Source organism: Cyanobium sp. NS01 (genome assembly GCF_014280235.1).
Lineage (GTDB): Bacteria > Cyanobacteriota > Cyanobacteriia > PCC-6307 > Cyanobiaceae > NIES-981.
This window is the reverse complement of record NZ_CP047940.1, coordinates 1,318,898-1,756,884: the sequence shown is the minus strand read 5'-3', so window position 1 is coordinate 1,756,884 and position 437,987 is coordinate 1,318,898. Positions and strand designations below refer to the sequence as shown.

Sequence of the window (437,987 nt, the reverse complement as noted above, 5' to 3'; positions counted from 1 at the left end):
GAGACCCCGCCGGGCCGGCAGCTCCAGGCTGACTTTGGCCAGTGCCTGGTGAGCATTGGCGGCGAGCGGGTGCGGGTGCACCTGGCGGTGCTCACCTTGGGGTACTCGCGCCGGCTGCTGGTGCGGGCCTTCCGCAGCGAGAAGCAGGACCACTGGCTCGAGGCCCTGGAGGAGGGTTTCCGCCACTGGGGCGGGGTACCGCAGGAGGTGCTGGTGGACAACGCCCGGGCGCTGGTAAGTCAGCACGATCCCGAGCGCCACATCGTGGTGTTCGCCCAGCGGCTGGGGGAGTTCGCCAGCTACTGGGGGTTCAAGCCGCGGGCCTGTCGCCCGTACCGGGCCAGAACCAAAGGCAAGGACGAGCGCGGGGTGGCGTACGTCAAGAGGAACGCCATCGCTGGGCGGGAGTTCAGCAGCTGGGCGGAGTTGGAGGCCCATCTGGTGCGCTGGAGCCGCGAGGTGGCCGACCTGCGGGTGCATGGCACCACCGGCGAGGCGCCGCTGGAGCGGTTTGTGCGCGCAGAATCCCAGGCGTTGCAGCCACTGGAGGCCAAGCCGTCGTTCCTGGCGGAGAGGGAGCTGGTGCGGATCGTGCACAGCGACTGCTGCGTGGAGGTGGAGGCGAACTGGTACTCGGCGCCGCAGGCGCTGATCCGTCAGCGGGTGAGCGTGCTGGTGCGGGACCAGCAGGTGCTGATCCGCTATGGCGGCCGGATCGTCGCTGAGCACAGGCGCCAGCGGCCCGGTAGCCGCAGCCGCCAGGTGATCGACGGTCATTGGGATGGCCTGGTGCCGCAGCGGCAGCAGCGCGAGGCGGAGCGATCGCTGCGGGATGGCAACGCAAGTCGTGATCAGGAGCAGCGCATGGTCCGCAGCTCTGAACTGGCACGGCCTCTGGCCGTCTATGCCGAGCTGATCGGGGAGGTGGCGGCATGAGCACCAACCCACGCCAGCGATCTACGCCGGTCACCCCACCGGTGCCGACCGAGGAGCTGGAAGCGATGCTCACCCGCCTGCGGCTGCCAGCGATCCGCGATCGCCTGGATGCGCTGCTGGAGGAGGCGGCCAGGCGGGAGATGAACCTGCGCGAGGCCTTGGCCTGGCTGTGTGCAGCCGAGGTGGCCCGCAAGGACCAGCTGCGGATGGAGATGGCACTGCGGCTGGCGCGCTTTCCGTATGTGCGCACGCTGGAAGCGTTCGATTTCGAGGCCCAGCCGTCGCTTGATCCGGCTCAGATCCGAGAGCTGGCGACCTGTCGCTGGGTGGCCAACGGCGACACCCTGCTGCTGCTCGGCCCGCCGGGAGTGGGCAAGACCCACCTGGCGGTGGCGCTGGGCCGGGAGGCGGTGCGGCTCGGTCACAGCGTCCAGTACGTCGGCGCCATGGAGCTGATCAGCGCGTTGGCCAAGGCCCAGGCGCAGCATGTCCTGGAGGCCCGGCTGACGCAGTACGCCAAAACTCGGCTGCTGATCATTGATGAGCTGGGCTACCTGCCGCTGGAGCCGAACGCGGCCTACCTGTTCTTCCAGCTGATCTCCCGCTGCTATCAGCGCGGCAGCGTGCTGATCACCTCCAACCGCCCCGTCATGGAGTGGGGCGAGGTGTTTGGCGATCAGGTGGTCGCCACGGCGATCCTCGATCGCCTGCTGCACCACAGCCACGTGCTGACGATCCGGGGCGACAGCTACCGGCTGAGGGAGAAGCGTCGCAGCGGCCTGATCCGCCCGCAGGCGGGCGGTTCCTCCTCACCGGACAGCGCTGGCCTACGGCCACCGCCGCCCGGTGAGGAGGCCTGAGGGGAACCCGGATCAAGTGGCACCGATGCCGCAAACCAACAACAACGACACGACACCCACCGATGAAACACCGATCCAAGGGCCGCCGTAAGGCCCCCATCAGCAGGCCATCAGGTGGACCAGTTTTCGTGTCGCCAGAGGACCAAAAGCGGATGTCGCTTGACAATCCGCCTGGATCAGCACGCCATCGAGCTCGAGGGTGCTCAGCAGCTCTTTCAGCGCCGCACGCTCACTGGATTCATGCGTGTCGTAGGTCTTCTGGGCGAGGGCGACACCAAGGGCGCGGGCGTACACCGTGACCTGGGCCACAAAACGGTGGCTGCCGTCGTCAGTCTCGATGGCCGAGCCGCGCAGGGTCTTGCCGTCACACACCAACTGGTCGAGACCGTGCGCCCCGCCTGGGATCTGGCTGATCATCCAGGCTTGGAGCACCTGGCCGAATTCCTGGAGGTGGGCCTTATTGAACAGGTAGAGAAACGTGGCATCGGAGGGCCAGCGCTTGAAGCCCAGGCCGAGCGCCCGGTTCAGCGCCTCTCGGTGCCGCCTGGCAAACGTCTCGAGATCCCGGGAACTCCGACAGCCACTCAGGATCCCAAGCACCGCCACCAGCAGCAGGAACCACTGCGGGTAGCGGACCCCACGGCGGTAGCGGCCGTCCGGGATGGCCTTGAGGAAGCTGATCAGATCATTCGGTGCGGGCTGTTCGACTGCAGCAGAGAGGTTTTCGGGCATTGGGGGCACTGAGACCCGCCGAGCGAACCCAATGCTGACGGCCACGCCAAGGAGTACCAGGACACACTTTTAGGCGGCCCTGGTGCCAAGCCGGCTCAGGCTTGCGGATCTTCTTGCGGGGGTCACGCCATAGAACATCCACGCGTCAGTTGATACAGGGAATGCAGAAGGCGCCGAAGCATTCTGATGTCGACCTATGTACGATCGTGGTGATTTAGCTTGGCTGGAGTTCACACCACAAGCCAGAAGTGAGCAGCGTGGAAGAAGGCCAGCACTTGTCCTGTCTCCAAAGTCCCACAACGGAAAAGTCGGTCTGGCCTTGTTCTGTCCTGTAACCTCCAAGATCAAGGGATATCCCTGCGAGGTGGAGCTCCCTGATGGATATGCAGTCAGTGGAGTTGTTCCGGTCGCATCAGTTGAAGAGCCTTGACTGGCGATTGAGAAAAGTGAGGTTCATCCAGCCGGAGCACACTTGGGTTTTCTTAGGAACGAGCTAAACAGACGAATCGAAGCAAGTATGGTCGATATCACTTCTTGTTAATAATCATGTCAGCCATTGATCGCTTCAGAATTTTCCTATGTATGTTGACTAAAGAATGAATGCACCACTTCATGAGAAATTCATTTTCCACTGGCGTGTGCCTACTGCTAGCGGCAGGACTACCACCATTGATTGTTTCTCGTGGTTCGTTGGCTTTTGCAGATGAAGTTGTTCCAACACCAAGACTAGAGATTACCAGTGAGTTTGCACCAGCTTCCTTATCGCAACTTTTCTCAGCCATGCAAAGCGGTAATAGGAAACAGATTTCACTACCAGGTGCCACTTGGATTCAGTTGCAGTTTTCAAAGCCACAGCTTGGCGTTGATGATTATTTGCAGATCGAAGATTCGACTGGAGAAATCATTAGGTTATCGGATTCTCAGATCGAGTCATGGGATGGGCACACACCGCGTTTCAAAGGTTCAGTGCTAAATATCACATTATCATCACCTGAAGAGGATTTATCGACAGGGTCAATTGCAATCCGTAAGATTATCATTGGCATTGGTTCTTCAAGCCTATCCGACGGCGTGCTGCCGAAAGGACTCCAGAAGATGCTTGGTCCAGATAGCAGTAAGTTGCTGCCTCAAGGTCAGAAACTCAATCCACGGATTAATCCAGAATCTATATGTGATGCATCTGATAATCGTGTTACCTCTTCCAACCGAGGGGTAGGTCGATTAATGGATATTGGGTGCACTGCATATATTGTGTGGGGGGATCGGATGATAACTGCTGGTCACTGTGATCGTCCTGGGGCAACTCTTGTTGAATTTAATGTTCCCCCATCAGATACCACTGGAACAACCCAGCCAGCAGCTGTGGATGACCAATACTTCGTCGTTCCAGACTCTTTTGTTTCGCAGGAAACAACCGACAATGACTGGGCAGTCTTTCGAGTCAGGCCTAATCAGATTACGGGCTTATTTCCAGCAGAGGCACAGGGAACATTGATTCCTTTATCCAGAAGATCACAGCCTAATAATGTAACAATCACAGGCTATGGCGTAGATGGCCCATCGCCGAATTTTGGCTCTTCTGGGCCCCGGAATGCTGATAGTCAAACGCAACAAACCGGCACGGGGCCTGCTAATTATCCAAACAATATACGAATTGAATACAGGACTGATACGCAGCCTGCCAACTCAGGGAGTCCGATTCTTCAACAAGCAACTAATACATCAATTGGCGTTCATTTTAGTGGCGGTTGCGGTACGAGAGGAGGCCGTAACGCAGGAACAAGTTTTCGTAGTGCAGCATTCTGGAACGCAATAGGAGACTCCACGCATGGAACCCAGACAGTTGCCAAGATAATATCTTATCAGAGAGGTGTTGTAACAGCATTTAGCGGGAAAGGGATCTATTTAAGCCCTGACGGCAGAAGCATAGGTGGGGGTGGTCTAACGACGAGAGCCTAATAACGGGAACCAGGGTCTAACAGCGCTTATCCAATATCGTGACAGAGTTATAACAGCGTTCTCAGGCGGAAATATCTACAGCAGTCCTGATGGAGAGCTACAGCTATGATTCCATTTCAGGAAGGTATTATTACGGCATTTTCAGGACGTGGTGCTTTTTTTAGTCAGAATGGTCTCGACTTAGGAGGTGGTGGAAACAACACTTCTACCTTCAGGATCTATTGAACGCAGGGCATTGAGTCCTTCCTTCTATGTCAGTTCATAAGGGACTATATCAAGGAAGGGTCAGTTTTAGATGGTCTGCTCCAGCGAGCCGGTGGAGTCAGCATCTGAATAGTGGAGATGATTATCCATATCCACCTGTGCATACGTACACCGATCTTATGTGTGTAGACCCACCTGGTTGTTCAGCTGACAAAGGGGTGTGAGGTCGCCAGGCTTGGGGTGTTACCGCCCGTCCCGAGACCTCTCCTCTAATGCATAGGCTCCCCATGGCACGATTGATCCCGTTCAGTTGGGAGCGGCTGATCCGCCGCCACCTCGACGAGGGCGTCCCCCTTGATGTCCTTGCTGCCGCTGTCGGGAATTGCTTCGCAGAAGATGCTCGTATAGATCGTCAACCCCTTAACAGGCTGTTTTGCGCGATCCCCTGAGGGGCGACTACCCGTGTGTACATCCACCATCCAACCCACCCGTTCCTCCATTGCGGGTGGGTTGGATGGCAGGGCTGATTCAAAGTCTCAACAGGGGTTCGGTTCTGGTTGGCGCCGCGCCATCGCCAGCAGCGCCGTGATGTCGTGCATCACCGCCTGCATGCCGGCTCGGATCGACTGAAAACCCGCCAGCCTCAGCAGGTTCAGGGCTGCCGTGTGCAGTGTCGCCATGGCCCCAGCGCCATTGCCCCGGTAGCGGTGGGCGTCTTCATGGAGCTGGGTGTCACGGATCCAGTGCCAGCCCTCAATGCTCCAGCGGTCTCGCACCAGTTGCAGCAGGGCTTCTGGGGTGGTGCGCAGGCTGCTCAGAAACAGGTGCGTGGCCTGGAACGGCTTGGAGTCTCGGGTGCCGTTGGCGGCCACCTCCACGATCCAGCTGGTCCCGACCCAGCTCTCGCGGATGTGCTCCGGTGCCTGTTTCGCGCGCAGGGTCCAGGTGATGTCGCGCCCGTGGCTGATCTCGTGATCCGTTGCCACAAAAGGGATCCTGCGCTTGCCCTGGAACTGGCTGCGGATCTGGCGGTGCAGCGTCTTCTGGTTCGCTTTGACGGTCAGCAGGAAGTCGGCCCCCTGCTCCTGGAGCTGTCGAAAAACGGGCGCTGGGTGTGGAGGGCATCCGCCCGAATGAGCACGCCCTCAAGATCCAGTTCACCGAGGAGCTGGCGCAGCACCGCCCGCTCGTGATTCTCGCCCGTGGCATAGCAGGCCTGGCTGATCGCTACGCCCAAGGCAGCCGAGTAGAGCGTCACCTGGGCGATGAACGCGGATCCCCCGCCGGCAGTGGGCTCGATGGAACCTCTCAACGTCTTGCCGTCGCAGACCAGCTGATCAAGATCGCCTGCACCAGCTGGGATCTGGGCGATCGTCCAGTCGCGGATCGCGGCGCAGAGGGCGGCCACGTCCACCTGCAGGAAGAAGTAGCGGAACGAGGAATCCGAGGGCGGACGGCGCAGTTCGAGCCCCAGCGCCTCGGTCAGAACGCTGTGGTGACGGATGGCAAAACGCTCCAGGTCCCGCAGGCTCTGGCAACCACTGAGGATGCCCAGCACCGCCACCAGCAGCAGATACCAGGCCGGAAACCGCACCCCGCGCCGCATGCGCGCGTCCGGAATTGCCTTGAGGTAGCTGATCAGGTCGAGATCGGTTGCGGCAGAAGCGCTTTTGGACACAAGAGGGAGGCGATTCCACCGACCTCAACCCATGCTGACAGGAGCGGCAAGAGCGCCTGTGACACACTTTGAATCAGCCCTGGGTTGGATGGTGAGAGCCTGGTTGACCTATCACTCAGAGCTTAAGCCTTTTGCAACCGGACACCTGGGCCGCCCATGAGGATTCGGAACACCTCGCGGGCAATGAACCGTTTGAGACATCGCAGGATCTTCGGTTTCGAGAGCCCCTCCTCCGTTCTGCGGGTGGGGCAGGTAGGAGACGCAAGCTGGTCACCGAATGAATCCGTTCTGCTAGGGCCTCACCGTAACCAGGTAGTCCACTTCGTGATGCGAAGATCGAGGTTGATCTCCCAAATCCGTGGGAAGAACTCTGCTTCAACAAACTCTGACGAGGCGAATACTGAAGCGACTTCCCAGAAAGTCTCCCACAGAGCCCGCACGGGCTTCCTCAGATATAACGGCGATGGTGTCTGCGATGGTTTTACCGCTTGTTGAACCTGACACGTCTGCCACTCTCTAACTCCCCCATTCACCTGAGCCGCCTCCGCAAGGCTAACTTCTCCGCAGAGCACACCTTGCGGCCAGGTGATGGCCAGCGTTGCCATGCAGCCGAACTCTTGTAACTCGATTCAACTTATGTACGGCCAATGATAGTCAGAAGGGGAGACCAAGCGATGCACAAACACCTCCATCAAGCGGCCTGAACGCCATCAGGTAGCTTCCCAATTCTGTTTTCCGCAGCCCCGAACAAGTGCAGCCCTGAACCGCCATCCTTCCTGGCCACAGGACGTTCAACTGTCTTGGAATGGTTGAAACCATTTCAACGGAGAGGGCGGGATTCGAACCCGCGGAAGGTTTCCCTTCGCCGGTTTTCAAGACCGGAGCCATCAACCACTCGACCACCTCTCCCATCCCCGGCCCGTGGACCGGGAGCCACCATCTTCCCACGGCAGGCTCAGGGCTTGGCGAGAGGCAGCAGGCACTTGTCGGAGTCGCAGCCGGCGGGGCCGGCCTCCTGCAGCTCGCCGCCGTCGTAGCGCTGCAGGGCCTCGAAGAAGTCGACGGTGCGGCGACGGGCGGCCACTTCGCTGTTCAGGCGTTCGTAGGTGGCCAGGTCGATCGGCTCGAACGGCAGCCTCGGGAAGGTGGCGTTGGCATCGAAGCGGGCCAGCAGGGCGGCTGAGATGTAGCCCTGGCCGCCCTCGATCGCCCGGTGGATGGCCTCGGCCAGCGGCTCGATCTCGTTCTCGCGGAACTCCACCGTGGCGGAGGTGTTGTGGGCCGTGTAGTGCTGCTGCACCTGCATGTAGAAGTCGAACTGGGCCAGGGCCGAGAAGTTGTTGATCTCCACCGCATCGGCACCCGGGATGTTGGCCCAGCTCACTTCGGTGGGGATCTCCACCAGCCACTCCGTGCAGCGGGGGTCGAAGGGATCATCCAGCAGGCGGCCCTGCTCGTCCTTATCGCTCTGGGAGGGCACGATGGCGTAGCCGTAGTCGAGGCAGGCCAGGGCCACCGGATCGTTCTTGCGGAAGGTGATGCGGCGGATGAAGCGCTGCGCTTTGGGCGGATGCCAGCCGGGGGAGGCGCCGGTGAGCAGGCTCTTGGTGCCGGCCGGTTGCACAGTGGTGCAGCGGTTGGGGCGGCGCAGGCCGTGGCGGTCGCAGTAGTCCCACACCGCCTCATTCACGATCCGCTTCCAGCGGGCCAGGTAATCGGCCTCCTGGGCGCGGAAGGTGCGGCCCTCCTCGCTGTCGGGGCGGCCCGCTTCCCACCAGCGCAGCCAGGGGGTGCCGAAGGCATGCACGAAGAAGTCGAACAGGCCCGTGAAGCTCACCCCCACAATCGGATCCCAGGCGCGGCTCTGGCGGTAGCGCTCCACCTCGAAGCGATGGTTGAGCAGGCAGGCCACCGAGATGGCGCCGGCGCGGAAGGCGTCTTCCTGGGCCTGGAAATCGGTGGGGTGGATCTGGTTGAGATGGATCTCGGCCAGGTTGCAGTGGAAGTCGGCGCCGAGGATCTCGCCGCAGGGGTTGAGGCCGTAGCGGCCGAGGCGGTGCTCCAGTTCATCGGCCTCGATGCCGGGGTGGTGCTGTTGCAGCCATGCTCCGGCCTGCTCGCGGCCCTGTTCGCAATAGAGGGCGATGAACTCCTGGCGCAGCTCAGGCGTGGGCAGCAGATCGGCATTGGAGCGGGCGATCGCCTCGGGGGCGAACTGGATCGCGCCCTCGCCGCTCTGGAACTGTTTGGTCACGGCCTCCAGTACCACAGCCCGGCTGGGCTTGGTGTGGAACACGCGGGTGTGGTTGGCCATGCGCAGCGAATCGCGCTCCGGATCGATGCTCCAGTTGCCCTCGCTGTCCTGCTGCCAGAGGTTGTCCTTGGCGGTGGAGGCGGCGGTGTCGTCTGCGGCGAACTGGCGCATGCCGGCGCTGCGGCGGATGTTGCCGGCCACGATCGTCACGGCCGCCTCATCGATCAGCAGGCAGCACTCCACCGAGGTGAGCTGGCGGCCGTTGGCGCGGTTGAGGATCTGGGCCACACGGCCGTAGAGGTCCTTCAGCTTCACCGGGTTGGCCATCCCCCCGAAGCCCTTGAGGGTTTCGCCCACGGGGCGCACATCGGAGAGGTCCACGCTCACCTGGATCTCGCCCGCGGCGCCGTGCTGGCAGAAGCGCTCATCACTGCTGAGCTCCAGCAGCAGCTGGTAGCTGTCCACCCAGCCGCGGCGGGTGTCGCCCACCTTGATGTGAACCCTGTTCGCCTCAATCGTGTGGCTGGTGTGCTCCTGGCGCTGGCCCGCCGGGGTGGAGCCGATGTCGGTGACGCTGCCCAGCACCAGCTGGTTGCGCAGCACCGGCAGGCGGCTGATCAGGTGCGGCTCGATGATGGCGCCGGTGCCGCAGCCCATCATCGCCAGGTCCATCATCAGAGCGAAGGCCTGCCAGTCCACCAGGTTGGTGGAGGTGCAGTTGTAGGAGCCGGAGAAGTTTTCGCTCTGCTCGATCCAGGGCGTGCCGCCGATCCACAGCCAGCGGCCGGAGGGCAGGGCCTTCTGGTGTTGCTGCATGCGCCGCAGCAACTGCACTTCCGCCTCGGTGAGGTGGCCCAGGCGCCGCAGACCCTCCAGGTTGCGCTCGCCCACCTGCTGCCAGCTCTCGCGGCCCTGGGGCGTGCGGCGCGAATAGGTGCGGTAAAACACCGGGTTCGCCGCTGGCGCCGTGGCCGGGAAATCGCCGCCAGCCAGCGGGCCGGCCGGCGTCGCATCGGCGGCCGCATAACCCAGTTCGGCGGCCTGGCGGGCCGCATCCGACAGGGGTTGGGCGGAGAGGGTCACGGCAGGGCGATCCGGTGGTTGGGGTGCACCATAACGCCACCAGTGGTGGCTGCAAGACGCCGTTGCCACCACAGCCAGCGTGGCCCCCAGGAGGGCGACCCCAGGCGCCGCTGCGGGGCAGGACCCAGGCCCCGCCTTGGCTCTGGCAGGCTGGGTCCATGACCAGCAGCCCCGTCGGCATCGATCTCGAATCCCTGGCGGAGGCCGTGGAGCGGCGCCGCAACTTCGCGATCATTTCCCACCCCGACGCGGGCAAGACCACCCTCACCGAGAAATTGCTGCTCTATGGCGGTGCCATCCAGCAGGCCGGCGCCGTGAAGGCCAAGGGGGAGCAGCGCAAGGTGACCTCCGACTGGATGGACCTCGAAAAGCAGCGCGGCATCTCGATCACCTCCACCGTGCTGCAGTTCGACTACGCCGGCACCACGGTGAACCTGCTGGACACCCCCGGCCACCAGGACTTCTCGGAAGACACCTACCGCACCCTGGCCGCCGCCGACAACGCGGTGATGCTGGAAGACGCCGCCAAGGGGCTCGAGCCCCAGACGCGCAAGCTCTTTGAAGTGTGCCGGCTGCGGCGGGTGCCGATCTTCACCTTCATCAACAAGATGGACCGGCCGGGGCGTGAGCCCCTGGAGCTGATCGATGAGATCGAGAGCGAGCTGGGCCTCACCTGCTGGCCGGTGAACTGGCCGATCGGCAGTGGCGACCGCTTCCGCGGCGTGATCGACCGCCGCAGCCGCGACGTGATCCTGTTCGAGCGGGCCGAGCGGGGCCGTCAGGCCACCGAGAAGCGGCTGCTGGCAGGCAGTGCTGAGCTGGCGGATCTGGTGGAGCCCGACCTGCTGGCCACCGCCCTGGAGGAACTGGAGCTGCTCGATGGCGCCGGCGCCGAGCTGGATCTGGCCCTGGTGCAGGCCGGCGAGCTGAGCCCGGTGTTCTTCGGCTCGGCGATGACCAACTTCGGCGTGCGTCCCTTCCTCGATGCCTTCCTGGAGCTGGCCCAGAAGCCGGTGCCGCGCCAGAGCCGCGGCGGGGCGGTGGATCCGGTGGCGCCCGGGTTCAGCGGCTTCGTGTTCAAGCTGCAGGCCAACATGGACCCCCGCCACCGCGATCGGGTGGCCTTCGTGCGCGTTTGCAGCGGCCGCTTCGAGAAGGACATGACCGTGCAGCACGCCCGCACCGGCAAGGCGATCCGCCTGTCGCGGCCCCAGAAGCTGTTCGGCCAGGACCGCGAAGTGGTGGACGATGCCTTCCCCGGCGACGTGATCGGCCTCAACAACCCCGGCATGTTCGCCATCGGCGACACCCTCTACATGGGCGCCAAGGTGGAATACGAGGGCATTCCCTGTTTCTCCCCGGAGATCTTTTCCTGGCTGCGCAACCCCAACCCCTCCGCCTTCAAGAGCTTCCGCAAGGGGGTGAATGAACTGCGCGAGGAGGGGGCCGTGCAGATCCTCTACGACACCGACCAGAGCAAACGTGACCCGATCCTGGCGGCGGTGGGTCAGCTGCAGCTGGAGGTGGTGCAGTATCGGCTCGAGCACGAATACGGCGTGCAGACCCGTCTGGAGCCCATGGGCTTCAGCGTGGCCCGCTGGGTGTGCGGCGGCTGGGACGCCCTCGAGGCCGTGGGCCGCATCTTCAACTGCAAGACCGTGCGCGATGCCTGGGATCGGCCGGTGCTGCTGTTCAAGAACGCCTGGAATCTGCGCCAGCTCCAGGACGACCACCCCGACCTCGAACTGGCGGTGGTGGCGCCGGTGGTGAGCGGCGTCGAGCCGATCAGCCTGTGAGGCTGGCCTGCTCGGCTGGTGCAGCCGGTTCCCACTCGATCTTGATCACATCCACCGGTCCGCGCCCGGAGCTGTTGAGCTGCAGGGCTGCCCGCAGGGCCGCCTCGTGGGTGTGAAACAGGTAGGCCTCGTAGGGGTCCGCCACCGGCGTCACCCGCTGGTCCGTGCCCTGCACGGCCAGAAACAGGCCGTCTTCCAGCCGGCGGATGGCGTAGCGCTCGGGCTGGGTGCACTCCATCGGGTGGGCGGGATCAATCTCAGGGGCCCAGAAATGCAGCACAGTGAACCTCCTGGATCGGTGGGTGCCGATCAATCTTTGGTGTTGTTTTTACCTTAGCGACCCGCTCTGGCTGCCACAAATCAGGGCCCCCAGGCCAGGGCTTCTTTACAGCTCTTCACACGATCCCAACGTTCAATGAATCTTGATCACAGGCCCGGGGGATCGGCTTAGCGTCGTGCCAGCGCGTGCCTCGGCATGCTGCCTACTCCCTTCCCGATCCTCGCCCTACGCCTCCCCGCCCATGGCACTGGTCAAAGCCCCCGCACTGGGGATTGAACGCTTCGCTGGCGCTCGCAACAAGGAAAACTGGGCCCACGCCACAGAAGACGACCGCAAGACAATCGTGCGTGCGGTGTATCAGCAGGTGCTGGGTAATCAGTACATCATGAAGAGCGAGCGGCTCAATGGGCTCGAATCCCTGTTCCGCAACGGTGATCTCAGCGTGCGCGAATTCGTGCGCCTGGTGGCCAAGAGTGGCCTCTACAAGGAGAAGTTCTTCGAGAACTGCAACCCCTATCGCTTCATTGAGCTGAACCACAAGCATCTGCTGGGCCGTGCCCCCAACACCGCCCAGGAGATGCTCGATCACTTCACCATCCTCCAGGAGCACGGCTACGACGCTGAAATCGATTCCTACATCGACAGCGACGAGTATCAGGGCCGCTTCGGACAGGATGTGGTGCCCTACATCCACGGCTGGGATTACTCTGTTGGCCAGCAGGGGCGCCAGTTCTCCTGGGTGTTCCAGCTGGCCCGCGGTGCTGCCGCCTCGGTGAAGGGCGACAGCAGCGGCGTGCAGTCGCGCCTCAACCGCGTGGTGCACCGCAACCGCCCCGTGCCGGTGAATCCGCCCAGCTCCGGCCCCTCCTACTTCCGCTCCTCGGTGGGCTCAGGCGCCTACGGCGGCGACGGCGAAGCACCGATGGCCGTCTACAACAGCGAGCGCACCGATCGCATCAGCGGCCTGCCGGTGATGGCCGGAGCCCGGGGCACCGATGGCAGCAGCGGCCGTCTGGTCACCCTGGTGGTGACCGGCGTGGCCAACAACGCCTACTCCCGCACCGCCGAAACGGTGATCCGGGTGCCCTACACACGCATGAACCAGGCGCTGCAGCGGGTCAACCGGCTCGGTGGCCGGGTGGTGGAGGTCAGCGTGCGCTGAGCCCTGCGGGCTCCTGGGGCAGGATCAGTTCCAGCATGGCGCCGCCATCGCCGTGGTTGCGCGCCTGCACCCTGCCCCCGTGGGTGGCTGCGATCTGCTGCACGATCGCCAGCCCCAGGCCGCTGCCGGTGCGCTCCTGGCGCACCCGGGAGCTGTCACCCCGGTAGAAGCGCTCGAACATGTGGTTGAGGTCGTCCTCGCTCAGCCCCGGCCCCTGGTCGCGGATGCTCAGCTGACACCAGCCGCCGCGGCTGCCGATCCTTGCCTCCACCACGCCGCCACTGGGGCTGTAGCGCAGCGCATTGTCGAGCAGGTTGAGCAGGGCCCGGTGCAGACGTGCCTGATCAGCCTGGATCCGCAGCTGCTCGGGCGGCCCGCTCGCCTGCAGCGCCAGGCTCACGCCCCGCTGCTCGGCCACGGGGCGCAGGTTCTGCCACACCTGCTCCATCAGCCCCTCCAGCTCCACCGCCTCAAAGCTGAGGCCCTGGCCGGGCATGGCGTTCTCCAGGCGGGAGAGCTCCAGCAGATTCACCACCATGTCCTGCAGGCGCCTCAGTTCCCGCTGCAGCCGCTCCACCAGCCGGGCGTTGCCATCGGTCACCTGGGCGGCGAGGCTGTCCCCCACCAGCAGCAGGGCGGTGAGCGGCGTTTTCAGCTCATGGGCCACATCGCTCACCCAGCGCTCCTGTTGATCGAGCTGGGCCTCCAGCGACCGCCGGCTCTGCAGCTGCAGCGCCAGCCAGCCGTCGCGGCCCGGCACCACGGCCAGGTCGTAGTCCAGGAGGCCATAGCGCCACTCCAGGCGCTGGGCGCGCTCCTGGCGACGCGCCAGGCCAATGGCGCTCAGCAGGGTGGGATCGTTGCAGATCCGGGCCAGGGGTGTGCCCAGCAACCGCACCCCTGCTGCTCTGGCGGCTGCACTTCCCACCGCCGTGCCGCCCTCCAGCTCCGCCAGCAGCACGCGCTCGGCCCGGGGGCTGATGTGGCAGATCCGATCGTCGCCATCAAGCAGCACCCAGCCCATCGCTGACTGGTCGATCCAGCTCAGCAGCTGGCGGCTGCTCGGCTCCGGCAGGGCCACCGCCCCCCGGCGCCACCAGGGGCGGCCTGGGCCTGGCCAGCCGCCGCGACCGCTGTCAGCCAAAGCGATAACCGAAGCCCCGCACCGTGATCAGGTGGGCGGGGGACGAGGGCTCCGCCTCCAGCTTTTCGCGCAGCCAACGGATGTGCACGTCCACGGTCTTGCTGTCGCCGAAGTAGTCCACACCCCAAACCTGCTCCAGCAGCTTGTCGCGGCTCCAGACCCGGCGCGGATGCTGCATGAACAGCTCCAGCAGCCGGTATTCCTTGGGCGAGAGGTTCACGGGCAGGCCGTCGCGGGTGACGCGGCACTCCTCCTGGTAGAGCTTGAGGTTGGCATGCTCGAGCACCTTGGCCTGGTTGGCCTGGCTGGTGGTGCGGCGCAGCAGGGCCCGGCAGCGCGCCACCAGCTCGCGCATGCCGAAGGGTTTCACCAGGTAGTCGTCGGCCCCCACCTCCAGGCCCAGCACCCGGTCGGTCTCCGTGTCGCGGGCGCTCACCACCAGGATCGGGGTGAGGATGTCGGCCGCCCGCAGGGCGCGGCAGACATCGAGGCCGCCGAGGCCCGGCAGCATCAGGTCGAGCACCACCAGGCCGTAGGCGTTCTCCTCCGTGCTGCGCTGCAGCAGGTTGAGGGCATCGCGGCCATTGCCGCAGGCCGTCACGGCAAAGCCCTCCAGCTGCAGGGCCTCCTGCAGGGTGTCGCGGATGGTTTCATCGTCTTCGACGACCAGCAGGCGGGCGCTCATGCCGCCATTCTGACCGCCGCCCTCCAGATCCCAGAAGCTGTTGACCGGCCGCAGGACCGATCCCGGGCGGCTCATCGGCGCAGGGGTTGGTGGCTGATCACCAGGTGGCGTTCGAGATCGAGATCGAGCCAGCCCTCGGCGCGCAGCTGGCCCAGCAGCCGGGTGATCGTCACCCGGGTGGTGCTCAGGGCGCTGGCCAGGTCCTGGTGGGTGAGCCGCAGCGGCAGCCGCAGGCCGCGGTCGCAGGGCTGGCCGTACTCCTCAGCCAGCAGCTCCAGAAAGCCCTTCACCCGGTCTTCGATGCGGCGCAGGCCGAGCAGGGCCAGCATCGCCTCGCTCTGGCGGTAGCGCGACGCCATGCCCTGCAGGATGCCGATGGCCAGATGGGGAGAGGCGTGGATCTCATCGCAGCTGAGGCAGAGCAGGTCGCTCGCCACCAGCGTGGTGGCCTCGTAGGCGGGCTGGTTGCTGAGGGGATCGCCGAAGGGCTCATTGGGCCCGGCCAGCCCCAGCAGCAGGGCATCGCCCTGGTAGGAGATGGCGCCGAGCTTCACCATGCCGCGCACCACCACCCAGAGGTTGCGCCGCAGCAGGGGAATCGGGCTGCCGGCCGGCAGATGCACCAGGCTGCGTTTCTCAAAGCTGGCCTCCAGCAGCTCCCTGAAGCTGTCGCGATGCTCAGCAGCTTGGGAAGGCGTGAACACCATGGGGGCTGCGGCCGAAGGGTGCCAAAACCCTATGGGGACCAGGCCGCCCCTCGGTCAAGGCCCGATGGTCAGCCGTTTAAGAGTTGGTTAGCACTGCACGCCTGTGGCCACCGGCAACGGGCCGCTGGTGGGGGCTCAGTCGCAACAGGGGCTGGCGGGCCGCTGGCACTGGGCATTGAGGCGGCCCAGCCACTGCTGCAGGGCGGTGATCGCCTCCGGCTGCAGGCGGTAGTAGATCCAGCGGCCCTGCTCGCGCCCCTCCAGCAGGCCAGCCTCCTTGAGCACCCGCAGGTGAAAGGAGAGCTTCGACTGGGCCAGGCCCAGGTCCACGGTGAGATCGCAGACGCAGCGCTCGCCGCCCGCGAGGGCCTCGATCACCTGCAGCCGCAGGGGATCCCCGAGCGCCTTGAGCAGCTGACGGGCCTGGGCGTTGTCAAGGCTGTCCGCAGAGCGGCCCGCAGCGCTGTCAGCCAGGCTCGAAGCGGTGTCGACGGGCCGCGCAACAGGGGGGCTGGTCAGGGTCATCGGGCCATTCTCAGGGGTCGAGCTGGGGCCCGTGACAGACGATCAGAATTCCCTGGCCTGTGGCCTGTTCGGGGGGCCGGCAAGCTTGCTCAGCGGTACTCCGGTTTGCGGGTGTCATCGAAGCTGCGCCTCAGGGCTTCGGCAATCGGCAGGCCCACCGGCAGGTCACCGCCGAAGGAGGTGCCGAGAATGTGGCGGTAGAGCTTCGATTCCACCAGTCGGTAGGTGTCCGGCGGCAGGGGGATGGAGCCCGCTTCCTCCACAAAGCGGAGCCCATTGCCCACCGTGAAGCCCACGAAGCTGCGGATCGCGTCGTTGGCGCGCATCTCCTGGTCGTTCACGTAAATGAACAGCGGTCGCGACAGCGGCTGGTAGCTGCCGTCCTGGACCGCCTGCAGCGAGGGGGCGACAGCCCTGCCAGCGGCCGCGTCAACCGCCAGGGCCTTGAGCTGCTCGGCATTGGCCTTGTAGTAGCCAAAGCCCAGGTAGCCCATGGCGTTGGGGTCATCCGCCACACAGGCCACGATCACGTTGTCGTCCTCGCTGGTCTCCACGTCGGTGCGGCTGTTGGCCTTGTTGCCGTTGATCGCCTCGTTGAAGTAGTCGAAGGTGCCCGAATCCTTGCCAGGGCTGCAGAGGCGCAGAGGACGCTCGGGCCAGTCACTGTTCACCTGATTCCAGGCCTTCACCGTGCCCTGGGCCGGCGCCGACCAGGTGCGGGACAGTTCCTGGGTGCTGATCGAGGAGGCCCAGTCGTTGCCGCCGCTCACCACCACGCTGATGGCATCGAAGGCCAGGGGCAGCTCGATGAAGGTGATCCCCTTGGCGGCGCAGGCCTGGAGCTCCTCGGTGCTGATCGGGCGGGAGGCGTTGGCGATCGGGGCCTCCCCCGCGCAGAAGGCTCGCAGGCCCGCACTGGTGCCCACTTCGCTGAGCTCCACCGTCACGTCGCGGCCCCGTGCCGTGGCCCCGTAGCCGGCCACGGCCAGCTTCAGGATCGGAAACACCGTGCTGGAGCCGGTGATGCGAATGGGGCCGGCCTGCGGCGTTGGCGCCTGGCCGCAGCCAGCCAGCAGGGCGGCCAGGGCCAGGGGTGTGGCCAGGTAGAGCGCACCACGTTGGTGGGTGGTCATGGGAGCAGGGGAGAACCCGGACCGTTCCAGCTTGGTGAATCAACCAGACTTGCTGGTTAAGGAATGGTGCTGCTCAACAGAGCTCCACCAGCACTGAGGCGGCCGCCTCCTCGCCGCTGCGCACCGCCCCTTCGAAGAAGCCCGGCCAGCGCTCAGCCACCTCGGTGCCGGCCCAGAACACCCGCCCATGGGGCCGGCGCAGGGCGTCGCCGCAGGACGTCCACAGGCCGGGTGGCATCCAGCCGGCGTAGGCGCCGCCCACGTGGGGCTCGGCCGGCCAGTCCTTTTCGCGGTAGGCCAGGGGCGCGCGGGCCTGCGGGCCCAGGTAGGCCGCCAGATCCGCCAGCACCGCCTGGCGCCGTTCTGCCTCCGCCAAGGCGGCCCAGCGGTGGTAGCGGTGGCCCGCCACGAAGGCGGCCAGCACCCCGCAGCCGCTCTCGGGGTCGGAACTGTCGGCGCAGAGTTCCACGCTGGGGCGATCACCGATGGCGATCCCCGCCAGCCCCTGCTCCTGCCACCAGGGGCTGGCATAGGCCACCAGCACCTTGGCGCAGGCTCCCATCGCCATTTCGGCCTGGAGTTGCTTCCGGTCGCCGGGCAGCTCCGGAGTGAACTGCAGCCGGGCCGCCATGGCCGGCGGCATGGCCACGATCACGGCGCGGCAGGGGTAGCGGGCCCGGTCCGTGCGCACCACCACGGGGTGAGGCCCCTTCTGCTCCACGCCGCGCACCGGCTCGCCCAGCTGCAGCACGCTCTCCCCCAGTTCGGCCGCCAGCAGGGCCGGCAGCTGGCCCGCTCCCCCATGTAGCAGCCACTCCTCGGGGTGCTCGCCCTGGGGGGCGGTGCGCTGACCCCAGAGCACGTGCAGCAGCGACACCTGCTCCGGCTCGGCTGGGCCCAGAAAGCCCACGGCCCGGCAGAAATAGGCGAAGTACCAGGCGGCAAACGGGGTGTGAGTGTGGGCGTCAATCCAGTCCTGGAAGCTGAGGCGATCCAGCGCCGCTGCGGCGGGATGGTGGTGGGGGTGACCCTCGGGCAGCTGGGCCACCAGGGCCTGGAACTGCTCCAGGGCCGCCATCGCATCGGCCCAGTCGGCCTCGGGCACGGCGGGGGGCTGGCCCTCGGGGAAGCCCTGGAAGAAACCGCTGAACCGGCAGCGTTGCTCTCCGAACACCAGCACGGTGTCGCCGCTGTGGGGCGACGCGAAGCGGCGGATGCGGTGGCGCTCCAGCAGGGCCAGCATGCGGGTCTGGCTGGGGCCCACCCACTGGCCGCCGAGGTCGATCCAGGGCATGAGGCCGGGGCCCTCAGCTCCGCCAGCGAGCGGCAGCCACGCTCCCCGCATACGGCCACCGGGCTGCTCAGCAGCCTCGATCAAGCGCACCGAGCAGGCGGCCTGCTGCAGGCAGCGGGCCGCCACCAGGCCCGACAGGCCGGCCCCCACCACCACCACATCCACGGGGTCCGCGAGGGTTCCGTTGCGAAGCTCAGCCTGGGAAGAAGCCATCCGCCCAGCTTCCCAGCTCAGGACAAACTTTTACCGGGCCCCGGTGGCCGGGGGGATCAGGGTCAGGGGATCGGTGGACCCTCGAAGGCGATGCGACTGAGTGACCGGCTGGTGCTGTGCATATCATCACCTCCAGCATCAACAGGCTCACCAGAGCGGTTTTTACAATGCCACCACACAACAAGGGTCTACTGAAACTTAATTGTCTTAGCCGTCGTCGTTCTGGAGCTCTTTGAGCACCTGAATAGCCCCAGAGATGCGCAACAATTGTTGGCGCAACTCGTTGGCCTCACGCTCGTGGCCGGCTAGCAGCTCTTCACCCTTGGCGTACTCCTCTCGAAGCGCCGACAATCGTTGTTGGATGCGCTCGGAGTTGGTCATAAAATCGACTTTGGCCTCAAGAAAGTTTATTCAGTTTCCCGGAAATATTGGCTATACCACCATTTGTGGAGATTAAAAACAAAGTTTTGTCATTGCGTTTGAACTTGAGTTGGGTCTTTGAAATAGCTATCTCCCATCCCTTCGGAAGTTTTAGCCTACCGCCAACCTCAAGACTACCGCCAATCTCAAGCTGGCCGGTGAAGTGTCCTGACCCTGAGACGTCGAGGGCATGTTTCGGGTCAGTCGTGTTGATGCCGACGTTGTTCATGATCGGATTGAGTGCGAGTACGGAACGACCGTGCGACTGAATCCATGCGTAGGTCCTTGTGGCTCCGAGCCGCAGGTTCGTTTTCTCGGTCTCCCCGATGACCAGGGCCCTCCCATGGGCATCCGTCGAGTATTCCGTGAGCCGGAGCTTCTTGGCTGTGACGGTTTCGTTGACCATCAATGAACTCTGAACTGTGAGCGCACCAGTGATGCTCGCAGACCCATGCACATCGAGCTGGTGTTTCGGGTCAGTCGTGTTGATGCCGATTTTGTCGTTGACCATCAATGAACTCTGAACTGTGAGCGCACCGGTGATGCTTGCAGACCCATGTACGTCGAGCGAGGACGCTTCAATTTGCAGTGGGCGCCGATCGTGGCCAGCAAAATCTCTGCCGTGGTCGAGTTTGATGCGCGCCGAAGGAATACCTGGCACGGCCAGGTATTCGCCTGCGTGGAAATCGAGCGATGCCTCATTCCCCCACAACTGGAGCGGCTCGACGAACGCGTTGTGAGCGCTCGGCGCGATGTCGGCCAGCAGGATGAGTTCACCATCGTCATCGTCGGGAAGGTTTTCGTAGCGCGCGATGATCTGAGTGGTGCCCTCGGGTGCCGAGGTGTGGATCTCGAGATCGATGTCCAGGAACGCCTGACGAGTCCAGGCGCCGTCGGCAATGCGACGCACCGTGACACCGTCGGTGGTCCAATCGGGATCCTTTGTGGTGACTGTGATGTGGTCGTGGCGCGACCGCAACAGGCCCCACTTGCCAGGGTCGTTACCAATCCGATACTCAATGACGAACCGAGTGGCGATGTCACTGTCGCCGGACATGCGAATGGGGTGATTCGACGTGTTGACGATCCGCAAGGTCAGCTGGTTCAGCGCTTTGCCATCGTTCAGCAGCGAAGGCGCCTCGGTGAACCCGGCGGTGAAGGGTCCGAAGCTCGATGTCGATCCACTCCGAATCGCACGCGCTGTGCGCAAGGCAACATCATCAGCACGTCGCAGCCAGAGGTGCTGAACGACCTGTCCATTGATTCGTTCCACCACGAGCGCCGCCGCGGCAGCGTCGTCAACGTCGCCTAGGACGCCGATTGCCGCATAGTCGAGGCAAGCCCTCGTTTGGCGCGAGCCGCCCAGCGGATCACCGGTGACACCTTCCAGTCGAAAATGCCACGAGTCGCCTGGAGCGAGTTCCAGCCGGGTGCGTGGTGAGACCGTCAGGGTCTGGACTGTCGGTGACGATCGAACGATGCCGAGGACATCAATTGAAATCGAACTTGTCGTCGCTTCGACCTGGGGATGCAGTCGCCAACTGACAGCGCTATCCTCGCCCAAGGTAATGGCACTCAGCCCGACGACGGTGTGCGGTCGGAAGTTGATCGAGAAGCGACTGGCGCTGTCGGCAATCAGGGGGCGAGCGCTGCGGTTCGTGACCGTGGCGACCATGGTTGTCGGTGCGTGCAGCAGGCTCAGGCTGGGGCCACCGTCAAGGTTCAGAAATGTGATGGCGAGCGGCATCGAGACGCGCTGCGACACACGAAGACGCCTTTCGTCCGGCGTGATCAGGCTCATGAATCGGCCTCCGACCGCCCGACGGTGCTGGTGGTGCCGAGCAAGGGGCCTGTCTGGGGCCGCAGCTTCAACCAGCCCTCACGGATCACTGTGGTGTCGAACGTGGCGTCTGTGCGTGCTGGCCGAATGGCTGTGGCGATCTGATGGAGGGCACGTATCTCAGCTTCGCCCAACGCTGCGGGGCCCGAGCCGGCGCTGCCGTGGGCTGCAGGAACCGACACCAATCGTGCTCGTCCAGGAGCGCGCGGGTTCGGGACGAGAAGGCCTGCGGCCACAGCAGTGTCCCAGACCTCGCGACCTCGCCCGGGGAAGGCGTCGAGCACGTCGGCTAGGTCGACGGATTCGTGCTCGGCAACCTCAACCCATGCTGTTTCGAGACGCTGCAACCACGACCAAGAGAAGCCTGGCTCGCCAGGCAGCGGCACCGTGATGTTGTCGACTGGAGTGAGAATGGGTGCTGTGAGGAACGTAGCCGCGATCGCATCGAGCGCATCGCCCGAGTGCGTTGGTGGGATCCGGATTTCTTTCGTGGGCAGGATGCCTGAAGTGGCGTGCACCGACCCGCGTGGATCGACGATCATCACCAGTTGTGTGGGAGGCTCGCCGATGGTGACGGTCGTCGATGCCGAAGCACCCAAGTAGGGGGTCTTCCACTGCTCGCCGAAGTCGCCGTTGTGGCCAATCTCCCAGTAGGCAATGAGTCCGTCGTTGAGCAAGCCAGGATCACCCAGCTTGACCTCAAATGCCACGTCTCCCACACCATGGTCGGACGGTGCCGCGCCAAGCGTTTGCTCGCGCAGATGGGTCCACGACTGGTCAACTGCCGGCTGCCCTGCCAGACGTAAGTCGAGCGCCGCATTCGCAATGGCCATCGGGCGGCCGATCAGCAACGCACGGGACTCATGAGCTCGATGATCTTGCGGGTCGATGGCGTCAAGGGCTCGGGCCGTGGTGGTGACGAACTCGGCGATGAAGGATGGCGCGTCGGGGCGTGTGAGAATCCAACCGACCAGCGATGCCACGGTTGCGTCGGAGATGTCAGACGGCGTCGCCGGGGCGGTCACCACACCTGGCGCAGGTTGCCATCGGGCATCGGACTCGATGGAACCGAGTTGGTGGCCTTCGGCGTCGTACACGTCGACGGCCCGGTCGGCGAAGTTGGTCAGGAGCCACCCGCAGATCGGACCGGTCGCGGGGTGGTCGTTCATTTCACGATCGGTTTGACCCGCCATCAACCACCTGAAAGACATCATGGCGGGCTGTGTGATCCGCACTGGCAAGTGCACCCGATTCTTATCGTTGGACCGAAGTGCTTGAGACGTGTGCACTTCGGATGGACGCCACTCGCGCGTTTGTCCGAAACTGTCGATGATGCGAAGGCGTTCGATGATGAGACAGCCGCTGCGAATCGGATGGAACGGCGCTCCCGGCACGATGCTGCTGGGATGAAAGCCGCCCATCACGTCGGCGACGCGCTGAGCCAACTCCTGTTGCTGCGGGAAGCCGATGGGGTCGGCAACAGGTGGCTGTGGTTCGGCCCGTCGCATCAGCAGTGCTTCGTTGAAGCCTCCAAGGCTTTGCACTGTCGCGGAGTCGTAGCGCGCGTCCTTGAGGTGTTGCAGCGCGATGTTCAGGCCGTTCATCGCATCAGAGTTAGTACCGCTCGCTTCCGCAACAGCGGCACTGAGCTGTTCTCGATACACACGCATCGTCGATGGCTGGAGCACGGTCCGTCCGGACAGGTACTCGAAGCCGTGGGCAAGCGAAGGATCGCCCAACCGGGGCTGGAAGTCGGCGCTGGACTCGGCGAGATCTTGGCTCGATGTGACGAAGTCGGTGGCGTAGCGCCCGCCGGTCGCTGCTCCCTTGCTGGGCTGGTTGCCTCCTTCGTATAACGGTCGTAATTCAACCTCCCATTCGAGCATCACCGGATTCCAGGGTGTGCCACCGGACCGACCAACGAGATGATGATTCTCCTCCCAGAATGATGCTGTCAGGAAACGGTCGATCGACCAGGACGTGTCACCCTGCAGGATTGGGACGAAGTCCAAACGCTTGACGGCAGCGCAGGTCAGTACGCCGTCCGCACCGTGGCGCGGCTGCGGCGCTTCGCCAGCATCGAAGTGGGTGCTCGGCAGCATCACGACCGGCTCGTTGGGTTCCCAGAAGCGGGGACCGGGAGACAGGATCAATTCAAGCCGGTCAAGTCCGCTGCGATTGGTGTTGTAGGCGGCCAGGTCGGCAGTGATGACCGCCAGTTGCCCGTCAAGGGCACCGCCAAGAGTGTCGGGAGGTGATTCCGTGTTGAGGCCGATCATGCCAGTCTCGGCGATCAATGATTCAAGCGGTTCGAGATGGTCGCGGGCGATCAACATTTCCAGCCGTGGGATGTCGAGGTCGTCAGGCGCTGTCGGCGACTCGTCGTACAGGCCGATCATCAGCTGCTGCCAACGCCCGTGGAGCTCCTGTCTCCGCCAGTTGATCTGTGCCTGGGCTTCGTCGAAGTTGCGCTGGAGCTGGTTCAGAATGTGGAGGTCGCCGACGAGGTTGCGAGGCAGCGGGCTCAGGTCGGTACTCGGCGCAGCGCTGCCTTGATGGACACCGCTGGGGTTGGCGGCATCGGCTGCTGGGCGCAGCGCCCAGCAGCGGTGGCCCGCCACAGCGGTGAACTGCGCGCTGTGGCGGGCCTCGTCGAACTTCAGACCAAAGTCGATGTCGTGGTGGGCGACCGATGGGGCCAGGTGCAAGGCTTCAAGCTGGCGTTCGATGGTCTGGCGTTCGGTGGTTACGTCGGAGGCATCTGCGGCGACCGCTGCCGCGATTGCTTCGGTGGGCGTGTTACCAATGGCGACAGCGTCGGTGATGATCTTTTCCTGATCGTTCCGTGCATCGCGCTCGAGTTCTTGAGGGTCCCACGCGGCCTCGTCGCCGCCCAGGGTTACCCGTCCAACGCAAAGCATTCTGGTCGGCATCGGCATCGGCATCGGCGTCGCTTGATCAGGAAGCTTCCAGCCAAATCGCTCAAGCACAACGGACGCGACATCGACGCCATGCTCGATTGCGTCCGCGACCACAGCGCTCAAGGGATCATCGTCCATCGACGAATACCAACCCAGCACGTCATAACGCCGACCGGCCACCGCATGGTCGGTGTCGTGACAGCCGAAGACGCTGCGGCAGTTTGCGTAGAGGGCTGAGAAGTTAGGGTCAGCAGGACCCAGTGCCGTCAACGGAATGCCCAGCGAGGCCAGCGTCCGTTGCTGGAAGTCCTTGAAGCTCTCGTTCTCTGCCATGCGCCGTTGGCAGCCGAGTCGAATCCAGCGCCTGCCGTCTAATGCGTCGACCGGGTACGACACCGGCAACGACACCGGCATTGGGTCGCTTGGTGCGTCGATCGCGTCACTTCGGACACTCCACCGCGCCATCGGCTTGTCAAGGTTCGGGCCGTCTGTAGACGGGTACCGGATGACCAGCCATTGGTTAGGGACGGGCGGGAAGTTCAACTCATCGACAGGAACCGTGCCTGGCGCACCTCGGCGCGTGGTGCCGCGCGTTAGCCCGTCGGGCAAGGCCCAGTGAAGGTGCACGCCACTCTCGAGCCAGAGCGAGTGGTCGGCAAAGGGTTCGGAGTGGAGCGACGAAGCGATGTTCGGTGTGCTGGGGAATCGATCGCGCTCGCCATCGAACCAAGGCATCGATTCGTAGTTGCTCGTCGCGCCGAGGACAGCCCTTCGCTTGCCGCGCGGCACGATCAGTGCATCCACCTTCATCGGGACAACCATGAAGTTCATGATGACCTCCGATACGTGCGACGCGGGGTGTGTCCGAGCAGTTGGCGAGCAAGCTCGCCGGAATGTGATGGAGTTAGTAAACGGATGGCATCCTCTAGACGATTGAAACCTTCAGGTGAACGTCCAGGACGACTGCGATCGGCCAGCTCGAAATGCATCACCTGGGGATGGAGGTGCAACGCAACGGCATGAATTGGACCCTCGTACAGCGCGAGTACAACCCGCGGCGAAAGATGGGTGATACGTATGGGTGGGATAGGTACAAGTTTGTCGAGGTTGGCCCACTCGTCGGCCGACTGTGCATCAGCGAACGCATCGATCATCAAGCCCGGATAGTGCGAGACGATGTCAGATCGGAGCAGCACACCGCTCATCTTTGGAATCGGTGGCAGCACTGTCGCCAACAATTCGGTCTCGTCGACTTTCCAGCCCTCGCCATCGTCGGTTCGACCAAGGCTGAACGCACCGTCGCGAAGGCACTGGATCCATTGACGATCAACCTCAAAGAACCGCAAAGATTCAATCGGCAGCATCGCCTCGTCGGGCACCAGATAGCGGAACGGCACCGCAGCCAGCCGATCCAGCGAGCGGACAACCCAATCGGTCACATCCAAGCGAGGTTCGTCTTTCGCCGTGATGCCGTGGCTGAGATCCCGATGCTGTTGCATTTGGCGGTTACGGTGGGAACGGTGGCGCCGAGCGGTGCGCCATCGGTTGATCGGCAGTCCGACCGACGGGTCGGCAATCGCCAGCAATCTGCCCAGTTCCCATGCTGCGGCGTAGGAGGCATCGAAGATCTGCGCGTCGGCGTCGAATCGCAACAAGTCGTCCGAGGTTTTGGCCGGAATGCGGGGCAGGGTCCGTTGGCTGATGGCCATGTCGCCAGGGCCAGGCCTCAGAGGGCCGTGATACCAGGAGATGCTGCATTCGCCGTGTCGGAACTCATGTCGGAGGGCTGCATAGCCATTGGCGATGTACGGGCCGGCGAGACCGGAGGGGCGCGGTGCCGCCAGCATGCCGACGCCAGTGCCGAGTGAATCGGCCAGGTCGGTGAAGCCTCGGGGCTCATCGTCCTCGCAGAAGAAGTCCCACGAGTACAAACTCACGAGACGCACCACGTCATTGTCGTCGACCTGAACGGCGGGTTCAAGGCGGTTGCCTTGGAACTGAAACCAGCCCTCCAGCGAGACAAGGTGTGCCTCGTTACGTTTGCCGACGATCGGGCGCGTCGTGCCGATGACCGTTGCGGTCTCGGTGATCACAACAGGTTCGTGATCAGGCCCGCTCGGCGTGAGGTGGCTGAGATCAGGGCCGACCACATCGCGAACATGCGCCACCCACGGGATTTCAGCGGCGGTCGGCAGCGCTGGTCGCAGCTTGCTCCAACGTACCTCGATGACCTGGACGCCCTCGCTGGGATCGTCAGCACTCTCGGGCGGAAAGGGTGGAGATTTTGGCGTGGCGCCAGTCCGGGCTGCGTGGAGGTCAGCCAAGGTGAGGTTCTGCTTTGTGCCGATGAGGTCGGCACTGTCGAAAATGATCACAGCCAGCCACGGCGGTGACTCGCCAACTTCCGGCGGCTTTTCAAACGCTGCCGACCGCTCCCAGGGCAGCGTGGTGCGGTTGAGCACGACATGGGGGAGCACGTGGCCGAATTGGCCCCGGCTGCGCGCTGGCGGGAATGACGAGTGGACAAGCGTGGGATTGATCGAAACACGTGGACCGGTGACGGTGAAGGCGCCGTGAGCTCCCGATTCATAGATGTGCTCCTCGGTGATGGTCCCAACCTTGCGGCTGACAAGGAGCTTGCTGGTGACGGTGATGTCGTAGTCACCGTCTTCAAGGCTGGGTCTGTGGCTGGCAATGAAACGAACACGATCCGTTGGCCCGAGTTCGGGGCCCAGCGACGAAGTGGCTGCAGTGGCCGTGATGCCGGCTCTCGATTTGGCGTTAGTCATGTCTACACCACTTCCTTAACGATCGTCACGCCGTCGATGGGATAATGATCAGAAAAGTCGACACGGACCTCCACGTCGGCGGACGTGAACCCAAGGTCGATGAGGATGGTGCTCAACGCTGGGGTGACGATGACATCTTGTGCATCGTCGCGGAACAACTGCTCGGGCTCGTTTTCGACCCTGTACGCCGTGTGCGGCGTGTACTCAATCTGGTTGCGGTGCATCACCATTTTCGATCCTGTAACGGGACTAACTGCCGGCACGATCGAATAGCCAGCGATCGCCGAGATCATGTTGTCATGCATCCCGCGCTCCATGCTCCTGTCCCACAACGCACCGGGAAACTGGCCGACGCGCTCGGTAGCGATGAAGTCGATATCTGCATTTATCCCATCGCGCAGCACGGTGATGCTGTGGGTGCAGGATGAGACGCTGGCGTCCATTGGCGCGACTCCGATGCCGACGCCAACTGCTGGACGGCCAGTGGGGGCAGGCGTTGAAGGCAGGCCACCGCTCAACGCGGGAACAGGCGACGAGGTGGTCAACACAAGATCTTTTGCATTGACGATCCACCGCTCGGTGGCTGGGCGGTGGTTCGAGGCGGTGCCGGCGTCGTGCTCCTCACTGATTTCGATCTCGATCGTCTTGATCAAACCGCTCGCGCATCGGACGCTGCTTCCGTCCACGGGTTCAGGAAGGAACGCTTCGTTGAATCGGTCCCAGCTGATGGGCAATGGACCGCTGGGATGACGCTTGCCAAAATCGACGTCAAAGCTGAAGATTGCCCAGTCAACCTCGGCATGACCAGCGAAGTCCGGCCCGCGTATCGCCAGCTTCGCGGTCGCATGGGTGTGGAAAGACTTCCACTTCGCAGCGATGTAAAGCGAGAGATCAGCCTCGTAGTGGTAGGGTTCCCATCCGAGTAGCATGTCGATCGACATGCGGAAAGTGGCGTGTACAGATCCGATGTCGGCGACGGCCTCAACCGTTGCGCCGGCCATGAAGACCGATGGCGTCAACGCGAAGTACCCGCTGCCTTTGATGTAGATGTCGTCAGTGATCTGGTATCTGAGCTCAAGTCGGGGGGCCGAAGGGTAGTGCGGCTTGTGGATCTCGGGATGGAATCGCGGGTGGTAGCCGCCGACGGTCAAGACGAAGTCGCCAGCGTGCTTGCCGCTGAACCAACTCGCGAACGCAAAGCCGCCCGAGATGTGGCAGGCCGAGGCGTAGACGTATGACTTATTGGTCAGGCGGGCCTCAACGATCAGATGCTCACCGCTGAGGGGAAATCGAGCGAGTAAGTTCAGCTCGACGTGGGCAATCGCAGGAACGCCGCCCAGGTTGCCAGGCGGCGTCTGATACGTGGACGTTCCGATGACGTCGATCTCAGGATCGTTGCCGAAGCGGACGACCAACAGTGCAAAGCTGTCGAGCAGCTTGAACGAGGTGAACTTCACTCCGGCCGCCAGGAAGTAGTCGCCGAGGCAGGGGGCGACGAACTCGTGCAGCCGTTCCAGTTGCGCAGTTGGGTCCGACACCTTGTTACCCCCGATCGCATCGACGACGAGCGGGAAGTTGCGGATACCAGCCACTGTTGGAGGGTGGAACGAACGGTTGTAGCCGAATCCAGCCGCGAGCCCCTCGACGTAGAAGAATGCTGGACCACCTAGCGGCATATCGAGGATCCCGTAGATAAACATCGACGGCTGTCCTCGCATCATCGAAAACGCACCCAGCGCGGACAGTGTGAAGTCCTCGGTCTTGATGAGCACTTTGCCCAGGAAGTCGCCGTCACGATTCAGGAATGCGCCGCCGATCTCGATCGGGCCCTCCTTCATGTCGAGACCTAAGCCGGTCAACCCCACGTTGACATGATGATCGTCAATGCCGTAATGAACGGCCAGGCCATCGAGCGCCACCGTGAGTCCGCCGACCGCCAGCCGGCCATCGATTGCGACAGCCAATTCGTTCTCGTTGTCGTGCTGCCACAGCAGTCCGACCCGATCTAGGTGAATCGGCCCAAACGATCGACCGAGTTCATGCCAGGCAAAATCAGATGCCGTCGGTGAAGGAGTCGATGTTGTTCCAGCTACGACCTGGGCCGATATCGAGGCGCTCGGCGTACTCGAGTCAGCTTGCTTGGCACCGTCATCGGCGCTCGCGTCGAGCTGGACAATGTTGCCGATGATCTTGCCGTCTGCGGTCAGCTTGGCGCTGAGATGCGGCCCCGCGGTGAGTAGCTCGGGAAGGTGCATGTCTCGGGGCGCAAGGGTGCGGACACCCTGAAGCTGGGATTTCGACCATGCGGTGGACATGATCGGCTGCAAGATCAGACGGATCGATGCGTCGGAGGGAAGCAGATCGCCGACAAGCGGCACGCCGTGCAACGCTGCCAGATCCACACCGAGGCCGATGTCGGCGGTGACGAGTTGACGAGCCTCACCGCTCGTGTCCGGGGCGAAGGCGATAACGGCTGCGTGGACGTCGAACGAGAGGCTGTCAGCTCCGGGGATTGGGGGGCCGAACGCCCTCAAGATGTCTGCCAACGACACCGAAGATCCTGCCGCAGCCCGGTACGTGCCGACGAGGGTGCTACCGCTAGCGGACGAGGCGAACGCGATCTCGAAGTTGAGGTCGCCCACACGGAGCTCTGCCGCGGCGGTAAGTGGGCCAGACGAATGATCGATCGAAACATGCAATGTTGTACCCTCATTGCCCCACCTCAGCAGGCAACCAAAGTGCTGCGTGCCGGCCTCGGTGTCGATTGCCACGCCGAGCTGCTGCAGAGCAAGACCACCGATCTCGTCTGGTATGTCGGGTGCCGAGGTGCTGTGCGCCGTGATCAAGGTGTTGATGAGGTCGCCGAGAGTCGGAGCGCCATCGATCCATGCTTCGGCTTCGAGCGTCCAACCAGCGCGTGAAACACCTCCAGTGAGGTCGAGTTCGATCCGTGTGTCGCCCAGCGTGATGGCTGCGATCGCTTCGACCTCGGCCGTTGGGTTGGCTCCGAGTTCGACAAGCGCGCGAACGCGTCCGACCTCGAAGCCGGGCACGTGCACCAGGTCATCGACTTCGACAAGGGCTCGATACGTCGCAAAGGGTATCGAGCCAGAGATCAGGAGGTCGCGCAGTTTGGGTGGTCCGCTGCCCGTATTCGGTAGTCCTAAACGTTCGAAGATGCCGATGTCGTGAGGGTGTCCAGTCGCTTTATCGACCGGTTGATCACCGTCAGACTTCAGTTTGATCATGAAAGTCTCCGACGGCAACTCAAGAGCCACGTCGAGTTTCATGTCGATGTCGTTCAGCAATGCGGCACCGGCGATGTTTGCGAAGAATTGTCCGTCGCGGTATTCGATGTCGATCTGGGCGCTGTCGATCTCAAGCCCGTCGATCACTTGGAATTGGCCGTAGGCGATGAGGCGTCCAGCGACGCCGAAACCATCCCCGAGACGGGCGACGATCAACTCATCGAGATGGAGGCCGTTGGGTACCCAATGCGGAATGGCTCCGTTGCCACCGGTGATGGCCTTCACCAGGTCCGCGAGGTCGGTCGCCGGGACCCCCGGCGAGCCGATCGTGAACGTGCCTGAGCTTCGATCCAGGCTGGCCACGTCGGACAGATGTCCGTATGCCGCTTCCATGGCATCCAACACGTTGTCGAGCCGGCGTTCGATGGTCTCAACCGTCATCGGCCATGTCCGAAAAGGGCGGTAGGCGGCACGATGAACTCGTGGACGAGGTCGAAGGCGCCGGGTAGCGTCCATTGTTGGGGCAATTCTTTTGCGTAGACGTCTTCGAGCAGCCTGGGGAACGTCTGGACGTGTAGGTCAATCAACCCCTCGCTGCCCACGCGCTTGATGCGATCAATGCTGATGGCTGCTGTAGCGGTCACTGGAGCATGTCCTGCCTTGAGGTCCGCCAACTGGCCCTCCTTATTCTGATGCGTGAGCGCATCTGCCGACGGCGGATCCTTGGCTACGTCTGTCCAACCAAAGCTGAAGACCGAGTGGCTGTTGTCGTCGTCTGTTGCGATCGGATAGCGAACCCTCATGACTCGCAGTGTGCTAGCAGTCAGCGGCCCGGGGTCCTTGTGGTCAAGTCGTTCCTTGGCCTCGGCCTGATCAAACAACCAGCTGGGTTCGTTGATGTCGGTTGCATTCAGCTTCATCAGCTTGGGCATCTTCACTGTCGTGGTGAACCCAAATCCGGCTTCGATGATGAATGCTCTTTCGAAATCATAGCCAGATTTATCGAGGTGCTTCTTGTTGCTGGTTGTCTTGGTGGGAAACGGAAAGTCTGCAAAGAATGCGCGTAACGTGTCCGTGTCGACCCGTAACTGATCGCGGAGCCGGGCTTCGAGTTCCTGTTCGTGCGGCGTCTCACCCGGCTTGCGGTCGCGACAGTTCTGGGCGTACCGACCGATACGGCCCGGCTCGACGGACAGTCCAAAGGTGACCCCACTGCCGTTCGGGTAGGCCAAGGGCTGGTCGCCGATGCGGGCGTCGGAGGGGTGAAACCAGTAGGCCGACACCGTCCGGTAGGAGAGGGTCCCATACCGCCAGTTGCGGTCCGCCAGCACCACATCGTCGTCGACGTTCGGATCGTCCGTGGCACCCTGTCGACGCACCCTTCCGCTGATACCGGCGCGCAGATTCAGAAGGTTCTGAACAACGTTCGTGTCCTGTGTCAGCACGACGTGTCCGGCCTGTTGGCGGCCCTTGCGCGGCGTCTTCTCACCACCGACCTGCAAGCGGAACCTCACATGCTTCCACGTGTAGTCGCTGATGAAAGATGCTTCTTCGCCCGCGATCTTCTTGGGCAGCTGCGCCTTGAAAGCAATACCTGCCGATGCCTTCACTGAGACGGCAGAGTTGACACGCATGAGACTCGGGCCAGCGTTTGGTTGCAGTGGCTCCGGCTCAATGGCGCCGTTGTTCTTTGCGGCTTTGCGTTGCGAGAGCCGCCGCTTGAACTCGGTGACAAACTCGTCATTGCGGCTGCTGACCGCCTTACGTGTCTGGTCCATTCGCTCACGCCGCTCCTCGGCATCTGCCATCAATTTCAGTACGCCGTTCAACGCCGCAATGCGCTTCATGCCTGCTGGTGGTGCTGCAAAGATTGCCGCGATCTCCTTGCGCAGAACCTCATGCGGATCGTACGTCCAGCGGAACTCGCTGCTCAGATCGTTTAGCTCGTCCCGCTTGGTTTCCAACCATGTCTCTAGCTTTGGCTGCTGGTTGCCTTCCTGCTTGAGAGCGTCCACCAGCATCGCGATCTGTTCGAACCATCGGCGGATCTTGGCGAGTTCCGCCTTGGCTTTTTCATTGGCTAACCCCAACTCATTGCTGAATTTGTCTAGATGCTTGATCAGCTCGTCGGTCGAGGGGCGCCGCTTGGGCACCAGTGATGAGAAAAGTCTTTGGAAGGGTCCCACGACATCAGTATCAATTGGCCAGTCATGTTGTAGTCCTGCCCATGTGGTATTTGCCATTCTGATCAGGTCCGCCAGGCCGCCCGAGAGTGTGCGTTCATCAATCGACTTCCTCCAGTCTGGATATGCAACGATCATCCATAGAACGAGCTGTTCCTTCAGCCCATCCGCCAGGATTTCGTCAACGGCGTCACGTAGCTCGTTGGAGTCGACGGCCGGCTTGAAGGCCCGTGAACCCGACTTCTCCACGAGATCCGATATTTCAAATTCAACGGTCCCTTCGACCTTTGCTCCTAGCGCAAGGCCAGCCTCGTCTGCTGCGAACGGGTCGCCGATCCCGATCTCGATGCCGACTCCGGCACTAAAAGACAGCTGATATGTCGAGCCGTTCATTTTCGCAAGCGACAGTGGTTTCAGTCCTGCCCAGATCGGCTTGATCTCGCGGTATTGACGATTTGTCTCTGTGGCTGCGAAGGGAAGGAGCTTCTTGCCGATGTCAACTTGGGGGCTGCCAGGTGGTGACCTGGATGGGTTGCGCTCGGCACTTGCAAGCCGCAGCTTGGTCGCGGGCCTGTCGTAGAGCGCCTTCGGCATGCGGCTCACCACCAACAGGTGATGGTCGGTCCGTTCGCTTGCCACCTTGCCCGTGATGGGGATCCGGATCAGACCTGGGGCAATCAGCGTGCCGACGTCGAAGGCCGCTGAGAAAGATCCGCCGAACCCGGCCTGCGCGTAGCCGCTCGATAATTGCCCCTTGTAGGCAAGCCCGACGATGTCGAGCCTCCGGAACATATGAAGCGGGTCGTCACAGATGTACGACCGGCGTAGGTGCTTCGCAAGAGCACTGAACTCAGGCTGAGCTTTCGTCCCCCTTCCGAACATTCTGTTACCTCAGCTACCAAAATGGTATGGACGCCTATTGTGATGACTTCCTATTCTTTAGAGTAGTTATCTGGAGTTGGATGTCAAGGCCTGGTGGCTTAACGATTTGTTCCCACTGCTGGCCGGCCGCCAGGACGGTTTATGCATGGATCTTGAGAGATTGGCCGCTCGCCGTCGCCCACTATCCGCGCTTCAAGTCCAATTCGCTTCCCAAGGCGCTGATCACGGAGGTCTTTGAACGGATACACAACGAGGAGCCTTTCGCGCGTCGATCGAGCCCCGAGTTCTCCACAGACGCCCCTGAATCCGCCCAGACCCCAGTGTCTTCCAAGGATCTGGGCGAGAGAACAAGGCATGCAGAAGTCCAAGTCCTTCCGCCTCTGCCAGTCGCAGCAGGCCACCCTGCTACCACCATCACCCAGTGACTGTCTCTCGGTGGACCAACTGGTGGATTTCCTGCTTGATCTGGTGGATGAGTTCGATCTCTCCGCGATCCTGATCCCTGCTCAGGCCAAGGATCCCCGCGGGGAGACAGGGTTGGATCGGCGAATGCAGACGAAGTCTTCCGCGTAGCGGTTGACGCAGTTGCTGCTCCACTCCTATTGCGTGGGCATCGTCTCCTCACGTCAGATCGGGCGCGCGTGCTATTAGAACCTTGCGTCTCTTGCCGATCGGTCACCAGCAGCCGAATCCCAGTCGCATCAGTGAATTCCGCCGCCGGATCCTTGATGCCCAGAGCGATTTGTTTGTCCAGATCCTGCTGTTGTGCCAGAAGGCGGGCATGGTGAGCCTGGGTCATGTCGCCCTGGATGACACCAAGGTGCAGGCCAACGACTCCAAGCGCAAAGCCATGAGCCACGAGCGGTTGCTCTAACGATGGCAGCGGATCAGAAACCGTGCCAGCGAACCGTCCATCAGCGCCGACAACACCAGGCCGAAGGTGGCGCAGGCCGCACCGATCTCGAGGGCAATGCTGATGGCGTGCTGCTCGGCGAAGCACGGCGCCAAGTCGATGGCCCTGCCATGGCCCCTCACCGGCGACGTGGTGCTGGCCAGCAGCCCGCGCACCTGAGGCCGGTGAGTCGCTGCTGCCGGGCCACCAACAGGCGCACCAGCAGGCCGCTGCTCACCGGCTCGGGGATGCTGAAATCGCTCAGCAGGCGCACCCGGCGGGTGAGCAGCTTGCCCGCGGCCAGCACCATGATGGCCACATTGAACGTGGCGAAACCGGCGAGCTGCATGGGCGGGCGCTGGATCAGGGCGGCGGCAGCCTAGGGACCGGGCTCACTCCAGCCGTGCTGGCTCAGCCCTCTGGGCTGCGGTAAGGGAAGAGCCAGGCGCTGCGGTTGGCGATGGCCACAAGGGCCAGCATCACCGGCACCTCCACCAGCACCCCCACCACGGTGGCCAGGGCTGCGCCGGAGCGCACGCCGAAGAGGCTGATGGCCACCGCCACCGCCAGCTCGAAGAAGTTGGATGCGCCGATCAGGGCCCCGGGGGCGGCCACGTCGTGCCGCTGCCGGCAGGCCCGCATCCCCAGAGCAGCGAGCAGGAAGATCAGCAGGGTCTGGAGGATCAAAGGGATCGCCACCAGCGCGATCAGGCCCGGCTTCGCTGCGATGGTGCCGGCCTGGAAGCCGAACAACAGCGCCACCGTGCCCAGAAGGCCAACGATCGCCCAGGGCTTGAGCCGTTGCTCCAGGTGCTCGATCGCCCGCTCGCTGTCCATGAAGTGCCGGGTGAGCCAGCCGGCCGCCAGCGGGATCACCACGAACAGCCCCACCGAGAGCTGCAGGGTGTCCCACGGCACCACCACCTGGCTCACGCCCAGAAGCAGGGCGGTGATCGGGGCGAAGGCCACCACCATGATCAGATCGTTCACCGCCACCTGCACCAGGGTGTACGTGGCGTTGCCGCGGCAGAGCTGGCTCCAGACGAACACCATCGCCGTGCAGGGAGCGACCCCCAGCAGGATCATGCCGGCGATCAGTTCATCACCCAGTTCGGGCGGGATCCAGGCGGCATAGAGGCCGCGGATGAACACCCAGGCCAGCAGCGCCATGGTGAAGGGCTTCACGAGCCAGTTGATCCCCACCGTCACCAGCAGCGGCTGCGGGTTGCGGCCCACGCGGCGCACGGCACCGAAGTCCACCGCCAGCATCATCGGGTAGATCATCAGCCAGATCAGGGCCGCGATCACCAGGTTGATCTGGGCCACCGCCAAGCCCCCCAGCAGCGTGAACAGTCCGGGGAACCACTGCCCCAGCACCATGCCGGCGGCGATGGCCAGGGCCACCCAGAGACTCAGCCAACGTTCGAAGCTGCCCATCGCCGTTGCAGCAGGGATGAGCGGCGCCGCCGCCCCAGGAGCGCAGCGCACCCCCCTTAACCGGCCCATAAGATCCATCAACTCCTGTTGATGTGAGAATACGGCAACCCGCTCGTTCACTGTGCGCATCGGCATCAACGGTTTCGGCCGCATCGGCCGGCTGGCGTTTCGCGCCCTGTGGGGCCGGCCTGGCATCGAGCTGGTGCACATCAACGAGCGGGCCGGCGATGCCCACGCCGCCGCCCACCTGCTGGAATTCGATTCGGTGCACGGCCGCTGGACCCAAGCCGTCGGCGCCAGCCACGACGGCCTTCAGGTGGAATCCCAGGCGATCGGCTACTCGCAGGCGAGTGATCCGGCCGCCGTGCCCTGGCGGCAGGCCGGGGTGGAGCTGGTGCTGGAGTGCAGCGGCAAGATCAAAACGCCGGAAACGCTGGCGCCCTACATCGCCGCGCTGGGCGTGGAGCGGGTGATCGTGGCCTGCCCGGTGAAGGGGGCCGTGGCCGGGGAGGAGGTGCTGAACATCGTGTACGGCATCAACCACAGCCTCTACGACCCTGCCCGCCAACGGGTGATCACCGCCGCCTCCTGCACCACCAACTGCCTGGCGCCAGTGGTGAAGGTGGTGCACGAGAGCTTCGGCATCCGCCACGGCTCGATCACCACCCTGCACAACGTGACCAACACCCAGGTGGTGATCGACGGCTTCAAGAGCGACCTGCGCCGCTCCCGCTCCTGCCTGCAGAGCCTGATCCCCACCACCACCGGCTCGGCCCGGGCGATCGGCCTGATCTTCCCCGAGCTGCAGGGCAAGCTCAACGGTCACGCCGTGCGCGTGCCCCTGCTCAACGCCTCGCTCACCGATGCGGTGTTCGAGCTGGAGCGCAGCGTCACGGTGGAGGAGGTGAACGGCGCCTTCGAGGCGGCGGCCCGGGGCCCGCTCAAGGGAATCCTCGGCTACGAAACCCGGCCGCTGGTGTCGGTGGATTACCTCAACGACAGCCGCAGTTCGATCGTGGATGCCCTCTCCACCCTGGTGGTGAACGGCAGCCAGCTCAAGGTGTTCGCCTGGTACGACAACGAGTGGGGCTACAGCTGCCGCATGGCCGACCTGGCCTGCCACGTGGCCAGCCTGGAGGACAAGTGATGCGCGCCCTCTCCCCTCTGCAGCAATACGGGATCATCACCGCCAACAACTGGGCATTCACGGTGACCGATGGGGCGCTGCGCATGCTCGTGGTGTTCCACTTTCTGCAGCTGGGTTACACCACCCTGGAGATCGCCTTCCTGTTCATCTTCTATGAATTCTTCGGGATTCTCACCAACCTCTACGGCGGCTGGCTGGGGGCCCGCTTCGGCCTGAAGCTCACCCTCTGGATCGGCACGCTGCTTCAGATCGGCGCCCTGCTGCTGCTGGTGCCGGTGGCTGACACCTGGCCCAAGGGGCTCTCGGTGGTCTGGGTGATGGTGGCCCAGGCGATCAGCGGCATCGCCAAGGATCTGGAGAAGATGAGCGCCAAGAGCGCCATCCGGGTGGTGGTGCCGGAAACCCCGGACGATCACGCCAGGGGCGAGCAGCAGCTGTTCCGCTGGGTGGCCATCCTCACCGGCGCCAAGAATGGCCTCAAGGGCCTGGGCTTCTTCGTGGGAGGCCTGCTGCTCTACGCGGTGGGGTTCAACAAGGCTGTGATCGTGATGGCGGCCTGGCTGGCCCTGGCCTTTCTGGTCACCCTGCTGCTGCCGCGGGACATCGGCAGGATGAAGACCAAGCCCGCCTTCAAGGCCCTGTTCTCCAAGAGCGAGGGCATCAACGTGCTCTCGCTGGCGCGCTTCTTTCTGTTCGGCGCCCGCGACGTGTGGTTCGTGGTGGCCCTGCCGGTGTTTCTGCAGACCACCCTGGGTTGGCGCTTCTGGGAAGTGGGCGGCTTCATGGGCCTGTGGGTGATCGGCTACGGCATCGTGCAGGGGTCGGTGCCGAGCCTGCGCCGCGCCTGGGGGCAGACCAGCCCGCCTGGCCCGAGTGCCGTGCAGTTCTGGGCCGCCCTGCTCACCGTCATCCCCGCCCTGATGGCGATCACCCTCTGGCGCGAGGTCGGCAACCCCGCACTCACGGTGGTGGTGGGTCTGGCCGTGTTCGGGGTGGTGTTCGCCATGAATTCCTCCATCCACAGCTACATGGTGCTGGCCTACACCGATGCCGAGTCGGTGAGCCTCAACGTGGGCTTCTATTACATGGCCAATGCGGCGGGGCGCCTGCTGGGCACCCTGCTCTCAGGCTGGCTGTTTCTGCAGGGGGGCCTGCAGGCCTGCCTCTGGTGCTCCACGCTGCTGGTGGGCCTTGCCGCTTTGGTGAGCCTGCGCCTGCCCTCTCCGCGGTCGCTGCAGACGGCGGCGTCCTGACGCCCCCGATGCTCAATACATGCTATTGAGAATCTCTTGCAAAGAAGCGCCTCGGTTCGCTAGCGTCGTCGCCACAGGCCTTTGAGGCCTGGTCGCCATCACTGCGTTGAACGCCCCCCTCTTCTCCACCTCCGAATCCCTGCTCGGCAGCCTCTGCCATGAGGCCCAGGCACTGCGGGGTCGCGGCATCCAGCTGGCCCAGGCCCTGGAGCGCTGCTGTGATCGCTCCCTGCGGGATCGCCTCGGCGCCGAATCCCGCCAGGTGCTGAGCCGGCGCCGGGAGCTGCTGGAGGTGGCCAAAGCCTGGCAGCGTCAGGGTCGGGGCCACTCCCTCGCCCTGGAGCTGCTGGTGGAGCTCAGCAGCCGGCCGATCCCGGTGGCCTGAGCAGCGGCTCACTCACCACAGGCTCATGCGGCAGTGGCCTTGGCGGCGTCCTCAGCCAGCTGAGCATCGAGGATCAGCAGGGGCGCCGGTTCGTTGCGGGCGAAACGCACCCGGCCCAGCAGGTGGGCCGCCTCATCCTCGGCATTGATCTGCTGTTGCACCATCGGATCGAGAACCACCGTGGTGCGCACATCGCCGGCCCGCTCGGCCATGGAGTAGAGCTGCTGCAGCGAGGTGGTCACGTCGCTCTCCATCTCGAAGATCGCCGTGAAGGCCTCTTCAGGGCTGGTCCAGATCTGCCGTGGGGCGGGGATCTCCTGCAGCAGCACGGTCTGGCCCCGGGCAATCAGGTACTCGGCCAGCTGGCCGGCATGGGCCTGCTCGGTGGCGGCCTCGGCGTGCAGGTAGGCGGCAAAGCCGCGCAACTCACGCTCGGCGAACCACAGCGCCAGGGCGAAGTAGGCCGTGCTGGCCCGCCGCTCCATGCTGAGGTGCTCCAGCAGCCCCTCCAGCAGGGCGCTGTCCATGGGCTGGGCCATTGCCCTGCCGGCGGGACCGGTGGCGACAGAACGGGCCGAGAGGTCGGTGGACAGGGTCATGGAGGAGTGGGACCGCCGTTGGCGTGCTTTCGATTTTCTTAATCTACAGACTCTTTTTGCTGTCCGGGTGTTCAGGGGTGCGCCGAGGCCGGCGCCCGAAGCACTGCCATGAATCCGCCAGCAAAAAGCCCCCTGACGGGGGCTTGGACGTGAGGTGTGGGATGGGCCGCCTTGGACTGCTCTGACGGGAGGTCAGAACTTGAACGTGGTCTGAATCACGCCGCCCCAGGCGTCGTCGCCGTCGTTGGAGCGCACGTTGGTGCCATAGAAGAGCGACGGGGTGATGGAGATGTTGTCGGTCACCTGGAACTTGTAGAAGATCTCATAGAGCCAGGCTTCGTCGCTGTCATCACCATCCTCAAAGGGGGGCATGCCCACCGCAAAGCCCGCCTTGTTGCCCTTGATGAAGGCGTCATCCCATTGCAGGCCAGCCATCCATGACTGGGAGTCGGGGAAGCCACTGCTGCCATCGTTGTAGCCATAGCCGAGGCTGATCGAGGGGATCCAGCCCGAGTCAATCGGCTGCCAGTAGGCATTGACGGCCACACTGTTGGTGCTTTCGCCCGATTCAACGGTGCCGCTGAAGTTGGGAACGCGGATCCTGGAGTTTTCTGATCCATAGCGATAGGCCACAGCAGCTCCCCAGTTGCTGCCCTTCACGCCCAGTTGTGCCAGGGCATTGATGCCGCCCTCTTCATTGAAGGCGCCAACGGTGGAATCAGCGAAGCCATCACTGGACACGTAGTTGGCGGAGAAGGTGGCGTAGGGGCGGCCCTTTTCAACCTTCTGCTTCCAGGTGAAGCCGGCGCCGGCGCCAGTGGCCTTGTTGTAGGTGCCGGAGGCACCTGCCAGCTGGAAGTAGTCGAGGATGCTCGACTTGTAGGCACTCGGGATGAAGGCCACCATCTCGGTGTTGCGCACTAGGGCGCCCACCGTGAAGTTGAAGGAGTCGCCGACGGGGAAGCGGTAGAAGAGACGGTCGATGATCACCGAGTCATCCGTGCCCTCAGCCTTGTCGAGCTTGAAGATCTGGGAGCTGCTGCCGAAGGGAAGCGAGCTGAAGTTCCCGGCCCGCAGGCGGGTGCGCAGCAGGTCCTTGCCGGTGAAGCTGGTGTCGAAGCTCAGCCGCAGGTCGTAGTTGAAGGTGGTCTGGTTGGGATCGGTCTCGCCCTCAAGCTCGAAATCAGGGGCGCCGCCCAGAATGAAGCTGGCTTCACCCTTGAGCTTGGTGGTGGTGGAGAACTGGGTGGCCTCCAGCTCACCCACCTTGGCCTCGAGGCCGTCCACGCGGCCCTTGAGCACGGCGAGTTCCTTCTCGAACTCGGCCATCAGGCGCTTGAGCTCGTCGGTCACCTCGGTGACGCGGTCAAGACAGGCGTTGAGCAGCGCGGCGGCTTCAAAACGGGTCATGGCCCGCTGGCCGCGGTAGGTGCCGTCGGGATAGCCGGCGACGCAGCCGTAGCGCTCGATCAGGTTGGAGAGAGCCTGGTAGGCCCAGTCCGTGGGTTGCACATCCGAGAACTGGGAGATGCTGGTGACCTGCTCCTGGGAGGCGTAGCGGTTCACGCCGTCCATGTTGAGCTCGGAAGCCGTGGCGGCCACGGGGGCCAGCAGGCCCAGGGCCGCAGGGGCCACCAGCAGGTGCTGGAAGAATTTCATCGGGTCCTCACACCGATAGGGAAGTGACGCCAGACAGGCGTCCACGGGACCTTATCGATCGACGCAGGACTGTCCGGTGACCAATTCGGCGATCGAAGGTGATCTCTGCTACATGCGGAGGTGGCTTGATGGCCGCGGCCACGCCCTGCAGGTTGCGCAGGGTCCTGCCAGCCGGAGACGACGGCCTGCCGATCCCCGGGTGCCCATCGCCAAGACAAAAAGCCCCCCGGATCCCGGGGGGCGGACGCACGAGGGCGGTTGCGCAGGTGTGAGATGGGCCGAGCAGTCTGGGCTTAGAACTTGAAGGTGGTCTGAATTACGCCGCCCCAGGCGTCGTCGCCGTCGTTGGAGCGCACGTTGGTGCCATAGAACAGCGACGGGGTGATGGAGATGTTGTCGGTCACCTGGAACTTGTAGAAGATCTCATAGAGCCAGGCTTCGTCGCTGTCATCACCATCCTCAAAGGGGGGCATGCCCACCGCAAAACCCGCCTTGTTGCCCTTGATGAAGGCGTCATCCCATTGCAGGCCAGCCATCCACGACTGGGAGTCGGGGAAGCCACCGCTGCCATCGTTGAAGCCGTAGCCGAGGCTGATCGAGGGAATCCAGCCCGAGTCAATCGGCTGCCAGTAGGCATTGACGGCCACACTGTTGGTGCTTTCGCCTGCTTCCACGGTGCCGCTGAAGTTGGGTACGCGGATCCTGGAGTTTTCTGAGCCATAGCGATAGGCCACGGCGGCTCCCCAGTTCTTGCCCTTCACGCCCAGTTGAGTCAGGGCGTTGATGCCGCCTTCCTCGTTGAAGGCACCCACGGTGGAATCAGCGAAGCCATCGCTGGACACGTAGTTGGCGGAGAAGGTGGCGTACGGGCGGCCCTTTTCAACCTTCTGCTTCCAGGTGAAGCCGGCGCCGGCGCCGGTGGCCTTGTTGTAGGTACCTGAGGCACCAGCCAGCTGGAAGTAGTCGAGGATGCTCGACTTGTAGGCACTTGGGATGAAGGCCACCATCTCGGTGTTGCGCACCAGGGCGCCCACCGTGAAGTTGAAGGAATCGCCGACGGGGAAGCGGTAGAAGAGACGGTCGATGATCACCGAGTCGTCGGTGCCCTCAGCCTTGTCGAGCTTGAAGATCTGCGAGCTGCTGCCGAAGGGAAGCGACTCGAAGTTGCCAGCCCGCAGGCGGGTGCGCAGCAGATCCTTGCCAGTGAAGCTGGTGTCGAAGCTCAGCCGCAGGTCGTAGTTGAAGGTGGTGTTGTTGGGGTCTGTTTCGCCGGCAAGCTCGAAATCAGGGGCGCCGCCCAGAATGAAGCTGGCTTCACCCTTGAGCTTGGTGGTGGTGGAGAACTGGGTGGCCTCCAGCTCGCCCACCTTGGCCTCGAGGCCGTCCACGCGGCCCTTGAGCACGGCGAGTTCCTTCTCGAACTCGGCCATCAGGCGCTTGAGCTCGTCGGTCACTTCGGTGACGCGGTCAAGACAGGCGTTGAGCAGCGCGGCGGCTTCAAAACGGGTCATGGCCCGCTGGCCGCGGTAGGTGCCGTCGGGATAGCCGGCGACGCAGCCGTAGCGCTCGATCAGGTTGGAGAGAGCCTGGTAGGCCCAGTCCGTGGGTTGCACATCCGAGAACTGGGAGATGCTGGTGACCTGCTCCTGGGAGGCGTACTGGTTCACGCCGTCCATGTTGAGCTCGGAAGCATCCGCGGCCACCGGGGCCAGAAGGCCCAGGGCCGCAGGGGCCACTAGCAGGTGCTGGAAAAATTTCATCGGGTCCTCACACCGATCGGTTAGTGACGCCAGACAGGCGACCACAGGACCTTATCGATCGACTTCGCCCAGCCCCGGTGTTCCAGACGGCCCGCGCATGTGGTCTGCGCTACAGAGAACTGTTGGCCTGATCCTGAAGCAGGCCCAGCAACAACTGGCGCCGCTCCCCTGGCTCGAGCAAGCTTGGCCCGAGCACACGCCAGCTGCTCCAGCTGCTGGCATGCTGCTCCGCCAGCAGCCCATGCAGCCCTGGCATCTGGCTGGGCAAGTTCTGAGGGAGCTGCTGCTCGATCGCGTCGCGGAGCACGGCCAGGTCGTGGAGGTCGCCGAGCAGCTCCTGGGCCTGCTTGAGTCGCTCCACCCAGCGGCGGGCCGTGTCGCCGGATGCCGGCAGCAGATTTTCGAGCCTGTAGCGGGCACCCTTGATGCCCTTGCGCAGGTCGTGCAGCAGCTCCTGCTCCGCCGCACCGGTGCCATCGGTGAGCCACCAGGCTGGGTGCAGCAGCAGGGTCCCGAGCCAGGGCCACTGCCACTCGGGCAGCCAGTCGCTGAGTGGCTGCTCACCCAGGGGAGTGAAGCGGGGGTCCCGCAGCCAGCCCTGCAAGGCCTGCAGCAGCTTGAGGTAGCGACCGCTGTGGAGCTCCCTGCGGAGCTCGTGCTGAGCATCGCGGCGCTCCCGCTTCAGCTGTTTGAACAGCGGTTTGAGCTGCCGCGTCTCCGCCTCGCTCAGATGGGGCAGCAGCCTGGTGTCCAGGCGCTCCCGAAGCACGTCGAGGTCCCGTGCCAGGCCGAGGCGCCGGCCGGAGCGGGTCAGCCGCTGGGCCGACACCCCCGCCGGCAGGACCAGCGCCGGCGCGAACTGGGTCAGGCAGGTGCGCAGACGCCGCATGGCCACACGCATCTGGTGCAGGGGCTCCGGATCCCTGTCGTCCAGCACCTGGGGATGGAGCTTCACCAGGCGCTTGCTGTGGGTGGCCAGCAGCGCATGCACGTGCTGGCCGGTGCTGGATGCGCCGTTGGCCATGGCTGCTGCCTCCCTGTTCAGGCCTCCCTGCCCACTCTGCTGGCAGCGGGGGCGTCAGGGGATGAAGAAGTCGTGCCGGGTTCCATCACCTCCACCAGGTGCCTGCAGATGCGCTGCAGATGCTGGCTCACCCGGCGCAGCCAGCGCATCGCCTCCAGCAGGGCCGTGCCCTCCTCCACGGGCAGCGAACCTGCAGCCACCTGCTCCATCACGGCCTGCCGGAACGGATCCAGCCGGTGGTGCAGGTCCCGGGCGCAGGCTTCCGCCAGCGGCAGGGCCTCCGACCACGCGCCCCGCTGCAGCAGGGGAATGAGCCCCTCCAGGCACTGGAGCAGCCGGTCGCGCTCCGGCCGCAGTGCTGAGGCGGTGGCCACGGCCTGCCGCCGCTGCCGCTCCTCGGTGCAGCGCTCGTGCAGGCGCTGCAGATGGTCGAGGCCATGCAGCAGATGCAGCAGCCGGCTGCGGGCCGGGTCGCGGGTGCTCGGCAGGTCGATCTGATCGACGAACAGCTCGATGCGGTCCAGATCGGCCGGCCTCAGGCCCGTGCCCTGGGCCAGATCCGCCGGGGCGGTGGCGGGATGGTCCAGGGCTTCATGCAGCCGGCTGAGCAGGGCCACCAGGGTCTGGCGCAGGGCCGTGGAGGCCTGATCGACCGCCACCATCGCTTCGTTCGGCGGGGTGTCGGCCAGCTCCTCCACGGGGCGGTCGGGGCTGGGGGGCACCAGCCGGCGGATCAGGGCGGCGAACGGCGTGGCGAAGGGCAGGATCAGCAGCACGCCGCCCACGTTGAAGCCGGTGTGGAAGGCCGTGAGAGCGAATTCGGCACCTGGGGCCAGCCCCGCCTCCGCTCCGAGCCTAAGAGCCCAGAGATACACAGGCAGGAGCGTGAAGGCCAGCACGGCCGTGAACAGGTTGAAGGTCACGTGGGCCAGGGCGGTGCGCCGCGCCCCCAGGCCCGCCCCGATCGCGGCGATCAGGGCGGTGACGGTGGTGCCCAGGTCCATGCCGATCACCAGGGCGCAGGCCTGGGGCAGGACGATCGCCCCCGCTCCGATGGCGGCCAGGGCGGTGGCCACGCCCGCCCCCGACGACTGCGTGATGACGGTGGTGAGCAGCCCGAGCAGCAGCAGTTTCAGGCGGCCGGATGGCAGGGCGGCGTCGAAACGGGCCGGATCCAGCAGCAACCCATGGCCGGCCATGGCCTCTTGGAGCCCGCCGATGCCGATGAACAGCAGCGCGAACCCCGCCAGCGCCAGGCCCGCCTGGGCCTGGCGGCCCCGACCGAGCAGCCGCAGACAGGCGCCCACCAGCACCAGCGGCAGCATGATCCGCTCCAGATCGAGCCTGATGCCCAGCAGGGCCACCAGCCAACCCAGACCGGTGCTGCCCACGTTGGCCCCGAGGATGATCCCCAGGGCGGCCTGGAAGCTCAGCAGCCCCGCACTCACGAATCCCACGGTCATCACCGTGGTGGCGCTGGACGACTGCACGATCGCGGTGGTGAGGGCGCCGCTGATGGCGCCGCTCCAGGCCGAGCGGGTGAAGCGCAGCAGCCCCTGGCGCAGCCGCTGCCCCGCCAGGCTGCGCAGCCCCTCGGTCATCAGGGCCATTCCCAGCAGGAACAGCCCGAGGCCGCCCGCGGCGTGAAGAAGCGTGGTGCCTGGGGGCATGGCGAAGGGAGTGGAGGCCGCTCAGCAGGCGGAAACGGCCGTGGGGAACCAGGGGATGGCGGTCCTGGACGCTAGGGCTTGCGGGCGGTTCAACAATGGACGGACCCTCGGCGGGAACCGACCGTGATGCCCGCCCCGATGCCCTCAGCGCTGGTCCTGGTGGTGAACGCCGGCAGCTCCAGCCTCAAGGCCTCGCTCGTGGATGCCGACGGCCAGCGGCCCTGGCAGCAGCAGCGTTCCCTCAACCCCGGCGAAACCGGTGGAGTGGAGGCGTTGCTGGAGGGGTGGCTGCTGCCGGCGATCACCCCCTGGCTGCCGGGGCTGGAGCGGATCGCCCACCGGGTGGTGCATGGCGGCGAACGGTTCACGGCCCCCACGGCGATCACGCCGGCCGTGATCGAGGCCCTGGAGGCACTGGTGCCCCTGGCCCCCCTGCACAACGCCGTGGCGCTGCGGGCCATCCGCTGGTTCAGCGCCTGGGGCCAGACCGAGGCCCCCGCGCTCGCCCAGTGGGCCTGCTTCGACACTGGCTTTCATGCCTCCCTGCCCGAGCAGGCCCGCACCTACGCCATCCCGGCCGACTGGCGAGCGGCGGGGCTGCGCCGCTTCGGTTTCCATGGCCTCAGCCACCAGCACGTGGCCGAGCAGGTGGCGGCGTGCCATCCCCAGGCACGCCGGCTGATCAGCTGCCACCTGGGCGCCGGCTGTTCCCTCTGCGCCGTGAGCCTCGATCCGGTGACGGGCCCCCGCAGCATGGCCACCACCATGGGGTTCACCCCGCTGGAGGGGCTCGTGATGGCCAGCCGCAGCGGCAGCGTGGATCCGGGTCTGCTGCTGCATCAGCTGCGCCAGGGGCTCAGTGCCGAGGCGATCGATGAGGCCCTGCAGCGCCAAAGCGGCCTGCTGGGACTCTCCGGGCTCAGCGGCGACATGCGTACCCTGCGGCAGGAAGCGGGCCGGGGGCACCCCGGCGCCAAGCTGGCGGTGGCCGTGTTCCGGCAGCGCCTGCTGGAGGGGATCGGCGCCATGGCCGCCTGCCTCCGGGGGGTGGACGTGATCGCCCTTACCGGGGGCATCGGCGAGCACGACCAGGCCCTGATGGCTGAGCTGCGCGACGCCCTGGCCTGGCTGGAGCCCACCACCCTGCTCACGGTGCCTGCAGACGAGGAGGGCCTGATGGCCCGCCTCTGCCGCGAGGCTGGCTAGGGCTTCGGCCTAGCGCTTCACCCCGGGGATGAAGCGGCGTTCGTGCTGCGCTCCGGTGAGCATCCGGTTCCAGTAGAGGGCGGGCAGGATCTTGCGCTTCACGAACCACATGCTCCAGCGCTCCTGGGTGGGATCCAGGGGGAAGGAGGGCACCGGCTGCTGCTCATAGTTGAACTCGGCCATGATCGCCTTGCCGTAGCCGGTGATCAGCGGGCAGCAGCTGTAGCCGTCGTAGGCGGCCTCCAGGGGCTGGCCGTCGAGGAAGGCCAGCAGGTTGGCCACCAGCACCGGGGCCTGGCCGCGCACGGCGGCGGCGGTCTTGGAGTTGGGGATGCCGCTCACATCCCCCAGGGAGAACACGTTGGCGAAGCGCAGGTGCTGCAGGCTGAACTTGTCCACCTCCACGAAGCCGCTGGCGGCAGCCAGGGGGCTGCTGGCCACCACCTCCGGTGCCGCCATCGGCGGCGTCACATGCAGCAGGCCGTAGGGAATCACGGCCTCATGGCTCTTGTCGCCGTCCTTCACCTGGAACACCGCCTCGCGGCTCTGCGGGCGCACGGCGGTGAGCACATGGTTGTAGCGGGCGTCGATGCCGTGGCGCTTCACCACCTCCCGCAGCGGCGCGGCGTAGGTGGGCACGCCGAAGATGCCCGGCGTGGCGGTGGCATAGATCACCTGGGCCTGCAGACGCTTCTTCTTGAACACGTCATCGGCCAGATAGGCGATTTTCTGGGGAGCACCGGGGCACTTGATCGGCATCGGCGCGCAGGTGAACACCGCATTGCCGCTGGCGCCGTCGCTGCCACCCTTGAAGGCCTGAATCGCCTCCCAGGTGTAGGCGGTGTAGTGCTTGGAGTAGTTGCTGCAGACGCCGCCCTTGCCAAGGGCCTCGCTGAGCCCCTCGATCTTCTCCCAGCAGAGCCGCAGGCCGGCGGCCACGATCAGCACGTCGTAGTGGATCGCCTCGCCGTCGGTGCTGGTCACCACCTCCCGCTCGGGATCAAAAGCGGCGGCCCCGGCGCGGATCCAGTGCACGCCCGAGGGGATCACATCGCCTTCGGCGCGACGGGTTTCCTCCAGAGTGAACACACCACCCCCCACCAGGGTCCAGCCCGGCTGGTAGTAGTGCTCGCTGGAGGGCTCAAGGATGGCCACATCGAGCCCGGGGCGGGCCCGCTTCAGCTGGGCCGCGGCGGTGATCCCGGCGGCGCCGCCGCCGACGATCAGAATCTGGTGGTGGGCCATGGGGCAGCGCGCAGCGCGCTGGGCCGCGCCGTGAGGGTCTCGTTCTATTGAGTCATGCCGAGGGTGCCCTTACGGAAGCTCCCTCCTGACTGATGGGAATCTTCGACGGCCCTGCCAGCATCCCCTGACTTGGCTCAGCGCCCTTCAGGCGGCCAGCTCCTCCACATCGCGCTTGAGCAGGGCATAGAGGTAGTCCGGAGACTTGTAGCGGTTGGGCAGGCTTTTCTGCAGCAGCGTCAAGCGTTCCCAGCAGACCGTGCGTTGAATCGAGTCGCGGGATTTGCCGTTTTTGATCAAGAGTCTGAGGGCCTTGCAGTAGGTGGGATAGCCCGCCTCCAGTTCGCCGATCGTGAGCCTGGCCTCAACGCTCATGCCAACCCAACCACGTGTAGAAGGAAGCCTTCTTTTACAAAGCAAACCTTAAGAAGGTTTGGTGCCCGAATCCACTCCCAGGCGCCAGACCCACAGAATTCTTTGGAATCGAGCCGCCGCCACGCTCCTCGTCCCGCTGGCAGGGTGGGAAGGGCCCCTGGAGGCCCTGCCGCCGCGATCGTGATGCCCACCGAGCTCAGCCTGCGCCAACCCGACGACTGGCACGTGCATCTGCGCGATGGGGCCATGCTCGAGGCGGTGCTGCCGTCCACCGCCCGCCAGTTCGCCCGGGCGATCGTGATGCCCAACCTCACGCCGCCCGTCACCAGCGTGGCCGCGGCCAGGGCCTACGCGGGCCGCATCCGTGAGGCCCTGCCGCCGGGCTCCACGTTTGAACCCCTGCTCACGGCCTACCTCACAGACCACACCGATCCGGCTGAGCTGGAGCGTGGCTTCCGCGCCGGCGTGTGGGTGGCCTGCAAGCTCTATCCGGCCCGGGCCACCACCAATGCCGATGCCGGGGTCAGTGACATCGAGGCGCTCACCCCCGTGCTCGACACCCTGGAGCGGATCGGCATGCCCCTGCTGCTGCACGGCGAGGTGACCGACCCCAGCATCGACATCTTCGACCGGGAGGCCGTGTTCATCGAGCGCCACCTGGCGCCGATGCTGCAGCGCCACCCGGGCCTCAAGGCTGTGCTGGAGCACATCACCACGAGCGATGCGGTGGCGTTCGTGCGCGCTGGCTCGGGCCAGCTGGCGGCCACGATCACCCCCCACCATCTGCATATCAACCGCAACGCCATGTTCCAGGGGGGCCTGCGGCCCGACTTCTACTGCCTGCCGGTGGCCAAGCGGGAGCTGCATCGCCTGGCCCTGCGGGCGGCGGCCACCTCCGGCGATCCGCGCTTCTTCCTGGGCACTGATTCGGCGCCCCACAGCCGCGGCGCCAAGGAATCGGCCTGTGGCTGCGCCGGCATCTTCAACGCCCCGTTTGCGATCGAGAGCTACGCGGCGGTGTTCGAGCAGGAGCAGGCCCTGGATCGGCTGGAGGCCTTCGCCAGTGAGTTCGGCCCCCGCTTCTACGGGCTGCCCCTCAACAGCGGCCGCATCACTCTGGTGCGGGAGCCCAGGCAGGTGCCCAGGCGTCTGGAGCTCCACGACAGCGCCGGCCAGCCGGTGGAGCTGGTGCCCTTCCACAGCGGCGAGACCCTGCCCTGGCAGCTCAGCTGAGAGCCCCTGCAGGTCCCTGCCCCCTGCAGGTCACTGCAGTTGGGGGCTGGGAGGCTGGCTCGGGGCCGGGGGCTGGGCCCCGGGGGGCTTCGGGGCGATGGCGCTGCACACCCGCGGCAGGGTGAATCCCTGCAGCAGCAGGTTCAGCACCACCACCACAAACACGATGCCCTGGGCATTGCGGGCCAGCGGCAGGGCCAGGGCCGCATCGACGCCCGCCAGCTGGGGAATGGCCGCCACCAGTTGATAGGAGAGGGCCAGGGGCACGGCGCCGCGCAGCCCGCACCAGGCCACCAGCACCCCCTCCCGGCGGCTGAAGGGTGAGAGCGGCTGAAAGGCCAGCACTCCCAGCGGCCTGGCCACCAGCATCAGGGCCGCGGCGGTGACCAGCCCCATCGGAATGGCCCCCACCAGATCAGGCGGCGACACCAGCAGCCCGAACAGCAGAAACACCGTGATCTCGGTCATGGTGTTGAACGGCAGCAACACCTCCTGGATCGACTCGTGGTTCACCTCCGGCCGCCGGTAGGTCATGTTGGTCATGAACACGCCGGTGACGTAGACGGCGATGAAGCCCGAGCCGCCCAGCAGATCGGTGAGGCCGTAATCGGCGAAGGCGATCGACATCGCCACCACCAGCAGCTGGGCCCGCTCGGTGACGAGCACATCGATCACGAACTTGGCCACGTAGCCGAACAGCACGCCCAGAATCAGCCCGGAGCCGATCTGCTGCACGAAGACCCGCAGGCTGTCGAGCACGGCCGTGGTCAGCATCGATTCGGCCGCCGCCAGATCTGGGGGCTGTCCGGCGGCGCCGCCGGCGGCCTGGCTGAACAGCTCGATCAGCAGCCCGTACACCAACAGCGCCGCCGGATCGTTCACGGCCGATTCGAACTCCAGCAGGTGCTGCAGCCGCAGGGGCACCGGCGGCTTCACCTGGGCCAGCACGCTCAGGGTCGCGCCGGCGTCGGTGGAGCCCAGGCAGGCGGCCAGCAGGAAGGCGGCGCCCAGGGGGATGCCGTTGCCGAAGCCCAGGGCCAGGCCGCTGGCGGTGGCGGAGGAGAGCCACCAGATCATTCCCCCCAGCACGCAGGAGGTGATGAGCACCCCCCCCAGGGCCAGCAACAGCCCGTATTCGATGAAGCCCCGGATCGCCTTCAGATCGGTTTTCAGACCGGCGTAGAAGAGCAGCAGGGCCAGGGCGAACACCTGCAGGTTCTCCGCTTCCACATGGGTCACATCGAGCAGGTTCACATTCACCACCAGCCCGAGCAGCAGCACCCCGAGCACGCCGGGAATGCCGAGGCGGATCGAGAAGCGGCTCACCGCCAGCGTGCCCAGAAACAACACCCCCACGAACAGCAGACGCCCCTGGATCGGCACGTCGTTGAGGCCGCCGAGCGTTCCGATGAGGCAGTCAAACGTCACCAGCTCTGGCTCGTTCAATCGAACAGGGCGACCGTAGGCGGCCTGGTTGGCCGTCGCCGTTGCCGGGGCTCATCAATAAGAGCTATGTCAGCGGCAGCTCCAGCCCTGATGGCCTGTCTTAGCAACAGGCCTAGCCAGCCTCAGCGCGATGGGGTTCTTCATTCGCCTCACTGACGCCATCGCCGCTCGCCAGTCCCTCCTGGTCACCGGTCTGGACCCCAACCCCGAGATGCTGCAGAGCTGGGTGGGTCGCCGCGGCATGTCGGCCCGCTCCTTCCTCAGCCAGGCCCGCCACTGGATCAAGGCGGTGGTGGAGGCCACGGCCCCCCATGTGTGTGCCTACAAGCCGAGCCTCGGCTTCTACCAGGCCCTCGGGCCCGTGGGGCTGGAGCTGCTGCTGGAGGTGCGCGATCTGGTGCCGCGGGAGCTGCCGCTGATCATCGACAGCAAGCACGGCGATCTCAATTCCTCCTCGGTTCTGGCCCAGTACCTGTTCAAGGAGCTGGCCGCCGATGCCGTGACCCTCTCGCCCCTGGCCGGCCAGGACATCGCCGCCCCCTTCCTGCTCTACCCGGACAAGGCGGTGGTGATCACCTGCCACAGCTCCAACCAGGCGGCGCGGCTGATCCAGCACTACCCCAGCGAGGAGCAGCCCCTCTACCTGCGCATCGTGCGCGAGTGCATGCTCTGGGCCACGCCGGAGCAGCTGCTGCTGGAGATCGGCACCAGCGACGCGGCCGTGCTGGCGCGGGTGCGGCAGGAGGCACCGGGGCGGTTCCTGATCCTGCGCAGCCTCTGGGGCGTGGAGGAAAACCTGGAAGCCATGCTGGCGGCGGGCCTCTCCGCCGCCGGCGATGGGCTGCTGCTGCCCCTGCCCCAGAACCTGCTGGTGGAAGACGACATCTCTGAGCGCGCCGAGGCCCTCAAGCTGCAGATCAACGCCACCCGCAACCAGTGGCTGGAGCAGCGCGCCCAGGCGGTGCAGGATCGCTGCGAGCTGTGGTTGCCGGCGGCCCCACCCCTGCGCACCGCCGCCCCCCGCAACGGCACGCTGCAGGCCTCCCCCCCGGGCCCCAATCCCGCCGACGCCGCTGATCTCGATGCCCTGATCGTGGAATTGTTCGACATCGGCTGCCTGCTGTTCGGCGACTACGTGCAGGCCTCAGGGGCGGTGTTCAACTACTACATCGATCTGCGCCAGATCATCTCCGACCCCAACCTCTTTCATCGGGTGCTGCATGCCTATGCGGGCCGCATGGAGGAGCTGGCCTTCGATCGCATCGCCGGCATTCCCTACGGCTCCCTGCCCACGGCCACGGGTCTGTCGCTGCTGCTGCACAAGCCCCTCATCTATCCGCGCAAGGAGGTGAAGGCCCACGGCGCCAGGCGGCTGATCGAGGGCGACTTCGAGGAGGGGGATCTGGTGGTGGTGGTGGACGACATCCTGATCACCGGCAACAGCGTGCTGGCGGGCATCGCCAAGCTGGAGAGTTCCGGGCTGCAGGTGCAGGATGTGGTGGTGTTCATCGACCACGGCGGCGACCACGACCGCCGGGCCAAGCAGCGCCTGGCGGCAGCCGGCTACAACTGCCATGCCGTGCTGGGCATCGACACGATCACGGCGGTGCTGCACCGCTCCGGACGCCTCACCGACACCCAGGCCAGCCTGCTGCTGCCCGGGGCCGGGGCGGGAGCGGTCGGCCCGTAGGCTGAAAGTGCGTCCCTGCTACACCCGGACGCCCCCTCCGCCATGAGCAGCAGCACAGGCCTCACGATCGGGGAGCTCGAGGCCAATTACTCGCTGTACTGCAAAGCCCTGCGCCGGCTGCTGCAGGAAGGCCGCAGCCGCACCGCCATTGAGCGCACCGTGTGCTGGAGCCGCCTGGCCCAGCTGCACCTCTGCCTGCCCAGCCGCTACAAGGCTCCGGACTACCTCTGCGTCGTGCTCAAGCGCGATCTCGCCTAGAACAGCGCCAGCCTGGGCGGCCCTGATCGGGCTCCCCCCTTCCCTAGAGCCAGCCAGAAGCCTGCGTGAAGTCGATCTCGGATCCGTTTCTCCGCCGGCCGGTGCTGACCCTGGTGATCAGCCTGCTGGTGCTCTTGAGCGGCCTGGTGAGCCTGCCGGGGCTCCAGATTGAAAACCTGCCGGCGATCGCCCCCGGGCGGGTGTCGGTGAGCACGAGCTATCCCGGCGCCAGCCCCGAGGTGGTGGAGCAGGGGGTGACCACCCTGCTGGAGAAGCAGCTCAACGGCCTGGAGCGCCTCGATCAGATCCGCTCCACCAGCTCGGCCGGCAGCAGCAGCATCACCCTCAGCTTCGAGGGCGGCGACCCCGAGATCAACCAGATCAACGCCCAGAACGAGGCGGCGGTGGTGAACCCCCGGCTGCCGCCCCAGGTGGCCCGCTTCGGGGTGCAGGTGCGGCGCAGCTCTGACGACCTGCTGATGGTGCTGAGCTTCAGCGCTGAGCCGGGCACCTACGACCAGATCTTCCTCAGCGGCTGGGTGGAGCAGGTGGTGATCGACCGCCTGCAGCGGGTGTCCGGTGTCGGCGAGGCGCGGCTGTTCGGGGGCAGTCCCCTGGCCTTCCGGCTCTGGCTCGATCCGGCCCGGCTGAACCAGCTGGGGCTCACGATCACCGATGTGCGCGATGCCCTCGAGGAGCAGAACGTGCTGGCCGCCCTGGGCCAGGCCGGTGAGGCGCCCTCCCCCGACGACCAGATGCTCACCCTGCCCCTGCGCATGGAGGGCCGCCTGCGCAGCGTGCAGGAGTTCGAAAACCTGGTGGTGGCCCCCACCGATGAGGGCGGCGTGACCCTGCTGCGTGACGTGGGCCGCGTCACCCTGGGCAGTGAGGACTACGGCGCCATCGCCACCAACCTGCAGGGCCGCCCCACCGTGGCGATGGGCATCTTTCAGCGGGATGGCAGCAATGCCCTGGAGGTGAGCGCCGGCATCACCGCGGCCCTCGACGAGATCAGCGAAAGTCTGCCTCCAGGCCTCGATTTCCAGGTGATCATCGATGAGGCTGAAACCGTTCAGCAGAACATCGACCGCACCATCACGAGCCTGCGGGATGCGGTGCTGCTGGTGTTCCTCGCCTTGCTGCTGGGCCTGGGCAACAGCCGTCTGGCCCTGATCTCCGCCCTGGCGGTGCCCGTGGCCCTGGTGGGGGCCCTCACCGTGCTGCGGCTCACGGACAGCTCGATCAACACCCTCACCCTGTTCGGCATGGTGCTGGCCACCGGCCTGGTGGTGGACGACGCCATCGTGGTGAGCGAGGACATCGGCCGCCGCATGGAGCGCGGCCAGCCGCCCCAGCAGGCGGCCCGCGAGGCGATGGCGGAGCTGGGTGGTGCTGTGGTGGCCACCTCCCTGGTGCTGATCGCGGTGTTCCTGCCGGTGCTCACCCTGGGGGGCAGCACCGGTCGGCTGTTTGCGCCGATCGGCCTCACGATCGGCGCCACGATCGTGTTCTCCACCTTCAACGCCCTCACCTTCACACCGGTGGCGGCCAGCCGGCTGCTCAAGGCCCAGGGCCAGGAGGCCCGCTGGCTGCTGCGCCTGATCGACCCGCCGCGGCGGGCGCTCGAATCCCTGGAGGGGCCCTATGACCGCTGGCTCACCCGGGCCCTGGGCTGGCGCCGGCGCATCGTGGCCCTGCTGCTGGTGGGTCTGGTGGTGACGGCCTTCGCCTATCAGCAGCGCCCCAAGGCCTTCATTCCCCAGGAGGACGGCAGCCAGCTGCGCGGCATCGTGGTGCTGCCCGATGGCATGGCCCTGCAGCGCACCCAAGACGTGATGGAGCAGGTGCGCCAGGTGGTGGCCGGTGTGCCCCAGATCGTGACGGGCAACTTCTATGCCGGCCGCTCCTTCGGCGACAGCAGCCCCAACAAGGGCATCTTCTTCCTGCGCCTCAAGCCGGTGGAGGAGCGCCCCGGGCGGGAGCAAACCCCGGCGGCCCTGGCGGGCCAGCTCAACCGCGAGCTTGCCGGCCGCATCGACAACGCCCAGGTGGTGGTGATCGAGGCCCCCACGGTGCGGGGCTTCGGCAGCGAGGGCGGCATCGAACTCGACCTGCTGGACACCAGCGGCGGGCGGCTGAGCCTGAGTGCCTTCCAGGAGGCGGCCCAGGCCTTCATCGATGCCGCCCAGGCCAGTGGCGATTTCGAGCGGGTGGACACCCGCTTCCGGGCCGATGCCCCCCTGGTGCGGCTGGAGCCCGATCGCCTGCAGCTGGCCTCCCTGGGTGTGGACCTCGAGGAGGTGGTGGAGGTGCTCGGCGCCAGCTTCGGCAGTGAGTATGTGAACGACAGCTTCGAGGGCGATCGCATCCGCCGCGTGATCGTGCAGCTGGAGGGCTCCGAGCGCCGCAATGTGCAGGACGTGCTCGCCCTGCAGGTGCGCGGCCGCGATGACAGCCTCGTGCCCCTGGCCCAGGTGGTGCGGGTCGAGCGGAGCACCGGCCCCACGGTGATCAACCACACCCGGCTGGTGCGCTCGATCGCCATCCGCGCCCAGGCCCGGGCCGGGGTGAGCACCGGCCAGGCGATGGACCGGCTGCTGCAGGTGCGCCGCGAGCTGGGCAGCACCGCCACCGACCTGGAATGGGCTGGCCTGGCCCGGGAGGAGGCCCGTGCCGGCGGCGCCAACGAGGGGGTGTTCCTGCTGGCGGTGCTGGTGATGCTGCTGGTGCTGGCGGGGCTCTACGAGAACTTCATCGACCCGATGATCATCCTGGTGACGGTGCCCCTGGGGCTGCTCGGCGGCCTGGCCGGCCTGGCGATCCGCGACCTGCCCCTGGATGTCTATGGCCGCGTGGGGCTGCTGGTGCTGGTGAGCCTGGCGGCCAAGAACGGCATCCTGATCGTGGAGTTCGCCAACCAGCGCCTGGCCGCAGGCCTGCCCCTGGAGGAGGCGATCCACGGCGCCGCGGTGGCCCGTCTGCGGCCGATCCTGCTCACGGCGATTTCCTCGCTGGCGGGCTTCCTGCCGCTGCTGTTCGCCAGCGGCGCCGGAGCGGCCAGCCGCACCAGCATCGGCACCGTGGTGTTCGCCGGCTTGCTGGTGGCCACCGTGCTGAGCCTGTTCGTGGTTCCGGTGGTGTACCGGATCGTCAAGGGCTGGGAGCTGGGCCGCGCCGGGCGGCTCAATCCCGCCACCGATGGCGCCAGCTCAGGCTGAGTCCCCCTCCGGGGGGCCGTTGTCTGGCGGGGGGTCCACCGCTGGCGGCTGCCGTGGAGAGGACAGCCTCAGCCTGGGCTGGGGGAACTGGGGGGCCTGCACCGCTGGCAGCACCGGCTCCTGGGGTATGGGTTGCTCGGGCTCCTGCACCCAGGTACTGGTTGAGAACCGACTCACCAGCAGCCCCATCACCGCCGCGATGTAGAAGGTGCCCACGATCGCCAGCCCCACGCTGATCATCTGGGCAACGGGGGTGAGTGGCGTGATGTCGCCATAGCCCGCGGTGGTGAGGCTCACGAAGGCGAAATAGTTGAGCCGCACGAAGTTGAGACTCCACACGGGGTAGATCTGGTCTTCGCCGGTGAGCACCGCTGCGGGAAAGCTGGCGTTGCTGAAGCTGTTCGGCTGGATCGTTTCCAGGGCGGCACAGATCAGGCCACCGGCGAGGCCCAGCATCAGATACCCGGCGATGCAGCCCCGCAGCACATCGGGGGTCACCCGGCGCTCAAGCGCCAGCCCCCGGATCAGCCGCACTGCACTCCAGAGGCTGAACAGGGCCCAGAGGATCAGCACCGGCAGCCCCGATTGCCGCAGCTGCACCGGCGTGAGGTACCAGAGCAAGGCGGTGCCGAGGGCCCCCCAGCCCAGCAGCTTGAACAGCTTCCGCGGTGTTTCCCCGAAGCGCAGTTGCTCCACCGGCTCTCCCAGGCCCAGGATCATCACCACGCCAAGGCCCAGGTAGCCCGCAGACGACAGCCTGTACCACGGTGGCGGCAGGGCCAGGCAGACCATCACCTGCAGGCAGGTCCCCAGCAGCAGCTTGTAGGTGAGGTGCAGCCGCAGCAGTCGGGTGCGCCGGCGCTTCATGGCGACCTGGGGAGCAGTCCCCATGCAACACCCGGGCGGGGGCTGCCGCCACAGTCCGGGCGGCGCGGCCTGACTCAGGAGCCGCTTTCCAGCAGGCAGTTCACCGCCAGCTCAAACGGCACCGCCGAGGCCGGCAGAGAGAGCAGGTGGGCCACCGTGGCGGCCAGATCCTCCGGCTGGGTCATGGCCTGCTTGTCGATGCTGCTCACGGCAGCGGCCATGGCGGTGTTCACCCAGCCGGGGCAGAGGGCGGTGACGCGGATGCCCGACTCCCAGCCCTCGTTGCGCATCGCCTGGCAGAGACCCAGCAGGGCGAACTTGCTCACCCCGTAGGCGGCCAGGCGGCCTTTCACCCGCTTGCCGCTCATCGACACCAGCATCACCAGCCGCCCGTCGCCGCAGGCCTGCAGCTGGGGCCAGGCGGCGCGGCCCAGACGCCAGGGGCCCATCAGGTTCACATCCAGCAGGCGGGCGATCTCGGCCTCCTCGCCCGGGCTGTAGCAGACCCTGGCCCGCGACAGGATGCCCGCGCTCGGCACCAGGGCCTCCACCCCGCCCCAGCGCTCGGCCGTGGCGGCCACCCAGGTCTCAGCGCTGTTGGGCTGATCCGGGGCGGCCAGGGCGTCATAGGGGTGGATCGACAGGCTGGCTGCGTCTTCGCTCCAGCCCAGCTGCTGCAACCTGTGCCGCAGGGCCGCCGGATCGCGGACCCCCAGGCTGAGCCGGTGTCCCTCAGCCAGCAGGTTCAGGGCCACCGCCAGGCCGATGCCGCGGCTGGCCCCGCTCACCATCACCGTGCGCTGGGAGGAGGCTGAGGCCATGGAGGAGAACATCCCGGAGGACCAATCCTCCCCGAGCCGCAGAAGCTGAAGGATGATGGGCTGCTGGCCCTGCCTGCCCATGGCTTCTGTTGTTCCTGCCGCCGTTCTGCCGGCGGCCCTGCTCACCCGGCAGTTCCGCGCCGAGGCCAGCCTGGATCAGGAGTTCGTGGTGCTCACCATGGCCTCCAGCCTGATCGCCAGTCTTGGCCTGCTGGCCAACAGCGCCGCCGTGGTGATCGGAGCGATGTTGATCGCCCCCTGGATCCTGCCCCTGCGGGCCACGGCCTTCGCGATCCTGCAGGGCCGGCTGCCGCTGGTGGGGCGGGGATTGCTCACCCTCTCCATCGGCGTCGCCACCACCGTGGTGCTGTCGGCCGGCCTGGGGCTGATCGTGGGGCTGCCGGTGTTCGGCTCCGAGGTGATCGGCCGCACCAGTCCGAATCTGCTGGACCTGGCCATCGCCATCGTGGCCGGGGCCATCGCCACCTACGCCAAGGTGCGCGTCAAGGCGGTGGGCTCGCTGGCCGGCACCGCCATCGCCGTGGCCCTGGTGCCGCCGGTGTGTGTGTTCGGGTTGCTGGTGGCGGCCGGCGAATGGCAGCGGGCCCAGGGGGCAGGGCTGCTGTTCGCCGCCAACCTGCTGGGAATCCTCAGCGGTGCCTTGGTGACCCTGGGGATCACCCGGCCGGAACTGCGTCAGCGGCTGCTGCAGAGTCGGCTGGGTTTCGTGAGCCTGCTGCTCACCGGCCTGTTGCTGGTGCCCCTCAGCACCAGCTTCGTGGGCCTGATCGGCCAGGCCAGGCGCCAGGCCTCCCTCAACCGGGTGGAAGTGGCGATCGCCGAGAGCCTGCGCACTGAAACCATCACCCTGGGCCAGGATTCCGAGCTGGTGGGCATCAGCATCGACTGGGAGCAGAACCCGCCCCTGATTCGCGCTTCGGTGCGGGTGAGCAAGCCCAACCTGCCCACGCCCGAGCAGGTGGCAGCCGTGCAGGACTTCATCAACGCGCGCCAGACGATCCGCTACCGGCTGCTGGTGCAGCGCACCTCCATCGATGTGATCGGCCCGGAGACCGCCCCCAACCCCAGGGCCGTGGAGGTGCCCCCCGAGGAACCATCCACCCCCTTCGTGCCCTCGGTGCCACCGTTGCCGGAGGCCATCACGCCCGGCACCGAGGCCCCCGAGCCTCAGCTGCCCTGACCCAGGCGGCTCTCGAGGCGGGCAGCCAGATCCGCGATGGCCTCGCTGCCGTCGCCTGTCTCTGCTGCCAGGGTCAGCAACCGCTCTTCGGCATCGAGGGGTTCCGCCTGCCGCCACTGGGATCGCAGCACATCCAGATCGGCATCGGAGGGGTCGCGGCCCAGGCGTTGCCGCTGGCGCAGCCGCTGCTCCGCCAGCTCCGCCGCAACCGGGAAGCTCAGGATCACCAGCGGCACCCCGGCGGCCCTGGCAACGTCGGCCATGGCCTGGCGGTGGCTGCGGCGCAGGAAGGTGGCATCCACGATCACCCGGAAGCCGGCGGCCAGCAGCAGCGCGGCCAGCTGGGGCAGCCGCTGCTCGAACAGCTCTGCGCTCACCTCGGCGCTGTAGAGCTCGCCGCTGCGGCTGGCGGAGCCATCGGGCTGGGGATGGCCCTGCCGCTGAACCCCCCACTGGCCGAACAGGCGCTTGCGTTCCACGTCTGAGCGCAGCCGGATGGCGCCGAGCCGCCCGAGCAGCAGGCCGCTGCTGTGGGACTTCCCCGATCCCGACACCCCATGGCAGAGCAGCAGCGCTGCCGCTGGCGGCTGACAGAGGCGCTCGGCCAGCTGCAGATAGCGCTCCACCGGCTCGCTCTGCCCAGCCAGGGCCGCCACCTTGGCCCGCACCAGGGCCCGGTAGCTCGCATACCAGGACCAGAGCTGCAGCCCCCCGTAGTCGCCGCTCTGATCCAGCCAGCCGTTCAGCAGCCGGTAGGCCAGGGCCTGCTCGCCGTGTTCCTGCAGGTCCATCACCAGGAAGGCCAGGTCGCTGATCGGATCGATCCAGCGCAGGGCAGGGCTGAACTCGAGGCAGTCGAACACCTCGATGCGCCCCTGCCGCAGCAGCATGTTGCCGAGGTGCAGATCGCCGTGGCCTTCACGGATCCGGCCGGTGGCCAGGCGTTGCGCAAAGGGCTGCTGCAGCGTGCCGAAGCTGCTCTCGATCCAGCTGCGCAGCCGCAGCAGCCTGGCTGCCAGAGCCGGATCGCCATGCTCCAGCAGGCTGGTGATGTTGGCCTGCACCGGCTCCAGCACCGCCTCTGGGGTGCCATAGGGCCCGCCCGGATCGGCCTGGGCCGCCTCGGCGTGGAAGCGGGCCAGGCGCTCGGCCAGGGAATCGATCTGCTCGGGCCCCACGGCGCCCCGGCCCAGGGCCGCCGGCAGCAGGGCCTCCTGGGGGAATTCGGCCATGCGCACGGCGTACTCCAGGCTGGCGGGCCCCGCCGATTCAGCGGCCAGGCGCGGCCGCTCCGGACTCCCCCCGATGGCCACCACGCCCTGGTAGATCCCGGGGCTGAGGCGCCGGTTGAGGCGCACTTCCTCGTGGCAGAGCTGCCGGCGGAGCTCCAGGGTGCTGAAGTTGACGAAGCCGAAATCCACCGGCTTCTTCACCTTGTAGGCGATGTCTCCGGTGAGCAGCACCCAGGAGATGTGGGTCTGCAGCAGGCGGATCGGGCCCACCCGGTGGGGGTAGGCCTCAGGGCGCAACAGCCCCTGGATCAGGGGCGGCAGGGAGCCGTGCTGGTCGATCAGTCGAAGCCCAGCAGGTCGAAGATCTCGCGGTCCTTGAGGGATTCGGCCTCCAGGGGCTCCACGTTCTCGAGCATGGCCTGGGCCAGGCGCAGGTATTCCTTCTGCACTTCCTCCACCTCAGGCGTGGGCTCCATCTCGAAGATCGTGCACTTCTTCAGGCGCGACTTGCGGATCGCATCCACGGTCTTGAAGTGGGCCATGGTGCGCAGGCCGGTGCGCTCGTTGAACTTGTCGATCTCGTCGGTCTGCTCGGAGCGGTTGGCGATCACGCCGCCGAGCCGCACCTTGTAGTTCTTGGCCTTGGCATTGATGGCCTGCATGATCCGATTCATGGCGAAGATCGAATCGAAATCATTGGCCGTCACGATCAGGCAGTAATCGGCATGCTGCAGGGGCGCGGCAAAACCGCCACACACCACGTCGCCCAGCACATCGAAGATCACCACATCGGTGTCTTCCAGGAGATGGTGCTCCTTGAGCAGCTTCACCGTCTGCCCGGTCACGTAGCCGCCACAGCCGGTGCCGGCCGGAGGACCGCCCGATTCCACGCACTGCACGCCGTTGAAGCCCTCGAACACGAAGTCTTCGGGGCGCAGCTCCTCGCTGTGGAAGTCCACGGTTTCGAGGATGTCGATCACCGTGGGCACCATTTTCTTGGTGAGGGTGAAGGTGCTGTCGTGCTTGGGATCACAGCCGATCTGCAGCACCCGCTTGCCCAGCTTCGAGAAGGCGGCCGAGAGGTTCGAGGAGGTGGTGCTCTTGCCGATCCCCCCCTTGCCGTAGACGGCGATCACCAGGGCGCCTGTGGCGATGTCGTCCTTGGGGTCCAGATGGACCTGGAGGCTGCCTTCCCCATCGGGACGGCGCAGGGTGGTGGTCATGGGGGTGGACTCAGGAAAAGGAGAAAAAGGAACGCTCGACTCAGAACCCAGGACGCTGGACTCAGGCGGAGAAGTGGGCCTTGGCGGCGTAGAGGGCCTCGCCGTCGATCAGGGCCAGCCCCTGCTCGCGGGCATAGGCCTCGGTGTTGCGCCGCACCTTGCCGCGCACGAAGAAGGGAATCTTGGCCAGTTCGGCCTCGCCGGTCGGGTCCCAGCTGGGGTCGCTGGTGCCGACCGGAGTTCGTTCTTCGCTGGCGGGGCCTGGGGAGCCGGAGGCCAGAGCCACGGTGGAGGCTGGAGCCGTGGCTGGTTCAGCCGGGGCCTGGCCGCCCAGGTGGCTGCGGTGGCCCTCCACGAATTCGAAGTCGTGGCGGAACATGCCGATCAGGTGCTCCTCCAGGCCCATCATCAGCGGATGCACCCAGCTGTCGAACAGCTCGTTGGCGCCCTCCCAGCCCATCTGGGGAGCATGGCGGGCCGGCACATCCTGCACATGCAGGGGGGAGCTGATCACGGCGCAGGGAATGCCGAGGCGCTTGGCGCTGTGGCGCTCCATCTGGGTGCCGAGCACCAGCTCCGGCATGGCCTCGGCCATGGCCCGCTCCACCTCCAGGTAGTCGTCGCTGATCAGGGCTTCGAGGCCCAGCTCCCGGGCCGCGGCCCGCACATCCCTGGCCAGCTCGCGGCTGTAGCTGCCCAGGCCCACCACCTCAAAGCCCAGCTCCCGGCTGGCCACCCGGGCGGCGGCGATCGCATGGGTGGCATCGCCGAAGATGAACACCCGCTTGCCGGTGAGGTAGGTGGAGTCGACCGAGCGGGAGTACCAGGGCAGCTGGGAGGAGCTCTCCGGTGCCATCGGCTGCTCTTCCATGCCGAGCACCTGGCGCAGCTCGCCCAGGAAGTCGCGGGTGGCGCCGATGCCGATCGGCACCGTGCGCACCACCGGCTGGCCGAAGCGCCGCTCCAGCCAGCTGCACACCGATCCGGCCACCTCCGGATAGAGGCAGACATTGGCATCGGCCGCCGGGATGCGCGCCAGGTCGGCCGGGCGGGCGCCCAGCGGCGCGACCACGCCCACATCGATGCCCTCGGCGCCCAGCAGGCGGGTGAGCTCGCGCACATCGTCGCGGCAGCGGAACCCCAGCAGGCTGGGGCCGAGCAGGTTGACCCGGGGCCGGCGGCCCTCGGCCCGCCAGCGCTGGGGCGACGGCGGCGGCGTGCCCGGGGCCGGCATCTGGGCCTTGAGCAGGTGCCGCACCAGTTGGTAGAAGGTCTCGGCCGCTCCCCAGTTCTCCTTCTTGGAGTAGGCGGGCAGCTCCAGGCTCACCACGGGAGCGCCGCCCAGGTCCATGCCGGCCGCCAGGGAGCCCGGTTGGTCCTGGATCAACTCGGCGGTGCAGCTCTCGCCCACCAGGAGGGCCTCGGGCTGGAAGCGGTCCACCGCTTCCTGGATCGAGCGCTTCACCAGCTCGGCGGTGTCACCGCCGAGGTCGCGGGCCTGGAAGGTGGTGTAGGTGACGGGTGGGCGCCGCTGCCGCCGCTCGATCATCGTGAACAGCAGGTCGGCATAGGTGTCGCCCTGGGGCGCGTGCAGCACCAGGTGCACTCCCTCCATCGAGGCGGCGATGCGCAGGGCCCCCACGTGGGGAGGGCCTTCGTAGGTCCAGAGGGTGAGTTCCATCAGGAGAAACGCAGCAGGTTGCGGCGACGCAGGGGTCGCGAGAACAGCTCGGCCAGATCGCCGGCCTGGTCGCAGCCGTGGATGGGGCTGAACACCAGCTCGATCGACCACTTGGTGGCGATGCCCTCCGCCTCCAGGGGATTGGCCAGCCCCAGGCCGCACACCACCAGATCCGGCCGGGCGGCCCGCACCCGATCGAGCTGGTTCTCCACGTGCTGGCCCTCGGTGAGGGGGGTGCCGGCGGGCAGCAGGGCCAGCTCGGATTCGAGCAGGGCGCGATCCAGATAGGGCGTGCCCACCTCCACCAGCTCCATGCCGCACTCGCGCTGCAGGAAGCGGGCCAGGGAGAGCTCCAGCTGGGAGTCGGGCAGCAGGAACAGCCGCTTGCCCTCCAGGATCTCGCGGTGCGGCGCCACGGCCCGCCGGCCCCGCTCCACCAGGGGATCGAGCACGGCGGCCACCCGGGCGTCGTCCAGGCCGAAGGTGGCGGCGGCGGCGGCCATCCAGGCGGCGCTGCCCTCGACGCCGAGGGGATAGGGAGCTGAGATCAGCTGGGCGCCGAGGGCGGTGAGGGCCCGGGCGGTGGCGGAGAGGAAGGGTTGGGCCAGCAGCACCCGGGTGCCGGGACCGATGGCGGGCAGGTCGCGGGAGTGGCGCGGCGGCAGGCTGCGCACCCGCTCGATGCCCATGCGGCCGAACAGGCTGATCAGCCGGTCTTCCACCGCGTCGGCCAGGGTGCCCACGATCAGCAGCTCCTGTGCTGCTGCCGGGGCCGCCCCCTCAGCGGCAGGGGCGGCCGGAGCCCTGGGCATCAACGGCACCATCGCCAGCAGGGCCTGGTCCTCGCCCTGGGTGAAGGTGGTTTCGATGCCGCTGCCGGTGTAGTTCAGCACCCGCACCTGGCCGGCGAGACGGGTGTTGAGGCGCTCGGCGGCCTTGGCCAGGTCGAGCTTGATCACCTCACTGGGGCAGGAGCCCACCAGGAACAGGGTGCGGATCTCGGGGCGGCGCTGCAGCAGGTCGGCCACGAGCCGGTCCAGCTCCTCGTTGGCATCGGCGAGGCCGGCCAGGTCGCGCTCCCCCAGGATCGCTGTGCCGAAGCGCGGTTCGGCGAAGATCATCACGCCGGCGGCGCTCTGGATCAGGTGGGCGCAGGTGCGCGACCCCACCACCAGAAAGAAGGCATCGGGCATGCGGCGGTGCAGCCACACGATCGAGGTGAGGCCGCAGAACACCTCGCGCTGGCCGCTTTCCCTGCGAACCTCCAGCGCCGGCGCCGTGGCCGCGGCCACTGTTGTCGATCCACCCATGCGGTGATCCACTGCTGCGTTGCCACCCACTGCTAGGGGGGATCGGCCCCCGTGGCAGTGCCCGGTCCCCGGATTGGGCTGGGATCAGTGGGATTTGTGATGTGGGCGCTGCCGTGTCAGGAGATGAGGTCAGGGGGCCAGCCGCAGGTCCACCGTGCAGGGCCGCTCAGCCCCGGTCTGCCAGGGCGCCGCTAGGGGCCACGCCAGGGGCGTCGGCTCCACTGGAGCGAAGCGGAGGGCCTCGGGCTCCAGTTCCCACTGGGCCTGGGGCCTGGGGCCAAGGCCTTCGCCAGCACGGCTGCCGGGGAGCGGCACCAGTTGCAGCACTAGGGGCATCGCAGGCTCGATGCCGGGGTGGAAGCAGGGGTAGAGGGCGCTGGCGCGGTAGCGCACCGCCAGGGGGCCGGGCTGCTGCAGGGGCAGGGGGCGGCCGTTCAGCACCATGGCGTAGCGCTCGGCCAGGGCGCCGGCGCCCAGCAGCTCGAAGCGGCGCAGGGAGCCGTCCACGAAGCGGCTGGTGAAGCCCCCTTCCCGCGGGGTGTCGCAGATCAGGGGCCAGGGCTCCAAAGCCGGCCGCAGGGTCAGTTCGGGGGCGCCCGGCGCGGCGGCGTCGCGCCAGCGCAGCAGCGGCGGGAAGCGCCACTCCCAGATGGTGCGGTAGGGCGCGGCATCGAGGGGCAGGCCGGCGGCCTCCAGATCGGCCAGCACGGCTTCAAGGTCGGCCCAGAGCTGGCTGGGCAGCAGCATCCGATCGTGCAGGGCTCCGCCCCAGGGGTGCAGCCGCCGCGGTCGCCGGGCCGGATCCAGCTGCAGGGCGGCCAGATGGGTCCAGAGCAGGGCGATGGCGGCCATCCAGTCGGCCTGGGGCAGGCTCTCCAGGGCCCGGAATTCGATCAGCCCGAGGCAGCCGGCCGGGGCGCCCGGATTCCAGAACTTGTCGAGGCTGATCTCGCTGCGGTGGTTGTTGCCGGAGCGGTCGGCATGCAGATGGCGCAGGGTTTCACCGATCAGCTGGCGCTGCTCGCCGCGGGCCCGCTCCAGCACGGTGTAGGCGAGCTCCAGGTCGAACAGTTCGCCGAGGGCCTCATCGGGCCGCGGCGCCTGGGAGGACGGGCCCACGCTCGCGCCACTGAACAGATAGGCGAGGCTGGGGTGGTGCTGGAAATAGCGCAGGATTCCCACCAGCCAGTCGGGGCGCGGGAAGAAGGGATGCTGCTCCAGGTCGCGGCTGCCCCAGAGCAGGTGGTTGCCGCCGCCGGTGCCCTGCTGGCCGCCCGCCTCGCTCTGCTTCCAGCTGCGCAGGCCCACCGCAGCGCCGGCCGCCTCGATCAGCCGCAGCCAGTCGCGGTAGGCGCTCCAGCTGTCGCACACCGGCAGGTTCACCTCCAGCACGCCCGGATCGGCGGTGAGGCCCAGCACCTCCCAGCCCTCGCTGGCATCCACCGGCAGCAGGCCGCTGAGATCGGGCTCAGCCAGGGCTGCGGCCGTGAGCGGACAGCTGGCCTCGGCGCTGATGGCCTGCAGCAGTTGCTCCGTGGGCTGCCGCTCCACGGGCGGCAGGAACAGGCCCCAGCCGGCGGCTCCAAAGCCGCCGGGGCCGATCTCCAGGGTGAGCAGCTGGCAGGGCAGGTCGTCGGGGAAGTGCTCCAGCGGCAACCGCAGCCCGGCCGGCCCCGGGGCAGCGGTGAGGCGACGCTGCTCCAGGGGCAGCTCCCAGCAGCCGCTGCTCCAGCCCTCCTCCTCATCCCAGGTGAGTGGCACCGCCCAGACGGCCCGCTCTGGATCGCGCTCATCCAGCAGGCGCAGGGGCGCCAGGGCAACGCCGAGGCGCTCGCCCAGCCGCTGCAGCCAGGGCACCCCGGCCGGGGCCGTGAGCGCTGCGCCCGTGGCGGCTGGCGTGGGCCACGGGGCGATGGGAGCGCCGTGGCGGCCGGTGATCAGCCGCAGGGCCCAGCGGGGGTTCACCTCGCCTTCGTAGCGCTTGCCGCTGCAGTAGAGCAGCGTGCTGCCGGGCCAGGTGCGCTGCTGGATCGCCGCCGCCAGGGCGCGGGCCACGGGCAGCTTGGTGGGGCCATCCGCCGCCACCGACCACTCCAGGCCCTCGGGCTCCAGGGGCACCAGGGTGGGCTCACCGCCGAGGGTGAGCGTGATTCCGGCAGCCTCCAGCCGCCCCTCAGCCCGCCGGGCGGCTTCCTCCATCCAGGACATCGTGGCGATCGGCGGTGCAGTGGGTGGGGACAGGGCACGACTGCGGGCCGCACCACCGCTCCATCCTGCGCTGTGGCCTGACCGGGACCTGCTGCGACCGTGACCTGCAGCGTCAGCGCAGCATTGGTTTAATGGCGCAGCGATCCGGCCGTCGGATCCGGATCTCCATGGCCAGCCTCCGCTGGCGCCTCTGGCGCCGACGCCGTCCCCCATCCACCCGGATTCGCCGACCCTGGCGGGCCCCGCTTGCCCTGGTGGTGCTGGTGAATCTGGCTGCCCTGGGCTATCGCCTCACGGAGGGCTGGGGCTGGGCGGACTGCTACTGGATGGTGGCGATCACGATCAGCACGATCGGCTTCGGCGAGGTGCAGCCCCTCTCGCCGGCTGGACGCCTGGTGACGGTGCTGCTGATCCTGGGCGGCCTGGTGGTGGTGCAGATCAGCATCCAGGGAGTGCTCGGCCTCTCCGAATCGGGCTATTTCAGGCGCCTGCGTGAGCGCCGTTTCCGCCGCTGGATCAAGACCATGCAAGACCATGTGATTCTCTGCGGCTACGGCCGCATCGGCCGTGAGATCGCCGAGCAGCTGAGCCGCGAGCGGGTGCCGCTGCTGGTGGTGGAGCTGGACCAGGAGCGCAGCACGGCCGCCCAGGACCGCGGTCTGCCGGTGCTGGTAGCCGACGCCACCCTCGATGAAACCCTGGTGGAGGCGGGCATTCACCAGTGCCGCTCCCTGGTGGCGGCCCTGCCCAGCAACGCCGCCAATCTCTACGTGGTGCTGAGCGCCCGCGGGCTGGCCCCCTCCTGCCGCCTGATCGCCCGCTCCGACAGCGATGAGGCGGAGCGCAAATTGCGCCTGGCCGGGGCCGACCAGGTGGTGAGCCCCTACGTGAGTGGCGGCCGCACGATGGCCGCCACCGCCCTGCGGCCCCTGGCCGTCACCTTCATGGATCTGCTGGCCGGCAGCGATTGCGAGGTGGAGGAGTTCCGGCTCAGCGCCAACCCGGGCGATCTGGGTCGGCTGCTGGGGATGAGTCTGGGGGAGCTGCAGCTGGGGCGGCGCACCGGCGCCCTGGTGCTGGCCGTGCAGCCGGCGCCCCCTGCCCAGGAGGTGGTGCGCCAGTACCGGGGCACTTCCTACAAGCTCGAGGAGCAGAGCCTGATCGCCAATCCGGGCAGCGATCACCGCCTGGCCCCGGGGCAGATGTTGGTGGTGATGGGCAGCAAGAACCAGCTGCACGAAGTCACCAGCCTGCTGGGCACCGCCCTGATCAGCATCGAGCACATGGCGAGCTGAGGGCAGGCTGGCTCAGGGGCGGGCTGCTCTCAGCTCTCGGCCTCTTCGAGGATCTGGCGCTGAAGCTCGATCTGATAGCCCTCCACCATCGCCTCCAGGGAGGCTTCCTCCTCGTCGTCCACCTGCAGGGCTTCCGCCAGGGTGAGATCGGGCACCTGGGCGGTGCCGATCGCGGTGAGGGCCACCCCCAGCGAAGCGCTGTCGCGGTGCCAGATCGAAGCGGCCTCAGCCAGCTTGGTGAGCACCTCGTCGTCCATGGGGTCGCCGCGGCGCTGGGCCAGGGCCACCGCCAGGCGCCGGTCGTCGAACACGGCCGCGGCGGCGAGATGGGCTGCGTGCAGGGCCCCCAGGCTGTAGACGGCCTCGGAGCGGAGGGTGAGCAGGCTCTTGCTGAGGGCCCGCTCCCGCACGCCCTGCCAGGGCGCTGAGGGCAGGCTGTCTTCGCTGGCGCCGGGGGCCTCATCCAGCCCCACCATCGAGGGCAGCTTGGGGTTGGCCGCTCCGGCCAGCAGAGCCGGCTGGCGCTCCAGCGCCAGGATGGGATCGCGCTCTGGATCGAGCCGATCGCCGACGCGGCGGAGCCACTGACCCAGTCGTGCGCGCATGCCCATGCCCTGTTTTGCCTGCCCCTGCCCCCCACTGTGCCCCTCCTGGGCGGGAAGCGCTCGCCGGGCGGTCCTTCGGGGACCCGCACCCCATAACCGACGGCAGCTTTGTAACGTGTTGTGAACGAACGCGAAAACGACGCCATGGAGACCCTTTCCCTCAGCCGCCAATTCGCCATGGAGGCCCATGCCCGGGCGATCGATTCCTGCGACAACGTCGAGGAGCTGCGCACCGTGGCCAAGAGCCTGCTCCAGGCCTGGCAGCTGCAGGCCTCGATGAGTGAAGACCTCGTGGCCCAGCTGATGGGTGTGCAGCCCCGCCCCGCCGGCCTCTGAGCCTGGCCGGTTGAGCACCAGCCCCGCCCCAGCCTGGCCTCAGGGCAGCGCGCTCCACAGCACGGTGGCGGCGCCGATCACCATCACGGCGGCGGCGAGCAGGCGGCGTCGCCCTTCGGCCTCGCCCAGGGCCACCACGCCGATGCCGCTGCCGAACAGGGTGCTGAGCCGCTTGATGGCGATCACATGCACCACGGCGGTGCTCCGGATCGCCTCCATCTGCCACACCGTGCCCACGGCCCCGGCCAGGGCGGCCACCAGCAGGAACGGCAGCACCCGTCCCCAGCAGGTCGCGGCTTGGCCGCCGGCCTTGGCAGCGGCGGGCCCGCTCGCCTGGCCTCCCGGCAGCGACAGCCCCAGCAGGCTGCCGCCGATCACCAGCTGCAGGGAGAGCACCCACAGCACGCTGCCGCCCGCCTGCACCCCCAGCTTGTCCATGGTGGCGGCCACCCCCCAGATCACCGCCACCAGCAGCATCCAGCGGCAACCGGGGCTGGCCCAGAGCTGGCCCAGCCCCGCCATGCCCCCCGGCGACGGCCCGCCTCGGCGGCTGCGGCCCAGCAGCAGGGCCCCCAGCACCAGCAGTCCCACGCCGGCCACCGCGCTCGGGGAGGGTCGCTCCCCAAGCACCCACCAGCCCGCCAGCAGCAGCACCAGGGGGGAGAGGTTGATCAGCGGCAGCACCAGGCTGAGGTCCTCCAGGGCGATGGCGCGGCCATAGCCCCAGAAGGCCAGGGCATTGAGGCTGCCGCCCACGGCCAGGGCCGCCAGAAAGGCCCAGCCATCGAGGGGCTGGCTCTCGGCCAGCAGCAGGGGCACTGCCAGCAGCAGGGCGGCCAGGGCACTGCTCAGGCCGATCACCCGCAGGGTGCTCCAGCCGGACTGGCGCAGCACCCGGCGCAGGGCCAGATCACGCAGGGTCTCCAGCACCGCCGTGCCGAGGGCCAGCAGCGCCCAGGGCGCGTAGGGGGTGATGGGGAAGTCAGCGCCGCGGCGCCATTCTGAGGGGCGGAGTGGGGGGCCGATGCGAGGCTTCCATCGTCTTTTATGCGCTTACAGCGATAGCAAGCTATCGTTGATGGCAGGAGCTCCCCGGCGCGGCCCTTCGCGGCGCTGCCGGTGCCGGGCTCCTCGTCCACGCATCGCCTGGATCCCATGACCACAACCTCCCTGCCTCCCTCCCGGATCCCGCTCTGGGAAGCGTTCAAGAACTGGGTCACCAGCACCGACAACCGCCTCTACGTGGGGTGGTTCGGCGTGCTGATGATCCCCACCCTGCTGGTGGCCACCTGCTGCTTTGTGATCGCCTTCATCGGCTCTCCCCCCGTCGACATCGACGGCGTGCGTGAGCCCGTCTCAGGCGGCCTGCTCTACGGCAACAACATCATCACGGCGGCGGTGGTGCCGAGTTCCAACGCCATCGGTCTGCACCTCTATCCGATCTGGGCCGCCAAAAGCCTCGATGAATGGCTCTACAACGGTGGGCCCTATCAGCTGATCATCTTCCACTTCCTGATCGGCATCTTCTGCTGGATGGGCCGTGAGTGGGAACTCAGCTATCGCCTCGGCATGCGCCCCTGGATCGCCGTGGCCTATTCCGCTCCCGTGGCCGCCGCCACCGCCGTGCTGCTGGTGTACTCGATCGGGCAGGGCTCTTTCTCCGACGGCATGCCTCTGGGCATCTCCGGCACCTTCAACTTCATGCTGGTGCTCCAGGCTGAGCACAACGTGCTCATGCACCCCTTCCACATGCTCGGCGTGGCCGGCGTCTTCGGCGGCGCCCTGTTCGCGGCCATGCACGGCTCGCTTGTCACCAGCTCCCTGGTGCGCGAAACCACGGAAACCGAGTCCCAGAACAGGGGTTACAAGTTTGGCCAGGAGGAGGAGACCTACAACATCGTGGCCGCCCACGGTTACTTCGGGCGTCTGATCTTCCAGTACGCCTCCTTCAACAACAGCCGCAGCCTGCACTTCTTCCTGGCCGCCTGGCCGGTGGTGGGCATCTGGTTCGCGGCCCTGGCGGTGGCCAGCTTCTCGTTCAACCTCAACGGCCTCAACTTCAACCACTCCGTGCTCGATGCCCAGGGCCGGGTGATCAACACCTGGGCCGATGTGCTCAACCGCGCCGGCCTCGGCATCGAGGCGATGCACGAGCGCAACGTGCACAACTTCCCCCTCGATCTGGCCCGGGTGGACAGCCTTCCCGTGGCGCTCACCGCGCCAGCCCTCGGCTGATGCAGGGGCGCCCGAGTGGCGCCCTTTTGCCCCCCCGTGGCGCCTGCGTCTTCTCCGTTCCTCTGCCTGGCTCTGCCATGGACCTCCTGTTTCCCACCCTGCGGCGCCTGCTGCCCCTGATGGCGGTGGCCGCCGCCCTCGCCCTGCTGAGCAGCGCGCTGCTCAGCCTCTGCCCCGCGCCCGCCCTCGCCCTGGAGGCGTCCGCCAGTCCGGCTGATCTCCCCCGGGCTGTCGCAGCGATGGAGCAACTGGATCAGCTGCGCACGCAGCTGGCCTCCAGCCTCGAGGGCAGCGACGAGGAGCCCACCATGGACACCATGCGGGAGGTGTGCAAGCCGGTGGGGCAGCGGGCCATGGCCATCGCTCAGGAGAACGGCTGGACCGTGCGCCAGGTGGCCAGCAAGTACCGCAACCCCGACCATGCCCCCGCCAACAGCCACGAGAGCCAGGTGATCGATCTGCTGGCCAGGTACCCCGAGATCACCGGCCTGTGGGAGCCGGCCACCGCCGGCCAGACCGCTGGTGTGAACTATTACCGACGCATCGATGTGCAACCCAGCTGTCTGGCCTGTCATGGAACCAAGGACAGCCGCCCCGGATTCGTGAGCGAGAGGTACCCCGCCGACAAGGCGTTCAACTTCAAGCCCGGCGATCTGCGCGGCATGTATGCCGTGTTCATTCCCGAGGTCCAGGAGGTGCTCAGGGCCTCTGAGGGAGGCTGACCATGCATTGCCAGGTGCTGATCGCGGGAGGCGGAACGGGGGGGATCACGCTGGCCAGCTGGTTGCGCCGCCTGGCCCCCGAGCTCGATGTCACCGTGGTGGAGCCCTCCTCCTCTCACGACTACCAGTCGGGTTGGGTGCTGGTGGCCGGCGGTTTCGTGCCGATGGCTGAAACCGAGCGCAGCGAGGCCTCGGTGATGCCCGAGGGGGTGCGCTGGATCTGCAGCAAGGTGGTGGCCTTCGATCCCGAGCAGCACGCCGTCGAGCTGATCGATGGCCAGCGGATCACCTATGGGGTGCTCGTGGTGGCCCTGGGCCTCGATCTGCTCTGGAGCGCCGTGGACGGCTTGCCGGCGGCCCTGGGTCGCCACGGGGTCTGCAGCATCTACAGCCGCCGCTTTGCGATGTACACCCGCGACTGTCTGCGGCGCTTCCAGGGCGGCACGGCCCTGTTCACCCAGCCCGCCACGGCGATCAAATGCGGGGGGGCACCCCAGAAGATCATGCACATCGCCGATCAGCAGTTCAAGCGCCGCAGTGGCGTGGGGGTGAAGTCCCGGCTGATCTTCTGCACCGCCAAGAGCAACCTCTTCCCCGTGCCTGCCTTCAGCGAGGCGATGGGGGCGATCGCCGCCGCCCATGGCAGCGAGGTGCGCTTCCGCCACGACCTGGTGGCCGTGAACGGCCCCGAGCGCCGGGCCGTGTTCCGGGTCCGGGAGCAGGAAGGCGGCCAGAGCCACGAGCTCGAGCTCGGCTTCGATCTGCTGCACGTGGTGCCGCCGATGGCCGCTCCACGGGTGGTGGCCGAGAGTCCGCTGGCCGTCAATCCCACGGAGGGCTGGGTTGAGGTGGACCCGCACAGCGGCCAGCATCTCCGCTATCCGGATGTGTTCGCCATCGGTGACGTGGGTTCCTTTCCCACCTCCAAGACGGCGGCCGCGGTGCGTCTGCAGGCGCCGGTGGTGGCGGCCAATGTGCAGGCGGTGCTGCAGGGGCGAAGCGTGCAGGGGGGCTACGACGGCTACAGCGCCTGCCCGCTGATCACCACGGATCACAGCGTGATGATGGTGGAGTTCGACTACACCAAGAAGCCCGTGAGCAGCTTTCTGGTGGATCCGGTGAAGGAGCGCTGGTTCGCCTGGCTGCTGGAGCGCTGGGGCTTTCCCTGGATCTACTGGAATCGGATGCTCAAGGCCCAGCCCCACGAGGGCGCCTACCTGAAGCCGTTCACGGGGTTGGCCCGGCGGCTGGGCCTGATGCGCTGGCAGCGCTGACTCTGGCGAATCAGAGGATCTGCTCGAGGAAGCGGCGGCTGCGTTCGTGGCTCGGGTTCGAGAAGAACCGCTCCGGCGGTGCTTCCTCCACCACCTCGCCCCCATCCATCAGCACCACGCGGTGGGCCACCTGCTGGGCAAAGCGCACCTCGTGGGTCACCACCACCATGGTCATGCCCTCGGCGGCCAGGTCCTGCATCACCTCCAGCACCTCGCGCACCATTTCGGGGTCGAGGGCGCTGGTGGGCTCGTCGAAGAGCATCAGCTGGGGGTCCATGCACAGCGAGCGGGCGATGGCCACCCGCTGCTGCTGGCCGCCGGAGAGCTGGCCGGGATATTTGTCCGCCTGCTCGGCGATTCCCACCCGCTCCAGCAGCTGAACAGCCCGCCGCTGCGCCTCGGAGCGGCTGCGGCGGCGCACCAGCACCGGCGCCAGGGTGAGGTTCTGCAGCACCGTGAGGTGGGGGAAGAGGTTGAACTGCTGAAACACCATGCCCACCTCGCGGCGGATGGCATCGATGTCGCGCAGGTCGGCGGAGAGGGGCCGGCCATCGATGTGGATGCTGCCCTGCTGAAAGTCCTCCAGGGCGTTGAAGGTGCGGATGAAGGTGCTCTTGCCGGAGCCGGAAGGGCCCATGATCACCACCACCTCGCCGCGCTCCACTGTGAGGCTGGCCCCCCTGAGCGCCTGAAAGCCGTTGGGGTACCACTTGTGCACGGCCTCGGCCCGCAGGATCGGGGCCCGGGCGCGGCTCGGGGGACTGGTGGGGGCGCTGGAGTCCATGGGGATCAGAAGGGGCGGGGTTGGAGCGGTGTCTCAGCCACTGGAGCTGTGGCGGGGATCGAGGCGGTGTTCGAGCGCCCGGCTGCCCAGGCCCAGGGCGGTGCAGCAGCCCCAGAACAGCACTGCCAGGGTGAGGTACACCTCGCCGTAGTGGCCCAGGAAGGCGGGGTTGGCCATCACGGCGCGGGCGGTGCCGAGCAGCTCCAGCAGGCCGATCAGCGACAGCAGGGTGGTGTCCTGCAGCAGCGAGATGAACTGGCTCACCATCACCGGCAGGGCCACCCGCAGGGCCTGGGGCAGCACCACGTGCTGCAGGGCCTGCAGCGGCCCGAGGCCGAGGGAACGCGCCGCCTCCAGCTGGCCGGCGGGCACGGCGCTGAGGCCGGCCCGCACCGCCTCGGCCAGGTAGGCCGCCGCGAAGAAGGTGAGCACCCAGGCGGCCCGCCACACCCGCTCTGGGGCCAGGCCGCCCGGCAGCAGAAAGCCGAGGATGTTCTGGCCGAGGAACAGCAGGGTGATCAGCGGCGCCCCGCGGATGAACTCGATGTAGAGCACCGAACCCCAGCGCAGCAGCGGCAGGGCGCTGCGGCGACCGAGGGCCAGCAGCACCCCCAGGGGAAAGCAGAGCAGGATGGCGAAGCTGGCCTCCAGCAGGGTGAGCAGCAGGCCTCCCCACTCGGCGCTGGACACCCGCGTCAGCCCGAAGCCGCCACTGATCAGCACCATGCCCAGCAGGTAGAGCCCCGGCCAGAGCAGGGCCAGCCCCCGCAGCGCCCGCGACCCCAGCTCCGGCCCCAGCCGCTGGGCCCAGCGTCCCGTGAGCCAGCGCAGCGCCAGCAGCAGGGCGGCCAGGGCTGCCCAGCGGCCGGCGATGGCGGGGCTGAGCTGCAGGGCCCAGGGCGTCCACAGGGCCAGCCCGGCGATCAGGCCACAGGCCCAGCGATCGGAGTTGGGCCAGGGGTTGCCGCGGCGGTCGGGCCGCGGCTGGCTGCGCAGCAGGCCCCAGCTCAGGCCACTGGCGGCGCAGAGCAGGGCGAGCAGCAGCCACAGGCGCCACTGCTGTGGCTGCGGATAGCGCCCCACGGCGAACAGGGTGCTGTTGAGCTGAATCACCGCCCAGTTGGCGGAGCCCAGGGCCCAGCGCAGCAGGGCGAACAGGGCGCTGCCGATCAGGCCGATCAGGGCAAGGCTGAGCAGGGTGTCGCCGCGGCTGGCAAACAGCTCCCGCTTCAGGGCAGCCAGCAGGCCCGGCCGGCCGGAGCCGTTGGGGGTGGCGGAGGGCACCATCTCAGCGCTCCCTGATCTGCACGAGCTGGTTGAGGCCGTTCATCAGGGCGGAGATCAGCAGATCGAGCACCAGGTAGGAGGCCAGCAGCAGGATCACCACCTCCACGGCGCGGCCCGTCTGGTTGAGGGTGGTCTCGGCCACGGCGTAGAGGTCGGGAAAGCCCACGGCCACCGCCAGGGAGGAGTTCTTGGCCAGGGAGATGTACTGGGTGTTGAGGCCGGGCACGATCACCCGCAGGGCCTGGGGCAGCACCACATGGCGCAGGGTGGAGAACCAGCCCAGGCCGAGGGAGGCCGCCGCTTCCCACTGCCCCTGGGTCACCGCGGCGATGCCGCCCCGCACCACCTCGGCGATGTAGGCGCCGGAATACACCACCAGGCCGCAGAGCAGGGCGCCGAACTCCACGCTCAGCCGCAGCGGCGCCTGCCAGACGCCGTTCACCAGGCTGGGCCCGACCCAGCTCCAGCCGTTGCCGAAGCCCGCCAGGTAGAGCCCGGACTTGGCCAGGGTGAGCCCCGGCAGCTGGATGGCGGCGGCGCCGTTGGGCAGGGAGAGGAACACCACGAAATACCAGAACACCAGCTGCACCAGCAGCGGGATGTTGCGCACCACCTCCACATAGGCCCGCACCAGGCGGCGCAGCAGGCCGTTGCTGCTGAAGTTGGCCATGCCCGCCGCCGTGCCCAGCAGGGTGGCCCCCACCAGGGCCGAGAGCACGGCCCGCAGGGTGTTGGCGAGCCCCGCCAGCAGCGCCCGCCAGTAGGGCATGGTGGCGTCGAAGGGGATGGTGGTTTCGCCGATCGGGAAGCCGGCGGGCTGGCCCAGCCAGCGCCAGGTGAGCAGCAGACCGGCGGCGGTGAGGTTGCGGATCAGGTTGCCGAGAAGGAACGCCGCCACCAGCAGCACCGCCAGGGCCACGGCCGCCTGCACCACCCAGGGCAACACACGCCGGTTGCGCCACCAGGGCACGGCGGGATCGGCTGAACCGATCGCTGAGCTGGTGTTGGGAGCAACCGGTGCCCCAGCTCTGGAGCGGCCGGGGCGGGGGGGCCGCGCCATCAGCGGAAGGGCTGGGCGTACAGCATGCCGCCCTCATTCCAGAGCTTGTTGAGGCCCCGTTCCAGCTTCAGGCGCGAGCTGGTGCCCACGTTGCGCTCGAAGATCTCGCCGTAGTTGCCCACGGCGGCGATCGCCTGCACGGTGAAGTCGGCGGGCAGGCCGAGCTGGCGGCCGAAGTCGCCCTCCACCCCGAAGAAGCGGCGCAGATCGGCGAGGTTGGTGTTGGCCTCGGCCTCGGCCACTTTGGCCTCGAGATTGGCCTGGGTGATGCCCCACTCCTCCGCCTGGATCAGGGCGAAGACCACCCAGCGCAGGGCATCGGCCCAGGCCGGATCGGCATTGGTGCTGGCCGGCGAGAGGGGCTCCTTGCTGAGCACGTCGGGCAGCAGCTGGTGCTCATCGGGAGCCGGGAAGCTGCTGCGCTTGCCGGCCAGCTGCGAGCGGTCGCTGGTCACGGCCACGCAGCGGCCACCGAGATAGGCGGCGTAGGTCTGATCGCTGGTCTGGAACTTCAGCGGGGTGTAGGGCACGTTGATCTCGCGCATCCGGTCGGCCAGGTTGAGCTCCGTGGTGGTGCCGCTCTCCACGCAGATCGGTTGGCCGGCCAGATCCCGCAGGCCGCTGATGCCCCGGCTCACCGGTGCCATCACGCCCTGGCCGTCATAGAAGGTGGTGGGCGCGAAGCTGAGGCCGTTGCCGCCGGCGGCGTCGCGGCTGAGGGTGGCCGTGGTGTTGCGGGCGAGCATGTCCACCTCGCCGCTGGCCAGGGCGGCGAAGCGCTCGCTGGAGTTGAGGTTGCGGTATTCCACCTTGCTGGGATCGCCGAGCACGGCGGCGGCCACGGCCTTGCAGGTGTCCACATCGAGGCCGGAATAGGTGCCGTCGGCCTCCACAAAGCTGAAGCCCGGCAGGGTGCCCTCCACCCCGCAGACGAGCTTGTCGCGGCCGGTGATGGCGGAGAGCTTCGGGCTCTGGCTGCCGGCCCCCCCCTCGGGCGCGCAGGCCGCCAGGGGGAGCGCCGCGAGCAGCGCCATCAGGGCCAGCCCCGCCGGCTTGCGGGCCGGGGTGGGGCCGGCGGCGGGGCCAGTGCGCTCAGGGGGGCAAGCCATGGCAGCCGCAGGACAACGGGAGGGCAGGGCTCGGGGCATGGGGATCAGGGCCCCGGGGGCCAGAGGTGGCGGGATCCTGTCATGCCCAGCTCGCCGGTGGTGTGGCGATGCAGGCAGGCTGGCCAGGGTCTGGCGTCAGACGGCCTTGAGCTGCTGCAGCTGGGCCTCGAGCCGCTGCCTGAGGCGTTTCTGCACCAGGTTGCAGAGGTCGTCGACCAGATCGCTGTCGGCGTGCCAGATCGTGCGCACGCCATCGCGCTCGCAACGCACCAGGGTGGCTCGCTGCAGCTGGCCCAGCTGGCGGCTGATGTGCGACTGGGAGAAGCCCGTGGCCTCGATCAGGGAGGCCACATCCATGGGCCCCTGCTTGAGCTGGCAGAGCAGCTGCAGCCGCGCCGGTTCGCTCAGGATCCGGAAGAACTGGCTGAACTCCTCAAGCAACTGGGGGGAGGGCGGTGGCCCCGGGCAAGCCATGGCTGTAGCAGGGTGGTTGCTGACAAGTATGCCGCCGCCCCACTGCAAGCGACTTGCCTTAAGTCCCTTTATGCGGTTATCGTCATAACAGTTTGCAGGAGTCCTGCCGTGACTGCCGCTTTCGCCGCTCCCCCTGGGATTCAGGCCCCTCCCGCCGGGCCGCCCGCTCAGGCCGCCGCCTCGACAGGCCTCCTGGCCGCCGCCGCCGGGGGCGCTCCGCTGTTGCTGCGCCAGCTGTTTGATGCCGCCACCGGCACCTACACCTATCTGCTGGCCGAGGTGAGCAGCCGCCAGGCCCTGATCATCGATCCGGTGTTCGAGCGGCACGACCGCGATCTCGCCCTGATCCAGGAGCTCGGCCTGGTGCTGGTGGCCAGCCTCGACACCCACGCCCATGCCGACCATGTGACCGGCAGCTGGCTGCTGCACCAGGCCACGGGCTGCGCCATCGGCCTGGCGGCCAGCGCCGGGGCCGAGAACGTGACCCTGCCCCTGGGCCAGGGCGACACGGTGGCCTTCGGCGGACGCCATCTGCAGGTGCGCGCCACCCCCGGCCACACCGCCGGCTGCCTCACCTATGTGCTCGACGACCACAGCGCCGCCTTCAGCGGCGACGCCCTGCTGGTGCGGGGCTGCGGCCGCTGTGATTTCCAGCAGGGCAACGCCCACACCCTGTGGGCCTCGATCACCGAGCAGATCTTCACCCTGCCGGAGGCCTGCCTGCTCTACCCCGGCCACGACTACACCGGTCGTTCGGTCACCTCGGTGGCGGAGGAGCGCGCCTTCAATGCCCGCCTCGGCGGCAGTGCCAGTGAGCGCGATTTCGTGGGTCACATGCAGAACCTGCGCCTGCCCCATCCGCACCGCATCGCCGAGGCCCTGCCCGGCAACCTGCGCTCCGGCCGTCCCCTGCACCCCGAACCTGCGGTCAGCTGGGCCCCGCTCAGCCGCAGCTATGCCGGTCTGCCCGAACTCACCCCCGCCTGGGTGGCGGCCCATGCCGCCGCTCTGACCCTGCTGGATGTGCGCTCCGCGGAGGAGTTCGAGGGGCCCGATGGCCGCATCGCCGGCAGCCTGTTGCTGCCCCTGCCCGAGCTGGAGGCCCGCAGCGTCGAGCTGCCTTCCGACCGGCCGCTGGTGGTGGTGTGCCATTCCGGCAGCCGCTCGGCCCTGGCCACCCAGCACCTGCTGCGCAGCGGCCACCAGCAGGTGGCCAACCTGCGCGGCGGCCTGCAGCGCTGGGGGGATGAGGGCTATCCGCTGGAGCGCAGCAACCCCTGAGGCCCCGTCTCACGCCCAACAGGGCCTCTCAACACCCTTTGCACCGACGACAGCCATGACCCTCACCCCTGCCGCAGCTCCATCCACACGTCTCTCCCCAGGACGGGTCTCCGCCCCTGAACTGGCCGATCAGCTCGCCCGGGGGGCCGTCACCGTGGTGGATGTGCGCGAGCCGGTGGAGCTGCTGGGCGGCCACATCGCCGGCAGCCGCAATGTGCCCCTGGCCCGCCTCGCTCGCGAGCCGCTGCCCGAGGGCCCCCTGGTGCTGGTGTGCCACAGCGGCCACCGCAGCACCACCGCCCGGGAGCAGCTGCTCAGCCGCAACCCCTCCCGGGCCGTGAGCGATCTGGAGGGCGGCATCGAGGCCTGGCAGCAGGCGGGCCTGCCGCTTCTGGCCAGGGCCAGGGCCCCCCTGCCCCTGATGCGGCAGGTTCAGATCGCCGCCGGATCCCTGGTGCTGCTCGGGGTGATCCTGAGCCAGGCCGTTGCCCCGGCCTGGATGGCTCTGAGCGCCTTCGTGGGAGCCGGGCTGGTGTTCGCCGGCCTCAGCGGCTTCTGCGGCATGGCGCGGCTGCTGGCGCTGATGCCCTGGAACCGGGTGAGCCCGTGACGGCCGCGGCCGTTGAGCTGCTCACGGCCCCCACCCTGCTGCTGCTGGCCGGCGGAGCCCTGATCGGCCTGCTGCTGGCCGTGCTGGGGGCGGGGGGCTCGATCCTGCTGCTGCCCCTGCTGGTGAGCGGCGCGGCCCTGGCCACGCGCGAGGCGGTGCCGCTGTCGCTGCTGGTGGTGGCGCTGCTGGCCCTGGCCAACCTGGGGCCCTACCTGCGCCGCGGCCAGCTGGCGCCGCGGCCTGCCCTGATCCTGGGCCTGCCCGCCCTGGCGGGCAGCTGGGTCGGCGGCAGCCTGGTGAAGGCGGGCCTGATTCCAGAAGTGCTGCAGCTGGGGCTGTTCAGCGTTGCCGCCGTGACGGCCTCCTGGCTGCTGCTGCGCCGGGATGGCCGGCCCGCCGGCCGCTCCGGAGGCCTCAGCCGTGCTGCCACGGTGGCTCTGGCCGTCCAGGGTCTGGGGGTGGGCCTGCTCACCGGCATGGCCGGGGTGGGCGGTGGCTTTGCGATCGTGCCGGCCCTGGTGCTGCTCGCCGGACTGCCGATGGCCGTAGCCAGTGGCACCAGCCTGGTGCTGATCGCCGCCAATGCGGCCGTGGCCCTGTTGGCCCTGGGTCACTGGCCCCAGACGACGCTGCCGCTGTTGGTGCCGTTGCTGCTGGGCGGAGCCGCCGGCGGGCTGCTGGGCCAGTGGCTGGCGCCCCACCTGCCGGAGCTGCGGCTGCGCCAGGGCTTTGCGCTGCTGTTGATCGGCTCGGCCCTGCTCACGGGTGCGGAGGCCTGGCAGCGGCAGCAGGCCTCGCCGCTGGTGACTGAGCGGGCTCAGTAGCCCGAGGAGCCCGGCGGCGGCGCGCTGGCCGGCGACTGCTGCAGGAAGGCCTGCAGCGGGATCGAGCTGGCCTGATTGTAGCCCACGGGCAGCCAGAGGTCGCCGGCGGCGGTGGCGAAGTGGATCTCCCAGTGGTAGAGGCCCAGGTAGGCGCGCGGGTCCTCCTCGATCAGGGAGGCGTAGAGCAGGACGGCGCGGCCGTAGTTGTCGCTGTTGTTGTAGCCCCAGAGGCCCTTGCGGATGTCCTGGAGGCCGCCGCGGCGCACCAGGTAGCGGCCGGCGGCCTGGATGGCGTCGTGGGGATCGCGGATGTTCCCCTTGCCCACCCCCGCCTGGGCCCAGGTGGTGGGCAGGAACTGCATCGGCCCCTGGGCATTGGCCACCGACACGCCGTCGATGCGGCCCATGCCGGTTTCCACCAGGTTCACCGCCGCCAGCACCTCCCAGGCGATGCCGGTGGCGGCCTCTGCCTTTTTGTAGTGGCCGATCAGGGTGTCGGCGGCAGGTGGCTGGATGATGCGCCAGGCCGGCAGGCTGGTGGCCTTGGGCCCGCTGCGGTGCATGGCCAGGAAGGCCCGCCGGGCCTCCAGGTGGCGGTCGTAGACGCTCTGCCAGCGGGGATCGAGGCCAGCACGCACCTGGGCCGCCAGGGCTTCCTGGTGGGAGAGCACCCGGTAGATCACCTGCTGCTGGTGGCCCAGCGCGGGCAGCTCCTGGGCCGGGGTCTCCGGGTCGCGCAGGGCGGTCTCCACCGCGCTCAGCAGGGCGGCGATGGCGGCGGGCTCGGCCGGCAGCAGGGGGTAATGACGGCCGTCGGCGCTGCGGCTCAGATCGGCCGCGCTGGGCAGAGCCACGCTGGTGGGCGCCTCGTTGGACTGCGCCTCAGTCGGGGGTGGCAAGGAGGCGGCTGTGCGCCCTGCTCCAGGGCCCTGCGGGGCCAGGCCGCTGAGGGATTCGGCCAGATAGGGGCGCCACCAGACCCCGGTGCCCACAGCGATCAAGCCCACACTCAGCAGGGTCAGCTGCAGACGGCGACGGCGGGTCATCGGCATCGGCGCGTTCTCCAAGGGCCAAGACCGCTGAGGCTATGGCGTGGAAGCCCGGTCTAGGGGTCCTGGAATGCCTCGAGCTGCGGGGGCTGGCCCAGGTACGTCTGACGCGGGCTGCCCAGCCGGATCCCCGCCTGGTGGAGGTCCCGCAGCAGGCGCAGGCGGAACTCCCGGCTCACGGCCCAGTGCTGGCCGGGGGCGGTGTCGATCCAGATGGTCACCCTCATGCCGCCGTGGCCGATGGCATCAATGCCCAGCACCGCCGGCGGCGCCACAATCAAGCCGCCCCAGTCGGGATCCTGCTGCAGCTGCTCGCCGGTGCGGCGGGTGACGGCCAGAGCCAGATCGGGGTCACTGTCCACGTCCACGTCGACACTGACGTTCACGCGCGACCAGTTGCGGGTGAGGTTCTTGACCTGGCTGATGGTGCTGTTCGGCAGGGTGATGAACTCCCCATCGGCACTGCGCAACTGGGTGACGCGGAGATTCAGGCGTTCCACGGCGCCGCTGTAGCCGCCCACGTTGATCACATCGCCGATGGCGAACTGGTCTTCGGCCAGGATCAGAAAGCCATTGACGAGGTCGCGCACCAGGTTCTGCGCCCCGAAGCTGATCGCCAGGCCGAGCAGGCCACTGATGGCCAGGATCGAACTGCTGGGCACCCCCAGCACCCCCAGCACCGAGAGCAACCCCGCCACCGAGATCACCACCACCAGCAAGCCCCGGCCGGCATCGAGGATCGTCGAGAAGCGCAGCCGCAGCCGCTTGCTCTGGCTGCCGTCGCCGCCCCGGCTGGCCTGGCGATCCAGCCAGCGGGCCTCGAAGCGATCCAGCAGACGGATGGAGAAGCGAATCGCCAGGGTGGCGCAGAACCACACCGTGAGCAGCTTCAGGGGCACGTCAACGAGGCTTCTCGTGAGCGTGGCCTGGCCGGGAAGCTGGCCGATCAGCAGGTAGGTGCCCCCATAGAGCAGCACCAGCAGCATCCAGAAGAACAGCCACTGCCACAGTCCCCAGAGACCGAGCCGACGCCGCAGTCGAACCGTCTTGAGCGTGGTCTCGTTCAGGTTGTCGTTCCGCCCCTCGCTCCCCTCCTCAGCGGGAGTGGCGTCGTTCTGACGCAGCGACTCCAGGCAGGTGTCCAGGCGCGTCTGAAGCACCTGCTGCCGGCGACGGATGCGGTTTTTGATCAGCAGGATCAGGGCCGTGCCAACGGCCATCACCAGCAGGATGCTGAGGAAGCGCCACAGACTGCGGGCCAGGTTTTCGGGCCTGAGCCTGTAGCTGAAGTCGCGAATCTCCTTTTCCAGTCCTAGGCGCCAGGTTTCGGCCACCTCCTCCACGGGAAGGCCGTAATAGTTCGCGTCGGCGTTGGTCACCGAGGCCAGCACGAGCGGGCGGGAGTGCTTGTCATCCCGCGCCGTGATCACCATCACGTTGTTCAGCGTGGCCTTCTCCACCCGCAGGCTGTCGCCATCCATCTGGCGTTCGACGGCCGCCAGCTCCACCCGGGCCTGGATTTCCCTGGCGCGCTGCTCCACAGGGTGCTGCCCCTCCACCACCTGGCTGCGGTCGAGAACAGTTGGGGAGGCGATCTTGAACAGCACCTCGCCGTCGATCGGCGAGGTGACCTCCGTGACTTCGATCTCGCCGAAGCGGTTCACGCCATCGGGAATGGTGCGGCCATTGCCGCCTGTGAGGTTCTCGCCCAGATTGATCTGCGCCAGGGCCACCAGGGCCACCAGGGCGAGAAGCAGCCCCAGGGCGAGGGGCAGCAGCATCCGCTGCAGCGGGCGGCCGAGCGCCTGGCGGGCCGACAGGAGCCACCTGAGCTGCCTTGGTGCGCTGGCTCTCAGCATTGCCCTCGGCGTTCTGGGCGGATCGTGACACATTCCGCCGGATTCCTGCCTGGTGCATGGTGGAGCCTGCGACTCTCAGCGCCATGGCCGATGCCCCCTACCTGGTCGCCCTGGCCCTCTGCACCGTGGCGGGGGAGCGAGCCCTGCCGCTGACGGGCCTCTCTCTGCCGGCGCAGCCAGCCTCAGAGGCGCCGGGCCCCATGGCTGAGCAGCTGGCCCTGGAGCTGTTGCTGCGGCTGTGGCAACACAGCGGCGATGGGCCCCTGCAGCGGGCGGAAGATCCCGGCCTCTTGCTGCTGGAGATGCCGCTGGAGCTGATGAGCGAGCGGCTGCCGCTGCTGAAGTGCGACTGGCTGGCCGGCGGCTCCACGGCGGCGCTGCTGGCGGGCCTGGCCAGCCTGAGCCTGCGGGGCTGGACGGCCTCGATCGCCAGGCGCGAGCCGGTTCGCTTGACGCCCTGGCCTGCCACGCCCTGAGCCGTCAGGCTGGAGCGGTGCTTGCCCGAGGGCCATGGCCATCCGCCCCGTTCTGCGCCTCGGTGACCCACGCCTGCGTCAACAGGCGGCTCCGGTGCCCCCCGAAGCCTTCGGCAGCGTCGAGCTGGAGGCCCTGGTCACTGACCTCGCGACACGATGGTCGCCCGCAACGGGGCGGGCTTGGCCGCGCCGCAGGCCCGTTAGGTCGTGAGGTCAGGCTGCCTGGGGGGCAGTGCCGGCGCCCTCAACAAAGCGCCGCAGGTTCACGCCTGCTTCGAAGGCGCTGCTGGTGAGCTCGGCCTGCTGCTCGGGGCTGAGGCCATCCCAGAAGGCATGAAAGAGGTCGAGCGAGGCCTTGCCGATGCCCACCGCGCCAAGCAGCGTCAGCGGCAGGCTCAGCCAGGGGAACACGAGCAGCACCACCCCAAGGGCTGCGCTCACCACGGCGCCCTGTTTGCTCGATTCCCACACGGTGGCGGCAATGCTCTGGAGCTGGCTGGCGCGATCGATCTCCCCGCGGCGGCGCATCGCCTCGGTGCGCAGCGCGGCCAGCAGGGCCTGGTAGATGGCGTACACCGCCACCCCACCCACGGCGGATTCACTGACGAACTCGGCGCCGCTGAGGGGGCTGCCGCTGCCGTTGAGATCGATCGAGGCAAGCCCCGCCAGTGGCGCCACTTCCCAGCCGGCACGCGGGATGCGGAAGGGATCGCGGTCGCGGCCCATGGCAGAGATGGATCTGGGGCCATCATTCTGGCCCAGATCGACGCATCCCCGCCAGGGCTACAGACGAACGGCCATCACTGCAGTGGTCATGGTGAAGTCTGAGACCCACCAGCGAGGCACATCGTGATCCCACGTCATGCGTCTGTTGCGATCCTCTGATGTGATGGTTGTTGCTGTCCTATTGGCCCCGCTCGGGCCAGTATTGAAATTCTCCTTCATGGCAATCGATGTCTATCTCTGAGAGTTGCGCCTGAAGGCGTTGCAGAACGTCAGCCACCGCCTTGTTGTAGATGCTCGGCCCTACTTCCTGCACGAAGAAGTCAAGTAGTCCGTTTGCCGCGATGACACCGATTTCTTCTTCCTTGACTTCTTCAAAGTATCGCGCAAGTGAGGCAGTTGCTTTTCTACGCACGTCTTTGGTCAGGTTGACTGACATGGAAACTCTTCTTCTTATTTCGAGGCTAGCATCTAAAACAGTGGCTCATCTCTGTTCCCGATGGCCGGGGCTTCGTGTCCTGGTGGAGCGGCGGCCGCCCCCTGCCAGCGTCTGATCCCCCGGCCATAGGGCCGTTGTGGCGAGGCCAACCACGATCCCCAGTGACACTTCCAGCAGCCGGTGCAGGCCCACCAGCCAGGTGGGCTGCCCACTCGTCACAAGGACCACGACAGCCAAGGTGACGCCACCAAACCGGTAAGCCGCCAGATTGAGTTTCAGCACGCCACACAGCAGCCCCACCACAAACACACCAATCGCAAACGCCAGGCTTGCTGGCGCGATGGAGCTGGCCAGCAGTGCGCCGAAGCATGAACCCAGCACTGTGCCGATCAGCCGATCCTTCGAAACAGCCCAGGCGGCTCCGAGGCTGGACTGCATCACAATCAGGGTGGTGATTGGAGCCCAGTAGGCATCAGGAAGACGAGCCAGGCTGGCCAGCCCCAGTGCGAGCGTCGCAGCCACTGTGGTGCGGGCCGCGTGCAGGGCCCAGGCGCGCATCGTGGCTGCCGCAATCCAGGAACCCATGCGCTCACTCATGCCTTCTGGCCTGGAAAGGAGGATCGCCTCAGCGGCGCCGCAGCAGTGAAGCCGTGCGGGTCTGGTTGACCAGGGAGCGGCCCAGGTAGGCGGCGGCCTTGTCGAAACCCGCGACCGGCCCGTAGATGAACAGTCGGCCCGAAAGCGATGCCTTGTTTCTCAGACCATCAATGTAGATCCATTCCATCGCGGCGGCCGGTGAGAGCAGCTGACAATAGTGAAAGCCCCTGGCTGCCGCAATCAGGCTGTCGAGCGGGGTCTTCATCACCGTGGCGCTCACCCCAAGCACCAGCCCCTCGGGCTGCTGCTCATAGCGGTAGCTGGGGTAACTCCAGATCCACAGCGGACCGATGGCCGGGCGCACTGTGTCGCTCCGCATCAGCATCGGCTGGCCGAGGCTCTCGAACCGGCGGCGGCTGTGCTCATCACTCTGCTCGAGGGTCCAGCGGAAAACGGCCTCGTTGATCGGCTGGGCGCGGGAAGGCCCGTCCGTGCTGGTGAAGTCTGGATCCGGCACGCCCCCATGGCTCCAGAAGGATTGGCGCGAGTTCAGTTTGCTGCGCAGCGAAAAGGCGGCGATCGGGAAGAAGCCGGTGTCCAGCACCGTGAACAGGCTATACAGGGCCTGGGTGACACTGGTGACCGACACCTGGCAGGGGGTTGGGGGCGCACAGTGTGCCTGGATCTGGGGAACGTGGACCGGAGGCGTGGCGAAGGGGTTGTAGGTGTAGCTGCGGTGGAAGCTGTCGAGGGCTGTGAGGCCAAAGCGCACGGGTGCTTCGGGCTCTCCGGCCATCAGCGGATTGGCGTGCTCCTGAATCCAGGGGGAGTAGGGCGTGCAGCGGGGATCGGTGCGGCTGTTGGTTTCTGCGGTGTCGTAGCAGGCCGGCTTGAAGCCGTTGTACCCCTCCATCTGCAGGGCCGCGATCAGAGGGGCCAGCCAGGCGGCGCTCTCCGTTGCCGCATCCTCCAGCACGGGGCTTGGGGTTGCGGACGCCTCGTTCAGGCAGTTGTTCAGGAAGGCGGCCACCAGCAGGCCGATGCGCTCATGCACCGCCACGGTCTCGGCGGTGGGCACCAGATCGAAGGCCTTCACGTAGGGCACAGCTTCGCCGGAGGCGAACTGCATGTGGCTCGCCCCCTCAAGCGTCACCACGGGAAACCGTTCCGGCCGGGTCTCAGGGGCGGCGTTGATACGTTGCAGCCAGGTCGCCACGGCGAAGCGGCTGATCCGGGCCAGCCCATCGAGCGTGCCGGCCAGGGTGAGGGTGGGCCGTGGGTAGTCGATCAGGGTGCGGCCCTGGGCATCGAGCCCGCTGAGATTCCAGCGGCCCAGGAATGACCCCATCAACACCTGGCCGATCCCCTGCTCGGGGAAGGCCTTGAGGAATTTCTGAATGGCGATGCCCCCCACCGAGTGGGCGACGAACAGACAGGGGCTGCCGGCCGCCATGCCGCGCTGCTCCAGCGCGCGGCGGGCCTGGGCCACCACCAGTGGGGTTTCACGCGGAATGGGCGAGTCGCCGAGGAAGCGCGGCAACGCCACCCAGAGTCGCCGCGAGGCGCAGTGGCGCTGGATCGCTTCGGCTACGGGGCGGTAGCGCTCGGGCGGGATCCCTTCCCCCTGGATGAACACCACCGCGAGCTCCGGCCCGGTGGCCTCGGTGGGTTCCAGCACCAGCGGCTCCCCGTTCCACCCGAGGCGATAGGCGAGCAGAATGAGGCCCATCAGCAGCAACAGCCCACCGCTCCACCAGGCGGCCGGGGGAAACAGCCAGGCCAGCAGCAGGGTGAGGGCCAGCAGGGCCGCGACCAGTGGTGATCCGAGCCAGAACAAGCGGTTGATCACTCAATGCACCCCCACGTTGACCATGTGCCAATAGAAGAGGCCATACAATCCCAACCCCAGCGTGAGCAGCACAAAGGCAATGAAGTGTTGCCATTGGTTGAAGGAAGATTCGGCCACCCAGCCTTCGTAGGCGCCTCCGGCGGCCACCGTGAGGGGGGCCAGCAGAGCCAGCCAGGGCACCAGCCAGGCCGGCACCACGGCGGCGAGCCAGGGCAGCAGGGTGGGGGGCCAGGCCTCGGCGATGGTGGGGCCAAAGAAGTGGTGGCAGGCGATCAGATTGGCGAGCGCATTGAGTGCAAACACGATCAGCAATGACCAGGAGAGCGGCAGCACCGGCCGCGCTTCCCCGTCGACGACGCGGAAAAACCTTGTGCGCGGTTCCGAAGGACCCAGAAGGGCAATGGCGATGCCCCCGAACACCAGCAGCAAGGGCACGGGCTGGGCACCAAACACGCCGAGGCTGAAGAAGCCGAGCCCGGCGGTCTGGAAGCTGAACAACATCTGGTAGGCCACTGCCCGCAGCCAGGCATTGTTGAAATTCGGCACCAGCACCTGGGCCACATCCTGGGATGGCGCGTTCTGCTGAAGGCCGAGAATGTTGCGGAAGGGAGTGATCTGCCAGCCTTCATACTCGTGCATCAGGATGCCGCTGATGCCGCCGCCGAACACCTGGCAGGCCATGCCCAGTTGCAGCCAGAACACTCGCATCAGATCGCCATCCACGTGGGTGGCGATCACGTCGGCATGCACGAAAATGTAGGCGAGGATCCAGAAACCCAGGGGGAAGGAGGCCCAGTGGATCAACTCCACCAGGTTGAGCACCAGGGGGCGTGCCGTACGGGCGAGGGCGGGACTGAGGGAGGTTTTCGGAGCGGCCTTCTGAAAGCCCCAGGGAAGGGGCGGATACACCAGGTCTGGCAACTCCAGCGGTGAGCCGGCAGCTGGAGCCTGGGCAGGGCTGGTGGAAGGGGGCATGCCGAAATCTGAATGCAGAACGATTTCTGAGGAGAGTAATCGGATACTGTCGCAAAGCGATCAGCAAACATACTCACTACCCATGGTCTTCAGGATTGGGCCTTGAAGTACAGCGCTGTCGAAGTGCTCGAATGGAACGCATCACACTTCCGGATGTCAGGGTGAGTGGTGGTGATAGATCGATTCCAGCACTCTTCAGCCCTCCTGAAATCCATGTGTTACATGTGTTCAGCAAGGAGTAGTTTCCCTGCCCGGCATAGAACTGGCTATTGCCGTAGAGGCCCTGGCTCAGCTGCATCACGTTGCCGCGGTGGTCGCGGGCAAAACTGTTCGACACATAGGTGACGAGTGACTCAACCTGCTCTTTGGTGAGACATGTGTTGACAACCTCCATCGGTTGAAAATATCGCGTTGGAGAGCCTGGAACTGCTGCAATATGCAGCACAGATCCTGTTGAGCGAACGATGGCCTGAGCGGCTAGTTCGGCCGAGGGGGCCGGTGCTTGGTAAAACTCTCTATCTCCCCAGCCGATCTCATAGTAGAAGGTGGAACCGAAGCGCTTCCCGAGTTCAGGAATGGCCTCATTCAGATGACTTGCTGGAATGATCAGGCCAGCATGCCAGCCATGATTCACCACATACACGGGATACGACCGCACGGTATCAGCGGGCTCCTGTGCGAGTTGCACCAAGGAAGGGCCTTCCGTGCAGGCCGTGACCGCTACCGCTGCCAACAGAATACCCGTCAGTTTCATGGTGCTAGGTGATCACCATGCACCGCTTAATTGACGTGAAATCCACTGCTGGCGGCGATTGGGTGTGGGCTTTCCTCCAAGCGTACTTTAGACCTGGCTTCATTCTATTCACAACGCATAATGTGCTGTCCAGGTGCATGATTTAAGCGTAAACTGCCTAAACTCCGCCCTGAATGCTGAGTTGCCTGGGCTACAGGCATAAAGGCCAAATCTGATGTTGTTCTCGGCTTGTAAGGGTGGGTTGACTCCGTCCATTGCTTCTGTTGTTTGGCCTAGTGAATGCAAGTGAAAAATCCGCATTTGAGTAAAGCTGCTTCCATTTAGTGAGTATTCGATCAAGAAATCCGGGCCTCGGCGACTAAGGCGATACCAGATCTCGGAAAGACTGCTGATGTCTGCTGTTGACCAGTCCGAATAGCCATGGTTGGTGACAACACAGCCAACCCTGGAAAAGTTGGCGTTCTCGTATTCAATGGAAGATTTGAACCAATGATCTTGATTGATATAGACAATCAAGCCGCATTGATCAAATTGTTGTCGGTATTGAAAGTTTGCTTTGGATGTGAATGTGAAATTCTGATTGGACTTGAAGAGCAGCGCTGGGGCATTATTATTTCTGAAACCATAGTAAGTCCTCTGCCACAAGTCTGTGTTGGGCTCCGTCGTGATCCCGACGCTGGCGTGTGTCACTGTGTATTGTTTTGGCATGTTCATCCATTCTCCTGAAGCCAAATCCAGGTCCAGCATGAGGCCGCTACTGAGGGACTGCAACAGGTGATTCAGGCCCCGATCGCTGAATTCGGAAAGCAGACAGGGGCGTGGAAGCAGACAGGGGCGTGGAAGCAGACAATGGTATGGAAGTGGGCCATGGCAGTGAGTGTTCGGATCCGCAAAGGGACAACTTCTTGGGGAGGCTGGTTAGCTGCCAGTCTAGGTCACCGAGCTGATCAGAAGCACGACCTCTTTGGTTTCAAACTTATCCTGCAGGTGGATCTCAACAGGATCATCACTGTTGCTTGCTGGCACCGCTCGGAATAGCTTCTAGCCGGCCTTTGTACTGCACGAAGTCTTCTTGATCGAGTTGATCAGCGGTTGGCATCAGTCGACTTGGATGTCAACCACGGCGCCAGCATCGAATCGTTCTTGATCCTTCCAGTGGTGCTGTCTGCCAGGCGATCTTTGGGTTTCAGCAGATGCACTCACCGAATGTCGCAATGCCCCACCCGATTCGCACACCATGGCCATTGACACAGGCTGGGGCCTGATGCCTCGAAGCCACCAAGTGCTCCCTTGGCGTTGGTCGCATGACCTGGCTCCCAGCGCCCGGCACGAAAAGCCCCCGGGACCAACCGGGGGCTCAGTGTTCTCAGACCTGTTGCAGATCCCGGCTCTTGCTGCCTGGGGCTATGGGGAAGTCTCGGGCAGTCAACCCTCCACTTTCACCGACACGCTGGTGTGTTGCGGGGCCTTGGGCGCCGTCACGGTGAGCACGCCGTCGCGGTACACGGCACTGATCCGCTGGGGATCAATCGGGTTTGCGAAGCGGAAGCTGCGGCTCCAGGTGCCGTAGCGGAACTCGCTGATCAGGGGTTGCCGCTGCGTCTGGGCCGCCGAGTCCAGCGTGGAGCGGCGTTCGGCACTGATCTGCAGGGTGCGCTCGGTGGCCTTCACATCGATGGCGTTGCGGTCAACCCCAGGGAGTTCCAGGCTGATCGTATAGGCCTCGGCGGTGTCATGCACTTCAGCGGCGGGCACACGCCCGGCCTCCTGACGTTGCTGGGAGAGCTGTTCATCGAGCCGATCGAACAGTTCAAAGGGAGAAGTGGTGCGCAGATTGAGCATGGTTCTGGTGGCGAAGTTGCTGGTGTGCGGGGTCTCATCGCCCCCGTGCAACAACCATCGCCCAGCTGGGCCGATGCTGGGATGGGGTGAACCGAACGATCTGATTCGGCCCCCACGACAACAGTCGGTTCACCCCCAGGCTGCGGGTGGAGAACCGAATCATGGCGTCTTGCCGGGCCCTTCCACGGCTTGATCAGGCCATCATTCTGAGCAACAACAAAGCCCGGAGGGGAGCTCCGGGCCTGGGCTGCTGCCACCGCAGACCTTCCGATCGCAGTGGCAGCGTGTTGGTTTGGCGGAGCTGCTGGCGCTGGCACCTGGGGCCAGGTGTCCAAGGGGACATTCCGTTGGGATCCGGGGCACCTGGGGACATGGTCGAGGACAGGTCCGGTGAGCGATGCGGTGGATGGCGAAGGCTGGGGGTGGAGGGAGTGAGACTGCGAAGACAGCTTCACGGCCCTTCAGCCTGCGACAGGCCTGGAACGTCGGTGATCCGTTGAGAGTGTTGGAGCAGGGGCCGGATCGTCAGCGCGCTCCTGCTGTCTGCTGCGGGGGGGTGTCTTCCATCGGTGGAGCCTCCGAATCCCGATGGGTTGAGCTTGGTTCAGGTGTGCAGGTGCTGTCCATTGAGCCCCCGCAGCCGTCATGGGTCTTCACCGGCGGCCATAGTCCTTCATCAAGAAGGTTTTCAACCCGGCCCTGACCTCAGCCCAGGATCCTGGCGTCCTGGCTGCCAGCCCTCCACGCTCCCGGCCGCAGCCGCTCGCTGGCCCTGCAGCCCATCTGTCTAGGGTCTGGGCTCACCCGGCACTCCGTCTTCATGCAAGGTTCCATGCGTCCAGCCGGTGGAGGGGGGCTCGGCTCGGCCTTTCAGCTGATCATCGCGGGGGCTCTGGCCCTGCTGATCCTGGTGAGCCAGACCATCTTCATCGTTCCGGCGGGCACCGTGGCGGTGGTCACCACCCTGGGCAAGGTGACCGGTGGACAGCGCAATCCCGGAGCCAATTTCAAGGTTCCCCTGGTGCAGGCCATCTCCTTTTTCGACGTGCGCACCCAGGTGCGCCCTGAGCAGTTCTCCACCCTCACCAAAGACCTGCAGGTGATCGAGGCCACGGCCACCGTGAAGTACGCCGTGAAGCCCGTCGAGGCGGGACGGATCTTTGAGACGATCGCCACCGACAACTCCCAGATCTATGCCCGGGTGATCCAGCCTTCGCTGCTCAAGGCGCTGAAATCAGTGTTTTCCCAGTACGAACTGGTGACGATCGCCACCGAGTGGAACAGCATCTCCGAGCTGGTTCAGGACAAGGTGGCCGGGGAACTCAGCAAGTTCAACTACGTGATCGTGCAGGGCCTTGACCTCACCGGTCTGCAGATCGCCGAGGAATACCGGGCTGCGATCGAGCAGAAGCAGATCGCTGAACAGCAACTGCTGCGCGCCCAGACGGAAGTGAAGATCGCCGACCAGGAGGCCAAGCGCTACGAGATCCTCAACCAGAGCCTCGATGACCAGGTGCTCTACAAACTCTTCCTCGACAAGTGGGACGGCCAGACCTCCGTGGTGCCCGCCCTGCCGGGACTGGCGGGCGGCAGCCCCTCAGTGATCGTCAACGGCCGTCGCTGAGGGCGGAGCAGCGCTCATGACCGGCCTGCTGGCCCTTTTGGCCTACGTGGTGCTCAAGGGCCTGGAGAGCACGGTGGTGCGTGGTCTGCAGCTGCAGGGCGCCGCCCATCCGATCGACGGCGCCAACCCGATCAGTGCCTGCAACCTCTTTTTCTTCGCCCTGGTGGTGGTGGGGGTGAGCAGCGTGGCCATCGACCGGCGGGCGATCCGCCGCCAGTTGCCCCGGCTGAGCCCGGGGCAACTGCGCTGGCTGGGGCTGGACATGCTGGCCGGGAGCCTGGTGGGGCCGTTCGGCAGTTACGTGGCGATCGAGGCCCTGGCGGTGATCGAGAAGACGCTGCTGTTCAGCCTGGTGCTGCCGGCTTCGGCGCTGCTGTCCCTGCTGTGGCTGGGTGAACCGCTGCCGCGCCGCTTCTGGCTCACCAGTGGTCTGATTGCCGCTGGCCTGGCCCTGGCCTCCCTGGGCTCGGGCATGCCGATGGCCAGCGGCCGTCTGGCTGGGCTGGGCTGGGGCCTGGCGGGGGTGGTCGGCTTCTCCTGCAGCGCCGTGACGGCCCGCCGGCTCGGCTGCGAGGGCCTGGGGATCGGCCTCACCACCGGCCTGCCCTCCCTGGTGGCGGCCCTGCTGTTTCTGGTGCTGGGCCTGGTGCTGTATGGGCCGGAGCACTTCATGCACCTGCAGCTCTGGTGGGTGGCGGGGGTGATCGGCCTCTACGCCATCACCCTGGTGCTGGGCAGTGAGTGGAGCCTGCGCCTCTGTTACCAGCACTTCAGCGTGGCCCGCGTGGCGATCGTGGGATCCCTGACGATCGCTGTGGCGGTGCTCAGTGCGGCAGCCCTGCTGGGGGAGGCCGCGGGGCCGACGGTGCTGCTCGGCACGGGCGTCGTGGTGGGAGGCGTGATGCTGGCCAGTGGCGGCTGGCCGTCCCGCCAGGCCCAGCCGCCCAGGCCAAGGCCGCTGGCCTGATCCCGGCCTTTCGGGGCACGGCTGGTGCCGGGCATGGCCATCACTGCGATCATCAGAACTGATCAGAAATTCATTGACCCATAAGAAAACTGCCGGTTAACGTTCCGTCACCAACTCCAGGGCGTTCGCCTCTCCGCCTCAGCGCGGGCCGCGGATGTTCCGTTCTCTGAGCTGATTCAGTGATGACCAGCAGTACCGCCCAGCTCCCCGCCGAACGACCACCCACCGCCGCCGTCAAGCCCAGCTCCCCTGTTGCCCCGGAACCCCAGGTCCGATTGGCCTGGCATCAGCAGTTGCGCCGCGTTCAGATCGTGCAATCGCTGGAGGCGGTTCAGGACCTGATCGCCATCACCCTGTGCGTGGGCATCTTCTGTGTGATGGTGCTGCAGATGAAGGTGCTGTTCTCCTCTCTGTTGCAGGAACCCCAGTTCCACGCCATCACGGCAGACATCCTGTTCATCCTGATCCTGGTGGAGTTATTCCGCCTGCTGATCATCTATCTGCAGGAACAGCGGGTGTCGATCGGGGTGTCGGTGGAGATTGCGATCGTGTCGGTGCTGCGGGAAGTGATCGTGAATGGCGTGCTCGAAACCGACTGGCACCAGATTCTTGCGGTGTGCCTCTTCCTGATCACCATGGCGGTGCTGATGGTGGTGCGCGTCTGGCTGCCCGCCACCTTTGAGGGGGTGGATCCAGAGTCCAAGGTGTCGGCCCGCTTCAAGGCCGAGCTCAAGGCCCACTGACCCCAGCCCGCACCAGCACGGGCACCCGCTTGAAGGCCGGGGTGCCCGAGCGGGGATCCACCCGGGGGGTCATCAGCACGTTCACCTCCGGGTAGAACATCAGCGCCGCCCCCTCGCGGATCTCGCCGGGAATGATCTCCACGGCTTCCAGGCTGCCGGCCTCCCCCTGCACCGTCACCCGCTGGTGGGCCTCCAGGCCTGCGCGGGCCAGGTCGACCCGGTTCATCAGGATGGTGTTGCGGTGGGGCATGCCCCGGTAGGCATCGCCGGGTTTGTACACCACGGTGTTGTGCTGGGAGTAGCTGCGGGCGGTGATCAAGGCCAGCACCAGGCCCTTCTCGCGAGGGGCCAGGCCCCCGAAGTGATCGGGCCCCGGCAACGACAGCGCCGGCAGGGGCGTGGGCCGCATCCGCGCCCGCCCTGAGGGGGTGGGGAAGTGGGGCCTGTCGAACACCCGCCCCTCCACGCTGAATTCCCTGTTGGTGGAGTCGATGGCGGCGATCGGGCCGTAGCCCGGCACGGTGCGGGCGATCAGCTCGCGGATGTAGGCGGGATCCTGCAGACGGCCCCAGTCCACGGGCTCACTGCCCATCAGCCGCCGGGCCAGCTCTGCCAGGAAACCCACCTCGCTGATCAGATCGGCCTGCTTGAGGTGGGTGCTGCCGGGTTCGTTCAGCCGCACGAAGTTGTTGCCCGACTCGGTGGTGGTGCGGTGCGGCGTTTCGAAGCGGTTGAACACCGGCAGCAGCAGGGTGGTCTGGGCGGCGAGACCATGGAAATGGCCCTGGTTGGGCTTGGTGGCCAGATACATCACCGTGTCGATGCGGCCCAGGGCGCGGCGGGCCTGCTGCGAATCGGGATTGGCGCCCCAGAGGTTGCCCCCCAGGCAGAGCAGCGTGTCCACGGCCCCGCTGTCGGCGGCTTCGATCAGGGCGCGGGTGTCGTAGCCGGGCACCCGGCTGAGGGGGCGCCCCAGCAGGGCTTCGAGGGCCTCCTGCATCGCCGCCCGCAGCTTCACCGACACCCCCATCGAGCCGAAGCCCTGCACGTTGGAGTGGCCCCGGATCGGCATCGTGCCCGCCCCGGGCCGGCCGGCATTGCCGCTCAGCAGGGCGGTGTTGGCGATCGCCTGCACATTGGCGGTGCCGTTCACGTGGTGGGTGATGCCCATCGCCCAGGCGAACACCACGCCTCGGGCGCGGCTGATCATGGCGGCGGCCTGCTCGATCTCCTCGCGGCTGAGGCCGCAGCAGGCGCAGATCGCCTCCCAGGAGGTGGCCTGCAGCGGCTCCAGCACCGCCTGCCAGTTCTCGGTGTGGGCCTTGAGGAAGTCCCACTGGATCGAGCCGGCCTCCAGCAACGCCTTCTGGATGCCCAGGAACACCGCCGTGTCGCTGCCCGGCACCGGTTGCAGGAACAGCGAGGCGATCTCCGACCCCCGCAGCATCGACTTGATCGGAAAGGCGGGCGAGCCGAACTTGAGCAGTCCCACCTCCAGCACCGGGTTGATCACCAGCACCGAGCCGCCCCGCTCCCGCAGCCGGATCAGCTCATTCATCAGCCGCGGGTGGTTGGCCGGCGCGTTGGAGCCCACCAGCACCACACAGTCGGCCTGCTGCAGGCTCTCCAGGCTCACCATCGAGGTGCCCGAGCCGAACACCTCGGCCAGCCCCACGGTGGAGGGGGCGTGGCAGAGGTCGGAGCAGTCGGCCAGGTTGTTGGAGCCCCAGGCCCGCAGCAGCAGCTGCAGCAGGTAGGCGGCCTCGTTGGAGGAGCGGCCCGAGCTGTAGGAGGCCACCCGTTCCGGCGGGCGGCGGAAGGCGGCCTCCGCCAGCTCGAACACGTCGTCCCAGCCGAGCCGTTCGTAGTGGCTGCGGCCCTCGCGCAGGATCAAGGGGTGGCTGAGGCGGCCGAGGCGGTCGGCCTCCAGGGAGCTGAGCTGTTGCAGCTCCCGAAGGCTGCGCTGGCCGAACACGGCCTCGGGCACCGCCGGCTGCAGTTCGGCGCTGATCGCCTCCACGCTCTTGAGGCAGCGCTGCAGGGGTTCGCCCAGCTCGTCGCGGAAGCCGCCGTTCTGGCCGCCGGTGCCCCAGGCGCAGGAGAGGCAGGCGCTCTTGTGCAGCAGGGTCTGCCAGAGCAGGGGGCCCTTCGGCGAGAGGGTGGCCCTGGCCCAGCCGTCGATCACCGGCCAACCGCCGCCGACGCTGGGGGACCCGGGCTCGTCTGTCTTCACGACATTGCCTCTGGTGCCAATGGATTCAGCATGGCGCGCGCCGCTGCGGGCAGGCTGGCCCTGTGGCTGCCGGAACCTCCAGCGCGTTGGATCGACACATCCCCTAGGCGTTCAGCCGCCCCAACGGCATGATCGCCGTGCCCTCCAGCAGCCGATGACCGGCCCTCGCCGCTCCCCTGCCCAGAGCCTGCGCGCTGCGCTGGCCTGGTCGCTGACTCTGCTGCTGGCGGGTGGTGTGATCGGCCTGGTGGAGCTTCCCTACCAGTGGCTCTCGGAGCTGGGCTTTCGTTTGCAGCAGCTCTGGAGTGGCGGAGGGCTGGCGCAGCGGCCCTGGCTGCTGTTGCTGCCGCTGTTGGGCACAGGTCTGTTCCTGCCCCTGGCCTGGGGGCCGCTGGCGGCCGGCCGCGGCGGCGGCATCACCGGCGTGCTGGTGCTGCAGGACGCCGTCGGGGAGGAGGAGCGCCAAAGGGCCAGCGCCAGCCTTGATCTGAAGCATCAGCTGGCACGCCTGCCGCTGGTGGCCCTCACCCATCTGGCCGGCCTCAGCGTGGGAACGGAATCGCCCTCTGCGGCCCTGGGGGCCTCGACGCTGCTGGCCCTGCGCCAGCGCTTGCCCTTGCTGCGCCAGGTGCCCCTGGCCCTGCTGGCCGCCATCGGCGGCGGCGCCGGCCTCGGGGCGGCGTTTCGCTCGCCACTGCTGGGGGCCGCCTATGCCCTGGAAGAACTCAGCGCCGTGCATGGCCTGCCGCTGGTGGTGCCCACCCTGATCCTCGCCGGCATCGGCGGCGCGCTCAATTCACGGCTGGGCCAGCCGGCCCGGCTGGCGGAGGGGATGGGGGCGGCTCTGGAGTTCCGTCTGCTGCCGCTGGCGCTGCTGATCACCGTGATCACAGCGTTGCTGGGGGTGCTGCTGGTGCGGCTGCTGCTTCCCCTGGCGGGAGAGCTGGCCCGGCAGCTGCGGGGCCGCTCCGCCTGGCTCAGCGGCCTTGGCGTTGTGCTGGCCCTGGCACTGCTGGCCGTGCTCAGCGGTGGCCTCAGCCTCAACGACGGCTCGCTGGTGCTGGGACCTGCCCTGGCCGGTGCCCCCACAACGGCATGGTGGGGGGGCCTGCCGAGGTTGCTTGGGCCACTGCTGAGCATCGCCATCGGAGCCCCCGGCGGCCTCATGCACGATTCGATGAGCCTCGGGGCCGTGCTGGTGACGCCCTGGCTGGGCGGTCTGCCGCCGCAGCAACAGGCGGCCCTGGCGGGGGTGGCGGCCGCCGCCCTGTTCAGCGGCGCCTGCCGCACACCGCTGTTCTGCGCCCTGTTCGTGTTCACCCTTCAGGGCAATGGGGCCCTGCTGCCCTGGCTGCTCACGGCCTCGGCGATTGCCGCCGCCCTGGGCCGCTGGCTGGGCGGCCCCAGCTGGAACGAGGCGCAGAGGGCAGCCTTCCGCGCCCCCTGAGCCGGCAACCGTTCAGGCGATGGGCACCAGCACCCGGGCAAAGCCCAGGGCCAGCCCGATCTGGCGCAGGGGCAGCCCCAGCACGGTGGAGGCCAGCTCGATGGCGAGGGTGAGGATCACGGTGGAGCAGGTGGGCGGGGCTCAGAAGCAGAAGGGCAGCAGGTTGGTCCTGCAGGCCGCATAGCCATCCACCAGGGCGCCGAGGCCGATCTGGTGGGCGATGCCGAAGCCGGTGAGCCCTTCCACCACCACGCCGATCACCAGCCCCACCATGGCGGCCCGGCCGTTGAAGCGCTCGGCGTTCTGCAGCTGCTCGAGGTGCCGTTGCTGCAGCTCCTGGCTGTCAAGGGATGCGGGGCGCTGGCCGGCGGAACTGGAGGTCATGGCGTTTCGTAAAGCAATGCAACGAAACGTAACACGCTGTTCTCATGGGCCGTCCCCTTGGCCGGCTGGAGGGGTCCATTACGGTCGACCCAGCGACGGCACTCCGATGGGCCTGTTGGTGGAGGGTGTGTGGCGCGACCAGTGGTACGACACGAGCCAGAGCGGCGGGCGCTTCGAGCGTTCCCGCGCGGCGTTCCGCCACTGGATCACCCCCGATGGCCAGGCCGGCCCCTCCGGCCAGGCCGGTTTTGAGGCCGAGCCAGGCCGCTACCACCTCTATGTGTCGCTGGCCTGCCCCTGGGCCCACCGCACCCTGATCGTCCGTGCCCTCAAGGGTCTCGAGACGCTCATTCCTGTGTCGGTGGTGCACTGGTTCATGGGGGATCAGGGCTGGACCTTCAACCCAGGCGAGGGCGTGGTGGGCGACCCGAATGAGGGGGCCCAGGTGCTGCACCAGCTCTACACCCTGGCTGATTCCAGCTATAGCGGCAGGGTCACCGTTCCCGTGCTGTGGGACAAGCAGCAGCGCACGATCGTGAGCAATGAATCATCTGAAATCATTCGGATGTTCAACTCCAGCTTTGATCAGCTCGGTGCCCTGCCGGGTGATTTCTATCCCCACTCACTGCGGCAGGAGATTGATGCCATCAATGATCAGGTGTACCGGCAGGTGAATAACGGCGTGTATCGCTGTGGTTTCGCCACCACCCAGCAGGCCTATGAAGAAGCCCTGCAGCTCCTGTTCGCCCTGTTGGATCAGCTGGAGCAGCGTCTTTCAGGCCAGCGCTATCTCGTGGGGGAGGTGATCACCGAGGCGGACTGGCGCCTGTTCACCACCCTGCTTCGCTTTGATCCGGTGTATGTGGGTCACTTCAAGTGCAACCTGCGGCGGCTGGTGGACTATCCCCAGCTCTGGGCCTACAGCCGTGAGCTCTATCAAGTGCCGGGGGTGGCCGAAACGGTGAATTTCAATCACATCAAGCGCCACTATTACCAGAGCCACGCCACCATCAATCCCACCGGGGTGGTGCCCCTGGGGCCTGATCTGGATTGGCTGGAGCCCCACGGGCGCGGCTAGGGGAGGATCGCCCCGCCCCTGGCCTGAAGCCGCTGGGCGTAGGTGGCGTCTTCGGTGCCGAAGACCCTGTCCCACAGGGTGAAGTAGAGCCCGTAGTGCAAGCCCTGGCGACGGTGGTGGATCGAGTGGTGGGCCGGGCCGATCAGCCAGCGCCCCAGCCAGTGGTGCGGAAAGCGCAACGGCAGGTGATCGAGGCCGAGGTGGTTCACGATCGCCCAGATGGTCATGGTGGTGAGCACCGCCAGCAGCGTCACCGGGTGCAGGGGCAGCAGCATCACCACCGCCACCAGAAACAGCGCCTGAACGGCCGCTTCCAGGGGGTCAAAGGCAAAGGACGTCCAGGGGGTGGGCTGGCGGCTGCGGTGATGGCCCTGGTGGAACCAGGGGTAGAGGGCGGGGTGATGGAAGAGCCGGTGGCTGGCGTAGAAGAAGGCGTCCTGCAGGATCAGCACGGCGCCATAGCTGAGCCCGAGATACCACCAGCCGTACTGCTGCGGTTGGCTATAGAGCCGGGTGAGCCCCATGGTCTGCAGTGTGATCAACCCCGCCGTCGCCAGGGCAAACACGCCGGCCGAGAGCACAGAGAGGTAAATGTCACGGCGGATTCCATCGCCGACCTGCTCGGAGCGCGCGTACAGCAGCCACCAGGAGACACCGGCCATCACGAAATAACGAATCAGAATGATGGCAAAGATGCTGAATCCGTAAAAGACCAGAGAGTGATCAGCGAGGCGTGCTGTGAGGGCTTCTGCTTGGCTCAGTGGCGTGGTCATGGTGTCCTATTTCCCCTTCCTCGAGCCCTGACCATCCTAGGTGGGTTTTTGGTTTTTGAGCTGTCCTGCGACCACTGAGGCACAGGTGTCTTTGGACTCAACGTCGGGCTGGTGTAGCGCTGGTCCTGACATCCATGAAGCCGTTGCACGGTGCCACCCTTGGCCTTGGACGGTCCCCGCTCTGCTCCTGATGTTTTCCTCAGGATGCTGTCGGTTGGTCGCGATACGGCGATTGCGATTGCACTTCAGGGCCTCACGATGGCAGCGCGGAGGTGGGCCTATCACAGCCTTGGTTAAGCCGGGCCGGGTCTGAGCAGACTGGGCTCTGAATCCGCTCTCCGCCGTGGACTGTCCTCTGCTCCTGCGCGCCGAAGGGCTACAGCGCCAGCTGGGCGATCGACGGCTCTGGAGCCGGCTGGATCTGGAGCTGGCCGCCGGCGAGCGCCTGGGGCTGCTGGGGCCTTCTGGGGCGGGCAAGACGCTGTTGCTGCGAGCGATGGCCCTGCTGGATCCGCTTCAGGCAGGCTCGATCCGCCTGCAGGGGCGATCGCCGCAGGGCTGGGGACTGCCCCGCTGGCGTTCGCTGGTGCTCTACCTCGCCCAGCGGCCTGTCGCCCACGCGGGCACGGTGGAGGCCAACCTGCGCAGCCCCTGGCGTTTTCATGAGCGGCGGCGCCAGGCTGGCTGGAGGCCCGGGCGCATCACCTCCTGGTTGGCGGCCCTGGGCCGCGATCCTTCCTTTCTGAATTACGACGCCGAGAGGCTCTCTGGCGGCGAGCTGCAGCTGTTGGCGCTGCTGCGGGCCCTGCAGTTCGACCCCAGCGTGTTGCTGCTGGATGAACCCACGGCCTCCCTCGATGGCACCACCACCAACGCCGTCGAGACCCTGCTGATCAGCTGGCTGGCCGCAGGCCCCCGGGCGCTGCTGTTCACCAGCCATGACGGCGACCAGGTTCAGCGCCTGGCGACCCGCACCCTGGAGCTGCAGCCATGACCCCATCGGAGGCCGGAGCCCTGGCGATCAGCGATGGCCGTCTGGCGCTGTCGGCCCTGCTGATCCTGGTGAATGTGGGCCTGTCGCTGGCGCTGCGCCTGGGCCTGGCTCGCAGCCTGCTGGTGGCCTCCGTGCGGATGGTGGTGCAGTTGCTGCTGGTGGGCTCGGTGCTCGAGTGGCTGTTTCGCCAGGACAATGCCCCGCTGATCGTGCTGCTGGGGGCGGCGATGGCGATGATCGCCGGGATCTCGGCGGTGCAGCGCACCCGGCGCCGCTTCGTGGGGATCTATCTCAACAGCCTGCTGTCGGTGCTGGCGGCCTCGGCCCTGGTCACGGGGCTGGCGGTGGCGGGGCTGATCCAACCCCAGCCCTGGTACAACCCCCAGTACCTGATTCCCCTGCTGGGCATGGTGCTGGGCAATGCGCTCAACGGCATCTCCCTCGGCCTCGATCGCTTCATGGAGGGCCTGGGCAGCGGGCGCGATCGGGTGGAGACGGCCCTGGCCCTTGGTGCCACGCGCTGGGAGGCCTGTCAGGAGGTGGTGCGTGATGCCATCCGCGTGGCGATGATTCCCACGATCAATTCCATGATGGTGATGGGGCTGGTGAGTCTGCCGGGGATGATGACCGGCCAGATTCTCCAGGGAGCGGCGCCCGCAGCGGCCGTGCGCTACCAGATTGTGATCCTGTTCATGGTGGCTTCTGCCACGGCCCTGGGCGTGTTTGGCGTCGTCGCCCTGGCCTATGGGCGGCTCACCAGCCCGGAGCACCAGTTGCGCCTCGACCGGCTGGTGACGGTGGGCGATTAGAGGGCGATGGCGGCGCCTGAGTTCTGGCGATGGAGTCTCGGCAGAGTCAGCCCGGCCACAAATCAGCCCGGCCACAAAAACGTATTGAAGTAGCGCGTGCCGATGCTGTTCTGATAGCCCAGGGTGTTTTGCTCTGACAAGCTCACAACGGCGCCCAGTCGGTCGGCCGTTTTGACGCATTGCTGGAACGTCTGGGCTGTGTAGCATTGAACATCGAGCTGATTGCATCCCCTGGGAGGCACCAGGCCAACCTGGAAGGGCTGGATGCTGCAGAAGATCGGTTTGGTGTAGAGCTGGCGAAGCCGATAGAAATCGTAGAGCGTGTAATTCGCAAAAAAGTGATCATCCACCTGAATGCCATCGCCGTGGCGTGCTTCATGCAACAGGTCGGGCACGCTCAGGGAGCGGTATTGGGGCGATTGAACCCACACCACCGGCATCAATCCCTGCTGGCGGGCCTCCCGGGCTACCTGCTGTTGCGTGGCATCAGAGACCTTGCGGTAGTCGAGAAAGACCACGCGATAGCGCACGGCTCGAATCCGAGCCATCAGCTCGCCCATCCTGTTGGTGGAGCTGTAATACCAGATCTGGGGCTGCGACAGCCATGTGCCGTTGGGTGCTGCCGTCGCCAGCAGCGGCGCCAGGGCCAGGGCGAAGATCGAAGCCTGGCAGGCGAGGCATCGGAACTGGCGGAACAGCTGCAGCGACATGGACAAGATCTCGTTGCTCCGCTTTCGGTGAAGACGCGTGGTGGGTGTTGTGCTGCGTGTCGTGCTGAGTCTGCAAATCATCGCCTTTGACCTCTCCATCACTCCAGCCTTTCCCAGAACTGCCAGGTTCCTCCGAACCTGTCATGAAGGCTCTCGACGTAGGTGGCGTGGTCTGGGTGCCCCTGCCAGTAGTCGATGTGGGCCGCCAGCTGGTCGCAGCTGCGCAGCTGCTCGGCGGCGTAGCGGTAGCGCTTGTTGCGGCCCATCTCCAGCGCGAACACCACCAGCGGCCGTAGCAGCAGCGTGGCCGCGAGGGGATGCTGTGCACCTAGGCGCTCGGCGGCGGCGCAGTGAATCGTGTAAGCCTCCCCATCCCACTCGCGTGCATGAGCCAATACATGGCGGGCTGCGCGGGAGATGGCCGGCCATGCCACCAGGAACTGCAGCCCCCGCAGGCTCTCCGGATGCTGCCCGGCCAGCTGCAGGGCCCGCTCCTCCGCCTCCACATCCTCAAAGTCGTTCAGGCGCTGCAGGTACTCGCGCAGGTGGGGGATCGAGAGGCTGTGGCTGAACCACTGCCAGCGCATCTCCTGGGCTTCCGCCCGGCGATTGAGGGCCTCAAGCACGGCGATGCGGCTGTCGTGCCACGCCGACTCCTCGAGATCTGCGACCTCTTCCGTGGCTGCATCGAGAATCTGCAGGGCTTGCTCCGCCCGCTCGCACCTCAGCAGCTGCTGGGCCACGCCGGCGGCGATGTCGCGCCAGCGCAGATCCTCAGCATCGAACTGGGCCAGGTAGCCCTCCACATCCCCCCGGGCCAGAGCGATCTGGAGCAGGTGTGTGTCGCCGTCGCGGCTGCCACGCTGGCGGCAACTGCTCTCCAGCAGCTTCAGGCCCCTTTTGCCAAGGGCCTCGGTGAGTGCCGGCACCAGCGCATCGAACTGCTCATGGCCGTTCTCGGCCAGCAGCTCGGCAACCTGCTCCACCAGGGCTTCCGGCTGCAGCTGGGCGGCCTGGGCCAGCGGCCCGAGCTGCTTGGCGGCCCGCTCGAACACGGCGACCACCGTGCTGGTGTTGCCTGTGCAGCGCTGCAGCACCCCTTCGGCGAGTTCCAGCAAACGGAGCAGGAGATCGCAGGCCAGCTTCGGGTCAGCGGTTGCGATCGGGCCGCTGATCGCCTGGAGCTGAGCTTCCAGCTCACTCACCAGGGCCTTGCGCCTGCGCGAGTCCACCAAGCTGCTGGCCCGATCCATGGCGCTCAGACGTTTGCGCACGTCCTGAGCGGCGGCGGCGCTCCCCTCGGCGGCGGCCAGGGCCAGCCGCAGCCGCCTCTGGATCACGGCGTTGCCACCGCTCACCTCGATCAGCAGCTCCGCCAGGACGGCAGCCCCCAGGGCTTCCAGGTTGCTGGCCTTGAGGGTGCGCTTGCTGGCCACTGGACTACGGCAGGGCGGGGGTTCAGAAACAGGCGCGATCCAGCTGCTGCCCAGGCTCCACGCTCAGCCTGCTGTTGGGCCCAACGACGATCTCGATCCGGTCATCATCCTGCAGGCCGGCCTGGCGCAGGCGATCGGTGGAGTGGTGAGTGGGTTGGACTGCGCCCGAGGCGCCTGCTTGGCCGCGCTCTGTCCAAATTTAGAGGCTGAAAGCTACGCCAGGCTGGAATGGTGCAGTACTGGAGATGCCGCTGGCTTCAGCAGGCTCTGGGTGCGTTGATGTTGTCTTCTGCTGGTTTGCAGAACGCACCTTCTGGTTCGATAGGCCGGCAGAACGGCAAACGGATACCAGCTGAGGAGGTGGCAGCCAGCATGCCAATTTCCGCTTCAGCTCAAGGCAGCTGATCCGTGAGTTGCTGCAAACCCCCGGTGGCCTGCCCCGCTTCTTGCAAGAGCTCCTCCCAGTCATCTGGCGGATGGCCGCTGGTCAGCATGGACTGGAACACCTGATAGGCATCGGTCTTGCTGCCGTAGGCGCGTTTGGTGCCGGTGTCGTTCACCCAGCCCAGCACGATCAGCCGTGAGCGGGTGTGAAAATGGAAGAACAAGTGGTATTGCTGAAAGAACCTGGCCCGTCGCCAGTGGCGATGCTCAGCCCCGAGCGTGGATCCCTGCTGGTACTCCTTGCGGCTGGGATCCCGGGGAATGTTCTGGAGCATCAGGCGGGCGATGGCCGCAAGGCGGTTGCTGGCGTTCTTGCTGCCGTATCCCGGCGGGTCTTTGCGGCGTAGCTTCTCCACATCTGCGAGCAACGACTCCAGCTGATCGAGAAACAACGGGTGCGCATAGACCCTCCACCCGTTGATCACCGCGGGCGATCCTGCAGCGGTGCCCACCGTCAGGCGGGCTCGTCGCTGGCGATGTCGTCGTCGTCGGGAAGCACTTGATCGATGTCTACATCGATGGCACCCACCAGATCCTGCAAGCGGCTGACCAGATCAGCGGTGATGGGCCGCAAGCGCTCTGGATGCTGGCTGATGTCCTGCTTCAGCAGGGCCAGAAAGGGGGCCAACGCCGGATCGTCGACTTCTACCGCCGGGCTGACGCGCTGCAGCACTGATGTGGACCCCGGAAACCGGTCCAGGGTGAATGAGAGTCTTCAGCCGGCCAAACTGGGCCGGGGACTCGACCATGAAACGCACCAGGCACACAGCCGAGCAGATCATCCGCAAGCTCAAGACGGCCGAGCAGTTGATCGCCCAGGGAAAAACCGTCGCCGACGTCTGCCGCGTCATCGAGGTGACGCAACCGACCTACCACCGCTGGAGGCAGCAGTACGGGGGCATGCAGGCCGAGGAGGCCAGACGGCTGACCCAGCTGGAGAAGGAGAACGCCCGGCTCAAGAAGCTTTTGGCGGAAGCAGAGTTGGAGAAGGCCATGCTCAAGGACCTCGCCGAGGGAAACTTCTGAGCCCGGAGCGTCGCCGCAGGGCCGTCACGGTCCTGCAGGAGCGTTACCGGGCCTCTGAACGCCTGGCCTGCCGGGTGGTGGGCCAGCACCGCAGCACCCAGCGCCATGGCGGCAAGGTCGTCTCGATCGAGGAGGCCAAGCTCCGGCAGCGTCTCCGCGAGATCGCCGCGGACCACATCCGTTGGGGCCGCCGGATGGCCTACCGCCTGCTGCGGCGGGAGGGCTGGACCGTGAACCACAAACGGGTGCAACGGCTCTGGCGCGAGGAGGGGCTGCAGCGGCCCACTCCCAGGAAGCGAAAGCGGGCACGGCCCGCGGACGGCTCGGTGCGGCGTCATCGGGCTGAGCATCCCCACCAGGTGTGGGCCATGGACTTCCAGTTCGACGCCACCGCTGATGGGCGCAGGCTCAAGTTCCTGAACGTGATCGATGAGCACAGCCGCCTCTGCCTGGCGATCCGGGTGGGCAGGCGCTGCAAGGCCAAGGACGTGGTGGCCGTGCTGGAGGAACTCACCAGCCTCTACCCAGCACCGGCGTACATCCGATCGGACAACGGGCCGGAGTTCATTGCCCAGGCCCTACGGGACTGGTGCGAGGCCAGCAGCACTACCAGCACGGCCTACATCGAGCCAGGATCCCCGTGGGAGAACGGATTCGCCGAGTCGTTCAACGGCCGGTTCCGGGATGAGTTCCTCAACACCGAGCTGTTCACAACAGCCCCCGAGGCGCAGATCCTGGCCGATCGTTGGCGCTGGGAGTACAACTCACTCAGGCCGCACTCGGCCCTCCAGGGGCGTACGCCCCTGGAGGCAGCTCAACAGGGAGCTGCAGCATGACCACAACCACCCACTCTCATAAGCCCTGGACCGATAAAGGGGGTCACGTCAGCACCACCTCACCATTGGAGCGAAAGGCGTAGCGGATCCGGTCGCGCTTGCGAAGCCCAAGGGCCTTGCGCACCGGCTTCGGCACGGTGGTCTGATAGCGATCCGTCAGGGCCGATTCCACCTCCTCCGGTGGTGAGCCCACGCTCGAGGCTTCAACAGTGGGAGAAGAGAGAGCGGCCATTGGAGACCCAACGGTTGCTCCTTAACGGGAATGCATGTGCATTGCCTTGGGGATGGGAGGGCGGCGGGCCAGCGCGAACGAATCGGCGGGCAGGCCCCTGGTGCCCGACTTGGACAAATGTCGCCAGGAAGGGTGCCGGAGCGGCTGCTGCTGATTGGCCGCCCGGATCAGGGCCTTATCCGCTGAAGCGTCGTGGGGCTGGGCACTTCTGACCCCTCGGGGCAGATCAGATCGGCGGCCTTCCTGGCATCGCTGAGCACCTGCAGCAGCACCCGGGGCGATTCGCGCAGCAGCTCGACCCAGTGGCCCAGATAGGCGGCGTGATTGGCCATGGCACTGCCGATCTCGAGCCGATCGCCCAGCAGCACCGCCCCCAGCTCGGCCACCAGCTCCTCACGGGCATAGGCCCTGCCGCCATCGCCGCCCTCGCCCATGCCGCCGGAGAGATCCCGGGCCAGCCGGGAGCTGTGGCCGGAGGAGTGGATCGCCTCATGGGCCCAGGTGGCATAGAGGGCCGCCGCTGAATGGAAGGCCGAGCGATCCGGCAGCTGGATGCGATCCGGCCCCGGCAGATAGCAGGCCCGATCGCCGCCATGGCGCACCGGCACCGGCCAGCGGCTGAGGACGGTCTCAGCCGCCGCCAGCCGCTCGGGCTCGGGCCGCTGGATCACCCCCTCGGCCTGGCGGCGCTTCTGGAGGAGCCCCTCCAGCGCCTCGCCCTCCAGATCGGCGGCATTGAAGACCGCCACCGGCCGGTAGCTCACCCAGCGGCGGCCAGCCGCATCGGCCGGATCAGCCTCGGCCAGCTGGCCTTCTCCCCGCTGATGCACCTGGGGCCGCAGCACGTGCACGGCTTTGCTCCCCTTGCGGGGGAAGATCCCCAGCGCCTTGGCTTCGGCAAAGCCGCACCAATAGGGCAGCGCTGAAGCCCGCAGATGCATGCCCAGGGTGAGCAGCACCGGATTGGCACCGCGGTAGCGACGGCCGGAGAGCAGATTCACGTGGTGCCCGCCAGCGGCGGCATCCCACTCGCGCCGCCAGGGGGTGGTGCCCGCCTCCAGCAGGGCGACCAGGGAGGCCACCAGCTTCTCTTCTGGCGAGAGCTTGGGGCCGGGAGTGCCTTTCGGTGTGGTGGTGGATCGTGATGTGGAAACAACAGCCACGGGTGGCAAGCGCAGGACCGCAAGCGCCAGCGCGGCCAGCGTCAAGGGCCGGCCGCAGCGCTCACAGAAACCAATGCCCCAGGTGTCCCATCTCCTGCCGCGGACCGGCTTGCGCCAGCCCTTGAGCGGCACGCTTCTAAATGGCCCGATCCACCCGCACGTAGCCGGCGTTCGTGCAGCGTCCCTGCTCACCGGCTGGGGTGGCGATTCTGCCGCTGAGGCGATCGATGCTGAACAGCACCACTTGGCTGCCGGGCTGCAGGATTTGAATCTGTCCACTGCCAACCCTGGCCTGCACTGTTCGGCGCTGGCCGCTGAGCGGCCAGAACGACGAACCACTGGCAGAGCCTTCGCGGAGGTTGAAATCAACGAGGGTCCCCAGGCCCCCCACCGAGGACGGCGCTAACGAGCAGATCATGTTGATGGGGGAGGCCAGGGCTGAACGGCCCAGCTGCAGTGCCGTCCAGGCCAGCAGCAGCGCCGGCAACGCCAGCAGCGGCCGCCGCGGGCGCGGACCGCGCAAGGAAGGGCGGTGGCTGTGGTCTTCTCCGGATGTCATGCCATAGGTGCCGTCTCCGGGTCGTAACACTCCCATGAAAGTTCGATCAGCGCGTCCTCGCTCAGCTTGATCTCACCCCGCCCGAGGTGGACAGCTCTCGCCATGGCCGGTTTCGGATCTCCATTCCTTTGCCGGTAAGCCCCCAGTCAGGTGGCGGGACTTCTGTCCAGCCCCTGTGCCACCGGGGTGGGCCCAACCGCTGAACAATCAATCGGGGCGACAGGATTCGAACCTGCGACCTAGTGCTCCCAAAACTCTCTTTTACGGGTTTGAGGGATCGATTGCCAGGACTGGAGTCTGGGCCGAAAAGCACTGCTGTCACTGCTGTTTGCCGTGCAAGGGGATGGCAGCCCACGGCAGCCCGTGCCAAGCTGAGGGGGTCGATTTGCTCACATATTTGCTCACATATTTGCTCACATGGGAGCTTCTAGAGCCTCAGATGCCTGGGCTTCTGTGCTCCGCTCCGGCCTGCGCCTCTCCCTCACCCAGCGAGGCACGAGCAGCGGCTGGCGCGTTTCCGATCTGCGAGGGCGTACGCGCCTCACGGTCGATGGCGCCGGCGGTCGTCATCAGGTTCTGTTGCCCATCGAATGGGCCCATGACCAGGCCGATGCGATCCGAGAGACGGTTCTGGCGATCCACGCTGCCCATAGCGAGGGACTTTCACTCGATCGGGCCATTGCAGCCGCACTGGCCATCGGTGAGCCAACAGCTGATCCGGATGCTGGCCCTATCGATTGGCCTGAGCTGGTTGAGCGATTCAAAGCCCGAAAGCTGAGCAGCGGAGCCATCAAGCCCCGGACCTGGGCCGCCGTTTATCAGCGCCGAATGGCAGAACTGCTGGCCATCCTCGCCAGCAAGAAAGCACCAACCAATCCCCGGGAACTGCTGGAAGCAGTGACGGCTCGCTGGTCTGATCAGCCTGGCTCCCGTGGCCGGCAGATGCAGGTGCAGCAGACCGCGGCGCTGCTGCGATGGGGGGTCGATAACGGCGCTCTGGCTGTGGAATGGGCCCCACCTCTGGATCTCGACCCCTTTGTGGGCCGCAAGCGGGAGGGTCGGTCGATCACCACCCCGATCGAGGTGAAGCACATCCTGGAGTTGGTGGAGGCCATTCCGGATGCCCGTTGGCGCCTCGCATTCCAGTTGCTGGCGGCTTATGGCCTCAGACCAGAGGAGCTGCAACACCTTCAGCTGCGCGGCGGCCGCCTGTGGTGCAACTACCGCAAGAACACCAGCCGAGGAGCGACAAAGCCGAGACCGCTGCGGCTGCTGCCCTGCGATGACTGGGCTGAGGCCTGGGAGCTGTTGGAACAGTTCAAAGCCCAGCCACTACCGCCGATGCGGCCGGGCTACGGCGCCGAGGATCTGGGTCTGTACATGCGCCGGCGCCGGCACTGGCAGGATCTGCGGCAGCAGTACGAGGCAGAAGGGGAGAAGCTGGTCCTCTATTCCGCCCGGCATGGCTACGCCCACCGCGCCCACCTGATCTGCGAACTGCCGCCGAAGGTGGCCGCTGCCGCCATGGGCCATAGCGTCGAAACGCACCTGGCGGCCTACAGCAAGTGGTGTGGTGACGACGTTGTAGATGACGCCTTCGAGCGGGCCGCGGCACGCCTTGGTCGATGAACGTCCCGACTGCGATCCACGACGCCCAGAGGGACACACTGCCCGTGGCGCGAGCGATGGCTCCCTTCCCCGTGCCAGGAAGCAACGGATCACTCCCCCTGGTGTGCTCATGACAGGAGTGATAGGTTGTCTTTGTGGTTCCCCTGCGGGACTGATTGCTCGCATTCACCATGAATCCCAAGGAGCTGCGGCTTGCTCAGATGGATGCGGTGCTTCAGGACGCCGCCAGCCATTCACTGGCGCAACGGCCGCCGGCGGGCTGGCTGCGGTCCATCCGTGAGGCCCTGGGCATGACCTCCGCTGCACTTGCGGCTCGCTTAGAAATCACCGCTTCCGGGTTGCGAAAGCTGGAACAGGCCGAGGCGACCGATGCCATCACGCTCGGCACCCTGCGGCGGGTGGCCGAGGCGCTCGACTGCGAGCTGCAGTACACGTTGGTGCCAAGACAGCCGCTGCGGGAGATGAGAAGGCAGCAGGCCCTGAGGCTGGCGCAGCAGTGGCAGCAACGCGCCGGCCGCACCATGGCGCTGGAAGCGCAGCCCATCGATTCGCCATCCGAGGGAGCACAGCAGCGGCTCGAAGCCATGGCTCAGGAGATCCTCCGCACCAGCGGCACCCGGCTATGGGGTTGAACGAGGACCTACCGGCCGGGGCGACGCCTCTCGATGGGGAGGAGCTGGAGGGGCTGCTGCCCTCCCATCTGGTGAATCGCAGCCAGCTGAACGAATGGGAGCAGCAGAACATCGAAGCTGCTCTGCTCTGGCTGTCCCGCCAGCGACGGCCCCGGCCGCTGGAAGAAAGCTGGCTGCGACGCCTGCACCGCGAGATGTTTGGCCAAAGCTGGCGTTGGGCCGGTCAGTACCGGAGCAGCGACAAGAGCATCGGCGCCGACTGGCGGCAGATCCGGATGCAAGTCCCGGCCCTGCTGGCCGACATCGCCTTCCAGGTGGAGCACCGGGTGGATGTGGTGGATCTGATCGCCATCCGTTTCCATCACCGGCTGGTCTCCATCCACCCCTTCCCCAACGGCAACGGTCGCCACGCCCGCCTGATCGCTGACGCGTTGATCGAGCAGCTGGGTGCACCTCGCTTCTCCTGGGGCAGCAGCAGTTCCCTGGTGAATGCCTCAGCTCTGAGGCAGCAGTACATCAGCGCTCTTCAGCGAGCTGACCGCGGTGATCTCACTGCACTGCTGGCCTTTGCCCGAGAGAGCTGAGCAGGCACCGCAGGGCTCCGGTCGGCGACGGCCGTCCTTCAGCGTGCCACGGCTGCGCCGCGGCGTGCATCGGCCAGCCGCCGCCGCCCTCCGCTCCGGGGCCGGTTTGGGGGTGGGCAGGCGTGGCAGCTCTCCCGCGGCTGCGGTGGCCGGGCCCTCACCCGCATCGATAGGGCTGGGGTGAAGCCCCAGGTTTCCTCACGCGGCTGCGCGGCCAGCTGGGCATTCAGTGCTGAATCTGGCGGGTCTGCTTTTCAGCTTTCCGATCCATCAGCGCATGCCTTTGCTTTGCGTAGATCCATTGCCCTGCAGCCGCTCTGCCCGCTTCTCAGTGCATTTGTACTGGTAGAATAAGAGCTGCGCCAAAGGCCACGAGCCCATCGCCTGCGGCAACGAAATCCTCGGACAACTTGCCCCGTTCGTTTGCTCTGTAGCCCATGAGCTTGTCCTCTGCTGCAGTGGCCCAGGCCGCTGCATTGTCTTCCCTTGGCCTCCTGCCGCCGCCGGCGTTGGCCCATCGCTCGATCGTCATCGTCGCCGCTGGTGGCCGTGATCTCTTCTGGCCTCAGGAGCGCATCGCCTCCGCCCTGCTCCAGCGCAGCGGTGGCCGGCCTGTCCATCTGCTGCTTCATGGCGGGGCCCGTGGCGCTGATCGTGCCATCGGTCGTGCGGCCCATCAGCTCGGCTGGCGGGTTCAGTCCCTCGTCGCTGATTGGCGCCGCTATGGCCGCAGTGCCGGCCCCATCCGCAATCGCCTTCTGCTTGAGCAGGCCCTGGTGGAAGCCCAGGCCCACACCTCCCCAGCCTTCAGCGTCTCGGTGCTGGTGATCGCCTTCCCCGGTGGGCCTGGCACGGCCTCGCTGGTTCAGCAGGCCCGCCGCTGCTCCGCCCGTTCGCCGGTGCCGGTGGTGGTGATGGAGGTGCCGCCGCCGTTCTCGCCGGAGCCCCTCGCCGCTTGAGCGGCAATCGCCGCCCCGTTCTTCTCGTGTTCCATCTTCATTCATCACCCCATGGCCGCGCTCACTGCCCCAGCCGCTCCGCTCTCCCCATCTCTCCCCCAGGCCGCCGGGCCGTCCTGCACCCTGCAGCGTTCCGGTTCCCTCTGGCAGCTAGGCATCGAGTCCCAGGAGCTCACCACCGCCATTGCCCAGCTGGCCGAGCGGCTGGAAACCGATGAACCAGACGAACGCCAGCAGATCCTCGGCGAACTCGAGACCGCCCTGCTGGCCGATGAAGGCAACAAGGCCGCCATCGCTGCCAAGGCCGATGCCACTTGCTGGGTGATCGAGCACCTGCGCGGCCAGGCCGCCTACCGCCAGCAGCAGGCCAAGCGGCTCACCGCCCTGGCCGCCGGCGACAACAGCCGCGCCGATGCCCTGGAGCACTCCCTCGTGCTGGTGCTGACCCGCCTGCAGCCCAAGGCCACCCGGTTCAGCTTTCCCAACCACGAGCTCACCTCCCGCAAGTCTCAGGCGGTCGAGATCGACGACGAGGAAGCCCTCGATCCCCAGTGGCTCGCCGTCACCACCACCAGCAAGCCGGACAAGGCCGCCATCAAAGAGGCCCTCAAAGCAGGCCGCCACATCGAAGGCGCCCACCTCCTCTCCCGCCGCAGCTGGCGCATCCACTGACGGCCAGAGGCCGTCTCAAGCAGAGCGACACACCACCGATCACCCATCACCGGAGCCATGGATCTCTCCAGCTACGCCAGCGCCACCGGCACCAACCGCCCCACCAGCTCCCGGCCCAGGGGCCACATCTGGTCGACCCGGCTGTGCAGCTGGGTGGTGCCGATCACCCGCAAGGGCAGCCGCCGGCCCTCCCCCCAACACATCTTCTGCAGCGAGCCGCCCTGCTGGTTGTTGATCGAGCCGCTCAACACGGAAGCCAACGCCAGCTGAGCTGATCTCTCCCCGTCCCCGCCATCACGCCTCATCTCCGCCACCCCATCCCATCGCCGCCATGACCTGCACCTTCTCTGCCGAGCAGATCACTGCCCTCTCCGCTCCACTGGATCGCGCCAAGGTGCGCCAGCGCGAGCAGGGCCGCAGCTCCGTCAGCTATCTGGAGGGCTGGCAGGTGATCGCGGAAGCCAACCGGATCTTTGGCTTTGACGGCTGGCAGCGCCAAACCGTCGCCCTCCGCTGCGTCAACCAGAGCGAGCGCACCATCGGTGCCAGAGGCACGAGCCGGGAGCAGCGCCCCGGCTGGGGGGTCACTTACACCGCCCGCGTGCGCATCACCGTCGGCGAGGGCACCGGTGCCCCGTTGATCCGCGAGGGCTGCGGGGCCGGCCACGGCATCGACACCGACCTGGGCCAGGCTCATGAATCCGCCCTCAAAGAGGCCGAAACCGACGCCATGAAGCGGGCGCTGATGACCTTCGGCAATCCCTTCGGTCTGGCGCTTTACGACAAGCAGCAGCGGGAGGTGACCGGGGCTGCTGGTGGGGGAGGTGCTCGTCCCGCCAACCAGCCAGCGGGCAGGCCCTCAGCGTTGCGAGTGGTGCCCGATGCATCGGCTCCAGCTCAGCACCGAGCCCCATTCACTCAGGAGGCCCAGAGCGAGGCGACATCGAAACCTGCGCCACCCGCAGCTGCAACAGTTCAAGCTGCTCCAGCTGATGCAACAGCCCGACCACAACAACCGGATCCCGGCCTGATGCCTCTCGATCCTGCCACCATTCGTCAGCTGCACGCCACCATCCGGGCCCTGCCAGCGCCGGTGCTGGAGGGGTTCAGCAAGGCCTTCCGCAAGCGGTTCCAGGTGCCGGCTGATGCCCCCTCGATTGCGGATCGGATCTGCCACCGCAGGCATCACGACTGGATTGAGACGTTTCTGGTTCAGCACCAGTCACAGCTAGAGACAGCCGCTCTCCACCACGGCTGAGCTGATCGGACAGGACAGGACACGACAGGGGCAACCGTGCTAGTACATGCGTACGCATTAGCCATGAGTCATGGGTGCCCCTCTCCCCCGACCAGCAGCACTGAATGCCCGGCTCGAAACCCCGATCGAGGAGTGGCCCTACCTCGATGAGGGCACCCTGCAGAAGACCCGCAGCCGCAAGGTCTGCATGACCTGCCACTGGTTCTGCCACCACGCCGGGGTGAACTGCATCCCGGTGCTCACCTGCCAGCTGCACCAAGGGCTGATCGCGCATGGTGAGCACCTCACCAGCCGCTGCCAGGGCTGGACCGACGACTTGGTGCGGCAGAAGGGCTGGGCGCCGGAGGTGGCCTGAGCGGCATATGAACTTCACGGACAGGCCCGGCCGGCCGCCGCTCTCACCCCGGGAAGGCTGGCTGAGCGACGGCCGCCAGGTGCTGCACTTCATGCCACGGCGTTACGACCGCTGGAGCCAGAGCCTGGAGGTGACCCTCGGGGAGCTCATACCCAGCGGAGAGCCAGCACTATTCCAAGCTGCGCAGGGAGCTCACAGGCGAGCAGGCGATCCGGCTCTGGGCCCAGAAGCGGCAGCAGGGCTGGCAGGTCTGTGCGCAGCATTGGGAACTTTCGCCGCTGCCGCAGGGCTGATTCGACCTCCTGCTGTCGCATGCCCCAGCAGGCGAGAGCCGATGCCTGCTCAGTGGCGATGGCGGTGATGGGTGTCGCTGACGTGTGGGTGTGCGTGCTCCAGCTCCCCGTGGCAATGCTCATGGGCGTGCCAGAAGGGCTGATCGGCAGCGACACCCTCGAGCTCCTCGGGTTGATGGCGGTGCTCGTGATGGGGATCGCCGCCGAGTGGATCGTGCCGGTGGCGATGGGCATGACGGAGCACGTCATGGCGATGCCAGTGGCTGTGCTGCTCCAGCAGCAGCAGCAGAACACCCGCGGCCATCAGGCCAGCGGCCACCAGCAACTGGGGCGTGAAGGCCTCGCGCAGGATGACCAGGGAGAACAGGGCACCCACGAACGGCGCGGTGGAGAACAGCACCGCCTCGCGGGCAGCACCGAGATCGCGCAGGGCCAGCAGATCCAGCCAGATCGAAATGCCGTAGCCCAGGGCCCCGATCGCCAGCAATGCCAACATGACTGGCAGCGCCGGGAAGGGGTGCCCGAGCAGCAACGCCAGCGCCAGCATCGGCAGCGACGCGCCCGCGGCCTTGCAGGTGGCGATCTGGATCGGATTGCGCAGGCTGAGGCTCTGGCTGAGGTTGTTATCGATACCCCAGGCCAACGTGGCCAAAGCGATCAGGGCACTGCCCCCTGCATTGGCTCCGCTGAGGGAGCCCTCGGAGAGCAGCACCGCCGCGGCGATCGTGAGCCCAGCGGAAAGCAGTCCCCGCCGGCCTAAGTGCTCTCGCCCCAGCAGCACGGCGATCGCCAGGGTGAACACCGCCTCCAGGTTGAGCAGCAGCGAGCTGGAGGCCGCGGGCAGGCGCGCCAGGCCCATCACCAGGGCTACCGGTCCCACCACGCCGCCGAGCAGGGTGAGGGCCGCGAGCGCTGGCCAGTCCTGCCTGCCTACGGAGGTTTCGGCCTCGGTGTCTCGGAACAGCCGCACCGTCAGTAGGGCCAGGGTGGCGCCCCCATAGAGCAGCCCGGCGATACTCAGAGCCGAGCCAGAACCAGTCACGGTGCTGATCAGCGGGGCGCTGATGCCGAATAAGACGGCGGCCGCCAGGCCAGCCAGCTGTCCACGTCGGAGAGAAGACCAGGCCATCGACTGCTTTCGGACGCTCGATCAGTTCTCGCTTAGTCGCCGTTCCCCGGCCAGGGCATCACGCAGTTTTGCCGTGTTCCCACTAAGCAGGATCTCGCTGCCGCGCACGCCTTGCAGGATTTCAACGCGCTCAGCGGACTGCTGGCCCACCACCACCGGAACTGGCTCCACTACGCCCCGTTGATAGCGGAACACCACCGCCATGCCATTGACCAACTGAACAGCATCCGCCGGCACCGTGAACCGTTGCGCGGAGGCCGGCACCTGGACAAAGGCCGTCACAGCCGTGCCGGCAGGGGGCATGGGCGCATCCACCGTCTCGGCGCGCACCACGGTGACACGATTTCCACTGCCGCTGTCGGGGACCACCGCCAAGACGCGAGCCCGCAGATCCCGCGATCCTGCTCTCACCCGCAGTCGCTGGCCGATCTCCAGGTTGGCGGCCAGCACCGGCGACACCAGGAAGCGCAATTCGCTGCCGCGAGCATCGCTGATCTGGGCCACCTCATCGCCGGTCTGGAGCACTGACCCGGGGGAGGTCTTCACGGCGGCGATCTGGCCACGGATCGGGCTGCGGATCAGCAGGCGTCCCATGGCATCGGGCTGTCCCATCGCCATGGCCTTGGCTGCCGCCGCCCTGGCGGCATTGGCTGCGGTGACGCTGGCGATGCGGCGGCTCTCCAATTCCTGGGCCGAGAGCGCCCCCTGCTGGGCCATCGGTAGGGCCAGGCGATACTGATAACCAAGGGACTGCGCCGTGGCCTGGGCTGTATCCGCATCGGCTCGCACCACCGCCGCGTCGGGGCTCTGAACTTCAGCGATCGGCTCACCGGCCTGGACGGCAGCGCCTGGTGCCACCAGCAGGCGAACGATGCGGCCGGCCACCTGCATGCTTGCACTGGAGCGCGCTCCGACGGCTGCGTCCACAAACCCGGAAATCGGACGTGCGGTGCCCGTGCTCAGATCTGGGCGAATGGTGCTGAGCCCCGAGCGCCGCAATTGCTCTTCACTGAAGGCAAGGGAGCCGCTGCGCGTGGTGCTTGCTGATTCTTTAGCCACGGGCACGGTGGCTGGGCCCGGCTGGAGGCGCCCCAGCGCGATGCCCAGCAACAGGGATCCTCCGAGGGCCAAAGGAAGCAGCACCTGGGGCTGACGCAGACGATCCTTGATGCGATGCAGGCTCGGGTTCATGGATGGGACGCAACGAGGGAGGGCGACGGAGCTGCGACAGGAGGCAACAGCCAACGGCCAAAGCGCACGTACAGCGCGGGCAGCACCAGCAGCGTCAGCGCCGTGGAGGTGATCAGGCCGCCCAGCACCACAACGGCCAGGGGCTGCAGGATTTCGTTGCCGGCCCCGAACGCCAGCGCCAACGGCAAGGCGCCAAGGGCCGAGGAGAGGGCTGTCATCAGGATGGCGTTGAGGCGCTCCAGGCTTCCCTCACGGATCACCTCGCCCAGGGGTTGCCCTGCGCCATGGCGGCGGTTGTAGTTGTCCACCAGCAACAGCCCATTGCGCACGGCGATGCCAAACAGCGTGATGAAGCCGATCAAGGAGGCGATCGATAGCACTCCTCCCGTGAGCAACACCGCCACCACACCTCCGATCAGGGCCAGGGGCAGGTTGAGCATGATCGCCACTGTGGCGGGCACTGATTTCACCGAAATCACCATCAGCACACTGATCACCACTGCGGCAACAGCGCTGTAGACGACCAGAGACGCGGTTGCCCGTTCTTCTGATTCGAACTGACCGCCGTAGCGGATCGTGTAGCCCTGAGGCAGTGGCACCTCACGGGCGATGGTGCGCTGGATGTCTTTGACGACAGTGCCGAGGGGCCGGCCGCTGACGTTGGTGGAGACCACGATCATGCGGGAGACGTCCTCCCGGTTGACGACGTTGGAGCCGAGGCCTTCGTCGATCCAGGCGACGCTGCCCAGCGGCACCGTCATGCCATTGGAGAAGGCCACCGGCACCGAGCGAATGGCCTCCAGGTTTGCGCGCGCGTCCGGCTGCAGCTGCACCAGCACATCGCTGCGCACGCCGGCTTCCACCACGTGGCCCACCACCTTGCCGTTGAAGGCAATCTCCACGGCCTGCGACAGCTTTTCAATGCTGAGGCCAAGGGCCGAGGCCAGGGGGCGGTCGTAGTGGATCTGCAACTGGGGGATGGGCAGCTGGGGCTCCAGCTGCAGATCCACCACTCCGGTGATCGGCTTGATCGCTGTCTCCACGGCCTCGCCGATGCGGCGCAGCTCGCCCAGATCGGTGCCGTAGATCTTGATCGCGATGGCACTGCGGACCCCGGAGAGCACCTCATCCATGCGGTGGGAGATGAAGCCGCCGATGTTGGAAGCCACGCCCGGCAGCTTCTGAAACGCCTGCCGCAGTTCAGCAATGGCGGCTGGGCGGTTGGCCATCGCCTGATCGCTGAGTTCCACATCCACATGGGCAAGGTTCACACCCGCACCATCGGCATCACCAGGCGCGCGGCCGGTGCGCACCTGCACCCACTCGAACAGAGGGTTGTTCTGCAGCGAACGGGTCAGGGCCAGGCCGGCCCGATTGGTCATCTCCAGCGACACCCCGGGGTAAAGCACCATCGAATTCACCAGCGACTTTTCACGGAACTCGGGCAGAAACACCCGTCCCAGTGCCGGCAGGATGAGGGTGGTGGCGATCACCAGAGCAAGGGCCATGGCCAGCACCCGCTGCGGGGAGGCCAGGGCCAGATCCAGCACAGGGCGATAGAGGCGCTGGGCCTGGTTGGCGATCCAGGTGTTCTCCTCCGGCAGCTGAACCGGCGCCAGCAGGATGGCGCAGAGGGCAGGTGACAGGGTCACTGCTACCAGGGTGGAGCTGCCGATGCAGAGCAGGTAAGCCAGGCCCATGGGCGCAAAGATCCGTCCTTCCACGCCGGTGAGCGAGAAGATCGGCGCGAACACCACCGCAATGATCACGGTGGAGAACAGCACGGGCTGGCGCACCTCCAGCGAGGTGTCAAACACCACTTGCAGCGGTGATTTGGGCGTGCTGCTCGCCTGGTTGCGGCACAGGCCCCGGTAGCAGTTCTCCATGTCGACGATCGAGTCGTCGACCACCGAGCCGATCGCCACCACCAGCCCGCCCAGGGTCATGGTGTTGATCCCCAGCCCAAGCGCTTTCATCAGCATCAGGCCGATCAGCAGCGAAAGCGGAATGGCGCTGAGGCTGATTATGGCGGCGCGCCAGTTCATCAGGAACAGCACGATCACCACCGAGACGATCACCACCCCCTGCAGCAGCGACTCGCTCACATTGCGGATGGCGCTGTCAATGAAGTTGCTCTGCCGAAAGGTGACGTGGGTCTGCACATCCGCCGGCAGGGTTCGGTTCAGTTCGGCCAGGCGTCGCTCCACCGCGCGGGTCACGGTGGGTGTGTCCACGTCGGGCTGCTTGGTCACCATCAGCACGGCGGCGGGCTTGCCGTTGAAGCTGGCGTCACCCCGTTTGAGAGCCGCGTCGCGTTTGACCTCCGCCAGGGTGGAAAGCAGCACCGGTTGCCCCTGCTCGTTGCGCACCGCTGCATCAGCCAGGTCGCTGACTTGCTCGATTTGTCCCATCGGGCGGATCAGCCGCTCCTGGCCGCCGGCAATCAGGAAGCCTCCGGGGCTGGTGGCCATGGCATTGGAGACCCCCTCCATTACTGCTTGGAGCGAGACGTTCTGCACCTGCAGTTCCTGGGGGTCGATCAGCACCTGGAACTGCTGCTCATCACCCCCGTAGATCGTCACCTGGGCCACACCAGGGACCGCCAGGATGGCCTGGCGATAGGAGCGCAGCAACAGCTGCTGCAGATCCATCAAGGATGTGGCGCCATCGCCTTTCACCGTGAAGGCCACCTGCAGGATCGTGCCGAGCGGTGACACAAGCGGCGACAACTCCGGTGCGGCGGCATTGGCGGGAAGCTGGGTGCTCACCTGCTGCAACCGCTCCGCCACCGACTGGCGAGCGCGGTAGATGTCGGCGTTCTGGTGGAACACCACCTGCACCATCGACAGGCCCGCCTTGGAGGAGGAGCGCACCGTCTCCACGCCGGGGATGCCGTTCACGGCCGATTCAATCGGCAGGGTGATCCGGGCTTCCACCTCCTCAGGCGAGAGGCCGTCAGCGCTGGTCTGTACATCCACCTGCGGCGGTGCAAAGGGCGGAAAAACATCCAGCGGCATCTGGCTCACGGCCAGCAGGCCCCAGAGACTGATGACCACCGCAGCGGCCACGATCAGCCAACGACGGGCGATCGAGAACCGCAGCGTGGTGTTGAGCAGCTTTTCGATCATTCGCCCTGCTTGCCGCGGCGGTTGATCAGCACCGCCCCTGCGGCCACCACCGCGGCAACACCGGCTGTGCCAGCGATCAACGGCAGGTTGCCGCTGGAGTTGGAACCGTCCTCGGCCTTGGCAACAGCACCGGCATCAGCCGCAGGAGCCTCCACCTGCTGGGTCTTCTTCGATTCGGCGTAGAGCGAGAGCACACCCGACAGCACCACGTCATCGGTGTTATCGATTCCCTCCGTCACGACCACGCGGTCTCCCTGGTTGGCTCCGGTCTGCACGAAGACTGGGTCGTAGGTCTTCTCGGTCTGCACGAACAGCAGGGACTTGCCATCGGCATCCACCAGTGCAGTGGCGGGCACGGTGAGGCCATCAGGTCCTTGTTCGGGCTTGGCCGTGGCCACACCCAGCAGCCCATCGCTGTCGGCATTGCGCTTCACCTGGCGCACATCCCCCTGCTGCTGGAACTCATCACCGTGGCCCACGTGGGCCCTGGCTAGCGGTGATGCCGTGGCGATGGCGAGCAGGGCAGCGGTGGAGAGGCTGGCTCGAGCGGCCAGCTGCAGGAATCGGTTGACCAAGGCCCATGGGAACGGTGGATGGGCGGAGGATGGAGCAACCGGGATGAAAAACAGGTGAAATCGCCGGCACTCACTAGCATCTGCCATCCGGAGCCCACCCCTGATGTTGCTGCGGATCCTGCTGGTGGAAGACGAAGAGGATCTGGCTGCAGCTGTCCAGACGGTGCTGCAACGCCAGGGCCATGTGGTGGATTACTGCTCCGGCGGTCTGGAGGGTTGGAGCCTGCTGAGCGGTAAACTTGCCCGTTACGACCTCGCCATCCTCGATTGGATGCTGCCGGATCTGAGCGGTGTTGACCTTTGCCGGCGCGCCCGGGCCGCTGGCATGGGGCTACCGGTGTTGTTGCTCACGGCCCGCGCCGAGACTGCCGATCGGGTGGAGGGCCTCGATGCGGGTGCTGATGACTACCTCAGCAAACCTTTTGCGATGGAGGAGCTGCTGGCGAGGATCAGGGCCCTTCAGCGGCGCCACCCCGGCTACCGGGAGCCCTTGTTGGCAGCCGGTAGTTATCGATTGGATCCCAATGTAGGCACGCTGCTGGTCACGACCACCACCGGTGAGGTGCGCGTGGAACTGTCGGCCAAGGAGCAGCAGTTGATGGCCTATTTCCTGAAGCATCCAGGCCAGATCATTCCCGGCTCACGGCTGCGCCATCAACTGTGGGATCTGCATCAGGACCCGGTGAGCAACGTGGTGGCTGCCCAAGTGCGGCTGCTGCGGCGCAAGCTGGCGGCCCACGGCCTTCCCTCGCCGATCGAAACGGTGCCCAGCAAGGGGTATCGGCTCGCACCGCCTGCGACCGCGGAGACGTGAGCCATCACCGTTCCTCAACGCCAAGATTGCTGTGGCGCGCCCGCTTGCGCCTGGCAGGCCTGTCGTTGCTGGTGATGGGCACACTGCTCTATGCAGCCGGCTTTGCCATGGGCCGGTTGCTGCTGCAGACCCAGGAAACGGCGATCAGGCGTGAATTGCAGAGCCTCGCCGGCACGCTGCACGACAGTCTCAAGCCCGCCTTGCCGCCGGAGGCCCGGCCCTCCGGCGCCCTGGCTGCGGTGCTGCCGGGCCTCTGCCTGGCAGGCAAGCCCTGCATTCCGCCGACGGATCTGATCCATCGGCATGCGATCAGTGCAAGCGATCCCGACCGCTACAAGCTGCGAGTGTTCAATCACCACGGGGTTCTGATCGCCAACTCCCCTGGCGCCTTGCCGGTGAGGCAGAAACCTGGGCTGCTGGGCTGGGCATTGACCGGTGAGCGAGCCGGAGAACGCTGGGGCACCTATGCGATTCACCTGCATCACTCCCATGGCCCCGGCGAACTGATCTGGGGCTACCTGCAGATCTCAAGCAGCCTGGAGCACCTCGATGCCGAAGCGAACCGCTTGTGGTGGCTGGGCCATGGGGTCTTCCTTCTAGCGATGGTGGGGGTAGCCGTAGCCAGCTGGTGGTTGGCGGGGCTGGCCATGGCTCCTCTGCTGGAGGCCTACCGGCGCCAGGAACAATTCAGCGCTGATGTGGCCCATGAACTGCGAACACCACTGGCCAACCTGTTGGCCGTCGTGGAGGCGGAGCGCAGCACAGCCGATCCTTCCACCAGCAACATGCAGGTGACCAGTCTGGATCGGGTTCTGGCCCAGGGGCGGAGGCTGCAGCAGCTGATTGCTGATCTGCTGCTGCTCGCGAGCCTGGAGCGATCCTCGCCTCAAGGCCTCAAGGAGGTTTGTGATCTCACCGAGATCGTGATGGATGTGGTGGAGGAGTTCAGTGAAGTGGCCGCTGCTGCTCAGGTCAGCCTCAAGGCGGAGCACCTCAGCCCTTGCGCCAGGGTTCTGGGCGTTGAATCGGAGCTCAGCAGGCTCGTGATCAACCTGCTCAGCAATGCCATTCACTACACCCCGGCAGACGGTGTTGTCGACGTGAGGCTGGACAAGCAGGGCCGGGAGGTTGTGCTGGCCATCAGCGACAGTGGCCCTGGAATCCCCGTCGATCAGCAGGCGAGGATCTTCGATCGCTTTACCCGGCTTGATGCGGCCCGATCCCGGCAGCAGGGGGGCACGGGCCTGGGGTTAGCCATCGCTCAGGCGATCGCACGTCACCATGGCGGTGCGATCACTGTTCGGTCTGCAGCAGGACAGGGAGCCGTGTTCATGGTCCGGTTGTCAGCTGGCCACTGACTTGCCTCTCACCCGGCTGATCAGGCCCACCAGACACACACCACGGGGCAGGGGGGCCAGGTATCTCAGCATCGGCGGAGCAGGGCGGCCAGCTCCCGCCCGCATTCCTCATGGGCCCCAAGCCGGCCGGGGAGATGCAGGGTGTGATCGGCCACCGCCGCCAGGGCCTGCATCGCTGCAAGGGATTTCGGCGGCGCCTGGTCGGCGATCGCCACCGTCAGCGGACTCTTCAGGTCTTGTGCTGCTTCAAGCCAGCCCTGGGGGGCGTCGTAGGGATCGAGGCCTCCGGTCACGAAGGAAGAGCTGGCGAAACGTGCCCCCAGCTGGCGGGCGATCCGCTGCCGCGCAGCAAGGCCCTCGGGGCTCAGGCCGTGACCGGCCACATCCACGTGGCGGCGGCTCATCCAGCCGAGCATGGCTGTGGTGGTGTTGAGCCGGTAGAGCAGGGGCCCGAGCAGCGGCGCCTCCACCAGGGAACGGATCGCCGGGAAAGCGCGGCTACGGCGGCCGGCCATCGTCGGCAGCGGCCCGCGCCAGGTGGGGGCCACCAACACCCACTCGCGAAACTCCAGGCCATGGTGCTCAGCGGCGAGCAGGGCGATGCCGGCGGCATGGCCAGCGGCGATCAGACCACAGTCGGTCGGGCAGACCTCGCGTCGGACATCAGCCAGGAACAGGGCCAGGAGCTCGGCGTCGTACGGCAGCCGAGGCCGATCACTCTCCCCGAACCCTGGCCAGTCAAGGCTGATCAGCCGGGGTCGCTCGGATGGCTCACCCGGGCCGTCAGGAATGGCATCGCAGAAGGGCTGCCATTCCTGACGGCTGGAGATCGTGCTCAGCGCCGGCAGCAGCAACCAGGCCGGGCCGCTGCCCCCCTGGTCCGTCATGGCGATTTCAAGGGTTCGCCCGCCATGACGCCAGAGGTAGGAACGGCGGTGAGCGGATCTGGAGGATTGGACGGCAGTGGTCAAGGGAGGGCAGACCAAGTCATCTACATGTATACAGTTTGGTAATGACCACGGGGGTGTCGATGGCCGCCAAGCGCTGTTCCTCCAGCCGAGAAGGCAAGGTGCTGCTCTCCTGCTGGATTCCAGAAGAGCTGCGCATGGAGCTCGATCGGGTCTGGGCCGCCAAGGGCCTCAGGCCCCATGGCCGCACCCAGCAGGGGATGGAGGAGATGATCGCCCTCTACCTGACGGCCCAGCAGGAGACCTGAGCCATGGGCGGCCAGCACGGGCACGGAGCAGAACCTCACGATCACCCCCATGGGCCTGGCGATGATCACCATCACGACCACAGCCATGGCCAGCAACCAGACGGTCAGGCCGGAAGGGCCTTCCGCTGGAGCATCGCCCTCAACAGCGGCCTCACTGCCCTGCAGCTGGTGGTGGGCTTTGGCTTCGGCTCGCTGGCGCTGATCGGCGATGCCCTCCACAACCTCGGCGATGTGGTCAGCCTGGCCCTGGGCTGGGGGGCGGATCGTCTCAGCTGCCGGCCGGCCCGCGGGCGCTTCACCTACGGATTCGGCCGCAGCACCCAGATCGTGTCGCTGGTGAACGGCCTGCTGATCTTCGCGGCCGGTGCGGTGGTGGTGGTGGAAGCGATCCAGCGTCTGTTCAACCCGGTGCCGCTGATCGTGGGCCCGGTGGCCTGGGCGGCGGCCGCCGGCATCGCCATCAACCTGCTCTCGGCCCGCCTGTTCGGCCACGACCACCACCACGACCTCAACCAGCGGGCGGCGGTGCTGCATCTGCTCACCGATGCCGCCGTCTCGGTGGCGGTGCTGCTGAGCGCCCTGGTGGTGGGGGCCACCAGCTGGCTGTGGCTCGATGCCGTCACGGCCATTGGCGTGGGGGCCGCGGTGATCTGGAGCGCCCTGGGCCTGTTGCGCGAGGCGCTCGCCCTCACCCTCGACGCCGCCCCGCGCCATGTCGATCTCATGGAGGTGGAGCAGGCTCTGGCGTCGCTGCCTGCAGTGCTTGAGGTGGAGAAACTGCATGTCTGGGGGCTGAGCACCTCCCGCACAGCCCTCACCGCGCATGTGGTGATTGATCCCGATCGCCTGCTGCGTGAGGGTCTCAGCCGGGATCAGCTCCTGGCCTCGGCCCAGCGACGGCTGGAAGCGTTTGGAATCCGCAAGAGCACGCTGCAACTGGAGAGCGCGGCTCAGACGGATGGAGCCCTCTGATCAGGGAGTGGGACGGCCATGAAGCTCCTGCTCGTCGAGGACGACCCGACCCTCCAGGAGGCCATGCAACGGCTGCTGCTCCAGTGGGGCTATGGCCTTGAGGTCGCGGGCACGGGGGGCGAGGCGATGGGCTGGCTGAAGCAGGAGCGCTTCGATCTGGTGCTGCTCGATCTCGGCTTGCCCGACACCGACGGCCTGACGCTCTGCCGGCAGCTGCGCCGGCTGCCGTGCCATCAGCCGCTGGTGCTGATGCTCACCGCCCGTGATGGACGCACCGACAAGCTGCTCGGCTTCGAGGGAGGCGCCGATGACTACGTCGTCAAGCCTTTCGATCCCGAGCTGTTGCGGGTGCGGCTGGCGGCCCTGCTGCGCCGCGCCAATCGCCCCCTGCAGAGCCAGTTGTGCTGGGTCCGCTGGCGCTCCAGCCCGGTCAGACCGTGGCGTTGGTGCGTGGGCATCCCCTGGAGCTCACCCCCAAGGAGGCCCTGCTGCTGGAGCAGCTGCTGCGCGCCCGCGGCGCCAGCTGCCGCAAGAGTGAGCTGCTGCACGCCTGCGCCGATGGCCGCCGCGTCGTCGGCGAGGACGCCCTACGCGCCCAGATGCGCAACCTGCGTCAGAAGCTCACTGCCGCTGGCTGTGATCCGAACCTGATCGAAACGGTGTATGGCCATGGCTGCCGGCTCCACGCAAGCGCTACCGACTGATCCGCTGCAGCTCAAACGCCGGCTCCTCCTGCAGGGTGGCGGCTTCGCGTTGCTGCTGCTGCTGTCCTTCTCCGGCACCCTCTATTGGGGCATCGCTGTGCAGCGGGGCGAGGACCAGCGCACCGAGCTGGCCAGCTGGCCGCCACGGCCGCGGCCCAGCTGCCCCTGATCGCCCATGAGATGGGCGAGGCGGAAGGGCGTGCCAAGTTCCGGGCCGGTCCGCAGCGGATCGCCGTTCCGGCGTTGGTTCAGCAGCGGGTGCAATGGTTCGATACGACATGGCCAGTTGCTCAGCGAACAGGGCTTCCTGGCCGTGCCGGCCATGCAAGAGGCACTGCCGCAGTCCACCTCCATCCCGAGCTGGCAGCGCTGGCCGGGTGGCGTCAGCCTCGTTCAGGTGGTCCAAACGGAGCCGCTGCACGCTGGGGCCGATCCCAGTGGGAACAACCTCCCCCAGGCGGCGGGCGCAACTTCGACGGAACAACGGCTTGGTTACGTGCGGGTGGCCCTCTCGGACCGTGCCGCTCTGGCCGATCTGGAACGGCTGCGCCGCGGTCTGCTGCTAGGTGGCATCGTCACCGCTCTGGCGGCTCTGTTGGCGGGCCGCCGCATGCTGCGGGCTGCCTTCCTCCCCATGCAGGAGTACCTGCGTGCCTTGCAGCGCTTCACCGCCGATGCCTCCCACGAGTTGCGCCATCCACTCACGGCCCTGCGCACCCTGCTGGCGGGGGTGCCGCTGGAACTGCGCCCACACCCCGGCCTGGCCTGGCCTGAGCTCGACCGCCTCAGCCGTCGGATGGGCGAGCTGCTGGAGGATCTGCTGACCCTGGCCCGGCTGCAGCAGAGCTGCGACGGCAGTGACGGGCGACCTCGGGACTGGCAGCGGTTCGATCTGCTGGAACTGCTGGAGGATCTCATCCGCTGCTACGCACCCCAGGCGGCCGCGCGCGCGATCCAGCTGCGGCTCAGTCCCGCGCCGGAAGAGCACAGCGTTCTGGTGGAGGGCGACAGCGAGGAACTGCTGCGCCTGTTCACCAACCTGGTGCTCAATGCCATTCGCCACAGCCCCGAGGGAGGCCGGGTGAGCCTCGACGTGACAACGACGAAACGGCAGGTGCAGGTGGCAGTACGCGATCAGGGGCCCGGCATCCCGGCGGCCCAGCGGGAGCAGGTGTTCGATCGCTTCTGGAGTGGCGCCGATCGCGGCGGCCACAGCGGGCTGGGACTGGCAATCGGCCGCGCCATCGCCCGCCGCCACGGCGGTGAGCTACGCCTCGGCGAGAGCCGGCCCGGCCTGTGTGTACTGCTGGTGGAGCTCACAACTGCCGTGGATCCGCCGCAAACCTCATGACTTCTTCATGAGCTGCGGCGCAACCTGCGGCGATGAGCACTCCTCTTCCTTCCGATCCAGCGGTGGCAGCTTTTGGGGCAAGCTTCACCGCCATCACCCTGGCCGAACTGGGTGACAAGACCTTCTTAATGGCGCTGATCCTGGCGGCGCGTCACCGCGGCCGGGATGTCTTCATCGGCGCCTTTGCAGCCCTCACGGCCGTCACCCTGATCTCGCTGGGTCTGGGCTACGGCCTGCGGGAGCTGCTGCCCGCCACGGTGGTGCCGTGGCTGGCGGCGGCGCTGTTCGTCGGTTTTGGTCTCAAGCTGCTCGTCGACGCCCAGGGCATGGAGGCGAATGAGGCGGACGAGGAGGAGCAGGAAGCCCAGCAGAGCATTGATGAGGCGGAGAGCCGGCGCCGCATCAGCACCACCTGGGCGGTGATCTGGGAGGCCTTCGTGCTGGTGTTCATCGCCGAGCTGGGCGATCGCACCCAGTTCACCACCATCTTTCTGGCCACCGCACCGGCCTTCACCTTCGCGGGCCTGCTGGAGGGCACCCTGGTCGGCCACGCCCTGGTCACTTGGCTGGCGGTGGGGGCCGGCAAGTGGATCGGAGGTCGCATCAGCGAAGAGTTGCTCTATCAGCTGAGCGGTGGCCTGTTCATCGCCTTTGGGCTCTTCGCGTTCAAACAGGCCCTGGGCTGAACGGATCAGCAGGGCCCAGGCTGAGCTGGCGGGATGCCGCCTTGGGGCGTCTCGGTGAGAAGGCGCCTGACCACCTCCCGTCAACCTCTCTCCCCCAATGGTCTTCGCCTCCCCCCGCGCCACTACATGCTGCTGTCGACGGCTGGCGCGGCCGGCTCTGAACGAACCAGAAGTCCAGCACCTCGCTGACCTGGTGGCGCTGACCAGCCATCAGAGCAGGCCCAAATGGGGAAAACACTGGCCAGCTCGATGCCCTTGCACTCTTCCTGATCTTCATGTCGCTGACCCTGCTGCTGCGCTTCCCCTGGGGCGTGTTGCCCCTGATCGGTGTCTCCGCACTCGTGGGATTGGAGCGCGGTTTGCTGCAGCTTGTGGTGGTATGAGGCTCCAGGCATCCAGCCGCTTGGTCACCGTGGTGCCTCTGGTATCAGCTCAACGACTCAGTGGCCTTGGATGCTCAGATCGTGTCCCAGTGTTTTTTGCTCGTCATGGGTCTGAGGAGAGGCTGCTTTTGTCAACGGTTCAGACGCCCCGCAACACCGCGCTCAGCATCGAGAGGTTGATCAGCACAATCACGCTGGCGCAGATCCAGCCCGCGGCCTGGAGCCAGAGCGGTGCTTTCAGATCGCCCATCAGGCCCCGGCGGCCGCAGAACCACACCAGCGGGATCACCGCGAAGGGCAACTGCAGAGACAGCACCACCTGGCTCAGCACCAGCAGATTTGTTGTGGCCCGTTCACCGAACAGGATCACTGTGGCCATCGCCGGGATCAGCGCGAGACCGCGGGTGAGCAGCCGCCGCTTCCAGTCCGGCAGACGGATCTGCAGGAACCCCTCCATCACGATCTGGCCGGCCATGGTGGCGGTGAGCGTCGAGCTCTGGCCCGCCGCCAGCAGGGCCACGCCGAACAGCACGCTGGCGAGCGACGTGCCCAGCATCGGCGTCAGCAGCCGGTAGGCCTCGCTCAGATCCGTGACCGGCTGCGGTAGCCGTCCGTAGAAGCTGCCGGCGGCCAGCACCAGGATCGAGACATTGATCAGAAAGGCCAGACTGAGGGCGATCAGGGTGTCCCAGGTGCTGAAGGCGAGTGCCCTGCGCGTTGCTCCCTTCGCCGCGCTCCAGTGGCGGGTCTGCACCAGCGAGGAATGGAGATAGAGGTTGTGGGGCATCACCGTGGCACCGAGAATGCCGGCCGCCAGAAACAGCTGCTGCCCGTCCCTGAGGCTGGCGGCCTGGGGAAGGAAGCCCTGGCCCACCTGGCTCCAGTTGGGCTGCAGCAAGAACATTTCCACCGCGAAGCAACCCCCGACCAGGGCGACCAGGGCGATCACCAGGGCCTCCAGCCGCCGGATCCCGAAGCGCTGCAGCGCCAGCAGCAACAGGGTGTCGGCGGCCGTGAGGCCCACCCCCCAGGGCAATGGAAGACCGAAAAGCAGCTGCAGGGCAATGGCGCTGCCCACCAGCTCGGCCAGGTCGCAGGCAATGATCGCCACTTCGGCCAGCAACCAGAGGGGGATTCGCCAGAACCGCGGCAGCAGACGGCTGCAGGCCTGGGCCAGGTCCAGCCTTGTGGCGATGCCCAGCCGGCAGCAGAGCGACTGGAGCACCATCGCCATCAGGCTGGAGAGCCCGATCACCCAGAGCAGGCGGTAGCCGAACTGGGAGCCCGCCGCAAGATCGGTGGCCCAGTTGCCCGGATCCATGTAGCCCACGGCCACCAGGTAGCCGGGGCCCAGCACCCGCATGAAGGTGCGCAGCATGCCCAGGCCTGCAGGCACCTCCACCGTCTGGGCATTGGTGCGCGCGGCCGTGCCGAGCGGTGCATCAGGCATGAAGCGACGCCAGCGGAGTTGGAGGGTAAGGCGAGGGTGGCGGCGATCCTGCTGGGGCATGGCTGGGCTGACCCCGCCCTGGGGAAGGGATCACGGCCTGCTCAGAAGTCACGCGGACCGGTGTAGCCACTGAGATCAGCGAGGGTGTTCAGTGGCTTGACGCCCGAATCCACGACGCCCTTGATCTGCCAGCTGGGATAGCCCTGAACCCCCTGCTGCTTGCACAGCTGCGCCTGGCTGTTGGCGCCGTCTTCGGCGCATTCGATCACCTGGAGCTTGGCGGCGGCCTCCTTGCCGAAGGCCTCCTTCTGGTCATGGCAGTGGGGGCACCAGTACGCCGTGAACACCCGGGCGCCGACGCTGCTCAGATGCTCCGCCAGGGCAATCTTGGCCGGCGAACTGGCGCTGATGACAGCTGGAGCCGCCCGTCCGCTTTGAGCGACAGGCTGGTCCGCCGATGCTGCCCAGCCCAGCCCCAGCAGACCAACAAGGAGGACTGTCATCACTCCGCGAAAGATCAGTTGGCTGCGGTCGATCCAGCCACCTCCAACAAGGCTCAACAGGAACAGCGCGAGGCTGAGGGCGGCCGACACCACACAGAAGGTGCAGAAGGCCTTGATCTCGAAGACCAGGAGCCCCATCAGCACCAGGCTGAAGACGGCCATGCCGCAGCTGACGAGGAACAGAGCCCAGCGATTGCCCTCCGAGGCTGGGGCCCGCAGACCTCCTCGCAGCAACGGCATCAGGGCCAGCAGGAGCACCGTGGTGTAGGCCAGGCATCCAAACAGAGAAAGCGGCTGGCCCAGCAGCGTGCCCCAGGCGCTGCCGAGCACCTTGTCGCAGCCATCGCTGCCGCCCGGACAGGAGAGGCTGCCGATCCAACCCCAGCGCTTGGCGGTGATCGAGCCGGTGTCGATTATGCCGATCGTGGCGAGCACGGCCATGGTGAGCCGCACCCAGGGCCGGCCTGGCTCCTGGCTAGATCGACGGCTGGAGAGAGGTTTGGTTCGCGTAGCGCTGCTCACAGGGGGAGAGAACGGCTGAGATACGGCCATTGAAAAGCCTGAAGTGGCTTCAGGGTCAAGGGCCTAGCGTTGCGCCAGGGAGGCTTGTCCGCCCGACTTGCCACCTACCCAAGGGGATGAATCCATGCAGATCGGCGAGTTGGCACGGTCCACCGGGGTCAAGATCGAAACCATCCGCTATTACGAACGCGAGCACTTGCTGCCGCTGCCACAGCGCACGGATGGCAACTATCGCCTCTATTCGCCGCGGCATGTGGAGCAGTTGCGCTTCATCCGCTACTGCCGCAGCCTTGACATGAGCCTGGAGGAGGTCCGCATCCTGATCAAGGTGCTCGACACACCGTCCGGAAGCTGTCTGACGGTGAATGCCCTGCTGGACGAGAAGATCGCCGAGGTCGATGCCCGCGTGAATGAGTTGCACAAACTCCAGGATCAGCTACGGCAGCTCAGAGAGCTTTGTCAGCAACCGGATGAGGTGAAGACCTGTGGCATCCTCATGGAATTGAACCGTTCGGCTGGAATCGACAAGGCTCAGATCTGACCATTTCCGACCAGGCTCAGCCCTTGATCTTGCCAAGCGTGGGAGTGCGTAGCAGCCGCAGGCCATTGGCGATCACGATCAAGCTGGTGCCCATGTCCGCGAAGACCGCCATCCACATGGTGGCATTTCCGGCCACGGTGAGCACCAGAAACAGGGCCTTGATTCCCAACGCCAGCGCGATGTTCTGGCGCAGGATGCGAAAGGTGCGGCGAGAGAGGGCGATCGTTTCCGGTACGCGCATCAGATCGTCGTTCATGATCACCACATCGGCGGCTTCGATGGCGATGTGGGTGCCGGCTGCCCCCATCGCAAAGCCGATGTCCGCCTGGGCCAGGGCCGGGGCGTCGTTGATGCCATCGCCGGCCATGGCCGCGAATCCGTAGCGGGCCTGCAGATCGGCCACCGCCTCGAGCTTCTCCTGGGGCAGCAGGTTGCTCTTCACCTGCTCGATGCCGGCCACGGCCGCAATCGCAGAGGCGGTGGCTGCGTTGTCACCCGTGAGCATCACTGGAGTGACGCCTAGGGACCGCAGGGCCTCCATGGCCGTCGCCGAGCTGGGCCGAACGGTGTCGGCGACGGCGATCAGGGCGAGCACGCCGCTGTCATCGGCCAGCAGGCTGAGCGAATGGCCCTGGCGCTCGTGAACCTGCATCGATGCTTCCAGGTCGCTGGAGCAAAGCCCCAGCTCCTCGATCCAGCGGTGATTGGCCAGCATCAGTGGCCGCCCCGCAATCACGCCCCGCACCCCGCGCCCCGGCAGGGCCTCGAAGGCCTCCACAGCCAGCCGCTCGCCATCAAGGCCGGCGGCCACCGCCCGCGACACCGGATGGTCGGAGCGCTCCGCCAGGCTGCTGGCCAGCTGTTTCAGAGCGCCAGCGTCCGCCCCTTCTCGCCGTGAGGAGAAGGCCACCAGCTTGGGCTGGCCCAGGGTGATCGTTCCGGTCTTGTCGAGGGCCAGCACCTTGATCTTGCGGGCCTCCTCGATATAGAGGCCGCCTTTGATGATGATGCCGCGGCGGGCGGCGGTGGCCAGGCCGCTCACCACCGTGACCGGTGTAGCGATCACCAGCGCACAGGGGCAGGCGATCACCAGCAGCACCAGCGCCTTGTAGATCGCCTGAAGCGGCGTGAATCCGAGCAAGGGCGGCGCCAGCAGGGCAACGGCCAGGGCCACCACGAACACCGCCGGGGTGTAGCGGGCCGCGAAGCGATCGACGAAGCGCTGGATCGGAGCACGGGAGGCCTGGGCTTCCTCCACGGCCTGGATGATGCGCGCCAGGGTGCTGAGCGAAGCCGGCTCCGTGACCTGGATGTCCAGGGCGCCGCCCTGGTTGATGGTGCCCGCAAACACCGCATCGCCTGGGCCTTTGTCGACCGGCAGGCTTTCGCCGGTGATCGGGGCCTGGTTGATCGCACTCTCGCCGCGGAGCACCGTGCCATCGAGCGGCAGGCGCTCGCCCGGGCGAACGCGCACCACATCTCCGATGGCCACAGCACTGGCGGAAACTCTTTGCCAGCGGCCATCGCTCTGGCGAATCTCCGCCTCATCGGGGGCCAGGGCCATCAGGCTGGTGATCGCCTGGCGGGCCCGCTCCACGGCCCGCGCTTCGATCGCCTCAGCCACGGCATAGAGCGCCATCACCATGGCGGCCTCGGGGAAGCGGCCGATCAGAAAGGCGCCCGTGACCGCCACGCTCATCAGCGCATTGATGTTCAGCCGGCCCTGGCGCAGGGCCGCGAGGCCCTTGCGAAACACGGAGAAGCCTGCCAGGGCGATCGCGGCGAGGGCGATCCCGATCTCCACCAGTTCATGGCCCGGGTAGGCGGGAACGACCAGATGCAGCAGCTCCGCCGTGAGCGCCAATGCCAGGGAACCCCCCAGGCGGATTCGTTCAAGGCGCCGTTCGGCGCGGGTCTGGGCGGCGGACGGCCGGTGATCGGCGCTGATCGGCTCCGGATTGAATCCCAAACGGCGGATCGCCGCAAGGGCGGAGTTGAGCGCGGCTGCATCCGCATCGATCGCCAGCATGCGCTCGGCCAGTAGGAACCTCAGGCTGCGGATGCCGTCGAGACCTGAAAGGGCATGGCGGATCTCGGTTTCCTCGGTGGCGCAATCCATGGCGCTGATCCGAAACAGCGTTTCTCTGCCGCTTGCCGGCTCCGGTTCCGTGGTGGCTCCGGTCTTCTGTCCGCTGGTTCCGCTGTTGCAGCAATGTTCCGCCATGGTCCTGTCATCCAGACCCCAGCAAACAGCCTGTAGTCACTTCAGGGTCAAGGGTCTGGGTGGGTCCGTGTTTCCGCAGGTTGTTGATCAACGCAGCTGGGAGCACTCTCGATCCTGCAACAGCTGATCCAGCCCATCGGCTTGCCGGGCCAGCTCGGCTCCAGCCGCCGTGTAGAACCTGAACTGCCTGCGGTTGACGTAGAGAACCCGCTGGCTGCGTAGCAGCTGTTCTTCCGCCTTGTGGCGGCAGTCGAGCAGGGCCTGGTAGTCGATGGTCCGCTCGTTGCGGTCGTTGGCATTGGCCCCATCGGCCTGCTGGCTGAGGACCGGGCAGATCCGTTCACGGATGGTTCGAACCAGGGCGATTTCGGCCTTGATGGCCTGCTCGGCCAGGGCATTGCGTTGCTCCAGCAGGTTCCGACAGGCCTCTAATTCAGCCGCCAACGAAGGAGCTGCAAGCCAACAGGTCAGCAACAGGGTTAGGACGTGGCGCATCAATGTGATCGAGGTTGTGGCAGTTGGAAACAGTGCGACCTGCGAAATCGAGAACGCTCAGCCGAAGGCGCACCTCCCCTCTCCCGAGCGCACCAGCACCTTGTCATTTCAGTGGCGCTGGGATTCGGCGCGGCCAACACGGGTGGTCACCTGGAAGGGATTGAGGTGCAGATGGATGGGGTAATCCATGACATCGTCATTGATGATCAACCAGTCTTCCGTGCTTTCGAGGACAACACGGATTTCAATGCGATCGGGATCGAAGGACTGGCCCACCCACGCCCAGCACTTGTTGGCGCTTGAGGGGAGAGTCAAGTCTTGGAGGACCGGCATCGGCCGGCGCGGATTTGCTGCGCCCTTGCCCTTGACTCTCCAGACCACAGGAGACTATACGGTGAGGTGGCCTCAACCTGCCGCCATGCGCCCTTCCCGCTTCACGCCAACCTTGATCGGTCTCGCCTCTGCCCTCACCGTGGCAGTTCCTGCCCTGGCCCAGATGCCCGGTGGCATGAATCACGAAGGACACCAAGGCATGCCAGGGATGATGGACATGCCTGGGATGTCTGCCCCTGCTGGATCCGCCCCTGCCCATGGCGCCCATGCTCATGACGTGGGCCCGGCTGGCTCCACCTACGACCTGCGCTTCATCGACGGCATGGTGCAGCACCACACGGGGGCCCTGCGCATGAGCGAGTTCGTCTTCGGGATCGGCCAACCCGGTGTTGGGGCGCTCGGAAATTCAATCTGGAGGGATCAGGCCAAAGAGATCCGGGCGATGGGGCTGTGGCGCAAGGCCTGGTATCCCCAGGCCCCCGTTTATCCAGTGACGCTGGCGAGCGGCGGCGATCCAAACAGCCTCGCGGGCCTGACCCGCATGAGCCAGTCCCAGATCGACGGCATGCGGATGATGGGCGACGGACCCACAAAGGAGAACCGGGTGGTCTGGTTCCTTGAGGGCATGATCGAGCACCACGCGGGGGCGTTGATGATGGCCCACGATGCCCGGGCCAAGAGCACCAACCCCACCATCCGGCGCTTCGCGCGGGAGGTGATCGTGGCCCAGAGGGCCGAGATCATCGAGCTGCGGCGGATGCTGGCGTTGGAGGGCTTGCGCAAACCGGAGTACTACAAATACGACAGGCTCTTTGCCCTCTGAGCCCTCCAGGCAGCCGGGCGCCCGCAAAGGAGTGGCTCTGCTTGCAGGCCACAGATCAGTCATCCCTTGACTCTCCAGCCAGATGGAGCCTTTAGGATGAGTTCAATCCTTCACTCATCGGCTAGGAATGAACGTGCCGCAACCCGATCCAGATCATTCCACCTCTGGCGGTGCGTCGCGGTCGCACCGCCGGGGGTGGCTTCTGGCCACGGTCCTGGCCGGGCTCTCCGCGGTTGGCGTCGGCTACTGGCTCTCGCCGTCCACCGTCCGGACGTCAGTGGCTCGGAGTGCAGCGTCGACTGACGCCTTGGCAACCAGCCGCCAGGTGACGGCCTACCGCACGGCCAGCTGCGGTTGCTGCAAGGGGTGGCTCGACCACCTGCGTGCCAACGGCTTCAGCGTGAAGGATCACGTTGTGGCCGACCTGGAAGCGGTCAAGAGCTCATTGAACGTCCCAGGAGACTTGGCGTCCTGTCACACCGCCAAGGTGGCTGGTTTTGTGATCGAGGGGCACGTCCCTGCCGAGGCGATCGATCAGCTGCTGCGGCAGCGACCGGCGGTGGTGGGAATCGCCGTGCCGGGAATGCCCCTCGGTTCGCCGGGCATGGAATCATCCCTGCGTAGCGAGTCCTACACGGTTTACTCCTTCGGTCGCGATGGCTCCCGCCGCACCTTCCTGCAGATCGAGGCCTGAGGGAGAGATGGTCTTGCATCTTGGTCGCCGTTCCTTTCTTGCCATGGTCGGTGGTGCTTCAGCCATCGCCACCGGCTCAGCCCTGCTGGGACGCACTGCCCAGCTTCGATCCCAAGCCAGCACGGGTGTACCAGCTCAGGCCCGCCTGCGCTCCAGCGGCGGACGCCTGGACCTGGAACTGGTGGCCCAGGAAACCAATGTGGCGATCCCGGGCGGCCCGTCCAGGGCCCTCACCTACAACGGCCTGCTGCCTGGGCCCCTGCTGGAGGCCGAACCCGGCGATGCCGTGCGGATCGAGCTGGTCAACCGCCTGTCTCGCCCCACCAACCTGCACTACCACGGCCTCCACATCTCTCCCGGCGGCAGTGCTGACAACGTGTTCGTGAGCGTGGCCCCCGGCGCAAGCCACAGCTACGCCTTCACCCTGCCGGCCGACCATCCTGCCGGCACTTTCTATTACCACCCCCACCGACATGGCACGGTGGCCGATCAGGTGTTCGGCGGCCTCGGAGGGGTGTTCATCGTGCGCGGTGCCCTGGATCAGATCCCCGAAGTCCGCGCCGCCGAGGAGCAGGTGCTTTTCCTCAAAGACCTTCCCGGTGAGGCGGGTTCCAGCCCGATGGGCATGGGGATGATGCTGGGGCGTGAGGGAGCGGTGCTCACCGTCAACGGTCAGGTGAACCCGGCGCTGACGATCCCCTCAGGGGGTCTGCTGCGGTTGCGGATCGTGAACGCCTCCAATGCCCGCTTCTGGCGGCTGGCCCTCGAGGATCACCCCTTCCACCTGATCGCCACCGATGGCGGTGCCATCGAGGCACCAGTGGAGCTGTCGGAACTGCTGCTGGCCCCCGGCGAGCGGGCTGAGGTGCTGGTGCGGGGCGAGCGCCAGGGCGGTCGTTACCGGCTGCTCAACCTTCCCTACGCCAGGGGGGCCGGCGGAATGATGGGCGGTAGGGGCAGCCGCATGGGCATGGGCATGGGTAGAGGAATGGGAATGGGAATGGGAATGGGCAGAGGAAGGATGGGATCAGGCTTTGAGCAGCAGGCTCCGGTGCCGATCGCCACCTTGAACTACGCGGGCTCGGTGACGCCCCTGCCGCTGCCCGAGCGCCTGCTGCCGGTGGAGCCCCTGCCGGCGCCGGTGCGCCGCCGCCGCTTCGTGCTCAACCACGGCATGGCCCCCGGCATGGGCATGGTGTTCTTGATCAATGGCCGGGCCTACGAGCACGGCCGCACCGACACCTCCGTGCGCCTCGGTGACACCGAGGAGTGGGAGCTGGTGAACGACGGGGTGATGGATCACCCCTTTCACGTGCACATCAACCCCTTCCAGGTGATCAGCCGCAACGGCACGCCGGAGCCGTGGCGCGCCTGGAGAGATGTGGTGCTGTTGCGCCCAGGCGAAACCGTACGGGTTCGCACCCGGTTCGATGATTTCGCCGGACGCACGGTGTATCACTGCCACATCCTCGATCACGAGGAGCTGGGCATGATGGGCACCTTGGAGATCAGCGCCTGATCAGCCTCGACCGATCAGGATCGCGCCGCCCCGGGTCACTCCACCTCAAGGCTGCCTCGCACCATGTTCATGCCGCAGTGGAAGGGATAGGTGCCGGCAGCCCTGGCCGGCAAGTCCACGGAGGTGGTGGCATCCAGGGGCAGATCGAGAGATTTGTGGAAATCAGGGAAGATCACCTTGGCCACGCAGCCGCTCGGATCGACCCGGTGGAACGTAAGCCGCACCGGCTGGCCGGCCTTCACCCGGATCCGTGAGGGCGCATAGCCCCCATCCACGGTGATGGTGATCTCCTGCAGGCCGTGCTCGCCCTCGCGGGCCGCCACGCCACCACCATGGCGGCCGAGGAACCACCACAGCTCCCAGATGATCAGCGCCACCCCTGCGCCGGCCACCAGCAGCTTCAGCAGCACGGGCTGCTCGATGCTGCGCCAGAGCGGCTCGGCGGTGGAGGCGCTGGTGGCAGCGGTGGCGGCGACGGCAGACAGGAGCGGCATCAGGGCTGGGAGTGTCATCAGGCAGCCCTCGGCAGGGGCGCAGGCCGGAAGCGGCGCAGCCGCAGGGCATTGCTCACCACCGACACGGAGCTGAAGGCCATGGCGGCGCCGGCCAGCATCGGGCTCAGCAGCCAGCCGGTGAGGGGGAACAGCACACCGGCGGCGATCGGGATGCCGGCCACGTTGTAGGCGAAGGCGAAGAACAGGTTCTGGCGGATGTTGGCCATGGTGTGGCGGCTGAGCTCGATCGCCGCCGGCACGCCGGCCAGGTTGCCGGAGATCAGGGTGACGTCGCTGGCGGCGATCGCCACATCGGTGCCAGTGCCCATGGCGAGGCCCACGTCGGCCTGGGCCAGGGCGGGGGCGTCGTTGATGCCGTCACCCACCATCGCCACCGGGCCCTCCCCCTGCTCCTGCAGCCGTTGCACCACCGAGGCCTTGTCGGCGGGACGCACCTCGGCCACCACCCGCTCGATCCCCACCTGGGCGGCCACCACCTCGGCGGTGCGGCGGGCGTCACCGCTGAGCATCACCACCTGCAGTCCCAGCCGCCGCAGCGCCGCCACCGCTGCCGCGGCACTGGGTTTGAGCGGATCGGCCACCCCGAAGCAGGCCTCGATCCGCCCGTCCACCACCACGGCCGCCACACTGCAGGCCAGGGCCTCCAGGCGCTCCACCAGGGGCTCGAGGGCCGCGGTGTCGATGCCGAGTTCGGGGAGCCAGCGGGGGGTGCCGACCCGCACCTGCTGGCCGGCGATCACCCCCTGCACGCCGCGACCCGCCACGGCCTCGAAGTCCGTCACCGCCGGCAGATCGCCCGGCTGCAGCTGATGTGTGGCATAGGCCACGATCGCCTCGGCCAGGGGATGCTCCGAGCGGGATTCCAGTGCGGCCGTCAGGGCCAGCAGGGTGTCAGCCGGCAGCGCGCCACCGTCGAGTCGCTCGAACTGGGTCACCTCCGGCTGGCCGCGGGTGAGGGTGCCGGTCTTGTCGAGCACGATGGTGCGCAGCGTGCCGGCGGTTTCGAGCGCCTCGGCGCTCCGGAAGATCAGGCCGTTCTCCGCCCCTTTGCCGGAGGCCACCATGATCGAGGTGGGGGTGGCCAGGCCCAGGGCGCAGGGACAGGCGATCACCAGCACGCTCACCAGAAAGAGCATCGCCAGCACCGCATTGCCGCTCACCAGGAACCAGATCACATAGGCGGCAATGGCCAGGGCGATCACCGCCGGCGCGAACCAGCTCACCACCTGATCGGCCACCCGCTGCACCCGGGTGCGGGAGCTCTGGGCCTGGCGCACCAGCTCCACGATCTGGGCCAGCACCGTGCCTGTCCCCACCCGGCTGACCCGGAAGGTGAAGCTGCCGCTGCGGTTCATCGAGGCGCCGATCACCGCATCGCCCACCGCCTTGGCCACAGGCGTGGGCTCACCGGTGAGCATCGATTCCTCCACCCAGGAGCTGCCTTCGCTCACCACCCCATCGGTGGGCAGCTTCTCGCCCGGGCGCACCTGCACCAGATCGCCCACCACCAGATGGGACACGGGGATCTGCACCGGCTTGCCGTGACGCAGCACCCGGGCCGTGGGGGGCTGGAGCTGCAGCAGGCGCCGGATCGCCTCGGAGGTCTGCCCCCGGGCGCGGGCCTCCATCAGGTTGCCCAGCAGCACCATGGTGAGGATCACGGCGGCGGTTTCGTAGTAGACGTCTGCCGGCAGGCCCTCGGCGATCAGCAGCTGGGGGAACACGGTGCTGAACAGCGAGGTGAGCCAGGCGATGCCGGTGCCGGCCGCCACCAGGGTGTTCATGTCGGCGCTGTGCTGGCGAAAGGCCGAGGCGGCGCCGCTGAAGAAACCCCGGCCGCACCAGAACAGCACCGGCGTGGTGAGGAGCAGTTGGGTCCAGGGGCTGGTGAACCAGCCCGGCAGGAAGGGCAGGCTGTGGACCCCGAGCATGTGGGGCAGGCTGGAGAGCATCACCAGCGCGGTGAGCACCACCGCCACATTCACCTTGCGGCGCAGTTCTGTGAGTTCCCGGGCCAGCTCCCGCTCCATGCCATCGGCCGCGCCGGCTGGATCCTCGGCATGGCAGCAGGGAGGGTTGGCGGACGGGGTGCTCAGCGGGGGACCTGGAGGCAGGGCCGGGGCGCTGCAGGGGGGGGCTTCAACCTATGGCGTCCAGTGGACTGGAGAGTCAAGGCCCTGGTGGATTCAAACGGCCTGCCGGGAGAACGACGGCGGACAGAGATGGTTAGAGTCTCCCCAGTAATGGAGAGTGTGTTTGCCCATGGCCGCCGTCACTCCCGCTCCCGCACCTGCACCCGCCGCCTCCCGCTCCGCCGCCACACCACGGGCCGGCCGCCCTCCAGGGGCGGCGCCAGTGCCTGTCGGCATGAAGATCGGCGCCCTGGCCAGCCGCAGTGGCCTGCCCGTGAAAACGCTCCGCTACTACGAAGAGCTCGGCCTGCTGCCGGCGGTGGGCCGCAGCGAAGGCGGTTACCGCCTGTTCGGTGAGGAGAGCCTGCGGCGCCTGGACTTCATCCGGCGGCTCAAGAGCCTCGGACTGACTCTTGATGACATTCAGGAGTGCCTGGCGGTGCACGATGCCGGTGAGCTCCCCTGCGGCGACATCCAGCGGCAGCTCCAACGGCAGATCGATCTGGTGGACGAACGGCTGCGGGAGCTGCGTCTGTTCAGGAGGGAACTGCAAAGCCTGCTGCAGAACTGGCAGAGCGATCCAGCGCCGAACATGGCCGTGATCTGCCCGAATCTCAACGTCTGATCAGCCCCCGGCCAGCGGAGGTCGCATGAACATTTGGCTGGATTGTCAATCCACTCGCAAGCCCGTGGCCACCTTGGAGATGGACAGTTCGCGAGCGGCGTCGAAAGGATGGCCAACATCGAACCACGCCGAAGAGTCTTCGGACGGCCAGCCCTGCTGCTGGCCACGGGAGGCATCATCGCGGTCTCCCTTTGGGCTGGCACCCGGTGCCTGTCCCAGGGTATGGGCGGTGCCGGCATGCCCGGCTACGAGGGCGGTGCCGGTATGCCCGGGTATCGAGGAGGCGTGGGTGGCCCGGGCCAGATGGGGATGGGTTATTCGGATCAGCAGTTCGTCGTGATGATGATCCCCCACCACGACGGGGCGATCGCCATGGCCGATCTCGCCCTCACCCGCGCCCAGCGGCCCGAGATCAAGGCCCTGGCGAAGAGCATCAAGGCCAGTCAGACCCGCGAGAACGCCCAGATGCGTGCCTGGTACGAGCAGTGGTACGGCAAAGATGTGCCCAGTTGGGGACCGGGCACAGGCTGGGGTTGGCAGAACGGCATGGGCATGGGTGGAGGAATGGGCATGGGCGGGGGCATGGGCGGGGGCATGGGCATGGGCATGGGCATGGGACAGATGGGTGGTGGCACGAACCTCTCTGCCCTGAGCGCAGCCCCTGACTTCGACCGTGCCTTCATTGAGCAGATGATTCCCCACCACCAGATGGGCGTGATGATGGCCTCGATGGCCCAGACCAATTCGCAGCACCCGGAGCTTCGTCAGTTGCAGCAGGCCATGGTGCGGGTGCAGAGCGATGAAATCCAGCAGATGTCCCAGTGGTATCGCAGTTGGTACGGCACACGCTGAGGCCACCGATGGATCAGTTCTTCATCATCGACACGCCGAAATCCTTCGAGGAGGCCAGCGCCGCCCTACAGAAGGCGGTGGCGCAGCATGGCTTCGGCGTGCTGGCCGTGCATGATCTGGGCCACACCCTGCGCAGTAAAGGTCAGCCGTTCCTGGAGCAGTGCCGCATCTTCGAGGTGTGCAACCCCCAGCAGGCCGCCGCATTGCTCAGCACCACAATGGCGCTCAACATGGCGCTGCCCTGCCGGATCTCCGTCTACACCGAAACTGGCCAGACCCGCATCGGCATGATCCGGCCCGAGGCGATGCTCGCCAGCCTCTCGGCCGATCCCGCCCTGAAGGAGGTGGCCCGCGCGGTGGAGGCCTCCACCACGGCGATCATCGAGGACGCTGCGGCTTAGCGCTAGCGGCAGTATCTGAGCGGCTGCGATGCTAAGGAGGTTCTGTGCGCCGAGTTTCGCGCCAGCCGGCTGCGCTACGGGGTCTGGCAGGTGCCGGGTGGGATCACCCAGACCTGAGATTTCCGGCGATGCCGCAGCACAACGGTGATCCCCGATGGCACAACCCCTGGCGGCCGCCGCTACAGCTGCAAGGAGATCGGCTCCTATGCCCGTGCTCAGGAGCTGCTGCGCCAGGGGCACACCTATCTCGATGGCAACGACGATGGACAAGCCTGTGAAGCGTTGCGCTGACAGGGTTTCTGGCGGTACGGGAACAGGCACTCCAAAGGGCCACTACCACCTGAAAAACGACGTACCTTGAACTTGAGGGGAGGCCCGGGAGCCAACCCGACCCTCGCCCTCCAACAGAGTCCGGCCAGGGAACACCCGAGCCGGTGCGCTCAGCGGAGGTGCGCCAACGATGCGACACACACAAGGTGAACTCGGTGACGCGGCGCGAGCGTCATCCCGTAACCGCAGAGAGCGATACGCCAGTTCTGTTTCCCGCGTTCTTAAATCTCGGGCTGCATAACCCGAGCCGGGATCACAACCGAGAAGGTCAAGCCCCGAGCATCTCTTCTCCCAGACGTGATCTCCAGTCCTTTCCTGTCAGGCCCCAGACAGACAACGCGTGAACCACAGACACCCGACCCGATCGAGTCCCAGATGCCAAGGCTCAGATCCGCGACCGGTGCTAAGGCGCCCCCCACGGGGCGCCTTCCTGTTGGCGAGACAATCACATGGTCACACCTGCGCTGCTCTGACCTCCTCCCGATCGCCCCTGCAGATCCGCCCCTATGAGGCGGCCGACTGGCCGGGGGTGTGGGCGCTGCTGGAGCCGGTGTTCGGCGCCGGTGAAACCTTCCCCAACGACCCAGACATCAGCGAGACCGAGGCTCAGGTGGCGTGGGTGGAGCAGAGCCAGGCGGTGATGGTGGCCGTGGATGCGACCGGTGCCCTTGTGGGCACGTACTACCTCAGGCCCAACTCCCTGGCTCTCGGTGCCCATGTGGCCAACGCGGGCTATGTGGTGGCCGAGCACTGCCGGCGCCAGGGTGTGGGCAGCCGCCTCTGTAAGCACTCCCTGCAGACGGCGCGGCGGCTGGGGTTCCGGGCGATGCAGTACAACCTGGTGGTGAGCACCAACAGCGCCGGCATCGGTTGCTGGCAGCGCAACGGCTTTCAGCTGGTGGGAACCCTGCCGGGGGCGTTCCGCCACAAGCAGTTGGGTTACGTCGATGCCTTGGTGATGGTCCAGGAGCTTGTGGAGGGGCCAACCCCATGAAGGTGGTGCCGTTGCGCCTGCAGCCGGGCGCTGACCTGCGCCGGGCGCTGCAGACCTGGATGGCCGAACAAGACGCACAGGCCTGCTGCGTGATCAGCGCCGTGGGCAGCCTGTCAGTCGCCCGGGTGCGCTTCGCGGGAGCCTCTGAAGCCACCGTGATCCAGGGCGAGCTGGAGATCCTCAGCCTCTCCGGCACCCTCTCGCCCGATGGCGCCCATCTGCACATCGCTGTTGCCGACAGCAACGGCGCCGTGATCGGTGGGCACCTCTGCGCCGGCTCGCTGGTGCGCACCACCGCCGAGCTGCTGCTGGGCCTGCTGCCGGACTGGCAGTTCAGCCGGGAGCTCGACCCGGCCACCGGCTACTCCGAGCTGCGGATCAGTCCTCGGGCTCCGAGCTGAGGGGCGGCAGCCGTCGCTCCACCTGCAGAAACACCAACCAGGCCACACCGGCGCTGATGCCGCCGGTCCAGTCGTTGCGCAGCAGCTCCACAATCGACACCGTGCTGGCGCCGATGCGCAGGCCGCGCAGCAGGAAGCGACCCAGCTTCTCCAGCGTCTCCCGGTTCACCGCCATGGGCTGGCGCCAGCACAGAAGTAATTCAGGTTGGCGGAAGGGCTGCAGGTGTCGTCACTTGGGCGATCGCTGCAGGGGGGACCCCCACCTGCTGGGCGATCAGCACCACCAGCTGCTCCACCCGATCGAGACGTTGCTCCAGGACCTGCAGCTCGGCGGCGCCAGCCTTGGCCATGGCCTTGCCGCCAGATGCCCCACCCTTGCTGCCCTTGGTGGCCTTGACGGGTAGGGCGCTCCGCAGGGGCGGCCCATCCGGGTGGCTGAGCAGGGCATCCACCTGTTTCGGCACCGGGCCCTTGCTGAGGCCCTTGATGCCGCGCGCCTTGCAGAGTGTCCAGAGTGCAGCGATCGACAGGCCCTCCAGTTCTTCTCGACTGGCAGGGGCGTCCCCGTCCAGCAGCGCTGCGGGCGAGTTGCTGGCTGGTTTGGTGTCGCCCAGCTCCTCGTGCAACCCGCGGTAGAGCCTGGCGTCGGATTGGGCCAGGTCCCGCAACGTGGCCCGCAGGGTGTCAGTGAGTTGTCCCATCGGCCTTGACCTCCTGGGCCTGCTGGGCTGCTGGGCTGTCCACGAGCTCCACCTTGGCGGGAGAAGACGGTTCCGTCTGGTTCACGGGGCCGCCGTGGCCGTTCCCACCCAGGGGGAGCGGCGGCAGATTCTTGGTCTTCTCGATGAACTCCTGACGCTTCTGATCCAGCTGTACCACCCGCTCCTTGGTGTGGGTCCAGCGGTTGATGAAGCGGATCACGGCCTGCACGAGGCCACCAAGGAAAGAACCGCCTTGATAGGTCTTGCGGCCGAGCTTGTAGCGGCCGAATTCATTCACCAGATCGTCGCCAGCGTCTTCAATGTCACCGGCCAGGGAGGTGACGATCTCCAGCATTTCGTACACGTCCTTCCGGACCGATGCTTCCCGCGCGGCAAGATCCAGCAGGCGCTGCTTGAGCTGTGCCGTTTCATCTCGTGCCTTGTTGGCCAGGCTGCGGTGCTGGCCGCGGCTGCGAATCGAGCTCTTGTAGCAGTTGCGTAGCTCGAGATAGGTGCTGTTCAGATCCTCCCGACTCAAGGGCTCGGGGTCAGGCGGAAAATCCGAGGTGGGGGGTAGAAAAACCATGCGGCTGGCCATTCAGAGTCAATTCTGCCTCGTGCCGCACCCTGCCCCAGGCCACATCGAGTCAGAAAACAATCCAGAAGTTGCATACGCCTGCGGCGATGCCCTGCAGCACTGGGGTTTTGGCGCTGCCGCCGGGAGCTGCGACGGCCAGCGGAGGTTCACAGACCCTCACAGCAACAACGCCAGCCCATACCGAATCCGCCTTGGTCCAGCCCGGTCGTGGCCCAGTGCACCTGGCGGCCGCTGCCGATAGGCGCATCCTCCACCAGCCAGTTCCTCCTGTAGAGCTGAACCTCCGGGCAGCGAAACGGGAAGGCGTCCCTGAGGTCTGGCGATCACGCCACCCGGCCTGCCCCGGCTTGCGCGCCGCACAAGGGCTGACGCGAGTCGCTGCGCTGCGCTTCGCGCCCCTTGCGCGGCGCTGGCGGCGCCGGGGCTGAACGGCGGTGTCGTTCACCAGCCAGCCATGGCCGCCACTCCCCTGGTCCGCGCCTGCCCGATCCGCATCATCTCGGTGCACCTCCTTGATGCCGCCGGCCAGCTGCTGCAGGTGCTGTTCCTCGATCGAGAGGGGCACATCAGCGCCCAGCCGCACTACGTGCCCCGGGCCGAGGCCCTGATCCTGGCCTCCAATCAGCAGAAGGTGCTCGGGTCTCAGGCCCGGGTGCAGGTGCTCTGAGGTGCTGGCCCGGCGGCCACCCCGCCGGGCTTTCTCCATCTGGGGTGTGGATCGCGTCCGAGTCGATCTGCTCAGCTGAGCCCCACGTACACCGGCTGGAACCACTGCATCCGGCGGCTCTGGCGCTTCTCGCCATGCAGCACGTTGTGCCAATGGCCGCGGCGCCAGTGAGGCCGCCGGGCGGTACCGCTGCCACCCCCTGACGTGCTGTTGCTGGCGCCAGCACTGGAGGTGCGATCCAGCCGGAAGTCCTTGCCGATCCACACCGGGCCCTGGGGGCTCACCGTGCCGGCCGGATCGCCAGCCGCCGCAAAACCCTTGCCGCTGCGCACCTTGGCGGCGGGGCCGGTGGAGAGCAGTTCCGGCTGGTAGAGCTGCACCAGCAGGGCATTGATCGCCAAGCCTTCCATCCGCTGGTTGGTGTTCTGCACCGCCTGCTCGTCCCACTGCCAGGCCGGATGGCTGAGGTCCCCCACCGTGGGGTTCCGCTCGCCGATCTGCTCGAAGGAATGGCGGGTGAGGTAGCTGGTGCCGTCGAGGGCCAAAACAACGCAGCTGATGCCACCGATCCGCTGCGCCTGGGGCGGGAGCCAGTCGGCCATCACCCGCAGGTCGGCCACGATCACCACCGGGATCGGCACCCTGTCCTCGGTGAACAGGGCGCCATCCGGGAGCATCAGCCGGAAGCAAGGCAGCACCTGCGGGAAGTCCTCATCCAGACGGGGAGAGGGCGTGCGGCGGAAGGCCTCGGCCAGCTCCGGCGCCAGGAAGCGAGGCGGGGCCTCCACGATCCGGGCCCAGCGGCAGGTGGTGGCGGCCCAGAAACCGATCGGATCATCCAGCTCGTCCATCACCTGCAGGCCCGCCTCGATCAGGGCGGCATAGGCCAGGTGGTTGGGCCAGCTCTGGAAGCCCCGCGGAGAGCGGTAGCAGTGCTGCTCCTGCTGGATGTAGGGGTCCTGACGGCGCAGCTCGGTGATCACCGTGCCGATCGGCGGCAGTTCGGCCTGGGAGGCGCGGATCGATTCAGGCGTCAGCCGGCTCATCGGCGCAGATCAGCAGTGCCGGTGGGAGGCCCCCACCATCCTGGCTGGAGCACGGATGCTGAGAGCACTGCCAGGGGAGGAGGGCCGCCGTGCCCGGATTCCACATCACCACTCAAGATGATCTGCCCGGGCCCGATGGGGACGAGCCCTAGCGGCCGAGGAGGCTTGATGCCCCACATTCTTGTGATGGTGGTCATACTGCCCCGAGTGGCGCTGTTCTGATCCAGTCGATGGCCGATCAGGAGCAGCTTGACGACTTCATCGAGGCCTTAGAGGGGCTTGGCGGCTACACGAAGAACCCAGAGCTCCAGACGGCCCTGGGTTGGCCAGATGAGGACTACGAAGCAGTGAAGGCACAACTCGTGGCCCGGCGGATTGTGGTACGCGGCAAGGGCCGCAGCGATTCCGTGGCGATGGTTGGCGCTGAAGCCCCGCCTAAGGCCGCCACCGCCTCCAAACCCCGAGCCAAGACCATGTCCTCTACAAAGGGCTCCGGCCCCGCAAGCGCGGCCTCCATCCCACTCCGCCGCATGACGCAGGCTGAGCTGGATGCGTTCCTGGAAAATGCCGCAGACATCTTGCGCGGCAATGTCGATCACTCGGAGTTTCGTGGCTACGTCTTCGCGCTGCTGTTCTTCAAACGCATCAGCGACATCTTCGAGGAATCCGTCCGCAATCTCGCAAAGACGCTGGGTGATGAGCTGGCGAATGATCCGGCGATGCAGAAGAAATCACTCCCTTTCGTGGTGCCTGCGGATTCTTTGTGGGAAGAGGTCACGCTCGGTTCAGGGGAAAACAAAGTTACCTCCCTCAAGCTCGGCCAGTCGCTCAATGACGCCATGCTCGCCATCGAACGGGCCAACGCGCCGAAGTTCGACGGCATCCTCACAAGCAAGATTGATTTCAACAAGACAGACGAGCTACCGCGCGACAAGCTCGTCAAGTTGGTCGGTCACTTCGCCAGCCGCACTTTTGACCGCGCCCATGTGCCGGACGACCTGTTTGGCGATGCCTACGAGTATCTCATCCGCACCTTCGCCAGCAAGGCGGGTAAAAGCTCTGGCGAGTTCTACACGCCGAAGGAGGTTTCCTACCTCATGTCGGAAATCATCGAGCCACAGGAACAGCACGAGGTCTGTGACTGGTCTAGTGGCTCCGCATCCCTCCTGCTCCAATGCCGGGAATACCTGCGCCGTCACAAGAAAGATCCAAACCGCCTTTTTCTATTTGCCCAGGAGAGCAACCTCGCCACCTACAACATCTCCCGAATCAACATGATTCTCCACGGGATCAATTCGTGGCAGCCAAAACATGGCGACAGCCTGCGCGATCCGCAGCACAAGACCAGCGACGGCAAACTCCAGCAGTTCGACCGCGTGGTCATGAATCCCCCATTCTCCCTCAAAGACTGGGGCTCGGACACCTTCACCGATGGAGACCCCTTCGACCGCTTCGGCTACGGCTGGCCGCCGCAGGACAATGGCGACTACGCCTGGATGCAACACATCGCAAAGTCGCTCAAGCCCGCTGGGAAGGCCGTCGTTGTCATGTCGCAGGGCATCCTGTTTCGCGGCCAGCCGAAGCTGACAGAATCGGAAGACGGGCGAAATAAAAAGGCCGACGACGAATACCTTATCCGTTCTGGGTTTCTGCGGGACGGCCTTATTGAGGCCGTCATCGTGCTGCCCTCCGGCATCTTCTACGGCAACAACGTCCCAGCATGCCTCGCCATCCTCAACAAGCGCAAGCCTGCCGCCCGCAAGGACCAAGTGCTCATGATCTGGGCAAGCCGCCACTATCAGCACGCCAATCCGCAATGCCTACTTCGCCGCGCTGACTGCCTGCGCATTCTCCTGCCGTGGCGGGCGTTTGGCGATACAGCCAAGGCGCTGGAAATCCTTCCTGCCGAAGGTCAGACCATCCTCGATGAAATCGCCGACGACCGCGCACAGGCGCTGCAGGAGATCGGCGATGCCTACGACGAGGTCGTCGCCTCGCTGCCCATATTGCGGGAGGAAGCGGATAGCCTCTCGCCGGGTGGCTTCAAAGCATGGAAGGCGAATACGGATGCCGCACATCCTGTCTGGGGCGAGCTGGCCAACCCGGAGCTCGACAAGGCCGCGCTCAAGCTTCTGACCAAGGCTGCCAAGGACGACGCCAAGGCCCGACTGAAGATAGCCAAGGCCCAGATCAAGACGCTGGAGAAGCTGGAGAAAGAGCGCGATGAACGCATCGCCGAGATCAACAGCCGTGCCGACCGCGAGACGGCAGAGGTGCAAGAGGCCATCGCTGATCTCCAACGCATCTGTGCCCACCCCGACAAAGCCCGCCGCTACTTCGTAATCGCCGAGAAAGGTGAGATCGAAGAGAACGAGTTTAACCTCAATCTTCCTCGCTACGTAGATACCTTTGAGCCGGAAGAGGAGATCCCGCTGGATACGGCGCTTCATGACTTTGACGCGGCGAAGACTGCCGCCGAACAAGCACGCAGAACTTTGGCGCAACTCCTTGGGAGGGAATTCTGAGAGCGATGCATACCATTTACGACAACCCATTACCTTCGGGGTGGCTCGAAGAGCCTCTCGGGACGCTGGTCGAGACCAAGCGAGGCTGCACTTGGACCAAGGAACAAGAACGCGACCGGCCAGCTGAAGGAACGATCCCCGTCATTCGCATACCAAACATCAAGTCGTCGCTTGATCTCAAAGACCTGCTCCACATCTACGGCCTTTCTGCTGATCAACGAACCTCATCAGCCGTTACGAAGGGATGGACCCTCATGGTTGGCTCAAACGGGAATCCCAAGAGGATTGGCGATTCGGTTTTGATGGAGGAAGACCGTGAGATGATCTTCGCTTCCTTCCTTTTTGCGCTTCGCCCAAAGCTGGGCGAGACCAAGATTTCTGATGAGTTCGTCGCCTGCTGGCTCCATGGCCACCGCATTCACGAGTTCGTGAGTGAAACGTCGCAGATGACCACTGGGCTTGCCAATATCTCATGGAGCGCGTGTCGCAAGCTGCCAGTCCGATTCCCAAAGCACAATGAAGAACAAACCCGCATCGCCGAAACGCTGAAGGCGGCAGACGACCACATCCGCGCCCTGGAATTGCAGATTCGCACAGCGGAACGTGTAAAGAAGTCGCTGCTACAAGCCTTCCCGCCGTCGCCCAAGCATGGAATGGGCATTCAGCTAAGCAGGGTTGCTGACATTTCGTCGGGATTCACAATGGGCAGGGATCTTGCAGGCCATGACACAATCGAAGTCGGGTATCTCACGGTTGTAAATGTCCTGGAGGGGCGAGTTGACTTTTCCAATCTTTCAACCGCAGAAGTGAAGCTAAACGAGATTGAGCGTTATGGTCTGCGCGAGGGCGACATCCTGATGACTGAGGGCGGCGATCGCGACAAGGTAGGCCGTGGAAGTATCTGGCTTGGGCAAGTACCCCGCGTCGTGTGCCAGAATCATATCTTCCGAGTACGTCTGAGTATTGATAAAGTTCTCCCTTGGTTTATGCACTACCTTTTGCAGACTTATTCGGCAAAGCGCTACTTTTTCGGCCGCGCAAAGCAGTCGAACAATCTATGCACGATTAACTCTCGAGAGATGCGGCAGTTTGAGTTGCCAACGCTTACGACGAAGGAACAGGAGCCGTGGGTTGATCGTCTGCGTGCTGCTGATGAGGTGATTGCTGCAATTGAGTCCCAGCTGACCGCCGCCCTCCGCGTGAAGCAGTCGCTCCTGCAAAACCTCCTCACCGGCAGGATTCGCCTAAAAGGCTAACGCAATGACTGTAACTGCCAAACGCTGGAACGAAGAGAACACCGTTGAGCATCCAATCATTGAATGGTTGGTGACTCCCGAGCTGGGATGGCGTTTCGAGAATCAGGCGGAAGTGAATGAGCACTACCGCACCGATGAGGTGGAGGTGCTGCTACTGCCCATCCTGAGGCAGACGCTCAAAGACCTAAATCCAGGCGTCATCACCGACGACGCGCGGGCAGAGGTCATCGTGACCAAGCTGCGCGGCATCCGCGACAACGCGGAATGGATCAAGTGGATGCGTAACGAGGAAACCTACAAGTTCAGCTCCGACGAGAACGCACAGCCGATTCGGTTGATGGATTATGACGATCTCGGAAACAACGATTTCCTCACCACCAATCAGTTCTGGGTCGATGGCGGCGACCACCGCATCCGCACGGATGTGCTCCTTTTCGTCAACGGCATCCCGTTGATGAACATCGAGGCCAAGACGACCGCCCGCGATTGGCACAATGACTGGACGGAAGGTGCAAAACAATGCGGTCGCTACCTACGCCAGGCGGGGCAGCTTTATCACTCGAATGTCTTCTGCGTCGCCGTGAACGAGATCACTCTGCGCTACGGCGTACCCGGCGTGAAGTTCCACCACTGGCAGACGTGGCGGAGCCCGAATCCGCACAGCCACATCGAGTTCGACAATGAGTTGATGGCAGGCATCTACGGTCTGTGCGATAGAGGCAATCTGCTCGACCTCCTAGGGCATTTCGTGGTGTTCGATCAGGAGCAAGGCCAACGCATCAAGAAGGTGGCCCGTTGGCAGCAGTTCTGGGGAGCAAATGAACTGGTGAAGCGGGCAGTGGACCTTGACAAGCCGCGTGGCTGGCGGCGGGGTCTCGTCTGGCATACGCAGGGATCGGGAAAGAGCCTGACAATGCTCTTCGCCGCGCTGAAGATGTGGTTTCACTCAGCCCTGGGCCAGCCAACGATCATCATCGTTGTGGACCGCGACCAGCTTGAGGACCAAATCAGCGGCCAATTCTTCCGCACGAACACCGAGAACTGCTGCGTCACGACCAGCCGCGAGGATTTGCTGGCGAAGCTGCGCGAAGGCTATCGAGGCATCATCGTGACCATCATGCAGAAGTTCCAACCTGGTGACTTCCAGGTGGACCGGCGCAACGTGATCGTGCTCGTAGACGAAGCCCACCGAACACAGGAAGGCGACCTCGGCAACGCCATGCGTTACGTGCTCAAGGAAGCCTCGCTCTTCGGTTTCACTGGCACGCCCATCGAGCTAGACGACCGCAACACACCGCGTGCCTTTGGCCGCGAACTCTCCACCGACGACACCGGCGTCACGACGTTCGAGCGGTATCTGGAACCGCGCTACTCCATTACCGACTCGATCCGCGACGGTGCAACGCTGCGCCTGATGTGGGAACCCAGTCCGCGCGATTGGAAGCTCTGGGGTGATGAACTGGATGCCAAGTTCGAAGCAGCCTTTGCCCACTTGCCCGAGGGCGAGCGGGAGCAACTCAAGAAGGAGAGCGCAGTCATTGATGTGATGGTGAAGCTCCCGCAGCGCATCACTGACATTGCCACGGAAGTGGCCGACCATTTCGTGAAGCACGTCCGTCCGAACCGCTTCAAGGCGATGCTGGTCTGCTACAACAAGGAAACCGTGGCGCTCTACAAAACCGCGCTTGATGAGTTGCTCGGTTCGGAGGCCAGCATTGCGATTTTCTCCGACGTGAACATGCGGGACGAAAACGTGCCGCAGATGGTCAAGGACTTAAACATCGGAAAGGAAACCCGAGCGAAGATGATTCGGGAGTTTAAAAAACTACCCTCCAACAAGACCGAGGATCAAGACCGCGAGGAAGAGCGTTGGCGCCGAGCCGAGATCATCATCGTCTGCGATATGTTGCTCACCGGCTTCGATGCGCCCATTGTACAGACGATGTATCTAGATAAGGGCCTGAAAAACCACACGCTGCTCCAAGCCATTGCCCGGGTAAACCGCCCCTACAACGAACTAAAGAAGGAAGGCGTCATCCGTGACTTTTGGGGCGTCTTCAGCCACTTGAACGAAGCTCTGCGCTACGACAAATCCGAGTTGGGCGAAGTGGCTTTCCCCCTGCGCGTCGTACGTGAGGAGTTCAAGCTTCACATGGAAACCGTGCTCGACATGCTCGAAGACTACGAACGCGGTGGCTCGCACTCCCAACTCATGAGAATACTTGCGTTCTTCAACAAGAACGAGCCTGTCCGTGACAAGTTCGAGAACGGCTACGCAAAGATTCGTCAGCTCTATGAACTGCTGGAGCCAGATGACTTTCTAATACCACACCGCGCCGATTACGTATGGCTGAGTAAGCTCTACATGGTGTATCGGAAGAAGTTCTATCCACTTGATAAGTTCGAGACCTCGCCTGAGGATGGGGCAAAGACCCGCGAGTTGATCCGTGAGCACATCGACGTTGACCAAATTAAGCAGGAGTTCCCGACTTATGTGCTTGATGAGAATTACCTAACGAAACTCGACGACATTGATCCCGACTCCAAAGCGCTCGACATCGAGGCGATGCTCGCAGCGGAACTGAAGATTCGCGTGGACGAGGACCCGCAGGCCGAGGCGCTGAGTGAGAAGCTGAAGAGGATCATCGACGCCAAGCGCAACGCCGCCTTGGCAGGCGTTGCGCTCATTTCAGCGCTCGAAGAGTTGGCCGGCGAAGTTGTGGACCTCATCAACGAAGGCAAGAAGCCCGTTGGCGAATCCATCGCCCATGTTGCCCGCGAGATCAACCCCAGCATCACTGGGGAGCTGGCAACCGACATCGCCACAGCCATCATTGCAGAGGCCGAAATGCACTGCTTCCCAAACTGGCATCTCAAGAGCGACGTGAAACAGGCTCTCTTCCTCGGCATCACAACTGTGCTCGTGCAGCAGTCCAAAGACGCCAATCTCCACATGCCCGCAACCGGATTCGCCGAACGCGCTATGCGCTTGTTAGAGAAAACTCGCTACGTCGGAATGGCAGATGATGGCAGCTCTTCCTGATTACAACGTCCGGCACAGCCCAAAGGCCAGGAACATTCGTCTCAAGGTGACGCGGGAGAACGGCCTGATCGTCGTGGTGCCTCCGGGCTATGACGAAGAGAAGATTCCAGCACTGCTAAAGCAGAAGAAGGTTTGGATTGCCGATTCCATGAGGCGAATCGGTGAGACTAGGCGCTTCCTTGAGCCCACGCCGGTGACGCATCTCCCCGAAGTTGTGCGGCTGGTGGCACTGGGGGAAGCATGGGCGGTCACATATCGAGATGATACCCGCCATTCCGGCTTTCGACTACGGACTGAGGGCGAGAGGCTCATCATCAGTGGCCCCGATCTGAAGCGTGAAGCAGTAATTCGAAAGCTGAAGGACTGGCTGCGCATGAAGGTCCGCGAAGGCTTATTTCCACTTGCCGAAAAGCTCGCCAAAAAGCACCGCCTGAATCTCGGCGGCTTACTCGTGAAAAGCCAGCGCACCCGCTGGGCCAGTTGTTCCGCTCAACGCAATCTTTCGCTCAACACCAAGCTCCTATTCCTCTCACCCGAACTTGTTCGATACGTCGTGATTCACGAGCTTTGCCACACCGTCCATATGAACCATGGCAGCGACTTCTGGCGCTTGGTGGCTTCGCATGAACCAAATTATAAGACATTGGATAAAGAATTAAGGACAGCCTGGAAGACTGTCCCACAGTGGTTATTTTAGCCTCGGCGGAGGGTTGTCAGAAGTGCATGCCCGCTTGACCTCATCACTGCCCCTCGCCGCTTCCTGCTCCATGTCAATCAGAATGAAAGGAACTCAACCTGACTGCGGTGAAACAGCTTCCGCACCACTGTGCACTTTTGGGGGCTGGAATGTCTGCTAGCTGGTTTCGAAATTGCCAGGCGCGTCGGCCATCAGTTTCCTCGCCAGCTCCATGAACTCTTTCGGGACCTTCTCACACTCCAAGGTCAACCGCTGCGCGGTCCAACAGCGCTCCGCCGCGCTGGGCGGTGTCCCGAGGTAGGCCACCGCCGCGCACAGATCCCGCACCAGCGCTGTGTTGCTCACCGCAATCAGGGATCAGCCCTTGATGGGGCCGCCATCCTGCTGCAGCGGCAAGGCCGGCGCGGGAACCGGCATGCCAGGGCACTGCATGGCAACGGGAAGGGGGAGGGGCTCATCACCGGACCGCCGCACACCCACCGGATCCCTCGGCCAGTCCTCGCGCCTCGTCAAGGATCAGGCCAGGCGCCCTCCTGGGTCGGGCGTCCTTGTCACGGCGCTGCGGCCGGCCGGTGGGGGTGGGGTTCTCCGCCGTCCTGCCGATGGCTTCCCCCGCTTCCTCCCTAAGCCGCTCTGCCCTCAAGGCCCGTGATGCCCTGGTGCTGGAGCACCTATCGCTGGCTGATGCCATAGCTGCCGTCATGGCCCGGCGCCTGTTCCCGCTGGTGGAGCGGGAGGATCTGATCCAGGTGGCCCGCGAGGCCCTGGTGCGCTCCGCTCCCTGCTGCAGAGCCGGCGAACCGGCGGCGCCCTATCTGCGGCGTTGCATCACAGGGGCGCTGCAGCATCACCTGCGTGATCGGGTGCGGCTGGTGCGCGTGCCGCGCCGGCTGCATGAGCAGGGCCAGTGCCCGCTTGGGCACCTCAGCCTCGATGCCACAGCCGATGGCGAGCCCTGCATGCTCGATCAGCTGGCTGCTCCAGAAGCCGAGCCGACCATGAGCGAGGCCGTGAATGGCCTGGCGCTGGAGCAGCTGGTGGATCAGCTGCCTGCCTCTCAGGCCACCGCCCTGCGGCTCACAGCCCTGGAAGGCCTGTCGCTCCGGCAGGCCGCCGAGCGGCTCGTGATCAGCGCCATGTCGGTGCAGCGGGCCCAGAAGAAGGCCATCGCTGCCCTGCGCCAGCGGCTCGCCGGAGGGGGCTGAGGCCCCTTCACTCAGTTCTCAGCTCTGCTCGAAAACCAACGTGGAGAGCGGCCACCAGCCGCTGCCGCCCTCGTCGTAGGCCAGCTCCACCATCGGATCGTCCTCGGGAGTCCCGGCCGCAACGCTGAGCACCGTGGCACCGGTCTCGGGGCTGATCAGATCCCGCCACCAGCGCGAGCCAATCGCCGGCAGGGGTGTCGTGGTGTCAGGCATGGGTCACGGGCTCACCATCACCCGGTTGCCAGAGCCGCTGTTGCTCACCGCCGCGAACTGCCTGTGCTGAGGCGACCAGCAGAGCGAGCGCCAGCCCAGATCAGCCGGGGAGCTGCGCACCGTCCAGTTGAGGCCATCGGTGCTGGTCATGATCCGGTTGCCGGTACCGCTGCTGCTCACCGCCACTAGGAGCTCACGGTGCGGCGCCCAGCTGAGGGAGGTCCAGGCGTTGTCGGCGGCCGAGCTACGGCTGGTCCAGCTGATGCCATCCGGGGAGGTCATCACCCGGTTGCCCCGGCCGCTGGTGCTCACCGCCACCAGCAGACCCAGCTCCGCCGCCCAGCAGATCGCCGTCCAATTGGTGTTGGCGGCAGCCGTCCGCAGCGTCCAGTTGCGGCCATCGGGAGAGGTCATCACCCGTTGGGTCCCGCCAGTGCTGCTCACCGCCACGAACAGCCCTAGCTGCGGCGCCCAGCACAGCGAGCGCCAGTCCTGATCCGCGGCAGCAGGGCCGGCCGTCCAGGTGAGGCCATCGCTGCTGGTCATCACGCGGTTGCCCGTGCCCGAGCTGGCCACGGCCACCAACAAGCCCAGCTCGGGTGCCCAGCAGATCGCGGTCCAGTTGTTGTCGGCCGGCGCCTGCCGCAGGCTCCAGCTGCGGCCATCCGGTGAGGTCATCACCCGCTGGCCCGTGCCGCTGTCGCTGACGGCGACAAACAGCCCCAGCTCACTGGCCCAGCAGAGCGCCACCCAGTTCTGTTCCGCCGCTGATGGTTGGGCGCTCCAACGGATGCCATCGCTGGAGGTCATCACCCGGTTGCCACTGCCGCTGTTGGCCACGCAGGCGAACAGGCGCAGTTCCGGCGACCAGCAGATCGCCTGCCAGCTGTTGTCCGCCGCCGAGCGCACGGTCGTCCAAAGCACCCCGCTGATCCCCAGCATCGGCGGCGGGCCAGCCAGCTCTGCCAGCGCTGCTGCCGGCAGCTGATAAGTGCCGGCCTCGGGGCCAGCGGGGCGGGTGATCGCCAGCAGGTCGCCTGGTTGGAGGGTCATCTGCTGCGGCGCTCAGGGCAGAGCCGGCAGGGTGCTCAGGTCCAGCGGCATGTAGTCGCCGGCCGGCTGGGCAGTGGCCATCGCCGCCTGTAGCTGGGCCGCGTCCACCACCCGACCGGGGGTGCCGTCCGCCAGGGCCAGCGGATCAGCCAGCTGCACCACGCCGGCAGCCGTGGTGGTGCCGGGCTCAACGCTGAGCAGCGGTTGGGCGGGATCGCTCTCCTCGACGCTCAGCGGTGCGGCCACCTGGATGCGGATCACGCCGGCGCCATCGGGGCCCAGGGCGGCGTTGGCGCTCCAGTCGCTGCCGTCAAACAGCAGCAGGTCACCCTGGGCGATCTGCTCACCAGCAAGGCCCTGCCAGCTGGCCAGAGCAGGACCGCCGGCACTGGCCAGGTAGACATCCCCCACCGCAGCCCCAGCCGGTGCCTCGGTGGAGGTGGGGTCGATCGCACCCCGGTAGGTGAGGGCACCGGGGATTGCGGCGTGGAGCGTGCCATCGGCATCCACCGAGAGGTTGGTGCCAGGCTTGATCGCCCCGATCGCCACCGCGGTGGCCGGGCTGAGCATGAACGCCTTGACCTCATCAGCAGTGGCCCGGTAGGGCGTGCTGCCGCGCTGCACCGGCAGTAGGTCGGTGGGCTGGGGCAGGGAGCGGCCGGTGGTGCGGCTCTCGGTGGTGGTGGCCATGGCGATCAGGAGAGTAGGGGGGAAGTAGGACGAGAGATCAGGGCGGCAGGGGGCTGAGCAGGCGCAGGTCCAGCGCGATCACCACCACCCCATCGCCGGCGGCAGCACTGAGCAGCGGCGCCAGGGCCTGCAGTGCCGTGATGCCGCCGGTGGGCGGCGGTTCAGGGGTGCCGCCGTCCTGCAGCTGGGCCTGGCCCAGGAAGATCACCCCCTGCGGCCGGCTGCTGCTGCGGCACTGGGCGGTCAGCTCGGCCAGCACAGCCGGATCGGGAGTGGCCATCGGCGCCAGGGCAGTGCTGCTGAGCTGTTGCCAGCCCCCAGCCAGGAATGCGCTGGCCGGGGCAGCGCAGGCTGCAGGGATCAGAGCAGGGCATCCCCCAGCTCCAGGGCCGCGAGATCGGCGGCATCGTTGATGCCCTTGTTCGTGGCATCGCTGCTGCCGCTGGCAGTGCCCGATGCACTGGCCTGGGCCTCCAGCGCCATCGCCTGCTCCACGAGTTCGGCCTTGGTCTGGCTGCCATCGAGCTCCACGCCGTAGACGGAGGAGCAGAACTCGACGATCTGGGCCTTGGTCATGGCCTGGAAGTCGGTGGGCTGTGAGGCCAGCAGGGCCTCGCCGCCATCGGTGGTGGTCTCCAGCGGGTCGTCGGTAGGAGTGGGCTCATCGGGTGTCGGGGCGGTCTCCGTCGCTGCCGGTTGCTCCGGCTCAAGGTCGAGCGCATCCACCAGCTTTGGCTCCGGCGCGTTGCCCCCGGTGTCCACCGGGGCCGGCTCATCGCCGCCACTGGTGCTGCTGAGCAACTGCCAGCCCAGGGCCTGCCAGCCGGCCAGGTGCACCGGCCAGATCGAGCGGGTCGCCCCGTCCTTGCCGATCAGCACCTGGCTGGGCGGCAGCAGCGATGCATCGCCCACACCGGGATCCGGGCTGACGGTGAGCCGCTGCTCCGGGTCGGAGAGACGCACGGGCGTTGAGGCGGGGTTGCTGCTGTCAAAGGGTTGCAGCAGCTCCAGCGGCAGAGCCTCAGCCCCGGCCGCCACGTAGAGGGTGTCGATTGGGTTGCCCATGGCGCTCACCTCACAGCCCTTGGTTGGCGGTGAGCGCCACGGTCATCCCCACTGGCGTGGCGGGAGAGACCGTCGCCCGCGCCAGCCGCAGGCAGGGCGGGGTGATCAGCGCGCTGTCGGCGGGGTTGATCAGCAGGGCGGAGCCGCTGATGATCGCCTCCACCTTGCCGCCGGCGGCGGGGATGGCGACGGCCGCGGCGGTGATCCAGCTGCCAGCGCTGCCATCGGCCAGCAGCGGCGCCAGCTCCAGGGTCACCGTCACCGCCTCGCTGTGGCCGGGGTGGGAGGCGACGAGCACAAAGGAACTGGTGGCATCGAGATCGGTGCCGAGGTTCACCACATCACCGCTGCTGCGGGTGTGTTCGTAGCAGTCGGTGGCGGAGTGGTTGATCCAGCCGACGAGCACCGTCTGGGCATCGAGCAGCCGGGTGGCTTGAGAGGTCATGGATGGAGCTCCTGGGGGAAATAGATGAGTGGCTCTGGACAGTTCTCCTGGGTTGGGGCTGGCGTTCAGGGCAGCACCAACGGCATGGGCGCCACGTTGAACAGGCGCGCTGCCGCCTTGCGGTTGCAGACGGCAAAGCCCACGTACCAATCCACCCGCGTGCGGAACACCGGCGCGTCGTGCACCTCCCCGAAGTCCCGAACCGAGATCCCGTAGCGCCCCTCGAACGGGCCCTGCAGGCCGCAGACCGCCGCATCGCCGAGCACGCAGCAGTAGATGGAGGTGGTGTCTCCCGGTTCGTCGTAGCCGAGCACGGCGTTGCCCTCGGCGTCCTCTTCCACCATCAGGATCTCCACCCCCTCGAAGTAGTGGCGCCCATCGATCACCTCGTAGAGGTCGCCGCCGGCCTGGCGGGAGGCGGTGCTGATCTGGCGGCGGGCCGCCTTGCTGGCGATCAGCACCTTGTCGCCGCCGTAACCGATCACGCTGTCGGTCAATGCCTCCAGCGCCAGCAGGTTGAGCGTGCTGCCGCCGTTGTCGATGGTCTGGTCGTCTCCAGGCCCCAGGCGCTTGCTCAGCCCGTTGAAGGCGCGGGGATCAAAGGTGTCGTCACCATTGATGATTGCTGCCTCCAGGGTGAGGCGCATCGAGCGCACCTTCATTTCGGTCTGGGCGGCGCGCGCCTCGGGGCCCTGCAGATCCACGATCGAGCGGTCCACATCCAGATCGCCGCCGAACAGGTGCACGAACTCCGAATCGGAGTTGATCACCCCATAGCTCTGGCGGTAGCCCTCGTTGACGGCACGGAAGCCGACACGGGGCAGTTTGGTCTCAGCCGGAAAGCTCAGCGAGCCACCGACGAGGTTGCGGAACGGCAAGCGGCGCAGCAGCTCCCCCTCCGCAAAGGTCTTGAGCACCGCCAGCTGCTCAGCACGGCGGGCGTATTTCTGCGCCTCGATCAAGGTCAGGCCCAAGGGCACGCTCCAGGGGCCTGGCCCCAGTGACAACAGCTCCTGTTGCCAGGTCCCTTGTGGGCATGGTGATTGTTGAGGTTGAGGCTGCTGAGCCTGGGCCGATGACCAATCCCCAGCTCACCGATCCCCGCTTACGCGCCATCCCCGGGTAGCGGCCCGCCTGGCCAATGGAGGCGATAGGCGCGGCTGCGGCCCTCGCCGATCGGCTCGAGCGCCTGCTGCTCCACCAGCTCGGCCAGATCGCGCCAGGCCGTGGCGCGGCTCACCTTGGTGAGGCTGATGGCCTTGCGCAGGGTCATGCCGCCTGTGAAACCCTCCGGTTCGGCATCCAGCAACCGATTGAGCAGTTTCTGCTGGCGGCTGTTGAAGCCGCTGTGACGGTGGCTCCACCAGAAGGCCGCCTTGCGCCGCACCGCATCGATCACGGCGCCATTGGTGGCCGCCGCTGCCGTGAGCTGCTCCAGGAACCAGCTCAGCCATCCGGTGACATCCAGATTTCCCCGCTGGCAGCGCTCCAGTGCCGTGTAGTAGCCCTCCCGCTCCCGCAGGATCTGGGCGGAGATGCCCAGGGCGCGGCCAGACAACTCCCGTTGGACCTGGGCCCTGCAGTCCTGGGCGAGCAGCCGATCGGTGATGGCACGGGCCAAGCGGCCGTTGCCGTCTTCATAGGGGTGGAGGGTGAGAAACCAGAGGTGGGCCAGGCCCGCGCGCAACAGTCCGTCCAGCTGCGCAGGCGGGGAGGCGACCCAATCCAGGAAGACCTTCAGCTGCTCTTCGAGCTGGTCTCGGGGCGGCGCTTCAAAGTGCAGGCGCTCACGGCCGATGGCACCGGAGAGCACCTGCATCGGGGCTTCATCGCGCAGTTCACCGATCCGAATGGCGCGCAGGTCATCGGGGCCAGCGGCAAACAGGCGCCGATGCCAGTGGTTCAGCGTGGCCAGGGTGAGGGGAGCCTCCAGGCTGCTGGTGGCCTCCAGCAACACATCCAGCAGGCCCTCCACCTGGGCGCTGGTGGCCGGCTGCCCCTCGGCCAGGGGAAGGCGCAGTCGGCGCGCGATTGAGGAGCGCACCTGGCCGGGATCCAGCAGCTCGCCTTCGATGGCGGCCGTGCCCAGGCTCTCCCGGCCCAGCAAGGCGGAGATCGCCTCGCGATCGAGCGGGGGCTCCAGCGTCTCCAACCGGCTCAGCAACTCCTGGCGTGCAGCGCGGGCCTGCTCCAGCAGCGGTTCCAGAGCGGAGCCCTTCCAGCGGAACTGGGGCCAGTCCGGCTGCTGCCAGATCCAGGATGAAACCATCACCACAGCCTAATCGCTTCACCCGATGAAGCGGTTGGTGACAGGTAATCGCTTCATGGCCGCCGCCGCGGTAGCTGGGGGTATGCGCTCAAATTGCCAGGTAGGTTGCGGCTCTTCCCCACCGGCGCTCAGTGGATCGGCTACGCGCAGCCCTCCTCATGGTCCGGGCGGCCTCAAGGGCTGACGCGAGTCAGCCGGACTGGTGCGTTGGCTGCGCTGCGCTCCGCATTGCAGAGGGGGCTGCCCCTTGACCCCGCCCGGCCTGCTTCGGGGTCTTCGCTACGCCTGCCATGGCTTCCGCATCCCGGATCCGCGCCTTCCAGCTCCTGAGCTCCCGCACCCTGGAGTGCATATGCGAGGAGGCCTCGGCCCACCGCCCTGCTCCTCTGGAGCGGCTGGAGCAGCTCTGCGCTGATCTGCTCTTTGAGCGCCAGGTGGCCACGCCAGCTTCGGTGCCCGTGTGGTGCCCCGAGAGCGAGCTGCCCTTCTGAGGGGGCGGCCCCAAGCCAGCACTGGCAACAGGGCTCAGCAGCACCACGCCCATGGCCAGCCCCATGACCCCCGAGCGGTTTCAGGATCGCTTTGAAGCCTTCCGCGGTGAACCTCAGCAGGTCTCCGGCGTCTGGACCCTCCATGCCGCGATCGCTGCCCTGCCCGGCAGCGAGGCCGTCCTCGATGAGCAGGCCCCCTGGGCGCTCACCTTTAGCCAGAAACCCGCTGCGCCCCCGGCACCAGCTGCTCCTGGCGGCGGCCTCGATCCCCGCGGTTCAGAGGAAGCCGGCATGGCTGGCCCGGGGATGGCAGCACCCGTCCAGCCCGGGGATTCATACCTGCTGGTTAATGACCGGGACGAGGACATGGAGGCCTACGACCACGCCGGCCGGCTCCTCTGGAAGGTTCCCTGCCTGGCCCGCGGCCAAGGCGCCGACACCGACTGGACCCAGAACAGCACCGACACCCCGCCGGGGCTCTACCGACTGGGCCAGCTCTACGCGGACTACGAGCAGAACCCCAATCCCCCCTGCAGCGACACGGCCATGGCCTACGGCTGGTACTCCTTCGACATGGAGGAGCTGGAGGGCCAGGAGGTGGCCGTTAGCCGGGCCGGGATCATGCTCCACGGCGGTGGATCTGCCTGCGGCTGGCCCAGGGCCTGGGCACCGATGCAGCCCCTGCACCCCACCCTCGGTTGCGTTCGCCTGCACAACGCCGATCTGCGCGACAAGGTGCTGCCCCTCTACCGGCAGGGCACCGTCTATGTGGGGGTCTTCCAGGAAAAAAAGTGACGACGGGGCTGGTGCTGCCACCGGCTGGGGCCTGATCGCCAGGGAGGAGCGCCGATGCAAGCGAACCCAGAACCCCGACCGCCCAAGCCGCCGTTCGACCGTGAGCGGTTTGTGTTCAAGATCCTGGCGGTGGTGATCGGCACCCAGCTGCTGATCTATTCCCTTGCCGCTGGGGTCTGCGGCCAGCGAGCGCTCGAGAATCGGCCTGTCGGCCAGATCTGCCCCGGCACGCTGGAGCAGCTGCAGGGCGGCTTTGATTCCACCCTCAAATTGCTGCTGGCGCTGCTGGGCGGAGCAGCTCTCACGCGCATGGACCGGTAACGCCTGGGAGCGGGAGGAGGGCTTGCTCCGGGCCTCTCCAGTCTGAGGCCCGTCCTGCGGCCGCGCCTCCGCTGGGATCGGTCCCGTCGCTGCGCCACACCTGGCGCCGATCGTCATGGCCACGCTCTCTATTCCTGCCTCCCCGTTCTGCAGGCCAGAAGAGGATCCGTTCCTGCTGCTCGAATCCACGCTGCGCTCGGTGGAGGAGATCCTGCTACGTCGTCGTGGGCTGCCGCTGCGCCGCACCTGGATCGAGCAGCCCTATGGAGAAGAGGAGATCACCCTGCTGGAGGAGGAGGTGATTCCGGCGATCCAGCAGTGTCTGGCGCGGGTGGATGAGCTGGATGAGCGGCTGTTGGCCCAGCAGGAGCTGCTGCAGCGCTGTGAGCTCGAGCTCCAGCGCCAGCCACTGTCAGAGCAGAAGCTGCAGATGGCCTGAGCGCCATGGGTTGGGGGCTGCAGCTTCGGCCCCCTTGCCTGTGCCTCGATCCCAGGGTTGGCGGAGCAGCTCCACTGCTCGGGCGCGGTGGATGCTCAGCACGGATATGCAGCAGGGCCAGTTGGGCGTGGCTGGCGGGGCGGAGCGAAACCCCTCCGCAGCATGCCCCTGCGGCTTGCGCTGGCCAGGGCTGACGCGAGGCTCGCTGGGCTCGCCCCTGGCCAGCACTGCGCCTGCGGGGCGTCTGGTCGGTGTTCTCCGCTCCACCCCAGCCATGGCCACTCCCCAAGGCCCCGTCTGCGAAGTCCGCCTGCTTGTGGTTCACCGCTATCAGCCGGGAGTCCAGAAGCTCGGCACCACTCCCTGTGAGGTCGAGTTCTTTGGCCGCCGCGGCAAGCCCGTCAAGAAGATGCGGCTGATCCCTGCCGAGAAGGCATTCGCCTTTGCCCGCAAGCTGCAGGGCACCCCCGGCTGCACCGTCTCGGTCTGCTGAGCCAGGGGGCTCAGGCCCGGCTGCCGGTTGGTGGCCGGGTCTTACAGCCACCGGCGATATCGGCTCCGCTGCTGCCGGGCCCTGGCTTTGGAGCGAGCACTGCCGGACTGAGGACTGCTGCCGTCACGGCGACGGCGCACCCAGACGCCACGGCGAATGAGCCGGCTGTCCTGGGGATTGGCGCGGCGGGCGGCCACGATCACCCCATAGCCCTTCTTGTGTCGGCGTTGAGCACGGGAGCGGGCCTGGCTGGAGCTGGCGGCCGGCACCACCGTGGCGGTGGATCGGTTGCGCCAGAACACCAGATACCAGGCCATCGCTCTACCAGCGGGATCATCAGCGCCGCGGCGCAGCCGCCCTGGGCGTGGTGCCCTTGACGGCCTCCAGGTAGAGCTCGGCCGTACTCAGGGTCTGCAGATTCACCGCTCCCCCGTGCTCATGGCCCGTTTCAGGCACAGCAGCGGAATAGAGGCCGCTGCGCTGCTGGAACAGGAAGCTGTACACCGGGTGGCAGCGCAGCTCCTCCATGTAGTCGCCGTCGCTGAGGGCCACGCCATCGGCCGTGAGGGGCTGGCCCTTGCCGTCCACCGGCAGCAGCCGCTCGCGGCCGTCCACCTCCCCCAGCTGGAAGTGGCCGCCGCAGAGCGTCACGAAGGTGTCAAAGAAGGTGCCCCGCTCGTCGCCACCCACGCGGCCCTCCGCTTCTGAGAAGAGGCGCTCCATCAAGCGCTCCTTGCGCAGGTTCTGCACCTGGGAGCGAGCCTCGTCCCGTTCCTTTTCGACGCTGCGCACGCGGCGCAGGTTGGCCTCGTTGAGCTGGCGTTCGCGCTCGCCCACCTGGCGTTCGAACTCCTCGCGCTTTCGCTCGGCGTCCTGCAGGCGGGCGTACTCGTCGGGGTTGATCTCCGAGAACCGCGACAGCTGGGCACGGGCCTTGCGCAGTTCTTTCTCCAGCTGGTTGCTGCGGCGGCGCTCGGCACGCAGGGGATCAGCACTGCTGGGAGCAGCGGCAGGGGGGTCGTCGTTGTCGCTGGGGCTGGAGTCCTGTGGCAGGGAGAGGTCGAGGGTGTCGTCGCCATCGGCAGCATCCAGACCGGCGTCAGCAGCGCCGTCGCTGTCGAGCAGGTCGGAGTCGGCGACAGGTTGGACAGAGCCCGCAGAGCCCTGGTTGGGCTGTTGCTGCGGCTGGCTGTAGTGCTGCCAGGGGGCAGCAGGGGCCAGGGGGGTTGGAACTGCACCGCTGCTGGGGCGGCTGGATTGAGAGAAGAGAGAGGAGGGCATCACCCATCGCGGCTGTGGTGCTGCGGGCGCCCCATCCGGGCTGCGCTCGCAGTTCCTGTTGCCAGCCGGCCCGATCCCGGATGTGTATAGCCGCCCTACGCTTTACACATCGCCCATGGGGCCCATGCGTACCAACATCGTCATCGACGACGCCCTGATGAAGCAGGCGATGCAGGCCAGCGGGGCCCGCAGCAAACGGGAGGCGGTCGAGCTGGGGCTGCGCACCCTGGTCAAGCTGCAGCAGCAGGGCAAGATCCGCTCCTTCCGCGGCCAGCTCCGCTGGGACGGTGATCTGGACGCCCAGCGCCTGGACGCGCAGACCGAGGCGACTGAGCAGCAGCCGTGATCGTTGTCGATTCCTCGGTCTGGATCGACTTCTTCAATGGGGTGAGCACCCCCGAGGTGGAGCGGCTGGATGGATGGCTCGGGGTGACACCGCTGGCGATCGGCGATCTGATCCTGGTGGAGGTGATGCAGGGCTTCCGCACCGAGCGCGACGTGGCCACCGCCCGGCAACTGTTCCGCTCCTTGGCTCTGCTGCCGATGCTTGGTGGCAGCAATGCCTGGAAGGCAGCAGAGAATTACAGAACGCTGCGCCGCCAGGGAATCACGGTGCGCAAGACGATCGACGGGATCATCGCCACCGCCTGCATCGAGGCCAACCTGCCGCTGCTGTTCAGCGACCGCGACTTTCAGCCCTATGTCGAGCACCTGGGGCTCGAGGCGGCATGAGCCGCTGGGCTCTCCATCAGCCCGCCAGCTCGGGCAGCTCATCCAGCACAGGAGCAGACCGCCTCGCCGGCAGATAGATCCACTCCCCGGCCGGCAGGGGCGTGGAGGGCAGATAACCGGGCACCAGCAGCTCCAACCCCGCAGGAATCGGGGTGGTGGACCGGTACACGGGCAGCAGCAGGGTGGTGCCAGCCGGCAGCGGTTCCTCGCTGGGCCAGCTGCTGAGCTCCGGGTTGAACTGGCGCAGCAGGGTCAGGCTGAGCTGCTGGGCCGCGGCCACGCTGCTCAGGGTTTCGCCCTCGGCGGTGACGTAGGACTCGCTCTGCTGCAGCACCGGGTTGAGGCTGCGCAGCTTGGCTTCGGTTGTGCCGTGCCGACCCGCCAGCACCGCCAACGAATCGCCTTCAGCCGTCGTGATTGTCTGGGTGCTCTCGAGTTGCGGGTTGATCCGCCGCAAGGTGGCCACGGTGGTGCCGTAGCGCTCGGCGATCAGGTTCAAGGTGTCGCCGCCTCTGAGCACCAGCACGCTGTGGGGCCTGAGCACCAGCTGGATCGCTTCCCCCAGCAGCGGCTGCACCAGCAGGCCGATGCCACCGGGGCCGTAGTCCGCCCCGAAGTGCATCACCTGGCAGCCAGCGAACTGGGCCCGGCCGCCAATGGGCAGTCCGCCCTGGGGCGAGAGCTGGGCCAGATCTCCCAGCCACATCACCCCCTGGCAGGGGGCCTGCACCGTGCCCAGCAGCGTTGGGTCCCAGGGCAGCGGAGCCTCGTCGCGGAAGCCTGGGGTGGCCCAATCGAGCTCGGCCGCCAGCCAATCGAAGGTGTTGTTGGTGCTCACTGGCAGGATCGCCGCCCGGCAGAGGTAGCCGCGCAGCAGCACGTCCCCGGGGTCGGTGAGGGCGGTGTCGTTGTAGCCGCTGACGATGCCGCTCTGCTCCAGGAAGCAGTCGATCACGTGGCGGCGGATGGGAAGCGGATTGCGGCTCTCGGGCCGGTCCACCTCAAACAGGCAGAGACGGGCATTGGCATAGGGCTGCAGCGCCAGCCACAGGGGCAGAGCCCCGGGGGGAGCAGCCGCGGGCTGGGCCAGCCCGCTGTCGATCGTTGGGGCAGCAGCAGGCAGAGAGACCAGCTGACCCCACAGCGGCGCACCCCGCAGGGGGTTGAGGCCCTGGTTCAGCGGTGAGAGGGGCTGCTCCATCACTCAGCTCCGCACCAGGGTTCCCTGGAAGGGATCCGCATCGATCACTCGCCAGTTGGACAGCCGCGGCAGCAGCAGCGCCAGCTGGCCGATGTGCTGGCTGCGATGTTTCCCCAGCACCACCGCCGGCGAGGGGCCCGCAGGGTTCCACTCGCTCTCGGTGTCCTCCAGCAGCAGCTCGGTGGCGTACTCCACCACCGCCAGCTTGCTCAGCGGCAGCGGGTTGGGCACCACGCCACCGGCCACGCCCTTGCGCTTGGTGCGTACCGGTCCATTCACCTCCGCCGGGGTCAGCGCCGCCAGCTGCTGGTCCAGAGCGGCGATGGCATCGAGGTGGCCCTGGGCCGTGCACACCCCCGTGGGGTAGTGGGTCTGCAGCTGCGCCATCTCCCGGTTCAACGCCGCCAGGGCAGAACTGGTGACCGGAATCGAGAGAGCGATGCGCAGGGCCTCGGCATCACCGTGGCGCCAGGTGCAGGTGAGAGTGGAGGACTGGGTCATGCCCTCCCTTGCCAGCTCAGCCGCCACTGCCCCCGTTGGGCTCGCCCAGCCCCAGCTGCTGGCGCAGCTCGGCGCCGTCGATCACCCCCCGCTCATGCAGCACCAGCCACTCCTGCACCGAGGGCTGGGGTTTGCGTGGTGGCTGGGGTGGCACCAGCGGGCTGATCTCCACGCTGCAGGCCGGCGTCTCTGAAAGCTTTTCGCCGGTGAGGCGGGTCCACTGGCGCAGCAGGGTGCTGAGCATCGAGCTCTTCTGGCCTGCCAGCGACTGCAGCACCGCAAAGCTCTGGCCGGCGGTGAGAGAAATCTCCAGCTCCGTGCGGGCGGGGCCGTGGCCACCGGCAGGGATCAGGGCATCGCGACGCATGGCTTCTTCCAGCTGCTGCAGGTAGGCCCGGTGCTCGGCCAGCGAGCGCGCTTTTATTTCGACCCACTGGAACTTGGCGCCCTCCGGCAGGTCCATGAAGGAGGAGGTGGAGAGCACCAGGCGCTGGGGGCGTTGGGCATCTGTGCCACCGGTAGATGAATTCGAGCCCAAAGCGCCATCACTGCGGCGGAAGCCGTAGACATCCACCAGGCCCGTACGTACGCCCACTGGCAGGGCGGTGCGTGACAACAGATCCTCGTAATCGCTGCGGCAGCGGTAGTGGTTGAGGTACTGGTGGGCCAGGCCCAGGTGGGGCAGGTCGCCCTCACCGAAGGCGGTCCCATCCACCGAGTACCAGAGGGCCGGCAGGTCAAAGCGCTGGGGCAGCAGCGAAGGCTCGCCCACCGGCATCACGTCGTAGCCATCCACGGCGCCGGGGTTGGGGTTGGCCTGCCAGCTGTACAGCATCAGGCCGTCATCGGTGACCGAGAGGGTCCGGTACAGCCAGGCCTGTGGATCGGGCACCAGACCGCCGTGGGCGTCGATCAGCACCGTGGGCACGGCGGCATGGTCGCTGGAGTAGCGGGGCGGCAGGGCCTGGCGGCGCGGCTCACGCCAAACGATCTCTACCGGTCCCGACGCTGGGGCGCCTGTGGCGCCATCGGTAGGCAGGCGCCAGTTGAGCAGGTCTCCCCGGGGCACTAGCTGCAGCCGCGGCAACGAAAGCCGATCGCCCTTGGCGAGGGCCTCCAGCCAGTCGCCTTCCGAGGGCCAGCGGTGCTGAGGCGGCAGCTGCAGGATCAGGCAGCCGCCATCTCGCAGGGTGAGCAGGTCAGCCAGAAACAGGAACACCCCCAGGTCGGTGCCCTGGCCATCCACATCGGTGGCCACGCGGCTGAGGGAATCGGGAAGCTCCTGCCAGTTCAGCCGCGACAGCATCCCGGCGTAGGTGCGCAGAGCATCGCGGTAGAAACCGGTGGGCCGAGCCGCCTCCAGACGCTTGAGGTAGCAGGTCTCGGGCTCCTCGATGCCGCGGGGGAGGTACACCGGCCGGCGGCTGGTGCCGTCTGGGAGTTCGAGCAGAGTCCAGCAGTCGTAGACCAGCTGGAGGCGGTCGCGAAGTCCAGAGAGGGTGGGGTGTTCAAGCCAGGGAGGCTGCTCACTGGCAGGGGGCTCAGGAGCGACCGTGGCTGAGGTCCGGGTGCGACTGCGGCGACGCGTTTGCACGGTGCAAGGAGACGGTGCAGGCTCTTGCCAGGGGCAGAAGGAACAGCACCAGGGGGGGGAATACCCGTAGCCGGCGAAGACCCTTCAACAGAGCCGCTGTACCAGACCCATTGACGGACACGGTGCCTACCCTGGGCTGAGATACGAAGCATGGTTCTTATGCGGCCACATCAAGGCACTCAGGACTCACTGCGAGGCCAAAGAAATAAGAGCTCGGCCGGCCAAGGCGCATGGATGTGCAGTCTTCACACAATCAACTGGGGTCGCTGAGTTAAACCGATGCCGATCGAGATGAAGCTCACCAGATTCCGCGTTACAGCCTTTCGCTCCGTGGAGGACAGCGGGTGGATCGACGTGGACGACGTGACCGCACTAATCGGAACTAACGAATCAGGAAAAAGCAACCTCTTACTCCCTCTCTGGAAGCTGAATCCTGCCAAGGAGGGAGAGATCCACCCGACGTCCGACTTTCCTCGAAAGCACTTTACGGCCTTCCGCAACGCTAATCCTAAACCTGTCTTCATCGAGGCCGAGTTCGCAGTCCACGGGGCTTTACGTACACATCTCGCCCGCAAAGCCGGACTCAGCGAGGACTTAGTCGAGAAGGTGACTATTCGGCGCCGCCTCGATGGCAGGCACGAGATCGACTTCCCCCTCGCCCCACAGGAGCAGACCGTTCTCGTCGAGGATCTTGCCGCTCTCTTAGAGTCGGCAGCCAAAGATATCGCTTCGGCAAAGCAGATGAAAACAGAACAAGGTGTTTGCTCGAGCATTCTCGATTCCATCACTACTGCTCAAGATGCTCTACCAGAAGAGAGCGAGTGCGGCCTTGATAATGTTTCAGAACTGCGCGAGATTTTATCGAGCGTGAGCCTTCAGGGTGCCCCAAAGACCAGTGCCGTAATCCCGCGCTTTAAGCGACTCCAACAGCAGATCGAAGAGCACTATTCATCAGTATCGAGGGATCACCCCAGCGACTCTGAGGAGGTCAAGAAGTTAATCCTTGGCAGCCTTCCAAAGTTCGTCTATTACTCGAACTATGGGAATCTCGATTCCGAGATATATCTTCCACACGTCATCCAGAACCTGAATCGATTGGAGGGTCTAGGCCAGAAAGAGCGTGCGAAGGCAAGGACCCTCAAGGTCCTTTTTGAATTCGTCGAACTCCAGCCCACTGAAATTCTTAGTTTAGGTAAGGATATTCACCCACCGGGCCAGCAGCCTTCCGAGGAACAGGTAGAGCAGTCCGCTCAGAAGAAAAAGGAGCGGAGTATCTTGCTTCAGTCTGCCTCTACGCGGCTCACCGAGGAATTCCGGCGCTGGTGGAAGCAAGGCGACTATCGCTTCCGATTTGAGGCAGACGGTGACCATTTCCGAATCTGGGTTGCAGATGACCGTCGTCCCGAGGAGGTTGAACTGGAAGGCCGCAGTACCGGCCTTCAGTGGTTTCTCAGTTTTTACCTTGTCTTCTTGGTGGAGAGTCAGGACACACATTCGGGCTGCATCCTGCTTCTTGACGAGCCAGGTCTTTCGCTGCACCCTCTGGCTCAGCGCGATCTTTCCGACTTTTTCGATGGGCTGGCTGAGCGAAATCAGTTGATGTATACTACACACTCACCCTTCCTGGTGGACGCCGATCGCCTAGATCGTGTCAGAAAAGTCTTTGTTGCGCCTGACGGGACGAGTAAAGCTACATCTGATCTTGGCGCTGATGGTGGCGACCCGACCAAACGGGGCGCTGGCTACGCTGTCCATGCAGCGTTGGGGTTGAGTGTCGCCGAGGGTCTCTTGATTGGATGTGATCCAGTGATCGTAGAGGGCCCCTCCGATCAGCACTACCTCGCCGCAATCAAGACGATTCTCATTCGGAATGGGTTACTCAGTCCTGTACGCGAGATCGTATTTCCCCCCGCTGGAGGCGCGAAGGGGATCAAAGCTATAGCGAGCATCTTGGGGGGACGCGACGAGAGACTCCCCATGGCGCTCCTCGACGGCGACGAACAAGGCACCCGCTCCGTGCAGGCACTCCGGACGGGCCTGTATGCGGCGGATGCCGATCGGGTGCTGCAGGTCAGCTCGTTTGTCGACATCAACGGAGCCGAGGTCGAAGATTTAATCCCAGCTGGCATTATCGCCAAGATTGTCGATAGGATGATCCGTGAGCCTGAGACTCCCTTCGAAAGACGTCATGATGCAAATAAACCCATCGTTCCACAGATCGAGGCATGGGCGAATGAAGGTGGTGTGGCGCTGGTGAAGGGCTGGAAAGTAGAGCTTGCGAAGCGAGTGAAGCGTGCCCTGCTTGACTGCGAGCCAGTTCCCGAAGCGACGTTACAAGTTTGGCAGAACTTATTTGAGCGCTTCAAACCAAACCCAGAGACACACTCGTTGACTGCCTAACAACAGCAATCATGTGCCGTCGCTTCTCGACACACCTGTTGAAGGAGATTCATTCAACAGGAAAAGCAACCACCCGTACTGAGCAAGCATCAACGATCTGAATCCACTGCAGGCGGCTGATCCCTATTCGCTCAAGCATCTCCTCCACATCTACTCCTGAGGTCAGCAACCGCTGCCCCCGCGCATGCAGCTCCCGCCAGGTCGGCGGAACCTTCAGCAGGAAGCCGTTGTCCCGCAGGAAGTGGGTGATCTCCCCATTGGCGTAGGTGCGGCCATAGGGCCGGAACGGACCCCGTGATGGGTCATAGCGCCGCGCCGCTTTGATCAGCCCGATCATCGCCAGCTGCAGCAGATCCTCCTTGGGGTGGATCGTGCGCCGAGCGAAGTTGCCGGCGATCTTCTCCGCCAAGTCCCTGTGCTGCAGCGCCAGGGCATCGGCAGCGGCATGAGGCCGCACAGGGCGCTGACGGCGTGGCCGGCAGTGGGAAGCCTGAGCAACCTGGCCAGCCTGGGGCCGGGACCGGTGTCGAACGGGCTGCTGCCAGTTGATCTCCAGCTGCTGCGCACGGGCATGGCACGCCGGCCGGCGGTAGCGCCTTTGCTGCAGCATTCGCTCCGCCCCAGCGGCATTGCCCACCAGCACCACCGTGAGCGGCAGCGCCAGCTGCACTGCAGCAGGAGTCAGCACAGCAGGGCGTGGGCTCTCCACTGCGGAAGGCTTGGGATTTTCCCGCACTGCGGACACCATCGGCACGCTCACCGGCTCACCAGCAGCGGTGTCACCAACGGCTGGATGCCCTGGGCCTTCCAGTAGCGGCCTTCAAGCCACAGGGCGCCGTGGCAGAAAGCATCCACCAAGTCCTTGCTGCCCTTGGGGAAGCGGATCGCTTCCTCCACCAGCGGCTGGGCGCGGTGGTGAAAGCGAATCTGCCCGGCCTCCACCAGGGGGGCAACGGCATGGGCGCGGGTTTCCTTGCTGCCGCGGGCGGTGATTGGCAGCATCCCCGGCACGCGGCGCCTGAGCGTCTGCAGCACTGCCGGGCCGTTGGCGGCGTCCTCGATGAGCACGGCATTCGGCCGTAGGCCCTGTTGCTCCAGGGCCTCCAGGCAGCCCAGCAGGAAGCGGATCACCTCGGGTAGACCAAAACGGTGCCGGGCCGCCCAGAGCACCTCGATCTCCAGCTCCTTTGGCGCCGTTGGGCCCTGAGGTTCACCTGATCGGGGGATGGCAAAGCGGGCTGGTGGTGCCAGCAGGCCGGCCAGGCAGAAGCCGCAGTAGTTGCTCTCCGCTTCCCCCTTGAAGCTCAGGTCACACGAGAGGACCAGCAGGGCGTACTGACGCTGGCGGCCGTCCGGCCGAGGGAACGGGGGCCTGATCCACTGCCTCAGGAAGATCGATCCCGTCGCCGGGCTGGGCCGCTGCTGATAGAGCGCTGCCCACCAGTAGGCGCCGAGGCGGGCGCGAATTTTGATCAGTTCCGGCAAGGGGAACCGCTCAGGGCAAAGGGCTTCTCCCTGCTGGCGCCAATCGGGGATCAGGGTGCAAGTGGGCGGCAGCTTGGGGCGATCGGCCGGGTCCTCGGCGATGGCCGGCAGATCGAGCACGGTCCAGTGCTGGGGGGCCTCGCCCAGCTCCTGCTCCAGCAACCAGCCGATCACGTCCTGGTGGTCCCAGCGGGTGAGCACCACCACCTGGGCCGAGAGGTTCGGCTGTTCCCTGCCATCCGGACCCAGCACCGAGGCCGGTTCGGCGCGGGTGAGCCACACCGAGCGCAGCCAGTCGATCAGCTTCTGCCGCAGCGCCGGAGAGGCGGCATCGCCAGGGCCCTTGTAGGGGTCGTCGATGATTCCCAGGCTGTAGCCCTTGCCGGTGAATGGGCCATCCACGCCAGCAGCGATGCAGCCGCCCCGCTGGCGGGTGAGCCAGTTGCCCACCGCCGCCGAATCACGGGCCAGCAGATGCCCGGTCACCCGGTAGAAGTGGCGCGCCTCTCTGGAGTGGGCATAGGCCAGCTCCGCCGAGTAGGAGGCGATCGCCGCGAACAGGTGCGGGTAACGCTGCAGGAAGTAGGCCGGGAACAGCTTGGATACCAGCAGAGATTTCCCAAGCCGCGGCGGACAGGTCACGATCAACCGGCTCAGCTGGCCATCGGCCACCTGCTGGAGCAGCTCGATCAGCACCTCGGCCCAGCGGTGGAAGCCGTAGCGGGGGTAGGCCTCGGCGATGAAGCTGCGCAGGCTCTGAGGTTCCGTTGGCTCGGCAGCAGTGGCCGTGGGGAGGTGCAGCAGGCCGCCGTCGCCCCAGGGGTCGAGCTCGCTCAGCAGCAATCCGCCTTCTGCAGGGACCTGTGGCGTGAGCACCGGTGCTGGCATCGCGGTGGCGGTGGTACTCGCCGTCATACCCGTGGCTCCGGCGGCTTGATCGGTGCCCGCAGCAGGCCACCGATCTCGGCAATCACCCGGAAGGCGCCGACCGCTGCGTTGAACTGCTCGGCGTCCATCGCCCGCCTGGCGCATTCATTGAGGGCAAAGATCTGCTCGGCCTGGTGGCGGCGGCGGTCGGAGATCAGCTCCTCCACCATCCGCTGCCGCGCCAGTGCCAGATAACGGCTCACCGTTTTGATGTTGGTGATTCCCCAGTTCTGGGCGGCTTTTTCCCTGATTACAGCCAGCGGTAGCCGCTGCGCGACCCACAGCTGCGCCTCCGCGATGCGGGTCTCCACCTCCATATGGGTGGCGCGGGGCTTGTGGGTTTTGCTGCGGCGGCCCCGCGGCGGGTTGCCCTTGCCCACCGGCCTGCTGGGGTCGGCGGCAGGCCAGATCGGGTTGCCTTCGTCGTCCTGCTGGGGCGGAGCAGCACGCAGCTCCTCCAGCGACTCAGCGCCCGCGTCTGAGCAAGCGCCCGCTGTCGGTGGCTGCTCGAGGCTCAAGCTCCACCTCCACTACTGGGCGGCAGATCAGGGAGCGCCGTCCCCTGGGGCGACTGCCGCAGGATCCAGCTCACGTAGGCAGCCCATTGCTGGGGAGTGAGCACCACCCGCCAGGTGCCTCCACGGAAGCGCACCAAGGTCGCAGCGAACGGAGCACCGGCATGGACGGACTGCAGCGCGGCCTCCTCGGGCTTGGTGCGGGCCGCGGCGGCGGTGTTGGCCCAGCTGGCTACCTGGATCACATGTCCCGGCACGCCATCGAGATCACCGGTGTCGCCGCCAGCACTGGTGGTCCGTCCTGCTCCCAGGCGGCGGCGCACCGTCATCCCCAGCAGCTCGCTCAGCAGGAGCGCCGCCTCCCGCTCCGCCGCATCCCCCTTGCGCTTCTGGGGATTGGCCATAGCTCAGCTCCGGCCCGGCTTGATCGTCCAGAACGCCTTGCCCTGCTTCTGCGTAGCTGTCCCACTGGCGACCGCCAACCGCTGCGCCTGCTTCAGGGCCTGCTCCTGCTGTTGCAGTGCCTCGGGGTAGACGTAGCTGATCCGCCCAGCCGACCAGCAGAAGTTGCAGTCGTTGTGGGAGAAGTTCGCATCCAGCTCACCGGCCTCCAGGGCGCCGCTGAGCTGCTCCAGCAGCGGTGTCAGTGCGGCCTCGATCGCCTTCTGCTCAGCTTTGAGGACGGTGATGCGATCCAGCAGCGCGTCGAGATCACCGTCGCCAGCGGCTGCAGGAGTGGTGGAGCTGGCAGCCATGGGCGAGAACAAGGGAAGCGTCGTGCGGCGCAGGCAGCAGGACCTGCCATGCAGGATAGCGGCTCGATAGTCCGAATAAGACGATTCGGATAGCGGGTCACCACGGCCGACAGCGACTCACGTAGCCCGCCCATGCCGCTGCCCACGCCGCCAGGCACTCCTCGCGGGAATACAGCGGCGAGAAGCGGGTCTCACCCGGCCGCGCCCAGATCGTCTGCCCGGCGTCGTACTCCACGCCCCAGCTCGCCTCCAGCACCATGTAGCCCCCCAGCTGCGCGCGGGTGCAGTAGCTGCCCGAGCCTGGGCGCGAGAGGGTCTTGAGGTCGGCGAGCACCCGCAGGCCACTGGCGTGCTGGATGTAGCCGGTGTCGTAGGTGCCGGCCAGGTTGCGGACCAAGCAGCAGGTAGGCCGCTCGGAGGCGATCACCGTCACCTGTCGCCAGTGGGGGTGGGCCAGCAAGGGCTCGATCCAGTCCCGGTAGTCGCCAGAGCGGAGATGCAGCAGCTGCTCGCTGGCCTGCTGGCGTTGCTGGTGCAGGGGATGAAAGCGGCTATGCAACAGGGCCTCCAGCGCCAGGTGCACGGTGTGGCCTCGCGGCTCCCAGACGTGGCGGGTGGCCTCGATACGGGCCATCGCCCAGTCGCTCTTGCTGGAGCCGACCACACCGGTGACGGACACGGCGAACAGGTGATCTCCCAGCCAGTAGCGGTGCTCCGGATCGGTGCGCCGCAGGCCTGGGATCGGTGTCAGCCAGTCGCTGGGAATAGCGGCAGCAGATCTGCTGGTTGGGGTGGGAGAACGCCTGATCACCAGACCCTCACGTGATACACCAAATTCGTTCGATTCTTTGTATTCCCTTCTGGCGCAAGGGGTCTGAGCCAGTTGGGGCGCGGTGCATTCTTTCGATTCTTTGACATTCTTTGGCCCCCAGCAGGCCGCAGACCCCGCCACTGAAAGAAGGCAAAGAGTGGCCAAAGAAATGAACCCTTGAAATCCCTGAGAACGCTTGCGGCGCAGTGCAGGGGAAAGAAAGCGATGAATTCAGCCCCCATGGGATGAGCGTTGGCAGCAGCGGTGTTGCGTTGCTGAGGCTCCGGGATGGCAGCAAAGAATCGAAAGCGTGTGGGGCAGATCGCACGCCGTGCAACCGGCCAGATCGGTTGCGCTGCAGTGGAGTGCAAAGAATGCAAAGAAGCACCCCCCTACAGATCGAACTCACGCGCCAGCCACTCCGCGCCGGCATCGCTGAGGCCGTAGCGGAGGTAGTAGCTCTGGCCGCTCGTGCCAACCCGGGTGGTCGTCACCAGGCCGTCGAGCTTGCTGAGGAAACGGCCGAGCGCGTTGTAGGTGCTCAGCGCCTCTCCCTCCAGATCCCGTTTCAAGCGCGCCTCCGCCGGCGCCATGCCGATCGCCTGCAGCAGCTCCAGCAGACCGATGCCAGCCAGACCGCTGGCATGCAGGGCCTGGAGGTAACGCAGGGCCTCCTGCTGCTTCTCATTGGCCTTGCGCAGCCTCTGGCCGGCGCGATCGAGATCGCTCTCCTGCTCCTGCTGCTCCTGCAGGTCGTCGTAGGTGCCGAGCCGCGCGAAGGTTCCGGTGTTGCCGTCAATCGCCACCACCAGATCCGCCGGCGGCCCGGAGCGGGCCTCGCGCACCAGGCGTCGCTGGGGCGAATCCTTGATCAGCCGATTGCCCTTGGCCAGGTAGTGCAGGGTGAGAATCGTGTTGGCCGCGCCGGCGATGGCGTTGTGGCCGGAGAGGGCCTCGGTACCGGTGGTGTCGTTGGCCTTGTTGCAGTGGTGGATCAGCAGCAACGTGCCGCCGGCATCGGTGATCTGGTGCTTGAGGTCGTAGATCAGCGAGCCCATCTCGGGGTCGTTTTCGCCAAAGCAGCAGCTACGGGTGATCGAGCGCAGCGAGTCGAGGATCACCACCGCGCCGGGATGTGCGGCCAGGCAGGCCAGCAGGGCATCGAGGTTGGCCTCGGTGGCGCGAAAGCGGCGCGACCAGAGCAGCAACGGGTGATCCCAGATCCCCAGCTGCTGCAGCATCTGGGCGGTGTCGCCGTCCCCCTGGTCATCGGTCACCAGGATCACCGGCCGCGGTTCCTCTGGCCCCCCGAAGCCCAGAAAGTCCTCGGCGCAGAGCAGGCAGCGGGCCAGGGCATGCACCAGCCGCGTCTTGCCCACCTTGGCCCGGCCGCCCACGATCGAGAGGTCGCGGCGCGGGATGCAGCCGGGGATCTCCCACTCCACAACCGGTTGCGGCATCGCCAAGCGCTCGGCCTGATCAAGACCGCGGAAGCGGTTGCCGTTGCGCAGGTCGTGGGCCTCGAGGATCAGCTGGCCGATCTCCTGCAGCCGCAGGGCGGTCTTGAGTTGGAGGGCTGAATGGGCCTCGCGCACGCGGGCGGAGCGACGCAGGCTGTTGCGCTCACGCCCCACCAGGGAGCGGATGCAGTGTTCCAAGGCGTTGAGTCGGCGGTTGATCGGTAGGTGCACCTTTCCCCAGCGCACCCGGGTGTCGGGTCGAGGCGAGAAGCGTTGCGGACCAACTCCAGACCCAGCTCCCTTGGCGCCCCTGGCATTGCTGCTGTGCTCGCTGCCCTTGCCACCGGGATGGCGCCCGCCGGTGTCGCCCTGGTTTCGGCGGCTGCCTGTGGTCTGCGCCCCAGGAGGCCTTGGGGTGTGGGCCGGCTGCGGCGGCAACCAGCCGTGCTGACGGGCATGGAACCAGAAGGTGGCGGCGCTGATCTCCTCGCCGCCCGAGCTGGCCACCTGGCGGATGTCCCAGCCGCAGCTGGCCGATGGGCTGTGGGCCTCCATCAGGGCGATCGCCAGCTCACGGTCGTGGCCGACCTGCTCGCAGGCCTGGATCAGTCCCCAGAGAAGGTTGCGGTAGTCGGCGTAGGTGTTGCTGCCCGCCACGCGGCGAGGGATGGCCGCCAGGGCAGCGCGGATCTGCTCTAGCGGCCGGGTTGACCCGAAGTCCTCGTCGCCCAGCTCAGGCAGCGGAATGCCAGTGCCTGGGCTCTCGCTGGGCTGCTCCAGCGGAATCTCGTGTTGCGGTGCGGTGCCTGCAGCGGGTTCGGCGAACTCATCGGGCAGCAGCGCCAGGGCGATGTCCTCCGGCGCGTAGCGCTGGCCGCTCACGTGCACCAGCTCCACCAGAGCGGTGGACTCACCCGCGGCATCCACGTACCAGCAGCCCGGCAGCCGCATCACCCGCGAGGCGTCCTTGCAGTGGGGATCGCCGCCGGCATAGGCGATCAGCTCCGCCTGCAGCGGTGCCCACTCCTGCGGCGGGATGGGGCGGTGCAGCAGCCAGTAGCAGTGGGCTGACTTGCCGCCGCTGAGCACGATCAGCGAGGGCTCGGGCAGTCCCAGCTCTCGCCAGGCGCTCAGCTGCCAGGCGATCGGCCGGTCGTCCCACTCCACGAACAGGGCACGGCAAGCGGTGATCTCGTTCTTGCGGTCACCGCCGTCGTTGATCACCAGGTAGACGCCGCGGCCTTCCCGCTGCCACTGGTCCGCCAGCTCGAGGTCAAAGGGGCCTTTGCGGGCGCCGATCACACCCTTGGCGGGGTTGGCGCGGTGGGGGAAGGCGCGCAGCCGGGCGCTGGCAGGGTTCTTGCCCAGCAGGGAGAGGAACTGCTGGGCGGCGGCGTGGTCGATGCAGGCCTGTGCGGGGGCGGAGGCTGGATCAGCGCTGGCCATGAAGCCCCTGGCGCTGCAGTGCCTGGGCGCTGATCAGCTGTTCGCGCTCCATCGCCTCGGCCACGATCAGGCGGATCACCGAGGAACGCGACAGCAGACCGCCGCGGGTGCGCCGGTCCAGCCAGGCCTGCTGCTCGGGGGTGAACTGCACCGAGAGCGGGGTCATCAGCGGAGCCATGGGGGACTTCGATGGACCGAACCAGTCTATCGACACTGACTCAGGCTCGCTAGGCTGAGCAAGTGAGCTGAATGGCGATGGACGCTGGAGCAGCGGCGCAGAAAGCGCTGGCCAAGGTCGAGAAGCTGGTGGCGATGAGCGCCTCGCCCCACCTGGAGGAGGCGCGCACCAGCGCCTTCCTGGCCTGTCGCCTGATTCGCGAGCACGGGCTGCAGATCGCCACCCATCGCCCTTCACCCGCCAAGCCAGCTGTGGCGACGGGCGTGGAGCAGGGGCAAGGCCCGGCGGGCTTTCGCCGCATCCGCGTGCGCCATCCCGGCCGCTGCCTGTGCTGCGGCAACCCGATTGCCCCGGGGGAGTGGGCGCTCTGGTGCCGTGGCAATGGCTTGCGTCACCCGCTCTGCGCCACCTGAGCCGCTGTTGCGCCGCCGAGCTCCAGCAGGCCTTGCTGGCGCTGCTGGCAGGGGAGGCCTTCCTGGCGGATCGACCCTGGAGTGAGATCTGGTGGGGGCGGATGCGCCTGGATCTGGCCAGCGGCTGGCAGCTGGAGATCGCGATCGAGCGCGACCAGCTGGGTGCCCTGCATTGGGCGCAGGCGCCCGACGGCCGTGATTGGGTCTACGGCTGTCAGCGCGACGACTGGACCCTGGGACCCGATAGCCGCATCGTGGAGCCGGTGGCGCTGCTGGAGCCAGAGCAACGCCAACACCTGGAGCGGCGGCTGCGGGAGGCCATCTGCTGGCCAGCGCCGCTGCTCCCGCCTGATCAAGCCGTTTTCTGTGGCCTGGTGGAGCCTGAGGTTCGGCGCGGCAAGGGCCGGCACTGGCGGCAGCGGGCCAGGGCCCATGGCCGCTGACATCACGGTGCTGTCAATTCCAATCGGCAGCAGAAGCCTTAGCCTTTCGCTAATGGCCAGAACCCAGTCCTGATGTCCACTGAGTACCGGTACATCGAGGCCAAGCAGCTCGAAGCCGGTCAGCAGTTCGGTCGGATGCTGAGGCGCTGGCGGGAGCTGAACAACTGGACCCAGTACACGGCCTACAAGTGGGCCAAGGAGGCCGGCTTTGAAGTGATGGCTCCCAGCACCCTGAGCGTGTTCGAGAACGGCAAGGCGCCCAAGCCCCGCCCGGAGAGCTTCTTTGCCCTCGCCGAGGTGAATCGCCGCCTGGCCGCCAGGGATTTCAGTGGCGTGCGCACCCGCGCCCTCAAGGACCTGATCAGCCAGGCCAAGCCCCTGGTGGATGACGAGGAGCGGGTGTGGGGCCCAGCGGAGTTCTGGAGTTGCCACCTGGGCCTGTTGCCTGTGCCGAGCGCCTACCAGGCGCCCGTGCTGCCGGCCCAGCCAGAGGTCGATGCCGCAGAAGCGGCGAAGCTGAGCGAGCAGTGGCGTGGCCAGCTGGCGCAGACCGCCAAGCAGCACGGTATCGGCGTGATGGAGGCACTGAGTTCCGCCGCCAAGGCGGCGCCAGCCAAGCAGCGGCAGGCCTTTCAGGCGATGCTGGCCGGCTTTGAGCCGTACTCCGCCGAGCAGCTGCAGGGCATGTGGGACGGAGAGGCGTGGCTGCCGCAGCGCTGGCTGCAGGAATGGTCCACCAAGTCGGGCGCCAGCTGAGGCATGCACGAACAGGCTCGGAGTACGCCATGTCTTGCGTTGTGCAAGATACAGATTCGGATTAGCGAGCCGCTAATATCTAGGCCAAGCGGGCGCCGGTCCCGCAGTGCCTTCGATGACCACCACCCCCTGCGGGCGGATGGAGCCGACGCCAGGTCCCACCTCCGCCTTTGATCTCAACCAGGCCCTGTTGCAGAGCCGCGAGCAGGCCCGCGCCCAGTGGGCCGAGGGCCTGGCCCAGTTCCAGTCCCAGATGGCCGCCATCGCCGAAACCTCCATGCAGGAGGTCGTTCAGGCGGCGGCGCCGGCCTTTGTCCTGGGCTTCTCGTTCAGCGCCCAGAAGCTGATCAACGAGGAGCACGAGGTGCTGCGGGTAACCCTGTGGCACCGCGGCGGCGCCGAGGAGTTCAGCGAAGCCCAGGCACCCCAGGAGGGCAGTGCGGCCTGGCATGCGCTCACCGCCTCCCTGCTGGCGGGCCTGCTGGGCATTCCCGTGGGCATCTCTCCTCGGACTATCGAGCCGGGTCAGCCACGACCGCAGACGCAGCCATCGGTGGCGGACACCGCAGGCGCCGGCAGTGCAGCCGCCTCCCCCGCTGCGGACGACCCTGAAGCCGCAGACGACGAGTGGGACACCGGCACCCCGGATGGCCCCGAAGCCAGCGACTCCGGCCTGGAGCCGTTGTCGGCAGAGGAGATCGCCACCCTGCACCAGTTCCTGGGGGCGATGCCTCAGGCGGCGCGCAAGCGCTTCACGATCGAGTTCCGCCACCACTTCCAGGTGCCCAGGGAGGTGCGCACGATCAAGGACCGCATCACCCAGCGGCGCCACAAGGACTTCATCGACGTGTTCGAGCGCGAGCTGGTGGGGGGGACGCCATGAGCGTTTGCCGCCGCGCCTACGCCAGGCCCCAGCCGCGGTCGCAGCACGGCCGTCACTACCTCTGCGTCTGCGTGCACAGCGATGTCTACCGGCAGGTGCGGCAGCTGTCCGCCGAGCACCAGCTGAGCCTCTCCGGCGCCGCCCATCACCTGCTGCGGCTGGGCGCCGGCCTGGAGCCCCTGCTGCCCCTGACCTCTTCCCCGTCCACCCCGAAAAGCAAGTCCCATGGCGATTGAACTCAACGACGGCAGCCGCATCGCGGCGCCGGTGATCCGTCAGCAGCGCCTCGGTGAGGTGGCCTATCTGGCGATCGTGAGGCCCGAGCAGCGCGACCGATTGCGCAAGAACCTCACCACTGGCGCGATGGAGCCGATCCCCAACGGCACCGACCGCCAGGGCCGTCCCAAGGTGAAGCAGGAGATGGTCGTCCACGCGATCGCCATGCCCGGCACGACGATGGAGGCCCGCATCGGTGACGAAGGCGGTGTGCCGGCACCGGGGGATCGGGTGCGGCTGATCCTCAAGGCCAAGGGCTTTGGCGAGTGGATCGAGGCGCGCCGTCAGCACCGCCGCGGCCGGCTGACGGTGGGTGATGTGCTGGTTCTGGAGACCCGCTGGGCGCAGCAGTACGACCAGGACGGCAACCCCAAGGGCCCCAAGATCGAAGACCAGGCCGCGGCCGATGCGGTGCCGCGCAACGTCACGATCGGCTTCTACGGGCCGCTGAGCATCCGCGAGGGGAGCGATCCGGCCTGGATCGAGGCGGCGGAGCAGGCCTACCGCTCCGATGAAGCCGCTGCCCGCCAGCAGCAGGCGATCCCGCTGGCGGATGGGGAGGACTACGGCGATGAGTTCGCCGATGTCGCACCACAAGGTGCGCTTTCCAGAGAGGAGGTGCCGTTCTGATGGCCCACCCCCAACACCCCGGCCGCACGCCGCGGCCCATGGGCCAGCCACAGCTGCCGGCCTTCTGCCGCACGCGCCGGCCGATCACCACCACCGTGCGGCTGAGCAGCCTGCGGCAACTGCAGTGGCTGCTGTGGCTGGTGCTGGCCCTGCAGCTGAGCACGGTGCTACTGGTCCTGGCGGGCCCGGTGCCGGCTCCCCTGGCCGCGGCCCCGCGGCAATTCAGCTCTGCAGTGTTCGCGTCGCGGCATGACGCCCCTGTCCTCTCATCTTCCCAGCCATGAGCAACACGTCAGCTCTGGTGCCCTACCTGTTCGAGGGGCACCGCATCCGGGTGAGCACCGATCAACACGGCGAGGCCTGGATCGTCGTCGCCGATGCCTGCGCCGCGCTGGACGAGAGCCCGATGGTCTGGGCCAGGGCGAACCGACGCGATGAGGAGCACTGCCTCCATTCAGAGGAGGGTCCCGGCGCCGGTGGTTTCACCCTGGCGCTGATCAACGAAGCCACGCTGCTACGCAGGCTGCTGAACAGCGACAACCCCAGCGCACCGCGGATGCGGCGCTGGCTCACCCACGAGCTGCTGCCCGCCCTGCAGCGCCGGCAAGAGGGCAACAGGGAGCTGCGGCGACGCAGCATCGAGGCGATCCGCAGGCAGACCGCAGCCGAGGTACTGCGCGGAGCCGACGAGATCATCCACCTCACCGGCGTATCCCATGCCGAGGCCCTACTCAGCGTCCTGGAGGAGATCCAGACCAACAGCAGTCCCGCCGCCGCTGACGTGAAGCAACGCGTCTCGCAGCGCGCAGGGGTGGCCTGGCTGACGGCTGATCAGTTAGCTGACCGACTGGATGGCACGCTCCGCCACACCTACCTGCGGCTCGCTGCCGCCGGATTGCAGCAGCGCAACGAGGACGACGACTGGCAGCTCACAGAAGCCGGTCGCGACTGGGGCGTCGCCCTGCCGCTCTGCAGTCAGGGAGAGCGCCGCCAGCAGATCCTCTGGGATCCGGCCGTGGTGGCGTTACTGGAGAGTGAAAGATGAGCAGCTCCCAAGGCGCCAGCCGCCAACGGGCCTGGATCACCACCGCAGAGGTGTGTGAATGGCTGGGTATCAGCCGCGAGACACTCCGTCAGCTGCGGCTGCGGGGTGTTCTGCAACCCGGCAAACAGTTCCGCCGCTGGGGCTGCACCCAAGGCAAAGGCCCCCTGCAGTGGCATTTGGAGAACGTGGAAGCCACGATCACCGGCTGGAGCCGGCGCCACCTGAGGCAATAACCGTGCCCTGGACCATGAGATCAGAGTCGGTGCCTCAACCCGATCACGTCCTCTGTTCCGCATCAGCAGGGTCGGAGTCCGTGATCGGGTTTGGTGTTTGGCCCCGGGTCCTACGGACGCGCTGACACCCAGCTCCAGCGCCGGCCCCTGCTCACAATTTGCTCACCTCTGGGCTCCAAGCCTCCCCTGATGGCTCCCCCAGGCCGATGTCGAAGTGAGCATCAATCCCATGGCCAAGCTCCCGTGGAGCGGTTTCGCCTGAGGCAAATACCCAGTCAGGGCCTGATGGGGGAGAGCACAGGAGACGTGAGCACCAGGCGATTTGCTCACCTGCTTGCTCACATGGCCCTTGGCCTATCAGTGAAAAGTCAGTCGGGGCGACAGGATTCGAACCTGCGACCTAGTGCTCCCAAAGCACCCGCGCTACCAAGCTGCGCCACGCCCCGCCGGGGCAGACTTTACCGCTCGGTGCCGCTCAGTCCGGGCTGCCTGCCCCATCGACGGCCGGCAGCACCTGGCGGTAGCCATGGGCCTCGATCACCTGCAGGGGGGTGTCGAAAAGGGCGCTCAGGGGGCCGGCCTGGAGCAGCTCGGCCGCCGGGCCATCGGCCACCAGCTGCCCCTGGCGCAGCAGCAGGCAACGGCTGATCTCCGGAATGATCGCCTCGATCTGGTGGGTCACCAGCAGCAGGGTGGTGCCGCGCCGGGCCAGCTGCCTGAGGATGGCGAGCAGCTGGTGGCGGGCCTTGAGATCGAGGCCGTTGGTGGGTTCATCCAGCACGAGCACCTCGGGGTCGTGCACCAGGGCCCGGGCCAGCAGCAGGCGGCGGCGCTGGCCGTCGGAGAGCTCCCGGAAGGGCCGCTCGGCCAGATCCGCCAGGTGCAGCTCGGCCATCAGCTCCGCCACCCGCTGCTGCTGGGCGGCGCTGGGCTCCTGGCTGCGGCCCAGGCCAACGGAGCCGAAGAAGCCTGAGAGCACCACATCCCGCCCCCGCACCCCGCCGCTGTAGTGGGCCTGCAGGTGCTCTGACACCACACCGATGCGGCTGCGCAGGGCCCAGAGGTTCACGGTGTCGCTGCCGAAGATCCGCAGCCAGGAGCCCGGCTGCACCACCGGGTAGAGGCTGCGGCAGAGCAGCTTGATCAGCGAGCTCTTGCCTGAGCCGTTCGGGCCCAGGATCACCGTGTGCTCGTCGGGGAACAGCTGCAGGCTGAGGTTCTCGAACACCGGCCGTGGGCCCAGGTAGGCGGTCACGGCACGCAGCTCGAGGTAGGGCTCTGCCATTGGAGTTGGAGCCCTGCAGGCGCTGATGTTGCGATTCTGGCGCTCTGCGATCGGCGCCACCCCCGAGCTGTTGCGCCACACCCCGGCCGAGGGCTTCCCGGCCTTGCTGTTGTCCCACCCGGCCGGCGAGGTCTTTTACTGCGGCTGGACGTCGCGCCGCAGCTTCGGGGCCAGCAGCTACCTGGTGGTGCGCCCCGAGGGCAACGTGCTGATCGACAGCCCGCGCTTCAACGGCCACCTGGCCCGCCGCCTGGAGGCCCTCGGCGGCGTGGCGGCCATGCTGCTCACCCACCGCGATGACGTGGCCGACCACGCCCGCTGGGCCGAGCGCTTCGGCTGTCCCCGCTGGATTCACCGCGCCGATGCCGATGCTGCCCCCGGCGCCGAGCAGCTGGTGGAGGGCCAGGCGCCGGTGCTGTTCGATCCCGGCCTGCGCCTGATCCCCACCCCCGGTCACACCGCCGGCTCGATGGTCGCCCTGCTGGGCGAGCAGATCCTGTTCAGCGGCGACCACCTCTGGTGGAGTCCGGGGCAGCGGGCGGTGGTGGCCTCCCGCACCTACTGCTGGTGGGATTGGCCGAGCCAGGTGGCCTCGGTGGAGTTGCTGCGGGATCTCGATGTGCGCTGGCTGCTGCCGGGCCATGGCGACCGCCACCCCTTTGACGCCGGAGCCTGGGGAGCGGCGATCGACTGCACCCTGGCCTACTGCCGCGGGCTGGCGGCTGGCTGAACGCCCATACTTTCAGCTGCAACACCCTCCCCCCACGACCGTGCCGCGGCGCATCCTGCTCACCGGCGGCAGCTCCGGCATCGGCTTTGCGGCAGCCCGGCTGCTGCTGGAGCAGGGCCATGGGCTGATCCTTCCCTGCCGCGATGCCGTCACCGCCGAGGCCACCGTCGCCCGGCTGAGGGCTGCCCTCGGCGGCGACGGGCCCGGCCGGCCTGCACCTGCGCTCAGCGCCCCGGTGGCGGATCTGGCCGACCTCAGCAGCGTCGAGCGCTGCGCTGATGCCTTGCTGGAGCACGGCGAGCCGATCGACACCCTGGTGCTCAACGCCGGCCTGCAGGACAGCGGTGCCAAGGAGCCCCGCCGCTCCGCCCAGGGCTATGAGCTCACCATCGCCGTCAACCACCTGGCCCACCAGGCCCTCGCCCTGCGGCTGCTGCCCCTGGTCGAGGCCGGCCAGGCCCCGCGGCTGGTGGTCACCGCTTCGGAGGTGCACGACCCCACCACCCCTGGCGGGCGGGTCGGCCCCCCGGCCGGCCTCGGCGATCTGGAGGGTCTGCGCTCCGGCCCCAGCTTCGAGATGGTGGCTGGCGGCGTGGCCTTTCAGGCCGACAAGGCCTACAAGGACAGCAAGCTCTGCAACATGCTCTTTGCCCGGGAGCTGGAGCGGCGTCTGCGCCAGCGGGGCAGGCCGCTGCCGGTGATGGCCTGGAGCCCCGGGCTGGTGATCCCGCGCACGAGCGGCGGCTTCTTCCGCTCCAGCCGCCGCCACAATGAGCTGGGTCAGCGGCTGTTCGCCCTGGTGGCCCGCGACCTGCTGCGCGTCACCGCCAGCCCGGCCCAGGCCGGCGCCCTGCTGGCACGCCTGGCCATCGATGCCGAGGCAGGCGCCCCCGGCTTCCGCTACTGCTGCAACCAGGTGCTGGGTCCGGGGCGTCTGCGTGAGGCCCTGGTGGAGCCCAGCGCTGAAGCCTGCGATGACGCCCTGGCGGAGCGTCTGTGGACGATCAGTGCCGATCTGGTGGGCTTGCCGCCGCTACCACTGTGAAGCACCTTGTCCATCGATGAAGAGCGATGTCGAGTGCGGCGATTCACCTGGACGTGATCGCTGTTTGCTCCGAAGCTGTGCACAACAGATCTCGGAGGCTCCTTTGGACGACACTCCGCCCAACCAGATGACAGGAGCGAACTGACGTTCGGACCCTGCTCCAACAATCTCGAACCATTTCTGACTGTTCCAGTGCACAACCGGTGCCCATGGCACCGTTGAGGCACACTCTTTCTGCACCGCCTATCGGCAAGGTTCATCCCTGGCCATCAGGTGCCCCAGAGTCACCGGAACGTCCTTGTTGAGCCATGGCCCCAGGTGCCCTTGTCAGGCAGCTCCGCCCTACAACTGAATACAATTCAACAGAATCAAACGTTTCTGACGATCTCATTGATCGCGCCTTAGGGGCTTGAAGTGATTCATCTTCAGCCCAAGCCAAACAGACAAAGCCCGGCGTTGCACACGTCGGGCTTTGTTGTGGGCGCAGCGATGGTCTGGCGCCATGGCCTCAGCGGTTCAGGCGCTGCATCTGCCAGGTGACCAGGCTGCCCACCGGGCTCCACAGCAGATAGGGCACGAGCAGCAACCAGGCAGCCGTGCCGAGAGGTGCCACAGCGATGCAGAGTGCCACGCCCCAGACCCAGCCCGCCAGGCCCACCAGGGTGCCGTTGCGCAGGCTGCGGGTGCGGCCGATCACCAGCGTGTAGCTCTGCACCAGCACCAGCAGCCCCAGATAACCGCCCATCAGCGCAAAGCTGCCGCTCGCCCTCCAGCTCAGCAGCGCCGAGCCATAGAAACAGACATAGATCGTGATCCAGATCAGGGGAATCAGCCGCTCAAAGCTGAGCCAGGCCGGGCGCCGCTGCTTCAGAAACCAGGCGAAGTCCTGGCGGGATGGATTCAGCAATGCGGCCACGGCCAGCATCGTTGCCAGGATCAAAGCAGCAGCCAGCACAGGTGTCGTTGCGGGGGTCAGCTCGACAGGCCAGCTTCGCAGCACCAGCGCGATGGCGGGCCGATCCGGTGCAGGCGAGCATGGCTGCCAGCCGCCCCGCCTCGGCCCTTCCCCCGTGACCAATCCTCAGCACCCGATCACCCTGAGCCTGCGCGGCCGGCTGGCCTTTGCGCTCAACCGGCTCGGTGAGAAGCTCTGGGCCAAGCCCCTGCTCCTGTGCCTGGTGTCGCTGCTGGGCGTGTGGCTGGCCTACCTCGCCGATCGCCTGGCGCCGGGGCTGCTGTTGCCCGACATCAGCGCCGACACCCTGGAAACGTTGCTGCGGATCATCTCCTCGAGCATGCTCGTGATTGCGGTGTTTGCCGCGGGTTCGATGCTGTCGGCCTACGCCTCCGCCGGCAGTACTGCCACGCCGCGGGCCCTGGCCGTGGTGGTGGCCGATGACGTGTCGCAGTACGCCCTCTCCACGTTCATCGGTGCCTTCATCTTCGGCATCGTGGCCCTGATCGCCCAGATGAACGGCCTCTACGGCCGCACGGGCCGTTTCGCGCTGTTCCTGCTCACCCTGGTGGTGTTGGCGGTGGTGCTGCTCAGCTTCGTCACCTGGGTCGACCGGATCGCCCGGTTGGGCCGGGTCACCAACACCATCGGTCGGGTGGAGGCGGTCGCCGACCTGGCCCTGCAGGAGCGCGCCCGCCAGCCCACCCTGGGGGGCCGGCTGCTGGGCCCCTCGCCGGCCGTGGCCCCAGGAGCCGAAGCGGCCCAGCCGGTGCTGGCCTCCGGCGTGGGCTACCTGCAACGCATTGATCTCGGTGCCCTGCAGCTGCTGGCCCAGGCCGCCGAGGCGGAGATTCAGGTGCTGTGCCTGCCTGGAGCCTTCATCACCCCCGCCCGGGCCCTGGCCCAGGTGGAAGCCCAGGACTCCCTGCCAGCCGAGCAACTGGAGCGGATCGCCCAGACCTTCCTGATCGGCGATCGGCGCACCTTTGACGATGACCCCCGCTTTGGGCTGGTGGTGCTCTCGGAGATCGCCAGCCGCGCTCTCTCGCCGGCCGTGAACGACCCCGGCACGGCGATCCATGTGATCGGCAGCGTGGTGCGGCTGCTCACCGACTGGGCCCAGACCAGTCTGGAGGAGAGTCGTGCGCCGGCCTCGGCAACGCGCTTCGGCCGCCTCTGGCTGCCTGAGCTGGCTCTCGAGGATCTGCTGGAGGATGGCTTTGCCGCCACGGCCCGCGATGGCGCGGCGTCGTTGGAGGTGGGGCTGCGCCTGCAGAAGGGCCTGCATCAGCTGAGCCTGCTGCCCCTGCCGGCGCTGCGCCAGGCGGCCATGCGCCAGGCAGAACTGGCCCTGGAGCATGGCGAGTTGGCCCTGAGGCTGGAGCGGGAGCGCGAGCGTCTGCGACGGGCGGCCGCCTGGGTGTTGCCGCCATCAGGGTGAGGGCCTGCCCATCGCCTGGCCCGGCGGCTCACCAGGGCAGGGGGCTGCGTCCGCCGCCCACATTGCAGCCCACCTGGGATCCCAGCAGGGCTCCGAGCGGCACCGCCCAGGCTCGCCCCTCATCCTGGGAGGCCACGTAGCCGGCGCCGCCGCCCAGCAGGCCCCCCACCAGCCGACCGGTGTTGCAGCGGCGGGTGTCGCGCTCGAGCTCGGCCCGCAGCTGGTCAACCCGGGATTCGCGGCGGTAGGGCACGGTCTGCACCGGATAATTGCTGTAGCGCCTGGGGCTGCGCTCCACCGTGCGCACCCGTCGGGCAGGCAGTTGGCGGGCTGGCACCAGCACATAGGTGGTTTGGCGCTGCCAGCCGCGTGGGCCCGCCAGGGCTGCGGGGGCTGCGCTGAGGCTCAGCAGTCCGGCGGCGCCCAGCAGAAGGAACAGGCGACCGGGACGAGTGAGGTAGGTCATGGTGATGAACGGGTGAGGAAGGGTCCCCTTGGGGGGATGACCTCACTCAACCGATCCCGTGTGTCTGGGTCATGAACGGCTGGGCCTGCAGGTGTGACCGGATCCTTCCGGCCGTCTGCTTTCCCCTGGACCGCCAGGCCTCAGCTCAGCAGGGCGATGCAGTCGATCTCCACCCGGGCCCCCTTGGGCAGGGCGGCCACCTCCACGCAGGCGCGGGCCGGCGCCACCTCGCCGCTGAAGGTGGCGGCGTAGAGCGCATTCACGGCGGCGAAATCGGCCAGATCCGCCAGGTACACCGTGGTGCGCACCACCTGGGCCGGCGTGGCTCCCGCCGCCGCCAGCACCGCTTCCAGATTGCTCAGCACCTGGCGCGTTTCCGCCTCCACATCCCCGTCGCCCACCAGGGCGCCGCTGAGGGGATCGAGGGCGATCTGGCCGGAGCAGAACAACAGGCCTCCGGCCTGCACGGCCTGGTTGTAGGGGCCCACCGGAGCCGGGGCGGCGGCGGTGTTCACGGCGATCGCGGCGGAACAGGAGGGCTGGGGAGTGGTCATCGCTGGGCGACTGGCTGACAGGCGGATGACGCATCATGGTCCTGCATGCCCGCTGGCCCCAGGGGCCAAGGACCCATCAGCGCCACCCTCACCGCCCCCTCCCCTGCCGACCCGCTGCACCAGTCCCATGTGGAGCTCAGCGGGCTGTGGCACCGCTACGAGGCCACCGAGGGCTACACCCTGCGCGGCATCGATCTGCAGCTGCGCCCGGGCGAGCTGGTGGGGCTGCTGGGGCCCTCCGGTTGCGGCAAGACCACCCTGCTGCGGCTGATTGCCGGTTTCGAGCGGCCCGAGCGCGGTGCCGTGATGATCGCCGGCCGCCAGGTGGCTGGCGAGGAGCGCTGGCTGGTGCCGGAGCGGCGCGGCGTGGGGATGGTGTTCCAGGACTACGCCCTGTTCCCGCACCTCACCGCCTGGCGCAACCTCTGCTTCGGGCTGCGCCGCGGCGAAGACACCGCCCGCGCCGCCTGGCTGCTGGAGCTGCTGGGGCTGAACGGCCTGGAGCGCCGCTATCCCCACGAGCTCTCCGGCGGCCAGCGCCAGCGCCTGGCCCTGGCCCGGGCCCTGGCGCCGCGGCCCTCGGTGGTGCTGCTGGATGAGCCCTTCTCCAACCTCGACGTGGAGGTGCGCCTGCGCCTGCGGGCCGAACTGCCCCAGGTGCTCAGCCAGTGCGGAGCCTGCGGGCTGATCGTGACCCACGACCCCGAGGAGGCCCTGGCGATCTGCGACCGGGTGGCCGTGCTCTGTGATGGTGTTCTGCACCAGTGCGCCACCCCCAGGGAGCTGGTGCAACGGCCCGCCACCTCCTTTGTGGGCCGTTTCGTGCTGCAGGGCAATCTGTTGCCAGTGCGCGCCAGCTGCGGCCTGTTCACCACCCCCCTGGGTCAGCTCAGGCCCCTGGAGCCGACATCTCAGCGGTTGGATGCAGAACAGGCCGCGGAGGTGATGGTGAGCCCCGAGTCCATCGCTCTGGTGCCCGATCGCGCCGGAGAGGCCCGGGTGCTGGGGCGGGAGTTTCTGGGCCGGGAGTGGCTCTACCAGCTGCGCCAGGACGACCTCAATCTGCGGCTGCGGCTGCCTCTGGGCGAGGAGTACGGCCACGGCCAGCGCTGCCGGCTGCAGTTACGCCGGGGCCACGGCGCCACGCTGTTTCCCCAGGGTCTGCCCCTGGAGGTGTGCTGAGTCAGCCGCGCCAGTGGTCTTTCTGCTCCCTGAGCCGGGCCAGGCTGGCGGCATCAGGGGCCCGCAGGAAGAGGTTCGTGGCCAGCTCCAGGGCGATCTGGCTGGGCACCGTGGCCTGGCCCAGGGCCCGCTGGGCCAGCACCGCTTCCAGCCGCTGCCGGATCGGTGCCGCCGCCGGGTCGTCGCTGGCCACGCTGGCGACGGCCCAGCGCAGGTTGGCCTCCGTGTACTCGTGGGCGCACCACACCCAGGTGGAGCCGGGCAGGGCCGCCAGCCGCTGCAGCGAGGCCTGCATCTGGGCGGCACTGCCCTCGAACAGCCGGCCGCAGCCGCCGGCGAACAGGGTGTCGCCGCAGAACAGGTGCCCGGCCCGGGGGAACCAGTAGGCGAGGTGGGCCCGCGTGTGGCCCGGCACGGCCAGCACCTCCACCGGCTCTCCCAGCAGCGTGAGCTGATCGCCATCGGCCACGCCCTGGGTCTGGAAGGGGATGCGCTCCAGGTCGTCGCGGGCGGCCACCACGGCGCAGTCGGGCCAGCGACGCAGCAGCCCCGGGCTGCCGCCGATGTGGTCGCTGTGGTGGTGGGTCTGCAGGATGCAGACCAGCTCCAGGCCCCGCTGCTCCAGGCGCTGCTGGATCGGGGCCTCGACCGCGGGGTCCACCACCGCAGCCTGCCGGCCCTTGCTCAGCAGCATCACGTAGTTGTCGTGGAGCACGGGGATCAGCTCCACCGCCAGCGTCTCCTCTCCGGGCGGCTCCACCTGTAGCGACTCCGCTTTCATTGGCCGGGCTCCTGCGGGGCTCTCTCGGGGATTCGGGCCCATCGTTACAGTCCGAACAGAGACGTGTCTCCATGATCACCGTTGCCCTGGCCAAGGGTGCCCTGCTGAAGGATTCGGTGCGTCGCTTCGCCGCCGCCGGCCTTGATTTTTCCGCCGTGCTCGAGCCGGGCAACCGCCTGCTGATGGTGCCCAGTGCCTGCGGCACGGCCCGCGCCCTGCTGGTGCGCAACGCCGATGTGCCCGTGTATGTGGCCTATGGCCAGGCGCAGCTGGGGGTGGTGGGTTACGACGTGCTGCAGGAGCACCAGCTGCCGGTGGCCCAGCTGGTGGACCTGGGCTTCGGTGGCTGCCGCATGAGTGTGGCCGTCAAGGCCAGCAGCCCCTACCGCCGGGCCGTGGATCTGCCGGCCCATTGCCGCGTGGCCAGCAAGTTCACCCGCTGCGCCGAGGCCTATTTCGAAGCCCTCGATCTGCCGGTGGAGCTGATCCACCTGGCCGGATCGGTGGAACTGGGCCCGATCACCGGCATGAGTGAGGCGATCGTGGATCTGGTGGCCACCGGCCGCACCCTCAAGGACAACGGCCTGATCGCCATTGAGGATCTGTTCCAGTCCACGGCCCGCCTGGTGGGCCATCCCCTGGCCCTGCGCCTCGATGGCGGCGCCCTGCAGACGATCGTCGACCGGGTTGCGGCCGTTGCCACGGCTCCCGCCCCGGCGGGCGTGGCCTGATGGCGGCCCTCGACCGCGAACGGCTGCTGCGGCTGCTGCCCTACCTGGGCCGCGACAAGCGCCGCCTGCTGCTCACCCTCACCCTGCTGATCCCGGTGGCCACGGCCGCGGCCATCCAGCCGCTGCTGGTGGGTCAGGCGATCGCCGTGCTGCGGGGTGAGCCCACCCTCGCCTTCCTCAGCGGCATGCCGGTGGACCAGGCCCTGCGGCTGCTGGTGATCGTGCTGCTGGCGGCGGTGCTGTTGCGGCTGGGCCTGCAGGGCCTGCAGAGCTACAGCGTTCAGGCCGTGGGCCAGCGGCTCACCGCCCGCATCCGCGACGACCTCTTCGCCCATGCCATGGCGCTGTCGCTGCGCTTTCACGACCGCACGCCCGTGGGCAAGCTGCTCACCCGGCTCACCAGTGACGTCGATGCCCTGGCCGAGGTCTTCGGCAGCGGTGCCGTGGGGGTGCTGGCCGATCTGGTCACCCTGTTGGTGATCGCCGTCACCATGCTCAGCATCGAGTGGCGTCTGGCGCTGCTGCTGCTCTCCTCCCAGGTTCCCGTGGTGCTGGGGATGCTGTGGCTGCAGAAGCGCTACCGCCGGGCCAACTACCGGGTGCGCGAGGAACTCAGCGCCCTCAATGCCGACCTGCAGGAGAACCTGCAGGGGCTGGAGGTGGTGCAGATGTTCCGCCGCGAGGACGTCAACAGCGCCCGCTTCGCCCGCACCACCGACGCCTACCGCCAGGCCGTGACGGGCACGATCCTGTTCGACAGCTCCATCTCCGCCTTCATTGAGTGGGTGGCCCTGGTGGCCGTGGCCGTGGTGCTGGCCGCAGGCGGCAGCATGGTGTCCGGCGGCGTGCTCGGGCTGGGCACCCTCACCACCTTCATCCTCTACTCCCAGCGGCTGTTCGATCCCCTGCGCCAGCTGGCGGAGCGCTTTACCCAGATCCAGGGAGGTCTCACGGCGGTGGAGCGCATCGGCGAACTGCTGGAGCAGCCGATCGAGATCCAGGAGCTTCCCGCCGCCCAGCGCTCGGCGGCGGCCCATCGCTCCGGCGGCCAGCGCAGCAGCGCAGGAGAGGTGGTGTTTGAGCACGTGTCGTTCGCCTACCGCGAGGACGATCCGATCCTCACGGATCTCTCCTTCCGCATCGCTCCCGGCGAGCATGTCGCCCTGGTGGGGCCCACCGGATCAGGCAAGACCACGGTGATCCGCCTGCTCTGCCGCCTCTACGAGCCCCAGAGCGGCCGGATCCTGCTCGATGGGGTGGACATCCGCGAGCTGCCGATCCCCACCCTGCGCCAGCGCCTCGGGGTGGTGCTGCAGGACACCTTCCTGTTCAGCGGCAATGTGGCCGACAACCTGCGCCTCGATGCGCCCATCTCCAGCGATGACCTGCAGCGGCTCTGTCGGGAGCTGGGCCTGGCGGAGCTGCTGCGCCGTCTGCCTGAGGGGCTCGCCACCGAGCTGCGCGAGCGCGGCGGCAATCTCTCCTCCGGCGAGCGGCAGCTGCTGGCGGTGGCTCGGGTGGCGATCCGCGATCCCTCCGTGCTGGTGATGGACGAGGCCACCGCCTTCCTGGATCCGGCCACTGAGGCCACCCTGCAGCGTGACCTCGACCGCCTGCTCCAGCAGCGCACGGCGATCGTGATCGCCCACCGGCTGGCCACCGTGGAGGCCGCCGACCGCATCCTGGTGCTGCAGCGGGGCCGCGTCATTGAAGAGGGCACCCATCGCCAGCTGCGCGATTCCGGTGGCCTCTACGCCCGCCTCGCCGAGCTGCAGGACAAGGGGCTGGCGGCGCTCTAGCGGCTGCGGCAAAACCTGGCCATCGGTAGTGGTGGCTGCCACACGGGGTTCAACCGAGGGCCTAGGACGTTTTCACTTCTGGTGACTCTCCCTGTTCATGAATGACGCTGACCTGCTCAAGAGCGCTGCACCGATGATGGACGGGAGTGAGAAAAAGAGCAAAAAAGACAAGAAGGAGAAGAAAGCCGAGAAAAAGGCCAAGACCAAGAGCCCTGCCAAAGCCAAGGGCGGCAAGGGCAAGAACGACAAAAAAGGACTCTCTGCTGACAAGTACAAACCTTCTCCGATCTTTGATGACTTTGCCAAGCATTCGGAAGGCCACCTCCCCAAGCTCGATCGTAAGTTCTACGAGAAAGAGCTGACCCGGTTGCAGGTGGAGCTGGTGAAGATGCAGTACTGGATCAAGCACGTGGGCTATCGGGTTGTGCTGCTGTTCGAGGGCAGGGATGCGGCTGGCAAGGGCGGCACGATCAAGCGCATCACCGAGCCCCTGAACCCACGCGGCTGCAATGTGGTGGCCCTGGGAACCCCCTCTGATCAGCAGAAAACCCAGTGGTATTTCCAGCGCTATGTAGAGCACTTCCCTTCCGCCGGCGAGATCGTGCTTTTCGACCGCAGCTGGTACAACCGCGCCGGGGTGGAGAAGGTGATGGGCTTCTGCATACCAGAGCAGGTGGAGGAGTTCATGCTCTCCTGCCCGGAGTTCGAGCGCATGCTGGTGCGCAGCGGCATCGTGCTGATCAAATACTGGTTCTCCGTCAGCGACGACGAGCAGGAGTCCCGCTTCCGCTCACGGCTCGAAGACCCCGCCCGCCGCTGGAAACTCAGCCCCATGGACCTGGAGTCGCGCGATCGCTGGGTGGAATTCTCCAAGGCCAAGGATGAGATGTTTGCCCACACCAACATCCCTGAGGCGCCCTGGTTCACGGTGGAGGCCAATGACAAGCGCCGCGCCCGGCTCAACTGCATCAGCCACCTGCTCAGCAAGATTCCCTATGAAGACATGACCCCCGACGCGATCGAATTGCCCCCCCGCAAGAGTGGCAGCGATTACCAGCGCCCCCCCATGAACGAACAGTTCTTCGTGCCCACCATCTATTGACCTGACCGACTCCTGCTTTGACCGACTACGGCTCAACTGGAGAGGGTCGCGGCGGGGCGATCTGATCCAGCCAGGGGCGGATGGTGTCGGCCAGCTCCCGGGGCCGCCCGAGCATCGGCAGATGGCCCGCCCCCGCCAGCACCCTCAGATCGTGCTGGCTGGCGTAGCCCGCCAGGTGGCGCACGTAGCGGGGTTCCATCACCCGGTCGTTGCTGCCGGCGATCCAGAGGCTGGGCACGCTGAGGGCGGCGGTGAGCCCAGGCAGTTGCTGCACGGCGCTGCGCCGCATACTGCAGGCCAGCAGCCCCTGGGCCGCCCGCCGATCCGCCAGCAGGGGGCTGCGCAGGGGGCCGCTGCCGGGCACGTGAACAAGCCAGCGGGGTCTCAACTGCAGGAACAACGCCCCGCCCCGCCGCACCTGGGCAAAGGGCCTCGGTTGGTACACCCCGCCGCCCACCGCGATCTGCACCACCCCTGCCAGCCGGCTGCCGAGGCCCCCGGCGGCATGGAGCACCAGGCTGCCACCGAGCGAGTGACCCATCAACACCACCGGCCGGCCGTCTTGGGCCTGCCGCCGTGCCTGCTCGGCCACCCAGGCGCCGTAGCTGGCCAGGCTGGCCTGCAGGCCCCGGGGCCGCTCCCGGCCGCCGAAACCGGGCAGATCCGGCGCCCAGATCTCCCAGTCAGGCCCCAGCTCCGCCGCCAGCCGATCCCAGAGCCGGCCCGCCAGCAGCCAGCCGTGGAGGGCCACGATCAGGGGCCGTTGCCTGGCCGGGAGTCGCTCCGGGGCGATCTGTGCTGGAGCGGATGCGGCTGCCATCAGTCAGGATCGTGGCATCCCGCCAGCGCTGTTCCGTGGATCCGGCCCTCCAGCTCACCACGCTCTACGGGGAGCAGCACCGGCTCTGCCCCACGCCCAAGAGCCAGGTGTCGCTGGTGCTGAGCGCCGAACGGGAGATCGACCTGATCGAGCTGGAGCAGCTGTGTGATGCCGTGGGCTGGAGCCGACGGCCGCTGCGCCGGGTGCGCAAGGCGCTCCAGCACAGCCTGCTGCGGGTGGGGCTCTGGCGGCACGATTCCCGCCTGCCCAAGCTGGTGGGCTTTGCCCGCTGCACCGGCGATGGCGTGGTGGAAGCCACCGTCTGGGACGTGGCCGTGCATCCCCACTACCAGGGCCTGGGGCTGGGCAAGGCCTTGATGGTCTACGTGCTCGATCAGCTGCGCAGCATGCAGGTGGATCGCGTCACCCTGTTTGCCGATCCCCAGGTGGTGGCCTTCTACCGGGCCCAGGGCTGGGATCTGGAGCCCCTGGAGCGTCGCTGCGCCTTCTGGTACGCGCCTTAGGGCGACCCGCCCCAGGGCCGTAGTAGCAGCGGGCGAGGGCCTCGGCATTGGCGCCCCGACGCCAGGCCCACCGCAGCCGGGCGTTGTCGATCGTGGTGCGCCAGACGCCCCGGGCCCGCCAGCGGCGGCCGTCCACCCGCACGGCGCCACCGAGGCTGCGCAGGCGCCCGCGACGCCGCAGGCGCTGCACCAGGTCGAGGTCCTCCATCAGGGGCAGGGGCCTGAGGCCACCGCTGGCCCAGTAGTGCTGCAGGGGAAGCAGCAGCCCCTGGTCGCCGTAGGGCAGCTGCCGCCAGCGGCTGCGCAGCCTCACCCCCAGCTCCACCAGCCGCAGGGCCAGGCCGCGGCCGTCGATCCCCAGATCGAAATACCAGGCCTCCGCCGGCCTCCGCCGGGCCTGGGTGAGGCGAGTGGCCCAGTCCGGCGGCAGGCGCACGTCGGCATGGAGCAGCAGCAGCCATGGCCCATGGGCCTCCTGGGCCCCGAGGGCCAGCTGGCGGCCGCGCCCGGGCGCACTGCGCAGCAGCCGCGCTCCCGCCAGCCGCGCCAGCTCCGGGGTGCCGTCCTGGCTGCCGCCATCCACCACCAGCACCTCGCGCACCAGGCCGGGGGCGCTGCCCAGCTGGGCCAGCAGGCCCGCCAGGGCATGGCCTTCGTTGCGGGTGGCCAGCACCACGCTCAGCCAGGGTGAGGAGGCTGCCACGGCTCAGCGCCAGGGCCGCAGATCGATGGCGCGGTCGAGGTCGTGGCGCAGGGGCAGCAGGCGCGGCTCGATGCCCAGGGCCGCCGCCGCCGCCAGGGTGTGCCCCAGCACCTCGCCACTGCCCCAGGGGATGCCGCTCAGCAGCTCGGCCCTGGCGTGGGTCAGGCCGATCAGCCAATAGCCGCCATCAGCGGCTGGCCCCAGCACCAGGGAGGGGGCTTCAGGTTTCGCCTGGCCCAGGAGCTCGAAGGCCGCCTCCAGATCGGCCGCCTCCAGGCTGGGCAGGTCACTGCCGATCAACACCACCCGCTCGGCCCCCTCCGCCACGGCCCGCAACACCTGGCGCTGCAGGCGCACCCCGAGGCTGCCCGCCCCCTGGTCGGTTGAGCCATCACAGCCCAGGCAGCCGGCCCAGCGCTGCCGCTGGCGCGGCCCCAGGCCCTGGGCCGCCAGCACCAGTCGGCAGCCCACCCGGCTGCGGGTGCGGCGGGCCACCGCGAAGGTGTGGGCGGTGAGGCGGCCCTGGATGGCGGCCGCGCGCCCGATCCCCAGCCCCCTGGCCAGCCTGCTCTTGCAGCGCCCCGGCGCCGGCCAGCGGGCCATCACCACCAGCTGCAGTGCCCCTGACGCGCTCCCCTGGCTGGCCTGTTTCACGCCTGTGGCTCAGTTCTGCCGGGGCAGTTCGGCGGGTCGCAGGGTGAGGTTGGTGGTGGCGCTGCCGCGGCGCACCACCACCGCCAGGTCATCGCCCACCTTGCCCTGATCCACGGCCAGCTGCACCTCCGAGGGGTTGCGCACCCGGCGCCCGCCCACCGACTCGATCAGGTCGCAGGGCTTGAGGCCCCCCTTGGCGGCCGGGCTGTTCTGCATCACATCCACCACCACCACGCCATTGGCCTCCGGCAGCCGGCACTGGTCGGTGGTGGCATTGATTTCGCGGGCCAGCTGGGGGGTGAGGGCCTGCAGCCGCACGCCGATGTAGGGGTGGCTGGCGAAGCCGCGCTCAAGGATCTGGGCGGCGATCTGGCGGGCCACATTGATCGGCACCGCGAAGCTGAGGCCCGCGCCCGGGGCCTGGCGGATGGCGGTGTTGATGCCGATCACCTGGCCCCGGTCGTTGATCAGCGGCCCGCCGCTGTTGCCGGGGTTCACGGCGGCGTCGGTCTGGATGTAGGGCACCCGCTGGCCTTCGCCGACGGCGTTGGTGCGCTGAATGGCACTGATGATGCCGGCCGTCACGGTGTTGTCGAGCCCCAGAGGGTTGCCGATGGCGATCGCCCATTCGCCCGGCCGCAGCTTGGCGGAGTCGCCCAGGGGAGCCACGGGCAGGTCTGTGGCCACCACCTTCACCACCGCCACATCGGTGAGTGGATCGCTGCCGAGCACCTTGCCGGTGAGGCTGCGGCCATCGGGCAGGGTCACGGTCACCTCGCTGGCCCCATCCACCACGTGGGCATTGGTGAGCAGCACGCCGTCGGAGCGGGTGATGAAGCCGGAGCCCTGGCCCTGCTGCTCCTGGATGGTGGGTCCGCGGCCGAACAGACCGCCAAGTGGGTTGATCACCCGTTTGGTGGTGTCGATCCGCACCACCGAAGGTCCCACCTTCGCTACGGCGTCCACGATCACGTTGTTGCCGGGCTGCAGCGGCGGCACGGGGGCGGCGTCGCTGATGCGCACATTGCCCTCGTCCGGCTGGCCGGGCAGCTGCGGCAGCTGGGGCAGGTTCGGCAGTCGTGGCAGGCCACTGGTGCAGCCGGTGAGCAGCAACGTGCCGATCAGTCCGGCACTGGGCCAGGGGCGGAAGCAGGGCATGGTCGACTCAGGGGGACGGCAGAAGGGACGGGGGTTGTGCCCCGGTGGGCCTGGGGCACATTTAAGACGGAGCGGGGGCGGGTGATCTGCCTATATTCAGCACCCGTGTGGGGGCCCTTGGTGCAGCAGAGAGACGAGCTGTGGCACCAGGTTCAGCAGGCCCTCCAGGCCCGGTTCAGTAAACCCACCTTCGAAACCTGGATCCGTCCGGCCCGTTGCCTGGGGATGGAGGCTGACGTCCTGCTGCTCGAGGCGCCCAACAGTTTCGCCTGCGGCTGGCTGCGTAAAAACTATCTCGACACCATCGAGGCTGTGGCCAGCGAACTCGCCGGTCGGCCGCTGCGCATTCAGATCGGCACCGCCGCCCCCGACGAGCACCTTGCCGATCAGCCCGGCTCCAACGGGGCGACCCCTGCAGCGGCTCCGGTTCAGACAGCCCGTGGCATCACCGCCCGTGGCACCACCGCCAATGGCAGACCCGGCCCTGCCGGATCGCCAGGCAGTGGGCTCAACCCCCGCTACGTGTTCAACCGCTTCGTGGTGGGCCCCAACAGCCGCATGGCCCATGCCGCGGCCCTGGCGGTGGCGGAGGCCCCCGGCCGGGAGTTCAACCCCCTGTTCATCTGCGGCGGGGTGGGGCTGGGCAAGACCCATCTGATGCAGGCCATCGGCCACTACCGCCTGGAGATCAATCCGGAGGCCAGGGTGTTCTACGTGTCCACCGAAACCTTCACCAACGACCTGATCCAGGCGATCCGCAAGGACGGCATGCAGGCCTTCCGCGACCGCTACCGCGCTGCCGATCTGATCCTGGTGGATGACATCCAGTTCATCGAGGGCAAGGAGTACACCCAGGAGGAGTTCTTCCACACCTTCAACGCCCTGCACGAGGCCGGCCGCCAGGTGGTGATCGCCTCCGATCGGCCCCCCAGCCAGATCCCGCGCCTGCAGGAGCGGCTGATCTCGCGCTTCTCGATGGGATTGATCGCCGACATCCAGGCCCCGGACCTGGAAACGCGCATGGCGATCCTGCACAAGAAGGCCGAACAGGAGCAGATGGCCCTGCCCCGCGATCTGATCCAGTTCATCGCCGGGCGCTTCACCTCCAACATCCGCGAGCTGGAGGGGGCCCTCACCCGGGCCGTGGCCTTCGCCTCGATCACCGGTCTGCCGATGACGGTGGAGTCGGTGGCGCCGATGCTCGATCCGGCCGGCCCGGACGTGGAGGTGAAGCCCGAGCAGGTGCTTGAGAAGGTGTCGGAGGTGTTCGGCGTGGGGGGCGATGAAATGCGCAGCCCCAGCCGCAAGCGGGCCGTGAGCCAGGCCCGCCAGGTGGGCATGTATCTGATGCGCCACAGCACCAACCTCTCGCTGCCGCGCATCGGTGAGGTGTTCGGCGGCAAGGATCACTCCACCGTGATGTATGCGGTGGAGCAGATCGAAAAGAAGCTCCATGCCGATCCCTCCCTGGCCCGGCAGGTGCAGCAGGTGCGCGACCTGCTGCAGATCGACTCGCGCAAGCGCCGTTGAGGACCCCGGGGCCTCAGTTGCAGCCCTGCACCGAGATGCGGTAGCTGAAGCCGAGGGCCCCGGGGTCGTTGCTGGCACCCACCTTGAAATTCATCTGGCTGGCCTGCTTGCCGGGCACCGCGTCAAACGGTCCGAACTCCTTACCGGTGCCGACAGGGGGAGTCATGCTGGCGTTGATCACCTGCAGGCTGGTGCCGTCCGTGAACTTCATGTAGCCCTCCACCGGATATTCGGCGTTGGCATCCGAGGAGTTGGCCGTGAAGAAGAACTTGTACTTCTGGTAGGGACGATCCACGATGAAATCAGTGTTCCAGTTTGTGCGGCCCAGCAGCTTGGCGCGGCTCACGGTCTTGGACACCACGGGGGTCTGGCCGTCGCCACCGATGGGTTGCAGGAAGCTGCAGGTTTCGGCCTGCACCGTGGTGGCGGAGGCCAGCGCGAGGGTGAGGGCGGCGGCTGAGCTGCCGACCAGAGACTGCAGACGCTGCTTGCTGGACGACTGGATCACTGCGAAGGAATCCTGCACTGCAGGGCTGAAGGGGTTCGCCATCGAGCGTAGATCGCGATCTGGAGGTGGGCTGTTGTCTGCGGACACCGCGAGGCTGGCCGCTCTCTGTGCCTTCCGCCCGGAGATCCTCATGGGGCCGGGTAAGGTCGAGAGATTCCTTGCTGTTGCCCCATGTCCGGCATGAAGCAACGTCGCTCGTCCACCCGCACCACTCCCCAGCTCCGCCTCCCAGCAGCCGCCAGCCTGGCGGCCGCCCTGGCCGCTGCTCTCGGTGGCAGCCTGGTCGCCGGCCCCGCCCTGGCCCAGACCCAGATCTGGCAGCGGCAGGGCGCTCCGCCAGCGGCGGGGTCAAAGGTGGTGCCGGAAAACTGCACCACCGGCAGTGATGGGGAGATCACCTGCGGCACCCGTCTGGAGGGGGATGAAGGGCGCCGGCCGGCAGCTCCGCGTATCGAACTCTTCCCGAACTGAGCCTGCCCCCCACTCCGTCTTCTCCCTCAGGTGAGGGGACGGGCGGGATCCAGACCTTCCACTTCCCCCTGGAACACCCTGGAGGCGGTGATGTCCTCGGCCTCCAGGGTCATCAGATCCAGCTTGGTGAGGGCGCTGCCCATGCGGCTGAACAGCCGGTTGGCCTGGCGCATGCGGGCGCGATCGATGGCGTTGCGGATCGAGCGGGCATTGGCGAAGAAGGGCAACTTCATGCGCCGCTGGATGTAGTCGGCGAAGGCGGCACGGGCCTCATCGCTGAAGCGGTAGTTCTCGGCCGCGAGAATCAGCTGGGCGATCGCCAGCAGCTCCTCGGCGCTGTAGTCGGGGAAGTCGATGTGATTGGCCACCCGCGATGAAAGGCCGGGGTTGGATTGGTAGAAGATGTCCATCCGATCCTTGTAACCCGCAAAGATCACCACCAGATCATCGCGCTGGTTCTCCATCACCTGCAGCAGGATCTCGATCGCCTCAGCGCCGTAATCGCGTTCGTTTTCGGGGCGGTAGAGGTAGTACGCCTCATCGATGAACAGCACGCCCCCCATGGCTTTCTTGAGCATCTCCCTGGTCTTGGGAGCGGTGTGGCCGATGTACTGCCCCACCAGATCATCGCGGGTGGCGGTGATCACATGGCCCTTGCGCACATAGCCCAGCCCGTGCAGGATCTTGCTCATCCGCTCGGCCACGGTGGTCTTGCCGGTGCCCGGCCGACCGGTGAAGGACATGTGCAGCGAGGGCGGCGCCGTTTCCAGGCCCACCTGCTGGCGAGCCCGGTTCACCACCAGCAGGGCGGCGATTTCGCGGATGCGCGCCTTCACCGGCCGCAGGCCGATCAGCTCGCGGTCGAGTTCATCGAGCACCTCCTGCACGCCGGCCCCCTCGTAGGCCGCCCTCAGGTCCACCGCCAGGCCCAGATCCGTCACGGGCCGCCGTCAGCTGGGGGCGGGGCGGGGCAGAGGGCATCGATGGCGGCGGCGAAGGCCTCGTCTTCAGGCCCGATCAGCTGCTGCTCAGGCTCAGGCCGCAGGGTGAGGTTCACATAGGTTCGCCCGAAGCTGATGTCCGGATAGCGCCCCAGTTGCTCGGAGAGATCGTTGAGCTGCTCGAGGAAGGCGCGGGTGGCCCCGTAGTCGCCGAACTCGATGCGCCGCTCCAGGCGCTCGGCGCGGTCGGGCTTGGGCCGGGGAGTCCAGGTCTGCTCCATGGTCAGACCCTAGGCCAGCGCTGGGTTGGGGCGCACCCAGTGACTCTCCGTCAGGCAGTCTGTGCGAGCCACGGCGAGGCGCTCGGCCCAGGCGCTGGCATAGGCCTGGTTGGCGGCCTGCTGGCTGGCCTCGCTGCAGGCCAGCCCGTGGGGCATGGTGCCCTGGATGGCGGCCTCGGTGACGCAGAACATCGCCTTCTGGAAGCTGCGGCAGATGTTCACGTGGATGTCACCCTCGCCGCGGCCGTGCTGGTCGTACCAGCGGTGCAGGGTCTCGGGCAGATGGCGCGCCATGTCGTGCATCAGCAGGCTGGGCGGGATGCCGGCCCCCATGGTGGGCAGGGGATCGGCGTAGAGGGCGCCGTAGGCGAAACGGGCCTGGTCGGGAGCGATCTGCTGGGCCTGGGCGTTGAAGCTCACCGTGCCGAAGAACGGCGTGCCGCGCAGGAACACCGCCTCCACGTAGGGCACCGCCACATCCATCAGAAAGCTGAGGCCTGCCTCGGGGGGCAACACCCAGTGCCGCTGGCCGCCCAGCTCCACGGCGTAGGTGATCGGAGCGGCAGATGCCTGCACCAGCCCCTGCCGGATGTACTCCACCACAGCGGCCATCGTGCCGATCCGGCCCTCGCGTTCCTCCACCGCCAGGGCCAGGAACAGATCGCTCATCACCCGCCAGAACTGGCCGAGGGCATGGGTGGTGGCGGCGGCGCGGATCAGCTCCGGCAGGAAACCCGGGAACAGCGGATGGAGCAGGGCCAGCAGGGGATCACGCCGGAGCTTGGCGGCGATGATGCCGGCGCAGCCGGCGGCGAAGTCGGTTGAGTCGAGATACCCATCCAGCCCGCCCGTGCCGTGCCAGAGCATGGTCTTCATGCAGTACTCGGCATACTCGTAATTGATGCGGTCGTGCCGGAGGTTGCGCCAGATCCGCGCCGGGCTCGGATCCCCATCCAGATACTTGAGCAGGGGAAAGGGATTGAGAAACTGGCGCTCGGCCTGAAAGATCAGGTTGGTGCTGTAGGCATCCAGCACGGCGCCATAGCTCTCCAGCACCCCCACCACCTGCAGCCGCTGCTCCGCCGAGTCGGCCACCAGGGTCTGGCCGCTGAGCAGCCGCTGGCCCAGCTCAGCCGTTGTGAGCCTGCCACCCTGCACGGTGAGATCGGCCGGGATCACAGGCATCAGCCGCTGCCCCCGGAGGTCAGCTGCCCCGCCAGCGCCGCCAACGGCGCCATGGCGGTGGTGGTGGCTTCACTCAGGTGCCCGAGGCCGCCGGGCGCCAGGCCCAGCAGCACCACGCCGATGGCAAGGGCGATGGCCGGCACCGTCTCGCGCGCCGCCACGGCGGGCAGCTGGATGTCGAGCCGGCTCGACTGCAGCGGATCCTCGGCGGCCGTGATGGCCAGGCGGCCGAAGAAGGCCCGGTTCACCAGCAGCAGGAAGTACACCGCTGTGAGCCCTGAGCCCACCATGCAGCAGAGGGTGGCCAGCGGGTAGGGGCCGAGGCTGCCCCGGAACACCAGGAATTCGGCGATGAAGCCCGCCATGCCGGGCATGCCCGCGCTGGCCATCACGGCCAGGATCATCAGTGAGCCGGTGAGCGCCAGACCCCGCTGGGGGTTGAGCAGACCCTTCAGCACCGCGAGATCGCGGCTGCCCGTCTTGCGGTACACGATCCCCACCAGCAGGAACAGCAGGGCCGAAATCAGGCCATGGCTCACCATCTGGAATTCGGTGCCCAGCAGGCTCACCGGCGACGCCGCCGCCGCCGCCAGCAGGATGTAACCCATGTGCCCCACGGAGCTGTAGGCCACCATCCGCTTCATGTCCTGCTGGGCGATCGCCGCCAGTGATCCGAACACCACCGAGATCGCCGCCCACACCGCCAACCCCGGCGCCAGCACGGTCCAGGCCTCAGGGAACAGCCCCATGCCGAAGCGCAGCAGGCCGTAGGTGCCCAGCTTCAGCAGCACGCCGGCCAGCAGCACCGACACCGGCGTGGAGGCCTGGGTGTGGGCATCCGGCAGCCAGGTGTGGAAGGGCACCAGCGGCATCTTGATGCCGAAGCCCACCAGCAGCGCCAGCAACAGCACGATCTGGCTACCCAGTCCCAGCTGCTCGGTCGTCACGGCGGTGGGGCTGAAGTTCACCGTTCCGCTGAGCAGGGCCAGGCCCAGAAAGGCCGCCAGGATCAGCATTCCTGAGAGGGCCGTGAAGATCAGAAACTTGGTGGCCGCGTAGGCCCGCCCGGCGCCCCCCCAGATGGAGATCAACAGCCACAGGGGGATCAGTTCGAGCTCGTAGAAGAGCAGGAACAGCAGCAGGTTGTCGGCCAGGAAGGCCCCGTTCACGGCCCCGCTGATCAACAGCAGCAGGGCGAAGTAGAGGCGCGGTCGTCGGCTCAGGTCGCGGCTGCAGACCACGGCCACCAGGCTGAGGCCGGCGTTCATCAGCACCAGCGGCAGCGACAGGCCATCCACCCCGAGCCGGTAGTCGAGGCCCAGCCCCGGCAGCCAGGCGTGCACCTCCTGCAGCTGCAGGCCGCTCTGGCTGGGGTCGAAGGCCAGCAGCACGGCGAGGCTGAGGCCCAGCTGCAGGCTGAGCAGGGCGATGCAGGCCTGGCGCAGCCGGGCGGCCGGGGCCGGCCTCGGCCAGGCCAGCAGGCCCAGGCCGCCGGCCAGGGGCAGCAGCAACAGCAACGAGAGCAGGGGCAGCTCGCTCATGGGCCGCCTCGGCTGAGCCAGGCCAGGCAGGCGGTCAGCGTCACGATCGCCACCACGGCGGTGAGCAGGTACGACTGCAGCTGCCCGCTCACCCCCAGCTTCAGACCCTCGGCACTCTGCAGCGAGAGCCGACCGAAGCCGTTCACCACGCCGTTCACCAGGCGTCGATCCAGCCCGTCGCTGAGGCGGGCCAGGGCCGCCACCAGGGCCACCAGCGTGCTGCGGTAGGCCGCCTCGCTGTAGAAGTCGAAGGCCAGCAGGTCCTGCAGACCGCGCAGGGCCTGGGGGCTGGAGCGGCTGCGCACTGCATCGAGGGGCAGCCAGACGCCGATCCCCACCCCCAGCAGCCCGCTGCCTGCCACCGCCAGGCCGATGGGCCAGGCGAAGGAGGCCAGGCCAGGCACCGGATCCAGCCGGGCCAGCAGCAGGGGGGTGAGCAGCACCAGCACGCTGAGGCTCACCATCGGCAGGGCCATCAGCCAGATCACCTCCGGCGTGCGGCGGGTCTTGGGCCTCACGGCACCCAGAAACACACTGCGGAACACCCGGCAGAGGTTCACGGCCGTGAGGGCATTGGTGATCAGCAGCACCGCGGCGAAGGCGGGGGCACCGGCCAGCAGAGCCTCCACGCCCAGGCCGAAGCACCAGAAGCAGCCCAGGGGCAGCAGCCCCACCAGGCCGGCGCTCCCCACCACAAAGGCCGTGGCGGTGGCGGGCATGCGGCTGCCGATGCCGCCCAGCTCGGTGAGGTCCTGGCAGTTGGTGGCGGCGATCACGCTGCCCACACCCATGAACAGCAGCGCCTTGGCCAGGGCGTGGGAGAACAGCAGCAGCACGGCGATACCGGGTTGCTGCAGGGCGATGGCAATGAACACCAGCCCCACATAGGAGGTGGTGCCGTAGGAGCAGGCCCGCTTCAGGTCCACCTGGGCCAGGGCCACGAGCGCTCCGCCCAGGGCGCTGATCGTGCCCACCGCCAGCAGCACGTCCGTGGCCACCGGAGAGAGCAGCAGCAGCGGCATCAGCTTGAGCAGCACCAGGGCTCCGGCGGTGACCACGGCTGAGTTGCGCAGGATCGAGGCCGGGTTGGGGCCCTCCATGGCCTCATCGAGCCACAGGTGCATCGGGAACTGGGCACACTTGCCCATCGGTCCGGCGATCAGCCCCAGGCCCAGCAGGGTGCCGGCCAGGGGGGTGAGGCTGCCGTCGGCGTGGGCGGCTGCGGCCCAGCTGTAGAGATCGGTGAACTCCAACGAGCCGGCCCAGGCCGAGAGGGCCACCACGCCCATCAGCAGCAGCACATCACCCACCCGCTTGGTGAGGAAGGCATCGCGGGCCGCCGTGACCACCAGCGGCTGGGCATACCAGAACCCCACCAGCAGGTAGGTGGAGAGGGTGAGCATCTCCAGCAGGAAATAGCTCATGAACAGGTTGCTGCTCAGCACCACCCCACAGAGGGCGCCTTCGAAGAAGCCCACCAGGGCGTAGAAGCGCGCCAGCGACCACTCCTTGTCGAGGTAGCCAAGGGCAAACACCTGGGCCAGCAGGCTCAGCAGGGTCACCAGCGCCAGGGCGGCCAGGTTGGTGGGCGAGAGGTCGAAGCCCAGGCTGAGGCTGAGGTCGGCGGCGGAAAACCAGGGGATGACCAGGTGGGCCGGGCCGTGGAGGCTCACTTGCCAGGCCGCCAGAGCGCCGTGGACCACGGCCAGCAGGGTGACCAGCAGGTTGAGGTAGGCCGCCGGCCGCGGACCCTGGCGCGGTAGCCAGCCGCAGGCCCAGGGCAGCGAGAGCAGCATGCCGCTGAACCCGTACAGCGGGATCAGCCAGGCCAGCTGGAGGGGCAGGGGCAGGAGGGGCACGGGATCTGTCACTGGCTGGCCCTTCAGGCGGCCTGGAGCCAGCTGAGCTCAGGGCGGCGGCTGCCAAGCCGCTGCTGGCTCAGAAGGTCGCGCGCTCGAGGCCCGGGCCTGGCTGCCCGCCCAGCTGACGCAGCCAGATGGCCAGCTCCTCCCCATGGGATTGCTCGTCGCGCCACAGTTCACGGAAGCAGGCTTCATTCTCTCCGTCTCCGATCTGAACACAGAAGCGCACGGCTTCGGCGTAATGATTGATGAGTTCGGCCTCCATGGCGCTGTTGTGGCGCAGCAACCCAGGCAGATCGGGGGCGTGGGCCACCGGCTGCAACTGGGAAGCGGCCGGAGCCACGCCGAGGCTGAGCATCCGCTGCACCAGCTTTTCGGCATGGCGGAGTTCTTCCACGGTTTCCTCGCGGAAGCGTTTGGCGGCCTCGGCATTGCCCCAGATCTCCAGCAGGGAGGCCTGGGTCATGTATTGCTGCACGGCGGTGAGCTCGAGGCTCAGGGCGCGACCCAGATAGCCCAGGACGCGCGGATGGGCGGCGTCCATCGGCATCACAGGCGGCGAACGGTCTCAGTGCTCTGCAGAGCGGGCTCCACTTCGGTGTGGGGGCGGGCAATGATGTGGGCAGCCACGAGGCCGTCACCCACCCGCTCGCAGGCGTCGGCACCGGCCCGCACCGCGGCGTTCACGGCGCCGGTTTCCCCCCGCACCATCACGGTGACGTAGCCACCGCCCACGAATTCGCGGGCCACCATGGTGACCTCAGCGGCCTTGGTCATGGCGTCAGCCGCCTCGATCGCAGGCACCAGACCGCGGGTTTCGATCATGCCGAGGGCGATGCCGTTAACGGTGGGAGCCATGGGGGAGGTTGCGGAGGAGGACGAAGAGGCGGGGGGCCGGGTGCCACTGGAGCCCCCGGAGCGGCGGCTGCTGCTGCTGCTGCTGGAGCGCTGGCTGGTGCTGGAGGCGGGGGGCAGAGCCCTGGACCGGCTGGTGGTGCTGGCTGTGGAACGGGCCGTGGTGGTGGCCGCGGCAGCCGGGGCGGCCGGGCTGGGCTTGGTGGAGCTGGACTTCAGAGAGGCGGGCTTCTGGGAGGTGGGGGGTGGCGTCGCCGCCTGGCTGGTGGGCGTCGCTGCCGGCGCTGGCCTGGCGCTGGCGCTGCTGGCGTCACCGGCGCCCTCTGAGGCGGCGGATTTGCCGGTCGGTCGGGTGGTCGGTGTGGCCATGGCGGGGCGCGGGGGGACGGGAACAGGGTGAGATCGGCACAGCGGCCGCCGCGGGAAGCAGCAGCCGTCGGGGCGTCAGCTAGCCATCGGGTTCCCAGAAATCAATGATTCCGGAGATGGTCAGATCGATCTGGGCTTCGGGGATACCACAGGCGAAACGGGCGGCGGAGCCGCTGGAGGTGAACACCCAGTTGCCGACGGAGGCGCCGACGGGATCGACGGCCACCGAGAGCTTGCCTTTGACGTTGCGCAGCACCCTCAGGTTCCAATGGCCCATGCCACTGACCCGCTGGCTGCAGACGAGGGAGCCGGTCACCTGCATGATTTCCATCAGGTGCCTGCTCCCGGTTCCGAGCTGGGCGGTGGGGCCGCCGGTTTGGGGGCGTCGGGATCCCAGTGGTCGATGATCCCCACGATCGTGAGATCGCTGGGATACGACTTGCTGCCGGCGGCTTCTCGGGCCGCCGAACTCCCCACACAGATCACCCAGTCACCGGGGATGCAGCCCACGGCGTCCACCGCCACTTTCTTGGTGCTGCCATCCAGCACCACCTGCAGCAGCTTGTGCTCGAAACCGGGAATGCGGTTGGTGGAGACCAGGGGCTTGAGCACCTTGCAGATCAGCATCTCAATGACCTCCCGTGGCGGCGAACACGATGGTGGAGGCCACGATTTCGGCGGGAATGTGGCGATCCTGGTCGCGGATGGTGAGCAGGGCGTGCAGCAGGCCCTGCTGGAAGAGCTCGGCGTAGCGGCTCTCGATGGCGGCCTGCACCCGCTGGCAATGGCGCACGGCCCGCTCCCGGGCACCGGGCACCTGGCCGTGGTAGTCGAAGCGCACCACCACGGGCACCGGCAGGCCCCGGGACACATTCAGCCCCTGGAAGATCTTCACGCCCACATCCAGGTCTGCGGCGCCCTCTTCCACGGTGTCCATGTAGGCGAAGTAGGTGAGGTTGCGCAGATGGATTTCCTTGAAGCCGATCCCCACGCCGATGAAGCGCTCCGCATGGCTGGCGTCGTCGTAGGCGCCGCCATGGAACTGGCGCACGTAGTCGATCTGGGAGATGTTGTGCTCCAGAAGGCGGGCCACGAGGCTCACCATGCCGGGGTCAGGGGCGGAGGCCGCGGCCTGCCGCACCATCTGCTGCACCTGTTGGCGGGCCTGCTCTGGGTTCAGGTCGGCGGTGGCGGCATAGACGTCCTGGGCATCCAGCCAGCGCTCCAGGTTGGTGCTGCCATCCATGCCCGGTACATGCACCCGGATGGCATCGGTGTCGGTGTCGATGCCCAGCAGCAGCAGATCCACCGAGGCCCCGCAGCAGAAGCTGTTCTCCACCGCCTGCTGGAAGTCCTGCAGCCGCAGCAGCCCGCAGGAGGCCGCCAGGCTGTCGTCGCTGCCATGGGCGGCGCAGCCCTCATGGCTTGGATCCCTGGAACTGAAGTGATACATCGCCACCTTCAGGTAGCGGGTATCGGCATGGGCTGGATTGGGGATCCCCTCCCGATAGCGGAGGTGCTCGGTCTTCACCCAGCGGTTCACCGTGTTCTCCACATCGAACAGGGCACCGGCGTGGGGCCGGCGTCGCACAGAACTGAACGGCAGCCTCAGGCCATAGGCGATGGCGTGGGCCAGGCGTCCGTCGGCACAGGGGGTGATGTCGAGCAGGTGGAAGCCACACTCCAGCAGGAAGGCATTGAAGGCCTGGGAGGCCTCACTGCCGGCCTGGCCGCCAAGGGGATCCCGGTTGAAAAAGGCGGCGCTGGTCTGCTCGTAGGTCTCGAACACACACCAGGCAAACAGGGTGCGCATGTCGAGCTGGCTCACCCAGGCGGTTTCCAGGATCGGCAGGGGCAGGGCATAGCCCAGCTGGTCCTGGGCGATCGCCTGGGCCTGGTCCACGAAGTCGTCCTCGTGCTGCAGACCTGACAGCTGCTTGAGCACCGGCACGATGCGGTCGAAGGCCTGCTTCACTCCCTCGTCGTAGGCCTGCAGCGCCCGGTTGGCGCCCGGATCGGTGAGCGGATGGGTGCTGGAGCCGCGCCCGGCGCTGGCCACGGCCCGGCTGGGGAAGGAACTGCTGAAGGCTGCTGTGCGCGTTCCGGACCGGCCGAGGCTGGTGGCCTTTGCACCGGAGAGGCGGGTCCGCTGCGCCCGGCTGGCGCCGCTCGGCGTTGCTGAAGGCCGGGCGGCCTGCATGGCGGCCCTTGCCCGGGTGCCCCGCAGGGGAACCGCAGGCTGGGCGTCGCTGTCAGCAGGGAGGATCTCCGGGTCGCGGCTGGATCTCGGGCGGCGGCGCTGGGCCGTGGGGGCGAGCGACGCTTGGGTGGGGCGGAAGGATCGGCGGGGCATGGGCGAATCAGCCGCGGGCCCCACCGGAAACCGTGATCAGGGATCCGGCCTGGGTGTTGCCGCTGGAGCCGGTCACCAGGCTCACCGGTTCGGGCACCGCGTCGTTGCGCTTGGGCTGGGCACCGGGCATGGCGCTCATCGGGCCCACGCGGGTGGGGTTGCGGCGGCGGGCGGAACGGCCTTCCGTTCCCGTCACATGCTCGCCCCGATCCCAGTCGTCGCCAGTGATCTTGAGGCCTGCGGAGATGCCTTCACCGGTGACCCTGGAGGTGGGGCGCACGTCCTGGTCCACGCTCACAGGGGCCGGCGAGACCTGGATCGGCCCCCGGGAGAGCTGGGGGCCCTTGCGGTCAAAGCGAAACTGTTCGGTGCCGGTGACCTGTCCGGCGGCCAGGTCAAAAGGGCCGGTGATGCGGCCTCCCTGTTCGTAGGCGTTGCCGGTGACACCGCCGGCCTGCTGGCGCGCCGTCTGGGCGGCGCGGGCCGGTGACTGAACGCTGAACCGTTGCCAGGGGGCTGTTTCGAGGGGCTGGGGGTAGTCGGCATCCTGGCCACTGGCGGCACCACAGGCTGCCGCCAGCTGGTCACCCCCCACGTAGGGGGTGCCGGTGATGGGTTCACAGGCGCCTCGCTCGGCGCCGGTCATCACGCCGCCGATGCCGGGCTGGATCCCACTCATGCGGCTGGAGCCGCGCACCGGGGTGCGTTGACGGATCTCGCGCACGGCGGGCGTTGCGCAGTAGTCGGAGGCCTGCTCCAGGCCGGCGTAGGGGGTGCCGGTCACCGACTTGCAGGTTCCGGGTTCATCGCCCGTGACCTTGTCGCTGCGGCCGGTGCGGGTGCCGCTCACCACCTGAGCGCGGTTGGTCACGCTGAACCCCACCTTGGGGGCTTCAGGTTCAGGAACCGAGCCGCAGAAGGCGGCGTATTGCTGGCTGCCCACGTATTCATCGCCGGTGACCAGGCGGCAGCTGCCGGGTTCATCGCCGGTGACCCGCTGGCCCCGGCCCACGTGGGTGCCGGTCACGTTGGTGCCCCGCAGGGTGTGAAGCGAGTCCACCTTGGTGGGGGCCCGACCCGGAGCCGGCGGCTCGGCACCGAGGTACTGGTCACCCGTGAGCTGCAGGCCGGAGCCGGGTTCATCGCCGGTGACCCGCTCGGAGCGGCCCACCATCACCCCGGAAACGGGTTGACCGCCGAGGGTCTGGCTCTTGCCCACCTTGCGGGGGCTGGCTTGGCTTGTGCCGCAGTAGGAGGCCATCTGGTTGGCCGACACGTACTCGGTGCCGGTGACCAGCTTGCAGGTGCCAGGTTCATCGCCGGTGACCTTTTCAGAGCGGCCCACCTCGTTGCCGGTGACCCGATTGCCGTGGCTGGTGTCCGTGAGGCGCACCTTGGCCGGTTGACGGCTGGGAGCGTCGCTCTGACAGAACGTCTGGAACACCTCGGCCCCCAGATACTCCGTGCCGGTGATGGCACGGCAGGTGGCGGCCTCGTTGCCCGTGGTCTTGGGCGAGCGGTTGGCCTGGGTGCCGGTCACCACCTGGCCGGAGGTGGTTTCACTCATGCCCACTTTCCAGTGGGCATCGGCCGTGGCGGCCTGCTGGGCGCCATGGCGGTTGGGGCCGCAGGGGCGGGTGCCACCGCTGCGGCAGGAGCCGGCACTGCCCACCTTGGCCTTGAGTTCGCGCACCTTCTGGGCCAGTTCGCGGGTGCTGATGTCTGGATTGCCCTGGCGGGCCAGGGTGGCAGCGGTGCTGCTGGTGGGGGCGTTGGCGGACTTGCCGCGCTTGGAGAGGGCCTCCCGCCTGGCCAGCACGAGGGCCCGGCTGGGGTTGTGCTGGGCCTGGGCGCGCTTCATGGTGCGGCGCTCGGCGGCTCCGCCGCTGCCGGAGCCGAGGCGTGAGCTCGACAGGCTGAGATTGAGGGAGGAACGGCTGCTGGGAGCGCTGCTGGTGGCGCTGGCCGCAGCGATGGGACTGGCCTCGGGGGCGCTGCCGCTGGAGGCGCTGGTGCCTCGGCTCACCGTCAGCCCCAGGTCCGTTCGGGTGCGATCGCGGGACGTGCTGGCCCGCTTGCCCTTCTGGGTGAGGGCCTGGCGGCGGGCCAGCGCCAGCTCGCGGCTGTGGTTGAGAACCCTTCTGGCGGGGTTGCTGCGTGGGGCCTCAGGGGCACTGAGGGAAAGACTCGGACGGCTGGCAGCAGCTCTGGGGCTGGCAGCCCTCTGACGCTCTGGCGTCACCGGGGCTGCGGTCTCGATCGAGCGGGCCTGCCGCAGGTCCTCGACGGTGCGAACCCGACTCGGGCTGGAGATGAATCTCCCGGCAGCCTTCTTGCCGCCCGTGGTGAGGGCCCGGCGGCGCTCGAGTGCTGCTTCCCGACTGGATGTGCTGGCCATGTCCGCCCGACGTGTTGAGATCGCTGTGAAGAGGCCTTGGGGGCCTGAAGCTTGAGCCGCCGGCGCCGCCGGCGGAGAGAGGGGACGGTTGCAGGTCACGCTGCAACCATCAGTGGTCTGTCAAAAGCAGCTGCAATCAGCGGCCTTCGAACACCACGAAGCAGGCACCCTGGCTCTGGATGTAGGCGTCGTAGCCCACAAGACGCACGTGGTGGTCGGGGTAGGCGCGGTGGCAGGCCTCGAGCTCGCTGACGATCACGCCCAGATCCTTCTCGCCGAAGAAGGGCAGCTTCCAGTACGACCAGTAGGTGACCATGGAGCGGCTGGGGTGAACGTGCTCGATCAGGGGGCTCCAACCCTGGGCAATGATGTAGGCGATCTGGTCGTAGATCTCGTCCTGGGTCATCGGCGGGAGGAAGCCGAAGGTCTCCAGGGTGGCGACTGTTTGATAGTCACCCACGGTGCTCTTGAAGGGCATGGGGATCCTGTTGCGGATGGGATGAATGGATGCGGTTCTGGATCACCGGAGGAGCAGGGGGGTGAACCCACCGGCTCCTGCAGTCATGGGGTGATCAGTTGACGTCGAGCTTGTCGACGGTGTCGAACTCGAACTTGATCTCCTTCCAGGTTTCGAGAGCGATGGCCAGCTCGGGGCTGTGCTTGGCGGCCTCCATGAGGATGTCGCGGCTTTCCTTCTCGATTTCCCGACCGGCGTTGCGTGCTTTGACGCAGGCTTCGAGGGCGACCCGGTTGGCCGCGGCGCCAGCGGCCGAACCCCAGGGGTGACCGTGGGTGCCACCACCGAACTGGAGCACGGAGTCGTCGCCGAAGATGGCCACCAGGGCCGGCATGTGCCACACGTGGATACCGCCTGAGGCGACGGCGAACACGCCGGGCATGGAGGCCCAGTCTTGGTCGAAGAAGTTGCCGCGGCTGCGGTCTTCGGGGACGAACGACTCGCGCAGCTGGTCGATGAAGCCGAGGGTGGTCTGGCGATCGCCCTCGAGCTTGCCCACCACGGTGCCGGTGTGGAGCTGGTCACCACCGGAGAGGCGCAGGCACTTGGCCAGCACCCGGAAGTGGATGCCGTGCTTTGGGTGCCGGTCGATCACCGCGTGCATGGCGCGGTGGATGTGGAGCAGCATGCCGTTCTTGCGGCACCAGTGCGCCAGACCGGTGTTGGCGGTGAAGCCACCGGTGATGTAGTCGTGCATGATGATCGGCTGCCCGAGTTCCTTGGCAAACTCGGCCCGCTCATACATCTGCTCAGGAGTGGCGGCGGTGCAGTTGAGGTAGTGCCCCTTCTTCTCGCCGGTTTCTTCCTGGGCGAGTTGCACGGCCTCGGCCACGAACTCGAAGCGGTTCTGCCAGCGCTGGAACGGCTGGGAGTTGATGTTCTCGTCGTCCTTGGTGAAGTCGAGACCACCACGCAGGCATTCATACACCACCCGGCCGTAGTTCTTGCCGCTCAGGCCGAGCTTCGGCTTGATCGTGCAACCCAGCAGGGGACGGCCGTACTTGTTCATCCGGTCGCGCTCGACCTGGATGCCGTTGGGCGGACCCATGCAGGTCTTGATGAAGGCCAGGGGGAAGCGGATGTCCTCCAGGCGCAGGTGGCGCAGGGCCTTGAAGCCGAACACGTTGCCGACCAGGGAGGTCAGCACGTTGGTGACGGACCCTTCTTCGAACAGGTCGAGGGGGTAGGCGATGAAGGCGTAGAAGGCCTCCTTGTCGCCGGGCACGTCTTCGATGCGGTAGCAGCGGCCTTTGTAGAAGTCGAGGTCGGTGAGGAGCTCAGACCACACCGCTGACCAGGTGCCGGTGGAGGATTCAGCGGCCACGGCGGCAGCCACCTCTTCCTTGGGAACACCTTCCTGGCCGGTGCACTTGAAGCAGGCCAGCAGGTCGGTGTCGAGGGGGACGTAATCAGGAGTCCAATACGTGTCGCGGTACTCCTTAACGCCTGACTCGTACTTCTTGCTCATGGAGATTCTCCGGTTGGGTCGGTTAAGGGAATGACGAAAGAACGCCTCAGGCGCTCAGGGCCTCAGTCCTTGGAACCCACGAAACCGGCGCTGCCGCTCAGGGCAGGCTCCACTTCGCGGTGGGGGCGAGCAATGATGTGGGCGGCGACCAGGCCGTCGCCCACGCGCTCACAGGCGTCAGCCCCGGCGCGCACAGCAGCGTTGACAGCGCCGGTCTCGCCGCGCACCATCACGGTCACGTAGCCGCCGCCGACGAACTCGCGGGCGATGAGACGCACTTCGGCTGCCTTGGTCATGGCATCAGCCGCTTCAATGGCGGGCACCAGACCGCGGGTTTCAATCATGCCGAGGGCGATGCCCATGGTTTCGTTAGCCATTACCTGCTCCTTATGGAGGGGGTGGAATGTTCGCTCGCAACCATGGTCCGCCGCCAAACCCTCCGTCAAGCAAAAGGCCCTGGTTGGGTGATCACCGTTTGGGTCATTACTGATAAGCGACTCTGATTGATCGCATACATTTCGTTAGCTTCTGCTTGCCGGCCCAGTCATGGACTGCTGTTTGGGGCTTTCGCTCCGCCCTGTTCCAGCGCCCCATCGGCGTGTGGGGCCCGGCCGGCCCGATCCGGCATCACAGCCGGAAGCCTGAACATTCAGCACTTATGCCTAGCGTGATCGGGGGCCGGAATCCTTCTGGGTTTGCCAGGGGTGGAATGTTCAAGCCATCCGGTCCCACCCCTTTCCCTCACCCCCTGACGCCAACGCTCCACGACCCTGCCAAGACCGGGCCTGCGGGGCAGATGCTGCGGGCCTGCTGCAACACTGGCCTCCGCGGCATCAACCCCTCTTGCCCTCCCTGGTGATCGCCAGCGGCAATCCGCACAAGCTGGCGGAGATTGCCGCCATGCTTGAGCCCCTCGACGTGCTGGTCTCGCCCCAGCCCCGCGACCTGGAGGTGGAAGAGACGGGGCAGACCTACGCCGAGAACGCCCGCCTGAAAGCCGAGGCCGCGGCTCGGCGCACCGGCAGCTGGGCTCTGGGCGACGACTCGGGCCTGGAGGTGGATGCCCTCGCAGGAGCTCCGGGCCTCTATTCCGCCCGCTACGCCCCCAGCGATCCCGAGCGGGTGGCGCGCCTGTTGCGGGAGCTCGGCGATACGCCCTACCGGGCAGCGCGCTTCCGCACGGCCATGGCCCTGGCCAATCCCGCCGGCGAGACCGTGCTGGAGGCCGAGGGCCTCTGCCATGGCCAGGTGCTGACCAGGGCCGATGGCGAGGGGCCGGGCTATGCACCGATCTTCTTCGTGCGCGAGGCCGCCAGCAGCTACGCCCGCATGGGGGAGCATCTGTGCCGTCGCCTGGGCAGTCGCGGCAAGGCGGCTCGCCAGTTGGCCCCCGGGCTGATCGCCCTGATGGGCCTCAGCTGAGTGGGCGGGGCTCAGCCCCGGCCGCGGGCTGAACCCTTGGCGGTGGTGTTGATGTGGTGGATGGCGTGCATGGCGGCGGCGGCGGCCTCCTCCACGTCACCTTCGCGGCCGGCCAGGGTGAGACGCCCGAAGGCACCCACCGCCTTCACGTCCACCACGGTGATGTTGGAGGCCTTCTCGGCCTCATTGGCGGCGATCAGCACATAGCCGGCCGGCTCCGTTTCCAGGATGAACATGCTCATGCCGGCCTGGATCATCGAGCCGCGCCGGTTCTGACGGTTGATCAGCACGGCATGGTCTGGGGTGATGGCGCGGATGATCTCCGTCCAGCTCACCTCGCAGCGGCTGCGCTGCTCCACGGTGTTGCCGATCGCCTCCAGCACCACATCGCCGGAGTGCAGCACATTGCTCTGGTCGCGGTGGTAGAGCGCCAGGGAGCCGAAAGCCCGCTCCACGATCATCTGGCCCAGCCGCACCGTGCTGGCCTTCAGGGCGATGTCGGTGACCCGGTGCACGGCCATGCCAGGGGATACCTCCAACCAGAGGCAGGCGTCGCCCGGGATGGGCAGGAAGCCCTGGCTCACGGTGCCCATGTAGGCCGCCAGCTGGGGCTGCAGGGAGTCGAGGAACACGTAGGTGCGCAGCTCGATCGACTGCACCTGGCTGTCCAGGCGGGCCAGCCTCGAGCCCTCGCTGTCGGTGGTGATCACACAGCTGGCGCCGTCGGAGTCCGGGCGCACCACGGTGCCGGTGATCAGCGGCCCGGCACCCTCACTCCGGGCCGGGGCCTGGCGCAGGGAACGACGCTGCCTTGAGGCCCGATCATCTGGAGTGCGCGGGCTCGGGGGCATGGGGCGGCGGACAACCTCGGTCGGCGGGGCGGCAGGCGAGAGCGGGACCGAACGTGGCACAGGCAACCGTTCGGCTCGAACGCTGTCCCGAGGTTTCCTGGTCTTGGGGGACTTTACCTGTCGCTGCGGCAGCGGGCGTCGGGGTGGCCCTTGCCCCCCGGCGGGAAGCCGATACCGTCCGCACAAGCTGAACCATCCGCCATGGCCACCAAGCGCAGTGCCGCCAGTTCCGCCACATCGAGGCCGGCCCAGGCCGATCCGATGCCCGACTCCTCCGCTGGCAGCAGGATCCCCGACTGGATCGCTGCCGCTTCAGCCCAGGGAGTGAAGCCCGAGCAGGCCCTCGCCCTGATCGGCCTCGGCTTGATGCAGAAGATGGCCGCTGCCGGTGAGGAGATCGCCTGGGCCTGGAATGAGCCCGAAGACGGCGGCACGGCGGATCTGATCAGCCTGCGCCAGCGCCTGGAGATGGTGAACCTGGCCCTGCAGACCGGTGCCCCGCTCAGCACCGCTGAAGTGACTGCCCTGCTGGGCGCCCGCCCCGGATCTGCCGTGGTGGAGCGGGGCGGCCTGCGGGCGCGCCGGTTGAGCCGCAATGTGTGGAAGCTCAGCCGCCTGGAGTCGCCCCCCGCCAGCTTCAACGACGGTTTCCGGCGACGCCTCTGACCACAAGCCCTTTGACCACAACCCCTCTGACGGCAACCCCGTCTCAGGCACTGACGGAGGCGGCGCTGCCCTCAGGTAACGGGTCTGGCTCTGAGCTCGGGGCCTCTGGATCGAGGGCCACCAGCTTCAGGGAGTACTCCCAGGTCTTGCGGGCGGTGTCGGGGTTGCTGGCCTTGTCGGAGAGTTCCTGGCTGAACTGCTTGCCGCCGCTCTTCTGCCGGTTCCCCCAGCTCCAGTGGACGCCCGATAGGGCGAAGTCGGGATCGGCCACCACCTGAGCCACCCGTTCCCCGGCCAGGGCCTGGGTGACGTAGCCACCGGTGATCTTTTTCTGGAACCAGGGGAAGATCTTCCGAAACAGCCTGGGCGTGTTGCGGAACAGCGGCGTGTCGGCGACGCAGCCTGGATAGAGAGAGCTGAACACGATGCCGGTGTCGGCATGGAGACGGCGATGCAGCTCCTGGGTGGTGATCATGTTGCAGAGCTTGCTGTCCTTGTAGGCCTTGCCAGGCTTGAAGGCCTTGCCGCTGGCCATGGCGATCGGGCTCTTGAAGCCGGCGGCGAAGCCTGAGAGGTCGCCCAGGTCGGCGGGAGCGGGGATCGGAATCTTGCCGCCCAGCTCCTTGGAATTGGCCGTCACGGTGCCCAGAATCACCACCCGCCGGGAGGGATGGCTGGAGCGCTGCAGTTCGCTCAGCAGCAGCTGAATCAGCAGAAAGTGGCCCAGATGGTTGGTGGCCATCGAGAGTTCGTAGCCCTGGGGAGAGCGCTCCGGTTGCTTCAGCCGCGGCTTGTACACCGCCGCGTTGATCACCAGGGCGTCGAGGGGCAGGCCCAGGGAAGACACCAGCGTCTCGACGCCGGCGCGCACGCTGTCGAGATCGCCGAGGTCAATGCGCAGATGGTGGAGGCGGTCGGAGGGCAGTCCCAGCGACTCGGCCGCCGCCGCTGCCCGGATCGGGTCGCGGTTGGCGGTCACCACCGTCCAGCCCCGATCGAGCAGAGCTTTGGCGGCATTGAGACCGACTCCCGAGGTGGTGCCGGTGATCAGGACCGTTCCTGGGGTCTGGGCAGCAGCCATGGAAGGGGAGAGGAACTGGCGCCCAACCTAAGGACAGGGTCAGGGTTTGCTCGGGCCCGATCCGGCCTGCTCAACAGAAGGAAACGGGGCCTGCTTCCACACCACCCGCAGGCGATCGGGGGCGATCCACTGGCTCTGTTCGCGCAGCAGGCGCTGCTCCCCTTCAGTGGTGAACAGCTGGTCAAAGCGCTCGCGGGCCTTGGTGAGCTTGGCCTTCTCGATCTGCAGCACGGCCGAGAGCTCTCCCTGGCGCTCCATCCGCTCCTGGTAGGCCATGGCCAGCCTCACCAGGCTGACCCCGGCCACGATGGCCAGGGCCGCCTTGATGGTGAGCCCCACCACGCTGCAGACCAGCTCGCGCCGCTCCAGCGACAGGGTGCTGGCGGCAGAGAGGGCGAGGGCGGAACCGGCAGGCGCCGCCTGGGAGACAGGGGTCAGGGCTGCTGGGTCAGAGAGGATTGGGTCAGTGAGCGTTGCGTCAGAGCCAGACGGTTTCTGGGCCGGGGAGCCTGGGGTCGCTCGCTGCCGCAGGGCACTCTGCTGGCGGGGTGCACTGACGGGCCCGCTCAGGCGTGGGACTGCTGGGGGCCGCAGCGGGGGTGCCAAGGCAGAAGCCTCAAGGAGTGCTTCATGCTTCTAACGGGTTCAGGCCCCCTTGCCAAGGGTTGGTTCAGGCCTTGTAGAGGCTGAAGCAGAGCCGCACGGCCAGAACTCCGGCGTGGGCCGCCACCACCAGGGCGATCAGAATCTCGGCTTGATTGAGAGCGGAGACCATGGCAGTAGGGGCAATCGGATGACTCCACCATTGTTTGGCCTGATCTCGCTACGGTCCAGCCGCAGGCGCCTTGCTGTCACAGCTCTTGATGCCCCCCCCTCCCCCGGTTGCTCCTCCCCAGCCCGGCCCTGTCCAGGTGGATCCCGAGGCGATCAGGACCCTGGACCTGAGCCCCCTGAGCGCCTGGATCGCCCTGCCGCCGGAGCAGCTGGTTCGGCTGGGCGGCACCCTCAGCCTCAGCCTGGAGTGGCCCCGCCAGGCTGACGACCCCCGCGAACTCTCCGAGATCCCCGAGGTGAGGCTGTGGTGCCTGCGGGCCGATGCGGCTCTGCCCTGGCTGCCGCTGTTGATCGATCGCAGCAGCGGCCAGCTCACCCGCCATGTGGCCATGCTCCTGCCCCATGGCTTCAGCCGAACGGAGGGGCTGCGCTTTGCTCCTGAGGCCCTGGAGCTCTGGCTGCCCCATCGGCTGTTCCTGCTCGACACCTGGGCCCGGGGCCACGGCCTCAACTGCCGCCACGGCCTGGGGCAGATGGCGGCGGTGCTGGGTCTGGAGGTGGACCCCGCCTTCTGGCAGCCCCTGCCTCTGGCCCCTGCGTCGAGCCTCCCCCAGCCCTAGCCCCAGAGGGCCAGGGCCCGACGGCTGCTGTCGGCGGCCAGCAGCAGCGTCAGGCCCCGCAACAGCACCACGAGCAGGTGCTCGGGCAAGCGCTCCATCCGGGCTGCCGACCACTGCGCCGCCAGCGCGGCTGGGCCTCCCAGGGCCAGGCCGATCGTCCAGAGGCCCCGTCCATCGGCCACGAAGGTGGCGCTCGCTGTGGCCGCTGAGGCCAGCACGGCCAGGGTGCTGTAGCGGATGGCGAGGTGGAGGGGCACCCCCAGCCCCTGGCCGAGCAGGGGCACCATCAACAGCCCCCCGCCCACGCCCAGCAGGCCGCTGGCCAGGCCGGCCACGGCCCCCACGCTCCCCAGGGCTGCGAGGGTCGCCTGCCGCGGGGCCGCCGCTGCGGCCTGGACCGCGCGGGGCCTGATCAGCAGGGCCAGCCCCACGTAGAGGGTGGCCTGCAGGGCAAGCAACAGAGAGCCCTGCAGGCCCATGCCCAGGCGGCTGCAGAAGGCGGCGCCGAGGCTGGCACCCAGGGCGATGGCCGCCCCGCTGCGCAGGGGCAGGGTGCGGCTGCGCAGGTGCGTCCAGGTGCCGCCCAGGGTGGTGGGCACAATCGCCAGGGTGCTGGTGGCCAGGGCCTGGTGGGGCTCCAGCCCCAGCAACAGCAGCAGCGGTGAGAACACCAGCCCCCCGCCCACGCCCAGCAGGCCCGAGAGCACTCCAGCGAGCAGGCCCAGCGGCAGGAAGGGCAGCAGCTCGCTTGCTTGAGGGATCAATCTGGAGGGATGCAGTCCACGGCACCAGCATTCTCCAGTCCTGGGCGGGACGGCCCCGAGGGGGGCCGCCCCGGGCGCTGGTTGCCTGGCAGCAGCCTGGGGGGTGACTGGCAGATGGCCATCGACGCCTGGTTGCTGGCCCAGGAACGCCCCGCCTTCCGCCTCTATCGCTGGCTGCGTCCGACCCTCTCTCTGGGCCGTCATCAGCGCCGCTGGCCCGAGCACTGGCAGGAGCTCGCTGCCGCGGGCCGGATCGAGCTGGTGCGTCGCCCCAGTGGCGGCAGGGCTGTGCTCCATGGCGGTGATCTCAGCTACGCGCTGATCTGGCCCACGCCCCCGCCGAGCAAAGTGCAGGCCTACGCCGAGGCCAGCACCTGGCTGCGCCGGGCCTTCGCGCAGCTCGGCCAGCCTCTGCTGAGGGGCAACGACCGGTGCTCGCTGGCCTCGGCCAACTGCTTTGAGCTGGCCACGGCCGCCGACCTGGTGCATGCCGATGGCAGCAAGCGGATCGGCAGCGCCCAGCTCTGGCGTGGTGGCCGGCTGCTCCAGCACGGTTCGATCCAGCTCGCCCCCCCTGCCGGCCTCTGGCAGGAGCTGTTCGGCAGGCCAGCACCTTGCCTGAGGCCGCTTGCCTGCGCCGGTGCTGAGCTTGAAGCGGTGCTCCACACAGCGGCCCGGCAGCACCTGCCCTTCCCACTGGCGGAGCTCAGTCCTGAGCCGTTGCGTGCCAAGGAGCTGGCCGCAGTGGCGGAGCTGCTGGGGCTCGGCGAGGTTTCAGGTGCCGGCGTTGGCTGAGGACTGGGCCTCACCGGAGGCCACCATGCCGCGCACCACCTGGGGCAGGGCCAGGCCGAGCGGGTAGATGTTCTGCCGCCTGGCCGCTTCCAGCAGTGGTGCAGGCAGCTTCAGACCCAGTTTCTGCAGCACCGCCTCGCCCAGATCGGGGCGCTCCAGCGTGCCGCAGGGCAGCCCTGCCGGACTGAGCACGAGCAGCCTGGTGGTCTGGTCGGTTTCGAGCAGTTGCACCGCCTGCCAGAGCGGCGCCGTTTCGGGGATGGACGGCAGGCTGGACAGGGGCCTGAGATGGTCGGCGATGCGGTCGGTGTCCCAGCGCTGCACGGGAATCTCCTTGAGGGTGGCGTCGTCGATCACCCCCTGCCAGCGACCGCGCTCACACACCAGCAGCCAGTCGGCGCTGCCCACCGGACTGGGCTCGGTGAGCCGCACGCGGCTCACCTCCCGCAGGGAGGCATTGGCCTCCAGCACCCGGAAGCGGCGCGCAGCGGCCTCCTTGACCTGAAGGGTGCTGAGGGCACTCTGGAGTGCCAGCAGCTGCTGCTGGTTGCGCACGGCGCCCAGACCGAACCAGCCCAGCAGGATCAGCCAGGCTCCACCGATGCCCGCCCCCCGCAGCAGCAGCAAGGTGCCCAGGGCCATGGCCCCGAAGGCCAGAAAGCGGCCACAGGCATTGGCCACTTCAACGCCGCGGCGCTGGCTGCCACTGGCCTGCCACACCAGCGCCTTGACGATCAGGCCGCCGTCCAGGGGCAGGCCGGGCAGCAGATTGAACAGGGCCAGCACCATGTTGAGGGTGCCGAGCTCCGACACCATCGCCCCCAGCCAGGGGGCCACGTGGCTGGCCGCATGGGTGGAGGCGAGCAGCGAGACCCCCAGCACCAGGCTCACGGCCGGGCCGGCCGCCGCCACCTTCAGGGCGCCCATGGCCGTGCTGCACTCCCGCTCCACACTGGCCACTCCCCCCAGCAGAAAGAGGGTGATGCTGCGCACCTTCACGCCCTCCCCCAGGGCCACAAACGAGTGGCCCAGCTCATGCAGCAGCACGGACACGAACAGCAGCAGGGCCGTGCCCAGGCCCAGACCCCAGAGGCCGGCGGCTCCAACGCTGGCACTGAGGCCAGCGCTGTACTGCTGCTGGAAGGCCGCGGTGGCCACCAGCAGGATCACAAACCAGCTCGGGTGAATCCGCAGCGGGATGCCGCGGATGCTCATCAGCTGCCAGCCCTCACCCACGGCGTTCACCCATAGCGTTCACCCACGGCGTTCGTCCCGGATACAGGCGGCGCTCCGGCGGTTGTCCCTGATCCTAGAAAGCTGCTTGCCTCCCCGCCGCCAAGACCGATGCCGATGCGGCCCACCACCCAACTCAAGATCTGTGGGCTGCGCGATCCCAGCCAGGCTGCTGCGGTGGCAGCCCTGGGGGTGGAGGCAATCGGCGTGATCGCGGTGCCGTCCTCGCCCCGTTTCGTGGCAGAGGCCAGGCGACCGGCCCTGTTCGCCGCCATCGAGGCCGTCGCTCCTGCCTGTGCCGGTGTGCTGGTGGTGGCGGACCCCGGCGAGGAGGGCCTTGCCGCGCTGCTGCCGGAGCGGGGCCACCGCATCCTGCAGCTGCATGGCCGCGAGAGTCCTGACCAGTGCAGTGCCCTGCGGCGGCGTCTGGGCTGCACGCTCTGGAAGGCCCTGCGGATCCGCTCTGGCGCCGATCTGGACCAGGCCCAGGCCTATGAAGGCCATGTGGATGCCCTGTTGCTCGATGCCTGGGTACCGGATCAGCTGGGCGGCACGGGTCATCGGATTCCCCTGGACTGGCTGGAGCGGTGGTCCAGCCCCCTGCCGTGGTGGCTGGCCGGCGGCATGGCGCCCGAACGGGTCGCCGAGGTGCTCGCCAGGGTGCGTCCCACCGGGCTGGATGCCTCGAGCGGTGTTGAGCGGGCTCCGGCAGACAAGGACCTCAACCGGGTGGCGGCCCTGGTGAGCGCCGTGCGGGGTCGCCCTGCGGCGCCTTGAGGCGGGTCGGAGCGCCACGGTCCTGTGACCAGTCAGGATTGGGGGCCCATCACGACCAAGCCCATGCTGTCTCCGCAAGCGTTGCGCCAGGCCGGCCTCGCCGCGCTGCTGGTGCTGAGCGGCATGTCCAGCCAGGCCCAGGACCTGGTGGGATGCCAGCTCCTCGATGGGCAACTCTCCTGTGTGCCTGGGGTCAGCACCGATCCCGAGGCCCAGATCCGGGCTCTGCGCCGGCAGATCGCCGGCACCATCAGCCAGGAGGATGCGGTGGAACAGAGCATCAAGGGCCTGGAATCCCTGGAGCTGGCGGGCGAGGCCAGCGAGGGAGCCCTGCTCCAGGCGGTGGCCGATGCCGATGCCCTGGCGGCGCTGCCCGCTTCGGCCTACCACTGGTATCGCCTGGCGCCGGATGACAGCACCTGGCTGTTGATCAGCACGGCCGCAGGCCCCACCTATCGGCTCCAGCCTGAGGATGTGGGCCGGGAGGTGATGCTCGTGATCAGCGTGGATGGCGGGGCTGGCCGTTCCGAATCGACGGCGAAGCCAGCTAGCCGCCGGCAGGCCAGCCCGCCGGTGGGGCCGATTCGACCCTGAGCACGCCTCAGCTGAGAGGCCCTGCGGCTCGGGCTCAGGTGGAGAGAACGGATTCCTGCTGTTTCACGAGCTCAAAGAATTCGGACTTGAGGCTCGGGTCATGCCGGAAATCTCCGCGGACGATGGAGTTCACCATGCTGGTCTGGGGTTCTTTAACCCCACGCCACTTCATGCAGTAATGCTGGGCCTTCACCAGAATTGCCAGCCCCTGGGGCTTGCAGAGGCGCTCGATTTCATCAGCCAGGATCATCACGGCTTCTTCCTGGATGTGCGGCCTGGAGAACACCCAGTCGGCCACGCGGGAGAATTTGGACAGGCCAATCACCTGATCGCCGGGCTTGATCCCGATCCAGCAGTTGCCGAGAATCGGCACCAGGTGGTGGGAGCAGGCCGAACGCACAGAAATGGGGCCAACGGTGTAGATCTCATCCAGCTTCTTCACGTTGGGGAAGCTGGCGATCTTGGGCTGGTGGTGGTAGCGACCCTTGAACACCTCGTGTAGGTACATGCGCGCCACGCGCTCCGCGGTTTCCTCGGTGTTGTGGTCGTTGTCGATATCGATCACGAGGCTGCGCAGCAGTTCGCGCACCTTGCCCGCCACTTCGATCTCAAGCTGATCGAGCTCACCATCCTGCAGGTGATTGGCGATGTTGTCGTTGGCAAAGAAGGACACACCCTCCTTCTCGAGGCGATCCCGAATCCGCAGGGAAATGGGCGTGGGAGCGGTGTTCGGTGCCGAGCCGCTGGCACTGAGGCTGGAAGGGAACGTGGACGTCATAGGAGTTCAGAGCGCGCCGGCGGCCGGCATAAGGGTCAGATCGTCCACCACCTGGGTGGCGGGCTGTTGGGCCAGGTACAGCAGGGCATCGGCGGCCCGCTCGGAATCAAGCATGGCATGGCGATCGAATGAACTGTGGACGGTTTCACTGTCCCAGAGGGGAGTATTCACCGCACCCAAGGTGAGCGTGCTGACGCGAATGCCGTGTTCACGCTCTTCGACAGCCAGGCAGCGGCTGAGCGAAGCCAGGGCCGCCTTGCTGACGCAATAGGCGCCCCAGTCGGGGAAAGCCTGATGCGCGGCATGGCTGCTCACGTTGATGATCAATCCCCCTCCCCGGGCCCGCAGTCGAGGCACCAGGCACTGGCAGACCTGGAACACCGCCGTGAGATTGAGCTGCAGAAGCTGCTGCCACTGGGCCAGGGCCATGGTGGTCAGAGCCCCGGTGCAGGCCATGCCCGCATTGTTGATCACCACATCTGGTTCGAGTCCCCGGGAGCAGAGATCCGCCAGGCCCGCTGCCACGCGCTCGGGCTGGCCGAGATCGATGGGCTCGACCTCTACCCGCTGGCCCAGGGCAGCCAGCTCAGCCGCCTGCTCAGCCAGGGCCTGGCCGTCGCGAGCCAGCAGCAGCAGATCGAAACCTGCTGCCGCAAACCGCCGAGCTGCTGCAGCCCCAATCCCTCGGGACGAGCCTGTGATCAGAACTGTGGGCAAGGGGGGCGGGGCGACGACGGCTCGGAAGGTTGGAGACCGAGGACCTCGGTGAGGACCTTCCAGGCGATTGACTCAAACCTTAAGAGCGGAGCGAGCGCTCTGGGGCACCTGATTCCAGCACCTGGCCCATGCGGCGAAACTTCTCGTAGCGCGCCTGCTGCAGAGCGGCTGCGTCCAGGCTGCTCAGCTGGCCGAGGTGATCGAGCAGGGCGGCCTTGAGCGTGTCGGCTGCCTGCAGGGGCGCCCAGTGGTTGCCGCCGGAGGGTTCCGGTAACACCTGATCCACAATTCCGAGCCTGAGCAGATCTGATCCGGTGATCTTCAGGGCCTCAGCGGCCTCGGGAGCCTTGCCGGCGTCGCGCCACAGGATCGAGGCGCAGGCCTCCGGGGACGCCACGGTGTAGACGCTGTGCTCAAACATCAGCAGCCGATCGGCCACGCCGATGCCGAGCGCACCGCCGGATCCCCCCTCCCCGATCACCGTGGCCAGGATCGGCACCCGCAGCCGGAACATCTCGCGCAGGTTCACGGCAATCGCCTCGCCCTGGCCCTGTTCCTCAGCCAGCACACCGGCATAGGCGCCAGGGGTGTCGATGAAGCTGAGGATCGGCAGTCGGAAGCGGTCGGCATGCTCCATCAGGCGCATCGCCTTGCGATAGCCACCGGGGGAGGCCATGCCGAAGTTGCGGGCCACGTTCTCCTTGGTGTCCCGTCCCTTCTGGTGGCCCAGCAGCATCACGCTGATGCCGTTCACCCGGCCCACACCGCCCACCAGCGCCTGGTCGTCGGAGCCACGGCGGTCGCCATGAAGCTCCAGGAAGCTGTCAGTGATCAGCTGGATGTAGTCGAGCGTGCTGGGCCGCTGGGGGTGACGGGCCACCTGGATCTTCTGGGCCGCACTGAGGCCGTCGAAGATCTCCTTGCGGCGTCTGGTGGCCAGGGTTTCCAGCTGCAGCAGCTGCTGGCTCACATCCACCTCCGAATCGCGGGCCAGCTGGCGGATCTGCTCGATCTGATCCTCCAGTTCCACCAGAGGTTTCTCGAATTCGAGCAGAGCGCGGCGTGCCATGGGGTGGCTGGGGATCGGGGAGGATGAACGCCCTGGTCAGGCGATCGAAAGGGCGGGCGACGAGGAGCTGGCCGGCTCCAGGCCCAGGGATTGGAAGCCGTGGCGCAGGGAGGCCTCGCCGATCAGGTCCATGGCGGCCAGGTTGATGTTGTTGCGCCCCCAACTGAAGTTGGTGTGGATGTCCTCGAAGTCGAGCAGCATGGCCTCGGCGAAGCAGGCAAACATCTGCCGCTCCGGCACCGCCATCTCGGCCAGCTCCATCATCTGCCAGCCGATGTCCTGCCAGAACTCCACGATGCCTCCCTTGAGCACGTGGATGCCGGCGGCGGCGGCCTTGGTGTCGAGGTTCTTGGGGTAACCGCCGTCGATCATCAGGCAGGGACGCTTGAGGCTGTCCGTGTCGATGGTGAGGCTCTGGGGCAGGCTGGCCACCCAGACCACCACGTCGGCCTCCGGCAGGGCCTCCTCCAGGGGAAGGATCCTGCCTTCTCCCAGGCTCTCCTGCAGCGCCACCAGGGGCTGGGGCCGCCTGGCCACCAGCAGCAGCTCGCCAACGCCCGTGCGCTGCAGCCAGCGACAGACGGCACTGCCGATGTCGCCGCTGGCGCCCACCACGGCCACCTTGGCCCTGGCCAGGTCAATGCCCAGTTTCGGGGCGTTGCGTTCCACCTGCTGGCAGATCACCCAGGCTGTGTGGGTGTTGCCGGTGGTGAAGCGCTGCCAGTCGAGCTGAACGGCGCTGATGCGTTCTTCACGCAGCAGATTCAGATCTTCGAAAATGATGGAGGTGAAACCACCGAGGGCCGTGATGTCAATGCCGGAGCGTTGCACCAGCTCCATGGCCTTGAGCACCTTGCGCTTGGCCGTCTTGAAACGACGCAACATCTCTGGCACGAACACCGAATCGATGTAGGCGCCCTTGATCACCTTGCCGGTTCGACTGGTCACCTCCACGTGCTCGACGAGCTGGGGAGGCGCTGAACACCACATGTCGAGGTCCCCATCGGCGAACTCGTCAAATCCAAGGGAGCGAGCCTTGGCCCTGGCCTCCTCAAAGCTGGTGGAGTGCCCGATGAGGCCGAACATGCGCAGAGATGGAGGATGTCGCGGACGCTACATCCTCCCATGGGGGGTGTGGGGCAGCGCGTCAGCCGACCAGAGCAGCAGCGGCCAGCTTGGCAATTTCGCGGCCGGTGAAGCCGATGTCCATCAGGGCTTCCTGGTAGGAACTGAGGAAATCGGCCATCAGATCTTCCTTATCCATCAGCAGCACGGCGGCGTCATCGGCCACCTGATCGAGCATCTTGCGCACCAGAGGCAGATTCTCCCGGTTGGCCTGCTCGAGCTCCTCGCGCACAGTGTACAGATTGGCCTTGAGCCACTCCTGGCCGTAGTTGAGGTGGGTGTACTCATCCTTGACCACCCCCTCGGTGATGCGGCGGGCGAAGGGGTCGGCCACCGGGATGTAGATGTGGTAGGCCGAAATGGCGAAGGCTTCGATCAGGATGGCCTGAATCAGCAGACAGGTGGTGACCTTGCCTTCCGCCAGGGCCTTCTGGAAGTTGCTGTGCAGCGGGGAGAAGAATTCCTTGGCGAACGGCATGTCCGCAGTGACGCTCAGGTTGTTGGCACAGGCGGTGAAGCCCTTCATGTGCTTCAGCTCCATGCGGGCCAGTTTGGCCAGCTCATCGGCCTGGTCAGGAATCAGGGTGCCCAGGGAGATGTAGTTGTCGTGGGCTTCCTGCTCACCCTCGATCACGATGGCATTGATGCGGCTGTAGGCGTCCTTGTAGGTGGAGCTGGCGAAATCCGGCAGGCCGTCGGCCGGAGCCTGGCCGCTGCCGGCGGCACTGGTGGTTTCGATGACAGCAGGGTGGGCGACAGATGCCATAGGGGCCGCAGGTCAAGCAATCGCCAGACTGTAACCACCTTGGGTGGAACTGGGCCCAGCGGTTGTCCGAACAGCCACCCCGGGCCTGCCCGGTTCAGGCCCCCGCCCGTTGCCTCTGCGGGGGAACGGGCGGCCAGTCGCTGGCCAGCAGGGACTCCAGCCGGCGCGTCCACCCGTCCACCAGGCGCTCGAACAGGTCGGCCCCCAGGGCCGCCGTGGCCCCCTGGCTGTCACCGATCACGCCGCTGCTGGTGAGGTCGTGGCTCAGCCAGGCGCAGGGTGCCGCCCCCTCCAGGCTCCAGCCCTCGGGGGGCGTCGGTCCATCCACGCCATCGCGGGGGCGCTCGGGTCCCACCAGTTCGGGGGCGAGATGCAGCATCAGGCTGGTTTCCGCCAGACCGGCATGGAGGCCCTGCAGCCGTTCGGCCTGGGGCAACAGCGGGCCCAGCCCCTCCGGCCCGCTCCACAGGAAGCAGGGCAACACGGCCATCTGGGGCGCGGCGGCCCGCAATTGCCGCGCTGCCGCCTGCAGCAGGGCGATCTGGCCGCCGTGGCCGTTCAGCAGCACCAGCCTGCGGAATCCGGCAGCAGCGAGTTGCTGGCCGATGCCCTGCACCAGCTCCACCACGAGGCTGGCCGGCAGGCTCAGGGTGCCGGGGAAGCCGAGGTGCTCCGGCGAGAACCCCAGGGACTGGAGCGGCAGCCGCCAGATCGGCCGATCGTCCGGCAGCCGGGCCAGCACCGCCTCCACCAGGCGCTCAGCGAAGACGGCATCGGTGCCGAGGGGCAGCTGGGGGCCGTGCTGCTCCACAGCGCCCCAGGGCCAGACCACGGTGCTGCCCTTGCGAGCCCCCGCCCGCTGCAGCGCGGGCCAGGTCAGAGCCATCAGTTCGCGCTGCAGGGGCATGGGGGATGGCTGGGGTCGGAATGAAGAGGCGCGTGGTGTGGCATCGGGGCGGGGCATTGGAGCGGGGCATCGGGGCGGGGCGGCCCTGACGCACACCGAATCCCCATGAATCCGATCTCTACAGTGTGCTGCGCTCAGCAGCCGCACCGATGGCCGGATCAGGCAACAGCTCGCCCGCCCCGTCCTCCCGGCCCGTGCCGCCGAGGCCGCCCCGTTCTGGCGCGGAGCCCCCCCAGCGCAAGCCCCCCCAGGTGTTGCTGATCAAGAAGGATCAGCCCGCGGCTCCGGTTCCTGCCGCTGCGCCGGCAGCTGGCCAGCAGGCGCCAGCCAGCCCTCGGGCTGCAGCCCCGGTCCACCCGCCCCAGAGCCAGCCCCCTGCAGCCCCGCGGACGGACGACGAGCTGTTTGACCTGGGGGGTATGGAGGGTCTCACCATGGCCGACCTGCTGGGGCCCGATGGCTCCCGCCAGGGGCGCTCCCGAGCCGCCGAGTCCGCTGATCGTCCCGTCAGCCGCAGCGTCGATGAGTTCGACTTTGATGAGCAGGCCTTTCTCGCCGCCCTTGACGAGCAGGACTTCGTGGGCTCCACCGGTGAGGTGGTGACGGGTGTGGTGGTGGGCCTCGAGAGCGATGGGGTCTATGTGGACATCGGCGGCAAGGCTCCCGGCTTCATGCCCAAGAAGGAGGCCGCCCTGGGCGTGATCACCAATCTCAAGGAGCGCTTCCCCAGCGGCACGGCCGTGGAGGTGCTGGTGACCCGGGAGCAGAACGCCGACGGCATGGTCACCGTGAGTGCCCGGGCCCTGGCCCTGCGCCACAGCTGGGAGAAGGTGAGGGCGCTCGAGAAGGATGGCAAGGTGGTGCAGGTGAAGGTGAGCGGCTTCAACCGCGGCGGTGTGACCTGCGATCTCGAGGGGCTGCGGGGCTTCATCCCGCGCTCCCAGCTCGTGGAGGGAGAGAACCATGAGGCCCTGGTGGGCAAGACCCTGGGTGTCACCTTCCTGGAGGTGAATGCCGAGACCCGCAAGCTGGTGCTTTCGGAGAAGAAGGCGGCCACGGCGGCGCGCTTCAGCCAGCTGGAAGTGGGTCAGCTGGTGGAGGGCGTGGTGGTGTCGGTGAAGCCCTACGGCTTCTTTGTGGATCTGGGCGGCATCAGCGGACTGCTGCACGCCAGCTGCATCACCGGTGCCGACCTGCGCGATCTGCGCCAGGCCTTCAGCCAGGGCGAGCGGCTCTGCGCCCTGGTCACCGACCTCGACCCCGGGCGCGGTCGCATTGCCCTGAACACGGCCCTGCTGGAGGGCCAGGCCGGCGAGCTGCTGGTGGACAAACAGCGGGTGATGGAGGAGGCCGCCGACAGGGCCAACCGGGCCCGTTCCCAGCTGCGCCAGCAGGAGCAGGCAGCCGGATGAGCGATCTGAACCCTCCAATACCTGCCGCTTCGGCCCCACCCCCATCGCCTGAGTCGGCGGCCCTCGCCTCGGCGGCCGCTGGCTCGGCGATCGGCCCCGATTGGGAGCTCGATTTCTATTCCCGTCCGATCCTGGATCCCGAGGGCAAAAAACGCTGGGAGCTGCTGATCTGCTCCACCCCCGAGGTGGGTGAGGACGGCGCTGCGGCCAGTGACAGCTTTCGCTGGGTGCGGACCTGCCCGGCCTCCAGCGTGAATTCGATCTGGCTGAGGGAGGCCCTGCAGGCGGCCCAGGCCGATGCGACGGCCGCTGGAGTGGCGCCACCGCGGCGGCTGCGCTGCTGGCGGGCCTCGATGCGCACCATGGTGCAGCGGGCCGCCGAGGGCCTGGGGCTGGACCTCATCCCCAGCCGCCGCACCTATGCCCTGGTGGGTTGGCTGCAGCAGCGCGAGCGGGAGGTCTATCCCCAGCAGGAGGGCTACCTGGCCGGTCCCCTGGCACCGCCGCCCCAGGCCGTGCGTCCGGTGCCGGTGCCCCTGCCCGAGGCCGCCCGAGGTGACAGCTGGGCCTGGGCCAGCCTGCCGGTGAGTGCCCTGGCCGGGGCGAAGGCCTGGGACAGCGGCTTTTCGGGCCTGGTGCCCCTGCCGGAGGCCGCCGCCGCTGACGCTGGCGTGCCCGGTCTGCGGCTGTTCAGCTCCAGCCGCGCCCTGGCGGTGGCGGGCTGGCTGGCCGGCCTCGAGCCGGTGCGCCTGGAGATCGTGGGCACCCAGCTGGTGCTGGAAGCGGGCATGGATGATCGCTGGCTGCTGGCCTCGTTGCCCGAGGCTGAGGCCGAGGCGGCGGCCCAGGCCTTCGCCAGTTCGCGGCAGCAGGCAGCGGGCCTGCAGTTCATCGCCGTGCAGAGCCGCGAGAGCGATCAGCGCTTCGAGGGCTTCTGGCTGCTGCGGGATCTGCCCGATGGCTGAGGCCGTGCCACCGCCGTTCGATCGGCCTGATGCGGGATTCAATCAACTGGCTGGCTGGACCTGGGTGGGCTGTTACGGCGGCTATTACCTGCAGGCCGACCTGCTGGAAGGCTTTGAGCATGGCTTCTTCACCCGCCAGTGGCAGGGCCGGATTCCCGAGGTGCTGGTGGGTTACCTCAGCGCCGGCGTCACGGTGCATCGACCCCAGCAGGTCCATGGAGCCCTGGTGCTGCCCGCCAGCGCGGCGGCGCTGGAGCCCTGGCCCGAGGCGGATGGGCTGGTCAGCGATGCCGCTGCCCAGAGCCTGTGGGTGTGCGGTGCCGACTGCACCCCCGTGCTGCTGGCCGACCCCCGCAGCGGCAGGGTGGCGGCCTGCCATGCCGGCTGGCGGGGCGTGGCGGCACGCATCCTGCCGGCTGCGGTGGCCCAGCTGGAGGCGGCCGGCAGCCGGGCGGCTGACCTGCGGGTGGCCCTGGGTCCCGCCGTGTCCGGCGAGTGCAATCAGGTGCGGCGCGAGGTGAGCGAACAGGTGGCCCTCAGCCTTGCGCCTGAACCGATCGCTGCGGCCCTGGATGTCCTGCAGGCCTGTGGTGCCTTGCTGAACGATCCCCAGCCCGGCCACGACCGGCTCGACATCCGGGCGGCTGCCCAGGCCCAGCTGCTGCTCTGCGGCATCCCCGCTGAGCAGATCGCCACCTGTCCCCTCTGCACCGTGACCGAAACCCAGCTCTTCCACTCCTGGCGCCGTGACCAGGTCAAGGCGGTGCAGTGGAGCGGCATCGTGGCTCAGGGCTGATCCCTGGCTGGCTCCAGGCCGCCCGATTCGGGCCGCCGGATTCAGTGCGCCCGATTCAGTCTCCCCGCTCGCCGCCGAACAGCTCCAGTTGCTGCATGGTGCTGTTGCGCTGACGCCGGCTGGAACGGGGCCGTTCAGCAGGTGTGCGCCCGCCCATGAACCAGCTCTCCAGCGCGGCTTGCTGCTCTCTGTCCAGGCTGCCGGGATCGAGGCCTTCGGGAAACAGGGCCGGATGGCGCTCCTGGCACCAGTCGAGGCAGCTGCCGGGAATGCGGCTGGCCCCGAAGGGGGTCACATCGCTGGGCATGGCACTGAAGCCGCCGCGGCTCCATCCCTGGCGTCGCTGCTGCAGCCAGGCCAGGCGGTCTGCTCGGGCGCTGGTGTAGTCGAGCATCGGCGGTGGATAGTCGGCCATGGCAGGGGGCTGGCCCAGCTGGTCGTTGGTGAGGTCGGCGAGCTCCGGCAGCCAGCGACGCACGAACACCCCCTGGGGATCGCAGCGGTCCACCGCCAGCTGGCCGGGATGGTAGATGCGGGTCCAGGCTCCCTGGCCGCCCCACTCACCGCCACTCTGCTGGCCGCCACCTGTGGTGACGCCCGCCTGCATCGCCCACTGGTAGTGATCGATGGGGCAGTCGCCATCGAGCAGATGGCGCATGTAGTGGAGGGCTCCGTAGCGCCAGTCGATGCCGCAGAGATTGGTGAGGAAGCTGGCGTGAATGGCCCGGCTGCGGAAGTTGAGCTCGTGCCAGCCGCCGGTGGCCAGCAGACAACGGGAGGCGGCATCGACGATCGGGAAGCCGGTGCGCCCCTCCTGCCAGCGCCGATACAGCTCCTCCTGGCGGGCGTTGAGTCGGGTCTCCTGCTGGTGGCAGTGCCAGAGGGGCTCCAGTTCCAGCTGGGGCAGGTAGCGAAAACGCTGGGCCATACCCGCCCCCCAGCGCAGCCGGCTCACCAGCTGCCGCCAGCTGCGCTGCTGGCCGCTGTCCCCCCGTTGCAGCGGCGCGATGGCTCACCACCCCGAACTTGAGGTAGGGGCTGAGGCCGGAACTGGCGCGGGCAGCGGGGTAGCTGAGCTGCCAGTAGTAGCGCGACGACACGCCCTGGCTGCAGAACAGCTTCAGCCGCTTCAGGGCTGCTGCTGTGCCGGCCGGCGGCCGGGGTTTGCCATCGTCAAGCAGACCGAGGGCCGTCAGATTCGGGATGGGGGAGGGGCGTCCGCCGGGATGGGGAGGGGTGCGCAGTCGGGTGGGAGCAGGCAGCGGTTTCTGCGCCATCGCCGCGTGCCAGGATCGCCGAAAATCGCTATAGGCCAGCAGTGGAGCGACTGCTCCCGGAGGCTCTATCCAATCGATGGGAATCCTGGCCTCTGCCAACATCCGATTGACGCGGGCATCGCGGACCCGGCCTACGATGCGTTCCGTGTCCACATGGGCCACAACGCCATCGGCGCCGGAGTCGCGGACAACCTGCAGGAGGGTGGTGGCTGGTTCGCCCCAGCGCACTTCCAGCCGAGACTGACGGGCTCTGAGATCCTGCTCAAGGCTGGCCAGGCTGTCCAGCATGACGGCCACACGGGCGGCCCCCGTTTCGGGATGCCTCAGCAGGGCAGGGTCCAGTATGAAAAGCGGTAAAACCCTTGCGCTGGAGCTGATATGACACAGGGCTGGATGATCGCTGAGCCGAAGATCCCGACGAAACCAGACAACCTGCAGAGTCATGATCGTTGCTTGCAATCGGTGGGGTTGAATGGTTAAGCTGTGATTAGTGCGATTCTGATTTCATGCTGACCGGAACAGACCTCCTCACCAAGGTCAAAGAGCTGGACGATGTTGGTAAATCCGATCTCGTGAGAGCTTGCGGGTATGTGTCCACCAAGAAAGACGGCAGCGAGCGGCTGAACTTCACAGCGTTCTACGAAGCCCTTCTGAGTGCGAAGGGGGTGGATTTCGGTGCTGCTCCCTCCACCGGCAAGGGAGGGCGCAAGCTCAGCTTTTCCACCAAGGTACAGTTCAACGGCAACTTGATGGTGGGCAAGGCCTACACCGCTTTGCTCGGCCTCGAGCCCGGAGATGAATTCGAGATCAAGCTGGGTCGCAAGCAGATCCGTCTGGTGCCCCTCGGGGGTGAGGACGAGGACGAGTGACTGCTCAGGATTGAGCCACGGCCAGAGCCACCTGCTCAGCCAGTTTGATGCCGTCGATGGCGGCTGAAAGGATGCCGCCGGCATAGCCAGCCCCTTCGCCTCCCGGGTAGAGCCCGGGGGTGTTGAGGCTTTCCAGGCTGGTGCGATCGCGTGGAATCCTCACCGGTGATGACGTGCGTGTTTCCACGCCGGTGAGCAGGGCACTGGAGCTGCAGAACCCCGGAAGCCTGCCCTCAAAGGCCGGTAGCGCTTCCCTGAGGGCCTCCATCACATAGGGCGGCAGGCAGCCACCCAGGTTGGCCCCACGCACCCCTGGCTGGTAGGAGGCAACCACGCCCGTGCTGCCCCCTTCGCCCTGTCCATCTGGGTCGATGCCAGCGAGGAAGTTGGCAACGGTCTGGACCGGTGCCTGGTAGGTGCCTCCACCTGCGGCAAAGGCCAGCTGTTCCCAGTGCCTCTGGAAGGCCACCCCGGCAAGGGGGTCGTCTTCGAAGCGGCCGTAGGGGCGAACATCCTCAAGAGTCACCGGCACCACCAGGCCGCTGTTGGCATTGCGCTCGTTGCGGGAGTGCTGGCTCATGCCATTGGTCACCACCGCGCCGGCCTCCGAGGTTGCCCCCACCACCAGGCCGCCCGGGCACATGCAGAAGCTGTAGACGCTGCGGCCTTTCAGGCCAGGCCCCCTGCAGTGATGCACCAGCTTGTACTCGGCGGCGCCCAGGCGGGGGTGGCCGGCGGCCTCGCCCCAGCGGGCCCGGTCGATCAGGGGCTGGGGATGCTCGATCCGCAGACCGATGGCGAAGGGCTTGGGCTCCAGGGCGACGCCGCACTCCTCGAGCCTCAGGAAGGTGTCGCGGGCGCTGTGACCCACCGCCAAGACCACCGCAGTGGTGGTGATCGTGTGGCCATCGGCCAGCCGCACGCCTTGCACCCTGCGGCTGCCTGGGGCCAGCAGCAGTCCCTCCACCCTGCTGCCGAAGCGCACCTCCCCGCCGAGGGCCTCGATCCGCTGCCGTAGCCCCCGCACCACCGTCGCCAGCTTGAAGGTGCCGATGTGCGGGTGGTGCAGGGTGAGGATCTCCGGGTTGGCTCCTGCCGCCACCAGTTCCTCCAGCACCTTGCGGCAGTAGGGGAGAGGTTCGCTCACCTGGCTGTAGAGCTTGCCGTCGGAGAAGGTGCCGGCACCGCCCTCGCCGAACTGGGCATTCGACTCCGGTTTGAACGGAAGCTGGCCCTTCCAGAAGCCGAAGGTGTCGGCGCTGCGCTGCTTCACGGCCGGACCCCGCTCCAGCAGCAGGGGGCGCAGCCCCATCTGGGCCAGCAGCAGGGCGGCGAAATAGCCGCAGGGTCCGGCGCCCACTACCACGGGCCGGGTGGCGGTGCCGTTGCTGCCGCTGCCGGCGGGCAGCACGGGGTGATAGGTGCTGTCGGGGCTGGGCCTCAGGTGGGGATCGCCGCGGAAGCGCTGCAGCAGCCGCTCCTGCTCACGCTCACTGAGATCGAGCACCAGATCCAGGCTGTACACCAGCTGGATCGGCTTGCCGCGGCGTGCATCGACACTGCGCTTCACCAGGTGGTGGTCGCGCAGCTGGCCAGGCCTGAGCCGCAGTCGCCAGCAGATCGCCGCCGGCAGCTCGGCCTCTCCATGGTCCAGGGGCAGCTTCAGCTCACTCAGCCGCAGCAAGGGATCTCCTGGAGGGTGCTCCCGTTGTAGATCGGCCCGGTTCTGTTGCAATCGTGCCGCTCCGCCACCCTCCTCACCCGGCGCCCCTGCCATGGTGGGGACAACGCCGTGCCCATCAGGGACCTGCTCGCTGCCCATGGGTCTGGCCCACTGCCCTCTCTGTGTCGCCCTGGCGGTGCTCTGCGTGCTCCGCAGCGGCGCCCATGCCATGCAGCTCTGGCAGCTGAGGCCCGCTGCCGTGCCGCTGCCGATTCCAACTTCCTAGCGTCTGGGGGCAGGGGCTCAGGCGAGTCTGTGCACGTTCCCACCCCGATCTCGCAGCGCCTGCCTCCATGTCTTCCGCCCCCGAGGTCTGCGGACTCGAAGCCACCTACTTCGGCGCCAACGGTTGGCTGCTGCAGTTCGACCAGCTGAGGGTGCTGGTGGACCCCTGGCTCACCGGAACCCTGGAGTTCCCGCCGGGCCCCTGGCTGTTCCGCGGAGAGTTGCCCCGCCCCTGGCCCGCCCCGGAACGGCTGGATCTGCTGCTGCTCACCCAGGGCCTGCCCGACCACTGCCATCCCGCCAGCCTGGCGCTGCTGGATCCGCAGCTGCCCGTGGTGGCCTCCCCCACGGCGGCCTGCCGCGCTCGGGAGCTGGGTTTTCAGCAGGTGACCGCCCTGGCCCCAGGTCAGTCCTACAGCATCCAAGGGCTCACCATCCTTGCCACGGCAGGGGCCCCGGTGCCCCAGGTGGAGAACGGCTACCGGCTTGAGCATGCCGCCGGCAGCCTCTACCTCGAGCCCCACGGCTACCTCGATCCCAGCCTGGCGGCCGAACCCCTCGATGCGGTGATCACGCCGGTGGTGGACCTGGGCCTTCCCCTGGCCGGGGCCTTTGTGCGGGGCCGGCAGGTGTTGCCCCAGCTGCTGGAGCGGCTGCGGCCCTCCACCGTGCTGGCCAGCACGGCCGGTGGCGAGGTGCGTTTCGATGGCCTGCTCAGCCGCGCCCTCTGGCAGCGGGGTAGTGCAGCCGAGGCTGCCGGAGCCATCGCCGCCGTAGCTGAGCCTGCGCGCTTCATTGATCCGATCCCCGGCGAGCCCTACCGGCTGACGCGGCCAGGGTGATGGCCGTGCCGGGAGCGCCCCGGGCAAGTGGCTGGACGGAGACCCCTCAGCAGGCACCACTGCGGCCCGCCAGCTCGGCTTCGATCGCGGCCACGGCGATGCGGCTGCTGAGCACGGCATCGGGGTTGAGGCTGATCGAATCGATGCCCTCTTCCACCAGGAAGGCGGCGAAGTCGGGATGGTCGCTGGGGGCCTGACCGCAGAGGCCGATCTTGCGGCCGCAGCGGTGGGCCGTGCGGATCGCCAGCTGGATCATCGCCTTCACCGCGGCGTCGCGTTCGTCGAACAGATCAGCCACCAGGGCTGAATCGCGATCCAGCCCCAGGGTGAGCTGGGTGAGGTCGTTGGAGCCGATCGAGAAGCCATCGAAGCGCTCGGCGAAGGCCTCGGCGCTGATCACGTTGCTGGGCAGTTCGCACATCACGTACACCTGCAGGCCGTGTTGGCCGCGCACCAGTCCGTGCTGCGCCATCTCGGCCAACACCCGATCCCCCTCCTCGGGGGTGCGGCAGAAGGGCACCATCGGAATCACGTTCACCAGCCCCATCGCCTCCCGCACCCGCCGCAGGGCACGGCACTCGAGGCCGAACGCCGCTCGAAAGGCCGGGGCGTAGTAGCGGGAGGCGCCGCGCCAGCCGAGCATGGGGTTGTCCTCGCGGGGTTCGAAGCCGCCGCCGCCCAGGAGCCGGGCGTACTCGTTGCTCTTGAAGTCGGAGAAGCGCAGGATCACCGGTCGCGGGTAGAACGCCGCGGCAAGGCGCGCCATGCCCTGGGCCAGCCGATCCACGTAGTACTCACTCGCCTCGGCATAGCCGGCGGTGAGGCGGGCGATCGCCTGGCGCTCACCGGCGTCCGTCACCCGTTCCGGCTCCAGCAGGGCCAGCGGATGCACCCGGATGTGGTTGGCGATGATGAACTCCAACCGGGCCAGCCCCACCCCGTCACAGGGGATGGCCGCCAGCTTGAAGGCCTCCTCGGGGTTGCCCACGTTCATCAGGATCCGGGTGCGGGTGGAGGGCAGGTCGTCCAGGGGGCTCTCCTCCACGCTGAAGGGCAGGGCGCCGCGGTACACCCGGCCCTGATCGCCCTCGCAGCAGCTGGCGGTCACCTCTTCCCCATCGGGGATGCGGCGGCTGCCGTCGCCGGTGCCGACGATGGCCGTGATCCCCATCTCGCGGGCAATGATCGCCGCGTGGCAGGTGCGGCCGCCCTGGTCGGTGATCACGGCGCTGGCCCGTTTGAGGATCGGCTCCCAGTCGGGATCGGTGCGCTCGGTGACGAGCACCTCCCCCGGGGAGAACCGGGCGATCTCGCCGGGATGGCTGAGGATCCGGGCCCGCCCGCTGCTCACCGAGGCGCCGATCGCTCTCCCCTGGGCGAGTGGCTCGGCGCTGTGGGGTGCCAGATGCCAGGTTTTCAACACCGCGGCTGATCGGCGGGATTCCACCGTTTCCGGCCGGGCCTGCAGGACGTACAGCGCACCGCTGCCGCCGTCCTTGGCCCACTCGATGTCCATGGGGGTGGGGGCACCCCGCTGGGCGCTGTAGTGGCGCTCGATCGCACAGGCCCAGCGGGCCAGCTGCAGGGCTTCGGCATCGCTGATGGCGAAGCGGCAGCGTTCCTGCTCCGGCACCGGCTGGGTGAGGGTGCTGGCATGGCCGGGCTCGGGGGCGCCGCCGCCGCTCGGAGGGGGGTCGGCGTAGACCATCCGGATCGCCTTGCTGCCCAGGCGCCGGTGCACGATCGCGTCAAATCCCTGCTCCAGGGTGGGCTTGAAGATCAGATATTCATCGGGGTTCACCGCGCCCTGCACCACCGTTTCCCCCAGGCCGTAGGCGGCGGTGAGCAGCACCGCGTCACGAAAGCCCGTCTCGGTGTCGATGCTGAACATCACGCCTGAGGCGGCCAGGTCGGAGCGCACCATCCGCTGCACGCCGATCGAGAGGGCCACCTCCAGATGCTCGAAGCCGTGGATCTGGCGATAGGAGATGGCCCGGTCGGTGAACAGGGAGGCGTAGCAGCGGCGGCAGGCGGCCAGCAGGGCCTGTTCACCGCGCACGTTGAGGAAGGTGTCCTGCTGGCCCGCGAAGGAGGCCTGGGGCAGGTCTTCGGCCGTGGCGCTGGAGCGCACGGCCACTGCCGGCGGTGCGCCGTCGGGCTCCAGGGCGCGGAAGGCCTCCACAATCGCCTGCTGCAGATCTGGCGGCAGGGGGGAGCGGAGCAGCAGCGCCCTGCAGGCCGCGCCTGCGGCCTGCAGGGCGCCGAGATCACTGCTGTCGAGCCCATCCAGCAGGTCTTTGAGCTGGGGTTCGAGGCCGTTGACGGCGAGGAAGTGGCGGTAGGCGGCCGCCGTGGTGGCAAAGCCGCCGGGCACCCGCACCCCCTGGCTGCCGAGCTCCCGGATCATCTCTCCGAGGGAGGCGTTCTTGCCGCCCACCTGGGGCAGGGCCTTCAGATCCACCGCTGCCAGCGGCAGCACCAGGGGGTCGGCAGGGGCCATCAGCGGCGGTGCGGCTGAGCTGAATCTGGCCCGGATGGACAGTCTGCGCTCCGACTGTGAATGGGCCTAAAGACTGGGTGAGCCCGATTCCGGGTGGCACAGTGGAGTGATTCAGCACGCCCCACCCACGGTTTTCGTGTTTCGTTTCTCCCAGGCCGGCCCCGCCCTCAGCGCACGGATGCTTGCCACCACTGCTGCATCCGTGACCACCTCCCTGGCGGTGGCGCTGGCGGCAGCGACCTCCCTGGCTCCTGCGGCCCTGGCTCAGGCGGCCGCCAAGCCGGCCTCGATGGAGTTGATGAATGACATGGCCCTCGCCGCCGCGGTCAACGTGTGCGAGCTCGCCGTGGAGTCCAAGGTTCCGGTGGAGCAGGTCGTGCTCTCCAACGCCAAGGCCATCACCTATGTGGTGACCAGCCGCTACGGCAGCCAGGTGGCCAACGCCGGAACGCTTCAGCCCGAGCAGATCGCCAATGGCGCGATCATTCAGGTGGTGGGCCGGGTGCGCCAGGGCTGCTACGCCAAACTCGCCGGCGCCGACAAGAAGTTTGTCGATGACGTGATCACTGAGTACTCCAACGCCGTTCAGAGGAACTAGTCCGGAGCCATCAGTCCAGAGCCATCAGTCCGGAGCCATCAGATCTGAGACGTTGTCTGACACGTTTCAGGACTGGTCTTCTGTTCGCTGACTGTCGCGGACGTTCTCCGCGGCGGGCTCCGGCAGCAGCTGGGCCAGCAGCCCGGAGCCCATCAGCAGGCCGCCCAGCACGGCGGCCAGGGTGCGGTTGTCGCCCCCTGGCCCGTCACTCCACACGGCAGCCGCCAGGAAGGCGCCCCCCAGCAGCAGGGTGGGCACCAGCACAACCCCCTTGGCGGTGCGATTCAGGCTCATGAGCTGCTCCGGCAGTCCTCGATACCGTCCGGGTCAGGGGTGGCCAGGCCTCGCTGCACCAGGCTGGCACCCAGGTCCAGCTGGTCCGAGCCCTCTGGCGCCAGCCGGGTGACCCTGGCCAGCAGCATGCCATCGGCTGTGCCCATCGGCCGCAGGTTGACGCGGCTGCGGCGGGGCAGATCGCTGCGCAGCCAGTCGGCGACTTCGGCCTGGCCAGAGGGGTCGATGCGGATGCAGGCGAGGGCCACGGTGTAGCTGCGGTTGCCGTCGCCCACCTGCAACTGGCCGTTGCCCCGCACCTGCAGCACCTCAGCAGCCTGGGCCGCGCTGGGCCAGAGCAGCCATCCGGCCAGAAGTGCCAGCAGCAGGTTCAGAGCTTGGCGCCGCAGCTGGGGCAGAAGCGGTGGTCGCTGGCTGTACTGATGCCGCAGCTGTTGCATTGCCTGGTGGTGTCGATGGCGAGTTCAGGGTGGGAGGGGAGCCCCACCATCTGGGCATTGCTGGCGCCGGGGGGAACCATCGGGTAGCAGTTCTCGTTGCGGCGCACCTTCACGTCGATGAAGGCCGGGCCGGGGTGGTCGAGGGCTTCCTGGAGTTGTTGGCGCAGGCTGGAGCGCTCGGTGATCAACACGCCGCGCACCCCGAAGGCCTCAGCCAGAGCTTCGAAGTTCGGCATCCCACCGGTCATTTCGGAGGCGGAATAGCGCTCGTCGTAGAAGCTCTCCTGCCACTGGCGCACCATCCCCTGCCAGCCGTTGTTGATCACCACCACCTTCACGGCCAGGTTGTACTGGGCCAGGGTGCCGAGCTCCTGGATGTTCATCAGGATCGAGGCATCGCCGGCCACACAGATCACCTGCTGGTCGGGGAAGGCGGTCTGCACGCCCATGGCCGCGGGCATGCCGTAACCCATCGTGCCCAGGCCGGCACTGCTGATCCAGCGGCGCGGTCCGTTGTGCAGGTACTGGGCCGCCCACATCTGATGCTGGCCCACATCGGTGCTGACGTAGGCACTGGGGGCCAGCTCCTGCAGGGCGATCATCACCTCCTGGGGGGCGATCTCACCCTCCGGAGCCGGCGTCACCAGGGGGTACTGGTGCTTCCAGCTGTCGATGCGCTCCAGCCAGGCCTCGGTGCGGCCCTGGGAGCGGTCGGTGCCGGAGCCGTCGACGCCGGCGGCCTGGAGCAGGCCTTCGAGCGCCTGGCGCACGTCGCCCACGAGCGGCACATCGGGCACCCGAGTCTTGCCCACCTCAGCGGCGTCGATGTCGATGTGAATCACCTGGGCCCGTGGGGCGAAGCCATCCAGCCTGCCGGTCACCCGGTCATCGAAGCGGGCGCCCGTGGCGATCAGCAGGTCGCACTCGGTGACGGCGAAGTTGGCGTAGGCGGTGCCGTGCATGCCCAGCATGCCCACGGACAAGGGGTGGGTTTCATCGAAGGCGCCTTTGCCCATCAAGGTGGTGGTGACGGGCAGGCGGAAGGCCTCGGCCAGCTGGCGCACCTGGTCGTGGGCGCCACTGCTGATGGCGCCACCGCCCACATAGAGCAGGGGGCGGCGAGCCTGGCCGATCAGGTCCAGGGCCTGGTGGATCCGGTCGGGATCGGGCCGGGGGGGCAGGCGGAAGCCCGCCGGAATGGCCGTGCCGGGCTCCACGGGCACGTAGTCGAACTGTTCGGCGCCCACGTCCTTGGGCACGTCGATCAGCACCGGACCGGGCCGGCCGGTGGCGGCGATGAAGAAGGCCTCAGCCACGATGCGACCGATCTCGCGCGGATCGCGCACCACCCAGGAGTGCTTCACGATCGGCAGGGTGATGCCGAAGATGTCGGTTTCCTGAAAGGCGTCGGTGCCGATCGAGGCCCGTGGCACCTGGCCGGTGATCACCACCATGGGCACCGAGTCCATGTGGGCGGTGGCGATGCCCGTGACCAGATTGGTGGCCCCGGGCCCGGAGGTGCCGAAACACACGCCCACCTTGCCGGTGGCCCGGGCGTAGCCGTCGGCGGCATGGGTGCCCCCCTGCTCGTGGCGCACCAGGATGTGCTTGAGCCAGCCGCGGCTCTCGGCCTGGTGCAGCTCGTCGTAGATGGGCAGGATCGCCCCGCCGGGGTAGCCGAAGATGTGCTCCACCCCATGGCGGTGCAGGGCATCCATCAGGGCATAGCCGCCTGTCACCCGCTGGCTGCGCCGGCCGCCCTCACTCTCAGCCAGCGCGGCTGGGGCGGGAGCGGACTGGGCCGCAGAGGCGAGGGGCGTAAGCGTCACGGCTGCAGCAGGCCCACCAATGGGGCCACTATCGGACACCAGCAACCCTAGGCGCTGGAGCGGTTTTTGGAGCTTGTCTGGCCCGGGCCATGGCCCGCAGCACCTGGGCTGGATCGATCCAGCGCCCGCCGTGGCGCAACCCCCAGTGCAGGTGGGGGCCGGTGGTGCTGCCGCTCATCCCCACATGGCCGATCAGCTGGGCGGTGCGCACGCCCTGGCCCACCCTGAGCTGCACCGCGCCGCTGCGGTAGACACCTGCTGAGCCCCGGCCCGCCAGGTGGCAATAGATGTGCTCATAGGCCCCGGAGCGGATCACCAGCCCCACGCCGCAGCCGCCGTCGTTGATCACCTCCTGCACCACGCCGCCCCACCAGCTGCGCACCGGGGAGCCCAGGGGAGCGGCGATGTCCAGACCGTAGTGGGGGCGCACGTCGCCCCCGATCGGGTGCACGCGCATGCCGAAAGCGCTGGTGAAGCCGGCGAAGCTGGCCACGGGGAAGGCCCCGAGCCGCCAGCTTTCGGCACGGGCGGAGGGCGGGCCGGCCAGCAGGGGCGTCAGCACCAGGGAGGCCAGCAGCAGGCGTGCCGGCGTCAGTGCCCTCCCTGCTGCCCTCCCTGCGGCCCTGAGCACGGCCATGCCTTCAGAGCAGCCCAAGGGCATGGAGCGGTCCTCGTCCACTGAGCAGTTCCAGCAGGAAGGCGGAGAAGCCCACCATGGCCAGCCTGCCGTTCCACACTTCGGAACTGTTGTTCCAGCCCCAGGCCCACTTGTCCTGGGGATAGAGCTTCACCTTGGTGGGCAGGGCGGCGGCCTGATCCAGGTTCACTTCCGGTCCCTCCAGGGCGTGCTGCACCAGGTCGGCGAGGCCGGTGATGAAGGCCGGCGTGGTGTCCAGGGCCGGCACCCGCCGGAAGTTGGTGATGCCTGCCTCCGTGGCGATCTCGCGGTATTCGATGTCGATCTCTTCGAGCGTCTCGATGTGCTCGCTCACGAAGCTGATCGGCACCACCACCAGGTCCTTCACGCCCTGGGCGCCGAGGTCTTCGAGGGCCTCGTCGGTGTAGGGCCGCAGCCACTCCACCGGGCCCACCCGGCTCTGGTAGGCCAGGGTGGAGGGGTTGGAGTGGCCCAGATCAGCTTTCAGCCTGGCCATGATCAGCTCGGCGCAGGTTTCGATCTCCCGCTGGTAGGGGTCGCCGGCCTCGGCCACGTAGCTCTTGGGCACGCCATGGGCGCTGAAGAACACATGGGCCGTGGCCGGGTCAGGGCACTGCTCGATCTCCCTGGCGATCAAGCCCGCCATGGCGCTGATGTAGCCGGGGTCGTCGTAGTAGCTGCGGATGCAGCGGATCGGCAGCCGCTCGAAGCCGGGGTCGGCCTGGCGCAGGCGTTTGAGCTCCCGGAAGCTGGAGCCGCTGGTGCTGATCGAGAAGTGGGGGTAGAGGGGCAGCACCACCACCTCATCCACACCGTCGGCCTTGATGTCGGCCACGGCCGACTCGGTGAAGGGGTGCCAGTAGCGCATCGCCACGTAGCTGGTGGCCTCGATGCCCCGCTGGCGCAGGCTGCTCTGCAGCTCCCGCGCCTGCTGCTCGGTGATGCGACGCAGGGGTGAGCCGCCGCCGATGGAGCGGTAGGCCTCCTGGGACTTGCCGGCCCGCAGGCTGCTGATCAGCCAGGCCAGGGGCTTCTGCAGGGCTGGATTGGGCAGCCGGATGATCTCCGGATCGGAGAAAAGGTTGTACAGAAACGGCCCCACGTCCTGGATCCGCTCGGGACCCCCGAGGTTCAGCAGCAGCACGCCAACCTTGGCCATGCCTTCTGTTCCGTACGGCGTGATGGCCGTGAGCGTAACGCTGCAGGCTGGGCCCTAGCGGTGCGCGACAGCCATCGATAGGGTCGGCCCAGTCCGCACCGGAGCCATCGCGCCCCGATCCGCTGCTGCTATGTGCCCTGCTGTGAGCCCCGCCCTCAGCGCCATTGGGGCCCTGGCTGGGGCCGATTCCAGCGAAGCCACGGCGGCCCTGATCAGCCAGCACAACCGGCGTCTGGCGGCCGCTGGCCTCAGGCTGCGGCTGGAGATGCGCGGTGGCAAGCTCAGCCTGCGGGGCCCCCTGCCCTGCCGCACCGGGGCCGGGCACGACCGGGTGCAGCGGCTGAGCCTGGCCCTTCCCGCCACAGCGGCCGGGGTGGGGGAGGCCCTCGAGAGGCTGCGGGAGGCGCAGCGCCAGCTGGAGCTGGGCCAGTTCGACTGGGCCCGCTGGAGCCGGCGCCCGGCGCACCGGCCCGCCAAGTCCGCCGGGGGGGGCGCCAGTCCGGCACCCGGCGACGCCGACGGCTGGGGCGCCCAGGTGCAGGCCTTCAAGCTGGCCTTCTTCGCCGATCCGCGCCGGCGCCTCAACCCCGCCGGCAGCCGCACCACCTGGAGTGCCGCCTACCGCCCCTACCTGCGGCGGTTGCTGCAGCTGAGCTCCGAGGCGCCTGGAGCCCGCAGCGAGAGCCTGTTGCGCCGCACCCTCGAGAGCTACGCCCCGGGCAGCCGCAGCCGTCAGCAGTGCGGCACGGCCCTGGCCGCCCTGGCCCGCGAGCGCCAGCTGGAGCTCCCCCCGGACTGGGCCGCCCAGGCCAGCGGCTATGGGCTGCACCTGGCCCGCTACCGCCAGCTGCCCAGCGACACCGAGATCCTGGGGTTGCTGGAGCGCATCCCCAACCCCGGCTGGCGGCTGGTGTACGGGCTGCTGGCCACCTACGGCCTGCGCAACCACGAGGCGTTCTTCGCCGATCTCTCCGCTCTGGCCCCGGGGGCTGACCGGGTGATCCGAGTGCTGCCCACCAGCAAGACCGGGGAACACCAGGTGTGGCCGTTTCAGCCGCACTGGGTGGATCACTTCGGCCTGGCGGCCCTCGCTGGCGGCGGCGCCGCCCTGCCGCCGGTGACCACCAACTTGGGGCACACCACCCTGCAGCAGGTAGGCCGGCGGGTGGCGGAGCAGTTCCGGCGTTACGCGCTGCCGATCACCCCCTACGACCTGCGCCACGCCTGGGCCGTGCGCACGATCCACATCGGCCTGCCCGACACTGTGGCGGCCCGCATGATGGGCCACTCCGTGGCGATCCACACCCGCACTTACCACCACTGGATCACCCGCCGCGACCAGCAGCAGGCCGTCGATGCGGCCCTGGCCCGGGGCAGGTCAGAGTGATCTGGCGCCGTCTCCCCGTTCCCCTTTCCCCGCCGATGCCGGATTCCAGCCTCGATCAGATCGCCCAGGACCTCGGCCCCGGCGGCGCCCTCGCCCCCGAGCCTGACCAGGAGGGCTACAAGCGCCGCATGGCCCGCCGCAAGGAGGTGCAGCAGCAGCGGGTGGGGGAGCGCTCCCTGGAGAAGGGGCTGGTACTGGTGTTCACCGGCCAGGGCAAGGGCAAGACCACGGCGGCCCTGGGCCTGGTGCTGCGCACCCTGGGCCACGACGAGAAGGTGGCGGTGGTGCAGTTCATCAAGGGCGGCTGGCAGCCCGGCGAGGCCCGGGCCCTGGCCGTGTTCGGAGAGGCCCTGCACTGGCATGCCCTCGGCGAGGGCTTCACCTGGGAAACCCAGGACCGTGAGCGCGACCGGGCCCTGGTGCAGAAGGCCTGGGAGCGCTCCTGCGCCTACCTCGCTGACCCGGAGCGCAAGCTGGTGGTGCTCGATGAGGTGAACGTGGCCCTCAAGCTGGGCTACCTGGCGGTGGACCAGCTGCTGGAGGGCCTGGCCCTGCGGCCGCCCCTCACCCACGTCGCCCTCACCGGACGCGGCGCCCCGCCGCAGCTGCTGGAGCGGGCCGATCTCGTCACCGAGATGACCCTGGTGCGCCATCCGTTCCGGGAGCAGGGCGTCAAGGCCCAGGCCGGCATCGAATACTGAAAACCTGCACCGAAGCTGCCCGATCAGCCCAGGTCGTCCTGCAGCTGGGCCAGGCCACTCACCAGCACCGAGAGGCCGCTGATCAGCACGGCCCGGTGCACAGCAGGTTCGCTCCAGATGCCGGGCTGCTCAGCGGCGCGACCCAGGGCCGAGAGGGTCAGCCGGGCCATCAGCTGACAGGACCGCACCGTGGGCGGCTTCGGCGCGGGAGCCATGGCTGTGCTGCTTTGCAGCAGTGAAGCGCCGGGCCCGGCGGCCGGCAAGCCTTGCCGCCGCCGGGGGCAGAGACGGGGCCGGCAGCAGGGCCATTGCTACGGTGCGGCAAATCCGTGGTGTCGATGGGTTATCAGCGGGTGCTCCTCAAACTCAGCGGTGAGGCGCTGATGGGAGAGCAGGGCTACGGCATCGATCCGGAGATCGTGAAGGCGATCGCCTCCGATGTGGCGGCCTGTGTGGCCGACGGCACCCAGCTGGCGATCGTGGTGGGCGGCGGCAACATCTTCCGTGGCCTCAAGGGCAGTGCCGCCGGCATGGACCGGGCCACCGCCGACTACGTGGGCATGCTGGCCACCGTGATGAATGCCATCACCCTGCAGGACGGCCTCGAACGGGCCGGGGTGCCCACCCGGGTGCAGAGCGCGATCTCGATGCAGGCCGTGGCGGAGCCCTACATCCGCCGCCGCGCCATCCGCCACATGGAGAAGGGGCGGGTGGTGATCTTTGCGGCCGGCACCGGCAATCCCTTTTTCACCACCGACACCACCGCCGCCCTGCGGGCCGCTGAGATCAGTGCCGATGTGGTGTTCAAGGCCACCAAGGTGGACGGCGTGTACGACAAGGACCCGGCCAAGCATGCCGATGCCCGCCGCTTTGAGAGCCTCTCCTTCCTGGAGGTGCTCAGCAGTGAGCTGGAGGTGATGGATGGCGCGGCGATCGCCCTCTGCAAGGACAACGCCATCCCGATCGTGGTGTTTGACCTGTTCGGGCCCGGCAACATCGGCCGAGCCGTGGCCGGCGAGCCGATCGGCACCCGCATCCATCCCGCCTGAGGCGCCCGCCCGCAGCCGTGAGTACTCTCCCCACGGTTCCCGATCAGCGAGTCCGAAAGCCCCGGCCATTCGGCAGCACCTGCCCTCCCTTTCTTCGCCCTGCCCCCGCACCACCCGCCATGGACCTCGAAGCCAGCATGCGCAAATCGGTGGATGCCGCCCTGCGCAACTTCAACACCATCCGCACCGGCAGGGCCAACCCCTCACTGCTCGACAAGATCAGCGTGGAGTATTACGGCGCTGAAACGCCGCTCAAATCCCTGGCCAGCCTCTCCACGCCCGACTCGCAGACGATTCAGATCCAGCCCTTCGACATGGGCGCCATGGGGCTGATCGAAAAGGCGATCGCCATGAGCGACCTCGGCCTCACCTGCAACAACGACGGCCGGTTGATCCGCATCAACATCCCTCCCCTCACCGAAGACCGGCGCAAGGAGCTCTGCAAGATCGCGTCCAAGTATGCCGAGGAGGGCAAGGTTGCCCTGCGCAACAATCGGCGCGACGGCATCGACCGGATCAAGAAGCAGGAGAAGGACGGCGAGCTCTCCGAAGATCAGAGCCGCGACGAGCAGGACAAGGTGCAGAAGCTCACCGACCGGTTCATCGCTGAGCTGGACAAGCACCTGGCCGAAAAGGAAGCCGAGATTCTCAAGGTGTGAGCGCTCCCCCGTGAGTGAGCTGGCGGACTGCAGGCCCGAGGTGATCGTGGTGGGTGCCGGTGCCGCCGGCGCGGCGGCGGCCTTCCACCTGGCCCGGCTCGGCCGCGAGGTGCTGCTTCTCGACGCTGCCGCCTTCCCGCGCAGCAAGCCCTGTGGCGGCGGCATGGCGGCCTCCGTGCAGCGCTGGTTTCCCTTCGATCTGCGCCCCGCCGTCGACACCGTGGTTGAGCGGGTGCGGTTCACCTGGGCCCTGCAGGATCCGGTGCTGGCGGAGTTGCCTGGGGAGGCCCCCTTCTGGATCGTGCGCCGCTCCCGCCTGGATGCCTTCCTCGCCGAACAGGGTGTGGCGGCCGGCGTGGACTTTCAGCCCAGCACCGAGGTGCGCTCCCTCAGGCCCGTTGCGGGCGGCTGGCGAGTGGAGGTGCAGGGCCCTGATGGGACGCCGCAGGGCCTGCAGGCCAGGGCCGTGGTGGTGGCGGATGGTTCCGGCTCCCGGCTGGCGGGCCCCCTGGGCCTGGGCCCGAGGCGGCCCCGCTTCGCCTCCACCGTGTCGGTGGAACTGGAGGGCGAGGTGAGCGACCCGGCGGCGGCCCGTTTTGATTTCGGCCTGGTGCGCCAGGGCTTCTGCTGGGCTTTCCCGCGCCAGGGGGGCTACAGCATCGGCCTCGGCACCTTTGTGGGCCGCGACCCGGTGGCGGCCGAAGCCGTGCTGACGCGCCTGCTGCCCAGCCTCGGTTTTGCCCCCGGGGCCGGGGTGCGCAGCGCCGGCCAGCTGCGGCTCTGGGATGGCCACCACGCCCTGCATGGTGATGGGGTGGTGCTGGCCGGTGATGCGGCCTCCCTCTGCGATCCCTTCCTGGCCGAGGGCCTGCGACCGGCCCTGCTCAGTGGCTGCCAGGCCGCCTTCGCCATCGATCGCTGGCTGGGCGGTGAGGCCGGGGCGCTGGCGGCCTACAGCGCCACGATGCGGCGGGAGTGGGGCGAGTCGATGGCCTGGGGCCGGCGCATGGCCCAGGTGTTCTACCGGGTGCCCCGGGTGGGTTATCAGCTGGGCATCAAGCGCCCCACGGCGCCGCGGCGCATCGCCCAGATCCTCTCCGGGGAGATGGGCTACGGCGACATCGCCCAGCGGGTGATCCGCCGGCTGCTGCTGCGCAACGGCTGAAGCCGGCGCACTCAGATGCGGGTGCAGTCCTTGAGCTGGCGCAGGCGCTTGTCGATCGAGCCCAGCAGTTCGATGGCGAACATCGGTGATTCCTGAACGGCGAACAGGAACTTTTCGCGGTTCATCACCAGCAGCCGGCAGGGGGTGAGGGCCCGGGCATTGCCGTAGCGGCGGTGCTCACTGGTAACCAGGGCTCCTGCGCCGAACACATCGCCGGCGTTGATCTGTTCATGGCCCTGGTCACCGTTCCAGGTGAGTTCCACCCGGCCCTCGAGCAGGCCGAACATGCAGTCGCCGGATTCTCCCGAGCCGAAGATCAGGGCACCGGGTTCAACGCTGACCACCTCGCCTGTGCTGGCGAGGGCGCGCATGGTGCGGAGGGCGTTCACGCAGCCGACTCAATGAGGCAGGGCTGACAGTCTGCACCGCGGCGGTGGGGCTGCGGCTCAGCGACCGGCCAGGGCCAGGGCCGCCCCGAGACCGCCGCGCACATCCTCAGGCGCCAGCCGGCCGTCCTTGTCGGTGTCGAGGGCGTCGAAGACGGCGTCACTGCCGAGCCATTCCTCGCGGGTGATGCAGCCGTCGCCGTCAAGGTCGTTGAGCAGGAAGATCTCGTGGACCGCATGGCCGAAGGCGGCGCCTCCCTCAAGTTCCCCCAGCCGATGCGCCAGCTGGGCCTCAAGGGTTTCGATGGCCTTGATGAAGCCGCCGATCCCCTCATCGAGCTTCTCGGTGGCCATGGGGTCCTCGGCCAGCATGGCCCGGTAGGCGGCCTCGTCGAGGTGCACCTGGGGCCGGGTCGGGGCCGGATCAAAGGCGTTGAGCTTGCGCTCCAGGGAGCCCTGGGTGTTGCGCAGCTGGGCCAGCAGCGCGGGGGAAATGGTGAGCAGATCGCAGCCGGCCAGCTCGATGATCTCCTCGGTGTTGCGGAAACTGGCCCCCATCACCTCGGTCTTGTAGCCGTAGGTCTTGTAGTAGTTGAAGATCTCCGTCACCGACACCACGCCCGGATCCTCGGGGCCGGGATAGCTGTCGCGGCCGGTGCTCTTCTTGTACCAGTCGAGGATGCGGCCCACGAAGGGGGAGATCAGGGTGACGCCGGCCTCGGCGCAGGCCACGGCCTGGGCAAAGGAGAACAGCAGGGTGAGGTTGCAGTGGATGCCCTCCTGCTCCAGCGCCTCGGCGGCCCGGATGCCCTCCCAGGTGGAGGCCACCTTGATCAGCACCCGGTCCTTGCCGATGCCGGCTTCGGCGTAGAGCTCGATCAGCCGCCGGGCCTTGGCGATCGTGGCTTCGGTGTCGTAGCTGAGCCGCGCATCCACCTCGGTGGACACGCGGCCCGGCACGATCTTGAGGATCTCCTTGCCGAAGGTGACGCAGATCTCATCGAGGGCTTCGCGCACCACCGCATCGGCGCCGGCCTCGGCTCCCATCACCGCTCTCGACTCCCGCAGGGATCGGTCGATCAGCTCCTGGTAGGCCGGGATCTGGGCCGCCGCCAGGATCAGGGAGGGGTTGGTGGTGGTGTCGCGGGGCGTGAACTGCTGGATGGCCTCGATGTCGCCGGTGTCCGCGACCACCACGGTCATGGCGGACAGTTGGTCGAGCAGATTGGCCATGCCTGGTGGGGTGCCGGTGCCTGGTCACGCTAGCCAGAACGCCGCTGCCCCCCCCTCAAGGCCCTTGCTCCTTGCGCGAATGGCCACACAGCGGGGCCCGCTCAGCCCGCGGAAGGGTTGGCCGCCTTGCTTCGACTGGCGCCCAGGGCCTTGGGATCGGAGGGGGGCAGTTGCTCCAGCACCAGCAGGGCGTCGATGATCTTGCGGGCCACCGGCGCCGCCACGGTGGAGCCGTAGGTGTTGCCGCCCTTGGGCTCATCCACCACCACCAGCACCACATAGCGGGGATCGTCGATCGGCAGATGGCCCACGAAGCTGGTGATCAGGGCTCCAGGGATGTACATGCCGCGCTCGGCCTTCTGGGCGGTGCCCGTCTTGCCGCCGATCCGGTAGCCGGGAATGTGGATGCCCAGGCTCTTGCTGTTGGCCACCACGGTTTCCATCCAGCCCATCACCACTTTGGTGACCTCCGGATCCAGCACCTGCAGGCCCCCGCCGCCGGGGGCAGGAGCCAGGGCGTCCCCTGAGCGCAGGCCCCGGGTGATGTGGGGGCTCACCAGGCGGCCGCCGTTGGCGAGCATGGCGTGCAGCTGGGCCAGCTTCAGCGGCGTGAGCGAGAAGCCCTGGCCGAAGGCCGCCACGGCGGGTTCGATCGGATGGCTGATGAAGGTCTTGCGGTCCTTGAGTTCGCCGGCCACGGCCCCGGGCAGGTCGGTGTCGGGGCGCTCGTCGATGCCGATCGTGCTCAGCCACTGCCAGAAGCGCTCCCGCTTCACCTTGCCCATGGCCTTCACCATCGCCACGTTGCTGGAGGCCTCCAGCACCGTGGGGAAGTCGATCAGGCCGTTGCCCTGGCGGTTGTGGTTGAAGATCGGCCAGCCGCCGATGCTCAGGGAGCCGTTATCAAACACCTTGCCGTCGGCCTGGATGGCCTTTTCCTGCAGGGCGAGGGCCAGGTTGATCGGCTTGAAGGTGGAGCCCGGCTCGTAGAGGTCCTGCACGGACCATTCACGGAACAGGCCCGGATTGAAACTCCAGAAACGGTTGGGGTCGTAGGTGGGCACCGAGGCCAGCGCCAGCATCTCGCCGTTGCGCACGTCCATCACCAGAGCCGCGCCGCGCTTGGCCTTCCACTTCTTCACCTGGTCGTGCAGGGCCTTCTGGGTCACCTGCTGCAGGCGGGCGTCGAGGGTGAGCTGCAGCCTGAGGTCGTCGCCATAGAGCGAGCCGGCGGCCATGCCCTCCGGAAGCGGGGTGCCGTCGGCGCCGCGGCGCATGCGCAGGGTGGTCTCGTTGCGCTGCAGGTCGCTGTTGCGGCTCTGCTCGAGCCCTGCCTGGGGCACCCGCTCCAGGTTGAGGAAGCCCACCAGATTGGCGAACAGGCTGCCCTGGGGATACACCCGCTGGGGGTAGGCCTCAAGATCGATGCCGCTGATGTTGAGCCGGCGGATGCGGTCGGCGGTTTCGGGATCGATGTCGGTGCCGAGTTTCACGCCGCTGGGGCGACCCGCCATTCTCTGCAGCAGGGTCTCGCTGGGCTGGGCCAGCACCGCGCCGAGACGGCTGGCCACCTCGTCGGGTCGGCGCAGCTTCTGGGGATCGTCGCCGGGAAAGTTGAAGTAGCGCGGGTGGGCCCAGAGGGTGAAGCGCTGCTCATCGAGGGCCACCAGGCGGCCGTTGCGATCCACGATCGTGCGCCGCTTGCCGAGCGGCGCCACCGACTGGGTCTGGATCGCCCGGGCCCGGTTCTGGAGGTTCTGGGTGTCGATCACCTGCAGCCAGGCAAGCCGCGCTCCAAGACCGACCAGGGCCGTGGCCAGCAGGCCATAGACCAGCAGCAGGCGGTGCGTCGGCAGGGGCTGCATGGCCACCACCCGCTCGGAGCGGCCAGGGCGGCCCGGCCTGGCGGTGCGGGGCAGGCGGGGGGTGTGGGGAGGGGCTTGCTGCGCCATGGCTGGGGAGGGCCGAGGGGGTGGGCTGCGGCCGTAGGACTCAGTAGCCGGCAGGGATCCGGCGGATCTCGAGGCTGCTGAGCAGGGGCTCGGCGGGGTGGGGCGGCTGGCCTTTGGCCATGGGCAGGTGGATCAGCTGGTGGCTGGCGGTGGGCACGAGCCGGCCGGGTTTACCCACGGCACTGAGGTGGTGCTGCTCCAGCAGGGCAGCCGACTCCTGCAGCCGGTGCTCCAGCACCTGGGCCGCTTCCAGGGCCTGATAGCTCTGCCCCCAGTGGTTCTGCCAGTGCAGGGTGAGGCCACTGAGCCCCAGCATGCAGAGGCCCAGGCCCACCAGGGCACCATCGGCCACCCGATGCAATCCAGCCAACCAGGGGGCCCGCCGGGCCACCTTCTGACCCGAAAGCGAGCCCTGGATCAGTTGGAGCGGGGCGCCGTCGACAGCGCGACGGTTTCCCGTGGCCCGGGTGGCAGGGGCAGGAAACACGGAAGTGGGGCCCTCAAGGGGCTGGCGGGTGGAGGCCTGCCGGGGGACGAACGAGGCGACCACGGATGCTGCGGAACTCTGCGCAAGTGAACCACCCCGCCGCGGCCTCAGCAAGGCTTCTATCCGGCCAGCAACAGCAGATTGGCGAAGGTGAACCCATTCCACAGCGCGTGCACCAGCACGCAGCTGCCGAGCCGGCCGCTGCGCAGCCGCAGCCAGCCGAGCCCCAGCCCCAGCACCATCAGCGGGGCCAGCTCGTTGAGGCTGAGATGGGCGGCCGCGAAGATCAGGGCACTGAGCAGCACCGCCAGGCCCGGGCCGACGCGCTGACCCAGCACCGGAAGCAGCACACCACGGAACAGGGTTTCCTCAAAAAGGGGAGCCAGCAGCACCGCTGTCAGCGCGAAACAGGCCAGGGCCAGGGGCTGTCCGGTGGTCAGCACCAGCTCCAGCAGAGGGTTGCTGCCGCCCTGGTCGCCGGCGATCCGGTCTGTGATCCAGCCCACCAGGGCCACCATCGGCAGCAGCATCAGCATCACCTGCAGCGCCTGCAGGGCGCTGCTGCCGAAGGGGCGCCAGTGCCACTGCAGCCCGCCTGTCGGTTCGCCCTCCCCCATGTGCTCGCTGGCGCGGCCTCGCATCTGGGCCCAGAGAATGGTGAGGGGCGCCAGCATCAGGCCCAGATAGAGCAGCAGCACCTGCAGGCCCTGCTGCAGGGCAGGTTCGCCGTTGAGGGGGCTCAGCAGGGCACCCAGGGCCGGGCTCAGCAGCAGGGGCACGGTGAGTTCCCCCAGCACCACGAAACCGCCGGCGATCAGCAGGGTCACATCCACCAGATCCAGGGGCGGCCCCTCCAGCCGCGGTGCTGCCGGGGCCTGGCCCCGCCACTGTTGCCAGATCTGGCGCAGCAGCAGCCCCACGCCCAGCAGGAGCAGCAGCCCCGGGGCCCAGCTCACCCCCACCAGCCGCCACACGGCCTGCTGCGCTGCGCCGCTGGTGCCGCAACCCTGGGGGTCCTGGCTCAGCCCTTCACAGAGCAGTCTCTGGGTGAGCGGCCGCAGGCTCCAGGGCTGTTGCAGGGTGTCCAGCTGGGAGCGCTCCAGCCGCTGTCCCCGCTCCAGGGCCGTCACCAGGGCTCTCTGGTCGCTGGGGATCTGCTCCTGCAGGCGATCCCGCAGCTGGCTGGCCTTGATGTCCTGGCCCTGGCGCTGTTGCAGCAGGGCGAGCTGCAGCAGGGGCTCGCCCTGGCCTGGGCCCGGATCGGCATCGTCCTGAGCGAGCAGTGACTGGCGCAGTTCCTCGAGTGGATCCACCCCGGTGAGCAGGGGCTGCAGCGAGGGGGGCGCCGCAGGCATGGCCAGGGCCCGCAGTTCCAGCTGCCGCTGGTCCAGGGCCCCGGTGACGGTGGGTTTCTCCAGGCTGAGCAGGAGGCCGTTCAGCCAGAGCAGGCCAGTGATCAACAGGCAGAGCAGGGCCAGAAGCGATTTCCAGGCCGGCGTTCTCGAGCCTCGGGCGTTCAAGCTGGCGTCCTGCGGAGGGAAGGTGATGGCCCGATTCTGTCCTTGCGCGCCCTGGGCCGCTGCTGCCGGCGCAGCCCGCACGCCAGCCTGGGGCTGATCCCTGCGGCCCGGCCAGGGGCCTCCACAGTGCTCCCATACGATGGCGCCAGCAGCCAGAGCGCCGGTGGCCCTACGGATCGTGTTGGTTCGCCACGGCCTCAGCAGCTTCAACGCCGAGCGGCGCATCCAGGGACGGGACGATCTTTCCACGCTCACGCCGGAGGGGCACGACCAGGCCCGCCGCGCCGGAGAGGCCCTGCGAGCGGTGGCCTTCAGCGCGGCCTACGCCTCACCGTTGCGCCGGGCCAGCCACACCGCCGCCAGCCTGCTCCAGGCCCATGGCCAGGGGCTGGAAGCGATCCACGATGACGACCTGGTCGAGATCGATCTCTCCCCCTGGAGCGGCGTCACCCGTGAGGAGCTGGGCCAGCGCTTTCCCGACGGGGAGCGGCTGTGGCGGGAGGCGCCCCACACCCTGACGCTCCAGCATGCCGATGGCCGCCACTATCAGCCGCTTCCCGAGCTGATGCAGCAGGCCGATCGCTTCCTGACGGGGCTGCTCCAGCGCCATGGCGCCGCGATCGACGCGGAGCCTCAGCCGGCGGGGGGCCAGACCGCTGCAGCCGATGCCAGCGTGCTGGTGGTGGCCCACAACGCGATTCTGCGCTGCCTGGTGCTGCGCCTGCTTCAGCTCGACGCCTCGGATTTCCGCCGTCTGCGCATCGACAACGGCTCGATCTCGGTGCTCAACCTCAGCCCCTCCCCAGGCAGCGCGAACCCCGGCGGCCCCGAACTCAGTGCGGATCCGGCGGTGCAGCTGGAGTCGCTGAACGGAACCGCCCACCTCGGGGAGCCCCTGCCCAAGAAGGGATCGGGCCCCCGCTTGCTGCTGGTGCGCCACGGCGAAACCGACTGGAACCGCCAGGGCCGGTTCCAGGGCCAGATCGACATCCCCCTCAATGCCCATGGCCTGGCCCAGGCGGAGGCGGCTGGCGGCTTCCTGGGGCCGATCAGCATTCAGCGGGCCTACAGCAGTGGCCTGTCGCGGCCCCGCCAGACCGCCGAAGCGATCCTGGCCTCCCACCCCGGCGTGCCGCTCACCACCTGCAGCGGCCTGGTGGAGATCGGCCATGGGCTCTGGGAGGGCCAGCTGGAGCCTGAGATCCAGGCCGGCTGGCCAGAGCTCCTTGCTGACTGGAAGCGGGCCCCCCAGACCGTGCAGATGCCCGAAGGGGAGACGCTCCAGCAGGTGTGGGATCGCTCCCTGGCCGCCTGGGCGCGGATCGTGGCCAGCCTGGGCCCCGACGAGACGGCGCTGGTGGTGGCCCATGACGCCGTCAACAAGACCATCCTCTGTGGCCTGCTGGGGCTGAAGCCCGCTGACATCTGGGCCATCAAGCAGGGCAACGGCGGCGTCACCGTGATCGACTATCCCCACGGAGCCGACGGGCTGCCCATGGTGGCCGCCCTGAACCTCACCCCCCACCTCGGCGGGGTGCTCGACCGCACCGCCGCCGGGGCCCTCTAGGCCAGCGCGATGAAGGCGATCTGGCTGCATCAGGTCCAGCTGCTGCGCGGTCCCGGGGCCGAGCTGGAGCTGGGTGATGCCCTGCTGGGCGCCGACGGCCGCCTCGAAGCCCTGGGTGTGGAGGCGAGCCGCCGGGCCGCTGGTCTGGGCCTCAGCCCCCGGCCGGCCGGGGGCTCCCTGCTGGCGCCGGTGCTGGTGGATCCCCACTCGGTGCTGGACGATCCCTGGACCGGCCAGGCCGAGACCCTCACCAGCCTGGCCGAGGCCGCCGCCAGGGGCGGCTACGGCACCGTGGCCCTGCTGCCCTGGGCACGGCCCTGGCGCGACCGACCCGAGCGCCTCAATCTCAGCTGGCCGGCCCCGCTGCAACTGCTGCTCTGGGGCAGTTTCAGCCGCGACGGCGCCGACACCGATCTGGCCCTGCACGCCCTCCAGGTCGCCGCCGGCGCCATCGGCCTGGCTGGCGGGCCGGAGTGTCCGCCCCTGGCGCTGCTGGAGCGCGGTCTGCTGCTGGCCGAGGCGCCGCGGCAGCCCCTGCTGGTGGCACCGCGCCAGCTGGCGCTCACCAGTGGCGGCTTCGTGCGGGAGGGCGTGGAGGCGCTGCGGGCCGGCTGGCCGATCGATCCCCAGGTGAGCGAGACCCTGCCCCTGCAATCCCTGCTCACCCTGGCGGCCACGGGCAGTGGCCAGGTGCTCAATCTGATGAACCTCTCCACCGCGGCCGGTGTGGCCGCCCTGGAGCGGGCCCCCTGGCGCCCGCCGGCCACGGTGGCCTGGTGGCATCTGGTGGCCGACAGTGGCAGCCTCTCGCCCACGGCCGAGGGCTGGCGGCTGGAGCCCTCCCTCGGCACTCCCGGCGACCGGCAGGCCCTGATCGCCGCTCTCGCCGCCGGCACGCTCAGCGCCGTGGCGGTGCACCATCAGGCCCTCGATGCGGAGGAGCAGATGCTGCCCCTCGACCAGCGGCCTCCAGGGATAGCCGGTCATGGCGGCCACCACGGACTGGTGCTGCCGGCGCTCTGGCACGCGTTGGTGAGGGGCCGCGGCTGGAGTGCGTCCCAGCTGTGGCAGGTGTTGAGCTGGGGGCCTTCAGGCCTGCTGCAGCAGCCGGCCGAGCGGCTGGTAGCGGGAAGCCGCCGCTGGCTGCTGTTTGATCCCGAGGCCCAGCCGAGCGCCTGGGGCGGCGGCGGCGGCGGCTCCCTGGCGGCGAATCAGCCCGGGCCGCCGCAGGCCTCTGCGGGAGCCGTGCGGGCCACCGGGCTCACGGCGCCGGATCAGTGGTGGCTGGATCCGGCTGCGCCTGGGGCAGCAGCGTTCCCGCCTGGTTGAACGGAAAGAAGCGCCAGAAGGCCCGGCCGATGATCTCGCTGCTCGGTAGAAAGGCCCCCCCTGGCCAGAAGCGTCCATCCCAGCTGTTGGCCCGGTTGTCCCCCAGGGTGAGCACGTGGCCAGGGGGCACCTGCGCCTTCAGGGTGCGGCAGGGTCCCATGCCCCGCTCATCGACGGGGCAGTAGTTCTCCACGTAGGGCTCCTCGAGCTTCTGGCCGTCGATGAACACCTCGCCCTTCGGGTTCACCGCCACCTGTTCGCCTGGCAGGGCCACCACCCGCTTGATGTAGGCGTCGCAGGCCGGATCGCTCACCCCCGGCAGAGAACCCAGAAACGGGATGTTGACCACAAGGCAGCGCAGCGGATTGGGCTCGCCGGCGCCGGCCAGCACCGGATCAAAGCTGTAGGGGGAGCGGAACACCACGATCTCGCCGCGCTGGGGCGCCTCGCGGCGGTAGGTGAGTTTCTCCACCAGCAGCCGGTCCTGCAGCTGCAAGCCGGGCAGCATCGAGCCCGAGGGGATGTAGCGGGCCTCCACCACGAACTGGCGGATGCCGAGGGCCACCGCCAGGGTGAGCACCACGCTGCGCCAGAACACCCACGGGCTTTCCGGCTGCTGCGCCGGGGTGACGCGGGCGCCCTCCGCCGGATCCTCAGCCTCGATCGGCCTGTTCTCCTGGTTCAACTCCTGAACTCTCCGCGACGGGATGACGGCTCGTCGGGGCAGATTAGGCACGCCTTACCCCCAGCCCTGCCGATGGCCCGTCCCCGCTGGCAGCGATCCCGACCTGTTCCCGCCGGCCTGGGGGCCATCGCCTGGGATCGGTTCGTGGCGATCTGGGCCACGCTGAACCTGCTCTGGGTGGCCTTCGACATCACCTATGTGCCCCTGCGCACCTTCTGGCTGCAGCGCAACCTCTATCCGATTCCCTCGGTGCCCCTGGCGGTGCCGCTCACCTTCATCCCGGACATCACCCCCTGGGTGGATCCGATCAAGGGGATTGAGCCCCATCGGGAAACCAGCACCTTCTTGAAGCAGTTCCAGGAGCTGGAGCGGGTGATGGACCAGCCTGCCGCCGACCCCGCCCTGAAGACGAGGCTGCTGCAGCGCCAGGCGGATCTGATGGCCCAGATGGTGGACAGCAACCCCTTCCTGGCCTCCGACCGGGCCGGCACGCTGGAGAAGATCAAGAACCGCCTGCGCCAGCGCGCCGACCTCGACTCCTCCAAGGATTCCGCCCAGCGGCTGCTCAGCCCCGAGTGGCTGGCCAGCAACCCCTGGGCGGGCGAGCGGCGCTTCTGGGCCGACCAGGTGCTGCCCCTGGTGGAGACCAACTACTGGCGTTCGATCGACGAGAACGGCCGGCCCACGGACCACTTCTGGCGTATCGACCTGTTGCTGTTCCAGAGCGTGTTCCTGCTGGACATCCTGCAGCGGCTGATCCGGATCAAGCGGCGGCTGCCTGGCCTGGCCTGGCACGAGGTGCTGTTGAGGCGCTGGACCGACCTGCCCCTGCTGCTGCCCTTCTGGCGCTGGCTGCGCATCGTGCCCGTGGGGGAGCGGCTGCAGACCTCCGGGCTGGTGAATCTGGAGCCCCTGCGTGCCGTGGTGAGCAGGGGCGTGGTTGCCCTCCTGGCGGTGGAGCTGTTCGAGGTGCTGGCCCTGCAGCTGCTGGATGGCATCCAGGGTCTGATCCGCTCGCGCCAGTGGCCGCAGCGCATCCGCAGCCTGCGCAGCCACCAGAGCGTGGCCAGCAGCCGCGATGAGCGGGAGCTGGCCGAGCTGGTGCGGATCTGGGCGCCCCTGCTGCTCAGTCAGGTGGCCCCGCGCCTGGCTCCGGAGCTCCAGGGGGTGCTGAGTTACAGCCTGCGCCAGAGCCTGGATCGCACGGTGGTGCCGCCGCCGCTGCGGCAGCTGCAGCCGCTGATGCAGATGGAGAGCGGTCTCAGCCGCCAGCTGGCCAACGGCATGGTGGAGAGCCTGCTGGAGCTCTCGCGCAATGCCGGCAGCAGCCTGTCGCGCCGCGATGACGCCCAGCTGGAGCTGCTGCAGCGCTTCGTGGACCGCTTCTGGGAGGAACTGGCCGTGGCGCTGGAGAGCGGACCGGCCCTGGAGCGCTCCCAGGGCCTGCTCTGTGCCCTGCTGGAGCAGCTCAAGGGGTCTTACCTCACCCAGATCAGCCGCGCCGGCATCGAGTCGCTGCTGCAGGAGCTGGATGCCCTCACGGTGCCGCCCCCTCCTCCAGCAGGGTCTGCCACTCCTCGGGCTTGAAGCCGATCAGCAGGCGGCCGTCGTCGCTGACCAGCAGGGGGCGCTTGATCAGCCGGCCATCGGCGGCCAGGGCCTCGATGGCCTGACTGTCGTCCATGGCCTTCACGGTGGCGGCGCCCAGGGCCCGGTAGCTCTGGCCACTGGTGTTGAACAGTCGCCCCCGGCCGAGCTGCGTCAGGGCCTGCTCCAGCAGGGGCCGGCCGGGCGGGGTGAGGGTGATGTCGATCAGCTCCACCGTCAGGCCGTGCTGCCGCAGCCAGGCGATGGCCCGGCGGCAGGTGCTGCAGCCGGAATAGCTGTAGAGCTTCATGGCCGGGCGGGGCCGAGCTTCAGCGGCCCACCAGGGCCTTGAGGGCGCCCACCAGGCTGTTGGTGCCCTTGCCCACGCCATCGGCGGGGCGGGTGCGCACTGTCACGTCGCCATTGACACTGGTGCGGCAGCTGAGGCGGTAGTTGGCGGGGCGATCGGCCAGGTACACCTCCTCGACATCGCTGCGGGGGGAGAGGTTCTGCAGGCCCTCCAGCACCTCCATCACGCAGGTGCCGCACTGGCCGATGCCGCCGCAATTATTGACATTGTTGAAGCCCTTGTAGGGGTTGATGCCGGCATCGAGAGCGGCCTTGCGGAGGTTGGCCCCCTCGATGCAACCGACCTGCTGGCCTTCCTGTTCGAATCGGATGGTGGGCACGGCCGATCAAGGGTGAAACGCGTCCGCAAACCTAAGGCCCCCGGGTACCCCCTGCCTAGCATCGAAGCACTTGTTGCGCGTTCTTGGCTGTTCCCCAGGCTGACGACCTCACCGCCCAGCAGCTGATCCCGGGCTACGCGAGCCTGGCCCGCCTCTCGGTGGCTCTGCTGGCCGCCTCCGCCCGGGCTGGCCTCGAGGGGGCTGCGGTGCTGGTGGCGGGTTGCGGCACCGGCGCCGAGCTGGTCGAGGCCCGGGCCCAGCGCCCCGACTGGCGCATCACCGCCCTCGATCCCTCAGCGGAGATGCTGGCGGCGGCCCGCCAGCGGCTTGGCGGCGAGGGCATTGACTGGCGCCAGGCCAGGGTGGAAGACCTGGAGACCAGGGGTTGCTTCGCCGGCGCCCTGTCGGTGCTGGTGCTGCAGTCGCTGCCTGACGACGGCACCAAGCTGGCCTTCCTCACCGCCTTGGCCCGCAGCCTCGAGCCGGGCGGCCAGCTGGTGCTCGTTGACCTGATGGCCCCCGAGCGCTCGCCGCTGGAGGCCCAGGTGCAGCAGGCCTGGCTGGGGTTCCAGCGCGCCAGCGGCCTCGAGGCTCTGGCGAGCAGCGCAGACGGCGAGCTCACGGCCCTCACCCACGGTCTGCACCCGATCGGGGTGGCCCGGCTCACGGCCCTGGTCAATGCCGCCGGCTTCAGCGATCCGGCCAGGGTGTTCCAGGCCCTGGGTTACGAGGGCTTCCTGCTGCAGCGCGCCAGCTAACTCCGGGGGCTGGGCTGGCTCTGGAGTGCTGCCTGGATGCAGTGCTTCAGCAGGGCTGGCACCGCCTCGGGGTCGAGCCAACCCTGGATCAGGGTGATCCGCCCCTCCATGTTCTTGTAGGTGCGGAAGAACTCCGCCACCTCTTCGAGGGTGTCGGGGGCGATCTGTCGAATGGAGTGGATGTGCTGCTGGCGGAATCCCACCTCCGGCACACACAGCAGCTTGCCGTCGTGGCAGCCCTCATCCACCATGTCGAGGATCCCGATCGGCCGGGCCCGGATCAGACAGCCCGCGAAGGTGGGCTCCTCCATGATCACCATGGCGTCCAGGGGAGCGCCGTCGTCGGCGAGGGTGTTGGGGATGAAGCCGTAGTCGAAGGGGTAGCGCACGGAGGAGTGCAGCACCCGATCGAGGGCCATCACGCCGGCGACGCTGTTGTATTCGTATTTGTTACGGCTGCCGGCGGGGATCTCCACCACCAGGTTCACCAGCCCTGGCGCTGGGGATGCCGGCAGGTGGCTGAGATCCATAGAACAGGTAGGGGCCCGGGGGGCTGGGACGTCCTGCCACCACGGTGGCCAGGGGGACGATGGCGGTGAGCAGGGCGATGGCCGCTCCCATCAGGAAGGCAAGGGGTTCTCCGCCCGGACTGTGGGGGTCATCGCTGGGGTCAGGGAGGGCGGCCGCTGAGGGGCTCGCGTCGCTGGAAGACCGGGTGGACGCTGGGGCCGATTCAGAGGGCCTGAAGCTGGAGATGGTGGAGGTCATGGGGACGGTCAAGGCCCGATCACGCCGGCTGAAACGATGGTCTGTTCAGCTGGGTGGATGGGGCCCGGGGAAGACCGGACTGACAGAAGGAAAATTACCGTTTTGATTCTGGCACCCCCTGAGGCGGTGGGGGGCAGGTTCCAGGCGAGCTGTCGCTGCCTCTGGCCTTCAGGCTGCTGGGCGCGACTGATTGTCGTGGCGTGAGGAGAGTTCACTCGGGGCCACCGCGATGGCTGGAGGGGGACTCACCCGGGCCAGCTCGGTGCGGATGGAGCGCAGTTCGTCGAGAATGGCGCCGAGCAGCTGATGGGTGGCGGTGGAAGGGGCGTTGAGCACCTCCACGGTGACCTCCTTGATCCGCAGCACGTCCCTGGCGAAGCGGGCCACCTCATGGGGGTGGAACAGGAGGGGATCCTTCTGATCGCTGCGGTATTCCGGGTTGAGGCGGCGGGGATTGAAGGGGGGATTGAGGTTGCGGGGGTCGGTGTTGGTGTAGCGATACACCGATGCCCTCGATCGACTGAGCACCTTCTGCACCTCATCGATGCTGATCAGAGCATCGGCGTTCCCGGTTTCCGCAGGGGTGGTGAGGTCGGCCCGCCCATCCTGAGCAGGGCGCCCATCAGCAAGGGGCGCGTAGGGCTGGAGCGACGGTGGTGCCGGGGCAGGGGCGTCACCCGCGGGGGAACGCATGAGTCTCAGATGAGATGAATTGGATTGCTTTGGAAAGCTAGCAGAGCCCCCGGCCGGCAGCTGTGGCAGCCGTTACTGCCGCCCGTGTGCCCAGCGCTCCTGCCGCCCTCAGGGGTCAGCGGTGGTAGCTTCCGGCCTCTTCGGAACCCTCGGCTATGCGCGTCTCCCGCCTGATGCTGGTGACGCTCAGGGACGATCCCGCCGAGGCCGAGATTCCCTCCCACAAATTGCTGCTGCGGGCCGGCTACATCCGCCGGTTGGGCAGCGGCATCTACGCCTACCTGCCCTTGCTCTGGCGGGTGCTGCAGAAGGTGAAGGCGATCGTGCGCCAGGAGATGGAGGCCACCGGGGCGCTGGAAACCCTCCTGCCGCAGCTGCAGCCGGCCGAGTTCTGGCAGCGCAGCGGCCGCTGGAGCGGCTACACCGCCGGCGAGGGGATCATGTTCCACCTGGAGGATCGCCAGGGGCGCGAACTCGGCCTCGGTCCGACCCACGAGGAGGTGGTGACCGTTCTGGCCGCCGATCTGCTGCGCTCCTACCGCCAGCTGCCGGTGCATCTGTACCAGATCCAGACCAAGTTCCGCGATGAAATCAGGCCCCGCTTCGGCCTGATGCGGGGCCGGGAATTCATCATGAAAGACGGCTATTCCTTCCATGCCGATGAGGCCTGCCTGCGCCGCACCTATGGGGCCATGGATCAGGCCTACAGCCGCATCTTTCGCCGCTGCGGCCTGCGGGCCGTGGCCGTGGAGGCCGATAGCGGTGCCATCGGTGGCTCCGCCAGCCAGGAGTTCATGGTCACCGCCGAGGCCGGCGAGGACCTGATCCTCAGCAGCCCGGATGGCCGCTATGCCGCCAACCAGGAACGGGCCAGCGCGCTGGCCCCCGAGCCCCGCCCCCTGATCGGTGGCCCCCGCCTGGCCGGTGCCGGAGAGCTGCTCAGCACCCCGGGCCAGGGCACGATCGAGGCCCTGGTCCAGGCCCATGACGTTGACGCCAGCCAGATCCTCAAGGTGCTGCTGCTGCTGGCCCGCTTCGACGACGGGGCCGAGCTGCCCCTGCTGGTGAGCCTGCGGGGCGACCAGCAGCTCAACAGCGTGAAGCTGGCCAATGTGGTGAGCGCCCGCTGTTCCCCCAGCCACGGCACTCTGCTGGAGATTGCCCCGCTCAGCGAGGAGTCCGTGGCCAGGGAGGGGCTGGCCCCGCTCCCCTTCGGCTATCTCGGGCCCGATCTGGCCGACGCCTGCCTCGCGGGTGCCCGCCGCTGGACTCCGGCCTTCCTGCGCTTGGCCGATGCCACCGCCGCAGAGCTGGACGCTTTTGTGTGCGGCGCGAACCAGCTGGATCAGCACCGGCTGGGAGCGGCCTGGGGTGCGCTCTGCCCGAGGCCCGAAGCCCTCGACCTGCGGGCCGCCCAGCCCGGCGACCGCTGCCGGCACGATCCGGGCCAGTGCCTGGAGGCCAGCCGCGGCATTGAGGTGGGCCACATCTTTCAGCTGGGCCGCCGCTATGCCACGGCCCTGGGGGCCACCGTGAGCACCGAATCCGGCAGTGAGGAGGCCCTGTGGATGGGCTGCTACGGCATCGGCGTGTCGCGCCTGGCCCAGGCGGCGGTGGAGCAGCACCATGACGCCAGCGGCATCTGCTGGCCCACGGCGATCGCGCCGTTCGAGGTGATCGTGGTGGTGGCCAACACGGGGGAGCCGCTGCAGCTGGCCCTGGGCGAGCGGCTCTACGCCGAGCTCACGGCAGCGGGGGTGGAGACCCTGCTCGACGACCGCAGCGAGCGGGCCGGGGTGAAGTTCAAGGATGCCGATCTGATCGGCATTCCCTGGCGGGTCGTGGTGGGCCGGGGTGCGGCCGACGGCCAGGTGGAACTGGTGCAGCGGGCCGGCAGTCAGCGCACCGACCTGGCGGCCGATGGGCTGCTCGATCATCTGCTGCCCCGTCTGACGGCCGAGCGCCGCGGGCTGCCCGCGGCTTAGGCGACAGCCGGGGTCCGTAGGATCGCCCGATCCGCACCCACGCCATGGCCGCCGACCTTCTGAGCTCCCTTCGGCGCCTGCTGGGACGCTGGAGCCGATCCCTGCTGGCCGGTTGCCTGGGGCTGTGTCTGCTGCTCGCCGGCTGCAGCAGCGCCGATGGGCTCAGCGGCAGCTACGTGGACGACACGGTGGCGGTGGCCGACGTGCTGATCACCACGGTGGGTCTCCAAGCCGACGATCCCTCCCGCGCCGAGGCGGAGCAGGAGGCCCGCGGACTGATCAATGAGTACATGGCCCGTTACCGCCCCCGCAACGCCGTGAATGGGCTCTCCTCTTTCACCACGATGCAGACGGCGCTCAATTCCCTCGCCGGGCACTACGCCAACTACCCCAACCGGCCCCTGCCCGAGGCCCTGCGTGAGCGGGTCAGCAAGGAGCTGCTGAAGGCCGAGAAGAACGTGGTGCGCGGCGCCTGAGCCGGCCGGTTCTTTTGACGAACGGGACCTTGATCTGAGAGTCTCTGCAGTTGTGCTCTGAAGCGGCTGCGGGCCGCCGTGTCCTTGGCCAACGTCGTCGTCATCGGTGCGCAGTGGGGTGACGAGGGCAAGGGCAAGATCACCGATCTGCTGAGCCGCTCGGCAGATGTGGTGGTGCGTTACCAGGGCGGGGTGAACGCCGGCCACACGATCGTCGTTGACGACAAGGTGCTGAAGCTGCACCTGATCCCCTCCGGCATCCTCTATCCCGACACCATCTGCCTGATCGGTTCGGGCACCGTGGTGGACCCGCGGGTGATGCTGGAGGAGCTGGACATGCTGCTGGGCTTCGGCATCGACGTGAGCGGCCTGCGGCTCGCCTCCACGGCCCATGTGACCATGCCCTACCACCGCCTGCTGGATCAGGCCATGGAGCAGCGTCGCGGCGACCGGCGCATCGGCACCACCGGCCGCGGCATCGGCCCCACCTATGCCGACAAGGCCGAGCGCAACGGCATCCGCGTCATCGACCTGCTCGATGGCGACCGGCTGCGGGATCGCCTCGCCGGTCCCCTGGCCGAGAAGAACGAAATCCTCGAGAAGCTCTACGGCATCGAGCCCCTGAACTTTGAGTCCGTGGTGGAGGACTACCTGGGCTACGGCGAGCGCCTCGCCCCCCACGTGGTGGACTGCACCCGCACCATCCACGAGGCGGCCCGCGCCCGGCAGAACATCCTGTTCGAGGGGGCCCAGGGCACGCTGCTCGACCTCGACCACGGCACCTACCCCTACGTCACCTCGTCCAATCCGGTGAGCGGCGGCGCCTGCATCGGCGCCGGCGTGGGCCCCACCCTGATCGACCGGGTGATCGGCGTGGCCAAGGCCTACACGACCCGGGTCGGCGAGGGCCCCTTCCCCACTGAGTTGGAGGGCAGCCTCAACGACCACCTCTGCGATCGCGGCGGCGAGTACGGCACCACCACCGGGCGCCGCCGGCGCTGCGGCTGGTTCGATGGTGTGATCGGCCGCTACGCCGTGGAGGTGAACGGGCTCGACTGCCTGGCGGTGACCAAGCTCGACGTGCTCGATGAACTCGATGCCATCCAGGTGTGCGTGGCCTACGAACTCGACGGCCAGCGCATCGAGCACTTCCCCAGCAGCGCCGAGGTGTTCGCCCGCTGCAAGCCGATCTACGAGACCCTGCCGGGCTGGCAGAGCTCCACGGCCGAATGCCGCACCTTTGATGAGCTCCCCGCCACGGCGATGAGCTACCTGCGCTTCCTGGCTGAGCTGATGGAGGTGCCGATCGCGATCATCTCCCTGGGGGCCGATCGCGACCAGACCATCGTGATGGAAGACCCGATCCACGGCCCCAAACGCGCCCTCCTCAGCGCCTGAACCCCATGACCGTCAAGAGTCTCGATGTCGTCGGCATCGGCAACGCCATCGTGGATGTGCTGGTGCACGCCGACGACGCCTTCCTCGCCAGCGAAGGCCTCACCAAGGGCAGCATGGCCTTGGTGGATGCCGAGCAGGCTGAGCAGCTCTACGCCCGGCTGGGGGCTGGGCTGGAAACCTCCGGCGGTTCGGCCGCCAACACCCTGGCCGGGGTGGCCCAGCTGGGCGGGCGGGCCGGCTTCATCGGCCGGGTGCGTGACGACCAACTCGGCGCCATCTTTGCCCATGACATCCGCGCCGCCGGGGCCCGCTTCGACACGCCCGCGGCCACCGGCGGTCCCTCCACGGCCCGCTGCCTGATCCTGGTGAGCCCTGATGCCCAGCGCACCATGTGCACCTACCTGGGCGCGTCGGTGGGCCTCGACCCCGCCGATCTCGATCTCTCGATGGTGGCTGACGCCAAGCTGCTCTACCTGGAGGGCTATCTCTGGGACAGCGAGGCCGCCAAACAGGCCTTCATCGCGGCGGCGGAGGTGGCCCGCGCCCACGGTGGCCAGGTGGCCCTCAGCCTCTCGGATGCCTTCTGTGTGGAGCGCCACCGCGACAGCTTCCAGGAGCTCGTCGATGGCCATGTCGACATCCTGTTCGCCAACCAACAGGAAATCCTGTCGCTGTATGGAAGCGAGAGCTTCGAGGCGGCGGTGGAGCAGGTGAGGGGGCGCTGCCGCATCGCCGCCCTCACCCGCAGCGAGGCGGGATCCCTGGTGCTGGAAGGTCCCAGCAGCCACGTGATCGAGCCCTTCCGGCTGGGCCCGCTGGTGGACACCACCGGCGCCGGCGATCTCTATGCCGCCGGATTCCTGTACGGCCTGGCCCAGGGCTGGAGCGCCGAGCGCTGTGGCCGCCTCGGCTCCCTCTGTGCCGGCCAGGTGGTGACCCAGCTCGGCCCCAGGCCCCAGCAGGACCTCCAGGCCCTGGCGGCCGCACACCTGGGCGCGGGCGCCTAGCCGGTCGCCCCGGGCCAGGCGGCCAGGTGGGCCAGCAAGGCCTCCTGGCCCAGAACCGTCCGGCCGGGCTCCTCCGGCGGGCGCCGCAGCAGCAACAGCCGGCAGCCCTGGCTGTGGGCGATCCGGCGCCAGCGCTGCTCCGGTTCGCCGCCAGACTGGCGCGCCAGGATCACCTCGATCCCCCAGCGACGCAGCAGGGCGGTTTCGACCTGTCCGGAGCGCGTGGGCCGCAGGCAGGCCACCCGCTCGGCCGGCAGTCCCGCCGCCATGGCCTGCTGCAGCCCGAAGGCCGTCGGCAGCAGCCGGGCGTGATGGCGTGCCCCCGGGCTGCGGCTCACCGCAGCCGGCAGCTGGCGCGCGCCCAGGGCCAGCAGCAGGCGGGTGCCCGCCAGCGGCTCATGCTCCAGTGCCGCCAACCCGGCCAGCAGGGCGGCGCCGGCCGCGTCCGCCCCGGGGCCGTCGCCCTCCTGCTGATCGCACCAGGGGCGCTGCAGCCGCAGCAGGGGCAGGCGCGCTGCCAGGCAGCCGGCGGCCAGGGTGGCCTTGATCGTGGTCGCAAAGGGATGGGTGGCATCGAGCACCAGGGCAAAGGGATCCCCCTGCTCCCGGGCCTGCCGCAGGGCCAGCTCCAGGGCCTGGGGGCCGGCCAGGGCTCCGCTGAACAGCTCGAGGTGCGGCAGCTCTCCATAGGCCTGGCCGGCCTCGGGGCTCACCACGCTCACCCGCAGGCACCAGCCCTGCCGTTGCAGGGCAGCGGCCAAGGGAGGCCCCTCCCCCGTGCCGGCGAACAGCCAGAGGCGGCCGCGCGCGGCAAGCACCGGTGCCCGGGAGCCTGGCATCGAATCCCCCCTCGCTGCATCAGTCTGCCCCCGAAGCCATCCGGCAAGCCCTCTGGCATCCGGCAAGATGGACACGCTGTGCCGCTGGCTGGGGCGTGAATCACTGTCTGTTGGAAGTGGATGTGCTGGAAGCACCCCAGATCCGCTACACCCAGGACAACCAGACGCCCGTCGCCGAGATGGCGGTGCAGTTCGACGGCCTGCGGCCTGACGATCCGGCCGGCCAGCTCAAAGTGGTGGGCTGGGGCAACCTGGCCCAGGACCTGCAGAACCGGGTGCAGGTGGGTCAGCGGCTGATGATCGAGGGCCGCCTGCGCATGAGCACGGTCACCCGGCAGGACGGGGTCAAGGAGAAACGGGCGGAGTTCACCCTGTCGCGCCTCCACCCCCTTGGAGCAGGGATGGCGTCCGCCCCGATGGCTGCTGCCCAGGCGGGGGCTCCGGCCCCCGGGGCGACCCGCACGGGCGCCGCTCCAGCGCGCCCTGTTCCTGCCGCTCCCACACCGGCCCGCTCCGCTCCGCCCGCCGCGGCTCAGCCCGCCCGCGTCGAGCCCCCCACCTGGAACACCTCGCCCCTGGTGCCGGACATGCCGGAGGGAGACGACGACATTCCGTTCTGAGCCTCAGCCGGCGTTGGCCTGGTCGGGGCCGACACGATCCAGCAGTTCGCCCAGTTCGCGTTCCAGGGCGGCCAGATCCAGGCGCCATTCCGGCCAGGCGCCGGCGTCGATCTGGCGCAGCAGCCACAGGCGGTCCGCCTGGAGCTGGCTGATCAGATCCGCCGTGCTGATCGCGGCTGCGGGCTCCGGCTCGCCGGGGCCGTCCACGGGGCGGCTTGGATCACTGATCATCTCGGGGCCCACGGCGTACAGGAAGATGGCGTCATGCAAGCACTTTTCTCGCCCGGCAGCCTGGTCACCCTGGCCGGGGCCGCCCTCTCGGTGATCGGCTGGATCGGCTATGCCTCCGGCAACCCGAACCTGAGCCTGCCGACGATCTTCTATGGCATCCCCATCCTGCTGGGCGGGCTGGCACTGAAGTCGTCGGAGCTGCCGCCGCCACGGCGCGTCACACCGGCCGCTGTCCACAGCGCCCTGCGTCAGTTGCCCGAGAGCGAACCCCTGCGCAAGCTGCTCGGCGATGTGATGCGCTGGCGCTACGGCCAGAAGGCCCACCTGGAGAGCTCGCTGGAGGTGCTCAAGCTCTGGGATGAGGATGCCCCGCCCCAGTTGCTGTCCGTGCAGGAGCTGGATGAGCAGGGGCGCTATGGCCTCAGGCTCTGCTTTGACGCCGGCGGCGTGCCCTTCGAGCGCTGGCAGGCCAAGCAGGAGCGCCTGGGTCGCTTCTTCGGCGAGGGCCTTACCGCTGAGCTCGAGCCCCTGGACGGCCGCCGCTTCAACCTCCGTCTCCTGCTCTCCCCGGCCGCCTGAGCTCGGCCCTTGCCCGGGCCCCTGGCGGCCCCCCTTTCCCCCTCCAGATTTCAGCCCTCCTGTTGCCGTGAGCTCCGACAACGCCATCAGCCACACCGATGCCCTGCGGGTGTCCGTACTCAGCGAGGCCCTTCCCTACATCCAGCGCTTCCGGGGCCGCCGGGTGGTGGTGAAGTACGGCGGCGCCGCCATGGCCCGCGCCGATCTGAGGCAGGCTGTGTACCGCGATCTGGCCCTGCTCACCTCGGTGGGGGTGCGGCCGGTGATCGTGCATGGCGGCGGCCCGGAGATCAACGACTGGCTGGCCCGTCTGCAGATCGAGCCCGAGTTCAAGGGAGGCCTGAGGGTCACCACCCCCGAAACCATGGATGTGGTGGAGATGGTGCTGGTGGGCCGGGTCAACAAGCAGATCGTCAACGGCCTCAACAGGCTGGGGGGCAGGGCCGTGGGGCTCTGCGGCAGCGATGGGTCCCTGGTCACGGCCAGGCCCTACGGCGAGGGCCGCAACGGCCTGGTGGGGGAGGTGGCTGCGGTGAATCCCGCCGTGCTGCTGCCCCTGCTCGAGGCCGGCTACGTGCCGGTGATCTCCAGTGTGGCCGCCGACCCCGAGGGCCAGGCCCACAACATCAATGCCGACACGGTGGCGGGGGAGCTGGCCGCAGCCCTGCAGGCGGAGAAGCTGATCCTGCTCACCGACACCCCCGGGATCCTGCGCGACCGCCACGATCCCTCCACCCTGGTGCGCCAGCTCACCCTGGCCGGTGCCCGCGAGCTGATCGCCAGTGGCGTGGTGGAGGGGGGCATGACCCCCAAGACCGAGTGCTGCATCCGGGCCCTGGCCCAGGGGGTTGCCGCCGCCCACATCATCGATGGCCGTGTCCCCCATGCCGTGCTGCTGGAGGTGTTCACCGATGCCGGCATCGGCACGATGGTGGTGGGCAGTCCCCAGTTGCTGGACGGCAGGCCGTGAGCATGGAGGCCGAGGATCCGTGCGCCGGGGCCCGGCGCTGCCTGGAGCGCGGCGACTACGGCCAGGCCCTGGGCGCTCTGGAGCCCCTGGTGTCGAGCTTTCCGCCCGCCACGCCGGAGGGGGCCCAGATCCAGCTGCTGATGGCCACGGCCTGGATGGGGCAGGGCAATGCGGTGCGGGCGATCGCCTGCTGCCGCCAGGTGAAACGCTGCTCCGATGCCACCCTTCGCGCCCAGGCCAAGGACCTGCTGGAGGTGCTGGAGGCGCCGGCCCTGGAGCGACCGCGCCGCTGGTCGATCACCCTGCCGGAGCTGGGTGAGGCCGAATCGGTCACCGGCCGGCTGCAGCAGGTGGCCCGCAGCCGTCGCGCCCAACGGCCGCCGCCGCCGCCGGCGCCGCCGGTGGGCCCCACCCGGGCGCCCCTGGGCTTCGCGGCCCTGGTGCTGGTGCTGTTGTTGCTCAGCCTGCTGCTGGGGGGCTGCGGCAGCGTGCGCGCTGAGCTGCATTTCCAAGGACCGGGCCGGCTGCAGGTGGGCCAGCGGCTGGAGCGGGGCTCCACGGCTGTGGTGACCCCCTGGGAGCGGGGTGTGCTGCAGGCACTGCAGCAGGCGGGCCTCAGGCCCGACGGCGCCAGTGAGCCCGGTCACGACCACGTGCTGGGAGCCACGATGCCGGCGGCCCAGGCCCTGGAGTTGCTGGCGGCCAACCTCGAAGACGCTGCTCGCCTGGCGGGGGTGGAGCTGCCTGTGCCGCAGCTGCGCTGGCAGGAGCGCAACTGGCTGCTGGGGGTGCAGCAGCGGCTGTCGGTGGCGGTGGATCTGCGCGGCGCGGATCCTGTGCCTGGCGCCGACTTCAGCCTCGACCTCGAGCCGCTGAGGCTGGCGGCGATCCGCCGGGCCGGTCCGGAATCGGTGCAGACCATTCCTGGCACCAGGGGCGTGCGCTGGCCGCTGCGCCTGGGCGCCGAGAACCGGCTGGAGCTCAGCTGCTGGCGCTGGAGTCCCCTGGGCCTGGGGGCGGGGCTGATTCTGCTCGCCCTGGGGCTGGTGGCCGCGCTGAGCCGGCTGCGCCAGCAGCTGGGTTTTGGTCTGCCCCAGTTGCCGGCCTAGGCCTGGTGACTGCAGCTACAGGCTGAGCGGATCGGGATCGATCGCCAGGGCCACGGCGGCCGGCAGGGAGCGCCGCAGCTCCGCCTCACCCGGCAGGGGCAGGGGCGCGCCGGCAGGACCGTGCAGCAGCAGTTGCCAGCGGCTGCGGCCAGCCACCCGGGCCACCGGTGCCGGGGCCGGGCCGATCAGCCACCAGCCGCTGGCCTCGAGGGCCGGCCGCAGCAGCTCGGCGATCGCTGCCGCCGCGGTGGCGGTGCCACTGGCACTGGGGCCGCTGAAGCGCAGCAGGCAGGCGCGGCTGAAGGGCACCTGGGCGCCGCTGCGGCGCAGGGCCAGTTCGCTGGCCAGGAAACGGTCGTAGCGGCCGTCCACCAGGTGGGCGATCACCGGGTGCTCGGGGCTGTAGGTCTGCACCAGCACCTCGCCGGGCAGCTCGCCCCTGCCGGCCCGGCCCGCCAGCTGCAGCAGCAGCTGCAGGCAGTGTTCGGAGGAGCGCAGATCGGGCCGGTGCAGCAGGCTGTCGGCCGCCAGCACGGCCGCCAGGGTCACCCGGGGCAGGTCCATCCCCTTGGCCAGCATCTGGGTGCCCACCAGCACGTCGGCCTCCCCGGCGGCGAAGCGGGCCAACAGCTGGCCGTGGCCATCGCGGCCGCGGGTGCTGTCGCGGTCGAAGCGCAGCACCCGCAGGCCCTCCAGTTCCTGGGCCAGCTGCTCCAGCACCCTCTGGGTGCCGGCGCCGAAGGGCTTGAAGGCCGTGGAGCCGCAGTGGCCGCAGCGGTGGCTGATGTCGGCCCGGTGGTCGCACCAGTGGCAGCGAAGCCACTCCCGGCCGCCGCTGCCGCGGTGCACCGTCATGGGCACGTCGCAGTGGGGGCAGAGCACCGCCTCGCCGCAGCTGCGGCAGCTCAGGAAGGTGTGGTAACCGCGGCGGGGCACCAGCACCACGGCCTGTTCCCCCCTGGCCTGCACCCCCTGCAGCCGCTGCAGCAGGGCCCGGCTGAGCAGGCTGCGGTGCCCCTCGGCCAGCTCATGGCGCATGTCCACCAGCCGCACCGGCGGCAGGGGGCGGCCGCCGATGCGCTCGCGCAGCCGCAACAGCCGCACCGGCTCGGCTGCCTCTCCCTGGCAGGCCAGCCAGGTCTCCAGGGCCGGCGTGGCACTGCCCAGCAGCAGGCATCCGCCGCCCTGCCGCACCCTGATCCGGGCCACGTCGCGGGCGTGGTAACAGGGCATCGGACTCTCCTGCTTGTAGGAGCTGTCGTGCTCCTCGTCCAGCACGATCAGGTCGAGCCGGGCCAGGGGCAGAAACACGGCGGAGCGGGTGCCCACCGCCAGCAGGGGTCGGCCTTGCAGGCAGCGCCGCCAGGCGGCCACCCGGGCGCCGTCGCTGAGGCCGCTGTGGTACTCCACGACGGCAGCGCCGAAGCGGCGGCGGCAGCGCTCCAGCAGCTGGGGGATCAGGCCGATCTCCGGGGTGAGCACCAGGGCGCTGCGCCCCCGGGCCAGGGCCGCGGCGGCAGCCTGCAGATACACCTCGGTCTTGCCGGAACCGGTGACGCCCCAGAGCAGCAGGGTCTGGCCCGGCTGGGCCGCCAGAATCGCCTCCAGGGCCTCGGCCTGGGCCGGGGTGAGCCGTTGGAGCGGTTCGAGCCCCACGTTCGGTGGTTCTGGATCAGCCCCTGCTCCGTGCCCCGCCAGCAAGGCCTGGGGAAAGGCCTCGGCTGGCAGGGAGAGCCGCTCCACCAGCCCCCGCTGTTCCAGCGCCTGGGCCACGCCCCGGCTGAAGCCACCGGGGCGGCACAGCTGCCGCAGCGGCAGGGGGCCGGCGGCGGCAGCGAGCTGGTTCAGCAGCTCCTGCTGGCGGGCACTGAGGCGCTCGTGGGGTTCGGGCCGGCGGGTCGCCCGCAGGGCCAGCAGCGGCTGGCGGTTCGCCCCGGCTCGATGGCCGCGCTGGCCAAGCCAACCCGGCGGCAGGGCGCTCTTGAGGGTGCGGAAGCTGCTGGTGTGGCACTGGCGGGCCACCGCCGTGATCAGCGCGCGCCAGTGCTCGTCCACCGCGGCGCTCTGCAGCACGGCCTCCACGGGTTGGATGGCCTTGCCTGCGAGGGCTGCCGGCAAGGCTTCGAGCTCCTCCACCACCAGGCCGCTGTGGGGCCGCCCCTGCAGCCGGACCCGCACGAGGTCGCCCAGCTTCACGGCCAGCTCCGGCGGACGGGCGTAGGTGAACACCTGCCCCTCGCGGCCGGCCTCCAGCCAGATCTGGAGCCACTGGCTCAACGAACTTGCACATCGCTGGAGCTATTCATAGGATGGTGGTGTTGGGCAGCTGCAGGCTGCCGTCGGAACACGGCAGAGTTCCGTCCAGCGGGAAGACACGTACAGAGAGGCTCGGAGTTTCCCTCCACCGCGCTCTCACGGTCTGCGACCACCCCTGACAACCCTGCCCCCGGCCCCGGCCCCTTTCCATTGCTGCTGCAGTCCGCCACCCGCTCCCGGGCTGTCCGTTGATTTGTTGAAGCGTCCTGTCTCCTCCATAGCGCGGTAACGGCATCCGCTGCATCGGTCCCACGGCAGAGGTTTGTTTCGCCTGGCGAATCAGATCCTGTCCTGCCGATGTTGTAAGGCCCTGCGCTCGTGGATCCCTCTGGCTGTCTTTGACGCCTCGGCACCTGATCAACCGTTGTCACCGCTCCCCGGCTGGGCCTCTCTACCGGGTGTGACCCGCAACCGCTTCTACCCTTCCCTGTCCTGTCTCCCCTCCCGCGATGAGTACTGCACTCCCCAAAGCCAAGCCAGCCGCTGAGGTCGTGATGGTGGCGACGGCGAAGGGCGACACGGTGCGGCCGAAGCCCCAGGACCCGCTTGCCACCGATGCCGCCCGGGCCAGCGAGGACGCGGCGGGCAAGGTGAAGACCACCCCCAAGGCGCGCTCCCGCAAGTCCCCGCCAGGTTCTGCCAAGGCCGCTGCGGGCAAGGCTGCTTCCGCCAAAGCCGCCTCCTCAAAGGCCAGCTCAGCCAAGGCCACCCCTGCCAAGGCCGCTGCCTCCAAAGCAGCTGCCGCCAAGGCCGCCGCCGCCAGCCCCGCTGCCGAGGCGACCACCTCTGGTGCCGCCGCCCTGGCCAAAGGGGATGCCGTGAGCGCCAAGGACGACAAGGCCGCCAAGGCCCTGGCCAGCATCAAGGTGGGCCCCAAGGGCGTCTACACCGAGGACTCGATCCGCGTCTATCTGCAGGAGATCGGCCGCATCCGTCTGCTGCGGCCGGATGAGGAGATCGAGCTGGCCCGCAAGATCGCCGACCTGCTGCACCTCGAGGAGCTGGCCTCCCAGTTCGAGGCCGACCACGGCCACCACCCCGATAACAAGGAGTGGGCCGTGCTGGTGGAGATGCCGCCGATCAAGTTCCGGCGCCGGCTGATGCTCGGCCGCCGCGCCAAGGAAAAGATGGTGCAGTCGAACCTGCGCCTGGTGGTGTCGATCGCCAAGAAATACATGAACCGGGGCCTGAGCTTTCAGGACCTCATCCAGGAGGGCAGCCTCGGCCTGATCCGGGCGGCTGAGAAGTTCGACCACGAGAAGGGCTACAAGTTCTCCACCTACGCCACCTGGTGGATCCGCCAGGCCATCACCCGCGCCATCGCCGATCAGAGCCGCACCATCCGCCTGCCGGTGCATCTCTACGAGACGATCTCGCGCATCAAGAAAACCACCAAGACCCTCTCCCAGGAGTTCGGCCGCAAGCCCACCGAGGAGGAGATCGCCGAGTCGATGGAGATGACAATCGAGAAGCTGCGCTTCATCGCCAAGAGCGCTCAGCTGCCGATCTCCCTGGAGACCCCCATCGGCAAGGAGGAGGATTCCCGCCTGGGCGACTTCATCGAAGCCGATATCGAGAACCCCGAGCAGGATGTGGCCAAGAACCTGCTGCGCGAAGACCTCGAAGGGGTGCTGGCCACCCTCAGCCCCCGCGAGCGCGATGTGCTGCGGCTCCGCTACGGCCTCGATGACGGCCGCATGAAGACCCTCGAGGAGATCGGCCAGATCTTCGATGTCACCCGCGAGCGGATCCGTCAGATCGAAGCCAAGGCCCTGCGCAAGCTGCGTCACCCCAACCGCAACGGCGTGCTCAAGGAGTACATCAAGTAACCTCCCAGCCGCTGCACCACCGGCATGGCCGAGACCCTGGCTTCTCTGCGGGGCCTCCGCACCGCCCCGCGCCTCGATGAGCAGGCCACCGCTGCGCTCCTGGAGGAACTGCTCCAGAAGATGGCCCTCTGCGAGTGGTTCACGGTGGGGGTGATGGCCCCCACGGCCGCAGCCGCTGTGGCCGCCCTGCGCCGGCTGGAGCAGATCTGTGGCTGGCCCACGCTGGAGCTGGATCCCGGCGCTACTGCCCTCGAAGGCCCGGAGGGCCCGGTGTTTCTCAAAGCCAATCAGAACAACGGCCGCTACCAGCTGCGTCTGGAGCAGGGTCTGGGCGAGGGGGTGCTGATCACGGGCCACAGCCTGGTGGATCCCGCCGCCCAGGACACCTGGGGGCCGCTGCCGTTGCAGTGTTTCGGCTGAGACCATCTCCCCAGGGAGAACGGCGGGCCAGTGCCTAGGGTGGACGGCTGTTACTCGGCAGGCTGACTGCCAACCGAAGGTTCTCGATGGCCGGCTCCACCCTGCGCATTGCCTCCCGCCGCAGCCAGCTCGCCATGGTGCAGACCCACTGGGTGCGCGATGAGCTGGCCAGGGCCCATGACGACCTCACGATCACGATCGAGGCCATGGCCACCCAGGGGGACAAGATCCTCGATGTGGCCCTGGCCAAGATCGGCGACAAGGGCCTGTTCACCAAGGAACTCGAGGCCCAGATGCTGGTGGACCAGGCCGACATCGCCGTCCACAGCCTCAAGGATCTGCCCACCCACCTGCCCGAGGGGTTGATGCTCGGCTGCATCACCGAGCGGGAGGACCCCGCCGATGCGCTGGTGGTGCACGAGAAGCACAAGGACAAGAGCCTCGCCACCCTGCCGGAAGGCGCCGTGGTGGGCACCAGCTCCCTGCGCCGCCTGGCCCAGCTGCGCCACCACTTCCCGCACCTCACCTTCAAGGATGTGCGCGGCAATGTGATCACCCGCCTGGAAAAGCTCGATGCCGGCGGCTTCGACTGTCTGATCCTGGCCGCCGCCGGCCTGGGCCGGCTGGGGCTGGGTGGCCGCATTCACGAGCTGATCGACCCGTCCATTTCGCTGCACGCCGTGGGGCAGGGTGCCCTCGGCATCGAATGCCGCCACGGCGACACGGCGGTGCTGGATCAGATCAAGGTGCTGGAGCACACCCCCACCGCGCGCCGCTGCCTGGCCGAGCGGGCCTTCCTGCGGGAGCTCGAAGGAGGCTGTCAGGTGCCGATCGGCGTCAACACCAGCTTCTCGGGCCCCGAGGCCAGTGGCAGCCTCAAGCTCACCGGCATGGTGGCCAGCCTTGATGGGCTGCGGCTGATCCGCGATCAGGCCGAGGGCCCCCAGGACGACCCCGAGGCGATCGGTGTGGCCCTGGCCCACAAACTCAAGGCCCAGGGCGCCGGGGAGATCCTGGCCGAGATCTTTGCCGCCGTCCGCCCCGAGGCCTGACGCTGCTCCGGGCGTGGCGGCCCCCGGCCGCCCCAGTTGGGTGGGCGAACGCGGTCAGCTGAAAGCCCCTCTGGGGCCTAGCGGCACTCCATGCCGAACTGGCTCACCGTGAGGCTGCTGGCCACTGGATCGGCATCGACGAGCCGGTCGATGATGCGATGCAGATCGAGGGCGGAGAGTTCGCCGTCACTGGACCATTTCAAGGTGGTGCTGGGCTCGGCCACCACGGTGGGGCCGGGCTCATCAGCGGCTGGACGGTTCGAGATGAGGGTCTCGGAGCCTGGGGCTTGCCGTCCTGTGGAGGGGTGAGGTCGGAAAGCAGGCACCATCGAACCGGAAACGCAGAGGAAAACTTACAGGTGAAAGCCGCGGTTTCCTGACCGAACCGCAGGCATCTCCAGGAAGTCTTCCGGATCTGAGCTGCCCGGCTTGCCGCTCAGTTCCGGCTGGCCATTCAGCGTTTGACGATCACGGGCGTGCCGATCTCCACCTTCTCGAACAGCTCGCGCACATGGGGTGTGAGCATGCGCACACAGCCGTTGGACACGGCGGCGCGCGAGGTCACGGTCCAGGCCCAGGCCGTGGGCGTGCCATGGATGCCGTACTGGTTGAGGCCGCTCTGCTTGAAGCCGATCCAGCGGTCACCCAGCGGAGCCTGGGGGCCCACGGTGGCATTGATCTTGCCGCTGCGGGTGCTCTGGTACTGGGGGTTGACCACCTTGTTCTGCACCGTGAAGCTGCCCACCGGGGTCGGGGTGCTGGGGTCGCCGATGGCCACCGGCCAGCTGCCCACCACGGTGCCGTTCTCCTTGAGGCTGATCTGGCGTCGACCCAGTTCCAGCACGATCTGCCGCTGAATCGCGGCCGCCGCAGGTGCCTCCTCCGTTGCGGCTTGCTCTGTTGGTGCTTCCTCCGCTGCAGCGACCTCGGGAGCCGGTGGAACTGGGGGCAGCGCCAGGGCCGTCCTCGGCAGCAGGGTCCCGGCGGCAAGCAGAAGCCCCGTTCCCAGGGCGAGCCCCGGCCGCAGATCGCTGACGGCGAGCACGGGGCGTGGGATGCGCTGGTGGGACATCGATTGAGGCTGCGGGTGAGACGGCGGGATCAGAACGGATGGTCAGAATCGCTGGCCAGAGCTGCTGGTTGAAGCCAGGCAGGCAGCGTTTCAACTCGGCAGAACGGGCTGGCCTCAGTTCACCAGACTGGGATCGATGCTGGTGGTATAGCGGGCCTCGCAGGCCTTGACAATCGCCACGGCCTCGGCTGCCTCGAAGAAGCCATTCACCTTGCAGGTGCCGGGTTTCTTGAGGTCTTTGTAGCGCTCCCAGTAGTACTGCGTTTCCTTCAGCCAGTGGTCGCCCAGTTGGGTGAAGCTGGTGATGTGATCCATGCGCTTGTCATCGGCGAGCACGGCAATCACCTTGTCGTCCACTTCGCCGCCGTCATCGAATTTCATCACCCCGATGATGCGTGCTTCCACCAGGGAGCCCGGCACCAGGGGTTCGGTCACGCCCACGATTTCGATGTCGAGCGGATCACCATCCTCATCCCAGGTGCGGGGAATGCAGCCGTAGGCAAAGGGATAGGCCAGGGAGGAATAGCCGACGCGATCCAGCTTGAGATGGCCGGTTTCGGTGATCAGCTCGTATTTGTTGATGGTCATGGAGTTCAACTCCACGATGGCGTTGAGGCGCAGTTCGGCTTCATCGGCAAAGGCCGGCAGCACGTGCAGGAGGTTGAGCATCGTGCGGCTCGGAGCGTGGTCGATGTTCGCCATGAAACAAGGTGGATCGGCGTGGCGCATCCTACGGAGGGCACCGCGCCACCCCACTCCAGCGGTGGGGCTCAGCCGCTGAGGCGCTCCAGTTTCTGTTCCAGATAACGCAGGAAGGGCCCGGCACTCAGCGGCCTGCCGCTCACCCGCTGCACCAGCTGCTCGCCGTTGAGTTGACGGCCCAGCGGCCACACCTTCTGCCCCAGCCACTGCCGCAGCTCCCCCTCCTCACCCCGGGCGACGTGATCTTCGATGGCGCCGGGGCCGCCGAGATCGCGCTCCATCGCCTCGGCCAGCTGGGCACTGATCAGGTGGCCAAGGGCATAGGAGGGGAAATAGCCGAACAGTCCCTCGCTCCAGTGCACATCCTGCAGACAGCCCTCGGCGTCGTTGGCCGGAGTGAGGCCCAGCAGCTCCTGGTGGCGACGGTTCCAGGCGGATGGCAGCTCAGCCACCGGCATGTCCCCCTCCAGCAGGGCCAGCTCCAGTTCGAAGCGCAGCACGATGTGGAGGCCATAGCTCAGCTCATCGGCCTCCACCCGGATCATCCCCGGCTGCATGGGGTTGAGGGCCCGCCAGAAGCCGCGGCTGCCGCCCCAGGGATCGCGGCCCAGGGCCGCCGTGAAGCGCGGTTGCCAGCGGCTGGCGAAGGATTCTCCCCTGGCGATGCGGCACTCCCAGAACAGCGATTGCGATTCATGCACCCCCATGGAGGTGGCCTCCCCCAGGGGCCAGGGAAAGTAGTGGTCATCCCCCCGGGGCAGGCCCTGCTCGTAGAGCGAGTGGCCCCACTCATGGGCCGTGGCCAGGAAGGCGGAGAGGGGCTGGCCGGGCACCACCCGGGTGGTGATGCGGAAGTCGGCGGGGCCGAGGGTGCAGGAGAAGGGGTGGGGCGAGCGCGAGCGCTGGCACTGACTGGGGTCGTAACCCCAGCTCTGCAGCAGGGCCTCGCAGAGGTTGTCCTGCACCGGTTCTGGGATGTCCACCGCCTCGCTGGCCGGGCCAGGGGCGCTGCGCACTGCCTCCAGCAGCCGGGGCAGCTGCTCGCGCAGCGGCACGAACAGCTCCTGCAGCCTGGCTTGGCGCACGTCCGGCTCGAAGGGCTGGGCCAGGATCTCCCAGGGGCTGCTGCCGGCTGCTTCGGCGGCGGCCAGCTGGCCTGCCTGATGCCGCCGCAGCCCGATCATCTCCTCCAGGGCCGGGGCGAAGAGGGCGAAGTTCTGCTTGGCGCGGGCCTCCTGCCAGAGGGCATAGCCCCGCGAGCGGGCCTTCGCCAGGGCAGCCACCAGGGCGGGGTCGAGGCAACGCTGGCGCTCCAGGTCCTGGCGCAGCAGTTCCAGGTTGCGGCTCACGGCGGCCTGGCCGGCCTCGGGGGTTGTGGTGGCGGCTTCAGCCTCGGCGGCCTGCAGCAGCTCGCCGTAGGGCGCCGCCACCTGGCGCCGGTGCAGCTCGGTGGCGAGCAGGGCCAGCTGTTCGCCGCGCCAGGCCGCGCCGGCCGCGGGCATCACCGTGTTCTGGTCGTAATAGAGGGCGCTGCTGATCGATCCGAGCAGGCGGGTTTCGTGCAGATAGGCCCGCAGCTGGGCCAGGGCCGTGCCCGTTGCGCTCATGGGGATGGGGGAGGAGCTGCTCAGCATGGCGGCTGGACGGGGTGAGGTGGCTCAGGCCGTATCCCAGTGCAGGGTGATCGGCACGGCGCCCTTCAAGGTGGCCTTGACCGGGCAGCCTTCGGCGGCGCGCTGCAGGGTGGCCCGCGCGCCGGCCTCCAGGGAGACCGGCAGCACCAGCCACACCTCCAGGGCGGCGATCCGGCGCGGCAGCTCCTGGCTCATGGTCTTCTCCACCCGGGCCGAAGCCCCCTCCATGCGCCAGCCATGGCGTTCGGCCACCAGGCCCATGATCGTCAGCAGACAGGTGGCCAGGGAGGTGGCGATCAGGTCGGTGGGGGAGAAGGCACCGCCCTGGCCGTGGTTGTCGGCGGGAGCATCCGTGTGGAGGGTGGCGCCGGAGGGCCCATGCACCGCGCTGCAGCCCAGGGAGCCGCTGTAGTGGCAGCTGATGCTGGTCATGGCACCTGGCCCGGTAGCTTCACGGCACCCACTGTGGCCCTGCGATGCCGTTGCTGCTGGCACCTGATCCACTCCTGGCGGCGGCGCAGACGGCAACGGTGGAGACCCTGGCACGGGCCATCCAGCTCTCGGTGGCGCCAGTGTTCCTGCTGGCCGGCATCGGCGGTCTGCTGGTGGTGCTCACCAACCGATTGGCCCGCATTGTCGATCGCTCCCGTCGCCTGCAGGAGCAGATGGGCGATGCCACTGTCTCGAGGGCGAGGCAGTCGAAGCAGGAGCTGCAGCTGCAGAAGCGGCGCATGACCCTGGTGCTCAAGGCGATCGAGCTCTGCACCGTGACGATCCTGCTGGTGGCGCTGGTGGTGGCGATCGTGTTTGTGAGTGTCGTCACCGCCATCGACCTGGCGCTGGTGGTGGTGCCCCTGTTCGTGGCCGCCATGCTCTGCCTGATGGTGGCGGTGCTGCTGTTCATGCGCGAGGTGCAGCTGGCGGCGGCTCAGCTGCGGCGGTGGTTCTGACGCCGCCGAGGGCCGGCTCCGCAACGCTCGAGACCGCACAGCGGTTCCGGCAGAGCTCTTCCAGGCCAGGGCGGCCGGTGAGCCGCAGCCGCCAGCGGGCCCAGAGCTGGTAGAGGCTCTCCACCAGGGGCTGCACCAGGGGCCAGCGGGTGGGGGCATAGATCCAACCGAGGCCCACCAGGCCGTAGGCGCGGCGGAACACCTCCACACCGCTGAGCAGTTCTCCGTCGCCACTGATGCCATGGATGGTGCCCATGGCGTCGCGGTAGGTGATGCCCGCGTGGGCGCTGGGGTCGTAGCCGGCGGCGTCGATGTCGATGAAGGCGAGCACGGGCTGATCCCCGTGGCGCTGCTGGTCGCGGGCCCGCAGCAGCCGCACCTCCCGCAGGCAGAGCGGACAGCCGCCGTCGTAGAGGATGCGCAATGGGCTGGTGGCAGTGGCGCGATGCTAGGGAGATTGCGCTGCGGGTCCCGATGCTGAGCCAGTCGTTGCAGGTGCTTGAGGTGGACACCGCCGGCGCCGGCTTCACCGACCTCACCGGCAGCCTCAACCGCGAGATCGCCGCCAGCGGTCTGCAGCTGGGCACCGCCACCCTGGTGTGCCAGCACACGAGTGCCTCGCTCACCATCAATGAGAACGCCGATCCCCGGGTGCTGCACGACCTCACGGCGGCCTTTGCCGCCCTGGCACCGGAGGCGGGCGTGGCCCCTCTGCCCGGCCAGAGCGGTTGGCAGCCCTACCGCCACAACGACGAGGGGCCCGACGACATGCCCTCCCACATCCGCACGGCCCTCACCGCCACGAGCCTCAGCCTCACCTTCCAGCAGGGGCGCCTGCTGCTCGGCACCTGGCAGGCCGTGTACCTCTGGGAGCACCGACGGGCCGGGCAGCGGCGGCGGCTGAGCCTGCATCTGATCGGGGCCTGAAGGTGCCTGGGTTCCAGGTTTGGCGTTGTCCTGCCGGCCATTGGACCTACGTTGCCCCCAGCCCACCCAGGCCTGCCGCCGCTTCGGTCCATGATCCGCTCCCTCCTGTCCTCTTCCCTGATGTCCGTGCTGTGCTGCTGGGGCCTGGCCGGCGCTCCCCTCAGGGCCCAGCCGGCCGAGGCTGAGCCCAGCACCGCCCCGGAGGCCGTCGCCGAGCCGATCGCCCAACCGCTGAGGGGCAGCGAGACCTACACCTCTTCGATCTCTGAGGTGGACGCCTGCAACCGTGCCCAGATGCTGAGGCCCGCCGATTCGATCGTCACCGGGATGCACTTCTGGCGCTCCGGCGAGGAGGGCCAGCGAAGCATCAGCTGCCGCATCCACTGGAGCGATGCCGAAGACGCCGTTCCCACCCGGCGTCCGATCCTGTTCGGCCCCAGCGCCTGAGCCTGCGCCAACATGGCCTCAGTTCTGTGACTGAGCCGTGGCCGCCATTCCCCTCACCCCCCAGCAGACTGCCGATCTCGCCAGCACCCTGCCGGCCTGGAGCCTGGTGAACGGCAAGCTGCACCGCGAATTCCGCTTCACAGACTTCGTGGCCGCCTTCGGCTTCATGGCCCAGGTGGCCCTGGTGGCGGAGTCCATGGGTCACCACCCCGAGTGGAGCAACGTCTGGAACCGGGTCACGGTGGATCTCACCACCCATGACACCGGCGGCCTCTCGAACCTCGACCTGCAGCTCGCCCAGCGCATTGACGCGCTGGCGGGGGGTCAGTAACCAGCTCCCCGAAACGGTGTTCCGTTTCAAGGGGGGTGCTCTGCTGTGGTGAAGGCCAGTGCCGCCGTCTGTGTCACGTCTGCGGCAAACGCGTCAGCATCGATCACTCCCACTGGCCCGAGGGCACTCCCCGCGACACCTGGGTGGTGGCACGAAGAGTCAGATCCTGCTGAACTCCGGCCTCCGCATCCTTGTGGTCAAGCAGCTCGGGATCCTCAGCTACGCCAGGAAGGCGGCACCGCTGCCGAACAGCAGCAGCGCGAACAGCGCTGTCACGCCGCCACGGCCTCAGGGTTCCACGCGCCCGTCGCGGCGGTGTCCCTCGCGTAGTCGGCGAAGTCGCGGGCCGGGCGTCCCAGCGCCCGCTGCACGCCATCGCCGAGGTGGGAACTGCGGCCGTCGAGCACCTCGCTGAGCAGCTCGGCGAGGTGCGTGGCGTCCGCTTCCGGCATCCCGTGCGCGCCCAGCTCGGCGCCGAACTGCTCGGCGGTCAGCGGGATGTAGCGCACCTCGCGGCCGATGGCGACACCGAGCGCGTGGGCGGCTTCGGCGATGGTGAGCAGGCGCGGGCCCGTCAGCTCGTAGAGCTCGCCGATGTGGCGGTCATCGGTGAGCGCCGCGACGACGACGTCGGCGATGTCGTCGGCGTCGACGAATGGCTCGGCGGTGTCGCCCGCCGGCATCCCAACGATCCCGTGCCGCACGGAGTCGACGAAATTCTCGTCGAAGTTCTGGTTGAAGAAGGCGCAGCGGACGATCGTCCAATCGGCGCCGGAGTTCTGCAGGTAGCGCTCGGCCCGCTGGGCACCCGCCTCGCCGCGGCCGGAGAGCAGAACGAGGCGCCGGACGCCGCGCGCGACGGCAAGGCGCGCAAACGCATCGACGGTCTCGGCCGCCCCGGGCAGCGCCAGGTCGGGAAAGTAGGTGATGTAGGCGGCCTCGACGCCGTCGAGGGCTGGGGCCCAGCTGCTGTCGTCCTGCCAGTCGAAGCGCAGCTGCGTGGAGCGGGAGACGGGCCGGACCCGCCGTCCTTCTGCGATGAGGCGGTCCGTGACGCGACGGCCGGTCTTGCCGCTCGCTCCGATCACCAGGGTCGTGCCGTTGAAGTTTGTGTTCTGCATGAGGTGGATGGGGTGGTCGTGGGTCTCACCCCCAGCCCGGCCTGCCGAGCCTGTTGAGGGCGCCTCTGAATCCTCTGCGGGGAGCGCCGCCTGGGCCATCGCCGAGATGCTCAGTTCCATATCCGAGCGTCCAGCCAATACCGTGCCGGCCATGGATCCATTCGCAGGTCTGCTCGACGGTCCGCGCGCGCGGGGCGCCTTCTCGCTCCGCACCGTGATGACGCCGCCGTGGTCGCTGCGGATCCTCGCCGAGTCCCCCATCACGGTGCTGGCGATCGTGCGCGGACACGCTTGGGTCGTCCCCGACGACGGCCAGCCGGTGCGCCTTGACGCCGGTGATGTCGCCGTGACCCGCGCACCGGCTCACTACAACGTTGCGGACGATCCGGCGACGGTGCCCGAGATTGTGATCCACCCCGGCCAGCGTTGCTGCAACCGCGACGGCGAGTCGATCGAGGCTGAGCTGATGCACGGCGCCCGGACCTGGGGCAACGACCCGAACGGTTCGACGCTGATGCTCGTCGGCGCCTACGAGTCGACCAGCGACATCAGCGACCGCCTGCTGCGCGCCCTGCCGCCGCTTCTGTCGCTGTCGAACGACACGTGGAATTCGCCGCTCATCGCCCTGCTGTGCGACGAGATGGCCAAGGAGGGTCCTGGCCAGGCCGCCGTGCTGGACCGTCTGATCGACCTCCTGCTGATCGCGATCCTGCGCGCCTGGTTCACGCGACCCGACGCCCACAGCCCGACCTGGTACCGGGCGCAGAGCGACCCGGTGGTGAGTCGTGCGCTGCAGGCGATGCACGACGACCCGGCGTGTCCCTGGACGCTGGCGAAGCTCTCGCGGGAGGTCGGCGCCTCGCGCGCCGCGCTTTCACGGCGGTTCCAGGACGTTGTCGGGGAGTCTCCGATGAAGTTCCTGACCAGCTGGCGACTCGCCCTCGCCGCCGACATGCTCTGCGATCCGGAGGCGAGCGTCGGCACGGTGGCCCACGCGCTCGGCTACAGCACGCCTTTCGCGCTCAGCACGGCGTTCAAGCGGGTGCGCGGCATCAGCCCGCAGGAGCACCGCGCGCGGGCGAGGCCGGTGCGTTGATCTGCAACGCGGAGCGCTGGCTGCTGCCACAGCGGCAGCCATGGCATTCGCAGCCGCAGCCGGCGTGGCAGGGTTCACCATTGGTGTGCCCCTTGGCGCAGGCGCACTTCAACGCGGTTGGTCTCTCCAGGGTCGTGGTCATGGCCTCTCCTTGCTCAGGGCAGCGCGAGCCGAGACCTTGCAACCGGCCCTAGCCCTTGGCTTCTGCTTCGGGACGAGTCCAGCGGTGAACACGACCGGGGAAGCAAGCCGAGCAGAGCCGCTTCTCTTAGGCTGCCCGTGGCCTCTGGGCTGCTATGCGCCTCGACGAACTGCTGGCTCAAAGTCTGAGGGGGCAGCCTTTAAACCATGAAAGTGACTGTCGAACTAAGCGAAAAGGAGATGGCTGAAATCCTGGATCTCACGGGTGAGCGCAAGAAGGGCCCTGCCATCCGCCGCCTGATGGAGGAGGCCCTGCAGCAGCGCCGCCGCGCCCAGATCGCCCAGCGCTTCCTCAGCGGCGAATGGGGCGTGGAGCTGGAGAGCTACGAGGCCGACCAGGAGCGTGAGCGCCAGCAGGCCCAGGAGTTCGCTTCATGACCTTGCTGCTCGACACCAGCCTCTGGATCGACTTCACCCGGGCCCGCAGCCCGGCCTCGCTGAAGCAGTTCATCGCACCCTTCGTGCTGGACCCCGAGGCCCATCTGGCCGAACCGGTGCGCTTCGAGCTGCTGCGCTCCGCCGCACGGTGCTGAGCCTCGATCTGCTGGTGGCCGCCGTGGCCCTGCACCACAACGCGGTTTTGGTGAGCTTCGATGCCGACTTCGAGGCGATCGCCTCGGTGAGCGAGCTGTGGCTGCAACGCCTGAACCGCCCCGTTTGATCCCATCCCACCCGTTCGACCTCGGTCAGGATCGGGCCATGACGGCTGAGGCCACCACCACCGCCCCGCGCTTGATCGACGGTCCCGACGCCGCGCCGGCCACCGTGCTGCTGGCCCATGGGGCTGGAGCGCCGATGGACAGCCCGTTCATGGCGGCCATCGCCAGCGGACTGGCCGAGTCGGGCTGGCGGGTGATCCGTTTCGAGTTCGCCTCCATGGCCCGGATGCGAGACACTGGCCGCCGCCAGGGTCCTGATCGGATGCCGGTGTTGCAGGAAGCTTTCCGCCAACAGGTGCATCTGGTGAGGCGCGACAGCCCAGGGCGACCGCTTTTCATCGCTGGCAAGTCGATGGGTGGTCGGGTGGCCAGCCTGCTTGTCGATGAGCTGGCCGCCAGCGATGGGGTGCGCGGGTGTCTCTGCCTGGGTTATCCCTTCCATCCTCCAGGCAAGCCGCTGAAGCTGCGCACCGAGCACCTGGCCGCCTTGCGCACTCCAACCTTGATCCTGCAGGGGGAGCGCGACAGCTTCGGGCGGCGGGGGGAGGTGGAGACCTACAACCTCTCGCCGCAGGTGCAGCTGCGCTGGATCCCCAGTGGGGACCACAGCTTCAAGCCCACCCTCAGCTCCGGCCTCAGCGAGGCCGAGAACTGGGCCACAGCTGTGGCCTTGACCGATCAATTCCTGCGGCAGCTGCTCAACTGCTGAGCCCTTCTGCTGCCTTTGCCTTCAGCCAGCTCCGCCCCCGGGCCAGGCGGACTGCTTCCTGGGCTGCCTCGATGCAGCGATGGGCCCGGCGCTTGAGATCGTCCTGACCCTGGGCCCGCAGCAGATAGGCCTGCATCGCTTCTGGTGTTTCGATCACGGCCAGCAGGCCTGTGGTGCGACCACCGATTGCAGGATCCGCCAGCAGGCGGCTCACCAGGCCGAGCTCCCAGAGCTGCTGGGTGCTGCTGCCTCGCTGCAGAAGCTGCTCACGCAGCATGGTCAGGCAGCCCTGCTTGAGCGCATCGAGCTGACCGGGCTTGAGGCGACGGCTGTTGGGCAGACCTGCGGCGGGGCCAGCTGGGATCGCCGCTGGCCGGGTGATGGGCTCCTCGCTGTGCTCGATGCTCCAGCTCAGGCCGGTGCCAGGCAGCCCCACAGTGGTACGGGGGCCACCGGACCTGGCCACCGGGATGTTGAAGGACCCTCCCCGACCCCCAAGCGAAATCGAGCTGAGGCCGCTCTTCCCGAAATTGAAGCGCAGGGGGCCCAGGCGGGTAGAGCGGCGGAAGCGGAAACCCATCGAGGACTCGTGGGTGGGTTGTTATGGACACAACCCAATGGTTCGATCATGCTCAAGGTTGCAGGCAACAGTCCATGACCCTCTGGATGGTCCGAGCCGGCTCCCATGGCGAGCAGGAGCAGAAGTTTCTGGACGAGAGCCGGATCTATGTCTGCTGGGAGGAGTTGACCGTGGATCTGCTCGGCCTGGGCGACCGGCAGGCCCTGATCGCTGCCTTGGCTCAGCGCTACCCGGATGAGAAGCAGAAAGCGTTGATCAACTGGTCGTCGCAGATCTGGGCCTTTGGCCATGACATGCAACCTGGCGACTGGGTCGTGATGCCCTCCAAGCTGCAGTCAGGTCTGTACTTCGGGGAGATCACCAGCTGCTATCACTTTGAGCCTGAGGGCCCTGATCCCTACTTCCACTGGCGGAGCATCCACTGGTTCAGTGGCCTGATCCCCAGGAGCAGCTTCCCGCAAGACATCCTCTATTCCTTTGGCGCGTTCCTGACCATCTGCCGCGTGCAGCGGAACGACGCCGAAGCCAGGGTGAGGGCCATGGGGGCCAACCAATGGCAGCCCGAGACCGTCTCGGCGGTGCTGGCTGTCCCTGAGCCCACGAGTATGGGTGAAACGATCGACGCCACCGAAGCCGGTAGCGTCAACCTGGAGGAACTTGCAGCCGATCAGGTAGAGCGGCTGATCGAGGCCAGGTTCAAGGGGCATGGCCTCACCGAGCTGGTGGAGGCGATCCTCAAAGCTGAGGGGTACAGCACCTATCGCAGCCCGGAGGGTGCCGATGGTGGTGCCGACATCCTGGCCGGAGGGGGTGAACTGGGATTCGGGAAGCCTTCGATCTGCGTCGAGGTGAAGTCTGGCGATGGGCCGGTTGATCGCCCCACGGTGGACAAGTTGATCGGGGCCGGGCAGAAGTTCGGCGCTGAAAAGTGCCTGTTCGTGAGTTGGAGTGGGTTCAAGCCCAATGTGCAGAAGGAACTGGCCGCCAGCTTCTTCAAGGTGCGCCTCTGGAGCCGTAAAGATCTGCTGGTGAAGCTCTACGCCAACTACGAACGGCTGCCGGAGGGGATCAGATTGGAGTTGCCACTAAAGCGGGTATGGATGGTGGCAAGCCAGAGCGACTGAGCCGTCATGGCTTCGCGGCGATGTAGCTGATCTCACATCCCTTGGTCAATCGTGCTTCCTGCACGGCGGCTGCCGCGTTGAAGGGAGAAGACTCGAACCTCTGGAAGAGATCCAATCCACGGTCAAGGGTAATTTTCCAGCCCGTATTGGTGGTGAGGCTACGGGCATGGAAGTTGGGGCTGGCGTCGATCTCCCAGGAAAAGGGAGTGCTGGTTCCCGCGAAGGAATCCTGGACTTTGCCCAGAATTTCTACTTGCCTCTCCATCGTCTCGTGATCGGAACCGGTGATCAGATGCACTGTCACCTCATCGCCCACGGGGGTGATCTCATTGACCATGCGCAAGAACTCCACGAGGTTGCGGATCTGGTGGAAGGCCCGGATGTAGGGATCCCGAATGATGATCCCGGTGGCACCACTGAGGTGGTCGCCGAACAAGCGCCGGTAGCTCCAACCCTTGGAGTTTTCAGGCACTACCAGATGATGCTCCTTGAGAGCTGAAGGCTCAGGTGGCTGTGGGGCCACTTTGTCCTTGACTGTTGATGCCGGAAGGGGTGCACCGTCAGAGGCGACTGGGGATGTGTTTGTTGACGCAACAGGCTGACCTCCCTCGCCAGGAACTGGCTCTGCCTTCTCATTTCCTTCGGTGGAAAGAGGCCGAAGTCCTGCAAAGGCGGGGTACTGCTTCTCTTCCGGCGTGAGCACCGTCACCGCCTTGCCGGTTTCCAGGTCTCGGTAGATGAAGTCGTTGGCCTTGAAGGTGGAATCGATTCGCAGGATCTGCTCCCGCACCCGCCGGCGGCATTCCATCGCAAACTCCAGCAGCTCAGCGATCTCCTCCTGACTGGCCTTGCCATTGGGATGAATGATCTTCATCAGGCCAGAGAAGGTCTTCTCAAAGCCCGTCTGATCACGGGTCGACACCTCGGAGCTGATCTCAAAGAACGGCTTGTACAGGCCGGTGTAGTCCTCAGTGCGCAGGTGCTTGAGCACCTCAGCGATGTAGTCGACCACGAAGCCGTAGCCGGTACAGAACAACTCGTGACGCACCGGTGCCACCTCCCAGCCGGGGTTGAAGGCATGGAGGCGGTCGATGAAGGCCGAATCGATGTACTTATCCGGCAGCGGCTCAAAGAAGTGCGAATGCTTGAGCATGGTGGCCACCGACTTCTGGGTGTTGCCCATGAACACCATCGAGGCTTCGGCGCTGAGCTGCTCGATGCCGCGCGAGAAAGTGCGGTTGGCCATGTAGTTCTTCATGATGTCGACCAGCGTCTTGTCGACACGCTTGTCCTTGCCGGCGAACTCGTCGAAGCAGATGCAGTCCCAGTAGCCGACCAGGCCGATCTTGCCGCTGGCATTGCTCACGAACAGCTTGGGCGCGGTGACCTCCGAGCCTGAGATCAGCATGCCGTGGGGGGAGAACTCAGCGAAGATGTGGGATTTGCCGGTTCCCTTGGGGCCGAGCTCCAGCAGGTTGTAGTTGCGCTCGCAGTAAGGGATCAGCCGGATCAAGGTGAGCAGCTTGGCCCGGCGGCTGAAGAACTCCGGGTTGAAGCCCACGCTCTGCATGAGAACGTCCATCCACTCATCGGTGCTGAACTTGGCGCGGGCGGCGAGAAATTCGTCGTGATCGACGCCAGCCACCTGGATGGGTTTGACGCTTGAGATCTGCCAGGGGCTGGCCTTGGGGTCGGTGGGGAGTTCGTACTCCACATCGGTGATCGCCCAGATGCCGCCCACCAGCAGCTTGGGGTAGCGCTTGATGAAGTCCACATCGATGGGGACTTTTTTGAGCCCGAGGTTGGTGAACTCCACCTCGTAGAAGCCGCCTTTGTCATTGAGCTCCACGGTGAGCTTGTCGATCACCTTGTGGGTGCCCCGCTCCTTGATGGTCGATTTCACCAGCTCCGCCTGGTTGCGGTGCACGTAGTGCTTGGCGAGGATGCGCCGCACCGATTCCAGGCCTTCGGCGATCAGGGTGGGATCGTCGGTGGCGCAGTGCTGCCCGAGCAGGTACTCCAGCACGTAGGTGGGCACCACCGCGTTCTGCTTGAGTTCGGTGGTGAGGTCCTTGCGGACCACCAGGCCGGGGAAGTGCTCGAGGATCTTCTGATCCAGGGGGCTGTGAGCCTGAACTGCGCTGTTGGTGGCCGTGTTGGAGGTTGTGGTCATGGCTGGCTTCAGAAGTCTTCGAAATCGCTGCCGAAGGGCCGCTGCAGCTTCAGCTCCTCAGTCTTGTAGGGAACGGGGGTGGCGACACCCTCCACCACCCGCTCCAGACGCAGCTCCACCGGCTGGTTGTTGTAGGCATCGGCGGCATTGGAGAGCTCCAGCGTGAGCTGTTGCTCCCGCTCGCGGGGATCGGAGGCGGCCGAATCAAACAGCAAGGTACGGGGGGCGCAGAGGGGGGCGTCATCGGCCTTGGCATAGAGGCCGATGCGCAGCTGCAGGGGCAGTACGTTCTTGGCCTCCACGGGGTCGCGCTGGAACAGAGACACCTTCAGGCGCGTGGTGGTGATCTTGGCGGGCAGCCGCAGCACGTCCACCTCCACCAGGCGGCTCTCCTCCTTGGTCTCGCGTCTGAGCTTGATCACCGGCACCACCACCTCCTGCAGGGAGGTGCCGCCATGCACGAAGCGGGCCCCCGAGCCCTTGATCGGGAAGCGATCGAGGCCCAGAGGGAAGACGGCACTCCAGCTGCCGGTGAACCCGAGGGCCTGGGCCGCGAAGATCTTCTGGCCGGGCCTCGGCTCGATGCCATCGCCGAGCGCGAATCGCCGGCTCTTGGTGGGCAGCTGATCCGCTGGGGGGAACACGGCCTTGTCGTTGGCATCCAGAGGTTTCTGCTGGAACAGAAAGCCATGGTCGGCGGTGATCAGCGCCTGGCTTCCCTTGAGGCTGCCGATCTTGCGCAGGATCTGCTCCAGGTCCTCAAACGCCTGCTCCACCGCCTGGAACGTCTGGACTTCGGTGGCCAGCTTGTCGCCCACCTGATCGATGCGGTTGTGGTAGATCACGATCAGGTCGTGGTCACGGGTGAGCTCCCGTCCAGCGGTCTTGGTGGGGAGATTGAGGAAGTCTTCGGCCAGCAGAGCCTTGGCGCGACCATCGGCGTAGGCCTTGAGGATCTTGTCGCGGTTGTCGGTGCCGGTGGCGCTCACACCATCCACCATGGCCGAGCCGTCGGCGGGGTTGAGGCTCACCTGGGCGCCGGGCAACAGAGAGGCCATGCCCAGCTGGGTGTAGGAGGGCAGTGAACCCAGCAGTGCCTGCATCTCCACCTGCCAGCCCTTGCCGGGCTGGTTTTGCAGGCGCTCGGCGAAATCGCGGGCGGCCTCGTAACGGAGGGCATCGGAGATCACCACAAACAGCCGCTTCAGGCCCCTGGAACTCAGGGGTGCATGCACATAGCGCATGTGGAACTCCTTCTGCCGGGGTAGGGCGTCGGAACGCCACTGGGTGAGGCCGGCCACGTGATCACTCCAGTGGTTGGTGAGGGGAAGCAGGAAGTTGTTCACGTAGTGGCTCTCCACCCAGTGGCGGAGCTGCTGGAGCAGGCCGGGCTGCTGATAGGCGCGGGCGTGAAAGGTGCAGCGGCGGTAGGCCGCATCGATGCGCCACCAGCTGTTGGTGTAATGCTGCAAGCCCGCCTCGAAGCTCTCCACCTGCAGCGCGGCCTTCTGCAGGAGGCTGCGCAGGCTGATGGCCTGCTCGATCGCTTGATAGCCGTGCTGGTGTTTCTCGTACCAGGTGGAGTGGCGGCGGTTGCGGATGGTCTGCAGCAGCTGCTCCTCGGGATCACCGGCGGCAAACCCCTGCACGAGCCGATGCAGCACGAAGCGTTCGATCAGCTCGAAGCTGTCTTCTTCTCCGGGGTCGAACTCTGGAGGCGCGTCGTTGAGCTGCGGCTCGATGGCCAGGAGCTGGGCCATGGCTTCCGACCAGGCCACAAAAGCCGGCCGGTTGGTGAGGCTGTCTTTCCAGAAGCTGAGGAACACCCGGCTGTGGGGCTGCAGATCACCCTGGGGGCCGATCGGACTGGCGCTCCGGAACAACGCCACGGCGAAGTCGCGCAGGCTGGGAGCCGGGCTGCGATAGCCGAATTTGCTGGCCACGGTTTTCCAGAAGTGCCCGCTGAGTTGCGCGCTGCCGTAGGTCGCCTCCACCGGATCGTCGGCCTCGGCATCGGTGGGATCCAGTTGGCTGAAGGCACGGAGCAGCAACTTGTCGATGTCCGGCGGCTGCTTGGCCAACACGGCCAGCATCTTGAGACGTACGGCGTTCTCGTCCTCGTTGGGGCGCAGCAGATCCTTGAGGTGCTGGGTGTGGAAGGGGGAGCGGAAGAAGGCCTCGTGCTGCTGGGCCAACGCCTTGAACTCCAGCGTCAGGCCGGCCTCCTGGATGTCGAGAGAGGCGCGGTCGGCCTTGAATTCATGGCCCGCCAGAAGCAGATCGAGCAGCCAGTTGTCGGGTTCTGGGGGCTTCTCAGAGGGGATGTAGAGCAGAAAGCGGTGGTGCAGGGGAGCACGGCTGATGGCCACCTTGATGGTGAACTCATTGCCAACCACGCGCCGCTTCTCGGCGGCTTTGGGTTGGTAGCTGTCGAAGTCCTCCGCCCACTCGCCGGTGGGGTCGTACCAGAGCACCACCCGCTTGCGCGCGAGAGCAGCGTCAAGGCTGTCCTGGATTCGGATTCGGGTGGGTGAGGTGGTCATGGCTTTCTTGATCACTCCTCCTTCGCCTTAATGCCGGGGATCTTGGCCAGCACGTCCTGCAGCTTCAGGTAGTTCACCTTCACGCCATCATCGAGATCCAGCTCGATGCGCTGCTGGGCCAGGGGCAACAGGGCATCCTGCTCCCACTCCTGGCATTCGCGCAGCACCTTGGTGATCTTCTCGGCCTCTTTACGGGCAGCGGTGCGCTCACGAGTGGGGAGGTCGTCGTTGGCTTGATCCAAGTCGAGCTGGGCGAGGCGGGCTTCCAGCTTCTGCAGGTAGGGGCGGAAGTAGTTGTTGAGCACCAGGAGCAGGGTGTCCTTGGTGTAGCGGTGCAGGTAAATCAGGCAGGCGAAGCCCCTCTTAGGGCTCTGCACCATCCAGTAGATCGGCCGGTTCTTATAGGTCTGCAGGTGGGATTTGTAGAAGTCAGTGCAGAAGTACTTCCGAAGGTCCTTGCCGATCGCCTCTTCCAGGAAGCGCAGGTTGTCGATGATGTTGCTTCCCGGAAAGGCGACCCGCAGGAATTCCCGGCTGCGGGCTACGATGTCGTCTTGAAACCACTCGCCATCGAGCACGGGGAGGATGGCGTCGTCATCAGGCCTGAAGCGCAGATATGCCATAGGCTTGCCCATCTTCTCCTGATAGGCAGCCAGATGCTCGTCTTGGCTACTGCGGGAATCGGCCAGAATCAGGCCAGGCTTGTCCAGGCTGTAGCGACCCATCATGCAGCCCACGGCATAGGAGAGCAGCTCCTCCATGGTGTCGGCGCGGAACCGGGACCACTGCTCCTCTTCGCTGAGCTTGCCGCCGTAGCGGTAGGCGGGGTTTGCCTTAATGGTGATCTGCTCAATGGGCACTTCCGGGGTGAGCTCATCGTGCAGACCATAGGCGTTGATGAAGATGCGGTTATTCTCTGTCTCTAACTCCCGCATTCGGCCGATGACAGCCTGACTCTCGGACTTCCAACTACGCCACCCAGTCTCTAAAGATAAGCAATCCGACTCGTGCTTGAGTAGTGGAGATTCATGAAAGCCCCAGGAGGTCTCAAAGCTATCCCAGTCAACACGCGATAGGGATAGCAGATCTTTGACTACTTGATCGACATCCTCAGGCGGAAAAGTCAAGGGAAGAACCTCGAGGTTGCCAGGCTGAATATTCAGAGTTGGATTGATTAGCGCTATCATAAGCAGACTTACCTGGCTAGCAAGAAAGCCTTGGAGGAAGTATTCGAGGCCTGCTTCTACTTGACACACTCCAGATGCGTCGTCATACAGGAATCCATCGTCCGAGAGGCGATAGCATGGAATAGCAGACGTAATCTTACTCCATACAATAGCCCTTCTAAAAATAAAGTCGAGCACAAAGTTGTGGGCCCAGATGCGCTTCCCCGTCGGGTGCATCGTTGTACGAAGCTCCTCACCATCGTTTTTCCAATTTACAAGGTGCTCGTTATTCCCATACCATTTCCTGAAGTCCCCCCCTTTGTTATATGGGAACCATGTCTTGCCGCTGTCTATCGCCTGTTGACGGCTTTTCATCTCAAATCCAACATTATCCAAGTCGACTTCCTGCCACCTCCGAATATAGCGTTCTGTATTGCCAGTGACAAGCGCTTGATTAGGCCTTGCTACATTCTTAAGCTTTGTTGGCAGCTGAAATGCTGAGCGCAGTCTACTGCTTACCCAATATGCGACGGGAGAGCCCGGGATACACTTAAAGTCGTCTACGCTACAAATAAAAATCCTTCCGCATGCGCGACGAGATATAGCTTGCTGGGTACAAGCGGCCATTTCAGCGTCGCCACCCTTTAGGTCTACAAGACGAACGAAGCTCCCATTGAAACCATGAGAACGATAATTCCAAAGTGTGAATGTGCATATCTGAACAGTCGCGCCCTTAAATCCGGAAAGAGGAAGCTCGACAAGGCTCGCCAATGTCATCCTGCTGGCAATTAGATCGCGAAGCTTCTGGTGGGTCGAGATGTACATCCATACGTTTGGACTCATTATTCCAATCCGGGATGTACTGTTTCCAATCAAGGCAGATCTCGCGACAAAAGCTGCAAAAAGATCAGACTTAACAGCCGGGTACAGCTCTCCAAGAAAGGCCTTGATAGCGGAGACGTGATACTTGCTTCCCATGTACGGAGGGTTCGCCACCACCGCGTCATATTGCGCCGCCAGCAACTCGGCCAGCTGCACTAGAGGTCTCAGCCGCTCGAGCGCCTCCAACACAAGCATGTCCTGGCAGGATGCCTCACTCAGCCGCTTCAGCGCTGGCAGCTTCTCCGCCAGCCTCTCCGGCACCTGAATCAGCGACCCAAACGTCGTCGCTTGTTCGAACAGCCGCTTCAGCTCCGTAAGGTCCGCGAGCTTCAGCCCATAGTCCGCCAGCTGCACCGCATTCGCTAAGCCAACGGCATCAAAGTCCCCGCTATCCACCAGCGCCATCACATTGAGCTTCACACCGCGCTCAAACAGCCGGCGGTCATCCGCCCGACCCTTCATCATCAGCGCAAAGCTCGTGAGCTGAGCCGCTCGCGGACAGATCTCAAGCCCAAACAGATTCTTCTCCAGGATCAACTGCGGGATCTCCCGTTGTTGATAGCCACGTTCTAGATAGATAGCCTTGAACAGGTCATAGGCTTCCACCAGGATGTGCCCTGAGCCACAGGCTGGATCGATCAGGGTCAGCTCCTCAGGGTTGAGAGAGTCCGGCGTGATGGCCGCCAACTGGGCCTGCACCTCCTCGGTCTGTTCGGCAGGCTCGATGTAGTACTCCATCTGCCCCTTGATCGCTGAATCGGGGTACGTGGCCAGCCACTGCGCCCCCAGCGAGTTCTGCACCATGTACTTCACGATCCAGTTGGGCGTGAACAGCTGCGTGGCGGCCGGGATGTCTTCCGACTTCACCACCTTGCCGATCACCTGGTCTTTCTTCTCCGAGATGTAGAACTGGTAGAGCCAGCCGATGATCTCCACGTCCTCGCAGTCAGCGTCGCTGATCTGGCTGCGGAAACCTGCAGCGATCGAGCCGTCGGTGAGCAGGTCGTCGGGCAGCAGCAGTTCGGTGGCGTCATCGAGGCCCTCGAACAGGTTCGGTAGCAGCTGGTGGTACGAGCGGCAGACCGCCAGCACCAGTTCGCGGTACACCTCCCCCTGAGGATCACCGCCCGCGATGGCCGTGGGGATCTGGCCATCCAGCAACCCGTTCAGCCGCGTTTCGTTGCAGTGCTCCTTGAGCTCCTGCGGCAGGCTGCCTGAGCGCATCAGCTTAAGCAGCCCCGGCTGGGTTTCCCCTTCCGTGGCTGGCATCAGCACCTTGCAGCCAAACGGATGCCAGCCCTTGGCATCGAGGTAGCGCAGCGCCGCCAGCCGGTTGAACCAGCTGTAGGCCACCCGCTCCAGCAGCACCGCTCGGTTCTCTGTCTCCCGCTGCCGCAGCTCTGCGATCTGGCTGGCGTAGGTGGCCAGGATGTCGGGCGTCTGGCTGTGAAGCAGCAGATCCAGCTTGCGGCCCACTGCTTCCATCAGCTGCCGCCGCATCGCCGGGGCGAAAGTTTTCAGGGCGGCGGTGTTCACAGTCATGGATCAGGGCAAGGAGAGATCAGAAAACGAGGCGGTGCGAATCACAGGCTGATCCGATGGCCCCGGTCCAGCTCGGCCTGAGCCGCCGCGCGCAGCGCGCCGAGCCACTGCTCCAGCTCCGCGCTGGTGGTGATCTGGCTCAGGGGGCATTGCACTGCCAACCCAGAAGCCGGCACCACGGTGACCAAATGGGTTGGGCTGTCTGCCGGTGCCGCCAGGGCCGCGATCCGCTGCAGCTGCTTCGGCACATCCTCCTGGCGGTAGCGACTCAGGCGCAGGCGCACCCGGCCGGGTTGGGCGGCGGCCTTCACATCCGCCTTCGCCCTGGTGGTGGTTTCGAGCACCTGGGCCTGTTGCTTTGCCGCCAGCTGCCGGAACGCCGCATCCGCCCGGAACTTCGCCTCCTGCTCCTCGATCTGGCCCACCGCCTCGGCCTGCAGCTGCTGCAGGCGTTGCTCCAGCTCGTTTTGAAGCTGGGTCATCGCCTCCGCGGCCTGGGGGAGTAATCCGCCGCTGTAGGGCGCCTCGCTCTGCAGCACGGCGCTGAGCCGTTGCACCAGCTCGACCGGCAAGTCCGGGAACTCATCGCTGTAGCGGGTGGCGAAGACCTTCACCTGGTCGTACACCGTTTTCTGGTTGCCCTTCAGGAACTGCTTGATCGGCGTGAGCAGGTCTTCCTCGGCATCGAGCCACTCGTTCTTGAAGGTGCTGAGTTGGTTGAGCAGAAAGCCGTCGTCTTTCTTGCTTAACTCCTCCGCTTTCTGCACCCATGGAGCCACAGCCGCCGTGAAGGGATAGGTCTCCGCCTTGCTGGCGATGGCAGCCAGGTCCCTGGCCTCGGCCGCCATCGCGGTGCGGAACGCCTCGCCCGTTGTCCGCGCATCGGTGCCGCTGTTCTGCACACCAAACAGCTCCTGGTGGAAACGCTTGAGGGCATTCACCGCACTGGCGTCAAACTGCTCCTGTTTGCGCACCCTCACCCCAGGCAGCCGGCGGCTGTTGGTGAGGGCGTCGATCACCCCCGTGCTGCTCAGCAGTTCCTTTTCCCGCAGCTCCAGCTTCCCGAGCCGGTACAGCCGCGCCACAAAGGTGAGCGTGGCCCAGGGGCCCCAACCGTAGGGGCGGGCCTCGAAGCGGTTCACCAGATCAGCGGCGGTGAGCTGCTCGCCCAGCTTCTGCTGCCGCTCCACCTCCACCAGCACCTCCTGCTCGGCCTCCGAAAGCTGCAGGTCCATCCCGTCGAGCAGATCGTCCTGCTCCTCCACCACCTTGGCCACGGTGGCTTCGCTGAAGCTGCCGTGGATCATCTTGAGGTTGGGGTAGGCCGAGCGGATCAGCTCCTGGTAGGCCTTGCTGAAGCGGGTTGTGGGCTCTCCCTCCCCCATCGAGAGGGTCTGGCCGTTGAGCACCAGCGTGGCCTTGCGCAGCGAGTCGGCTGCAAGCTGGATGATCTCCTGCTGCCGAGCGCTGTTCTGCTTGGCGCGGATCGAGAGGATCGCGTTCAGTGTTTCATCCTCGCCGCCGCTGTTCTGGCGGATGTAGAGATCCGTCTTCAGCCAGGTGCGGATCAGATCGGTGAGGCGGCCCTTGGCCGGCAGGATCGCCATCAGCTCCGTGCCACCGAAGTTGCGGCTGTGAAGCACCGCTTCCTGGCCGTAGTGCTGATGCTCCGGCGTGATCAGATTCACCGCCACATCGTTCTCTTTGCCCTTGATCAGGCCGTCGTCGATCTTCTGGGCAAAGGGGTAGTCGTTGCCGTTCTCCTCGAAGCGGATCTTGCTGGTGCGGAGCACATCACTGAACACGGTGCCGTGCAGCCTGCCAATCACCTGGGAGTCGGCCACCTCGGTGCGCTTGATCTCCTGCTCCACATCCTTTTCCTTGTCGGTGAGGAACTCATACACCTCACCGCTGCGCTGCAGGTACGACTGCGCCTCCAGGTTGATCAGAGCATCCTTCACGTCCTGCTCGTGGGCGCGGATGTCGAAATCCAGCTCGCTGATCAGCAGGATCGAGATGTTGCGCGGGGTGCTCTTGAACTGGGGCACCCACTTGAGCAGGAACAGGGCCTTGAGGATCCGCAACTCCAGCGGACCCACCTGGTTCTGGGCCAGCACCATCGTCTGCTGCTTGTCGGCGCGGATCACATCGCGGATGCCGTCATACAGCTGATCGAAACTGGCCAGCCTGCCCACCGGCAGTTCCTTGATCGCCTTGGCCACCTCCTGGAACACCGAGAGCATCGAGCGCTCCCCCACCGCCATGTTGCGGCCTTCGAACACGTTGTGGGAGGCCAGGCTCTGGATCGCCTGCTGGAACAGACTCAGCTGGTAGGGATGGAAGGGATAGAGGCCGCAGAAGCTCTGGCAATCACTCCAGCCCTTGAGGTGAATGGAGTTGTCGCCGAAGCGGAACAGGGTGGCGAAGTTGTCTTTTTCTCGCTCGTAGATGTCGATCAGCTGCTCCGGTTCCTCCGGCGTTTTGGCCAGCAGCCGGCGCTGGATCACCTCCTGCACGTCGGCGCTGGCCAGGGTGAGCTTGGTCTTGAAGCGGCCCTGAATCTTGCTCAGATCATCCGCCTGCTCAAACTTCACCTGGCCCAGAATCCCTTCCAGATCGGCCTGGGAGGTGATGAACACCGAGGCACGCCCATCGGTGGCGGTGGCCAGGCTTTCCACCACCGTCTGCAGATTCAGCAGCCGACTTCGTTCCTGACCGATGAACTGTCCCGCCTCATCCACAAAGAAGTTGAGCCGGAAGCCGGGGGGTTGGCCTTCGAGATAGTCCTTCACGCGGGAGGCAAAGCCCTCGATCGAGAGGCGGTAGCTGTCCTTGGCGTCATTGATCACCTTGGCGGCATCGTCCTCGCTGCCCCCGAACAGGTCGGCGTAGGCCTTGGCAAACGAACGCTTCGTCACCGTCGCCACGGCATCCCGGTCGTTCTCCCAGCTCCGTCCATTGATGCGCTGGTACGTCTCCTTGAAGTCCTGAAACCGCCCACGCTTGTCGAGGTCGTGCTCGAACTGGGCCACATAGCCCTGGTTGCCGTAGTAGCCCTGCAGCTCGTTGAGCACCTTCATGAACACCTCGAGGATCGGTGCCTCGTGGTTGCCGCCGATGCCGTCGAACTTCTGGTCGATGTTGAACAGCAGGCTGCGTGCCGGCATGGCGGCGGCCTTCTTGAGGTCGGCGCGGGTGATCTCATCCTCGACCTTCGGCAGCAGGATCTCCGCTGGCCTAAGCCCCTGGGCTCCGATGCGCTTGTCGCCATCGAGTATCAGCGAGAGCATCTTCAAAAGGTGCGACTTGCCCGATCCGAAGAACCCCGAAATCCACACCCCATTGGCGGTGGGGTTGTGCAGGTAGGTGTCGGTGAAGGCGCCCAGCCCCTTGCTCACCTCCCGGGTGACCACGTATTCCTCCAGCTCCACCTCCAGGTGGCGCTCGTCATCGGCCTTGATCACGCCTTCGATCGGCCGATCGACGGGCTTGGCAAAGAGCTCGCGGATGGTGCGGTGAGCAGCGGTGGCAGTCATGCGCTCTGGATGTCGTAGTAGTCGAGGTTGGTGGCGCGGTAATGCGGGTTTTCGATCCTGCTGGTGGCACTGGTGCCGAACAGCCGCAGGTAGGAGCCCCCATCGGCATCCTGCGAATACTCGCCGGGGAAGAAGATCACCACCGGGTGACGCACCATCGCCGGTTGGAGCGCTTCCAGGATCGTGTGGGTTCGCAGGAATGGGTAGACGCGCCCTGATCCGGTGATCAGGCTGATCTGGCAGTCGGCCCCCAGTTCCGCCATCAGCCGGGGCACCAGGGCCGTGGTGGGATCCGCCACGTTCTGGAGTGTGTCGAACAGATCGCCCTTGCTCCAACTGGCCTCCTCCTCAAGCACCACGTCCAGGTAGCCCTTCTCCTCGAGCAGGTTCAGCACCAGCTCGAACAGGTCCACCTGCTTCACCCGCAGACCCTGCTGACGCAGGTACTGGTCCACACCCTTCACCACCAGCCGTAGCTGGTCCTCCTCGGCAGGGTCGTAGGTCTGGATGAAGATCGGCACTTCCTTGGCCACACCCCGCATCGCCAGGAACTCCGGGCGCGTCAGGATCTGGCGGAGGCGCTGATCCAGGCCAGCAGTGGAGCCCTTAGTCATGGGGCAGCCCTCCTGTTGGCGGTGCGGCGGGTACCGGAGGCTCCAGCCCGATTCGGAGCTTCAACCAGAAAGCCCTTCAGCCAGAGCGGGTCGTCCTCGCTCACCCGTTGCAGGGCCTCCGGGTTGAGCAGCGCGCGTTGCACCGTTCCCAGGCTGCTGCCCTTGCCCGCCTTTCCTGCCAGCAATCCCGCGTCACGAAGCATGTGCAGGAGGGTGGAGCGGATCTTCTGCTCCGACGTGGGCGACACCTTGGCCAGTTCGGGGTGGATGCGTTCCTGCATCTCATAGAACGCCACCATGTCCGAGCGGCGTAGCACCGGATCCATCCCCGCCAGCTTCTCGGCCAGCACGTTCTGCACCACATCAAAGGCCAGCTGGATCCGCTTGAGGGCCGCCAGCCAGGCCATGGCCGTGCGGTCGTCGCTCGACCCCGTGGCCAGCAGCTCCAGCTGCGCTGGGGTGAGGGTCTGAAGCCGCTGCCGCAATTCCGACTCCAGCCGCTTGGCCGTGCTGGCGGATCGCGCCTGCAGGGCATTGCGCTCCAGCACGGCGGCCTTGGTGCGCTTCCAGTCGCCCTGCTCCTTGTGGATGCCAGCGATCACGGCGGCGAGCTCTGGCCGCAGGCTGGCGGCGGTGAAGCTCAGGCAGTAGCGGCTTGACCTTGAAGCCGCGCTCGCCAACGTCACCACCAGGCACCTCTGGCCTGATCCTGGCATCGCCAGGGCAACCACCTCATCGAACAAGTCAAGCTCCCCATTGCTTTTTCGCGCCCACGCAAGCTATGGGCGTTCAACGGAAATTGCTCAGGGTTTCCTGCGAAGTACCAGATACCTGCTGCCAGCAGTCATGGCCACCATCTGCTGTTGATGCTCAACCTCAGCTGGATGGGGCGCTGGAAGGCTTGCCACCTCAGTCCGCACTTACCCCAGCGGAATCATCGCGGGAGGCTTCAGGACAGATCAGATCCGCCGCCTGCCGCGCCTCGCTGAGCACCTGGAAGAGCACCTTGGGTGATTCCTTGAGCAGCTCGATCCAGTGGCCCAGATAGGCGGCATGGCCCTCGATCTCGCTACCGATCTCCAGCCGATCACCCAGCAGCACTGCTCCTAATTCGGCGACCAGCTCCTCAGGGGCATAGCGCCGCTTGCCAAAGGCACCGCCCAGATCCCTCTTCAGGCGGGATTCATGGCCGGTGGAGTGGATCTGCTCATGGGCCCAGGTGGCATAGAACGCGGCGGATGAGTGGAAGCTGGCGTGATCGGGCAACTGGATTCGATCGATCGCGGGCAGATAGCAGGCGCGGTTCCCCCAAAGCTGACCGGTACCGGCCAGGCGCCCAGCACGGCTTCTGCCGCATCAAGGCGCTCGGGCTCCGGCTTGCGCTCCACGCCCTCTGCTGCCTGGCGGGCTTCCACCAGGCCGGGGAGTGCACGCCCTCCAGACCATCGGCATTGAAGACCGCCACTGGCCGGTAGCTGGCCCAGCTGCGCAGAGTGACCTCGCCGCCTTCGCTGGGCTCCTCGCGGCTGTGCAGCTGGGGCCGCAGGATGTGGAACGCCTTACTGCCCTTGCGGGGGAAGATGCCGAGCCTTTTGGCCTAGGCAAAGCCGCACCAGAACGGCAGAGCCGAAGCCCGGATGTTCATGCCGAGGGTGAGCAGGATCGGATAGGCGCCGCGGTAGCGATGGCCCGAGAGCAGGTTGACGTGGTGGCCGCCGCCGGTGCCATCCCAGGGCCGCCGCCAGGGGGCGCAGCCGGCCTCCAGCAGCTCGATCAAGGAGGCGACGACCTTTTCTTCTGCTGTGGGGCCAGCGAAGGATTTGCGAGAGCGGGACTTGGACGCGGCCATGGCCGGCAAAGCGCGGGACGCCAGAGTCGTGCCCCGCGATGGCAAGGGCGGCGGCTGTCGCCGAGCCGCACGCTTCAGCCCTTGCCCGTGGGGCGACCATGAGGAAGCCCGCGCGACGCACCCTTCCTGGCAACAGCTGTTTTTGGCTGGGGTTGGGCATGAAGCGTCAGGACCGAGAGCACCTGACTGAACAGACCCAAACAGTGGTTGCCCTCAGGCTGCGGCCTGCGGCAGTTCCCCCTCCACCAGGAACAGCTCCCGGGGGAAGCGATGCACCGTCCCATCGTCATGACTCAGGAAGGACGCGTGATCGCCGTTGACCTCGCCGGTGATCTCCACCTGATCAAAAGGCGTGGAGACCAGTGCCGCCGGCGTGAACACCCCCACCTGGACAAGCGACTCACTGGTGCGGGCGCTCAGGTACTCAAACGCCTCGAGTCCCACCTCCCTCATCCAAGTCCCCAGCCTTTGGGTGGGTCCGTCGTGCAGTGGGTCCCGTAGGGCGGCCTGAGCGGCGGCGTCAGCCACAACCTGAAGCTGCAGGCCTCGGCTGGTTTGAAGCAACACCGAGAACAGGGTCTGCCGGCGACGGATCGGTGCCTTGGGGGGGTCGCTGAATCCTTCCCAGAACAGCAGCGCGTCGTACGCCCCCTCCACCAACGAACCGATGCGCGTGCGGGAGCCATAGAACATCCCCCGATTCTCTCGACCCCCGAAGCGGGAGCCATGCCGCAGCGGCGGGTAGCGGAACGCGGTGGTGAGCAGCGGATGGCTGGTTGCAGGCGCCGGCAGGGAGGGCATCGGCGGCTTGCTGCTTTCCACCAGGGCCTCCAGCCGCGCCAGCTGGTCCAGGTCATCCACCAGGGGTCCAAGCGAATCGATGCCCTGCTGCTGCACAAGCCGCAGCACCGTTCCCGCCAAGGGGACCTCCGCTGCGGCCTGCACGATGGCGAGCAGATCCATCGCCGTCAGATTCGGGCGCGCATGGCATCGAGGTAGTGCACGATCTCCACCAGATCCTCGGTTCGCTGCACCTGTTCAGCCGGCACGCCGCCGGTGTGGCGGTTGGCTGTGTGAAACCAGTGGCGCATCTGCTCGCGGTCATTGCCCACCAGCACCGCCAAGCTCCGGTAAAGACGCACCACCAACAGGGCCAGCTCACCGGTCTTGGAGGCCGGCTCGATGCCCTTGCCCCGGGCAAAGAGAGAGCGATCGCGACCCAGCACCCGCGCCAGGGCCGAGCGGCTCAGGTCCAGCTCATCTGAGGCCCGCAGCACCGCCTGGATCAGCAGCTGGGCATCCGTGAACGGAGCCGTTGATGCGGCGAGCGGGGGCGAGCGATCAACAACGGCCATCAACCTGATGCATTTGCATCATGACGTGACCCCCTTTATCGGTCCAGGGCTTATGAGAGTGGGTGGTTGTGGTCATGCTGCAGCTCCCTGTTGAGCTGCCTCCAGGGGCGTACGCCCCTGGAGGGCCGAGTGCGGCCTGAGTGAGTTGTACTCCCAGCGCCAACGATCGGCCAGGATCTGCGCCTCGGGGGCTGTTGTGAACAGCTCGGTGTTGAGGAACTCATCCCGGAACCGGCCGTTGAACGACTCGGCGAATCCGTTCTCCCACGGGGATCCTGGCTCGATGTAGGCCGTGCTGGTAGTGCTGCTGGCCTCGCACCAGTCCCGTAGGGCCTGGGCAATGAACTCCGGCCCGTTGTCCGATCGGATGTACGCCGGTGCTGGGTAGAGGCTGGTGAGTTCCTCCAGCACGGCCACCACGTCCTTGGCCTTGCAGCGCCTGCCGACCCGGATCGCCAGGCAGAGGCGGCTGTGCTCATCGATCACGTTCAGGAACTTGAGCCTGCGCCCATCAGCGGTGGCGTCGAACTGGAAGTCCATGGCCCACACCTGGTGGGGATGCTCAGCCCGATGACGCCGCACCGAGCCGTCCGCGGGCCGTGCCCGCTTTCGCTTCCTGGGAGTGGGCCGCTGCAGCCCCTCCTCGCGCCAGAGCCGTTGCACCCGTTTGTGGTTCACGGTCCAGCCCTCCCGCCGCAGCAGGCGGTAGGCCATCCGGCGGCCCCAACGGATGTGGTCCGCGGCGATCTCGCGGAGACGCTGCCGGAGCTTGGCCTCCTCGATCGAGACGACCTTGCCGCCATGGCGCTGGGTGCTGCGGTGCTGGCCCACCACTCGGCAGGCCAGGCGTTCAGAGGCCCGGTAACGCTCCTGCAGGACCGTGACGGCCCTGCGGCGACGCTCCGGGCTCAGAAGTTTCCCTCGGCGAGGTCCTTGAGCATGGCCTTCTCCAACTCTGCTTCCGCCAAAAGCTTCTTGAGCCGGGCGTTCTCCTTCTCCAGCTGGGTCAGCCGTCTGGCCTCCTCGGCCTGCATGCCCCCGTACTGCTGCCTCCAGCGGTGGTAGGTCGGTTGCGTGACCTCGATGACGCGGCAGACGTCGGCGACGGTTTTTCCCTGGGCGATCAACTGCTCGGCCGTCTTGAGCTTGCGGATGATCTGCTCGGCTGTGTGCCTGGTGCGTTTCATGGTCGAGTCCCCGGCCCAGTTTGGCCGGCTGAAGACTCTCATTCACCCTGGACCGGTTTCCGGGGTCCACATCAATCAAATATAGCCAGTATGAGTGGGAATCAGCAGTGAAATGGCCAAGGGCGTGTCCTGCTCACAGCAGCGGGTCGTCCACCAGGGGCTCCTCGAGGGCGCGTCCGGGCGCGTAACGGTGCCATCACGATTGGCCCCGGCATGAATGATCTCCTCCTCGCCAGCGGGGTATGCAAGGGGTGGCCGCCGCCCAGCGGCTTGGCCGACTGGCACAGCCCTTGCCCTGCCAGGAACCATGGGTAGGTTGCCGCTGGCCGCAAGGGCTTCATCCAGGAGATCGATCCCTTCACTCTTTGGGCCTCTTCAACCGCGGCATCACCGATGCCCAGCGCCAGTGATCGGCCCGCGGACAGCCGGTGGGGGGTGGGGTTCACCGCCGTCCTCCAGATGGCATCCCTCGCCTCCCCTTCCCGCCAGCAGCCTGCTCCTGCAACATCACCTGCATGATCGGTTGCGGCTGGTGCCTGAGGTGAAGCAGAGGTTCAGGCCTCGTTCAGCAGGCTCAGCGCCTCCATCACCTGGAGTCGGATGCCGCCCAGAGGGGTCCAGGCCCGCACCGCGTCTTCTCTGCTCCGGTAGGGGCGCCAGTCGTCCTCAGCGATGCGGCGTTGCAGATGGGCCGCCACGCGCTGAGCGACGGCCACATCGCTGCGCCTTGCTAATCGCAGCATTTCCCCCCCGATCACCACTTCAGCAGGCATGGCATTCGCAGCCACAGCCGGCGTGGCAGGGCTCACCGTTGGGGTGCCCCATGGCGCAGGCGTCGCTGCAGAACAGCAAGGCGCCGCTGCGGAAGGGCGTCTCCGGTTTCACCGTGCAGTTGCACCCAGGACAGGCGCAGTTCAACGCGGTTGGTCTCCCCATGGTTGTGGTCATGGCCTCTGCTTGGTCAGCTCATCTGCACCCACTCTGGCGCCGGCGGCGCTGCGCTGGATCGGCCAGTGGCCACAACCAGGGCAGCGCGAGGGAGTCAGTCGCGAGGGAGTCAGATCGGTGCGGGCTCGGCTGCTGCTGAAGGCCGGCGACGCATCGGACTGAACAGCAGCGCCAGGGCAAAACCGGTGAACTGAACGATCACCACGCAAGGCCCTGAGGGCAGGTTGGCGAGGCCTGACAGAAGCAGCCCGATCAGCGCACATCCCCCGCCTAGGATCGCTGAGACGATCATGTAGGTCGGGAAACGGCGGCTCAGAAGCCGGCCGGCACAGGCAGGAATGACCACGAAGGCGCTGATCAGCAGCACCCCCACCGCCTTGATGGACACGGCCACCACCACCGCCAGCAAGACGATGAAGGCCAGGCGGTGCCAGTGGGCGCGAACCCCGAACGCCCCGGCCAGGTCGTTGCTGAGGGTGAGCAGCACCTGGGCCCGCAGACTCAGGCTGAGATAGACCAACGCGCCGAGCAGGAGTGTGCCGATGACGGCCAGATCCAACCAGCCGATCCCGAGGATGTCGCCGAACAGCAGCTGCTGGATTCCGCCCCGGTAGGTGTCCACCAGGCTGAGAGCCACCACGGCGAAGGCCAGGGATGTGGAGTAAACGATGTTGAGCAGGGCATCAGCCGGCAGCTGGCTGCGTTGCACCAGCTGGTTGATCAGCAGTGCAAAGATCACCGCAAAGGGAATCAGCACCAGGGTTGGGTTGACCCCCAGCAGAATGCCGATGCTGATGCCGAGCAGGGCCGAGTGCCCCAGGGCATCACTGAAGAAGGAGAGCTGACGCAACACGGCAAAGCTGCCCAGCAGCCCGCCCAGGCTGCCCGTGAGCAGGCCGCCCAGCATGGCCCGCTGCATGAAGGGCTGGGCGATAACCCCAAGCAGTGCCGAGGGATCAGCCAAGCCTGCCCAGCTCCTTCCGATTGCAGGCGTGACTGTGCTGATAAGGCACCACATTCGGGCCATAGAGCTCAGCCAGCCGAGCCGGACTCAGGGCATGGTCAGGAGCCCCGCTGCAGCGCAGTCGACGGTTCAGACAGAGCACCTGGTCACAGGTGCGTCGCACCATGTCGAGATCGTGCGACACCTGGAGAACGGTCCAGCCTTCCTGGCGGCGCAGCTCCAGCAGCAGCTGATAGAACTGCTCGCAGGCAAGCCCATCAAGACCCGCCTGGGCTTCGTCGAGCACCAGCAGCTGCCGGGGCCGCACGACACAAAACGCCAGCAGCACCCTTTTCAGTTCACCGCCCGAAAGCTCACTCAGCAGACGCTCACCCAGCTCGCTGCATCCGGTGCGCTCCAGGGCCCGCCTCACCGCCTCCCGGCGGCGTCGGCCGCCAGTCCAGGCCAGGCTCAAGCCGGGGGAATCGCAGCCGAAGCCCACGAATTCCGCCACGCTGAGCGGAAACCGCCCTTGCAGGGCGAGGGTCTGCGGCAGATAGGCAACCTGGGCCCGAATCGAGCGGGGCAGCTCCCCTGCCGGCCCCAGGGCGTGGCCGAGGATCCGCACGGTGCCCGCCTGCCTGGGCAGCAAGCCCAGCAGGGCGGCCACCAACGTGCTCTTGCCTGCTCCATTGGGACCAACCAGGGCTGTGTCCGTTTCCCTGGCCAGCTGAAAGTCCACAGCATCCACAGCCAGAGCCCCAGCACGCTGGACGGTCAGGCCCCGCACCTCGAGCACCACTGGGGACACGGGGGCGCTCATTGGCTGAAGGCCTGTCGCAGGTTGGTTGCGTTGCCGCGCATCACGTTGAAGTACGTGCCGGGGTCAAGGGCAGCTTGCTCGCTGGAGGTTTCCATCGGGTCAAACACGCTGATCCGCACCCCCAGATCTTTGGCCAGGGCGTTGAAGGAGCGGTCTCCTTCCTGGGGTTCAGAGAGCAGTGCCCGCAGCTGGGTCTGTTCCACGATCTCGCTCACGCGTTGCAGGTCAGCGGGGGAGGGGTTCATCTCGGGCACATCCACCAGATACTCTGCCTTCAGGCCATAGCGCTCCGCAAAGTAGGGCGCGAAATCGTGGAAGGCCACGAAGGTTTTCCCCTCGAAGGGCTTGAGCTGGCTGGCGATCTCGGTGTTGAGGCCCTTCAGCTCTTCAGTGTAGGCCTCTGCGTTGCGGCGATAACCCTCTGCGCAACTGGGGTCGGCCTTCACGAGGCCGTCGCGAATCGTCTCCACCTGCTGCACGGCCCGCAGTGGATCCAGCCAGATGTGGGGGTTCACCTCACCGTGGGCGTGGCCGTGTCCATGCTCCTCCGCGTGGTCAGCCTCGTTGTGGTCGTGCTCCTCCTGGGACGCGATCGTGGTGACCCCCTGGCTTGAATCGATCACGACCAGGTCGGGGTTTTCGGCGGAAGCCACGAGCTTGTCGAGAAAGCTCTCCATTTCCAGACCGTTCTTCACCAGCACCTGGGCCTCCCGCAGGGAAGCCAGATCCCCAGGCTTGGCCTGAAAATCGTGGGGGCTGCTGCTGGGGGGGATCAGCGCATTGACTTCGGCGCAATCCCCCGCCACAGCACGGGTGAACAGCGTGATCGGCAGGAAGGTGGTGACCACCTTCAGCCCCGGCTCGCCGCTCTCGGAATCGGCGGTTTGCTGTGGGGCTCCACAGGCCACAAGCAGGAGAGCTAATCCCAGCAGGCCCGAGCGCCGCAGACAGGACAACAGAACGCTCATCTGGATGGATTGAGAACCATTCTCACCCTACAGGAGATGGTGGGGCCTCTTCGGTGCCGCCAGCCAGGCCGTGTCACCGCCGCGCCGGGGCTGCTCCTAGCCGAAACCGGCTCCGCCCGAGCGGCGTTCCCGCTCCCTGCCAGGCCCGGCAACAGGCCACAGCCACCAGCGGCCCTGGTCGCCGCCGGCCGCCAGGTGCAGCCCATCCGGCCGCCAGGCCAGAGCCTGGAACCCCTGGCCTTCGCCTTCAAGGGGTTGCAGCAGGCGGCCCCGGCTGTCCCAGAGAGCCACGCTGCCATCGGCGGACGCGCTGGCCAGCAGGGGGCGGCCGGGTGCGAAGGCCAGGGCCTGGACCTTGCGTTGATGCCACAGCAGGGGCTCGGGCTTCCAGCCCTGTTCGCCTCGATCGCGCTGCTGCCACAGCACCACCGTGTCGGCAGAAGCCACCGCCAGGGCCGGTGCCAGTCGCCCGGGCTGATCGCTCCAGGCCAGCGCCCTCACCTTGGCCGGGAAGCCGCTGAATTGCCAGGGCCGACCTTGGCCCGCTTCAGGCCAGAGCAGCAGCGAGCGATCCATCTGGCCACTGGCCAGCAGGTCAACGAACGGCGCGTAGGCCAGCACCAGGCCCACCGAGCCGGTGGGGGCGCGCAGGGGCTGGGCTCCCGGAGCTGCATCGGGTTGCCAGAGAGCCACCTCGCCCTGGCAACTGGCGGCCAGTTGTCTGCCGTCGGCGCTCCAGGCCAGGGCCTGGACTGTGCCCGGCAGATCCAGGCGATCCGGGCGCCACTGGCGCACGGCCCCATCCCAGAGGCGCACCTGGCGGCCAGCGGCCACAGCCAGCACCAGGCCGTGGGGTTGCCAGGCCGCCGCATCGAGCCAACCGGCCCCCAGTGGCATCGGCTCCAGAGCCATGGGCCGGATGCCGCTGCCGCCCAGCTCCCAGAGCAGCAGCTCTCCCGCCTGGCCCACTGCCATCAGGAACTGGTCATCGGCACTGAAGCCGATCGCATCGAGACTGCTGTCGCGATCCCCCCGCAGCTGCTCTTCACAACCGGCGCCAAAATCGAGCAGCACCAGTTCACCACCGGCGCTCGCGATGGCAAGGAACGCGCCATCGCTCGACCAGCTCAGGCAGGTGATCGCCTGCTGCAGCTCGCCGCAGAGTCGCTCACACACCAGAGCCGCAGGTGTTGCCATCGCCGCTCAGGCCACGCAGGCGTGGAAGCCAGAGCGCAAGGCTTCCGGATCAAGGTTGCGGCCGATGATCACAAACTGCGTTGCGCGCTGCTCGCCGTCGTGCCAGGCACGGTCGAAATCGCCGTCCAGAAGCATGTGTACCGACTGGAACACATAGCGCCTGCCCTCTCCCTTGAGCTGGATGATTCCCTTCATCCGAAACAGATCGGGACCCCGCTCGGCCACCAGATCCGCCAGCCAGCTCCCCAGCCTGTCCAGATCCATGGGCCGCTCCTCCGCCAGCGCCAGCGAACCCACGGCGGCGTCGTGTTCGTGCTCGTGCTCTTCCACCAGGAAGCCAGGATCAAGGCTGAGAGCCCGTTCCAGCTCAAAGGCTTCCACCCCGAGAATCTGCTCCATGGGCACAGCGGCGCCGGTGGCCGTGAGCAGCCTGGCCACCGGGTTGATCGCCCGGATCCGCTGCTCGATCGAACGACGCTCGCTCTCGTCCACCAGGTCGCTCTTGTTGAGCAGCAGCACATCGGCAAAGGCCAGCTGCTCCTGCACCTCCTCCGCCTCCCAGTGCTGGAGCACGTGCTTGAGATCCACCAGGGTGACCACCGCATCGAGCCTGAGCTCATCGCGTAGGTCCTCATCCACAAAGAACGTCTGAATCACCGGGGCCGGATCGGCCAGGCCAGTGGTTTCAATCACCAGGTGATCAAAGCGATCACGGCGCTTCATCAGGTTGCCGATGATGCGGATCAGATCGCCACGAACAGTGCAGCAGATGCAGCCATTGTTCATCTCGAAGATCTCTTCATCGGCGTTGACCACCAACTGGTTGTCGATGCCCACTTCGCCGAACTCGTTGACGATCACGGCCACCTTCAGGCCGTGTTCATGGGTGAGGATGCGGTTCAGCAAGGTGGTTTTGCCGGCACCGAGGTAGCCGGTGAGCACCGTGACCGGCAGGCGCTGGGAGGCGGGAACCGCACTGGAGAAGGCCATGGCAGGGGCAGGAAGCCGAAGCCTCTGGTGTGAGAATGGTTGTCATTCTAGTAAGAGCACCAGCTCCGGCCGGCCCGCATGGATCGTTCTCAAACCGCTCGTGTTGTCCACCTCAATCCCTCGCCGGGGGCTGGCGATGGCTGAGCTGCTGATCGCTGGAGCCGGCCCCCAGGCCCTGGCGCTCAGCTGCCAGCTGCTGCAGAAGCGGCCCCAGTGGCGCCGCCATCTGCGCGTGGTGGATCCCACCGGTGCCTGGATGGTGCGCTGGCAGCGGCAGATGCAGGCCTACGAGATTCCCTGGCTGCGGTCTCCCTCCCCCCATCACCCCCACCCCAATCCCCATGCCCTGCGCCGCTATGCCCAGGATCAGCAGCGCATGCGGGAGCTGGAAGGGCCCTACGGCCTCCCCCACACAGGCCTGTTTGCCGACTTCTGCCGCGGCGTCGTTCAGGAGTTTCAGCTGGCTGAGCGGGTGCAGGCGGCGTCAGTAGCCCAGATCCAGCTGGGTCCGGCTCGTCCTGCCTCGCTGCAGGTGACCCTCAGCGATGGGGCGCTGATCCAACCGCGCCGACTGGTGCTGGCCACGGGAATGGGTGAGCCCGTGCTGCCCAGCTGGGTGACGCGCATCGCTTCGCCCTATCCGGCCGAGGCCCTGCAACACAGCCAGACGCTTGATCTGGCCACGTGCCATGGGTTGCTGGCCCAGCACATCCTGATCGTGGGTGCTGGGCTCACCAGCGCCCACCTTGCCCTCGGCGCGCTCAGGCGAGGTGCCCAGGTCACGATGCTCTGCCGGCGGACGCTCCGGAGCAGGCCGTTTGATGCGGACCCGGGCTGGCTGGGCCCGAAGTATCTCAAGGCATTTCACGCCGAAGCCTGTTGGCGTCGACGCCACAGGCAAGTGGTGGCGGCGCGTGACGGCGGCTCGATCACGCCCCTGTTGGCTGCTCAACTCGATCAGATGCGCCGCCGGGGCCGCCTGCAGCTTCACGAGCAGGGCCAGGTGCAGTCGGCCTGCTGGCAGGTGGGCGGCTGGCAGGTTGACTGCCTTGATGGCTGCCGGCATCGGGCCGATCGCCTCTGGCTGGCGACGGGCCACCGTCAGGGCGTCAGCCAGCATCCGCTGCTGCGCCAGCTGCTGGATCAGAAGCCCATTGAGCTGATCAACGACTTCCCTGTGCTGACCAGCGACTTGCGCTGGCCCGGCACCAACGTGCACCTGATGGGAGGTCTGAGCGCGTTGCAGCTCGGCCCCGCCGCCCGCAACCTGTTCGGGGGGCTGGAAGCTGCAAAACGCATCGCTCGGGCAGCCGTGAAGGCCTGAGCACAGGTTCCGGCTGATGGATCGAGGGTCGCTCGTAGGGTCACCACAGCGGCAGAGCGGTGTGCGCATCAGCATCATTGGCTGCGGCTGGTTGGGCACAGCCCTGGCCGGCGTCTGGCAGGCCCGCGGCCAGCATGAGTTGCTGGTCACCACCACCCGCCCCGAGCGCCTGGCCGAGCTTCAGGCCCTGGGTCTGCAGGCACGGCTGCTCCGGGGCGGTGACACCGCCGCGATGGCCGACGCCCTGGCGGAGGCGGAGGTGGTCGTGCTCACCCTGGCGCCCGGGGGCGATCGCCAGGTGGATGCGGACGCCTACGCCTCCACCTACCTCCCCACCTGCCGCTCCCTGCTGGAGCTGCTGCCGCAGCTGCCCCTGCTGCGCCAGATCATCTACACGAGCAGCTGCGGCGTCTATGGCGATGCGGGGGGCGACTGGATCGACGAATCCACGCCGCCCCAGCCCCGCGATGACCATGCCGCGGTGCTGCTGCAGACCGAGGCGTTGCTGGGGCAGACCGCCCAGCCGGTGGCCCTGCTGCGCCTCGGCGCCCTGCACGGTCCAGGCCGGGAGCTGGCCCCACGGCTGGCCAGGCTTGCGGGCAGCCGCCGGCCCGGGGATGGCAGCACCTGGAGCAACTGGATCCACCGCGACGATGCCGTGGCCGCCATCGACCGGGTGCTGGAGAGCGGCTTCAGCGGCACGCTCAACGTGGTGGATGGCCAGCCGGTCACCCTGCGTCAGCTGATGGATCGGGTCTGCTCCAGCCAGGGGCTGGAGCCTGTGCAGTGGACCGGCGGCTCCGAACAGACCCCGGCCGCGAACCGGCGCATTCGCAACACGGGCCTGCTGGCCCTGGGCGTGCCGAAGCCACGTAACGTTGCGGGCCCAACGGCCCAGGCATGAGCTTCCGCTATCTCGATCGGGTCGCCAGCGCCGAGTCGATCCAGCAGTTTCTCGATCTGGCTGACCTGGCCCTGGCCGCCTGAGCTCAGACCAGCAACGGCAGCTGGGCCGGCTCGCTCTGCTGGAAGCGCAGACGGCCCTCAGCAGCCTCGCTGGCATCGGTGGTCACGTCCACCACGATGCTGTGGCCCGGCGTGAACCGGCCCGCCAGGATGCCCTTGGCGATCGGGGTTTCCAGTTCGCGCTGGATCGCCCGCTTCAGCGGCCTGGCGCCGTAGACGGGGTCGTAGCCCACCCCGGCCAGCCAGTCGAGCGCGTCGGCGTTGAGCTGCAGCCCCAGCTTGCGCTCCTCCAGGCGGCGCTCCAGCCGCTGCACCTGCAGTTCCACGATCTCGCGCAGCTCCTCCTGGCGCAGGCTGTGGAAGATGATCGTTTCATCGAGGCGGTTGAGGAACTCGGGGCGGAAGTGGGCCCGCAACGCCTCATTCACCCGCTTCTCCATCTCGCCGTGGCGGGCCGGGTCGCCGGCCAGATCCAGGATCGAGGCGCTGCCGATGTTGCTGGTGAGGATCAACACCGTGTTGGTGAAGTCCACCGTGCGGCCCTGGCCATCGGTGACGCGGCCGTCATCGAGGATCTGCAGCATCACGTTGAACACGTCGGGGTGGGCCTTCTCCACCTCGTCGAACAGGATCACGGCGTAGGGGCGCCGCCGCACGGCCTCGGTGAGCTGGCCGCCCTCCTCGTAGCCCACATAGCCGGGAGGGGCGCCGATCAGGCGGCTCACAGCGTGTTTCTCCATGTACTCGCTCATGTCGATGCGCACCATGGCGTCGTCGGCATCAAAGAGCTGGGAGGCCAGGGCCTTGGAGAGCTCCGTTTTGCCCACGCCGGTGGGGCCGAGGAAGAGGAAGGAGGCAATCGGCCGGTTCGGGTCGCTGAGGCCGGCGCGGGAGCGCTGGATGGCATCGGCCACGGCGGTCACGGCCTGGGCCTGGCCGATCACCCGGGTGTGGAGTTCGTCCTCCAGGTGCAGCAGCTTCTCCATCTCGCTCTGCACCAGCTTGCTCACCGGGATCCCTGTCCACTTGGCGATCACCTCGGCGATGTCCTCTTCGGTGACCTCCTCGCGCAGCAGGGTTTTTTCGGTGCTGCCCTCAGCACCATCCGGGCCGCTGCCGCCGCTGAGCTCGGCCTCCTTGCTGGCCAGCTTGCGGTGCAGGTCGGCCAGGGTGCCGTACTCGAGCTCGGCCGCTTTGTTGAGGTCGTACTGGCGCTTGGCCTGCTCCACCTGCAGCTGCACCTGTTCGATCTCCTCCTTGAGCGCACCGAGGGACTCGATCGCTCCCTTCTCGGCCTGCCACTGGGCATTGAGGCCGCTCTGCTGCTCCCGCAGTTCGGCGAGCTCCCGCTCCAGCCGCTCCAGCCGCTCCTTGCTGGCGGCGTCGGATTCGCGGCCCAGGGAGAGTTTTTCCATCTCCAGCTGCAGGATGCGGCGATCGAGTTCGTCGATCTCCTCGGGCTTGGAGGTGATCTCCATCTTCAGCCGCGCCGCCGATTCATCCACCAGGTCGATGGCCTTGTCGGGCAGGAAGCGGTCGGCGATGTAGCGGCTGCTCAGCACGGCGGCGGCCACCAGGGCATTGTCGGCGATGCGCACGCCGTGGTGCACCTCGTAGCGCTCCTTGAGGCCGCGCAGGATCGAAATCGTGTCTTCCACGGTGGGCTGATCCACGAACACCTGCTGGAAGCGGCGCTCCAGGGCCGGATCCTTCTCGATGTGCTGACGGTGCTCATCGAGGGTGGTGGCGCCGATGCAGCGCAGCTCGCCGCGGGCCAGCATCGGCTTGAGCAGGTTGCTGGCGTCCATCGAGCCGCCGGTGGCGCCGGCCCCCACCACGGTGTGGATCTCATCGATGAACAGCACGATCTGCCCCTCGGAGGAGGTGACCTCCTTGAGCACGGCCTTGAGCCGCTCCTCGAACTCGCCGCGGTACTTGGCACCGGCGATCAGGGCGCCCATGTCCAGCGACACCAGCTGACGGTTCTGCAGGGCCTGGGGCACATCGCCGTTGACGATGCGCTGGGCCAACCCCTCCACGATCGCGGTTTTGCCCACGCCGGGTTCGCCGATCAGCACCGGGTTGTTCTTGGTGCGGCGGCTGAGGATCTGGATCGTGCGGCGGATCTCCTCGTCGCGCCCGATCACCGGATCGAGCTTGCCCTCGCGGGCGGCGGCGGTGAGGTCGCGGCCGTACTTCTCCAGGGATTCGTAGGTGCCCTCGGGGTTCTGGTCGGTCACGTTCTGGCTGCCCCGCACCGCCTGCACAGCCTCCTTGAGTTTGTCGGCGCTGGTGCCGGCCTGGGCGAGCAGTTGCTTGCCGCAGCGGTCGTCGATCGCCAGAGCCAGCAGCAGATGCTCGATGGCGATGTAGCTGTCGCCATAGGTCTGCTTGAGCTGCTCGGCCTGGTCGAGCACGGCGTTGAGCCCCTTGCCGAGGTACACGTTGTCGGGCGGGGCGCTGAGGCTGGGCTGGGCGCTGATGTGGGCCTCCACCTTCTGGCTGAGGCTGCCCACATCCACGCCGGCTTTTTCGAGGATGCGGCCGGCCAGCCCCTGCTGAGCCAGCAGAGCCGAGAAGAGGTGCTCGCTCTCCATCTGCTGCTGGCGCTTCTGCACGGCCAGCTGCTGGGCGGCCACCACGGCGCCCCAGGCCTTTTCGGTGAACAGTTCTGCGGTGGGATGCATGGACGACTCTCCCTGTGATCTTGCGTTGTGATCACGCTATGCACGGCGGTAGCGGTTGAAACCCCTGGGAGCCGAACCGATCGGTACGGCGCTCCGGCAGCTGGAGGGATCTCCGTCGCTCACGGGTGGGGAAGCCGTCCCCCGGGCACCTCCAGCAGCAGTGGCCTCAGGGAGGCTGGCCGTTGGGCCAGGGCCAGGGTTGGCCTGCGAGGCCCATCAGTGATTGCTTCAACCCTGGCTGCAGAGCGGCCCGCGGCAGGTTTCTGACCATCTCCCAGGGTGCCGGTGCCTGGCTCAGCAGCCATGCCCTGGCCAGGGACGGGTACCGCTTCTCAGGCGGGGGCGGCGACGCCTGGCGTGGCGGTTACCGGGGAGAGCATCCGCTCTGTCAGGCGACAGCGAAAACTGGTCCAGATGCGACACGAAATCTGGCCCCCCTCTGCGAGCCACTGACCAGGCCCAGCGCCATGACCGCGGTGCTGTCACCTCTGGAGCAGAGCTCCCGGGATGCGGCGTTGGAAACACCAGAGGATGTCCAGATGATCCTTGGCCTCACCGCAGCTGGGTGTGGCCGCAGGCGGATCGCCAAGGAGCTGGGCTGCTCGCCTGAAACCGTCCGTAAGTACCGGCGGCAGGGAGGCTGGGAGGCCTACGGCAAACCCCGGCGGATCGGCGTTCTCGATGGTCAGTGCGACTGGCTCAGGGAGCGGTTCCTTGCCCACAAAGGCAATGCCGATGTGGTGCGCCAGGAGCTGGCCAGCGAGAAGGGCATCGCCGTGTCACTGCGCACCGTGGAGCGGGCGGTGGGGCAGTGGCGGCAGGAGCTGCGGGCTGCAGTGCTGGCGACAGTCCGGTTTGAGACGCCTCCCGGTAAGCAGCTGCAGGCCGATTTCGGTGAGACCTACAGCTGCATCGCCGGCGAGAGGGTCAAGGTGCACCTGTGCGTGCTGACCCTGGGCTACTCGCGGCGGCTGGTGGTGCGGGCCTACCGGCATGAGCGCCAGGCCAACTGGTTACTCACCATGGAGGAGGCCTTCCGCCACTGGCGGGGCGTGCCGGCCGAAGTGTTGTTCGACAACGCCCGTGCCCTGGTCAAGGAGCACGATCCGTCTTGCCAGGTGCTGGTGTTCAACGAACGGCTCGATGCCTTTGCCCGCTACTGGGGATTCCTTCCCAAAGCCTGCCGGCCCTACCGGGCCAGGACCAAGGGAAAGGACGAGCGCGGCGTCGGCTACGTCAAGACGAATGCGGTGGCCGGCCGGGAGTTCGCCAGCTGGCAGGCGCTGGAAGCGCACCTGGAGCACTGGAGCCGGGAGGTGGCCGACGTTCGCATCCACGGAACGACCGGTGAACAGCCGCTGGTGCGTTTCCAGCGGGAGGAGGCAACTGCCCTGCAGCCGTTGCCCCATAAGCCGTCGTTCCTGGCGGAGCGGGAGCTGGTGCGGGTGGTCCACAACGACGCCTGCGTCGAGGTGGAGGGCAACTGGTACAGCGTCCCCTGGAAGCTGCTCAAGCAGCGGGTGAGTGTTCTGCTGCGGGATCAGCAAGTGCTGATCCGCTATGGCGGCCGTGTCGTCGCCCGACATGAGCGCGTGGTGGCCAATCGGCGCCATCGCTCCGTGCTGCGGGGGCACTGGGATGGTCTGGTGCCAGCGCCGCAGCAGGACTTGGCCGAACGGTCACTGCCCTCAGCCGATGGCGCCAGCTGCGTTGGGTCCGCCTCAGCCGCGTCCCCACCCTGTAGGGGCGGAACGCGGCGGCGGACCGGCGTGATGCGCAGCTCAGAACTGGCCCGCTCACTGGCGGTCTATGCCGCCGAGGTGGGCGAGGAGGTGGCGGCATGAGCCTCGCCAAAACCGGTCAACCAGATCGTCGCCTGCAGCCGATGGCCACGATGCCGCCTGTCCCCATCGAGGATCTCGACGACATGCTCAGCCGCCTGCGACTGACTGCTATTCGGGATCAGCTCGACAACCTGCTTGAGGAAGCGGCCCGCAAGGAGCTGAACCTGCGTGAGGCGTTGACCTGGCTGTGTGCGGCGGAGATCGCCCGCAAGGACCAGCGGCGAATCGCGATGGCGATGAGCATCGCCAAGTTCCCGTTCGTGCGGACCCTGGAAGGGTTCGAGTACGAGGCCCAGCCCTCGCTCGATCCGGGCCAGATCCGGGAACTTGCCACCTGTCGCTGGGTGGCCAACGGCGATACCCTGCTGCTGCTCGGTCCGCCTGGAGTAGGCAAGACACACCTGGCGGTCGCTCTGGGGCGTGAGGCGGTGAGCAAGGGCTACACCGTTCAGTACGTCTCGGCGATGGAGCTGATCTCCACTCTCGCCCGGGCCCATAACCAGACGGCGCTGGAGAGCCGGCTGAGCCAGTACGGCAAGAGCAAGCTGCTGATCATTGACGAGCTGGGCTACCTGCCACTGGAGCCCGATGCGGCACACCTGTTTTTCCAACTAATTTCCCGCCGCTACGAGCGCGGCAGCGTCCTGATCACCTCCAACCGCCCCGTCATGGAATGGGGCGAGGTGTTCGGCGATCAGGTCGTTGCCACCGCGATCCTCGATCGGCTGTTGCACCACAGCCATGTGCTCACCGTTCGGGGCGACAGCTACCGCCTGCGCGAGAAGCGCCGCTCCGGTCTGATCAAGAGCAGCAGTGCGGTGAGCACCGTCCCCGCCACTGGGGACGGAGGGGGCCCATGAGCATCCCGTTCCTCCCGATCCACCCCCATCCACATACCCAACGACTGATGAGCAAGACCTACCGGCGCCGGCTACGGCGTCAACAAGCTGGGGTTCAAGCCCCACAGGGTGGGCCAGATTTCGTGTCGCCGGAGGACCAATTCCGGATGTCGCTTGACACGCTCTATGGCGCCGGGGCCAGGCCCGCCGTGGAGGGTGATCGCTTCAATCGGGTGACCATCAACAACAACTTCTACAGCCGTGACATCCACGGCTGGAACGACAACTGGCGCGGTGGCGGCTACTGGAACAGCCGGCCCTGGAACCATGGCTGGTATGGCGGCTGGGGCGGCTGGAGCTGGTGGGGGGCCAGCGCTGCGGCCTGGGGTGTGGCGGGCCTGGCCACGGGGGCCGCGATCGGCTCCCTCGTGAATGCTGCGGCAGACCAGCAGTCCACGCTGATCGTGGTGCCCGAGACCGACATCCAGCTTGACTATGGCTCCGTGGAGAGTGTGGGCACCGGCGGGGTGAGCTTCAACTACAACCTGGAGGGCAGCGGTCAGCTCAGCTGCTCAATGCCGTCTGCCAGGTGGCCTACGGCTCTGGCAGCTGAATCACCCCGGCGTTGGGCCCACACAGTCGCAGCGGGCAGCCGTCGGCCCCATAGACCGCGTCATGGGGTGACAGACAGCCGAGTTCGTTTTTGCCCCTCACCTGGTTCGCCGGCAGCCGCTTGGGCTGCAGCTCCCGTTGGCTCTCCGGCACCAGCATGGGGCAACCACCCGTGATCACCCTCTGGGCGCGGGCCGCCTGGCCCAACTGCCCTACCAGGCTCACGGCCAGGCCCAGCATCAAGGCCCGATAGTGGTTGGCCATCGTGGCTCCAGCAATCGCTCCTACTCTGACCCGGTTTCGACGCCGGTACCGTGGCGCTGCAGTGACCCGCCATGGAGATCGGTATGGAAGCACCCGTCTACCCCCAGGAGTTGATCGCCGAGCTTGTCGAGGCTTCCAGGGAATTTGACGCCACCGGGCGTGACCCTGAGCGCAACTGTTGGATGGCGGTGCATCGCCATGTGCACGGGGTGCCGCCGAGTGAATACGACATCCGCGAGGTACCCGAGGATCTGTATCTGGCCGTTCTTGCGCTCCGCAAACAGAATTCGGCTGCGTCCTGAAGGACGACCCTCAGGCTGAGCCGAGGTCAGCACCACCAGGAAGACATGAAAAAAGCCCCGGCCTAGACCGGGGCGCTTGCTGTTCGGTGATTGGCCCACCTTTCAGGGTTGGCCAGGCCGGGAACTCAGGCCCAGCCCTTGCCGGCCATGTCTTCCACGTAGGCGGCCACGTCGGCGATGTCGCCTTCGCTGAGCTTGCCGCCGAAGGCGGGCATGGCGTTCTTGCCGTTGGTCACCTGGTAGGCGATGGCGGCTTCGTGGTCGCTGCTGTAATCAGCCAGGTAGGCCTCAAGGGCGTCCTGCTTGAGGGTGCGCTCCGCGTTCACCACATTGCCGCCGCCCATGTGGCAGGCAGCGCAGTTGGCGGAGAAGAGCTGGCCGCCGTGGGCGACATCAGCGGCATAGCTGGGGGCAGCGCCCAGCACCAGGGCGAGGCAGAGAGCGATCAGGGAAAAGAGACGGCGCATGGAGGGGCGCATCAGGCATGGGCTACCCGAAAACTTAAGCGCCGCAGGGGCGGCTGTGCTTGGCGACGCCGAGCTTCGAAACATTTGCGACATGGCAGCGCATCCCCCTACTCCCGCCCCGGCGGCGGCGGCAGCGGGCCCCGCTGCGGCAGGCCCGCATCGGCGAAGACCGCCTCCAGGCTGGGCGCGTGGCTCACCTCGCCGAAGCGCTCCGGCGGGCTGATCGGCTGGTGCACGAAATGGCGCTGCCGTATCGAAAAGCGGTCCCAGGGCGTCATCTCGATCCGCAGCAGCTTGATCAGGCCCTCCACCAGCCAGCCACGCAGGTCGAGGCCGAAGGCCGGGATCCAGGTGCCCCGCCAGCGGCCCAGCTGCCGCACGGTCTCATTCACGGTGACGGCGGGTTGGCCCAGCACCAGGCGGCGCAGCGGCCCCTGGGCCGGTTCCGGGTTGGCCTGGTGGGGCTGGGTGGCCAGGTGCACGCACACCCGGGCGATGTCGGCCGCATGGATGAAGTGGAAGGAGGCGTCAGCCCGCAGCCAGCGGGCCAGCCAAAGCCAGCGGGCCGCCTCCCCCAGGCCCGCGGTGAGGTAGCTGGTGGGGAACGGGCCGCCGCCATCGAGCCGGCCGCCGAACACCAGGGTGGGAAACACTGCCACGATGCGCGCTGCCAGGGGGTGGTGCTCCAGCTGCTGCAGGCAGAGGGCCTTGGTCTGGATGTACTCGGTGCCGTAGCGGCTCGCCTCGGGCAGCAGGTGCAGGCGGCGATCCAGCACCGAGGCAGTGGAGAAATAGATCAGCTGCTCCAGCCGCTCCGGATCGGTGAGGTTGAGCAGGATCTTGACGGCTTCCACGTTGACCCGCTGGGCCCGCTCGGGATCCCCCCAGGCCGTGGCCGTGTGGAGGATCCGGCTGGCCGAGCCGATGGCGGCGGCAGCGGCCTCCTGGCCCGGTTTGCCCAGCTCGCGCAGGTCGGTCACCACCAGGGTCACGCGGGGATCGTCCTGGGGCACCGCCGTGAGTTTGGCTGGATCACGCAGCAGCAGTAGCAGCTCGGCGTCGGTCTGGCGGTAGAGCAGCTCTGCGATGTACTGGCCAACGCAGCCGCTGGCGCCGGTGATCAGGATGCGTTGGGGCCGCTGCACCCCTGGGCTCAAACGGCGGCTCCGAGCAGCTCGCTCACCGCCTTGCCGGTTTCAAAGAACACGCGGGCGTTGTCTTCCGGGGTGCCCGGCAGGATGCCGTGGCCGAGGTTGAGGATGTGGCGGCGGCCGCGGGCCTTGCGCACCGTGTCGAGGATGCGCGCGCGGATCGCCTCCGGGGTGCCGAACAGCAGGCCCGGATCCACATTGCCCTGCACGCCGAGGTGCTCGGGCAGCCGGGCGCAGCCGTCGGCCATGTCCACGGTCCAGTCGAGGGAGATGAAGTCCACCCCGGTGCTGGCCATGCGCTCGAGCACGCCGGCGCTGCCGGAGATGTAGAGGATCAGGGGGGTGTCGGGGTGGGTGGCCTTCACCTGATCGATCACCCGCTTCTGGTACGGGGCGGCGAACAGGTCGTAGTCGATCGGGCTCAGCTGACCGGCCCAGGAATCGAACAGCTGCACCACCTGGGCCCCCGAATCGATCTGGTAGCGCACGTAGGTGGCGATCGCATCGGCCAGGTGGCCGAGCAGCTGGTGCAGCAGCGCCGGCTCCTGGAAGGCCATCGCCTTGATCACGGAATAGGTCTTCGAGCTCTTGCCCTCCACCGCGTAGGCGGCCAGGGTCCAGGGAGCCCCCACGAAGCCGAGCACGGCGGCGGCGTTGCCCACGTCAGCCCGCAGCCGGCCCAGCACCTCGCCCACGAACGGCAGCGCCTCGGCCGGATTGAGGGGCCGCAGGGCATCCACCTGGGCCTGGCTGCGGATGGCGGGCTCGATGACGGGCCCCCTGCTCTCGATGATGTCGAAGTCGATGCCGATCCCCGGCAGGGGCGTGAGGATGTCGGAGAACAGGATCACCCCGTCGGGCTGGAAAGCCCGGAACGGTTGCATCGAGATCTCGTAGGAGAGATCGGGATTCTCCGAGCGCTCGCGGAAGCCCGGATGGCGGTCGCGCAGGTCGCGGTAGACCTTCATGTAACGCCCCGCCTGGCGCATCATCCACACCGGCGGCCGCTCCACCTGCTCACCTCGGGCGGCGCGCAGCAGCAGGGGAGCGTTCGGGGCCATCGGCAGAGAGTTGGAATGGGGGTCTGAAGGGGAACCTACCTGAGCAGGTCTGGGCTTCAGGCGGCTGGCAGGGCTTCGGCGGTCCGTTCGTCACAGACCCTCTGACTGCGCTTCTCATCCCGCTGAAACACCAGCACGGCCAGGGGGGGCAGGCACAGATCCAGGGAGTGCTCGTAGCCGTGCAGGGCCCAGTCCTCGGTGCAGCGGCCGCCGAGGTTGCCGAGGTTGCTGCCGCCGTAGCGCTCGGCGTCGGTGTTGAACACCTCGTTGTAGTAGCCCTCCACAGGCACACCGATGCGGTAGTGGGAGTGGCTCTGGGGTGTGAAGTTGGCCACCACCACCAGCCAGTGACCCGTGGCACTCTCGCGTCGCATGAAACTGATCACGGAGTGGCGGTTGTCACTGCAATCAATCCACTGGAAGCCGTACTCGTTGAAGTCGTCGCCCCAGAGCGCCCGCTCGGAGCGGTAGAAGACGTTGAGGTCGTCCACGAGGTGCTGGATGCCCTGATGGGGGGCGTGGTTGAGCAGGTCCCACTGCAGGTCACCCCACACATTCCACTCGGAGCGCTGGCCAAACTCCATGCCCATGAAGATGGTCTTTTTACCGGGGTGGGTCCACATGAAGGCGAGCAGGGCGCGCACGTTGGCGAACTTCTGCCAGTCGTCACCCGGCATCTTGTGCAGCAGATGGCTCTTGCCGTGCACCACCTCATCATGGCTGAGGGCCAGCATGAAGTTCTCGGTGTAGGCATACCAGATCGAGAACGTGACGTTGTTCTGGTGGTACTGGCGATCTAGCGGATCCAGCTCGAAATAATCGAGCATGTCGTGCATCCAGCCCATGTTCCACTTCAGGTTGAAGCCGAGGCCGCCGATGTCGGTGGGCTGGGTCACCATGGGCCAGGTTGTCGACTCCTCAGCAATGGAAAGGGCGCCGGGGAAGTGCTGGAACAGCACATGATTGGCCTGCTGCAGGAACAGCACCGCTTCGGTGTTCTCGCGCCCCCCCTGCTCGTTGGCCAGCCACTCCCCATCGGGGCGCAGGTAGTCGCGGTAGAGCATCGAGGCCACCGCATCAACGCGAATGCCATCGATGTGGAATTCCTCAAACCAATAGATCAGATTGGCAACCAGGAAGTTGCGCACCTCATTGCGGCTGTAGTTGAAGATCAAGGTGCCCCATTCCTTGTGCTCACCAATGCGCGGATCGGCATGCTCGTAGAGGTGGGCCCCATCAAAGAACGCCAGCCCATGGGCATCCTTGGGGAAGTGGCCGGGCACCCAGTCGAGAATCACGCCCAGCCCCTCGGCATGGCAGCGGTTGACGAAGGCGCGGAATTCATCCGGTGTGCCGTAGCGGCTGGTGGGGGCGTACCAGCCCGTCACCTGGTAGCCCCATGAGCCATCGAAGGGATGCTCGGAGATCGGCATCAGCTCGATGTGGGTGAAGCCCCGGGCCTTCACGTAGGGAATCAGCCTGTCGGCCAGTTCGGGATAGGTGAGAAGCCGTGCTCCCGGTTTGAGATCTGCGGCCTGGATCGGCGTTCTGGCCCGGCCGTTCTCTTCCAGAAAGGGCTGCTCGGCGCTGCCGTGCATCCAGCTGCCGAGGTGCATCTCGTACACCGAAATCGGCTGATCCAGCGGATTGCGGCTGTCCCGCTGGCCCATCCAGCCGTCGTCGCTCCAGGCGAAGTGACCCAGCGGCTCCACGATCGAGGCATTGGCGGGCCGCACCTCGTGGCGGAAGCCGTAGGGGTCGGCCTTCTGGTAGCAGTGGCCGGCCTGGGAGCGCACCTCGTACTTGTAGATGGCGCCGGCGTCCAGACCCGGGATGAACAGTTCCCAGCAGCCTCCCAGCCGCGACTGCATCGGATGGTGGCGACCATCCCAGTTGTTGAAGGGGCCCAGCACCGCCACGCTGCGGGCATTGGGTGCCCACAGGCAGAACATCACGCCGGCGACACCGTCTCGCTCGAGCCGATGGGCCCCCATGCGGTGCCAGATGTGGTGGTGGTTGCCCTCGGCAAAAAGATGGCGATCGAGTTCGCCCATCCACTCGTCGCGGAAGGCCCAGGGGTCGTGGGCCTCATGGGTGAGGCCCCCCCGTTGAACCCGCAGCCGATAGGCCGGGCCGGGGTCGTGGGACAGCTCCGCCTCAAACACCCAGGGGTGGTGGGGTGCGGTCATCGGCAGGCTGAGCTCGCCGCTCAGCAGGCTCACCTGCTCCGCTTCCGGCAGCCAGGCCCGCACCACCCAGCTGCCGCCTCCCAGGGGCTGATGCCCGAGCACGGCAAAGGGATGGTCATGGCGGCACTCCGCCAGGCGGCGGGCATCGTCCACCATCCACTCCACAGTGGGGACCGCCATTGAGACACTGCTTGGGGGACCTGACCTTAGGCGGCCGATCCGCCCTCAAGGACCTGCAGCCGGGCTGGCTTCAGCGGGCTGGAGCCGGGGCTTTCTGCGGGGGGTTGGGATCCTGGGGAAAATCCACGCCCGTGATCTCGTTGTTGCTGTTGAGGATCACGAAGAGGTTGTCGGTGAGGCGGTTGAACTCCGTGTTGACCAGCACCAGCTGACTGTCGTCGGATTGGCTGGCCTCGATCACCCGCACCACCCGCACGAAGTTGCCGGTGCTCCGCTGCAGTTGCATCCAGCGCGATTGGAGCGTGGCCGTGGTGAGCTCCTCCTGCAGCGGCAGGGAGAGGAAGCTGCGGGCACTGATGAAATGCCCCCTGCTGAGGGAGCGCACGAAGTCCGCTGCCACGCGGCTGGCCTTGGCATCGGTGAGGTCGAAGTGGTAGCCGGTGAGCTCGCCCTCGGGGTTGAGCACGATGAACAGGTCGCGTACCCCATCACTGGTGGTGAGGCTGGCCTCCACGGTGGTGGAGGCCAGACCGCCGCGCACGCTGAGCAGGGTCCAGCTCAGCAGATCCGGCTGAGTGCGCATCGTTTCCGCCACCATCTGGGGGCTGCTGATGGCCTTGAGCTCTTCGGAGAACTGGGCAAAGCGGAGGTTGGGATCGCGGCTCTGCACCGCCTTCAGGATCCGGTTCGCCGCCGCGCGGGCCTCCTCCACCGTGAGCCCGTTGGTCGCTTCAGCCGCGGCCGCGGCAGCATCGGCCAGGGCCGGCTGAGGGAGCAGGGGGGGCGTGCCGGAGAGCAGCAGGAGGCCCGCAGCGAGGGTGAGGGCCCTGGCCGGCAGGAGCGGCAAGGAACGCGGGGAGCCCGACGGCAGGGAAAACCGCATCAGCAGCGCTGGGATCAATGGCCACAGTTTGCCCCAGCTTCTGTCCAGGCGAAGGGTGCGATGGTCAGCCTGGACTCCGCCGTGGCCAGCCAGTAGGTGATCACCCGGTGGCGGCTGTCTGCGCCGCCCCAGGGTTGATCCCCCGTTCCCGGGTTCACGGCCAGCTGGGGCCAGGCCGCTCCAGCCAGGGACAGCCGCAGCCGCTCCCCCGGCTCCAGGCGGGTCCAGAGGGGCTGCAGGTGCAGGGTCAGGCAGCGGACCTGGCGGCAGTGGGGGCCCCGTTGGCGCAGCACGCCGGTACAGAGCTGGCGCACCGCCCCGCTGCGCTCCAGCACCGACAGGGCGGCGCAGAGGTCGAAACCGTCCTGATCGGCGGCAACCTGCAGCTCCAGCCGCGGCCAGCCGGCGATCAGCTCAGGGGCCTCCAGGGGGGTGGAGCTGAAGCAGGCCACGTCGGTGCGCCGATCCAGGTCGCTGCGCTCGCAGAGGCCGGCATCGAGGCCGAGATGCCCACCCCGCCCCGGCACCGGCCGCCAGGGATCGTGCACCCAGCTCACGGGCTGACGCGGCCGGGCCCCGCCACCGCCACCGCCACCGTCGCCAGGGGCGCTGGCCGCCAGCCAGCCCTCCTGCGGGTCCACGGCAGCCAGCCCGGCACTGCCGAGCGCCCAGCTGCGAGGCCCAGGGGTCTGCTCCCGTCCACCTGGCGCTTCGCTCCGGCCCCGCAGCCAGGGGCCTCCGCGGCAGTCCTGGAGGGCCACAGCCTGGGCCAGGTCCTGGGCGGCCTCCACGGCAGGCGTCCCAGTGGGCTCCAGGGGAGCGTCCTGGAGGTGGTGGCGGAAAAAGCGCAGTTGCAGCCCATCGAGGCCACCGTCCCAGCGCAAATGGCTCCAGGCGCCGAGGCGCAACAGGGGCTGGCCGCCTCGACGGCGGGCCTGCTGCCAGAGATCCAGCACTCCTGAGAGATGGGGGTCGTGCCAGCCGCCGATCAGCAGCATCGGCTGGCGCCAGAGGGCATCCGGCGGGCTGTGGCGGCTCCAGGCGGTGGGTTCGCCCGCATCGCTGCGCAACCAGCGCAGGGCCATGCCGCCCGGGTCGTGGCGCTGCATCAGCTCCGGGCCCGTGCTCAGAAACTGGCCGCTGTCGAGGGCGCCGCGGATCTCGAGCCAGCCCTGGCTGTCGCCGCGGCGACGCAGGCGCTCGGCCGCCAGCTGCAGGCCCCAGCCAAGGCCGAGGGCCCACCAGTGAGCGCCGCCGCTGCTGGCCCAGTGCAGGCGCTCATCGAGTCCGGCCATGGCGGGAGCCAGGCAGTCCGGCAGGGGGCCGTCAGCGTCCAGCAGCAGCTGAGCCAATCCCTGGTAGGAGAAGCCATAGCAACCAAGACGGCCGTTGCTGCCAGGCAGCTGCCTGGCCCACCGCAACGTGTCTGTGCCATCGCGGGCCTCCTGGGCGAAGCCGGCGAAGTCCCCCTCCGAATCGCCCCGGCCCCGCACGTCCTGCACCACCACCAGGAAGCCGTGGCTGGCATACCAGCTGGGATGGGCGTAGGTCACCGTGGAGGCGATGGCGCGGCCGTAGGGCTGGCGCATCAACAGCACGGGCCAGGGGCCCTCCCCCTCCGGTTCCCAGATCCGGCTCACCAGCCGCACGCCATCCCGGCAGGTGAGCCAGTGGTCCTGGGGAGAAGGCGGACCCGAGCCCTCAGCCTGGGGGACCACTCAGCGGACGTCGGGGCAATGGAGGCCCACCACGTAGGTGGTGAGCACCTCGGCATCGCCGGGGCTGAGGTTTTCCTGTGTGGCGATCACCCGGGTGGCCTTGCGGCTGGTGTACGACACGCCATCGGCATTCATCTGGCGCAGCTGGGCACAGAGCTTCTTGGCCTTGGCTGGATTGCGCTTGACGCTCTCGAGCAGCTGGGACTGGCTGCGGGCGGGTTGGCTCAGCAGCGGCGGCACCAGGGCCAGGGCCGCCAGCAGCAGAGCCACCGCCGGCGCTGCACGGCGATACCAGGGCTGGCGGGTGAGGGAGAAGGACTGGTTCAAGTTGGACACGGCCATGGATCTGGAGATTTCCCGGCTCCCCACCATTTGAAAGGGGGTGAGGCGGTCACTCCCCTGGCTGGGGTCAGTTTCTGGTGCGGCGATCCCGGGCCCGCTGGATCCACTGCCTCAAGCGGGCCAGGCTCAGCATCGGGGCTGCCAGGCCGGTGAGGCTGCGCTGCAGGCGGCCCATCTGCACCAGCAGCCGCTGGGGGTCGGCCTCTGCCAGGGCGCGCCGATCGGGCACGCCGGCGTACAGCAGCAGGGCGGCTTCGGCAGGCTCCAGGCCCACGTCGATCACCAGCCGCGCCTGGCCGCGCAGGCGGATCAGGCGCGCTTCACTGGCCCCACCGGCCCTGCCCAGTCGCCTCAGGGCGGTGTCGTCGAGCCCGGCCAGCCCGCTCCAGCTGCCGATGCCGGCGGCGCTGAGCTGGCGCTCCTCCCGCGCGAAGTGGGGCGGCAGGCTCCAGCGGGGCTCCCCCTGGGGGCTGGCGTCGCGCTCAGCCAGGGTCGATCTCCACTGTGCCGGTGTTGAGGTTGCGCGTGGCTTCCGCCAGCACCACAGGCGCGTTCAGCCCGGGGCCGATCGCCTCGACCCGGCGCAGCCGCACGTGCACCAGGCCCGTGGGGGTGCTGCGGCCGCTGTTGCGCAGGTTCAGGGCCACCTGCTCCACGCTCGGCAGCGCCGCCTCCAGGGGGAAGTCCGCGCTGGCGGTGGCGATCACCAGATCCCCGCCGTTGTCGTACACCACCGGCACGGCCAGGGCGCCCGGCACGGTGACCCGGGGGCGGTAGCTGATCGCGAAGGCCAGGCAGGAGAGGGCCAGCAAGGCGGTGAAGCTGGTGATGCCAACCAGCCGGAAGCGGATGCCCCAGCGCTGCAGGAAGCCGGCGATGGTCAGCAGGGCCAGAACCCCGCTGGCGGCGCCGAGCCACTCCCCCGCGCTGAACAGGATCGGGTCGGTGGACATGGGGCTGGAGGGGGCTGGGCAACGCCGTTATATTGCGCCCGCACAGCGCGATGGCATCCCCGGGGGAATGGCGGTGGTGCCGGATCAGAACCCTGGGGAGGAGCATTCAGAGGCGGCAGACAAGGCCAGCCAGGCTGACGATCAGCCAGTTGGGAAGAGGCCTCTGCGCGTGGGGCGGCCGACCCCCCTGCTGCTGGCTTCCGTGGCCACGATGGCGGCCACCGGGGTGGCGATCGGCTCCGCCGATGCGCTGCTGGCGGGGGTCTACCGCCGCGTGCAGCCACGCCTGGAGTCGACCCTCGGCCGGGCCCTGGGTCACCCCCTTCAGCTCGGCCCCTACCGCGGCCTGGGCTGGTCGGGATTGACGCTGGGTCCCAGCCGGGTGCTGCCCGGCCCCGACGACGCCTCCACCCTGGACGTGCGCCAGCTGTCGCTGAGCCTGGACCCCCTGGCCAGCCTGCGGCTGCGCCGGCCCGTGCTCCAACTCGGGCTGGTCGGTCTGGAGGCCAACCTGCGCCGCAATGCCCAGGGGCGCTACTGGGTGCTGCCGCCCGATGATCCGAACGCCGAACCGCCGCGGCTGGACCTGCGGCTGCGGCTGGAGCAGCCCGCCCAGCTGAACGTCGCCCCCGCTGGCGTGAGCCTGCAGGTGGAGGGCAGTGCCGACCTGAAGCTGCACCTTGAGACGATCAAACTGCGGGCGCTGGTGCGGCCCTCCGGCCCCGCCGCCGGTCAAGACGGCAGCCTGCGGTTGGTGGGGGAGGGCAACTGGGGCAAGCAGAGCGCCAAAGCCCAGCTGCTGAGCCAGGGGTTTCCGCTGCAGCTGCCTGCCCGGTTCCTGGGATTACCCGGCTCCCTCAAGGGCGATGGCAGCGGCCGGCTCACGTTCTCCTGGCGGGATGGGGGGCCCCAGTGCGAGGGGGAGCTGCAGCTGCAACGGGTGCAGTGGCAGGCCCCGGGCTCCAACCCGCCGCTGAGCCTCAGGGAGCCCCGCCTGCGCTGCAGGGGTCAGCTGATCTCGCTGCCGGCCACCAGCTGGCGCTGGGGTGACTTCGATGGCCGCGTCGGTCTGCAGGCCCGCTGGCAGCGCCAGCAACTCGCCCTCGACACCCTGGAAGTGCTCCGCCTCAATTCCTGGCTGCGGGTGCGGGGCGAGCTGGGCAAACGCCTGCAGCTCGACGGCTCCTGGCAGCTGCTGCCCAGCGAGTTACCCCAGACCCAGGGCACGCCGCCGGGGCTGCTGGGCGAGGCGTTGCGGGGCCAGCTCCAGGTGCGCGGCAGCTGGCCCAGGCCCCAGGTGGAGGCTGCCCTGAGCCAGGCCAGCAACCCCGTGATCGGCTCCTGGAACGGGCTGCTGCGCTGGAATGGCGAGCAGCTGCGCCTGGAGAGGCTGCGCAGTGCCCACCTCACGGCCAGCGGCAGCCTGCCACTGCGTTTCAATCCCGGTCAGCCGCTGCGCCCCGGCCCCCTGGATCTGCGCCTGGCGATCAGCGATTTCCCGCTGCCGAAGCTCAGCGCCGCCGTGGGCACCGACCTCGAAGGGGTGCTCAATGCCTCCGGCAGCATCCGCGGCCCGCTCACAGGCCTGACCCCGGACTTCGCCCTGACCGTGTCCAGCCCGGGAGCCGGCCCCCTGCGGGTGTCGGAAACGTGGTCTGGCGACTGGTTCGGCAACGCCGCAGGAGGCGGGCGGCTGGCGATGCGCGCCGTGGGAACCACCGAGCCGGCCACGCTGGAGGCGAGCCTGGATCGCCGCTGGGTGCCCGAGTCGGTGCTGTTGCGGCGCAGTGGTGGGGCCCTGGCCCTGAGGGGGTCGCCGCGGCTGTACCGCTGGACCGCCGACGCCTTCCCCCTCGATGGCGTGATGCTCACCCTGGGGCCCCGCAGCCAGCGCCAACCGCTGAAGGGAGCCCTCAGCGGCGCGGGGGAACTGGAACTGCAACCCCTCGCCTTCAGCGGCCAGGCCAGCCTGGATCGGCCGGTGTTACTCGGTGTCTGGGCCGAGGAGGCCAGCATTTCCGGCCGCTACACCGAGCGCCGCTATCAGGCTCGCGTCGATGTGGTGCCGCTCAGTGGAGGCGGAGTCGCGATCGACTGGAGTGGCCGCTGGAAGGGCCCCTTCCAGGCCACGGTCACGGGGCGGGAACTGCGGGATCCGCTGGTGCGCCAGCTCCTGGAGGCCTGGCCGCTGTGGCAGGGCGAGGGCCAGCTGGCCAGGGGCACGGCGTCAGATCTCGGCACCTTCCTGATCGACACCCTGGGCGGCAGTCTGGATGGCCAGCTGGCGGCCCTTGAGCTGGCGCGCACGGCCCTGCAGGGGGCCCGCCGCGATCCGCTCAGCGGCCTCACCGTGGCCCAACGGCTGGAGAAGCTGGCGGGACGCTTCGACCTCGATGCCACGCTCACCGGCCCCAGGCTGGTGGACACCCGCGCCGACCTCTCCATCAGGGCCCACCTCTGGCTGCCGGGTCAGGACCAGGACCTGGCCCTCACCAGCGAGCCCGTGCAGGTGACGTTGCAGGGCCCCTTCCGCATGGGCCAGGGCCAGCTCTCGCTCTCCGGCCTGCCCCTGGCCCTGGTGGCCCTGCTCACGCCCGTGCCCGAGACTCTGCGGGGCCGGATCGCCGCTCAAGGGCGTTACAGCCTGGGCGGCGCTGATCCGGAACTCAGCCTGGACTTCGCCCTGGAGGATGGGGCTCTCGGAGAGGCGCCCCTGCTGCTCGAGCGCGGCGCGGTGGCCGTGGCTGGGGACGTGCTCAACGTGGATCTGGCTCTGCGCGCCGAGGGGGCGGAGAGCAACGTCGAACTGGCGGGCCAGGTGCCGCTCAATCCAGCCAGGGAGGGGCTGGAGCTGCGCCTGGCCAGCCGCGACGACGGCCTGCGCTTCCTCACCGAGCTGGCCCGCCCGGAGCTGGAGTGGAACGCGGGAGGCGGCGACCTGCAGCTGCTGGTGCGCGGCAGCCTCGACGATCCGATCGCCAACGGCTTTCTGCGCTTCCGCGATGCCGCGCTCACCCTGGTGGGCCAGAAGGTGGAGAACCTCCAGGCCACCGTGCTCTTCGACTTCGAACAGCTGTTCCTGCAGGAGTTCACCGCCCAGGTGGGCCCGCAGGGGAGCATCAGCGGCAGTGGCAGCCTTGGCCTGCTGGAGCCAGCTGTCATGGAGGACGGTGAGCCCTCCCAGCTCAGTCTGGAGCTCACGGACGTGCCCTTCGCCCTGCCGCGGGTGAAGGCCGTGGCGGCCGGTTCCCTGCTGGTGTCAGGCAGCCTGGCGGCCCTGGACATCGGCGGCGACCTGAGCATGTCCAAGGGCACGATCAATGTGCAGCCGGAGGGTGCGGCGCCGGCAGCTGGTGACAGCACCACGACGGTGTCGCGTGAGGCGCTCCAGAACTGGGACTTCAGCAGAGCTCTGGACCTGCTGGGGCCTGGCGTGGAAAGCCGGGCGAGCGCCAACCTGCGCGACCTGCTGCCCGCCGCGAGCGTGATCGGTTTCGACGATCTGCGCCTCAGCCTCGGCCCGGACCTCACCGTGGTGGTGCCCAACCTGGCCAGCTTTGCCTCCGAGGGGATGCTGCGCATCAACGGCCGGCTGGATCCCAGCCTGGAGGCGCGGGGGGTGGTGCGGCTCAAGCGTGGCCGCCTCACTCTGTTCACCACCACCTTCAGCCTCGACCCCGAGGCCCCCAACGTGGCGGTGTTCACGCCCTCGGCAGGGCTGATCCCCTTCGTGGATGTGGCCCTGCGCACCCGGGTGTCCGACACCCTCCAGGTGGGTGGCCTGGGAAGCGGCTCCCTGGGGCCTTCGCTGGCGGAGCTCGAAACCCAGGGGGGCGCCGGCACCCTCGATCAGCTCAACCTGGTGCGGGTGTTTCTGTCCGTGAGCGGGCCGGCCGATCGGCTTGCCGACACGCTCGAGCTGCGCAGCAGCCCGCCGCTGCCCCAGGACCGGCTGCTGGCCCTGATCGGCGGCAACTCCCTGGCGGGCCTCACCGAAGGCGGGGCCGGCGCCGCCCTGGCCACGGTGTTGGGCCAGACCCTGCTCGCCCCCCTGCTCGGTAACCTCAGCGACGCCTTCGATCAGCGGCTCAGCTTCGCCCTCTACCCCGCCTACGTGACCCCCACCCTCAGCAGCCGCTCCGAGCGTCGCTCCCAGCAGGTGCCCCCCCAGCTGGTGCTGGGCTCCGAGATCGGCCTCGACATCAATGAGCGCTTCAACGCCTCGGTACTCGCGGCCCCGAACCGCAGTGACGTGGCCCCCCAGCTCAACCTCAACTACAAGGCCAGCGATCTGATCAACCTGCAGGGATCCGTCGACACCCAGGGGGTGTGGCAAGGCCAGCTGCAGGTGTTCCTGCGCTTCTGAGATGGCGGGCTCCGGACGGCAGGCGATCGGGGTGGATCTGGGCGGCAGTGCCATCAAGCTGGGCCGCTTCAGCGAGGCTGGCGACCTGCTGGCCGAGGCCGTCTGCCCCACCCCCCAGCCGGCCATGCCCGGCGCCGTGACGATGGCGATCCAGGAGGCGGTGGAAGCGCTGGATCCGCAACGGCTGGCCGAGCGGGTGGGCATCGGTCATCCGGGGCCCAGCGACCGCTCCTGCCGCCGCGCCAGCATTGCCATCAACCTGCCCGGCTGGCGGGATGTGCCCCTGGCCGACTGGCTGGAGCCGCTGCTGCAGCGTCCCGTGACCCTGGCCAACGACGCCAACTGTGCCGCCATCGGTGAGCTCTGGCACGGCGCCGCCCGCGGTGCTGCCGACGTGTTGCTGCTCACCCTCGGCACGGGGGTGGGGGGGGCGGTGCTGCTGGGCGGGCGGCTGTTCACCGGGCACGCCGGCGCGGCCGCCGAGCCCGGCCTGATCGGCCTGCAGCCCGATGGCCCGCCCTGCAAAAGCGGCAACCGGGGATCCCTGGAGAGCTATTGCAGCATTGCCGGTCTGGGCCGTCTGAGCCCGCTTGATCCGCGGGAGCTCTGCCGTCTGGCCGACGCCGGCGATGCCGAGGCCCTGGCGGTATGGCACCGCTATGGGCGCCTGCTCGGCATCGGTCTCTGCTCCCTGCTCTATGTGCTCACCCCGGAGCTGGTGTTGCTCGGTGGCGGCCTCAGCGGCGCCAGCCACCACTTTCTGCCGGCGGTGTGGGAGCAGGTTCAGGAGCGGGTGCTGGCCGTGAGCCGCCACGATCTGCGCATTGAACGCTGTGCCCTGGGCAACGGCGCCGGCCGGCTGGGGGCGGCGCGCCTGGCCTTCGAGCGGCTGCAGCCCGGCGGATTGAGATGATGGAGCCATGACCTCCATCGTCTCCAGCTCTCCTGCGGCCTCGTCCACGGCTGATTCGTCCACGGCTGATTCGGCCCGTGCTGCTTCGCCCGCAGCTGTAGCTGTTCCCGATCCCAGCCCTGAGCTGCTGCAGCGGGCGGTCACGGTGCGGCGCAGTGCCATGGACCTGGGCCAGTGCTCCGATCGGCAGCGCCAGCAGGCGGTGCTGGCGATGGCGGAGGCGCTGCAGGCTTCCCGGCAGGCGATCCTGGCCGCCAATGCCGCCGATCTGGAGGCCGCCGCCGCCGATCAGCTGGCGCCGGCGCTCGTGGCCCGGCTGAAGCTCGATGCGGCCAAGCTCGAGGCTGCCATTGAGGGGGTGCGGCAGGTGGCGGCGCTGCCCGACCCCCTCGGCCAGCGTCAGCTGCACACCGAGCTTGATCAGGGCTTGGTGCTGGAGCGGATCACCGTGCCCCTCGGCGTGCTGGGCGTGATCTTCGAGGCGCGCCCCGATGCGGTGATGCAGATCGCCTCACTGGCGATCCGCTCCGGCAACGGCGCCATCCTCAAGGGCGGCCGCGAGGCCAGCCGCAGCTGTGCCGCCATCCTCGACGCCCTGCAGGAGGGCCTGGCCCGCAGTGCCGTGGCGCCCGAGGCCCTGGCCCTGCTGACCAGTCGTGAGGAAAGTCTGGCCCTGCTGAAACTCGATGGGCTGGTGGACCTGATCATTCCCCGGGGCTCGAACGCCCTGGTGCGGTTCATCCAGGACAACACCCGCATTCCGGTGCTGGGCCACGCCGACGGTGTCTGCCATCTCTACGTGGATGCGGCCGCCGACTGCGCGCTGAGCCTGCGGGTGGCCCTGGATGCCAAAACCCATTACCCAGCCGCTTGCAACGCGATTGAAACCCTGCTGGTGCACCAGGCGATTGCGGACCGGTTCTTGCCGCTGGCGCTGCCGGCCTTTGCGGCAGCCGGGGTGGAGCTGCGTGGCGATGCGGCCAGCCAGGCCCTCGGAGTGGCCGTGGCGGCCAGCGAGGACGACTGGGGCTGCGAGTACTCCGATCTGATCCTGGCGGTGAAGGTGGTGGAAGACCTCGATGGCGCCCTGGAGCACATCAGCCGCTACGGCTCCCGTCACACCGAGGCCATCTGCACCGCCGACGAGCAGGCCGCCGACCGCTTCCTGGCCGGTGTCGACAGCGCCGGTGTGTTTCTGAACTGCAGCACCCGCTTCGCCGATGGCTTCCGCTACGGCTTCGGCGCCGAGGTGGGCATCAGCACCCAGACCCTGCCGCCCCGGGGGCCGGTGGGACTGGAGGGCCTGATCACCTACCGCTACCGGCTGCGCGGCCAGGGGCAGACCGCCGCCGACTACGCCAGTGGCGAGCGGCAATTCAGCCACAGGCCACTGCCGCTGTGAGCGCAGAGGCGAGGGCAGCAGACGTCTATAGCGATCAGATCCTGGTCCGCGGCCTGCGGCTGTGGGCCCACGTGGGAGTGCTGGAGCAGGAGCGGCAGCTGGGCCAGTGGTTTGAGCTTGACCTCACCCTGGCGGCTGACCTGAGCCGGGCCGCCCGCGAGGACGACCTGGCCGCCAGCCTCGACTACAGCCTCCTGATCACGGCCCTGCAGCAGCTGGCCCGCGCCACGGTCTGCCTCACTCTGGAGCAGTTCAGCGAGCGCATCCTCGAGCGGGCTGAGCAGCTCTATGGCGCCGTGCCGATCCAGCTGGAGTTGCGCAAGTGCTCGCCGCCGGTGCCCGGCTTCGGCGGCCAGGTGGCCGTGCGGCGCCAGCGCCGCTGGCCCGCCGCCGCTGAGAGCGCATCTGGAGCTGCGGGGTTCCCCCATGGCTGATCGCCTCGGCCACTGGCTGCGGGGGCAGGCCTGGCTGCAAGGCCTGCCCTGGCTGCAAGGCCTGCCCTGGCTGCAACCCCAGGGCTGCGGACCGATCGCCCAGATCTGGTGGGGCAGCTGGCCCCGCGGCGCCACCCTGGGGGATCTGCTGGCGGTGGACAACCTCTCGGCGGCCCTCACCCGGGCCGGGATTGAGCACAGCGTGCTGTCCCACCCCAGCCATGCGGGCCCGGCCCATCGACCCACCCCGGATCCCTCGGCCCTGGCTCCCCAGCTCAGCACCCTGGTGTTCGTCTGCGGCCCCCTGGTGCAGACCAAGCGCATGCGGCGCCTGCTGGCGGCCAGTGGTCACACGCGCAAGCTGGCCGCCGGCGTGTCGCTGCTGCAGAGCCAGCAGCCCCTCAACCGCCAACTCGATGGCGTGGTGGCCCGCGACGGCGCGGAGGCCCCTGGCAGCCCAGGCGCAGGAGAGGGCGTCAACCCTGGCCGCTTCGATCTGGCCATCAGCCACTGTGAGCCTCCCCTGGAGCGCTCCCGGCCCGCCAGCCTGGCCGAGGCCCGCATCGGCCTCTGTCTGCGCGGTCGCCAGAAGGATTACGGCCTCGGTCGCGATCGCTCTGCGGCCGTGGAGGCGCTGTTCACCGAGGTGCTGGAGCGCCAGCCAGGGCTGGTGCAGCCGATCGACACCGTGCTCTCGGCCACCAATCCACGGGAGCGCATCGAGGCCCAGTTCGCGGCGGTGGACCTGGTGCTCACCACCCGCCTGCACGGCTCCCTGCTGGGCCTGGCGGCTGGCGTGCCGGTGATCGCCGTGGACCAGATCGCCGGCGGCGGCAAGCTCACCGAGGTGCTGGGCCGCATCAGCTGGCCGCTGCTGTTTGCAGCCGAAGATCTCACGCCCGACAGCCTGCTGGCGCTGATGCAGGGCTGCATCGAGGCCTGTCCCCTTGAGGCGATCGCCGCCAGCCAGGCGCGGATGCTGGTGCTCTCGCGCCAGGCCGTGGAGGCCTCGGTGGCGCTGATCAGGGAGCAGGTGCGGAGCGATCCCTCCTGAGCGCCGGCGGCCGCCGCAGGCGGCTGCCCAGCAGGCGGGCCAGCTTCCGGGGCAGGTCGGCCAGCTTGAGGCGCAGCAGCAGCAGCCCCGCCAGCAGCCCATCGCGCTGCCCCCGGGCATGGCGTGCCATCAGCACCTTGAAGCGACCGTGGTAGTGCACGCAGAGCAGCCGCACCCGCTGGCCATTGGCCCTGCGGAACCCATAGGCCTGGCCCTGCTCGAACACCAGCCGTTTCCAGGGGCGCACCAGCAGCGGCAGCGGCCTCACCGCCTCAAAGCCGCGCACATGCTCGATGCAGCTGTCGTAGAGGGCGTCATCCGCCGGCAGGCGCTCGCGGATCAGCACGGCGTGGCCGGTGCTGCGGCACCAGGCCCGCCACAGCGACATGTCGGAGATCCAGTGGCGGCCATGCTGTTTGCTGTTGCGCGCCATCAGCTCGGCCAGGCGGCTGCCGCTGGCGTAGGTGCGGCTCACCTCACGGCAGAACTCCTCCAGGGCGGCGCGGGCCTGGATGTAGGTGCAGTGGGGTAGGGCCCGCTGCTCATCCCAGTGGCTGAGGGCCACGGCATAGCGGCTGCAGCGCAGGGCCTCCTGCCGGGCATCGCAGAACAGCAGCACATCCGAATCGAGGGCCAGCACCTGGTCGAGCCCTTCCCGTTCCATCACGGCCAGCAGCACGAACCAGCGCTCAATGCAGAAGCGCTCCCACTCGAGGCTCTGGGAGGGGCTGTGGTGGCGGTAGTCCTGCAGAAAGCGGCGATGCGCGTCGGAGCGGGGCAGGGCGTCGATGGCCACGAAGCGATCCACCGCCAGGGCCTCGTTGCTGGCATCGCCCGCCAGCACGATCGGCACGCCGGGGTTGCAGCGCCGCGCCTGCTGCAGGCACACCGCCAGATAAGGACTGGCGGAGCGGTGCACCACCACGATCCCGAAGCGGCCGCCCAGGCCTTGGCCAGCTGCAGCGTGGGTCATCTCAGAGGGGGCTCGCCTGGGTCCACTGCGGCCTGGCGTGGAAGTCGGCGGCGCCGGCGGGATGGCGCAGGGCCCAGTAGCTGAGCAGGCCACCGCGCTGCTCCAGCACGGCGCTCACCTGCCAGTCGAAGGCCGTGGCCGTGGCCCAGGCCTCGGGCAGCTGGCAGCGCAGGCTGAGGCTCAGGGCTGAGGCGCTGCGCTGGCAGTCGAACGGCAGCGCGTCGAAGCCGGCGGCGGGTTTGAGCCCCTGGCGGTAGCCCTCCAGGGCGTAGACGTTCCAGGCCCCGTCCGGGCAGAGGTTGAACTCCAGATAGCTGGGCTGGCCTGCCGGTGCCACGAAGCACTCCAGGCAGGTGTGCTCCCACAGTCCGTCGCGCCGGGGGGCGCCAGGGGTGGCCTGCGCTTCTGGAATCAGCAGCGCTTCGAGGCCGGGGTGACCGGCTGCGGTGGTGAGCTCGATCAGCAGCTCCAGTGCGGGCCCGCCCTGCTCCCGGGGATCGAGGCTCAGCTGGCCCTGGATCGTCAGCTTGGGGTTGGTGAGCGCGGTCGTGGGGCCCGAGGCCGTGGAGTCTGTAGGCGTTGGGTCCGGGAAGGGGACGAGCTCAAACGGATGGCGGGCCATCAGCGCAGGGCCTCCACCAGGGCACGGATCTCGGCCTCCTGGGCCTCGATGCTCTCGGTGAGCCGGAACTGCACCCTGGCCCGCTGCAGGTTGTGGCCCCGATGGGTCACCTTGAAATAGCGGTCCCCAGCCAGGTGGTCGGTGAAGAAGCGCAGACCCAGCTCGAAGCTGATCAGCCGCATCGCCGCGTAGAGGTGATCGAAATCCGCTGGTGTGAGGAAGGCCCTGGCCTGCTCCAGGTAGCCGCCGAGCATCGCTCCGCAGCGCTCCAGATCGAACACCACCGCCTGGAGGTCGCTGGTCTCCTCGCCGGCGGGGTTGCAGCCGGAGCGCAGGCAGTCGCCGATGTCGTAGTGCACCAGGCCGGGCTTCACCGTGTCCAGGTCCACCAGGGCCACGGCGCGGCCGCTGCCGGCGTCCAGCATCACGTTGTTCACCTTGGGGTCACCGTGGATCGGCCGTAGCTGCAGCAGTCCCCGGGCCTTGGCCTCCTCCAGCACCGCCGCCTGGCCCTGGCGCTGCTCCACGAAGGCCACGCACTCCTGCTCGGCCCGATCCAGCCCCGCGGCTGACCGCTCGGCCAGGGCCTGCCGGCACACGGCGGTGTACTGGCTCAGGTAAGCCGGGGTGATGTGGAACCCCTCCAGGGTGTCGGCCAGCTGCTCGCAGGGGAGGTCGTGGATCTGGGCGTGGAAGCGGCCCAGGGCCCGCCCCACCTCGGCCGCATGGGCGAGATCGAGCACGGTGTCGTGGGTGGTGGCCCCCTCCACGTAGCTCAGCAGCCGCCAGCTGCCGCTCGGCTCCGTGAGGTGATGGCTGCCGCCACCGGCCTGGGGCTCTGGTGGCTCCGCCTGGCGCAACGGGATCGCCTCGGGCAGCTGCCAGGGCCGATCCTGCCGCTCAGCGCCGGCTCCCCCGGCGCCTGCCCGCCTGGCCATGTGCCGGTTCAGGGCCACGATGTTGGCCATCACCAGCTCGGGCTGGCGAAACACGGCGGTGTTGAGCCGCTGCAGCACGAAGCGCTGCGCGGCTGAGGTCTCCACCAGGTAGGTGTCGTTGACATTGCCGTTGCCCAGGGGCGCCACGCTGGTGACCGTGCCTGGAATCGCGAAGCGCTGGGCCAGGCGCTGCAGCTGGGGCTGGGGGGGGAGCATGGCCCCATCCTGCCCAGTGGGGTCTTTCGGGCAAGCCCCGGTGGGGCGTCTCGCCGGCTCAGGCGTTGGCCGCCGCCAGCCCCGAATGCCGGATCAGGGCTTCACTGCTGGGCTGGCGGCCGCGGAAGGCCTCGAACACTTCGCTGGGGGAGCGGCTGCCGCCCAGGCTGAGCACGGTGTCGCGGAAGCGGCGGCCGGTGGCCACGATCGCGTCCTCCTGCTCCAGACCCACCTCCTCGAAGGCGCTGAAGGCATCGGCGCTGAGCACCTCGGCCCACTTGTAGGAGTAGTAGCCGGCCGCGTAACCGCCGGCGAAGATGTGGCTGAAGGCGCAGAGAAAGGCGTCTTCGGCGATCGGCTCCAGCACCGTGGTGGTGCGGGCGATGTCGCGGCGCAGCTGGTCAGGGGTCTGGCCGCAGCCGGGGGTCCACTGGCTGTGCAGCCGCAGGTCGGTGAGGGCGAAGTGCACCTGACGCAGGGTGGCGCTGCCGCCCATGAAGGTGCGTGCCGCCAGCAGTTTGTGGTATTCCGCCTCGGGCAACGGTTCACCGCTCTGCCAGTGGCGGGCCATGCCCATCAGGGTGGCGCGGTCGTAGCACCAGTTCTCCATGAACTGGCTGGGCAGTTCCACCGCATCCCACTCCACGTTGTTGATGCCGGCCGCCTGGGGACGCTCCACCGTGGTGAGCATGTGCTGCAGGCCATGGCCGAACTCGTGGAAGAGCGTTTCCACTTCGTCGAAGGTCATCAGGCTGGGAGTGCTGCCCACCGGCGGGCTCTGGTTGCAGATCAGATAGGCCACCGGCAACACCGGCGTGCCCTCGGGGCTGCGGGAGCGGCCCAGGCACTCATCCATCCAGGCGCCGCCGCGCTTGCTGCCCGGTCGGCTGTAGGGATCGAGGTAGAAGCCGGCCAGCTCGTCGCCGCTGCTGCCGCTGAGCACACGGAAGTAGCGCACATCCGGGTGCCACAGGGGCGCCTCCCCCTCCGTGCTCACGATGCGGATGTCGAACAGGCGCTGGCAGAGGCCGAACAGCCCCTGCAGCACCTGCTCCAGGGGGAACCAGGGGCGCAGGGCCTCGGCATCCAGCTCAAAGGTCTCCCGCCGCAGCACTTCGGCCCAGTGGCTCACGTCCCAGGGCTGCAGATCCTCGGCCTCCGGGGCGCCATGGCGACGGGCGCAGGCGCGCAGCTCCTCGATCTCCCGCTGGGCAGCCGGCAGGGCTGCCGCGCGCAGCTCCTCCAGCAGTTGCTCCACCTCGGCCACCGAGCCGGCCATCTTGGTGGCCAGGCTCACCTCCGCCCAGGAGCCGTAGCCCAGGCGCTGGGCCTGCTGCCGCTTGAGGGTCAGGATCCGCTCGATCAGGGGCCGGTTGTCGAGGTCGCCGCTGGAGGCGCGGTTCACCTGGGCCCGGTAGACCGTTTCGCGCAGGTCGCGCCGCTGGCTGAACTTCAGGAAGGGCATGGCCCTGGGCATGTCGAGCCCCATGCGCCAGCCCTCTTCGCCGGCCTCGCGGGCGGCCTGGGCCAGCAGCTCCCTCAGGCTCGGGGGCAGACCAGCCAGGTCGGCCTCGCTGCTGAGGCTGAGGCTCCAGTTGTTGGTGGCGTCGAGCACGTGGTTGCCGAAGTCGTTGGCGAGACTGGCCAGCTCGGCGGTGGCGGCATTGAAGGCCTCCTGCTCGGTACCCTCCAGCCCCACCCCGCGCAGCTGCATGTCGCGGCGCTCGGCCTCGAGGATGCGCCGCTGCACGGCATCGAGCGCGCTGCCGGCCAACCGCTCCAGGGCCCGGTAGAGCACCTGGCTCTGGCCGGCCCGGCTGCCGAAGGCCACCACGGCCCCCTGCTGTTGCTGGTAGGCCTCGCGCAGCTCAGGGCTGTTGCACACGCCGTTGAGATGGCTCACCGCTCCCCAGCTCCAGCGCAGCCTCTCGCCCAGCCGCTGCAGGGGCTCCATCACCGCCTCCCAGGCCAGGGGAGCGTTCGGGTCGCTGAGCTGCTGCTCCAGGTTGGTCTCGAGGGCACTGAGCTCGCTGTGCAACTGCTCCAGCAGCAGCGGAATCGCCGTGGCCACCTGATCGGCGGTGATCTGGGCGAAGGCAGGCAATCCCTGGCCCTCGAGCAACGGCAGGGTGGCGGTGGCGTGGCCCATCAGCGCGGTTCAGCTGGGCCTATTTCAGCCGATCGATGCGGTGGGCCGTGGTTCAGCCGAGGGCGGGGATCCTGCCCAGGGTGATGGCCGTGACGCTGGCCAGCTGGCTGGAGAGGCCATTGGTGCTGGCCTCGTAGAGATCGATCGCCACCCGCGGCCAGAAGCCGATCACCAGGGTGGGCACCAGCAGGGTGAGGCCGATCAGCAGTTCGCGTGGATTCATGTCGCCCACCACGGCCAGGGCCGGGATCCTGGGCCCGAAGAACACGCGCCGGCAGAGGCTGAGCAGATACACCGGCGTGAGCACCAGCCCCACGGCGGCCAGCACGATGGTGATCACCCGGAAGCCGATCGTGAAGCCGTCGTTGGCGGTGACCCCCAGAAACACCGTGATCTCGCTCACGAAGCCGCTCATGCCCGGCAGAGCCAGGGAGGCCAGGGAGCTTGCCAGGAAGAAGGCGAAGGTGATCGGCAGGGCCTTGGCCAGGCCGCCCATGTTGGGAATCGAGAGGGTCTTGGTGCGCTCGTAGAACACGCCGGTCACGAAGAACATGGCGGCGGCGATCAGGCCATGGCTGATCATCTGCAACATGGCGCCACTCATGCCGAGGGCGTCAATGGCGCCGATCCCCACCAGCACGAAGCCCATGTGGCTCACGGAGCTGCAGGCGATCCGGCGCTTGACGTTGTCCTGGGCGAAGGCGTTGAGGGCGCCGTAGACGATGTTGACGATGCCGAGCACGATCAGGGCCGGCGCCAGGGTGAGGTGGGCCTCCGGCAGCATCTGCACGTTGAAGCGCAGCAGGGCATAGCCGCCCATCTTCAGCAGCACCCCGGCCAGCAGCATCGACACCGGCGCATTGGCCTCGCCATGGGCATCGGGCAGCCAGGTGTGCAGGGGGAACATCGGCAGCTTCACGCCGAAGCCGATCAGGAAGCCCACGTAGCAGAGCAGGCCGAAGACCCCGCCGGGGCTGCGGCTGGCCATCTCGCTGAGGTTGAAGCTGAAGGGGCCGCCGTAGAAGGCCAGGGCCAGGCCGCTCACCAGGATCAGCAGCGAGGCGGTGGCGGTGTAGAGGATGAACTTGGTGGCGGCGTACTGGCGCTGCTGGCCGCCCCAGATGGCGATCAGCAGGTACACCGGCACCAGCTCCAGTTCCCAGGCCAGGAAGAACAGCAGGAAGTCCTGGGAGAGGAACACCAGCCCCTGGGCTGAGGCCTGCACCAGCATCAGGGCGAAATAGAGGCGCGTCTTGCGGTTGATGTTCCAGCTGGCGGCCACCGACAGCAGGGTGACGAGGCCGGAGAGCACCACCAGGGGCGCCGAGAGGCCATCGGCCCCCAGCGACCATTCCAGCCCGAGGGCCGGCACCCAGCTGACGCGCTCCACCAGCTGCAGCTCGGCGCTGGAGCCCTCGAAGTGCTGGCTGAAGCACACCAGCATCAGCACCAGATCCACCCCCAGGGTGCCGAGGGCCAGGCTGCGGGGCCAACGGGGATCGCTGCCGTCCCCCGGCAGCAATGGCATCGCCAGGGCGACAGCCGCCGGCAGCAGCACGATCAGGCTGAGCCAGGGGAAACCGGCCAGCCCGCCTGCCATCAGGGCGTCGGGCAGGGCCGCGGCCAGGGGGCCCAGGGGAGGAGAGGAACAGGGGGTCTGCGGAATGGACGCGGCCACAAGCGCCAAAGAGCCGTCCATCCGAGTCCCGTCAAGATCTGGAGCAACTTACCAGTTGCAGCAAGGCGGCTGGGTAGAACTACTCAGCGTTCTCAGGCCGATCCGGCAGCGGCAGCCAGTGACTGCCGCGGTGCTGCACGCTCAGCACCTCCGCCCGCGACTCCACGCCGGCGTAGTACCAGGTGCGCACCATCGCCCGGTTCACCGTTTCGGCCACCTCCTGGCGGCAGAGCGCCAGCAGACTCGGGCCGGCACCGCTGATCACGCAGCCCCAGGCCCCGGCCTCCAGGGCCGCCTCACGCACCTTGCGACCCCCAGGGATCAGCCCCCAGCGGTAGGGCTCGTGCAGGCGGTCGTGCATGCCGTCGGTGATCAGATCGCCGTTGCCGGTGCGCAGCCCCTGCAGCAGCAGCGTCAGGGCGCCGAGGTTGGTCACCGCATCGGCCACGGGGATCGCCTTGGGCATGGCCCGCCGTGCCTCGCTGGTGGTGAGCCGCACCGCCGGAATCGCCACCACGGCCACCACCTCCGCCGACCACTCGCAGCGCACCACCCGCCAGCGGTGCGAGGCGGCCTTCGCCGTCATGCACAGCCCGCCCACCAGGGAGGGCACCACATTGTCGGGATGGCCCTCGATATCGATGGCCAGCTCCAGCAGCTTCTCCTTGCTGAGCGGCTCGCCCACCAGGGCGTTGGCGCCCATCAGGCCGGCCACGATCGCCGTGGCACTGCTGCCCAGGCCGCGGGCGGGGGGCACGGCCAGGCGCACCCTGGCCTCCAGCCCCACCGGCTCCTCACAGGCTTCCTTCCACACCCGCTGGGCGGAGCGGTAGACGAGGTTGTCGGGCCCGCCGCGCAGGTGGGCCCCCTCCGGGCCCTCGATGATCAGGTCGAAGCGCTGGCTGCCGCCGGCGATGCAGCGCATCTCGAACACGTTGTCGAGGTCGAGGGCCGCCCCGAGGCAGTCGAATCCAGGCCCCACATTTGCGGTGGTGGCTGGCACATGCACCACCACGCCCTGGCCGATGCGGGGGCGCGCCATCGAAGCTTCCTCGGTTCGGCTCAGTGTCTCAGTTCATCGGCGGCGGTTTGGTTCGTGCCTGGCATCCGGGCTGGTTGGTGACCTCGAGACTCAGCCCAGCAGCATCCGGGCCCGGCAGGCGGCACTGAACTGGCCGATGGCGGGATCCAGCACCGCCGTGATCGGCATGTTGGCCAGAACCCGCCCCAACCGCCCCTTGGCCAGGAAGGCCTCGCGGAAGGTGTTGCCCCGCAGGGGCTCCAGCAACTTGGCGGCGGTGCCCCCCGCCAGCCAGATGCCACCCCGGCTGAGGCTGGTGAGGGCCAGGTCGCCGCAGACACTGCCGTAGGCGCCCAGCCACACCTCCAGGGCCGCTGTCGCCAGGGGATCGCCCTCGGCTGCTGCCGCGGTGGTGGCGGCGGGCAGCTCATCCGGCTGTGTGGCCGCCAGGGTCTGGAGGGGATGGGCGCCGCCCGGGTCCTGGGAGTCCAGCAGCCAGCGGGTCACATGGCCCAGCCCGGTGCCGCTCACCACCCGCTCGATCGAGAGGCGCTCGAGGTCCAGGCTGGCCAGCAGCCACTGCTTGAGCGCCCACTCCTGGGCGCTGCGCGGCGCGAACTCGCCATGGGCTGCCTCGCTGGCCAGGGCGGTGAGCTCCGCTCCATCCCGCGCCGGCAGCCCGATCGCCACCCCCAGGCCGGTGCCCGCCCCCAGCACCAGCAGCGGCTCAGCGGCCACGGCCTGCCCCGCCACCACCGGAGCCTGCTGGTGGGGCTCCAGATGCGGCAGGCCGTAGACCAGCACGGCGAAGTCGTTCACCAGGTTCACCCGCTCGATGCCGGTGTCCCGGCTGAGTTCCGCCTCGCAGAGCTGCCACGGCAGGTTGGTGAGATGGGCCTCCCCGCCCTGCACCGGTCCGGCCACGGCGAAACAGGCCGCGGCAGGAGGGGAGTCGCTGCCCAGGAAGGCCTGCACCATCGGGGCGAGATCGGGCCACTCGGCCGAGGGGTAGCGCTCACTGCGCAGCAGCTCCAATCGGGGGCCGCACAGGGCATACAGGGCCAGCAGGGTCTTGGTGCCGCCGATGTCGCCCGCCAGCACCGTGAGGCATTGCGTCGCGTCGGCCATGGTCAGCGGGGTGTCCCGTCGCCGCCGGCTGCCTGGGCTGCGGCCTCCAGAGCGTCCACTTCCAGAGCGAGACCTGCCCCCCGCTGCTGGTTGGCCTGCCGGGCTGCCGCCAGCACATCGCTGGCCGCCAGCGTGCCCAGATCGCCGTCGCGGCGACTGCGCAGGCTGATGGCACCCGCTTCCACCTCCTTGGCGCCGATCACCCCCAGCACGGGGATCTTCATCTGCTCGCCCGTGCGGATCAGCTTGTTGAGCCTGTCGCCGGAGCCATCCACGCTGCAGCGGATGCCCGCCCGGCGGAACTGCTCGCTGAGCGAGGCCGCGTAGGGGCGCACCTCGTCGGTGACGGGCAGCAGCCGGATCTGTTCCGGTGCCAGCCAGAAGGGGAAATCGCCGGCGTAGTTCTCGGTCATGATCCCGAAGAACCGCTCCAGCGATCCGAAGATGGCGCGGTGAATCATGATCGGCCGCTGGCGGCTGCCGTCGGCGGCCACGTAGTGCAGATCAAAACGTTCCGGCAGGTTGAAGTCGAGCTGGATGGTGGAGCACTGCCACATCCTTCCGATCGCATCTTCGATCTTGAGGTCGATCTTGGGGCCGTAGAAGGCACCGCCGCCCTCATCCACCTTGTAGTTCCAGCCCTTGCGCTCCAGGGCCTCCACCAGGCCCTGGGTGGCGAGCTCCCACACGGCGCTCTCACCGATCGACTTGGCGGGCCGGGTGGAGAGGTTGATCTCGTAGCTGCGGAAGTCGAAGGTGGAGAGGATCTGCTCGGTGAGATCGAGAATGGCCAGGATTTCGTCGCTGATCTGCTCCGGCAGGCAGAACACGTGGGCGTCGTCCTGGGTGAAACCCCGCACCCGCATCAGCCCGTGCATCACCCCGGGCCGCTCGTAGCGGTACACCGTGCCGAGCTCGGCCCAGCGGATCGGCAGCTCCCGGTAGCTGCGCAGGGTGCTGGCATAGGTGAGCACGTGGAAGGGGCAGTTCATCGGCTTGAGCTGGTACTGACGCTCATCCACCTGCATGGGCCCGAACATGCTCTCGCTGTAGAAGTCGAGGTGGCCGGAGGTCTTCCACAGGCCCAGATCGGCCACGTGGGGTGTGTAAAGCAGCTCGTAGCCGGCCGCGAAGTGGGCCTCGCGCCAGAAGTTCTCGATCTCGAGGCGCATGCGGGCACCGCGGGGATGCCAGAACACCAGGCCGGCGCCGGCTTCGTCCTCGATCGAGAACAGGTGCAGGTCGGTGCCGAGGCGGCGGTGGTCCCGGCGCAGGGCCTCGGCCTTGCGGCGCTTGTGCTCGGCCAGCTGCTCGGGGGTTTCCCAGGCGGTGCCGTAGATGCGCTGCAGCTGGGCCTTGGTCTCGTCGCCGCGCCAGTAGGCCCCGGCCACGCTCTCGAGCTCGAAGGCCTTGGGGTTGAGCTCGCTGGTGTTGGCCACGTGGGGCCCGGCGCAGAGGTCCCACCACTCCTCGCCGAGGGTGTAGAGGCTGATCGGCTCCTCGATCGAGGCCAGGATCTCCAGCTTGTAGGGCTCGTTCTGGGCCCGGATGCGCGCCTCGGCCTCGGCGCGGCTCACCTCAAGCCGCTGCAGCGGCAAGCGGCGGCCGATGATCTTGCCCATCTCCTTCTTGATCGCCTTGAGATCGGCCTCGGTGAAGGGTTCCGGGTGGTCGAAGTCGTAGTAGAAGCCGCTCTCGGTCCAGGGGCCGATCGTGACCTGGGCCTTGGGGAACAGCCGCTGCACGGCCATGGCCAGCACATGGCTCATCGAGTGGCGGATGCGCAGCAGTTGCTCGCTCTCGCTGGTCCTGGGCAGGGCCACCGGCTCGGCTGTTCCCTGCTGCTGCCTGGCCACTGCCTCCGGGTGGGGACGGGACGGGGGCGCGGAAGCGGGCACGGGCGGGAGCTGTCAACGGCGAAGGCCGATCCTACGCAGCCCTTCTAGGCTGGGCCCCATGACAGCCTCCCCACCTCCCCAGGAGCCTGCGGCCGATCTGCTGGAGCACCTGCTTGGCTCCCTGCTCGCCGATTTCGGGGTCTGGTTCAGCCGCGGCGAGCTGCTGCTTGACCTCTGCCCCGACCGGGTGATGGCCGAGCCCGAGCGGCTGCAGTTGCGCCAGCGGCTGGACGAGGCCCGCCGCGAGCTGGCCGCCGCCGCCAGCCTGCGCCGGGCGGCTCCGGTGCCGATGGCCCTCGGGCTCGACGCCATGGCCCCCTGGCACCAGCTGGTGCTGCGGGTCTGGTCCCTTTCGGCCAGCCTGCGGCGCAGTGGCGTGGCCCTGCCGCCGATGGACTGGCCCGAACCCCCCGCCATGCCCGCTCTGCTGCCGCCCCCCGAGGCATCCGCCTGATGGCTCTCACCCAGCCGCGCCACCTCGGGGTGGCCTACCTGCTCTGGGCGCTGGGACTGGTGGGGGTGTGCGGCATCCAGCGCTTCTACAGCCGCCGGCCGATCAGCGGCACCCTCTACCTGTTCACCTTCGGGCTCTGCTTCATCGGCCAGCTGGTGGATCTGTGGCTGCTACCGGATGTGGTGGAGCAGGCCAATGCCGTGCACCTGCTGCGGTCCAGGGGCGCCTCCCTCGAGCGCCAGTTGCTTGAGTTGGCCCGCCGGAACGGTACTGCCGGCTTCACTCTCAACGATGCCCTGCTGGCCCTCGAGGGGCAGCCTGGGGTCGGCAGTGAGCAGCTGCGCAGCGAGATCGAGCGGCTGCTCCACGGGCATCTTCTGGATGTGGGCAACGACGAGCGCGGCCGGGTGATCTACCGCGAGCCCTAGGCCGGGTTGGCGTTCTCGCGGGAGTCACTGCTGCTGCCGTTGCGCCGGGCCTCGCCCAGGGCAGCCTGGTAGAAGCGGCTGAGCTCCTGGCGGCTCTTCACCGGCTGGCCGTAGTAGCTGCCGCCATGGCGGTAGGGGATCGAGGCCCACTCGGGCGCCAGCCGCGCCATCACCTCGCTGTCGAGGCCCTGGCGGTCGAAGCGGGTCAGGGCGCGGCGGCGCTGGATCAGGTAGAGGGCGGCCTGGTCCTGGTTGTGGGGCTCGAAGCTGCGCAGCCCCAGTCGGCGCGACACCTCGTGCCAGGTGCTGGGCAGAAACTGGTAGGCGCCTGCGGCAGCACTGGTGTACATCCGCCGCACGCTGATTTCGGGGTGGCGTTGAAAGCCCTGGAAGAGTTGTCCGCCATACAGAACCCGGTAGCCCTCGGCGCGCCCCCCCTTCCAGGTGCCCTCGGCATAGCGGATGGTGTTGAGCAGGGCCCGCCGCTCTGGCGTGACCGTGAAGGGGCCGTTGGCGGTGCGCACGGCCACCTTTGTGGCGGCAGGCAGCTGGGGGCTCGGGGCCGCCAGCCGTGCAGGGCCTCCAGGCAGCTCGGCCGAGGAGGCCAGGGTGGTGGGCACCGTGGCGGCCAGACACAGGGCGACGGCCAGGGGCCTGCGGGAGAGCTTCTGGAACAAGGGGGTGGTCAGGCAGGGCTTGGGCGAGTCGCCATACCTTGCTGATCAGGGGGTGTTTCCAGCGACCCCACCCGCTGGGGGGTAGACAGCGGCGCCGCCGTGTGCATCTGCTGATGGTGTGACCATGGCGACAGTCCCCAGCCCCCTGCTGTGTAAGTGCTTTTACTCAGTTTTGTCGCCAGCGCCGATGGACTGGCGTGATGCGGTGGCCCATGGCCAGGCATCAGCAGGCCTGATCATTTCTGCAGAGACTGTTAAGACTCAGGCTGCAGGTCTCAGCGCCGCGGCGGCAGGAACCCCAGGCAGTGCTCCACCCGCTGCAGGGTGCTCTCGGCCACGGCGTCTGCCCGGGCCCGGCCGTCGGCGAGCACCTGGTCCAGGGCTGTGGGGTCGGCCCGCCACTGGCGGTAGCGCTCCTGCACCGGGCTGAGCGCCCCGATCAGGGCCTCGGTGAGCAGGGGCTTGAAGCGCCCCCAGCCCATCTCGGCGCATTCCAGGGCAGCGGCGTCGCGGCTCTGGTCGCTGAGCAGGGCATAGAGGCCCAGCAGGTTGTCGGCTTCGGGACGCTCCGGGTTGCCGAATTCCAGCCCCAGGGTGGGATCGGTCTTGGCGCGCTTGATCTTGCGGCTGATCAGCTCCGGCGGATCCAGCAGGGCGATGCGGGAGCCCTCGTTGGGATCGCTCTTGCTCATCTTGCTGCTTCCGTCGCTGAGGCTCATCACCCGGGCCCCCTCAGGCAGGATCAGGGGTTCGGGCACCTTCAACACCGGCTGACGCTCCCCGTCGGGCCCCGGGGGGCCAAAGCGGGCGTTGATGCGCTGCTGGGCAATGTCGCGGGCCAGCTCCAGGTGCTGCTTCTGGTCTTCGCCCACGGGCACCAGATCGGCGTCATAGAGAAGGATGTCAGCCGCCATCAGCACCGGGTAGTCGAGCAGCCCAGCCGACACCTGGTCGCCCTGCTTCACGGCCTTTTCCTTGAACTGGATCATCCTCTCCAGCCAGTTGAGCGGCGTCACGCAGTTCAGCAGCCAGCAGAGGGCGCTGTGGGCGCGCACATGGCTCTGCACGAACACGGTCGAGCGGGCCGGGTCGATGCCGCAGGCCAGATAGAGGGCGGCGGTGCTCAGGGTGGCCTCCGCCAGGGCGGCGGGATCGTGGGGCACCGTGATCGCGTGCAGGTCCACGACACAGAAGAAGGTGTCGTGGCTCTCCTGCAGGTCGACCCAGTTGCGGATGGCGCCGAGCCAGTTGCCGAGGTGCAGGCCCCCGGTGGGCTGAACGCCGGAGAGCACCCGGGGCCGTGCCATCGCGCTCAGCCCCCCTGGGCGCTGGGCTCTTCAGCCTCTGCCGCAGCGCTGGAAGCCTCTGCTGCGGTTGCGGGATCGGCCGGATTGCTGCTGTCGGTGTCGGCCGTGTCGGCGCTCACGGGTTCTGGAGCGGGCTCGGCGGCCACTGGGCTGGGTTTGGGCTTGCTCGGCCGCGCGAAGGGATCGACGCGGTCCTGCCGCTCGGGCCTGGGCCCGCGCCCCTCGGAGCCGGGGCGACGGCCAGCGGCGGGCTGGTTGCGCATCTCATTCACCAGGGCGTCGAGTTTGCCTTCCTCGAGCAGCTGGGCCACGGTGCGCAGGCAGAAGCCGAGCACGGCCACGGTTGAGCGCAGGCGGAAGGCCTCCTGCACGGCCCGGGCCGCGCGCATTTCGTTGTCGCTCAGGCGGATCCGGAACCCTCCGGGCTCACGGTTGCCGCCGGGTCTGCCACCCTGGGGCAGGGCCGTGCTCGTCTCGTCAGCCATGAAGGCCATCTAAGCAGTCAGGCGCAAGTGTGCCGCATCGACGGGCGCGGAGGTTTCAGCCAGAGGAGCCGATGCGGCTCGGGGCTGTAGGGCCGCGCCAACTGCAGCAGCGGCAGCGATCGCGGCGCACTGTGCTCCATCTGCTGGCGGTAGCGGGCCAGCAGCGCCTGGTAGGTGGCGAGGGTCCAGCCAGGGCTCCTGGTCTGCTGCTGCCAGTAGGTGCGCAGGGCCTGCTGGCAGGCCAGCTGGCCGAACTCCTCCCAGCAGTGCAGCTCCGCCAGCCATGGGTCTTCCCCGGCCTGCAGCCGTTCGCGGTAACGGCTGAGCTCCGGCGCCTCAGCGCTGCAGTCGGGCGGCCACTGCCGGGCCAGCTGGCCCACGGGCACCGCCCGCAGGCGCAGCCAGCAGCGTTCATGCACCACCACGGGCAGGTCGCCGCTCCAGCCGCCGGCCCTGGCCAGGTCGGCCTGCCAGGCCAGCAGCTGGCGATGCTGGCTCGGCGTGAACGCCTCCTCCCGATGGCCTGTCATGGCCTCGGGTCCTCTGTCGGCGCTGCCCCTGCCACTGGATGGACCTGCCATGGCGGCCACGCTATTGGTGACGGGTGAGGCGTGACGCCGTGAGGTGAGCTAAACAGATGCAGCTCCGCTGGTCACCCGTTGACGTCGCCCCTGCTGTCCGAGCTTCCTCACACAGCGGCCGCGAACCGGGCAGCCCAGAGCAGCTGGCCGCCTGCGACCCTGCTGTCCAGCTTGGGGCGCCGCTGGTGGCCGCTGGGCGCCGCCGTCGTGACGGGGGGCGTGGTGCTGGATGGGGTGGCTCACCTCTCCAGCGTTCCTGTGGTTTCCGCCGGCACCGGGGTGGCGGTACTGGCCGCCGGGTGGTGGCTTCTGCGCCGGCCCGCCCCTCTGGCGGTGGTCGATCCCGGCGATGTGGCGGGCTGGCTGAAGCGGCTGGAGGCCATGCAGGAGCAGTTTCGACAGCTGGAGGACCCTGGGGGCCAGCGGTTTCCCTTCAGAACAGAGGCTCCCCAGCTGACTGCGCCTCTGGCGTTGGCTGAGGCGAGCCCCACGCCGTCAACAAGGCCTTCAGCTGATCTGCAGCGTGCTGCCGATCGCCGCGCCCATCGGCGTGCCCTGGCCCTGGAGAGCCAGCGGGCCCTGCTTGAGCGTTCCGGTCTCACCCTGGGAGTGGCTGCCACCCTGGAGTGCCCCCAGGAGCGCCAACCCCTGCTGGCCCAGGCCCTGCGCGGCTCCGCGCCCCTGACGCTGCAGTGGTCGCGCCCCCTGCCCAGCTGGAGTGACAGCTGGACCTGGCCTGAGCCCCTGGCATCGGCCGACGCCCTCATCTACTGGCTGCGGATGCCCCTGGGGGCTGCAGACCTGCGCTGGATTGAGGCCCTGCCGCCGGGCCTGCCCACCTGGCTGCTGGTGGAGCACGACGACGGCTGCGAGCCCGCCGCCCTGGCCGAGGAGCTGAAGGCCCAGCTGCCCCTGGGACCAGCCCACAATCTTCTATTCTGGTCTCCCCAGGCGACGTCGCTGCAGCGGCTGCTGGCGCCCCTGGCCTCCCAGCTCGGACGGCGGGCTGCGGCCCTGCGCCATGACCGCCAGCTGCGGGGGCTGCGCACCCTGCACGACCGCTGGCAGGTGGAGCTGGAAGCGCTGCGGCGCCTGCGCTTCATCAGCTTGCAGCAACGCACCCAGTGGCTGGTTGCCGCTGGCGTGGTGGCGGCACCGCTGCCCTCTCTGGATCTGGTGGTGCTGGCGGTGGCCAACGGCCTGATGCTGCAGGAGATGGCCAGGCTTTGGCAGTGTCCCTGGACGGCGGAGCAGCTGCGCGCGGCCGCGCTCGAGCTCGGCCGCGCCTCCCTGGCCCTGGGGGTGGTGGAGTGGAGCACCCAGATGCTGGCTTCGCTGATCAAGCTGCATGGCGCCACCTGGTTGGTGGGCGGCGCCATTCAGGCCCTCAGCGCCGCCTACCTCACCCGGGTGGTGGGCCGGGCCATGGCCGACATGCTCGCCCTCTCAGCGGGGGTGACGGAACCGGACCTGCAGCGCATCAAACGGGAAGCGCCGCTGCTGGTCGCCCGGGCGGCCGAGGCGGAAAAACTCGACTGGAGCGGCTTCCTGCAGCAGGGTCAGCAGTGGTGGCGAGCGCGGCAGGCCAGCTCCGCTTCGGCCTGAATCATGTGAAGCCTTTGTTGCAGCCGCAATTAAGTTATACGAAGCATTCCCACGTTTGTTGAGATTCGGGGTTCCTTCAGGGCGTTCTGCGTAGGGTTTTGAAGAGCTTCTGATCAAGAAGCCCGTCCTGTTCCTCCATACCCGACCCTTCTGGGTCCTCCTGCCATGACCACTGCTGTACGCAGCGGCCGCGCAACAAGCTGGGAAAGCTTCTGCCAGTGGATCACCTCCACCAACAACCGCATCTATGTCGGTTGGTTCGGCGTGCTGATGATTCCCTGCCTTCTGGCGGCCACCATCTGCTTCATTGTGGCGTTCATCGCCGCTCCCCCCGTTGACATTGACGGGATCCGTGAGCCCGTAGCCGGCTCTTTCCTGTATGGCAACAACATCATCTCCGGTGCTGTTGTGCCCTCCAGCAATGCCATCGGCCTGCACTTCTATCCCATCTGGGAAGCCGCCAGCCTCGACGAGTGGCTCTACAACGGCGGTCCCTACCAGCTGGTTGTGTTCCACTTCCTGATCGGCATCTCGGCCTACATGGGCCGTCAGTGGGAGCTCAGCTACCGCCTCGGCATGCGGCCCTGGATCTGCGTGGCCTACAGCGCTCCGCTCTCGGCTGCCTTTGCCGTGTTCCTGATCTATCCCTTCGGTCAGGGCTCATTTTCTGATGCCATGCCCCTCGGCATCAGCGGCACCTTCAACTTCATGCTGGTGTTCCAGGCCGAGCACAACATACTGATGCATCCGTTCCACATGCTGGGTGTGGCCGGTGTGTTCGGTGGCTCGCTGTTCTCCGCCATGCACGGCTCGCTGGTCACCTCCTCGCTGGTGCGTGAAACCACCGAGAGCGAGAGCCAGAACTACGGCTACAAGTTCGGCCAGGAGGAAGAGACCTACAACATCGTGGCTGCCCACGGTTACTTCGGTCGCCTTATCTTCCAGTACGCCAGCTTCAACAACAGCCGCAGCCTGCACTTCTTCCTGGCGGTGTGGCCGGTGGTGGGCATCTGGTTCACCAGCCTCGGGGTGAGCACGATGGCCTTCAACCTGAACGGCTTCAACTTCAACCAGTCGATCCTGGACGCCCAGGGCAAGGTGGTGCCCACCTGGGCCGATGTGATCACCCGCGCCAACCTCGGCATGGAGGTGATGCACGAGCGCAACGCCCACAACTTCCCCCTGGATCTGGCTGCGGTGGAGTCCATCCCCGTGGCGCTCACGGCTCCGGCGATCGGCTGATCCAGCCACCCTGCTGATCCAGCCCCAGTGCGCCGTCACCAGGCGGCCGCTGTCCCCTCCCCTGCTTCGGCAGGGGTTTTTCTTGGGCGTCTGCCGTCGCCTCCGCCCAAGCACTGACAACCAGGGCCGTCATGTTGCAGAGCGTTGCGCGCTCCGGGGCCACCGCAGGGGCCAGGGCCGTGTTTTGTATAGTCCCTAACGAAAGACCACGCTGGGGCATGGACCCACGACCGGCTCCTGCCTGCGGCCCCCTGAAGGCGTTGAGTGGCTTTGGGCGCCCCCTGGCGGCGGCGCTGGCTTCCCTGCTGCTGGCCGCCTGCGACGCCCCCAGCCCCGAAGCGCGCCAGGACCCCGCGGACGACCGCCCGGTGGTGCTCACCACCTTCACGGTGCTGGCGGACATGGCCCGCCAGGTGGCCGGTGATCGCCTGCAGGTGGACTCGATCACCAAGCTGGGCTCGGAGATCCATGGCTACGAACCCACCCCCAGTGACGTCGAGCGCGCCAGCCGGGCCGACCTGATCCTGGAGAACGGCCTCAACCTGGAGCTCTGGTCCCGCAGGTTCACCGCGGCGGCCGGCAACGTGCCCGTGGCCACCCTCACCGAGGGGATCGCACCCCTGCCCATCGCCGAGGATGCCTACGCCGGCAAGCCCAATCCCCACGCCTGGATGTCGCCCCGGAAGGCCAAGCGCTACATCGACAACATCGTGAGCGCCTTCAGCCGGTTGGACCCCGAGGGCGCCGCCAGCTTCCAGGCCAATGGTGAGGCCTACAAGCAACAGCTGGCCCAGCTGGATCAGGAGTTGCGTGCCTCCCTGGCCACGATTCCGGAATCGCGGCGAGTGCTGGCCACCTGCGAGGGCGCGTTCACCTATCTGGCTCACGACTACGGCCTCACTGAGGCCTATCTCTGGCCGGTGAACGCCGAGAGTCAGGTCACCCCCAAGCGGATGGCCCGCCTGATCGACACCGTCCGCGACCGTCAGGTGCCCGCGGTGTTCTGCGAGAGCACCGTGAGCGACGCCTCCCAGCGGGAGGTGGCCAGGGCCGCCGGTGCCACCTTTGGCGGCACCTTCTACGTGGACTCGCTCTCCACGCCCGATGGGCCGGCTCCCACTCTGCTCGCCATGCAGCGCCACAATGTGGGTCTGATCCAGCGGGGTCTGGGCACCCCTCAGAGCAACGGAGTGACCCCATGAGGGCAGCCCGACCACCGCTGGGCGCCGAGCGGCTGCGGATCGAGGCCGACCAGGTCTGCGTTGACTACAACGGCACCATGGCCCTGCACGACGCCAGCCTGCGGCTGGAGGCCGGCTGCATCTGCGGCCTGGTGGGCATGAACGGTGCCGGCAAGACCACCCTGTTCAAGGCCTTGATGGGGTTTCTGAGGCCCTCCAGGGGCTACATCCGCATCAATGGTCTGCCGGTGCACCAGGCCCAGCGCCAGCAAGCGGTGGCCTACGTGCCCCAGAGCGATGGCGTCGACTGTGCCTTCCCCGTGTCGGTGTGGGATGTGGTGATGATGGGACGTTACGGCTCGATGAACCTGCTGCGGCTGGCCCGTGCTTCGGACCGGGCCGCCGTGCGCCATGCCCTGGAGCGCGTCGAGCTGCTGGAGCTGCGCGATCGGCCGATTGGCTCCCTCTCGGGTGGCCAGCGCAAGCGGGCCTTCCTGGCCAGGGCCATTGCCCAGGACGCCTCGGTGCTGCTGCTGGATGAACCCTTCAATGGCGTGGACGTGCGCACGGAGAAGCTGATGGCCGATCTGTTCATGCAGTTCCGCAAGGAGCAGCGCTCGATCCTGATCTCCACCCACGACCTCAGCCACGTGCGCAACTTCTGCGACCGGGTGGTGCTGATCAACAAGACGGTGCTGGCCTACGGCGAGACCTCCGAGGTGTTCACCCCGGAGAACCTCTCGCTCACCTTCGGGGGCCTGCCGCCCAATCTGCTGATGGGCCCCACCCCCTCCCGCGAGAACGAGCGATGACGGCCTCCCTGGCAACGGGCCTGCCGCTCACCTGGCTGCTCGAGCCGATCAGCCATGGCTTCATGGTGCGGGCCCTGCTGGTGAGTGCCCTGGTGGGGGGTGTGTGTGGCCTGCTGTCGTGTTACATGACGCTCAAGGGCTGGGCGCTGATGGGGGATGCCGTGTCCCACGCGGTGATGCCCGGCGTGGTGGTGGCCTACGCCCTGGGCCTGCCGTTCTCGGTGGGAGCCTTCGTGTTCGGGGTGGGCTCGGTGGCCGTGATCGGCTTCGTGAAGCAGAAGTCGCGGGTGAAGGAAGACACAGTGATCGGCCTGGTGTTCACAGGCTTCTTTGCCCTGGGCCTGGTGCTGATCTCGAAGATCCGCAGCAACATCGACCTCACCCACATCCTGTTCGGCAATGTGCTTGGCATCTCTGCCGGCGACATCACCGACACCCTGGTGATCTGCGCCATCGTGCTGGCGGTGTTGCTGGTGCTGCGCCGCGATCTGATGCTGTTCTGCTTCGATCCCACCCACGCCCGCTCGATCGGCATCAACACCGGGCTGCTGCATTACCTGCTGCTCTCGGTGTTGTCGCTGGCGGCGGTGGCGGGCCTGCAGACCGTGGGCATCATCCTGGTGGTGGCGATGCTGGTCACCCCCGGGGCCACGGCCTACCTGCTCACTGACCGCTTCGATCGCATGACCCTGCTGGCAGTGGCCAGCAGCGTGTTCTCCAGCGTGGGAGGGGTGTATGTGAGCTACTGGAGCGACAGTTCCACGGCCGGATGCATCGTTCTGGTGCAGACGTTCCTGTTCCTGCTGGCCTTCTTCTTTGCCCCTCGACACGGCATCTTCAGGCAGCAACAGACCTGAGCCAGCCGGTCACGGCAACCCCCTTCGTCCGCGCCAGTGCCACCTCCCCCTGCCGTCCCCCAGCCTCACCCCGCCCGCGGCGATCAGCGCTGGCCCTGGTGGCCCCTGTTGCCGCTCTACCCCTACGGCCGCCGCCGCACCCTGGTGCGGGAGCTGATCCCCGATCAGGTGTGGAGCTTCGAGCAGCTGCAGGGGCTGCTCTACGTGGCCGTGCCGATTCGCATGACGGTGCTGCGGCTGGCCGGCGGGTTGCTGCTCTACGGCGCCCTGCCGCCCACCCGGGAACTGCGCCGGGCCCTGGAGCAGCTGGAGCAGCGCTACGGGCCTGTGCTGAGCATCGTGTTGCCCACCAGTTCAGGGCTGGAGCACAAGCTGCCCCTGCCGGCCCTGGCCCGGGCCTTCCCCGCCGCCCAGGTGTGGATCAGTCCGCGCCAGTGGAGCTTCCCGCTGCCGTTGCCCCTGGGCTGGCTGGGCTTCCCCCGGGAGCGCACGCGGGTGCTGCTGGAGCAGGGGGTGCCCTTCCCCCAGGAGCTCGACTGGGTGGCCCTGGGCCCGCTGGACCTGGGGCTGGGCACGTTCATGGAGGTGGCCTGCCTGCACCGCAGCAGCGGCAGCCTGCTGGTGACCGATGCCCTGGTGGCGATCGGCCCCCAGCCCCCCGCCCTGTTCGAGGCCGACCCCACCCCCCTGCTGTTCCATGCCCGCGACCGCGGCGACGAGCCCCTGCACGACAGCGCCGAGCGGCGCCAGCGGGGCTGGCAGCGGCTGGTGCTGTTTGCCTCCTACCTCAGGCCCGAGCGGCTCCAGGTGCCTGGCCTGCTGGAGCAGCTGCGCTATGCCATGGCACCGGGGCTGCGGCGGTCAAAGGCCTACTTCGGGCTGTATCCCTTTCAGTGGCTGCCGGGCTGGGAGGAGGAGTTTGCCTCCCTGGTGCCCTCCGGTGGCCTGCAGCTGCAGGTGGCTCCGGTGCTGGAGCGGCTGGTGTTTCCGCGCTGCCGGCCGGCGCTGCTGGCCTGGATCCGCCGTCTGGCCGCCCTGGAGGGGGTGCGCCAGTTGATCCCGGCCCACTACGAGGCGCCCGTGCCCTGTGACGGCGCCGGCCTTGAGGCGCTGGCCACGGCCCTGGAGGCCCGTCCCTGGGCTCCGGCTGAATCCAGCTGGACGTTTCTGGCCAGCGTGGATGGGGCCCTGCTGCGCTGGGGCGTGGTTCCCGAGCAACCGGGCTGCTGAAGGACCCGTTGGGCCCCGCGGATGCCTGCTTCAGAGCCTCAGTTCGCCGGGGTCGGCGTCGCAGGAGTCGGAATCGTCGCCATCGCTGGAGAGCAGGCTGGAGTCCAGCTCCATGCGCTGCTCCATCTGGCGCAGGAAATAGCCGGTCATCATGGCCGAGGCCAGCAGGCCGGCCAGGTTGTCGCGGTTGGTCTGGATCTTTACCTCGAAGTGCTCGCCCGGCAGCATGCCGAGCAGACCCTGCACGTTGTGGCGAATGATGTCCTGGATGTCGCCGCTGGCCGAGCGCGCCACCCGCTGCAACACATCCGGAGACTGTTCCTGGAGGTACTGGATCAGCGAATTGCCACTGATGGCTTCATTGTCCGTGGTCAGGAACTCCGGGTTGAACATCTTCCGGTGTGCTCCGCATCACCACGGAACCTTAACCCAGTCCTTGTGACAAGCCGAGATCATCGGCTGTTCGGGAAAACCGAATCGCACCGAAGCGCTGCAGGGGCCAGTAGCGCCACACCGCCGCCCCGACCAGCTGGTCCTCCGGCAGGGGGCCCCAGAGGTGGGAATCGAGGCTGGCGTTGCGGTTGTCCCCCAGCACCAGCAGCTGCTGGGGCGGCACCAGCACGGGTCCGAAGCTGTAGTCCATCGGTTCGGCGGCCCAGTCGGTCTGAACGGCCTCGCCGTTGCGCCAGAGCCTGCCCTGACGCACCTCCACCTGATCCCCAGCCCTGGCCACGACCCGTTTGATCAGGGCGGCCTCCGGGGCATAGCCCGCCGCCACCAGCACGGCGGGGGGGTGGAACACCACCACGGAACCCACGGGCAGGGGCCGGTGCAGGCGGGTGCGCACCTTCTCCACCAGCACCCTGTCGCCCAACTCCAGGGTGGGCAGCATCGAACCGGAGGGAATCCAGCGCGGCTCCACCACGGCCCAGCGCAGCAGCAAGGCCACGGCGACCCAGAGCAGCAGAGGCAGCAGCTGGCGGCGCAGCCTCTGCTGCGTCGTGGCCGGCGCCAGGCTGGCTTCGGGCTCAGATGGGGAGGGGGACAAGCCGGTGGCAAGGATGGTGCACCCATCCTGCTCCTGAGAGCGTGGACCTGGCTCGCCGCAATCTGGAGGCCTCCGTTCGCCTGCTGCAGGCGCTGATGGCGGCTGGGCTGGAGCTGGTGGTGGTCTGCCCCGGCAGCCGCTCCGGCCCGCTCGCGGTGGCCGCCGGTCTGCTGGAGGGTCAGAGCCTGCGGCTGCGCACCGCGCTGGATGAGCGCTCGGCGGCCTTTTTCGCCCTGGGCCATGGCCGCGCCTCGGGGCACGCCGCCGCCGTGATCACCACCTCCGGCACGGCGGTGGCCAACCTGCTGCCCGCCTGTGTGGAGGCCGATCTCGGCGCGATCCCGCTGCTGCTGATCAGCGCCGACCGTCCGCAGCGCCTCAAGGGCTGTGGTGCCAACCAGGCCGTGAACCAGGAGCAGTTTCTGATGGCCAGCGTGCGCCTGCTGCTGCAGGGGCACGCCGAGGGGCTGGCGGCGATGGCGGCCGGGGAGCTCGAGCAGCTGGCGACCCAGGCGCTGGCCGCCACGACGGTCTGCCCGGGGAGGCCTCCCGGGCCGGTGCATCTGAACCTGCCCATCGAGGAACCCCTGCACGGGGATGGGCCGGCCCTGGAGAGCACCAGGGCCTTGGCGACCCGGCTTGAGGCGGCGCAGCGGGCTCGGGACACGGGCGCCGGGCCCGAGCCTGGCTCAGCCGGGGCCGGGAACCAGACCTGGACCCGGCCCCTGGGCGTTCCAGCGATCGGCAGCGGTGGTCTGGAGCCCGACCAGCCCGGGCTGGTGGTGGCCGGGCCCTGGCGGGGACTGCCCCAGCACGGCCCGGCCTACCGCGAGGCCGTGGCGGCCTGGCAGCGGCGCAGCGGCTGGCCCGTGCTGGCCGATGGCCTCAGCGGTCTGCGGGGTTGGCCGGGCCTGGAGCTGGTGACGGTGGCGGATCTGCTGCCAGACCCCGTGCCTGCCGCCCTGCTGGCCCCCCAGGTGCTGCGGCTCGGTCCCCTGCCGGCGAGTCGGCGGCTGCAGCAGCTGCTGCGTTGCTGTGGCGGCCGGCAGTTGCTGATCACCGAAGGCGAGCCGCGCCACCTCGATCCGCTCGGCACGGCCTCGGGCCAGTGGCCGGCAGGGCTGGCCGCCTGGATCGCCCAGCTGCCCCCTGAGGCGTGCTGCGGAGCCCCGGGGTCCGCCAGCTTGGCCCTTGCCCGCCGCTGGCACGTCCTGGAGCGGCAGCTGCAGGCCGGGCTCGACACGGCCCTGGCCGCACCGGCCTGGGGCGAGCCGGCCCTGGCGCGCCAGCTGAGCCTGCTGTTGCCGCCCTCCCTGCCGCTGGTGATCGCCAACAGCTCCCCCGTGCGCGATTGGGACAGCTTTGCCGCCGCCGCCGCTCCCTTCCGGGAGGTGTATGCCTTCCGCGGCGCCTCCGGCATCGACGGCACCCTGTCGCTGGCCTGCGGCGTGGCGGAGGCCGTTGGCGCGGCGGTGCTGCTCTGCGGCGATCTGGCCCTGCTGCACGACAGCAACGGCTGGCTGTGGCGGCGCCAGCTGGGCGGGCGGCTCACGGTGGTGTTGATCGACAACGGCGGCGGCGGCATCTTCGAGCAGCTGGCGATCCGTCCGCAGCAACCGGCGCCCCTGGATTTCGAGCGGCTGTTCGCCATGCCCCAGGCCGTGGACCCCCTCGCCCTGGCCGCAGCCCACGGCGTGCCCGGCCGGGAGGTGGCCGCCGCCGCCGAACTGCCCCTCGCCCTGAGCTGGGCCCTGGAGCAACCGCTGGCCCTGCTGCGGCTCTGCAGCGACCGCCGCCGCGACGCCGCCGCGCGGCAGGCCCTGCGCAGAATGGCCAGCGTCCCGGCCCCGCCCCCATGACCGCCGTTCCCGTGAGCTGGCAAGAGGCCGGTCGCTACCAGGACATCCGCTTTGAGCTCTGCGACGAGGGCATCGCCCGCATCAGCATCGACCGGCCCCACAAGCGCAATGCCTTCCGGCCCCTCACCGTGCAGGAGCTCTGCGATGCCTTTGCCAGGGTGCGCGACAACCCCCGCATCGGCGTGGTGCTGTTCACCGGCGCCGGCCCTGCGGCCGATGGGGGCTGGGCCTTCTGCGCCGGCGGCGACCAGAGCGTGCGCGGTGATGGCGGTTACGTGGATGAGCAGGGCCTGCCCCGGCTCAACGTGCTCGACCTGCAGCGGCTGATCCGCAGCCTGCCGAAGGTGGTGATCGCCCTGGTGGCGGGCTATGCCATCGGCGGCGGCCAGGTGCTGCACCTGCTCTGCGACCTCTCGATCGCCGCCGAGAACGCCCGCTTCGGCCAGACCGGCCCGCGGGTGGGCAGCTTTGACGGCGGTTTCGGGGCCTCCTACCTCGCCCGGGTGGTGGGCCAGCGCAAGGCCCGCGAGATCTGGTTCCTGTGCCGCCAGTACGGCGCCGAGCAGGCCCTGGCCATGGGGCTGGTGAATGCGGTGGTGCCGTTGGAGCAGCTGGAGGCTGAGGGGCTGGCCTGGGCCCGGGAGGTGCTGCAGCACAGCCCCACCGCCATCCGCTGTCTCAAGGCCGCCTTCAATGCCGAAACCGACGGCATGGCCGGGCTCCAGGAGCTGGCCGGTCAGGCCACCCACCTCTTCTACCGAACCGCCGAGGCCCAGGAGGGGCGTGATGCCTTCCTGGAGAAGCGCCCGCCGGACTTCTCCGGCTCCGCCTGGCTACCGTGAGTTCATGTCGCCTGCCCAGGCCCTTGCGCCGTCTGGCCCTGTCTGCCCTTGCCGGCGCTCTGCTGGCCTCCCTGCAGCCGGCAGGGGGCATGGCCGCTCAGCAGGCCGCCCAGGCGGTATCTGAGGACTCCAGGCCGCAACGGGAGCTGGTGCTCGATCGGCGCCGGCGCCATGTGCGGGTGATGGCCGGTGGTCGGGAAGTGCGCCGCTTTCCCGTGGCGGTGGGCCGCCCCGGCTGGGAGACGCCGGTGGGCCGCTTTGAGGTGATCGAGCTGGTGAAGGATCCGATCTGGGAGCATCCCGCCACAGGCCAGCGGGTGCCGCCTGGACCTGCCAATCCCCTGGGCAGCCGTTGGATCGGCTTTCACCGCGACTGCCTGGGCCGCAGCGGCTTCAATGGCCGCGAGTACCTGGTGGTGGAGGGCTGCGTGAGCTCCGGCTTCCACGGCACCCCCAACCGCGACAGTGTCGGCCAGGCCGTCTCCCACGGCTGTGTGCGGCTGCTCGATGAGCATGCCAGGGAGCTCTACGAGCTGGTCAGCCTGGGCACCCCCGTCACCGTGCTGCCCTGACGGGACCCCCCCTAAAGTTGCGCCCTCCCTGGGCCGATCTGCATGCGGGTTCTGTTTGCAGCTGCTGAATGCGCCCCGCTGGTCAAGGTGGGGGGCATGGGGGATGTGGTGGGTTCGCTGCCGCCGGCCCTGGCCGCCCTCGGCCACGACGTGCGGATCATCCTCCCGGGCTATGGCCGCCTGTGGTCGCGCCTGCAGATTGCCGCTGAACCGGTGTGGCGCGGTCACACCATGGGCAACGACTTCGCGGTGTTCGAGGCGCACCATCCCAGCAACGGTCTGCCGCTCTATCTGGTGGGCCACCCGGTGTTCGATGCCGAGCGCATCTACGGCGGCGACGATGAGGACTGGCGCTTCACCTTTTTCGCCAGTGCCACAGCCGAATTCTGCTGGCACCACTGGAAGCCCCAGGTGCTGCACTGCCACGACTGGCACACCGGCATGCTGCCGGTGTGGATGCATCAGGACCCGGAAGTCAGCACGGTGTTCACCATCCACAACCTCCGCTATCAGGGCCCCTGGCGCTGGAAGCTGGACGGCATGACCTGGTGCCCCTGGTACATGCAGGGGGACCACACGATGGCGGCGGCGCTGCTCTATGCCGACCGCGTCAATGCGGTGTCCCCCACCTACGCCAAGGAGATCCGCACGCCGCAGTACGGCGAGGCCTTGGACGGCCTGCTCAATTTCATCAGCGGCAAGCTGCGCGGCATCCTCAACGGCATCGACACCGAGGACTGGAACCCCGCCACCGATCCCACCCTGCCGGCCCGCTTCAGTGCCGCCGACCTGACCCCCCGGGCCGAGAACAAACAGGCCCTGCAGAAACACTTCGGCCTGACGCCGAGTCCGCGCTCCTACCTGATGGGAGTGGTGAGCCGGCTGGTGGACCAGAAGGGGGTGGATCTGCTGCTGCAGGTGGCTGATCGGGTGCTCGCCTACACCGACAGCCAGATCGTGGTGCTGGGCACGGGGGATCGCAACATCGAATCGGGCCTGTGGCAGATGGCGGCCCGCCATCCCGGCCGCTTCTCGGTGTTCCTCACCTACGACGACGCCCTGGCGCGGTTGATCTATGCCGGCACTGATGCCTTCCTGATGCCCAGCCGCTTTGAACCCTGCGGCATCAGCCAGATGCTGGCGATGCGCTACGGCTCGGTGCCCGTGGTGAGGATGGTGGGGGGTCTGGTGGACACCGTGCCCCCCAACGACCCCCTGGCCGGCACGGGCACGGGCTATGGCTTCGACCGCTTCGAGCCGATCGACTTCTACACCGCGATCGTGCGCTCCTGGGAGGCCTACCGGCACCAGGACAGCTGGCAGCAGCTGCAGCGCCGCGGCATGGGCATGGACCTCAGCTGGGCCAGCTCAGCCCTCGCCTACGAGGCCATGTACCGGGACGTGTGTGGCATCAAGGAGCCCACGCCCGAGGCCGCCGAGGTGGAGCGCTTCTCCCAGGGTCAGGATGCCGACCCCAGCCGCAAGGGGCTGGCGGCCCTGCTGCGCCGCCGCTGAGTGAGATCCGCATCTGCTGGGGGCAGTGCCTGTGGCCGGGTCCAGTCCTGAGGGCGACGGCCCCGGCCGCGTTGATGCCGCGTCGGCCCTGCCGGCTCCCTATCTCGACCCGTGGCGGTTGCTGCGCCGCGATCTGCGGGCTGTGGCGGCCAGCACGCGCCTGCGGTTGCAGGAGCTGGCGAGGCTCAATCGGGAGGGTCAGCTGCCGCGCCCGGGCTTCTGGCCCGCCTCCTGGGCGGCCTGGTTCTGGCCCCTGGTGCTGGCGGCGGCCCTGGGCAGCCTGCTGGCCCTGGCTGCTCTCCTGATGCCGGCGCTGCCCTGGTCGCGACCCGCCGCGATCGCCCCGGCCGAGCCCACCGTCGTGGTGGAGGGCCTGGACACTGCTGGGGATGGGGCTGCGTCCCCGGACGGTTCCCCGCAGCCCGAGCCGCTGCCCCCATCCCTCCCCTCCTCTACGTCGCCAGCGCCTTCCGTGCCGCCTCCGGGCGGCCTCAGCCAGTCCCCTGAGCCTGAAGCGCCCGAAAGCGCCCCCCTTGCCGTGGAGGATCCTCTGCTGGAGGCCTTTCAGGCGGCGATCCCGGGGCGGGAGGATCTCGTGCTCAAACTGGAGCCGGCCGTGGCCGCCCGTCTGCCCCTGCTGCAGCTTCTGCTCGGGCCGGCTTGGCCGGAGCTGGCGGCCGCAGAGCAGCAGCAGCTGGCCGATCGCTGGCTGCTGCTGAGCCGGCAGCTGGACTACGACGCCCTGGAGCTGCGGGATCCGGAGGGCCGGCTGCTGGCCCGATCGGCCCGGGTGGGTTCAGGCATGATCCTGCTTTCTGCGCCCTGAGCTGCACCATGGCCCTGCGCCTCGCCGAGCTGGATGCGATCTGGGCTGAACCTCCGGGTGGGGCAGGGGCTGGCCATCCGGGCAGCCGGCTGGATTCCGAAACGGTCCTCAGTGCCGTGAGCACTGACAGCCGCCGGCTCGAGCCCGGTGGCCTGTTCCTGGCCCTGGTGGGCGAGCGCCACGATGGCCATGCCTTCGTTCAGCAGGCCATCGAGGCCGGCAGCCGGGCTGTCGTGGTGCAACGCGACCGCCTCACTTCTGAAGCCCTCGCTGCCCTGGAGCAGGCCGCCGCCGAGCGCAGCTGCCAGCTCTGGGTGGTGCCCGACAGCCTGGCGGCCTACCAGCAGCTGGCGCGGCACTGGCGCCGGCAGCTGAAGGCCCCGGTGGTGGCCGTGACCGGCTCCGCCGGCAAGACCGGCACCCGCGAGCTGATCCGGGCGGCGCTCGCCCGCCTGGGTCCGGTGCTGGCCGCCAGCGGCAACAACAACAACGACATCGGCGTTCCGCTCACCCTGCTGCAGGCCACCTCCGAGCACCGGGCGGTGGTGGTGGAGATGGGCATGCGCGGGCTGGGGGAGATCGATCGGCTCAGCCGCTGCGCCGAGCCCGATGTGGCGGTGATCACCAACATCGGCACGGCCCACATCGGCCGGTTGGGAAGCCGCGAAGCGATCGGCCAGGCCAAGTGTGAGATCGCCTCTGGCCTGCGCCCGGGCGGCCTGATGGTGATTCCGGCCGGTGACCCTCTGCTGGATGCGGCCCTGGCCAGCAGCTGGGCGGGGCGGGTGGTGCGCGTCGCCCTGGCCGGAGAGGGTTTCGAGGCCAAGGCCGACTGGGTGGGCGAGCTGGATGAAGCGGAGGGCCTGCTGTGGCTCGATGGCCATCGGCTGAGGCTGCCCCTCGAGGGCCGCCACCATGCCCGCAACCTGATGCTGGCCCTGGCCGTGGCCCGCGAGCAGGGGGTGGGCCCTGATCGCCTAGGCCACCTGGAGGTGGACCTGCCTGGTGGCCGCAGCCGGCGCCTGGAACGGGGCGGCGTGGTGCTTCTCGATGAGACCTACAACGCCTCGCCCGAGGCCGTGCTGGCCTCCCTGGAGCTGCTCGCCCGCCACAGCAGCGGTCGCCGCTTCGCGGTGCTGGGCACCATGCTGGAGCTCGGCGAGCAGAGCCTCAGCCTGCACCGCCAGGTGGCCCAGCGGGCGTTGGACCTGGGGTTGGAGGGTCTGCTGATTGTGGATGGCGGCCAGGAGGGGGCTGCGATGGAGGCGGCGGCCCATGGCCTGGGCCGGCTGGCCAGGGTGAGCAGCCCGGAGGCGGCGGCCGCCGAATTGCGCGGCTGGCTGGCTCCTGGCGACACCGTGCTGTTCAAGGCCAGCCGCGGGGTGGCCCTGGAGCGGGCGTTCCCCCTGCTGCTGGAGCCGGAGAGCAGCTGAGCCTTCGCCGCCTGAGCCTTCGTGTTCAGCCCTGGGGGCCAGCCCAGTTCTCCTTCACCAGCTGGCGGGCGCGACCCAGCGCCAGGGCGCCGGAGGGCACGTTGCGGGTGAGGGTGGAGCCGGCGCCCACGGTCACGTTCTCGCCCAGCTGGATCGGCGCCACCAGCACCGAGTTGGCGCCGGTCTTGCTGCCCGCGCCGATCACGGTGCGGTGCTTGCGCACGCCGTCGTAGTTGGCGGTGATCGTGCCGGCCCCCACATTCACCCCGGCACCCAGGTCGGCGTCGCCGATGTAGCTGAGGTGGTTCACCTTCACGTGGCTGGCCAGGCTGCTGTTCTTGACCTCCACGAAGTTGCCCAGGTGGCAGCGCTCCCCGAGGTTCGAGCCCGGCCGCACCTGGGCGTAGGGGCCGATCGAGCAGCCGGCCCCCACCACCGCGTCGCGCACCACGCTGTAGAGCACCTCCACCCCAGCCCCGAGGCGGGCGTTCTCCAGCAGGCAGCCTGGGCCGATCCGGCAGCCCGAGCCAACTTCGGTGTGGCCGCGGAAATGGCACTGGGGCTCCACCACCACATCCCGCCCGAAGCGGCTGCCCTCGCTGAGGGTGCAGCTGGAAGGATCCACGAAGCTCACCCCCTCCGCCATCCAGTGGCGCCGCAGCCGCTCCTGCAGCACCGCCTCGCACTGGGCCAGCTGGATCCGGTCGTTGATGCCGTTGATCTCGGCCGCGTCGGCCACCTCCAGGTGCGTGGCCGACTCCAGCATCGCCACGGTGTCGGTGAGGTAGAGCTCGCCCTGGTCGTTGTCGCTGCTGAGCCTGGGCAGCACCGCCGCCAGCTGGGCCCAGTTGAAGCAGTAGATGCCGGCGTTGATCAGGGGATTGAGGCGCTGCTCGGGGCTGCAGTCGCGATGCTCGACGATGGCGCTCACCCGCCCGGAGGCATCGGCCATCACCCGGCCGTAGCCACTGGGGTCGTCCAGCCGGGCCGTGAGCAGGGTCACGCCGGCGCCCCTGCTGCGGTGCTGCTCCAGCAGCGCCTCCAGAGTCTCCGGCCGCAGCAGGGGCACATCCCCGTTCAGCACCAGCAGGTCGCCGCTGAACCCCTGCAGGGGCTCCAGCAGTTGCTGCACCGCATGGCCGGTGCCGTTCTGGGGCTGCTGCAACACGAACTCGAGGCCTTCCAGCGCCGCCAGCGAGGCCTCCACCCGTTCGGCCTGGTGACCCACGATCAACAGCTGCCTGTCGGGGGCCAGGTGCCGGCAGCTGCCCAGCACCCGCTCCACCAGCGTGGCCCCGGCCAGCGGCTGCAGCACCTTGGGCAGCTCGCTCTTCATCCGTGTGCCCTTCCCAGCGGCCAGCACGGCAACGGCGAGCATGGGCATAAGCAACGGCTGGCGGGAATCTACGTGGGCCCAACCACGCCGTTGCGGCGGGGATGGTCCAGGACCCAGCGGCGGCGCCAGGCCCCCGTGCTGCTGCGGCCGGCCTGGGCCTGCATCTGCAGCCTGCTGGCCTGGATCTCCGTGGCGCCGGCCCGAGCGGAGGGGTCGCGGTAGGGCTCACCTGCCCTGGTGAGCAGGTGCTCCTCCTCCATGGCGCTGAGGGGGCGAAGCAGGGTGCTCGGGGCCAGGGGCCGGGGGCTTGCCGCCGTGCCCCCACTCCAGCGGGGCCGCAGGCCTGGAGTCCCTGCGGGGGCCTGGAGTGCAGCGAGCTCAAGGCCGGCGTCCCGCAGACTGCCCCTCACGGCTGCCGCTGAGCAGTAGGTGAGCAGCCTGCCGCCTGGGGCCAGCAGGCGGGCCAGCCTTCCCAGGAAGTCCTGGCTCCAGAGCTGGGGGCAGTGCCGGGGAGAGAAGGGGTCGAGCAGCACCAGATCACAGCGGCCCCGCAGCCAGGGCTCCAGGCCCGCCAGCTGCTGGCGGGCATCGCCCCAGAGGATCCGCCCGGACCAGCCGGCCTCACCCCGCAACACCTGGCCCAGCTGCTGGAGGGTGGAGGGCCGCCACTGGGCACAGAAGCCTGGATCGGCCAGGGCCAGCTGCAGCGGCCGCAGGTCCTGCTCCAGTCCCCACCAGCGCAGCGTCAGGCCCCGCTCCGCCGCGGCTTCCAGCAGAACGGCGCTGTTGTAGCCCAGCCCCACCCCCACATCGAGCACCCGCAGCTCGGCGCCGGCCGCGTAGCGCTGCAGCTCGGCCGGCCCCAGGTAGGTGTGGTCCGCCTCCCAGCGGGCACCCGCCGGGCTGTGGAAGCCCTCACCGAACGCACCGCTGTGCAGGCTGAAGCTGCCGTCGGCCCCGGCCGCTGGCCTAAGCGCTGAGGCGTTGCAGGTCATCCCAGAAGCCGGGGTAGGACACGGCCGCCGCCTCGGGCCGGTGCAGCAGGCTGTCGCCGCTGGCGAGTCGGCTGGCCACCGCCAGGCTCATGGCCACCCGGTGGTCGGTCTCGCTGTCGAGCTCGGCCCCGTGCAGCGGCACACCGCCCGTGATCGCCAGGCCGTCGTCAAAGGCCTCGATGCGGGCCCCCATCACCCCCAGCTGACGGGTCATCACGGCCAGCCGGTCGGTCTCCTTCACCCGCAGCTCGGCGGCATCGCGGATGCGGCTGATGCCCTCGGCGCAGCAGGCGGCCACCGCCAGCACCGGAATTTCATCCACCAGCCGCGGCACCAGGTCGCCGCCGATGTCAAAGGCCTGCAGTGGACCATGGCTCACCCGCAGATCCCCCACCGGTTCCCCGGCCACAGTGCGCCGCTGCAGCACCTCCAGCCGGGCCCCCATCTGCTCCAGCACGTCCAGGATGCCGGTGCGGCTGGGGTTGAGGCCCACGTTCTCCACCGTGAGCTCGGCACCGGGGATCACGGCAGCGGCCACCAGCCAGAAGGCCGCCGAGCTGATGTCGCCTGGCACCACCACGTGCTGCCCCGTCAGGCTGGCTCCCGGCCGCACGGTGACGCAGGTGCGCGCCTCCCCGCCCACCTCCAGATCGGCCCCGAAGGCCCGCAGCATGCGCTCGCTGTGGTCGCGGCTCTGGGCCGGTTCGATCACCGTGGTGTCGCCCCTGGCCGTGAGCGCCGCCAGCAGGATGGCGCTCTTCACCTGGGCCGAGGCCACCGGGGTGTGCAGGGTGCTGCCCTGGAGCGGGCGGCCCAGCACGGCCAGGGGCGCGAAGTTGCCGCCGCTGCGGCCGTGGATCGAGGCCCCCATCGCGGTCAGGGGGTCGCCCACGCGCCGCATTGGCCTGCCCCGCAGGGAGCCATCGCCGTTGAGCACGAAGTGGCGCCCCTGCCGGCCGGCCAGCAGGCCCAGCATCAGCCGCATGGTGGTGCCGGAGTTGCCGCACTCGAGCACCTCGCCCGGCTCCTGCAGCCCATCGAGCCCCACCCCCTGCACCCGCACCAGCTGGCCCGCGGCGATCGGTGACACCTCCACACCCATGGCCCGCAGGCACGCCGCCGTGCTGAGCGGGTCTTCGGCCGGCAGCAGGCCCTCGATGCGGGTCTCACCGCCGGCGATGGCGCCGAACAGCAGGGCCCGGTGCGAGATCGACTTGTCCCCCGGCACCCGCACGCTGCCGCGCAGGCGGCCTCCGGCCGGCAGGGGGAGCGGCGTACTTCTGGAGAGCTGGACCAAGGCGGCGGCTTCGCGTTGTGGCGATCCTATGGAGCGCGCCTGCTCAGCCCAGCAGCAGACCGGCCTCGCCGTCGCGGCAGGCCTCGGCACTGCGCAGATCGAACAGCAGCTCCTCCAGGCTCAGCTCCAGCAGCGCCCGGGTCACGGCCCGCTGCAGCCGGGCCTCCAGGGCCCGGGTCACCTGGTCGGCGGCGGAGCCACCGCTCTCGGCAGGGGCGCTGGAGGGTCCCTGCACGGCGGCGATCACCTCCTGCACGCCGATCTGATGGGGTGGTCGGGCCAGGCGGTAGCCCCCCAGGCGGCCGCGCCGCGCCTGCAGCAGGCCGGCCCGGCGCAGCCTCAGCAGCAGCTGCTCCAGCATCGGCTCGGCCAGCTGCTGGGCCTCGGCCAGCTCCCTGGTGGAGCGCCAGCGCTCCGGGGCCTCAGCCAGTTCCAGCAGGGCCCGCAGGGCATCGGTGCTGCCCTTGCTCAGCATCAGCCGCCCAGGCCGGCCTGGCTGAGTCGCTCCAGCACGTGTTCGAGGGTGTAGCCGAACAGGGCGGGGTCCGCCTGCTGGCTGCCCACATCCCCCAGCCCCAGCTCCTGCCAGCGGCCGTCGAGGCGGGCCTCCAGCTCGGCGGGGCGCTGCAGGGGCTCGCCCCAGGGGTGGCGCTTCTCCGGGCCCACCTTGGTGGTGGCATCGATGGCCAGGCGGCCGCCCAGGCCCAGCCGCTCGCTGGCGAAGTCGAGGCTGTCGAAGGGCGTGTCGCCCAGCACGAACAGATCCCGCTGGGGATCCACCAGGGCGCTGATGGCCCAGATCACCTGGCGGGGATCGCGGATGTTGATCGCCTTGTCCACCACCACCACGAACTTCGTGTAGGTGAACTGGGGCAGGGCCGTCCAGAAGGCCATCGCCGCCCGCTTCGCCTGGCCGGGGAAGGCCTTGTCGATGGCGATCACAGCCAGCTTGTAGCTGAGGCCCTCCATCGGCAGGAAGAAATCCACGATCTCCGGGATCTGCTGCCGCAGGATCGGCGTGTAGATGCGGTTCAGGGCGATGGCCAGAATGGCGTCCTCCTTGGGGGGACGGCCGCTGAAGGTGGTGAAGTAGATCGGCTGGCGGCGCTGGGTGACGCACTGGAAGCGCACCAGCGGCGAGGGCTCCTCGCCGCCGTAGAAGCCCATGTGATCCCCGAAGGGGCCATCGGCCAACGCCTCGCCGGGGGTGATCGTGCCCTCCAGCACCACTTCGCTGTGGCTGGGCACTTCGAGGTTCACCGTCTTGCATTTGGCCAGCCGCACGCCTTCGCCGGCGTAGATGCCCGCGAACAGCCACTCGCTGAGCTGCACCGGGATCGGTGTGGCCGCCGCCATCACCAACAGGGGGTGCACGCCGATGGCGATGGCGATCTCCAGCTTCCTGCCCAGGGCCGCCGCCTTGCGCAGGTGGCGGGCACCGCCGCGCACGCTCAGCCAGTGCACGGTCATGGTGTTGATCGACTGCTGCTGCAGCCGGTAGACGCCCACGTTGGGGGTGCCGGTCTCGGGGTCCTTGGTGATCACCAGGCCCAGGGTGATGATCCGGCCGGCATCGCCCGGCCAGGGGCGCAGCATCGGGATGGCATCGAGGTTCACGTCCTCGCCCCGGAACACCTGCTGCTGGCAGGGGGGCAGCAGGTCGAGGTCGGGGCGGGCCTTCACCACGTCCCAGAGCACCCCGCCGAAGCGGGTGGCCTCGCGCAGGCCCTTGGGCGGCCTGGGTTGCTGCAGCAGGGCCAGGCGCTCGCCCAGGGCCTCCAGCTCTTCGGGCCGCTCCATGCCCATGCTCCACAGCACCCGCTCCTGGGTGCCGAGCAGGTTGATGGCCACCGGCATCGAGGAGCCCAGCACGTTCTCGAACAGCAGGGCAGGCCCGCCGCAGCTCAGCACCCGATCGGAGATCGCCGCCAGCTCCAGGTCCGGGTCCACCGGGGCCTGGATGCGCCGCAGCTGCTGGCGGCTCTCCAGCAGCTCCAGGAAACCGCGCAGATCCCGGCGGTTGCGGCGACGGGTGACGGGGGCAGCCTCGGTGGCGGTCATCGCGGAGAGGGAATTCGGTGACATCGAGCCGCGGCACGCCAGGACGCGCCGCCTGATGCACTGTGCCGCAGCCACTCCCGCCGCTGCGGCCTGAGCCTCGTGGGGCACGCTCCCTACGCTGAGGCCGCCAGCGTTGCCGCCTTCGTGCAGATCTCCTACTACCCCACATCCGAGTGCGTGCCACCCGTGGTCGCCGCGGCCGAGGGCGGGCCCGAGGCCGCCGTGGTGATCGATGTGCTGCGGGCCACCACCACCATCGCCTGGTCGCTGCAGAACGGCGCCGAGGCGATCGAGGCCTTCGCCGATCTGGAGGCCCTGGACCGGGCCGCCGCCGCCTGGCCCCCAGCGCAGAGCCTGCGGGCCGGGGAGCGGGGCGGCCAGCGGGTGGCGGGCTACGACCTGGGCAACTCACCCCTGGCGGTGACCGCTGAGCGGGTGGGGGGCAAGCGCATCTTCATGAGCACCACGAACGGCACCCGCTCGCTGCAGGCGGTGCGCGCGGTGCCCCTGCTGGTCACCGCCTGCCTGCCCAACCGCACTGCCGTGGTGCGACGGCTGCTGGAAGCGGGCGTGGAGCGGGTGTGGATCGTGGGCAGCGGCTGGGAGGGCGACTACTCCCTGGAGGACAGCCTGGCGGCGGGGGCCGTGGCCTCAGCCGCCATCGAGCTGGCGGTGGCTCCCCACCGGGGAGTGGACCTGGGCAATGACGAGATGCTGGCCGCCCTGGCCCTCTGGCAGCAGTGGCACAGCGACCCTGAAACCTGCCTGCGGGCCGCCAGCCATGGCAAGCGACTGATCGCCCTGGGCGACCACGACGCCGATTTCGCCTGCTGCAGCGCCGTGGACACCCTGACGATCGTGCCCACCCAGAGCGAGCCTGGGGTGCTCAGAGCCGGCTGAGGGGGAGGCCCTTACAGTGCGGCGATTCTTTTTCGGCATCAGGTGAGCAGTTATCTGGCGGCAGCGGTGCAGCTCACCAGCACTCCGGTCCCGGACGACAACTTCGCCGCCGCCGAGGAACAGATCGAGCTGGCCGCCCGGCGTGGGGCCGAGCTGGTGGGTCTGCCCGAGAACTTCGCCTTCATGGGAGACGACGAGCTGCGTCTGGAGCTGGCCCCCAGCCTGGGGCAGCGCTGCAGCAGCTTTCTGGTGACCATGGCGCGCCGCTACCAGGTGACCCTGCTGGGTGGGGGCTTCCCCGTGCCGGCCGGGGACGGCCAGACCCTGAACCGGGCGGAACTGGTGGGCACCGAGGGCCAGCTGCTGGCCCGCTACGACAAGATCCACCTGTTCGACGTGGACCTCCCGGACGGCAACACCTACCGCGAGTCGGCCACGGTGCGTCCCGGCACCGAGCTGCCCCCGGTTGTGGCGGTGCCGGGGCTGGGTCGCATCGGCATCTCCATCTGTTACGACGTGCGCTTTCCTGAGCTCTACCGCCACCTGGCCGGGGCCGGCGCCGATCTGCTGATGGTGCCCGCCGCCTTCACGGCCTTCACCGGCAAGGATCACTGGCAGGTGCTGCTGCAGGCCAGGGCGATCGAAAACACCGCCTACGTGCTGGCCCCGGCCCAGACGGGCCACCACTACGGCCGCCGCCAGAGCCATGGCCATGCCCTGGTGATCGACCCCTGGGGCACGGTGCTGGCCGATGCCGGCGATGCGCCCGGTCTGGCGGTGGCCCCGGTTGACCCACGCCACGGCGAGCGGGTCAGGGCTCAGATGCCGAGCCTGCAGCACCGTCGTCCGGCCCTGTTCTGAGTGGCGGCCCCCATGCCACTGAGGCGCTCCGGCAGCGCCAGGTCCCCGCGACGCCTCGGCCTGCTGCGGCTGCTGCTGGCCGTGGCCCTGGTGCTCGCCGACCTGCCGGCCCTAGCCTCGAGCCTGGCCGCCTGGCGGATCACCCGTCAGGGTGCCCTGGAGCTGCGCACCAGCCCCAATGTGCGGCTGCAGGCCTTCTTTGAAGACGGCACACGGCTGCGCGGCCCGCGGGTGTGGGTGGATCTGCCGGGGGCTCCTTCCCGCTCCCGCTCGATCCGCGGCAGCGGCGATGTGCGCGAGGTGCGGATCGGCAAGCCCACGCCCACCACCACCCGGATCGTGGTGGAGTTCAGACCGGGCACCCAGCTCGACCCTGCGGACCTGCGCCTGGTGGGCACCGCCTCGGACCGCTGGAAACTGGAGTTCAAGGGTCTGAGCCGGCCGGTGCTGCTGGGCCTGGGCGAGGGGGATGTGGACCGCCGCACCCCGATCGCCTCGAGGCCCGGCCCCGCCTTCCCGACGGCCAGCACACCTCTCTCCGCCGACGGCCTGCCCGTGGTGCCCCGCGGCCGTTTCCGGGTGGTGATCGACCCCGGCCACGGAGGCCCGGACCCCGGCGCTGTCGGGATCCGCGGCCTGCGCGAAACCGACATCGTGCTCGACGTGTCGCTGCAGGTGGCCCGCCTGCTGCAGGCCCGCGGCGTGAACGTGGTGATGACCCGCACCTCGGAAGTGGATGTGGACCTGCCGCCGCGGGTGGCGCTGGCCAACCGCGTGGGTGCCGATGCGTTCGTGAGCATCCACGCCAACGCCCTGAGCATGGCCCGCCCGGATGTGAACGGCGTTGAGACCTTCTATTTCTCCGGAGGTCGGTCGCTGCGCCTGGCGCGGTTGCTGCAGGCCCAGATGATGGCTGTGTCACCGGGTTCGCCGGATCGGGGCGTCAAGGCCGGCCGCTTCTTCGTGATCCGCCGCACCGTGATGCCGGCCTCCCTGGTGGAGATGGGTTTTGTCACCGGGGCCTTCGACGCGCCGCGCCTGGCCGATCCCTCCCATCGCCGCCGCCTCGCCATGGCGCTGGCCACGGGCATCCTGCAGTTCCTGGGGGGGCGCTGATGGAGCTGCTCGTGGGCCTGTTCGACAGTGGCGTCGGCGGGCTCACGGTGCTGCGCCGGGTCACGGAACGGCATCCCCACTCCCGCTGTCTCTACCTGGGGGACACGGCCCGGGTGCCCTATGGCAGCCGCAGCCCGGAGGAGATCCGGCAGATCGCCGCCGAGGTGGTGCGGTGGCTGCGGGCCGAGGAGGTGGGGGTGCTGGTGATGGCCTGCAACACCTGCAACGCCCTGGCGCTGGACGTGGCCGTTTCCGAGGCCGCCGTGCCGGTGCTCGGGCTGATTGACAGCGTGGCCACTGTGATCAAAAGTGATCGGGTGGGCGTGCTGGCCACCCCCGCCACCGCCGCCAGCGGTGCCTACCGCCGGGCCATCCATGCCAGCCGCCCCATGGCCGTGGTCACCGAGGTGGGCTGCCCGGAGTTCGTGGGCCTGATCGAGGCTGGCCACCGCGATTCCGATGTCCTGCGTCGGGTGGCTCAGGCCTACCTGGCACCGCTGCTGGCCGCCGAGGTGGACATGGTGGTGCTGGGCTGCAGCCACTACCCCCTGCTGCGGCCCCTGCTCACCGAACTGCTGCCGGCGGGGGTGGAACTGGTGGATCCGGCCCTGGCGGTGGTGGAGCGGCTCGGCCCCCTGCTCGGCAGCCTCGGCGAATCGCCGGAGGTGGAGCGCCGCAGCGAGCTGGTGCTGCCGCTGCAGCAGCGTTCCCGCCTCTGCGTGACCGGCTGTCCAGACACCTTCGCCGCCGGCGCTGAGGACTGGCTGGGTCATCGCCCCGCCGTGGAGCGGGTGGACCTGCGGACGGCAGCACGTGCCTTCTAGGATCTCGGCACGGCGGAGGTGATGTGGCAACGGTTGCAGAGCTGCTCCAGCCGGTGGAGGCCGATCTCGACACCCTGCTCTCGGATCTGCGCAGCCTCATCGGCGCGGGGCATCCCATTCTTCAAGCGGCGGCCGAGCACCTGTTCGCCGCAGGCGGCAAGCGATTGAGGCCGGGCATCGTGCTGCTGCTCTCGCGGGCGGTGGCTCCGGATGGGGAGCTCACGCCGCGCCACCGGAGGCTGGCTGAGATCACCGAAATGATCCACACCGCCTCCCTCGTCCACGACGACGTGGTGGACGAGGCGGCCACCCGCCGCGGCGTGGACACCGTGCACAGCCGCTTCAACTACCGCGTGGCCGTGCTGGCCGGAGACTTCCTCTTCGCCCAGGCCAGCTGGCACCTCGCCAACCTCGACGACCTCGACGTGGTGAAGCTGCTCAGCCGCGTGATCATGGATCTGGCCGATGGCGAGGTGAAGCAGGGCCTGTTCCGCTACGACACCACCCAGAGCTTCGAGAGCTACCTCGAGAAGAGCTACTGCAAAACGGCCTCGTTGATCGCCAACAGCGCCCGGGCCGCCGGCGTGCTCTCGGCCCTTCCCCCCAGCCACCTGGACGATCTCTACCGGTTCGGCCGCCAGCTCGGCCTGGCCTTCCAGGTGGTGGATGACATCCTCGACTTCACCGGCAGCGACCAGCAGCTGGGCAAGCCCGCCGCCAGCGATCTCGCCTCCGGCTACCTCACGGCACCGGTGCTCTACGCCCTGCAGGAGCGGCCTGCCCTGGCGGGGTTGATCGAGCGCGAGTTCTCCGAGGACGACGATCTCGACCAGGCCCTGGACCTGGTGCGGGGCTGCGAGGCCATCCCCCGCTCCCGGGCCCTGGCGGAGCAGTTTGCGCGGGAGGCGGCCGAGTCGATCGACTGGCTGGCCCCATCCGAGCCGCGCAGTGCCCTGCGAGGTCTGCCGGATTTTGTGCTCAGCCGGCTCTACTGATCACCTGCGCACTGATCCCCCAGCAGAGCTACTCGAGCAGCACGTCCTCGAGTGAGCGCAGGCACTGCACTGCCGCTGGATAGTGCTCCCTGAGGGCTCCATCGGGCAGCAGCACATACACCTGGCAGCCGGCCCCCAGGGCCGCCTGGCTGCCGGCAAGGGAGTCCTCGAAGGCCCAGCAGTCGCAACTCGGCACCCCGAGACGTTGCGCTGCCATCAGGAACGGATCAGGCGCCGGTTTGCCGGCGCTGAGCTCGGGGTCATCGCCATAGACGCAGGTCTTCATGCCGCCCAGCCAGTCGTGGGGGGCGCACTTGAGCGCCACGGAGGCTTCGGCGCTGCTGGTCACCAGCGCCATCGGGATCGCCCGCTCGCGGCAGCGCTGCAACAGCTGCGGGGCTCCCTGGATCGGAGGGGCCTGCACCAGCAGGGCCTCCGCGATCGGCTGGCGCACGGCCAGCAGTTCGGCCACAGCGGGCTTGGCAGCTGGGCTGGCGTTGGGGCTGGCGCTGATCCAGGCGCACACCTGCTCGGCGCAGTCCAGGCGGCGCCGTCCCCGCAGGCTGCTCAGCTCCTCGGGGCTCAGGGGTCGGCCGAAGCGGCTGGCGGCCTCCTGCCAGGCCCTGGCATGGAGCGGTTCGGTGTCGAGCAGGAGCCCGTCGAGATCGAACAGGCAGGCCGCGGGACGGTTCATGGCGCCATTCTCTCAGGGGGGTTGCCCTCACGGCGCTGGCGCCGGCCGGCTGAACGACACTGCAAACCGCCCCGGCTGGCCACAGGCCTCGGGGTGGAGCCAGCTCCAGCGGGTCCAGATCAGTAGAGAGAGCTGGGTGTTCTTGGGACCCTCGGCCCAGTCGCTGCCGAGGTAGTGCCCCCAGACCACGGGTGGGCCGCTGCCCTGGGAAGACTGGGCCGGGCCCCTGGCCAGCTCGCTCCTGTGCAGGATGACCCGGCCGTTGTAGGTGAACACGGGCTGCAGACCTTTCACCGCCCCGCGATCCACCCGGAACCACACCCTCTTGCTGGTGCGGAGGTACCAGAACCCCCAGGCGTGCCCGCTCACGGCATGGTTGCCGTAGGTGGAATACACAATGCCGCGGGCCTGGTAAGGGTGGGCACTGGCCGCTTCAGTGGATCCTGCTGGTGGCAGTGGCTGTTCCTCTGGGTCGGGGCGTCGCAGCTCAGAATGCATCCTGACTGCTGCCATGGCGATGTCTGAGGTCACGATCGAATCGGTGCTCCACGAGGAGCGGGTCTTTGCGCCGCCGGCAGAGCTGGCCGCCAGCGCTGGGATCGGTTCCATGCAGGCCTACCGCGATCTCGTGGCCGAGGTGGAGGCGGATCCGGATGGCTTCTGGGGCCGGCAGGCCCGCGAGCACCTGCACTGGTTCGAGCCGTTCCACACGGTGCTCGACTGGAGCGATCCGCCCTTTGCCCGCTGGTTCGAGGGTGGCCGCACCAACCTCAGCTACAACTGCCTCGACCGCCACCTGGCGGGGCCCCGGGCCGACAAGACGGCCCTGATCTGGGAGGGAGAGCCCGGCGATACCCGCCGCTTCAGCTACCGCGAGCTGCATGGGGCGGTGTGCCGGGCGGCCAATGCCCTCAAGGCCCTCGGCATCGGCAAGGGCGATCTGGTGGCCCTGTACATGCCGATGGTGCCGGAGGCGGCCATCGCCATGCTGGCCTGCGCTCGCATCGGGGCACCCCATTCGGTGGTGTTCGGGGGGTTCTCGGCCGAGGCCCTGCGCGACCGGCTGATCGACGGCGACGTGAAGCTGGTGATCACCGCCGACGGCGGCTTCCGCAAGGACAAGCCCGTGGCCCTCAAGCCGGCGGTGGATGCGGCCCTGGCGGGCGGTGCCGCCCCCAGCGTTGAGCATGTGCTGGTGGTGCGGCGCACGGGCGAGAACTGCGCCATGGAGCCGGGGCGGGATGAATGGTGGCAGGAGCTGGTGGATCCCCAGGCCGACAGCTGCCCGGCCGAGCCGATGGCCAGCGAAGACCGGCTGTTCGTGCTCTACACCTCCGGCTCCACCGGCAAGCCCAAGGGGGTGGTACACACCACCGCCGGCTACAACCTCTGGGCCCATCTCACCTTCCAGTGGATCTTCGACCTGCGCGAGGACGACATCCACTGGTGCACCGCCGATGTGGGCTGGATCACGGGCCACAGCTACATCGTCTACGGGCCCCTCTCCAACGGCGCCACCACGGTGATGTACGAGGGGGCACCGCGTCCTTCCAAGCCGGGTGCCTTCTGGGAGGTGATCGAGAAGCACCGGGTGACCCTCTTTTACACGGCCCCCACGGCGATCCGGGCCTTCATGAAGAGCGGACGCGAGGTGCCCGATCAGCACGACATGAGCAGCCTCAGGATCCTCGGCACGGTGGGCGAGCCGATCAACCCCGAGGCCTGGATGTGGTATCGGGAGGTGATCGGCGGCAACCGCTGCCCGGTGGTGGACACCTGGTGGCAGACCGAGACCGGTGGGGTGATGGTGAGCCCGCTGCCGGGGGCCACCCCCACCAAGCCCGGCTCCTGCACCCTGCCCCTGCCGGGCATCGTGGCCGATGTGGTGGACCATGAGGGGGTGTCTCAGCCCGCCGATGCCGGCGGCTACCTGGCGGTGCGGCGCCCCTGGCCGGGGATGATGCGCACGGTCCACGGCGACCCGGAGCGCTTCCGCAGGAGCTACTGGGAGGAGATCCGCCCGGCCGACGGCTCCTGGCTCTACTTCGCTGGCGACGGTGCCCGCCGCGATGCCGACGGCTACTTCTGGGTGATGGGCCGCGTCGATGACGTGATCAATGTGAGCGGTCACCGCCTGGGCACGATGGAGATCGAATCGGCCCTGGTGAGCCATCCGGCCGTGGCGGAAGCCGCCGTGGTGGGCCGGCCCGATGACCTCAAGGGCGAGGGGGTGGTGGCCTTCGTGACCCTCGAAAGCGGGCGCGCCGGCGACCAGGCCCTGGTGGCTGAGCTGCGCGCCCACGTGGGCCAGGAAATCGGCCCGATCGCCCGCCCCGATGACATCCGCTTCAGCGATGCCCTTCCCAAGACCCGCAGCGGCAAGATCATGCGGCGCATCCTGCGCTCCCTGGCGGCGGGCCAGGAGGTGAGTGGCGACACCTCCACCCTGGAGGACCGCTCCGTGCTCGATCAGCTGCGGGTGTGAGGCTCCGGGCCGATAGGCCCTCAGCTTCGCGCCAGGCGGGTGGCCACGGCGTCACTCCAGCTGCTGATCTGCCCCACCAGCCGCTCCATGCCCCGCTGGCGGGCCGGATCATCGGCCCAGGCCCCGAGCACCTGCTTGCGCAGGCCACCGCTGGCCGGCGTCAGGTGGTCGCCGGGCAGCTCCAGCAGAGTGGAGTCGTCGCCGGCACGGGCCTGCAACACCCCCAGCAGGCGGCTGCTCTGGTCGATGCCGTCGCGGCTGAAGCGCACCAGCAGGTTGTGGGGCTGCAGATAGGTGGCGCTGATCTGGCTCAGCGTCTGCTCCGGCGAGGGGCTGAACTCACTGCGGAAGCGCAGCTGCTGGCCGAGTTCCGCCAGCAGCGGCACGGAGCGCTCGGCTGAGAAGTTGTTGAAGCTCAGGGCCACCAGAGCGGCGTTGCGGCGGCCGCCATCCGGCGCCAGCAGGTGCAGCTTGCAGCCGAGGCTGTGGCCCAGGCGCAGCACCGGCAGCCGGGCCGCCGCCGCCGATTCCAGCAGGGCGCCGTCGCCGGCCCGGCTGAGCCGAAACAGGCGCCAGGCCTGATTGGCCTGGGCCTGGTGGTCGAAGCCCGGCACGTAGCTCCAGGCATGCACCCGCCAGCCCTGGGCGGCCAGGGCCTCCAGCAGGCGGCGATAGCTGAGCTGGGGGCTGGCGGCCAGATAGCTGCCCCCGATGAACTCGATCAGACCGCGGGGCCTGCCCGCCGGCTCCAGGCACCAGAGCTTGTCCCGTTGTTGCCAGGGCGCCATGGCGCTCGCTCCGTGTCGGTGGTGGGCTCTCTAGGTCGGCTGCAGCGCCTGCAGGGCCTGCAGGGCCTCGCGGCGATGGGCTGGGCCATCGAGCAGGTTGTTGAACTGGTGGCGCACCACCCCCGCCCCATCGATCACATAGGTGACCCGGCCGGGCAGCAGGCCCAGCACGCTCGGTACCCCGTAGGCCTTGCGCAGGGCATTGCCCTGATCCACCAGCAGCGGGTAGGGGAGGTTGTGGCGCTGGGCGAAGCGGCTGTGGCTGGCGGCGTCATCGCCACTCACGCCCCACACCTCGGCGCCGAGGGCCTGCAGGTCGGCGAAGCTGTCGCGGAAGGCACAGGCCTCCATGGTGCAGCCAGGGGTGTCGTCCTTGGGGTAGAAGAACAGCACCAGGGCCCGGCCCCCCAGCTGGTCGCTGCGCCGCTCGCAGCCGCTCTGGTCGGGGAGGGCGATCAGGGGGGCCCGATCGCCGACGGCAACACCCATGGTCAGCAGTCGTGGTGCCCAGACCCTAAGCAGCGGCAGGGGCTCATCGCTTGCCGGGGCTGGGAGGATGGAGGGGCGCGACCGCCAGCCCTGTGAGTGGACCTCCTCCGGAACAGGACAGCCTGTGGCAGCAGCAGGACCTGCTGGGGAGTCTGCTGGCTGCTCCCGCTTGCGCAGAGCCTGAGCCCACACCAGCTCGGGGCCCTGAGGCCGAGCTGCAGCTGCTGCCGAGCGCCGAACCCGAACCCGAACCGCAACTGGACCGAGGGCCTTCAGGGGAACAGCGGGCTGTGCCCGAGTTTCTGCTGATCCTTGACACCGAAACCAGCGGGCTGGATCCCCGCGAGCACGTCTGCCTCGAGGTGGGGGCCATTCTGTTTCACGTGAGCGGCCGGGCTGTGCTCAACCAGGTGTCTTTCCTGCTGCCGGCCCACAGCAATCCGGCCGAGGCGATCAATGGCATCGCCCCGGCCATCACCCGGCTGCCCCAGCCCTGGCGGCAGGGCCTGGCCTGCTTCGAAGCGATGGCGGCCCACGCCGATGCGGCCCTGGCCCACAACGCCCGCTTCGATCGGCAGTGGTTTGGCCGTCAGGAGCTGCCGGAGCTGGCGCTGCCCTGGATCTGCTCCATGGACGATATCCGCTGGCCGGCCGAGCGTCAGCTGCGGCCCAGCCCCTCGGTGCGCGATCTGGCCCTCGCCTATGGGGTGCCGGTGTGGGCCGCCCACCGGGCGCTCACCGACTGCATCTACCTGGCGGAGGTGTTCGCCCGCTGCGACGATCTGGAGCCCCTGCTCGAGGCAGCCCTGGAACCGAGGCAGCTGTTCCGGGCCCAGCTGCCCTATGCGGAACGTCATCAGGCCAAGCAGGCCGGATTCCGCTGGAACAACCCCGTGGCCGGCGCCTGGACGCGGCGCCTGAGTGCCCGGGAGGCCATGGCCCTGCCCTTTGCCGTGGAGCCCGTGGCGGAGGGCAGCGCCGCGGCCTGATGGCCAGCCTGTTGCCCGGCCTCCTGATGGGCCGCCTGCACCGTTTTGCTTCCAGTGGTTGAAGCGCAGCGGTGGGTTCCGGCCTCAGCCGCAGCGCGCTCTGCATCCTGGGGCTATCAGGGTTGTTCAACCGATGGTCATGCCCTATCGACCCTGCCGCCGGGCCGGCAGGCCTTCGCCGCGGCTGCGGCTCAACCGCTGGCAGGTGAGCCGCTCCTGGGCCCGGCTGATCCGGGAAGCCGAAGGGCTCTGGCGCGTGGATGTGCGGGCGCTGCATCGCCTGGCCGCCCAGGAACTGGGCCAGCTGCACGAGGAGGTGCCCGGCCTGCTGCGCGGCCGGGTGAACCGCTGGCTGGTGGGTTTCAGGGTGCGCACCCGCCTGGTGCCCAGCCCAGCAAAAAGCCGGCTGGGGAAGCCGGCGGAGGAAGACATCACAGCTGAGCGGGCTCAGGCTGGGCCCTCAAGGGGCCGGTTGAATCGGAGCGGCGGGATTTGAACCCACGACCCCCACTACCCCAAAGTGGTGCGCTACCAAGCTGCGCTACGCCCCGGCAGAACAGAAGCTATCACAGCGCTTTGCGCCTTCTCAGCCGCCTCAGCAGCCGGGCCGCGAGCTGCTGGCGCGACAGCCCCGCGTAGCCGGGAAGGCGGAGTTGCCGAGCCAGCAGCCTCAGCTCCGCCAGGGACATGCCGGCCAGCCGCAGTTCCGGCAGCCGCCTCCAGGCTGCGGAGGCCGGAGCCAGCAGCTGCCCGCTGCGCTGGTCGCGGAAGCCGCTCAGCACGCTGCCGGCCATCCACTCGGGCACCAGCACGAACAGCACCGCCAGCAGGCCGTAGAGCTCCACCAGCCCCCGCGGCAGGGGGTGCAGCTGGCGCTCGCCTCTCTCCTGCTCGGTCTGCTGGGGGTCGGGGGCAGGGGTCACAGCAGCCGGCCGCGGTCGCCGGTCGGCCAGGCCGGGCTCTCGGCGGCTGGGGCGTCTCGCCACTGCATCGGCAGCTCGAGGCGGGGATTGAGCTTCACGGTCCAGAGCACCAGGGCAAAGCACACCCCGATGGTGCTGACCACGGCCACGATCACGACACGGTCCGGCAGGGGGGTCATGGGCTCAGGGGCAGAGGTGGGCTCAGACCCGCTCGGTGCGGGTGCAGTCAATGCGGCTGGGCAGCTGCTCGAGGGTGAGGATGTCGCCCCGCAGGATCAGGGTGCGGCTGCGGTTGCGGTAGCGCAGGCCCGGCAGCTGGGACGACTCCCTGAAGAAGGTGGCCCGGGTGCCGCCGCTGATCAGCGAGGCCTGGGAGTCGTTGCGTTCCACCAGCACCCGGCCCTTGTTCGGGCAGATGAAACTCTCGGTGCTGTCGTAGTTCTCCCACCAGGGGGAGAACTGGCTCAACAGCAGCATCGACGACAGCAGCAGGCTGGACATCAGGGCGGGATCAGTCGAGGCGGATGGGCGCGTTGTCGCCCCGCAGCACGCAGTGGCTGATCGACCAGTCGTAGGCCTGCCAGACCCTGGGGTCAAGCCTGTAGTCGGCGTCCACGAACGCCCCCAGCGGCACGCCGGTGGGCTGGGCCGAGCAGTAGGGCCTGCTGCCGGGTTTGGCCAGGTACTGCTGGTGGTAGGTCTCGGCGGGCCAGAAGGGAACGTCCTGACGCAGTTCGGTGGTGATCGTGCCCAGGCCGGCGGCGCTGAGCAGAGCCTGGTAGCTCTCACGGCTGGCCTCGGCCAGCTGCAGCTGCGCGGCGCTGGTCACGAAGAGGGCCGAGCGGTACTGGGAGCCGCGGTCGTTGCCCTGGCGATCGCCCTGGGTGGGGTCGTGGCATTCCCAGAAGAGCTTGAGCAGGTCGGCAAAGCCGATGGCGCTGGACTCCCACACCACCCGCACCACTTCGCTGTGGCCGCTGCGGCCCGAGCACACCTGCTGGTAGCTGGGGTCTGTGAGGGAGCCACCGGCATAGCCCACGGCGGTGGTGACCACCCCGGGCAGGCGCCAGAACCCCTTCTCCGCTCCCCAGAAGCAGCCGCAGCCGAAGAACACCTCCTGCTGACCGTCGGCCGCGGGGGCGTCAATGGGGGTGCCCAGAACGGCATGCAGCCGCTCCTGCTGGACCCCCGGCTGCTGGCTGCTGGTGGAGGAGTCGGGCTTCTGGAAGAGGCCGAACAACGGCTTCAGGCAACTGGTTTCAGCCTAGTCAGGGTGAGGGGGCGGCCGGCCTCGGCTCCAGGGCGATGTGGTTGAGCAGGGTGGTGGTGAAGGCGAACAGCAGGAACGGCAGCGACAGCACCAGGATCAGGCCCACTCCCACCAGGGCCACGATCGGTTTGCTGGCCCCCATCAGGGCCAGGCCCGCCGCCAGGCTGGCGAAGATCACCGCCATCCAGATCAGGATCTGGCCGTAGATGTCCCCGAAGGTGAGGGTGCAACGCAGGGCGTAGGCCTGGGTGTCGAGCCGGGGTTGCAGGCTGCTGGCGGACGACATGGCGGGGTGGGGGCGAGGGGCAGAAGGTCCCACCCCACTCAAGCCAGCTCCGGGGGACCTGGCCGTGGTGCTCAACAACTGTTTGGACAAGACCCCCTGACCCCTGAGCAGCGGGCCTCAGCCGGCGGCGCGCAGCTGCTCGGAGGCCTGTTCGCGGGCCCACAGCCGCCGGTAGGTGCCGGGCTGGGCCAGCAGGGCGTCGTGATGGCCCTCCTGCACCAGGCGGCCCTGCTCCAGCACCAGGATCCGATCACAGGCAGCCGCCGCCGAGAGCTGGTGGCTGATCATCAGGATCGTGCGGTCGGTGACGCCACCGGTGACCCCACTGGTGCCGCCGCCCCCCTGCTGCCCCCGGCGGATGGTGCGCAGGATCTCGGCCGCGGTGGTGTTGTCCACGCTGGCCAGGGCGTCATCGAGCACCAGCAGCGGCGCATCCACCAGCAGGGCGCGGCCCAGGGCTGTGCGCTGGCGCTGGCCGCCGCTGAGGGTGATGCCCCGCTCGCCCACCAGGGTGCGGTAGCCGTCGGGGAAGGCCTTGATGTCGCCCTCCAGCCGGGCGTCGCGGGCGGCCTGCTCCACCGCCTGCAGCGGCGCCTGGGGTTCGCCGTAGCGCAGGTTGTCGGCCAGGCTGGCGGTGAACAGGTAGCCCTCCTGGGGTACCAGGGCCACCTGCCGGCGCAGGTCGCTGAGGCTCAGGCTGGTGATGTCGTAGCCATCGATCCAGAGCTCGCCGGGGTCCACCTCCACCATCCGGCCCAGGGCGCGGGCCAGGGATGTCTTGCCGCAACCCACCGGCCCCACCACTGCCACCAGCTCGCCGGGCCGGATCCGGAAGCTCACGTCCACCAGGGCGGGCCGCACGGCCCCCGGATAGCGCACGGTGAGGCCGCGTGCCTCGACGGCGCCGCGTCCGCGGCCCCGGAAGGGCACCGGATCGGGGGGCGACTCCACCAGGGGCTTGCGGCGCAGCAGGTCCTCCACCCGCTCCAGGCTCACCTGCCCGGTCTGGAAGGTGTTGAGGGTGAAGCCCAGCAGGGCGGTGGGGAACACCAGCCGCTCCACGAACAGGATCAGGGCCACCAGGTTGCCGATGCTGAGCCGGCCGCTCTCCAGCTGGCCACTGCCCAGGGCCAGCAGCAGCAGCAGGCTGATCGAGGAGATGCCCTCCAGCAGGGGGAAGAGGGTGCTGCGGGTGCGGGCCAGGCCCAGGGCGGCATCGCGGTAGAGGCGGTTGCGCCAGGCGAAGGCCTCCTGTTCGGTGGCCTCCTGGCCGTAGATCTTGATGGCGCTGATGCCGGAGAGGTCTTCCTGGATCAGATCGCTCAGGCCGGCCAGGGCCTCCTGCTGGCGGCGCTGCTGGCGCATCATGCGGCCGCCGAACAGGCGCACCGTGATCAGCATCAGCGGGTAGAGCCCCACGGCCGCCAGGCTCAGCCAGGGGTCGATGCTCAGCATCGCCGGCAGGGTGAGGGCGTAGGCCAGGGCGGTGTTGGTGAGGCTGAGCACGGCGAAGCCGAGCAGGCGGCGCACGTTCTCCACGTCACTGGTGGCGCGGCTGATCACCTCGCCGCTGCCGGTGCTCTGCACCCAGCCGGGCTCCTGCAGCAGCAGGTGGTCGAAGATCTGCTGCTTGAGGTCGGCCTCCACCTGGCGCCCCACCCCGAACACCAGCACCCTCGAATAGAGCCGCACGGCGCCCATGGCCGTGGCCAGGGCCATGATCAGGGCGGCCTGCAGGTACACATCGCGCAGGGCGAAGCCGTCCTGGAGGTCGTCGATCACGCCGCGCACCAGCAGCGGAATGCTCACGCTCAGCAGGTTCACCACCACCAGGGCGGCCGCCCCGATCAGCACGGTGCGCCGGTGGGGCCGCAGATAGCGCCTGATCAGATCGAGCCGGAACCCGCCCACGCGGCCTTCGCCAAAGTGGGACCAACCTAGGGATCGCGGCCATGCACCCCGCGCCTGCCTCCTCCCCCATGCCCCAGCCCTCTCCCGGTGGCGCTGCCGCTGCCGATGCGCCCCAGCCCCAGAGCCATCCCCTCCATGCCCTCGATCGGGTGGTGGTGGATCGGCTGCTGGCGGCCGCCGAACCAACCGATGCGGATCTGGTGGATGCGGCCCGGTTGCTGATGCGTTACGAAGGGTTTCCGGGTGCCCAGGACATCCAGGACGACCTGGCCAAGGTGCTGCGCTTCTGGACGCTCAGCCGTGCCGCCCTGCACGAGCGCACCCGCGCCATCTGGGCCGCCGACTTCCGGCCATCGCCCAGCGGCGGCGAGGCCGTGGGATCGGGCTTTGACACCTCCGCCCAAGAGAGCTGAGGCCCCTGGCCCCAGGTGCTCACGGCTCGGCCCGAGGGCCTGTTCGCCTGTCAGCTGGTCCTGGGCTGAGCATGTTGCGGCATGGGTGTGTCCCGGAGAGCCCCGCTTCGGGTGATAGTGGGTGGGTCCCCATCACCCGGCCCGGAGTGCTCTGCACCCGGGCTTTTTCTTGCCGATTTCTGCCCAGCCATGGCCGCCACTCCCCCTCCTGCCAGTCCGTCTTCCGGTTCCGCTGCGTCGGGCAGCCCGGCCGCCTGGAGCGCTTTGCTGGAGCAGCTGCTGGCCGGCGAGGCCCTGTCGGCGCAGCAGGCCACGGCCCTGATGCGCGGCTGGCTGGATGAGCAGATACCAGCGGTGCTCACCGGCGCCCTGCTGGCCGCCCTGCGGGCCAAGGGGGTGGAGGCGGAGGAACTGGCGGCGATGGCTGAGGTGCTGCTGGAGGCCTGCGCCCTGCAGCTGCCGCGGCCGGCCCTGGCGCTGGTGGACACCTGCGGCACCGGTGGCGACGGCGCCGACAGCTTCAACATCTCCACCGCGGTGGCCTTCGTGGCCGCCGCCTGCGGTGCGGCCGTGGCCAAGCACGGCAACCGCAGCGCCAGTGGTCGGGTCGGCTCGGCGGACGTGCTGGAGGCCCTGGGCATCCACCTGCAGGCGCCGCAGGAGCAGGTGCTGGCCGCCCTGCCCCGGGCCGGACTCACCTTTCTGTTTGCCCCCGGCTGGCACCCCGCCCTGGTGGGTCTGGCCCCCCTGCGCCGCAGCCTGGGGGTGCGCACCGTGTTCAACCTGCTGGGGCCCCTGGTGAATCCGCTGCGGCCGCAGGCCCAGGTGCTGGGGGTGGCCCGCGCCGACCTGCTCGACCCGATGGCCGGCGCCCTGGCCCGCCTCGGCCTGCGCCGGGCCGTGGTGGTGCATGGGGCCGGCGGGCTCGATGAGGCCTCCCTGGCCGGGGTGAATGACCTGCGGCTGGTGGAAGACGGCCAGGTGCGCCATGAGTGGCTCGACCCGGAAGCGCTCGGCATGGCCAGCGCCCCGATCACGGCGCTGGCGGGTGGCGATCTGGCCACCAACCGGGCCATTCTCGAAGCGGTGCTGCAGGGCCGGGGCAGCCAGCCCCAGCGCGATGTGGTGGTTCTCAATGCCGCCCTGGTGCTGTGGGCGGCCGGCCTGAGCGAGACCCCGGCAGCGGGCTGTGAACCGGCCCGGCGGGCGCTGGCCGACGGCGCCGCCTGGCGCAGCCTCGAGGCCCTGCAGGAGGCCCTGGCACCGGGCTGAGCCCCGCTGAGCCCTGAAGTGCCCATGCACACCGGCGGCGGTGGTGACCCAGGGCATGATCGATGCAGGGAGAACGCTTCCGCTGCGCCCGTTGCTTCCCGCCACCCTCCGTCCGCCAGCCCGTGCCCGACACCGCCCTTCTCGACACCGCTCTGCCCGAGGCCATGACCGCTTCCCCGCGCGCGGCCCTGCTGGTGCTCGCCGACGGCACCCTGTTGCGCGGTGAGGCCTTCGGCGCCGTGGGCACGGCCATCGGCGAGGTGGTGTTCAACACCGGCATGACCGGTTACCAGGAGGTGATGACCGATCCGAGCTACTCCGGCCAGCTCGTGACCTTCACCTACCCCGAACTGGGCAACACCGGCGTCAACGCCGCCGATCAGGAAGCCCCCCGGCCCCATGTGCGCGGCGTGATCGCCCGCCAGCTGGCGCCCGTGGCCAGCAACTGGCGGGCCGAGGCCAGCCTCGACTCCTGGCTGCAGCAGCACGGCGTGGTGGGCATCCGTGGCGTTGACACCCGGGCCCTGGTGCGCCATCTGCGCGAAGGCGGAGCGATCAATGGGGCGATCAGCAGCGATGGCCGCTCTGCCCAGGAACTGCTGGCCAAGATCACGGCGGCACCGTCGATGGAGGGGCTGGATCTGGCCTCCAGGGTCAGCACCCCTGAGCCCTACACCTGGACCTCCACCTGCCAGGCCGGCTTCGACGAGCGGCTCCAGCCCAGCCCCGACCAGCGCTACCGGGTGGTGGCGATCGATTTCGGCATCAAGCGCGCCATCCTCGATCGCCTCGTGGCCCACGGCTGCGACGTCACCGTGCTGCCCTCCAGCTCCACCCTGGAGCAGGTGCTGGCCCACCGCCCCGAGGGGGTGTTCCTCTCCAATGGCCCCGGCGACCCCGCGGCCGTCACCACGGGCGTGGAGCTGGTGACGGGCCTCCTGAAGCAGGCCGATCTGCCCCTGTTCGGCATCTGCATGGGCCACCAGATCCTGGCCCTGGCGCTGGGGGGACGCAGCTTCAAGCTCGGCTACGGGCACCGGGGCCTCAACCATCCCTGCGGCAGTCCGGGCCAGGTGGAGATCACCAGCCAGAACCACGGTTTTGCCATCGCGGCCGACTCCCTGCCGCCGGAGCGGGTGTCGATCACCCACCTCAACCTCAACGACGGCACCCTGGCCGCTCTGGCCCTGCGCGACCAGCCGGTGTTCGGCATCCAGTACCACCCGGAGGCCAGCCCGGGCCCTCACGACGCCGACCATCACTTCGGCCGCTTCGCCGGCCTGATGGCCGAGCGCCGGGCCTGAAGCCCCAGCCCAGGCGCACTTTTGTTGTGGCTTGCTGCAAGAGCGGTGGACCTCTCTACACTCCCCGCAGTCACGTCTTGGGGGCAGTGCTATCACCGACCTGCAGCGTCTCACGGTGTCTCTTCGCGGCGGCTTTGAGCAGCAGGCCCGCTGTCAGTTGTTCCGTTTCACGGGCCAGCTGGATGCCTATTCCGACAAGCAATTCGGCACGTTCATCGCCGAGCACCGCAGCCCGGGCCAGCCCCTGGTGGTTGATCTGAGCAGCATCGACTTCATCGATTCCTCAGGACTCGGCGCCCTGGTGCAGCTCGCCAAACAGTGCAACACCGACAAGCAGCAGTTCCTGGTGGTGGGCAATGCACGGGTGGTGCAGACCGTGAAGCTGGTGCGCCTCGAGGAGTTCCTGCACCTGCAGCCCGACCTGCCCACAGCCCTTGAGCGCCTCGCCCCCTGAGCCGGCCGTCCCAGCCCGGTTGAGCTGGTTGGCGGATCTGCAGGCCCGCCCCCCTGACTCAGACCTGGGCCCGCTGCAGCTGGCCTGGCTCGGCGATGCCGTGTGGGAACTGCACCAGCGGCTGGAGCGCTGCCGCACGCCGGGCCGGGCCAGGGATCTGCATCGGCAGGTGGTGGACGAGGTGCGCGCTGAAGCCCAGGCACGGCTGCTGGCCAAGCTGGAGCCTCGGCTGACGCCGGCGGAAGCGGATCTGGTGCGCCGGGCCCGCAACCGCGCCGGCCGCGGACCGCGCGGCAGCGACCCAGCCACCTATGCCAGGGCCACGGGTTTTGAGGCCTTGCTGGGCTGGCTGTTCCTGCACGATCCGGCCCGGCTGGTCGTGCTGCTAGATCACTTGCAGCACCACAACCCCTGATCGCACAGACCATGAGCCCTCGATTTGATCGCCGTCCGGACAAGCGGACGGGCAGTGGGGGCCGAGGGGCCGCGCGCCCGGGCCGGGATGGAGGGCGTCTGTATGGCCGCGACCGGGAGCGCTCCAAGGGGGGCTCCAGAGAGGGGCCCCGCGAGGGCAGTCGCCCTGGCCGGGACGACGCGGCGGAAGGTCGCAGCCGAGCAGCCGACTCGGGCTGGGAGCGCGCCCGTCCTGCGGCCGCCCGCCGGCTCGGAGGCCCCCGCAGCCAGGGGGAGCGCAGCTCCTTCTCGCGCCGCAGTCCGGATCGCCCTGGCAGCGCGGGCCGTTCCAGCTGGAACCGGGAGGGGCCGCCCCGAGACGGCGCCGCCGCCGGCGGCAGCCGCGACTGGAGCCGCCCGCCCGCCCGCCGTGAGAGCAGCAGCCGTGGTCCGGCCCGCAGCTATAGCGGCCCACGTCGCCCCGGAAGCTCCGAACGCCCCGCCCGGGTGGTGGCGGTGGACGCCGACCAGGCCCGTCCCCTGCCGGAGGCCGAGCGCCATGGCGAGGACAGGACCCCAGATGACCTGATCTGGGGCCGCCATCCAGCCCAGGCGGCCCTGGAGGGCGGTCGGCCGGTGCACCGCATCTGGTGCACGCCGGAGCTGCGCTTCAGCCCACGCTTTCTGCAGTTGCTGCGGGAGGCCAAGGCCTCGGGTGTGCTGGTGGAGGAGGTCACCTGGGCCCGGCTCGGCCAGCTCACCGGCGGCGCCGTGCACCAGGGCATCGTGCTGCAGGTCGCTGCCGCCGAAACCCTCGACCTCACCTCCCTGATCGAGGGCTGCCGCACGGTGGGCGAGCCGCCCTTGCTGATGGCCCTCGATGGCATCACCGACCCCCACAATCTCGGCGCCATCGCCCGCAGCGCCGAGGCCCTGGGAGCCCACGGCATGGTGCTGCCCCAACGCCGCAGTGCCGGCCTGACCGGCTCGGTGGCCAAGGTGGCCGCCGGCGCCCTGGAGCACCTGCCGGTAGCCCGGGTGGTGAACCTCAACCGGGCCCTCGAGACCCTGAAGGAGGAGGGCTACCGCGTGGTGGGCCTGGCGTCCGAGGGCACGGTGAGCCTGGAGCAGGCCGACCTGGAGGGTCCGCTGGTGATCGTCACCGGTTCCGAATCCGACGGCCTGGCGATGCTCACCCGCAAGCATTGCGACCAGCTGGTGAGCATCCCGCTGCGGGGCGCCACCCCCAGCCTCAACGCCTCGGTGGCCACGGCGATGTTGCTGTACGAGGTGGCCCGCCGCGGCTGGATGCAGGGCCTCAAGGGGGGCCAACCCGCGCCCCGGCTGCGTCGGCCCCAGCTGCCGGTGCCCCAGCCGCTCGCCGAGGCCCAGCCCTCTGCTCTCGATGCGACTCCTGCTGAGGAACAGGCCCTGGAGTGGGTTGCGCCTGAGGCGACCGAACCGCAGGAGCTCTCGGCAGCCTTGCCAGAGGCTCTCTCAGAGGTGTCGTCGGTGCTCGAGTCAGAAGGGCTGATCCAGGCCGATTCCGTGGAGCAGCCCGAAGTCCTGTCTGAGCCCAGCTCTGGGCCCCAGCCCATGGCTGAGCCCAGCTCCGAGCCCCCTGAGCGGCCCGTTCCGGAGTTGCCCCAAGCCACTCCCGAGCTGGTGCAGGCGGACGCTTCCCCCCGCTCCGATCCGGCCTTCGGCTCCGACATCACCCTCTGAGCCCGGTCTGGGAGGAGCCGTCCCAGCGGAGGGGCACAATGGGCGCTTGAGAGGCTTCTGTGCATGAACCTGCTGCTCTGGCCTTTGCGCAGCTGCGCCAACGGTCTGGGTCTGGCCTGGTGGGGAAGGGTTCGTACCCAGTCTCCCGAGGTCACGTACTGGTTCGGCCCCTTTCTGCGGCGCAGCAGCCTCGAGGCCCGGCTGCCGGCCTTTGTGGCCGACCTGCAGGCCGAAGCGCCCGGTTCCCTGGACGTGCAGCTGCTGCGCCTCCGCCGCGGCGAGCCGCTCACTGAGGTTGGCTGATAGCGTCGCCGCAAGCACCTGAGCGGTTGGATGGGTATCGCCGAATGGCGTGGGCAGCTGGAGCGGGGCGAGGTGTCGGCCCGGGAGCTCACGGACCGCCACCTGGCCCGGATCGACGCGGTGGACGGCACCGTGAAGGCCTTCCTCGCCGTGACGGCTGAACGGGCCCGGGCCGATGCCGACCGCGTCGATGCCGCCCGGGCCGCGGGCGAGCCGCTGCCGCCCCTGGCCGGGATTCCGCTGGCGATCAAGGACAACCTCTGCACCGCCGGCATCGCCACCACCTGCTCCAGCCGCATGCTGGAGGGCTTCGTGCCGCCCTACGAGTCCACCGTGACCGAACGGCTCTGGCAGGCCGGCGCGGTGCTGGTCGGCAAGACCAATCTCGATGAGTTCGCCATGGGCAGCTCCACCGAGACCTCCGCCTTCGGGCCCAGCCACAACCCCTGGAACCCCGAGACGGTTCCTGGTGGCAGTTCGGGTGGCAGCGCCGCCGCCGTGGCCGCCGGCGAGTGCCTCGGTGCCCTCGGCTCCGACACGGGCGGTTCGATCCGTCAGCCCGCCTCCTTCTGCGGCGTGGTGGGGTTGAAGCCCACCTACGGCCGCGTCAGCCGCTACGGGCTGGTGGCCTTCGCCAGCTCCCTGGATCAGGTGGGCCCCTTCAGCCGCAGCGTTGCCGATGCGGCGGAACTGCTGCAGGTGATCGCCGGCCCCGATCCCCGCGACTCCACCTGCCTGCGCCTGCCGGTGCCCGACTACCGCGCCGCGCTGCAGCAGCCGGTGGCGGGGCTGCGGGTGGGCATCGTGCGCGAGTGCCTGGAGGCCGAGGGCCTGGCCCCCGAGGTGAAGGCGTCGGTGCTGGAGGCCGCCGCCACCCTGGAGCGGCAGGGCTGCGAGCTGGTGGAGGTGAGCTGCCCCCGCTTCAACGACGGCATCGCCACCTACTACGTGATTGCCCCGTCGGAGGCCTCGGCCAACCTGGCCCGCTACGACGGCGTCAAGTATGGCTATCGGGCCGAAGGGGCCGCCAACCTGGCCGAGATGACCGCCCGCAGCCGCGCCGAGGGCTTCGGCGATGAAGTGCAGCGCCGCATCCTGATCGGCACCTACGCCCTCTCGGCCGGCTATGTGGATGCCTACTACAAGAAGGCCCAGCAGGTGCGCACCCTGATCCGGCGCGACTTCGACCGGGCCTTCGAGGCGGTGGATGTGCTGCTCACCCCCACCTCCCCCACCACCGCCTTCGGCTTCGGCGCCCACACCGACGACCCCCTGGCCATGTACCTGGCCGACCTGCTCACGATCCCGGCCAACATGGCCGGCCTGCCGGCGATCAGCCTGCCCTGCGGCTTTGACGAGCGCGGCCTGCCGATCGGCGTGCAGCTGATCACCAATGTGCTGGAGGAGGGTCTGCTGCTGCAGGTGGCGCACCACTACGAGCTGGCCGCCAGGGTCATGGAGCGCCGTCCCGAGGCGGCCCTGGCCGTCTGAACTGCACCACCCCAGATCTGGTGGTGCGGCCCTACTCTGACCACCACAGATGCGGTTGTCCGTGGCCTTCGTCCCCCTCCACAACCACAGCGACTACAGCCTTCTGGATGGGGCCAGCCAGCTGCCGGCCATGGTGGAGCGGGCCGTGGCCCTGGGCATGCCGGCCCTGGCCCTCACCGACCACGGCGTCATGTATGGCGCCATTGAACTGCTGAAGCTCTGCGCCAAGGCCAGCATCAAGCCGATCATCGGCAATGAGATGTACGTGATCAACGGCTCTCTGGACGATCCCAACCCGCCCAAGAAGGAGCGGCGGTATCACCTGGTGGTGCTGGCCAAGAACGCGGTGGGCTACCGCAATCTGGTGAAGCTCACCTCCCTCAGCCACCTGCGCGGCATGCGCGGCCGGGGCATCTTCGCGAGGGCCTGCATCGACAAGCAGCTGCTGCGCCAGCACAGCGAGGGGCTGATCGTGGCCACGGCCTGCCTGGGCGGCGAGATCCCCCAGGCGATCCTGCGGGGCCGGCCCGAGGTGGCCCGCGAGGTGGCGGCCTGGTACCAGGAGGTGTTCGGCGACGACTTCTACCTCGAGATCCAGGACCACGGCGGCCTTGAAGACCGCATCGTCAACAGCGGCATCGCCCGCATCGGCGCCGAGCTGGGCATTGAGCTGATCGCCACCAACGACGCCCACTACCTCAGCGTGGGGGATGTGGAGGCCCATGATGCCCTGCTGTGCGTGCTCACCGGCAAGCTGATCAGCGATGAGAAGCGGCTGCGCTACACCGGCACGGAATACATCAAGAGCGAGGCCGAGATGCTCGGCCTGTTCGCCGATCACCTGGAGCCGGAGCTGATCCAGCGGGCGGTGGCCAACACGGTCCGGGTGGCCGAGAAGGTGGACGACTACGACATCCTGGGCCGCTACCAGATGCCCCGTTTCCCGATTCCGGAGGGCCACACCGCCGTGAGCTATCTCACCAGCGTGGCGGAGCAGGGCCTGCGCGATCGGCTGGAGCTGGCCGCCGGGGCGCCTTTCGATCCTGCCTATGGCGAACGGCTGCACTTCGAGCTGCAGGTGATGGAGCAGATGGGCTTCCCCACCTATTTCCTGGTGGTGTGGGACTACATCCGCTTCGCCCGCGACAGTGGCATTCCGGTGGGGCCGGGACGGGGCTCGGCGGCGGGTTCCCTGGTGGCCTATGCCCTGGGCATCACCAACATCGATCCGGTGGTGCATGGGTTGCTGTTCGAGCGGTTCCTCAACCCGGAGCGCAAGTCGATGCCTGACATCGACACCGACTTCTGCATCGAGCGCCGCGGCGAGGTGATCGATTACGTGACCCAGCGCTACGGCGAAGACAAGGTGGCCCAGATCATCACCTTCAACCGCATGACCTCCAAGGCCGTGCTCAAGGACGTGGCCCGGGTGCTGGATATTCCCTATGGCGACGCCGACCGGCTGGCCAAGCTGATCCCGGTGGTGCGCGGCAAACCGGCCAAGCTCAAGGAGATGATCGGCCCTGAATCGCCGGCGCCGGAATTCCGCGAGAAGTACGAGAGGGATCCGCAGGTGCGCCGCTGGGTGGACATGGCGATGCGCATCGAGGGCACCAACAAGACCTTCGGCGTGCACGCCGCCGGCGTGGTGATCGCCGCCGATCCCCTCGATCAGCTGGTGCCGCTGCAGCGCAACAACGACGGCCAGGTGATCACCCAGTACTTCATGGAAGACGTGGAGTCGATGGGGCTGCTGAAGATGGACTTCCTCGGCCTCAAGAACCTCACCATGATCGACAAGACCCTGGCCCTGGTGGAGGAGAGCACCGGCGCCCGGGTGGACCCCGACCGCCTTCCCCTCGATGATCCCGCCACCTACAGCCTGCTGGCCCGCGGCGATCTGGAGGGCATCTTCCAGCTGGAATCGAGTGGCATGCGCCAGATCGTGCGCGATCTGAAGCCCTCATCCCTGGAGGACATCTCCTCGATCCTGGCGCTCTACCGGCCGGGCCCCCTGGATGCGGGGCTGATTCCCAAATTCATCAATCGCAAGCACGGCCGCGAAGCGATTGAGGTGGTGCACGCGGCCCTGAAGCCGATCCTGAGCGAAACCTACGGGATCATGGTGTATCAGGAGCAGATCATGAAGATCGCCCAGGACCTGGCCGGCTATTCGCTCGGCGAGGCGGATCTGCTGCGCCGGGCGATGGGCAAGAAGAAGAAGAGTGAGATGGAGAAACACCAGAGCCTGTTTGTGAAGGGGGCCACCGATCGCGGCGTGGAGCCCCGGGTGGCCGAAACCCTGTTCGAGCAGATGGTGCTGTTCGCCGAGTACTGCTTCAACAAGAGCCACTCCACGGCCTATGGCGCCGTGACCTTCCAGACCGCCTACCTCAAGGCCCACTACCCGGTGGCCTACATGGCGGCGCTGCTCACGGTGAATGCCGGCGCCTCCGACAAGGTGCAGCGCTACATCGCCAACTGCAATGCCATGGGCATCGAGGTGATGCCCCCCGATGTGAATGCCTCCGGTATCGACTTCACGCCGGTGGGTGATCGCATCCTGTTCGGCCTCTCCGCCGTGCGCAATCTGGGCGATGGCGCCATCCGCCAGCTGCTGGAGAGCCGCAGCAGCGACGGCCCGTTCCAGGGCCTCGCCGATCTCTGCGACCGCATCCCCGGCCACCAGCTCAACCGCCGCGCCCTCGAGGCCCTGATCCACTCCGGCGCCCTCGATGCCCTGGAGCCCGCCGCCAACCGGGCCCAGCTGATGGCCGATCTGGATCTGGTGCTCGACTGGTCCAGCTCCCGGGCCAAGGACCGGGCCAGCGGCCAGGGCAACCTGTTCGACCTGATGGGCAGCGCCAGCGACCCGGGCCCTGACGCCGCCGCCGGCCGGGCCGACCTGAGCACGGCCCCGAAGGCCGCCCCGGTGAAGGACTACCCCCCCACCGAGAAGCTGCGGCTGGAGAAGGAGCTGGTGGGCTTCTACCTCTCGGACCATCCGCTCAAGCAGCTGGCCCGGCCGGTGAAACTGCTCTCACCGCTGGCCCTGGCCCACCTGGAGGAGCAGGCCGACAAGGCCAAGGTGAGTGCCGTGGTGATGGTGCCGGAGCTGCGCCAGGTGAACACCCGCAAGGGCGATCGCATGGCCGTGCTGCAGCTCGAAGACCTCACCGGCAGCTGCGAGGCCGTGGTGTTCCCGCGCAGCTACGCCCGCCTGGCCGACCACCTGATGGTGGATGCCCGCCTGCTGGTGTGGGCCACGGTGGATCGCCGCGATGACCGGGTGCAGCTGATCGTGGATGACTGCCGCTCGATCGATGACCTGCAGCTGCTGATGGTGGAGCTGCCCGCCGACCAGGCCGGCGACATCGCCATCCAGCACCGCCTGCGCGAATGCCTGCACCGGCACCGTCCGCCCCAGGACGAAGCCGGCCAGCGGGTGCCGGTGGTGGCCCTGGTGCAGCAGGGGGAGGCGGTGCGCTTCGTGCGGCTCGGCCCCCAGTTCTGCGTTTCCGATCCCGCCGCCGCCCTCGACACGCTCACGGCTGCGGCGTTTCAGGCGCGGATCAGCGCGCCCCTGCTGGCGGCCTAGCTGCCGCTGCGCAGGCTGCGCAGCGACTGGCGCAGACGGCCGATGTTCAGACCCAGCTGCTCCTGGCCCAGCAGGCTGCCGGGCTGGTCTTCCCAGCTGGCGGAGAGCACGCCGTAGCTCAGGCCCACCAGCCCCAGCAGGAAGCAGCCGCCGGAGGCGGCCAGGGTGAGGCCGGGGGAGATGTCAGCGATCTGGCGGCTCACCAGCAGGTAGCTGCCCACGAACACCCCCATGCCCATCACGGTGGGGATGCCGGTGGCGATGGCCACCCGGCGTGCCATGCGATTGGCCACCACATCGGGAATGGCCCGGGCCGGGGCCTTCTTGCTCGGCACCGCGGCGGCTTTCTTGCTCGGAACAGCCGACGGCTTGGAGCGGCCGGAGGATGACCCCTTGCGGCTCGCGCGGGCGGCCGCGTCATCTCCCAACCCCTTACCGGCCATGGACTTGCTCTGCGGTGGCGTGCTGCTGGACGGCCTCAGCCGCGGATGCCGAGCTTGGCGATCAGATCGGCGTAGCGCTGCTGGCTGATGCCCTTGAGGTAGCCCAGCAGCCGCTTGCGGCGGCCGATCATCTTGAGCAGCCCCTGGCGGGAGGAGAAGTCGTGCTTGTTCTGCTGCAGATGGCCGGTGAGCTGGCTGATCCGCTCACTCAGCATCGCCACCTGAACCTCCACGGAACCGGTGTCGGTGCCATGGGTCTGGTGACCGTTGATCAGGTCCTGCTTCTGGGCGGTGGTGAGCGGCATGGAGTGTGGGAAGTGGCGGAGCGCGAGCCTGCAGCCTGGTGGCCCCGGCAGGGCCTGCCCCGGCCTCTGCGGTGCAAACCGATACTTTACCGCCCTGTCAGGCGGCGGATCGGGCCAGCCAGCGCAGGCAGCAGCGGATCCACTCCTCGGCGCTGGCGTCGGCGGCCAGCCCCTGGGCGGCCACGCCCCGCACGGCCCGGTGGATCTCCAGCCCCTCGTAGCCCAGGGCAGCGAGGGTGGCGTGCAGGTCGTCGCGGCTGCCGTCGCTGAGGGCGGGCAGGGGTTCGAGCTCGGCCTCGCTACCCGGTGTTGGCCCGCCCAGGAAGCGCTCCTGCAGCCGCACCCGCAGCTCCACCGCCAGCCGCTCGGCGGTGCGCTTGCCCACCCCAGGCGCCTGGCAGAGCTGGCGCAGGTCGGCCTGCACGATCGCCAGCACCAGGGCGGTGGGCTCCAGCACCCCCAGCAGGCCCAGGGCCATCTGGGGCCCCACCCCGCTCACGCCCACCAGCTCCCGGAACAGATCCCGCTCCTGGCGCTCGGCAAAGCCGAACAGCGTCCAGCCGTCCTCGCGGATGCTCTGGTGGATGTGCAGGCCCAGGCTGCCGCCCTGGGGCGGCAGCCGCTGCCACTGCCGCTGGCTCACCTGCACCTCGTAGCCCACGCCGCCGCAGACCAGCAGCAGGCCGCAGCGCTTGTCGTGCTGCCACGGATCGGTGATGTCCCCTTGCAGCCAGCCGATCATGGGGGAAGTGAAACCGCCCCCATGCTGCCCGCCCTGCGGACCCTTGCCCAGCGGCTGCTGCCACCGCTGCTCTCACCGCTGCTCTGCCTGCTGCTGCTGTTGCCGATCAGCGGCTGCGGCGGCGTCGGCCAGCCGCCCCGGGGGGTGCTGCTGAGCGCCCTGGCCCTGCAGATCCAGCTCACCCAGGGGTCGATTGCCCAGTCGCTGGGTCTTGAGCCCGACGGCGTTCCGGAGGTGAGCCGGGTGCGGGTGAGTGAGCAGCAGGCGGTGGCGATCGGCGAGGCCCGCGGCCTGCGGCTCAGCGGCAGCTTCGACTGGCGTCTGCCGGGGGACCGGGTGCGGGTGGACAGCCCCTTCGAGCTCTACCTGCAGCGCGGCGAGCGGGGCGAGAGCTGGCGGCTGGCCCGCCCCAGCGGCGCCATCGGCGGCGACACCCAGCTCTGGCTCACCGATCCCCTGCCGTCCTGAGCGGGAGCCCCTGATCCGGCAGGGCTGGAGCGCGGCACTGCACCAGCTCGAGCACGGCGTGCAGGAGGATCAGGCCCAAACAGATCACCAGCACCAGCTGCAGGTTGCTGCTGGCCAGGCCGGAGCTGGCGAAGGAGACCAGCATCAGGCCCAGGCCATAGAGCAGGGTGCAGGTGGCCCAGCAGCGGCGGTGCGCCTGGCTGGGGACGAAGTCGTGGATGCGCAGGTGGGTGAGGCTCACGATCATCCAGGTCCAGCAACCCAGCAGAAAGGAGCCCAGCACCACCAGCTCCTGGCTCTCTCCCCAGGCGAACAGGGCCGCCGCCGCCACCCCGGCCAGGGCCACCCCCACCAGACAGTGCCGGGTGGCCCAGGCGCGCGGCAAACACACCACCAGCAGGGAGCCGCCCATGGCACCGGCCCCGAAGATCGCCAGGCCGTGGCTGTCCGCCACCGGTCCGGCGCCGAAGCGCTGGCTGAGCAGCAGCGGCTCGTAGAACACGCTGGGCACCGATCCCATCGCCGCCACGGCGTAGGCCGCCGCCAACAGGATCAGGCCGGCGGGCCAGACGGCGCGGTGGGTCTGGCCCGGGGACAGCCCCGGCTGGCCCTTGGGACTGGCTGGGGACACCGGCGGATGCCGCCGGTTGCGCAGCAGCAGGGCCACGATCGGCAGGGAGAGCAGCAGGCTGAGGCCGGCCAGCAGGATCCAGGCAAGCCGGGGCGAGGAGGGGGCGAACAGCCCCACCGCCAGGGCCCCCAGCAGGCCACCCAGGCCCGCTCCTCCCATCACGATGGCCGTGCTCAGGCGCAGTTGCCTGGCCGGCACCCGCCGCAACGCCAGGCTCGGCACCCCGGTCATCAGCTGGGCCGCCGCCCAGCCCCCCACAAACCGCCAGACGGCCTGGGAGCCGGTGCTGCTCCAGAACCCCTCGGCCAGCATCGAGACCACGGTCAGCACCAGGGCCAGGGCAATCACGCCAAGCACATGCTGGTGCCGGCGCAGCCGCGACTGGTGAAAACAGCCGATCAGATTGCCGCCGGAGAGGTCGCCGATCGAGGCTGTGTCGATCCAGCCGGCGGTGGCCATCTGCTTGGCCAGGATCGAGAAGTCGAAACGGGCCAGGCCGATGCCGATGGCGATGGCACAGGTGCCCGCCAGCACGTCCTCCCCGATGCCCAGCTCTGTTCTGGTGGTCATCCTCAGCCCGCCCGGATGCTGAGCAGGGTCGCACCCAGCACCAGGGCGGCGGCCAGCAGCAGGGAGGGAGCGAGCGTCTCCTGGAACCAGAACACGCCCCACAGCGCCGCCAGGGGCACCTGCACGTAGCTCATCGCCGTGGCCCGGCCCGCGGCCATGCCCATCAGCCCATAGGTGAGGCCCAGCTGCCCCAGCTGGGTGAACAGGCCCACCCCCAGCAGCCAGGCGAACTCCACGGCCGTGGGCTGCACCGGATCCAGCAGCACCAGGGGCAGGCTGATCGGCAGGGCCATCAGCGGGAAGTAGAACACCACCACCAGGGGATGCTCACTGCGGCGCAGGGCCCGCACGCTCACGTAGGCCAGGGCCGAGAGCAGGGCTCCGGCCAGGGCCAGCAGCAGGGGCAGCGTGGGCAGCTGGTCGGAGAGGGCCGCCAGCCCATCACCGGCCGGGATGGTGAGCACCCCCACCCCGAGCAGGCCCAGCAGCACAGCCCCTCCCACCCGCCAGCCGGGCTGTTCGCCCAGCAGCGGCCAGGCCAGCACCGCCGTGAAGGTGGGATGGAGGTACTGCAGCAGCGTGGCCACCGCCAGGGGCAGGCCGGCGATCGCCTGATAGATGCAGTAGAGCCCCGCTGTTCCCAGCAGACCCCGCCCCATCAGCAGCCCGCGGCGGTTGCCCCAGGGATCGATCCCGGCCCGGCCCAGCAGCCACCAGCTGATCAGCACGCTCACCACGGCCCGGGCCAGCACCACCTCCGACACCGGCAGGCGCCCGCCGAGGGCCTTGACGCACACCCCCATCAGGCTGAAGGCCAGGGCACTGGCCAGCATCCACAGGGGCGCCCAGTTGTGGTGGTGTCCGGCAGAATGGGGGCGATCCAACCCCCATCGGTAGCGCCACTCCTTGAGCCAGCCCGCGCTCCATCCCCGCCTGCATCCGCGCACGATCGAGGCCGTCAAGGAGCGTGCGGACATCGTCGATGTGGTGGGAGAGCACGTGGTGCTCAAGAAGAAGGGGCGCGAGTTCGTGGGGATCTGCCCCTTCCACGACGACACATCGCCGTCGATGACGGTGTCGCCCGCCAAGCAGTTCTACTACTGCTTCTCCTGCGGCGCCGGCGGCAACGCCATCAAGTTCCTGATGGAGCTGCAGCGCCACAGCTTCAGTGATGTGGTGCTGGAGCTGGCGCGCAAGTACCAGCTGCCGGTGGAAACGCTGGATGGCCCCCAGCAGGAGCGGCTGCGCAAGCAGCTCTCCCGGCGCGAGCAGCTGCACCGGGTGCTGAGCCTGGCCTCGGGCTGGTTCCGCAGCCAGCTGCGTGCCCCGGGCGGGGCGGCCGCCCTGGCCTATCTGCGCGAGCAGCGGGGCCTCAGTGAGGGCACGATCGAGAGCTTCGAGCTGGGTTTTGCCCCCGACCGCTGGGATGGGCTGCTGAACCACCTGGTGCAGGTGGAGGGGGTGGCCCCGGAATGGCTGGAGGCCGCCGGTCTGGTGGCGGCCCGCAAGGGGGAGGCCGGCGACAGCCGCCGTGGGCACTACGACCGCTTCCGCGGCCGGGTGATGGTGCCGATCCGCGACCGCCAGGGGCGGGTGATCGGCTTCGGCGGCCGCAGCCTTGAGGGCGGCGAGCCCAAATACCTCAACTCCCCGGAAACGGAGGTGTTCGAGAAGGGGCAGCACCTGTTCGGCCTGGATCGGGCCGCCAACGAGATCCGCCGCGATGACCGGGCGGTGGTGGTGGAGGGCTACTTCGATGTGATCGCCCTGCATGCCGCCGGCATCACCAATGCGGTGGCCTCCCTGGGCACGGCACTCAGCCGCCAGCAGATCACCCAGCTGTGCCGCTGCTGCGAGAGCCGCCGCCTGATCCTCAACTTCGACAGCGACGGCGCCGGCGTGAGGGCGGCCCAGCGGGCGATCGGCGAGGTGGAGCAGCTGGCGCTGCAGGGGCAGCTGGAGCTGCGGGTGCTGCACCTGCCCGCCGGCAAGGATCCCGATGAGTTCCTGAAGCAGAACGGCGCCGGTGATTACCGCGCCCTGCTGGATCAGGCGCCCCAGTGGCTCGACTGGCAGATCGCCCAGGTGCTGGAGGGCAAGGACCTGGCCCGCTCGGATCAGTTCCAGCAGGCGGTGAGCGCCCTGGTGGCCCTGCTCGGCAAGCTGCCCCAGAGCGCCGTGCGCAGCCACTACCTGCAGCAGGTGGCCGAGCGGCTCAGCGGCGGCCAGGCGAGGCTGGCGATCCAGCTGGAGGACGACCTGCGCCAGCAGGTGAAGGGCCAGCGCTGGCACGGCCGCTCCCAGAAGTGGGAGCAGCCCGGTGAGGCGGGTCTGCGGGAGCGGGCCGAGGCGGAGGTGCTGCGGCTCTACCTGCACTGCCCGCCGGAACGGCCCCGCATCCGCGCCGAGCTGCGCCGCCATGAGCTGGAGGACTTCGGCCTGGCCCACCACCGCCAGCTCTGGGCCGCCATCTGCTCCCTGGAGGAGGACAACCTGGGCGCCGGCCGGCTGGAGGCGGTGAGCCGCGGCCTCGATCCTGGCCTCGATCTGGCCGACCTGGAGCTGCCCCGCCTGCTCAGCGACCAGCTGCTGGTGGAGGAGAGCAGCCTGCTGACACGGCTCACGCCCCTGATCGAGCCCAGCGAACTGCAGCAGCTGCAGCTGGGCCAGCCGCAACTGCAGCTGCGCGGCGCCCTGGCCTCATTGGAGCGCCAGCGCAGCCTGAAGCGCTGCCGGCATCTGCTCGACGCCTGGAGCAGCCAGCGGCTGGAAACCCTGGAGCGCTGCATCGCCCGCCTGCTGCAGCTGGAGCGCAGCGAAGAGGATGCCGGCCTGGTGCCGATCAGCGACATGGAGGGCCGCATCGAACAGCTGTTCGCCGAGCTCAACAGCGACGCCCTGCGCTTTCAGGAGCTGTATTACAACGAGCGCCGCTACCTCGAGGCCCTCGATGCCCGGCGTCGGGCGGGCTATGCCGAGCTGGAGGGCGGCTCGGCAGAGTCGAGCAGCAGCGACTTGACGGTGGCGGCGATCGGCACGGCGGTGATCACCCCGTAGAAACTGGCGAGGGTGGCGCCCACCATCACCGAAAACAGGATCACGATCGGGTTGAGGCCGGTGAGCTTGCCCAGCAGCCGCGGCGGCAGCACGTTTTCGATCACCTGATCCACCACGATCAGCACGGCGAAGATGCGCAGCCCCAGCCAGAAGCTCTTGAGCATGAACAGCACACTGAACAACAGGATGCCGAGGATGGCTCCGAACGGGATGAAGCCCATCAGGCCGATGCTCACCCCCGAGAGAATGGGAAACGGCGCCCTCAGCAACCAGAGGGTGGGTGTGAGTACAGCCATCAGCACAGCGGCGAGAATCAGCTGGTTGAAGATGTAGCTGTTGAAGTTGCGGCGCAGCACCGCCAGCACCTTGACGCCGTTGTCGCCAGGCAGCCAGGAGGTGAGGCAGTTGCGCACGAAATCACCGCCATAGATCAGGAAGAAGATCGTGAGCACAAACAGGAAGAAGAGGCTGAAGAAGTTCCCCAGCGATCCGGTGATGAAGGCGGGGATGTTGAGCAGCAATCCCTCCAGCTGCGCGGTGAGCCCCGCCGCCAGGCCCTCGATGATTTCGCTGACCTCGATCGGCACGCCCAGATAGGAGGCCCTGCCACTGACGGCGTCGAGCTGCTGGGCGGTGGCGGAGATCCACTCCGGCAGCACCTGCGTGAAGGCCAGAAACCGCACCACCAGAAGCGGCAGCAGGGTGGCGGCGATCAGGCCGGCCAGGGCCAGGAACAGCCCCACCACCAAACCGATCGCCCAGCTGCGCCCCAGCCCCAGGCGCCGCTGCAGCAGGCGCACCGGCAGGTTGAGGATCAACGCGATCACCCCGGCGAGGATGAAGGTGGAAGCGATGCCCTCAAAGGCCCTGTAGAGCGAGGCGAACACCCACAGGTTCAGCACCACGAGCGGGAAGGACAGCCCCAGCACCAGCGGGCGGGGCAGGCCGGAGGGCAGGGGCATGGGGAAGGTCTCCTGGGCAGGGGCGGGTGGCGGCATCATGGCCGCTGGCCAACGCTCAGGGCTCCCGCCGCTGGAACCGGTAGCCGTCGTAGCTGAAGCTGGTCGCCCGGCCGTCGGGGCTGGTGTTGAAGGTCTCGCCGTCCCAGGGGGTGAGTGGGGCCCGGTAGCGGGCCGCTCCCGCCAGCACCTCCAGGGCTCCCTCCTGCTCTGCCACCGTCCAGGTGCCGAACAGGGGGTTCTCTGGTTGCGGCGTCCACCCCACTGCCGGGGGCATAGCCCGGCAGACCGTCGCCGGCCCGGGCGGCGGGCAGGGCGGCGGGCAGGGGGGCTGCCAGAGCCAGGGCGGCGAGCCCAAACAATGGCGTCAGGGTCCGAACCACGGGCCTCGGCAGCAACGAAGGCTTGGAGGGGGCTTGGGCCGACCCTGCATTCCTGGCAGCTGTGGTGCTGCGGGTTGACCATGGCCATGCGGTGACCTGCCTGGCGCCCCTTGACTTCGGCGGCCCGGACCAGGGCGAGCGGGTGCTGGCGGGCGATCGGGAGGATGCCATTCTTGAGCATCTCATTGATGCTGCCTGACGACTTCCGGGGCGCTTACAACATCAATGAGATGAATTCGTCGATCAATGTGAAACGGAATCTCAGGGTCAGCGACAGCTGGCCGTTCCTGCCTTCTGGGTAGACAGCAAGGCGGCAGTGCCCAGAATCGGTAGATCTGACGCCACCCGTTCGATCTTCGATGCCACTCCGCTCAGCCAGCGAATTTCCTGTGAGTCCAGAGCCTGAGGCGCTGCAGGACACCTATCAGGACTGTCGCGCGGCCCTGGTGTCGGCCAACCGCTCCCGCGGGATCCTCAAGGCCCAGAGCGATCGCCGTGGGGTGGTGATCTCTGAGCTGCAACGGGAGTTGGTGGAGCTGGAGAGAGATCTGGCTGATGAGGCCCGGACCAAGGCGCGGCTCCATGCCCTCAACGCCAGGCTCGGCAGCGTGATCCGCGAGCTGGAGGAAACGGGCGATGCGATGGTGGGACTGATTGAGGAGAGCGAACGCCAAAGCGGCTTCTGGCTGGTGGAGATGTTCCGGCGGTTGATCCAGCAGGCGAGACGCTGGCGCACGGTGAAAGCCAAGGCCGCTGCGATCCAGCCTGGCGGCTACGACCAGCTCGGTGAAACGCCATGAGCGCTCGGCCTTCGATCGCCGATCTGCTGGAGCAGACCAACAGGGAACTGGCTGGCACCGATGCCCGGGTGTACCGCCGGATGGCAGACCATCTGCAGCGCTCCAGTGCTGCCCTGGATGACCTCCGGGATCCCCAGCCTGTAGACCACAGCAACCCAAGGGCCTTGCTGGGCAAGGGGAGTTTTCTGCAGCAGTCGGTGGCCAGCCTCAAGCGGCTGTGCAAGGAGCACAGGATCAAGGGCACCTCCAAGCTCAGGAAGGCTGATCTGGCCAAGGTTCTCGAACGCCATGGCGTGACGCCCCCATCGCCGCCCCTGGAGAGCTTCACGAAGAAGGAATTGATTGCTCTGGTGCGGCAGCTGCTGGGGCAGGGCTGAAGGATGTAGACCCGGCGCGGGCTGGGCACGGTGGTGGAGTGTGACGCCTACGAGAAGGTCATCCTGTTCGGCTCGTTAGCCCGTGGTGATGCCCTTCGAGGGTCGCTACAGGGGGGGGGATCCGGTCGTGCGCGAGGCGCTCGACTCGCCATCGGCCGCTCGCCCTCGTGGCTCACGTCGTCGGCAAAACCAAGGCAGTGGAACGGCATGGGTGGCTGGGGCTTCAGCTTGGCGAGCGAATTTCGACCCAGGATCCTCTTCGCCAAGGCTGGCCACCGCCTGCTCAAGGGTGCGGAGGAGCACGGCCTGAAGAGCCTCGTTGGAACTGTTCTCCACACGGAGCCAGATCACCTGAGGTGGCGGGCCCTGCACGGAGATCACATGGTCATCGGCATCCCTGAGGCCGAGCTCTCTGACTGGCACCGCCTTGATCGGGGCGAACTGTGCTGTGATCAAATGTGCCAGGGCTGGCGACAACTGGGCATCGAGCCAGAGAATCACGCCACCAGCACGGGATGATCCAACTCGCGTCCGGCGTAGCTGAGAGCCGCCTGCAGATCGTCGGGCTCAAGATCAGGTAGCTCGGCAAGGATCTGATCGGGGGAAAGGCCAGCGGCATACAGATCGAGCACATCGCTGACGCGGATCCGCATGCCTCTGATGCAGGCCTTGCCCCCGCACTGGGCTGGGTTGTGGGTGATGCGTGAATGATCCATGGGTTCAAGTTAGTGGCTCCAGCCCCCCTCAAACCGCCAGCGCCATCACCGGCATCCACATCGCCGGAATCTCCCGCTCCAGCCGCCAGCGAATCGCCATCGGCCGCTCCCCTTCGTGGCTTGCATACGTGGCAAACCCGAGGCAAACAGACGGCTCCGTGACCGTGCCCTGCTGGCGCTGCTCCCGCACAAACAGCAGCACCCGTGAGCCGCGCGCCTGGTGGTTGACATACCGCTGGCCGGTGGCGGAAGCAGCTGTGGTGGTGCTCTGACTCTCCCAATGGAACGGGGACGGCCCGAGGGCCAGGGCGCGGTAGCGGGTGGTGGGGGAGAAGAGGGCTTCGCTCTTCCTGAGGGTTTCGCGATGGATCCAGGGGGCGTGATCGGTGAGCACGCCGTAGCCGCAAGGCTTCTGCGAAGCAGTAGGCGGCTTCGATCTCGGCCCGGCTGTAACGGCCGTGCACGCGCAGCAGGGGCACCGGCAGCGCCCAGGGCAGGGGGTGGAGGCGGTGATCGGCACACCCGGCGCCAGGCTCCGGCCTGCCAGAGCACGGCCTGGTCTTCGTGGCATCGTGATGATGAAGCCCATGACCACCACACCGCCCCCACTGGTGAGCCGCGAGGCCGCGAGGCGCTGCCGGCATTCACGCAGCGGCTGGTGGAGCGCTACGCCCCCGAGAAGGTGATCCAGTACTCCTGCGCAGAAGCCTGCGGCTACGGTTCCCTGGCGCGTGGTGAGGAGCGCTGGGATTCCGATTTGTGCCTAGCACTGGATGATGGTCACGTCAGGGGATGGCTATGCCGCTCAACCCAGCTTGTGTATGCCCTTCGATCAAGGCCACCAGAGGCCACAGCAAGGATTGTGGCTTCTGCCGCATCCACTGAGGTCCTGAGTTGATGGCCGTTCAGCATCAACATCACCTCCGTGGCGGCGTGACCAATTCGTTTGTTACCATCCACGAAGGGATGATTGGTGATGAGTGAAAAACCGAGACAGGCGGCTTTATTGATGATCGTTGGATAAAGATCATCCCCGGCAAAGGTTTGGCGAGGCTGGCTCAGTGCAGCTTCCAGCAGGCCAAGATCTCTCAGTCCTGGTGAGCCGCCGCTGGTGATGAAGCTCCAGCACCTCACCAAGTTGAAGAAAGCGGATCACGCCAGACGACGGTAGAGCTCCTCATTCTTTGAGAGAACTCTCGCAGCGATGGTTTCGAAATCGGCGGAAGGGCGACTGAGCAGATCCCGAATGGCTGCAGCTGCCAGGTCTTCCTGGGGCACGTTCAGTCGACGGGCCGTTTCAGCCAGGGCTCTGGTCTGCTCGTCGCTGAGCTGGATGGCAAAGACCATGGCGACCCTCACTGGCCTGAGCCTAGGTGAAACCCGATGCCAGAGCTCCGAACAGCCCCCCTCTAACCGCCCACCCCGCCGTTATGCCAAGCAACAGCCTGGCAGCCACGCCGCCGGGATCTCCCGTTCCAGCCGCCACCCCGGGAAGGGCCCCGCCATCGGCCGCTCGCCTTGGTGGCGCTGAAGGTTCTATAGGGCCTGGCCTGCTGGCCGCAGGAGGAGGAACCCAGCCTCAGGATGGGTGGAGAATCCCTCGATGGCCTCGACGTGAGCAAGCAACAGGGCCGCTGTTGCAGCATTGCCGGCGTTGCCGATAGCCAGGCAGATCACCTTGGGGGCGGGCCTTCTCCCAGATCACCAGATCATCAGCGCCACCCAGGCCGAGCAGCCGCACATGGCTGGAATCGGGAAACCGATCCAGGATCATTGGTAGAAGCCGTTCTGAGAGGTTCTCGTCCAGGAGCAGGCAGACGCTCACGCCACCGATGAAGACAGCGTGACCAGGCAACGCTCGCGATCTGCCGCATAGGCAAGGCAGGCGAGCACGTCGTCGTGGCTGAGCTGAGGGAAATCCTCCAGCAATTCCGCTTCACTCATGCCGCTGGCCAGCGAACCGAGCACGACCCCCACGGTGAGGCGCGTGCCGCGCACGCAGGGCTTGCCGAAGCGCACCGCCGGGTTGATGGTGATCCGGGACTGGATGTCCATGGATTAACGCTAAACCGCCAACCCCATCACCGGTAGCCACGCCGCCGGGATCGGCTGCTGCAGCCGCCAGCGAATCGCCATCGGCCGCTCGCCCTCGTGGCTCAGGTAGTCGGCAAAACCGAGGCAGTGGAACGGCATGCTGACGCCGCCCCTTTTGTTTTCCTCGCGAACAAACAGCAGCACCTTGCTGCCCCGCTCGCGGTGGTGGATGTAGCGCTGCCCGGTGGCGGAGGCTTCCCTGGTGAGGCTCTGGCTCTCCCAGTGGAACTCCCATGGGGAGATGGCGTAGTCGTTGTAGCGGGTCGTGGGTGAGAACAGGCGCTCGGATTTGTTGAGGGTGATGAAGAAGACGTCGCACTGGGTGGCTTCGTCAAAGCCCACCCCCTCACGGCCGGGGAAGGGGCGGGCCTCGTTCAACAACCCAAAGGCGGCGAACACCTCGGAGCGGGAGTAGCGGCCGTGGAGTTTCAGGGGAATGGGAGGTGGTTCGGCGCGGCCCCAGTCGAGGGCGCCCACCAGTTCGGCGCGGAGGTGGGCGGCAACCCAGAGCCGGACGAGGGCCTCGGCCAGGGGCACGTGGTGCCGGCCGCTGCCCCACAGCTGGACCATCAGCATGCGCCAGCTGCGTTCGGTGGCGGAATCGAAGCCCACCGGATCAGGCGCCATGGGCAGTTGCAGCTGATCCGCCAGCCAGCACAAGCGCTCGGGGTCATCCAGATGCAGCAGGCCCCCGGCGATCCCTCGCCCCAGCCGCTGCTCATCGGCGCTGGCCTCGCCCAGCGCCAACCACCCCAGCTCCCGCTGCAGCAACGCCCACGACTTCGCCACCCTGTAAAACTCCCCCAGCTCCATCCCCAGCCCCTCCAACACCCCCGCCAGCGAACAGCGCCCGAGGCTGCGGCATTCGGCTACCAGCTGGGGCCGCCGGCTGGGCAGCGACTCGTGCAGGTTGGCCAGCACCCCCTCACTGGACACCCGATCGAGCTGCAGGCTGCAGCCGGCCGGCGGGAAGGGAAGCCGGTTTCGATCTGCTGGCGCAGCTGGTCGCGCGTGCCGCCGAGCAGGGCGCGGTAGCGGAGGTCGAAGCGGAAGCGGCGGTGGGCCTGGCCGATGCTGGTTGCGTTTTTTGGCCCAGCACCGTGAGGCAGCTCTTGCCCCGGCAGAGGCGCAACCCGCGGCCGAGCTGCTGCAGGAACACAATCGCGCTCTCGGTGGGGCGCAGGAACAGCACCGTGTCGATCTCGGGGATGTCGAGGCCTTCGTTGAACAGATCCACGGCAAACAGGATCTGCAGCTGGCCGTCGCGAAGCCGGCGGATCTGCTCGGCGCTCTCGTCGCGGGGGCTGGAGGCATCGAGGGCGGCGGCGCGCAGGCCGGCGGCCACGAACTTGCGGGCCATCCAGCGGGCGTGCTCCACGCTCACGCAGAAGCCCAGGGCCCGCATCGAGGCCAGGTGGGTGATCTTGTCGGCCAGTTCGCGCAGGATCAGGCGCAGGCGGGCGTCGTCGGTGGTGAGGTTGAAGGTGGGCCTGTGTCGCCCAGAACTTGCCTGAATTCAACCCAAAACCGCGCCACCGCAGGCAGACTTCCCCCAGCGTGGACCGACCTGATCCCTCGATGCCCGATCAGGAGCACCTGGACGACTTCCTCGAAGCCGTGGAAGAGGCCGGTAGCCCCGCCAAGAACCCTGCCCTGCGCGAAGCCCTCGGCTGGGAGGAGCCCCTCTACGAGGAGGTGAAGGCGGCACTGGTGGCCAAGGGGATCGTGAAACGCGGCCAGGGCCGCAGCGACACGGTGTTCCTTGCAGACGCCGAGCAGGTCGTGCAACAGGCCACGCAAGCCAAAGCCCCCCGCCATGGGAAAGCCGCCGGCAACGGCACCCCCAAAGACAAATCCCTCGAATCCTGGATCTGGGACGCGGCCTGCTCGATCCGCGGCGCCAAGGACGCGCCGAAATACAAGGACTACATCTTGCCGCTGATCTTCACGAAGCGGCTCTGCGATGTGTTCGACGACGAGCTGAACCGCATCGCCGCCGAGGTGGGTTCGCGTCAGAAGGCCTTCCAACTGGTGGCCGCCGATCACAAGCTGGTGCGCTTCTACCTGCCGCTGGTGCCAGGCGACCCGGAGCAGCCGGTGTGGAGCGTGATCCGCAAGCTGTCGGACAAGATCGGCGAAGGGGTCACCACCCAGATGCGGGCCATTGCCCGGGAGAACCCGCTGCTGCAGGGCATCATCGACCGGGTGGACTTCAACGCCACCACGCACGGCCAGCGCGACCTCGACGACGACCGCCTCTCCAACCTGATCGAGGCGATCAGCACCAAGCGCCTGGGTCTGAGCGACGTGGAGGCCGACATCATCGGCAAGAGCTACGAATACCTGATCCGCAAGTTCGCCGAGGGCAGCGGCCAGAGCGCCGGTGAGTTCTACACACCGCCCGAGGTGGCCAGCATCATGAGCAAGGTGCTGCAGCCGGAGCCCGGCATGGAGATCTACGACCCCTGCTGCCAGGGCCTATTAGAAGTCTGTCTCAATAGCCCTGGCCGGGGCCTCCCGCCTACGGTGTCGTGCGCGGGACCCGCTCTTGACCCTTGGCCTCTGAGCCCGCCACCACGCCTGCTGCAGCAGGCGATCTGATCAGTTTTCTCCAGGCGCTGCCGGACTGCCGCATGCGACGTGGCATCCGCTTCCCCCAGTGGTGGATGCTGCTGGTGGCGATCCTCGCGATCCTCAGCGGCCAGGGCTCGCTGGTGGGGATGGAGCGCTTTGCCAAACGGCATCGCCAGACGCTCAACGAACTGCTGGGTACTGATTTCGGCAAGTCGCCGTCGGATTCGACCTTCCGGTTGCTGCTGGCCCAGCTGGATGTGGCGGGCTTTGAAACCCTGCTCCGCGACTGGATGGCGGCCCAGACGGGCGTGGCCGAGGAGCTCGACACCCTGGTGTGTGACGGCAAGACGCTGCGGGGCTCCATCGATGAAACCGCCTCCGGCGCAGCGAAGTTCATTGCCCAGGTGAGCCTCTACTCCCAATCGCTGGGCGTGGCAATCGCCCAGACCACCTACGCCACCGATGCCAGTGGCGAGATCCAGGCGCTGCGCCAGCTGCTGGAGGCCGTCGAGCTCGACGGGGTGCTGGTGCAGGCCGACGCGCTGCATGCCAACCGCCCTTTTTCCTCTACCTCGCCCAGCGCGGCGCCGACTTCCTGATCGCCGTCAAACACAGCCGCCGCAAGGGGTTTCGGCTGATCAGAGACCGGCTCACCTATGGCCGGCGAATCCCGTGGCGCACCAGCAGACGGGAGCTGAAACGGGGCCGTGACATCACCTGGACCCTGCGGGCGATGCCTGCGCCGGAGTGGGTGGTGGAGCAGTGGCCGGGCAGCGCGACAATCATCGCCGTGCGCAGCCATGGCATCCGTGATGGCAAGGCGACAGACGAGACCCGTTACTACGTCTCAAGTCTGCGGACCGGAGCCATGGCCCTGTTGCGGCACGTCAGAGACCGCTGGTCAATCGAGAACAGCTGGCACTGGGTGCGCGACGTGCCGCTAAGGGAAGACGCCCACCGCTACCGGGAGGACAACGGCGTCCAGATCCTGGCCACCCTCCGCAGCCTGGCGATCAATGCCCTGCGGCTCGATGGGATCTGGTCGATCACCGAGGGCATCGCCGCCCTGGCTCACGACATCAAGGGACTGCTCAGACTGCTGGGGTGGCGGGAACCGGCGGAAGAACGACCCTCAGGGTGACTTCTAATAGACCCTGCCCCTGCTGCGGGTCCGGCGGCCTGCTGGTGAAATGCGAGATCGCCATGGAAGAGAGCGTGCGGTGCTCGAACGGAGCCGCCATTGCACCACTGAAATTGTTCGGCCAGGAGTATGTGCCCGAAACCTGGGCGATGGCCAACATGAACATGATCATCCATGACATGGAGGGTCAGATCGAGATTGGCGACACATTCAAGAACCCGAAGTTCCGCAACCAGGCAGGCAAGCTGCGCACGTTCGATCGCGTTGTGGCCAATCCGATGTGGAACCAGGACTGGTTCACGGAGGCCGACTATGACAGCGACGAATTCGACCGCTTTCCACCGGGGGCCGGGTTCCCGGGAAAGTCGTCGGCGGACTGGGGTTGGGTGCAGCACATGCACGCCAGCCTCAAGGCCAACGGCCGCGCCGCCGTGGTGCTCGACACCGGCGCCGCCTCCCGCGGCTCGGGCAATGCGGGCTCCAACAAGGAAAAGACTGTGCGCCAGTGGTTCGTGGAGAACGACGTGATTGAGAGCGTGCTCTACCTGCCTGAAAACCTCTTCTACAACACCACGGCTCCGGGCATCGTGCTGTTCCTGAACAAGGCCAAGGAAACGGAGCGCCAGGGCAAGGTGTTCCTGGTGAACGCCAGCAAGATGTTCGAAAAGGGGGATCCCAAGAATTTCATCCCTGAGGGTGGCATCCAGCGAATTGCCGACACCCTGATCAGCTGGCAGGAGGAGGAGAAACTCAGCCGCATCGTGGAGCATGACGAGCTGAAGAAGAACGACTACAACATTTCCCCAAGCCGTTTCATTCACACCAGCGACGCCGAAACCTACCGGCCCATCTCGGAGATCGTTGAGGAGCTGGATGATATCGAAGCCGAGGCGCGCGACACGGACAAGGCGCTGAAGGAAATTCTGGAGAAAATCGGAATATGATGGACGGCAAACCCTATCCGCTTCCCGAGACTTGGTCGGATTCGACCATCAACAGAGTCATTGTCAAAACCAAGCTGCGCGATCCACGAAAGATACCCGACGAGGTTTTTCAATACGTCGATGTCTCGGCTGTCTCCAACACATCTTTCAAAATTACGAGCGCTACGCCCACACTTGGCGCTGAAGCTCCAAGCAGAGCACGAAAATCAATTCAAACTGACGATGTTCTGTTTGCGACAGTTCGCCCGACACTAAGGCGAGTTGCGTTGGTTCCCCCCGAACTCGACGGGGCAATTGCCAGCACCGGATACTGTGTTTTGCGGTGCGACAAGGCGAAGGCGGAACCGGGTTTCCTCTACTCGTTTCTGGTCACCGACCACTTCAACGCTCGGATGGCAGGATTGGAGCGTGGTGCGAGTTATCCGGCGGTCCGCGATTCAGACGTAATGGCGTCTTGGTTCCCGCTCCCCCCACTCCCCGAACAGAAGAAGATCGCGCACATCATTTCGACAGTGCAGCGGGCGATCGAAATGCAGGAGCGGATTATTCAGACCACCACCGAGATGAAAAAGGCTCTCATGCACAAGCTCTTCACCGAAGGCATCCGCCACGAACCCCAGAAGCAAACGGATATCGGTCCTATCCCCGAAAGCTGGGAGGTGATACCGCTTGGCGAATTCTTCCAAGTTAAGCATGGCTTCGCTTTCGACGGCGAGTTCTTCAAGCCGTCAGGCGACTACATTCTGATGACCCCCGGCCACTTTCACGAGGAAGGTGGCTTCCGCGACCAAAGGGAGAAGACCAAGTTTTTCACTGGCGACATTCCCCAGGATTATGTCCTGGCCAAAGACGATCTCGTGGTGGCGATGACAGAGCAAAAATCAGGTCTACTTGGCAGCGCGGCGTTCGTTCCGGAGGGCAACCGCTATCTCCACAATCAACGACTCGGACTAATCGTCGACTTGGACACAGAACGCCTGAGCAAGCAGTGTCTCTTCCACATCTTCAACCTTCCACACCTGCGAGTTGAAGTCGCAAAGACCTCCACTGGATCCAAGGTGAAGCACACCTCCCCAACGAAACTCCGAGCCGTCAAAGTCGGGATTCCGCCCACAGTGGACGAGCAGGAGGAGATCGCTTCAGCACTTTCGGCGACTCAGCAGAAAATCAACGTCGCAGCGAACAAGAAGGCCCAACTCCAAGTCCTCTTCCGCACCCTACTTCACGAACTGATGGCTGCAAAGATTCGGGTGAATTCTCTCATGTTTAATCCTGAGGCAAACACATGAGTTCCCGCGGAGCGCAATTTCGAAAGACGGATCTCCAAGTCCACTCGCCACGAGATGGAAGTTGGGATGGAGCAAGACCGGAGGATCACTTGTCATGCGAAGACACAGACGCTGATCTGCAAACGGTGCGACGAGATTATTGCAAAGAATTTATCGGCAGATGTATTGAGAAAGGCCTTACAGCTGTGTCGATAACTGATCATCATGAAGGTGTCTATGTCTATGAGGCATTACAAGCTCTTGCGGAAATGCAAGAGGCGGATCCTGACCTCAATTTCTGGATTTTTCCCGGCATGGAACTGACTTGCAAGGATTCGTGTCAGGCATTAATCATATTCGATGTAGATCTAGCCCAAAATCTATTCGAGAAAGCAAGATCAAGACTTAGCCTTCCTGCAGACGTAAAGCCAGAAGAGAGACTTGGCATTCAGGTTGAGTTGCTTAACCATAATCTGGAAGAACTTCAATCTTTATTGGATGGTGACGATGAATTGCAAGGCCGCTTTATCATTCTTCCTCATGTAAAACCAGACGGACACAAGACGGTCCTCAGGAGGGGCTTTCATAAACGCTTCAAGGACATGCCATATGTCGGGGGCTACATGGACAAGGCCCGTCCAGATGACCTTAAACCAGGAGATCGAAGAATCCTGGACGGAGAAATTCCTGCATGGGCATCGGAAAAGCGAGGAGTGGTTTCATGCTCTGATGCTCGGCACGCTGATTTTCGGTTAATCGGCAATCATGCAACATGGATTAAGTTGGCGTCTCCCAAAGCGGAATCCCTACGCCAAGCGATGCTTGCGCCTGATTCACGTATTCGCCATTCAGAACCAGCTTTGCCAGAAGCGCTAATTAGCGAGCTATCGGTTAGTGGATCAAAGTATCTAACCGATGGTACATATTTGTTCAATCCGCAGATGAATTCGATAATTGGTGGGCGCGGTGCTGGTAAATCAACTCTCATTGAGTATGTTCGTTTTGCCTTGGGTTGTTCGGCAATCGACGACGACCAAGACACACAAACTACTGCAACCCAGCGGCTTAAAGAAATCCTAGAAGGCACTCTTGATCATGAAATAGGTGAGATATCTCTGAAGGTTCTCCTGAACGGCACTCCTATTACCCTTACCCGTACAGTCGCCAGGCAGGATGTCATTTCTGTAGAAACTGAAGGATCAGTAAGCCTCAGCTCAGTTGCAGATGTCAGGATGCTTGTTCCTACTCAACAGTATCGCCAGGGGGAGCTATCTGACCTGGCGAGAGGAGATGCTGAAGAGCGCTTATTGCGTCTTGTGACCGCCCCTGCATCGCATCAGCTAAGTGAGATTGAGACGAAATTAAAGCGTAATGCTCAATCTCTGACAGATGCACTGTCGAAAGCTGTGAGGCTGTCGGCTTCTCAACATGCCCAGAGTCATGCCCAGACAAAAATATTACTACTGAAGTCACAAATTGAGAATTTAGAGAAACAACTTTCTGCTGACGGGCAAGTGCCTGCGACCGCGATCACAGAGCACGAGAACTTCACCCGCCAAGGTGAGGCTCTTGCCTCAGCTCGCAGAGTTCTAGAGCGCAGCAAGGAAACAATTGGCGATTCTCTATCTGATCTGATTTCAAAACTGAACGTAGCCACCACAGGACAACCGGTCTTTCTTGAGAACGAAACTCTAAGGCAGGTATTTAATTCGCTACAGACTGCGATCTTGCCAGGTGGATCGCTACAGACCATCCTTGAGTCTGCGACAGCTTGGTTTGACTCTGAACTGGGGAAGATTTCCTCCGCCGAGAAGGATTGGGCGCCAATACTGGAAGCTCACATCAGAGAATATGAAGAGCAAAAGAAACTTCTAGCGGGTAAGGAGGCTGTTCTGGAAAGCATTGAACGACTAAGAGGGCAGCTTAGTGAAGTCGAGGAGCAGTTAGAGGCTGCCGAAGTTGAAGTTAACGAATTACGGAATGCTGACTCCGAACTGGTGGCACTGCGGCATCAGAGAGCTGAGTTGGAAGTACAGCTTTCGGCTGTTGTGCAAAATCAGATAGCCACAATCGAAGAAGCTTCATCACAATTGGCAAATGGCCGTCTAGCACAGGATCCAAACTACTCTGAGATTGAGGAGGCTATTCAGCAGGCATTTGAGTTGCCACGTTTGCGTGGATTACGTATTGAACGAATTTTAAAAAATGTTCAGAATGTTCCAGAGAAGCCGGCGAAATGGAAGGAAATCCAGGACGAGGCACTTCAGTTGTTAAAGTGGAAAGAAGGGGCTGCCGAAGACAAGGGTGATGCTCCATTAACTCCGATCCTGAGTGAAGCTCTTGGGCCAGAGTTTATGGAACGATTGAAGGAGGCAATCTCCACCGAACGAGTTTCGGTGCTTTTAAGGGCGATTCTGCGTCCTCGCGTGGAGGTATTTCATATTCGTGACGGGAGCCCAATTGAATTTAGGAAGGCTTCGCAGGGTGAGCAGGCTGCGACATTGCTGAACATTCTTATGAATCAAACCCATGGACCCCTTATCATAGATCAGCCCGAAGAGGATCTTGACAACATGATCATTAATGAAATTATCAAAACGATTCGCGCAGCTAAGGACAACAGACAACTAATTCTCGCGACGCATAATGCGAATATCGCGGTTAATGGGGATTCGGAGAATGTGATTCAGATGGTGTTGGGGCGACAAGCTGCAGGCGGTGCGATAGACGAAGAACCTGTCTGCGATGCGATTACCAATACTATGGAGGGTGGCAGAGTCGCGTTCGAACTGCGCCGAAAGAAATACAATTTCTAGAGTTCTGTAGTGCCAACGCCTGGAGAGCATAAAACTGTCCAATCGCGAATCCTCGCCTACGCTGAGGCCATCGGCTGGACAATTGTGTCCCAAGAAGAAGCCGAGCAGCGACGGGGCTTTGATCAAGAGGTTCCGAACAGCGACCGCGCCAAGAACCGATCCCTCTTCTTCGACGTCCTGCTCGACGCCAAGGTCCGAGAATTCAACCCGCGCTACGCCGAGGCGGTGGGCGCCTTACTCGGGCAGTTCCGCCATCTCCACACCGACATCTACGGCAACCGGGAGTTCGTGGAGCACCTGCGCAACCGTGGCAAGTTCTTCGACCACGAGGAGAAGCGAGAGCGCGACCTGATCCTGATCGATTACGACGACCGTGACAGGGTGCCGGAGGCACGCAAGAACATCTATGAAGTTACCGAGGAGTGGGCCTTTCACAACGGCCACTACGGCACACGAGAGGATGTGGTCTTTTTGATCAACGGCATCCCGGTGCTGGTGATCGAGTGCAAGAACGCCGATAAGCAGGAAGCCATCGATCTGGGCATCGATCAGATCCGCCGCTACCACCGCGAAACGCCCGAGCTGTTCGTGAGCCAGCAGCTGTTCACCGCCACCGATGCCATCGGCTTTTCCTATGGCGTGAGTTGGAACACGGTGCGGCGCAACCTCTTCAACTGGAAGCATGAGCAGGTGGGCCAGCTGGAGGGCAAGATCAAGAGCTTTTGCGCCATCCCGCAGCTTCTCGATTTCCTGCAGCACTACATCGTCTTTGCTGAGAAAGACGAAGAACTCAACAAATACATCCTGCGCCAGCACCAGACCGCAGCTGTCGATGCGTCCGTTGGCCGTGCCCTGGATCCCCATCGCCGGCGCGGCCTGATCTGGCACACCCAGGGCAGCGGCAAGACCTTCACCATGATCAAGGCCGCCGAGCGACTCTTCCGCGTACCGGAAGCCGACAAGCCCACTGTGCTGCTGATGATCGACCGCAATGAGCTGGAAGATCAGATGCTCAAGAACCTCGCAGCCCTCGGCCTGGGCAACCTGGAACACGCCAGCAGCATCGCCCGCCTCAACCAGCTCCTACGCGATGACTACCGGGGCATCATCGTGACGATGATCCACAAGTTCCGCGACATGCCGGCGGATCTCAACACCCGCTCCAACATCTATGTGTTGATCGACGAAGCCCACCGCACCACCGGCGGTGACCTCGGCACCTTCCTCATGGCCGGCCTGCCGAATGCCACCTTCATTGGCTTCACCGGAACCCCCGTCGACAGAACCGTCTACGGCAAGGGCACCTTCAAAACTTTCGGCTGCGAAGACGACAAGGGTTACCTGCACAAGTACTCCATCGCCGACAGCATCGAAGACGGCACCACCCTGCCCCTTTACTACCAGCTCGCCCCCAACGAGATGCTCGTGCCCCACGAGACGCTCGACGCCGAGTTTCTCTCCCTCGCCGAAGCCGAGGGGGTGGCCGACATTGAGGAGCTCAACAAAATCCTTGAGCGGGCGGTGAACCTCAAGAATTTCCTCAAGGGCAAAGACCGCATCCAGCAAGTGGCACGCTTCGTGGCAAACCACTATCTGCAGAACGTGGAGCCCCTCGGCTACAAGGCCTTCCTGGTGGGTGTCGACCGTGAAGCCTGCGCCCTCTACAAGCATGCCCTCGATGCCGTGTTCACCGAGATGGGCCTGCCCACTGAGCTTTCGGAGATCGTCTACACCGGCAACAACAACGACTCAGCCCTGCTCAAGGAGTTCCACCTCGATCAGAAGAAGGAACGCCAGATCCGCAAGAGCTTTGGCAAGCTCGATCAGCAGCCCAAGATCCTGATCGTCACCGAGAAACTACTCACCGGCTTCGATGCGCCCGTGCTCTATGCGATGTATCTCGATAAACCGATGCGCGATCACACCCTGCTGCAGGCCATCGCCCGGGTGAACCGCCCCTACGAGAACGAGGCCCAGAAAATGGTGAAGCCCCACGGCTTCGTGCTTGATTTCGTGGGCATCTTCGACAAGCTCGAAAAGGCCCTTGCCTTCGACAGCGACGAGATCAACGCCATCGTCAAAGACCTCAAGCTGCTGAAAGTGCTCTTCCTGAACAAGATGGAGAGCAAGGCACCTGTCTACATTGGCCTGATCGAGCAGAACTTCAACGACAAGGACGTCGACACCCTGATCCAGCACTTTCGCGATCCCGAGCGGCGCAAGGAGTTCTTCAAGGACTACAAGGAGATCGAGATGCTCTACGAGATCATCTCACCCGATGCCTTCCTGCGGCCTTTCCTGGATGATTTCGCCACGCTCTCAGCCACCTATTCCATCGTTCGCAAGGCCTACAGCACCACTGTGTCGGTGGATCGTGAGTTTCAGCGTAAAACCAATGACCTGGTGCAGCAGAGCGTGAGCGCGAGCCAGCTTCAGGCCCGCGGCATTCTCGAGGCCGTGCTGATCAACAGCGACACGATTGAACTGATCAAGAATCAACAGGGTGGTGACGGCAGCAAAGTGATCAACCTGGTCAAAAGCATCGAGAAGTTCGCCGATGACCACAGCGACGACCCCTTCCTGATCGCCATGGCCGAGCGGGCCCGGCTGGTGCAGGAGAGCTTTGAGCAGCGTCAGACCTCCACGTCCGAGGCAATGGAGGCACTGCTGGCCGAGGTGCGTCAGAACGAAACCCGCAAGCAGGAGCAAGCCGAGAAGGGCTTCGATGGGCTCACGTTCTTCGTGTACCGCTCCCTGCTCAATGCGAAGGTCAACAATCCAGAGGCCGTGAGCACCAGGATCAAGGCCGCCTTCGTGTCTTACCCGAACTGGAAGCGAAGCGAAAACGCACTGCGTGAGCTGCGTAAGCAGGTCACCTTCGCCATCTATGCCGAGTGCGATGAGCTGGAGCAGGTCACACCAATCGTCGATGAGCTGTTCACCATGCTGGAGAAGGCGGACCGCATCTGATGACCACCAACGCCAAAGCGGCCTTCAAGGACCGGGTGCGCGACTGGGCGCAGAAGCTTGATGTGCAGGTGGTATGGCTCGGCATGCGCCCGATGCGCCACAAGTGGGCCTCCTGCTCCACCAACGGCCATCTCAACTTCAGCGTCGACCTTCTCTCGCTCGATCAGGCCCTGTGGGACTACGTGATCGTCCACGAACTGCTCCACTTCAGCGTTCCCAACCACGGCAGGCTCTGGAAATCCCTGATGCGGGCCCATCTGGGTGAGTGGGAACAGGCGGAGGAACAATTGAGGCGTCATGCCGGATCGCTCCAACCACTCCATCCCACCCCATGACCCCCGCCCGTCCCTTCGCTCTGCGCCTGTTCGTGCCCTCCGGTCAGCCGGACGGCATGCGCATCGTCGAGAAGACGAACTGGAGCGGCATCGGCTTCGTTGTGCCCCGCTCCCAGCTCAAGGAATTCACCCAGCGGCCGGAGGCCAGCCGCCCGGGCGTCTATGTGCTCTCGGGTCCAGACCCGGAAGGTGGTGCCGATCGCGTCTACATCGGCGAAGCCGATCCCCTGGGCCGCCGCCTGGAGCAGCATCAGACCAGGGACTTCTGGACCACCGCCTTTGCCTTCACCTCCAAAGACGGCTACCTCAACAAGGCCCATGCCCAGCATCTGGAGGCCCGCCTGATCCGTCTGGCCCAGGAGGCCAAACGCTGCCGCCTGGAGAACGCGGTGCAGGGGCGCTCGATCACCCTGGCGGAGATGGACCGGGCAGAAGCCGATGGCTTTCTCGAAGAGCTGCTTCTCTGCTGCCCAGTGCTCGGCTTCCGCGCTTTTGAGCAGCCCACGGGTAAGCCGGCCGCGATGAGCCGCAGGCTCTTCCACCTCAAGGGCCCGGATGCATCGGGACAGGGCTTCGAGTCGCCCGGAGGCTTCACCGTGCTGCGCGGTGCCAGGGGCCGCACTGACTTCGTCGTCTCCGCCTCTCCCGCCTGGGTGACGGCCAGGGCACAACTGGTGAGCCAGGGCGTGTTTCTGGAGGAAACGGGCGGGTTGACCCTCGCCCAGGACTATGAATTCAGCTCCCCCTCCCAGGCGGCGATCATGCTGCTCGCACGCAACGCCAATGGCCGCACCGAATGGAAAGACGCCAAGGGGGTCACCCTCAAGGAGCACCAGGAAAAAGCGGCGGAAGCAGCTTCGCAGGAGGCATGAAGGCATGCTCTTGTGTTCGCTGAGTAGTCACGCTGGTGATACGCCGGTGGCACTTGCAGTTGCAGCTGCTTCAATAGATTGGCTACCTGTGGCACCTACACTTTCTCAGGCTTTTCCGGCGTCACGGAGCGCCATCTCTACCTCCACCACGACGGTTACCCCACCGGTGCCGCCTGGCGCTTTGCGGCAGCCCAGCGCGAAACCGCTGACGTCTCGAGCTTCCTCGCCACTTTTCTGAGCACCCAGCACCAAGCCGAACCCTTGTTGAGCCCGGAGCAGGCCGCCGATGCCGAGTACCGCTACCGGGTTCAGCTGCTCCCCGGCACCGATCCCCACCTTGAGGTGCAGTGCTGGCGGCGGATGCCGGGCGGCGGCACCTGGATCCCCCGCTGCGGGCCCATGCCGCTGGCGGCCTTCATTCAGCGCTTTCTACCCGGTGATCAGCTTTGAACCGGCCAAGCGCATGCAAGCCCTGGAGCAGTGCGGCCTGGATTTCCTTGATGCTGAGACTGTCTTCGCCGGCCCAACGATCGAGCTCCCCGATCGAAGGCGAGACTATGGTCAAGTCAGAATCGTCTGCGTTGGATTGCGGCATCAGGCACATCATCTCCATGCGAAAGGCCAATGAGCGAAGACAACGTTGTTTATTCCCCAACCTCCCCTGAAGGCAAGATCCACTCTGATCTTCAGCGCGTGGATGCCCATGTCATCCAACCCGAAGAGTATGAGGAGATCCCCGAAATCACAGAGGAAGATCTTGCTGAAGCCGTGATTAAGCACCCTGGCCAGCCGGATCAGCCTTTTCTGGCCAAACCAACCCAAGCCCCTTGACCCCATCGGCCTCAGTGCCTCAGGGCTTCTCGGTGGGCACTCAAGAACGCCTCCTGCTCCCGGCTGAACGGCCGGATCAGATTCGCCCCGTCGATGCCCCAACAACGCAAGGCCTCCCCTGCCGCCTCGTGCCGCCAGATCAGTTCACCGCCTGAATCGAAGCTGATCCAATGGCGGTCAAACAGTTTGTCTACATGGGGGGAGAGCAGCAGGCCATTGGATCCGCTCAGCCGCTCGCTGTTGTCGCAGGATCGCCAGGCTTTGATGTGGCTCGCCACCAGGAACTCCTGCCGCGCCAGCCCCGTGACCCGGCAGGCCGGCTCCAGCTCCGACACCCGATGGCGAAACAATCCCTGCCCCAGCCGCGCTTTGGTGAGGGCATCGCGCTCGGTGCTGCTGGGTACCTCCCGCAACCGCTGCATGTCATCGAGCAGCGCGGCGGTGTACTCCCCCTCTTCCGCCAGCACCACCAAGTGCACCCGCACCGCCGGATCGGCGTGCTCCTCGATTAGCCGGAGCAACAGCAGCCCCAGGCTTTCGCTCAGCCCGGCCAGGTACACCCCCTGGTTGCCCCGGCCGGTGCTGGTGCTGATCGGGCTGTGGCGTTCCGGCAGCAGCGGTTGCAGCAACGCAAAGAACGTCTGGGGTACCAACGCCTGGCGCAGCGGCTGCCAGTTCACCCGCACCAGCCAGCCCTCCTGGCTCCAGTTCTCCCCCGCTGAGCCGAACTCCGGCGGCTTGGCTGCAGTGACCGCCGCCGTTTCCACCAGGCCCAGCTGGCTGATCCGCCCATTGGCATAGCTGAACACCACATCCCCCCGCTGGCAGCGGCTGAGGTTGTCGTAGCTCACATTGCGGGCGCCGTTGGCATTGGCCTTCGGCGACCAGATGTAGCCGCCGTCGGTCTCCTGCCGATAGGTCTGTTTGTGGTTCACCCACCAGTAGGAGGGCACGGATCCGGCCAGTACTTGTGACTTTGTAGCCGAAGTGAGGCTGGCTGTCTTCAGTAGACCCGTCTCGACGGGATCACCCCCCGCACCCCACCCCGTGGCTGCTGACAATCCCCCTCCCGCCTCGGGATCAGATGCCAGTGCGCATGAAAGACCGTCTGCCCCGCCGCTTCGCCTGAGTTCAGCCCCACATTCCAGCGGCTGATCGTGGCGTCCTGGGCACTCAGCTGCTCCCGCCGCAGCTTCAGCAGCTCCACCACGGCGTTCCACTCCGGCTGGTGCAGCTCCAGCCCGTCGGCCCCATGACGCCGCGGGATCACCAGGCTGTGCCCCTCGTTCTCCAGCAGCACCCGTCCGCTGCCCTCCAGCGCGCAGAACACACAGCCCGCTTCGCGGTGGCCGTAGGTGTCCTGCAGGCCGCGGAAGTCGGTGCGCCCTCTTGCGTAGGCAAACAGCCGTCGCGCTTGCCGGCGTTGCTGCGGAAGCAGAGCGCCTGCAGGTTGCTGATGGCGTCGGAGCCGCCCTGGTTTTTGGGGATGATGGGTTCCACCTCCAGGGCCCGCTGGTGCTCGTGGGCACCGCAGCACTCGCAGCGGCCCCGGGCTGCGGTGGCGGCTGCGGTGGGCAAACACTTCCTCGCCGCGCTGCTCGCGGAAGGCATCGAGGCGCTGGCGGCAGAGCTGCTGCAGCTCGCCCCGCTCGGCGTCACTGAGCTCATCGCCGCCGATCAGGCTGTAGGCGCCGTTGACGTAGGCGGTGATGCCATTGCCGGTGAGCACCTTGCCCACCATGCGCGTTTCCCAGGATCCGCCGGGCCAAGTCCTGCGCTGGGGCCGGGCTGCGGCGGCCAAGCAGTTCCAGGAGCATCAGCGGTTGGTCGATGGGGCTCATGTGCATGCGCTCGGCGATGTAGTCGCGCAGGCGCTCGTAGGTGGCGGAGGGGCTGGAGGCCATGGGGGCATCCTGGCCTGGGAGGAGAGGGCTGGTGCGGGGTGTGACGCGGGTGGAACTTGTAAGGGGAGACCCACCAAGGACCCATGTCGGCGCCAAATCCAGCCGATCGTCATGAGCCTCTGTGCCGCTTAGGCTGGAAAACCCAGGGAACCGCCATGACAGACCAGCTTGGTCGCATCACCATCGACCCTGAGATCTGTCACGGGAAGCCAACGATCCGCGGGTTGCGTTATCCTGTGGAGATGATACTTGAATTGCTGTCTGCAGGAATGAGTGCGTCGGAAATTCTTGCCGATTACCCTGATCTTGAGTCAGTCGATATCACAGCAGTGCTGGAGTACGCAACTCAGCTGTCACGAGTTCAGCGCATTGAAGTTCTCTCTGCATGAGAATCCTGCTGGATGCCCAGCTGCCTCGATCTCTTGTTCGGCCTCTGGAGGCATGGGGATGCGATGTTCTGCATACCCTTGATCTACCAGCAGGCAATCGCAGCTCCGATCGGGTGATTTCCGCCATCGCGGATCGTGATCAACGTGTTGTCTTCAGCAAGGATGCTGATTTTGTTCGCAGTCATCTGTTGCGCGGCACTCCAGCCAGGCTCCTGGTTGTCGCCACGGGCAACATCGGCAACCCGGATCTCACTGCGTTGCTGCTTCGTGCTCTGTCGGAGCTGATCCATCTGTTCGAAAGCCACGTCCTCATTGAGTTGAGTCGGAAGGCATTGGTTGTCAGGTTCTGAACCTCAGCTCGTTCTTCAGCAGCACCCGGCCGCTGCCCTCCAGCGTGCAGAACACACAGCCCGCCTCGCGCGGGATGGCGCTTGCCGGCATTGCAGTGGAAGCCGAGGGCCTGCAGGTTGCTGAGGTCGTCAGAGCCGCCGTGGTTGCTGGGCACGATGTGGTCCACCTCCAAGGCCCGCTGGTGCTCATGGGCTCCGCAGCACTCGCAGCGGCCTCTGGCGCGAGTGAGCACCCGGACTTTGATCGAGCCGCTGATCGCCGTGCGGTGGCGGCTCCTGTGGGCGAACACCTCCTCACCCCGCTGCTGGCGGAAGGCATCAAGGCGCTGGCGGCAGAGCTGCAGCAGCTGGTCGCGCTCGCCGTCGCTCAGCTCCTCGCCGCCCACCAGGGCGTAAGTGCCCTTCTCGCAGAGGGTGATGCCGTTGCCGGTGAGCACCTTGCCTACCATGGGCTTACCAGGATCCGGCGGGCCACGTCCTGCGCGGGGGCGGGGCTGCGGCGGGGGCGGGGGCATGGGGGCATGGGGGCATCCTGGCTGGGGTGTGACGGGGGTGGCACCTGTTGGGAGGACAACAGCCCTCTGGACTTCTGGCCTGCTTCGTTTTGCTGACTGCATTGGTTCTAAAATCCATGCCATGCCCCTTTGGAGGCCTCGGCTGATGGCGGCGAATCTTCCCCTGGGCCAGATGAGTCTGGAAGACAAACTTGAGGCGATGGAACTCCTATGGGCGGATCTCTCCGCCACGCCCGATCAGGTCGTATCGCCTGCCTGGCATCGCGATGAATTACGGCGGCGCCGCAACCAGCTGGAGCAGGGTTCCGCCCGGTTTCAGTCTTGGAACGACGCCATGACTGACCTCAAGGCCGAGCTTCGTGGATATCAGGCTCCTTGATGCGGCCACCGATGATCTACGGAACGGTTGGTTGTTCTACGAACTTCAGGCACCGGGGCTGGGCAATCGCTTTCTGGATGCCGTCGAAGCTGATGTTCAATCGTTGACTGTCTATGGCGGCATTCATCTTCAGGTCGATGGGTTTCATCGCATGTTGATCAGGCGGTTTCCCTTTGCGCTTTACGACGTGATGGAGGCGACGAGTATCGACATCTACGCCATCCTCGATTGTCGTCGCGATCCGATCTGGATTCGCCGGCAGAGCTCAAGCAGCTCGTCGCGTCGTGGCTCCGCCACGCTGGCCTTCGGCCAGGTACCGCCATCGCTCAACTCGTCGCCGCCGATCAGGCTGTCGTGGCCATCGCCCTAGGCGGTGATGCCGTTGAAGGTGAACCCGGCCCACCATGCGCTTGCCAGGATCCGCAGGGCGGTGGTCTGCCGCAGGCGAAGCAAGGCAGCAGAGGGGCTGGATGCCATGGAGCGATGCTGGCGGCTGCGGGGCGACCGGGCCAGGTTTTGTTTTGGGTGGCCCGTCAAGCAGGAGCCCCAGCTGGGATCCCTTCTGGCGTGAGTGTGTAGCGGCTGCAGGGAGCCTGGCTCCGGGTGTGGCTGAGCTGCTCCAGTGCTGGTCCTACGCTCGCAGCACGCCTCGGCCAGGGAAACAAGGGCTCCAGCCACATCTGATGGTGGTTATGGCCTCGGAGACCACCCATCTCAAGGTGTGGAGCGTTGTCGCCAGAGCTTTGGGTCGCGGCCGCAATGCAGCACGGCCAGCACCACGATGCTGTTCTGCTCGTGAACCGGCAGGTAGATGACGCCGTAGGGGAAGCGCCGGATCAGGGCTCGACGGGTGCTGCGGTAGCCCACGGCGTAGGCCTCAGGGTTGCTGCGGATGCGATGGAAAGTCACGCGCACCTGTTCCAGAAAAAGCCGACCCAGGCCCTGCTCCTGAGCTTCGTACCAGCGGGCCGCAGCCTCGAGATCGAGCTGGGCTTCGGGGCGGAGCCGAAGCCTCATGTTCAGAGGGACTGCTCCAGGGAGTCCAGCACCGCATCTGCATCAAGGCCGGGGTCACCGTCCGCCAGGAAGCGCTCCAGCCGCTGATCGATCAGTTGGCGATCAGGTTCCGTGAGTTCTGGGCCGATCTGCTCGGCGGCGATGGAGTCCCAAAGGGTCTGCACCAGCTCCAGCCGTTGCGCCAGGGGCAGGGTCAGTAGGTCATTCACCACGCGCCGTGCCGGCAGGGCCGGAGACCAGATGGTTTCACCGTAGCGGGGGCCTGCAGATGCGTTGCTCTCGCAGCCCCCTGCGCTTTACCGGCAGCATCATGCCCCTGGCGTCTTGCCGCCGATCAAGCTGTCGTGGCTATCGCCGTAGGTCGTGAAGCCGTTGCCGGTGAGCACCTTTCCCACCATCCGTTGCCCAGGATCCGTCGGGTCACGTCCTGCGCCGGGGCCGGGCATGGGGGTATCCAGGCGGGTGTGACGGGGGTGGCACTGATGTCTTGAGGACCCCTCTTCGGTTGGGCATGCCGGCCCCCTCAGGCCGGCCTTTGCTCACCAGCACCCCCGCCAGTCCTGAGTGTCTATACTCTGCTTCAGGCTGAACCATGGTTTTGCGATGGCTTCTGACCTCACCCCCGCCGTCGGTGCCGCCCTGCTCGCAGCAGATGCCCGCCTGCTCGCTCAGGAATACCGCCGCGTGCTGGCTCCTTCGGGATCGCCTTCCTCTGCAGGCCCGTTGCGGCTTGGCTTTCGCGAGCTCCTCTACTTCCAGGTGGTCAGCAGTCTGAGCGCCGAGGGCCTGCAGCTCTCCCCTGACCAGAAGCGTGAGGTTTTCCGTGTGTTGACCGTGAAGACTCACCGGTTGCCTGAGGGCCTGCCCCGGCGGCAGGTAGCCCAAGGGGGCTGGTCCCGTGGCCCCGGTGAGCTGCGCAAGACAGGTGCCGTTCCCTTCCGTTTCGACCTCCTCGGCGTGAGCCGGGACCTGCGTTACCGCTATCGGCTCTACAGGCGGCCCCATTCCCTGGTGGAGAGCGATCCGGCCGTCTGTTCTGGGCAGCCTGTGTTCCGGGGCACAAGGATTCCCGTGGCCGTGGTTGTGGAGCAGCTTCGCTCCGGCGTCAGCCGCAGCACGCTGGAAGAGGATTTCCCCCAGCTCAGCCGGCAGGCCCTCGATTACGCGCAGATCCAGGCACGCTTGCCCAAGCCTCCCGGCCGCCCTCGGCGCCCCCTCGCCCTGCAACGCGGCTGAAGGATCATGCCTTGAGGCTGTTGATCGACGAAAATCTCAGTCCGCGCCTGGCCCGCTGGGCCTGTGAACAGGAAATTCCGGCAGAGGCGGCTGTGCATGTCGGTCTTGCTGGCGCCAAGGATGACGCGGTCTTCGCCCATGCCCTGGCCCGCGGTCAGATTGTGGTCACGGTGAACGTGGGCGATTTCATTCGCTTGGCCGCCACCATGGAGGTGCACCCTGGGGTGATCGCCCTCAGGGAGGCTGGCTTGAGTGCGGAACAGCAGTGGCTCCGGGTCCAATCAGCTCTGCAGCTGATCCAACACAGGAAAGACACTGATCTGATCAATCGCGTGCTTGAGATCCAATCTGAAGCTGTGTACGTGTGGCATGAGATTCCAGCCATCTGAGTCAATCCCTGCCGGTGCAACTCTGAGACCAACGATGGCCATGGCTTGTCGGCATTGCAGCGGAAGCAGAGCGCCTGCAGGATGCTGATGATCGCCGCGATGCCGTTGCCGGTGAGCCACGTCCTGCGCTGGGGCCGGGCTGTGGCGGCCCAGCTGTTCCATGAGCATCAGCGGTTGGTCGATGGGGCTCATGCGCATCTGCTTGGCGATGGTGTGCCTCAGGTGCTCGTAGGTGGGGGAGGGGTGCGAGGGCATGGGGGCATCCTGGCTGGGGTGTGACGGGGGGTGGCACCTGTGGGGCAGAAGCCCTGCGGCGATGCCATGCCCTTTGTCACCCCTTCGGAAAGACTTGGCGAGTTGCCTACGATGAATCCACTGAAGGCAGCAGAGACTGTGCGTACGTTCTCCGCCGTGATCGAGCGCTGCGCGGACACGGGCCTGCTTGTGGGCTACGTCCCTGGCTTTCCCGGCGCTCATAGCCAGGGGGAGACCCTTGATGAGCTGCAGGTCAACCTCCAGGAGGTGATCACCATGCTCCTGGAGGACGGCGAGCCTGCCCCGGGGAGCGACTTCGTGGGCCTGCAGCAGATCGTGGTGCCGGCCTGAACGTGGGCTGAACCCCCGTCCTCAAGTCCTCTGAGGTGGCGGACATTCTTCGGAAGCTGGGCTTCGATGTGGTTCGCCAACGCGGCTCCCATCTGCAGTTTCGTGATCCTCGAGGACGCTGCACCACAGTTCCTGTCCACAGGGGACGTGATATCTCTCCTCCGCTGCTTCGTCAGATCGCCAAGGACATCGGCATGACCCTGGAGGAGTTCCTCAGCCACCGCTGAGCCCCGAATCGGTGATGTGGCGCAGGCGACGCAGTTCGTGGGTGAGTGGTGATCTCAGGCGAGTTGCAGCAGCCAGGCTTTGAGGGTCTTCTCCAGACACTGCTGCGCGGCCCAGCCCCAGCTGGCTTCCTCCACCTCTGGATCCAGCAGACGGCGGGCCATCCTGAGGTCGCGGCGGGCGATGCGCAGCAGCCGCAGCGCTTCAGGCCTGGCCATCGAGTCGAACGCCCTCTCGTAGGGCCTCATACACCAGGGAGCCTGGCTCCTTGGCTCGGCGGTCCACTTCGCTGCTCGAGTGGAGCACCAGGTCGACCGACAGATCCGGCTGGGCCACGGCACCCCAGAGGTCAGCGAGCAGCGCAAAGCGGTCGCGCTGCGCCAGCCAGGCATCAGACACGGTGATCAGCAGGTCCACATCGGAGTCGGCCCGGCCATCACCGCGGGCCCTCGATCCGTAGCCGCAGGCTTCTCCGCAGGAGTAGAGACGCACATCAGCAGCAGGGATCAGCTGGCGAATGCCGGCAAGCATGCCCGCCAGCCTCGGCTCGATCGGTTTGGAGGCTGTCGTGGAAGTCATGGTTCCAATCTGACGGCCACTGGCTTCGCCCGGTAGCAGGCACACCATCGCTGCGGTCTGGATGAACGCGCGCAGGCGAAAGAAGGCAGCAGAGGGGCTGGAGGCCATGGAGTGATGCTGGCGGCTGCCGGCCACCAGGGCCCGGTTTGGTTTTGGGCGGCCCGTTAGGAAGGAGCCCCTGCTGGGATCGCTTCTGGCGTGATCGCGTTCCGGATGCAGCAACCCGGCGCCGGGCGTGGTTGTGCCGTCCTCGTCCCTTTGCCCAGTCAGGGGCGGCATCCCGCTCACCGCCGCAAGACTGGTGCCATTGGAGGGCGCTATGCCGGAAATCCTTTTCGTTGTCGAGGAAGCGGAGGATGGCTCCTACCGGACCAGCGCAGCTGCCGCCGCGATCCACACCGAGGCCGACACCCTTGATGCGACTCCATCTCGAGAGCTCGGGACTACTGGCTTAGAAACGCCTCCACGCTGATACCGGCCTGCCGCAGAATCGCCCCGAAGGTGACCTCCGGCCTGACACCAGGAAGGCCAGATCCAGCAAGATGATCACCCCGATGCTGATCAAGACACCGCAAGGAACGCCCCCTTCTTGCGCGTCTCGTCTTGCTCGTCTCGCAGGGGTGGACGTTCAGCGCCTATCCCACCCCACCCGGGCCGAGCGAGCGCAGCATGGCCCAGAGGCTGCCGCCGGCTTCGGGGCGCTCCACGCCACGGTTCAGAAACCACATGGCGCCCGCCATGGCGTTGAGCCCCAGCACGGCCAGCCACACCGTCCATCCTTCCGGCAGCTTCATGGCCTTCACTTCTGGCAACGGCATCCATCATCTCCGGTGGGGCTGACATGCCCCCCTTGGCTGGTCCAGCTCCGCGATGCGCGGCTGCCATCCAGCCAGGCTGAAGTTCCACCAGGCTGGCCACGGACCCCAGCCCCGCCCGATCCGATGGTCAGCCCACCTACCCCCTCCGGCCTGGGACCTGACGGCGAGGTGTGGTGGATCCCTGCCCTCGATTGCGCCACGGAGGAACTGGAGATTCGCCAGGCCCTCAGCGATGTGGCCGGCATTGCTGAGCTGCGCTTCCAGCTGGCCAGCCACAGCCTGCTGATCCGCGCCGATGCGGCGGCCCTGGCCCAGGCGGAGCTGCTCCTGCAGCGTCTCGGCTACCCGCCCCAGCGGCTGGAGGGCACTGCGGCGTCCACTCCCCGGGCCGCTCCGGTGCCCTGGGCCAGGATGCTTCTGGCCCTGCTGCTCGCTGCCGCCGCCGAGGCCGTGAATGTGCTGGTGCCGGGCTCCGCGGCGCAGCAGGCCCTGGTGCTGGGGCTGTCGGCGAGTGCCATTGGCCTGGCAGGACTGGCGGTGTACCTCAAGGGACTGGCTGCCCTGCGCCAGGGGCGGCTCAACATCAACGCCCTGATGGCTGTGGCGGTGAGCGGGGCCTTCCTGATCGGTCACTGGCCGGAAGCCGGCATGGTGATGGCCCTCTACGCCCTGGCCGAGGCGCTGGAGGCCCAGGCGGCAGACCGTGCCCGCCAGGCCATCGGCAACCTGATGCAGCTGGCCCCCGAGCTGGCCACGGTGGAGCTGCGGCTTGGGCAGTGGGCCCGCACCGAAGTGGGCCACGTGGTGGTGGGGCAACGGCTGCGGGTGGAGCCCGGCGAGCGGATTCCCCTCGACGGGGTGGTGCTCAGCGGCCGCAGCGCCGTGAACCAGGCCCCGGTGACCGGCGAGAGCCTGCCGGTGGACAAGGCCAGCGGTGATGCGGTGTTTGCCGGCACTCTGAACACCGACGGCGCCCTGGAGATCCGCTCCACCTGCACGGCGGCCACCAGCACCCTGGCCCGGATCATTCACGCGGTGGAGGAGGCCCAGGCCTCACGGGCGCCCATCCAGCGCTTTGTGGATCGCTTCGCGGCGCGCTACACGCCTGTGGTGTTTCTGCTGGCGCTCTTGGTGGCCCTGCTGAGCCCGGTGCTGCTGGGGCTCACACCGCTCGAGGCGGTGTACCGGGCCCTGGTGCTGCTGGTGATCGCCTGTCCCTGTGCCCTGGTGATCGCTACCCCGGTCACCCTGGTGAGTGGACTCACCGCCGCCGCCCGGCGCGGCATCGTGATCAAGGGCGGCCTCCACCTGGAGCAGGCCCGCAACCTGCGCCTGCTGGCCTTCGACAAGACCGGCACCCTCACCACCGGCCGGCCCAGGCTGGAGGCCTTCGAGGTGATCGACAGCCGCATCCCGGCCGGCCAGCTGCGCCAGTGGGCCGCCTCCCTCGCCTGCCGTTCGGACCACCCCATCTCCCGCGCCATCGCGGCGGGGCTGGATGCGGAGCGGCTGCCGGTGGAGGAGCTGAGCGCCAGCGGCGGCCGTGGTCTGAGCGGCCTGGTGGAGGGTCGGCCCCTCTGGCTCGCCAGCCACCGCTGGATTCAGGAGCTGGGTCTCGACACCCCCGAGCTCAGCGACAGGATCAGGCAGCAGCAGCGGCGGGCCCGCAGCGTCAGCCTGTTGGCCGATGCCCAGGGCGTGCTGGCTCTCTGCGGCTCGGCCGATCCGCTTCGCCCCAGCGCCGCCAGGGCCGTGGAGCGCCTGAAGCACCTCGGCCTCAAGCTGGTGATGCTCAGTGGCGACAACGCCCTCACGGCTGAGCTGGTCGGCCGGCAGGCCGGCATCGAGCGGGTTCACAGCGGCCTGCTGCCTGAGCAGAAGCTGGAGCTGGTGCTCGCTCTGCAAAAGGAGGGACCCACCGGCATGGTGGGCGATGGCATCAACGACGCGCCCGCCCTGGCCGGGGCGACGGTGGGCTTTGCCATGGGCGCCGCCGGCAGTGACACCGCCATGGACACCGCCGATGTGGTGGTGATGGACGATGACCCGAACCGTCTGGCCGACACCATCCTTCTGTCGCGGCAGACCTGGCGGGTGCTCTGGCAGAACATCGGCCTTGCCCTCGGCATCAAGGCGGCCTTTCTGCTGCTCACCCTCACGGGCAGCGCCACCATGTGGCAGGCCGTTGTTGCCGACATGGGCACCAGCCTGCTGGTGATCGCCAACGGCCTGCGCCTGCTGCGTCAGCGCTGGGCCTGATCCTTGGACGCTGGCCGAGGTGTGAACCTTCGATCCTGGAGCTCGCTGGCTTCATCAAAGCCGAACATCTCAAGCCAGGTCTCCGCTGCGCGCCGCAGGGTGAATCCCTGGGTGGTCATCAGCCGTTGGATCTGATCCTGTGCCCAGGAACGGCGGCCCAGAGCAGGAACCTGCCCGGTGAGCTCATCGCAGACAGCATGGTTGTGACCGATCCAGTCACTGGTCACGGCCGTGGTGGACGAACCTGTGCCGCTGGCCAGCCATCCCAGGTGGCGCGCCAGGGGCTGGTCAGGGCGCAGATGGGACATTCCGATAGCCGGACGGTTGGCTTGCTCCCACCACTCCCTTGCTGCGCCAGTGTCATGGCCATGCTGATCCCGCGCTCGACGGGGAAAGAATGTGATGAGAAAGGGGGTGGGGTTCTGCTCTCTTTGATCCCCTAACCCTTATCGTTCTGCCTCATGGATGAAGGCACCATGGAACCCAGTCCGTCAACAGATCCATCCCTCTGCCTGCCACCCGGTCTGGTCTCGGGATTTCGCCGCGCTGGATCGGTTCTGGCGGGTCTCGCCACCAGCGCCCTGGCCCTGGCCCTCCCGGCTGCGGCGAACGGCGGCACGCTCTACAGCCTCACCACCCGCTGCCTCGTCGGGGATGAGGAGCAGCCCTGCCGCATTGAGGCCATCGGTGGCCAGGGCGTCACGGTCTACCGCCACATCATTGACAGCACAGTCACCTCAATCCGTCTGATCGACTCCCCTGAGGGGGCACAGATCTGGGATCACACCGCCAAGGCCTGGACGGGTCTGAGCGCGCTGAGCATGGATTTCGGCAACAACGAACTCTGTTTCCAGGCCAAGGACGCCGCCTCGATCTGCACCCTGAATCCCAATTATTTCGCCAGCCTTCGTGCCCAGTTTCCCGACCTCCAACGCGATGTGATCAAGGCCACCTTTGATGCCGACGGACACATCGCGGCCATTTGCTACACGAGGGAAGCCTGCGATCAGGGGTTCTGAGATCTCCATGAACACCTTGATCAGCACCATCTCCGCCAGCCTGGCCCTGATCGCCGCTCTCCAGCCTGGAGCCCTCTCCGCCGGCCTCAGCCCCCGCCCTGAGCCTCAGGCTGAGCTGCGCGCCCAGTCCCAACGCCTCCGACGTCCCGATGGGGATGGTCGCGACCGGCGCGGAAGTGGCGAGCGGCGTTCGCCGAATCGTTCAGCCGAACCCCCCCGTCGGCCTTCTCAAGGCCGCAGCAATGAGCGCGGCGGTGGGCCCAGCTCTGGCCGGGCCAGCGGGCGCAGCAGTGGCCGAGGCAACGACATGGTGCTGCGACCACCGAGGGGTCTGGGCTCCGGCAGCCAGAGACCAGCCGGCGGCTGGATCGACCGCAACCCCGGCTCCGGCAACTTCCGCTCGTCCCGCAACAACGCCGTCTCGCTGCCGGCCCGCACCGGCCGCTCTGTGGCCACGGGATCCTCCCGCTGGCGCCGGCCGATCTATTCGCGGCCGGTGATTGCCGGCAACACCGTCAACGTCTCGCGCTCCACCTGGGTGGGACCGTCCTGGTCCAGCCGGCGGCCCTGGTCTCATGGCTGGTATGGCAGCGGCTGGACGGACAGCCGCCCCAGCTGGTGGTGGTGGAACGGCTCCTCGGTGATCTGGGGGATCAGCCAGGTGGCTTCGGCGGCGATCATCGCCAACGCCGTGAACAATGCCGTGAGCACCAACAGTGATTCGATCCCTGTTTCGAACAGTGCCTACCGGTT

Annotated in this window: 452 protein-coding genes, 3 tRNA genes and 7 pseudogenes (2 of these 462 running past the window's edge); 206 read left to right on the top strand and 256 right to left on the bottom strand. The window is 67.5% G+C overall.

Features of this window, described 5'->3' with window-relative positions:
- Both istA (CyaNS01_RS09120) and istB (CyaNS01_RS09115) read left to right on the top strand, forming a co-directional pair.
- Window positions 1–936, top strand: the 3' portion of a protein-coding gene (gene istA, locus CyaNS01_RS09120) for an IS21 family transposase (protein ID WP_186696815.1). It extends 360 nt beyond the left edge of the window; only the last 936 of its 1,296 coding nucleotides appear in the window; its start codon lies beyond the left edge, outside the window; its stop codon occupies window positions 934–936.
- Entirely contained in the window at window positions 933–1,796 is an 864-nt protein-coding gene (gene istB / locus CyaNS01_RS09115) for an IS21-like element helper ATPase IstB (protein ID WP_186696814.1), read from the top strand. The genes istA (CyaNS01_RS09120) and istB (CyaNS01_RS09115) overlap by 4 nt, the downstream gene beginning before the upstream one ends.
- A gap of 99 nt (window positions 1,797–1,895) precedes the next feature.
- Here istB (CyaNS01_RS09115) and CyaNS01_RS09110 read toward each other — a convergent pair whose 3' ends face one another.
- Entirely contained in the window at window positions 1,896–2,528 is a 633-nt protein-coding gene (locus CyaNS01_RS09110; RefSeq protein WP_225875935.1) for an ISAs1 family transposase, read from the bottom strand.
- 196 nt (window positions 2,529–2,724) lie between these two features.
- Between CyaNS01_RS09110 and CyaNS01_RS09105 the strand changes: the two genes are divergently transcribed.
- Together CyaNS01_RS09105 and CyaNS01_RS09100 are read left to right on the top strand one after the other, a co-directional pair.
- Window positions 2,725–2,958 (top strand): type II toxin-antitoxin system PemK/MazF family toxin, encoded by a 234-nt coding sequence (locus tag CyaNS01_RS09105; RefSeq protein WP_225875600.1) that lies wholly within the window; start codon window positions 2,725–2,727, stop codon window positions 2,956–2,958.
- Between the two features lie 182 nt (window positions 2,959–3,140).
- Complete coding sequence (locus CyaNS01_RS09100) at window positions 3,141–4,487, top strand: serine protease (protein WP_186696812.1); 1,347 nt, start codon at window positions 3,141–3,143, stop codon at window positions 4,485–4,487.
- Between the two features lie 740 nt (window positions 4,488–5,227).
- On the opposite strand, the pseudogene CyaNS01_RS14610 reads toward CyaNS01_RS09100, so the two are convergent.
- From CyaNS01_RS14610 to nrdJ, 4 genes and pseudogenes are all read right to left on the bottom strand, one after another.
- Window positions 5,228–6,369 (bottom strand): annotated as a pseudogene (locus CyaNS01_RS14610) (ISAs1 family transposase).
- Window positions 6,370–6,491: 122 nt separating this feature from the next.
- Window positions 6,492–6,611 (bottom strand): annotated as a pseudogene (locus CyaNS01_RS14985) (IS110 family transposase); the annotation flags it as partial.
- Window positions 6,612–7,193: 582 nt separating this feature from the next.
- Window positions 7,194–7,278, bottom strand: a tRNA-Ser gene (locus CyaNS01_RS09085).
- 46 nt (window positions 7,279–7,324) lie between these two features.
- Window positions 7,325–9,655: a ribonucleoside-triphosphate reductase, adenosylcobalamin-dependent gene (gene nrdJ, locus CyaNS01_RS09080; protein WP_186700559.1), complete on the bottom strand. Its 2,331-nt coding sequence runs from the start codon at window positions 9,653–9,655 to the stop codon at window positions 7,325–7,327.
- Between the two features lie 209 nt (window positions 9,656–9,864).
- On the opposite strand from nrdJ, the gene CyaNS01_RS09075 reads away from it, so the two are divergent.
- Window positions 9,865–11,502, top strand: coding sequence for a peptide chain release factor 3 (locus CyaNS01_RS09075; RefSeq protein ID WP_186696810.1), 1,638 nt, complete (start codon window positions 9,865–9,867; stop codon window positions 11,500–11,502).
- Here CyaNS01_RS09075 and CyaNS01_RS09070 read toward each other — a convergent pair.
- Entirely contained in the window at window positions 11,492–11,740 is a 249-nt protein-coding gene (locus CyaNS01_RS09070) for a hypothetical protein (protein ID WP_186696809.1), read from the bottom strand. The two genes, CyaNS01_RS09075 and CyaNS01_RS09070, sit on opposite strands and share 11 nt — an antisense overlap.
- A 283-nt stretch (window positions 11,741–12,023) precedes the next feature.
- Between CyaNS01_RS09070 and CyaNS01_RS09065 the strand changes: the two genes are divergently transcribed.
- Complete coding sequence (locus CyaNS01_RS09065) at window positions 12,024–12,944, top strand: phycobilisome rod-core linker polypeptide (protein ID WP_186696808.1); 921 nt, start codon at window positions 12,024–12,026, stop codon at window positions 12,942–12,944.
- On the opposite strand, the gene CyaNS01_RS14780 is transcribed toward CyaNS01_RS09065, so the two are convergent.
- From CyaNS01_RS14780 to CyaNS01_RS09005, 12 genes are all read right to left on the bottom strand, one after another.
- Entirely contained in the window at window positions 12,931–14,088 is a 1,158-nt protein-coding gene (locus CyaNS01_RS14780; protein WP_255460016.1) for a cell wall metabolism sensor histidine kinase WalK, read from the bottom strand. The two genes, CyaNS01_RS09065 and CyaNS01_RS14780, sit on opposite strands and share 14 nt — an antisense overlap.
- Window positions 14,081–14,773, bottom strand: coding sequence for a response regulator transcription factor (locus CyaNS01_RS09055; RefSeq protein WP_186700555.1), 693 nt, complete (start codon window positions 14,771–14,773; stop codon window positions 14,081–14,083). Before CyaNS01_RS09055 ends, CyaNS01_RS14780 begins: the two co-directional genes overlap by 8 nt.
- A 71-nt stretch (window positions 14,774–14,844) precedes the next feature.
- Complete coding sequence (locus tag CyaNS01_RS09050) at window positions 14,845–15,480, bottom strand: Crp/Fnr family transcriptional regulator (protein WP_186696807.1); 636 nt, start codon at window positions 15,478–15,480, stop codon at window positions 14,845–14,847.
- Window positions 15,481–15,615: 135 nt separating this feature from the next.
- Window positions 15,616–16,005 (bottom strand): helix-turn-helix transcriptional regulator, encoded by a 390-nt coding sequence (locus tag CyaNS01_RS09045; protein WP_186696806.1) that lies wholly within the window; start codon window positions 16,003–16,005, stop codon window positions 15,616–15,618.
- A gap of 89 nt (window positions 16,006–16,094) precedes the next feature.
- Window positions 16,095–17,138, bottom strand: a complete 1,044-nt coding sequence (locus tag CyaNS01_RS09040; protein WP_186696805.1) for a PstS family phosphate ABC transporter substrate-binding protein — start codon at window positions 17,136–17,138, stop codon at window positions 16,095–16,097.
- Window positions 17,139–17,211: 73 nt separating this feature from the next.
- A complete protein-coding gene (locus CyaNS01_RS09035; protein WP_186696804.1) occupies window positions 17,212–18,645 on the bottom strand; it encodes a flavin monoamine oxidase family protein in 1,434 nt (477 codons plus the stop codon).
- A 207-nt stretch (window positions 18,646–18,852) separates the two neighbouring features.
- Window positions 18,853–19,026 carry a hypothetical protein gene (locus CyaNS01_RS09030; RefSeq protein ID WP_186696803.1) on the bottom strand — a complete coding sequence of 58 codons (174 nt, stop codon included), beginning with the start codon at window positions 19,024–19,026 and terminating at the stop codon, window positions 18,853–18,855.
- A 16-nt stretch (window positions 19,027–19,042) separates the two neighbouring features.
- Entirely contained in the window at window positions 19,043–20,866 is a 1,824-nt protein-coding gene (locus CyaNS01_RS09025; RefSeq protein ID WP_186696802.1) for a hypothetical protein, read from the bottom strand.
- On the bottom strand, window positions 20,863–24,657 hold the full coding sequence (locus CyaNS01_RS09020) for a hypothetical protein (protein WP_186696801.1): 3,795 nt from the start codon (window positions 24,655–24,657) through the stop codon (window positions 20,863–20,865). The genes CyaNS01_RS09025 and CyaNS01_RS09020 overlap by 4 nt, the downstream gene beginning before the upstream one ends.
- A complete protein-coding gene (locus tag CyaNS01_RS09015) occupies window positions 24,654–26,615 on the bottom strand; it encodes a hypothetical protein (RefSeq protein ID WP_186696800.1) in 1,962 nt (653 codons plus the stop codon). The genes CyaNS01_RS09020 and CyaNS01_RS09015 overlap by 4 nt, the downstream gene beginning before the upstream one ends.
- A gap of 2 nt (window positions 26,616–26,617) precedes the next feature.
- A complete protein-coding gene (locus CyaNS01_RS09010; RefSeq protein WP_186696799.1) occupies window positions 26,618–30,304 on the bottom strand; it encodes a DUF6603 domain-containing protein in 3,687 nt (1,228 codons plus the stop codon).
- Complete coding sequence (locus CyaNS01_RS09005; RefSeq protein ID WP_186696798.1) at window positions 30,301–32,838, bottom strand: hypothetical protein; 2,538 nt, start codon at window positions 32,836–32,838, stop codon at window positions 30,301–30,303. The genes CyaNS01_RS09010 and CyaNS01_RS09005 overlap by 4 nt, the downstream gene beginning before the upstream one ends.
- A 444-nt stretch (window positions 32,839–33,282) precedes the next feature.
- On the opposite strand from CyaNS01_RS09005, the gene CyaNS01_RS09000 reads away from it, so the two are divergent.
- Window positions 33,283–33,501 (top strand): hypothetical protein, encoded by a 219-nt coding sequence (locus CyaNS01_RS09000; RefSeq protein ID WP_186696797.1) that lies wholly within the window; start codon window positions 33,283–33,285, stop codon window positions 33,499–33,501.
- Window positions 33,502–33,583: 82 nt separating this feature from the next.
- A complete protein-coding gene (locus tag CyaNS01_RS08995; RefSeq protein WP_186696796.1) occupies window positions 33,584–33,802 on the top strand; it encodes a hypothetical protein in 219 nt (72 codons plus the stop codon).
- On the opposite strand, the gene CyaNS01_RS08990 is transcribed toward CyaNS01_RS08995, so the two are convergent.
- The 3 genes from CyaNS01_RS08990 to arsB form a co-directional block, all read right to left on the bottom strand.
- Window positions 33,799–33,936 (bottom strand): sodium/glutamate symporter, encoded by a 138-nt coding sequence (locus CyaNS01_RS08990; RefSeq protein ID WP_255460015.1) that lies wholly within the window; start codon window positions 33,934–33,936, stop codon window positions 33,799–33,801. The genes CyaNS01_RS08995 and CyaNS01_RS08990 overlap by 4 nt on opposite strands.
- Before the next feature lie 23 nt (window positions 33,937–33,959).
- Window positions 33,960–34,169: a sodium/glutamate symporter gene (locus CyaNS01_RS08985; protein ID WP_186696794.1), complete on the bottom strand. Its 210-nt coding sequence runs from the start codon at window positions 34,167–34,169 to the stop codon at window positions 33,960–33,962.
- A 62-nt stretch (window positions 34,170–34,231) separates the two neighbouring features.
- A complete protein-coding gene (arsB, locus tag CyaNS01_RS08980; protein ID WP_186696793.1) occupies window positions 34,232–35,257 on the bottom strand; it encodes an ACR3 family arsenite efflux transporter in 1,026 nt (341 codons plus the stop codon).
- 121 nt (window positions 35,258–35,378) lie between these two features.
- Between arsB and CyaNS01_RS08975 the strand changes: the two genes are divergently transcribed.
- The 3 genes from CyaNS01_RS08975 (at window position 35,379) to CyaNS01_RS08965 (ending at window position 38,042) form a co-directional block, all read left to right on the top strand.
- On the top strand, window positions 35,379–36,404 hold the full coding sequence (locus CyaNS01_RS08975; protein ID WP_186696792.1) for an ArsJ-associated glyceraldehyde-3-phosphate dehydrogenase: 1,026 nt from the start codon (window positions 35,379–35,381) through the stop codon (window positions 36,402–36,404).
- Window positions 36,404–37,657 (top strand): organoarsenical effux MFS transporter ArsJ, encoded by a 1,254-nt coding sequence (gene arsJ, locus CyaNS01_RS08970; protein ID WP_186696791.1) that lies wholly within the window; start codon window positions 36,404–36,406, stop codon window positions 37,655–37,657. Before CyaNS01_RS08975 ends, arsJ begins: the two co-directional genes overlap by 1 nt.
- Window positions 37,658–37,763: 106 nt before the next feature.
- Window positions 37,764–38,042 carry a hypothetical protein gene (locus CyaNS01_RS08965; protein WP_186696790.1) on the top strand — a complete coding sequence of 93 codons (279 nt, stop codon included), beginning with the start codon at window positions 37,764–37,766 and terminating at the stop codon, window positions 38,040–38,042.
- A gap of 23 nt (window positions 38,043–38,065) precedes the next feature.
- Here CyaNS01_RS08965 and CyaNS01_RS08960 read toward each other — a convergent pair whose 3' ends face one another.
- The 5 genes from CyaNS01_RS08960 to CyaNS01_RS08940 all read right to left on the bottom strand — a co-directional run bounded on the left by CyaNS01_RS08960 (window position 38,066) and on the right by CyaNS01_RS08940 (window position 44,754).
- Entirely contained in the window at window positions 38,066–38,641 is a 576-nt protein-coding gene (locus CyaNS01_RS08960) for a ferritin (RefSeq protein ID WP_186696789.1), read from the bottom strand.
- A gap of 192 nt (window positions 38,642–38,833) precedes the next feature.
- Window positions 38,834–40,300 (bottom strand): iron uptake porin, encoded by a 1,467-nt coding sequence (locus tag CyaNS01_RS08955; protein WP_186696788.1) that lies wholly within the window; start codon window positions 40,298–40,300, stop codon window positions 38,834–38,836.
- Window positions 40,301–40,593: 293 nt separating this feature from the next.
- Entirely contained in the window at window positions 40,594–42,060 is a 1,467-nt protein-coding gene (locus CyaNS01_RS08950; RefSeq protein ID WP_186696787.1) for an iron uptake porin, read from the bottom strand.
- Between the two features lie 109 nt (window positions 42,061–42,169).
- Window positions 42,170–43,084 carry a CHAD domain-containing protein gene (locus CyaNS01_RS08945; protein WP_186696786.1) on the bottom strand — a complete coding sequence of 305 codons (915 nt, stop codon included), beginning with the start codon at window positions 43,082–43,084 and terminating at the stop codon, window positions 42,170–42,172.
- 17 nt (window positions 43,085–43,101) lie between these two features.
- Entirely contained in the window at window positions 43,102–44,754 is a 1,653-nt protein-coding gene (locus CyaNS01_RS08940; RefSeq protein ID WP_186696785.1) for a Na/Pi cotransporter family protein, read from the bottom strand.
- 138 nt (window positions 44,755–44,892) lie between these two features.
- On the opposite strand from CyaNS01_RS08940, the gene CyaNS01_RS08935 reads away from it, so the two are divergent.
- Entirely contained in the window at window positions 44,893–45,960 is a 1,068-nt protein-coding gene (locus tag CyaNS01_RS08935) for an acetate/propionate family kinase (protein ID WP_186696784.1), read from the top strand.
- A gap of 9 nt (window positions 45,961–45,969) precedes the next feature.
- On the opposite strand, the gene CyaNS01_RS08930 is transcribed toward CyaNS01_RS08935, so the two are convergent.
- Both CyaNS01_RS08930 and CyaNS01_RS08925 read right to left on the bottom strand, forming a co-directional pair.
- Window positions 45,970–47,205, bottom strand: a complete 1,236-nt coding sequence (locus CyaNS01_RS08930; protein ID WP_186696783.1) for an FAD/NAD(P)-binding oxidoreductase — start codon at window positions 47,203–47,205, stop codon at window positions 45,970–45,972.
- A gap of 144 nt (window positions 47,206–47,349) precedes the next feature.
- On the bottom strand, window positions 47,350–47,577 hold the full coding sequence (locus CyaNS01_RS08925) for a DUF3136 domain-containing protein (protein WP_186696782.1): 228 nt from the start codon (window positions 47,575–47,577) through the stop codon (window positions 47,350–47,352).
- 183 nt (window positions 47,578–47,760) lie between these two features.
- On the opposite strand from CyaNS01_RS08925, the gene pyrC reads away from it, so the two are divergent.
- Complete coding sequence (pyrC, locus tag CyaNS01_RS08920) at window positions 47,761–48,810, top strand: dihydroorotase (RefSeq protein WP_186696781.1); 1,050 nt, start codon at window positions 47,761–47,763, stop codon at window positions 48,808–48,810.
- Window positions 48,811–48,840: 30 nt separating this feature from the next.
- Here pyrC and CyaNS01_RS08915 read toward each other — a convergent pair whose 3' ends face one another.
- Window positions 48,841–50,238, bottom strand: coding sequence for a cation:proton antiporter (locus CyaNS01_RS08915; RefSeq protein ID WP_225875599.1), 1,398 nt, complete (start codon window positions 50,236–50,238; stop codon window positions 48,841–48,843).
- A 148-nt stretch (window positions 50,239–50,386) separates the two neighbouring features.
- Between CyaNS01_RS08915 and CyaNS01_RS08910 the strand changes: the two genes are divergently transcribed.
- The 3 genes from CyaNS01_RS08910 (at window position 50,387) to CyaNS01_RS08900 (ending at window position 55,422) form a co-directional block, all read left to right on the top strand.
- The gene (locus CyaNS01_RS08910; RefSeq protein WP_186696779.1) at window positions 50,387–51,946 is read left to right on the top strand and encodes a bifunctional orotidine-5'-phosphate decarboxylase/orotate phosphoribosyltransferase; all 1,560 of its coding nucleotides are present in this window, start codon (window positions 50,387–50,389) and stop codon (window positions 51,944–51,946) included.
- A 42-nt stretch (window positions 51,947–51,988) separates the two neighbouring features.
- Entirely contained in the window at window positions 51,989–52,204 is a 216-nt protein-coding gene (locus CyaNS01_RS08905; RefSeq protein WP_186696778.1) for a DUF3136 domain-containing protein, read from the top strand.
- A 65-nt stretch (window positions 52,205–52,269) separates the two neighbouring features.
- Window positions 52,270–55,422, top strand: a complete 3,153-nt coding sequence (locus CyaNS01_RS08900) for an efflux RND transporter permease subunit (RefSeq protein ID WP_186696777.1) — start codon at window positions 52,270–52,272, stop codon at window positions 55,420–55,422.
- Here the strand turns inward: CyaNS01_RS08900 and CyaNS01_RS08895 are convergent.
- Entirely contained in the window at window positions 55,414–56,289 is an 876-nt protein-coding gene (locus CyaNS01_RS08895; RefSeq protein ID WP_186696776.1) for a potassium channel family protein, read from the bottom strand. The two genes, CyaNS01_RS08900 and CyaNS01_RS08895, sit on opposite strands and share 9 nt — an antisense overlap.
- Window positions 56,290–56,363: 74 nt before the next feature.
- On the bottom strand, window positions 56,364–57,110 hold the full coding sequence (locus CyaNS01_RS08890) for an SDR family NAD(P)-dependent oxidoreductase (RefSeq protein WP_186696775.1): 747 nt from the start codon (window positions 57,108–57,110) through the stop codon (window positions 56,364–56,366).
- A 79-nt stretch (window positions 57,111–57,189) separates the two neighbouring features.
- Between CyaNS01_RS08890 and CyaNS01_RS08885 the strand changes: the two genes are divergently transcribed.
- Window positions 57,190–58,311 (top strand): DUF389 domain-containing protein, encoded by a 1,122-nt coding sequence (locus CyaNS01_RS08885; protein ID WP_186696774.1) that lies wholly within the window; start codon window positions 57,190–57,192, stop codon window positions 58,309–58,311.
- Here the strand turns inward: CyaNS01_RS08885 and CyaNS01_RS08880 are convergent.
- The 5 genes from CyaNS01_RS08880 to CyaNS01_RS08860 all read right to left on the bottom strand — a co-directional run bounded on the left by CyaNS01_RS08880 (window position 58,299) and on the right by CyaNS01_RS08860 (window position 65,956).
- Complete coding sequence (locus CyaNS01_RS08880) at window positions 58,299–59,840, bottom strand: bifunctional aminoglycoside phosphotransferase/ATP-binding protein (protein WP_186696773.1); 1,542 nt, start codon at window positions 59,838–59,840, stop codon at window positions 58,299–58,301. The genes CyaNS01_RS08885 and CyaNS01_RS08880 overlap by 13 nt on opposite strands.
- A 41-nt stretch (window positions 59,841–59,881) precedes the next feature.
- Entirely contained in the window at window positions 59,882–60,766 is an 885-nt protein-coding gene (gene bchL / locus CyaNS01_RS08875; RefSeq protein WP_186696772.1) for a ferredoxin:protochlorophyllide reductase (ATP-dependent) iron-sulfur ATP-binding protein, read from the bottom strand.
- A 61-nt stretch (window positions 60,767–60,827) separates the two neighbouring features.
- Window positions 60,828–62,447, bottom strand: coding sequence for a ferredoxin:protochlorophyllide reductase (ATP-dependent) subunit B (locus tag CyaNS01_RS08870; protein WP_186696771.1), 1,620 nt, complete (start codon window positions 62,445–62,447; stop codon window positions 60,828–60,830).
- A complete protein-coding gene (locus CyaNS01_RS08865) occupies window positions 62,447–63,757 on the bottom strand; it encodes a ferredoxin:protochlorophyllide reductase (ATP-dependent) subunit N (protein WP_186696770.1) in 1,311 nt (436 codons plus the stop codon). The genes CyaNS01_RS08870 and CyaNS01_RS08865 overlap by 1 nt, the downstream gene beginning before the upstream one ends.
- A gap of 129 nt (window positions 63,758–63,886) precedes the next feature.
- Window positions 63,887–65,956: a transglutaminase family protein gene (locus CyaNS01_RS08860; protein WP_225875598.1), complete on the bottom strand. Its 2,070-nt coding sequence runs from the start codon at window positions 65,954–65,956 to the stop codon at window positions 63,887–63,889.
- A gap of 176 nt (window positions 65,957–66,132) precedes the next feature.
- On the opposite strand from CyaNS01_RS08860, the gene CyaNS01_RS08855 reads away from it, so the two are divergent.
- On the top strand, window positions 66,133–67,260 hold the full coding sequence (locus tag CyaNS01_RS08855) for a potassium channel protein (RefSeq protein ID WP_186696768.1): 1,128 nt from the start codon (window positions 66,133–66,135) through the stop codon (window positions 67,258–67,260).
- 29 nt (window positions 67,261–67,289) lie between these two features.
- Here CyaNS01_RS08855 and CyaNS01_RS08850 read toward each other — a convergent pair whose 3' ends face one another.
- A complete protein-coding gene (locus CyaNS01_RS08850) occupies window positions 67,290–67,871 on the bottom strand; it encodes a hypothetical protein (RefSeq protein ID WP_186696767.1) in 582 nt (193 codons plus the stop codon).
- Between the two features lie 138 nt (window positions 67,872–68,009).
- Between CyaNS01_RS08850 and CyaNS01_RS08845 the strand changes: the two genes are divergently transcribed.
- Window positions 68,010–68,201, top strand: coding sequence for a hypothetical protein (locus CyaNS01_RS08845; protein WP_186696766.1), 192 nt, complete (start codon window positions 68,010–68,012; stop codon window positions 68,199–68,201).
- A 39-nt stretch (window positions 68,202–68,240) separates the two neighbouring features.
- Here the strand turns inward: CyaNS01_RS08845 and CyaNS01_RS08840 are convergent, their stop codons facing one another.
- Window positions 68,241–69,149, bottom strand: a complete 909-nt coding sequence (locus CyaNS01_RS08840) for an EamA family transporter (protein WP_225875932.1) — start codon at window positions 69,147–69,149, stop codon at window positions 68,241–68,243.
- A gap of 207 nt (window positions 69,150–69,356) precedes the next feature.
- Between CyaNS01_RS08840 and psbA (CyaNS01_RS08835) the strand changes: the two genes are divergently transcribed.
- The 3 genes from psbA (CyaNS01_RS08835) to CyaNS01_RS08825 all read left to right on the top strand — a co-directional run bounded on the left by psbA (CyaNS01_RS08835) (window position 69,357) and on the right by CyaNS01_RS08825 (window position 72,432).
- Window positions 69,357–70,436, top strand: coding sequence for a photosystem II q(b) protein (psbA, locus tag CyaNS01_RS08835; RefSeq protein WP_186696764.1), 1,080 nt, complete (start codon window positions 69,357–69,359; stop codon window positions 70,434–70,436).
- 77 nt (window positions 70,437–70,513) lie between these two features.
- Entirely contained in the window at window positions 70,514–71,158 is a 645-nt protein-coding gene (locus CyaNS01_RS08830; RefSeq protein ID WP_186696763.1) for a DUF3365 domain-containing protein, read from the top strand.
- Window positions 71,159–71,160: 2 nt separating this feature from the next.
- Window positions 71,161–72,432 carry an FAD/NAD(P)-binding oxidoreductase gene (locus CyaNS01_RS08825; protein ID WP_186696762.1) on the top strand — a complete coding sequence of 424 codons (1,272 nt, stop codon included), beginning with the start codon at window positions 71,161–71,163 and terminating at the stop codon, window positions 72,430–72,432.
- A gap of 10 nt (window positions 72,433–72,442) precedes the next feature.
- Here CyaNS01_RS08825 and CyaNS01_RS08820 read toward each other — a convergent pair whose 3' ends face one another.
- The 5 genes from CyaNS01_RS08820 to CyaNS01_RS08800 all read right to left on the bottom strand — a co-directional run bounded on the left by CyaNS01_RS08820 (window position 72,443) and on the right by CyaNS01_RS08800 (window position 77,146).
- Window positions 72,443–73,216 carry an amino acid ABC transporter ATP-binding protein gene (locus CyaNS01_RS08820; protein ID WP_186696761.1) on the bottom strand — a complete coding sequence of 258 codons (774 nt, stop codon included), beginning with the start codon at window positions 73,214–73,216 and terminating at the stop codon, window positions 72,443–72,445.
- A 33-nt stretch (window positions 73,217–73,249) separates the two neighbouring features.
- Window positions 73,250–74,503 (bottom strand): amino acid ABC transporter permease, encoded by a 1,254-nt coding sequence (locus CyaNS01_RS08815; protein WP_186696760.1) that lies wholly within the window; start codon window positions 74,501–74,503, stop codon window positions 73,250–73,252.
- 1 nt (window position 74,504) lies between these two features.
- A complete protein-coding gene (locus tag CyaNS01_RS08810; RefSeq protein WP_186696759.1) occupies window positions 74,505–75,563 on the bottom strand; it encodes an ABC transporter permease subunit in 1,059 nt (352 codons plus the stop codon).
- Complete coding sequence (locus tag CyaNS01_RS08805; protein ID WP_186700553.1) at window positions 75,563–76,597, bottom strand: amino acid ABC transporter substrate-binding protein; 1,035 nt, start codon at window positions 76,595–76,597, stop codon at window positions 75,563–75,565. Before CyaNS01_RS08805 ends, CyaNS01_RS08810 begins: the two co-directional genes overlap by 1 nt.
- A gap of 210 nt (window positions 76,598–76,807) precedes the next feature.
- Window positions 76,808–77,146, bottom strand: a complete 339-nt coding sequence (locus CyaNS01_RS08800; RefSeq protein WP_186696758.1) for a helix-turn-helix transcriptional regulator — start codon at window positions 77,144–77,146, stop codon at window positions 76,808–76,810.
- 192 nt (window positions 77,147–77,338) lie between these two features.
- On the opposite strand from CyaNS01_RS08800, the gene CyaNS01_RS08795 reads away from it, so the two are divergent.
- Genes CyaNS01_RS08795 through CyaNS01_RS08785 form a run of 3 tightly spaced genes read left to right on the top strand, consistent with a single transcriptional unit; the run spans window position 77,339 to window position 79,861 of the window.
- On the top strand, window positions 77,339–78,427 hold the full coding sequence (locus tag CyaNS01_RS08795; protein WP_186700551.1) for a rhodanese-like domain-containing protein: 1,089 nt from the start codon (window positions 77,339–77,341) through the stop codon (window positions 78,425–78,427).
- 55 nt (window positions 78,428–78,482) lie between these two features.
- Entirely contained in the window at window positions 78,483–79,037 is a 555-nt protein-coding gene (locus CyaNS01_RS08790; protein WP_186696757.1) for a rhodanese-like domain-containing protein, read from the top strand.
- Entirely contained in the window at window positions 79,034–79,861 is an 828-nt protein-coding gene (locus tag CyaNS01_RS08785; protein WP_225875597.1) for a sulfite exporter TauE/SafE family protein, read from the top strand. The genes CyaNS01_RS08790 and CyaNS01_RS08785 overlap by 4 nt, the downstream gene beginning before the upstream one ends.
- Here the strand turns inward: CyaNS01_RS08785 and CyaNS01_RS08780 are convergent.
- Both CyaNS01_RS08780 and CyaNS01_RS08775 read right to left on the bottom strand, forming a co-directional pair.
- Window positions 79,855–80,907 (bottom strand): transglycosylase SLT domain-containing protein, encoded by a 1,053-nt coding sequence (locus CyaNS01_RS08780; RefSeq protein ID WP_186700547.1) that lies wholly within the window; start codon window positions 80,905–80,907, stop codon window positions 79,855–79,857. The genes CyaNS01_RS08785 and CyaNS01_RS08780 overlap by 7 nt on opposite strands.
- A gap of 59 nt (window positions 80,908–80,966) precedes the next feature.
- A complete protein-coding gene (locus tag CyaNS01_RS08775) occupies window positions 80,967–82,691 on the bottom strand; it encodes a mechanosensitive ion channel family protein (RefSeq protein WP_186696756.1) in 1,725 nt (574 codons plus the stop codon).
- A gap of 161 nt (window positions 82,692–82,852) precedes the next feature.
- Here CyaNS01_RS08775 and CyaNS01_RS08770 point away from each other — a divergent pair, with 161 nt between their 5' ends.
- Window positions 82,853–83,245 carry a hypothetical protein gene (locus tag CyaNS01_RS08770; protein ID WP_186696755.1) on the top strand — a complete coding sequence of 131 codons (393 nt, stop codon included), beginning with the start codon at window positions 82,853–82,855 and terminating at the stop codon, window positions 83,243–83,245.
- Window positions 83,246–83,458: 213 nt separating this feature from the next.
- On the opposite strand, the gene CyaNS01_RS08765 is transcribed toward CyaNS01_RS08770, so the two are convergent.
- From CyaNS01_RS08765 to CyaNS01_RS08730, 8 genes are all read right to left on the bottom strand, one after another.
- Entirely contained in the window at window positions 83,459–83,971 is a 513-nt protein-coding gene (locus CyaNS01_RS08765; RefSeq protein ID WP_186696754.1) for a hypothetical protein, read from the bottom strand.
- Window positions 83,972–84,149: 178 nt separating this feature from the next.
- A complete protein-coding gene (locus tag CyaNS01_RS08760; RefSeq protein WP_186696753.1) occupies window positions 84,150–84,407 on the bottom strand; it encodes a DUF2164 domain-containing protein in 258 nt (85 codons plus the stop codon).
- A gap of 45 nt (window positions 84,408–84,452) precedes the next feature.
- Window positions 84,453–84,992, bottom strand: coding sequence for an aromatic acid exporter family protein (locus CyaNS01_RS08755; RefSeq protein ID WP_186696752.1), 540 nt, complete (start codon window positions 84,990–84,992; stop codon window positions 84,453–84,455).
- Window positions 84,993–85,032: 40 nt separating this feature from the next.
- Entirely contained in the window at window positions 85,033–86,853 is a 1,821-nt protein-coding gene (locus tag CyaNS01_RS08750) for a hypothetical protein (RefSeq protein WP_186696751.1), read from the bottom strand.
- The gene (locus CyaNS01_RS08745; protein ID WP_186696750.1) at window positions 86,854–87,828 is read right to left on the bottom strand and encodes a hypothetical protein; all 975 of its coding nucleotides are present in this window, start codon (window positions 87,826–87,828) and stop codon (window positions 86,854–86,856) included. It abuts the gene before it with no gap.
- A gap of 76 nt (window positions 87,829–87,904) precedes the next feature.
- On the bottom strand, window positions 87,905–88,582 hold the full coding sequence (locus CyaNS01_RS08740) for a TIGR02117 family protein (protein WP_186696749.1): 678 nt from the start codon (window positions 88,580–88,582) through the stop codon (window positions 87,905–87,907).
- Window positions 88,583–88,690: 108 nt separating this feature from the next.
- Entirely contained in the window at window positions 88,691–89,353 is a 663-nt protein-coding gene (locus CyaNS01_RS08735) for a DUF1349 domain-containing protein (RefSeq protein WP_222934177.1), read from the bottom strand.
- A gap of 654 nt (window positions 89,354–90,007) precedes the next feature.
- On the bottom strand, window positions 90,008–90,424 hold the full coding sequence (locus tag CyaNS01_RS08730) for an Hsp20/alpha crystallin family protein (protein WP_186696748.1): 417 nt from the start codon (window positions 90,422–90,424) through the stop codon (window positions 90,008–90,010).
- An 832-nt stretch (window positions 90,425–91,256) separates the two neighbouring features.
- On the opposite strand from CyaNS01_RS08730, the gene CyaNS01_RS08725 reads away from it, so the two are divergent.
- The 3 genes from CyaNS01_RS08725 to CyaNS01_RS08715 all read left to right on the top strand — a co-directional run bounded on the left by CyaNS01_RS08725 (window position 91,257) and on the right by CyaNS01_RS08715 (window position 93,758).
- A complete protein-coding gene (locus tag CyaNS01_RS08725; protein ID WP_225875596.1) occupies window positions 91,257–92,048 on the top strand; it encodes a prohibitin family protein in 792 nt (263 codons plus the stop codon).
- A 16-nt stretch (window positions 92,049–92,064) separates the two neighbouring features.
- On the top strand, window positions 92,065–93,015 hold the full coding sequence (locus CyaNS01_RS08720; RefSeq protein WP_186696746.1) for a hypothetical protein: 951 nt from the start codon (window positions 92,065–92,067) through the stop codon (window positions 93,013–93,015).
- A 182-nt stretch (window positions 93,016–93,197) separates the two neighbouring features.
- Window positions 93,198–93,758 carry a phosphate-starvation-inducible PsiE family protein gene (locus tag CyaNS01_RS08715; RefSeq protein ID WP_186696745.1) on the top strand — a complete coding sequence of 187 codons (561 nt, stop codon included), beginning with the start codon at window positions 93,198–93,200 and terminating at the stop codon, window positions 93,756–93,758.
- On the opposite strand, the gene CyaNS01_RS08710 is transcribed toward CyaNS01_RS08715, so the two are convergent.
- On the bottom strand, window positions 93,745–95,991 hold the full coding sequence (locus tag CyaNS01_RS08710) for an FdhF/YdeP family oxidoreductase (protein ID WP_186696744.1): 2,247 nt from the start codon (window positions 95,989–95,991) through the stop codon (window positions 93,745–93,747). The genes CyaNS01_RS08715 and CyaNS01_RS08710 overlap by 14 nt on opposite strands.
- Window positions 95,992–96,145: 154 nt before the next feature.
- On the opposite strand from CyaNS01_RS08710, the gene CyaNS01_RS08705 reads away from it, so the two are divergent.
- Entirely contained in the window at window positions 96,146–97,438 is a 1,293-nt protein-coding gene (locus CyaNS01_RS08705) for a chloride channel protein (RefSeq protein ID WP_186696743.1), read from the top strand.
- Between the two features lie 141 nt (window positions 97,439–97,579).
- On the opposite strand, the gene CyaNS01_RS08700 is transcribed toward CyaNS01_RS08705, so the two are convergent.
- A complete protein-coding gene (locus CyaNS01_RS08700) occupies window positions 97,580–97,822 on the bottom strand; it encodes a chlorophyll a/b-binding protein (protein WP_186696742.1) in 243 nt (80 codons plus the stop codon).
- A gap of 106 nt (window positions 97,823–97,928) precedes the next feature.
- Here CyaNS01_RS08700 and CyaNS01_RS08695 point away from each other — a divergent pair, with 106 nt between their 5' ends.
- Window positions 97,929–98,900, top strand: coding sequence for a glutathione S-transferase family protein (locus CyaNS01_RS08695; RefSeq protein ID WP_186696741.1), 972 nt, complete (start codon window positions 97,929–97,931; stop codon window positions 98,898–98,900).
- Here the strand turns inward: CyaNS01_RS08695 and CyaNS01_RS08690 are convergent.
- Window positions 98,897–99,562 carry a sterol desaturase family protein gene (locus CyaNS01_RS08690; RefSeq protein WP_228008962.1) on the bottom strand — a complete coding sequence of 222 codons (666 nt, stop codon included), beginning with the start codon at window positions 99,560–99,562 and terminating at the stop codon, window positions 98,897–98,899. The two genes, CyaNS01_RS08695 and CyaNS01_RS08690, sit on opposite strands and share 4 nt — an antisense overlap.
- Before the next feature lie 454 nt (window positions 99,563–100,016).
- Between CyaNS01_RS08690 and CyaNS01_RS08685 the strand changes: the two genes are divergently transcribed.
- Both CyaNS01_RS08685 and fetB read left to right on the top strand, forming a co-directional pair.
- On the top strand, window positions 100,017–100,667 hold the full coding sequence (locus CyaNS01_RS08685; protein WP_186696739.1) for an ATP-binding cassette domain-containing protein: 651 nt from the start codon (window positions 100,017–100,019) through the stop codon (window positions 100,665–100,667).
- Window positions 100,664–101,476: an iron export ABC transporter permease subunit FetB gene (fetB, locus tag CyaNS01_RS08680; protein ID WP_186696738.1), complete on the top strand. Its 813-nt coding sequence runs from the start codon at window positions 100,664–100,666 to the stop codon at window positions 101,474–101,476. The genes CyaNS01_RS08685 and fetB overlap by 4 nt, the downstream gene beginning before the upstream one ends.
- A gap of 62 nt (window positions 101,477–101,538) precedes the next feature.
- Here the strand turns inward: fetB and CyaNS01_RS08675 are convergent, their stop codons facing one another.
- The 4 genes from CyaNS01_RS08675 to CyaNS01_RS08660 form a co-directional block, all read right to left on the bottom strand.
- A complete protein-coding gene (locus tag CyaNS01_RS08675; protein WP_186696737.1) occupies window positions 101,539–102,186 on the bottom strand; it encodes a hypothetical protein in 648 nt (215 codons plus the stop codon).
- 98 nt (window positions 102,187–102,284) lie between these two features.
- Window positions 102,285–103,622 (bottom strand): DUF6880 family protein, encoded by a 1,338-nt coding sequence (locus CyaNS01_RS08670; protein ID WP_186696736.1) that lies wholly within the window; start codon window positions 103,620–103,622, stop codon window positions 102,285–102,287.
- A gap of 392 nt (window positions 103,623–104,014) precedes the next feature.
- A complete protein-coding gene (locus tag CyaNS01_RS08665; RefSeq protein ID WP_186696735.1) occupies window positions 104,015–104,518 on the bottom strand; it encodes a type II toxin-antitoxin system YhaV family toxin in 504 nt (167 codons plus the stop codon).
- Window positions 104,519–104,520: 2 nt separating this feature from the next.
- On the bottom strand, window positions 104,521–104,739 hold the full coding sequence (locus tag CyaNS01_RS08660; protein ID WP_186696734.1) for a type II toxin-antitoxin system PrlF family antitoxin: 219 nt from the start codon (window positions 104,737–104,739) through the stop codon (window positions 104,521–104,523).
- A gap of 74 nt (window positions 104,740–104,813) precedes the next feature.
- Here CyaNS01_RS08660 and CyaNS01_RS08655 point away from each other — a divergent pair.
- A protein-coding gene (locus tag CyaNS01_RS08655) for an IS3 family transposase (protein WP_370561479.1) occupies window positions 104,814–105,928 on the top strand; the annotation gives its coding sequence in 2 pieces (ribosomal slippage) (window positions 104,814–105,075 and window positions 105,075–105,928; 1,116 coding nt in all).
- Between the two features lie 43 nt (window positions 105,929–105,971).
- Here CyaNS01_RS08655 and CyaNS01_RS08650 read toward each other — a convergent pair.
- From CyaNS01_RS08650 to CyaNS01_RS08640, 3 genes are all read right to left on the bottom strand, one after another.
- Window positions 105,972–106,121, bottom strand: coding sequence for a type II toxin-antitoxin system PrlF family antitoxin (locus tag CyaNS01_RS08650; protein WP_225875595.1), 150 nt, complete (start codon window positions 106,119–106,121; stop codon window positions 105,972–105,974).
- A gap of 206 nt (window positions 106,122–106,327) precedes the next feature.
- Window positions 106,328–107,242 carry an ArdC family protein gene (locus tag CyaNS01_RS08645; RefSeq protein ID WP_186696732.1) on the bottom strand — a complete coding sequence of 305 codons (915 nt, stop codon included), beginning with the start codon at window positions 107,240–107,242 and terminating at the stop codon, window positions 106,328–106,330.
- A gap of 217 nt (window positions 107,243–107,459) precedes the next feature.
- Window positions 107,460–107,918, bottom strand: a complete 459-nt coding sequence (locus tag CyaNS01_RS08640) for a hypothetical protein (RefSeq protein WP_186696731.1) — start codon at window positions 107,916–107,918, stop codon at window positions 107,460–107,462.
- 792 nt (window positions 107,919–108,710) lie between these two features.
- Between CyaNS01_RS08640 and CyaNS01_RS08635 the strand changes: the two genes are divergently transcribed.
- The 5 genes from CyaNS01_RS08635 to CyaNS01_RS08615 all read left to right on the top strand — a co-directional run bounded on the left by CyaNS01_RS08635 (window position 108,711) and on the right by CyaNS01_RS08615 (window position 112,358).
- Complete coding sequence (locus CyaNS01_RS08635) at window positions 108,711–109,511, top strand: hypothetical protein (RefSeq protein WP_186696730.1); 801 nt, start codon at window positions 108,711–108,713, stop codon at window positions 109,509–109,511.
- Between the two features lie 209 nt (window positions 109,512–109,720).
- Complete coding sequence (locus CyaNS01_RS08630) at window positions 109,721–110,143, top strand: mobile mystery protein A (protein ID WP_222934176.1); 423 nt, start codon at window positions 109,721–109,723, stop codon at window positions 110,141–110,143.
- On the top strand, window positions 110,134–110,727 hold the full coding sequence (locus tag CyaNS01_RS08625) for a mobile mystery protein B (protein ID WP_186696729.1): 594 nt from the start codon (window positions 110,134–110,136) through the stop codon (window positions 110,725–110,727). The genes CyaNS01_RS08630 and CyaNS01_RS08625 overlap by 10 nt, the downstream gene beginning before the upstream one ends.
- Window positions 110,728–111,164: 437 nt before the next feature.
- Window positions 111,165–111,686 carry an SLOG family protein gene (locus CyaNS01_RS08620; RefSeq protein ID WP_186696728.1) on the top strand — a complete coding sequence of 174 codons (522 nt, stop codon included), beginning with the start codon at window positions 111,165–111,167 and terminating at the stop codon, window positions 111,684–111,686.
- A gap of 51 nt (window positions 111,687–111,737) precedes the next feature.
- Window positions 111,738–112,358 carry a siphovirus Gp157 family protein gene (locus CyaNS01_RS08615; RefSeq protein ID WP_186696727.1) on the top strand — a complete coding sequence of 207 codons (621 nt, stop codon included), beginning with the start codon at window positions 111,738–111,740 and terminating at the stop codon, window positions 112,356–112,358.
- 71 nt (window positions 112,359–112,429) lie between these two features.
- Here CyaNS01_RS08615 and CyaNS01_RS08610 read toward each other — a convergent pair whose 3' ends face one another.
- A complete protein-coding gene (locus CyaNS01_RS08610) occupies window positions 112,430–112,618 on the bottom strand; it encodes a hypothetical protein (RefSeq protein WP_186696726.1) in 189 nt (62 codons plus the stop codon).
- Window positions 112,619–112,689: 71 nt separating this feature from the next.
- On the opposite strand from CyaNS01_RS08610, the gene CyaNS01_RS08605 reads away from it, so the two are divergent.
- From CyaNS01_RS08605 to CyaNS01_RS14980, 3 genes are all read left to right on the top strand, one after another.
- A complete protein-coding gene (locus CyaNS01_RS08605; protein ID WP_186696725.1) occupies window positions 112,690–113,616 on the top strand; it encodes an RAD52 family DNA repair protein in 927 nt (308 codons plus the stop codon).
- Between the two features lie 70 nt (window positions 113,617–113,686).
- A complete protein-coding gene (locus CyaNS01_RS08600; RefSeq protein ID WP_186696724.1) occupies window positions 113,687–113,971 on the top strand; it encodes a galactose oxidase in 285 nt (94 codons plus the stop codon).
- Window positions 113,972–114,150: 179 nt separating this feature from the next.
- Window positions 114,151–114,264 (top strand): DUF1651 domain-containing protein, encoded by a 114-nt coding sequence (locus CyaNS01_RS14980; RefSeq protein ID WP_225875931.1) that lies wholly within the window; start codon window positions 114,151–114,153, stop codon window positions 114,262–114,264.
- 49 nt (window positions 114,265–114,313) lie between these two features.
- On the opposite strand, the gene CyaNS01_RS08590 is transcribed toward CyaNS01_RS14980, so the two are convergent.
- The 4 genes from CyaNS01_RS08590 to CyaNS01_RS08575 are packed head-to-tail and all read right to left on the bottom strand — an operon-like array spanning window position 114,314 to window position 120,287.
- Window positions 114,314–115,393: a DMT family transporter gene (locus tag CyaNS01_RS08590; protein ID WP_186696723.1), complete on the bottom strand. Its 1,080-nt coding sequence runs from the start codon at window positions 115,391–115,393 to the stop codon at window positions 114,314–114,316.
- Window positions 115,394–115,414: 21 nt separating this feature from the next.
- On the bottom strand, window positions 115,415–116,584 hold the full coding sequence (locus CyaNS01_RS08585) for an efflux RND transporter periplasmic adaptor subunit (protein ID WP_186696722.1): 1,170 nt from the start codon (window positions 116,582–116,584) through the stop codon (window positions 115,415–115,417).
- Window positions 116,581–119,712, bottom strand: coding sequence for an efflux RND transporter permease subunit (locus tag CyaNS01_RS08580; protein WP_186696721.1), 3,132 nt, complete (start codon window positions 119,710–119,712; stop codon window positions 116,581–116,583). The genes CyaNS01_RS08585 and CyaNS01_RS08580 overlap by 4 nt, the downstream gene beginning before the upstream one ends.
- Entirely contained in the window at window positions 119,709–120,287 is a 579-nt protein-coding gene (locus CyaNS01_RS08575; RefSeq protein WP_225875594.1) for a hypothetical protein, read from the bottom strand. The genes CyaNS01_RS08580 and CyaNS01_RS08575 overlap by 4 nt, the downstream gene beginning before the upstream one ends.
- A gap of 109 nt (window positions 120,288–120,396) precedes the next feature.
- Here CyaNS01_RS08575 and rppA point away from each other — a divergent pair, with 109 nt between their 5' ends.
- Both rppA and rppB read left to right on the top strand, forming a co-directional pair.
- Window positions 120,397–121,101: a two-component system response regulator RppA gene (gene rppA, locus CyaNS01_RS08570; RefSeq protein ID WP_255460153.1), complete on the top strand. Its 705-nt coding sequence runs from the start codon at window positions 120,397–120,399 to the stop codon at window positions 121,099–121,101.
- Window positions 121,098–122,459, top strand: coding sequence for a two-component system sensor histidine kinase RppB (rppB, locus tag CyaNS01_RS08565; RefSeq protein WP_304523738.1), 1,362 nt, complete (start codon window positions 121,098–121,100; stop codon window positions 122,457–122,459). Before rppA ends, rppB begins: the two co-directional genes overlap by 4 nt.
- A 65-nt stretch (window positions 122,460–122,524) precedes the next feature.
- Here rppB and CyaNS01_RS08560 read toward each other — a convergent pair whose 3' ends face one another.
- Window positions 122,525–123,346 (bottom strand): alpha/beta fold hydrolase, encoded by an 822-nt coding sequence (locus CyaNS01_RS08560; RefSeq protein ID WP_186696718.1) that lies wholly within the window; start codon window positions 123,344–123,346, stop codon window positions 122,525–122,527.
- Window positions 123,347–123,489: 143 nt separating this feature from the next.
- On the opposite strand from CyaNS01_RS08560, the gene CyaNS01_RS08555 reads away from it, so the two are divergent.
- From CyaNS01_RS08555 to CyaNS01_RS08530, 7 genes and pseudogenes are all read left to right on the top strand, one after another.
- On the top strand, window positions 123,490–123,675 hold the full coding sequence (locus CyaNS01_RS08555) for a hypothetical protein (RefSeq protein ID WP_186700540.1): 186 nt from the start codon (window positions 123,490–123,492) through the stop codon (window positions 123,673–123,675).
- A gap of 3 nt (window positions 123,676–123,678) precedes the next feature.
- Entirely contained in the window at window positions 123,679–124,647 is a 969-nt protein-coding gene (locus CyaNS01_RS08550) for a cation diffusion facilitator family transporter (protein ID WP_186696717.1), read from the top strand.
- An 18-nt stretch (window positions 124,648–124,665) separates the two neighbouring features.
- Window positions 124,666–124,944, top strand: a pseudogene (locus CyaNS01_RS14975) (response regulator transcription factor); the annotation flags it as partial.
- Window positions 124,945–125,048: 104 nt separating this feature from the next.
- Window positions 125,049–125,351, top strand: a complete 303-nt coding sequence (locus CyaNS01_RS14970; RefSeq protein ID WP_370561497.1) for a transcriptional regulator — start codon at window positions 125,049–125,051, stop codon at window positions 125,349–125,351.
- A complete protein-coding gene (locus CyaNS01_RS08540; RefSeq protein WP_186700883.1) occupies window positions 125,311–125,520 on the top strand; it encodes a hypothetical protein in 210 nt (69 codons plus the stop codon). The genes CyaNS01_RS14970 and CyaNS01_RS08540 overlap by 41 nt, the downstream gene beginning before the upstream one ends.
- Before the next feature lie 117 nt (window positions 125,521–125,637).
- Window positions 125,638–126,702, top strand: a complete 1,065-nt coding sequence (locus CyaNS01_RS08535; protein WP_186696715.1) for a cell wall metabolism sensor histidine kinase WalK — start codon at window positions 125,638–125,640, stop codon at window positions 126,700–126,702.
- Window positions 126,703–126,734: 32 nt separating this feature from the next.
- Complete coding sequence (locus CyaNS01_RS08530; RefSeq protein ID WP_186696714.1) at window positions 126,735–127,388, top strand: TMEM165/GDT1 family protein; 654 nt, start codon at window positions 126,735–126,737, stop codon at window positions 127,386–127,388.
- A gap of 522 nt (window positions 127,389–127,910) precedes the next feature.
- Here the strand turns inward: CyaNS01_RS08530 and CyaNS01_RS08525 are convergent.
- The gene (locus CyaNS01_RS08525) at window positions 127,911–129,221 is read right to left on the bottom strand and encodes an Nramp family divalent metal transporter (RefSeq protein ID WP_186696713.1); all 1,311 of its coding nucleotides are present in this window, start codon (window positions 129,219–129,221) and stop codon (window positions 127,911–127,913) included.
- 101 nt (window positions 129,222–129,322) lie between these two features.
- Window positions 129,323–130,165, bottom strand: coding sequence for a vitamin K epoxide reductase family protein (locus CyaNS01_RS08520; protein ID WP_370561495.1), 843 nt, complete (start codon window positions 130,163–130,165; stop codon window positions 129,323–129,325).
- A gap of 205 nt (window positions 130,166–130,370) precedes the next feature.
- Between CyaNS01_RS08520 and cadR the strand changes: the two genes are divergently transcribed.
- A complete protein-coding gene (gene cadR / locus CyaNS01_RS08515) occupies window positions 130,371–130,787 on the top strand; it encodes a Cd(II)/Pb(II)-responsive transcriptional regulator (protein WP_186696711.1) in 417 nt (138 codons plus the stop codon).
- 16 nt (window positions 130,788–130,803) lie between these two features.
- Here the strand turns inward: cadR and CyaNS01_RS08510 are convergent, their stop codons facing one another.
- The 3 genes from CyaNS01_RS08510 to CyaNS01_RS08500 form a co-directional block, all read right to left on the bottom strand.
- Window positions 130,804–133,011 (bottom strand): cation-translocating P-type ATPase, encoded by a 2,208-nt coding sequence (locus CyaNS01_RS08510; RefSeq protein ID WP_255460008.1) that lies wholly within the window; start codon window positions 133,009–133,011, stop codon window positions 130,804–130,806.
- Between the two features lie 87 nt (window positions 133,012–133,098).
- A complete protein-coding gene (locus tag CyaNS01_RS08505) occupies window positions 133,099–133,455 on the bottom strand; it encodes a hypothetical protein (protein ID WP_186696709.1) in 357 nt (118 codons plus the stop codon).
- Between the two features lie 159 nt (window positions 133,456–133,614).
- Window positions 133,615–133,782, bottom strand: coding sequence for a multicopper oxidase domain-containing protein (locus CyaNS01_RS08500; RefSeq protein ID WP_255460007.1), 168 nt, complete (start codon window positions 133,780–133,782; stop codon window positions 133,615–133,617).
- Window positions 133,783–133,924: 142 nt separating this feature from the next.
- Here CyaNS01_RS08500 and CyaNS01_RS08495 point away from each other — a divergent pair, with 142 nt between their 5' ends.
- From CyaNS01_RS08495 to CyaNS01_RS08485, 3 genes are all read left to right on the top strand, one after another.
- Window positions 133,925–134,662 carry a DUF305 domain-containing protein gene (locus tag CyaNS01_RS08495; protein ID WP_186696707.1) on the top strand — a complete coding sequence of 246 codons (738 nt, stop codon included), beginning with the start codon at window positions 133,925–133,927 and terminating at the stop codon, window positions 134,660–134,662.
- A gap of 307 nt (window positions 134,663–134,969) precedes the next feature.
- Window positions 134,970–135,356 carry a DUF411 domain-containing protein gene (locus tag CyaNS01_RS08490; RefSeq protein WP_225875591.1) on the top strand — a complete coding sequence of 129 codons (387 nt, stop codon included), beginning with the start codon at window positions 134,970–134,972 and terminating at the stop codon, window positions 135,354–135,356.
- A 7-nt stretch (window positions 135,357–135,363) separates the two neighbouring features.
- Window positions 135,364–136,875 carry a multicopper oxidase family protein gene (locus tag CyaNS01_RS08485; protein ID WP_186696705.1) on the top strand — a complete coding sequence of 504 codons (1,512 nt, stop codon included), beginning with the start codon at window positions 135,364–135,366 and terminating at the stop codon, window positions 136,873–136,875.
- A gap of 35 nt (window positions 136,876–136,910) precedes the next feature.
- Here the strand turns inward: CyaNS01_RS08485 and CyaNS01_RS08480 are convergent, their stop codons facing one another.
- On the bottom strand, window positions 136,911–137,387 hold the full coding sequence (locus CyaNS01_RS08480; protein WP_225875590.1) for a cupredoxin domain-containing protein: 477 nt from the start codon (window positions 137,385–137,387) through the stop codon (window positions 136,911–136,913).
- Entirely contained in the window at window positions 137,387–139,420 is a 2,034-nt protein-coding gene (locus CyaNS01_RS08475) for a copper-translocating P-type ATPase (protein ID WP_186696704.1), read from the bottom strand. Before CyaNS01_RS08475 ends, CyaNS01_RS08480 begins: the two co-directional genes overlap by 1 nt.
- Before the next feature lie 232 nt (window positions 139,421–139,652).
- On the opposite strand from CyaNS01_RS08475, the gene CyaNS01_RS08470 reads away from it, so the two are divergent.
- From CyaNS01_RS08470 to CyaNS01_RS08445, 6 genes are all read left to right on the top strand, one after another.
- Window positions 139,653–140,147 (top strand): heavy metal-responsive transcriptional regulator, encoded by a 495-nt coding sequence (locus CyaNS01_RS08470; protein ID WP_225875589.1) that lies wholly within the window; start codon window positions 139,653–139,655, stop codon window positions 140,145–140,147.
- Between the two features lie 222 nt (window positions 140,148–140,369).
- Window positions 140,370–140,999: a DUF305 domain-containing protein gene (locus tag CyaNS01_RS08465; protein ID WP_225875588.1), complete on the top strand. Its 630-nt coding sequence runs from the start codon at window positions 140,370–140,372 to the stop codon at window positions 140,997–140,999.
- An 8-nt stretch (window positions 141,000–141,007) separates the two neighbouring features.
- Window positions 141,008–141,400: a DUF302 domain-containing protein gene (locus tag CyaNS01_RS08460; protein ID WP_186696702.1), complete on the top strand. Its 393-nt coding sequence runs from the start codon at window positions 141,008–141,010 to the stop codon at window positions 141,398–141,400.
- Between the two features lie 144 nt (window positions 141,401–141,544).
- Entirely contained in the window at window positions 141,545–141,691 is a 147-nt protein-coding gene (locus CyaNS01_RS08455; RefSeq protein WP_186696701.1) for an excalibur calcium-binding domain-containing protein, read from the top strand.
- Window positions 141,692–142,163: 472 nt separating this feature from the next.
- On the top strand, window positions 142,164–142,724 hold the full coding sequence (locus CyaNS01_RS08450) for a GNAT family N-acetyltransferase (protein WP_225875587.1): 561 nt from the start codon (window positions 142,164–142,166) through the stop codon (window positions 142,722–142,724).
- Entirely contained in the window at window positions 142,721–143,125 is a 405-nt protein-coding gene (locus tag CyaNS01_RS08445) for a PPC domain-containing DNA-binding protein (protein ID WP_186696700.1), read from the top strand. The genes CyaNS01_RS08450 and CyaNS01_RS08445 overlap by 4 nt, the downstream gene beginning before the upstream one ends.
- Here the strand turns inward: CyaNS01_RS08445 and CyaNS01_RS08440 are convergent.
- Genes CyaNS01_RS08440 through CyaNS01_RS08430 form a run of 3 tightly spaced genes read right to left on the bottom strand, consistent with a single transcriptional unit; the run spans window position 143,103 to window position 144,364 of the window.
- Entirely contained in the window at window positions 143,103–143,300 is a 198-nt protein-coding gene (locus tag CyaNS01_RS08440) for a hypothetical protein (protein WP_186696699.1), read from the bottom strand. The genes CyaNS01_RS08445 and CyaNS01_RS08440 overlap by 23 nt on opposite strands.
- A 25-nt stretch (window positions 143,301–143,325) precedes the next feature.
- Window positions 143,326–143,826, bottom strand: a complete 501-nt coding sequence (locus tag CyaNS01_RS08435; RefSeq protein WP_186696698.1) for a hypothetical protein — start codon at window positions 143,824–143,826, stop codon at window positions 143,326–143,328.
- Complete coding sequence (locus CyaNS01_RS08430) at window positions 143,810–144,364, bottom strand: hypothetical protein (RefSeq protein WP_225875586.1); 555 nt, start codon at window positions 144,362–144,364, stop codon at window positions 143,810–143,812. Before CyaNS01_RS08430 ends, CyaNS01_RS08435 begins: the two co-directional genes overlap by 17 nt.
- 514 nt (window positions 144,365–144,878) lie before the next feature.
- On the opposite strand from CyaNS01_RS08430, the gene CyaNS01_RS08425 reads away from it, so the two are divergent.
- A complete protein-coding gene (locus tag CyaNS01_RS08425) occupies window positions 144,879–145,091 on the top strand; it encodes a hypothetical protein (RefSeq protein ID WP_186696697.1) in 213 nt (70 codons plus the stop codon).
- A gap of 71 nt (window positions 145,092–145,162) precedes the next feature.
- Here CyaNS01_RS08425 and CyaNS01_RS08420 read toward each other — a convergent pair whose 3' ends face one another.
- Window positions 145,163–146,137, bottom strand: coding sequence for a hypothetical protein (locus tag CyaNS01_RS08420; protein ID WP_186696696.1), 975 nt, complete (start codon window positions 146,135–146,137; stop codon window positions 145,163–145,165).
- Window positions 146,138–146,367: 230 nt separating this feature from the next.
- Here CyaNS01_RS08420 and CyaNS01_RS08415 point away from each other — a divergent pair, with 230 nt between their 5' ends.
- The 4 genes from CyaNS01_RS08415 to CyaNS01_RS08400 are packed head-to-tail and all read left to right on the top strand — an operon-like array spanning window position 146,368 to window position 153,658.
- Window positions 146,368–148,662 (top strand): class I SAM-dependent DNA methyltransferase, encoded by a 2,295-nt coding sequence (locus CyaNS01_RS08415; RefSeq protein ID WP_186696695.1) that lies wholly within the window; start codon window positions 146,368–146,370, stop codon window positions 148,660–148,662.
- A gap of 5 nt (window positions 148,663–148,667) precedes the next feature.
- Window positions 148,668–149,918 carry a restriction endonuclease subunit S gene (locus CyaNS01_RS08410; RefSeq protein WP_186696694.1) on the top strand — a complete coding sequence of 417 codons (1,251 nt, stop codon included), beginning with the start codon at window positions 148,668–148,670 and terminating at the stop codon, window positions 149,916–149,918.
- Between the two features lie 4 nt (window positions 149,919–149,922).
- Window positions 149,923–152,961 (top strand): type I restriction endonuclease subunit R, encoded by a 3,039-nt coding sequence (locus tag CyaNS01_RS08405; RefSeq protein WP_186696693.1) that lies wholly within the window; start codon window positions 149,923–149,925, stop codon window positions 152,959–152,961.
- Window positions 152,945–153,658 (top strand): M48 family metallopeptidase, encoded by a 714-nt coding sequence (locus CyaNS01_RS08400; protein ID WP_186696692.1) that lies wholly within the window; start codon window positions 152,945–152,947, stop codon window positions 153,656–153,658. The genes CyaNS01_RS08405 and CyaNS01_RS08400 overlap by 17 nt, the downstream gene beginning before the upstream one ends.
- Window positions 153,659–153,814: 156 nt before the next feature.
- On the opposite strand, the gene CyaNS01_RS08395 is transcribed toward CyaNS01_RS08400, so the two are convergent.
- Window positions 153,815–154,003 carry a hypothetical protein gene (locus tag CyaNS01_RS08395; RefSeq protein WP_186696691.1) on the bottom strand — a complete coding sequence of 63 codons (189 nt, stop codon included), beginning with the start codon at window positions 154,001–154,003 and terminating at the stop codon, window positions 153,815–153,817.
- A gap of 203 nt (window positions 154,004–154,206) precedes the next feature.
- Between CyaNS01_RS08395 and CyaNS01_RS08390 the strand changes: the two genes are divergently transcribed.
- On the top strand, window positions 154,207–154,863 hold the full coding sequence (locus CyaNS01_RS08390) for a sigma-70 family RNA polymerase sigma factor (protein WP_186696690.1): 657 nt from the start codon (window positions 154,207–154,209) through the stop codon (window positions 154,861–154,863).
- Window positions 154,864–154,881: 18 nt separating this feature from the next.
- Here CyaNS01_RS08390 and CyaNS01_RS08385 read toward each other — a convergent pair whose 3' ends face one another.
- The 8 genes from CyaNS01_RS08385 to CyaNS01_RS08350 form a co-directional block, all read right to left on the bottom strand.
- Window positions 154,882–155,076 carry a hypothetical protein gene (locus CyaNS01_RS08385; RefSeq protein WP_186696689.1) on the bottom strand — a complete coding sequence of 65 codons (195 nt, stop codon included), beginning with the start codon at window positions 155,074–155,076 and terminating at the stop codon, window positions 154,882–154,884.
- 3 nt (window positions 155,077–155,079) lie between these two features.
- On the bottom strand, window positions 155,080–156,129 hold the full coding sequence (locus tag CyaNS01_RS08380; protein WP_186696688.1) for a hypothetical protein: 1,050 nt from the start codon (window positions 156,127–156,129) through the stop codon (window positions 155,080–155,082).
- A gap of 12 nt (window positions 156,130–156,141) precedes the next feature.
- Window positions 156,142–156,819 (bottom strand): hypothetical protein, encoded by a 678-nt coding sequence (locus tag CyaNS01_RS08375; protein ID WP_186696687.1) that lies wholly within the window; start codon window positions 156,817–156,819, stop codon window positions 156,142–156,144.
- 37 nt (window positions 156,820–156,856) lie between these two features.
- Window positions 156,857–157,099: a hypothetical protein gene (locus CyaNS01_RS08370; RefSeq protein ID WP_186696686.1), complete on the bottom strand. Its 243-nt coding sequence runs from the start codon at window positions 157,097–157,099 to the stop codon at window positions 156,857–156,859.
- Window positions 157,100–157,179: 80 nt separating this feature from the next.
- Window positions 157,180–157,884: a hypothetical protein gene (locus CyaNS01_RS08365; protein WP_186696685.1), complete on the bottom strand. Its 705-nt coding sequence runs from the start codon at window positions 157,882–157,884 to the stop codon at window positions 157,180–157,182.
- Between the two features lie 10 nt (window positions 157,885–157,894).
- Window positions 157,895–158,329 carry a hypothetical protein gene (locus CyaNS01_RS08360; protein WP_186696684.1) on the bottom strand — a complete coding sequence of 145 codons (435 nt, stop codon included), beginning with the start codon at window positions 158,327–158,329 and terminating at the stop codon, window positions 157,895–157,897.
- A 65-nt stretch (window positions 158,330–158,394) separates the two neighbouring features.
- Window positions 158,395–159,303, bottom strand: a complete 909-nt coding sequence (locus CyaNS01_RS08355; RefSeq protein ID WP_370561494.1) for a major capsid protein — start codon at window positions 159,301–159,303, stop codon at window positions 158,395–158,397.
- Window positions 159,304–159,434: 131 nt separating this feature from the next.
- Window positions 159,435–160,598 (bottom strand): Fic family protein, encoded by a 1,164-nt coding sequence (locus CyaNS01_RS08350; RefSeq protein WP_186696682.1) that lies wholly within the window; start codon window positions 160,596–160,598, stop codon window positions 159,435–159,437.
- Window positions 160,599–160,888: 290 nt separating this feature from the next.
- Here CyaNS01_RS08350 and CyaNS01_RS08345 point away from each other — a divergent pair, with 290 nt between their 5' ends.
- The 5 genes from CyaNS01_RS08345 to CyaNS01_RS08325 all read left to right on the top strand — a co-directional run bounded on the left by CyaNS01_RS08345 (window position 160,889) and on the right by CyaNS01_RS08325 (window position 163,137).
- Window positions 160,889–161,089: a hypothetical protein gene (locus CyaNS01_RS08345; protein ID WP_186696681.1), complete on the top strand. Its 201-nt coding sequence runs from the start codon at window positions 160,889–160,891 to the stop codon at window positions 161,087–161,089.
- A gap of 51 nt (window positions 161,090–161,140) precedes the next feature.
- Entirely contained in the window at window positions 161,141–161,884 is a 744-nt protein-coding gene (locus CyaNS01_RS08340) for a L,D-transpeptidase (RefSeq protein ID WP_186696680.1), read from the top strand.
- A gap of 54 nt (window positions 161,885–161,938) precedes the next feature.
- Entirely contained in the window at window positions 161,939–162,205 is a 267-nt protein-coding gene (locus CyaNS01_RS08335; protein WP_186696679.1) for a hypothetical protein, read from the top strand.
- Window positions 162,206–162,320: 115 nt separating this feature from the next.
- Window positions 162,321–162,644 (top strand): hypothetical protein, encoded by a 324-nt coding sequence (locus tag CyaNS01_RS08330; RefSeq protein ID WP_186696678.1) that lies wholly within the window; start codon window positions 162,321–162,323, stop codon window positions 162,642–162,644.
- Between the two features lie 274 nt (window positions 162,645–162,918).
- Complete coding sequence (locus CyaNS01_RS08325; protein ID WP_186696677.1) at window positions 162,919–163,137, top strand: hypothetical protein; 219 nt, start codon at window positions 162,919–162,921, stop codon at window positions 163,135–163,137.
- Between the two features lie 41 nt (window positions 163,138–163,178).
- Here CyaNS01_RS08325 and CyaNS01_RS08320 read toward each other — a convergent pair whose 3' ends face one another.
- Together CyaNS01_RS08320 and CyaNS01_RS08315 are read right to left on the bottom strand one after the other, a co-directional pair.
- Window positions 163,179–163,454: a hypothetical protein gene (locus CyaNS01_RS08320; protein WP_186696676.1), complete on the bottom strand. Its 276-nt coding sequence runs from the start codon at window positions 163,452–163,454 to the stop codon at window positions 163,179–163,181.
- Between the two features lie 19 nt (window positions 163,455–163,473).
- Complete coding sequence (locus tag CyaNS01_RS08315; RefSeq protein WP_186696675.1) at window positions 163,474–164,418, bottom strand: hypothetical protein; 945 nt, start codon at window positions 164,416–164,418, stop codon at window positions 163,474–163,476.
- A 124-nt stretch (window positions 164,419–164,542) separates the two neighbouring features.
- On the opposite strand from CyaNS01_RS08315, the gene CyaNS01_RS08310 reads away from it, so the two are divergent.
- Window positions 164,543–164,764: a type II toxin-antitoxin system VapB family antitoxin gene (locus tag CyaNS01_RS08310; protein ID WP_186696674.1), complete on the top strand. Its 222-nt coding sequence runs from the start codon at window positions 164,543–164,545 to the stop codon at window positions 164,762–164,764.
- On the top strand, window positions 164,761–165,150 hold the full coding sequence (locus tag CyaNS01_RS08305; RefSeq protein ID WP_186696673.1) for a PIN domain nuclease: 390 nt from the start codon (window positions 164,761–164,763) through the stop codon (window positions 165,148–165,150). Before CyaNS01_RS08310 ends, CyaNS01_RS08305 begins: the two co-directional genes overlap by 4 nt.
- A 16-nt stretch (window positions 165,151–165,166) precedes the next feature.
- On the opposite strand, the gene CyaNS01_RS08300 is transcribed toward CyaNS01_RS08305, so the two are convergent.
- From CyaNS01_RS08300 to CyaNS01_RS08290, 3 genes are read right to left on the bottom strand one after another with little or no spacing between them, the layout of a single operon-like run.
- Window positions 165,167–166,351 (bottom strand): LysM peptidoglycan-binding domain-containing protein, encoded by a 1,185-nt coding sequence (locus CyaNS01_RS08300; RefSeq protein ID WP_186696672.1) that lies wholly within the window; start codon window positions 166,349–166,351, stop codon window positions 165,167–165,169.
- Between the two features lie 3 nt (window positions 166,352–166,354).
- A complete protein-coding gene (locus tag CyaNS01_RS08295; protein ID WP_186696671.1) occupies window positions 166,355–166,852 on the bottom strand; it encodes a hypothetical protein in 498 nt (165 codons plus the stop codon).
- Between the two features lie 16 nt (window positions 166,853–166,868).
- Complete coding sequence (locus CyaNS01_RS08290) at window positions 166,869–168,446, bottom strand: DUF4055 domain-containing protein (protein ID WP_186696670.1); 1,578 nt, start codon at window positions 168,444–168,446, stop codon at window positions 166,869–166,871.
- Window positions 168,447–168,725: 279 nt separating this feature from the next.
- On the opposite strand from CyaNS01_RS08290, the gene CyaNS01_RS08285 reads away from it, so the two are divergent.
- Window positions 168,726–170,846, top strand: a complete 2,121-nt coding sequence (locus CyaNS01_RS08285; RefSeq protein WP_222934175.1) for an AAA family ATPase — start codon at window positions 168,726–168,728, stop codon at window positions 170,844–170,846.
- A gap of 49 nt (window positions 170,847–170,895) precedes the next feature.
- Here the strand turns inward: CyaNS01_RS08285 and CyaNS01_RS08280 are convergent, their stop codons facing one another.
- From CyaNS01_RS08280 to CyaNS01_RS08245, 8 genes are all read right to left on the bottom strand, one after another.
- Entirely contained in the window at window positions 170,896–171,606 is a 711-nt protein-coding gene (locus tag CyaNS01_RS08280; RefSeq protein WP_186696669.1) for a sigma-70 family RNA polymerase sigma factor, read from the bottom strand.
- Entirely contained in the window at window positions 171,603–173,246 is a 1,644-nt protein-coding gene (locus CyaNS01_RS08275; protein ID WP_186696668.1) for a terminase, read from the bottom strand. Before CyaNS01_RS08275 ends, CyaNS01_RS08280 begins: the two co-directional genes overlap by 4 nt.
- Window positions 173,243–173,776: a hypothetical protein gene (locus CyaNS01_RS08270; RefSeq protein ID WP_186696667.1), complete on the bottom strand. Its 534-nt coding sequence runs from the start codon at window positions 173,774–173,776 to the stop codon at window positions 173,243–173,245. Before CyaNS01_RS08270 ends, CyaNS01_RS08275 begins: the two co-directional genes overlap by 4 nt.
- Window positions 173,773–174,177: a hypothetical protein gene (locus CyaNS01_RS08265; protein ID WP_186696666.1), complete on the bottom strand. Its 405-nt coding sequence runs from the start codon at window positions 174,175–174,177 to the stop codon at window positions 173,773–173,775. The genes CyaNS01_RS08270 and CyaNS01_RS08265 overlap by 4 nt, the downstream gene beginning before the upstream one ends.
- Before the next feature lie 3 nt (window positions 174,178–174,180).
- A complete protein-coding gene (locus tag CyaNS01_RS08260) occupies window positions 174,181–174,528 on the bottom strand; it encodes a hypothetical protein (protein WP_186696665.1) in 348 nt (115 codons plus the stop codon).
- Between the two features lie 97 nt (window positions 174,529–174,625).
- Window positions 174,626–175,339 carry a hypothetical protein gene (locus CyaNS01_RS08255; protein ID WP_225875584.1) on the bottom strand — a complete coding sequence of 238 codons (714 nt, stop codon included), beginning with the start codon at window positions 175,337–175,339 and terminating at the stop codon, window positions 174,626–174,628.
- A gap of 392 nt (window positions 175,340–175,731) precedes the next feature.
- Window positions 175,732–178,245 carry an AAA family ATPase gene (locus CyaNS01_RS08250; RefSeq protein ID WP_186696664.1) on the bottom strand — a complete coding sequence of 838 codons (2,514 nt, stop codon included), beginning with the start codon at window positions 178,243–178,245 and terminating at the stop codon, window positions 175,732–175,734.
- Complete coding sequence (locus CyaNS01_RS08245; RefSeq protein WP_087067788.1) at window positions 178,232–178,423, bottom strand: hypothetical protein; 192 nt, start codon at window positions 178,421–178,423, stop codon at window positions 178,232–178,234. The genes CyaNS01_RS08250 and CyaNS01_RS08245 overlap by 14 nt, the downstream gene beginning before the upstream one ends.
- A gap of 71 nt (window positions 178,424–178,494) precedes the next feature.
- Between CyaNS01_RS08245 and CyaNS01_RS08240 the strand changes: the two genes are divergently transcribed.
- From CyaNS01_RS08240 to CyaNS01_RS08200, 9 genes are all read left to right on the top strand, one after another.
- Entirely contained in the window at window positions 178,495–178,836 is a 342-nt protein-coding gene (locus CyaNS01_RS08240) for a hypothetical protein (protein ID WP_186696663.1), read from the top strand.
- A 32-nt stretch (window positions 178,837–178,868) separates the two neighbouring features.
- Complete coding sequence (locus CyaNS01_RS08235) at window positions 178,869–179,279, top strand: hypothetical protein (RefSeq protein ID WP_186696662.1); 411 nt, start codon at window positions 178,869–178,871, stop codon at window positions 179,277–179,279.
- Between the two features lie 72 nt (window positions 179,280–179,351).
- Window positions 179,352–180,035: a helix-turn-helix transcriptional regulator gene (locus tag CyaNS01_RS08230; RefSeq protein WP_186696661.1), complete on the top strand. Its 684-nt coding sequence runs from the start codon at window positions 179,352–179,354 to the stop codon at window positions 180,033–180,035.
- Window positions 180,036–180,150: 115 nt separating this feature from the next.
- Window positions 180,151–180,918, top strand: a complete 768-nt coding sequence (locus tag CyaNS01_RS08225) for a hypothetical protein (protein WP_225875583.1) — start codon at window positions 180,151–180,153, stop codon at window positions 180,916–180,918.
- Complete coding sequence (locus CyaNS01_RS08220) at window positions 180,915–181,154, top strand: hypothetical protein (protein ID WP_186696660.1); 240 nt, start codon at window positions 180,915–180,917, stop codon at window positions 181,152–181,154. Before CyaNS01_RS08225 ends, CyaNS01_RS08220 begins: the two co-directional genes overlap by 4 nt.
- Window positions 181,144–181,824, top strand: a complete 681-nt coding sequence (locus CyaNS01_RS08215) for a hypothetical protein (RefSeq protein ID WP_186696659.1) — start codon at window positions 181,144–181,146, stop codon at window positions 181,822–181,824. The genes CyaNS01_RS08220 and CyaNS01_RS08215 overlap by 11 nt, the downstream gene beginning before the upstream one ends.
- A complete protein-coding gene (locus CyaNS01_RS08210) occupies window positions 181,824–182,108 on the top strand; it encodes a hypothetical protein (protein WP_186696658.1) in 285 nt (94 codons plus the stop codon). Before CyaNS01_RS08215 ends, CyaNS01_RS08210 begins: the two co-directional genes overlap by 1 nt.
- Window positions 182,105–182,869, top strand: a complete 765-nt coding sequence (locus tag CyaNS01_RS08205; RefSeq protein ID WP_186696657.1) for a BRO family protein — start codon at window positions 182,105–182,107, stop codon at window positions 182,867–182,869. Before CyaNS01_RS08210 ends, CyaNS01_RS08205 begins: the two co-directional genes overlap by 4 nt.
- Window positions 182,866–183,102, top strand: coding sequence for a helix-turn-helix domain-containing protein (locus CyaNS01_RS08200; RefSeq protein WP_186696656.1), 237 nt, complete (start codon window positions 182,866–182,868; stop codon window positions 183,100–183,102). The genes CyaNS01_RS08205 and CyaNS01_RS08200 overlap by 4 nt, the downstream gene beginning before the upstream one ends.
- A 372-nt stretch (window positions 183,103–183,474) precedes the next feature.
- Here CyaNS01_RS08200 and CyaNS01_RS08195 read toward each other — a convergent pair.
- Together CyaNS01_RS08195 and CyaNS01_RS08190 are read right to left on the bottom strand one after the other, a co-directional pair.
- A tRNA-Pro gene (locus CyaNS01_RS08195) sits at window positions 183,475–183,548 on the bottom strand.
- Between the two features lie 29 nt (window positions 183,549–183,577).
- Complete coding sequence (locus tag CyaNS01_RS08190; RefSeq protein ID WP_186696655.1) at window positions 183,578–184,387, bottom strand: ABC transporter ATP-binding protein; 810 nt, start codon at window positions 184,385–184,387, stop codon at window positions 183,578–183,580.
- A gap of 25 nt (window positions 184,388–184,412) precedes the next feature.
- On the opposite strand from CyaNS01_RS08190, the gene CyaNS01_RS08185 reads away from it, so the two are divergent.
- Both CyaNS01_RS08185 and CyaNS01_RS08180 read left to right on the top strand, forming a co-directional pair.
- Entirely contained in the window at window positions 184,413–185,117 is a 705-nt protein-coding gene (locus CyaNS01_RS08185) for an MBL fold metallo-hydrolase (RefSeq protein ID WP_186696654.1), read from the top strand.
- A 40-nt stretch (window positions 185,118–185,157) separates the two neighbouring features.
- Window positions 185,158–186,162: an SDR family NAD(P)-dependent oxidoreductase gene (locus CyaNS01_RS08180; protein ID WP_225875582.1), complete on the top strand. Its 1,005-nt coding sequence runs from the start codon at window positions 185,158–185,160 to the stop codon at window positions 186,160–186,162.
- A 508-nt stretch (window positions 186,163–186,670) separates the two neighbouring features.
- Here the strand turns inward: CyaNS01_RS08180 and CyaNS01_RS08175 are convergent.
- A complete protein-coding gene (locus tag CyaNS01_RS08175; RefSeq protein ID WP_186696652.1) occupies window positions 186,671–187,117 on the bottom strand; it encodes a TspO/MBR family protein in 447 nt (148 codons plus the stop codon).
- A gap of 115 nt (window positions 187,118–187,232) precedes the next feature.
- On the opposite strand from CyaNS01_RS08175, the gene CyaNS01_RS08170 reads away from it, so the two are divergent.
- On the top strand, window positions 187,233–188,558 hold the full coding sequence (locus CyaNS01_RS08170) for a DUF2254 domain-containing protein (protein ID WP_222934173.1): 1,326 nt from the start codon (window positions 187,233–187,235) through the stop codon (window positions 188,556–188,558).
- Window positions 188,559–188,586: 28 nt separating this feature from the next.
- On the opposite strand, the gene CyaNS01_RS08165 is transcribed toward CyaNS01_RS08170, so the two are convergent.
- Window positions 188,587–189,024, bottom strand: coding sequence for a hypothetical protein (locus CyaNS01_RS08165; protein WP_186696650.1), 438 nt, complete (start codon window positions 189,022–189,024; stop codon window positions 188,587–188,589).
- Between the two features lie 140 nt (window positions 189,025–189,164).
- The gene (locus tag CyaNS01_RS08160; protein WP_186696649.1) at window positions 189,165–189,578 is read right to left on the bottom strand and encodes a Rid family detoxifying hydrolase; all 414 of its coding nucleotides are present in this window, start codon (window positions 189,576–189,578) and stop codon (window positions 189,165–189,167) included.
- A 45-nt stretch (window positions 189,579–189,623) separates the two neighbouring features.
- Between CyaNS01_RS08160 and CyaNS01_RS08155 the strand changes: the two genes are divergently transcribed.
- Window positions 189,624–190,760 carry an ABC transporter ATP-binding protein gene (locus CyaNS01_RS08155; RefSeq protein ID WP_186696648.1) on the top strand — a complete coding sequence of 379 codons (1,137 nt, stop codon included), beginning with the start codon at window positions 189,624–189,626 and terminating at the stop codon, window positions 190,758–190,760.
- A 1-nt stretch (window position 190,761) separates the two neighbouring features.
- Here CyaNS01_RS08155 and gloB read toward each other — a convergent pair whose 3' ends face one another.
- A complete protein-coding gene (gloB, locus tag CyaNS01_RS08150; protein WP_370561814.1) occupies window positions 190,762–191,454 on the bottom strand; it encodes a hydroxyacylglutathione hydrolase in 693 nt (230 codons plus the stop codon).
- A 158-nt stretch (window positions 191,455–191,612) separates the two neighbouring features.
- On the opposite strand from gloB, the gene hisG reads away from it, so the two are divergent.
- From hisG to ppk2, 3 genes are all read left to right on the top strand, one after another.
- On the top strand, window positions 191,613–192,272 hold the full coding sequence (gene hisG / locus CyaNS01_RS08145) for an ATP phosphoribosyltransferase (protein WP_186696646.1): 660 nt from the start codon (window positions 191,613–191,615) through the stop codon (window positions 192,270–192,272).
- Window positions 192,272–194,071 (top strand): ABC transporter ATP-binding protein, encoded by a 1,800-nt coding sequence (locus CyaNS01_RS08140; RefSeq protein WP_186696645.1) that lies wholly within the window; start codon window positions 192,272–192,274, stop codon window positions 194,069–194,071. The genes hisG and CyaNS01_RS08140 overlap by 1 nt, the downstream gene beginning before the upstream one ends.
- Window positions 194,072–194,168: 97 nt before the next feature.
- On the top strand, window positions 194,169–195,173 hold the full coding sequence (gene ppk2, locus CyaNS01_RS08135) for a polyphosphate kinase 2 (RefSeq protein ID WP_255460002.1): 1,005 nt from the start codon (window positions 194,169–194,171) through the stop codon (window positions 195,171–195,173).
- A 25-nt stretch (window positions 195,174–195,198) separates the two neighbouring features.
- Here ppk2 and CyaNS01_RS08130 read toward each other — a convergent pair whose 3' ends face one another.
- Window positions 195,199–195,993, bottom strand: a complete 795-nt coding sequence (locus CyaNS01_RS08130; protein ID WP_186696644.1) for an alpha/beta fold hydrolase — start codon at window positions 195,991–195,993, stop codon at window positions 195,199–195,201.
- Window positions 195,994–196,028: 35 nt separating this feature from the next.
- Between CyaNS01_RS08130 and CyaNS01_RS08125 the strand changes: the two genes are divergently transcribed.
- Window positions 196,029–196,517 carry a GNAT family N-acetyltransferase gene (locus CyaNS01_RS08125; RefSeq protein WP_225875580.1) on the top strand — a complete coding sequence of 163 codons (489 nt, stop codon included), beginning with the start codon at window positions 196,029–196,031 and terminating at the stop codon, window positions 196,515–196,517.
- On the opposite strand, the gene CyaNS01_RS08120 is transcribed toward CyaNS01_RS08125, so the two are convergent.
- Genes CyaNS01_RS08120 through CyaNS01_RS08110 form a run of 3 tightly spaced genes read right to left on the bottom strand, consistent with a single transcriptional unit; the run spans window position 196,417 to window position 199,032 of the window.
- A complete protein-coding gene (locus CyaNS01_RS08120) occupies window positions 196,417–197,220 on the bottom strand; it encodes a TIGR04283 family arsenosugar biosynthesis glycosyltransferase (RefSeq protein WP_186696642.1) in 804 nt (267 codons plus the stop codon). The genes CyaNS01_RS08125 and CyaNS01_RS08120 overlap by 101 nt on opposite strands.
- 3 nt (window positions 197,221–197,223) lie before the next feature.
- Window positions 197,224–197,874: a TIGR04282 family arsenosugar biosynthesis glycosyltransferase gene (locus CyaNS01_RS08115; protein ID WP_225875579.1), complete on the bottom strand. Its 651-nt coding sequence runs from the start codon at window positions 197,872–197,874 to the stop codon at window positions 197,224–197,226.
- A 9-nt stretch (window positions 197,875–197,883) separates the two neighbouring features.
- Window positions 197,884–199,032, bottom strand: coding sequence for a trypsin-like peptidase domain-containing protein (locus CyaNS01_RS08110; protein ID WP_186696641.1), 1,149 nt, complete (start codon window positions 199,030–199,032; stop codon window positions 197,884–197,886).
- Between the two features lie 120 nt (window positions 199,033–199,152).
- Between CyaNS01_RS08110 and dnaA the strand changes: the two genes are divergently transcribed.
- Entirely contained in the window at window positions 199,153–200,562 is a 1,410-nt protein-coding gene (dnaA, locus tag CyaNS01_RS08105; protein ID WP_186696640.1) for a chromosomal replication initiator protein DnaA, read from the top strand.
- A gap of 13 nt (window positions 200,563–200,575) precedes the next feature.
- On the opposite strand, the gene CyaNS01_RS08100 is transcribed toward dnaA, so the two are convergent.
- A complete protein-coding gene (locus CyaNS01_RS08100) occupies window positions 200,576–201,088 on the bottom strand; it encodes a hypothetical protein (RefSeq protein ID WP_370561491.1) in 513 nt (170 codons plus the stop codon).
- Window positions 201,089–201,250: 162 nt separating this feature from the next.
- On the opposite strand from CyaNS01_RS08100, the gene CyaNS01_RS08095 reads away from it, so the two are divergent.
- On the top strand, window positions 201,251–201,541 hold the full coding sequence (locus tag CyaNS01_RS08095) for a hypothetical protein (RefSeq protein WP_225875578.1): 291 nt from the start codon (window positions 201,251–201,253) through the stop codon (window positions 201,539–201,541).
- A 26-nt stretch (window positions 201,542–201,567) separates the two neighbouring features.
- Here CyaNS01_RS08095 and cbbX read toward each other — a convergent pair whose 3' ends face one another.
- The 7 genes from cbbX to CyaNS01_RS14965 all read right to left on the bottom strand — a co-directional run bounded on the left by cbbX (window position 201,568) and on the right by CyaNS01_RS14965 (window position 208,209).
- On the bottom strand, window positions 201,568–202,473 hold the full coding sequence (cbbX, locus tag CyaNS01_RS08090) for a CbbX protein (protein ID WP_186700520.1): 906 nt from the start codon (window positions 202,471–202,473) through the stop codon (window positions 201,568–201,570).
- A 5-nt stretch (window positions 202,474–202,478) separates the two neighbouring features.
- The gene (locus tag CyaNS01_RS08085; protein ID WP_186696639.1) at window positions 202,479–202,763 is read right to left on the bottom strand and encodes a 4a-hydroxytetrahydrobiopterin dehydratase; all 285 of its coding nucleotides are present in this window, start codon (window positions 202,761–202,763) and stop codon (window positions 202,479–202,481) included.
- 9 nt (window positions 202,764–202,772) lie between these two features.
- A complete protein-coding gene (locus tag CyaNS01_RS08080) occupies window positions 202,773–203,948 on the bottom strand; it encodes a CO2 hydration protein (RefSeq protein WP_186696638.1) in 1,176 nt (391 codons plus the stop codon).
- Window positions 203,948–205,489: an NADH-quinone oxidoreductase subunit M gene (locus CyaNS01_RS08075; RefSeq protein WP_186696637.1), complete on the bottom strand. Its 1,542-nt coding sequence runs from the start codon at window positions 205,487–205,489 to the stop codon at window positions 203,948–203,950. Before CyaNS01_RS08075 ends, CyaNS01_RS08080 begins: the two co-directional genes overlap by 1 nt.
- Entirely contained in the window at window positions 205,486–207,348 is a 1,863-nt protein-coding gene (locus CyaNS01_RS08070) for an NAD(P)H-quinone oxidoreductase subunit F (protein ID WP_186696636.1), read from the bottom strand. Before CyaNS01_RS08070 ends, CyaNS01_RS08075 begins: the two co-directional genes overlap by 4 nt.
- A 79-nt stretch (window positions 207,349–207,427) precedes the next feature.
- A complete protein-coding gene (locus CyaNS01_RS08065) occupies window positions 207,428–207,901 on the bottom strand; it encodes a ferritin-like domain-containing protein (RefSeq protein WP_225875577.1) in 474 nt (157 codons plus the stop codon).
- The gene (locus tag CyaNS01_RS14965) at window positions 207,901–208,209 is read right to left on the bottom strand and encodes a BMC domain-containing protein (RefSeq protein ID WP_193815484.1); all 309 of its coding nucleotides are present in this window, start codon (window positions 208,207–208,209) and stop codon (window positions 207,901–207,903) included. Before CyaNS01_RS14965 ends, CyaNS01_RS08065 begins: the two co-directional genes overlap by 1 nt.
- Between CyaNS01_RS14965 and CyaNS01_RS14960 the strand changes: the two genes are divergently transcribed.
- Window positions 208,208–208,606 carry a hypothetical protein gene (locus CyaNS01_RS14960; protein WP_225875576.1) on the top strand — a complete coding sequence of 133 codons (399 nt, stop codon included), beginning with the start codon at window positions 208,208–208,210 and terminating at the stop codon, window positions 208,604–208,606. The two genes, CyaNS01_RS14965 and CyaNS01_RS14960, sit on opposite strands and share 2 nt — an antisense overlap.
- Window positions 208,607–208,654: 48 nt before the next feature.
- Here the strand turns inward: CyaNS01_RS14960 and CyaNS01_RS08055 are convergent, their stop codons facing one another.
- The 7 genes from CyaNS01_RS08055 to CyaNS01_RS08025 all read right to left on the bottom strand — a co-directional run bounded on the left by CyaNS01_RS08055 (window position 208,655) and on the right by CyaNS01_RS08025 (window position 215,688).
- A complete protein-coding gene (locus tag CyaNS01_RS08055; protein ID WP_186696634.1) occupies window positions 208,655–208,906 on the bottom strand; it encodes a carboxysome peptide B in 252 nt (83 codons plus the stop codon).
- Window positions 208,906–209,202 (bottom strand): carboxysome peptide A, encoded by a 297-nt coding sequence (locus CyaNS01_RS08050; RefSeq protein ID WP_186696633.1) that lies wholly within the window; start codon window positions 209,200–209,202, stop codon window positions 208,906–208,908. The genes CyaNS01_RS08055 and CyaNS01_RS08050 overlap by 1 nt, the downstream gene beginning before the upstream one ends.
- 1 nt (window position 209,203) lies before the next feature.
- On the bottom strand, window positions 209,204–210,928 hold the full coding sequence (locus tag CyaNS01_RS08045; RefSeq protein ID WP_186696632.1) for a carboxysome shell carbonic anhydrase: 1,725 nt from the start codon (window positions 210,926–210,928) through the stop codon (window positions 209,204–209,206).
- Window positions 210,929–210,935: 7 nt separating this feature from the next.
- Window positions 210,936–213,326: a CsoS2 family carboxysome shell protein gene (locus tag CyaNS01_RS08040; RefSeq protein ID WP_186696631.1), complete on the bottom strand. Its 2,391-nt coding sequence runs from the start codon at window positions 213,324–213,326 to the stop codon at window positions 210,936–210,938.
- Between the two features lie 136 nt (window positions 213,327–213,462).
- Complete coding sequence (locus tag CyaNS01_RS08035; protein WP_186696630.1) at window positions 213,463–213,804, bottom strand: ribulose bisphosphate carboxylase small subunit; 342 nt, start codon at window positions 213,802–213,804, stop codon at window positions 213,463–213,465.
- Window positions 213,805–213,898: 94 nt separating this feature from the next.
- A complete protein-coding gene (locus tag CyaNS01_RS08030) occupies window positions 213,899–215,311 on the bottom strand; it encodes a form I ribulose bisphosphate carboxylase large subunit (protein WP_186696629.1) in 1,413 nt (470 codons plus the stop codon).
- Window positions 215,312–215,373: 62 nt separating this feature from the next.
- Window positions 215,374–215,688: a BMC domain-containing protein gene (locus CyaNS01_RS08025; protein WP_006909739.1), complete on the bottom strand. Its 315-nt coding sequence runs from the start codon at window positions 215,686–215,688 to the stop codon at window positions 215,374–215,376.
- Window positions 215,689–216,154: 466 nt separating this feature from the next.
- Here CyaNS01_RS08025 and CyaNS01_RS08020 point away from each other — a divergent pair, with 466 nt between their 5' ends.
- Window positions 216,155–216,733: a non-canonical purine NTP pyrophosphatase gene (locus tag CyaNS01_RS08020; protein ID WP_186696628.1), complete on the top strand. Its 579-nt coding sequence runs from the start codon at window positions 216,155–216,157 to the stop codon at window positions 216,731–216,733.
- Between the two features lie 11 nt (window positions 216,734–216,744).
- On the opposite strand, the gene CyaNS01_RS08015 is transcribed toward CyaNS01_RS08020, so the two are convergent.
- Window positions 216,745–217,491: a BMC domain-containing protein gene (locus tag CyaNS01_RS08015; protein ID WP_186700500.1), complete on the bottom strand. Its 747-nt coding sequence runs from the start codon at window positions 217,489–217,491 to the stop codon at window positions 216,745–216,747.
- A gap of 294 nt (window positions 217,492–217,785) precedes the next feature.
- Between CyaNS01_RS08015 and CyaNS01_RS08010 the strand changes: the two genes are divergently transcribed.
- Entirely contained in the window at window positions 217,786–218,250 is a 465-nt protein-coding gene (locus tag CyaNS01_RS08010) for a hypothetical protein (RefSeq protein ID WP_225875574.1), read from the top strand.
- 43 nt (window positions 218,251–218,293) lie between these two features.
- Here CyaNS01_RS08010 and CyaNS01_RS08005 read toward each other — a convergent pair whose 3' ends face one another.
- The 3 genes from CyaNS01_RS08005 to psaM all read right to left on the bottom strand — a co-directional run bounded on the left by CyaNS01_RS08005 (window position 218,294) and on the right by psaM (window position 220,106).
- Complete coding sequence (locus CyaNS01_RS08005; RefSeq protein WP_186696627.1) at window positions 218,294–219,331, bottom strand: protochlorophyllide reductase; 1,038 nt, start codon at window positions 219,329–219,331, stop codon at window positions 218,294–218,296.
- A 39-nt stretch (window positions 219,332–219,370) separates the two neighbouring features.
- Window positions 219,371–219,937: a hypothetical protein gene (locus CyaNS01_RS08000; protein ID WP_225875573.1), complete on the bottom strand. Its 567-nt coding sequence runs from the start codon at window positions 219,935–219,937 to the stop codon at window positions 219,371–219,373.
- A gap of 64 nt (window positions 219,938–220,001) precedes the next feature.
- Entirely contained in the window at window positions 220,002–220,106 is a 105-nt protein-coding gene (gene psaM, locus CyaNS01_RS07995; protein ID WP_186696626.1) for a photosystem I reaction center subunit XII, read from the bottom strand.
- Between the two features lie 88 nt (window positions 220,107–220,194).
- On the opposite strand from psaM, the gene CyaNS01_RS07990 reads away from it, so the two are divergent.
- Window positions 220,195–220,725, top strand: a complete 531-nt coding sequence (locus tag CyaNS01_RS07990) for a CRR6 family NdhI maturation factor (RefSeq protein WP_186696625.1) — start codon at window positions 220,195–220,197, stop codon at window positions 220,723–220,725.
- Here the strand turns inward: CyaNS01_RS07990 and CyaNS01_RS07985 are convergent.
- Window positions 220,722–221,489 (bottom strand): sulfite exporter TauE/SafE family protein, encoded by a 768-nt coding sequence (locus CyaNS01_RS07985; RefSeq protein ID WP_225875572.1) that lies wholly within the window; start codon window positions 221,487–221,489, stop codon window positions 220,722–220,724. The two genes, CyaNS01_RS07990 and CyaNS01_RS07985, sit on opposite strands and share 4 nt — an antisense overlap.
- A 9-nt stretch (window positions 221,490–221,498) precedes the next feature.
- Here CyaNS01_RS07985 and CyaNS01_RS07980 point away from each other — a divergent pair, with 9 nt between their 5' ends.
- The gene (locus CyaNS01_RS07980; protein WP_225875571.1) at window positions 221,499–222,284 is read left to right on the top strand and encodes a lipoate--protein ligase family protein; all 786 of its coding nucleotides are present in this window, start codon (window positions 221,499–221,501) and stop codon (window positions 222,282–222,284) included.
- On the opposite strand, the gene CyaNS01_RS07975 is transcribed toward CyaNS01_RS07980, so the two are convergent.
- Window positions 222,264–223,520, bottom strand: a complete 1,257-nt coding sequence (locus CyaNS01_RS07975; RefSeq protein ID WP_186700494.1) for a site-2 protease family protein — start codon at window positions 223,518–223,520, stop codon at window positions 222,264–222,266. The two genes, CyaNS01_RS07980 and CyaNS01_RS07975, sit on opposite strands and share 21 nt — an antisense overlap.
- A gap of 114 nt (window positions 223,521–223,634) precedes the next feature.
- Here CyaNS01_RS07975 and CyaNS01_RS07970 point away from each other — a divergent pair, with 114 nt between their 5' ends.
- Both CyaNS01_RS07970 and CyaNS01_RS07965 read left to right on the top strand, forming a co-directional pair.
- Window positions 223,635–224,294, top strand: a complete 660-nt coding sequence (locus tag CyaNS01_RS07970) for a phosphoribosylanthranilate isomerase (RefSeq protein ID WP_186696622.1) — start codon at window positions 223,635–223,637, stop codon at window positions 224,292–224,294.
- A 63-nt stretch (window positions 224,295–224,357) separates the two neighbouring features.
- Window positions 224,358–224,888, top strand: a complete 531-nt coding sequence (locus tag CyaNS01_RS07965; RefSeq protein ID WP_186696621.1) for a hypothetical protein — start codon at window positions 224,358–224,360, stop codon at window positions 224,886–224,888.
- A gap of 34 nt (window positions 224,889–224,922) precedes the next feature.
- On the opposite strand, the gene folE is transcribed toward CyaNS01_RS07965, so the two are convergent.
- From folE to CyaNS01_RS14575, 7 genes are all read right to left on the bottom strand, one after another.
- A complete protein-coding gene (gene folE / locus CyaNS01_RS07960) occupies window positions 224,923–225,666 on the bottom strand; it encodes a GTP cyclohydrolase I (RefSeq protein ID WP_186696620.1) in 744 nt (247 codons plus the stop codon).
- A 6-nt stretch (window positions 225,667–225,672) separates the two neighbouring features.
- On the bottom strand, window positions 225,673–226,383 hold the full coding sequence (locus CyaNS01_RS07955; protein ID WP_186696619.1) for an SDR family oxidoreductase: 711 nt from the start codon (window positions 226,381–226,383) through the stop codon (window positions 225,673–225,675).
- A gap of 79 nt (window positions 226,384–226,462) precedes the next feature.
- Complete coding sequence (locus tag CyaNS01_RS07950) at window positions 226,463–227,452, bottom strand: acetyl-CoA carboxylase carboxyltransferase subunit alpha (RefSeq protein ID WP_186696618.1); 990 nt, start codon at window positions 227,450–227,452, stop codon at window positions 226,463–226,465.
- A gap of 36 nt (window positions 227,453–227,488) precedes the next feature.
- The gene (locus CyaNS01_RS07945) at window positions 227,489–228,538 is read right to left on the bottom strand and encodes a long-chain acyl-[acyl-carrier-protein] reductase (RefSeq protein ID WP_186696617.1); all 1,050 of its coding nucleotides are present in this window, start codon (window positions 228,536–228,538) and stop codon (window positions 227,489–227,491) included.
- Window positions 228,539–228,599: 61 nt separating this feature from the next.
- Window positions 228,600–229,343 (bottom strand): aldehyde oxygenase (deformylating), encoded by a 744-nt coding sequence (locus CyaNS01_RS07940; protein WP_225875570.1) that lies wholly within the window; start codon window positions 229,341–229,343, stop codon window positions 228,600–228,602.
- 94 nt (window positions 229,344–229,437) lie between these two features.
- On the bottom strand, window positions 229,438–230,229 hold the full coding sequence (locus tag CyaNS01_RS07935) for a creatininase family protein (protein ID WP_225875569.1): 792 nt from the start codon (window positions 230,227–230,229) through the stop codon (window positions 229,438–229,440).
- Between the two features lie 139 nt (window positions 230,230–230,368).
- Complete coding sequence (locus CyaNS01_RS14575; protein WP_225875967.1) at window positions 230,369–230,515, bottom strand: hypothetical protein; 147 nt, start codon at window positions 230,513–230,515, stop codon at window positions 230,369–230,371.
- On the opposite strand from CyaNS01_RS14575, the gene CyaNS01_RS07930 reads away from it, so the two are divergent.
- From CyaNS01_RS07930 to pgeF, 3 genes are read left to right on the top strand one after another with little or no spacing between them, the layout of a single operon-like run.
- Complete coding sequence (locus CyaNS01_RS07930) at window positions 230,508–231,662, top strand: S1 RNA-binding domain-containing protein (RefSeq protein WP_225875929.1); 1,155 nt, start codon at window positions 230,508–230,510, stop codon at window positions 231,660–231,662. The genes CyaNS01_RS14575 and CyaNS01_RS07930 overlap by 8 nt on opposite strands.
- Window positions 231,659–232,627 carry a Tab2/Atab2 family RNA-binding protein gene (locus CyaNS01_RS07925; protein ID WP_186696615.1) on the top strand — a complete coding sequence of 323 codons (969 nt, stop codon included), beginning with the start codon at window positions 231,659–231,661 and terminating at the stop codon, window positions 232,625–232,627. The genes CyaNS01_RS07930 and CyaNS01_RS07925 overlap by 4 nt, the downstream gene beginning before the upstream one ends.
- Window positions 232,620–233,423, top strand: coding sequence for a peptidoglycan editing factor PgeF (gene pgeF / locus CyaNS01_RS07920; protein ID WP_186696614.1), 804 nt, complete (start codon window positions 232,620–232,622; stop codon window positions 233,421–233,423). The genes CyaNS01_RS07925 and pgeF overlap by 8 nt, the downstream gene beginning before the upstream one ends.
- 55 nt (window positions 233,424–233,478) lie before the next feature.
- Here pgeF and CyaNS01_RS14570 read toward each other — a convergent pair whose 3' ends face one another.
- Window positions 233,479–234,351: an FAD-binding domain-containing protein gene (locus tag CyaNS01_RS14570; protein ID WP_255459997.1), complete on the bottom strand. Its 873-nt coding sequence runs from the start codon at window positions 234,349–234,351 to the stop codon at window positions 233,479–233,481.
- A 382-nt stretch (window positions 234,352–234,733) separates the two neighbouring features.
- Window positions 234,734–235,144: pseudogene (locus CyaNS01_RS14565) on the bottom strand (deoxyribodipyrimidine photo-lyase); the annotation flags it as partial.
- Between the two features lie 62 nt (window positions 235,145–235,206).
- Here CyaNS01_RS14565 and CyaNS01_RS07910 point away from each other — a divergent pair.
- Window positions 235,207–235,569, top strand: a complete 363-nt coding sequence (locus CyaNS01_RS07910; RefSeq protein WP_186696613.1) for an AbrB family transcriptional regulator — start codon at window positions 235,207–235,209, stop codon at window positions 235,567–235,569.
- Between the two features lie 4 nt (window positions 235,570–235,573).
- On the opposite strand, the gene CyaNS01_RS07905 is transcribed toward CyaNS01_RS07910, so the two are convergent.
- Window positions 235,574–237,253 (bottom strand): NAD(P)/FAD-dependent oxidoreductase, encoded by a 1,680-nt coding sequence (locus CyaNS01_RS07905; RefSeq protein WP_186700488.1) that lies wholly within the window; start codon window positions 237,251–237,253, stop codon window positions 235,574–235,576.
- Between the two features lie 136 nt (window positions 237,254–237,389).
- Here CyaNS01_RS07905 and CyaNS01_RS14770 point away from each other — a divergent pair, with 136 nt between their 5' ends.
- Both CyaNS01_RS14770 and CyaNS01_RS07900 read left to right on the top strand, forming a co-directional pair.
- On the top strand, window positions 237,390–237,518 hold the full coding sequence (locus CyaNS01_RS14770) for a hypothetical protein (RefSeq protein WP_255459996.1): 129 nt from the start codon (window positions 237,390–237,392) through the stop codon (window positions 237,516–237,518).
- A 67-nt stretch (window positions 237,519–237,585) separates the two neighbouring features.
- Window positions 237,586–238,359, top strand: coding sequence for an MBL fold metallo-hydrolase (locus CyaNS01_RS07900; protein ID WP_186696612.1), 774 nt, complete (start codon window positions 237,586–237,588; stop codon window positions 238,357–238,359).
- Window positions 238,360–238,405: 46 nt separating this feature from the next.
- Here CyaNS01_RS07900 and ppsA read toward each other — a convergent pair whose 3' ends face one another.
- A complete protein-coding gene (gene ppsA, locus CyaNS01_RS07895) occupies window positions 238,406–240,859 on the bottom strand; it encodes a phosphoenolpyruvate synthase (protein ID WP_186696611.1) in 2,454 nt (817 codons plus the stop codon).
- A gap of 202 nt (window positions 240,860–241,061) precedes the next feature.
- On the opposite strand from ppsA, the gene CyaNS01_RS07890 reads away from it, so the two are divergent.
- Window positions 241,062–241,457 carry a hypothetical protein gene (locus CyaNS01_RS07890; RefSeq protein ID WP_186696610.1) on the top strand — a complete coding sequence of 132 codons (396 nt, stop codon included), beginning with the start codon at window positions 241,062–241,064 and terminating at the stop codon, window positions 241,455–241,457.
- 66 nt (window positions 241,458–241,523) lie between these two features.
- On the opposite strand, the gene CyaNS01_RS07885 is transcribed toward CyaNS01_RS07890, so the two are convergent.
- The 5 genes from CyaNS01_RS07885 to hemH form a co-directional block, all read right to left on the bottom strand.
- On the bottom strand, window positions 241,524–241,751 hold the full coding sequence (locus CyaNS01_RS07885; protein ID WP_186696609.1) for a GIVxVP protein: 228 nt from the start codon (window positions 241,749–241,751) through the stop codon (window positions 241,524–241,526).
- Window positions 241,748–242,191, bottom strand: a complete 444-nt coding sequence (locus CyaNS01_RS07880) for a hypothetical protein (protein ID WP_225875567.1) — start codon at window positions 242,189–242,191, stop codon at window positions 241,748–241,750. Before CyaNS01_RS07880 ends, CyaNS01_RS07885 begins: the two co-directional genes overlap by 4 nt.
- Complete coding sequence (gene ilvB, locus CyaNS01_RS07875; protein WP_370561810.1) at window positions 242,122–243,909, bottom strand: biosynthetic-type acetolactate synthase large subunit; 1,788 nt, start codon at window positions 243,907–243,909, stop codon at window positions 242,122–242,124. Before ilvB ends, CyaNS01_RS07880 begins: the two co-directional genes overlap by 70 nt.
- 139 nt (window positions 243,910–244,048) lie before the next feature.
- The gene (locus tag CyaNS01_RS07870; protein WP_186696607.1) at window positions 244,049–244,657 is read right to left on the bottom strand and encodes a M23 family metallopeptidase; all 609 of its coding nucleotides are present in this window, start codon (window positions 244,655–244,657) and stop codon (window positions 244,049–244,051) included.
- A gap of 4 nt (window positions 244,658–244,661) precedes the next feature.
- Complete coding sequence (gene hemH, locus CyaNS01_RS07865; protein ID WP_186696606.1) at window positions 244,662–245,837, bottom strand: ferrochelatase; 1,176 nt, start codon at window positions 245,835–245,837, stop codon at window positions 244,662–244,664.
- A 265-nt stretch (window positions 245,838–246,102) separates the two neighbouring features.
- On the opposite strand from hemH, the gene CyaNS01_RS07860 reads away from it, so the two are divergent.
- Together CyaNS01_RS07860 and cobO are read left to right on the top strand one after the other, a co-directional pair.
- On the top strand, window positions 246,103–247,224 hold the full coding sequence (locus CyaNS01_RS07860) for a site-specific integrase (RefSeq protein WP_225875928.1): 1,122 nt from the start codon (window positions 246,103–246,105) through the stop codon (window positions 247,222–247,224).
- Window positions 247,225–247,259: 35 nt separating this feature from the next.
- Entirely contained in the window at window positions 247,260–247,925 is a 666-nt protein-coding gene (gene cobO / locus CyaNS01_RS07855; protein WP_186696605.1) for a cob(I)yrinic acid a,c-diamide adenosyltransferase, read from the top strand.
- 23 nt (window positions 247,926–247,948) lie between these two features.
- On the opposite strand, the gene CyaNS01_RS07850 is transcribed toward cobO, so the two are convergent.
- Window positions 247,949–248,140: a hypothetical protein gene (locus CyaNS01_RS07850; RefSeq protein ID WP_186696604.1), complete on the bottom strand. Its 192-nt coding sequence runs from the start codon at window positions 248,138–248,140 to the stop codon at window positions 247,949–247,951.
- 123 nt (window positions 248,141–248,263) lie between these two features.
- Here CyaNS01_RS07850 and pyrH point away from each other — a divergent pair, with 123 nt between their 5' ends.
- The 3 genes from pyrH to CyaNS01_RS07835 all read left to right on the top strand — a co-directional run bounded on the left by pyrH (window position 248,264) and on the right by CyaNS01_RS07835 (window position 250,798).
- Window positions 248,264–248,974: a UMP kinase gene (pyrH, locus tag CyaNS01_RS07845; protein WP_186700482.1), complete on the top strand. Its 711-nt coding sequence runs from the start codon at window positions 248,264–248,266 to the stop codon at window positions 248,972–248,974.
- Between the two features lie 119 nt (window positions 248,975–249,093).
- On the top strand, window positions 249,094–249,633 hold the full coding sequence (frr, locus tag CyaNS01_RS07840; RefSeq protein WP_186696603.1) for a ribosome recycling factor: 540 nt from the start codon (window positions 249,094–249,096) through the stop codon (window positions 249,631–249,633).
- Window positions 249,634–249,643: 10 nt separating this feature from the next.
- Complete coding sequence (locus CyaNS01_RS07835) at window positions 249,644–250,798, top strand: NAD(P)/FAD-dependent oxidoreductase (protein ID WP_186696602.1); 1,155 nt, start codon at window positions 249,644–249,646, stop codon at window positions 250,796–250,798.
- A gap of 11 nt (window positions 250,799–250,809) precedes the next feature.
- Here the strand turns inward: CyaNS01_RS07835 and CyaNS01_RS07830 are convergent, their stop codons facing one another.
- The 5 genes from CyaNS01_RS07830 to CyaNS01_RS07810 all read right to left on the bottom strand — a co-directional run bounded on the left by CyaNS01_RS07830 (window position 250,810) and on the right by CyaNS01_RS07810 (window position 256,376).
- Window positions 250,810–251,187 (bottom strand): Crp/Fnr family transcriptional regulator, encoded by a 378-nt coding sequence (locus CyaNS01_RS07830; RefSeq protein ID WP_186696601.1) that lies wholly within the window; start codon window positions 251,185–251,187, stop codon window positions 250,810–250,812.
- A gap of 57 nt (window positions 251,188–251,244) precedes the next feature.
- Window positions 251,245–252,417, bottom strand: coding sequence for a transaldolase (locus CyaNS01_RS07825; protein ID WP_186696600.1), 1,173 nt, complete (start codon window positions 252,415–252,417; stop codon window positions 251,245–251,247).
- Between the two features lie 101 nt (window positions 252,418–252,518).
- A complete protein-coding gene (locus CyaNS01_RS07820; protein WP_186696599.1) occupies window positions 252,519–254,369 on the bottom strand; it encodes a penicillin-binding protein 2 in 1,851 nt (616 codons plus the stop codon).
- A 40-nt stretch (window positions 254,370–254,409) separates the two neighbouring features.
- A complete protein-coding gene (locus CyaNS01_RS07815) occupies window positions 254,410–254,856 on the bottom strand; it encodes a hypothetical protein (RefSeq protein WP_225875565.1) in 447 nt (148 codons plus the stop codon).
- A 119-nt stretch (window positions 254,857–254,975) separates the two neighbouring features.
- A complete protein-coding gene (locus tag CyaNS01_RS07810; protein WP_186696597.1) occupies window positions 254,976–256,376 on the bottom strand; it encodes a CPBP family intramembrane glutamic endopeptidase in 1,401 nt (466 codons plus the stop codon).
- Window positions 256,377–256,539: 163 nt separating this feature from the next.
- Here CyaNS01_RS07810 and CyaNS01_RS07805 point away from each other — a divergent pair, with 163 nt between their 5' ends.
- Window positions 256,540–257,943: a histidine phosphatase family protein gene (locus CyaNS01_RS07805; RefSeq protein ID WP_222934172.1), complete on the top strand. Its 1,404-nt coding sequence runs from the start codon at window positions 256,540–256,542 to the stop codon at window positions 257,941–257,943.
- Window positions 257,944–257,952: 9 nt separating this feature from the next.
- A complete protein-coding gene (locus CyaNS01_RS07800) occupies window positions 257,953–259,272 on the top strand; it encodes a dihydroorotase (protein WP_186696595.1) in 1,320 nt (439 codons plus the stop codon).
- Here CyaNS01_RS07800 and lepB (CyaNS01_RS07795) read toward each other — a convergent pair.
- On the bottom strand, window positions 259,205–259,957 hold the full coding sequence (gene lepB, locus CyaNS01_RS07795) for a signal peptidase I (protein ID WP_370561483.1): 753 nt from the start codon (window positions 259,955–259,957) through the stop codon (window positions 259,205–259,207). The two genes, CyaNS01_RS07800 and lepB (CyaNS01_RS07795), sit on opposite strands and share 68 nt — an antisense overlap.
- Window positions 259,958–260,029: 72 nt before the next feature.
- Between lepB (CyaNS01_RS07795) and CyaNS01_RS07790 the strand changes: the two genes are divergently transcribed.
- The gene (locus CyaNS01_RS07790; RefSeq protein WP_186696594.1) at window positions 260,030–261,544 is read left to right on the top strand and encodes a hypothetical protein; all 1,515 of its coding nucleotides are present in this window, start codon (window positions 260,030–260,032) and stop codon (window positions 261,542–261,544) included.
- Here CyaNS01_RS07790 and CyaNS01_RS07785 read toward each other — a convergent pair.
- Together CyaNS01_RS07785 and CyaNS01_RS07780 are read right to left on the bottom strand one after the other, a co-directional pair.
- Window positions 261,495–261,854 (bottom strand): Spx/MgsR family RNA polymerase-binding regulatory protein, encoded by a 360-nt coding sequence (locus CyaNS01_RS07785; RefSeq protein ID WP_186696593.1) that lies wholly within the window; start codon window positions 261,852–261,854, stop codon window positions 261,495–261,497. The genes CyaNS01_RS07790 and CyaNS01_RS07785 overlap by 50 nt on opposite strands.
- 19 nt (window positions 261,855–261,873) lie before the next feature.
- Complete coding sequence (locus CyaNS01_RS07780) at window positions 261,874–262,233, bottom strand: 2Fe-2S iron-sulfur cluster-binding protein (protein ID WP_186696592.1); 360 nt, start codon at window positions 262,231–262,233, stop codon at window positions 261,874–261,876.
- Window positions 262,234–262,316: 83 nt separating this feature from the next.
- Here CyaNS01_RS07780 and CyaNS01_RS07775 point away from each other — a divergent pair, with 83 nt between their 5' ends.
- On the top strand, window positions 262,317–262,991 hold the full coding sequence (locus CyaNS01_RS07775; protein ID WP_186696591.1) for a class I SAM-dependent methyltransferase: 675 nt from the start codon (window positions 262,317–262,319) through the stop codon (window positions 262,989–262,991).
- Here the strand turns inward: CyaNS01_RS07775 and CyaNS01_RS07770 are convergent.
- Entirely contained in the window at window positions 262,988–263,521 is a 534-nt protein-coding gene (locus tag CyaNS01_RS07770) for an inorganic diphosphatase (protein WP_186696590.1), read from the bottom strand. The genes CyaNS01_RS07775 and CyaNS01_RS07770 overlap by 4 nt on opposite strands.
- Before the next feature lie 406 nt (window positions 263,522–263,927).
- On the bottom strand, window positions 263,928–264,452 hold the full coding sequence (locus CyaNS01_RS07765) for a resolvase (RefSeq protein WP_225875564.1): 525 nt from the start codon (window positions 264,450–264,452) through the stop codon (window positions 263,928–263,930).
- A gap of 155 nt (window positions 264,453–264,607) precedes the next feature.
- Between CyaNS01_RS07765 and CyaNS01_RS07760 the strand changes: the two genes are divergently transcribed.
- The 4 genes from CyaNS01_RS07760 (at window position 264,608) to CyaNS01_RS07745 (ending at window position 269,318) form a co-directional block, all read left to right on the top strand.
- The gene (locus CyaNS01_RS07760) at window positions 264,608–266,437 is read left to right on the top strand and encodes a proline--tRNA ligase (protein WP_186696589.1); all 1,830 of its coding nucleotides are present in this window, start codon (window positions 264,608–264,610) and stop codon (window positions 266,435–266,437) included.
- Window positions 266,438–266,481: 44 nt separating this feature from the next.
- Window positions 266,482–266,913, top strand: a complete 432-nt coding sequence (psb27, locus tag CyaNS01_RS07755) for a photosystem II protein Psb27 (RefSeq protein WP_186696588.1) — start codon at window positions 266,482–266,484, stop codon at window positions 266,911–266,913.
- Window positions 266,914–266,991: 78 nt separating this feature from the next.
- Complete coding sequence (locus CyaNS01_RS07750; protein WP_186696587.1) at window positions 266,992–268,311, top strand: adenylosuccinate synthase; 1,320 nt, start codon at window positions 266,992–266,994, stop codon at window positions 268,309–268,311.
- 5 nt (window positions 268,312–268,316) lie between these two features.
- A complete protein-coding gene (locus CyaNS01_RS07745) occupies window positions 268,317–269,318 on the top strand; it encodes an adenosine kinase (RefSeq protein WP_186696586.1) in 1,002 nt (333 codons plus the stop codon).
- Here CyaNS01_RS07745 and CyaNS01_RS07740 read toward each other — a convergent pair.
- Window positions 269,315–270,157: a precorrin-6A/cobalt-precorrin-6A reductase gene (locus tag CyaNS01_RS07740; protein ID WP_186696585.1), complete on the bottom strand. Its 843-nt coding sequence runs from the start codon at window positions 270,155–270,157 to the stop codon at window positions 269,315–269,317. The genes CyaNS01_RS07745 and CyaNS01_RS07740 overlap by 4 nt on opposite strands.
- 95 nt (window positions 270,158–270,252) lie before the next feature.
- On the opposite strand from CyaNS01_RS07740, the gene CyaNS01_RS07735 reads away from it, so the two are divergent.
- Window positions 270,253–270,777 carry a single-stranded DNA-binding protein gene (locus tag CyaNS01_RS07735; RefSeq protein WP_186696584.1) on the top strand — a complete coding sequence of 175 codons (525 nt, stop codon included), beginning with the start codon at window positions 270,253–270,255 and terminating at the stop codon, window positions 270,775–270,777.
- A 3-nt stretch (window positions 270,778–270,780) separates the two neighbouring features.
- Here CyaNS01_RS07735 and CyaNS01_RS07730 read toward each other — a convergent pair whose 3' ends face one another.
- A complete protein-coding gene (locus CyaNS01_RS07730; protein ID WP_186700882.1) occupies window positions 270,781–271,047 on the bottom strand; it encodes a hypothetical protein in 267 nt (88 codons plus the stop codon).
- Here CyaNS01_RS07730 and CyaNS01_RS07725 point away from each other — a divergent pair.
- The 3 genes from CyaNS01_RS07725 to CyaNS01_RS07715 all read left to right on the top strand — a co-directional run bounded on the left by CyaNS01_RS07725 (window position 271,042) and on the right by CyaNS01_RS07715 (window position 273,666).
- Complete coding sequence (locus CyaNS01_RS07725) at window positions 271,042–271,587, top strand: DUF2854 domain-containing protein (RefSeq protein ID WP_186696583.1); 546 nt, start codon at window positions 271,042–271,044, stop codon at window positions 271,585–271,587. The two genes, CyaNS01_RS07730 and CyaNS01_RS07725, sit on opposite strands and share 6 nt — an antisense overlap.
- Before the next feature lie 67 nt (window positions 271,588–271,654).
- Complete coding sequence (argB, locus tag CyaNS01_RS07720; RefSeq protein WP_186696582.1) at window positions 271,655–272,557, top strand: acetylglutamate kinase; 903 nt, start codon at window positions 271,655–271,657, stop codon at window positions 272,555–272,557.
- Between the two features lie 2 nt (window positions 272,558–272,559).
- Complete coding sequence (locus CyaNS01_RS07715; RefSeq protein ID WP_186700476.1) at window positions 272,560–273,666, top strand: DUF3153 domain-containing protein; 1,107 nt, start codon at window positions 272,560–272,562, stop codon at window positions 273,664–273,666.
- 15 nt (window positions 273,667–273,681) lie between these two features.
- Here the strand turns inward: CyaNS01_RS07715 and priA are convergent, their stop codons facing one another.
- A complete protein-coding gene (gene priA / locus CyaNS01_RS07710) occupies window positions 273,682–275,943 on the bottom strand; it encodes a primosomal protein N' (RefSeq protein ID WP_186696581.1) in 2,262 nt (753 codons plus the stop codon).
- Window positions 275,944–276,476: 533 nt separating this feature from the next.
- On the opposite strand from priA, the gene rpoD reads away from it, so the two are divergent.
- The 3 genes from rpoD (at window position 276,477) to hemC (ending at window position 279,283) form a co-directional block, all read left to right on the top strand.
- Window positions 276,477–277,811 carry an RNA polymerase sigma factor RpoD gene (gene rpoD / locus CyaNS01_RS07705; RefSeq protein WP_225875563.1) on the top strand — a complete coding sequence of 445 codons (1,335 nt, stop codon included), beginning with the start codon at window positions 276,477–276,479 and terminating at the stop codon, window positions 277,809–277,811.
- Window positions 277,812–277,835: 24 nt separating this feature from the next.
- Window positions 277,836–278,231, top strand: a complete 396-nt coding sequence (locus CyaNS01_RS07700; protein WP_186696579.1) for a DUF1824 family protein — start codon at window positions 277,836–277,838, stop codon at window positions 278,229–278,231.
- 86 nt (window positions 278,232–278,317) lie between these two features.
- Entirely contained in the window at window positions 278,318–279,283 is a 966-nt protein-coding gene (gene hemC / locus CyaNS01_RS07695) for a hydroxymethylbilane synthase (protein WP_186696578.1), read from the top strand.
- Window positions 279,284–279,360: 77 nt separating this feature from the next.
- Here hemC and CyaNS01_RS14765 read toward each other — a convergent pair whose 3' ends face one another.
- The 5 genes from CyaNS01_RS14765 to CyaNS01_RS07675 form a co-directional block, all read right to left on the bottom strand.
- Window positions 279,361–279,486: a hypothetical protein gene (locus CyaNS01_RS14765; protein ID WP_255459995.1), complete on the bottom strand. Its 126-nt coding sequence runs from the start codon at window positions 279,484–279,486 to the stop codon at window positions 279,361–279,363.
- A 251-nt stretch (window positions 279,487–279,737) separates the two neighbouring features.
- The gene (locus CyaNS01_RS07690) at window positions 279,738–280,355 is read right to left on the bottom strand and encodes a L,D-transpeptidase (RefSeq protein ID WP_225875562.1); all 618 of its coding nucleotides are present in this window, start codon (window positions 280,353–280,355) and stop codon (window positions 279,738–279,740) included.
- 114 nt (window positions 280,356–280,469) lie between these two features.
- A complete protein-coding gene (locus tag CyaNS01_RS07685; RefSeq protein ID WP_186696577.1) occupies window positions 280,470–281,057 on the bottom strand; it encodes an inorganic diphosphatase in 588 nt (195 codons plus the stop codon).
- 68 nt (window positions 281,058–281,125) lie between these two features.
- The gene (locus tag CyaNS01_RS07680; RefSeq protein ID WP_186696576.1) at window positions 281,126–282,664 is read right to left on the bottom strand and encodes a carboxypeptidase M32; all 1,539 of its coding nucleotides are present in this window, start codon (window positions 282,662–282,664) and stop codon (window positions 281,126–281,128) included.
- A 51-nt stretch (window positions 282,665–282,715) separates the two neighbouring features.
- The gene (locus tag CyaNS01_RS07675; RefSeq protein WP_186696575.1) at window positions 282,716–283,123 is read right to left on the bottom strand and encodes an OsmC family protein; all 408 of its coding nucleotides are present in this window, start codon (window positions 283,121–283,123) and stop codon (window positions 282,716–282,718) included.
- Between the two features lie 44 nt (window positions 283,124–283,167).
- Between CyaNS01_RS07675 and CyaNS01_RS07670 the strand changes: the two genes are divergently transcribed.
- Complete coding sequence (locus tag CyaNS01_RS07670) at window positions 283,168–283,641, top strand: DUF2721 domain-containing protein (protein WP_186696574.1); 474 nt, start codon at window positions 283,168–283,170, stop codon at window positions 283,639–283,641.
- Here the strand turns inward: CyaNS01_RS07670 and CyaNS01_RS07665 are convergent.
- On the bottom strand, window positions 283,592–284,065 hold the full coding sequence (locus CyaNS01_RS07665) for a thiol-disulfide oxidoreductase DCC family protein (RefSeq protein WP_186696573.1): 474 nt from the start codon (window positions 284,063–284,065) through the stop codon (window positions 283,592–283,594). The genes CyaNS01_RS07670 and CyaNS01_RS07665 overlap by 50 nt on opposite strands.
- A gap of 50 nt (window positions 284,066–284,115) precedes the next feature.
- Here CyaNS01_RS07665 and CyaNS01_RS07660 point away from each other — a divergent pair, with 50 nt between their 5' ends.
- The 3 genes from CyaNS01_RS07660 to CyaNS01_RS07650 all read left to right on the top strand — a co-directional run bounded on the left by CyaNS01_RS07660 (window position 284,116) and on the right by CyaNS01_RS07650 (window position 285,346).
- Window positions 284,116–284,568: a secondary thiamine-phosphate synthase enzyme YjbQ gene (locus CyaNS01_RS07660; protein ID WP_186696572.1), complete on the top strand. Its 453-nt coding sequence runs from the start codon at window positions 284,116–284,118 to the stop codon at window positions 284,566–284,568.
- A gap of 90 nt (window positions 284,569–284,658) precedes the next feature.
- Complete coding sequence (locus CyaNS01_RS07655; protein WP_186696571.1) at window positions 284,659–285,015, top strand: hypothetical protein; 357 nt, start codon at window positions 284,659–284,661, stop codon at window positions 285,013–285,015.
- Between the two features lie 37 nt (window positions 285,016–285,052).
- Window positions 285,053–285,346 carry a 4a-hydroxytetrahydrobiopterin dehydratase gene (locus tag CyaNS01_RS07650; protein ID WP_186696570.1) on the top strand — a complete coding sequence of 98 codons (294 nt, stop codon included), beginning with the start codon at window positions 285,053–285,055 and terminating at the stop codon, window positions 285,344–285,346.
- Between the two features lie 272 nt (window positions 285,347–285,618).
- Here the strand turns inward: CyaNS01_RS07650 and CyaNS01_RS07645 are convergent, their stop codons facing one another.
- Window positions 285,619–286,620, bottom strand: a complete 1,002-nt coding sequence (locus CyaNS01_RS07645) for an NAD(P)H-binding protein (protein WP_225875561.1) — start codon at window positions 286,618–286,620, stop codon at window positions 285,619–285,621.
- On the opposite strand from CyaNS01_RS07645, the gene CyaNS01_RS07640 reads away from it, so the two are divergent.
- From CyaNS01_RS07640 to CyaNS01_RS07625, 5 genes are all read left to right on the top strand, one after another.
- On the top strand, window positions 286,619–287,563 hold the full coding sequence (locus CyaNS01_RS07640) for an AraC family transcriptional regulator (protein ID WP_186696569.1): 945 nt from the start codon (window positions 286,619–286,621) through the stop codon (window positions 287,561–287,563). The two genes, CyaNS01_RS07645 and CyaNS01_RS07640, sit on opposite strands and share 2 nt — an antisense overlap.
- 381 nt (window positions 287,564–287,944) lie before the next feature.
- A complete protein-coding gene (locus CyaNS01_RS07635) occupies window positions 287,945–288,142 on the top strand; it encodes a hypothetical protein (RefSeq protein WP_186696568.1) in 198 nt (65 codons plus the stop codon).
- On the top strand, window positions 288,139–288,297 hold the full coding sequence (locus CyaNS01_RS14560) for a hypothetical protein (protein ID WP_225875560.1): 159 nt from the start codon (window positions 288,139–288,141) through the stop codon (window positions 288,295–288,297). The genes CyaNS01_RS07635 and CyaNS01_RS14560 overlap by 4 nt, the downstream gene beginning before the upstream one ends.
- Window positions 288,291–288,425, top strand: a complete 135-nt coding sequence (locus CyaNS01_RS14555; protein WP_255459993.1) for a PIN domain-containing protein — start codon at window positions 288,291–288,293, stop codon at window positions 288,423–288,425. The genes CyaNS01_RS14560 and CyaNS01_RS14555 overlap by 7 nt, the downstream gene beginning before the upstream one ends.
- Window positions 288,426–288,463: 38 nt before the next feature.
- Entirely contained in the window at window positions 288,464–289,132 is a 669-nt protein-coding gene (locus CyaNS01_RS07625) for an alpha/beta family hydrolase (RefSeq protein ID WP_186696567.1), read from the top strand.
- Here the strand turns inward: CyaNS01_RS07625 and CyaNS01_RS07620 are convergent.
- Window positions 289,122–289,712: a DUF4236 domain-containing protein gene (locus CyaNS01_RS07620; RefSeq protein ID WP_186696566.1), complete on the bottom strand. Its 591-nt coding sequence runs from the start codon at window positions 289,710–289,712 to the stop codon at window positions 289,122–289,124. The genes CyaNS01_RS07625 and CyaNS01_RS07620 overlap by 11 nt on opposite strands.
- A 74-nt stretch (window positions 289,713–289,786) precedes the next feature.
- Here CyaNS01_RS07620 and CyaNS01_RS07615 point away from each other — a divergent pair, with 74 nt between their 5' ends.
- Window positions 289,787–290,836, top strand: a complete 1,050-nt coding sequence (locus CyaNS01_RS07615; protein WP_186696565.1) for a restriction endonuclease — start codon at window positions 289,787–289,789, stop codon at window positions 290,834–290,836.
- A gap of 4 nt (window positions 290,837–290,840) precedes the next feature.
- On the opposite strand, the gene brxL is transcribed toward CyaNS01_RS07615, so the two are convergent.
- From brxL to CyaNS01_RS07530, 18 genes are all read right to left on the bottom strand, one after another.
- A complete protein-coding gene (gene brxL / locus CyaNS01_RS07610; protein WP_186696564.1) occupies window positions 290,841–293,009 on the bottom strand; it encodes a BREX system Lon protease-like protein BrxL in 2,169 nt (722 codons plus the stop codon).
- 8 nt (window positions 293,010–293,017) lie between these two features.
- Window positions 293,018–295,552, bottom strand: a complete 2,535-nt coding sequence (pglZ, locus tag CyaNS01_RS07605) for a BREX-1 system phosphatase PglZ type A (RefSeq protein WP_186696563.1) — start codon at window positions 295,550–295,552, stop codon at window positions 293,018–293,020.
- Between the two features lie 11 nt (window positions 295,553–295,563).
- A complete protein-coding gene (pglX, locus tag CyaNS01_RS07600; protein ID WP_186696562.1) occupies window positions 295,564–299,142 on the bottom strand; it encodes a BREX-1 system adenine-specific DNA-methyltransferase PglX in 3,579 nt (1,192 codons plus the stop codon).
- 41 nt (window positions 299,143–299,183) lie between these two features.
- The gene (brxC, locus tag CyaNS01_RS07595; RefSeq protein WP_186696561.1) at window positions 299,184–302,678 is read right to left on the bottom strand and encodes a BREX system P-loop protein BrxC; all 3,495 of its coding nucleotides are present in this window, start codon (window positions 302,676–302,678) and stop codon (window positions 299,184–299,186) included.
- Window positions 302,675–303,292 carry a DUF1788 domain-containing protein gene (locus tag CyaNS01_RS07590; protein ID WP_186696560.1) on the bottom strand — a complete coding sequence of 206 codons (618 nt, stop codon included), beginning with the start codon at window positions 303,290–303,292 and terminating at the stop codon, window positions 302,675–302,677. Before CyaNS01_RS07590 ends, brxC begins: the two co-directional genes overlap by 4 nt.
- Window positions 303,289–303,978 carry a BrxA family protein gene (locus CyaNS01_RS07585; protein ID WP_186696559.1) on the bottom strand — a complete coding sequence of 230 codons (690 nt, stop codon included), beginning with the start codon at window positions 303,976–303,978 and terminating at the stop codon, window positions 303,289–303,291. Before CyaNS01_RS07585 ends, CyaNS01_RS07590 begins: the two co-directional genes overlap by 4 nt.
- 223 nt (window positions 303,979–304,201) lie before the next feature.
- Complete coding sequence (locus tag CyaNS01_RS14550; protein WP_255459991.1) at window positions 304,202–304,558, bottom strand: zincin-like metallopeptidase domain-containing protein; 357 nt, start codon at window positions 304,556–304,558, stop codon at window positions 304,202–304,204.
- Window positions 304,559–304,889: 331 nt separating this feature from the next.
- The gene (locus tag CyaNS01_RS14545; RefSeq protein WP_255459990.1) at window positions 304,890–305,069 is read right to left on the bottom strand and encodes an ArdC family protein; all 180 of its coding nucleotides are present in this window, start codon (window positions 305,067–305,069) and stop codon (window positions 304,890–304,892) included.
- Between the two features lie 285 nt (window positions 305,070–305,354).
- A complete protein-coding gene (locus tag CyaNS01_RS07575) occupies window positions 305,355–306,104 on the bottom strand; it encodes an RES family NAD+ phosphorylase (protein WP_186696558.1) in 750 nt (249 codons plus the stop codon).
- A 5-nt stretch (window positions 306,105–306,109) separates the two neighbouring features.
- The gene (locus tag CyaNS01_RS07570) at window positions 306,110–306,496 is read right to left on the bottom strand and encodes an MbcA/ParS/Xre antitoxin family protein (protein ID WP_186696557.1); all 387 of its coding nucleotides are present in this window, start codon (window positions 306,494–306,496) and stop codon (window positions 306,110–306,112) included.
- Between the two features lie 72 nt (window positions 306,497–306,568).
- Window positions 306,569–307,683 (bottom strand): IS3 family transposase gene (locus CyaNS01_RS07565; protein WP_370561479.1). Its coding sequence is split into 2 segments (ribosomal slippage): window positions 306,569–307,422 and window positions 307,422–307,683, totalling 1,116 coding nucleotides; the frame shifts between segments, so codons are not numbered across the junction.
- A 554-nt stretch (window positions 307,684–308,237) separates the two neighbouring features.
- A complete protein-coding gene (locus CyaNS01_RS07560; protein WP_186696555.1) occupies window positions 308,238–308,456 on the bottom strand; it encodes a hypothetical protein in 219 nt (72 codons plus the stop codon).
- Window positions 308,446–308,619: a metallothionein gene (locus tag CyaNS01_RS07555; RefSeq protein WP_225875923.1), complete on the bottom strand. Its 174-nt coding sequence runs from the start codon at window positions 308,617–308,619 to the stop codon at window positions 308,446–308,448. Before CyaNS01_RS07555 ends, CyaNS01_RS07560 begins: the two co-directional genes overlap by 11 nt.
- A gap of 121 nt (window positions 308,620–308,740) precedes the next feature.
- Window positions 308,741–309,595, bottom strand: a complete 855-nt coding sequence (locus tag CyaNS01_RS07550) for a metal ABC transporter permease (RefSeq protein ID WP_370561478.1) — start codon at window positions 309,593–309,595, stop codon at window positions 308,741–308,743.
- A complete protein-coding gene (locus CyaNS01_RS07545) occupies window positions 309,588–310,397 on the bottom strand; it encodes a metal ABC transporter ATP-binding protein (RefSeq protein ID WP_186696553.1) in 810 nt (269 codons plus the stop codon). The genes CyaNS01_RS07550 and CyaNS01_RS07545 overlap by 8 nt, the downstream gene beginning before the upstream one ends.
- Window positions 310,394–311,365: a metal ABC transporter substrate-binding protein gene (locus tag CyaNS01_RS07540; RefSeq protein ID WP_186696552.1), complete on the bottom strand. Its 972-nt coding sequence runs from the start codon at window positions 311,363–311,365 to the stop codon at window positions 310,394–310,396. Before CyaNS01_RS07540 ends, CyaNS01_RS07545 begins: the two co-directional genes overlap by 4 nt.
- 96 nt (window positions 311,366–311,461) lie before the next feature.
- Window positions 311,462–312,562, bottom strand: coding sequence for a WD40 repeat domain-containing protein (locus CyaNS01_RS07535; RefSeq protein ID WP_186696551.1), 1,101 nt, complete (start codon window positions 312,560–312,562; stop codon window positions 311,462–311,464).
- A 6-nt stretch (window positions 312,563–312,568) separates the two neighbouring features.
- On the bottom strand, window positions 312,569–313,552 hold the full coding sequence (locus CyaNS01_RS07530; protein ID WP_186696550.1) for a GTP-binding protein: 984 nt from the start codon (window positions 313,550–313,552) through the stop codon (window positions 312,569–312,571).
- 103 nt (window positions 313,553–313,655) lie between these two features.
- Between CyaNS01_RS07530 and CyaNS01_RS07525 the strand changes: the two genes are divergently transcribed.
- Together CyaNS01_RS07525 and CyaNS01_RS07520 are read left to right on the top strand one after the other, a co-directional pair.
- On the top strand, window positions 313,656–314,876 hold the full coding sequence (locus CyaNS01_RS07525; protein ID WP_222934171.1) for an FAD/NAD(P)-binding protein: 1,221 nt from the start codon (window positions 313,656–313,658) through the stop codon (window positions 314,874–314,876).
- Between the two features lie 16 nt (window positions 314,877–314,892).
- Complete coding sequence (locus CyaNS01_RS07520; protein ID WP_225875557.1) at window positions 314,893–315,780, top strand: NAD-dependent epimerase/dehydratase family protein; 888 nt, start codon at window positions 314,893–314,895, stop codon at window positions 315,778–315,780.
- A gap of 85 nt (window positions 315,781–315,865) precedes the next feature.
- On the opposite strand, the gene clpB is transcribed toward CyaNS01_RS07520, so the two are convergent.
- Complete coding sequence (gene clpB, locus CyaNS01_RS07515; protein ID WP_186696548.1) at window positions 315,866–318,529, bottom strand: ATP-dependent chaperone ClpB; 2,664 nt, start codon at window positions 318,527–318,529, stop codon at window positions 315,866–315,868.
- Between the two features lie 467 nt (window positions 318,530–318,996).
- Here clpB and istA (CyaNS01_RS07510) point away from each other — a divergent pair, with 467 nt between their 5' ends.
- The 4 genes from istA (CyaNS01_RS07510) to CyaNS01_RS07490 all read left to right on the top strand — a co-directional run bounded on the left by istA (CyaNS01_RS07510) (window position 318,997) and on the right by CyaNS01_RS07490 (window position 322,390).
- The gene (gene istA / locus CyaNS01_RS07510) at window positions 318,997–320,373 is read left to right on the top strand and encodes an IS21 family transposase (RefSeq protein ID WP_222934170.1); all 1,377 of its coding nucleotides are present in this window, start codon (window positions 318,997–318,999) and stop codon (window positions 320,371–320,373) included.
- Between the two features lie 50 nt (window positions 320,374–320,423).
- Window positions 320,424–321,233, top strand: a complete 810-nt coding sequence (gene istB / locus CyaNS01_RS07505) for an IS21-like element helper ATPase IstB (protein ID WP_186696547.1) — start codon at window positions 320,424–320,426, stop codon at window positions 321,231–321,233.
- 146 nt (window positions 321,234–321,379) lie between these two features.
- Window positions 321,380–322,000 carry a hypothetical protein gene (locus CyaNS01_RS07500; RefSeq protein ID WP_225875556.1) on the top strand — a complete coding sequence of 207 codons (621 nt, stop codon included), beginning with the start codon at window positions 321,380–321,382 and terminating at the stop codon, window positions 321,998–322,000.
- 159 nt (window positions 322,001–322,159) lie between these two features.
- A complete protein-coding gene (locus CyaNS01_RS07490; protein ID WP_225875555.1) occupies window positions 322,160–322,390 on the top strand; it encodes a hypothetical protein in 231 nt (76 codons plus the stop codon).
- A gap of 125 nt (window positions 322,391–322,515) precedes the next feature.
- Here the strand turns inward: CyaNS01_RS07490 and CyaNS01_RS07485 are convergent, their stop codons facing one another.
- The 9 genes from CyaNS01_RS07485 to CyaNS01_RS07445 form a co-directional block, all read right to left on the bottom strand.
- Window positions 322,516–322,857: a c-type cytochrome gene (locus CyaNS01_RS07485; RefSeq protein ID WP_186696545.1), complete on the bottom strand. Its 342-nt coding sequence runs from the start codon at window positions 322,855–322,857 to the stop codon at window positions 322,516–322,518.
- Window positions 322,858–322,964: 107 nt separating this feature from the next.
- Window positions 322,965–324,002 carry an NAD(P)-dependent oxidoreductase gene (locus tag CyaNS01_RS07480; protein ID WP_186696544.1) on the bottom strand — a complete coding sequence of 346 codons (1,038 nt, stop codon included), beginning with the start codon at window positions 324,000–324,002 and terminating at the stop codon, window positions 322,965–322,967.
- Window positions 324,003–324,010: 8 nt separating this feature from the next.
- Window positions 324,011–325,069: a uroporphyrinogen decarboxylase gene (gene hemE, locus CyaNS01_RS07475; protein WP_186696543.1), complete on the bottom strand. Its 1,059-nt coding sequence runs from the start codon at window positions 325,067–325,069 to the stop codon at window positions 324,011–324,013.
- Window positions 325,070–325,125: 56 nt separating this feature from the next.
- On the bottom strand, window positions 325,126–327,438 hold the full coding sequence (gene glgB, locus CyaNS01_RS07470) for a 1,4-alpha-glucan branching protein GlgB (protein WP_186696542.1): 2,313 nt from the start codon (window positions 327,436–327,438) through the stop codon (window positions 325,126–325,128).
- A gap of 70 nt (window positions 327,439–327,508) precedes the next feature.
- Entirely contained in the window at window positions 327,509–328,321 is an 813-nt protein-coding gene (locus tag CyaNS01_RS07465) for a DUF3887 domain-containing protein (protein WP_225875554.1), read from the bottom strand.
- A gap of 14 nt (window positions 328,322–328,335) precedes the next feature.
- A complete protein-coding gene (locus tag CyaNS01_RS07460) occupies window positions 328,336–330,039 on the bottom strand; it encodes a CocE/NonD family hydrolase (protein WP_225875553.1) in 1,704 nt (567 codons plus the stop codon).
- A complete protein-coding gene (locus CyaNS01_RS07455) occupies window positions 330,040–330,381 on the bottom strand; it encodes a hypothetical protein (RefSeq protein ID WP_225875552.1) in 342 nt (113 codons plus the stop codon).
- 67 nt (window positions 330,382–330,448) lie between these two features.
- Window positions 330,449–330,760: a DUF4332 domain-containing protein gene (locus tag CyaNS01_RS07450; protein ID WP_370561806.1), complete on the bottom strand. Its 312-nt coding sequence runs from the start codon at window positions 330,758–330,760 to the stop codon at window positions 330,449–330,451.
- A 103-nt stretch (window positions 330,761–330,863) separates the two neighbouring features.
- On the bottom strand, window positions 330,864–331,334 hold the full coding sequence (locus CyaNS01_RS07445) for a Ycf51 family protein (RefSeq protein WP_186696541.1): 471 nt from the start codon (window positions 331,332–331,334) through the stop codon (window positions 330,864–330,866).
- 169 nt (window positions 331,335–331,503) lie between these two features.
- Between CyaNS01_RS07445 and CyaNS01_RS07440 the strand changes: the two genes are divergently transcribed.
- Genes CyaNS01_RS07440 through CyaNS01_RS07420 form a run of 5 tightly spaced genes read left to right on the top strand, consistent with a single transcriptional unit; the run spans window position 331,504 to window position 339,503 of the window.
- Window positions 331,504–335,700, top strand: a complete 4,197-nt coding sequence (locus CyaNS01_RS07440; RefSeq protein ID WP_186696540.1) for a translocation/assembly module TamB domain-containing protein — start codon at window positions 331,504–331,506, stop codon at window positions 335,698–335,700.
- Window position 335,701: 1 nt separating this feature from the next.
- Window positions 335,702–336,613 (top strand): ROK family protein, encoded by a 912-nt coding sequence (locus CyaNS01_RS07435; protein ID WP_186696539.1) that lies wholly within the window; start codon window positions 335,702–335,704, stop codon window positions 336,611–336,613.
- A gap of 7 nt (window positions 336,614–336,620) precedes the next feature.
- A complete protein-coding gene (locus tag CyaNS01_RS07430) occupies window positions 336,621–338,015 on the top strand; it encodes a glutamate-5-semialdehyde dehydrogenase (RefSeq protein WP_186696538.1) in 1,395 nt (464 codons plus the stop codon).
- Window positions 338,012–338,449 (top strand): dihydroneopterin aldolase, encoded by a 438-nt coding sequence (gene folB, locus CyaNS01_RS07425; protein ID WP_186696537.1) that lies wholly within the window; start codon window positions 338,012–338,014, stop codon window positions 338,447–338,449. Before CyaNS01_RS07430 ends, folB begins: the two co-directional genes overlap by 4 nt.
- A complete protein-coding gene (locus CyaNS01_RS07420) occupies window positions 338,442–339,503 on the top strand; it encodes a polysaccharide pyruvyl transferase family protein (RefSeq protein ID WP_186696536.1) in 1,062 nt (353 codons plus the stop codon). Before folB ends, CyaNS01_RS07420 begins: the two co-directional genes overlap by 8 nt.
- Here the strand turns inward: CyaNS01_RS07420 and CyaNS01_RS07415 are convergent.
- From CyaNS01_RS07415 to thrS, 8 genes are all read right to left on the bottom strand, one after another.
- Window positions 339,472–340,476, bottom strand: a complete 1,005-nt coding sequence (locus tag CyaNS01_RS07415; RefSeq protein ID WP_186696535.1) for a hypothetical protein — start codon at window positions 340,474–340,476, stop codon at window positions 339,472–339,474. The two genes, CyaNS01_RS07420 and CyaNS01_RS07415, sit on opposite strands and share 32 nt — an antisense overlap.
- Before the next feature lies 1 nt (window position 340,477).
- A complete protein-coding gene (locus CyaNS01_RS07410) occupies window positions 340,478–341,098 on the bottom strand; it encodes a DOMON-like domain-containing protein (protein ID WP_186696534.1) in 621 nt (206 codons plus the stop codon).
- Complete coding sequence (locus CyaNS01_RS07405; protein WP_186696533.1) at window positions 341,098–342,252, bottom strand: phosphotransferase enzyme family protein; 1,155 nt, start codon at window positions 342,250–342,252, stop codon at window positions 341,098–341,100. The genes CyaNS01_RS07410 and CyaNS01_RS07405 overlap by 1 nt, the downstream gene beginning before the upstream one ends.
- Window positions 342,253–342,310: 58 nt before the next feature.
- On the bottom strand, window positions 342,311–344,401 hold the full coding sequence (locus CyaNS01_RS07400) for a M3 family metallopeptidase (RefSeq protein WP_186696532.1): 2,091 nt from the start codon (window positions 344,399–344,401) through the stop codon (window positions 342,311–342,313).
- A gap of 52 nt (window positions 344,402–344,453) precedes the next feature.
- Window positions 344,454–346,028 carry an NAD(P)H-quinone oxidoreductase subunit 4 gene (locus CyaNS01_RS07395; RefSeq protein WP_370561803.1) on the bottom strand — a complete coding sequence of 525 codons (1,575 nt, stop codon included), beginning with the start codon at window positions 346,026–346,028 and terminating at the stop codon, window positions 344,454–344,456.
- 130 nt (window positions 346,029–346,158) lie between these two features.
- Window positions 346,159–347,121 (bottom strand): homoserine kinase, encoded by a 963-nt coding sequence (thrB, locus tag CyaNS01_RS07390; protein WP_186696531.1) that lies wholly within the window; start codon window positions 347,119–347,121, stop codon window positions 346,159–346,161.
- Between the two features lie 90 nt (window positions 347,122–347,211).
- Entirely contained in the window at window positions 347,212–348,228 is a 1,017-nt protein-coding gene (locus CyaNS01_RS07385; RefSeq protein ID WP_186696530.1) for a glucokinase, read from the bottom strand.
- A gap of 2 nt (window positions 348,229–348,230) precedes the next feature.
- A complete protein-coding gene (gene thrS / locus CyaNS01_RS07380; RefSeq protein WP_222934219.1) occupies window positions 348,231–349,997 on the bottom strand; it encodes a threonine--tRNA ligase in 1,767 nt (588 codons plus the stop codon).
- 187 nt (window positions 349,998–350,184) lie between these two features.
- On the opposite strand from thrS, the gene CyaNS01_RS07375 reads away from it, so the two are divergent.
- The gene (locus tag CyaNS01_RS07375; protein ID WP_186696529.1) at window positions 350,185–350,580 is read left to right on the top strand and encodes a DUF2605 family protein; all 396 of its coding nucleotides are present in this window, start codon (window positions 350,185–350,187) and stop codon (window positions 350,578–350,580) included.
- A complete protein-coding gene (locus CyaNS01_RS07370) occupies window positions 350,580–351,008 on the top strand; it encodes a TM2 domain-containing protein (protein WP_186696528.1) in 429 nt (142 codons plus the stop codon). The genes CyaNS01_RS07375 and CyaNS01_RS07370 overlap by 1 nt, the downstream gene beginning before the upstream one ends.
- Here CyaNS01_RS07370 and CyaNS01_RS07365 read toward each other — a convergent pair.
- The 4 genes from CyaNS01_RS07365 to CyaNS01_RS07350 all read right to left on the bottom strand — a co-directional run bounded on the left by CyaNS01_RS07365 (window position 351,005) and on the right by CyaNS01_RS07350 (window position 354,058).
- Window positions 351,005–351,685, bottom strand: a complete 681-nt coding sequence (locus tag CyaNS01_RS07365) for a glycoside hydrolase family protein (RefSeq protein WP_225875551.1) — start codon at window positions 351,683–351,685, stop codon at window positions 351,005–351,007. The two genes, CyaNS01_RS07370 and CyaNS01_RS07365, sit on opposite strands and share 4 nt — an antisense overlap.
- A gap of 275 nt (window positions 351,686–351,960) precedes the next feature.
- Complete coding sequence (gene trpS / locus CyaNS01_RS07360; protein WP_186696527.1) at window positions 351,961–352,992, bottom strand: tryptophan--tRNA ligase; 1,032 nt, start codon at window positions 352,990–352,992, stop codon at window positions 351,961–351,963.
- Window positions 352,993–352,997: 5 nt separating this feature from the next.
- The gene (locus tag CyaNS01_RS07355) at window positions 352,998–353,477 is read right to left on the bottom strand and encodes a hypothetical protein (protein ID WP_186696526.1); all 480 of its coding nucleotides are present in this window, start codon (window positions 353,475–353,477) and stop codon (window positions 352,998–353,000) included.
- Window positions 353,478–353,494: 17 nt separating this feature from the next.
- On the bottom strand, window positions 353,495–354,058 hold the full coding sequence (locus tag CyaNS01_RS07350) for a hypothetical protein (protein ID WP_186696525.1): 564 nt from the start codon (window positions 354,056–354,058) through the stop codon (window positions 353,495–353,497).
- A gap of 171 nt (window positions 354,059–354,229) precedes the next feature.
- On the opposite strand from CyaNS01_RS07350, the gene CyaNS01_RS07345 reads away from it, so the two are divergent.
- The 6 genes from CyaNS01_RS07345 (at window position 354,230) to CyaNS01_RS07320 (ending at window position 360,985) form a co-directional block, all read left to right on the top strand.
- Window positions 354,230–355,663, top strand: a complete 1,434-nt coding sequence (locus tag CyaNS01_RS07345) for a YcjF family protein (RefSeq protein ID WP_225875550.1) — start codon at window positions 354,230–354,232, stop codon at window positions 355,661–355,663.
- 165 nt (window positions 355,664–355,828) lie between these two features.
- Window positions 355,829–356,905: a photosystem II q(b) protein gene (gene psbA, locus CyaNS01_RS07340; RefSeq protein ID WP_186696524.1), complete on the top strand. Its 1,077-nt coding sequence runs from the start codon at window positions 355,829–355,831 to the stop codon at window positions 356,903–356,905.
- A gap of 260 nt (window positions 356,906–357,165) precedes the next feature.
- Window positions 357,166–358,107, top strand: a complete 942-nt coding sequence (locus CyaNS01_RS07335) for a metal ABC transporter substrate-binding protein (RefSeq protein ID WP_370561476.1) — start codon at window positions 357,166–357,168, stop codon at window positions 358,105–358,107.
- Entirely contained in the window at window positions 358,104–358,898 is a 795-nt protein-coding gene (locus tag CyaNS01_RS07330; protein ID WP_186696522.1) for a metal ABC transporter ATP-binding protein, read from the top strand. The genes CyaNS01_RS07335 and CyaNS01_RS07330 overlap by 4 nt, the downstream gene beginning before the upstream one ends.
- Entirely contained in the window at window positions 358,895–359,755 is an 861-nt protein-coding gene (locus tag CyaNS01_RS07325) for a metal ABC transporter permease (protein WP_186696521.1), read from the top strand. The genes CyaNS01_RS07330 and CyaNS01_RS07325 overlap by 4 nt, the downstream gene beginning before the upstream one ends.
- A gap of 36 nt (window positions 359,756–359,791) precedes the next feature.
- On the top strand, window positions 359,792–360,985 hold the full coding sequence (locus CyaNS01_RS07320) for a DUF4336 domain-containing protein (protein ID WP_186696520.1): 1,194 nt from the start codon (window positions 359,792–359,794) through the stop codon (window positions 360,983–360,985).
- Window positions 360,986–361,015: 30 nt separating this feature from the next.
- Here the strand turns inward: CyaNS01_RS07320 and CyaNS01_RS07315 are convergent, their stop codons facing one another.
- Window positions 361,016–361,378 carry a DUF760 domain-containing protein gene (locus CyaNS01_RS07315; protein ID WP_186696519.1) on the bottom strand — a complete coding sequence of 121 codons (363 nt, stop codon included), beginning with the start codon at window positions 361,376–361,378 and terminating at the stop codon, window positions 361,016–361,018.
- Between the two features lie 31 nt (window positions 361,379–361,409).
- Window positions 361,410–362,033, bottom strand: a complete 624-nt coding sequence (lepB, locus tag CyaNS01_RS07310) for a signal peptidase I (RefSeq protein ID WP_370561475.1) — start codon at window positions 362,031–362,033, stop codon at window positions 361,410–361,412.
- 95 nt (window positions 362,034–362,128) lie between these two features.
- On the opposite strand from lepB (CyaNS01_RS07310), the gene menD reads away from it, so the two are divergent.
- From menD to murF, 6 genes are read left to right on the top strand one after another with little or no spacing between them, the layout of a single operon-like run.
- On the top strand, window positions 362,129–363,892 hold the full coding sequence (gene menD / locus CyaNS01_RS07305) for a 2-succinyl-5-enolpyruvyl-6-hydroxy-3-cyclohexene-1-carboxylic-acid synthase (RefSeq protein WP_370561801.1): 1,764 nt from the start codon (window positions 362,129–362,131) through the stop codon (window positions 363,890–363,892).
- Complete coding sequence (gene menB, locus CyaNS01_RS07300; RefSeq protein ID WP_186696517.1) at window positions 363,889–364,734, top strand: 1,4-dihydroxy-2-naphthoyl-CoA synthase; 846 nt, start codon at window positions 363,889–363,891, stop codon at window positions 364,732–364,734. The genes menD and menB overlap by 4 nt, the downstream gene beginning before the upstream one ends.
- A 23-nt stretch (window positions 364,735–364,757) precedes the next feature.
- On the top strand, window positions 364,758–365,306 hold the full coding sequence (locus CyaNS01_RS07295; RefSeq protein WP_225875548.1) for a L,D-transpeptidase: 549 nt from the start codon (window positions 364,758–364,760) through the stop codon (window positions 365,304–365,306).
- Between the two features lie 42 nt (window positions 365,307–365,348).
- A complete protein-coding gene (gene glgA, locus CyaNS01_RS07290) occupies window positions 365,349–366,821 on the top strand; it encodes a glycogen synthase GlgA (protein WP_186696516.1) in 1,473 nt (490 codons plus the stop codon).
- A gap of 31 nt (window positions 366,822–366,852) precedes the next feature.
- On the top strand, window positions 366,853–367,647 hold the full coding sequence (locus CyaNS01_RS07285) for a hypothetical protein (protein WP_186696515.1): 795 nt from the start codon (window positions 366,853–366,855) through the stop codon (window positions 367,645–367,647).
- A gap of 8 nt (window positions 367,648–367,655) precedes the next feature.
- The gene (gene murF / locus CyaNS01_RS07280) at window positions 367,656–369,080 is read left to right on the top strand and encodes a UDP-N-acetylmuramoyl-tripeptide--D-alanyl-D-alanine ligase (protein WP_186696514.1); all 1,425 of its coding nucleotides are present in this window, start codon (window positions 367,656–367,658) and stop codon (window positions 369,078–369,080) included.
- 25 nt (window positions 369,081–369,105) lie between these two features.
- Here the strand turns inward: murF and glmU are convergent, their stop codons facing one another.
- Genes glmU through CyaNS01_RS07255 form a run of 5 tightly spaced genes read right to left on the bottom strand, consistent with a single transcriptional unit; the run spans window position 369,106 to window position 374,769 of the window.
- Window positions 369,106–370,458: a bifunctional UDP-N-acetylglucosamine diphosphorylase/glucosamine-1-phosphate N-acetyltransferase GlmU gene (gene glmU / locus CyaNS01_RS07275; RefSeq protein WP_186696513.1), complete on the bottom strand. Its 1,353-nt coding sequence runs from the start codon at window positions 370,456–370,458 to the stop codon at window positions 369,106–369,108.
- A gap of 26 nt (window positions 370,459–370,484) precedes the next feature.
- The gene (locus CyaNS01_RS07270) at window positions 370,485–371,411 is read right to left on the bottom strand and encodes an MnmC family methyltransferase (RefSeq protein WP_186696512.1); all 927 of its coding nucleotides are present in this window, start codon (window positions 371,409–371,411) and stop codon (window positions 370,485–370,487) included.
- Window positions 371,386–372,708, bottom strand: a complete 1,323-nt coding sequence (aroA, locus tag CyaNS01_RS07265; RefSeq protein WP_186696511.1) for a 3-phosphoshikimate 1-carboxyvinyltransferase — start codon at window positions 372,706–372,708, stop codon at window positions 371,386–371,388. The genes CyaNS01_RS07270 and aroA overlap by 26 nt, the downstream gene beginning before the upstream one ends.
- 43 nt (window positions 372,709–372,751) lie before the next feature.
- Complete coding sequence (locus CyaNS01_RS07260) at window positions 372,752–373,183, bottom strand: Rrf2 family transcriptional regulator (protein ID WP_186696510.1); 432 nt, start codon at window positions 373,181–373,183, stop codon at window positions 372,752–372,754.
- Entirely contained in the window at window positions 373,183–374,769 is a 1,587-nt protein-coding gene (locus CyaNS01_RS07255; protein ID WP_186696509.1) for a UbiD family decarboxylase, read from the bottom strand. The genes CyaNS01_RS07260 and CyaNS01_RS07255 overlap by 1 nt, the downstream gene beginning before the upstream one ends.
- A 144-nt stretch (window positions 374,770–374,913) precedes the next feature.
- Between CyaNS01_RS07255 and CyaNS01_RS07250 the strand changes: the two genes are divergently transcribed.
- Genes CyaNS01_RS07250 through sds form a run of 5 tightly spaced genes read left to right on the top strand, consistent with a single transcriptional unit; the run spans window position 374,914 to window position 379,465 of the window.
- Window positions 374,914–375,669: a 2-phosphosulfolactate phosphatase family protein gene (locus tag CyaNS01_RS07250; RefSeq protein ID WP_186700445.1), complete on the top strand. Its 756-nt coding sequence runs from the start codon at window positions 374,914–374,916 to the stop codon at window positions 375,667–375,669.
- Between the two features lie 42 nt (window positions 375,670–375,711).
- Complete coding sequence (locus CyaNS01_RS07245; RefSeq protein ID WP_186696508.1) at window positions 375,712–376,530, top strand: carbon-nitrogen hydrolase family protein; 819 nt, start codon at window positions 375,712–375,714, stop codon at window positions 376,528–376,530.
- Window positions 376,531–376,542: 12 nt separating this feature from the next.
- Entirely contained in the window at window positions 376,543–377,646 is a 1,104-nt protein-coding gene (locus CyaNS01_RS07240) for an N-acetylmuramoyl-L-alanine amidase (protein ID WP_186696507.1), read from the top strand.
- Window positions 377,646–378,470 carry a glutamate racemase gene (gene murI / locus CyaNS01_RS07235; protein WP_186696506.1) on the top strand — a complete coding sequence of 275 codons (825 nt, stop codon included), beginning with the start codon at window positions 377,646–377,648 and terminating at the stop codon, window positions 378,468–378,470. The genes CyaNS01_RS07240 and murI overlap by 1 nt, the downstream gene beginning before the upstream one ends.
- Before the next feature lie 23 nt (window positions 378,471–378,493).
- Window positions 378,494–379,465, top strand: a complete 972-nt coding sequence (gene sds, locus CyaNS01_RS07230) for a solanesyl diphosphate synthase (RefSeq protein ID WP_186696505.1) — start codon at window positions 378,494–378,496, stop codon at window positions 379,463–379,465.
- Window positions 379,466–379,493: 28 nt separating this feature from the next.
- Here the strand turns inward: sds and CyaNS01_RS07225 are convergent, their stop codons facing one another.
- Together CyaNS01_RS07225 and CyaNS01_RS07220 are read right to left on the bottom strand one after the other, a co-directional pair.
- Window positions 379,494–380,159, bottom strand: coding sequence for an HAD family phosphatase (locus tag CyaNS01_RS07225; RefSeq protein ID WP_186696504.1), 666 nt, complete (start codon window positions 380,157–380,159; stop codon window positions 379,494–379,496).
- A 27-nt stretch (window positions 380,160–380,186) separates the two neighbouring features.
- On the bottom strand, window positions 380,187–380,657 hold the full coding sequence (locus CyaNS01_RS07220; RefSeq protein WP_186696503.1) for a hypothetical protein: 471 nt from the start codon (window positions 380,655–380,657) through the stop codon (window positions 380,187–380,189).
- Between the two features lie 19 nt (window positions 380,658–380,676).
- On the opposite strand from CyaNS01_RS07220, the gene acs reads away from it, so the two are divergent.
- Window positions 380,677–382,644 (top strand): acetate--CoA ligase, encoded by a 1,968-nt coding sequence (acs, locus tag CyaNS01_RS07215; RefSeq protein ID WP_186696502.1) that lies wholly within the window; start codon window positions 380,677–380,679, stop codon window positions 382,642–382,644.
- A 20-nt stretch (window positions 382,645–382,664) separates the two neighbouring features.
- Here the strand turns inward: acs and CyaNS01_RS07210 are convergent, their stop codons facing one another.
- Both CyaNS01_RS07210 and CyaNS01_RS07205 read right to left on the bottom strand, forming a co-directional pair.
- Entirely contained in the window at window positions 382,665–383,432 is a 768-nt protein-coding gene (locus CyaNS01_RS07210; RefSeq protein ID WP_186699970.1) for a DUF1350 family protein, read from the bottom strand.
- A 30-nt stretch (window positions 383,433–383,462) separates the two neighbouring features.
- Window positions 383,463–383,921, bottom strand: coding sequence for a peroxiredoxin (locus CyaNS01_RS07205; protein WP_186699969.1), 459 nt, complete (start codon window positions 383,919–383,921; stop codon window positions 383,463–383,465).
- Window positions 383,922–384,013: 92 nt separating this feature from the next.
- On the opposite strand from CyaNS01_RS07205, the gene CyaNS01_RS07200 reads away from it, so the two are divergent.
- Window positions 384,014–384,910, top strand: a complete 897-nt coding sequence (locus CyaNS01_RS07200) for an exonuclease domain-containing protein (protein WP_225875882.1) — start codon at window positions 384,014–384,016, stop codon at window positions 384,908–384,910.
- A gap of 133 nt (window positions 384,911–385,043) precedes the next feature.
- On the top strand, window positions 385,044–385,406 hold the full coding sequence (locus tag CyaNS01_RS07195; RefSeq protein WP_370561734.1) for a hypothetical protein: 363 nt from the start codon (window positions 385,044–385,046) through the stop codon (window positions 385,404–385,406).
- On the opposite strand, the gene CyaNS01_RS07190 is transcribed toward CyaNS01_RS07195, so the two are convergent.
- The 7 genes from CyaNS01_RS07190 to CyaNS01_RS07160 all read right to left on the bottom strand — a co-directional run bounded on the left by CyaNS01_RS07190 (window position 385,388) and on the right by CyaNS01_RS07160 (window position 389,300).
- Window positions 385,388–385,461: transfer RNA gene (locus CyaNS01_RS07190), tRNA-Pro, on the bottom strand. The genes CyaNS01_RS07195 and CyaNS01_RS07190 overlap by 19 nt on opposite strands.
- A 15-nt stretch (window positions 385,462–385,476) precedes the next feature.
- Window positions 385,477–385,833: a Rho termination factor N-terminal domain-containing protein gene (locus CyaNS01_RS07185; protein WP_186699967.1), complete on the bottom strand. Its 357-nt coding sequence runs from the start codon at window positions 385,831–385,833 to the stop codon at window positions 385,477–385,479.
- Entirely contained in the window at window positions 385,830–386,012 is a 183-nt protein-coding gene (locus CyaNS01_RS07180) for a hypothetical protein (RefSeq protein ID WP_186699965.1), read from the bottom strand. The genes CyaNS01_RS07185 and CyaNS01_RS07180 overlap by 4 nt, the downstream gene beginning before the upstream one ends.
- A gap of 22 nt (window positions 386,013–386,034) precedes the next feature.
- Window positions 386,035–386,334, bottom strand: a complete 300-nt coding sequence (locus CyaNS01_RS07175) for a hypothetical protein (protein WP_186699963.1) — start codon at window positions 386,332–386,334, stop codon at window positions 386,035–386,037.
- A gap of 10 nt (window positions 386,335–386,344) precedes the next feature.
- Window positions 386,345–387,073, bottom strand: a complete 729-nt coding sequence (gene msrA, locus CyaNS01_RS07170; protein WP_186699961.1) for a peptide-methionine (S)-S-oxide reductase MsrA — start codon at window positions 387,071–387,073, stop codon at window positions 386,345–386,347.
- A gap of 28 nt (window positions 387,074–387,101) precedes the next feature.
- The gene (locus CyaNS01_RS07165; RefSeq protein ID WP_186699959.1) at window positions 387,102–387,389 is read right to left on the bottom strand and encodes a hypothetical protein; all 288 of its coding nucleotides are present in this window, start codon (window positions 387,387–387,389) and stop codon (window positions 387,102–387,104) included.
- Between the two features lie 117 nt (window positions 387,390–387,506).
- A complete protein-coding gene (locus CyaNS01_RS07160; RefSeq protein ID WP_186699958.1) occupies window positions 387,507–389,300 on the bottom strand; it encodes an ABC transporter ATP-binding protein in 1,794 nt (597 codons plus the stop codon).
- Between the two features lie 68 nt (window positions 389,301–389,368).
- On the opposite strand from CyaNS01_RS07160, the gene CyaNS01_RS07155 reads away from it, so the two are divergent.
- The 9 genes from CyaNS01_RS07155 to CyaNS01_RS07115 all read left to right on the top strand — a co-directional run bounded on the left by CyaNS01_RS07155 (window position 389,369) and on the right by CyaNS01_RS07115 (window position 400,253).
- Window positions 389,369–389,713: a DUF3288 family protein gene (locus CyaNS01_RS07155; protein ID WP_186699956.1), complete on the top strand. Its 345-nt coding sequence runs from the start codon at window positions 389,369–389,371 to the stop codon at window positions 389,711–389,713.
- Window positions 389,714–389,902: 189 nt separating this feature from the next.
- The gene (trpD, locus tag CyaNS01_RS07150; RefSeq protein WP_186699954.1) at window positions 389,903–390,985 is read left to right on the top strand and encodes an anthranilate phosphoribosyltransferase; all 1,083 of its coding nucleotides are present in this window, start codon (window positions 389,903–389,905) and stop codon (window positions 390,983–390,985) included.
- A gap of 164 nt (window positions 390,986–391,149) precedes the next feature.
- Window positions 391,150–392,289 carry a glutamine-hydrolyzing carbamoyl-phosphate synthase small subunit gene (gene carA, locus CyaNS01_RS07145; RefSeq protein ID WP_186700441.1) on the top strand — a complete coding sequence of 380 codons (1,140 nt, stop codon included), beginning with the start codon at window positions 391,150–391,152 and terminating at the stop codon, window positions 392,287–392,289.
- Between the two features lie 115 nt (window positions 392,290–392,404).
- Window positions 392,405–392,743 (top strand): STAS domain-containing protein, encoded by a 339-nt coding sequence (locus CyaNS01_RS07140; protein WP_370561729.1) that lies wholly within the window; start codon window positions 392,405–392,407, stop codon window positions 392,741–392,743.
- A gap of 28 nt (window positions 392,744–392,771) precedes the next feature.
- The gene (locus CyaNS01_RS07135; protein ID WP_186700437.1) at window positions 392,772–393,158 is read left to right on the top strand and encodes a ribonuclease III domain-containing protein; all 387 of its coding nucleotides are present in this window, start codon (window positions 392,772–392,774) and stop codon (window positions 393,156–393,158) included.
- Between the two features lie 11 nt (window positions 393,159–393,169).
- The gene (gene rlmB, locus CyaNS01_RS07130; protein WP_186699952.1) at window positions 393,170–394,861 is read left to right on the top strand and encodes a 23S rRNA (guanosine(2251)-2'-O)-methyltransferase RlmB; all 1,692 of its coding nucleotides are present in this window, start codon (window positions 393,170–393,172) and stop codon (window positions 394,859–394,861) included.
- 63 nt (window positions 394,862–394,924) lie between these two features.
- Window positions 394,925–395,164: a DUF1816 domain-containing protein gene (locus tag CyaNS01_RS07125; RefSeq protein ID WP_186699950.1), complete on the top strand. Its 240-nt coding sequence runs from the start codon at window positions 394,925–394,927 to the stop codon at window positions 395,162–395,164.
- 30 nt (window positions 395,165–395,194) lie between these two features.
- Window positions 395,195–396,655 carry an Asp-tRNA(Asn)/Glu-tRNA(Gln) amidotransferase subunit GatA gene (gene gatA, locus CyaNS01_RS07120; protein ID WP_186699948.1) on the top strand — a complete coding sequence of 487 codons (1,461 nt, stop codon included), beginning with the start codon at window positions 395,195–395,197 and terminating at the stop codon, window positions 396,653–396,655.
- Between the two features lie 61 nt (window positions 396,656–396,716).
- Window positions 396,717–400,253, top strand: coding sequence for a DNA polymerase III subunit alpha (locus tag CyaNS01_RS07115; protein ID WP_186700435.1), 3,537 nt, complete (start codon window positions 396,717–396,719; stop codon window positions 400,251–400,253).
- Here the strand turns inward: CyaNS01_RS07115 and CyaNS01_RS07110 are convergent.
- The 3 genes from CyaNS01_RS07110 to ruvA form a co-directional block, all read right to left on the bottom strand.
- Entirely contained in the window at window positions 400,250–400,696 is a 447-nt protein-coding gene (locus tag CyaNS01_RS07110; protein WP_186699947.1) for a PAM68 family protein, read from the bottom strand. The two genes, CyaNS01_RS07115 and CyaNS01_RS07110, sit on opposite strands and share 4 nt — an antisense overlap.
- Before the next feature lie 35 nt (window positions 400,697–400,731).
- A complete protein-coding gene (rpsO, locus tag CyaNS01_RS07105) occupies window positions 400,732–401,001 on the bottom strand; it encodes a 30S ribosomal protein S15 (RefSeq protein ID WP_186699945.1) in 270 nt (89 codons plus the stop codon).
- A 97-nt stretch (window positions 401,002–401,098) separates the two neighbouring features.
- Entirely contained in the window at window positions 401,099–401,743 is a 645-nt protein-coding gene (gene ruvA, locus CyaNS01_RS07100) for a Holliday junction branch migration protein RuvA (RefSeq protein ID WP_186699943.1), read from the bottom strand.
- A 21-nt stretch (window positions 401,744–401,764) separates the two neighbouring features.
- On the opposite strand from ruvA, the gene CyaNS01_RS07095 reads away from it, so the two are divergent.
- Window positions 401,765–402,211 (top strand): hypothetical protein, encoded by a 447-nt coding sequence (locus CyaNS01_RS07095; RefSeq protein WP_186699941.1) that lies wholly within the window; start codon window positions 401,765–401,767, stop codon window positions 402,209–402,211.
- Here the strand turns inward: CyaNS01_RS07095 and CyaNS01_RS07090 are convergent.
- Both CyaNS01_RS07090 and CyaNS01_RS07085 read right to left on the bottom strand, forming a co-directional pair.
- A complete protein-coding gene (locus tag CyaNS01_RS07090) occupies window positions 402,189–403,412 on the bottom strand; it encodes a YbfB/YjiJ family MFS transporter (RefSeq protein WP_186699940.1) in 1,224 nt (407 codons plus the stop codon). The genes CyaNS01_RS07095 and CyaNS01_RS07090 overlap by 23 nt on opposite strands.
- Window positions 403,413–403,414: 2 nt before the next feature.
- The gene (locus CyaNS01_RS07085; protein ID WP_255460143.1) at window positions 403,415–404,296 is read right to left on the bottom strand and encodes a DMT family transporter; all 882 of its coding nucleotides are present in this window, start codon (window positions 404,294–404,296) and stop codon (window positions 403,415–403,417) included.
- 22 nt (window positions 404,297–404,318) lie between these two features.
- Here CyaNS01_RS07085 and dnaG point away from each other — a divergent pair, with 22 nt between their 5' ends.
- On the top strand, window positions 404,319–406,469 hold the full coding sequence (gene dnaG, locus CyaNS01_RS07080) for a DNA primase (protein ID WP_186699938.1): 2,151 nt from the start codon (window positions 404,319–404,321) through the stop codon (window positions 406,467–406,469).
- On the opposite strand, the gene CyaNS01_RS07075 is transcribed toward dnaG, so the two are convergent.
- Window positions 406,382–407,431, bottom strand: coding sequence for an AI-2E family transporter (locus CyaNS01_RS07075; protein ID WP_186699936.1), 1,050 nt, complete (start codon window positions 407,429–407,431; stop codon window positions 406,382–406,384). The genes dnaG and CyaNS01_RS07075 overlap by 88 nt on opposite strands.
- Before the next feature lie 55 nt (window positions 407,432–407,486).
- Window positions 407,487–407,645, bottom strand: coding sequence for a hypothetical protein (locus CyaNS01_RS07070; protein ID WP_186699934.1), 159 nt, complete (start codon window positions 407,643–407,645; stop codon window positions 407,487–407,489).
- A 230-nt stretch (window positions 407,646–407,875) separates the two neighbouring features.
- Here CyaNS01_RS07070 and CyaNS01_RS14760 point away from each other — a divergent pair, with 230 nt between their 5' ends.
- The 3 genes from CyaNS01_RS14760 (at window position 407,876) to CyaNS01_RS07060 (ending at window position 408,988) form a co-directional block, all read left to right on the top strand.
- Window positions 407,876–408,010 (top strand): hypothetical protein, encoded by a 135-nt coding sequence (locus CyaNS01_RS14760; protein ID WP_255460142.1) that lies wholly within the window; start codon window positions 407,876–407,878, stop codon window positions 408,008–408,010.
- Window positions 408,011–408,200: 190 nt separating this feature from the next.
- On the top strand, window positions 408,201–408,611 hold the full coding sequence (locus tag CyaNS01_RS07065; RefSeq protein ID WP_225875881.1) for a hypothetical protein: 411 nt from the start codon (window positions 408,201–408,203) through the stop codon (window positions 408,609–408,611).
- A complete protein-coding gene (locus tag CyaNS01_RS07060; RefSeq protein ID WP_186699930.1) occupies window positions 408,608–408,988 on the top strand; it encodes a hypothetical protein in 381 nt (126 codons plus the stop codon). Before CyaNS01_RS07065 ends, CyaNS01_RS07060 begins: the two co-directional genes overlap by 4 nt.
- A 497-nt stretch (window positions 408,989–409,485) precedes the next feature.
- Here the strand turns inward: CyaNS01_RS07060 and CyaNS01_RS07055 are convergent, their stop codons facing one another.
- The 8 genes and pseudogenes from CyaNS01_RS07055 to CyaNS01_RS07020 form a co-directional block, all read right to left on the bottom strand.
- Window positions 409,486–409,704, bottom strand: coding sequence for a DUF433 domain-containing protein (locus CyaNS01_RS07055; protein WP_186699928.1), 219 nt, complete (start codon window positions 409,702–409,704; stop codon window positions 409,486–409,488).
- Window positions 409,705–409,732: 28 nt separating this feature from the next.
- A pseudogene (locus CyaNS01_RS07050) lies at window positions 409,733–410,268 on the bottom strand (DUF3427 domain-containing protein); the annotation flags it as partial.
- A gap of 216 nt (window positions 410,269–410,484) precedes the next feature.
- Window positions 410,485–410,838, bottom strand: coding sequence for a type II toxin-antitoxin system death-on-curing family toxin (locus CyaNS01_RS07045; protein WP_225875919.1), 354 nt, complete (start codon window positions 410,836–410,838; stop codon window positions 410,485–410,487).
- Between the two features lie 18 nt (window positions 410,839–410,856).
- Window positions 410,857–411,051, bottom strand: a complete 195-nt coding sequence (locus CyaNS01_RS07040; protein WP_186699927.1) for a DNA-binding protein — start codon at window positions 411,049–411,051, stop codon at window positions 410,857–410,859.
- A gap of 232 nt (window positions 411,052–411,283) precedes the next feature.
- Window positions 411,284–411,478: a hypothetical protein gene (locus CyaNS01_RS07035; protein ID WP_255460151.1), complete on the bottom strand. Its 195-nt coding sequence runs from the start codon at window positions 411,476–411,478 to the stop codon at window positions 411,284–411,286.
- Between the two features lie 47 nt (window positions 411,479–411,525).
- Window positions 411,526–411,759 carry a DUF433 domain-containing protein gene (locus tag CyaNS01_RS07030; protein WP_186699925.1) on the bottom strand — a complete coding sequence of 78 codons (234 nt, stop codon included), beginning with the start codon at window positions 411,757–411,759 and terminating at the stop codon, window positions 411,526–411,528.
- Between the two features lie 9 nt (window positions 411,760–411,768).
- A complete protein-coding gene (locus CyaNS01_RS07025) occupies window positions 411,769–412,734 on the bottom strand; it encodes a DUF3427 domain-containing protein (RefSeq protein ID WP_186699923.1) in 966 nt (321 codons plus the stop codon).
- On the bottom strand, window positions 412,724–413,203 hold the full coding sequence (locus CyaNS01_RS07020; RefSeq protein ID WP_186699921.1) for a helicase-related protein: 480 nt from the start codon (window positions 413,201–413,203) through the stop codon (window positions 412,724–412,726). The genes CyaNS01_RS07025 and CyaNS01_RS07020 overlap by 11 nt, the downstream gene beginning before the upstream one ends.
- A gap of 173 nt (window positions 413,204–413,376) precedes the next feature.
- Here CyaNS01_RS07020 and CyaNS01_RS14325 point away from each other — a divergent pair, with 173 nt between their 5' ends.
- From CyaNS01_RS14325 to CyaNS01_RS06965, 10 genes and pseudogenes are all read left to right on the top strand, one after another.
- Window positions 413,377–414,399: a type I restriction-modification system subunit M N-terminal domain-containing protein gene (locus CyaNS01_RS14325; protein WP_222934214.1), complete on the top strand. Its 1,023-nt coding sequence runs from the start codon at window positions 413,377–413,379 to the stop codon at window positions 414,397–414,399.
- A pseudogene (locus CyaNS01_RS14955) lies at window positions 414,354–415,513 on the top strand (ISAs1 family transposase). Before CyaNS01_RS14325 ends, CyaNS01_RS14955 begins: the two are co-directional and overlap by 46 nt.
- Entirely contained in the window at window positions 415,477–416,457 is a 981-nt protein-coding gene (locus CyaNS01_RS07000) for an N-6 DNA methylase (RefSeq protein ID WP_370561720.1), read from the top strand. The pseudogene CyaNS01_RS14955 and the gene CyaNS01_RS07000 overlap by 37 nt, the downstream one beginning before the upstream one ends.
- Window positions 416,457–417,746: a restriction endonuclease subunit S gene (locus CyaNS01_RS06995; protein ID WP_186699919.1), complete on the top strand. Its 1,290-nt coding sequence runs from the start codon at window positions 416,457–416,459 to the stop codon at window positions 417,744–417,746. Before CyaNS01_RS07000 ends, CyaNS01_RS06995 begins: the two co-directional genes overlap by 1 nt.
- Entirely contained in the window at window positions 417,743–420,541 is a 2,799-nt protein-coding gene (locus CyaNS01_RS06990; RefSeq protein ID WP_186699917.1) for a TrlF family AAA-like ATPase, read from the top strand. Before CyaNS01_RS06995 ends, CyaNS01_RS06990 begins: the two co-directional genes overlap by 4 nt.
- A 9-nt stretch (window positions 420,542–420,550) precedes the next feature.
- A complete protein-coding gene (locus CyaNS01_RS06985; RefSeq protein ID WP_186699915.1) occupies window positions 420,551–423,511 on the top strand; it encodes a type I restriction endonuclease subunit R in 2,961 nt (986 codons plus the stop codon).
- Window positions 423,511–423,846, top strand: coding sequence for a M48 family metallopeptidase (locus CyaNS01_RS06980; protein WP_186699913.1), 336 nt, complete (start codon window positions 423,511–423,513; stop codon window positions 423,844–423,846). Before CyaNS01_RS06985 ends, CyaNS01_RS06980 begins: the two co-directional genes overlap by 1 nt.
- On the top strand, window positions 423,843–424,718 hold the full coding sequence (locus CyaNS01_RS06975) for a GIY-YIG nuclease family protein (RefSeq protein ID WP_186699911.1): 876 nt from the start codon (window positions 423,843–423,845) through the stop codon (window positions 424,716–424,718). The genes CyaNS01_RS06980 and CyaNS01_RS06975 overlap by 4 nt, the downstream gene beginning before the upstream one ends.
- Before the next feature lie 78 nt (window positions 424,719–424,796).
- Complete coding sequence (locus CyaNS01_RS06970) at window positions 424,797–425,168, top strand: hypothetical protein (protein ID WP_186699909.1); 372 nt, start codon at window positions 424,797–424,799, stop codon at window positions 425,166–425,168.
- A gap of 174 nt (window positions 425,169–425,342) precedes the next feature.
- A complete protein-coding gene (locus tag CyaNS01_RS06965) occupies window positions 425,343–425,549 on the top strand; it encodes a hypothetical protein (protein WP_186699908.1) in 207 nt (68 codons plus the stop codon).
- An 11-nt stretch (window positions 425,550–425,560) separates the two neighbouring features.
- On the opposite strand, the gene CyaNS01_RS06960 is transcribed toward CyaNS01_RS06965, so the two are convergent.
- From CyaNS01_RS06960 to CyaNS01_RS14940, 4 genes are read right to left on the bottom strand one after another with little or no spacing between them, the layout of a single operon-like run.
- Window positions 425,561–426,502 carry an HNH endonuclease gene (locus CyaNS01_RS06960; protein ID WP_186699906.1) on the bottom strand — a complete coding sequence of 314 codons (942 nt, stop codon included), beginning with the start codon at window positions 426,500–426,502 and terminating at the stop codon, window positions 425,561–425,563.
- Between the two features lie 50 nt (window positions 426,503–426,552).
- Window positions 426,553–426,819, bottom strand: a complete 267-nt coding sequence (locus tag CyaNS01_RS14950) for an HIT family protein (RefSeq protein WP_370561797.1) — start codon at window positions 426,817–426,819, stop codon at window positions 426,553–426,555.
- Complete coding sequence (locus tag CyaNS01_RS14945) at window positions 426,816–427,160, bottom strand: HNH endonuclease (protein WP_225875877.1); 345 nt, start codon at window positions 427,158–427,160, stop codon at window positions 426,816–426,818. Before CyaNS01_RS14945 ends, CyaNS01_RS14950 begins: the two co-directional genes overlap by 4 nt.
- Window positions 427,161–427,213: 53 nt before the next feature.
- Window positions 427,214–427,453 (bottom strand): hypothetical protein, encoded by a 240-nt coding sequence (locus CyaNS01_RS14940; protein WP_225875876.1) that lies wholly within the window; start codon window positions 427,451–427,453, stop codon window positions 427,214–427,216.
- An 83-nt stretch (window positions 427,454–427,536) separates the two neighbouring features.
- On the opposite strand from CyaNS01_RS14940, the gene CyaNS01_RS06950 reads away from it, so the two are divergent.
- On the top strand, window positions 427,537–427,842 hold the full coding sequence (locus CyaNS01_RS06950; protein ID WP_304523747.1) for a DUF433 domain-containing protein: 306 nt from the start codon (window positions 427,537–427,539) through the stop codon (window positions 427,840–427,842).
- Window positions 427,839–428,099, top strand: a pseudogene (locus CyaNS01_RS14935) (DUF5615 family PIN-like protein); the annotation flags it as partial. The gene CyaNS01_RS06950 and the pseudogene CyaNS01_RS14935, both read left to right, overlap by 4 nt.
- On the opposite strand, the gene CyaNS01_RS14320 reads toward CyaNS01_RS14935, so the two are convergent.
- Complete coding sequence (locus tag CyaNS01_RS14320; protein ID WP_222934211.1) at window positions 428,024–428,641, bottom strand: HNH endonuclease; 618 nt, start codon at window positions 428,639–428,641, stop codon at window positions 428,024–428,026. The pseudogene CyaNS01_RS14935 and the gene CyaNS01_RS14320 sit on opposite strands and share 76 nt — an antisense overlap.
- Window positions 428,642–428,852: 211 nt before the next feature.
- On the opposite strand from CyaNS01_RS14320, the gene CyaNS01_RS06935 reads away from it, so the two are divergent.
- The gene (locus CyaNS01_RS06935; RefSeq protein WP_186699901.1) at window positions 428,853–429,086 is read left to right on the top strand and encodes an addiction module protein; all 234 of its coding nucleotides are present in this window, start codon (window positions 428,853–428,855) and stop codon (window positions 429,084–429,086) included.
- Window positions 429,067–429,456: a type II toxin-antitoxin system RelE/ParE family toxin gene (locus CyaNS01_RS06930; protein WP_222934210.1), complete on the top strand. Its 390-nt coding sequence runs from the start codon at window positions 429,067–429,069 to the stop codon at window positions 429,454–429,456. Before CyaNS01_RS06935 ends, CyaNS01_RS06930 begins: the two co-directional genes overlap by 20 nt.
- A gap of 344 nt (window positions 429,457–429,800) precedes the next feature.
- On the opposite strand, the gene CyaNS01_RS06925 is transcribed toward CyaNS01_RS06930, so the two are convergent.
- Window positions 429,801–430,103: a type II toxin-antitoxin system RelE/ParE family toxin gene (locus CyaNS01_RS06925; protein ID WP_222934209.1), complete on the bottom strand. Its 303-nt coding sequence runs from the start codon at window positions 430,101–430,103 to the stop codon at window positions 429,801–429,803.
- 2 nt (window positions 430,104–430,105) lie between these two features.
- Window positions 430,106–430,312 (bottom strand): addiction module protein, encoded by a 207-nt coding sequence (locus tag CyaNS01_RS06920; RefSeq protein ID WP_222934208.1) that lies wholly within the window; start codon window positions 430,310–430,312, stop codon window positions 430,106–430,108.
- Between the two features lie 394 nt (window positions 430,313–430,706).
- Here CyaNS01_RS06920 and CyaNS01_RS06915 point away from each other — a divergent pair, with 394 nt between their 5' ends.
- Both CyaNS01_RS06915 and CyaNS01_RS14930 read left to right on the top strand, forming a co-directional pair.
- On the top strand, window positions 430,707–431,339 hold the full coding sequence (locus CyaNS01_RS06915) for a DUF433 domain-containing protein (RefSeq protein WP_186699897.1): 633 nt from the start codon (window positions 430,707–430,709) through the stop codon (window positions 431,337–431,339).
- An 11-nt stretch (window positions 431,340–431,350) separates the two neighbouring features.
- On the top strand, window positions 431,351–431,728 hold the full coding sequence (locus CyaNS01_RS14930; protein ID WP_186699895.1) for a DUF5615 family PIN-like protein: 378 nt from the start codon (window positions 431,351–431,353) through the stop codon (window positions 431,726–431,728).
- Here the strand turns inward: CyaNS01_RS14930 and CyaNS01_RS06905 are convergent.
- Window positions 431,621–431,983, bottom strand: coding sequence for a hypothetical protein (locus CyaNS01_RS06905; RefSeq protein ID WP_186700907.1), 363 nt, complete (start codon window positions 431,981–431,983; stop codon window positions 431,621–431,623). The genes CyaNS01_RS14930 and CyaNS01_RS06905 overlap by 108 nt on opposite strands.
- Before the next feature lie 138 nt (window positions 431,984–432,121).
- On the opposite strand from CyaNS01_RS06905, the gene CyaNS01_RS06900 reads away from it, so the two are divergent.
- Window positions 432,122–432,334 carry a type II toxin-antitoxin system HicB family antitoxin gene (locus CyaNS01_RS06900; protein WP_255460140.1) on the top strand — a complete coding sequence of 71 codons (213 nt, stop codon included), beginning with the start codon at window positions 432,122–432,124 and terminating at the stop codon, window positions 432,332–432,334.
- A 35-nt stretch (window positions 432,335–432,369) separates the two neighbouring features.
- On the top strand, window positions 432,370–432,561 hold the full coding sequence (locus CyaNS01_RS06895; RefSeq protein ID WP_186699891.1) for a type II toxin-antitoxin system HicA family toxin: 192 nt from the start codon (window positions 432,370–432,372) through the stop codon (window positions 432,559–432,561).
- A 54-nt stretch (window positions 432,562–432,615) separates the two neighbouring features.
- Here CyaNS01_RS06895 and CyaNS01_RS06890 read toward each other — a convergent pair whose 3' ends face one another.
- From CyaNS01_RS06890 to CyaNS01_RS06880, 3 genes are all read right to left on the bottom strand, one after another.
- Entirely contained in the window at window positions 432,616–432,777 is a 162-nt protein-coding gene (locus tag CyaNS01_RS06890; protein WP_225875875.1) for a HEPN domain-containing protein, read from the bottom strand.
- Window positions 432,764–433,138: a nucleotidyltransferase domain-containing protein gene (locus CyaNS01_RS06885; protein ID WP_186699887.1), complete on the bottom strand. Its 375-nt coding sequence runs from the start codon at window positions 433,136–433,138 to the stop codon at window positions 432,764–432,766. Before CyaNS01_RS06885 ends, CyaNS01_RS06890 begins: the two co-directional genes overlap by 14 nt.
- Window positions 433,139–433,773: 635 nt before the next feature.
- Complete coding sequence (locus CyaNS01_RS06880) at window positions 433,774–433,932, bottom strand: hypothetical protein (RefSeq protein ID WP_186700906.1); 159 nt, start codon at window positions 433,930–433,932, stop codon at window positions 433,774–433,776.
- Between the two features lie 147 nt (window positions 433,933–434,079).
- Between CyaNS01_RS06880 and CyaNS01_RS06875 the strand changes: the two genes are divergently transcribed.
- The gene (locus CyaNS01_RS06875; protein WP_186699885.1) at window positions 434,080–436,215 is read left to right on the top strand and encodes a cation-translocating P-type ATPase; all 2,136 of its coding nucleotides are present in this window, start codon (window positions 434,080–434,082) and stop codon (window positions 436,213–436,215) included.
- Here CyaNS01_RS06875 and CyaNS01_RS06870 read toward each other — a convergent pair.
- The gene (locus CyaNS01_RS06870; RefSeq protein WP_186699883.1) at window positions 436,200–436,523 is read right to left on the bottom strand and encodes a hypothetical protein; all 324 of its coding nucleotides are present in this window, start codon (window positions 436,521–436,523) and stop codon (window positions 436,200–436,202) included. The genes CyaNS01_RS06875 and CyaNS01_RS06870 overlap by 16 nt on opposite strands.
- 168 nt (window positions 436,524–436,691) lie before the next feature.
- Between CyaNS01_RS06870 and CyaNS01_RS06865 the strand changes: the two genes are divergently transcribed.
- Window positions 436,692–437,234: a hypothetical protein gene (locus CyaNS01_RS06865; protein ID WP_186699882.1), complete on the top strand. Its 543-nt coding sequence runs from the start codon at window positions 436,692–436,694 to the stop codon at window positions 437,232–437,234.
- Between the two features lie 7 nt (window positions 437,235–437,241).
- Window positions 437,242–437,987, top strand: partial view of a hypothetical protein gene (locus tag CyaNS01_RS06860; protein WP_186699880.1) — the 5' portion only. 184 nt of this gene lie beyond the right edge of the window; only the first 746 of its 930 coding nucleotides appear in the window; it begins with the start codon at window positions 437,242–437,244; the stop codon falls past the right edge of the window.

Bases quoted from the DNA above. Each gene is read 5' to 3' on its own strand.
- CyaNS01_RS07760 (WP_186696589.1), top strand. From the start codon at position 264,608: ATGCGCGTCTCCCGCCTGATGCTGGTGACGCTCAGGGACGATCCCGCC.
- fetB (WP_186696738.1), top strand. From the start codon at position 100,664: ATGACCCCATCGGAGGCCGGAGCCCTGGCGATCAGCGATGGCCGTCTG.
- CyaNS01_RS14945 (WP_225875877.1), bottom strand. From the start codon at position 427,160: ATGCCTTCCGCGAGCAGCGCGGCGAGGAAGTGTTTGCCCACCGCAGCC.
- CyaNS01_RS07035 (WP_255460151.1), bottom strand. From the start codon at position 411,478: ATGATCCTGGATCGGTTTCCCGATTCCAGCCATGTGCGGCTGCTCGGC.
- CyaNS01_RS07420 (WP_186696536.1), top strand. From the start codon at position 338,442: ATGGCTGATCGCCTCGGCCACTGGCTGCGGGGGCAGGCCTGGCTGCAA.
- CyaNS01_RS08905 (WP_186696778.1), top strand. From the start codon at position 51,989: ATGAGCAGCAGCACAGGCCTCACGATCGGGGAGCTCGAGGCCAATTAC.
- CyaNS01_RS08525 (WP_186696713.1), bottom strand. From the start codon at position 129,221: ATGCCTGATGCACCGCTCGGCACGGCCGCGCGCACCAATGCCCAGACG.
- CyaNS01_RS07260 (WP_186696510.1), bottom strand. From the start codon at position 373,183: ATGCTGAGCAAGGGCAGCACCGATGCCCTGCGGGCCCTGCTGGAACTG.
- CyaNS01_RS08590 (WP_186696723.1), bottom strand. From the start codon at position 115,393: ATGGCCTGGTCTTCTCTCCGACGTGGACAGCTGGCTGGCCTGGCGGCC.
- CyaNS01_RS08910 (WP_186696779.1), top strand. From the start codon at position 50,387: ATGGGGTTCTTCATTCGCCTCACTGACGCCATCGCCGCTCGCCAGTCC.
- CyaNS01_RS08315 (WP_186696675.1), bottom strand. From the start codon at position 164,418: ATGCCCTCCTCTCTCTTCTCTCAATCCAGCCGCCCCAGCAGCGGTGCA.
- CyaNS01_RS08420 (WP_186696696.1), bottom strand. From the start codon at position 146,137: ATGAGCCGGCTGACGCCTGAATCGATCCGCGCCTCCCAGGCCGAACTG.
- CyaNS01_RS08085 (WP_186696639.1), bottom strand. From the start codon at position 202,763: ATGGAGCAGACCTGGACTCCCCGGCCCAAGCCCGACCGCGCCGAGCGC.
- CyaNS01_RS07940 (WP_225875570.1), bottom strand. From the start codon at position 229,343: ATGGCATCTGTCGCCCACCCTGCTGTCATCGAAACCACCAGTGCCGCC.
- pglX (WP_186696562.1), bottom strand. From the start codon at position 299,142: ATGACTGTGAACACCGCCGCCCTGAAAACTTTCGCCCCGGCGATGCGG.
- CyaNS01_RS07615 (WP_186696565.1), top strand. From the start codon at position 289,787: ATGACCCTCTGGATGGTCCGAGCCGGCTCCCATGGCGAGCAGGAGCAG.
- CyaNS01_RS08140 (WP_186696645.1), top strand. From the start codon at position 192,272: ATGGCGGCCCTCGACCGCGAACGGCTGCTGCGGCTGCTGCCCTACCTG.
- CyaNS01_RS08415 (WP_186696695.1), top strand. From the start codon at position 146,368: ATGGCCGATCAGGAGCAGCTTGACGACTTCATCGAGGCCTTAGAGGGG.
- CyaNS01_RS08030 (WP_186696629.1), bottom strand. From the start codon at position 215,311: ATGAGCAAGAAGTACGAGTCAGGCGTTAAGGAGTACCGCGACACGTAT.
- CyaNS01_RS14570 (WP_255459997.1), bottom strand. From the start codon at position 234,351: ATGGCCCAGCGTTTTCGCTACCTGCCCCAGCTGGAACTGGAGCCCCTC.
- CyaNS01_RS07175 (WP_186699963.1), bottom strand. From the start codon at position 386,334: ATGTCCAGCCTGCTGCTGTCGTCGATGCTGCTGTTGAGCCAGTTCTCC.
- CyaNS01_RS08190 (WP_186696655.1), bottom strand. From the start codon at position 184,387: ATGGCAGAGCCCTACCTCGAGCTGCGTGCCGTGACCGCCTACCTGGGC.
- CyaNS01_RS06885 (WP_186699887.1), bottom strand. From the start codon at position 433,138: ATGACTTCCACGACAGCCTCCAAACCGATCGAGCCGAGGCTGGCGGGC.
- pglZ (WP_186696563.1), bottom strand. From the start codon at position 295,552: ATGACCACCTCACCCACCCGAATCCGAATCCAGGACAGCCTTGACGCT.
- rpsO (WP_186699945.1), bottom strand. From the start codon at position 401,001: ATGCCGCTCACCACCGCCCAGAAGCAGGACCTGATCAACGGTCACCAG.
- CyaNS01_RS08580 (WP_186696721.1), bottom strand. From the start codon at position 119,712: ATGATCGAAAAGCTGCTCAACACCACGCTGCGGTTCTCGATCGCCCGT.
- psbA (WP_186696764.1), top strand. From the start codon at position 69,357: ATGACCACAACCTCCCTGCCTCCCTCCCGGATCCCGCTCTGGGAAGCG.
- CyaNS01_RS07210 (WP_186699970.1), bottom strand. From the start codon at position 383,432: ATGGCGCCCTGGCAACAACGGGACAAGCTCTGGTGCCTGGAGCCGGCG.
- CyaNS01_RS07655 (WP_186696571.1), top strand. From the start codon at position 284,659: ATGATCCGCTCCCTCCTGTCCTCTTCCCTGATGTCCGTGCTGTGCTGC.
- CyaNS01_RS06905 (WP_186700907.1), bottom strand. From the start codon at position 431,983: ATGCCCTCGCACCCCTCCCCCACCTACGAGCACCTGAGGCACACCATC.
- CyaNS01_RS07950 (WP_186696618.1), bottom strand. From the start codon at position 227,452: ATGGCACGCCGCGCTCTGCTCGAATTCGAGAAACCTCTGGTGGAACTG.
- CyaNS01_RS08520 (WP_370561495.1), bottom strand. From the start codon at position 130,165: ATGGCCGTGCTCGCCACGATCGGCATAATCGACACCGGCTCGATCACC.
- CyaNS01_RS08855 (WP_186696768.1), top strand. From the start codon at position 66,133: ATGGCCAGCCTCCGCTGGCGCCTCTGGCGCCGACGCCGTCCCCCATCC.
- hisG (WP_186696646.1), top strand. From the start codon at position 191,613: ATGATCACCGTTGCCCTGGCCAAGGGTGCCCTGCTGAAGGATTCGGTG.
- CyaNS01_RS07530 (WP_186696550.1), bottom strand. From the start codon at position 313,552: ATGGCCTTCTCCAGTGCGGTTCCCGCCTCCCAGCGCCTGCCGGTCACG.
- CyaNS01_RS07545 (WP_186696553.1), bottom strand. From the start codon at position 310,397: ATGAGCGCCCCCGTGTCCCCAGTGGTGCTCGAGGTGCGGGGCCTGACC.
- CyaNS01_RS08385 (WP_186696689.1), bottom strand. From the start codon at position 155,076: ATGCCTGACACCACGACACCCCTGCCGGCGATTGGCTCGCGCTGGTGG.
- CyaNS01_RS06890 (WP_225875875.1), bottom strand. From the start codon at position 432,777: ATGGCCAGGCCTGAAGCGCTGCGGCTGCTGCGCATCGCCCGCCGCGAC.
- CyaNS01_RS08360 (WP_186696684.1), bottom strand. From the start codon at position 158,329: ATGACCTCTCAAGCCACCCGGCTGCTCGATGCCCAGACGGTGCTCGTC.
- CyaNS01_RS08025 (WP_006909739.1), bottom strand. From the start codon at position 215,688: ATGGCTAACGAAACCATGGGCATCGCCCTCGGCATGATTGAAACCCGC.
- CyaNS01_RS06975 (WP_186699911.1), top strand. From the start codon at position 423,843: ATGACCCCCGCCCGTCCCTTCGCTCTGCGCCTGTTCGTGCCCTCCGGT.
- CyaNS01_RS07075 (WP_186699936.1), bottom strand. From the start codon at position 407,431: ATGCCCCTGCCCTCCGGCCTGCCCCGCCCGCTGGTGCTGGGGCTGTCC.
- CyaNS01_RS14560 (WP_225875560.1), top strand. From the start codon at position 288,139: ATGACCTTGCTGCTCGACACCAGCCTCTGGATCGACTTCACCCGGGCC.
- CyaNS01_RS07465 (WP_225875554.1), bottom strand. From the start codon at position 328,321: ATGCGGTTTTCCCTGCCGTCGGGCTCCCCGCGTTCCTTGCCGCTCCTG.
- CyaNS01_RS08845 (WP_186696766.1), top strand. From the start codon at position 68,010: ATGGAGACCCTTTCCCTCAGCCGCCAATTCGCCATGGAGGCCCATGCC.
- CyaNS01_RS08075 (WP_186696637.1), bottom strand. From the start codon at position 205,489: ATGAGCGAGCTGCCCCTGCTCTCGTTGCTGTTGCTGCTGCCCCTGGCC.
- CyaNS01_RS07570 (WP_186696557.1), bottom strand. From the start codon at position 306,496: ATGGCCGTTGTTGATCGCTCGCCCCCGCTCGCCGCATCAACGGCTCCG.
- gloB (WP_370561814.1), bottom strand. From the start codon at position 191,454: ATGCTGCTGAGCAAGGGCCGGCAGGCTGCGGTGGTGGACCCCGCGGTC.
- CyaNS01_RS08010 (WP_225875574.1), top strand. From the start codon at position 217,786: ATGGCCACCAAGCGCAGTGCCGCCAGTTCCGCCACATCGAGGCCGGCC.
- CyaNS01_RS07180 (WP_186699965.1), bottom strand. From the start codon at position 386,012: ATGACCCCCCTGCCGGACCGTGTCGTGATCGTGGCCGTGGTCAGCACC.
- CyaNS01_RS07790 (WP_186696594.1), top strand. From the start codon at position 260,030: ATGGCCCGTCCCCGCTGGCAGCGATCCCGACCTGTTCCCGCCGGCCTG.
- psb27 (WP_186696588.1), top strand. From the start codon at position 266,482: ATGGCCGCCGACCTTCTGAGCTCCCTTCGGCGCCTGCTGGGACGCTGG.
- CyaNS01_RS07410 (WP_186696534.1), bottom strand. From the start codon at position 341,098: ATGGCCCGCCATCCGTTTGAGCTCGTCCCCTTCCCGGACCCAACGCCT.
- CyaNS01_RS07405 (WP_186696533.1), bottom strand. From the start codon at position 342,252: ATGCTCCCCCCCCAGCCCCAGCTGCAGCGCCTGGCCCAGCGCTTCGCG.
- CyaNS01_RS08615 (WP_186696727.1), top strand. From the start codon at position 111,738: ATGGCCGCGCTCACTGCCCCAGCCGCTCCGCTCTCCCCATCTCTCCCC.
- CyaNS01_RS08340 (WP_186696680.1), top strand. From the start codon at position 161,141: ATGGCCAGCCCCATGACCCCCGAGCGGTTTCAGGATCGCTTTGAAGCC.
- CyaNS01_RS08815 (WP_186696760.1), bottom strand. From the start codon at position 74,503: ATGGTGCCCTCCGCCACCCCCAACGGCTCCGGCCGGCCGGGCCTGCTG.
- CyaNS01_RS08405 (WP_186696693.1), top strand. From the start codon at position 149,923: ATGACTGTAACTGCCAAACGCTGGAACGAAGAGAACACCGTTGAGCAT.
- murI (WP_186696506.1), top strand. From the start codon at position 377,646: ATGGAGCTGCTCGTGGGCCTGTTCGACAGTGGCGTCGGCGGGCTCACG.
- clpB (WP_186696548.1), bottom strand. From the start codon at position 318,529: ATGCATCCCACCGCAGAACTGTTCACCGAAAAGGCCTGGGGCGCCGTG.
- CyaNS01_RS07885 (WP_186696609.1), bottom strand. From the start codon at position 241,751: ATGAGCCTGAATCGCACCGCCAAGGGGGTTGTGCTGGTGCCCACCCTG.
- CyaNS01_RS07500 (WP_225875556.1), top strand. From the start codon at position 321,380: ATGTCGCTTGACACGCTCTATGGCGCCGGGGCCAGGCCCGCCGTGGAG.
- gatA (WP_186699948.1), top strand. From the start codon at position 395,195: ATGGGTATCGCCGAATGGCGTGGGCAGCTGGAGCGGGGCGAGGTGTCG.
- CyaNS01_RS06865 (WP_186699882.1), top strand. From the start codon at position 436,692: ATGGAACCCAGTCCGTCAACAGATCCATCCCTCTGCCTGCCACCCGGT.
- CyaNS01_RS08745 (WP_186696750.1), bottom strand. From the start codon at position 87,828: ATGCCCCCTTCCACCAGCCCTGCCCAGGCTCCAGCTGCCGGCTCACCG.
- CyaNS01_RS07785 (WP_186696593.1), bottom strand. From the start codon at position 261,854: ATGAAGCTCTACAGCTATTCCGGCTGCAGCACCTGCCGCCGGGCCATC.
- bchL (WP_186696772.1), bottom strand. From the start codon at position 60,766: ATGACCACCACCCTGCGCCGTCCCGATGGGGAAGGCAGCCTCCAGGTC.
- CyaNS01_RS07935 (WP_225875569.1), bottom strand. From the start codon at position 230,229: ATGGCTCTGACCTGGCCCGCGCTGCAGCGGGCGGGGGCTCGCAAGGGC.
- CyaNS01_RS14965 (WP_193815484.1), bottom strand. From the start codon at position 208,209: ATGGCTCCCACCGTTAACGGCATCGCCCTCGGCATGATCGAAACCCGC.
- CyaNS01_RS08715 (WP_186696745.1), top strand. From the start codon at position 93,198: ATGACCAGCAGTACCGCCCAGCTCCCCGCCGAACGACCACCCACCGCC.
- CyaNS01_RS08770 (WP_186696755.1), top strand. From the start codon at position 82,853: ATGGCCGATGCCCCCTACCTGGTCGCCCTGGCCCTCTGCACCGTGGCG.
- CyaNS01_RS06925 (WP_222934209.1), bottom strand. From the start codon at position 430,103: ATGAGGCTTCGGCTCCGCCCCGAAGCCCAGCTCGATCTCGAGGCTGCG.
- CyaNS01_RS07850 (WP_186696604.1), bottom strand. From the start codon at position 248,140: ATGGCTCCCGCGCCGAAGCCGCCCACGGTGCGGTCCTGTCAGCTGATG.
- carA (WP_186700441.1), top strand. From the start codon at position 391,150: ATGACCGCTTCCCCGCGCGCGGCCCTGCTGGTGCTCGCCGACGGCACC.
- CyaNS01_RS07355 (WP_186696526.1), bottom strand. From the start codon at position 353,477: ATGGCTGACGAGACGAGCACGGCCCTGCCCCAGGGTGGCAGACCCGGC.
- CyaNS01_RS08865 (WP_186696770.1), bottom strand. From the start codon at position 63,757: ATGGGTGGATCGACAACAGTGGCCGCGGCCACGGCGCCGGCGCTGGAG.
- CyaNS01_RS07645 (WP_225875561.1), bottom strand. From the start codon at position 286,620: ATGGCCGGCACGGTATTGGCTGGACGCTCGGATATGGAACTGAGCATC.
- CyaNS01_RS08230 (WP_186696661.1), top strand. From the start codon at position 179,352: ATGTCCACTGAGTACCGGTACATCGAGGCCAAGCAGCTCGAAGCCGGT.
- CyaNS01_RS08940 (WP_186696785.1), bottom strand. From the start codon at position 44,754: ATGCCCCCAGGCACCACGCTTCTTCACGCCGCGGGCGGCCTCGGGCTG.
- CyaNS01_RS06990 (WP_186699917.1), top strand. From the start codon at position 417,743: ATGAGTTCCCGCGGAGCGCAATTTCGAAAGACGGATCTCCAAGTCCAC.
- CyaNS01_RS07925 (WP_186696615.1), top strand. From the start codon at position 231,659: ATGAGCGATCTGAACCCTCCAATACCTGCCGCTTCGGCCCCACCCCCA.
- CyaNS01_RS08555 (WP_186700540.1), top strand. From the start codon at position 123,490: ATGGCCGCCAAGCGCTGTTCCTCCAGCCGAGAAGGCAAGGTGCTGCTC.
- CyaNS01_RS08640 (WP_186696731.1), bottom strand. From the start codon at position 107,918: ATGGGAGTGTTACGACCCGGAGACGGCACCTATGGCATGACATCCGGA.
- CyaNS01_RS14320 (WP_222934211.1), bottom strand. From the start codon at position 428,641: ATGGTAGGCAAGGTGCTCACCGGCAACGGCATCACCCTCTGCGAGAAG.
- pyrH (WP_186700482.1), top strand. From the start codon at position 248,264: ATGGGTTATCAGCGGGTGCTCCTCAAACTCAGCGGTGAGGCGCTGATG.
- CyaNS01_RS08700 (WP_186696742.1), bottom strand. From the start codon at position 97,822: ATGACCTCCAGTTCCGCCGGCCAGCGCCCCGCATCCCTTGACAGCCAG.
- CyaNS01_RS07575 (WP_186696558.1), bottom strand. From the start codon at position 306,104: ATGGATCTGCTCGCCATCGTGCAGGCCGCAGCGGAGGTCCCCTTGGCG.
- CyaNS01_RS07205 (WP_186699969.1), bottom strand. From the start codon at position 383,921: ATGGGTGTTGCCGTCGGCGATCGGGCCCCCCTGATCGCCCTCCCCGAC.
- CyaNS01_RS08755 (WP_186696752.1), bottom strand. From the start codon at position 84,992: ATGGGTTCCTGGATTGCGGCAGCCACGATGCGCGCCTGGGCCCTGCAC.
- CyaNS01_RS07620 (WP_186696566.1), bottom strand. From the start codon at position 289,712: ATGGGTTTCCGCTTCCGCCGCTCTACCCGCCTGGGCCCCCTGCGCTTC.
- CyaNS01_RS08275 (WP_186696668.1), bottom strand. From the start codon at position 173,246: ATGACGGCGAGTACCACCGCCACCGCGATGCCAGCACCGGTGCTCACG.
- CyaNS01_RS07680 (WP_186696576.1), bottom strand. From the start codon at position 282,664: ATGAGCGCAACGGGCACGGCCCTGGCCCAGCTGCGGGCCTATCTGCAC.
- CyaNS01_RS08370 (WP_186696686.1), bottom strand. From the start codon at position 157,099: ATGGCCACTCCCGATCCGGCTGTGCTGGCCGAGCTGACCGCCCAGTGC.
- CyaNS01_RS07090 (WP_186699940.1), bottom strand. From the start codon at position 403,412: ATGACCACCAGAACAGAGCTGGGCATCGGGGAGGACGTGCTGGCGGGC.
- CyaNS01_RS08895 (WP_186696776.1), bottom strand. From the start codon at position 56,289: ATGAAGCGCCGGCGCACCCGACTGCTGCGGCTGCACCTCACCTACAAG.
- pyrC (WP_186696781.1), top strand. From the start codon at position 47,761: ATGCCCACCGAGCTCAGCCTGCGCCAACCCGACGACTGGCACGTGCAT.
- thrB (WP_186696531.1), bottom strand. From the start codon at position 347,121: ATGGCGCGCCCCCGCATCGGCCAGGGCGTGGTGGTGCATGTGCCAGCC.
- CyaNS01_RS08110 (WP_186696641.1), bottom strand. From the start codon at position 199,032: ATGCCCTGCTTCCGCCCCTGGCCCAGTGCCGGACTGATCGGCACGTTG.
- glgB (WP_186696542.1), bottom strand. From the start codon at position 327,438: ATGGCGGTCCCCACTGTGGAGTGGATGGTGGACGATGCCCGCCGCCTG.
- CyaNS01_RS08375 (WP_186696687.1), bottom strand. From the start codon at position 156,819: ATGGCCACCACCACCGAGAGCCGCACCACCGGCCGCTCCCTGCCCCAG.
- rlmB (WP_186699952.1), top strand. From the start codon at position 393,170: ATGAGCCCTCGATTTGATCGCCGTCCGGACAAGCGGACGGGCAGTGGG.
- CyaNS01_RS08045 (WP_186696632.1), bottom strand. From the start codon at position 210,928: ATGCCCCGCCGATCCTTCCGCCCCACCCAAGCGTCGCTCGCCCCCACG.
- thrS (WP_222934219.1), bottom strand. From the start codon at position 349,997: ATGAGCCATGTGCTGGCCATGGCCGTGCAGCGGCTGTTCCCCAAGGCC.
- CyaNS01_RS07970 (WP_186696622.1), top strand. From the start codon at position 223,635: ATGCGGCCCACCACCCAACTCAAGATCTGTGGGCTGCGCGATCCCAGC.
- CyaNS01_RS08165 (WP_186696650.1), bottom strand. From the start codon at position 189,024: ATGACCTACCTCACTCGTCCCGGTCGCCTGTTCCTTCTGCTGGGCGCC.
- CyaNS01_RS08470 (WP_225875589.1), top strand. From the start codon at position 139,653: ATGGCCGCCGTCACTCCCGCTCCCGCACCTGCACCCGCCGCCTCCCGC.
- CyaNS01_RS08400 (WP_186696692.1), top strand. From the start codon at position 152,945: ATGGCAGCTCTTCCTGATTACAACGTCCGGCACAGCCCAAAGGCCAGG.
- CyaNS01_RS09000 (WP_186696797.1), top strand. From the start codon at position 33,283: ATGCAGAAGTCCAAGTCCTTCCGCCTCTGCCAGTCGCAGCAGGCCACC.
- CyaNS01_RS08220 (WP_186696660.1), top strand. From the start codon at position 180,915: ATGAGCGTTTGCCGCCGCGCCTACGCCAGGCCCCAGCCGCGGTCGCAG.
- CyaNS01_RS08300 (WP_186696672.1), bottom strand. From the start codon at position 166,351: ATGGAGCAGCCCCTCTCACCGCTGAACCAGGGCCTCAACCCCCTGCGG.
- CyaNS01_RS07315 (WP_186696519.1), bottom strand. From the start codon at position 361,378: ATGTTCAACCCGGAGTTCCTGACCACGGACAATGAAGCCATCAGTGGC.
- menB (WP_186696517.1), top strand. From the start codon at position 363,889: ATGACCGCCGTTCCCGTGAGCTGGCAAGAGGCCGGTCGCTACCAGGAC.
- CyaNS01_RS08625 (WP_186696729.1), top strand. From the start codon at position 110,134: ATGGGGTTGAACGAGGACCTACCGGCCGGGGCGACGCCTCTCGATGGG.
- CyaNS01_RS09010 (WP_186696799.1), bottom strand. From the start codon at position 30,304: ATGACGGTTGAGACCATCGAACGCCGGCTCGACAACGTGTTGGATGCC.
- ilvB (WP_370561810.1), bottom strand. From the start codon at position 243,909: ATGGATGCCCTGCACCGCCATGGGGTGGAGCACATCTTCGGCTACCCC.
- CyaNS01_RS08475 (WP_186696704.1), bottom strand. From the start codon at position 139,420: ATGGAGCGGGAGCTGGCCCGGGAACTCACAGAACTGCGCCGCAAGGTG.
- CyaNS01_RS08325 (WP_186696677.1), top strand. From the start codon at position 162,919: ATGGCCACTCCCCAAGGCCCCGTCTGCGAAGTCCGCCTGCTTGTGGTT.
- CyaNS01_RS07700 (WP_186696579.1), top strand. From the start codon at position 277,836: ATGGCCGAGACCCTGGCTTCTCTGCGGGGCCTCCGCACCGCCCCGCGC.
- ppk2 (WP_255460002.1), top strand. From the start codon at position 194,169: ATGAATGACGCTGACCTGCTCAAGAGCGCTGCACCGATGATGGACGGG.
- CyaNS01_RS08495 (WP_186696707.1), top strand. From the start codon at position 133,925: ATGCGCCCTTCCCGCTTCACGCCAACCTTGATCGGTCTCGCCTCTGCC.
- istA (WP_222934170.1), top strand. From the start codon at position 318,997: ATGACCGCGGTGCTGTCACCTCTGGAGCAGAGCTCCCGGGATGCGGCG.
- CyaNS01_RS08585 (WP_186696722.1), bottom strand. From the start codon at position 116,584: ATGAACCCGAGCCTGCATCGCATCAAGGATCGTCTGCGTCAGCCCCAG.
- CyaNS01_RS07195 (WP_370561734.1), top strand. From the start codon at position 385,044: ATGGTCATGCCCTATCGACCCTGCCGCCGGGCCGGCAGGCCTTCGCCG.
- CyaNS01_RS09040 (WP_186696805.1), bottom strand. From the start codon at position 17,138: ATGACCACCCACCAACGTGGTGCGCTCTACCTGGCCACACCCCTGGCC.
- CyaNS01_RS08860 (WP_225875598.1), bottom strand. From the start codon at position 65,956: ATGGAGGAAGCCGCCCGGCGGGCTGAGGGGCGGCTGGAGGCTGCCGGA.
- hemE (WP_186696543.1), bottom strand. From the start codon at position 325,069: ATGGCCCCGAACGCTCCCCTGCTGCTGCGCGCCGCCCGAGGTGAGCAG.
- CyaNS01_RS08240 (WP_186696663.1), top strand. From the start codon at position 178,495: ATGGCGATGGACGCTGGAGCAGCGGCGCAGAAAGCGCTGGCCAAGGTC.
- CyaNS01_RS07540 (WP_186696552.1), bottom strand. From the start codon at position 311,365: ATGAGCGTTCTGTTGTCCTGTCTGCGGCGCTCGGGCCTGCTGGGATTA.
- CyaNS01_RS08225 (WP_225875583.1), top strand. From the start codon at position 180,151: ATGACCACCACCCCCTGCGGGCGGATGGAGCCGACGCCAGGTCCCACC.
- CyaNS01_RS08435 (WP_186696698.1), bottom strand. From the start codon at position 143,826: ATGGGACAACTCACTGACACCCTGCGGGCCACGTTGCGGGACCTGGCC.
- CyaNS01_RS07225 (WP_186696504.1), bottom strand. From the start codon at position 380,159: ATGAACCGTCCCGCGGCCTGCCTGTTCGATCTCGACGGGCTCCTGCTC.
- CyaNS01_RS08775 (WP_186696756.1), bottom strand. From the start codon at position 82,691: ATGCTGCTGCCCCTCGCCCTGGGGCTGCTTCTCGCCCTGGTGGCCCTG.
- CyaNS01_RS06950 (WP_304523747.1), top strand. From the start codon at position 427,537: ATGTCGGCGCCAAATCCAGCCGATCGTCATGAGCCTCTGTGCCGCTTA.
- CyaNS01_RS09065 (WP_186696808.1), top strand. From the start codon at position 12,024: ATGGCACTGGTCAAAGCCCCCGCACTGGGGATTGAACGCTTCGCTGGC.
- CyaNS01_RS08740 (WP_186696749.1), bottom strand. From the start codon at position 88,582: ATGAAACTGACGGGTATTCTGTTGGCAGCGGTAGCGGTCACGGCCTGC.
- CyaNS01_RS08335 (WP_186696679.1), top strand. From the start codon at position 161,939: ATGCAAGCGAACCCAGAACCCCGACCGCCCAAGCCGCCGTTCGACCGT.
- CyaNS01_RS09110 (WP_225875935.1), bottom strand. From the start codon at position 2,528: ATGCCCGAAAACCTCTCTGCTGCAGTCGAACAGCCCGCACCGAATGAT.
- CyaNS01_RS08765 (WP_186696754.1), bottom strand. From the start codon at position 83,971: ATGGGCCGCGACCGCGATCCCTTCCGCATCCCGCGTGCCGGCTGGGAA.
- CyaNS01_RS07860 (WP_225875928.1), top strand. From the start codon at position 246,103: ATGCGCGGTGGCAAGCTCAGCCTGCGGGGCCCCCTGCCCTGCCGCACC.
- menD (WP_370561801.1), top strand. From the start codon at position 362,129: ATGGCGGCTGGGCTGGAGCTGGTGGTGGTCTGCCCCGGCAGCCGCTCC.
- CyaNS01_RS07635 (WP_186696568.1), top strand. From the start codon at position 287,945: ATGGCTGAAATCCTGGATCTCACGGGTGAGCGCAAGAAGGGCCCTGCC.
- CyaNS01_RS08285 (WP_222934175.1), top strand. From the start codon at position 168,726: ATGCCGATCGAGATGAAGCTCACCAGATTCCGCGTTACAGCCTTTCGC.
- CyaNS01_RS08510 (WP_255460008.1), bottom strand. From the start codon at position 133,011: ATGGCGGAACATTGCTGCAACAGCGGAACCAGCGGACAGAAGACCGGA.
- CyaNS01_RS08810 (WP_186696759.1), bottom strand. From the start codon at position 75,563: ATGGCGCGGCCCCCCCGCCCCGGCCGCTCCAGAGCTGGGGCACCGGTT.
- CyaNS01_RS08950 (WP_186696787.1), bottom strand. From the start codon at position 42,060: ATGAAATTTTTCCAGCACCTGCTAGTGGCCCCTGCGGCCCTGGGCCTT.
- CyaNS01_RS08295 (WP_186696671.1), bottom strand. From the start codon at position 166,852: ATGACCCAGTCCTCCACTCTCACCTGCACCTGGCGCCACGGTGATGCC.
- CyaNS01_RS06870 (WP_186699883.1), bottom strand. From the start codon at position 436,523: ATGTCCCATCTGCGCCCTGACCAGCCCCTGGCGCGCCACCTGGGATGG.
- arsB (WP_186696793.1), bottom strand. From the start codon at position 35,257: ATGGGCAGCTTCGAACGTTGGCTGAGTCTCTGGGTGGCCCTGGCCATC.
- CyaNS01_RS06880 (WP_186700906.1), bottom strand. From the start codon at position 433,932: ATGAAGCTGCCGGAAGGATGGACGGTGTGGCTGGCCGTGCTGGGGCTC.
- frr (WP_186696603.1), top strand. From the start codon at position 249,094: ATGGACCTCGAAGCCAGCATGCGCAAATCGGTGGATGCCGCCCTGCGC.
- CyaNS01_RS08480 (WP_225875590.1), bottom strand. From the start codon at position 137,387: ATGACACTCCCAGCCCTGATGCCGCTCCTGTCTGCCGTCGCCGCCACC.
- CyaNS01_RS08210 (WP_186696658.1), top strand. From the start codon at position 181,824: ATGGCCCACCCCCAACACCCCGGCCGCACGCCGCGGCCCATGGGCCAG.
- CyaNS01_RS09015 (WP_186696800.1), bottom strand. From the start codon at position 26,615: ATGACTAACGCCAAATCGAGAGCCGGCATCACGGCCACTGCAGCCACT.
- istB (WP_186696814.1), top strand. From the start codon at position 933: ATGAGCACCAACCCACGCCAGCGATCTACGCCGGTCACCCCACCGGTG.
- CyaNS01_RS08870 (WP_186696771.1), bottom strand. From the start codon at position 62,447: ATGGAACTCACCCTCTGGACCTACGAAGGCCCTCCCCACGTGGGGGCC.
- CyaNS01_RS07690 (WP_225875562.1), bottom strand. From the start codon at position 280,355: ATGTCCCACCAGCGCATCCCACGCCCCGTGCTCGCCGTCAGCGATCTG.
- CyaNS01_RS08675 (WP_186696737.1), bottom strand. From the start codon at position 102,186: ATGTCGCTGCAGCTGTTCCGCCAGTTCCGATGCCTCGCCTGCCAGGCT.
- CyaNS01_RS07415 (WP_186696535.1), bottom strand. From the start codon at position 340,476: ATGACCCACGCTGCAGCTGGCCAAGGCCTGGGCGGCCGCTTCGGGATC.
- CyaNS01_RS07270 (WP_186696512.1), bottom strand. From the start codon at position 371,411: ATGACCTGCAACGCCTCAGCGCTTAGGCCAGCGGCCGGGGCCGACGGC.
- CyaNS01_RS08485 (WP_186696705.1), top strand. From the start codon at position 135,364: ATGGTCTTGCATCTTGGTCGCCGTTCCTTTCTTGCCATGGTCGGTGGT.
- cobO (WP_186696605.1), top strand. From the start codon at position 247,260: ATGCCGGATTCCAGCCTCGATCAGATCGCCCAGGACCTCGGCCCCGGC.
- CyaNS01_RS09100 (WP_186696812.1), top strand. From the start codon at position 3,141: ATGAGAAATTCATTTTCCACTGGCGTGTGCCTACTGCTAGCGGCAGGA.
- CyaNS01_RS07765 (WP_225875564.1), bottom strand. From the start codon at position 264,452: ATGCGTTCCCCCGCGGGTGACGCCCCTGCCCCGGCACCACCGTCGCTC.
- pgeF (WP_186696614.1), top strand. From the start codon at position 232,620: ATGGCTGAGGCCGTGCCACCGCCGTTCGATCGGCCTGATGCGGGATTC.
- CyaNS01_RS08960 (WP_186696789.1), bottom strand. From the start codon at position 38,641: ATGACCCTGTCCACCGACCTCTCGGCCCGTTCTGTCGCCACCGGTCCC.
- CyaNS01_RS07060 (WP_186699930.1), top strand. From the start codon at position 408,608: ATGAGCGCTCGGCCTTCGATCGCCGATCTGCTGGAGCAGACCAACAGG.
- CyaNS01_RS08925 (WP_186696782.1), bottom strand. From the start codon at position 47,577: ATGAGCGTTGAGGCCAGGCTCACGATCGGCGAACTGGAGGCGGGCTAT.
- rpoD (WP_225875563.1), top strand. From the start codon at position 276,477: ATGGTGGCGACGGCGAAGGGCGACACGGTGCGGCCGAAGCCCCAGGAC.
- CyaNS01_RS07590 (WP_186696560.1), bottom strand. From the start codon at position 303,292: ATGACTAAGGGCTCCACTGCTGGCCTGGATCAGCGCCTCCGCCAGATC.
- cadR (WP_186696711.1), top strand. From the start codon at position 130,371: ATGCAGATCGGCGAGTTGGCACGGTCCACCGGGGTCAAGATCGAAACC.
- CyaNS01_RS07485 (WP_186696545.1), bottom strand. From the start codon at position 322,857: ATGCGCCGTCTCTTTTCCCTGATCGCTCTCTGCCTCGCCCTGGTGCTG.
- CyaNS01_RS14770 (WP_255459996.1), top strand. From the start codon at position 237,390: ATGGGTCTGGCCCACTGCCCTCTCTGTGTCGCCCTGGCGGTGCTCTGC.
- CyaNS01_RS08890 (WP_186696775.1), bottom strand. From the start codon at position 57,110: ATGGCCTCAGCCTCCTCCCAGCGCACGGTGATGGTGAGCGGGGCCAGC.
- CyaNS01_RS09070 (WP_186696809.1), bottom strand. From the start codon at position 11,740: ATGGAGTGCACCCAGCCCGAGCGCTACGCCATCCGCCGGCTGGAAGAC.
- CyaNS01_RS08465 (WP_225875588.1), top strand. From the start codon at position 140,370: ATGGGCGGTGCCGGCATGCCCGGCTACGAGGGCGGTGCCGGTATGCCC.
- CyaNS01_RS09055 (WP_186700555.1), bottom strand. From the start codon at position 14,773: ATGAGCGCCCGCCTGCTGGTCGTCGAAGACGATGAAACCATCCGCGAC.
- CyaNS01_RS08330 (WP_186696678.1), top strand. From the start codon at position 162,321: ATGGCCACGCTCTCTATTCCTGCCTCCCCGTTCTGCAGGCCAGAAGAG.
- CyaNS01_RS07125 (WP_186699950.1), top strand. From the start codon at position 394,925: ATGAACCTGCTGCTCTGGCCTTTGCGCAGCTGCGCCAACGGTCTGGGT.
- CyaNS01_RS08530 (WP_186696714.1), top strand. From the start codon at position 126,735: ATGAGCACTCCTCTTCCTTCCGATCCAGCGGTGGCAGCTTTTGGGGCA.
- CyaNS01_RS08955 (WP_186696788.1), bottom strand. From the start codon at position 40,300: ATGAAATTCTTCCAGCACCTGCTGGTGGCCCCTGCGGCCCTGGGCCTG.
- CyaNS01_RS07640 (WP_186696569.1), top strand. From the start codon at position 286,619: ATGGATCCATTCGCAGGTCTGCTCGACGGTCCGCGCGCGCGGGGCGCC.
- CyaNS01_RS07560 (WP_186696555.1), bottom strand. From the start codon at position 308,456: ATGCCTGCTGAAGTGGTGATCGGGGGGGAAATGCTGCGATTAGCAAGG.
- CyaNS01_RS08040 (WP_186696631.1), bottom strand. From the start codon at position 213,326: ATGGCCAGCACATCCAGTCGGGAAGCAGCACTCGAGCGCCGCCGGGCC.
- CyaNS01_RS09075 (WP_186696810.1), top strand. From the start codon at position 9,865: ATGACCAGCAGCCCCGTCGGCATCGATCTCGAATCCCTGGCGGAGGCC.
- brxC (WP_186696561.1), bottom strand. From the start codon at position 302,678: ATGACTGCCACCGCTGCTCACCGCACCATCCGCGAGCTCTTTGCCAAG.
- CyaNS01_RS06995 (WP_186699919.1), top strand. From the start codon at position 416,457: ATGGACGGCAAACCCTATCCGCTTCCCGAGACTTGGTCGGATTCGACC.
- CyaNS01_RS08130 (WP_186696644.1), bottom strand. From the start codon at position 195,993: ATGGCAGCCGCATCCGCTCCAGCACAGATCGCCCCGGAGCGACTCCCG.
- CyaNS01_RS07220 (WP_186696503.1), bottom strand. From the start codon at position 380,657: ATGCATTCTGAGCTGCGACGCCCCGACCCAGAGGAACAGCCACTGCCA.
- CyaNS01_RS07330 (WP_186696522.1), top strand. From the start codon at position 358,104: ATGAGGGCAGCCCGACCACCGCTGGGCGCCGAGCGGCTGCGGATCGAG.
- CyaNS01_RS08380 (WP_186696688.1), bottom strand. From the start codon at position 156,129: ATGACCCTCCAACCAGGCGACCTGCTGGCGATCACCCGCCCCGCTGGC.
- CyaNS01_RS08560 (WP_186696718.1), bottom strand. From the start codon at position 123,346: ATGACGGACCAGGGGGGCAGCGGCCCGGCCTGGTTGCTGCTGCCGGCG.
- CyaNS01_RS06980 (WP_186699913.1), top strand. From the start codon at position 423,511: ATGACCACCAACGCCAAAGCGGCCTTCAAGGACCGGGTGCGCGACTGG.
- CyaNS01_RS07430 (WP_186696538.1), top strand. From the start codon at position 336,621: ATGACCTCCATCGTCTCCAGCTCTCCTGCGGCCTCGTCCACGGCTGAT.
- CyaNS01_RS08350 (WP_186696682.1), bottom strand. From the start codon at position 160,598: ATGGTTTCATCCTGGATCTGGCAGCAGCCGGACTGGCCCCAGTTCCGC.
- CyaNS01_RS08760 (WP_186696753.1), bottom strand. From the start codon at position 84,407: ATGTCAGTCAACCTGACCAAAGACGTGCGTAGAAAAGCAACTGCCTCA.
- CyaNS01_RS07825 (WP_186696600.1), bottom strand. From the start codon at position 252,417: ATGGCCAATCTGCTCGACCAACTGTCCGCCATGACCGTGGTGGTCGCG.
- CyaNS01_RS08600 (WP_186696724.1), top strand. From the start codon at position 113,687: ATGGGTGCCCCTCTCCCCCGACCAGCAGCACTGAATGCCCGGCTCGAA.
- CyaNS01_RS07535 (WP_186696551.1), bottom strand. From the start codon at position 312,562: ATGGCAACACCTGCGGCTCTGGTGTGTGAGCGACTCTGCGGCGAGCTG.
- CyaNS01_RS07520 (WP_225875557.1), top strand. From the start codon at position 314,893: ATGGATCGAGGGTCGCTCGTAGGGTCACCACAGCGGCAGAGCGGTGTG.
- CyaNS01_RS08160 (WP_186696649.1), bottom strand. From the start codon at position 189,578: ATGACCACTCCCCAGCCCTCCTGTTCCGCCGCGATCGCCGTGAACACC.
- CyaNS01_RS08790 (WP_186696757.1), top strand. From the start codon at position 78,483: ATGACCCTCACCCCTGCCGCAGCTCCATCCACACGTCTCTCCCCAGGA.
- CyaNS01_RS06965 (WP_186699908.1), top strand. From the start codon at position 425,343: ATGAGCGAAGACAACGTTGTTTATTCCCCAACCTCCCCTGAAGGCAAG.
- psbA (WP_186696524.1), top strand. From the start codon at position 355,829: ATGACCACTGCTGTACGCAGCGGCCGCGCAACAAGCTGGGAAAGCTTC.
- CyaNS01_RS08695 (WP_186696741.1), top strand. From the start codon at position 97,929: ATGGGCCTGTTGGTGGAGGGTGTGTGGCGCGACCAGTGGTACGACACG.
- CyaNS01_RS07725 (WP_186696583.1), top strand. From the start codon at position 271,042: ATGCAAGCACTTTTCTCGCCCGGCAGCCTGGTCACCCTGGCCGGGGCC.
- CyaNS01_RS08935 (WP_186696784.1), top strand. From the start codon at position 44,893: ATGCCCTCAGCGCTGGTCCTGGTGGTGAACGCCGGCAGCTCCAGCCTC.
- CyaNS01_RS08620 (WP_186696728.1), top strand. From the start codon at position 111,165: ATGAGCTTGTCCTCTGCTGCAGTGGCCCAGGCCGCTGCATTGTCTTCC.
- CyaNS01_RS07800 (WP_186696595.1), top strand. From the start codon at position 257,953: ATGAAGGCGATCTGGCTGCATCAGGTCCAGCTGCTGCGCGGTCCCGGG.
- CyaNS01_RS08445 (WP_186696700.1), top strand. From the start codon at position 142,721: ATGAAGGTGGTGCCGTTGCGCCTGCAGCCGGGCGCTGACCTGCGCCGG.
- CyaNS01_RS08820 (WP_186696761.1), bottom strand. From the start codon at position 73,216: ATGGACTCCAGCGCCCCCACCAGTCCCCCGAGCCGCGCCCGGGCCCCG.
- CyaNS01_RS06935 (WP_186699901.1), top strand. From the start codon at position 428,853: ATGGCGGCGAATCTTCCCCTGGGCCAGATGAGTCTGGAAGACAAACTT.
- CyaNS01_RS07350 (WP_186696525.1), bottom strand. From the start codon at position 354,058: ATGGCAGGTCCATCCAGTGGCAGGGGCAGCGCCGACAGAGGACCCGAG.
- CyaNS01_RS07910 (WP_186696613.1), top strand. From the start codon at position 235,207: ATGCTGACCGGAACAGACCTCCTCACCAAGGTCAAAGAGCTGGACGAT.
- CyaNS01_RS08310 (WP_186696674.1), top strand. From the start codon at position 164,543: ATGCGTACCAACATCGTCATCGACGACGCCCTGATGAAGCAGGCGATG.
- CyaNS01_RS06915 (WP_186699897.1), top strand. From the start codon at position 430,707: ATGGCTTCTGACCTCACCCCCGCCGTCGGTGCCGCCCTGCTCGCAGCA.
- CyaNS01_RS09005 (WP_186696798.1), bottom strand. From the start codon at position 32,838: ATGTTCCGGAGGCTCGACATCGTCGGGCTTGCCTACAAGGGGCAATTA.
- murF (WP_186696514.1), top strand. From the start codon at position 367,656: ATGGCCCTGCGCCTCGCCGAGCTGGATGCGATCTGGGCTGAACCTCCG.
- CyaNS01_RS08200 (WP_186696656.1), top strand. From the start codon at position 182,866: ATGAGCAGCTCCCAAGGCGCCAGCCGCCAACGGGCCTGGATCACCACC.
- CyaNS01_RS07040 (WP_186699927.1), bottom strand. From the start codon at position 411,051: ATGGTCTTTGCCATCCAGCTCAGCGACGAGCAGACCAGAGCCCTGGCT.
- CyaNS01_RS08440 (WP_186696699.1), bottom strand. From the start codon at position 143,300: ATGGCGGTGAACCGGGAGACGCTGGAGAAGCTGGGTCGCTTCCTGCTG.
- CyaNS01_RS08805 (WP_186700553.1), bottom strand. From the start codon at position 76,597: ATGGCGCTGCTCGCGGCGCTCCCCCTGGCGGCCTGCGCGCCCGAGGGG.
- CyaNS01_RS14940 (WP_225875876.1), bottom strand. From the start codon at position 427,453: ATGGCCTCCAGCCCCTCCGCCACCTACGAGCGCCTGCGCGACTACATC.
- trpS (WP_186696527.1), bottom strand. From the start codon at position 352,992: ATGGCACGGCCCCGGGTGCTCTCCGGCGTTCAGCCCACCGGGGGCCTG.
- psaM (WP_186696626.1), bottom strand. From the start codon at position 220,106: ATGGTCTCCGCTCTCAATCAAGCCGAGATTCTGATCGCCCTGGTGGTG.
- CyaNS01_RS08945 (WP_186696786.1), bottom strand. From the start codon at position 43,084: ATGGCCAACGGCGCATCCAGCACCGGCCAGCACGTGCATGCGCTGCTG.
- CyaNS01_RS08080 (WP_186696638.1), bottom strand. From the start codon at position 203,948: ATGCCTGTGATCCCGGCCGATCTCACCGTGCAGGGTGGCAGGCTCACA.
- CyaNS01_RS07370 (WP_186696528.1), top strand. From the start codon at position 350,580: ATGGCTCTCACCCAGCCGCGCCACCTCGGGGTGGCCTACCTGCTCTGG.
- CyaNS01_RS07740 (WP_186696585.1), bottom strand. From the start codon at position 270,157: ATGCCAGGCTCCCGGGCACCGGTGCTTGCCGCGCGCGGCCGCCTCTGG.
- CyaNS01_RS08550 (WP_186696717.1), top strand. From the start codon at position 123,679: ATGGGCGGCCAGCACGGGCACGGAGCAGAACCTCACGATCACCCCCAT.
- CyaNS01_RS07030 (WP_186699925.1), bottom strand. From the start codon at position 411,759: ATGGACATCCAGTCCCGGATCACCATCAACCCGGCGGTGCGCTTCGGC.
- CyaNS01_RS08265 (WP_186696666.1), bottom strand. From the start codon at position 174,177: ATGGCCAATCCCCAGAAGCGCAAGGGGGATGCGGCGGAGCGGGAGGCG.
- CyaNS01_RS08155 (WP_186696648.1), top strand. From the start codon at position 189,624: ATGCCCGCTGGCCCCAGGGGCCAAGGACCCATCAGCGCCACCCTCACC.
- CyaNS01_RS07770 (WP_186696590.1), bottom strand. From the start codon at position 263,521: ATGGATCTCAGCCACCTGCCGGCATCCCCAGCGCCAGGGCTGGTGAAC.
- CyaNS01_RS07980 (WP_225875571.1), top strand. From the start codon at position 221,499: ATGCAGTCCACGGCACCAGCATTCTCCAGTCCTGGGCGGGACGGCCCC.
- CyaNS01_RS09020 (WP_186696801.1), bottom strand. From the start codon at position 24,657: ATGAACTTCATGGTTGTCCCGATGAAGGTGGATGCACTGATCGTGCCG.
- CyaNS01_RS08780 (WP_186700547.1), bottom strand. From the start codon at position 80,907: ATGACCCGCCGTCGCCGTCTGCAGCTGACCCTGCTGAGTGTGGGCTTG.
- CyaNS01_RS07670 (WP_186696574.1), top strand. From the start codon at position 283,168: ATGCCGTTGCTGCTGGCACCTGATCCACTCCTGGCGGCGGCGCAGACG.
- CyaNS01_RS07965 (WP_186696621.1), top strand. From the start codon at position 224,358: ATGCTGTCTCCGCAAGCGTTGCGCCAGGCCGGCCTCGCCGCGCTGCTG.
- CyaNS01_RS07240 (WP_186696507.1), top strand. From the start codon at position 376,543: ATGCCACTGAGGCGCTCCGGCAGCGCCAGGTCCCCGCGACGCCTCGGC.
- acs (WP_186696502.1), top strand. From the start codon at position 380,677: ATGTCTGAGGTCACGATCGAATCGGTGCTCCACGAGGAGCGGGTCTTT.
- folE (WP_186696620.1), bottom strand. From the start codon at position 225,666: ATGACGTCCACGTTCCCTTCCAGCCTCAGTGCCAGCGGCTCGGCACCG.
- CyaNS01_RS06875 (WP_186699885.1), top strand. From the start codon at position 434,080: ATGGTCAGCCCACCTACCCCCTCCGGCCTGGGACCTGACGGCGAGGTG.
- CyaNS01_RS07675 (WP_186696575.1), bottom strand. From the start codon at position 283,123: ATGACCAGCATCAGCTGCCACTACAGCGGCTCCCTGGGCTGCAGCGCG.
- CyaNS01_RS08605 (WP_186696725.1), top strand. From the start codon at position 112,690: ATGACCTGCACCTTCTCTGCCGAGCAGATCACTGCCCTCTCCGCTCCA.
- CyaNS01_RS09025 (WP_186696802.1), bottom strand. From the start codon at position 20,866: ATGAGCCTGATCACGCCGGACGAAAGGCGTCTTCGTGTGTCGCAGCGC.
- trpD (WP_186699954.1), top strand. From the start codon at position 389,903: ATGGCCGCCACTCCCCCTCCTGCCAGTCCGTCTTCCGGTTCCGCTGCG.
- CyaNS01_RS07020 (WP_186699921.1), bottom strand. From the start codon at position 413,203: ATGCGGGCCCTGGGCTTCTGCGTGAGCGTGGAGCACGCCCGCTGGATG.
- CyaNS01_RS08205 (WP_186696657.1), top strand. From the start codon at position 182,105: ATGAGCAACACGTCAGCTCTGGTGCCCTACCTGTTCGAGGGGCACCGC.
- CyaNS01_RS07880 (WP_225875567.1), bottom strand. From the start codon at position 242,191: ATGCAACAGCTGCGGCATCAGTACAGCCAGCGACCACCGCTTCTGCCC.
- CyaNS01_RS08065 (WP_225875577.1), bottom strand. From the start codon at position 207,901: ATGCCGATGGACGCCGCCCATCCGCGCGTCCTGGGCTATCTGGGTCGC.
- CyaNS01_RS07435 (WP_186696539.1), top strand. From the start codon at position 335,702: ATGGCGGGCTCCGGACGGCAGGCGATCGGGGTGGATCTGGGCGGCAGT.
- CyaNS01_RS07870 (WP_186696607.1), bottom strand. From the start codon at position 244,657: ATGGCCGTGCTCAGGGCCGCAGGGAGGGCAGCAGGGAGGGCACTGACG.
- CyaNS01_RS08985 (WP_186696794.1), bottom strand. From the start codon at position 34,169: ATGCAGCTCGCCGGTTTCGCCACGTTCAATGTGGCCATCATGGTGCTG.
- CyaNS01_RS07945 (WP_186696617.1), bottom strand. From the start codon at position 228,538: ATGTTCGGCCTCATCGGGCACTCCACCAGCTTTGAGGAGGCCAGGGCC.
- CyaNS01_RS09045 (WP_186696806.1), bottom strand. From the start codon at position 16,005: ATGACCCTGACCAGCCCCCCTGTTGCGCGGCCCGTCGACACCGCTTCG.
- ppsA (WP_186696611.1), bottom strand. From the start codon at position 240,859: ATGGCCCCTGCCGACCCCCTGGTGCTGCCGCTGGCAGCGGTGGATCTG.
- CyaNS01_RS08425 (WP_186696697.1), top strand. From the start codon at position 144,879: ATGGCCGCCACTCCCCTGGTCCGCGCCTGCCCGATCCGCATCATCTCG.
- CyaNS01_RS07110 (WP_186699947.1), bottom strand. From the start codon at position 400,696: ATGGCCGGTAAGGGGTTGGGAGATGACGCGGCCGCCCGCGCGAGCCGC.
- CyaNS01_RS07385 (WP_186696530.1), bottom strand. From the start codon at position 348,228: ATGGCCGACGCGACGCAATGCCTCACGGTGCTGGCGGGCGACATCGGC.
- glmU (WP_186696513.1), bottom strand. From the start codon at position 370,458: ATGCTCGCCGTTGCCGTGCTGGCCGCTGGGAAGGGCACACGGATGAAG.
- CyaNS01_RS08005 (WP_186696627.1), bottom strand. From the start codon at position 219,331: ATGGCTGCTGCCCAGACCCCAGGAACGGTCCTGATCACCGGCACCACC.
- hemH (WP_186696606.1), bottom strand. From the start codon at position 245,837: ATGGCCAAGGTTGGCGTGCTGCTGCTGAACCTCGGGGGTCCCGAGCGG.
- CyaNS01_RS07660 (WP_186696572.1), top strand. From the start codon at position 284,116: ATGCTGAGCCAGTCGTTGCAGGTGCTTGAGGTGGACACCGCCGGCGCC.
- CyaNS01_RS08825 (WP_186696762.1), top strand. From the start codon at position 71,161: ATGCATTGCCAGGTGCTGATCGCGGGAGGCGGAACGGGGGGGATCACG.
- CyaNS01_RS08345 (WP_186696681.1), top strand. From the start codon at position 160,889: ATGGCTTCCGCATCCCGGATCCGCGCCTTCCAGCTCCTGAGCTCCCGC.
- CyaNS01_RS07445 (WP_186696541.1), bottom strand. From the start codon at position 331,334: ATGTCCACCGACCCGATCCTGTTCAGCGCGGGGGAGTGGCTCGGCGCC.
- CyaNS01_RS08800 (WP_186696758.1), bottom strand. From the start codon at position 77,146: ATGGCTTGCCCGGGGCCACCGCCCTCCCCCCAGTTGCTTGAGGAGTTC.
- CyaNS01_RS07055 (WP_186699928.1), bottom strand. From the start codon at position 409,704: ATGGATCATTCACGCATCACCCACAACCCAGCCCAGTGCGGGGGCAAG.
- CyaNS01_RS08460 (WP_186696702.1), top strand. From the start codon at position 141,008: ATGGATCAGTTCTTCATCATCGACACGCCGAAATCCTTCGAGGAGGCC.
- CyaNS01_RS07715 (WP_186700476.1), top strand. From the start codon at position 272,560: ATGGAGGCCGAGGATCCGTGCGCCGGGGCCCGGCGCTGCCTGGAGCGC.
- CyaNS01_RS08035 (WP_186696630.1), bottom strand. From the start codon at position 213,804: ATGCCCTTCAAGAGCACCGTGGGTGACTATCAAACAGTCGCCACCCTG.
- CyaNS01_RS08215 (WP_186696659.1), top strand. From the start codon at position 181,144: ATGGCGATTGAACTCAACGACGGCAGCCGCATCGCGGCGCCGGTGATC.
- CyaNS01_RS07375 (WP_186696529.1), top strand. From the start codon at position 350,185: ATGACAGCCTCCCCACCTCCCCAGGAGCCTGCGGCCGATCTGCTGGAG.
- CyaNS01_RS08705 (WP_186696743.1), top strand. From the start codon at position 96,146: ATGACCGGCCCTCGCCGCTCCCCTGCCCAGAGCCTGCGCGCTGCGCTG.
- arsJ (WP_186696791.1), top strand. From the start codon at position 36,404: ATGCGCGCCCTCTCCCCTCTGCAGCAATACGGGATCATCACCGCCAAC.
- glgA (WP_186696516.1), top strand. From the start codon at position 365,349: ATGCGGGTTCTGTTTGCAGCTGCTGAATGCGCCCCGCTGGTCAAGGTG.
- CyaNS01_RS08185 (WP_186696654.1), top strand. From the start codon at position 184,413: ATGTTGCGATTCTGGCGCTCTGCGATCGGCGCCACCCCCGAGCTGTTG.
- CyaNS01_RS08260 (WP_186696665.1), bottom strand. From the start codon at position 174,528: ATGGCTGCCAGCTCCACCACTCCTGCAGCCGCTGGCGACGGTGATCTC.
- CyaNS01_RS07165 (WP_186699959.1), bottom strand. From the start codon at position 387,389: ATGTCGTCCGCCAGCAGCCTGCAACCCCGGCTCGACACCCAGGCCTAC.
- CyaNS01_RS07555 (WP_225875923.1), bottom strand. From the start codon at position 308,619: ATGGGGAGACCAACCGCGTTGAACTGCGCCTGTCCTGGGTGCAACTGC.
- CyaNS01_RS08320 (WP_186696676.1), bottom strand. From the start codon at position 163,454: ATGGCCTGGTATCTGGTGTTCTGGCGCAACCGATCCACCGCCACGGTG.
- istB (WP_186696547.1), top strand. From the start codon at position 320,424: ATGCCGCCTGTCCCCATCGAGGATCTCGACGACATGCTCAGCCGCCTG.
- CyaNS01_RS07745 (WP_186696586.1), top strand. From the start codon at position 268,317: ATGACCGTCAAGAGTCTCGATGTCGTCGGCATCGGCAACGCCATCGTG.
- CyaNS01_RS07400 (WP_186696532.1), bottom strand. From the start codon at position 344,401: ATGGGCCACGCCACCGCCACCCTGCCGTTGCTCGAGGGCCAGGGATTG.
- CyaNS01_RS08410 (WP_186696694.1), top strand. From the start codon at position 148,668: ATGCATACCATTTACGACAACCCATTACCTTCGGGGTGGCTCGAAGAG.
- CyaNS01_RS09050 (WP_186696807.1), bottom strand. From the start codon at position 15,480: ATGGTGTTCACGCCTTCCCAAGCTGCTGAGCATCGCGACAGCTTCAGG.
- CyaNS01_RS14325 (WP_222934214.1), top strand. From the start codon at position 413,377: ATGCCCGATCAGGAGCACCTGGACGACTTCCTCGAAGCCGTGGAAGAG.
- CyaNS01_RS08635 (WP_186696730.1), top strand. From the start codon at position 108,711: ATGGCAGAACTGCTGGCCATCCTCGCCAGCAAGAAAGCACCAACCAAT.
- CyaNS01_RS08095 (WP_225875578.1), top strand. From the start codon at position 201,251: ATGAAGCAACGTCGCTCGTCCACCCGCACCACTCCCCAGCTCCGCCTC.
- CyaNS01_RS09030 (WP_186696803.1), bottom strand. From the start codon at position 19,026: ATGACCAACTCCGAGCGCATCCAACAACGATTGTCGGCGCTTCGAGAG.
- CyaNS01_RS08730 (WP_186696748.1), bottom strand. From the start codon at position 90,424: ATGCTCAATCTGCGCACCACTTCTCCCTTTGAACTGTTCGATCGGCTC.
- CyaNS01_RS08250 (WP_186696664.1), bottom strand. From the start codon at position 178,245: ATGGCCAGCGCTGATCCAGCCTCCGCCCCCGCACAGGCCTGCATCGAC.
- CyaNS01_RS07900 (WP_186696612.1), top strand. From the start codon at position 237,586: ATGTCTTCCGCCCCCGAGGTCTGCGGACTCGAAGCCACCTACTTCGGC.
- ruvA (WP_186699943.1), bottom strand. From the start codon at position 401,743: ATGATCGGCTGGCTGCAAGGGGACATCACCGATCCGTGGCAGCACGAC.
- CyaNS01_RS07490 (WP_225875555.1), top strand. From the start codon at position 322,160: ATGGAGATCGGTATGGAAGCACCCGTCTACCCCCAGGAGTTGATCGCC.
- CyaNS01_RS08690 (WP_228008962.1), bottom strand. From the start codon at position 99,562: ATGGCCGGTGTCTCCTGGTGGCTGCTGTACGCGCGCTCCGAGCAGGTC.
- CyaNS01_RS09105 (WP_225875600.1), top strand. From the start codon at position 2,725: ATGTACGATCGTGGTGATTTAGCTTGGCTGGAGTTCACACCACAAGCC.
- CyaNS01_RS09035 (WP_186696804.1), bottom strand. From the start codon at position 18,645: ATGGCTTCTTCCCAGGCTGAGCTTCGCAACGGAACCCTCGCGGACCCC.
- CyaNS01_RS14960 (WP_225875576.1), top strand. From the start codon at position 208,208: ATGGGGGAGGTTGCGGAGGAGGACGAAGAGGCGGGGGGCCGGGTGCCA.
- CyaNS01_RS07820 (WP_186696599.1), bottom strand. From the start codon at position 254,369: ATGGCGCAGCAAGCCCCTCCCCACACCCCCCGCCTGCCCCGCACCGCC.
- CyaNS01_RS07325 (WP_186696521.1), top strand. From the start codon at position 358,895: ATGACGGCCTCCCTGGCAACGGGCCTGCCGCTCACCTGGCTGCTCGAG.
- CyaNS01_RS07455 (WP_225875552.1), bottom strand. From the start codon at position 330,381: ATGGCCGTGTCCAACTTGAACCAGTCCTTCTCCCTCACCCGCCAGCCC.
- brxL (WP_186696564.1), bottom strand. From the start codon at position 293,009: ATGACCACAACCTCCAACACGGCCACCAACAGCGCAGTTCAGGCTCAC.
- CyaNS01_RS08540 (WP_186700883.1), top strand. From the start codon at position 125,311: ATGGCCATGGCTGCCGGCTCCACGCAAGCGCTACCGACTGATCCGCTG.
- CyaNS01_RS07685 (WP_186696577.1), bottom strand. From the start codon at position 281,057: ATGGCGAACATCGACCACGCTCCGAGCCGCACGATGCTCAACCTCCTG.
- CyaNS01_RS08720 (WP_186696746.1), top strand. From the start codon at position 92,065: ATGACCGGCCTGCTGGCCCTTTTGGCCTACGTGGTGCTCAAGGGCCTG.
- CyaNS01_RS08055 (WP_186696634.1), bottom strand. From the start codon at position 208,906: ATGGAAATCATGCAGGTGACCGGCTCCCTCGTCTGCAGCCAGCGGGTC.
- CyaNS01_RS07255 (WP_186696509.1), bottom strand. From the start codon at position 374,769: ATGACCGCCACCGAGGCTGCCCCCGTCACCCGTCGCCGCAACCGCCGG.
- CyaNS01_RS08725 (WP_225875596.1), top strand. From the start codon at position 91,257: ATGCGTCCAGCCGGTGGAGGGGGGCTCGGCTCGGCCTTTCAGCTGATC.
- CyaNS01_RS07155 (WP_186699956.1), top strand. From the start codon at position 389,369: ATGCCCCAGCCCTCTCCCGGTGGCGCTGCCGCTGCCGATGCGCCCCAG.
- hemC (WP_186696578.1), top strand. From the start codon at position 278,318: ATGGCCGGCTCCACCCTGCGCATTGCCTCCCGCCGCAGCCAGCTCGCC.
- CyaNS01_RS08930 (WP_186696783.1), bottom strand. From the start codon at position 47,205: ATGGCCCACCACCAGATTCTGATCGTCGGCGGCGGCGCCGCCGGGATC.
- CyaNS01_RS08885 (WP_186696774.1), top strand. From the start codon at position 57,190: ATGGCTTCTGTTGTTCCTGCCGCCGTTCTGCCGGCGGCCCTGCTCACC.
- CyaNS01_RS07095 (WP_186699941.1), top strand. From the start codon at position 401,765: ATGCTGCCCGCCCTGCGGACCCTTGCCCAGCGGCTGCTGCCACCGCTG.
- CyaNS01_RS08245 (WP_087067788.1), bottom strand. From the start codon at position 178,423: ATGGCTCCGCTGATGACCCCGCTCTCGGTGCAGTTCACCCCCGAGCAG.
- CyaNS01_RS08050 (WP_186696633.1), bottom strand. From the start codon at position 209,202: ATGCTGATCTGCAAGGTGCTCAAGCCCCTGGTCTCCACCAACCGCATT.
- CyaNS01_RS08365 (WP_186696685.1), bottom strand. From the start codon at position 157,884: ATGGGCAACCCAATCGACACCCTCTACGTGGCGGCCGGGGCTGAGGCT.
- CyaNS01_RS08830 (WP_186696763.1), top strand. From the start codon at position 70,514: ATGGACCTCCTGTTTCCCACCCTGCGGCGCCTGCTGCCCCTGATGGCG.
- CyaNS01_RS07625 (WP_186696567.1), top strand. From the start codon at position 288,464: ATGACGGCTGAGGCCACCACCACCGCCCCGCGCTTGATCGACGGTCCC.
- CyaNS01_RS07990 (WP_186696625.1), top strand. From the start codon at position 220,195: ATGCCCCCCCCTCCCCCGGTTGCTCCTCCCCAGCCCGGCCCTGTCCAG.
- CyaNS01_RS08850 (WP_186696767.1), bottom strand. From the start codon at position 67,871: ATGGGCATGCGCGCACGACTGGGTCAGTGGCTCCGCCGCGTCGGCGAT.